The sequence below is a fragment of the Erythrobacter ramosus genome (assembly GCF_009828055.1).
In the GTDB taxonomy this organism is placed as follows: domain Bacteria; phylum Pseudomonadota; class Alphaproteobacteria; order Sphingomonadales; family Sphingomonadaceae; genus Erythrobacter; species Erythrobacter ramosus.
In genome coordinates, this window is record NZ_WTYB01000001.1 from 809276 (window position 1) to 1261011 (window position 451736).

Here is a 451736-nt window from a genome sequence, read left to right on the forward strand (position 1 = left end):
GATGCCGGCAGCCTCGAAATCCAGCGCATCACCGCGACCGGCGGCGTCGTCATCACCCGCGGCGATGAACGCGCGAGCGGCGACAATGCGATTTATGATTTCAACCGCCGGATCATCACCATGGCGGGCAATGTCCGCCTGCGCCGTGGGACCGATACCCTGAATGGCGGGCGCCTGGTGATCGACCTCGCCAGCGGGCTATCGACGGTTGACGGCACCGCCTCGGGCTCCAGCATCGGGGCACCCGGCGCACCGGCAGGGCAAGGCCGCGTCACCGGCAGCTTCACGGTCCCGCAAAAGAACTGACCGGATAGCGTTATCGTGGTTCGGCACCCTCGCTGTGCGCGGGGGGCTTGCTACCGCTTCGCCGCAAATCGCGCGATTTCAGCCAGCTCCTGTGCGAGCAGCAGCTCGGCGGACTGGCTATTGGCAAGCAGGCTGCGGTGCAGCGCCGTGAGACGCGGGATGAGCCGGTCGAGCCGCGTTTCACTGGAACCGCGCGCGGCAGGCAGGGTCCAGCGCTTGAACTGATTGCCGATATCGCGCTTCTCCTTGAAGAAGATGCCGAGCCGCATTTCCGCGCCCTTGTCGATCTGGTCGAAATTGCCGCGCAGGCCGAGGTAGGCGGCAATCTGCGCCAGCTGCGCCGCCCGCCGCTCCAGCGCCAGCGCCACGCCGACCGGGTTCAGGCCCAGCTCGCGCATCCGCTTGATCTCCGCCGCGATCTTGCCGAGCTCTCCGCCCAACACCGCGTTGACCAGCGGCGCGAACCCGTCCTCTTCGGTCGCTGCACCAATCGCAGCGTGATCTTCGGGCGTGGCGGAACGGGGGGCTTGCGGATCGGCATCGCAATAGAGCGCCAGCTTGGTGACCTCGGACTGCGCCAATCGCACATCGAGCCCCGCGCCGCGCGCGATCCGGTCGGCCAGATCGCCGCCGAGTTTCAGCCCCGCCGCGCCCGCCATGTCGCGCACCGCCTGTGCTACGTCCTTCAGGTCGGGCGGATGGAACATCGCCACCAGCGCATCGTGCCGCTTTTCCAGCAGTTTGGCAGTGCGCGACTTATCGGTGGCGGAGGTTGCGACGACGATCACCGGCGCCGCCTCGCCTGCGCCGGAATCGGCGGTCTCGATCAGGAATTGGAGCGCGTCATAGGCATCATCGCCGGTGGCGCGCACCCAGATATGGCGCGCTCCGCCGAACAGCGAGGTCGAGCGCGCTTCGTCGCCCAGCAGTGCAGGATCGCGTTTGAGGTCTGCGCCCGCCAGTTCCACCCGCTCACCCGCATCGGGGAAGGCGGCGGCCAAGCGGTTGGCGGCTGCGGTGGCCCCGGCTTCATCCGGGCCGCAGAAAAAGAAGATGCGGGCGGCGAGCGCGCCTTGCGGCAGGCCGCGGGCGAAGTCGCTGTTCTTGGCCTTCACTGGCCCGCAGCGGCGCGACTGCGCAGCGTGACGGCGATCTGCGTCGCCATCCGGTCAGCGACTTCGAGCGCGAGGTTTTCCAGCGCCTTCTGCTCGGCGGCGATGGTGGCATATTCGCTGGACACCACATCGATCCCCGCGTCCGAACCTGCGGTGGCATCGAGCAACACCGAGCCCGTCGCCAGCTCGACCAGCTGATACCGCGCGCGCAGGATCCGGCGTTCGCGGCTGATCGTGTCATCGTTGAGCACGCCCAGCGCTTCGAGCGAATCGTCGAGCCGGACGTCGAGCCGGTATTGCGGCGTCACCTGCCCGGCCATGCCAAGCCGCGCATCGAGCGCATTCTTGATCAGCCACCCGCCGCGCCCCTGAATCGCGGGGATGTCCACCGCGGCAATGCCCTGCGCGGCAACCGCATTGGTCCCGCCCGCATACATCGGCGACAGGCCGCAGGCGGAAAGGGCCAAGAGGGCCAGCAGGGCGAAGACAATGCGCATCAGGTGACGATATTCACCAATCGGTCGGGCACCACAATGATCTTGCGGATCGCCGCGCCATCGACCGAGCGTCGCAGGTTCGCCGAGGCGAGCGCCAATGCCTCAAGCGTGTCCTTCGATGCTCCCTTGGGCGCAGTGACGGTGTCGCGCAGCTTGCCCATGTGCTGGATCGCGATGGTGACCTCGTCATCGACCAGCAGCGCGGGGTCGACTGCGGGCCACGGCGCGTCGGCGATCAGGCCTTCCCCGATTGTCGTCCACGCCTCTTCGGCAAGGTGCGGCATCATGGGGGCGGCGAGATGCACCAGCGTGCGGATCGCAGCCGAGCGGCTCGCGGAAGGCGCGGCCTTTTCGACGGCGCCGGTCAGCTCGTAGATGCGCGCCACGGCCTTGTTGAAGCCGAGCGCCTCGATGTCGCTGGCGACGGCGGCGATGGTCTGGTGGGTCTTGCGATCGAGGCTCTTGTCCTCGCCGATCGCGCCCGCGTCATAGGCTGCATAAAGCCGCCACAAGCGCTGCACAAACCGCGCACAGCCTTCGATGCCAGCATCCGACCACGGCAGATCGCGTTCGGGCGGCGAGTCCGACAGCATAAACCACCGCACCGCATCCGCGCCGTGGCGCGCGATGATGTTGTCTGGGTCGACGACGTTCTTCTTCGACTTCGACATCTTGATGACGCGGCCGACGTCTACCGGAGCCTTGTCGGCAAGCAGCGTTGCGCCGTCGGAAGTGCGGTCCACTTCTTCGGGGCCGAAGAACACCGGCACACCGCGCGCCTCATCGATGCGGCTATAGGTCTCGTGCGTCACCATGCCTTGCGTGAACAGCGCGGCAAACGGCTCCTGCACGGTGATCTTGCCGATGTGGGCGAGCGCACGCGTCCAGAACCGCGCGTAGAGTAGGTGCAAAATCGCGTGCTCGATGCCGCCGATATAGTGCTGCACCGGCATCCACTTGGCGACCTCTTCGGGGTCGAACGGACGGTCGGCAGGCTGGCTGGCGAAGCGCAGGAAATACCACGAGCTGTCGACGAAGGTGTCGAGCGTATCGGTCTCCCGCCGCGCCGCTGCGCCGCATTTGGGGCAGTCGACGTGCTTCCACGTCGGGTGGCGTTCGAGCGGGTTGCCGGGGATGTCGAAGCTGACATCCTCGGGCAGGGTGACGGGCAGCTGGTCCTTGGGCACCGGCACCACGCCGCAGGTGTCGCAATGGATGAAGGGGATCGGCGTGCCCCAATAGCGCTGGCGGCTGACGCCCCAGTCGCGCAGACGCCACACGGTGCGACCCTCGCCCCAGCCGCCGCTTTCGGCGCGGGTGATGACGGCCTGCTTGGCGTCCTCGACACTCATGCCGTTGAGGAAATCGGAATTGACGACCACCCCGTCACCCGCCTCGGCCTCGCCCTTGAAGGGCTCGTCCGCACGCGCCGGATCGGCGGCGACGACGCGCAGGATCGGCAGCTCGTACTTGGTGGCGAATTCGAAGTCGCGCTGGTCGTGGCCGGGCACGCCCATCACCGCGCCGGTGCCGTATTCCATCAGCACGAAATTGGCGATGAAGACCGGCAGGACCTCACCCGTGAACGGATGCTTCGCGGTGATCGGGGTACGATACCCCAGCTTTTCCGCTGTTTCGAGCGCTGCGGCCGTGGTCGCGCCCTTCTTGCACTGGTCGATGAAGGCGGCGACCTCAGGATCGCTGGCCAAGCCCTGCGCAATCGGGTGATCGGCAGCAATCGCGCAGAAGCTCGCGCCGAAGATCGTGTCGGGGCGGGTAGAGTAAACCGCCAGCTTACCGCCGTCTGACAGGTCGAAGCTGAACTCCAGCCCCTGTGACTTGCCGATCCAGTTCTCCTGCATGAGGCGAACCTTCTCGGGCCAGTCCTCCAGCTTGCCGAGGCCCTCCAGCAGATCATCGGCAAAGTCGGTGATCTTGAGGAACCACTGGTTGAGCTTGCGCTTCTCGACCTCGGCGCCGGAGCGCCAGCCCTTGCCGTCGATCACCTGCTCATTGGCGAGCACGGTCATGTCGACCGGGTCCCAGTTGACGGTCGATTCCTTGCGGTAGACGAGGCCCGCTTCGTACAGGTCAGCGAACAGCGCCTGTTCGTGGCCGTAATATTCGGGATCGCAGGTGGCGAATTCGCGGGTCCAGTCCAGCGCAAAGCCGATGCGCTGCAACTGCGCCTTCATCTGCGCGATGTTCTGGCGCGTCCAGCCGCCCGGATGGACGCCCTTTTCCATCGCGGCGTTCTCGGCGGGCATCCCGAAGGCGTCCCAGCCCATCGGGTGCAGCACCTCGAACCCGCGCATCTTCTGGTAGCGCGCCATCACGTCGCCCATCGTGTAGTTGCGCACATGGCCCATGTGGATGCGCCCCGAAGGATAGGGGAACATCTCAAGGATGTAGCTCTTGGGCTTCGGGCTGTTCGAATCGGCGGTGAACGTCCCCGCGTCTGTCCAGGCACGCTGCCAGCGTTCATCGGCGACGGCAGGGTCGAAACGGGTATCGGTCATGGACGGCTTTCAGTGAGAAGCGTGAACTCGGGAAGCGCCTAGGAAGCAATCGCCTGGCGGCGCAGATCGCGGGCCTTGGTGAGGATGATATCCTCAAGCTTCTGCACGGTGGCGGCCTGCACCGGGGCTTCGACCCAGTTGCCGGCTTCATTCACCTGACGGCTCGCCGCGACGCGCAGGGCATCGGCGCGCAGATCCTGATCGAGGATCGTCACGGTCAGCTTGACCCGCTCATTCGGATTGGAGGGATTGGAATACCAATCGGTCACGATCACGCCCCCGCTGCTGTCAGCCTGAAGCAACGGCGCAAAGCTCACCGTGTCGAGCGCGGCGCGCCACAGATAGGCGTTGACGCCGATGGTGTTGAGCTGAGCCGCGGACAATTCAGTGCGCGGACGGGCACCGCCGCCGCAGGCGCTGAGGCCCACCATGGAGACGCCGAGCAGCGCAAGGCCGAGAGTGCGGCTGAACGCCCGGCGACCGGTGGCCTTGGCGAAAGTGGCGGAATTGGCGCGTGTCACAGCCGGATCATCCTCATCATCTGTATCGGCCTCGCTCTATAGCCCCAAGGGTTGATGCGGCAAGCATCATCCGCGCGAAGGCCCGGGCGAGGCGGTCAAGCCATCCGCTGGAAGAGCGCCCGCGGGCTTTACCCAGCCTGAATTTACCTCACTGTGCAACATTATGTGTGCATGGTGCCACAGGTGAGGCGCGAATCTGTTTCGTGTCGCAGCAACCCCATTGCAAGCGGTCGGCGCGAGACTATCATTATATTTCAAAATCACGCGACTCAGCCGACGTTAAGGCAAAGCGTGGTGAAGCAACATCTCCCGGCCGGAAATCCGGGGCGCACATGAATAGGAAATGGGTAGCATAATGGCACGCGAGTCGGACAGGTCAGCAAGGGCGCAGCAACCGCTGCGGTCGTTTGCCCTGTACGCGCTGGCGTGCGGAGCGCTGGTCCTTGCCGTGCCGAGCGCCGGACTTGCGCTGGCAGGCGAAATTGCCCCGGTGCGCACCGCTGCCTCGCTCGATGCGCTGGGCCTGCGGATGTTCACCCCGGCCTCGGTCGATCCTGATCTGGCCGCCCGCGTGGCTGACAAAGCCCGCGCCCGCGGTATTCGTTTCACGCCTGCAAGCGCGCCGACCATGTCGGGCAAGCGCACAGTGACGGTCGCAGTGCGGATGGATGATGACACCGCCCGCGCGATCACGGTGCGCAAGGCGATCGACGCCGTGCCGGGCCGCGGGCTGGGTCTGACCGGACTGGATTCGAGCAAGTTCCAGCTGGGTTCGGCGCGTGGCTACAAGAGCTTTGCCCGCTCGGTCGATCTGTCGGCCAAGGTCAGCAACGTCTCGCTGCCCGATCTGGCGCAGTTCGAACCGTCACGCCCCAAGGCCGAAGACAAGCCCAGCCGCCTCCAGCCGCGGATCGAGCTTGAAGATCGCCAGATTGCTGGCCGCTCGCCCAATACGCTCGATTCGACCGCCGCTCAGACCGTGGGTCTTGGCGGCAGCTTCCGCCTTTCGCCCAATCTCAACGTGACGGCAGGTGTGCGTTACTCGCAGGAGCGCGAACGGCTCAATCCGCTTACCAATTCGGTGCAGGATAGCCAGGCGGTCTACGTCGGAACGCAGATCAAGTTCTGATCCCGCGCTAGTCCGCCGGGCGTTGGTGCTTCAACAGGGCCGACGCGCATAGCTATTCCCCGCTTTCCCTGACCCTACGGCACGGCTAGGTTGCGCTGGTGCAACTGCATCACGTCAAGGGGAGAAGAGCATGGGCCGGGTAGCCATCGTCACCGGAGGAACGCGCGGAATCGGAGAGGCGATCTGCAAGCGGCTCCAGCGCCAGGGCCACACCGTCATCGCCAATTACGCCGGGAACGAGGAGAAGGCACGCGCCTTCACCGAAGCCACCGGCATCCCGGCGCGCCGCTGGGACGTGGGCGATTACGAGGCGACTCAAGCGGGCTGCGCGGCGGTGGCGGAGGAGTTCGGCGCGGTCGATATCGTGGTCAACAACGCCGGGATCACCCGCGACGGCACGCTCCACAAGATGAGCTTCGAGGACTGGAACGATGTCATGCGCATCAACCTCGGCGGGTGCTTCAACATGGCCAAGGCGACCTTCCCCGGGATGCGCGAGCGCGGGTGGGGGCGGATCGTCAACATCGGCTCGATCAACGGGCAGGCGGGGCAATATGGCCAGGTCAATTATGCCGCCGCCAAGAGCGGCATTCACGGCTTCACCAAGGCCTTGGCCCAGGAAGGCGCGAAGTTCGGGGTGACGGTCAACGCGATCGCGCCGGGCTATATCGACACCGACATGGTGGCCGCCGTCCCCGCCCCGGTGCTGGAGAAAATCGTCGCGAAAATCCCGGTCGGCCGCCTCGGCATGGCCGAGGAAATCGCTCGCGGGGTGGCGTTCCTGACCTCCGAGAACGGCGGCTTCATGACGGGTTCGACGATGAGCATCAACGGCGGTCAGCATATGTACTGACGCGGGCAGCCGAGCAGCAAGGCTGCGAGGCGCTGGCGCGGAGCGACAGCCCGCGTCGCGGCCAGCGGGTCGGCGGGATCACCCCGCCGAACCCGTCTGACGACAACCGGCGGCTTTGCCGTCGGTCCCTGCCGCCAACCTATCACCCAATCAAAATCCCCACCACGCGCCACGCACCATCTTCCCACTCGAGCGAGACGCTCTCCACCTGATTGGTCCCGTCCGCGTAGCTGCTGGCGAACTTGACCAGTTGGTAGCCTTCGGGCGGGGCGGGGACAAATTCGTTGGTGACGAGATTGCGGGTCAGCACCTTGCCGAGCGGCGGGCGCACCTTTTCGGACACTTCGGTCCAGTGCTCCAGACTGTTGAGCTTGCGGAACTGCGTTCCCGAGGCGGCATAGCTTTCAGCCCAGCGGCTCTCGTCGATCAGCGTCAGGAAGGCTTCGGCCGCCCGGGCCGCAGCGGCGGCGTCAGCCTCGGCGGTGGCGGCGGCGGAAACCGCCGGAGCGGGTGCCAGCACCGAAAGCGGCGAGGTGGGGAGAAACAAGGCGGCGAGGACCAGGGACATAGCAAGCACTCCGGCAAGGGTGAGAGCAAGGCCCGGCCCAAGGCCGAACCACGCCCGCCGCTGAGTAGCGGATGCCATTCCCTCTGCCGCGCCAGCCCCCTCGGCCGCATCCCCCAAAGCCTTGTCCCCCAAGCTTTCGGGGGTGTCGCCCTCCTCCGCCAGCAGCCGCCGCGCCGCCTCTCGGCTGCTGGTGACGCCGAGCTTACGCCGCGCATCGCGCAGCCGTTCGTTCACCGTGTGCACCGACAGGCCCAACTCCAGCGCCGAGGACTTGGCGTCATGCCCGCGCAGGATCAACCGCAGGGTCTGCTTCTCCTTCTCGGTCAGCGTGTCGAGGACGGTGGTCATGGGCAAGGTCTAAGGCGCGCACCGGGGGCGGGCCACCCCGAATTTTTCGGGGGCCGCACGGCTGCAACGACTCGGCAGGAATCAGCAAGTCTTCACCCCCGCCGTCCGCTAGCATCGCTGGCGAAGGAGATTTCCCATGGCTGACCGCATCCTCGTATTCTACGGCTCCTATCGCCGCGACCGTCAGGGCATCCGGCTCGCAGATTACTGCGTCCGCCAGCTTGAGGCGCGGGGGTGCGATGTCGAGCTGATCGATGCCAAGGCGCTCGATCTCCCGATGCTCGACCGGATGTACAAGGAATACCCCAAGGGCGAGGCGCCCGATGCGCTGGAGACACTGGCGGGCAAGATCCGTCGCGCGGACGCCTTCCTGTTCGTGGTCGGCGAATACAATTGGAGCGTGCAGCCGGGGCTGAAGAACCTCACCGATCACTTTCTGGAGGAATGGTTCTGGCGTCCCGCCGCGATTGCGAGCTACTCCGCCGGGCGCTTCGGCGGGGTGCGTGCGGCGCTCGCGTGGCGCGATATTCTGGGCGAGATGGGTATGGTGGTGGTGTCCAGCACGATCGCGGTGGGGCCAATGAAGGACACGCTGGACGAGGAGGGGGAGCCGGTGAGCGACGGCGGCAAGGCGCTGGAGAAGCAGTTCCCGCGCTTTGCGGATGATCTGGCGTGGTGGACCGCGGCGGCCAAGGCGCAGCGGGAGAAGGAGGCTGTGCCTTATTGAGGCACGCACTTCCAAGTCACGAAGGCTTAAGAGCTTGTATCTTATGCAGCATCCATGTCGGTGCACTTCGATGTCAGCAAAATCAGCTTTTTCGGGCTGGATGATTGGTCCGTGGCGGTCTGCGCATGGCGAGGATGCTGCATTGAGGTGTTCTCGCGTGCGGAGCATTCCGTAGCTGATTGCCTAAAGACGTTGGAGGCGGCCGGACTCAAACTCAGCAACGATGCGTATCATCAAGGCGCAGTGGCGCGATTGCGCGCCCTCAGTGATTGCATGTCCAGCCATACTTTTGGCGGTCACGAAAAGGGAACGCGCAAGCGAATAGAGAGCTGGCAAAAGCTCTGTGAGAAGCGAACAATGCTTGCGCATGGGAAGGTAAAGGCGACGCAAAATGGCATCACCATAGAACCTGTTAACATACCGAGCAAAAAGGGCCCGGTGATCGCACCCATGTCACTTTCGCGCGTCGGTATGCTTGAGTTTTTGGCCGACCTTGAACAATCGCAACTGCTGCTTCATCAGCAACTTGGACACATCAAGGCCCTGGCCACCAAGGCCAAGCCATCAATAGCAACCAAGCAGCCCGACCCCGGATCAAGTCCGGGGTGACGGCGAGGGATGATTGGCGCCCCGCCTACTGACCCTTGCTCGCAGCAACCGCCGCGTCCCATTCCTCCCACGCGATGGCCCGCCCCGGGTACGCGACGTTCCGGAAGGGCCAATCGCGCGCGATCCAGTCTTTCGTCCAGGAGTATAGCTCGGCATCGAAGCCCGCTTCGTATTCCTCCGCCGTCACCCACAGCCGGACCTCGGCGTCATAGCTTCCGGCCCTGCCCGGATAGACATAAACGCAGCCCCGTTCGCGCAAACCATCGGGGGTGAGCACGGCGTAAGCGAAAGATTCGCGCCGTGCGAACCGGCCCGCTTCGGTGTCCATGTCGGCCTTCGCATCAGCAAGAGTCAGGCCGTGGTGCGGCCAGCCGGTGCTACGGGTGAAAGTCTTCTGCAGGTGCTCGATCGATGCCATATAGGCGCGGTAGTCGATCTCGATCAGATCGGGGCCGAGCGGCACCAGCTTAAAGCCGGGCGCTTCAACCAGCGTCGGGACGGCGAAATCCGCCGCGATCCACAAGGCGGGTTGCACGGCCGAGGCAGGCGTTTCGGCGCCGACAGGCGCGGCCATGACCCCGGACAGCGCCAGAGCGGCTGCCGAAGCCGTGACGAGCGCCCTTACGCTGCCTCCCCTGCGCGCACTCACCCGCGATACAGCCCGTCAATCCGCTCCTGATACCGCTCGCGGATCTTGTGGCGGCGGATTTTCATGCTCGGGGTCATTTCCTCGTTCTCAATCGAGAACGCCTCGTCCGCGAAGGCGAACTGGCGGACCTTTTCGATCACGGACAGATCGGCATTGGTCCGGTCCACCGCCGCGCGCACCGCGTTCTTGAATGCGGGGAGTTCTTGCAGCGCCTTCATGTCGAACTTCTCGTCATTGGCCCGCGCCCATTCCAATGCCCATTCGGCATCGGGGACGATCAACCCGACCACGTAAGGCCGCTTGTCCCCGCTCACCATCGCCTGTGCGATTTCGGGCTGGAGCGTCAGCATGCCTTCAACCTTCTGCGGGGCGATATTGTCGCCCTTGTCGTTGACGATCATGTCCTTCTTGCGGTCGGTGATCTTGATCCGGCCCTTATTGTCAAAGTGGCCGATATCGCCGGTGTGGAGCCAACCGTTCTGAAGCGTCCGCGCGGTCTCGGCGTCGTTGCGCCAGTAGCCGTGCATGACCAACTCGCCGCGCACGAGGATTTCACCATCCTCGGCGATGCGCACCTCGACCCCGCGCAGCGGCGGGCCGACCGTGTCCATCTTGAGCCCGACCTTGGGGCGGTTGCAGCTGATCACCGGCCCGGCCTCGGTCTGGCCGTAGCCTTGCAGCATGGTCAGCCCCATCGCGTCGAAGAAGTTGCCGACCTCCGGGTTGAGCGGCGCGCCGCCTGACACCATCGCCTTGATCCGTCCGCCGAACTTCTGGCGGATTTTAGGACGCAGCGTCTTTTCAACGAGGAAGTCCAGCGGCTTGTCGCGCAGACGCTTCTTCCCGTCCTTGCTGTTGCCAGCGATCCGGAGCGCGGCGTCCATCATGAAGTTGGCAACTTTGCCCTGCTTTTCGATCTGCTTCATGATGCGGGTGCGCAGCACTTCGAACAGGCGCGGCACCACGACCATGATGGTCGGGCGGGTTTCCTCGATATTCGAGGCGAGCTTCTCCAGCCCTTCCGAATAGAAGATTTCCGCGCCGACCCCGATGGGGAGATACTGCCCGCCGGAATGCTCATAGGCGTGGGAGAGCGGGAGGAACGACAGGAAGCGTTCGTCCGTGATGCCGAAATCCTCGATCAGCACTTCGGCCGCGCCTGCCACGTTGCACAGGATCGCGCCGTGGTGCTGCATCACCCCGCGCGGCGCACCGCCGGTGCCGCTGGTGTAGATCAGGCAAGCGGTTTCCGAACGCTCGATCCGGGAGATGCGGTCATCCACCGCTGCGCGCGCGGCGGCCGCGTCGCCGGTGATCAGCCCAGCCCAGGCGTGATATTCAAAGCTGCCCGATTGCTGGCGCTTCAGATCGTCGATCCCGATGACATGCTCGACCAGCCCGGTCTGCCCGATCGCGCCGACCAAGGGCGCAAGCAGCTTCTCGGTCGAGACAAACACCGCCCGCGCGCCCGAATTGTCGAGAATATGCGCGTGATCGCGGCGGGTGTTGGTGGTGTAGGTCGGCACGGTGATGCAGCCCGCCGCCATGATCGCGAGGTCGGCGATGCACCACTCGGGGCGGTTTTCGGAGACGAGCGCAACCCGGTCGCCATCTTCCAGCCCCATGGCGCGCAACGCCTCGGCCAGCAGGCAGACATGCTCGGCCGCCGAACGCCAGCTTTGCGTCACCCATTGCCCGCCGGTCTTGTGGCCGAGGAACGGGGCATCGCCCTTTTCATCCGCGCGCTTGAGGAAAATCTCCACAAGGTTCTGCGCGTTATCAATGTCCTGCAACAGCTGGTGGTCCGCCGGGTTGGCGACCGCACGGGCGGCGTGCGGAATGGTGGGGGAATGCACTGGCAAAGGCTCCTGATCCCTTCGAGTTTATCATTCGCAGGTTCAGGTGCGACCCGCGTGTGGTGCACAGACTAGAAGGTCAAATCCGTAGCGGCAAGCATGGGGATGGGTGTCACCCCCAAGCAGGGGCTCAGGGCGTGACGACGCTCACGAGACGCGGCTCGGTCGCCGCTTCCCACCTGCCGTCTGCGCGCAGACCGAGCGCATTGGCCTTGATCGGCGCAGGGCCCAGCCGGATGTTGGTGTGACCAAGCGCGATCAACTGCTCCTTCATGGCGGCGAGCGTGGTGCCTTCCTCGACCAACAGCACGTCGCCGAAGGACATGGCAAAGGGCAAGGCCAGCGCGTCCTGCGCGCCCAGCTTGAAGTCGATCACGCCGATGATCGCGCGGGCAACCGTCACAGGGATGGTCGGGCCACCGGCAGCACCGATCACCAGCACCACCCGCCCTTGCGCATCATAAACGATGGTCGGCGCCATCGACGAACGCGGGCGCTTGCCGCCTTCAACCCGGTTGGCGACCGGCTTGCCGTCAGCTTCGGGCGTGAGGGTGAAGTCAGTGAGTTCATTGTTGAGATAGAACCCGCGCCAGTGCAGCCCCGACCCGAAGGCGCCTTCGATGGTCGAGGTGTAGCTGACGGCATTGCCCGCCGCATCCACGACCGCAAAATGGGTGGTGCCGTTCTCCGGCTCCTCTGGCCCATCCCCGCGCGCGAGCGGCGCGCCGGGAGGAACACCAGCTTCGGGCTTGGCAATCCTTGCCTCGGGCGAAATCAGGCCTGACCGGGAGGCAAGGTAACCGGCATCCACCAGCCCTGCGACCGGCACTTCGACGAAATCGGCATCGCCCGAATAGAGCTCACGGTCGGCATAGGCGAGGCGCTGGCTTTCGATGAACAGGTGCCAGAATTGCGGACTGTCCGGGCCCAGCGCGGCGATATCGAAGCGTTCGAGCTGGCCGAGCATCTGCGCCACGGCGATCCCGCCCGAAGACGGCGGCCCCATCCCGCACACCCGATAAACGCGGTAGCGGGCACAGGCGGGAGCGCGCTCCTTGGCGACATAGCCGGTGACATCGGCGGCGGCCATCCGGCCATCCTGCGGGGTTTCGCCTGCGACATAGGCGGCAAGCGCCGCGGCGGACGTGCTGCCATACATTGCCTGCGGGCCTTCAGCGGCAAGCGCCCTGAAGGTGGCGGCCAGTTCGGGCACCCGGATCGTGGTGCCGAGCGGCAACGGGTTCCCGTCCGCGCCGAAGAACACCGCCTTGGCGGCAGCGCTCTTGTCGGCCCGGCCCTTGTTGCCGTTCAACGATTCGTAGAGGCGGCGGTTCATCACGAAGCCGTCTTCGGCCAGCGCGATGGCGGGCGCGAACAGCTTGGCCCAAGGCAGCTTGCCATGCTCGGCATGGGCCTTGGCGGCGAGTGCGACATTGCCTGGCACCCCGACGCTGAGGCCGGAGAACACCCGCGCCTCGCGCCCCAACACCTTGCCGTCCGCATCGAGAAAGCGGTTCGGCGTCGCGGCGGAAGGCGCAGTCTCGCGCCCGTCATAGGTCACCAGCGTGCCATCCGCGCCATCCGCCCGCACCATAAAGCCGCCGCCGCCGATGCCGGAACTTTGCGGCTCGACCACGGTCAATGCCAGCATCACTGCAATCGCGGCATCCGTGGCAGATCCGCCCTGCGCAAGGATCGCCTCGCCCGCCGCGGTCGCGCGCGGATCGGCGCTGCTGACCGCGCCTGTTGGTGCGGGAAGCGGATCATCGATGGCGAGGGTGGTGGCACAGCCCGAAAGGGCCAGCGCCAACGGGGCGATCAGGGACGGAAAGATACGCATCGCAGCGGTGCTATTCGCTTCCCACCGCTTCCGCAATGCTGGCGAACCCGTCGCGCCGCATCAGCCGCTCCAGTCCGCGCACAATCTGCGCACCAAGGCCGGGGCCTTCATAGACCATCGCCGAGTAAAGCTGCACCAGACTGGCGCCGGCACGGATGCGTTCCCATGCGTGTTCTGCCGTGGCGATGCCGCCGACGCCGACCAGCGGGATCGCCGTCCCGGTCGCCTTGCGGAAATCGCGCAGGCGCTGGGTCGCTAGCCTGCGCAGCGGCGCGCCCGACAGCCCGCCGGTCTCACCCGCATGATGCGACCGCAGCGCGGGGCGGCTGATCGTGGTGTTCGATACCACCAGCGCGCCCAGCCGCTTGTCGATGGCGATGCGGGCAATGGCGTCGATGTCAGCAGGCTCGAGATCGGGGGCGACCTTGAGGAAGATCGGCGGCGGCGCGGACGGCACGGCTTCATCGCGCGCCGCAATCACCGCATCGATCAATGCGCTCAGCGCGCCCTCATCCTGAAGTGCGCGCAGGCCCGGGGTGTTGGGCGAGGACACGTTCACGCAGAGATAGCTGGCAAAGGGGGCCATCAGCCTCGCCATCACCGCATAATCGGCGATGCGGTCAGCGGAATCCTTGTTGGCGCCGATGTTGACCGCCACGATTCCCGGCCGTCCGGCCCGTGCGCGCAGCCGCGTCAGCGCCGCTTCTGCCCCGCCATTGTTGAACCCCATCCGGTTGATCACGGCCTGATCCTCGACCAGCCGGAACAGCCGCGGCTTGGGGTTCCCCGCTTGCGGCAGCGGGGTGATCGAGCCGACCTCGGTGAAGCCGAAGCCCAGCCCCAGCAGCGCGTCGGGCACCTCGGCATCCTTATCGAAGCCCGCCGCCACGCCGACCGGATTGGGGAAGGTCAGCCCCGCCACCTCCACCGACAACGGCCCACCTGCAACCGCCGGCGCGCGGCGCGGCAGGGCGGTGAGGGAACGGATCGCCAGGCGGTGTCCGGTTTCCGAATCGAGAGCGAACAGGGCGGGCTTGATCAGACGAAACAGCATGGGTTGGCGCCTATGTCAGCCCGTCCAGCATGTCGAGCAAATCGGCCTGCATCGAGGCTGCGTCGCGCGATTTTAACCTGTGTTAGATTTTGGCGACTTTCCCCCTTGATTTGGGCGAATTGTGTGTCGCTTGCATACAATCCCGCAGCCGATTCGCAGGCTATGCCACTTTCGCGACCCGAAGGGCTCGGAGCAGCAATGCAAAGAGTTCCTCAACTCAGATAGGCGGCGTTCCTGACGGAGCGCCGCCTCTTTTTTGTGCTGTTTGGACTGGGAAAGAAATGTGGCATCAGGTGTTCATTGACATCATGGACGCCCCGCTTGCCTCTTCCGACATGACCAGTGGGCTGCCGGGCGGGGAGCAACGGCTGACCTCTGCGGCCCTGATGGCCGTCGATTACATCCCTCCGCCCGCGCCCATCGCGCACTTTGTGACCACGCTCTACCACTTCCGCTGCGACGAGCTGGTGATCCGTGACATCCAGCCTGCCGCGATCGGCAACCTGTGCCTGTTCCCGCATGGCACAGGCGAGATGCTGTTTGCGCAAGGGCACCGCGATCCCAATCACACAGTCGGCCTGATGACGCCGCTGTCACGCGCGACGCCGATCGTGGTCGAAGGACCGTTCCATGCCTTTGGCGCGGCACTGACTCCGGTGGGCTGGGCGGCGCTGACCGGGCTTCATGCCGGGCAATGTCGTGACCGGCTGCTGCCTGCGTCCAGCGTGCTCGGCCCGGAGATCGATGCCTTGGGTGAGCGGCTGATAGCCGCCTATCGTCAGGGCACCATGAGCGGGCGGGACTGCGCCATCGCGGTCGGCGACTTCATCGAACGCAACATCAAACCGATCAACCCGCGCCATCTCGAACTGGTCGCAGCCACCGGCCGTTGGCTGAGCGCATCGTTCAATCCCGAAGTCAGCGAGCTGGCTGGGGTCGCGGGTTATTCGGATCGGCAGGTGCAGCGGCTCGTCGAACGCTATTTCGGCCTGCCCCCGCGTGCCTTGGCCCGCAAATATCGCGCCTTGCGCGCCGCCGCGCTGCTTTCGGCCCCGCAATTGTCGATGGAAGACGAGGCCGCGATTTCCGAGGCCTTCTTCGATCAACCGCACATGATCCGCGAGATCGCGCACTTTGTCGGCCGCACACCCGCGCGGCTTGGCGACCAGTCGACGCCATACTTGGCCGAGATGATCGACGGCCGGAATCTGCGCGAACTCGACGTCTGAGCGCGGGCCGCATTGGCGGTTGTAATGCGAGCAAAATGCTCCTAATTCCAATTCGGACTGATTCCGTCCGAATTGAGAACCGCTCGCAAATGCGCCTGTCCAACCTTGCCGATTACGCCGTCATCACGATGTGCCAGGCTGCGCTCCATTGCGGCAACGGCCGGGTGAGTGCGGCTGAACTGGCGGCGGAGACGGGCCTGCCTGTGCCGACGGTGCAGAAGCTGGTCTCGAAGCTGACGGGCGCAGGCCTGCTCCGCTCCGTCCGCGGCGCGCATGGCGGTTTGCAGCTTGGCCGCCCGGCGGCGGCGATCACGGTCGCTGATATTGTCGAGGCGATCGAAGGCCGCATCGCACTCACCGCCTGCGTCGATCACACCCCCTGCGATTTCGAGGCCGCTTGCAACATGAAGCCGCACTGGCCGATCATCAACAACGCGCTGCGCGGGGCGCTGGCGGGGATTACCCTAGCCCAATTGCGCGGCCCCGTCGTGCTGGCACGCAATGAAGACGCTCCGGCGCCGACCCCCATTATCGAGGAAACCCTGTCATGAGCGACCGTATCGACCTTCAGGATAAGCCTGAAACCGATGTCGAAGCCCGCGAAGCCGCCGCCAAGGTCGCCGATTACGAGCATGGCTGGTCGTCGGACATCGAGACCGAGTTTGCCGAAAAGGGCCTGACCGAAGACACGGTGCGCTTCATCAGTGCCAAGAAGAACGAGCCCGAATGGATGCTCGAATGGCGCTTGAAGGCCTTCCGCCTGTGGCAGACCATGGAGGAGCCCGATTGGGCCAAGGTCGGTTACCCCAAGATCGATTATCAGGACGCCTATTACTACGCCGCGCCGAAGAAGAAGATTGAACTGGATTCGCTCGAAGACCTCGATCCCGAGATCAAGCGGATCTACGACAAGCTCGGCATCCCCCTGGGCGAGCAGGAAGTGCTAGCCGGGGTGAAGGGCGCGAAGAAGGTCGCAGTGGATGCGGTGTTTGACTCCGTGTCCGTCGCCACCAGCTTCCGCGCGGAATTGCTGCGCGCTGGCGTGATCTTCCTCTCGATCTCCGAGGCGATCCGCGAATATCCTGACCTCGTCAGAAAGTGGCTCGGCCGGATCGTGCCGGTGCGCGACAATTATTTTGCGGCGCTGAACTGCGCGGTCTTCTCCGACGGCACCTTTGTCTATGTGCCCGAAGGCGTGCGTTGCCCGATGGAGCTTTCGACCTATTTCCGCATCAATGCCGAAAACACCGGCCAGTTCGAACGCACGCTGATTATCGCGGAAAAAGGCAGTTACGTCAGCTATCTCGAAGGCTGCACCGCCCCGATGCGCGATGAAAACCAGCTCCACGCGGCCGTGGTCGAACTGGTCGCGATGGACGATGCCGAGATCAAGTATTCGACCGTGCAGAACTGGTATCCCGGCAATGCCGAGGGCAAGGGCGGGATCTACAACTTCGTCACCAAGCGCGCTTTGTGCCAGGGGGACCGCTCGAAGGTTTCGTGGACGCAGGTGGAAACCGGCTCGGCGGTGACGTGGAAATATCCCTCCTGCGTGCTCAACGGCGAGGATAGCGTGGGCGAGTTCTACTCGGTCGCGGTGACCAACAATTACCAGCAGGCCGACACCGGCACCAAGATGATCCACAACGGCAAGAACAGCCGCTCAACGATCATCTCCAAAGGCATTTCGGCGGGCAAATCGTCGAACACCTATCGTGGGCTGGTGCGCGTCGGGCCGACCGCCAGCGGCGTGCGCAACTTCACCCAGTGCGACAGCCTCTTGCTCGGCGATCAATGCGGCGCGCACACCGTGCCCTACATCGAGGTGAAGAACCCCAGCGCGCAGATCGAACACGAGGCGACCACTTCCAAGATCAGCGACGAACAGCTGTTCTACGCGATGCAGCGCGGGCTTGGCGAAGAGGAGGCCGTGGCGTTGATTGTCAACGGCTTTGCCAAGGACGTGCTCAAAGAGCTGCCGATGGAGTTTGCTGTGGAGGCGCAGAAGCTGCTGGCGATTTCGCTTGAGGGTTCGGTTGGATGATCCGCGCCGCCACCAACACAACCGCCACCCTTTCCGTCACCCCGGCGCAGGCCGGGGCCCAGAGCGGCAAAGTGCAGCGCCCGGCGTCACTGGGTCCCGGCCTGCGCCGGGATGACGAGAGTGAAACAACCAAATGACTGAACGCAAAACCCTCGCCCTCAACCCCGAGGCTGCCACCGCCGAAGCCCCCGCGCTCAAGAAGAAGGGCCGCGGGTGGGAGATTTCGGACAAGCGGCTCGATGCGCTGCACGAACAGGCGCGCGAGCTGCGGCGTCATTCGTCCGAGGCGCACAAGGCGCTCGCCGAGAAGTTCGCTGGCGCCGATCTGGGTCGCTACACCTTCAAACGCTTTGCCGTGGTCGGCAGCGCGATTGTCGATTTCAACTGCCACAACCTCGGCCTCGCGCTCGCGATTGACGAGGAGGGGCAGAACGATGCTCTCGTCAAACGGCGCGACAAGAGCCTCGAAAGCGTCGGCATCAAGGTGATGCGGATCGCGGCCAGCGACATCCTCTCCGATATCGACGCAGTGCTGAAACAGCTCACCCAAGTGATGCGCGACCGGATCGAGGAGCGGAAAGCCGCCGCCCGCGCGCACAAGGCGGCCAACCCCAAGCAGACCTATTCGCGCCCCAAGCCGCCCCCCGGCGACAGGGACGCAGCCCCCTCTCGCAACCCCAAGCCCCGGAGCCGCACTTGATCTTTGCCACTCTCCTTGCCCCCCTCCTCGCCCTGCAATCGGCTGGCGAAGCTGTTGTCGCGATCAAGAACGACAATCCGGAAACCTGGTCGGTGGAATATCCGCGCCTGATCCAAACCTATGTGGCCGATTACCGCCGCTGCCTCACCGTCGCCAACCGCCGCATCGCGGGCACCGCCGATTTCGAGCGGCAGCACGCGCTCGACGTGACCCGCTGTGCGGAGACGAAAGCCGCGGCCATCGCCAAGTCGAACGCCGATCTTGCCGGGGCCAAGACCACCTTGAGCCCTGAACAGGTAAACACGCTGTACGACAATATCGGCAAGATCCACGTCGCCCGCGGACGCGATCTCGACCAGCAATTCACCGCGCGCATGACCGGCGCCGCCGCCGCGAGCGATGCCTATGACGCCGCCCGACCCAAGGGTCTGGTGATTGAGCTGCGCGATGCCAGCGTGGTCAAGGCCCGCACCGACGCCACCGCGCCCGGTGCGACCAACGAAGACAAGGACTCCAAGTAATGTTGACCATCACCGATCTGCACGCCTCGGTTGGCGATAAGCCGATCCTCAAGGGCCTGACGCTGGACGTGCCTGCGGGCGAGATCCACGCAATCATGGGGCCCAACGGCGCGGGCAAATCGACGCTGGCGAATGTGCTGGGCGGCAAGCCGGGCTACGAAGTAACAGGCGGAAGCGTGGTGTTCCGCGGGCAGGATCTGTTCGCGCTGGAACCGCATGAACGCGCGGCAGCCGGGCTGTTCCTCGGCTTTCAATACCCGGTCGAAATCCCTGGCGTCTCCAACGTCCAGTTCCTGCGCGAGGCGCTCAACGCTCAGCGCCGGAGCCGGGACGAAGCACCCTTGACCGGCGGCGAGTTCCTGAAGCTCGCCAAGGACAAGGCGGGTCTGCTGAAGATGGACATGGACATGCTCAAGCGGCAGGTGAATGTCGGCTTCTCCGGCGGCGAAAAGAAGCGCGCCGAGATGGTGCAGATGGGCATCCTCGATCCCGCCTTCGCGGTGCTGGACGAGACCGATAGCGGCCTCGACATCGATGCACTGCGGATCGTCGGCGCCGGGATCAATGCGATCATGCGCTCGCCTGACAAGGCGGTGCTGCTGATCACCCACTACCAGCGCCTGCTCGACGTGGTGCGCCCCGACAAGGTCAGCATCCTTGCAGGCGGCCGGATCGTTGAGACCGGCGGCCCGGAACTCGCCCTGCGGCTTGAGGCCGAGGGTTATGATTCGGTGATGGCATGATGACGCTGGCGCTTGCCGCCCTGCTGCAGTCGGCCGCCGAGCCGGTGAAGGAACCGGAGGTGGACAATGAAATCCTGGTGATCGGCCGCAAGTTGCAGGACTGGCGCGGCACATGGCGGCTGAACGACGGGACGGTGTCGTGCAAGACCCGGCGATCGACTGGCGACAAGGCGATCGATGCGATCGGATGCGACGCCATGGTGCAATGCATCGCGCCAATCGCCCCGGATTTTGCCGCGATTGAAGACGCCAAGCTGCCCAAGACCGAGGCCCAGCAACGCGCAAACCTTCTGCTGGAGTCCGCCAAGATCGGCGACTGCATTTTTGCCAAGCGTGAAGCAGGAATCGCCGCACTTGCCGCTGAGCGTAGGAGCAAGCGGCCATGAGCACCGCAACCCTCCCCACCCGCCGCGACGAAGCGTGGCGTTATGCCGATATGGACGCAGTGGCGCGGCTGGGCGTGGTGGCGCTTGACCAGTGGCAGACGATCAACGTCGCCGCTGGCGAGAGCGTAACCCGCTGCATGATCGTCGGCAGCGACGCGCCCGAACTGCATCGCTTCCGTGTCAGCCTGGGGGAAGGCGCAAAAGCGGCTTTCTTCGTCACCAATCGCGGCGGCGACTACACCCGGGTCGACCTGGAAATCCGCCTCGCCAAGGGCGCGCATTTCGAGTTTGGCGGTGTCACCATCGGCGGCGGCTCGGCCACCCGCGAATTCGTGACTCAGGTCATTCACGCAGAGCCAGATGCGACCAGCAACCAGACCGTTCGCGCGGTCCACTGGGGCACCGGCACCGGCAATTTCCTCGGCGAGATCAAGGTGGCGCGCCATGCGCAGAAGACCGACGCGGCGCAGGATTTCAAGGCTTTGCTCCTCGAAGCAGGTGCCAGCGCCAACGCCGTCCCACAGCTTGAAATCTTCGCCGACGACGTGAAGTGCGCGCACGGCGCGACGGTGGGCGAACTCGACGAGGCGGCGCGTTTCTACATGATGGCGCGCGGGGTCGATCCGGCCACCGCGCAGCGCCTGCTGGTGCAGGCCTTCATCGGCGATGCCTTCGTGTCGCTGGACGACGAGGCGGAGCGCGAGACGCTGCTCGATGCGGCGCTCAGCGCGCTGGAGGGGGCACGGCTGTGAACGCCCCCACGACCATCCAGCGCGACCTGCGTGCGGAATTCCCCGGCCTCGTCACTTCCGAAGGCAAGCCGTGGCACTACCTCGACACCGCCGCGACCGCGCAGAAACCGCGCGCCGTGATCGACGCGATGGCGCGCGCACTGGGCGAAGATTACGCGACCGTCCACCGCGGGGTCTATGCCCGCTCGGCCGAGATGACACTCGCCTACGAGGCCGCACGGCGCAAGGTCGCCGGCTTCATCGGCGGCACCGAAGAGGAACTGGTCTTCACCCGCGGCGCGACCGAGGCGATCAATCTCGTCGCCAACACCTGGGGCCGGGTCACCCTGAAGGCCGGTGACCGCATCCTGCTCTCGCAGCTGGAGCACCATTCGAACATCGTGCCGTGGCAGATGATCGCGCAGCAAACGGGCGCGGTGATCGATGTTTGCCCGCTGACGGCGGACCACCAGATCGACTTGGGCGCCGCCGAAGCGATGCTGACCGAGGCGCACAAGCTGGTCGCTTTCGGCCATGTCTCCAACGTGCTCGGGAGCGTGCTCGACGCCCCGCGCGCCGCCGCGCTGGCGCACAACGTCGGCGCGATGCTGCTGCTCGATGGGTGCCAAAGCGCGCCGCATATGCCGGTTGATGTCGCTGCGCTGGGCTGCGACTTCTACGTCTTCTCCGCCCACAAGCTCTACGGCCCGACCGGGATCGGTGCACTATGGGCCAGGGCCGAGCTGCTCGCCGACATGCCCCCGTGGGAAGGCGGCGGGGCGATGATCGACCGTGTGACCTTCCAACGCACCACCTACGCCTCTGGCCCGCAGCGGTTCGAGGCCGGGACGCCCGCCATCACCGAAGCGATCACCTTTGGCGCGGCGGTGGACTACGTCGAGAGCATCGGGCTGGGCCACATCCACGCCAACGAGCAGGCGCTGGTCGCCCGCCTGCGCCGCGAGCTTGGGGCAATGGACGATGTCACCCTGTTCGGCCCCGAGGGCAGCGCCGGGATCGTCAGCTTCACCATCGATGATATTCACCCGCACGATCTCGGCACGATCCTCGACGAGGCGAATGTCGCGATCCGGGCCGGGCACCACTGCGCCCAGCCGCTGATGGACTATCTCGGCGTTCCCGCCACTGCACGCGCCAGCTTCGGGGTTTACTCCGCCGAGGCCGACATTGACGCGCTGATGGCCGGGATCGCCCGCACCCGTAAGATTTTTGGAAAAGGATGAGAGCGATGGACAGCTCAACCGATCACCCAGACATGACCAAGCCGCCCCGCGCCCGTGTCGAGGACGCGGTCGATACCGACGCTGCGCCCGAAACCCCGCGCAACCGCGACTATCTTGAAGGCTTCCTCGCCGCCAAGACCGGCACGGCCGTCGGCGGTGAGGGTAGCGACCTTCAGGCTGACGTAATCGCCGCCCTGCGCGAGATTTTCGATCCGGAAATCCCGGTCAATATCTACGACCTCGGTCTGATCTATGGCGTCGAGGTGGACGACAACCGCGACGCCACCGTCACGATGACGCTGACGACGCCGCATTGCCCGGTCGCCGAAAGCATGCCGGGTGAGATCGAGCTGCGCGTGGCGTCCGTGCCGGGGATCCGCGACGCCGAAGTGGTGCTGGTGTGGGAACCCGCCTGGGGCCCGCACAAGATGAGCGATGAAGCCCGGCTCGAACTGGGGATGCTGTGACCCTTTCACCTGCCCTGACGATTGATTTGGCCGACTACGCCGAGCCGCGCGATGCCGCTGATGTGGTCGCGTTGCTCGATGCCTATGCGCGCGATCCGATGGGCGGCGGCGCGCCGCTGGGTGAAGACGTCAAGGCGCGGCTCACGGGCGATCTGGCGGCGAACCCGCACGCCTTTTCGATGCTGGCGCGGATCGACGATGAAGCCGTCGGCCTCGCCAATTGTTTCATGGGCTATTCGACCTTCGCCGCCGCGCCGCTGGTCAATATCCACGATTTTGCTATCGTTCCGGGCCATCGCGGCACCGGCATCGGCAAGGCGCTGATGGCGGCCATCGAGGCCGAGGCCTTGAAGCGCGGGGCCTGCAAGGTCACATTGGAAGTGCTGAGCGGCAACCACCCGGCCAAGGCGCTCTACACGGCGCAAGGCTATGGCGATTACCAGCTCGATCCCGCGTCAGGGCACGCATTGTTCTGGCAGAAGAGGCTGACATGACCGAGACCACCACAACCACCCGTCCCGCGCCCAAGGCGGCCGTCATCCTCACAACATCCGCCGAAGCGCGGATCGCCGAGTTGATGAGCAAGGCCCCTGTGGACGCGATCGGCGTGAAACTCTCGACCCCGCGCCGGGGCTGTTCGGGTCTCGCCTATTCGGTCGACTACGTTTCCACCGAAGCCAAGTTCGACGAGAAGATCGTCACCCCCGGCGGCGTGTTCTACATCGACGGGGCGAGCGTGCTCTACCTGATCGGCAGCGTCATGGACTGGCGCGAGGATGACTTCACCGCCGGCTTCGTGTTCGAGAATCCCAACGCCAAGGGCGCCTGCGGCTGCGGCGAAAGCTTCATGGTCTAAGGCAGCGCTGCTGCCTCAGTCGTCTGACGCCAGCCGCGCGATCAACCGGCTTTCGAGCTCGTCGACTTCGCCATCGGCAGCGACCATCTTTTCGAGCCATTCGCTCTCGTAATCGGTGACGACTTCGCCGGCTGCGGCCAGGGCTTCGAAGTCCGTGCCCCCCGACTGCTTCTTGCCGAACACCCGGCCAAAGTGGTTCATCACTTGCGGCGCTTCACGCGCGACGCGGCCCATGAAGCGGCCGACGTTGACCGAGCTGTCGGCGACGAAGGCCTCCAGCTCGCGCTTGCGGTCGTGGCTGACCTGCGCATTCGGCAGGACGAAGCCCTTGAGGAAGTTCGCCACGCCGTCGATGAACAGATCGTCCCATTCAGCCGCGTTTTCCTCGGCCAAGGTGGCGTCTTTCAAGCGGAACAGCATCTCGGCATCCCAGCGCGTCACCGCCGCCGGGCCGTGGCCGCCGCTGGCGAAGATCACGCGGCGGATGATGCGACATTCGGCGGCGCTGATGTGGGTCGCCGCCAGCGCACCGCCGCAGCGGGTTGGACCGGAGCCGGTGAGCACCTCGCGCTCGACCACGTCGAGCACGTAGTTCTTGAGCCGGTCCGGCGTGTTCTCGGCCCGCTCAAGGATGCGGACCATGGTTTCCAGCTCGACCATGCTTTCGACGACGCCGTCATGATCGATCTGACCGATCAGCCACTCGGCCTCCTCCAGCGAACATTGGAGGCGCGGCGGGGTGCCGTTGAGCACGAATTCGCCGATCGCTTCGACGAAGAAATCGCACCATTCGGGCGTGCGCTCGTTGAGGGCATTGTTGACCGCGAACAGCGCTTCAGCTTCGGCGCGGGTCATGATCCCGTCGCCCCAACCTTCACGGCGCAGGCTGAGCAGTTCTTCGGCGGTGATCCGTCCATCCGCGACAGCGGCCTGCGCGACGGCGATGAATTGGGTGGTCATGCGGCGGTCTATCCCCTGAAAATCGCGCGCAGCATGGCACGAACAGGCTTAAGACGGCGTTACCGCTTTTCCACCTCGCGGATGCAGGCACCGGGATCAGCCGCTGCTCCGCCCTGCCGCAGGCGCGCCTCGACGTGGGTGGCGGTCGGCTGGGCAACGGCGGAGACGGGATAGATGAAGATGTCGAGCACGCACTCCGCTCCTGCGAACTGGAGCTTGCGCGCGTCCCCTTCGACCAGATCGATGCGCGGCGTGCCGAACCGCTTGAGCAGCGCTTCGGCCGAGGCACCGATCACGCCCTCGAGACCCTTCGGCGCCATTACGCCCGGCACGCGCACCACCGTGCTGCGCGGCTGAGCTGAAGCGGCCGGACGGGCCGGAGCAGGCTTGCTCGACCCGGCGCAGCCCCCGAGCAGCAGCGCGAGCGCCGCGAGTGATAGCGCAGCGCCCCTCACCGCGCCGCCGCCTCGGCCTCAAGCCGCCGCAGCACCAGATGCGTGCCTGCCGCCGCGCCGATCACCGGAGCGACGAAGTTCAGGAACGGCACCAGCATCATCCCCGCGATGGCTGCCCCCAGCAGCGACCGCTCGGCCCAAGGCGATGGGTTGGCCGCCTTGTCCCCTCCGCCAGCCGCCTTGTGATGCCGCAGCCACGCCATGTCGGTGAACTCGCGCCCGAGCAGTACGGCATTCACCGCCAGAAACACCACCGCCGGGCCGATTGCGGTGAACAGCAGCACCGCAGCCAGCGGTAAGGCGAGCAGGTTGTAGCCCAGCGCCCGCAGCAGGCCCCGCGTCGCCACCGCCACCTCGCGCGTCAGCGGCAAGGGCTGTGCGCGCTCAGCCAAGGCCGGATAGTGCCGTGCCTCGACCGCAACGACGATTTCGTCTGCGAAGAACTGCAGCACCACCAGCGCCACCACCCGGAACAGCAGCCACATAGCAATCGGCACCAGCAGCACCGCGGCAAGGCCCGCCCAGCTCTCGTCCACGCCGTACCGCTGCCCCGCCTCGACCAGCCCGAGATAGAGGCCCACTCCCAGCCCCGCGAACAGCACCAGCGTGATCACGATGCTCTTGACCAGCACCGCGACGACCGCGCGGTCGCCCAGCTGCCCAAAGGCTTTCACAATCGCGGCGGGGACGGCTGACATGCCGCTGCGATGGTATGCCCGCGCGGCGAAGTCAACGCGAGTATGCTGCGCCGCACACAGATGGCTTGGCCTGTGGGCAGAAGGGGGCTAGGCGGCGCAAAAGCCATACCAGCAAGCCCAAGGAACCCTCTGTGCCCGCCAACACCGACCCCCGTTATGACGTGATCGCCATCGGCAATGCCGTGGTCGACGTGATCGCCTCCTGCACGGAAGAGCTGATCGACGAGCTGCAATTGAACCGCGGCGGCATGACGCTGATCGACGAAGCGCGGGCCGACGAGCTGTACGAAGCCATGCCGCCCGCGCGCGAGCTTTCGGGCGGATCGGCTGCGAACACGCTGGCGGGCCTCGCCACATTGGGCCTGCAATGCGCCTTCATCGGCCAGGTCGCCGACGATCAGCTGGGCAAGGTGTTCCGCCATGACATGCGCGCCACCGGCATCGATTTCGACACCCCGGCGCGTGACGGCGAGCCTGCCACCGGCCGCGTGCTCATCTTCGTCACCCCCGATGGCGAGCGGACGATGAACACCTTCCTTGGCGCGGGCCAGTTCCTCCCCGCTGCCGCGCTCGACGAAGAGTTGATCGCCAGCGGCGCGATCCTGTATCTCGAAGGCTACCTCTGGGACCCGGAAGAGCCCCGCCGCGCCATGCGCCGCGCCATCGAGGTCGCGCGCGAGGCGGGCCGCAAGATCGCCTTCACCGCGTCGGAAAGCTTCGTGATCGCCCGCCATGGCGATGATTTCCGCGCCATGATCGCAGACGGCGTGATCGACATCCTGTTCGTCAACGAAGGCGAACTCGCCACCCTGACGGGCGAGGACGACTTCGAAGCGGGCCTCGCCGCCGTCGCGGGCAAGGTGCCGGTGCTGGTCGCCACGCGCAGCGAAAAGGGCGCGGTCGCCGTCGCCCACGGCGAGCGCGCCGAAGTCGCTGCCGAGCCGGTCGCCAAGGTGATCGACACCACCGGCGCGGGCGACCAGTTCGCCGCCGGGTTCCTGTCCGGCTATGCCAAGGGCGAGCCGCTGGCGCAGTGCCTCAAGCGCGGCGCGATCTGCGCCTCCGAAGTGATCGCGCATTACGGCCCGCGTCCTGAAGCCGACATGCAGGCGCTGATGGCAGAGCGGCTTTGATGCTTCACGCTCGCCCCACCGGGCGAGCATCCTCGGCGCTGCCTCAAGCCCTCCAGGCTTGAGGCAGAGGATAGGCCGGGCCGCTCAACGTTCAGCTTTCTCGGCTGTTTCCTGATGTTGGAGACACACGAGACACTGTCCAGACATCGAAAAGTGGGCCTCTCGCAGCGGGACGAGCGGGGGTCTGACGATGGCAAAGAGCGGGCCGCCACAAGCGGCTTCGCACGAGTTCTAACCCCGCTCGGCTGCTGTAGGAAAGTCCTGCGCTCAGGCGGTGGCAGGCACGCGCTGTGGCCGCACCTTGCCCGCTTCCCACCCCAGGCACGCCGCTGCGCCTCCGGCTACCACGCCGAGTGCCAGAGTGACGGCCGGGGGGATCGCAGCATAGGCGGCAAAACCAGCGCCGATCAGGGGCATGTCAGGGGCGACCCACATCGCGACCGCCTGCAAGCCCATGAACCCCGCCGCCACAAGCCACGGTGCGCCGTGTTTGCGGTTCATCGCCCACAGCGCCAGCGCGAACAGGATTGCCAGCCCGTCGCTGATCACGATCGTGTCGAGCACATTGCGCGGCCCTTCGCTGTTGATGACGTTCATCCACGGCAGATAGTCGCCAATCACCCGGCTGAACGGGCTCTCGAACAGGATCAGCGGGGTGGCCAGCATATAGCCCGCGTGCAGCTTGATGTTGCGGCGGTTTTTGAGCGCCAGATAGAACAGGGTGATATAGGCCGCGATGGCGATCCCCATGCCGATCCCGAAGCTGGGGCCAAGCATCTGGATGAACTCCCCTGCGTCAGGCGCGCTGTAGCCCGCGGCGGTGACATTGATGATCATCATGAAGCCGAGGATCAGGAAGGGAAACAGCACGAAGCTGGCCCGCCCCATCTGGCGGTGCAGCGCGTTGGCGCGGCGGTTGATGGTCATGTGCTGGGCGATCAGCAGCGCCAGCCAGGTCATCGCGGAAATGGCATGGACATGAAACGCGACCGGAACCGAACCGGCGACCGCGAAATAGCTCATCCAGAAGCCCGTCATAATGACCAGCAGCACGAACCCGACGAAATAGTGCGCCTGACGATACGGCATCGAGAACCCCCTTCTCGAACACGACCGGCCTTAGGCTAGCACACTGGCGCCTGATCAACCAAATGCAGGCCCGACGCGCCGCAATCCGGTCACTCGTCCGGCACGTAACCCGCCTGGCGCAGCGTCACCATGTAGCGCGCGATCTGATCGATCTGCGCACGAGTCAGCGTGAAATCCATGTCCTCGGGGTAATTGTGCGCCTCGGCCAGCCAGTCGGCGAGCGATGTCTCGGACAATCCCGGCCGGTTCGCGATCGACGCAAAGCTGGGCGAGGCCGGGTTGGGCGAAAGGAACGGCGGCTCAACCGCATGGCAGCCCCCGCAAGCCGCTTCGACGAAGGCCGGTGCCCGCGTATCGGCCGAACGCGACGTCGATTTGCCGACCATCGGCGGCGGGTTCTCGCTCCCCGGTGTTTGACAGGCGGCCAGCGCCAACAGCGGAGTTGCAAGAAGGGCGAGAGCGCGAAGGGGGTGATGGGTCATGGTGGCTCTATGCGCCTTTTCCGCCGCCCTGTCCTTGATCGTGGTCAATTTTGTCGCAAGCCTTCCGTCAGGTCATCGGTGGTATGACCGCTTTCGGGGAGAGGCGTATGTAAAGCGAATGACCGGTCACGGCTGTAATGGGGTCGGGCAGGATTGCTTGCGCACCCGCGCGAAAGCGGACGCACGACTATCCCCCGTGCGCCGCGATCCATTCCTCGACCACCGGGGCGACCTTGGTGCGCCAGCGGCTGCCGTTGAAGATGCCGTAATGTCCGGCGCCTTCGGCCATGTAGTAGCGCTTCTTGCTCTCGGGCAGGTTCGGCGTCAGCTTGAGCGCCGCCTTGGTCTGGCCAAGGCCGGAGATATCGTCCCGCTCGCCTTCGATCGCCAGCAGGGCCGTGTCGGTGATCTTGGTGATGTCGACCAGCTCCCCCTTGTGGCGGAACTCGCCCTTGGGGATCGAGTGCTTTTGGAACACCTCTTCCACGGTCTGGAGGTAGAACTCCGCCGTCATGTCGCAGACCGAACGGTACTCGTCATAGAAAGTCTTGGTCGCCTGCGCGGAGGCATCGTCGCCCGCGGTCAGGTGTTTGAACATCTCGTAATGGCTCTGCATGTGGCTCGAGAGGTTCATCGACATGAACGCATTCAGCTGCATGAAGCCGGGATAGACGCGGCGGCCCATGCCCGGATATTTGTGCGGCACCGTCGCAATGACCGATTGGCGGAACCACTCGATCGGGCGCTGCATCGCCATGTTGTTGACCACGGTGGGGCATTCGCGCGTGTCGATCGGGCCGCCCATCATGGTGAGGGTGGCTGGGGTCGCGGGCGATTTGTGCAGGTTCATCAACGCGACGGCCGCAAAGGCCGGAACCGACGGCTGGCAGACCGCCATCATGTGAATGCGCGGGCCCCCCGACCCACCCTGATTCGCGTCGGCGTGCACGTGTTCGGTGAATTCGATCAGATAGTCGATATATTCATCGAGGTCGAAATTCCCCGCATCGGTGGGCACCATCTTGGCATCGGCCCAGTCGGTGATGAAGACGTCGGCGCTTTCCAGCATCCGTTCCACCGTGCCGCGCAGCAGCGTGGCGTAATGGCCGCTCATCGGCGCGACGATCAGCAGGCGCGGCCGGTCTGTCGGGGTGCCTTCGACGGTGAAGTGCAGCAGATCGCCGAAGGGACGCTTCAGCGCGACGCGTTCGATCACCGTGTGCGGCTGGCCGCCGATCTCGACTTCTGTGATGCCGAACGCGGGCTTGCCATAATGCGCGGTCGCATGAGCAAACACGTCAAGCGCATTTGCGACCATCGGCCCCATGCCCATGTAGCCGAACGGATTGGAGGGGTTGTTCAGCATCCCGGCGCTGATCGAAGCGAGCGCGCTGGCGCTGTTCAGCCAGCTGCGCTGGAGCTCATAAGCATGATAAAGCATCGATTTACCTCAGGCGACGAACGGTTTGGCGCCTTATCCCGTGGCACCTTACTTCTACAGATGCGCCTTCGCTGGCCGTTGTGCAATGCACAATTATGGGGGCGGCCAGTGAGGGCGCCTGTGGGCTTGCTGCTTTTTGCACGTGAAATTCGTGCTCCGGCCCGCTAGAGCGCTGCGATCATGCAAGGTGAACTCCAGAAGCGCGAACCCTCTGACGTCCCAGCGGATGCTGAGGTCCCGGCTGCAATGCCCGAAACGGCGGCGGTAGTGGGAGACGCGCCTGCGCCCAAAGCGCGCTCGCTCGGGCCGCTGCGGATGGTGTTCGGCACCGCCGTGCAATACCCGCGCGAGATCGCCTTTGCGCTGCTGGCGCTGTTCATCACCTCGGCAGCAACGCTGGCGATTCCGTGGCGCTTCAAGGTCATCATCGACGAGGCTTTCACCGGCGCGGCCAATGCCGATGATATCGCCCACGCCTTCCAATACCTGCTGATGATCGTCGTGATCCTCGGTCTGGGGACAGCGCTGCGGTTCTATTTCGTCAGCTGGCTGGGTGAGCGGGTGGTGGCCGATATCCGGCTGAAGGTGCAGGCAAACCTGCTGCGCCTGTCGCCCGGCTTTTACGAGGTGAATAGCCCCAAGGAAATCTCCAGCCGCATGACGAGCGATACGGCGGTGATCGAGAATGTGGTCGGCACCACGGTTTCGGTAGCGCTGCGCAATTCGCTGACTGCGATTGGTGGGATCGGGCTGCTGGTCTATCTCGCGCCGTCGCTGACGCTGGGCCTGCTGATCGGCATCCCGCTGGTGATCGCGCCAATCGTGTTCTTCGGCCGCAAGATCCGCGCGGTCTCGCGCACCAGTCAGGACCGGATCGCGGACGTCGGTGCCTATGTCACTGAAGTGCTCTCGGCGATGAAGATCGTCCAGAGCTTCGGGCAGGAACGGCGGGAGAGTGAGCGGTTTGCTGGCGTGGTCGAAGGCACGTTCGAAACCGCGCGCCGCCGCATCCTGCTGCGCGCGGCGATGACGTCGGTGGTGATCCTGCTGGTGTTCGGCGGGGTGGTGCTGGTGATGTGGCGCGGCGCCTTGGCGGTGGCCGATGGGCTGATCAGCGGCGGGACCATTGCAGCCTTCGTGCTGACCGGCGGGCTTGTGGCCGGTGCGCTGGGCTCCCTCACAGAAGTGTACGGCGATCTGCTGCGCGGGGCCGGTGCGGCGAGCCGGCTGGCTGAACTGCTCGAGTCCAAGCCCGAGATCGCCGCCCCCGCCCGGCCCGAGCGTCTGCCCGAGCCTGCGCGCGGCAGCCTCAGTTTCCGCAATGTCACCTTCCGTTACCCGGCGCGGCCCGAAACCGCCGCGCTCAAGGACTTCACGCTCGAAATCGAGCCGGGTGAGACCATCGCCATCGTCGGCCCCTCGGGCGCGGGCAAATCGACGATCTTCCAGTTGGTCGAGCGGTTCTATGATCCGCAGGCGGGCACGATCCGCCTGGATGGCGTGCCGCTGACTAGCGCTGACCCAGCCGAGATCCGTTCGCGCATCGCGCTGGTGCCGCAGGAAGGCGTGCTGTTCAGCGCCAATGCCCGCGACAATCTGCGCTATGGCAAGTGGGACGCCACCGACGCGCAAATCTGGGACGCCGCCCGCGCCGCCAATGCGGAAAGCTTCCTGCGCAAGCTGCCCAACGGGCTCGACACCTATCTCGGCGAAGGCGGCACGCAGCTTTCGGGCGGGCAGCAACAGCGCGTCGCCATCGCCCGCGCATTGCTGCGCGATGCGCCGATCCTGCTGCTCGACGAAGCGACCAGCGCGCTCGATGCCGAAAGCGAGCAGTTGGTGCAGCAGGCGCTGGACGGGCTGATGCAGGGCCGCACCACGCTGGTGATCGCGCACCGCCTCGCCACTGTGCGCGCGGCAGACCGGATCGTGGTGCTGGATGATGGCCGGATTGTCGAACAGGGCACGCATGAAGCGCTGAGCAAGGCGGGCGGGCTGTATGCGCGCCTCGCCCGGCTGCAATTCGCCAACGCCGCTGCCTGATCGCCTGACGCCTGACCTTTTTCGACGAAGAGCGACCTTCGCCGGATGAGCGGCAACCCTTTGCCCTGTGCGACGTTAGTGTGACGCATCGCAGATCCTCTGCCGCCGCTTTTTCGGGGACACACCAGACATGATCCACAAGACCGCCGCCCTTATCGGCGCAAGCCTGCTCGCGCTCGCCGCCGCGCCCGCTTTTGCGCAGGACGATGCCCATGACCACCAGGGCGATGTCGACACGCTGCTCGCCGCTGCCGACGAAGCGCCCGCCGCCGCCCTGCCGGCGATGAGCTTCGGCAGCTGGGGGGTCGACCCCCTGCTGCTCGCTGAAGACATCAAGCCGGGCGATGACTTCAACGCCTATGTCAACAAGCGCTGGATCGACGCCACGCCGCTCCCGGCCGATTTCAGCCGCATCGGCGCCTTCGTGCTGCTGGGCGAAAAGAGCACCTATGACGTCAAGGCGCTGATGGATGAGTTGATGGCCAAGGACGCCGCCAGCCTGTCGGGCGACGAGCGCCGCATTCTCGACACCTATCGCACTTACCTCGATACGGGGGCGATTGAAGCGGCGGGCCTTGCCCCGGCGCAGCCCTATCTCGCCCGGATCAAGGGTGCCAAGACGCTGGATGATCTCGCGATGCTGTGGGCCGAGCCCGGCTTTGCCAGCCCTGTGGGCGGCGGCGTCGGCGTCGATGCCAAGCAGCCTGACCGCCACATCGCCAATGTCGGCTTCGGCGGGTTGGGCATGCCGGACCGTGACTACTATCTCGACACCTCGGAAAAGGGCGTCGCGATCCAGGCCAAGTACAAGGAATACCTGACCTTCCTGCTGGGTGAGGCGGGTTACGCCAACCCGGCGGCGATGGCCGAGACGGTCTACGCTTTCGAAGACACCATCGCCCGCAAGGTTGCCTGGGACCGCACCGTCCGCCGCAACCGCGACCTTACCTACAACCTCCTGACCGCTGACGAACTCAGCGCAATCGGCGGCAAGGTGCCCGTCACCGCGATGCTGACCGCAATCGGGATCGAAAAGAGCCCCGGCTTCGTCGTCAGCCTGATGCCGCCGACGCCGGAGGAAATCGCCAAGTTCAAGCTCGACGAGGCCACACAGGCAAAGATTGGCAGCGGCCTGCCCGGCATGTTCGCGCTGCTCGGCGAAACCCCGGTCGAGACGTTGCAGGCGTGGATGATCAAGGAGTTCCTGTCGGGTAACGCCGCCGTGCTGCCCGCGCGCTTCGATGCGGCGAGCTTCGAATTCTTCGGCAAGACCCTGCGCGGTACCCCCGAACAGCGCCCCCGCTGGAAGCGCGCCATCGGCGAGGCGGAGGGCCTGCTGGGCGAGTTGATCGGGAAGGAATATGTCGCGCGCTACTTCCCGGCCGAAAACAAGGTGGCGATGGATGAACTCGTCGCCAACCTGCGGCTCGCGCTGCGCGAATCCATCGGCGAGATCGACTGGATGGGGGCAGAGACCAAGACGCAGGCGCTCGCCAAGCTCGACAGCTTCGATCCCAAGATCGGCTACCGCCCGAACCTTGAAACCTATGACGGCCTCGCCATCACGGGGGGCGATCCGATTGCCAACCGCATGGCCGCGGCCAAGTGGGGGCAGGCGGATAACGTCGCCAAGCTCGGCCAGCCGATCGACCGCACCGAATGGGGGATGCTGCCGCAGACGGTGAACGCCTATTACAACTCGGTGAAGAACGAGATCGTCTTCCCCGCCGGCATCCTCCAGCAACCGTTCTTCGCGCTCTCCAACGATATTGCCGTCAATTATGGCGCGATTGGCGGGGTGATTGGGCATGAAATGGGCCACGGCTTCGACGATCAGGGCTCCAAGTCCGACGCGACCGGGATGCTGCGTAACTGGTGGACCGACACTGATCGTGCCGCTTTCGACAAGTTGGGCGACCGGCTGGTGGCGCAGTATAACAGTTTCTGCCCGCTCGATGAGGGCAAGACCTGCGTGAACGGCCGCCTGACGCTGGGCGAGAATATCGGCGATGTTGGCGGGCTGTCGATGGCCTACCGCGCCTACAAGATCGCCACCAAGGGCATGGACGTGCCGGTGATCGACGGGCTGACCGGCGACCAGCGCTTCTTCCTCGCCTGGGCGCAGGTATGGCGTTCGACCCAGCGCGAGGCGAATTACCGCAACCGGCTCGTCACCGATAGCCACAGCCCGGAAGAATACCGGGTCAACGGCGTCGTTCGCAATCTGGACGAATGGTACGACGCCTTCGGCGTGAAGCCCGGCGATGCCATGTATCTGCCGCCGGAAGAGCGCGTGCGCATCTGGTAAATCGCATCCCCCGTCCCGGGCTTGACCCGGGACCCCGCTTCTTTCCTTGTCTGATCGAAAGAAAGCTGGGCCCCGGGTCAAGCCCGGGGCGGGGAAATCGAGGTTTGGGTTTGACACCCCGCGCCGCCTCGTCGATGCGGTGCCCCCATGACCGATACCTTAGCCGCGATCCTGCTCGGCATCCTTGAGGGGTTGACCGAGTTCCTACCCGTGTCATCGACCGGCCACTTAATCCTCGCCACCGAGGTCCTTGGTTTCAACCAAGACGAGTGGGAGGTGTTCAACATCGCGATCCAGCCGGCCGCGATCCTCGCGATCGTGGTGCTGTACTGGCGCACCTTCTGGGATGTGGCCAAGGGGCTGTTCGGGTTTGAAAAAGGCGCGCTGGCGTTTGTGCGCAACTTGTTGGTGGCCTTTTTCCCGGCCGTGCTGCTCGGCCTCGCCTTCGGGGACGTGATCCAGGGCTGGCTCGGCAATCCGGTGCTGGTGTGCTGGTCGCTGGTGCTGGGCGGTGTGGCTATTCTGGCGATCGAGCGCTGGGCCAACCCCCCCGCCGAAGGCCCCGGCGTTGCGGGCGTGCCCTTGCGCACCTCGGTGCTGATCGGCCTCGTCCAATGCCTCGCGATGATCCCCGGGGTCAGCCGTTCGGGCGCGACCATTCTGGGAGCAATGGCCTTCGGGGTGGACCGCAAGACCGCCGCCGAATTCAGCTTCTTCCTCGCCGTGCCGACGCTGACGGGGGCGACCGTTTACCAGTTGGCCAAGCACGGGGCCAACCTGACGATGAACGATGCGCAGCTGATCGGGATCGGTTCGATCGCGGGGTTTGTGACCGCGTTGGTGGTGGTCAAGATCTTCGTGGCCGTGGTGACGAAGATCGGATTTGCGCCGTTTGCCTGGTATCGCATCGTGCTTGGCCTTGCCGGTCTGGCCTGGCTGACCCTGCGTTAAAGCACTTTTCTGGAACCGCTTGGCGCTCCGCTGGTTAGGGAGTCGAGCCAACACTGGTCGGCGAAGACGGAGACTGAGGATAAAATGGCGTTGCTGGTTCTGATCGTGTTGGGGGCAACTCTGGGCTGGCTAGCCTCGATCCTCGCGCGGACCGAGGCGCCGGGCACCATCCTGCGTCAGGTCGCGCTGGGCATGGCAGTATCGGTGGTCGCGGGCGAGATCGCCAATGAAGGCACGATGATCGGCAGCCTCTCGTTCCTCAGCCTCGGCATTGCACTGGCCGCGACCGGGGTCGCGCTGGTGCTGTATCACGCGGTGGCTCGCCGGAGCGTGAAGGCTTAAACCGGGACCGCCCCGCTGCCGCGCCCGCCGCGCAGGTGGTATTCCTGTGTTCCCCGGTGCAGCACGTTGTCGACATCGATCACCGCCGAGTTGGCATAGGTGAAGCCCGCAGGCAGGCTGCGATAGAGCCGGTCGAAGTCGCGCTCTACCGTCTGGCGGTAAAGATCGGCGAAGCTCTCGATCACGAAATAGGTCGGTTGCAGGTCGCTGATGACGTAATCGGTGCGCATCACCCGATCGACGTTGAGCATGATGCGGTTGGGGGTTTGCGCCTCGACCGCGAAGCGAGCTTCGGTCGGCCCTGACAGAATGCCAGCGCCGTAAGCGCGCACGCCCTCCGCTTCCTCGATCAGCCCAAATTCGACCGTGTACCAGTAGAGCGCGCCCAAGGCCTTCAGCCGGTTATACCGCATCGCCTTCCACCCGGCGCGGCCATATTCCTGCATGTAATCGGCATAGGTGGGATCGGTGAGCATCGGCACATGGCCGAACACATCGTGGAACACGTCCGGCTCCTCGATGTAATCGAAGGTTTCGCGCGTGCGGATGAAATTGCCTGCGGGAAAGCGGCGGTTGGCCAAGTGCCAGAAAAACACGTGATCGGGGATCAGCATCGGCACCGGCACCACGCTCCAGCCGGTCAGCGCGCCTAGCTCTTCGGACAGCACCCCGAACTCCGGCACGCCGCCGCGTGCGAGATCAAGCTTCTCCAATCCCGCGAGGAACGCCGAGCACGCACGGCCCGGCAGCACCTCCATCTGGCGGGCAAACAGATCGTTCCACACGGCGTCATCCTCGGCGGTGTAAGCGGTCTGTGCAGACTCGAGCCAGTCCGCGCCAACGTGGGCGGGCTTGGCGAGCGGCGCGGTAAAGACATCCGCCGCCATGTCTGGCAGGATGGCGAAGTCGGGCTGGGGGTCTACGAGCGTGGCCATATCGTTGCAGATGATACTACCTTTGCGAAGGCAGCACAAACAGGAGGGATGCCAATGGCGATGAAGCGCAAGGATTACGAGGCGGCGCTCGAACCGCTGACACGTGAGCTGGTCAGCATGACGCGCTGGGCCAAGGCGACAGGCGCGCGGATCGTGGTGTTGTTCGAAGGGCGCGACACTGCGGGCAAGGGCGGCGCGATTGGCGCGGTCCGCCATGGCCTCAATCCGCGTCAGGTTCGCACCGTGGCGCTGACGAAGCCGAGCGAGGCCGAGCAGACCCAGTGGTATTTCCAGCGTTACATCGCCCACCTGCCCGCTGCGGGCGAAATCGTGCTGTTCGACCGGTCGTGGTACAATCGCGCGGGGGTCGAGAAGGTGATGGGCTATGCGTCCAAGGAGCAGGTCGACGCTTTTCTGAAGGCGGTCCCTGCCTTTGAAAAGCTGCTCGTGGATGACGGCATTCTGCTGTTCAAATACTGGCTCGGTGCCGATCAGGCCGAACAGGAAGCGCGGCTGCGCGAGCGGCTGGAAGATCCGCTGAAGCGCTGGAAGCTGTCCCCGATCGACCTCGCCGCCCGCGGAAAATACGACGACTATACCAAGGCGCGCGAAGCGATGTTGAAAGCGACGCATACCGATCACGCGCCGTGGACTTTGGTGGATTTCAACGACCAGCGGCGCGGGCGGCTGACCCTGATCCGCGACCTGCTCTCGCGGGTGCCGGACACGCACGAGGAGCCCGAGGCGATCGATTTTCCAGAACTGGGGCGAGAGCCGGTGAAGGAACGCTACAAGGTGCTGAAGCCGATCAAGGATTGGGAAGGCTAAGGCCTTAGGTTGTGGCGCTCGCCTGCGTGACCTGCCGACCATCCTCGGCGAACGCGGCGAGTTCATAGCCGGCTTCGCCCTTGCGCATCACCAGATGCAGCGCCTCGCCAGCGATGGCGGGTGACAGGCCGCGGAAGGTGAAGGTCCGCACTCGGTTCTCGCCCAGCTTGTCCGCTGCCAGTTGCAGCAGCAGGCTGGCGGTCAGCGGGCCGTGGACCACCAGCCCGCGATAACGCTCGACCTGCTCGGCGTAAGGCGCGTCATAGTGGATACGGTGGGTGTTGAAGGTCAGCGCCGAGTAGCGGAACAGCAGGCGCGGATCGGGTGTGAGGGTGCGGATAGCCTCCCACCCGGCGGGATCGAACGCGCCATCGCCCGGCGGCGGAGGGCTGAGCGGCGCGTCGGGTCCTGCCGCATCGCGGTACACCAGCGTCTGGGTCTCGATCACCGCGATGGTACCGTTGGCCTTCGTCACATGCTCGACATCGACGAAAGCGAGGCGGCCCGAACCGCCCGACTTTTCGCTCACTGATACCACCCGGCTGATCCGGTCGATCACCGCACCGATGGCGATGGGGGCGTGGAACTGCACCTTTGAAGATGCCCACATGCGGCGCGGCATGGGGAAGGGGGGGAGGAAGCTGTCGGAGCTGTCATCGCGCGCCGGGTGACCGTCGTCTCCTAGGCAATCGGTGCGCGCTTGGGGCGTGCAGAGCGCAAAGTGGATGCCCTGCGGCATGATCTTGTCCCCCGGCCACTCGAGGTCGAAGGTCGAGCACCACTGGAAGGCGTGTTGCGAGGTCAGGCGGTCCCGTCCGATCTGCTCGCGCCCGATCCAGGCGGCAAAGTCGGTCATACTGCGCGCTCGAACACCGCAGCGATGCCCTGACCGCCGCCGATGCACATGGTTTCGAGCCCATATTGCACCCCGCGCCGGTGCATTTCGTGCGCCATGTCAGCGAGGATGCGCCCCCCGGTTGCGCCGATGGGGTGGCCCAGCGAAATGCCCGAGCCGTTGACGTTGAGGATATCACGGCGCGAATCTTCGTCGCTCCAACCCCAGCCCTTGAGCACGGCGAGCACCTGCGGGGCGAATGCCTCGTTGAGTTCGACCATGCCGATATCGTCCCAGCGATACCCGCGCCGTTCGAACAGGCGCTCCACCGCTGGCACCGGGCCGATGCCCATGCGCGAGGGATCGCAGCCCGCCGCCGCCCAGCCGCCGAACCACAGCATCGGGGTGAGGCCGAGTTCCTCCAGCTTGTCCTCTGCCACTACCAGGCAGGCCGCCGCCGCGTCATTCTGCTGGCTGGCATTGCCCGCGGTGACGATGGCCTGCGGGTCGCGTTTGCCGTCGATGGGCGCTAGCTTGCCGAGTGTCTCCATCGAAGCGTCAGTGCGGTAGCCCTCGTCGTGGTCGAAGATGATGGGGTCGCCCTTCCTCTGCGGGATCGCGACGGGGACGAGCTGCTCGGCAAACTTGCCTTCCGCCCATGCCTTGGCCGCGTTCTGGTGCGAGCGCACCGCGAAGGCGTCCGCCTCATCGCGGGTGATATCGTAATCCTTGGCGAGGTTCTCGGCGGTCTCGATCATCCCGGTGATGACGCCGAACCGTTCGACCGGCTGGCTCATGACCCGGCCCCGGCTGAGGCGGTCATGCAGCACCATGTCGCCCATCCGCACGCCCCCGCGCGCGGCGAGGGTGTAGTGCTCGACGTTGGACATGGACTCGACGCCGCCTGCCACCACCACATCGGCCATGCCCGTCTCGACCATCATCGCGGCTGTGGCGACGGCCTGCACGCCGGAACCACAGCGGCGATCAAGCTGGAAGCCGGGCACTTCGATGGGAAGACCTGCCGCCAGCCACGCCCAGTGGCCAATCGCGGGCGCCTCGCCATTGCCGTAGCCTTGCGAGAAGACGACATCGTCCACCCGCGTGGGATCGATGCCGGAGCGTTCCATCAGTGCCTTGAGGATGACAGCCCCTAATTGGCCCGCGTTCATGCTGGAAAGCCCGCCGAGGAACTTGCCCACCGGGGTGCGGAGCGGGGTGCAGATGGCGGCGCGTCTGGTCATGGTCATTCCTTGTCACTCAAAGCCACAGTCCCGGCATCCACCAGCTTGCCGATGGCACCGGAGGAGAGGCCCAGCTTCTCGCTGAGCACCTCTTCCGAATGTTCGCCGAGATAGGGCGCAGGAGCGGGATCACCTGCCGTCCGTCCCGGCAGGTTCGCGAATGAGCGGGTCGCGGGGTAATCGAAGCCTGAGGGGTTGGCGGGCGCGGGCCCAAACAGCGGATTGCCTGCCACTAGCACCGGATCATTCGCGGCCTCATATGCGGTGCGATAGCGTTCGAAGGTGCAGCCCTCCGCCGCCATTCGCGCTTCGAGCTGCGCGTAATCCATGCCGTCCGCCGCGCTCTGGAACAGGGCGAACAGTGCGGCGCGGTGTTGGAAACGGGGAGTGTCCCCATCGGCAAAGCGCACGCCGCATTCGGCTTCCAAGGCGGCGATACCCGCCTCCAATCCGAACGCCTTGACGAGGCCCGTCCACTGCTTGGGCGTCAGCGCGGCGACCATGAAGCGAACGCCGTCACGGCTGCGGAAATCTCGCCCGAACGCGCCCCAGATCGCGTTGCCAAGCCGCTCGCGGTCAGACCCGCGATAGAGCACTTCGGCCATCAGCCCTGCGTTGGCCATGGTGCCAATCGCGACGTCACCCAAGGGCAGGCGCACTTCGTTGCCCTCTCCGGTGCGGTCGCGGTGGCGAAGGGCAGCGACCATGGCGAACGCGCCGTAGGCCCCCGTGATGAAGTCCCATGCCGGGAGCACCTGGTTGACTGGCGGGGCCGATGCTGCGTCCCAGTCCTCCGGCCCAGTCATCAGCGGGTATCCGGCGGCGGCGTTGACGGTGAAGTCCATCGCCTGGCGCCCGTCATGCCAGCCCATGACGCGCAAGGAGATCATGTCCGCGCGCTTGGCGGCCATCGCGGCGTGGCTGAGGAAGCTTTGTTCGGGCAGGTTGGTGATGCATTGGCCGACCGCGCCCGCCAGCTCCACCAGCAACTCGCGGCCCTCGCCCGATTGCAGATCGAGCGCGACCGACTTCTTGGCGCGGTTGAGGTTCTCCCACGAGAGCGAGCGCCCCTCGCGTGTCAGCATGTAGCGGTTGTAATCGAGCCCGCCCGCCTTGTGGTCAACGCGGATCACCTCCGCCCCCAGCTGCGCGCAATACAGTCCCGCAGTGGGCGAGGCGACGAAGCTGGAGACTTCGACGATGCTCAGGTCATTGAGAAGATTATACATTCCTATTCCACTCGCGCAGCATGTGCTTGGCGATCTGGAGCTGGAGAATTTGCGTCGTGCCTTCGTAGATGCGGTAGATGCGCGCATCGCGGAAAAACCGCTCGGCGTCATATTCCGCGAGGTAGCCCGCGCCGCCGTAAATCTGCACCACGCGGTCGACCACCCGGCCGCACATCTCGCTGGCGAAGACCTTGAAGGCGGCGGCTTTGACCAGAATGTTCTCGCCCCGGTCAGCCCGCGCGGTGACGTCCGCCATCATGCTTTCGGCGGCGTAGATTTCGATCTCGCTGTCGGCGAGCATCGCCTGGATCAGCTGGAAGTTGGCGATTGGCTCGCCAAAGGCCTTGCGCTCATTGGCGTAGCGCAGCGCCGAATCGAGCGCCCGCCGTGCGTATCCGGTCGCCGCCGCGCCCACAGAAATGCGCCCATTGTCGAGGCTCTTCATCGCGAAGACGAAGCCCTTTCCGGTCTCGCCGCCCAGCAGCGCATCGCCCGGCACACGGACATCGTCGAGCATGATGTCGGCAATATGCGATCCGCTCTGCCCCATCTTCTTGTCGGGGCTTCCGGTCGAAACCCCCGGCGCGTTCATCGGCACCAGAAAGGCGGACACATGCGCGTTCTTGGGCAGCGCTTCCTTGTTGGTGCGCGCCATGATCAGCGCGACTTCGGCGTGGGGGGCGTTGGTGATGTAGCGTTTGGTGCCGTTCAAGATCCAGCCGTTGCCGTCCGGATCGGGAACCGCCGTTGTCGCCAGTCCGGCGCTGTCGCTGCCCGAGCCCGGCTCGGTCAGGCCGAAGCAGGCGATGCGCCCTTCCGCGATCTTCGGATACCATTCGGCCTTCTGGGCCTCCGTCGCGCCGTTCTTGAGCGCGCTCGCAAACATGCCGACATTGATCGAGAAGATCGACCGGTAAGCGGGCGCGGCATAAGCCATGATGTTCACGACGCGGGCGTACTGCGTCATGTTGAGCCCCGCGCCGCCGAACTCTTCGGGCACTGAGAGGCCGAACAGCCCCATTTCGCGCATTTCCTTGAGGATGTCCTCGGGGATGCGGTCCTCGGCGATCACTTGCGCTTCGGCCGGGATCAGCCGTTCGCGGACATAGCGCTTCAGCTGCTCGGCGAACTGTTCGAAGGTGTCCTCGTCCATACCCATGTTGACCGGCGCGGCGAGATTGGTGGGGGCATTCATGGTGAGCAATCATCCTTGGGCAGGAAGGCAGGCTGGCCTGCTCGCGCCTAATTGCGCGGAGCGGCCTCGTCGCCTGTCATTTCGGCAGGGGCTGGCGCAGCCACTTGGGACGGCGTGTCAGATGGCGCATCCGAGGGTAGGGCCTCGGGCGGCAGGCGGCGCTCGTCCAGCATCGCGGCGGCATCCTCAAGCGCCTTGGCCTCGCCCGCGCTGACCCCGCCCGGCGCGCTCGCCCCCTCGCCCCCGCACGCGGCGAGGGTGAGGGCGAGGCCCGCGGCGATTGGCCAGCGCGGCATTGCGCGGCTTACTCGGCCGGTGCTTCAGCCGCAGCCGAGGCTTCGGCAGCGACATTGGCAGCAGCTTCGGCCGATTGCTCGGTGGTGGCTTCGGTCGCCGCATCGGTCACAGGCGCGTCAGTCGCGGTGGCGGACGGATCGGCAACCGGGACTTCGGCGACCGGCGCCAGCGCGCTGTCGGCGGGCATTTCCACGGTATCGGCGCTCGCCTCGGTCGAGGCATCATCGGCGCTGCCGCAAGCGGCGAGCATCAGGGCAGCGCCAGCAAGGGCGGTGAAGGGGGCAGCTTTGCGCATCAGGTGTGTCCTCTCGTCGGTGACGTTATGGCGGGGGTTTAGCCAAGCCTTGGGGGATACGCCAAGCGGCAAATGGTGCCTTAACCATTGTCGGTTAGGCTGCCGCGCATGACCCGCAATCAATCCCTCGCGCTATCCGCGCTCGTCGCTGCCGCTGCTACTGCCGCGCTGCCTGCCGCCGTGCTGCTCGCCCAGCCTGTTCCCGGTGCCTTCACCGTGGCCGAGACCGGGCGCAGCTATGGCACCTTGCAGGACGCGGTGAATGATATCGGCAACAGTCGCGCCACGATCCGCATCGCGCCCGGCACCTATCGCCAATGCGCGGTGCAGGAAGAGGGCGTGATCATCTACGAAGCCGCCGAACCCGGCACCGTCACGCTGGCGGGCCGCGCGTGTGAGGGCAAGGGCTCGCTCGTGCTGCGCGGGACAGGGGCAGAGATTCGCGGGCTCACCTTCAGCAACATCAATGTCGAAGATGGCAATGGCGCGGGCATCCGGTTGGAAGCGGGCGCGTTGAATGTGGCCTATGCCCGGTTCGAGAACAGCCAGCAGGGCATCCTGAGTGCCGCCGATCCGTCGATCCGGGTCTACATCACCCGTTCGACCTTCACCGGGCTCGGCACCTGCGAGAACGACGCGGGCTGCGCGCATTCGCTGTACATCGGCGATATCGGCTCGCTCACCGTGCGCGAAAGTCGGTTCGAACGCGGCACCGGCGGCCATTACCTGAAAGCGCGCGCCACCGAGGTCGTGATCGAGGGCAACAGTTTCGATGACGCCAACGGGCGCACTACCAATTACATGATTGATCTGCCCGCTGGCAGCGTCGGCCGGATTGCGGACAACTGGTTCGTGCAGGGGCGCGACAAGGAGAATTACTCGACCTTCATCGCGCTGGGAGCAGAAGACCTGCTCCACCCCTCGGACGGGCTTCAGGTGGTGAACAATGAAGCCCGCTTCGTCCCCGGCCTGACCCGCCAGACCGCCTTCTTCGCCGACTGGACGGGATCGCGGATCGTGATGCAGGGCAACAAGCTGGCGGCGGGGATCAAGCAGTACGAGCAGCGCTAAAGCAGCAAATGCCCTGACCGGTCGCGCTTGGTCGCCAGATAGCGGGCGTTGTGCGGGTTTTCGGGGAGTTGGTGCGGCACGCGTTCGGTGACCGTGATGCCTGCAGCCTCCAGCGCGGTGACTTTCGCCGGATTGTTTGTCAGCAGGTGGATCGTCCGCGCTCCCAACAGATCGAGCATCCGCGCCGCCACCGGGAAATCGCGGGCCTCGTCGGGCAGGCCGAGCCGCTGGTTGGCCTCGACCGTGTCGAACCCCTGATCCTGCAACCGGTAGGCGCGCAGCTTGTTGACGAGGCCGATCCCGCGCCCCTCCTGCCGCATATAGAGCAGCACGCCCCACCCGCCTGAGTCCTGCGCCTCATGCGCCATCGCGTGCAGCGCGGCGTCGAGTTGCGGGCCGCAGTCGCATTTGAGGCTGCCGAGGATGTCGCCGGTGAGGCACTCGGAATGCAGCCGGACGAGCGGCTGGCGGTCGCCCGATTGCTTGCCGATGACCAGCGCCACGTGTTCGCGCAGGTCGGCGGCTGAACGGAAGGCGACAATCTCGGCATCCTCGCAAGCCGAAACGGGCAGGCGGGCGCGGGTCACGATGCGCAGAGCGCCCGCAGCGGAATAGGCGGCAAGATCGGACACGGCGACCGGCTGCGCCTCGCCCGCGTCCACTGGATTGACCAGAAACGCAGGCAAAATCCCCGCAATCCGCGCCAGTTCCAGCGCCGCGCGGGCGGATTCTTCCCAATCCAGCGTCACCGCCTTGAACGGGCCTTTCAAGGGATTGCCCAGATCGAGCGCCGGGTCGGCAATCGGCAGGGCATCCCGCATGGTGAAATCCTCACCCCCGGCGATCAGGACGGGGGCGTGCGGCACGGCGGCCTCGCGCTGGTTGGCGAGTTTCAGCGTGGCGGCGCGGGCGGCGGAAATCAGCATCCGCGGCGCGCTGGCACCCTGCGCGATAGCGGTTTCCACCGGGAGTAGAACCGGCCCACCCTCGAACGCCAGCGGCCAGCCGTGGCGCAGCGCGTCCACCGCCTGCGCCGCGCGGCGGGACGGGGAAGGCGGCTCGCTCAGAGGTCGAACTCCGTGATCAGCGGCACGTGATCGGACGGCTGCGTCCAGCTGCGCGCATCTTCCAGCACGCGGTGCGAGCGAGCCTGCTTCGCCACCTCGGGCGAGGCCCACATATGATCGAGCCGGCGGCCCTTGTCGTTCTCCTGCCAGCCCGGATTGCGATAGCTCCACCACGAGTAATAGCGCGCCGGAGCGGGCACATGCTGACGCCCGAGATCAACCCAGCCGTGGGCGTCCTGAAACCGGCCCAGCGTCTCGACCTCAATCGGCGTGTGGCTTACGACCTTCAGCAGTTGCTTGTGGCTCCACACATCACTTTCCAGCGGGGCGATGTTGAAATCGCCGACGATCAGCGTGGGGCGGTCGAGCGTATCGGCCCACTTCGTCATCCGCCCAAGGAAATCGAGCTTCTGGCCAAATTTCTTGTTCACCTCGCGGTCCGGCACATCGCCGCCAGCGGGGACATAGACGTTCTCGACCAGCAGATCCTTGCCCAGCACTTCCACGCCGATATGTCGCGCTTCGCCATTGTCCTGCCAGTCGTGGCGGGTGACTTCGCGGATCGGCACGCGGCTGACTGTGGCGACGCCGTGATAGCCCTTCTGCCCGCTCACCGCCTGATGGATATAGCCCAGCGCCGCCAGCGCCTCGGCCGGGAATAGGTGGCTCTCGCACTTGATCTCCTGCAGGCACAGGATGTCAGGCGCGGCTTCGGTGAGCAGCTTTTCGATCAGGCCCACGCGCAGGCGGGCGGAATTGATGTTCCAGGTGGCGACAGTCAGCATGGCAGCGGACTTAGGAGTATGAGCGCCGGTCCTCAAGTAGCGAAGCGGTAGGGCGACAAGAACGCCTAAAATCTAGCGGCGCGGGTGCAGATCATCTCTTTACCGTCACATCTGCAACCGATAGCGCGCCAGACCAAGGAGAACCCCGATGACCACGAGCCGCGCGATGATCGCTCTGCTGGCCGCAGCCTTGCCCTTGGGCGGGTGCGTGACCACCATCAACACCAGCGGCATGAGCGATGCGCGTCCCGCTCCGATGGCAGAGGCTGCCGCGCCGAAGCAGGCGAAGAACGTGATCCTGTTCATCGGTGACGGCATGGGCATCTCCACCATCACCGCTACGCGTATTTACGAAGGGCAGAAGCGCGGCGAGACGGGGGAGGAAAACCGCCTCAGCTTCGAAAAATTCGATAACCTTGCGCTGGTCAAGACCTACAACACCAATGCGCAGGTGCCCGACAGCGCGGGCACGGCGACCGCGATGCATTCAGGGACCAAGACCCGCATTGGGGTGCTCGGCATCGGGCCGGATGCGGAAAAGGGCGTATGCAAGGATGCGCTCGCCAATCCCTTGCCCTTGCTGGGCGAGGAAGTGAAACAGCGCGGCCTCGCGCTCGGGATCGTCACCACGACGCGCCTGACTCATGCGACTCCGGCGAGCGTCTATTCGCGCAGCGCGGATCGTGACTGGGAGGCGGACAGCAATATTCCTGCCGATCAGCAGGGGCAGGGCTGCAAGGACATCGCGCAGCAGCTCGCCGATGCGAAGTTCGACGTTGCGCTCGGCGGCGGTACCTCGGTGTTCTACGGCAAGGACAAGGAGCGCAGTGGCCGCCGGATCGATGCGGGCGCCGATCTGCCCAGTGCATGGGCCGCGGCAAACGGCGGCACCGTCGTCAAGACCGCCGCCGAGCTCGCCGCCGCGCCGATGGACAAGCCGGTGCTCGGCCTGTTCAATCCCGGCCACCTGACCTTCATGGCCGACCGCAAGGCGGATTCGCCCGAACCCACCCTGACCGATATGACCGCGCAGGCGATTGCGCGGTTGAAGGCCGATCCCGATGGCTTCTACCTGATGGTCGAAGGCGGGCGGATCGATCACGCGCACCACGCTGGCCAAGCGGGCTATGCGCTGGAGGAGGCGGTCGAGTTCGCCCGCGCAGTGCAATATGCGGTCGACAATACCGACCCCGCGGAAACGCTCATCATGGTGACGGCGGATCACAGCCACGTCTTCACGATCTCGGGCTACCCCAAGCGCGGCAATGACATTCTCGGGCTGGTGGTGCCGCCTGCAGGTCGCGGTGAGGACGGGGGTGACGGCGCAACCCCAGTGGCCGCGATCGACGGCAAGCCTTACACGACGCTCGGCTATGCCAACGGGCCGGGGGGGCTGAATGTCGACGAGGACGGTGACGGCGAACACGCCCGTCCGATGCCCGATACCGGGATCAAGGCCCGCCAGCAGGCGCTGGTGCCGCTCGGTAGCGAGACTCACGGCGGCGAGGACGTCGCCCTGTTCGCCACCGGCCCCGGCGCAAACCGCGTGCGCGGCGTGATTGAGCAGAACGTGATCTACGCGATCATCCGCAAGGCGCTGGGCTGGGAGGACTAGGGGACTGGGCTACCGGGTAAGCGCCAAAACGGTCGAGCAGCGACCGCAAGCGCGACCGCGCGCCCGAGCTTATGCGAGGAAAGCCAAGCGGGTCGGACGGCCCGCGCCCGGCGCTTGAGGGCGCAAACAAAAAACGCGCGCTTTGCAGGCCTGCATAAACCGCCGGGACACCAAAAACCCTCGACCCGGGGGCGGTGGGTCGAGGGTTCCATGGAGCGTTCGTCACGCTTGTACAAGGCAGGCCCAATTCCGAAGGGTGGGCAACAGGGGGGAAACCTCCCTTCGAGCCGCCTTGTTGAGAAGGATTAGCCGGTCGTGGCTTTCATTCACATGAACACGCTGCGAATTTTGTCGCGTTCTTACAACAGCTCGCCGTGGCGCCGTTCATCCTGGACGACGAGTTGAGCGGCGCGGGTCCTTGAAGGTGAACGTGCTGTCGGCGACGGCCACGCCGTAACGCTGGTTCGACAGCACCACCTTGGTGCGGTTGTTCTGCGCATCGAGCGCGACCCAGTGGGTCAGCTGCAAACCGCCGGGCGCCGACGGGTTCTTCGTGAAGATCAGCGTGATCATCCCGAACTCGGGCTTTTTGGGATCGCGCACTTCCACGCTCAGCACATTGGGGTTGCTGGTCGGCACCATCTTGCCGAACTTCTTCACATCGCGCTCAGGATCGAACAGCGCGCCCAGCGGCGAATTGCCGATCGGCCAGCGTTCGACCTGATTGACCTCGTAATCGATCACGTAAAGCGACTTGCCGTTCGAGATGACGAGGAAATCGGCGTCCTTGCCATAGTCGAAGCGAATCTTGCCCGGGCGCTTCAACGTCATCTGCCCGCGAAGGGTTGCGCCCTGCCGGTCGGTCTGGGTGAAGTCGGCCTTCATGGTGGAAATGCCGCGCAGCGCGCCGACCACCTTGTCGAGGTTGGTGGCGGACTGAGCCGCAGATTGCGCCGCAGCCGGAGCGGTCAGCGGGGCCGTGCCAGCCGGGGCAAGGCCAAGCGCCAGCGCACCGGCCCCAAGGCCGATGGCGAGTGTGCGAAGAGAAGCGATAGGTGTTTTCATGCCGATGCGCCTAAGGACGCGGGCTTGAACTGTCGATGAATTACCGCGCCCCGGCATAAGGCCGAGCGCGGGAGCCAGATCTTACTTGATCTTGGCTTCCTTGAATTCAACGTGCTTGCGCGCCACGGGATCATACTTCCGGAAGCTCATCTTCTCGGTGATGTTGCGCGGGTTCTTCTTGGTCACGTAGAAGAAGCCGGTGCCCTCGCTCGAGACGAGGCGGATCTTGACGGTGGTGGGCTTCGCCATGGCGGGTTCCTGTCAACTGGGTCGGCCCGGCGAGTGCTTCACGCAGGGCTAAAAAAGCAAATAGCGGCGCGCCCGGAAGGCCCGGCACACCGCCACATGGGCGCGCCATTCGCCGATTCACGGGGAAAAGTCAAGGCGAGGTTGGGCGTCCGCTTACCAGTCCGAACTGCTGGGCTTGCCGCGATTGGCCTTCACTGTGCCGCGCACCTTCTTGACCTTGAGCCGCTCCGTCTTGCCCACGCGATTGAGGCGGGTCTTGGCGCGGCGCTTGGGCTGCGTCTGGGCCTCCTCCAGCAGCGCCGCCAGCTTGACGCGTGCGTCCTGCCGGTTGGCCTCCTGCGTGCGGTGGGCCTTGGAATTGATGATGAGATCGCCGTTGCCCGCCAGCTTCGCGCCTGCCAGCGCCCGCAGCCGCGCGAACACCGGGGGTGACAGGCGCAGCGCATAGATGTTCACCCGCATTTCGACTTCGGTCGCGACCTTGTTGGCGTTCTGCCCGCCGGGTCCGGAGCCTGCGAGAAAGCTCTCGCTCGCCAACCGGATCGCGCGGGCGCTTAGCGGTTCGGGCGAATCGTCATCCATCTGTCGCCCCGAGTGCGAGGAAGTCAGCCGGCAGAGCGGCGCGCGCTTCGATCGGGGGCTTGCCGGGGCGGGTGACAGTTAGGCTCTCGGCATGGAGCATCGTGCGCTTGGCACCCGGCGCATTGCCCGCGCCATAAATCGGATCGCCCAGCAGGGGCAGGCCGAGGCCCGCCAAAGCATGGACCCGCAACTGGTGCGTGCGGCCTGTTTCGGGGCGGAAGCGGATCAGGCTGTGCGGCCCAAGCTCGCCCACCAGCTCCCAGTGCGAGACGGCTGGCTTGCCCTTTTTGGCCGGGATCATGCGCCAGCCCTTTTCCGCCGAACTGATCTTCGAGAGCGAAAGCTCGATCGTCCCTTGCGTCCCCAGCGGATGCCCGGCGAGGATGGCGAGGTAAGTCTTGCCCACCAGCCGCTCCTCGAACGCCTTGTTGAACCGTGCGAGCGACTTGGGATTGCGGGCGAGCAGCAGGCAGCCGCTCGTGTCGGTGTCGAGCCGGTGCACCGCCACCGGCGGACGCTGGAAGCCGAACTTCAGCCGTTCGAGGTGGTCTTCCAGGCAAATTCCGCCTTTGCGCGGCCGATCGACCGACATGCCCGAAGGCTTGTCGATCACCAGCGCTTCACCGTCTTCGTAGAGGATTTTGATATCAGCCATGGGCCCCACTAACCGCTCGCCCCAAGCTTGTCTAAGCCTGTCCTGAGCGAGCGGGGTTCAGACCAGCACTGCCCGCACCAATCCGCGCAGGGCATTGCCGATCCAGAAGCCGCTGGCGAGATCGTCCAGCGTCAATTCCGCCTCGCGCGCCTTGCCCTCGCTGAGCAGGTGCTCGCGCAGCACGCCGGGGAGCAGGCCGAGGTTAGCGGGAGGCGTCAGCAGCACACCATCGGGCCCATCAGCAAAGACGCAGGTGAAGCTGCCTTCGGTGATGAGGCCGTCTCCCCGCACCAGCAGCGCCTCGTCCGCGCCGTGGCTGCGGGCCGCTGCCAGCGCGTCCTCGTAAAAGCCGCGGTCCGAGGTCTTGTGCATCAGCCGCCAGTCCGACGGATCGAGCGGATTGGGCAGCGCTGCGACCTTGACCGGCTCGCCCAAGGGCGCAGGCAGCGGCCCGGTTTCCAGCGCGCTCGCCCCAGAGCGCGACACCAGCAACCGCACGCGCGCCGGGGCGTCGAGTTCGAAACACAGCGCCTGGATTTGGTTGCGCAGAGCATGGCGATCAAATGCGAAACCCAGCGTGGCCGCGCTCGCCTTCATCCGCGCGAGGTGGAGTTCCAGCAGCGCGATGCCGCTGTCCGGTTCGAACCGCATCGTCTCGATCAGGTCGCATTGCGGCGCGCTCAGTCCCGGTGCGGCGCGGCGCAGGAAGCCCGCCTTGACCTCGCATTCGCGCCGTTCGGACAGCGCATCACTATCCGCCACAATCGCCGAGCCGATGCCGAGCACTGCGCTACCCTGTCCGTTCTCGATTGGGGTGAGGCGCAGCGTGCGGATCGCGACATTGAAGGCGGCATTCCCGTCAGCATCGATCCGCCCGATCGCTCCGCAATAAGGCCCGCGCGCATCACGCTCGACTTCGCCCAGCAGTTCCATCGCCCGGATCTTGGGCGCGCCGGTGATCGAGCCGCAGGGGAACAGCGCCCGCACCAGATCCATCGCGCCCTTGCCGGGGCTGAGCCGCGCGCGGACGGTGGAGACCATCTGGTGCACCGTCGGGTAACTCTCGACCGCGAAGGGCGCATCGACGTGGACGCTGCCAGCTTCGGCCACGCGCGACAGATCATTGCGCATCAGATCGACGATCATCAGGTTCTCGGCCCGGTCCTTCACCGAGGTGGCGAGCTCCTCTACCGCCGCGCGGTCGGCAGCCGGTTCTGCGGCGCGCGGGCGGGTGCCCTTCATCGGCTTTACCTTGGCCTCCGCGCCATTGAGCGCCACGAACAGTTCGGGCGAGAAGCTTAGCAGCCAGTGCGACCCGTCGAAGATCAGCCCGCCATAGCCTGCCGCCGCCGCATCGCGCAGCGCGGCATAGAGCCCGACCGGATCGCCGCGGAACGAGCCCGCCAGCGGGTAGGTGAGGTTCGCCTGATAGATGTCGCCCGCGTGAATCGCCTCGCGCAATTCATTGAACGCCGCTTCGTATCCGCCGGGGGAGAGCTGCGGCTCCATCGGGCCGAGCGTGCCGGTGCCCTCCGCCCGCGCGGCGAGCCAGCCGGGCACATCGTCTGCGGCAATTCGCGTCGGCGCATCGAACAGGCCAAGCCACACCAGCGGCCCAGCGGCTCCGCTCCGCGCGGCGGCGAGGCCTGCCAGCTTCGGCTCCAGCGCGAGGCCCGCTTCATAGGCGATGTAACCCGCCAGCGATCCGCCCTGCGCCGTGCGGGCAGCCTCGGCAGCAGCCAGAACGCTGTCCACCTGATCGGGCCGGTGCGCCACGAACAGCGCGCGCGGGGCTTCGTACAGCAGCGCGTCGGCGGCACTTTCCCCGGCGCGGGCATCGTCAAGCAGCACGAAAGGCGTAGTCTGACCCATGCCGGTTAGCCTTAGCCAAATGTGCGTCGCTGTCGAGAACTTGACCGCTGCGGACGGCCCCTGCACATCAGCGCCAGACAGAGTTTTACGGGGATCAGGAATGGGCGAGCAGGCGGGCGATATCTATCTAGGTCTGGGGTCGGACGGATCGCGGCAAGCGCTCGCGCTGAGCCGGTCGAACCGCCACGGGCTGATCGCGGGCGCGACCGGGACGGGCAAAACCGTGACCTTGCAGGGCATCGCCGAGAGCTTCTCCAAGGCGGGCGTGCCGGTGTTCGTTGCCGACGTGAAGGGCGATCTGTCTGGCATCGCCATGCCGGGCTCGCCCACCTTCAAACACGCCGACAAGCTGGAAAGCCGCGCCAAGGAACTCGGCATCACCGATTATACCTACACCGACAATCCGGTGATCTTCTGGGACCTCTACGGCGAACAGGGCCACCCGATCCGCACCACGGTGTCGGAAATGGGGCCGTTGCTGCTGTCGCGGTTGCTCGATCTGAACGAGACGCAGGAAGGCGTGCTGCAGATCATCTTCCGCTATGCCGACGAGAACGGTTTGCTGCTGCTCGACTTTAGCGACTTGCAGGCGCTGCTGGCCTGGGCGAACGAGAATTCGGCTGAACTGTCAGGCAAATACGGCAATGTCACCAAGCCCTCGGTTGGCTCGATCCAGCGCCAATTGCTGTCGTTTGAGGCGCAAGGGGCGGACAATTTCTTCGGTGAGCCCGCGCTGGAAATCGACGATTTCCTGAAGGTGGACGAGCAGGGCCGGGGCTACGTCAACGTGCTCGCCGCCGACAAGCTGATGCGCAGCCCCAAGCTCTACGCCACCTTCCTGCTGTGGCTGCTCGCGGAACTGTTCGAGAGTCTGCCCGAAGTCGGCGATCCCGAAAAGCCCAAGTTGGTGTTCTTCTTTGACGAGGCGCACCTGCTGTTCGACGATGCGCCCAAGGCCTTGCAGGACACCATCGAAAACGTCGTGCGGCTGATCCGTTCCAAGGGCGTGGGCGTGTTCTTTGTCACGCAGAACCCGATTGATATTCCTGAGGAAGTGGCCGGCCAGCTCGGCAACCGGGTGCAGCACGCTTTGCGCGCCTTCACCCCGCGTGACCAGCGCGCGATCAAGGCGGCGGCGGAGACGTTCCGGGTCAATCCGAAGCTCGATGTCGAGACCGCGATCACCGAATTGAAGGTGGGCGAAGCGCTGGTCTCGACGCTGGATGAGGACGGCGCGCCCACCATTGTCGAGCGCACGCTGATCAAGCCGCCGCGTTCACGCCTCGGGCCGGTGACGCCCAAGGAGCGCGCGATTATTCAATCGATTAGCCCGCTTGATGGCAAATACGACACCCGCGCCGACCGCGAAAGTGCCGCCGAAGTGCTCGCTGCCAAGGCCGCCGATGCGGCTGCGACGGCGGAGGAAGTCGCTGAAAAGGGACGCGAGGAAGTCGGCAAGCGCGAACGCAAGACGCCGTCTGTGTGGGAGAAGGCGGGCAAGAGCGCGATGACCGCGGCGGGCGGTTCGCTGGCCTCGATCGCGGTGGCGGCGGTGCTGGGCAAGAAGTCCGGCGCCAATCCGCTGCGCACCGGTGCGACCGCTTTCGTCAGGAACCTGATCGGCGGGCTGATGCGCTGACGATCCGCCGAAGTTGACAAACTTGACAGGGTGTCAAGCGCCCTTTTGAGCAATTTCGTGATATAATTCAGATGTTTGACGCCAAAAAGCGAAGTTGACACTTTGCCCTGTCCTGGGGGGGAGGGGCACGTTGCGTGCGGCTTAGGGCCGGGGGACGACAATGTGAAAGAACAGGGCGAAGCATAGCGGCGCGGTGCGGCAGTAGGAAAGCCGCAGCAGGTCTTAGCGCGGACGGTGCTCGGTGCCCTCCCCGGCGGTGATAAAGATCGCGGTTGCGCTCTCTGCCACATCGGCGGTGTGCCACACGCCGGGCGGGTTGATCGCATAGTCCCCCGCCGCCAGGGCCACTTCTGCAAGCTGCCCATCGGGAAATTCCTGCACCAGCACCATCGCCCCCGCCACGCAGATCACGACCTCCGCGCCCGCCGGGTGCATTTCCCACGCGGCCCAGCTTGTCGTGAAGGTATATTGCGAGACCAGCCGTCCTTCCGCCCCGTCAGCGGCAGCACGCGCGCCGTAGGCTTCGTACCATTCCATCCCGGTGAAGGGCGGCAGCACCTCGGCCTTGGCGCCGAGGCCGAGATGGATGAACCGCTCCTCCAGCCGGGGCGCGGTCACGACCCGTCGCCGGTGGCGGCGACCATGCAGAAGGCGTTCAGCTTGTTGCCATCGGGATCGCGGAAGTAGCCGGCATAGAAGCCGTCCTCGCCGCGCGGGCCGGGCGCGCCTTCGTCGCTTCCGCCGTGCGCCATCGCGATACCGTGGATCGCATCGACATCCTCCGGCGTCTTCACTTCGAGCGCGACCATCACGCCGTTGCCCACGGTGGCGGGCTCGCCATCGAACGGCAGAGTCGCCGCAATCCCCGGCGCGCCGCCCCATTCGCCCCAGGCGATGAACGCCTCGGTATCCATCATCCGCCCAACCCCGAAATGCGCGGCCAACGCGTCATAGAACGCCGCCGCGCGCGGCAGATCATTGGTGCCCAAGGTGACGTAGCCGATCATCGTGTTTCCTCCCATGTAATGCGAATCGATGGGGGAACATTACAGGAACATCGGAGGTGCTTCAAGCAGCCTTCCCCCGTCCCGGGCTTGACCCGGGACCCCGCTTTTCTTTCAATCGGTTGCGAGCGGCAGAAGTCAGCTGGGTCCCGGGTCGAGCCCGGGACGGGGGGTTAAAGCGGCGCGGTCTCCCGTTCCACCCATGCCAAGTCCTCGCCCTCCAGCCTCGGCTCAAGCAGCGCGCGCACCTGCGCGTGATACGCATCGACCCACGCGATTTCCTCTGCCGTCAGCAGCTCACGCGCGATCAGCTTGCGATCCAGCGGCACGAAGGTCAGCGTCTCGAACCCGAGATACTTGCCTTCCATGCCCGCAATGGCGCGCTCCTCGACCAGCACCAGATTCTCGATCCGGATGCCGAACGCGCCCGGCTTGTAATAGCCCGGCTCGTTGGAGAGGATCATGCCCGCGAACAGCTCCTGCCCGGTGCCCGCCTGCCCGCCCGAAGGCTTGGCGATGCGCTGCGGGCCTTCGTGCACGGCGAGCACACTACCCACGCCGTGCCCGGTGCCGTGGGCGTAATCGACGCCGCCTTCCCACAGATATTGCCGCGCCAGCACATCAAGCTGGCCGCCGCAGGTGCCTTGCGGGAACACCGCGCGGGCGAGTTGGATATGGCCCTTCAATACCCGCGTGTTGCGGTCGCGCATTTCGGCGGAAGGCTCACCGGGGCCGACCCACACCGTGCGGGTGATGTCGGTGGTGCCGCCGGGATATTGCCCGCCCGAATCGACCAGATAGATCGACGACGGCGGGATCGGGATATTGCTGTCCTCGTCCACCTTGTAATGCGGCAGCGCGGCATGGCCGGCGGCGGCGGAGATGGTGTCGAAGCTCAGATCGCTGAGGCCGGGGTCTTCCTCGCGGAAGGCTTGCAGGCGCGCGGCGGCGGCGAGTTCGTCGACGCCGCCCTTTGGCGCTTCGATTTCCAGCCAGCGCAGGAAGCGCGAAACCGCTGCCCCGTCTCGCGCCTGCGCGTCGCGTTGCCCCGACTGTTCGGCTGGGTTCTTGATCGCCTTGGCGAGGATCGTCGGGTCCTGCTTGAACGCGAACTTGGCGCCGCCCGCGCGCAGGGCCTGCGCGATGCCGACCACCGCGAAATCGGGATCGAGCGCAACGCTCTTGCCCGCATATTCGCTCAAGGCGGCCTCGAACGCGCCCCGGTCGCGGATCGTCACCGCATTGCCGAGGTGGCGGGTCAGTTCCGGCGTCACCTTCTCGGGCGCGATGAACAGTTCGGCGCTGCCATCCTTGCGGGCGATGACATAGGACAGGGCGACGGGGGTGTGCGACACGTCTGCGCCGCGAATGTTGAGCAGCCATGCGACCGAATCGAGCGCCGGGATCACCACGGCATCATGGCCTTCCTTGACCAGCCAATCGGCCACCGCCGCACGCTTGTCCGCCGAGGAGCGCCCGGCGAGCGTCTCGTCATGGACGGTCGCCACAGCCGCAGAGGGCTCCGGACGATCAGCCCACACCGCGTCGATCGGGTTGCTGGCGAGCGGGACAAGTGTGACGCCCTTGGGGTTCACCTGCTTTTCCAGCGCCTCAACCCAGGCCCAGGTGTGGAGCCACGGGTCATAGGCGATGCGCGCGCCATCCTCGCACACTTCGGGCAGCCATCCGGCGAGGCTTTCGGCGGGCACGCTCTTGTAATCGAACAATTGCCCGTCGACCTGCTCGCGCACCTGCACGGTGTAGCGCCCGTCAACGAAGATCGCCGCGTGGTTGAGCGTCACCGCTGCAAACCCCGCCGAGCCGCCGAACCCGGTCAGCCAGCCCAACCGCTGGGCATATTCACCGACATATTCGCTCATGTGCTCATCGCTGATCGGCACAATGAACCCATCCACGCCGCGGCGCTTCAATTCCTCGCGCAACGCGGCCAAGCGGGCTTCATGGGTCTGCATCAGCATTTCGTCGATCCTCGGCTTATCGCGCGGGGTACTTGCCGCGCAGGAATGTATCACTAGAACCGCCAACATAGGCCCAAAACCCGCGTCTTTCCACCCGGATGCACGCTGGCCGCCTGCCATAGGGGACGACCGACCATGACCCGCCCGATCAGCCGCCTTGCTCTTGCCACCGCACTGGCGGCCACCACTTTTGTGCCAGCCGCCGCGAACACCACCACCCGAGAGGAACAGTCCCGCGTGACCACGTCATCCGCCGCTTCCACTGCCGCCACACCCGACATCACACCGCCCGTCGCGGAAAAGCGCCCGCATACCTACACGCATCACGGGATCACCATCGAAGACCCCTATGACTGGCTGTATGACAAGTCGTACCCGGTGGTGGATGACGAGGATGTGCTGAACCATGTCAAGGCCGAGAACGCGTATTTCGAAGCGAAGATGGCGGGCCAGTCGGCACTGACCGAAGCGCTGTTCACCGAGATGCGCGCGCGGATCAAGGAAGACGACAGCACCGTTCCGCAGAAGGATGGCGACTACCTCTACTGGTCGGAATTCGAGGAAGGCGCGCAGTATCGCAAGCATTGGCGCAAGCCCGTGGCGGGCGGCGAGGCCGAATTGCTGATCGACGAGAACTTGCTCGCCGAAGGGCAGGAATATTTCCGCCTCGGCGCGGCCTCGATCAGCCAGAACCAGCGCTATCTCGCCTTTTCGACCGACACCAACGGGTCGGAGCGTTACACCGGGCGGATCAAGGATTTGCAGACCGGCGAATTGCTGCCCGACGTGCTGGAAAATCTGCGCGGCGATATGATGTGGGTCGCGAATGATACGGCGCTGGTCTACGGCCCCTCGACCGAGGAGTGGCGCACGCTGGAAGCCAAGCTGCACGTGATCGGCCAGCCGGCGGACAGCGATGTCACGCTCTATAAGGAAGAAGACCAGAGCTTCGGCGTCGGCACCGGGCTGACCGCGCAGGAAGACTGGCTGGTGATCGCCACCGGCGACAACGAGACGAGCGAAGTGCGCCTCGTCCCCGCCGCCAACCCGACCGCCGAACCCATTCTGGTCAAGGCGCGCAAGAAGGGTGTCGAATACAGCGTTGATGTGCGCGACGGCGAGCTGTGGGTGTGGACCAATGACGAACACATCAACTTCCGCCTCGCCAAGGCGAAGCTGGAGACACCGGGCGATTGGCAGACGGTGATTGCAGGGTCGGACGAGTTCTATCTGACCGGTTTCGACCTGTTCAAGAACTTCTTCGTCACCGAAGGGCGCAAGAACGGCCTCGATCAGATCGAGCTGCGCCAATATGCCGATCCGGCAAAGATCACCCCGATTGCCTTCCCGGAAGCGAGCTACACCGCGGGTCTCTCCAACAACCCCGAATATGACATGACCAAGCTGCGGCTGTCCTACCAGAGCATGGTCACGCCCAGCACGGTCTATGATTACGACGTCAAGACCGCCAAGCTGGAGACGCTCAAGACGCAGGAAATTCCGAGCGGTTATGACGCCTCGCTCTACACCACCGAACGCGTGACCGTGCAGGCGCGGGATGGGACGATAGTGCCGGTCAGCATCGTGATGCGCAAAGACCGCGCGGAAATCCTCGCCAAGGCCTGGATCGAGGGGCCGGGGCCGCTGCACCTCTATGCCTATGGCGCCTATGGCTATGCCATTCCGCCGGGCTTCTCGACCTCGCGCCTCAGCCTTGTGGATCGCGGCTTTGCCTATGCCATCGCGCATATCCGGGGCGGGGACGATCTCGGGCGGCGCTGGTATCTGCAAGGCAAGATGTTCGAGCGGATGAACACCTTCAACGATTTCGTCGATGCGGGCCGGGGCCTGATCGCCAAGGGCTACACCGCCGAGGGCATGGTCACCGCCAGTGGCGGTTCGGCCGGCGGCGAGTTGATGGGCGCGATCATCAATCAGGACCCCAAGCAATACGGCGCGATTGTCGCCCACGTGCCGTTTGTCGATGTGCTCAACACGATGCTCAACGAAAAGCTGCCGCTGACGCCGGGCGAATGGCAGGAGTGGGGCAACCCGATCACCTCCAAGGCGTCCTTCGCCTATATGCTGTCCTATTCGCCCTATGATCAGGTGGTCGCGCAGGATTACCCGCCGATGCTGGTGACGGCGGGGCTCAACGATCCGCGCGTGACCTATTGGGAACCGGCCAAGTGGGTTGCGAAGCTGCGCGAGCTCAAGACCGACGACAACCTGCTGCTGATGAAGACCAACATGGGCGCAGGCCACGGCGGGCAATCGGGCCGCTGGAACTCCCTGAAGGAGACGGCGGAGGAATTCGCCTTCATCCTGTGGCAGATGGGGATGGCGCCCAAGACCGAGGGCGAATGACCGGCCCCAACCGCTTCACCCGCAGCTTCGTGGCCGAGCCTTCGCACATCGACGAACTCGGCCACGTAAACAACACCGTGTGGGTGCAGTGGATTCAGGACATGGCGACCGCGCATTGGGATGCGGTCGCCCGGCCCGAAGATCGCGCCGCGTTCTTCTGGGTCGTGGTGCGGCACGAGATCGATTATCGTGGCAACGTGTCCGAGGGCGACACCGTGACCGCGACGACATGGATCGAAGGCGCGGCGATGGGCGCGAAATCGCTCCGCCGGGTGGAATTTGCCGATAGCGCAGGCAAACGCCTTGTCAGCGCAAGCACCACCTGGGCGATGCTCGACCGCGCTACCGGACGGCTGGCGCGGGTGCGGCCCGAAGTGCTGGCGCCGTTCCAATAATCGCCGCTCATTCCCTCCCCATTCCTACGGAGCGGGGAGGGATGCAAACAGGCTAAGCCGCGCGTCCCCGACCGCGCTCCGGCGGGGCGCTGGTGAACACCGTCAGGCGTTCATAGGCGAGCCGGTTGCGGCCCGAAGCCTTGGCTTCGTACATCAGCGCGTCGGCGCGGGCGTAGAATTCGGCGAAGGCCATTTTGTGGCGGGTCGCTTCGGCCATCACGATCACGCCCATGCTGGCGGTGACCGGCAGGTCGAGCCCGGGCACTTCCTTGGCGATCCGCATGGGGATCGCCTGCCGCAGCGCCTCGGCCCGTTCGAGCGAGCGCGGCCCGCGCAGCAGCACCACGAACTCCTCGCCCCCCAGTCGCACCGCGATCGAATCGCGGTCGCCGGTCGCGCGGATCGCGCTGGCGCAGGCGATCAGCGCGGCATCGCCAACCTGGTGGCCGTGGAGGTCGTTGATCGCCTTGAACCGGTCAAGATCGACCAGCGCAAAGGTATCGAAGCCCTGTGCTACCAGCTCGTCGAAGCGCGCTTCGATGGCGCGGCGGTTCATCAGGCCCGTGAGCGAATCGCGGGTCGAAATCTGCTCAAGCATCTTCGCTTCGGTCAGCGCCGCATCGCGTTCGCGCCGCAGGGCGAGGAATCGGTCGGCAATGGCAAGGCTGATCACCACCACTTCGATCCCGACCGCGACATAGATCATCTGGTCGAGGCTGGAGGGGCCGACGTGCCAGCCGAAGCCGCGCAACAGACGCTCGATCGAGGCGATGATGATCGGCATCCATGCGACGGCAATATAGCGCGCCGAGCGGCTGCCACGCATCACAGCCTCGATCACTGCGGCGCTAATCACCGCGATGCAGGGGATGAAGGTGAGGAAATAGCCGCGGTCGTCGAATGGCTGGGTCGCATCGAACTGGAACGCGAAGAACCCCGGTGCGGCGATGGTGAACCACCCGGTGGCGATCGTCAGGTTGCGCATCACCCGCGACTGCGCGCCGCGTTCGAGGAAAGTCGCAAGGAACAGCATCGAAAGCCCTGCGCCGATGGCGTAGGACAACGGCGAAACCACCGCGAGGAAGGCAAGCGGCAGCGTCACGAAGGCCGAAGCCAACCCTCCCGCCGTCAGCACATAGATCATCATCGCGCTGACCATTGCGGCATGGATCACCACGAAGCGTTCACGCAGCACGAGGAAGAAGCTGATGTCGAACAACAGCGGCAGCACCAGCATCCCGACCACGAAGGCCAGCAGCATCATTTCGATCTGCGACCATTCGGCCTTGCCCGGATCATGGGTGATGCGCGCCTCGGTCAGCAGCGGGACCGAGTGCGGGGCTTCGATCCGGGCCAGCAGCACGGTCGTCTCGGCCGTGATTTCGGGCAGGGGGAGCTGGAACACCGGGCCAGCGGGGAACGGCACGCCATCGGCCTGCGTCAGGCGCTTGACGCGGGCCTGACCATTGGCGTCGATGGCGTGGAAGGTGATCGATGTGAACCGGGCGATGCGAGAGAAGAACTGCTGCGGGAGCTTGCCATCCTGCCAGCTTGCCGCCTCGAACCGCAGCCATACAACCGGCACATCGGACCGCCATGATTGGTTGTTGCAAATCCATTGCCCGCGCGCCTGCATATCGCGCGCGGTGGCCTCTATGCCGGTTACGGCATGGCACGCCGCAGCGAAGGTCGGGACGGTATGATCATTCGCCGCAGCCGGACGCGCGGCCAGCAGCGCGAGGAGCGCCGCAGCCAAGACGTAACGGAACAGGAGGCGCACGAGTGCCATACGGCGGGTGATACTATGGAAGCTGTTACGATGCTGTTAAGCGAGAAACCTCCATTTTGGAGCGAATCTGGCGCGTTCTCATGCGGTTGACCGCTGCCGCTGACGCCCCGCGGTTCGAAAGATTCGGCATCGCGATCTGCGGCCAAAAAATAGTCATAAGCTTGTCATGAAGTCCGCTTAGGGGCGGATCGGGGCGCTGCTTGATGCGCCGTTTGGGCAGGGGTTCGGTTCGAACCGATCGGGAATAATTATGGCACATTCTATCACGAAGTTCTTCAAAGTCGGCGGCTTGATGGCGCTGGGTGCTGCAACCCTGACCGCTTGTGACAGCGGCGACGGTTCGGCCAATCAGTCGGTCCACGCGGTTGGTTCTTCAACGGTTTATCCCTTTGCCAAGCTGGTGGCGGAGAATTTTGCTCGCTCGTTCCCGGACAAGCGCTCGCCCTTGATTGAATCGACCGGGACGGGGAACGGCATCCAGCTGTTCTGTTCCGGGCTCGGCCCCAACACCCCCGACATGGTCAACGCCTCGCGCCGGATGAAGCCGTCGGAATTCGATAGCTGCGCTTCGAACAAGGTCGACGAGATCATCGAACTGCAAGTCGGGCTGGACGGTATCGCATTTGCCTCGGCAAAGGGCGGGATCATGCTCAACCTGTCGCCCAAGACAATCTATGAAGCGCTCGCCGCGCAGCCTTATGGCAGGCCGCAGACCGCAAAGACCTGGAAGGATGTCGATCCGGCGCTGCCGGCTGATCCGATCCTCGTTTACGGCCCGCCCAGCACCTCCGGCACGCGCGATGCGCTGAAGGAACTGGTGATGGAAGTCGGTTGCAAGACCGATCCGGCGATGAAGGCGCTCAAGGACAGCAACGAGGACGAATACCGCAAGATCTGCACCGAAGTGCGCGATGATGGCGGCTATGTCGATCAGGGCGAGCAGGACAACCTCATCGTCCAGAAGATCGTCGGCAATCCGCGCGCTGTGGGCGTGTTCGGCTATTCGTACTTGGAAGAAAACGCCGACCGGGTGCAGGGCCTGCCGATGAACGGGGTCGATCCGACCTACGACAATATCGCCAGCTTCAAATACCCCGGCGCGCGCCCGCTGTTCGTTTACGTCAAGAAAGAGCACATGCGCGCGATCCCGGGGCTTGAGGACTTCATGAAGGAATGGGTCAAGAGCTGGGGCAAGACTGGCCCGCTCGCCAAGGTCGGGATGGTGGCGATGCCGGACGAAGCGATGACGGCCAACGCCGCCAAGGTACAGAACATGATCCTGCTGACCAAGGCCGAACTCGAAGCCAAGTAGCCGCGCCGATTGCCCGGCAGCGTGCGAGCGGGTAACGTGGCGCCATGAGCGCGCGCAAGATCGTCCAATGGCATGATGCCGGCCTGATCGACGCGGACACGCGCGACCGGTTGCTGGCCTATGAGACCGAGCACGCCCGCCCGCTGGTGCTGTGGGCGGTGTTCGGGATCGGTGCGCTCGCGATCGGGTTGGGGCTGGTGTCGGTCATTGCCGCCAACTGGGAAGATATTCCCGGTCTGGTGCGGCTATCCGTTCACTTTGCGCTGATTGCCGGGCTGCTGGCGGCGCTGTTCCTGCGCGAGCAGCGGCTGGCGCAGCGCTCTCCCTGGGCGGTCGAAGCGCTGGTGTTTGTCACGGCAGCGCTGGGCCTTACCTTTTTCGGACATCTCGGGCAGGTCTATCAGACGTCCTCGCCGCTGTGGCAGCCGCTGGCCGTGTGGCTGGCGCTGTTCGCGCCGCTACTGCTGCTGATGGGGCGGAGCTGGCCTGCCGCGCTGGCAGTGCTGGGCGGGACGGTGTGGTGCGCGTGGGAATATGCCACCGACATGACCGGCTATGGCGCGGTGCGCGATCCGGGGCTCGGCTGGCTGATGTGGCTTGCCTTCGTCATCGCTTGCCCGGTTGCCTTCGCGCTGCTCGCCGCAGCTCTGCGTGCGCGCAGTGATCGCCCGGATTTCTGGCGGCGGCTGGAGCAGCTGGCGCTTGCCTATGCCGTGGCCGGAGCGTCGTTCGCCTGCGCTATCGCCAGTGCGAACGCGTTCGGCGAAACCGCGCTGCTCCGCGAATGGGCGAGCATGGCGGTGAGCGGTGCGGTGCTGGTGCTCGCCGGTCTTGGCGTGACGCTGGCGCGGCCGACCGTCTCGGGCCGGATGACGGGCGCGATTATAGCCGGGGCCGGGGGCGTCCTTGTGTTTGCCTATGCCTGCAACGATCTCACCGTCCCCGCCGCGCTGTTGTTCATGGCGCTGTGGGCGGGGATCGCCGCCGCCGCGCTGGCGGCGCAGTGGCGCGGGGTGTTCCAGCTGAGCGTCGGCGTGATCGCGCTCAGGCTCATCATCCTCAGTTTCGAGCTGGCAGGCGATCTGCTGACGAGCGGCTTCGGGCTGATCCTGTCGGGGGTGATGATCCTCGGCGTCGCATGGGTCGCGGTGCGGGTGTCCAAGCGCTTTGCCCCGCGTGAGGAGCCCGGCGCATGAACCGCCTGATCCGCCTTGCCGCTGTCGTTGTCCCCGTGCTCGGCCTCGGCGCGCTGTGGGCGCAGAGTGACCGCACCTACCATCAGGGCACCGAATGGGAGGTGCCGATCCAAGGCTACGACCCGCGCGATTACCTGCGCGGGCACTATGTCGAGTTCAGTTACGATTGGCCGGGGTTCGATGCCAGAGAGCTCGACCAGCAGCCCGAAGCACTGTGTCTTGCCGGGAAGCCGCCGCGCCTTGATGCCGTGGTCGCGGCAGGTGATGTGGCGGCGTGCACCCATCCGATCACCCCCGATAGTAGCGGGGTCTACGGCATCTATGCGCTGATGACCGGCCGCCTCTATCTCGGGCAGGACCGTGCCGCCCAGCTTGAGGAACAACTCCGTAACGGCGACCAGCGCGGGATCGTGACCATCCGCCAGCGCGACGATGGCAGCTTCACGCCCATCGGCATCCGCTTCCGCCCGCTCACCCCCGCCGAAATCGCCGAGCGTGATGCGCAGCGGGCGGAGGAATCGCTTCCCCCGCCCGCCATCATGTCCCGCTAGAGCGGCTTTAGAACTTCGCGGTCACTTCCACCCCGTAGAACTGCGGTTCAGCCGGGATGAACGTCGGAATGCCGAACGCCCCGCCGGTGTTGCCCGCGTCGAGCAGGTAGTCTTCATTGAAGGCGTTGCGGATGAAGCCGGCGATCTCGTACCGCTCATCGGCAAAGCTGAGCCCGGCGCGCGCGTTCACCAGCGTCACCGCTTCCTGCGCGATCAGCGGATTGTTCGGCACTTCGAAGAAGATCCGGCTGCGGTGCGTCACGCTCGGCGTGGCGAAGAAGCGCATCCCGTTGCCGAATTCGTAATCGACCGTGAAGCCGCCCGCGGCCTGAATTTCCGGCTGCAACCGGAACCGCGCGCCCGAGAAGGCGGGCGAGAACGCGCCGTCCTCGTCAATCCCGCCGTCGATATAGCCGACATTGCCGAACACATTGAGCCAATCGGTGACGTCCACTGCCAGCTCGGCTTCGACCCCGAGGTTCGAGGCCTTGCCCGCGCTCTGGGTGACGAAGGCGCCGGTCGGGTTGCCGTTCGCATCAAGCTGCGCGACCGAGACCTGGAAGTCGTTGTAGACCTGATGATAGACCCCGATCGAACCCGACACGCGGCCCGTCGCCAGCTTGATCCCGCCTTCGTAGTTCCAGACGGTTTCCTCGGCGATGGTCTGCACGTTGGGCACCGGACGCCCGCCGCTGCGCGCCGCGCCCACCTGCACCACCGGCGAACGGCGACCCTTGGAGATGGTGGCGAAGACATTCACGTCATCGCTGATGCGGTAGAGCGCGTTGACGCGCGGCAGCCACGCCTGGAACCACTTGTCCGCCGCGAAGGTCTGGCCGCCGGTGTCGATCTGGCCGGGGATCAGCGCCGCGCGGCTGATCTGGCTGTTGGGCACGCGGGCGAAGAATTCCGAGCCGCGATATTCGGTCAGCCAGCGGATGCCCCCGGTGATTTCAAGGCTTTCGAACGGGATCCAGGTCGCGTCCGCAAACAGCGAATAGGCCTCGTTGCGGCCGCGATTCTCGAACACCGAGGTGTAGGGGATCGCAGTCGCCGCCCCGCCAGTCAGGATCGCGGTCACGCCGCTCGCCGGGACCGAGCCGTTGGGCGCGACGCAGGCGATGCCCGGCACCAGCGGCGCACCGAACAGCGAGGAGAGGCACTGAAGGAAGGTGCCTTCCTCGGTGGCGAAGGGCACGTTTTGGCGGCCGTCCTCGATGAAGGCGTTCCAGCCGAAGCTCGAACGCAGCTTGGTTCCGGTATAGGTGAAGCGGCCCTCGTGGCTGACCTGCCAGCCATCGGCGATCTCGGCGAATTCGAGGAAAGGCGCCGCCGAGCCGTCGGCGTCGAACACTTCGGCGCTGTCGAACTTGCGGTAGCCGTTGACGGTGGTGAAGCTCCAGTCGGTATCGAACTGGTGGTCGATGGTGAGGTTGATGTCGTAAACCTCACGGTTGAGGCCGAGCTGGTCATCGCCCAGCGCCGCCGCGCCTGCCGGATTGCCGCCAAGGTTGGCGTCGCGGAAGGCGTTGGCCGAACCGCCCGGCGCACCGGTGAAGGCCGGGAAGCGGCCCGAAATGAACGGCGTTCCGCCATTGCGCTGCTGGTCATAGGTGCCGACGAGGTCAACCGTCAGATCCTCGGTCGGGCGCCAGCGCAGCGAGCCGCGCAGACCGAGCTGGTCCTGCGCGTAGAGTTCCTCCTCCTGATTGGGGGAGAGGTTTTCGACATAGCCATCGCGCGTGCGCCATTCGCCCGCCAAGCGGAAGGCCAGCGTGTCGCTGCCGACGTTCACGAAGCCGCCGAGCAGGGTCTGGTTGAAATTGCCATAACCGCCGCGCACTTCGGCGGAGAAGCCTTCACGCGGGCGGGCGGAGACGATGCTGATCGCGCCCACGGCGCTGGCGGTGCCGAACAGGGTCGCCTGCGGGCCCTTGATCACTTCGACGCGTTCGAGATCGTAGATCGCCTGATAAGAACCGCGCGACCGCGAGATATCGACGCCGTTGTAATAGAGCGTGACGCGCGGGCCTTGCTGGGCCGAGCCGCTATCCGAGGTGATACCGCGGATCACGATGCCGGGATTGTTGGCGCTCTGCTCTTGGATCAGCAGGCCGGGGACGTAGCTTGAAAGCTCATCAAGATCGGTGATGCCGAGATCGCGAATCCGCTCGCCGGTGGTGGCGGTGATGGTGATCGGCACGTCAACCGCGCGCTGTTCGATCTTCTGGGTGGTGACGATAATCTCGTTGCCCGAGGCGGTATCGCTGTCCGCTGGGGCTTCGGCGTCCTGCGCGAAAGCGGTCTGCGGGGCGGCGGCGAGGATGGTGGCGACCGTGACGAGCGAGACGCGCGAGAGGGTGGTGCGGATCATGTTTTGGCTTCCCTGTTGCATGAGAGAGGCCTTGCCCGTGGCACCAATGCGTGACGCAGAGGCGACGGCTGGATGAAGCGCGCGTTACAATTGATTTACAATTTGAAGGCGTTGCCAAAATACATCTTGTTTGGAAACCTAAAGCGGATTGCCGTCCTTATCCCGGTAAATTTCGCGGCGACCGACATGGTTCGCCGGGCCGACGAAGCCGTCTTCCTCCATCCGCTCGATCCACTTGGCCGCCGTGTTGTAGCCGACGCCCATCTGGCGCTGGAGCCACGATCCTGACGCTTTCTGGTTTTCGAACACGATCTGGCAGGCCTGTCGGTACTTGCGTTCTTCCGGGTTGTCCGACGCGGTGAATTCATCATCGAAGCCGAACCCGCCGCCATCCTCGGGTTCTTCGGTGACAGCATCAATATAGGTCGGCGATCCTTGCGCGCGCCAGTGATCGGCTACGGCCTCAACCTCCTCGTCCGACACGAACGGCCCGTGGACGCGCACCATCGCGCCGGTGTTGGGCTTGTAGAGCATGTCGCCCTTGCCCAGCAGCTGTTCGGCGCCCTGTTCGCCAAGGATGGTGCGGCTGTCGATCCGGCTGGTGACCTTGAAGCTGATCCGTGTCGGCAGGTTGGCCTTGATCACGCCGGTGATGACGTCGACCGAGGGGCGTTGGGTCGCCATGATGAGGTGGATGCCCGCCGCGCGGCTCTTCTGGCTGAGGCGCTGGATCAGGACTTCGATTTCCTTGCCGATGGTGACCATCAAGTCAGCCAGCTCGTCGACGATCAGCACAATTTGCGGCAGCGGCTGGTAATCGAGCTGTTCTTCCTCGAACAATTGCTCGCCGGTCTCGGGGTCGAACCCGGTCTGCACCCGGCGTCCGAGCGGTTTGCCCTTGGCGATCGCGGCGCTGACCTTTTCGTTGAACGAGGTGATGTTGCGCGACGAGATCGCGCTCATCATCCGGTAGCGCCGCTCCATTTCCTCAACAGCCCATTTCAGCGCGCGCACCGATTTGGCAGGCTCCGTCACCACCGGTGAGAGCAGGTGGGGGATGTCGTCATAGGTCTTGAGTTCGAGCACCTTGGGATCGATCAGGATCAGGCGCAGTTCCGTCGGCGTGAAGCGGTAGAGCAGGCTCAGCAGGATCACGTTCAATCCGACCGACTTGCCCGATCCGGTGGTGCCCGCGACCAGCAAGTGCGGCATGGCGGCCAGATCGGCGATGATCGGCTCGCCCGCGATATCCTTGCCGAGGATGATCGGCAGGTTGCCCTTGGCATCGGCAAAATCGGCGCAGGCGGCCAGTTCCTTCAGCATCACCACCTGGCGATCCTGATTGGGCAATTCGATGCCCATGACGGTGCGCCCGGGGATCGGCGAGACGCGCGCGGAGATCGCGCTCATATTGCGGGCGATGTCTTCGGCGAGGCCGACCACGCGGCTGGCCTTGATGCCCGGAGCAGGCTCCAGCTCGTACATCGTCACAACCGGGCCGGTGCGCACGGCGGTGATTTCACCCTTCACGTTGAAATCGTCGAGTACGTTTTCGAGCAGGCGGGCGTTGCGTTCCAACGCCAGCTTGTCGAGCTTGGGGCCCTTGTCGACCGGGGGTTCGGCGAGCAGGTCGAGGCTCGGCAGGTTGAACGGCGCGAACATGTCGGTTTGCGCGGTCTTGCCCGCCGCCGCGCGCTTGGGCGGGGCGGAGGGATCGCTGATCTCCGGCGGACGGCGCGGGGGCTGCGGCGTTGGCTCTGCCGCAGCCTCACCCTTGCCCATGCGGCGCGGGCGCGGGGCGATCACATCATCTTCGTCGCCGTCGTCACCGGCAAAGGCAAGTGCCGGGACAGAAGCGCGGCCCGGCAGCGGCAGGCGGCGCATCAGCCCGGACAGCGAGCCGCCGCCCAGAAACTCGGGCAGGCTCATCAGCACCCGCCAGTCGATCGCGAAAATCCGCGTCAACAGCCCCACGCCGACCGCAAGGCTGGTGAGCGCGAGACCGAGGATCACCCAGCCCTCGGCATCCGCGCCGAACCGGGCCGCCACCGCCTGAATAGCACCTGCGCCGAGCAGCCCCGAAAGGCCGCCCGCCTGCGCGGGCAGCGTGCCGCCCTGATCTTCGAACGCAAGGCTCAGCACGGTCGCGATCAGGGTCATGGCGATCAGCAGCAGCGCGGTCGGCATCCACCATGCGGTGGTCTCGGGCGCGTCGCCATTCTCGACATCGCGCCACAGCTTGCGCGCGGACACATAGAGCAAGGGCAGCAGCAGCACGCCGGGCAGGCCGAAGATCAGCAGCACCTTGTCCGCCGCCCAGGCGCCCATAGCGCCCATCCAGTTGGCGACCTCGCCCGGATCAGCTGCGGTCGATCCGCTGGGATCGGTCTGGGTGTAGCTCGCCAGCGCCAGCGCCAGAAACACCGCAGCGCCCAGCAGCAGCCCGGCGCCGGTCATCTGCGCGATTCGGCGCAAGCTGCGGCGCAGACCAGCGCGCCATTCGGCGTCAGTCTGGCGACCGGGTTTGACGGGTGTGACCGCGCGGCTGGCCATGGGGGGTTCTCCTGTGCAGAACACATCATGAATCCTAGGCGGACTCGGGTCAAGGAAAGAGCGATGAACGACATGGCTCGGGTGCTCTCACCCACCCCTCGTTCGCCGCCCCTGTGACGGGGTGGTCAGGATGAAAGCCCGTCGATGGCCGCCCAGCGCGGCCAGCCGAGCGCGCGTGCCTGAGCAGCCGTCATCCCCCCCAGCGCGATCACCGGCAGCCGCGATTGCCGTGCCAGCAGCCGGAACCGCACCGGCCCCAGTACCCCCCCGCCGGGGTGGGAGCGGGTCGGGAACACCGGCGAAAGCAGCGCCGCATCCGCGCCTATCCGCGCCGCCAGCCCCAGCTCGGCGAGGTCATGCGCGGTGGCGAGGTGGATCAGCCCGGCGCGGCGCGGACAGAGCGAGCGTGCTGCACCATAGATCCCATCCGCCCCCCACTCGCGCGCGGTCAGGGCCGAATCGGCGAGGATCGTCACATGCCCCTTGGCCCGCGCGATCCGCCGCAGGACACGGAACCGGGCGTAACGCTCCGGCCCCGCCAGATGGTAATGGCGATAGATCCATCCCGATCCGCGCGGCAGCTTCGCCAAGGCGCGCTCCAGCCCTGCATCATTGCGCGCATCGCTGATCAGCCACAGGGCGGGGAGGGGCTTTGCGCGCGTCACGCACCCGCTATAGAGCGCCCCCATGGAAAATGCAGCGTCCCGCCTCGCCGATGTCCGCGCCAATATTGCCAAGGTGTGCAAACCCGCCCGGCGCGAGCCTGCCGAGGTCACGCTGATTGCGGTCAGCAAGACCCACGATGCGCCCGAAATCCAGCCGCTGATCGACGCGGGCCAGCGGGTGTTCGGGGAGAACCGCGTGCAGGAGGCTCAGGCCAAGTGGCCCGCTTTGCGCGCGGCTCACCCCGATATCGAACTACACCTCATCGGCCAGCTGCAATCGAACAAGGCCGAAGAAGCCGTCGCGCTGTTCGATGCGATCCACTCGCTCGACCGCCCGAGCCTGCTGACCGCGCTTGCCAAGGCGATGGACAAGGCGGGACGGCGGGTGCCGTGCTTCGTGCAGGTCAATATCGGGGACGAGGCGCAGAAGGGCGGCTGTCCGCTAGCCGATCTGCCCGCGTTTCTGGAAGCGGTGCGCGCCGCCGATGTGCCGCTGGCCGGACTGATGTGCATTCCCCCCGCCGACACCGAAGCCGCGCCGTTCTTTGCGCTGCTCGCCAAACTGGCGGCGGATCACGGCCTCACCGGCCTCAGCATGGGAATGAGCGGCGATTACGAGACGGCGGTGATGCTGGGCGCGACGCATATCAGGGTCGGCACCGCGCTGTTCGGGTCGCGCGGGTGAGCGAGGCGCTCGCCCGGCTCGACGCCTTCATTTCCGCGTGGCGTGAACCGCTGTGCGCGGGGTCAGCCGAAGTTCGTATTGAGGCGCGTGCGCTCGACCATCCGCCGGGCCTGCACAATGCCTGCGCCGATGCTCTGGTCACCAGCCTCGGCTATCAACCGATTGGCGGCAACTGGGAACTGCTTGATGCCGAGGCCGAGTTGGACGGTGCACGCTCAGCCCGTGCGGCACTGGTCGAAGCCTTTGCGCGCCACATGGTGTTCTCGCACGAGCCGTGGCTGGGTGAGGCCGATGCGCTGGCGATGGGCGAGGATTTCCTCGCCTGCTTCGACGCCCGCACCCGCCAGATCGTGACCAACCGGATGTATTTCGGCTGGAACCCGATAACCCCAGCAAGCTTAGAATGGGCCTTCGTCGCCTTCGACGACACCGCCATCGCGCTGCTGCTCGCCACTGCCGAGGACTGAACGAAAAAGGGCGCCCCGTTGCCGGAGCGCCCCTTTCGAATGTCGCGACTGAGTTCTGCTTAAAACTCAAACAATGCTTCGATCCCGACGTTGCGGCCGCGCAGCAGCGGGCTGAAGGTGCCTGCTGCCGGACGGTCAGCAAACGGCTGACGCAGGCCGGTGGACAGCGGACCGCCGAACGGAACCTGCGTGTCGCCGCCTTCCTGGACCTGATCGAGCAGGTTGCGCCCATAGACCGAGAACGACAGGCCCTCGATCGGGGTGTTCCAGGTGACGTTGGCTTCCAGCTGGTGGATGTCGTTCAGCCAGCCGAAGTTGTCATCGGTATAGGCCGCCGTGTCGCGGTACTGGTAGTTCACGCGGGTCAGGATGTTGCTGTTGCCCAGTTCCAGCTCATGGATCAGGCCCGCGCCCACCGTCACGGGGGGAACGCGCGGCATGCTCAGCGCCAGATCGCGCCCGTTGATCTGGCCATCGGCCGAGATATCGAACAGGATCTCGGTATATTCGGCGTCGATCACGCCGATATTGGCGGTCAGGATCAGCGCGTCGGTCGCACGCAGCCGCATTTCGGCTTCGATCCCGTTGATCGAGGCGTTGGCGGTATTGAAGATCGACTGGGCCACACCAGCGGTCGGCGACGACTGGTTCACCTCGCGCTGCATATTGTCGATCTTGGTGATGTAGGCGGCCGCGTTGAAGGTGAACACGCCGTCGGCGGTCTGGAACTTGCCGCCCACTTCGTAGGTGTCGACCTTTTCTTCGTCGAAGGCCAGCGTACCGCCCGGTGCCAGCGCGATCTGTTCAAAGGCGTTAGCGTTGGTGATGCGGAAGTTATAGCCGCCCGAACGGAAGCCCCGGCTCCAGTGGCCGTAGATCTGGCTATCGCCAAATTCGTACTGCAAGCCCAGCTTGGGCGAGACATTGCGGAACCGCACGCGATCGGTGAAGCCGTTGTTCTCGTTCGGGATCAGGCTGTTGCGGCCCGAAGTCGGGCAGGTGCCGTCCACCACCGAGCACGCCGTGCGCGGGCGGACATAGGTGACGGCTGCGTCCTTGGTTTCCTGATTCCAGCGGATGCCGGCGATGATCGAAAGGCTGTCGATGATCTCGTATTGCGCATTGGCGAACACGCCGAGCACTTCGTGATCCTGCGCGCCGCCGCCGAAGAACTGCAACGGGCTGGCGAGCGGTAGCTGGCGCCGTTCGGTGTATGCCAGGTTCTGATCGAACCAGAAGCCGCCGAAGGTCAGGTCGAGCCCGCTTTCGGTCGAAATCGCGTAGCGCAGTTCGTTCGAGAATTGCTCCTGCGCGGTTTCGGTGGTCGAGTGGAACAGGAAGCGTGGGGTCGCGTCGATGTCGCCATCGGTGGTGGCGTCATACTTGCGCCAACCGAACACGTTGGTCAGCGTGCCTGCGCCGATATCCATCGTCGCCGTGAGCGAGCCGGTCCAGATCTCGTTGGCGTAAGAGCCGGGGTTGTCGATCGCCAGATCATAGCTGTTACGATCAAAGAAGCCGCGGTTCTGCGCCGAGGGGCCATCGCCATCGCTCTCGAAATAGTCGAGTTTGCCGAGCAGGGTCAGACCGCCGAGACGGGCCTCAAGCGCGCCACGCAGGATCTTGGTTTCGGCCTTGCCGTGGTTGCGCGACAAGGTCGGGATGGTGTCGGCCGCAAGGTTGCGGAAGTAGCCTTCGTCCTTGTTGTAATAGGCGCCGAGCTTGAACAGCAGCACGTCTTCGACGATCGGGCCGCTGATCACGCCGCTGACAGTGTAGTTGGGGCCGCCGCGGCCGTTATCGAGCGCCGGGCCGTCCACCGCCGCGCGGAACTTGCCGCGGAAATCTTCGGTCGGGTTGCCGGTGTTGATCACCACCGCGCCGCCGGTCACATTGCGGCCGAACAAGACGCCCTGCGGGCCGCGCAGCACTTCGACAGAATCGAGGTCGAACAGGTCGAACACGACGCCGCCGTTGATGCCGAGATAGACGCCGTCAACGAACACGCCGACAGTCGGGTCGATCGACGGGATCGACGAGTTGATGCCAAGCCCGCGAACCGAGAAGTTGGCGGTGCCGCGGCTGGTGCCGACCTGGTCAAGGCTGACGCTGGGCGCCTGGAACGACAGGCCCGAGATGTCGCGGATCTTGAAGGCTTCCAGCGTGCCGGCGTTGAACGCGGTCACGGCCAGCGGCACATCCTGCACGTTTTCGGCATCCTTGGTCTTGGTGCCGGTGACGAGAATTTCGTTGATGGTGTCGAGCGCGCTGGTCGATTCTTCCTGCGCGGGCGCTTCAGCGTCCTGTGCCTGCGCCGCGACGGGGGTCAGCGCGGCGGTCGAGAGCAGGAGCGCCAGCTTGCCGAGCCGGAAGGGGCGCGGCGCGGGGGTAGCGATTGTCATTTTGGAACTCTCCCTGAGTTGAGGGCCGCCCCCATAGCAATACGTTTCGGGATTGCAACCTATCGCGCGTAAGGCACGCTAAGGCTTTCAAATGCCGCTATCTTCAAGCTCTTGCAGTTACGCTTTCTCGAGCTGTTTCTGGCGCTGGTCGCTGGCGGCGGCGAGCAGGGCGGCCTCGATTTCAGCGAGGCGCTCAGGCGCCTTGATCTTGGCGGCGGTCAGATCGGTCACGTAGAATGTGTCCGCCGCGGCCTCGCCATAGGCGGTGATATGCGCCGAATGGACGATCAGGTTGGCTTTGTAGAGCGCGTGCGCCAACCGGTTGAGCAGTGCCGGACGATCACGCGCGGTCACTTCGATCACGGTGAAGTGGTTCGAAGCGTCATTGTCGAACCCGACGCGCGGGGCGACATCAAACGCCTTGGCGCGCGAATGGGCGAGCGGGCGGGCGGCGAGCTTGGGCACCAGTTCGACCTTGGCGAGCAGCGCGTCGCGGATGCCTTTCTCGATACGGGCCATCTGCGCGGCTTCACGGAAGGGCTGGGCGTTGTGGTCCTGCACCAGAAAGTTATCGACGGCATAGCCGCTGCGCGCGGTGTGGACGCGCGCATCGATGATGTTCGCGCCGGCCAAGTGGATGCCGCCCGCCATGCGGTAGAACAGCCCCGGATGGTCCGCCGCGATCACGCTGACACGGGTGGCACCGCGGGTTTCGTCAACCTCGCACCGGATCGACAGAGCTTCGCCTGCGGCACTGGCGGCATCGTATTGGGTGAGGTTTCCGGCGATGATGTCTTCGGGTTCGGCGATCCAATAGGCATCGCCCAGCAGCGCGCCGATGCTGTTGACCAAGTGATCTGCGTCCCCGCCCAGCAGGCGCTGCACGGCGTCCTTCTTGGCCGTGACCCGCGCCTTGCGTCCGTTGCCCTTGTGCCCCAGCCGCAGCCGTTCCTGCGCCGCGTCGTAAAGCTCGCCGAGGAGCTGACCCTTCCAGCTGTTCCATGTGCCGGGGCCAACCGCGCGGATATCGACCGCGGTCAGGATCGCGAGGTTGCGCAGGCGTTCAAGGCTCTGCACCTCGCCGACGAAATCCTCGATCGTTTTGGGATCGGTGAGGTCGCGCTTCTGCGCGGTGCGGCTCATCAGCAGGTGTTGCAGCACCAGCCAGGCGACCAGATCGGTCTCCTTCTCGTCGAGCCCGAAGCGCGGGCACAGATGGTGCGCCACATCCGCGCCGAGCACCGAATGATCGCCCCCGCGCCCCTTGGCGATATCGTGCAGCAGCACCGCGACATAGAGCGCGCGGCGCGAGGCGAGCTTGGGGAACTCGCGGGTCGCGCGCGGGTGATCGGCCTCCAGCAACCCGCGCTCGATCCGGCTCAATAGGCCGATGGCGCGGATCGTGTGCTCGTCGACCGTGTAGTGGTGATACATGTCGAACTGCATCTGCGCGACGACCCGGCCAAAGTCGGGCACGAAGCGGCCGAACACCCCAGCCTCGTTCATCCAGCGCAGTGCGGTTTCGGGGTCTTTGCGGCCTGATAGCAGATCGAGGAACAGCGCATTGGCGCGCTTGTCGCGGCGCAGCTTGCCATCGATCAGCTTGGCATCGCGCCCGGCCTGCCGCATGGTTTCGGGGTGGACTTCCAGCCCCTCGGCCTCGGCCAGCTGGAACACTTCGATCAGGCGGACGGGATCGGCGCGGAACCAGTCATCCCCCGGCGCCCGCAGCCGTCCGCCTTCGACGGTATAGCCCTTGAACATCCGCGGCCGCTGGGTCCAGCCAGCAAAGAACCCGGTGCGCGGGCGCTTCTTGGCGAATTCCTCATCGAGGTGCGCGAGGAACACACCGGTCAGGCTGCCGACGCGTTTCACTTGCAGGAAATAGTACTGCATGAACCGCTCGACCGCGCTCTTGCCGGGACGGTCTGCGAACTGCATCCGCTCGGCCACGGCGCGCTGCAAGTCGAAGGTCAGGCGGTCTTCGGCGCGATCCGTGATGAGATGCATGTGGCAGCGCACCGCCAGCAGAAACCCTTCGGCGCGGCGGAAGCTGCGATACTCGTTGGCCGTCAGCAGGCCGACATCGACCAGCTGCGCGCCATTATCGACGCGGTGGATATACTTGCCGATCCAGTACAGCGTCTGGAGATCGCGTAAGGCGCCCTTGCCTTCCTTGATATTGGGTTCGACCACATAGCGGCTGTCACCCATGCGCTTGTGCCGCGCATCGCGTTCGGCGAGCTTTTGCGTCAGGAACTGCCGCTCGCTGCCCTTGACGACATCGTTCCAGAACCGGGCGCGCAATTCTTCGTACAGCGCCTGTTCGCCCCACACCAACCGGCTTTCGAGCAAGGCGGTGCGGATGGTGAGATCCTCCTTCGCCATGCGCACCGTATCGGCGACCGTGCGGCTCGAATGGCCGACCTTGAGACCGAGATCCCACAGCAGATAGAGCATCGTCTCGATCACTTGCTCGCACCATGGCGCGCGCTTGCCCGGGGTGATGAAGGCGACGTCGACGTCCGAATGGGGCGCCATCTCGGCCCGCCCGTAGCCGCCAACCGCGAGGATCGCGAGCCGTTCGGCCTGAGTGGCGTTGGGGGCAGGGTAGATATGCGTGGTGACGTGATCGTGGATCACCCTGAGCAGCTGATCCATCAGGAAGCTGAAGCCGCCGGTGACATCGTGCCCGGCCGAAGGCGTTTCGGCCAACCGCCGGGCGAGTTCCGCCCGCCCCGCGTCCAGCGCATCGCGCAGCGCCTTGACGATCGCAGGGCGCGCACGTTCCCCGTCTGCCTCATGCAAGGCAGCGATTTCCTCGGCCAGCGCGCGCCGATCAATGATCGCGCGCTGGCCGGGGACTCTTCTGGGACTCACGAGTGGCTCACGCGGCGACAGCCTCGGCGGTGAAGCGGGCCTTGACCGTGCGCTTGTCGATCTTCTGGGTGCCGAGGCGCGGCAGGGCCTCGCTGGTGAACCAGATGTGCTGTTCGAGCGGCACCTTGAAGGGCGCAATCCGTTCGAGCAGGAACGCGCGCAGTTCGGCAGGCGTGATCGCCGGATGGCCGTCCTTCATCGCATAGACCGCCGCTGGCACCTCGCCGAAGCGTTCGTCCGGCAGGCCGAACACCGAACATTCGCCGACATCGTCATGGGCGTAGATCGCGTCCTCAACTTCTATGCACGAGATGTTCTCACCGCCGCGGATGATGATGTCCTTCTTGCGGTCGACGATGAACAGGTAGGCGTCTTCGTCGAGATAGCCGAGGTCGCCGGTGCGGAAGTAGCCATTGTCGGTGAAGGCGGCCTTGGTGGCTTCCTCGTTCTTCCAGTAGCCGCGGAAATTGGCGACAGAGCGAATGCAGACCTCGCCCACCTGACCCTGCGGCAGTGCACTGCCAAGGTCATCGAGGATCGCGAGATCGACCAGCGGCTTGCTGGCGCGGCCCGTCGAACCGGGCTTGGCGAGGTAGTTCTCGTTGAAATTGCCGCAGCCCACTGCGTTGGTTTCGGTGAGGCCGTAGCCGAGCAGCGGGAAGCCGCCGGGGAAGGCTTCCTTGATCCGGGTGACGTGTTCAACCGGACGCGGCGCTCCGCCTGCGGCGAAGCTTTTGCAGGCCGACAGGTCGTAATTGGCGCGGTCCGGGTGGTTGGCGATTTCGTAGCTCATCAGCGGCACGCCGACGAAATAGGAGACCTTTTCCTCCGCCATCAGCCGGATCGCGAGGCCCGCGTCCCACTTGGGCATCAACACCAGCTTGCGTGCGATGGCGAAGCTTTGCAGGAACAGCGGCACTTCGCCGGTCACATGGAACAGCGGCACGGCAACCAGCGCGCAAGGCTGATCGGTGATGACCTCACCCCCGCTTTCGAGATGCACCTTGGCCATCGCCGACTGCGCGACATAGTTCATCACGCCGTTCACCACGCCGCGATGATCGGACCAGGCGCCCTTGGACTTGCCCGTCGAACCCGAGGTATAGAGGATCGTCGCAATGTCATCCGGGCCAAGCTGGCCCAGCATGGCCATGGCTGCGCTGGTGCCCTGCGGAAGCGCCCAAGTGTTGGCGAGGCCTTCGGACGGGGCATTGCCATGGGTGAACAGCACGATCTTGGCCGGATGGGCATGACCCTCAAGCCGCGCGGCGCGGCCTTCGTCGGCCAGCAGCAGTTTGGCTTCGGCCAGATCGAGCCCGTAGGCCAGCTCATCACCCGACGAGAACCCGTTGAGCAGCGTCGCGCAGCCGCCGACCATCAGGATGCCCATATAGGCAATCATCCAGTTGGCCGAATTGCGCGCGGCCAGCCCGATGCGGTCGCCCTTGGCGATGCCGTGGTGCTTTACCAGCCCTTCGGCGACACAGGTCGCGGCTGCATAGGCTTCGCCAAAAGTCAGGCGGATGTCGCCATCGACCAGAAACGGCAGATCCTTGTTCTGGTTGGAGAAGTGGGCGAAATAATGCGCGAGGCTCGGCGGGGCGCCAGCGAAGGCGGGCATCGTCACACCGTCACGGGTGAAGGGCACGGTGGCGAACGGCTGGCCTTCAGCGGTGAGGCCGGTGATGATCGCTTCGAGCGCATTGTCCAGCTGGGTGGGCATGCGGTGATGTTCCTCTCTCATTGTTGTTGCGGCCGTCCAGCCGGGGTGCGACCCACGTCCGAATTGCCTATCCCATTCCGCCCGGCGATCCCGCGCCCCTTCCCCTACCCCGGATGCTGTGCCAGAAGCGCCAGCGCGACCGGGGCCCAAACTTGTTCGCTTCGGGCCCGCCGATACGGCATCTCATTGTCAATAAGAGGTTCGCTCCGTGCTGTCACTACTTGCCGCAAGCATCCCTGCCGATCCGATCTACTGGACGTCTTTCGGCCTCAAACCGGGGATCGAACTCGGGTTCTTTACCCTGCGGTTCTATTCGCTTGCTTACCTGATCGGGGTGATCTTTGCCTATTGGCACACCTCCAAGATGCTGAAGCAGCCCGGCGCGCCGATGGCGCAGCGCCATGCCGACGATCTGTTCTTCTACTGCACGCTCGGGGTGATTCTCGGCGGGCGGCTGGGCTACGCGATGTTCTACGATCAGAGCCTGTGGACCGGCTTTTCGGGCGATGGCTTCGTGACATGGAAGCTGCTGCGGCTGTGGGACGGCGGGATGAGCTTCCACGGCGGCCTTGCCGGGGTGACGCTGGCGATGGCCTATGTGGCGTGGCGCGATAAGCTCAATTTCATCCGCGTGGTCGATTACGTCAGCGTCGGGGTGCCGATGGGGATGCTGCTCGGCCGGTTGGCGAACTTCGTCAATGGCGAGCTCTGGGGCCGGGTCAGCGATGTGCCCTGGGCGATGGTCTTCCCGCGCGCCGGCGATTTCCCGCGTCATCCCAGCCAGCTCTATCAAGCGGGGCTTGAAGGGCTGGCGATGCTGGTCATCATGATGGCGCTGTTCTGGTTCACCCGTGCGCGGTATCGGCCCGGCCTGTTGGCGGGGGTCTTCACCACCGGCATGGGGGTGTCGCGCTTCGTGAACGAATTTTTCCGCGAGCCGGATCAACAACTGGCTGACTTTGCGGCCCGAACCGGGCTATCGATGGGACAATGGCTGACTATACCGCTAATCCTGACTGGGTTGATTGTCGTGCTCTACGCGCTGCGGAAGAAGCCGCTGGCGGCGGGGATCAGCGCGCCAGCTTAAGCGACGGCGCAGCAGTCTGGCGCAGTGCGCTCAGGCTGATCGATCCGAAGCCCGAAACCGAAAGTGTGGCGCGCCCCGCGCCGGATCCGGCCGCACGTGCTGCGGCCGAGGCACAGGCGCGCGAACTGGCGAAGGCCGAAGCCCGCGCCCGGAGCGAAGCCGCTGCCCGTGCCAAAGCCGAAGAACTCGCCCGCGCCAAGACCGAAGTCGAGGAACGCGCCCGCGCGCTGAAGGAAGCCCGTGCGCGCGAGAAGGAGGAGGCTGAGGCCAGAGCCGCTGCCGAACGCGAAGCCCGCGAGAAAGCCGCCGCCGAAGCGCGTGCTCGCAAGCAGGCGGAAGCCGAAGCCCGCGCGCGTGCCGAGGCCGAGACCCGCGCCAAGGCCGCCGAGGAAGCGCGGCTGCGCAAGGAAGCCAAGGCCCGCGAAATCGCCGAGGCCAAGGCCCGTGCCGAAGCCGAAGAACAGGCCCGCCGCGAGGCTGAAGCCGCTGCCGCTGCCGCCAAGGCCGCCGCCGAGGAAGCCGCCCGCCGCGAAGCCGAAGAACGTGCCCGCGCCGAAGCCGAAGCGCGCGCCAAGGCCGAAGAAGACGCCCGTCTGAAGAAGGAAGCCGAAGCCCGGGCCAAGGCAGAGGCCAAGGCCCGTGCCAAGGCAGAAGCTGAAGCCAAGGCCAAGGCCGAGGCGGAGGAAAAGGCCCGGCTCGCCGCCGAAGCCAAGGCCCGCGCCGAAGCAGAAGCGAAAGCCAAGGCCGAAGCCGAGGAAGCCGCCCGTCTCGCCGCCATCGAAGCCGCGCGCCTCGCCGCCGAGGAACAGGCGCGCCGCGAGGCCGAAGAAGCCGCCGCCGCTGAAGCTGCGCGCCTCGCTGCTGAAGCCGCCGCCGCCGAGGCCGCAGCCCGCGCCGAGGCCGAGGCCAAGGCTGCCGAACAGGCGCGGCTCGAAGCCGAAGTCCTCGCCCGCGCGAATGTCGATGTTCCTGCCACGCTCAAACGCCTGATCCGCGAGGCCGGCCCGATCAGCCTCGCGCAGTACATGGGCGAATGCAACGCGCGCTATTACGCCAGCCGCGATCCCTTAGGCGAGCAGGGCGATTTCATCACCGCGCCCGAAGTCAGCCAGATGTTCGGTGAGCTGATCGGGCTTTGGCTGGTGGACCTGTGGGTCCGCATGGGCAGCCGCAAGCGCATCCATTATGTTGAGCTTGGCCCCGGTCGCGGGACGCTGGCGAAGGACGCGCTGGCAGCGGCGCGGCGCTATGATTTCGCGCCGGAGATTCACTTTGTCGAAACCTCGGCGAGCCTGCGGAAGATCCAGCGCGAGGCCTTCCCCGATTGCCACCACCACCACGACATTTCGACCTTGCCCGACGATGCCCCGCTGCTGATCGTCGCCAATGAATTCTTCGACGCGCTGCCGGTGCATCAACTGATGCGATCCGCCGATGGCTGGTTTGACCGGTTGGTTGGGCTCGACGGCGAGGACTTTATCTTCACGGCGGGCAAGCAGCGGATGGATCATCTGGTGCCCGCCAGCTGGGTGACAGCGGCGCAAGGCGCGATGATCGAGACCAGCCCCGCCGCGGTCGCACTGATGGCTGAGATCGCGCGGCGGTTGAAGGAACAGGGCGGCGCGGCGCTCGTCATCGATTACGGCCACATGGAACTGCGCTCAGGCTCAACGATGCAGGCGCTGAAGTCGCACAAGAAGGTCGATATCTTCGCGCATCCCGGCGATTCCGATCTCACCGCGCACGTCGATTTCGAACTGCTCCAGCAGGTGGCTGCTGATAACGGCGCGGATGTGATGGGTCTGACCTATCAGGGCGAGTGGCTGCGCCAGATGGGGATCGATACGCGGATGGAGGCGCTCCAGCGCCGCAACCCTTACGAGAAGGACAAGATCAAGCGGCAGCGTGACCGGCTGGTCGAGGATTCGCAGATGGGCACCTTGTTCAAGGTGCTCGGGATATGTGGGCGGCGCTGGCCGTACGGGGTGGGGTTCGATTGATGATGCGACTGCGGCGGATGATACTCGTTGCCGGGCTGGCGCTGGCGGTGCCTGCCAGCGCGGCCGAACCGGTCTCGGGACGCTGGCTGACGGCCGAAAAGGACGCGGTGATCCTGATCGCGCCTTGCGGCAAGACGATGTGCGGCACGATCGAGAAGTTCCTCACCCCCCAACCGCAAGGCAACGATCAGCGCGACGTCAACAACCCCGATCCGGCCAAGCGCAAACGCCGCCTGCTGGGCAGCGCTATCCTCACGGCCTTCACGGCGGATGGTGATGTGTGGCGCGGCCAGATCTACGATCCGAAAAGCGGCAAGAGCTACCGCTCGGTGATCCGCCGCAAGGGGACAGGCGTGCTGGAGGTGAAGGGCTGCATTGGGCCGTTCTGTCAGACGCAGGTGTGGAAGAAGGCGGGTTGAGCCTAAGCCGTCATCCCGGATCAAGTCCGGGACGACGGAGGGATTTGCCCAATTCCGCCGCCGCTGCCTTCGGGGTCAGCTTCTTGGCATCCTCGCGGTCCACCGCAAGGTTCGCCTCGCGCATCGCTTCGACGCTGATTGCGCCCAGCAGCGGTTCGAGCGCGGCGATCACGCCCTTGTCTTCGGCGATGCGGGGGGAGAGCATGAGCAGCGCATCATAGCTCGGCAGCGCGCCCTTGGGGTCGGCCAGCACCACCAGCTTGTCCGCCGCGATCCGCCCGTCCGAGGTGTAGGCGCTGATCACATCCGCCTCGCCCGAAGCCAGCGCGTTATACATGAAGGTCGGCGCGAAATTGCGCGATTGGCCGAACCGCAGACCATAGGCATCGCGCACTGCCAGCCATTCGGGCCGCTCGAAGAATTCGGGGTCCCCGCCCACGGTGAGCTGCGGCGCCTTGCCAACCAGATCGGTGAGCGAGGTGACGCCCAGCTCCTTCGCCCGGTCGCCGCGCATCGCGAAGGCATAGGCGTTCTCGAATCCGAGGCGGCCCAGCACCTTCACCCCGTTCTGTCGCCACTCCCAGTCGCGGATCGTTTCATACATCGCCTCCCGGCCGGGGTTGTCAGCGCGCTTGAGATAATTCGTCCAGATCGTCCCGGTGTAATCGACCGAGATGTCGATGCTGGAGGAGGCAACGGCGGAATGCACCACCGCGCTTCCCAATCCGTCGCGATATTCCACGGCATAGCCCGCCGCCTCCAGCCGGGCGCCGATCAGCTGGGCGAGGATATATTGCTCGGAGAATTGCTTGGAGGCGATGACGATGCGGCGTTCGTCGCTCCCCGTGCTTTGCGCCCAGAGCGCGGCGAGGATGCCGAGGGCGACCACCGCCATCCCGCCAAAGGTCATCCAGCGCGAGCGCTTGGCCAGCCCGACTTCGATCACCCAAAGGAGGTTATCCGCCGCCAGCGCCAGCCCTGCGCTCGCCACGCATCCGGCCAGCACCAGCGCCCAGTTCTGGGTCTGAAGGCCCGCGAAGATCGGATCGCCAAGGCTCGGCTGGCCGATGGTGGTGGCCAGCGTTGCCGCGCCGATGGTCCAGACGCTCGCAGTGCGAATACCCGCCATGATGAAGGGGGCGGACAGCGGCGCTTCGACCAGCACCAGCTTCTGCCACTTGGTCATGCCGACGCCGTCGGCGGCCTCCAGCACGCCCTCGTCGAGATTGGCCTGCGCCGTCACCGCGTTGCGCAGGATCGGCAGCAGCGCATAGAGCGTCAGCGCCATCAGCGCGGGCAGGAACCCGAGCGTCGGCAGCCCCTCGCCAAACACGGCGCGCAAGGACAGCAACAGCGGGAAGAACAGTGCGAGCAAAGCCAGCGCAGGAATGGTCTGGACGAGGCTCGCAAGGCTCAGGGCAAGACGCGAGACTATGGCAGAGCGGCTCGCCCACACCGCCATCGGCAGGGCGATGAGCATGGCAAGGCCAATCGCGCTGGCCGACAACACCACGTGCGCGGCGAGCTTGTCACCCAGGCCGGGGAGGATGTCCCAGATGTCCTGCATCAGCCTTGTGCTTCCATCGCCGCGAGCCGTTCGGCTTGATGCCGCGGCACGGCGACGAGGCGCTGCGCCACTACTCCGCCCGCGCCGGCCAGCAGCGCGCGGGGGGTTTCGTCGGCGACCAGCTGGCCCTTGTCCATCACCAGCACCCGGTCTGCCAGCAGCAGCGCTTCGGCCATGTCATGCGTCACCATCACTGTGGTCAGTCCCAGCGCATCGTGCAGTTCGCGCACTTTGCGGCCCAGCGCGTCGCGGGTGACAGGGTCGAGCGCGCCGAAGGGTTCGTCCATCAGCAGCAGCTCTGGCCCTCCTGCTAGCGCGCGGGCCACGCCGACCCGCTGGCGCTGACCGCCGCTGAGTTCGTCGGGCATCCGGGTGGCGTAGGCCGGGTCAAGCTCGACCAGCGCGAGCAGTTCGGCGATCTGCTGCGGGGCGAGTTTCTCCCCGGCAAGGCGCGGGCCGATGGCGATGTTCTCGGCGACCGAGAAATGCGGGAACAGCCCGATGCCCTGAAACACATAGCCGACCCGGCGGCGCAGATGCGCAGGCTTGAGCCCCGCCACATCCTCGCCTGCAAACAGCACCCGGCCCTCGGACGGCTTGACCAGCGTGTTGACCGTTTTCAGCAGCGTCGACTTGCCCGAGCCTGACGCGCCCACCAGCGCCACGAAACTGCCCGGCGCCAGATCGCAGGTCACGCCGGCCCCCAATGCTCCCACCGCCGTGACCTCGCCAAAGCGGCAGATCACCCCGTCGAACCGGAGCAGGGGTGAAGGCATCGTCATGGGCGGCCATGATTAGCGAGGTTAGGCGCGCCGCGCCAGCGCCAGCGATTGGCCTTTCGCCGATGGCTTGCTATGCGACATCACAGAACAATCATTACACCCGCAGGACATAAAATGCGCGCGACCCCCGATTTCGACTTCCACCTTGGCGAGGCCGCGGAGATGATCCGCGACACCACCGCGCGCTTCGCGGACGAGCAGATCGCGCCGCTGGCCGAACGCACCGATCGCGAAGACCGCTTCCCGCGCGAATTGTGGGAGCCGATGGGGGCTTTGGGCCTGCACGGCATCACCGTGGAAGAGGAATGGGGCGGGTTGGGGCTGGGCTACCTTGAGCACGTGATCGCGGTCGAGGAAGTGTCGCGGGCGAGCGCCTCGGTTGGCCTCAGCTACGGCGCGCATTCCAACCTCTGCCTCAACCAGATCCGCCGCTGGGGGGATGATGAGCAGAAGGCGAAGTATCTCCCCAAGCTGATCTCGGGCGAACACGTCGGGTCGCTGGCGATGTCCGAGGCAGGCGCGGGCAGCGACGTGGTCTCGATGAAGCTCAAGGCCGATGCGGTGCAGGGCGGCTATGTGCTGAACGGCACCAAGTTCTGGATCACCAACGCGCCCGAGGCCGATACGCTGGTAGTCTATGCCAAGACCGACGGCCACGCCGGATCGCGCGGGATCACCGCCTTCCTGATCGAGAAAGGCGATGAAGGCTTCGCCATCGGCCAGAAGATTTCCAAGGTCGGGATGAAGGGCTCACCCACCGCCGAGCTGGTGTTCAGCGATTGCTTCGTGCCGGAAGACCGCATCATGGGCCCGATCAACGGCGGGGTCGGCGTGCTGATGAGCGGGCTCGATTACGAGCGCGTCGTGCTCGCTGGATTGCAGCTCGGGATCATGCAGGCGTGCCTCGACACGGTGATCCCCTACCTGCGCGAGCGGACGCAGTTCGGCAAACCCATCGGCAGCTTCCAGCTGATGCAGGCCAAGGTCGCCGACATGTACGTCGCACTGCAATCGGCCCGTGCCTACACCTACGCGGTCGCCAAGGCGTGTGACGCGGGGCAGACGACGCGCTTCGATGCTGCGGGGGTGATTTTGCTCGCGAGCGAGAACGCCTTCAAGGTCGCGGCGGAAAGCGTGCAGGCGCTGGGCGGTGCGGGCTACACCACCGACTGGCCGGTCGAGCGGTATATGCGCGATGCGAAGCTGCTCGACATCGGCGCGGGGACGAACGAGATCCGCCGGATGCTGATCGGGCGCGAATTGATCGGGGCGGCAGGATGAGCACCGACGAAGATTACGTCTATGACCAGGCCAGCGGCGAATGGATGGCCGCGTCCGAACTTGCGGCCAAGCAGGCGGCGGAAAACGCCGTCGAGGTGCGCGATGCGGTCGGCAACCTGCTCGCTGACGGCGATGCGGTGACGCTGATCAAGGACCTTGAGGTCAAGGGCGCGGGCCAGACGCTGAAGCAAGGCACGCTGATCAAGTCGATCCGCTTGACCGGCGACGCGCAGGAGATCGACTGCAAATATCCCGGCATCAAGGGACTGGTGCTGCGGGCCGAGTTTGTGCGCAAGCGCTAAGGACGACACGATGACCGCCCCCACCCTCACCACCAAACTCGACCGCGAGAGCCCTGAGGCGAAGGCGCGGTTTGCGCATAACCACGCGCTCGCAGCCGATCTGCGCGCCCGTGTCGCCGAAGCCGCGCTGGGCGGCACGGAAAAATCCCGCGAGCGCCATGTGTCGCGCGGCAAGCTGTTGCCCCGCGAGCGGGTGGAGCGGCTGCTCGATCCCGGCTCGCCCTTTCTTGAGATCGGGCAACTCGCCGCCAACGGCATGTACGAAGGCGACGTCAACGGCGCTTCGATCATCTGCGGCGTGGGCCGCGTCTCGGGGCGGCAGTGCATGATCGTGTGCAATGACGCGACCGTGAAGGGCGGCACCTACTATCCGATGACGGTCAAGAAGCACCTGCGCGCGCAAGAGATTGCGCAGGAGAACCGCCTGCCGTGCATCTACCTCGTCGATAGCGGCGGCGCAAACCTGCCGCATCAGGCGGAGGTCTTCCCCGATCGCGACCACTTTGGGCGGATCTTCTTCAATCAGGCCAACATGAGCGCGCTCGGCATTCCGCAGATCGCCTGCGTGATGGGGAGCTGCACCGCGGGCGGCGCTTATGTGCCCGCCATGTCGGACGAGAGCGTGATTGTCCGCAATCAGGGCACGATCTTCCTCGCCGGGCCGCCCTTGGTGAAGGCGGCGACGGGCGAGGAAATCACCGCCGAAGACCTCGGCGGCGGCGATTTGCACGCCAAGAAATCGGGCGTGGTCGATCACCTCGCCGAGAATGACGAGCACGCGCTCACCATCGTTCGGGACATCGTCAGCCACCTCGGCGCGAACACCGGGGCGGCGAAAGACATCGCGCTGAAAGACCCCCGCCCGCCCAAGTTCGATGCCGAAGACCTCTACGCCCTCATCCCCGAGGATGTGCGTGCGCCCTATGACGTCAAGGAAGTGATCGCGCGGCTGGTCGACGGTAGCGAGTTCCACGAGTTCAAGGCGCATTACGGCACCACGCTCGTCTGCGGTTTCGCCCACATCTGGGGGATGCCGGTCGCGATCCTCGCCAACAACGGCGTGCTGTTCAGCGAAAGCGCGCAGAAGGGCGCGCATTTCATCGAACTCGCCTGCCAGCGCCGCATTCCGCTGCTGTTCCTCCAGAACATCTCCGGCTTCATGGTCGGCGGGAAGTACGAGGCGGAGGGCATCGCCAAGCATGGCGCGAAGCTGGTCACCGCCGTTGCCACCGCGACCGTCCCCAAGGTCACCGTGGTGATCGGCGGCAGCTTTGGCGCGGGCAATTACGGGATGTGCGGGCGGGCCTATTCGCCGCGTTTCATGTTCACCTGGCCCAATGCGCGGATCTCGGTGATGGGCGGGGAGCAGGCGGCGAGCGTCCTCGCCACCGTCCACCGCGATGCCGACAGCTGGACGCCCGATCAGGCCGAGGCCTTCAAGGCCCCGATCCGCCAGAAATACGAGGACGAAGGCAACCCCTACTACGCCACCGCCCGCCTGTGGGACGACGGGGTGGTCGATCCGGTGCAGACCCGCGATGTGCTGGGGCTTGCGCTCGCAGCGTGCCTGGAGGCTCCGATTGCCGAGCGGCCGGCGTTTGGGGTGTTCCGGATGTGACCATCCCCGTCACCCTGAACTCGTTTCAGGGTCCATTTCACCGTCGCCACAGCGGGTGAGGGGGCATGGATGCTGAAACAAGTTCAGCATGACGAGCCCGGGAACGATTGAAACCCTCCCCCGCCCCCTTGCGTACCTAACCCAAGTTAAGCCACAAGGGTCAAGCCTTTGGGAGGGGCGCACCGCTTGCACAAACCATTGAACACCGCGCACGTGCGCAAGCCCACGCTGCTTTCGCGCATCGTGCGGCGGATCATTCTGGCCATCTGGTATGCGCGGGGGTGGAGGATCGATTCCCCTTTGCCCAAGCACCTCAAGAAATATGTGCTGGCGGGCGCGCCGCATACCTCGAACTGGGATTTCGTGTTCTTTACCGGCGCGACGCATGAGGAAGGCGTGAAGCCCAACTTCATGGGCAAGCACACGCTGTTCCAGGGGATCATGAAGAACTTCATGCTCGATATGGGCGGCATCCCGGTTGACCGCACCGCCAAGGCCAATGCCACCGAACAGGTCGCGGCTGAATTCGCCGCGCGCGATGAACTCGCGCTGGTGATCGCCTGTGAAGGCACCCGCAAGTCGGACGGCAAGTGGCGCTCTGGCTTCTACCATATCGCCCGCGCGGCGAATGTTCCGATCGTCCCTGCCTTTGCCGATAACGCCGCCAAGATTGTCAGCTTCGGCCCGCCGATGCTCCCGACCGGGAACTACGGCGAGGACCTGCTGAAAATCGCCGAATGGTTCCGCGCCAAGCTGCCCGATTACGAGCGGTTCAAGGTGCTGGAACAGCAGGCGCGCGACATTATTGCCGGAAAGAACGATGTTTGAACTGCTTGCCCTGAATGCCGCGATCCTGCTGGTGCTGGTGCTGATCCAGTGGGCCATCAGTGTGAAGATCGACGACGTCAGCTTCATCGACGCCTTCTGGGGCGCAGGGATGGCGATCCTTGCGGTGGCGAGCTGGCTGCACGTGCCGGGCGGTCCCGGCGCGCTGGCGACGCTGATCATGCTGATGACCGCGGCCTGGGGCTTTCGGCTCGGCGGTTATCTGTTCCTGCGCTGGCGCAAGGAAGGCGAGGACAAGCGCTACAAGATGATCCTCAAGAAGGATCGTGAGGCCGGGAACTTCGCCCGCGCTGCGCTCACCCGCGTGTGGCTGATGCAGGCGGTGCTGCTGTTCGCGGTCTCCAGCCCGGCGCAGGTTGGCATTCTGGCGAGCGGTGCGCCCGCCCCGATCCCGTCGCTGGCATGGGCCGGTTTCGCCCTGTGGAGCATCGGCGTGTTCTTCGAATGGGTCGGCGACTGGCAGTTGACCCGCTTCAAGGCCGATCCCGCCAATCACGGCAAGGTGCTCGACACCGGGCTGTGGCGTTACACCCGCCACCCCAATTACTTTGGCGATTTTGCCGCATGGTGGGGCATCTGGCTCGCCTGCGCGGCGGCCGGTTGGTGGTACGCGCTGGCGACGATCATCGGCCCGCTGTTCCTCAGCTTCACGCTCACCAAATGGTCGGGCGTCACCCTGCTGGAGAAGGGCTTGGACAAGACCAAGGGCGACAAATACGCTGATTACAAGCGGCGCACCTCGGCGTTTTTCCCCATGCCGCCCCGCAGCTGAAACCGCGGCGAATCCCGCGCTTTCATGGCCTTCCCGCTCATGGCCCCCGTGCTGCGCCGCACAAAAATCGACAAGCGGCACTTTATGCCCGCGCAAAGCTGGCCTATGTTGGCTTCCGCGCAAGGAGGCGCGAGCGAGATGCCATTGAACCAGACGGCCCGGGAAGCCGAGCGCGAGCGGATCGCGCGCCATGTGCTCGATCTGGTCAAGGAGCGCGGCTCGGAAATCCCGTGGACCGTCGCTATGGCCGAAAGCGGGCTGACCCGTGCGCGGTTCGAAGCGTTGTTTGCCGATTACGACGATATGTTCGATGCGGTCGCGCAGACCTGGCTCGCCCCGCAGTTGCAGGTGATGGAAGAGGTGCTCGCCACCACTCTGCCGCCGCCCCGCAAGATGTACGAATTCTTCCGCCGCCGCTTCGTGATCTCGCAGGAGCGGTTCCGCGCCGATCCGCAGTTTTTCAGCATCCTGTGCGAAATGGGCGCGGCCAATTTCGAACGGGTGCGCTCCTATGTCGACCTCGCCGATCACTACCTGTGCGAACTGATCGCCGAAGCGCAGGCTGATGGCTATTTCGCCGGGCTGGAGATTGATGAGGCCTTGTCGATGATCAATCAGATGGTCACGGTCTACACCATGCCCGATGCGCTGATCTATCTCGGTGACAAGCTGTCCGAGAAGAAGCTGGCGCGGATTGTCGACACGATGTTTATCGGCTTGTCGGGTGAGGCCGGGGCCGATGCCTCGGGCGTGAACACGCTGAAGGTTGCGTCCTGAACGTTTGCCGTCGCAGCGGCTTTCCTACGCGCGGTTGACCTGACACTATTGCAGGCATGACCAGCCGCCAGACCCGCGCAGCCTTGCCCTATTCGCGCAGGTCGCCGGGGGCAGGTTTTTCGGTTCTGGACAGTGTCTCATGTGTCTCCAACAGCCGCCCACCAATCCGCGGAGGGATCGTCGCTCCCCCGCGCACCGCGGCGCTGCAAGCCATCGAACAGCCCGCCTTCCAGCTGCATTGTCGCAGGCGCAGTGCGGTTCCAGTCCATGACATAGAGCCGCTCGGCGATCTGCCAGCGTCCGTCGCGCTTCGCCAGCGTGTCGAGATAGCGCCCGCCGACCACCAGCTCGATCTCGCCATCGGGTGTCGGGATGATGTGGAGGGCGACGCAGTTGGTCTCGGCCCGCGCGGTCAGGCCCGCGATCCGGATCACGGTGTTGCTGATATTGTGCTGGGTCAGCCGCATCGAGCCGAGGCCCGCCATCAGCCCGGGGATCACCTCGGCGATGGGCTTCGCGCCGTCACCATAGTCGATCAGGGCATCAGGCGTGAACACTGCGGCGAGCTGTTCGGGATCGCAACGGTCGATCCCGCGGCAATAGAGCGCAAGGGTTTCGGCAATGGCGAGCCGGTCGGCGAGTTCGATCATGTCCATGGCGCTGTTCTAACCGCTCGGCGCAGCCGGCGGGACTGCCCAAAGCGTCAGCGCTTGGGTCTACCTGCGCGGGTCGCGCTTGAATTGCAGCACGTTGGCGGGAAGCTTGCGGGGCGGCGGGCGCAACCGGTGTTCGGCCAGCGCATACTTGAGCGCGGCGCCCACCATGACGCCCGAGATCAACAGGATCACCCCGGCCCAGAACCAGTGCGGCAGGCCCAACGCGGCTTCGATCTGTCCGGTGTCCGACATCATCGCCTGTCCGTCGATCATGCCCTGCTCGGTAAACAGGTAGCCCCAATCGCGCAGCATGGACATGGCACCGAGCACGCCCAGGAATTGCAGGCTGAAGCGCGCAAAGCTGGGGGAGGCTCGCCATGCGATCAGGCCAAGGATCCCGGCGACCAATGGCAGCACCCACAACCCCGTGAGCGAGCGTACCCAGATCAGCACGCTGCCCAAGATCACCGCCGCAGACAGCCACAGCACCGGTCGCCACGCCTTGGGATGGGCGCTGGCGACGATCAGCAGCGCGCCCACCGCGCTCGGCGCAATCGGGCCGCCTGCTGCAATGGCGGCATGGGTGAAGCGCGATGCCTCGCCCGAAACCTGGCTCTCGGCCACGCCCGAGCCATTGGGGAAGATCATCAGCTGCTCGAAATGCTGGCCGAGCAGCATCGCGGTGAGGCCGTGACCCATTTCGTGGAACCACGTCGTCAGGATTGCGAAGGGGTAGATGAGGTAAGTGCCGAACGGCAGTGCGGGCAGCATCGTCACCACCAGACCGGCGACGACCAGCCGCCCGATGGCCTCACCCTGTGAGCCGGGAGTGACGAGTGGCTGCATCCTGCTCAGTCCGCCGCCGCCGGGGAGGCGTGGACGTGGCCGTGCACATCGACCCGGATCGCGTCGCGTTCGGCCGCCTCGAGATCCTGATCGCGCTGTTCGCGCAGGATCGACCAGCTCGCGAGGAACAGGCCCGCCACCAGTGGCCCGAGCACGATGCCCGAAAAGCCGACGAAGCTGATCCCGCCCAACGTGGTGATGAGGATGATCCAGTCAGGGATCCCGGTATCACGGCCGACCAGAATCGGGCGCAGCACATTGTCGGCCGACGAGATGACGAAGAAGCCGGTCAGCAGCACGAACAGCCCCTGCCAAGTCTCGCCCGTAATCAGCAAATACAGCCCGGCCGGCACCCACACTGCGCCCGATCCGATCACCGGGACGAGCGCGAAGATCGCCATGATGACGCCGAACAGCAGCGCCGAAGGCACACCTGCAATCATCAAGGTCACCGTCCCGAGTGCGCCCTGCACCAGCGCGACGACGCCGGTGCCCTTGATCGTGGCGCGCACGATGCCCAGGAACCGCTCGGCCAGCCGGTCAGCGATGCTGCGTTCGACCGGGACAGCGCAGAGCACGGTGCGCCCGATCCGCTCGCCATCGCGCAGCAGGAAGAACATCACATACAGCGCCACGCCGAAGGAGAGGAAGAAGCTCAGCGCCCCGCTACCGATCGAGACGGCCTGCGATGCGATCATCCCGGCGCTTTCGGTGAGCAGTTCCTGCAAGCGCGTCTGCACCATCGCGATATCGGCCCAGCCACTGCGATCCACCGCTTCGCGCGCGAACTGCGGCAGCCGCGTGTAAACCGTATCGAACAGCGCCGCGAGGTCGACTGGCTGCTGTTGCAGCGTGGTGACCAGCACAAAGGCCTGCTGAATCACCATCGAGGCGACCCATGCCGCGGGCACCAGCACCAGGATGAAGATAATCAGCAGCGACAGCCCGGCGGCCGGATTGCGCCGCCCGCGCAGGCGCCGCAGCACATTGCGATAGAGCGGCTGGAACATGATCGCCGCCAGCCCCGCCCACAGCAAAGGCTGGGCGAAGGGATAGATCACCACCGCCATTAGCAGAGTGACGACCGCGAGGATGATCAGGAAGCTGGCCTGTTGCAGTTCCTCGGTACGGTGGGGCTGGGTCGCCATTGATGCTCCGGATTTAGACGTCGAGATTGGCGACGTTCAGGGCATTATCCTGAATGAACTCGCGCCGCGGTTCGACGATATCGCCCATCAAGCGGGTGAAGATTTCGTCGGTCACGTCGGCATCCTCGACCTTCACTTGCAGCAGCACGCGGGCTTCGGGATCGAGCGTGGTTTCCCACAATTGCTCGGCATTCATTTCGCCCAGACCCTTGTAGCGGGCAATCGCAAGACCCTTGCGCCCAGCGGCGAAGATCGCGTCGAGCAGCTGGCTCGGGCGGCTGATCCCATCGTCCTGCGGTAGCGGCGGGGGGGCTGCAACCTGCTCGGCCTCTCCGGCGAAGGGATCGCCTTCGATCGCCTCGGCGCCAAGGGTGGTGTCAGCCTCTGGCTCGTCCGGCACGTCGCCCGCGCGCACCAGGCGGACGGGCGAGGCATAGGCATCGGCCTGCGCGGCGGCGAGGCCGTGGAGTTTGTGGGCTTCGGTGCTGACGAGGAAGCGCGCGTCGATTTCGTGCACGTCCTTCACGCCGCGCCACAGGCGTTCGAAGACGACGGTGCCGTCGTCGCGCTGATAGGCGCTCCAGCGCGCTTCGCGGTCGCCCGCGCCAAGCCGTCCGGCTGCGCGGCCAAGCGCAGCGGCGAGCGCGTCGCCCGCCAAGCCCGGTTCCAGCGCGCCGACCAGCGCCATCTGTTCCACGATCCCGCTATCATAGCGGCGCGGGACGAAGGCGAGCAGGTTCTTCAAACGCAGCGCGCCATCCACCAGCGCGCGCAGATCATCCCCGCCGCGTGCACCTTCGGTGGTTTCGATCACCCGGCCTTGCAGCCCGGCATCGACCAGATAGCGATCAAGCGCAGCCTGATCCTTGAGATAGACCTCGCTCCGCCCCTTGGAGACCTTGAACAGCGGCGGCTGCGCGATGAACAGGTGCCCGGCGCGGATGATATCGGGCATCTGGCGGTGGAAGAAGGTCAGCAGCAGCGTGCGGATGTGGGCGCCGTCGACGTCAGCGTCGGTCATGATGACGATCTTGTGGTAGCGCAGCTTTTCAAGGTTGAATTCATCGCGGATGCCGGTGCCCATCGCCTGAATCAGCGTGCCGACTTCCTTGGAGCTGATGATCCGGTCGAACCGGGCGCGTTCCACGTTGAGGATCTTGCCCTTCAGCGGCAGGATTGCCTGCGTCTTGCGGTCACGCCCCTGCTTGGCCGATCCGCCTGCGGAGTCCCCTTCGACGAGGAACAGTTCGGACTTGGCAGGATCGCGTTCCTGACAATCGGCGAGCTTGCCCGGCAGGCTAGCGACGCTCATCGCACCCTTGCGGCTCATTTCGCGGGCGCGGCGGGCGGCTTCGCGGGCGGCGGCGGCATCGATCACCTTCTGGATGATCGATTTCGCATCGCCCGGGTTTTCTTCCAGCCATTCGGACATCTTGTCGCTCATCAGCGATTCCAAGGGCGAGCGCACTTCGGAGCTGACCAACTTATCCTTGGTCTGGCTGGAGAATTTCGGATCAGGCAGCTTGACGCTGACGATCGCGGTCAGGCCTTCGCGCATATCCTCGCCCGACAGGCTGACCTTCTCCTTCTTCAGCATCCCCGAACGCTCGGCATAATTGTTGAGCGTGCGGGTCAGCGCGGCGCGGAAGGCCGCGAGGTGCGTGCCGCCATCGCGCTGGGGGATGTTGTTGGTGAAGGCGAGGACGTTCTCGTAATAGGAATCGTTCCACTCCAGCGCGACGTCGATCCCGATCCCGTCCTTTTCGGCCGAGACCGAGATCGGTTCGGGGATCAGTGGCTGCTTGTTGCGGTCGAGATACTTCACGAAGGCCGCGATGCCGCCCTCGTAATAGAGATCGTGCTCCAGCACTTCTTCGTGCCGCTTGTCGCGCAGCTTGATGCGCACGCCGGAGTTGAGGAAGGCGAGTTCGCGGTAGCGGTGTTCCAGCTTCTCGAAGTCGAATTCGGTGACGTTCTTAAAAGTGTCGTGGCTGGCCTTGAAGGTGACGCGCGTGCCTTTCTTCAGGCCATTATCATCGCCATTGCTGGCGACCGGCGGGGCATCGCCCGTCACCACGAGCGGGGCGACCGCATCGCCGTGTTCAAACCGCATCCAGTGCGATTTGCCCTCGCGCCAGATGACCAGTTCCAGCCATTCCGACAGCGCATTCACCACCGACACGCCGACGCCGTGCAGACCGCCCGAGACCTTGTAGGCGTTGTCGTCCGAGGTGTTCTCGAACTTACCGCCCGCGTGGAGCTGAGTCATGATCACTTCGGCGGCGGAAACGCCTTCCTCGGTGTGCATCCCGGTCGGAATACCGCGCCCATTATCTTCGACCGATACAGAACCATCGGGGTTCAATTCGATCAGAACGAGGTCGCAATGGCCTGCCAATGCCTCGTCGATGGCGTTATCCGAGACTTCGAACACCATGTGATGCAGGCCGCTGCCGTCATCCGTATCGCCGATATACATGCCGGGGCGCTTGCGTACGGCATCGAGGCCCTTGAGAACCTTGATCGAATCCGCGCCATATTCGCCCATTTGGCGGACGCGTTCGGGGAAGCCTTCGGAGACGGGGTCAGAAGCATGTGGAGTGGTGTCGTTCATGCCCCATCATATAGGGCTTGCGCGGCGGAAACCCAACTGCGGGAGGCCCGCAAGCGCCGCTTTTCCACGAGTGTTCAGTGCGCTTGGTCGAGCAGTTCAGAACGCGGGACGGAAATGCACTGTGCCGCGCCACATGGTCGCATCGAACAGCGGCATTATTCCGGCGCGGGTGGCCTCGTCGAACTGGGTGACGTGGCAGGCCGCGGCCGCCTTGGCGGCGTCCAGATCGGCGGGGGTGTAGGGTATGGTTTCGGTCAACAGCGCCGGATCGGTTGTGGCCCATTGTGCCATTTCCGGCACCGGCGGCAGGCGACCGGCCGGGATGCCGACATAGAGCAGTTTCGGGCGCTCGGCGGCGGGCATCGCTTGCACGATTTGGGTGGTTAGCGCACTCACCATGCGGTGATCAGCATGGCCATAGCCGCCATCCGGCCCCCAGGTGAGGATCAGATCGGACAGGGCGAACTGCTCCTTGAACGCCGCTGCCAGCGCCCGCGCGGGGCTGCCTTCCTGATGCGCGGCAAGTCCCAGTTTGCCATCGGGATGCTCGGCCCCCAGCAAGGTCGAGACGCCCAGCGCCTCGACAGCACACCACGCTTCAGCAATGCGCCGCTCTGCCAGTGCGGCACCCGGCGAAAGGCGCGAAACGCCCGGCCCGGCATCGCCAGCGGTCGCGTAGTAGATGGCAACATCCACCCCCTGCCGCGCCAGCGCGGCTATTGCAGGGGCCATCGGCAATTCGTCATCCGGATGGGCCAGCACCACCAGCACGCGTTGCGGCTCTGCCGGCGCATTCTGCCCTTGTGCCGGGGAGAGCGCCAACGCTCCGAGCGTGATCGTGATTGCGGTGCGCATTATGTGCCTCTCCCTCGCCGCGCTTCCTGCCACTTGTGCGAGCCAATGCGCAAATCCTTTGCGCCGCGCCCGCCGCTGATTATGCATGGCCCCCATGAGCCACGACATGATGATGAGCCGCCTCGCCGAACCCTTCGGCAGCTTCCCCGACATCCTGATGGAATGGTCGCGCATCAAGGGCGATGACCTCGCGCTGATCGACGAAAAGCGGGAGGTTTACTGGGCGGAACTTGTCGGGCTGGTCGAGCGGCTGGCGGCGCGGTTGGTGGAGACGGGGTTGCAACGCGGGCAATCGGTCGCGATCCTCGGCACCTCCACGGTCGAATATGCGCTGGTGTTCCTTGCCGCGATGCGTGCAGGCGGCGTGGCTGCTCCGCTGACCACCAGCGCCTCGCCTGAACAGCTTGAGGGGATGGCGAAGGATTCGGGCGCGATCCATCTGTTCATCGATGCGGCCAAGGCGGCGGAACTCGGCACCGACTTCATGGCTGACCTGATCCGCGTGCCGCTGGAAAACATCGATCAGTGGATGGCCCCTCCGGGCACCCGCGCGCCCTCCTTCGTGCCGGAGCCGAAAGACCCGTTCAACATCATCTATTCCTCTGGCACGACCGGCATTCCCAAGGGCATCGTCCATTCGCACCAGATGCGCTGGCGGCAGTTCGCGCCGACTGCTCTGAGTTACCTCGGCGCCGGGATCGAGGTGCGCTCGCTCGCTTCGACCCCCCTCTATTCAAACACCACCATGGTCGCCTTCCTGCCGGTGCTGCTGGCGGGGGGCTGCGTGCGGGTGATGGGCAAGTTCGATTGCGCCAAATGGCTTGGGCATGCGCAGTCCGACCGCACGACGATCACCATGCTGGTGCCGGTGCAATATCAGCGGCTGATGGATTTCGAGCGCTTCGATGATTTTGACCTGACGAGCCTGAAAATCAAATACTGCACCTCCGCGCCGTTCTCAGCCGAATTGAAACGCGAAGTCCTCAAGCGGATGCCCGGCGGGTTGATCGAGATCTATTCGATGACCGAGGGCGGCGTGGTGTGCCTGCTCGCGGCGCACGAATTCCCCGACAAGCTCCATACCGTGGGTCGCCCCGCGCCGGGGAGCGAGTTGAAGGTGCTCGACGACGAAGACCGCGAAGTGCCGCCCGGCACCCCCGGCAACATGGTTGGCCGCAGCCTCACCATGATGAGCGGCTACAAGAACCGCCCGGACAAGACCGCTGAAGCGCAGTGGATTGACCCCGCCACGGGCGAGGCGTGGATGCGGATGGGGGACATCGGCCGAGTGGACGCGGAAGGCTTCGTCGAGCTGGTGGGCCGCGCCAAGGACATGATCATCTCGGGCGGGTTCAACATCTATCCCTCCGATCTCGAAGCCGAATTGTGCAGGGAGCCCGGCGTCGCCGAGGCGGCGGTGGTCGGAATGCCGTCGCGCAAGTGGGGGGAGAGCCCGGTTGGCTTCGTGGTGTTGAAGGACGGCGCTTGCGATGCGGCGACCATTATGGCGGCGGTGAACGCGCGGCTTGGCAAGACCCAGCGCCTCGCCGCGCTGCACCCGATTGCGGAAATGCCGAGGAGCCATATCGGCAAGCTGCTCAAGACCGATCTGCGCGAAGTGGCGGCACGGTTAGGCGGGGTAGAATAGCGGGGCCCCAAAACAACTCGGCCCGGCTCCTCAAGAGAGGAACCGGGCCGCTGTAGGCTTTCGCTAAGTTGCTCGCGTTACACGATATCTGGGGCTTGAGGCCCTAGACAATAAACGTGTTGAACGCGGTGCCGCTGATGGCAACGGCGAGCAGCAAGGCGATAACCTTTTCGCTGATCATGTTCATGGTTCGGGTTTCCCTGTTTTGTTGTTGTTTGGGAGTCCGGGCAATCGGGGGGAGGGGGAGAGGACTGCCCGGACCGGAACATCATATACAAAGCTTCGCGTAATATTCAATTATCCATAAGACTGAAAATAATTCATCACCGCAATCGAAAAAGGCAATCACCGGGGCGTCGGCCCGCGGCGAGGCGCCTCGATGTGTTGTGATCTGGGGAATGAGCGGCTTGAGACGCGGCCACCTTTTAAAGGGGGGGAGGGCGGTGGCCGCGTCTCGTTCGCTGCATGTCCGGCGCTGGGCCGGACGGAGACAGGGCAGGAGGGCCAAGCAGGGGGGGAGCGCCGGCCGCTCCTGCCCGTCAGGCAGGCAGGCAACGGGTCCGTGTTCGGATGCCGCACCCGGGCGATGGCTCCACATGGAAGAATGCCGGTTTGGAGAGAGGGGCCCGGCAACGCATCGCTCGATCGGCGAAGTGGTGTTGCGCAGGTCCTAATTCAAATGAGAAAACACCAAGGTTAGTTGCAAGACTTGCAACAGGCGGCGTCTCAGCCTGAATCAAAACGGCCGCCAGATCGCTCTGGCGGCCGTTTCGTTTCAGAGGTTTGACGTGCCTTAGTTGGCGGCGACGGTGCGGCCGCTGCGGGCCTGCTGCATCATTGCAACCCGCTCGACTTCGGCGAGCGCAACGGTGCGGGCTTCGGCGACGCACTTGCTGTCGACCGAGGTGCGGCCGGTGCTGTAGCGGCCAGCGGCTTCGACGGTGCAGGCCTGACGCAGCTTGGCATCGATGCGTGCTTCGAGCGCGGCGCGGCCTTCCGGCGTGGTCACGTCGACATCGCCATAGGCAATGCGAACGGTCACGGTCTGGTCAGCTACCGGCTCTGCGGCAACGGGCGCTGCGACGGCGGCGAGGGCGATCAGGGGGAGAATGAAACGCATGGGGGAACTCCGATTTTGAGAGAGGGTGTCGGTAGAACGATGCCGCTGACCGGCATTCGGTTGCTGTTTGAAACTCTGGTGCAGTGCACAAGAATAATGTGCAAATGCGAAAGGCGTAGAATTGGTTCCAAAGATTGCAACGAAACCGGGCGCATTTTTCGGGAACCCGTTGAAAATGCAGCGCCACTTTTATGCTGCGCTGCAAAATCACCGGCGCACGGCGCGGCGATGCTGGACACAGGGGGGCGTGCTTCGTAATCCGCCGCCATGAGCGCGCACCCTTCAAGCCCCCCAGCGGGCGATTCTGCCGTCCCCGAATCGATCCTGATCGTCGATTTCGGGTCCCAGGTGACGCAGTTGATCGCGCGCCGTGTCCGTGAGGCGGGGGTTTATTCCGAGATTGCTCCCTTCACGCAGGCCGATGCCGCGTTCCGGCGGATGCAGCCCAAGGGCATTATCCTGTCAGGCTCACCTGCGAGCGTTCCCGAAGACGGCAGCCCCCGCGCGCCGCAATCCCTGTTCGATGCGGGCCTGCCGATCCTTGGCATCTGCTATGGCCAGCAGGTGATGAGCCACCAACTGGGCGGCGAAGTGCGGCCCGGCCATGAAACCGGTGAAGGCGGCGAATTCGGCCGCGCTTTCCTGACCGTCACCGGTGAATGTTCGCTGTTCAACGGCTTGTGGGAGGTGGGGGAGCGCCATCAGGTCTGGATGAGTCACGGCGACAAGGTCACCCAGTTCGCGCCTGGCTTCGAAATCGTCGCCACGTCTGACGGTGCGCCCTTTGCGGTGATCGCGGATGAAGCGCGCAAGTTCTACGGCACCCAGTTCCACCCCGAGGTGGTCCACACACCCGATGGCGGCCGGCTGATCGCCAATTTCGTGCGCCATGTCTGCGGCCTGAGGGGCGACTGGACCATGGCCGAGTTCCGCAAAACCAAGATCGCGGAAATCCGCGCGCAGGTCGGCGATAAACGAGTCATCTGCGGATTGTCTGGTGGCGTCGATTCGGCGGTCGCGGCGGTGCTGATCCACGAAGCCATCGGCGACCAGCTGACCTGCGTCTTCGTCGACCACGGTCTCATGCGTATGAACGAGGCGGAACAGGTCGTGACTCTGTTCCGCGACCACTACAATATCCCGCTGGTGCACGTGGAAGCCGAAGAGCTGTTCCTCGGCGGGCTTGCAGGCCTCACCGACCCTGAGGCCAAGCGCAAGTTCATCGGCAAGACCTTCATTGATGTGTTCGAGACCGAGGCCAAGAAGATCGGCGGCGCCGATTTCCTCGCACAGGGCACGCTCTATCCTGACGTGATCGAATCGGTCAGCTTCACCGGCGGGCCGAGCGTCACGATCAAGAGCCACCACAATGTCGGCGGTCTGCCCGAACGCATGAACATGCAACTGGTCGAACCCTTGCGCGAATTGTTCAAGGACGAGGTGCGCGATCTCGGGCGCGAGCTGGGCCTGCCACCTGCCTTCGTCGGCCGCCACCCCTTCCCCGGCCCCGGCCTCGCAATCCGCATCCCCGGCGAAGTCACCAAGGAACGCTGCGACATCCTGCGCAAGGCTGACGCGATCTACCTTGAGGAAATCCGCAATGCGGGCCTCTATGATGCGATCTGGCAGGCCTTTGCGGTGCTGTTGCCGGTCAAGACCGTCGGCGTGATGGGTGATGCGCGCACCTATGATTCGGTCTGCGCGCTGCGGGCCGTCACCTCGACCGACGGGATGACCGCGGATGTCTTCCCCTATGACGCTGGGTTCCTGACCCGCGTCGCCACGCGCATCGTCAACGAGGTGCAGGGCATCAACCGGGTGGTCTATGACTATACGTCGAAGCCGCCGGGCACGATCGAGTGGGAGTAGGGCAAGCGCCCCCTTCCGGCCGCGCGGCAAATCGCATATCTGTCGCCCAGTCTTTTCTGCATCAAGGGTATTGCCTGTGACAAACCTCCGCTCTCTTACCCTTGCTGCCGCCTTCGCGCTGGGCCTTTCAGCCTGCGCAGAGCCTGCCGTCGATGCCTCGCAAGATAAGGCCACCGACGCAGCGCCGCTGACCGAGGGCGACTGGGCGCTCGATCCGACAGGTTCGCGCCTGTCCTATGTCAGCATCAAGGCGGGCGAGGTGGCTGAGGCTAACCGCTTCGACAAGCTATCGGGCAGCGTTGCGGCGGACGGCACGGCGACGCTCGATATCGACCTCGCCTCGGTCAACACCGGGGTCGACATCCGTAATGAGCGGATGCGTGAGATCTTCTTCGGCGTGGCCGAAAACCCTAAGGCGACCGTGACGGCCAAGCTCGACCCGGCGGCGTTTGCGGGGTTGGCGGTGGGCCAGTCGCTCACCCGGCCATTGAAGGCCAGCGTGGCGATCAAGGGTGCGACCAGCGATATTGAGACCGAGGTGCTGGTCACCCGCGCTTCGGCTGACCGGGTGACCGTGGTGCCGACCGCGCCGGTCATCATCTCGACCGATATGTTCGGCCTGACCGATGAACTCGGCGAATTGCGTGCACTGGCCCAATTGCCCTCGATCACGCCCGCCGTGCCGGTGACCTTCACCCTGTCGTTCAAGCGCGGCTGAGGCGGAACTTTTGCTTCAATTCAGTAGGCTTGCGCTGGATCAATGCGATCCGGCGCGCGCCCGCGCATGACCTGACGTGCCGGGCAGTGGGCGAGCGGGCCGATCCCACCGCATCCCCGCCGCCCGGCGACCCTTCAAGAATCGCACGCAACCTGACGCTACGGCGTGGGGCCATGTGCCGCGCTCTCCTCAAAAGCGGGCTTGAAAGCGCGGCGCAACTCGGCTTGTCTCCCGCGCAAACACGCATTCCAACGGGAGAGACCACGCCATGAAGACCGCCATCACCGAAATGTTCGGCATCCAGCACCCCATCATTCAGGGCGGGATGCACTATGTCGGGTTCGCCGAGATGGCGGCGGCGGTCTCGAACGCCGGGGGGCTCGGGATCATCACCGGCCTCACGCAGGGCACGCCCGAGAAGCTCGCGAACGAGATCGCGCGCTGCAAGGACATGACCGACAAGCCGTTCGGCGTGAACCTCACCATCCTGCCGACCCTGACCCCGCCCGACTATCCCGGGCTGGTCAAGGCCGTGATCGACGGCGGGGTGAAGGTGGTGGAGACCGCCGGGCGCAACCCGGTCGATCTGCTGCCTGCGTTGAAAGACGCCGGGATCAAGGTGATCCACAAGTGCACCTCTGTGCGACACTCGCTCAAGGCGCAGGCGATCGGCTGCGATGCGGTGAGCGTCGACGGGTTCGAATGCGGCGGCCATCCGGGCGAGGACGATGTGCCCAACTTCATCCTGCTGCCGCGCGCGGCGGACGAACTGGAAATCCCCTTTGTCTCAAGCGGCGGCATGGCCGACGGGCGCAGCCTTGTGGCTAGCCTCGCGATGGGCGCGCAGGGGATGAACATGGGCACGCGCTTCATCGCCACCAAGGAAGCCCCGGTGCACGAGAACGTGAAGCAGGCGATCCTTGCGGCCAGCGAACTCGACACCCGCCTCGTCATGCGCCCGCTGCGCAACACCGAACGTGTGCTCAACAATGCTGCGGTCGAGCGCCTGATCATCAAGGAGAAGGAGCTGGGCGATGCCATCACAATTCAGGACATCCTGCCCGAAGTCGCCGGGGTTTACCCCAAGATCATGATGGAAGGCACGATGGATGCAGGCGCATGGAGCTGCGGGATGGTCGCCGGGTTGATCCACGACATCCCGACCTGTCAGGAACTGATCGACCGGATCATGCTCCAAGCCGAGGAAATCATCGCCCGGATGAACGCGATGGCGCGCGGCTGAGCCGACTGCACCGGCGTGACGGTTGGGAGCCGCTCGCGCCGGTGATCTACCCGCCGGGCGGGCCGATCAGCCTTCGCCGCCCTCGTTCGATTTCACGCGGGTGTAAGGCACGAAATCCTCGAAAAACACCGCGCCGGTGAAAAAGCCCAGCACCCGGTCGACCGTGGTCATCTGGTCGAGCCTGCACAATTCGCTCGCGTTGAAGCGCTGTGTGACCAGCGCGTCATCATCGTCGATCTGATCGGGATCGCGGGTGCGCTGGACGTAGATCGTGTTGCCCGAGCCATAGACATAGGCGGTGCGATCAATGGTCGTCATGCGCTGGCTGGGCAGGCTGCGGATGCAGCGCACCGGCTCACCTGCGACGCGGCCCTCGATCAGCTTGGCAAGGCGCGCTTCGCCCTTTGTCGGCGGCGCAGCTTCGGCGGTGGTTTCGGTTTCGACATCGGGCACGCTCTGGCCTTCGGCGTCCTGCGCAGCGAGCGGGCTGAGGCACAGGCCCGTCAGCGCGAGCGGCAGAGCGGCGATAAAGGCAGGACGAAAACGGTTCATGGGGCGATCCTCGCATTCAGGGATACAGCACTCGTACAGCACAGCCTGCCTTAACCGCCGCTGAGCGCGCCGGTTCAACTGTGTGCGGCGCTGGCGCCTGAGGCGATATCCGGCAGGTCCGCCTGATCCGCACCGTCGGCCGGACCACCGCGCAACACAAAGCGGCGATCACAATAGCCGCAATCGACATAGCCATGCTCGTCGATCTCAAGGAACACGCGCGGATGGCCGAGCGCGGAGGGGCGATAGCCGGCGCGGGCGCGGATGCCGCTGGCCCCGTCGCAGGAAACGCGCCGCGTATCGACCAGCAGGACTTCGGGAGGAGGAATGCTCATGGCGCTTGCCGATACAGGGCGCCGCGCCTGAGTTCAATTGCCTTTGCAGGCGCGTTTGCCTAGGCGGGAGCCATGTCAGCCGAACCCGCCATCCGCATCGACAATCTCGTGAAACGCTACGCCCCGGCCAAGGGCGCGAACGGCACCGTCACCGCAGGCAAGCTGGCGCTCGGCGGGGTGAGCTTCGATGTGCCCGAAGGCTCGATCTTCGGCCTGCTCGGCCCCAATGGCGCGGGCAAATCGACGCTGATCAACATCCTCGCCGGGCTGGTCAACAAGACCTCCGGCAGCGTCGACATCTGGGGTTTCGACATTGATCGCAACCGTCGTAATGCCAGCCGCTCGATCGGGATCGTCCCGCAGGAAATCGTATTCGATCCCTTCTTCACGCCGTTCGAAGTGCTGGAGAATCAGGCGGGGTTCTACGGCATCGCCGCCGCCTTGCGCCGCTCCGAAGCGCTGCTGGAGGCCGTGCGGCTCGCCGACAAGCGTAATGCCTATGCCCGGACGCTGTCAGGCGGGATGAAGCGCCGGCTGCTGGTGGCGAAGGCAATGGTCCATTCCCCACCCATTCTGGTGCTGGATGAACCCACCGCCGGGGTCGATGTCGATCTGCGCCGTCAGCTGTGGGAGCTGGTCAGCGAATTGAACCGCGACGGCGTAACCGTGGTGCTGACCACCCATTACCTCGAAGAGGCCGAGGAGCTGTGTGACCGCATCGCGATCATCAACAACGGCCAGTTGATCGCCAACAAGCCTACGCGCGAGTTGGTCGACATGGCGCGCGAGAAGATCGTCACCGTCACCACCGCGCAAGACCTCGCCTCGGCCCCTGCGCATGAGGCTTTCGTCAAGGTGCAATGGGATGGCGCGTGCGGGGTTGAGGTGACCTATGACAAGGACCGCCTCAGTGCAGGTCAGGTGCTGGGGATCCTTCAGGCGCAGGGCCTGACGGTGGAGGACGTTACCACCCGCGAAGCCGATCTTGAGGATGTGTTCGTCCAACTGACCGCCAGCGCTGGCTGAACACGCCGCGCATCCCGCTTGCCGACCGCGCAATTGCACGTCATGGCAAGCGGATGGCGATGGAAGATGGCTTGCAACAGGCGCATGATGTTGTCGTGATCGGCTCGGGCGCGGCGGGGCTGACCGCGGCGCTGGCGCTGGCCGAAACGCGCCGCGTCCTGGTGCTGGCGAAGGGCTCGCTCACCGGCGGATCGACTGCCTGGGCGCAGGGCGGGATCGCCGCTGTGCTCGACACCGGCGACACCTTCGAAAATCATGTGCGCGATACGATGGTGGCCGGCGCTGGCCTCAATGACCTTGCCACGGTCGAATTCGTGATCGAGCGCGCGCCTCAGTCCATCGACCGGTTGTGCGAACTGGGCGTGCCGTTCAACCGCGACGCGGACAGCCTCCACCTGACGCGCGAGGGCGGCCATTCGCACCGCCGGATCGTCCATGTCGATGACGCGACCGGATGGGCGGTGCAATCGGCGCTGGTCAAGGCGGCGGAGGCGAACCCGAACATCACGCTCCTGCCGGGCCGCACCTGCATCGACTTCATCACCGACCGCCACCGCGAGCACTTCTCCGCCGCGGGCCGCGTGTGGGGCGTCTATGCGCTGGACGAGGCGACCGGGCGCGTCGAACGCCATGTCGCGCGTGCCACCATCCTTGCGACCGGCGGTGCAGGCCGCGTCTACCAGTTCTCCACCGCCCCGCGCGGCGCGACGGGGGACGGGATTGCGATGGCATGGCGGGCGGGCGCGCGGGTCTCCAATATGGAGATGATGCAGTTCCACCCGACCTGCCTCTACAATCTCGACGTCAAAAACTTCCTCATCACCGAGGCCGTGCGGGGCGAGGGTGGGCATCTGCTCCACCCCGAAACAGGCCGCCGCTTCATGGTCGATTACGACCCCGAGCGGATGGAGCTTGCCCCCCGCGATGTGGTCGCCCGCGCGATCGACGACCAGATCAAGCGTTTTGGCTTGGATTACGTCCATCTCGATATCAGCCACCAGCCCGCCGACTTCGTGAAGGGCCACTTCCCGACGATCTACGAGAAGCTGATGGGCCTCGGCATCGACATGACGACCCAGCCGATCCCGGTCGTGCCTGCGCAGCACTACACCTGCGGCGGTGTGGTGGTCGGCCTCGACGCGCGCACCGATGTGCCGGGGCTGTGGGCGGCGGGCGAATGCACCGAAAGCGGTCTCCACGGCGCGAACCGGCTGGCGTCGAACAGCCTGCTGGAATGCTTCGTCTTCGGCGAGGCGGCGGCGCAGGACATCCTCGCGCGCTGGGACAGCCTTGAGGACGTCCCTGCCATCCTGCCGTGGGACGAAAGCCGCGTGACCGACTCCGACGAAGAGGTGGTGATCAAACAGAACTGGACCGAAATCCGCCGCTTCATGTGGAACTACGTCGGCATCGTCCGCACCACCAAGCGCCTGGAACGCGCCGCGAGCCGGATCGAACTGCTGAAGCGCGAGGTCGAGGATTACTACGGCGCGTTCAGGGTGACGACCGACCTCATCGAACTGCGCAACCTGCTGCAATCGGCGGAGTTGATCGTGACGTCAGCCCTCAAACGCAAGGAGAGCCGGGGGCTGCACTATACGCTGGATTATCCGGCGCTGGCGGATGAGCCGAGGGATACGGTGCTGGTGCCGTAGGGCGCTGGACTAACCCAGATCCGTTTGCCCTGAGCTTGTCGAAGGGCTGCTTTTCACTTCGGACCGTGGCCTGGAAGAAAGTGCAGTGCTTCGGCAAGCTCAGCACGAACGGAAGTTAGGGCTTTTCCAGTAGTTCGGTCGCGGTTCATCTTACGCGACATAGCCACGCGCTGACACACTCCAAAAGGGCGCACCGATGACAAGAGTTCTGGGTTTTCTTTGCCTTGCCGCGCTGAACGCCGCCCCCCTCGCCGCCCAAGACCCCGCCCCATCCGAAAACGCCTCAGAGAATTCGATCGTCGTCACCGCGCAGCGCTCCGGCGCGCCGATGTGGACCATTGATACCCCCACCGGCACCATCATCCTCGTCGGCGAGATTCGGGCGATTCCCAAGACCACCCCGTGGGAGCCTGCGCGGCTGGAGGAGGCCACCAAGCAGGCGGACCGCGTGATCCTCGGCGCGCGGCCCAAGATTTCTCCCGGCGATGTGCTGCGGCTGATCTTCAGCGGTTCCAAGTTCACCAAGCTGCCCGACAAGACCGTGGCCAGCGAGTATCTGACGGCTGACCAATGGGCGCGCCTCGAAGCGCTCGGCACCGCGCATGAGGAGGATTACGCCCGCCAATCCTTCCTGCTCACCTCCTTCCAGATGCTGCGCAAGGAACTTCGCTTTAACCGCGACACCGCCGATGAACCCTCGGACGTGGTCAGCAAGGCGGCGGACAAGGCCAAGGTGCCGACCACCCGCGCCGCCACGCTGCGGGGCGAGGACATCATCGACAACCTCGCCGATGCGCCCCCTGCCGCGCATATCCCCTGCCTCAATGCCGCGATGGACGCGGTCGAGGCTGGCCCCGACATCGTCGAAAAGCGCGCGGCGGACTGGCGGCGCTACGATATTCCCTCGGTGATGGCGAACCCGCTGGAAAGCGCGCTCGGCCAGTGCTGGCCCTGGGCGGACGAGACTTTGGGTAGTGAACTCAGGACCATCTGGGTCGACAGCATCGCTAACGCCAGCACGGCCAAGGGCACAACCCTCGCCGTTGTCCCCTTGCGGGTGTTGGCGGAAAGCGGCGGAGTGCTTGACCAATTGGACGCGCGCGGCTTCGATATCGCCGGACCCGAATGGAAGTGACCATGCGGGCCTGACCAGAGGATCTGCCCGCACCATGCCCACCGTCACCACGCCCAACACCGGCATCGAGATTTTCTACGAGGATCGCGGAAACCCCGAAGCCGAGGTGATCCTGCTGGTGATGGGCCTCGGCGCGCAGATGACGCTATGGCCGGACGAGTTGGTCGCCGCGCTGGTCGGCGACGGGTTCCGGGTGATCCGCTACGACAACCGCGACATTGGCCTCAGCCAGAAGTTCGAAGGCAAGCGTGCGCCCAGCTTGCCGGTGCAGGTGCTGCGCAAGAAGATCGGGTTCCCGGCCAAGGTGCCCTATAGCCTCAAGGACATGGCCGATGATGGGATCGGGCTGCTCGACGCGCTCGGGATTGCGCGTGCGCATATCGTCGGCGCGTCGATGGGCGGGATGATCGCGCAGCTGATGGCGGTGCATCATGGCGAGCGGCTGGCGAGCCTCACCTCGATCATGTCGACCACCGGCAATGGCAAGCTCCCCCAGGCGGAAAAGCACGCGATTGACGCGCTGGTGGCTCCGATCCAGAGCATGGAAGAGGAATCGCTGGTCGCCCACGGGCTCAACATCGCCAAGAATATCGGCAGCCCCGGCTATCCCTTCGATCCCGACCAGCAGCGCGAGCGGGTGCTGCTCAACATGCGCCGCTCGGTCTACCCGGCGGGCCTGCCGCGCCAGCTCGCCGCGATCATCGACGATGGCTGCCGCCGTTCGCGCCTTGCGAATGTCACCGTGCCGACACTGGTGATGCACGGCGAGGCTGATCCGCTGGTCAAGCTGGAGGCGGGCGAGGATACCGCCAAGCACATCTCGGGCGCGCGGCTGGTGACGATTCCGGGCTGGGGCCACGATTTGCCCATCGCCCTGATCCCGCGCATCGCCAGCGAAATCGCCGGTCACGCGCGCGGGCAATAGGGCCGCGTTCGCACTTGCGAAGGGATTTCCTTTGGGGCGCGCCCGATAGGCTGTTAAGGGCGCGCCCATGCTTACAATCGACGGTGTCACAGTGCGGCTTGGCGGCCGGGCCATTCTTGAACGCGCCAGCGCAACCGTGCCGGTGGGCGCGCGCGTCGGCCTGATCGGCCGCAATGGTGCGGGCAAGTCCACGCTGATGAAGGCGCTGATCGGCGAGATCGAGCCGGATGACGGCGAAATCAGCAAGCCCGCCCGCGCCAAGATCGGCTATATCGCGCAGGAAGCCCCCAGCGGCTCCAAGACGCCCGAAGAGGTCGTGCTGGCCTCCGCCACCGAACGCGCGGAATTGCTGGCAGAGCTGGAAACCTGCACCGACATGGACCGGATGGGCGATGTCCACGAACGCCTGCTGGCGATCGACGCCTATTCCGCCCCGGCGCGCGCGGCCAAGATCCTCAATGGTCTCGGCTTTGACGAGGAGATGCAGCAACGCCCGGTCGACAGCTTCTCGGGCGGCTGGAAGATGCGCATTGCCTTGGGTGCGCTGCTGTTTTCCGAGCCTGACATCCTGCTGCTCGACGAGCCCAGCAACCACCTCGACCTCGAAGCGACGCTGTGGCTGGAGAACTTCCTCAAGTCCTACCCCGCCACGCTGGTGGTGATCAGCCATGAGCGCGACCTGCTCAACAAGGTGGTCGATCACATCCTGCACCTGCAAGGCGGGCAGCTGACGCTCTATCCGGGCGGGTACGATGCCTTCGAGAAACAGCGGGCCGAACGCGCCGCGCAGCTCGCCGCAGCCAAGGCTTCGCAGGATGCCCAGCGCGCGCGGCTTCAGGATTACGTCGCCCGCAATTCCGCTCGCGCCTCGACCGCCAAGCAGGCGCAATCGCGCGCCAAGATGCTCGCCAAGATGCAGCCGATTGCGGCGCTGATGGAAGACCCCTCGTTGACCTTCGACTTCCCCGATCCTTCCGAACTCAAATCGCCGATGATCACGCTCGATCACGCGGCGGTCGGTTACGGCGAGGCGCCGCCGATCCTGAAGCGGCTCAATTTCCGCATCGATGCCGATGACCGGATCGCGCTCTTGGGCCGCAACGGCAATGGCAAGACCACGCTGGCGCGGCTGCTCGCTTCGCAGCTTGTCCCGGCGGAGGGCGAGGTCAACGCGCCTGGTAAGCTCAAGGTCGGATACTTCACCCAGTATCAGGTCGAAGAACTGGCGGGTGAGGATACCCCGCTCGATCTGATGAACCGCGCGATGGAAGGCGCCGCCCAAGGCGCGATCCGCGCGCAATTGGGGCGGTTCGGCTTCTCCGGCCCGCGCGCGAACCAGCGGGTCGACAAGCTGTCCGGCGGCGAACGTGCGCGGCTGGCGCTGGCGCTGATCACCCGCGATGCGCCGCATCTGCTGATCCTCGACGAGCCGACCAACCACTTGGACGTCGATGCGCGTGAGGCGCTGATCCAGGCGCTCAACAATTATTCGGGCGCGGTGATTCTCATCAGCCACGATCGCCACATGGTCGAGTTGACAGCGGACCGCCTGATCCTTGTCGATAACGGGACGGCGCGCGAATATGCTGGCAGCATGGAGGACTACATCGACTTCATCCTGAGCCGGAACCAGCCCAAAGGGGCGCGCGACGGCAAAGCCAAGGGCGCGAAGGGCGGGGCATTGGCGGGCACGGATTTGCGCGCCGCCCAATCGGACCTCAGCAAAGCCGAAGCCGCCATCGCTCGCCTGTCAGCCGAGGTGGAACAGCTCGACAGCGAGATTCTCGCGCTGAGCGCGAAGGCGGGCGGGCAGGCTGGCAGCGCGATGCAGGCCCTGCTGACGAAGCGTGCGCGGGCGGCCGATTCTCTGGCCGAAGCGGAACAAAGCTGGCTGGCAGCCGGAACCATGCTTGAGGCGATCGGGCAGGTCTGATTCTGCTGCCCTCGCGCGGCGCCGCACCCGTCCGCCGCGCAACAATCCTATCGCGGGCCATGCAAAAGATTCACGGGTGGATTCGAATGATTCAATCACCATATTTTTCTTCACAGATTCAATTTGGGGCTTGCGGCCTGCGCGACTCAAGCTTGGTCCACGCGTCGCGGGTTGGGCACAGGTCTGACACGGGCCTGAAACCGACCCGTCATGGTAACTAAGTGCTTAAACGCCCGTTGACGGGAGTCCCGCAGTGATTCATCATCTAGTGGTTCGGCGCTGATCGGACCCCCAAGCCTTGGTGAAACGTCCCCGCCCCGTGGGAGGGCAGACGAAGATCGATTCGCCCCGGCCCACAGGTTCGTATCACGCCGCAAATGGGACCAACCGATGCGTCAACAGGCCCGGCAACCGGGTAGCCTGTTGGCAAGTCTGTGGACCAACCGGTATAGAACAGAATCAGAACATGGCCCCTTGCGTCCATGGTCTGATTCGGGGGACAACAGGGGCTTCAGATGGATTTCAAGGCGAGCGAAAACGTGCCCAGTGATGCGGTGACTAGCGATGTGACGAACGAACTGGATGCGGGCGTGATTGCCGAGACGTCCGTGAAGGATGAAAAGGCGGTAAGCATGAACAAGATCGATATGGGCTCGGATGCCCTGATCGCGGCCAAAGCCGGTGAGGCGCTGGCCGGTGCCATGGCCGAAGCCGCCAAGTCCGAGGCGCCTGACAGCAAGACCGTCAACGCCCGGCGCTTCACCGTTGTCACCGACAACACCCGTGACGCGCGCCTCACCGATTTCGGCAAGGAAACGCTGACCGATCGCTACCTGCTCCCCGGCGAGAATTATCAGGACCTCTTCGCCCGCGTGGCCGATGCCTACGCCGATGATGAGGCTCACGCCCAGCGGCTCTATGACTACATCTCGAAGCTGTGGTTCATGCCCGCCACGCCGGTGCTGTCGAACGGCGGCACGCACCGCGGCTTGCCGATTTCGTGCTATCTCAACTCGGTTGAGGACAGCCTGGAAGGGATCGTCAACACCTGGAATGAAAACGTCTGGCTGGCATCAAAGGGCGGCGGGATCGGCACCTATTGGGGCAATGTCCGCGGCATCGGCGAACCGGTCGGCCTCAACGGCAAGACCTCGGGCATCATTCCCTTCGTGCGCGTGATGGACTCGCTGACGCTGGCGATTTCGCAGGGCTCGCTGCGGCGCGGGTCGGCCGCGTGCTATCTCGACATCAGCCACCCGGAGATCGAGGAGTTCCTCGAAATCCGCAAGCCTTCGGGCGACTTCAACCGCAAGGCGCTGAACCTGCACCATGGCGTGCTGGTTACCGACGATTTCATGAACGCGGTCCGCGAAGGCACCGAGTTCCAGCTGCGCTCGCCCCGCGATGGTTCGGTGCGGCAGACAGTCGATGCCCGTTCGCTGTTCCAGAAGCTGGTCGAAACGCGGCTTGCCACTGGTGAGCCCTACATCGTCTTCAACGACACCGTGAACCGCATGATGCCCAAGCATCACCGCGATCTCGGCCTCAAGGTCTCGACCTCGAACCTGTGCTCGGAAATCACCCTGCCGACCGGCATCGACCACTTGGGCAATGACCGCACCGCGGTGTGCTGCCTGTCGTCGCTCAACCTGGAAACCTGGGAAGAGTGGAAGGGCGACAAGCAGTTCATCGAGGACGTCATGCGCTTCCTCGACAACGTCCTGCAGGACTATATCGACCGCGCGCCGGACGAGATGGCCCGTGCCAAGTACTCCGCCGCGCGCGAGCGCAGCGTGGGCCTCGGCGTGATGGGCTTCCACTCCTATCTCCAGCAGAAGAGCGTCGCTTTCGAAAGCGCGATGGCCAAGGCGCTGAACCTTCAGATGTTCAAGCACATCCATGCCAAGGCGTGCGAGGCTTCGATGCTGCTGGCGCAGGAGCGCGGGCCGTGTCCTGACGCTGCCGATATGGGCGCGATGGAGCGCTTCAGCTGCAAGATGGCGATTGCGCCGACCGCGTCGATCTCGATCATCTGCGGCGGCACCTCGGCCTGCATCGAGCCGATCCCGGCCAATATCTACACTCACAAGACGCTGTCGGGCAGCTTCATCGTCAAGAACCCGTACCTTGAAAAGGTGCTCGACAAGAAGTCGAAGAACTCGACCAATGTCTGGAACTCGATCCTTGAACGGGGCGGCTCGGTCCAGCACCTCGATTTCCTCACCACCGAGGAAAAGGCGACCTTCAAGACCAGCTTCGAGATCGACCAGCGCTGGCTGCTCGAATTCGCGGCCGACCGCACGCCGTACATCGATCAGGCCCAGTCGCTGAACCTGTTCATCCCGGCCGATGTCGACAAGTGGGACCTGATGATGCTGCACTACCAGGCGTGGGAGCGCGGCATCAAGTCGCTCTACTACCTCCGCTCCAAGAGCGTGCAGCGCGCCGGTTTCGTCGGCGGGGTTGAGGCGGACAACACCTCCGAACTCGCCAAGATCGAACTCAGTGCCGAGACCGATTACGAGGAATGCCTGAGCTGCCAGTAGGCGCTCACGGCCGGGGCGCGGGTGGGCATCGGGCCCGCACCGCGCCCGCGGCCGCCGCATCATCGTTCACAGGGGACCACACACATGAATCTGCCGTTTGTCATGGGCGTTATCGGGCTGATCGTCAGCGCCGTCTTCGCCTTCAACGCGTGGCGCGAACTCAAGCGCAACGTCGAGGGCCATTCGCGCAACGCCGCCATGATCCACGTGGCGATGGTGTCGATGTTCGTGCCCTTCTGCATCTACGTCGTCATCGCCTACGCGCCCTGACGCCGCCGTGAATCCGGAAGCGCGCGCGCTTCGTATCTGCTATTCTCATTCGTTCTAGGAGACCGCCCATGTCGCTTCTCGAAGCCCGCTCGACCTACAAGCCCTTCCAGTATCCCTGGGCCTATGACTTCTGGAAGCGCCAGCAGCAGATCCACTGGATGCCCGAAGAAGTGCCCTTGGGCGAAGATTGCCGCGACTGGGCGCAGAAGATCACCGAGAACGAGCGTAACCTGCTCACCCAGATCTTCCGCTTCTTCACCCAGGCCGATGTCGAGGTGCAGAACTGCTATCACGAAAACTATGGCCGGGTGTTCAAGCCGACCGAAGTGAAGATGATGCTCGCCGCCTTCTCCAACATGGAGACGGTGCACATCGCGGCCTATTCGCACCTGCTCGACACCATCGGGATGCCCGAGAGCGAGTATTCCGCCTTCCTCGAATATGAGGAAATGAAGGACAAGCACGACTTCCTCCAGACCTTCAACGTCGAAAGCGACGAGGATATCGCCCGCACGCTCGCCGTGTTCGGCGGCTTCACCGAAGGGCTCCAGCTGTTCGCCAGCTTCGCCATGCTGATGAACTTCCCGCGCTTCAACAAGATGAAGGGCATGGGCCAGATCGTCAGCTGGTCGGTGCGCGACGAATCGCTGCACTGCGAAGGCATCATCAAGCTGTTCCACACCTTCTGCGAGGAACGCCAGTGCCTCACCAAGGCGGTGAAGGAAGACCTGATCGACATCTGCCAGAAGACCGTGCGTCTGGAAGACAACTTCATCGACCTCGCCTTCGAAATGGGCCCGATCAACGGCATGAGCGCCAAGGAGATCAAGCGCTACATCCGCTACATCGCCGACTGGCGCCTGAAGCAGCTCGGCCTGCAAGAGATCTACATGATCGAAGAACACCCCCTCCCGTGGCTCGCGCCGCTGCTGAACGGGGTGGAGCACGCCAACTTCTTCGAAACCCGCGCGACCGAATATTCGAAGGGCGCCACAAGGGGTGATTGGAACACCGTGTGGTCGTCGTTTGATAAGCGGCAGAAGGCCAAGGCTGTGAACGAGGATGGGGTTGAGGTGCCCGAGATCGGTCTGTTTGGGGCTGAGGCTGCGGAGTAAAAAATGATTGGCCATGCAAGTTGAACGGCTGGGCGAAAATTTCGCATAGTTTTCCACTGTTTTAAGCGCGACTCTTGACATGCCAGCTCAATAAGTCTCTATCCCCAGTCAGGGGATGGCGGTGTCTTTGGCATTGACTCATGCTGGCTTCGCCTCTAGGGGGCCGCGCTTTCGTGGGAGCTAACGTGTCAAATTCATGGACAGATCGGGTGCTCTACCACGGGTACGAGGCAGCCAAAGAAAGCTGGATGTGGGTAATCGTTGGGCGCTTTGCTCGCGGTAATACCGCTGTGCAAGATGGGCAGGGTCTCGATAAGGACGACATTGATAGTCTACGTGCTCGCGCCGCGCGATCATTTGATCGCCTAGATAAGTCCCTGAGGCGCAATGGATCTGTCTCAAGATAACACTTGCTTCGGGGCGCAGCGATGAGTTTGGGGGACTACGAGGAAATCTTGACGGAAATCGCCTCAGAATGGGGCGTTGCCGAGGAAGAAATAAAACTCGCAGAACAAATCCACCACAAGGTAGTGCTACCTGCCATCAAAGAACTTCGCTATGCAGGCCGCCGCCTCGCAGATGCTCTTGGTGCAATAGCGCGTGGCGCGCCTGCAACTGAAGTCAAGGACTTGATTGCAGATGCGCGGTTCCGTTGCCACTGTGCTCGTCATGATGTAATCGACGCTTCATTGCTCAAGATTGCGATTGATTAGACCTTGCGCTTGAAAAGCTAGGGCATGAAGCTGTACTCGGCGCGTTCCCAAAATACTCAGAACTACTTCAGTTGGTCCACGATACGCAGGGCCACATTGCAAGCGCTCGCAATAAGCGGGAGCACCGTTACGATATCTACGAAGAACTCCAAAAAGCACAATTCCCTAACCTAATTGCTAAATTTATGGAGTTTCAGTCTAGCGAGCCTCTCATGAAGAGAATTGCTGCCAAAACAAAGCTACACAGATATGGGGCTTACGCAATTGGGGCTGCAGGTCTTGTAATCGGTCTTGTCGGAGTTGCCCTATCCTTAGGCTGACGCATCGGACAAAGCGAATGCGGCTACCATTCAGCAATGTCGAGTCAGCGAAAGGCATGATTGCCTTCAAGCCCATTTCTGCGCCGACTGACCATTGAACACGTGTTTGACCTGGGGGGACATGGCGCTTCGTTATCTGCGCGTGGCGAACAAATGATGCCAAGAACGACATGAGCCACGTCGAGTTCGTCGCCCTGTGCCAGCGCGTCGTCGCGCATCACGAGCCACCACCCCCGTCCCGGGCTTGACCCGGGACCCCGCTCCCTTCTGCACCGATGAAAGCGAAAGCGAAAGCGGGGCCCCGGGGCGGGCCCGGGGCGGGGGGGAGGGGACGGTGGCACCCAGCCGCTCTAGGTCCCAGCTTTCGCTGGGATGACGAACGCGGGGCGGATGATGGCCGAGCGCCCCAATCAACCCTTCGGCAACCCATCCCGCGCTACGCCGCGCGCATGGCTCCGCTGCAAACCCTGCTCTCCCTCGCCAACATCATCACCGCGCTCGCCGTGATGAATTTCCTCGCCTTTGCCGCTTTCGGCCTCGACAAGGCGCGGGCCGAGCAGGGGGCTTGGCAGATCCGGGAGGAGACCTTGCTCCAGCTGGCGTTCTTTGGCGGGACGCTCGGCGCCTATGCGGGGCGGGCGGTGTTTCGGCACAAGACGAGGAAGCAGCCGTTCTGCGGGCGGCTGCATTTTATCGCCGGGCTGCAATTGTGCATGGCGGTGTTTCTGGTGGTGTTCCTGTGGTGACCCCCGCCGACCTGCGCGCCGGAACTTGACCTCGATCAAGTACGCCGGCGGTGCGAGCGGCTAGGCAGATGTCATCACCTAGGGAGAACACCATGTCCGCGCACACCCCCAACGAACTCGCCGATGTCTTTCCGGACAATGCCGACGCGCTCCACCAGCTCAAGCTGACCGATGCGCATTTCGCCCGGCTGGCCGAGCAGCATCACACAGTGAACCGCGAAATCCACCGGATCGAAACCGAGATCGACGCCGCGAGCGACGACCGGCTTGAAGCGCTCAAGAAAGAACGGCTGCATCTGCTGGACGAAATCGCCGCGATGCTGGAAGCCGCGCCGGACGCGGTCTAGCACCCACGGGCTTGTGCGGGCGGGGTATGAGGCGATGCTCCGCCTGCAACCCCGCAGAGGCCGATGCTAATCCTCGACCCCGCCATCATCACGCGGAGTGGTGCGCCGGTCCGTGCCGGTGCGGCGATCGCCCTTGCGGCGGTCAGGCCCGTCAAACGGCACCTGCGCCTTTCGCCGATCACTCTGCCGCCGCCCCCCACCGGAAGGGTCCGCCGCTGGCTTATCGCTGTCACTCTCGCTCATCGCCACCTCTCTCGGGCGAGAAGATATCACTATGATCCAGAATTTCCTAATCCTTACTGACAGTTCCACCAATCGGCTTGGCCCCGGGGCCGTGAGCCGCTAGGGCGCCGCGCGACAACGCAAAGCGCGCGCGCAGGGGTTTGAACACCGGTGACCGACAAGCTGAACCATCTGCCGCCTCGTTCCGGGGCGGACACGCCTGATCTCTCGAAGGCCGAAGTGCTGATCGAGGCGCTGCCCTATTTCCAGCGCTATGCCGGGCGCACCTTCGTGGTGAAATATGGCGGCCACGCGATGGGCGATCCCGAAGCCGCGCGCGACTTTGCCGAGGATATCGTGCTGCTGAAGGCAGTCGGCATCAACCCGGTGGTGGTGCATGGCGGCGGCCCGCAGATCGGCCAGATGCTGAAGCGGCTGGGGGTGGAGAGCACCTTCGTCGATGGGCTGCGCGTCACCGATGAAGCCACGGCCAAGGTCGCCGAAATGGTGCTGTCGGGCGCGATCAACAAGGAGCTGGTCGGCTGGATCGCGGCCGCTGGCGGCAAGGCGATCGGGATCTCGGGCAAGGATGGCGGGATGGTGACCGCGCGCAAGGTCAGCCGCACCACGCGCGATCCTGACAGCAATATCGAACAGGTGGTCGACCTGGGCTTCGTGGGCGAGCCTGCGGCCGTCGATACCAGCGTGATCGACACCATGGTGGCCGCCGGGATGATCCCGGTGATCGCACCGATTGCGCCGGGCGCGGACGGGGCGACCTACAATATCAATGCCGACACGATGGCAGGCGCGATTGCGGCGGCGTTGGGCGCGGCGCGCTTGTTCCTGCTGACCGACGTGCCGGGCGTGCTGGGGGCCGATGGTACGCTGCTGACCGACCTCACCCCCGCCGACATCGCCAAGCTGCGCGAAGACGGCGTGATCCGCGGCGGCATGGTGCCCAAGCTCGAAACCTGCGTCACCGCGGTGCAATCCGGCTGCGAGGCGGCGGTGGTGCTCGACGGCCGTGTGGGCCATGCGATGCTGCTCGAATTCTTCACCGCGCGCGGGGCCGGCACGCTGGTGCGCGCGTGACCGGGAACTGAGTTGTAGCGCGAGGCGTATTAACGAGCTAATACGCCTGCCAAGGGACATCACCGGGCGCGAGGGCCACACAGGCCTGCGCCTTCGCAACGGAAATGGATCGCAATGACTGACGCACTTTTCCAGATACTCTCCATGATCATCAGCACCGCCAACATGCTGCTGATCATCTGGTTCATCATCGGGCTGCTGTTCGCGTTCAACGTGGTGAGCCCCAGCAACCAGTTCGCCTATGCGGTGCATGATGCGCTGAGCCGCTTGTTCGAGCCCGCCCTGCGCCCGATCCGCAAGGTCATGCCCGATACCGGCGCGATCGACTTTTCGCCGATGGTGTTCCTGATGATCCTCAACGCGGTCGGCTACATCCTGCAAGGCGCCGTGCGCTGATGGGGGAAGCGGCGCTGATCGACGGCAAGGCGTTTGCGGCCAATCTGCGCGCCCGGATCGGCGCGCTGGCGGCGGACTTTGCGCAAACGACCGGGCGGCGTCCGGGGCTTGCGGTGGTGCTGGTCGGCGAAGATCCGGCGAGCCAGGTCTATGTCGGCGCCAAAGCGCGCGCGTGCGAGGAAGCCGGGATCGCCAGCTTCGAACACCGCCTGCCCGCTGAAACCAGCGAAGCGGAATTGCTGGCGCTGGTCGAGCGGCTGAACCGTGATGATGCAGTTGACGGCATTCTGGTGCAGATGCCGCTGCCGAACGGGCTGGACGAACAGGCAGTGATCGCCGCGATCAGCCCGGACAAGGATGTCGACGGGTTCCATGTCATCAACGCCGGGCGGCTGAGCGTCGGCCAGCCGGGCTTCGTTCCCTGCACCCCGCTGGGTTGCATCATGCTGCTCAAAGACCGTCTGGGCGATCTGTCAGGGCTGGAGGCGGTGGTGATCGGCCGGTCGAACATTGTCGGGAAGCCGATGGCGCAGCTGCTGGTGGACGCGAACGCGACCGTCACCGTGGCGCATAGCCGCACGAAGAACCTCGCCGAGGTCGTCCGCCGCGCCGATATCGTGGTCGCGGCCGTGGGTCGGCCCGAGATGGTGCGCGCCGACTGGATCAAGCCGGGTGCAAGCGTCATCGACGTCGGCATCAACCGCCTGCCGATTGAAGAGGGCAAGACCAAGGGGCGGTTGGTGGGCGATGTCGCCTTTGCCGAAGTGAGCGCGGTCGCAGGCGCGATTACGCCGGTGCCGGGCGGGGTCGGGCCGATGACGATTGCGGTGCTGCTGCGCAACACGCTGGTCGCCGCGCATGGTCACGCCGGACTGGCGCCACCCGAGGGCTTGTAACGCGCTCGCCCTTCGACAAGCGCGGGGCAAGCGGATAGAATGCGCCCCATGATCAGATCCGCGCCCGCACTCCTTGGATTCGCCGCCCTTTCCCTCGCTCTATCCGCCTGCGCGGGTGGCGGGGGGCCGCCCAAGCCCAGTCGCCGCGCGGTGGAGCAGATCAACCGGGTTCTGACCGTAGCGCCAGGCGCTGCGCAGCCCAGCACCATCGTTGCCACCGAAGCCGCCTTCTCGCGCGCTGCACGCGAGCGTGGGCAGTGGACCGCGTTCAAGATGTTCGCCGCGCCCGGCGCCTTGCTCCACGGCGCAAACGGCCCCTTCCCGATCGAACCCTGGCTCGCCACGCAGACCGATCCGCCTGCCGCCGTGCAGTGGGACGCGCGCGTTGTCGCGATGAGCTGTGACGGGGCGCTGGCGGTGAGCAAGGGCCGCTACCGCGATCCCGAGGGCAAGGTTGGCAGTTTCGTCACCGTGTGGGAGCGGCAGGCGGATAATACCTATCGCTACACCTTCGATGTCGGCGGCGATGATGTGCCGCAGCCTCCGCCGAGGAAGCCGGTGCAAGAGGGCGATATCGTCGTTACCGAAATCGACGCCGTGACCGGCCTCGTCGCGACCTGTCCGCGCGGCTCCGCTGGCACGCCCCCGCCGCCTGCCATCCCGATCGGCGAAGACGGCAAGGCCGACGCCAAGCTGTCGCGCGACGGCACGCTGCGTTGGCGTTGGGAGCACCGGGCGGATGGCACGCGTTTTGTGGCGGCGGATTATTACTATCAGGGCCGCTGGGTCACCGCGATCGAACAAAGCCTTGTGCCGACCGGCGATTGATGTGAGGGGCGCGGAACTCTCCCCCCATCGACCTGCGAAACCCCTGCCATGGTGCTGACCGAACTCTTCCTATCCGCCTTCGTCACCCTGTTCGTGGTGATCGACCCGCCGGGGTGCGCGCCGATCTATGCCGGGCTGACCAAGGGCGCGACGCCGCAACAGGCGCGCAGCATGGCGCTGCGGGCGACGTGGATCGCCTCGATCATCCTGCTGATCTTCGCGCTGTTCGGGCAGGAATTGCTGGGCGCGCTGCATATTGAGCTGAACTCGTTCCGCATCGCGGGTGGGTTGATGCTGTTCTTCATCGCGTTCGACATGGTGTTCGAAAAGCGCACCCAGCGCCGCGAAGAACGTGCCGAAAAAATCGCCGCGACCCCGGAGATCGAGGATGTGTCGGTCTTCCCGATGGCGATGCCGATGCTCGCCGGACCGGGCGCGATTGCGGCGATCATGTTGCTGATGAACGAAGCCGAAGGCTGGCCCGAGATGTTCGAAGTGCTCGCTGCGCTGGCCGCCGTGCTGGCGATCACGGCGGCGGCGCTGGTGGCGGCAGGCCCGCTGATCCGGCTGCTGGGCGACAAGGTCGAAGCGGTCATCACCCGCCTGCTCGGCGTGTTGCTGGCCGCGCTCGCGGCGCAATATGTGATCGACGGGCTGAAGGGCAGCTTCGGACTGTAGACGCAGGGCGAAGGGGACGGCACTCGCCGTCATCCAGCGCCATTCGGGGCACAAGGTCAAGAGAATTGGCCGACGCTGTCACCCTCGCGCAATGCCTTAATGAAAGCGTAATGATATCAGCAGTAACTCCCCCGTGACCCCCTCGGGCGCTGGGTTGACACCCCTCTGGCCTTCGGGGATATCCCAACTTGGGACAGACAGCACAATCGCGTGGGGGATCAGTGGGAATTTCGCTTCAGAAGAGCCAGTCGGTCAGCCTCGCCAAAGAGGCGCCCAACGGGTTGACGCAGATCAGCCTGGGTGTGGGCTGGGATGTGGCCAAGAAGGGCTTCTTCGGCGGCCTGCTCGGCGGTGGGGGCGATATCGACCTTGATGCCTCGTGCATCACTTTCGATGCGGACAAGACCGTGCTGGAATCCGTGTGGTTCGGCAAGCTGACCAACGCCTCGGGCACGATCCGCCACAGCGGCGACAATCTGACGGGTGAGGGCGACGGGGATGACGAAAGCATCGCCATCCAGCTCGACCGGCTCGACAGCAAGGTCGAATATCTCGTCCTCACCGTGAACAGCTTCCGCGGGCAGACCTTCGACAAGGTCGCTAATGCGTTCGGCCGGGTGGTCGACAAGCGCAGCGGCAAGGAATTGGCGCGGTTCGACATTTCGGATTCCGGCTCGCACACCGGGCTGATCCTCGCGAGCCTGTCGCGCAACGGCGGGCAGTGGGACTTCAAGGCAATCGGGGAACGCACCGGCGGGCGCACCGTCCATGACCTGACGGCACCGGCCCGCGCGATCCTCTGATTGGCCGCAGCGCTCGACTGCGCCGCACCCTTCCTTCCATCTTTAGCCGGAGCCAGTCGTATGCAGCTGCAACGTGGGGAAAAACGCTCCCTCGCCGATCTCGGAGTTGGCTCGCAATGCGAGGTCAAGGTCGAGTTCGGGATGGACGGGATCGATATTGCCGCCTTCGGGCTCGAGCCGGGACAGAAGATCGGCGATGACCGCTATGTCGTGCTGTTCTCCAACCCTGCCACCCCCGGCGGCGAAGTGCGGATGACCAGCAGCGGCAACGCAGCCAGCTTTGCGCTCGATCTCGACCGGCTGCCCGCGAGCATCGACCGGATCGTGTTCACCGCCACCCATGATAGCCGCGCGGTGGGCGAATCCCGTCCGCTGATGGTGAGCATTGATGGCGGAAAGGCGAGCTTCGATGCCGCCGCCGCGCTCACCAACGAAAAGGCGGTGATGCTGGCAGAGATTTACCGCCATTCCTCCGGCTGGAAGCTGGGCACGATTGCGGCCGGGTTTGCTGGCGGGTTGGGCGCGCTGATCGGGCATTTCGGCGGCGAAGTGGACGAGCCTGCACCTGCGCCGGCGCCTCCGCCGCCGCCTCCGGCACCGCCTCCACCGCCACCCCCGCCGCCTCCGCCCGCAGCGCCGGTCAGCCTGAAGAAGATCAGCCTCGACAAGGGCAATTCCACAGTCAGCCTGAAGAAGCAGGGCACCAGCTTCGGCGAGATCGTGCTCAACCTGAACTGGACCGCGCGGACCCAGAAGAAGGGCTTCTTCGGGGGATCGCAGCAGCTTGATCTTGATCTGGGCGTGATCTTCGAACTGGCCGATGGCATGGGCGCAGGCTGTATCCAGGCGCTGGGCCGCAGCTTTGGCGCCTATAACCAGCCGCCCTTCATCGAGCTGTCGGGCGACGACCGCACCGGCGCTGTTGCCGCTGGCGAGACGATCCGCGTTAACGGCCAGTATTTCGACTATATCCGCCGCATCGGCGTGTTCGCGCTGATCTATGAGGGTGCGCCCAACTGGGCCGAGACCGATGGGGTCGTCCGGCTCAACATTCCGGGCCAGCCTGAAATCGAGGTGCGGATGGACGAAACCGGCAGCCGTGAACGGCTCTGCGGGATCGCCACGATCGACAATGTCGGCGGCGAGCTCAAGATGAGCCGGTTGATGCGCTTCTATTCCAGCCAGAAACCCTTTGCCGAGGATATCGGCGTCTATCTTCAGTGGACGCGCGGCAGTAAGGACTGAGCAACAAGACTGCCGTATCACACGGCCAGAAGGATGATTTTTCGATGTTGAAACACTTCGGCGGTTCGCTGCTGTTTACGGCCTTCGGCCTTGCACTGGGCGGCTGGTACGGCTGGGGGCTGACCGGCACCATTGATGGCATGCTGGGGATCGTGTGGATTTGCGCGGTGCTTGCGGTGCTGGAAGTGTCGCTGTCGTTCGATAACGCCGCGGTGAACGCCTCGGTTCTGAAGGACATGGACCCGGTCTGGCAGCAGCGCTTCCTGACCTGGGGGATCGCGATTGCGGTGTTCGGGATGCGGATCGTGTTCCCGTTGGTGATCGTGATGGTTGCAGCCTCACTCGGCCCGATTGAGGCGATGAAGCTCGCTCTGAATGAACCGACCGAATATCAGCGCATCGTCAGCGAAGCGCATATTGGCCTGATGGGCTTTGGCGGCGCGTTCCTCGGGATGGTGGGCCTCAAGTACTTCTTCGATTCCGACAAGGAAGTGAACTGGATCGACGCGATTGAACGCCCGCTGGCGAAGGTCGCCGATATTGAGGCGATTGCTATCGGGCTGGTGCTCGCTGGCACCTGGGCGACGTCGACCATGCTCGCCGATGCCGACGCGCTGACCTTCATCATCGCCGCAATTGCCGGTCTGCTGACCTATCTCGGCGTGGAGATCATCAACCACCTGCTCGAACCGCCCACGCCGACCACCGGCGATGTCGCCAAGGCGGGCTTCGGCGCGTTCCTCTATCTCGAAGTGCTGGATGCCAGCTTCTCGTTCGACGGGGTGATCGGGGCCTTCGCGCTCACCAACAATCTCATCATCATTGCCATCGGTCTGGGGATCGGCGCGATGTTCGTGCGGTCGATGACGATCTTCCTCGTGCGCAAGGGCACGATGTCGGAATATCGCTATCTCGAACACGGCGCCTTCTATGCGATCATGGCGCTGGCGGTGATCATGTACATCAACACCTTTGCGCACATCCCCGAAGTCATCACCGGCCTGATCGGCGCGGTGTTGATCGGCCTCGCGTTCTGGTCGTCGGTGCGCTGGAACAAGGCCAACCCTGACGGGGAGCCTGAAGACGCGTTGGCCTGATCGGCGGCGCAACATTCATCTTGGGTTGCGGCCGGGGCAGTCCCGGTCGCTGCCAGACTTGGGAAAGGAAGACGGATTATGGCTATCTCACTGTCAAAGGGTGGCAATGTCAGCCTGTCGAAGGAAGCCCCCGGGCTTGACCGCATCATGGTTGGCCTCGGCTGGGACGTGCGTGCGACCGACGGTAAGGATTTCGACCTCGATGCGTCGGCGTTCCTGTGCGCGGCGGGCGGCAAGGTCCGCAACGACACCGATTTCTGCTTCTACAACAACAAGAACGTCGCCGGCGGCGCGGTCATCCATCAGGGCGACAACCGCACCGGCGAAGGTGACGGCGATGACGAGCAGATCGAGATCACCCTTTCGAAGATGCCCGCCGATGTCGATAAGGTCGCTGTGGTGGTGACGATCTACAATGGCGACGAGAACGGCCAGACCTTCGGCCAGGTCTCCAACGCCTTCATCCGTCTGGTCGACGCCAACAACAACAACGAAGTCGTGCGCTATGACCTGTCGGAAGACGCTTCGGTCGAAACCGCGATGATCCTCGGCGAAGTCTATCGCCACGGGGCGGAATGGAAGTTCCGCGCGGTTGGTCAAGGCTTCAAGGGCGGGCTCGGCCCGCTCGCGGCGCATTTCGGCGTCAATGTCGGCTAAAGGCTTGGGTGCGCGGTCGGGGCAGGTGCCCGGGCCGCGCGCCACTTAACACAGGGAAGCACAGAATATGGCGGTTTCGCTCAGCAAGGGCGGCAATGTCTCTCTGTCGAAGGAAGCTCCGGGGCTGAATGCGGTCGTGGTCGGGCTCGGCTGGGACGTGCGGCGCACCGATGGCGCGGCGTTCGATCTCGATGCCTCGGCCTTCGTGATCGGCGCCAATGACAAGGTGCTCTCGGACGCGCATTTCATCTTCTACAACAACAAGACCTCGCCCGATGGCGCGGTGGTCTACAGCGGCGACAACCGCACCGGCGACGGCGATGGCGATGACGAGACGATCCGCATCGACTTCAGCAAGCTCTCGCCCGATGCCAAAAAGGTCGTGATCGCGGTCACCATCCATGATGGCGAAATCAACGGGCAGAACTTCGGCTCGGTGCAGAACGCCTTTGCGCGCGTGACCAACGTGGCCGATGGCAAGGAGCTCGCCCGCTACGACCTGTCCGAAGATGCTTCGATGAACGTCGCGATGATCTTCGTCGAACTTTATCGCGGCAATGCAGGCGACATCAAGGTCAAGGCGATCGGCGAAGGCTGGCGCAGCGGGCTTGCGGGTCTGGCAGGCGCGATGGGTGTCAACATCGGCTGAGCCGGGACGGGACGCGGCCATGCAACCTGCCCAGCCCGGTCAGCGCGTGTCTGTCAGCGCCAAGGCTGACTGCCGCATCCGTCTGCAAGGGCCGGAAGGCCAGCGCATCGCTATTGCGGCGATCGGGACAGGTGGGGGCCAGAGCGGGCGCGTGCTCGCCTTTGAACGGATTGATCCGCAGCACTGGCATATGGACGGCATGGCCGAGTTGGAAGGCGACTTTGAAATCGTCGCCTATGTCATGGATGATCGCCACGGCGGCTTTGCCAACGCTGCCTATCCGATCCACATGGAGGTGGACGGCACCACCCACGTGATGCCCCCACCGACCGAACAACTCGCCGCCGTGATCCTCGCCGAGGTCTATACCCGCAATGGCGAGCGGCGGATGAAGCTGTCGAACGAGGGCTTCACCTTCGGGATCGACGCCTATGTGAGGGCGCGCAATCTCGGCTCGGTGACGGTGCCGTTCCGCAATGTGCCGGATGTGCCACCGCCCGGAAATCATGGAGGCAATGGGCCCATCCCGCATCCTGATGGGCGCGGGCATAACCGCCCCAAGCCGGTGCCGGGCCAGCTGATCGGTTCGGGCAGCGGCGTGCTGATCGCGCCCGATCTGATCGTCACCAATGCCCATGTGGTCGAGGACGGCCAGCGTTTCGAGGTCGGCCCCGCGCGCGATTCCGGCGTCGTGCTGGCGGTCGATGCCCAGCACGATCTGGCGCTGCTGCGCTGCCAGACTGCGGGCGCGCCGCTGCCGCTCCGGATCGGATCGCCGCTGTTTCTGGGTGAGGATATCATGGCCGCGGGCTTCCCGCTGATCGACGTGCTGGGGGCCGATCTCAAGGTCACCACCGGCAATGTCTCGGGCCTCACGGGCGGGGGCGGGGACATCTCGCGCTTCCAGTTCAGCGCGCCAATTGGCTCGGGCTCGTCGGGCGGGGCGATCATCGACGAGTTCGGTAATCTGGTCGGCATCACTTCGGCGAGCCTCGCGCATGACAATATGCGCAACCGTGGGTCGATCTCCGAGAACGTCAATTTCGGCATCCGCGCTGCGATGGTGTTCGAGATGGTAGCGGCGGCGGGGGCAGACCTGCCGCCGATCGCGATCTCGACCGATAACGTGCGCCGCAATGTCGTGGGGCGGGCGCGCAGTGCGGTGGTCAGCATCATCATCCATGCCTGATCCGGTGCAGGATTGCGTGACGGTCGACCTGCCGACCGGACGGCTGGTGCTGCGCGGGGTTGCGCCCGAGCGTGTCGCCGAGCTGTGCGATTTTGCCGCCAGGGCCAATCCCAAGCGTGGGTTCCTGATCGTCTCGCGGGTGTTGGGCCGCCACCTCCCCACGCCGCCGCAAGCATTGCGCGCGACCGCTGACGCACTCGCCGCGCAAATCCCCGGCGACCTGCCGGGGCCGGTGCTGTTCTGCGGCATGGCGGAGACCGCGACGGGCCTTGCGCAAAGCGTGTGGGCAGCATGGCGCGCGCGGCACCCGGATGCTGCCAGCGCCTATATCCAGAGCAGCCGCCAGATCGCGGCGGGCGCGCGCATCCTCACCCGGTTCGAGGAAGGCCACAGCCACGCCGCCTCGCACATGGTGCAGGTGAGCGCGGAGATCGAACCCATACTCGCCGCCGCGCGCAGCCTCGTGATCGTCGATGATGAAAGCAGCACCGGCAGCACCTTTGTCGAAGCGGCTGAGGCGCTGGTAGCCGCCTTGCCGCAGATCGCGGCGGTGCATTGCGCCAGCCTGACCGATTGGAGCGCGGGTGGGTTCCTGTTGCGGATGCCGCGTCCCGCTGCGGCCCATTCCTTGATCGCCGGGACGCTCGAATGGACGCCGGGGGCAGGGCAAGCTGCCGCCACACTCGCGCCCGCCGCCAACCGCCACGGCACGGCGACTGCCACCGGAATGCGCAGCCGTACCGGCCTGCTCGCGCCCGAGGCCGCCGACCGCGCCCCCCTCACCGCCACGCCGGGTGAACGGGTGCTGGTGCTGGGCGATGGCGAGCACGCCTATGAATCGCTGCGCATCGCCGAAGACCTCGCCGCGCTGGGGGCTATCACCGCCGTCCAGTCGATCACCCGCACGCCCGCGCTGATCGGCCACGCAATGCAAAGCGTCACCACGCTCACGGACGCCTATGGCTCGGGCGCGATGTGCCATGTCTATAACCTCCTCGCGCACCGGCCCGACCGGATCGTCATCGCTGCGGAGATTGCGGGGGCGCAAGCCGACGAGTTGGCGCGCTGGGTCGCTGAAGCGGGTAGCACGGCGATGGTGGAACTGGCGCTATGCCGCTACGGGGCGCAGGCATGACCATCCGCCCGCTCATTCTGGCCGACCTTGACGACAGCCTGTTCCAGACGCGGCCCAAGTGCGGCGATTGGCCGGATGATACGCTGCGGCTGATGAGCCGCCTCGTCGATGGCAGCCCCAGCGGCTATGCCACTCCGCCGCAGCAGGGGCTGATGGCGTGGCTGGCGCATGGCGAGGTGGTGCCCGTCACCGCGCGCAGCCGCGAGGTGCTGTCGCGGGTCGATATCGCGCAGGCCCCGGCGATCTGCGCCAATGGCGGCTGCATCCTGATGGCGGACGGCACACCCGATCCAGTCTGGCACCGCCACCTTGAGGCTCAGGCGCAGGCCGGGATCACACCCGGCGCGCTCTATCCCGAACTCATCGCCGGTCTGGACGGCGAGGCGTTCCGGCACTGGATCGTCAGCGAGGACGGGCTCGATCTCTACTGTGTCATCAAGAGCAACCACGGCGATGTCCCCGCGCTCACCGCCGTGGCCGAGGCGCTCAAGCCGCGTCTTCCCCAAGGCTGGCGCATCCACGCCAATGGCAACAACCTCGCCTTCCTGCCCCCGTGGCTGAGCAAGCGGGCAGCGGTGCGGTATATGCTGGAACAGGTCCGCTGCGTCACGCCCGAACGCCCGGTGATCGGCATCGGCGATAGCTGGTCGGATGCGGGCTTCCTTGACCTCACCGACATGGCGATGATCCCGACCCAGGCGCAGCTGTGGCAGCACATCGCGCGCGGGCATGAGTGGATCGATTGAGGGTTTGGCCATGACCCTGTTCCACGGCTCCTACGCCCCCGAGGACGTGACCTTCCTGCTGAAGCCCGCAGCCATCGGCCTCACAGGCGTGCGCGCCAAGGAGGCGCTGATCCAGTCGGGGGCGCGGCATTATTCGGAAATGCTGTCGGAGGAGCGGCTGCCGGATCAGCGCTATCTCGATCTCTACCACGCCGCGCTGGCGAGGAATGGTGGGCGGCTCAGGGGCGACGTCGCGGCGCTGGCCGACGCGATTGCCGCGCGGCCTGAGACTGCTCAAAGCAGCACGATCATCTCGCTCGCCCGGGCAGGCACGCCCATCGGCGTGCTGCTGCGGCGCGCCTTGCTGCGGCGCGGGGTGGAGGCGGTGCATTACTCGGTCAGCATCATCAGGGGGCGCGGGATCGACCGCGTGGCACTCGCCCACATCGCCGCCGCACGCGGGACAGCGGACGCGGTGTTCGTTGACGGTTGGACCGGCAAGGGTGCGATCACCGGGGAGCTGGAAGCGAGCCTCGGCGACGGCAGCACCGGCTTTGCCCCCTTCCTCGCGGTGGTGGCTGACCCGGCGGGTTGCGCTTCATTGGCGGCGACGGCGGAAGACTATCTCATCCCCTCGGGCATCCTCGGCGGGATCGTGTCCGGGCTGGTCAGCCGCTCGGTGCTGAGCGACGCGCTGGTGGGCGAGGGCGACTTCCACGCCTGCCGCCACCTTACGGAATTCGCCGCAGCCGACCAATCGCGCGCCTTCATCGCCGCCGTCGAGGCCGCTGCACCTTCGGCCCAACCCCACCCCGGTTGGACCGCCGCAGGGGCCCGCCAGAGCCGCCTTGCCTGCGAGACGCTGATCGCCAGCCTGATGGACGAATTCGCCGTGACGGACCGCAACCGCATCAAGCCCGGCATCGCCGAAGCCACCCGCGCTGTCCTGCGCCGCGTGCCCAAGGCCGTACTCGTGCGCGACAAGGATGACGCGGAAGTTGCGCATTTGCTTCATCTTGCCACACAAACCGGGGTAAGTGTGCATCAACGGGAACTAGGCAACTATCGCGCCGTAACTGTGATTGCGAAAGCAGGAGACGTGTGATGACGAAAGCGGTCGAACTCGGCGCGACGCTCTATATCCCGGTGCAGCACCCGCGCCTTGCGGAGGTGCTGGCGGGCGACAATCCCGATCTGCGTTCAGTGGTGATCTGCCTTGAGGATTCGCTGCACGAGGCCGAGGTGGGCGCGGCGCAGGATGTGTTCTGCGCGACGCTCCGGGCGCTGGAGGCCGCGCCCCCGGCGCTGATCGCCTATACCCGCCCGCGCAATCCCGAGATGCTGACCTGGATGCAGGCCCAGCCGGGGATTGAGCGGCTGGCCGGTTTCGTCCTGCCCAAGATCACAACCGCCAATCTGGCGGACTGGCTGGCGCGGCTGGAAAATCCTCAGCATGGGATCATGCCCACCATTGAAAGCGCCGAGGCGTTTGACCGTGCGGCGCTGACCGCGATGGCCCGCGCGCTCGAACCGCTGGGTAGCCGCGTCCATGCGGTCAGGATCGGCGGGAACGACATCCTTAACCTGCTCGGCGTGCGCCGCTCGCGCACCCGCACCGCCTATGACGGCCCGCTCGGTTTGGCGATCGCCACCATGGCGAGCGTGTTCCTGCCCGAAGGCATGGCACTGTCCGCTCCGGTGTTTGAGCATTACGCGCAAAGCGATCTGCTGCGCGAAGAGGTCGCACGCGATCTGGAGCATGGCCTGCTGACCAAGACCGCGATCCATCCGGTGCAGGTCGGCATCATCCACGAAGCGCTGCGCCCCTCGGCGAGCGAAGCGGATGAAGCCCGCGCGATCCTCGCCCGAGAAGCGCGGGCGGTGTTCAGCCACGGCGGCAGCATGTGCGAGCCGACCACCCACGCGCGCTGGGCCGCAGGCGTGCTTGACCGCGCCGAGGTCCATGGCTTGCGCGGTGCGGCCCCCGGCGTTTCCGAACAGCCGACGCGGGTCGCCTGACGCTGTCGTGACCGCGATCACCAAACGGCGCCACGCCGAACTGGCCGGGCAGGCGATGAAATATGTCGCCGAACTGCTGCTGATCGAGCCGCTGAGTCCGGCCTTCGATCACAAGCTCGAAGCAATTGAGGCGCTGGGCCGGGATGAAATCGCGCAGCTTTCCGCGCGCCACGCGGGCAGCCTCGCCCATGTCGCACCGCCGCCGACCGGGGGGATCGCCCGCGCGATTATGGGGCTGCGCAACCTTGCTGAAAGCCTCGAACCGCTGCGGCAGGGTAATTTGGCTGGCAATTTGGCCGGCGGGGCCAAGCGCTTCGGCCTGATCCCGGCCAAACCCGACCCCAAGGCCTATTTCCGCCGCTACCGCGAGGCGCAGGGCGAGATCGAGGCTGCGCTGGCTGCGCTGACCCGCGAGCGTGATGCGCTGATCCGCGCCAATGTCACCTTGGAGTCCGAGCAGGCCGGGCTGACGCCGCTGATCGCCACGCTCAGCGAGCACGCGCTATTCGCCGAGGAAATCGCGCTCACTCTCACCGCCCGCGCTGAGGCGCTCGCCGCGCGTGAGCCGATGAAGGCGCGGCGGCTGCAATCGGATGTGCTCCACACCGTCCAGACCCGGCTGCGCGACATTGCCGAGGCCCGCGCGCTTGCCATGCAGGCCGCCGCTCTGCGCGAGATCGTCAGCGCCACCAACACCCGGCTGATCGAAGGCATTGATCAGGCGACTGCCACTATGGTGCTGGTGCTGCGCACCGCCATTGAAGCGGCGCGGCTGATTGCGAGCCAAGAGCTGGTGCTTGACGGGATTGCCAGCCTGCGCCGCGCGGCGAGCAATCTGATCGCGGAGGATGATCCCGTCAGCACGGACGCCGGTGCCGAAGCCTTGCAGTCGGCCTTTGCCAAGCTCTACGATGCGCTCGACCGGCTCGACACTGAACGCGCGGGCAGCGCGGCGCGCTTGGCCGATCCGGCGCGTTAAGGTGGCGCTTGCCGGGGTGTGGTGTTAGGACGACACGCCGGATAAGCGCCGGTCAATGGAGACGTGACGGTTCGTGGGCCTGTTTGATTCGATCCGGAAGATATTTGCGGCGCCTGAGCCGGGGGCGGACCCCGCGCCCGCCGCTGCGCCGCCCGCGAACCGCAAGCCCGCGTTCGATTATGATGACCAGCGCGTGCCCACCGGCGCGCGGGACAAGATCCGCACGATCCTTTCCAGCCTCGCCGAAGTTGAAGGCATGATGGACCGCGAACAGGTGCAGGCCGTCAGCCGCACCGAGATCGAGCTGATGCGCGACGAGCACCTGCCCAAGCTGGTCAAAAGCTACATCGACATCCCCAGCGCCCACCGCGCCGAAATCTTCCGCAAGACTGGCAAGTCGGCGAGTTTCATCCTCGAAGAAAGCCTAGGCACCATGCAGGCCCGGATCGACGAGATCGCCCGCAATCTGGCGCAGCACGATCTCGACGCTTTCTCCAGCAACGCGGCCTTCATCAGCCGCCGCTATAGCGACAACGATCCGTTCCGGTGAGGCTTCAGGCCCAGTCGCCCAGCAGTGGGGTGAACTCGTCCACCCGGATCAGCTGCCACACCCCGCCGGTGAGGTAGGGATCGTCCGCCAGAATGGCGCGCGCCGCCGCTTCGTCTGCCGCCTTCACGATCAGCAATGAGCCGATGATTAGCCCGTCGCTGCGCTTCAACGGGCCAACGATCACGAAATGCTCGGCATTGGCATGGACGAACTCAAGGTGCGCCGGGCGATGGATTGCGCGCAGGCGGCCGCCGTCTTCGCCGTCGCGGCAGTGGAAGCAGAACATACGCATGATTGAAAGGCCCCCGGTGGTCGCGAGCCCAAGGCTAACCGCGCAAGCTGCGGCGGGCAAGCGGGGCGTTGCAAAACCCGCGCTTGAAGCGCAGCCTTAGCGCGTTCAGAGGGCCGGGCATTCTCCCCGCGAATCGTTTCAGGTGAAACCAGATGGCTGACTACTCCGCTGCCCCCAGCATCGACCGTACGGACCTGCGCCGTGCGTACCGGCAGGAGGAAGAGGCCTGCATCGCCGAGCGGCTGGATCAGGCCGCCCCGGCCGCGCGGGCGCACGCCGCCGCTGCAGGTCTGGCGATCGATCTGATCGAAGGCGCGCGCGGCAAGAAGGCGAGCGGGATTGACGCTTTCCTCCAGCAATACGGCCTCGATACCGAGGAAGGCATCGCGCTGATGTGCCTCGCCGAAGCGCTGCTGCGCGTGCCCGACGCGGCCACTGCCGATGCGCTGATCCGCGACAAGATCGGCAGCATCGAATGGGGCGAGCATCTGGGCGAAAGCTCCTCGACCTTCGTCAATGCTGCGACCTTCTCGCTGATGCTGACCGGCGAAGTGCTCGATCCGCCCGATGCCCGCCAGCGCGGGATGGGTTCTGTGTTGAAACGCGCGATGAACCGGCTGGGCGAGCCGGTGATCCGCACGGCCACTGGTCAGGCGATGAAGATCCTTGGCGGGCAGTTCGTGTTCGGCCGGGATATCGACGAGGCCCTGAAGCGCGCAGCACCGGAACGCGCGCGCGGGATCACGCATAGCTTCGATATGCTGGGCGAGGCGGCGATGACTTTCGCCGATGCCGAGAGGTATCGGCAGGCCTATGAAGCGGCACTAAACCGGTTGGCGCGCGAAGCCGGCGCAGGGGTGGCCGGATCGCCGGGGATTTCGGTCAAGCTCTCCGCGCTGCATCCCAAATACACCTTCTTCCACGCCGACGCGGCGCGGGCCGCGATGGTGCCGGTGATCAAGGCGCTCGCGGTGCGGGCGCGCGATGCCGATATCCACTTCACCATCGACGCCGAAGAGGCCGAGCGGCTGGAGCTCAGCCTCGACATTATCGAGGAGCTGGTTGCCGATGACGATCTGTTCCGCCGCCCCGATGGCAGCCGATGGGAGGGCTTCGGGCTCGCCATCCAGGCCTACCAGAAGCGCGGCGTTGCCGTATGCGACTGGGCGGGGAAGCTGGCGCGGCGGCATGGCCGCAAGCTGTTCGTCCGGCTGGTCAAGGGCGCCTATTGGGACAGCGAGGTGAAGCTGGCGCAAGTGGGCGGCTACAGCGATTACCCGGTGTTCACCCGCAAGGTCGCGACCGATGTCAGCTACCTCGCCTGCGCCGCACGCCTGTTCGAGCACGCCGATGTGATCCGCCCGGCCTTCGCCACGCACAATGCGTACACGATTGCGGCGATCAAGCATCTCAGCGAGGGTAAGGCGTTCGAGTTCCAGCGCCTGCATGGCATGGGCGAGGAAGTCTACGACGCGCTCCACGCGCTCGAAGGCAATCAGCGCACCCCGGTGCGCATTTACGCGCCGGTCGGCGGGCACAAGGAATTGCTCGCCTATCTGGTGCGCCGATTGCTCGAGAACGGAGCGAACACCAGCTTCGTCAACCGCATGGGCGACGCCGATATTCCGGCGACCGAACTGGTCGGCGATCCGGTCGCGGAACTTGCTGGGCTCAGCCCGCGCCGCAATCCGGCGATCCCCTTGCCGAAGGACATCTTCGGCGCGCGTGCCAACAGCGCCGGGATCGACCTCAGCGATCCCCTCGTGCGTGAGCCGCTGATGGCGCGGTTGAAGCTGCTCGAAGATGTCCACTGGCGGGCCGAGCCGACCTTCCCGGCGGCCATCGCGGGCGAGATCGCGCCGATCACCAAGCCGCATGATCCCGCCGCCGTCATCGGCACCCGCCGCGATGCGACTGCGGAAGAGGTCGAGGCCGCCTTCACCCGCGCCGCCGCGATCCAGCCCGGCTGGGACGCGCTGGGCGGCGAGGCACGGGCGCTGTTGCTGGAAGAAGCGGCTGACCTGTTCGAGGCGCACGCGGCGGAGTTCCTCAGCCTGTGCCAGCGCGAGGCGGGCAAGACACTGCTCGATTCCGTGCTTGAACTGCGCGAGGCGGTCGATTTCCTGCGCTATTATGCGCAAGGCGCGCGCCAGCAATTCGGTGCGCCGACGATCCTGCCGGGGCCGACGGGCGAGGAGAACTCGCTCGCGCTCCACGGACGCGGGGTGTTTGCGACAATTTCGCCGTGGAACTTCCCGCTGGCGATCTTCATCGGCATGGCCTCGGCTGCGCTGGCGGCAGGCAACACGGTGATCGCCAAGCCCGCCGAACAGACCCCGCTGATCGCCGCTCTCGCCGTCAAGCTGTGCCACGAGGCCGGCATTCCGCCCGAGGCGCTGCAATTGCTGCCCGGCGCGGGGGTAGTCGGCCAGATGATCACCGCCGATCCGCGCCTCGCGGGCGTTGCCTTCACCGGCTCGACCGACACCGCGCGCGCGATCAACCGCGCGCTCGCCAATCGCGACGGGCCGATCGCCACGCTGATCGCCGAGACCGGCGGGCAGAACGCAATGATCGTCGACAGCTCCGCGCTGCCCGAACAGGTGGTGCGCGATGTGCTCGCCAGCAGCTTCCAGAGCGCGGGGCAGCGCTGTTCGGCGCTGCGGGTGCTCTACCTTCAGGACGACATAGTGGGGCCGATGCTGGCAATGATCCGCGGCGGGTTCGAGGCGCTGCATGTCGGCGATCCGGCTGATCTTGCCACCGATGTCGGCCCGGTGATCGACGAGGATGCCAAGGCGCTGCTCGAAGCCCATGTGGCCGATTGCACCGCGCGCGGCCTGCCGGTCACGCGCCTGCCGCTGCCGCCAGAGACCGCCAAGGGCTGCTTCGTCGCGCCGACCATTGTTGAACTCGGCTCGATCCGCGATCTGACGCGCGAACATTTCGGCCCGATCCTCCACATCGTGCGCTTCAAGGCAGGTGAGCTGGCGCAGGTGGTCGATGACATCAACGCCGTGGGCTACGGCCTCACGCTCGGCCTCCACAGCCGCATCGCGGAAACGCGGCGCTTCGTGCAGGCCCACGCCCGCGTCGGCAACTTCTACGTCAACCGCAACCAGATCGGCGCGGTGGTCGAAAGCCAGCCGTTCGGCGGGGAGGGCCTGTCCGGCACCGGGCCGAAAGCGGGCGGCCCGCACTACCTCGCGCGCTTCGCGACCGAGCGGGTGATGACCATCGACACCACGGCGGCCGGGGGGAACGCGAGCCTGCTGGCGGCGGGATGATGGGGCAGCGGATCAAAGTCGCCAGCTACAACATCCACAAGGGCATCGGGACCGACCGCCAGCGCGATCCCGCGCGCATTCTCAAGGTGCTGGCCGAGGTCGATGCGGATATCGTCTGCTTGCAGGAGGCGGACCTCAGGTTCGGCAAGCGCACCGGCGTGCTCCCGGCGTTCATGATCGCCAGCCACACCGATTACGTGCCCGTGCCGCTCGACGTGCAGCACGATTCGATGGGGTGGCACGGCAATGCGATCCTGGTGAAGCGCCACATCAGCATCGACGCGCATGACATCATCCACATCCCCTGCCTTGAGCCGCGCGGGGTGGTGACGGCGACCTTGGGGATCGGCGGGGCGAGCGTCAGCGTGTTCGGCATGCATCTCGACCTGTCGGGCCTGTGGCGCGTCCGGCAAGCCCGCGCGATTGCCGCGCTGGGTGAGGCCGCCCGGCAGCAGCATCCCACGGTGCTGATGGGCGACATCAATGAATGGCGCGCCAATGCGGGATGTTTCCGCGAGTTCGGCAAGCATTTCACCGTTCTCGACCCCGGCCCCAGCTTCCACAGCCAGCGCCCCATCGGGCGGCTCGACCGGATCATGCATTGCGACCGGCTGGTGATGCGCAGCTGCGGCGTGCACCGCAGCGCGCTGTCCGCGACTGCGTCGGATCATCTGCCTGTGTGGGCGGAGTTCACGGTGGGGTAATCTGCTCTGCGCGACAACGGTGGCGGAATCACGGAAGGAGAGCGGTGATGAGAATGTCCGCCAGCGCCATGCTGCTTGCAGGGCTGATGATCACGGCGAGCGCGCAGGCCGAGCAGCCACAAATGCGCGTGAGGCCTGCCGAGACGCCAACGCCCGCGCCGTCACCCGGCGATACCTATGGCCTGCCCGGCGCCCCGACCGAACGCGCGCTACGCGCCCGCGCCAATCTCGAAGCTCTGCTTCAGGGCCGCATCTATACCAACGACCTTTCGCCGCAGGACTTGCAGGACGTGCTCGATTTCGAGCGCATGGCGCGGGGTGCCTACCCCGACAATCGCACTTTTCAGCAGCAATGCATCGACGAGGAAGTGCGCCGCAACGGCGGCAACCCGACTCAGCTCGCATGGCAGGTGATCCGGCTGAAGTGCCAATAGGCGCGGGCGGCGGGCTGGGTGCAAATGGGTAGGAAACTGCCATCCACTCCTCGTCGCCCCGTGCTTGACACGGGGTTTGGCCTTCTTTTTCCGCCGCCGGGTTACTTGGCTATGGAAGTTCGCGTTGATTGAGGCGGAGAACCCCGGTTGGGACGACCTCTGGGACCAGTGGTTCGCGCCCGATACAGAGCAGAAGTAGCCAAGCCCCGTGTCAAGCACGGGGCGACGATGGAAGGAATGTCTACTCCGGGATCGCTTCCCGCACGATAGTTCCCATCCCATGCCCATCCAAATCGGGCATGACCTTTCCACCTTCCGCGCGGGCGACGCTAAGGCGAGAGGGGATATGTTTCTGCCCACTCTTGCCCCGCACCCGCGCATCGGGAATCCCTCACACATGGCGATTCTCTCCGATAAATGGATCCGTACCCAAGCGCTCGAACATGGCATGATCGAGCCTTTCGTCGAGGCCCAGCGGCGCGACGGGGTGATTTCCTATGGGCTGTCGTCCTACGGCTATGACGCCCGCGTCGCGCCGGAATTCAAGATCTTCACCAATGTCGACAGCTCGGTGGTCGATCCCAAGCAGTTCGATCCGAGGAGCTTCGTCGACCGGGAGACCGACGTCTGCATCATCCCGCCCAATTCCTTCGCGCTCGCCCGCACGGTCGAGTATTTCCGCGTCCCGGAAGATGTGCTGGTGATCTGCCTCGGCAAATCGACCTATGCGCGCTGCGGGATCATCGTGAATGTCACCCCGCTGGAACCGGGCTGGGAGGGGCACGTGACGCTGGAGTTCAGCAACACCACGCCGCTGCCCGCGAAAATCTACGCCAATGAAGGCGCGTGCCAGTTCCTGTTCCTCAAGGGTAACGAACGCTGCGAGACCAGCTATAAGGACCGCGCGGGCAAATATATGGGTCAGCGCGGGGTGACGCTGCCCCGGCTCTAGTCGTGTGCGATACCGGCGCGCTTTCCTACACGCCGGGCAAGGCATAGCGTTGCGGCCATGATCTGCTCCTCGCCCCGACCGGGGTTGTCACCCCCTCCCCCCCCGGCATGGCGAATCTGTCAATTTCGTTTTTCGGGAACAAAGCATTGTATTTACGAGAATATTCTCGGTTTTCCTCGCTTGACACCCTGTCAACTTTGTCAACTTCGATTAGGCAGTCCGACGTGTCGAAGCGAGGGTCCCATCAAGGCTCTGTTCGCCCTGACCTTGTCGAACGGCGACTTTTCCTCTTCAACGCAAACAGCAGCAGGTCAGTGCTTCGATACGCTCAGCACCAACAGAGGTAAGACATGACGACACCCCGCGAATTCGACATCATCGTCTACGGCGCAACCGGGTACACCGGGCGGCTGGTGGCGGAATATCTCGCCCACCATTACGGTAGCCGCGAGGACGGCCCGAAGTGGGCAATGGCAGGCCGCAGCCTCGCCAAGCTGGAGGAAGTGCGCGACCTGATCGGCGCGCCGGCCTCGACCCCGCTGGTGGTCGCCAATGCCGATGACAGCGCCGATCTGGAAGCGATGTGCGCGCGTACCAAGGTCGTGCTGACCACTGTCGGCCCGTACCAGCTCTACGGTGACAAGCTGGTCGCGGCCTGCGTCAAAACCGGCACCGATTACGCCGACCTGTGCGGCGAACCGGCCTGGATGGCCGAGAAGATCGCCGAGCATCAGGCCGCCGCCGAAGCCAGCGGCGCGCGCATCTGCTTCTCGTCCGGGTTCGATTCGATCCCGTTCGACCTCGGCGTGATGATGACCCAGAAGGCGTGCGTCGCAAAGTTCGGCAAGCCCGCGCCGCGCATCCGTGGCCGCGTGCGTGCAATGCAGGGCACCTTCTCGGGCGGCACCGCCGCGAGCCTTGGTGCGACGATGAAAGCGGCGGCGAAAAGCCCCTCGCTCATCAACGTGCTGCGGAATCCCTTTGCGCTGACGCCGGGGTTTGAAGGGCCGGACCAGCCCTCGGGCATGATCCCTGCCCACGAGGAAGACCTCGGCAAGTGGTCGGCGCCCTTCGTGATGGCGCCGATCAACACCAAGAACGTGCATCGCACCAACTTCCTGCTCGGCCATCCGTACGGAACCGACTTCAAGTATGACGAGATGATGCTGACCAGCCCCGGCGATGCGGGCCGGGCGGCGGCCAATGCGGCGCTGGAGTTCATGAAGAACCCGTTCGGCTCCAAGCCGCCCAAGCCCGGCGAAGGCCCGACCAAGGAAGAGCGTGAGAACGGCTTCTACGATGTCGTCTTCGTCGCTGACATGGCCGATGGCGGGCGCCTGCAATTCGGGGTCAAGGGCCGGTACGATCCGGGCTATGGTTCGACCAGCCGGATGCTTTCCGAGACCGGCATTGCGCTGCTCAGCTGCACCAAGCCGGGCGGGATCGGGACGCCGGGGAGCTTCCTCGGCGAGGATCTGGTGAAGCGGCTCGAAGAGCACGCCGAACTGACCTTCGCGGTTGAGGCCTGAGGCACAAAAAAGGGGCAGCCGGTGATCCCGGCTGCCCCTGATTGCGACCCTTGCGCGGTGCGGTGGCCTCAGAAGCTGAGGCGCACGCTCGCGCGGAAGTTGCGGCCCACCAGCGGCACGAAGTCCTTGGTGAAGCTCGCATGGCGGCGACCGTTGACATCGAAGATGTTGTCGGCGGCCAGCTGCACAGTGACGTTCTGGTTATCAGCCAGCGGACGCCAGGCGATCAGCGCGTTGACCAAAGTGAAGCTGTCCGTTGGCGTTTCGAACACAGTCGTGCGGTCCTGCTTGTCGAACCATTGCACTTCGCCGCGCACGTCGAAAGCGCCGGTCTGTGCTTCCAACGCGCCGAGCAGGCTCAGCGGCGGGATGCGCGGCACGGCGGTGCCATCGGCCAGTTCCGCCTCGACATAGGAGGCACGCAGATCGGTGATCAGGCGGAAGCCTTCGCCGTCGATGATCGGATAGTTTACGTCGGCTTCGATCCCGAAGAAGTCGGCATCCTGCTGGAGGTATTGGAAGACCGGCAGATCGTCCTCTTCCTCGCCGGTTTCCTCAAGGAAGATGTAGTTGCCGAACCACTGCTTGAACACGGTCAGGTTGAACGTCCCGGCACCAATGTTGCCACGGGCATAGGCTTCAAGGCCCCAGGCGGTTTCGGTCCGGAGATCGGCGTTACCGACTTCGAAGGCCTGCGTGGCGATGTGCGGGCCGTTGGAGAACAGCTCTTCGGCGCTCGGCGCACGCTCGGCGCGCGAGCCGTTGATGCCGACGCGGATGCCGTCGATGCCTTCGTAAACGAGGCCGAGGGCGCCGGAGAAGGTATCGAAGTCCCGCTCAATCCCAAGGGTCTGGGCCTCGACCTTGGTGAATTCGGCGCGAGCTGCGGCTTCGATCTGGAACGGGCCGGTGCCGAGCTCCTGAAGCGTGAACAGCGCGACCTGATCGGTCAGGTTGGGCGGGATATAGGCCTCAGCGCCGACCGCGAAGAAATCGCGGTGCTGGTATTGAATGCCGCTCGATCCACGCAGCGTGCCGCCGGTGTTCTGAACCAGTTCGGCGCGGGCTTCGACGCTGGTGGAATCGAACACCGTGCCGACCTCGGCACCCTCGAATTCGGTGTGGGTGTAGTCCGAATAGCCGACCCGCAGCTTCAGGCGTTCAAATGCGCCGTCGCCAAGGAAGACGTCGCCCTTGAAGTCGGCGCGGAACTGCTTGAGGCCGATGGTAACGAGTTCTTCGCCCTCGCCTTCAGCGGCAGCGGCGATGCCCGCGGTTACTTCCTCGCCATGGTGATGATCTGCGCCCGGGCGGGTGGGGACGCCATAATTGGTGTCATACCAGCCGAGCGATGCGCCGAAGGTGCTTTCGCCGAGGATCACGCCGAGGCCAGCATTGATCGTCCAGCTTTCCATCGCCGAGTTGGGCACGGTGCCGCGCTGATTGGCGGCTTCGCGCAGCTCTGCGGCTTCATCGAGATTGCCTTCGTCCGCTTCCACATCAGCATCGGCGAGCAAATCGGCACGCAGCGCCTGTGCGACCTGGAAGCCGCCGATTTCGACGTCATCGGTCTGACGCCACGAACCATCGACGTGGAACACGAGGCTTGTCCCCACCCCGACATCGAGGCTGCCCGCGCCGGTGCGCAGGTTGGTGGCGCTGTCGATCCCGGCAAAACCGTCAAAGTGGAAGTCTTCATCCGGCATCCGGGTCGGGATGCGCTTGTCGATCACATTGACCGCGCCGCCGATCGCCTGGCTGCCGTAGAGCAGCACCGCGGGACCGCGCAGCACTTCGATCCGCTCGACCGTGATCGGGTCGATGGTGGTGGCGTGGTCGACCGAGGTGTTCGAGACGTCCGAGGTGCCGACGCCGTCGACCAGCACGCGCACACGCTCGCCCTGCTGACCGCGCAGCACGGGGCGCGAGGAACCGGGGGCGAAGCTGGTGGCGGAGACACCGGGAAGCTTGGTGAGCAGATCGCCGATCTGGCCCGTCACGCCGTCGCGCTGGATGTCGCGGATTTCGACCACGCTGGTGCCGGCCAGCACGTCGAGCTCTTTGAGGCCCTGCGCGCTGACGATGATGGTGCCGATCCCGTCGGCCTGGCGGTTGTGGACGTCATCCTCGACCTGCGTGCTGCCAGTAGGCTGCTCCGCTTCCGCCTCGGCGGCTTCCGCGAGCGCGGGCGTGGCGACAAAGGCCAGACCCAGCACGGTGGCGAGTGCAAGGTGAGAGGACGCGATTTGCGTCTTGTTGCTGGTCATGAGGGGTCCCGTTGTTTTGATGAGATAACGTATCGCGCGCCTAACGACGTCCCCGCCGAATGCAAGCGGAAATCAGGCCGACAGCTGACGGAGGCCGACCAAGTGCGGCTGATTTGCGACAGGTCTGGGAAGGGCCTGACGCGGGCTGGGAGGGCCTAGCCGATGCCGATGAAGGGCGGGTGGCCCGCTCCGGCGACCGCGCGTTTCATGCCGGCGGAGTTGCACGCCAGCGGCATCGCGTCGCTGCGATTAACTGCGATCACCCCGCCATCGCCGCGCTGGTGAGCGACCTCGGCCAGCATTGCGTTGCACGCGTCATCAAGGCCCGTGCCGCCAGCGTAGATGAAGGCCTCGCCGATCCCGGTGCAGCTGACCGCGATGTTGCCGTCCGCCCAATTGCCGATGCCGGTGATAGGAGTGTCGCCAACGCGCCCAGCGCGCTTTCTGGTCCAGCGCTACTGCGCCGACTGGGCCATGTGGCAAGCCGCTATCAAGCTGGAGCAGTTCCTCAGCCTCGTCCGGCGAATGGTCACTTGACCACCGAGGGGACAGAAGAAACCTGCGTCCATGCAACCGAGGATGTCATGCCAGCTTGAGGCGTGCAACATACTTGCAAGTATCTATGCAGTCGGGGCAATTCCGCGACTTGAGTGCCTTGCCGGAAGCGCTTGCAATGGGCCGATGCGTCGCGGCTGCAACATTCGGGATCGCTGATTTCATGCTTCTTTTCGCAGCGACCAGCGTTGGACCGCACGCCGTCCGCCCGTAGCGTCAGTTGCCGTTATTGGTCACAACATTGCCGATCGCAATGGCCGAGAACGCGAGGCTGGTAACGGTCGACAGGAATTCACGCAGCTCCGCTCCCGGTGCCGTCGAGACATAGACCACATCCTGATCGTGGATCTGGAATTCCTGCGCCACGAAGAACCCGCGGGCGTCTGACAGATCAAGCCGATAGATGACCGGAACTCGGCCATCCTCGAGCGCTTGCGTTGCCATACGCTTTGCTGGATCCAGCGCATCTGGTTGCTCAAGTCGGAACACAAACACACCGCGGATATTGGCTTGGTTATCGCGTAACCCGCCGACCCGCGCCAAGGCCTGCGCCAGCGATATGCCCCGCCCTTCGAAAGGGATCTCCGCGCTGGTTGCCACGGCGCCCATCGCAATGAAGCTATAGGGCTGGTGCAGCACCGTCACGACGTCTTCCGGGCGCATCCGAATGTTCTGTGCCGGTTGGGCAATGATCGCCTCCAGTGCCATCGTTGCCGATGCGCCGCCGCGACTGACCTGCACGGTGGTCTGGTGTACCGGCGCGCGGGGGCCACCGACGCTCGCGATGATGTCAAGCAGCCGCTCGCCACGCGGGCCCAGCGGCACACGGCGGCTGGCAGCGATTTCGCCCAGCACGGTGACATTGCGCGAATCGTTGAGCGACAGCCGGACGTTGACCTGAGGATCATTGGCACGGCCTGCCAACCGCGCGACGATCGCGCGCTCGATTGCGGCAGGCGTCTGCCCGGCCGCTTCAATCGTTCCGGCAAATGGTACGCTGATCATGCCTGTGCCATCGACCACTTGCTGGACGACAGTGCGGTTCTGCGCGCCCGCGTCAAGCCCTGGGATGACCCCGCCGCCGCCGAACAGCACCGCGGGCGGTGCTTCCCACATCGCGATGTCGAGCACATCGCCGGGGCCGATCAGCACTTCGCCCGCGCCGCCTTCACCAAATTGCTGCGCCAGGCCAAGTGACTGTTCGAAGGCTGCAATCCGCTTGTAGGTCAGCGGATCAAGATCGACCAGCACGACCTGCGACCCGGCATAGTCCGCCCCTTCGGCCTTGCGAACCTGACCGGACGACGGCCCGGCTGCACCCAGGGTGGTGCAAGCACCGGCCAATCCGGCGAGCAGCAACGCAAGCAAGGGGCGTGCGACGGTTCCGGTAACGGAAGAGGGGCGGTTCATGCTGATTGTGCCTTTGTAATCGGGACAGGCTGCGCGGCCCGGGCATCGTGTGGAAGCGGTGATGCCGTACCGGTGAGCCGCGCATAAAATTCGCCCGGCCGTTGGCGATAGGCGCCTGCGCTGAAACGTTCTGCTTGTACGAGGCCGCGTTGCCCCAGTTCTGCGACGGCGCTGTCATCATCGTCCAGCGCCTTGATCGCCCGTGCGATCGACCGCACATCATAGGGATCGATCATCACAGCCGCCTCTCCTGCCACTTCTGGCAGCGAAGATGTGGCGCTGGTAATGACCGGGGTGCCGAGCGACATCGCCTCCAGCACCGGAAGCCCGAAGCCTTCATACAGCGAGGGGAACATCACCGCCCGCGCCCCGGCAATCGCCGTGGCCAAAGTCTGGCGCGGGAGATAGCCAAGCCACTTGATGCGCTTTTCGGTGTCCAGTTCGGCCAGCTGCTTGAGCAGGGCGACATCACGCTCGCTTCCCCATCCGGGCGCACCGACGATCACCAACGGGTGCCGCGATCCGCTCATCAGATGCGCTTCGAGCAGCCGGGCGAGGTTCTTCTTCGGTTCGAGCGCACCGAAGAACAGGTAGTATTCGCGCATTCCGACGCCGAGCAGCCCTTCGACCTCCTGCGCGATCTGTTCGGGCGATACGCTTTCAATCAGCCTGGCGATATCGGTCGACTGGTAGAGGTTGGTGACCCTGTCCTCCTCGACACCCAGGATGCGGATGATGTCGGCGCGCGAATGCTCGGACACGGTGAGGATGTGATCCGCCTCGCGTGCGATCCGCTGGCACAGGGCCAGATAGTGCCGCTTGTGATCAGCGGTGGTGTAGGGGAGGCGCAGCGGCACCAGATCGTGCAGCGTATAGACATTGGCCGCACCCGGCGTTCTGACCGGCAGCGGATAGGTCCAGTGAGCGATGTCCGTCCCCGGCAGCGCGACCCTGGCAAGCTGCCCGGTCACCACAAAGCCGCCGTTTGTAAGACAATAGAACTTTGGCGCGTTCCAGTGACGCGTCCTGCCGATCGACAGTGCTCGAAGAGTGGAGCTTCGGAGTTGGCAAGCAGAAACGGCATCAGACCATAGCCATGGGGGTGTGTGCTGGTGGACGACATTTCGACATGACAAAATTCATGGCCCAGTGCTCGGGCGGGATCAGCAGAAAATAAACCGGCTCGCTTCGCGCGGCGAGAACATCAATCTCGCTCTTATGGGACAAATCGACAGGCTTGGCCTCCAGTACGGGCAAGCCGAACCCTTCATAAAGGGACGGAAACAAAGCCGCTTTCGCACCCCGGATAAGGCTCACAAGCAGGCTGAAGGGGGCGTAGGGAAGCTGGATCACCCGTTTAGCCCCAGCATCACCCCCCAAGGCGCCGCGATCAGCCCATAGCTTGCAGCAGCCAACATAATCGCTGCCGCACCCGCAGCCGAGACCATGTCCGGCGTCAACCGTGTCGATGCAAGTCTGCGCGCCAGCCGCCAGGACAGGGGGTGATAAAGCTGACGATTGAGCCAATCCTCAAGTTCCACCGGTCGCGCGGGCTGCGCGGTCACCGGGGTCGAGGAAGCAGGGGTCATAGCGTATCACCGGATCCGCGGCAGGACGACGTTGCCCTACCGTGCATCGGCAATGCATATAGGCGGCTGTTTATCAGCGCAATTCCGCAGCACTGCGAGGCCTCATGTCATCCCCCCACGGGTATCGCTTCTCGTCGTCGCGCACGGCCGACCGCCTTGTGGCCGGGGTGCCAGCGGCGGCGCGCCTAGCAAAGGCTCATGCCGCGGCGCTGCCCGGTACGCCTCTGCTGCTGGTGTTGGGCGATTCGGACACGCTTGCCCCGTTGACGCGCGCCGAGATCATGCGTCTGGCTCCCGGCCTCGTGGTCGAACTCCCGGCACCTGCCAACGTCACCTTGCTTCCCGGCGAGGCGCTGCCGGACGCGGCCACTATCCTTGCCGTGCAAGCGGGTTTGGCGGCGGCCCTGGACCAGCCGGCTGATCCCGAGATGGCTTTGCGCAAAGCGGCCAAGGCGATTGTGCGCAGCACGGCAAAACCCGGCGACGGGATCATCTCGCGCCATTGCAACCGCCCCCTGTCACAGGCCGCCTCATCAGCGTTGCTCAGGTTCGGCTGGATCCGTCCTGGCCATGCCACCCTGCTGACATTCCTGACCGCATTGGCAATGTTGGCGAGCCTGCTGACGGGGACGCCGGGCGGGTTGGTGATAGGGGCATTGCTGTTCCAGATCGCCTCGGTTGTCGACGGAATCGATGGCGAGATCGCAAGAGCAACCTTCCGCTCTTCGAAGGCCGGTGCCTCGCTTGACAGCATCATCGATGCCTTCACCAATGTTGCCTTTCTGGCCGGTGCAGGCTGCAACTTCTGGATGCAGGGGCGGGCCGAGGACGCGCTGGTCGGCATGGCCGCCGCCGCTGTGATGGCCACCGGCCTCGCCATCCTCGGAGCCTCGGCCTTCCGGCGAGAAGGCATCGTCCACTTCGACGGGGCAAAACGCATCCAGGAACAGACGGGCAGCCCTAACGCACGGCTGCTCAAAGACCTGACGAGCCGCGATTTCTGCTGCTTTGCGCTGCTTGTTGCTGCGTTGGCTGGGGTCTTGGACGTCGCTTTGAAGGTGTTTCTTGCGGCCGTCATCGTTTGGTTGGTGGCGATCATATCGCTTCTGTCAGCGCGGGCCCCTGGTCAGGAATGACGCATCACGAGATCGAGCAGGCGATCAGGCGCCAAGCGAAAAAGGAGGAGGCTGGCGCGGTGGATCTCGGGAAGCCCGAGACAGGCAACCGCGTTGTCTTGCCGGTCACCGATGGCCCGGAGCCCGAAGGCAAAAAGTCGCAGAAATGCTGGATATAATGGAGCGGGCGAAGGGATTCGAACCCTCGACCCCAACCTTGGCAAGGTTGTGCTCTACCCCTGAGCTACGCCCGCTCACTGGCGCTGACAGAAAGCCGCAGATGCGCGGTTCCTGCCGGAGAGGCGGCGCGATTAGCAGCGCCTTGGCACACCTGCAAGCGCTAAATTCGCACAGTGGCCCACGCAAATTTGGCGCGATTGGGGCTTGATCGCGTCTGGCATAGCGGTCAGCACAAATCCGCGCTTCACATCTTGGCGCAAGGCCCCACATTGAAGCCAATGGCGCACAAGCGTCCAATGACACAGCAGGAGCACGTAACTTGGCCAGCATGGGACTGAGCATCGACGAACAGAAGGCGGTCGACCGTTTCCGCAAGGCGGTGGTCGAACCATCGCAGACCAAGCTCGTCATCCTCGATTTCTGGGCCGAATGGTGCGGCCCGTGCAAGGCGCTGACCCCGGTGCTGGAAAAGGTCGCGGCTGAATATGCCGACAAGGGCGTGGTGCTGTCCAAGCTCAATGTCGATGAGGAACAGTTCATCGCCGCGCAGTTCCAGGTGCGCTCGATCCCGACGGTCTATGCGATGTTCCAGGGCCAGCCGGTTGCTGACCTGACCAGCGCCCGCACCGAATCGCAGTTGAAAGCGATGCTTGACCAACTGCTCGCACAATTGCCGATCGATGGCGGCGCGGGCGATGGCGTGCCGGTCGAACCGCAGGGCCCCTCGCCCGAGGAGATCGCGCAATTCGTGAAACTGGGCGAGGAAGCACTCGCCGCTGGCGATCCCCAGCGCGCGGCGGGCATCTTTGCGCAGATCACCGAATTCGCGCAGGACAATGCCCCCGCCCATGCTGGGCTCGTGCGTGCGCTGGTGCAGCTGGGCGAGGTCGATCAGGCCAAGCAGGTGATGGAGGTGATCGATTCTGATCCGAGCCTCGCCACCGATCCCGCCATCGCGCCCGCCCGCAGCGCGCTCGAACTCGCCGGCACCCGCGTCGATGACAGCGAGCTTGCCGCCCTCCGCGCTGCTGCCGCCGCTGCGCCCGAGGATATGGACGCGCAGTTCGCCTTTGCCGAAGCCGCCTTTGCCGCAGGCCAGCGCGATGATGCCGCCGATACCCTGCTCGCCATGATCACTGCCGACCGCGAGTGGAACGAGGGCGCGGCGCGGGCCAAACTCCTCAAGATCTTCGAGGCGACCGGCCTTGAAGATGAATGGGTGGTCGGCGTCCGCCGCCGCCTGTCGCGCGTATTGTTTGGATGACCGCAAACACCATGACCCGCCGCCTTTCCATCTTCCCGCTGACCGGCGCCGTGCTGTTCCCCGGCATGCAGCTGCCGCTCCACATCTTCGAGCCGCGCTATCGCGCGCTGGTGGGCGATGCGCTGATCCGGGATCGCCAGATCGCGATGATCCAGCCGCAGCGCGCGGTGGATGGCGCGCCGCTCTACTCGGTCGGCTGCATCGGCAAGATCGGCGAAGTGCAGGCGATGGACGACGGACGCTACAACCTCATCCTCGAAGGCACGGCGCGGTTCCGACTGGTGCGCGAGCTGGATGTGGCCACCGCCTTCCGCCAGATCGAAGCCGAGGTCTATGCCGAAGACGAGGACGAAACCCTCTCCCACGCGCAGCGCGGCGGGTTTGAGCGGGAGGCGCGGCGCTTCGCCGATATGCAGGGCTACTCTGTCGACTGGGATTCGGTTGAGCGGCTGGATGATCGCTCCCTCATCAACGGCGTCTCGCAGATCGCCCCGTTCGATCCGGCATCCAAGCAGGCGCTGTTGGAAGCCGAGACGCTGACCGACCGCTGCGAATTGCTCGTGCAATTGATGCAGTTCTATGGCCGCACCGATGGCAGTGAGGAAATCACGACGCTGCAATAGTCGACGGGGCGTTGCTGCTGGTTTCAGGCAAATGTAACGAGTGTGCTACCCCATCGCCTCCAGCACATCTTCCAGCCGGGCCGGATCGCCCAGCGCGACCACCGTGCCGTCGCTGCCTGCATCGAGCGGATTGCCCTGCCAGTCAGCCATCATGCCCCCTGCGCCTTCGACCACCGGGACGAGAGCGGCATAGTCATAGAGCTTGAGCCCGGCCTCGATCACCACATCGACATGGCCGCTCGCGACCAGCCCGTAATTGTAGCAGTCCCCGCCGAACACGATCTTCTTCTCGGCCACCTGCTTGGCGACCGACATGAAGGCGTCGGCCTCTTCATTGGTGAACAGGTGCGGGCTGGTGGTGGCGAGCACGGCGTCGCTGAGGTCCTTGAGCGGCCGTGCCTGCGCGGGCTTGCCATTGAACAGCGTCGGCTGGCCGATGCGGCCCACCCAGCGTTCGCCCGCAATCGGCTGGTCGATGATGCCGAGCACGGGCCAGCCATCCTGAAGCAACGCGATCAGCGTGCCGAAGATCGGGCGGCCCGCGATGAAGCTGGTAGTGCCGTCGATCGGATCAAGCACCCATTGGCGGCCTGCGCCCTCGTTGCGGGTGCCGTATTCCTCACCGATGATCCCGTCGGCGGAGAACTCGGCCTCGATCAACCGGCGCATCGCGGCCTCGGCGGCACGGTCAGCTTCGGTGACGAAGCTGCGGTCGGCTTTCTTCTCTTCGCTCCACTGGCCGCGAAACAGCGGACGAATGGCGGCCCCGGCCAGATCGGCGAGGCGCAGGGCGAGGGCGAGATCTTTATCGGTCATGGCGCTTCCCAATAATCGAAGGCTTCGGCCTGTCGAGCCTGCGTATAGGCCCGCGCCTCCGTCCCCTCCCATTCCAGCGGCAGGTCGTCGTAAACGCCTGTGCGACTGACGAACCAGCCCTGTCCCGGCAGGCCATCCGATTGGCGCACCACCAGCACCGCGAGGCCCGGTTCGCCCGCTACGCGCCCGTCCTCGTCGATGCGGTCGAGGACTTTGCACAACTGGCGCATCAAAGGCCGCGCAAAGGCGTGGCCAAGCGCGCCGAGCATCTCGGAATAGGTCAGCGCCGTGCGCTGCTGGGCGGCGCTGATAAAAATGTCCCGAACCTCGCCGGGATCAAACATTAGTCGAACAGCGAGCTGACCGAGCTTTCATCCGCAATCCGCCGGATCGCTTCGCCCACCAAGGGGGCGATGGGAAGTATGCGGATGCGGTCCGATGCTTCGGCGGCTTCCGTGGGCCGGATCGAATCGGTGATGACCAGCTCCTTGAGGCTCGACCCGTTGATCCGCGCCACCGCGCCGCCAGAGAGCACGCCGTGGGTGATGTAGGCTGCGACCGACTTCGCCCCGCCTTCCAGCAGCGCTTCGGCCGCGTTGCACAGCGTGCCGCCCGAATCGACGATGTCGTCGATCAGGATGCAGTGCCGCCCTTCGACGTCGCCGATGATGTTCATCACCTCGCTCTCGCCCGGACGATCGCGGCGCTTGTCGACGATCGCGAGCGGGGCATTGTCGAGCCGCTTGGCCAACGCACGGGCGCGCACCACACCGCCCACGTCGGGGCTGACCACCATCAGCGACTGGTCGCCGTAACGCGCCTGAATGTCTGCTGCCATCACGGGCGCAGCATAGAGGTTATCGGTCGGGATATCGAAGAAGCCCTGAATCTGGCCCGCGTGCAAGTCCACCGCCAGCATCCGGTCAGCGCCAGCCTCGGTGATGAGGTTCGCCACCAGTTTGGCCGAGATCGGCGTGCGGGGGCCGGGCTTGCGGTCCTGCCGCGCGTAGCCGAAGTACGGCACCACCGCGGTGATCCGCTTGGCCGAGGCGCGGCGCAGCGCGTCGATGCAGATCAGCAGCTCCATCAGGTTGTCGTTCGCCGGGAAATTGGTCGGCTGGACGACGAACACGTCTTCGCCGCGCACATTCTCGTGAATCTCGACAAAGACCTCCTCGTCCGAGAAGCGCCGCACGCTGGCATCGGTCAGCGGGATTTCGAGATAGGCCGCAATGGCCCGGGCGAGCGGCAGGTTCGAATTGCCGGACATGATTTTCATGATGCGAATCCCCGAGCGCAGGTGGTGCACCCCGCCTAGCGCCGCGTCATGGAATTGCAACGCGGCGTAGCGGCGTTCTCGTCAGGTAAGGTGAGGCATTCGTACTTCGTAGGGCGGATTGGGCAGCGCGAGCTTAACCGAACAACCGCCCGGCAACCGCATCCAGCTTGGCCATGACCGCGGGGTCATGTTCGTCCGGGGCGGTGATGACTGCGTCGTCGAGGGCGAAGTCGATCGGAGAGGGTTCGCGCTCCTGCGGCAGAGCGGTGATGAAATTTGCCACCATCGCGCGGGCGAGCGCGCCGTTGGCCTGCATCTGGCCGACCACCTGCGCCACGTCGACCGCCTCGCCTTCGCGCCAGCAATCGTAATCGGTGACCATGCCGACCAGCGCATAGGGCAGCTCCGCCTCGCGGGCGAGTTTCGCCTCGGGCATCGCGGTCATGCCGATCACATCGGCACCCCAAGCACGGTACATCCGGCTTTCGGCGCGAGTGGAGAATTGCGGGCCTTCCATCGCGAGATAGGTCGCGCCGACTGCCACCTTGCCACCGGCGTCGCTGATCGCATGGGCGGCCATGTCCGACAGGCGCGGGCAGACCGGATCGGCCATCGAGACATGGGTGACAAAGCCACTGGTGTAAAAGGTGCTGGGGCGGTGCACGGTGCGGTCGATAAATTGTTCGACCACGGCAAAGCGGCCCGGCTCCAGTTCCTCGCGCAGGCTGCCGACGGCGCTGATCGCAAGGATATCGGTGCAGCCCGCCCGCTTCAGCGCATCGATATTGGCGCGGGAGTTCAGTTCAGTCGGCGTGATCGGATGACCGCGGCCATGGCGCGGGAGAAAGCGCACCTTCACCCCGGCGAGCGTCCCGCACAGAATCTCGTCCGACGGATCACCCCAAGGCGTGTCGATCGCGATCCACTGCTCGTCCTCAATGCCGTCGATGGCATATAGGCCTGATCCGCCGATGATCCCGATGCACCATTCGCTGGCCATTATGCTTGCCTGTTCTCTGCTCGCTTGGGGATGAGGGGCTTAGGTCAGGTCGAAGCGGGTGGGCAAGGCCCTGCGGATCATCTTTTCCGCCGCCGCATAAGGTTCGGCGATCAGCGGCAGAGCCTGCATCGCGGCGTAATGCGCGGCAAGGCCGGGCCAGCGATCCAGCGGAGTCTCGGCCACCAGCGCGATCTGCATCAGCACGGTCGCCACGGTGATGTCGGCAATCGAGAGCGCGTCGCCCGCAAAGAACGCGCGCCCACCCAGCCGCGCTTCGAGCACGTCGAAGATCGGCGGCAGCTGGTTGGTCCAAGCGTCGCGCGCCTTGTCGAGCCCCGGCTCCTCGCCCTTGCTGACCGCGAAGAAGATCGGGCGGAAGATGCCAAGCCCGCCTGCCATCGCCAGCGCGGTGTCGGCATATTCCTCAATGAACAGCGCTTCGCCCAGCGCCATCGGGATATCGGGATAAAGCGCCGGGGCGGGGTGCTTCTTCTCGATAAAGGCGCAGATCGCGGATGAATCAGCGATGGTGCCTGCGAGGCCCTCCTCGGCCACGCTGCGGTCACGCAGCACCGGAATGCGCTTCATTGGCGAGATCTCGCGGAACCACTGGGGCGGGTCGAACACGTTGATCGCCTCGACTTCGTAAGGCACGCCCTTGGCGATGCAGACCCCGGCGACCTTGCGCACGAAGGGTGAGACCGGGCTGCCGTAAATCACCAGATCAGGGCGGGAATCACTCATGCGGCTCTCCTCCAGGGCATCTCTCGCCGCTTCCATAGGCCCGCGTGCCGATAGCGCAATCATCAGGTGATCGCGTCCGGGCTTCGCGCTAGCGATGCCGCCAACGCAAGCGTTGCGTTTTGCTATGCAACGCGCCAACCTGAGCGGGAGAGAGACGACTCCCCCATTCGACGAGAGGAATAATCATGGTCACCCAGTACAAGAACCTGATCGGCGGCAAGATGGTCACCACTGACCGCATGCTCGATGTGGTCAACCCTGCGACCGAGCAGGTGATCGGTCAGGTCCCCGCCTGCGGCAAGGCCGAGCTTGACGAAGCAGTCGCCGCCGCGCGCGCCGCTTTCAAGACGTGGAAGAACACCCCAATCGAGGAGCGCCGCGCCGCGATCATGGCGATTTCGGGCGCGATCAAGGAAAATGCCGAGGAGCTTTACCGCCTGCTGACCAGCGAACAGGGGAAGCCGCACGATCAGGCCAAGGGCGAAATCTACGGCGCTGCCGGGATGAGCGCGGCGCAGTCCACCCTCAGCCTCGATGACGAGATCAACGAGGACAGCGACACGCGTTTGAGCCGCACCCGCCGCGTGCCGGTGGGTGTGGTGGCCGGGATCGTGCCGTGGAACTTCCCGGTGATGATGGCAGTCCAGAAGATCGCGCCCGCGATGCTTTCGGGCTGCACCATCGTCCTGAAGCCCTCGCCGTTCACGCCGCTCACCACGCTGCGGATTGCCGAGCTGATCGCCGACAAGGTGCCCGCCGGCGTCGTCAACATCATCACCGGCGAGGATGACCTCGGCCCGCTGATGACCTCGCACCCCGATATCGACAAGATCACCTTCACCGGATCGACCGCGACGGGCAAGAAGATCATGGAAGGCGCGAGCGCCGACCTGAAGCGCATCACGCTCGAACTGGGCGGCAATGACGCCTCGATCGTGCTCCCCGATGCCGATCCCAAGAAGGTCGCCGAACAGCTGTTCTGGTCGAGCTTCTCCAACGCGGGCCAGATCTGCGTCGCGGCCAAGCGGGTCTATATCCACGAGGATATCTATGACGAGCTTTCGGCGGCGATCGTCGAATATGCCAAGACCGTGACCGTGGGTGACGGTGCGCAGCAGGGCACCGGTGTCGGCCCGATCCAGAACAAGAAGCAGTACGAGCGCGTGCTCGAGCTGATCGAGGATGCCAAGGACAATGGCTACAAGTTCCTGCTCGGCGGCAATGCCGATCCGAGCGGCACTGGCTACTTCGTGCCGCTCACCATCATCGACAACCCGCCCGAAGACGCGCGGATCGTGGCCGAGGAGCAGTTCGGCCCGGTCATGCCGCTGATGAAATTCTCGACCGAGGAAGAAGTCATCGCGCGCGCCAATGCGTCGGAATATGGCCTCGCCGGTGCGGTGTGGACGGGCAATCCGGACAACGGCGTGAAGATTGCCGAGCAGCTCGAAACCGGCACGGTGTGGGTTAACGAATACCTCCACCTGTCGCCCTTCGCGCCGTTTGGCGGGCACAAACAGTCGGGCTTCGGCGCCGAATACGGCAAGGAAGGCCTGAAGGAGTTCACCTATTCGCAGGTGATCACCGTGAAGAAAGAAAAAGCCCCCGCGTAACGACGCGTGGGCATTTCGGCTGACGAACTGAGCGCCGGGCTGGCGCGGGTATGTGCCCGCGTCGGCCTCGGCGCTTTGTCGTTGGCACCGCAGCGCCTGACGGGCGGGGCGGTGATGGAGAGCTGGCGCTTCGGTGCTGGCGACGCCGCCCACGTGTTGCGCCGCGCGCCGAGCCTCGCCTTCATGGAGGGGCGGCCTTATGGGCATGGCGTCGAGGCCGCGCTGATCGAGGCGGCGCGGGCCAAGGGCGTGACCGCGCCGGAGGTGGTGGCGGTGCTGGAGGAGGCCGACGGGCTCGGCAGCGGCTTCGTGATGCGCGCGCTGCCGGGGACGGCTGATCCCAAGGTCATTCTGGGCTGCGACGATCCTGACGGGTTGCTGCGCGAGGCGGCGCGGGACTTGGCGCGCATCCATTCGCTGCGGCAGAGCGATGTGCCGGAGGGCGTGCCGGTGATGGATTACCGCGCCGCCATCGCCGACCTCAAAGCGCAATTCGTGGACGCGGGCGGGGATCGCCCGATCATCGCGCTCGGCCTCAGGTGGCTGGAGGACAATTGCCCGCCCGAGGTCGAGCCCGTGCTCAACCACGGCGATTACCGCATGGGCAATCTGCTGGTCGAAGGTTCGCGGCTGACGGGGGTGCTCGACTGGGAAATCGCCCATTTCGGCGACCGCCATGAAGACCTCGCCTTCGGCTGCATGGCCGTATGGCGCTTCGCCCGCCACGATCGCCCGGCGCTGGGGCTTGGGTCAATCGAAGATTACATCGCCGCCTACGAGGACGAGGCGGGTGTCACCGTTGACCCGGCGCGCTTCCGCTTCTGGACAATTTATCGGACGGTGTGGTGGGCGCTCGGCTGCCTCAAGATGGCGGCGCAATGGCGCTCGGGCGCGGACCGGATGCTGGAGCGCGTCGTGATCTCGCGCCGGACCAGCGAGCAGGAATTGGACCTGTTGCTGCTGCTCGAGGAGGATGCTCCGGAGGAGGAGCTGGAGCGGCCAGTGTGGTTAGCTCGGGTTGATCCCGCGACGCGGGGCGAAGCATCGCCTCAGGAACTTGCGCTCGCGGTCGCCGAATGGCTCGATACCGTGAAGGACAGCATGGTTGGGCATGACCGTTTCCAATGGGCGGTCGCCCGCAATGCCCTGCGCATCGTGGCACGTGAGCATCTCGGAGTCGTTCAAGTCGCGCAGGATTTGGACCTCGCGCGCGCCCTCCTCGCTGGGCAAAAGGGGCTGAACACGCCGCGCGTGCTCTCCGGATTAAGGCGCGATGCACTGGTGAAATTGGCCGTCGACATCCCGAAGTATCCGGCGCTTCGTCACGCGCTCAAGAAATGGACTGGAGTGGAATAGCCGCATGGACTTCGCCATCCCCGCCGACCTTCAGGCCTACCTGAACGAACTCGACGCCTTCATCGCCGCCGAGATCAAGCCTCTCGAACAGCAGGACGACAATATCCGCTTCTTCGACCACCGCCGCGAATATGCGCGGACGGACTTCGAGGCGGGCGGCTTGCCCCGGCACGAGTGGGAGGAGTTGCTCAAGGAAGCCACCCGCCGCTCGGACAAGGCGGGCCATTGGCGCTTCTCCGCGCCCAAACGCTACGGCGGGAAGGACGGCAGCAACCTCTGGATGGCAGTGATCCGCGAGCATTTTGCGCGCCAGGGCCTAGGCCTGCACAATGACTTGCAGAACGAACATTCCATCGTCGGCAACTTCCCCTTCGTCGCCATGTTCGACCAATGGGGCACCGAGGAACAGAAGCAGGAATTCATTACCGGCGGGTTTGAACGCACCCGGCGCGTCGCCTTCGGGTTGACCGAACCTGACCACGGCTCGGACGCCACCCACATGGAAACGGTCGCGGTGCGTGAGACCCGCGACGGGGTCGATGGCTGGCGGATCGATGGCGAGAAAATGTGGATCACCGGCATGCACGTCGCCACCCACTGCGCAATGTTCGCGCGCACCGCGGGGAAGGCGGGGGACGCGAGCGGGATCACCTGCTTCCTCGTGCCCAACCCCACCGAGGGCCTCACAATCGAGGAGTGGATGTGGACCTTCAACATGCCCACCGATCACCCGCGCCTCAGCGTCACCAACGTCTGGGTGCCTGATAGCGCGATCCTCGGCGTCGAAGGTCGCGGCCTCGCGCTGGCGCAAAGCTTCGTCCACCAGAACCGTATCCGGCAGGCGGCCTCATCCTGCGGCGCGGCGCTCTATTGCATCGACGAGAGCGTGAAATATGCGCGGGAACGCAAGCCCTTCGGCGAGGAGCTGGCGCGCAATCAGGCGATCCAGTTCCCGCTGGTGGAGCTGGCCACGCAGGCGGAGATGCTGCGGCTGCTGATCTTCAAGACCGCGTGGGAGATGGACAACATGCCCCACGAACAGATCGAACGCACCATCAGCGACAAGGTCTCGATGTGCAATTACTGGGCGAACCGGCTGGTCTGCGAGGCGGCGGACCGCGCTATGCAGGTCCACGGCGGCATCGGCTATTCGCGCCACAAGCCGTTCGAGCACATCTATCGCCACCACCGCCGGTATCGGATCACCGAGGGTAGCGAGGAGATCCAGATGCGGAAAGTGGGGGCCTATCTGTTCGGCTATCTCGGGCCGAAGCGGGGGATGTACGGCTGAACACTGTGAGTCCCCGCGCAGGCGGGAACCTCAGGCAGGATTGCGCAAGTCATTGGGAGGTCCCCGCCTGCGCGGGGACTCACGCCTGGTCATTTCCGACGCCACCAGCCTGCCAGCATACTCCCGATCAGCACGTGCCAAACGGCCGAAATCGCCGCCGGCACGGGCGCGAGGGCGGCCTGCTGGATGCTCGCGAACTGCGCGGCGAAGGCGGGGGTTTTCGCTAAGCCTGAGCCCAGCCCTGAATTCTGCATCCCGACCTCGATCGAAATCGTTCGCGCCTCCACCTCGCCCAGCCCCAGCATCCGCGCCAGCCCATAGCCCAGCGCAAAGCCCACCGCGTGGAGCAGGAAGGTCGCCAGCAGTAGCACACCCGCGTGCTCCGCAATCTGCGCCTTAGCCCCGCCGACAATCCCGCCCACGATCAGGATCACCAGCACAATCGCCACCAGCGGCAGAACTGCACTCACCTTCTCGGCGGCGCGGGGGAAGAGGCGGTTGAGCAGGGTGCCCAGCACCACCGGCAGCAGCACCACCGCGACCATGTTGGCGAGCAGATTCCAGCGGTCAATCTCCACGTAAGCCCCCGCCAGCCACCCCGTCAGCAGTGGGGTCAGCACCACGGCGGCAAGGGTTGATGCCATGGTCATCGCCACCGACAGCGCCACGTGCCCGCGGGCGATAAAGGTGACGATGTTCGACGCCGTCCCGCCGGGGCAGCAGGCGACGAGGATCAGCCCCACCGCCAGCCCCGGCTCCAGCGCCAGCCCCTTGGCTATCGCGAACCCGGTCAGCGGCATCACCGCAAACTGCAACACCACGCCTGCAACCAGCGCGCGCGGCGCCGAGGCGAGCTTGCGGTAATCATCGAAGGTCAGCGTCAGGCCCATCGCCAGCATGATCACACCCAGCGCGAGGCTCAGCAGCGACTGGCCCGCGACCGCGATCCGCCCGTCGGTCATCCAAGTGAAGCCGGCCGGAAAGAACCACGCCAGCCCCACGCCCAGCACGGTCAGCGCGGCGAAATTGTTGGTGATTGTGCGCAGCATGGCCCCCCCTTGCGCCCCCCCTACGCTGCGCGTTAGCGCAGGACGGGGATCGGTGCACCCATTCCTGCTCTAGCAATATCCGAAACCTGCGCTAGGCTCTCAATTCATTCGTTAAATGGGGGTCCTTCATGTCGCGCCGTCTCGCCAATCGATTTGCCCGCCCGCTGGCAGGTCTGCTGCTGGCCGGGACTGCGGCAGTGCCGGTGTGGGCCGGTGAGTCCGTCCTTTATGACGCCGCCCCGAACTGGGTCGACGTCGCCAAGGTTGACGCCAAACCGGCCGATTCCAATGCCATCATCATGCTGCTTGATCAGCAGGCCCGGATCGAGACCGGCAAGCTGTCGACCTATATCGATACCGCCGTGGCGCTCGATTCCCCTGATGCGCTGACCCGCTTCGGCACGCTGACGGCCAGCTGGATGCCCGACAAGGGCGACCTCATCGTCCACCGGGTCGAGTTGATCCGCGGCGGCGAAGTGATCGACGTGTTGAAGGGCGGCGCGCAGTTTGAAGTGCTGCGGCGCGAACGCGGCCTCGAAAGCCGGCTGGTCGATGGCCAGCTCACCGCGACGCTGGCGGTGCAGGGCGCCAAGCTCGGCGATGTGCTGCGGCTCGCCTACTCCACCACGCTGAGCGATCAGGCGATGGGCGATAATGTGCAATGGCAGGGCGGCCTCATCGCCAAGCCCTTCCCGCTCGAACAGGGGCGCGTCACGGTGTCATGGCCCGAAGCGCTGCCGGTCACCCGCCTGCGGCTGGGCAAGGCCGAAGTGCCCGAGCCGGTTGCGAAGGGCGGGTACATGGTCTGGTCGGCCAACCTGCCGGTGCCCGAAGGTGACGAGATGCCCGAAGACGCGCCCTCGCGCTTCCGGATCGGCGAGTTGATGCAGGTGTCGACCTATGCCGATTGGCCCGCCGTCTCGCGCAATCACGCCCAGCATTATGGCACTGCGGGCACGGTCACGCCCGGCGGCGATCTGGCGGGCCGCATCGCAGGGATTGCATCGGCGAGCGATGATCCGCTCACCCGCGCGGCAATGGCGCTCAGGCTGGTGCAGGACGATATCAGCTACCTGATGAACGGCATGTCGGGCGGCAATTACATCCCGCAGGCGCCCGAGGAAACCTGGGAAAAGCGCTTCGGCGATTGCAAGGCCAAGACGCTGCTATTGCTCACCATGCTGCGCGAGCTGGGGATCGAGGCGGAGCCGGTGCTGGTCCGCAGTGAGGGCGGCGACGCCTTGCCGAGCCTTTCGCCGATGCCGGGCAATTTCGACCATGTGATCGTGCGCGCGGTGATCGGGGGGAAGAACTACTGGCTTGATGGCACCACCTCTGGTGTGCGCGCCGATACCTTGGATGAAGTGCCGCGTTTCTTCCACGGCCTGCCGCTGCGCGATGCAGGCGCGGAACTGATGGCGCTCGACACCCGGGCGCAGTCCACGCCTGACCGGGTGGTGCGCCTGACGGTCGATCAGCGCGCGGGCCTGCGTGTCCCCGCCACTTTCGACGTGACAATCGAATATCGCGGCACGATCGGGGCTGGCTGGCGCAGCATGGCCTCGCAAGGCAGCGAGGAAATGCGCGAGGATGCGGTGGCCTCCGCCATCACCGATGTGATCGGTGATGGGCAGGTGGTCGAGCATTCGGTGCGTTACGATGCCGAGGCGGGCCTTGCCGTGCTGACCGGGCGCGGGATCATGACCAGCGCCTGGAAGCGGGACGGCACCGACTACAAGTTCGAGCCGCCCGCCCAGGCCGCCCGCGATGTCGGGTTTGAAGCAGATCGCGCGCGCAGTGCGTGGCGCGCCATTCCACTCCAGCTCAACGGCCCGGTCTATTTCACCAGCACGGCCGAGGTGCTGCTGCCCGACGATGTCGCAGGCGTGAACCTTGAAGGCAGCGCCGCGCCAGTTGCCGCCACCATCGGTGGGGTGGAACTGGCCTCCACCGCCAAGCTGGAAGGGCACAAGCTAACGATTGATCAGACCATGCGCACGGTGAAGGAAGAACTCGCCGCCGATGCCATCGGCGCGGCGCGGCGCGAGCTCAACCGGTTCGACCGCCAGCTGCCGGTGCTGCGTTCGCAAGGCGAAGTGCGTGAGTTGTGGCAATATTTCGGGAAAGACCGCGCGCGGCTTTCCACACTCGAAGCGCTCTATGCCAAGGGCATTGCCAAGGCCAAGCCGGATGAACCCTATCCGCTGATCAACCGTGCGGGCTTCCGCATGGGGATCTTCGATTTTGCCGGCGCGCTGGCGGATGTCGAAGCGGCAATGAAGATCGAGGATTCGCGCGATCTGATCTACGCCCGCGCCACCCTGCGGCGTGAGCTGGGCGATATGTCCGGCGCGCTCGCCGATCTGGTCGAGGCCGAGGCGCTGCAACCCGATGGCTCGACCTATGGCGAACAGATCGAACTGCTGGCATTGCTGGGCCGCGCAGAGGAAGGGTTGGCGCTGGCAGAGGACTTCGAAGCCCTGACCAAGGAACGCGCCGAAGGCGTGACGGTGATGGCATCCGCGCTTGGCTGGCAGGGCGCGGCGGACGAAGGCATTGATCTGCTGGACGGCATGATCGCTCAGCGGCCTACGGACGGGAACCTGCTCAACGCGCTGTGCTGGCAGGCGGCGATCTGGTCGAAGATGGACGAGATGCGGCTGGATTCCTGCACCAAGGCGGTCGAGAAAAGCGACAATGCCCCGACCGCGCTCGATAGCCGGGCGATGGCGCATTTCCGGCTCGGCAACCTCGCGGCGGCCAAGGCGGATATCGACGCGGCGCTGCTGGCCGAACCCTATCAGGTCGAATCCCGCCTGCTGCGCGGCATCATCTTGCGCGAAATGGGCGACAATTCGGGCAAGGACGAGATTGCGCTCGCACTGAAGATGCGGCCTTCGCTGGCCGCGACCTACAAGGCGTTCGGGCTGACGTTCTAAGGTTGGCCGAGCAGCGCGCGCAGGTCTTTCAGGGCCTTGGCGCGCAGTTGGTGGACGCGCGGCACGCTGACTTCGAGCACGGCGGCGATTTCGGTGAGGTTCAATTCCTCGACGAAGAACAGTTGGAGCACCAGCTTCAGCCGATCGGGCAACTGGATCATCGCTGTGAGCAGACGGTCACGGTCTTCGGCAGCGCACAGCGCTTCGAACGGATCGGGATCATCGCTCGCGAAGGCGAGGCTGGTTTCATCATAGGCGTCGTCAATCGGGGTGAGCTTCACGCCCGAGGCTTCGATGGCGAGCAATTCGGCATCGCTGACCGCCATCGCGCGGGCGAGCTCGGCGCGGCTCGGCTCGCGGCCCAATTGCCCGCGCAGGGCGGAGAGTGCGCGTTCGTAGCCTGAGCGTTTGTTGCGCGTGGTGCGGCTATCATGGGCGACGCGGCGCACTTCATCCAGCATCGCCCCGCGCACCCGGATCTTGGCATAGGCGGCGAACCCGTCTTCGGTCGGCCCGGCGTGGCGCTGGGCGCACTCGGTAAGCGCAAGGATCCCGGCCTGCACCAGATCCTCGATCTCCAGCCCCTCTCGCCCGCGCCCGTTGATGTGCCACGCGGTGCGGCGGACGAGCGGGAGGAAGCGGCGCACGCGGTCGGCCACCTCGGCGCGGGAAGGGGCATAGGGTGCGGCCTGCGCAAAGCTGGCGTGGTCGTGCTTCATGCGGCCAGCCCCTCAGGCGCGGGTGGGGCGAGTTCGGGGGCTTCGTCAGGTGCGCCGATGACGCCGACGACCGCGATGGGTTGGCCGGCGGGCAGTTCGGCGATGGAAAGGACAAGGCAGCGCGGCGCGCGGGTCTTGAGCAAGGTGGCGAGCGCGCGGCGGACGGGTGGCTGGACGATCAGCGCAATGGGGCTGCCCTCGCGGTCGGCGATGCGGCTTGCCTCGCGCACGATCATGCTGCCGCAATCAGGCTCGATCAGCGGCTGCCCGGTGGCCGGGTCGATCATCCCGCCGAGGATTGCGCTCTCCAGCCCGGCATCAAGGGTGATGACCTTCAAGGACTCACCCGGCGCGGCGATCCGGGCGACGAGCCGCGCGGCCATATCGGCGCGCACGGTATCAATCACCGCGTCGAAGTCGGCTGTTCGCTGCAAGGCCAGCGCGAGGCTGGTGAACAACGGCTGCGGATGCGCCAGCCCGATCCCGTCAGCCATCAGCGCTCTCAGCGTTCGGGTGAGCGCGGCGAGCGGCAGCGGATCGGGCGTCACCGCTTCGACCAGTGCGGGCGCGCGGGCCTTGAGCCCATCGACCCACTCGCGCACTTCATCAGGGCCGAGCAATTGGTGCGCCTCGGCCAGCAGCGCCTGATTGGCATGGGTGGCGATCACTGAGGCCGGATCGACCACCAGGAAGCCTTCGGACACGGCATGATCGCGGGCCGACGGCGGAATCCACAGGGCGGGGCAATCGAAGCTGGGATCGCGCGTCGGCTCTCCCGTCAATCCGTGCCCCGGCCTGACATCGCCCGCGTCGATGGCGAGCATCTTGCCGGGACGCACGCTGCCGCGCGCAATGCTCACCCCGCCCATCAGCACGGCGTAATTCTGGGCAGCGAGATCAAGCGAATCGCGGATTCGGAACTGCGGCAGCACAAATCCGAGATCGCGCGACAACTGCTTGCGGATGCCGGTGATCCGGGTGATCAGCGGCGCGCCTTGAGCGGCATCTACCAGCCCGACGATCCCATAGCCCAGCTCGATCGTGACCAGCGTTCCATCGGCCACATCGGCCAGCGCGATGTGATCGGGCGAAACCTCTTCTGTCGTCTCGATGATCGGCGCAGGTGCGGCGGCGCGGCGTTTCAGGTGCCACCAGATCGCTGCGGCGATGGCGGCACCGGGGAGGAAGAACAGCTGCGGCATCGCAGGCACCACGCCCACTGCGCCTAGGATCAGCGCCACCGGCAACCACCCGCGCGGATCGGCGAACTGGCCGCCGATTTGCCCGGCCAGATCGCGCTGGTCGGAGACGCGGGTAACGATGGCGGCGGCGGCAATCGACAGCAGCAGCGCCGGCACCTGCGCCACCAGCGCATCGCCGACCGCCAGCGTAACATAAGCCTCACCCGCTTCGGCGGCGCTGAGGCCGTGGCTGATCATCCCGATGGCAAACCCGGCGATGATGTTGACCCCGAGGATCAGCAATGCGGCGACAGCATCGCCCTTCACGAACTTGCTGGCACCATCCATCGAGCCGTAGAAATCGGCCTCGACCGTGACTTCGCGGCGGCGTTCGCGCGCTTCGTCAGCGGTGACGAGCCCTGCCGCGATATCGGCGTCGATGGCCATCTGCTTGCCCGGCAACGCATCGAGCACGAAGCGGGCGGAGACTTCCGACACGCGCCCTGCCCCCTTGGTGATGACGATCATGTTGATGATCATCAGGATCGCGAACACGAACAACCCGACCGCGAAATTGCCGCCGACCAGAAAGGCGGCGAAGCTCTCGATCACCTCACCCGCCGCCGCGCCGCCTTCGTGGCCGTGGACCAGCACCACGCGGGTCGAGGCGACGTTCAGGGCGAGGCGCATCAGGGTCGCGAACAGTAATACGCTCGGGAAGGACGAGAAATCGAGTGGGCGGCGCGCGTTCAGCGCGACCATCAGCACCGCAATCGAAATCGCGATGTTGAGCACGAAGAAGATGTCGAGCAGCAGCGCCGGGATCGGCAGCACCATCAGCGCCAGCAGCGCAAAGATGCCGACCGGCAGAGCCAGCGCGGCGGACGCGGTGCCGAAGCGGGCAAGCGGTGTGGCGGCCATCACGGTCTGCGTCACAGGCCGAGCGCCTTGAGCGTGCCATAGGCGCGGCGCACTTGCCGGGGGGCAGCGGCGGGATCGGTCCCGAAGGTCGCGCCCAAGACCTGCGACATCGGAGGCCTTCCGGGCGAGCGACTCGCGGGCGCAGGCATCGAGGCCTGCGTCAATGCGGGCGGCAATCCGGGGCCGAACACTGCCTCATCGGCGATCAGGTACGGGGCGGGCGTGAACCCGCCTGCGCTGCCATAATCGGCGCGGGCGAAGCGCATCGCCCCGCCATCACTGGCGCGGTTCAGCGCGCGCTCGAGCTTGCCGCCGATCACGTCCATCACCTGCGCAAGAGAGCGGGGCGAGCCATCGGGCGCATAGAAGATCGCACGGTTGGCAGCGGCGGGTCGGGCGAACAGCGTGGGCGCGCTCTGGCCGGGGTCGGCCTGCAATTCGCTCAGGAACCGTCCCGCGCCGCCCGCACCGAGGAAATGGGCGAGGTATAGTTCGGCATGGCTCGGCTGGCGACCGAGGATTGACAGCAGATGCGCGCGGTTATCCTCCGCCAGCCCTGCCGCCATCAGCGCGGCAGTATGCGGATCGTTGCGCAAGGCCAGGATCGCCTCGCGCTGGGCGGGATCGGCGACATAGGCACTGCCCGATGGCGTCAGGTTGATCTGATCGGCCACCGCCCCCAGTCCGAAGCGCGGGCCGTGCTTTTTCACCGTATCGAGCCAGGTGCTCTCAATGAACTGATACAGCCCCGTCGCGCTCGATGTGGCGGCGCGGGCGGTGGGGTTCATCGCGGATTCCACCTCGGCTTGCGCGAGGAGGTAGTTGAAATCGACACTGGTCGCCTGCGCCGCATTGGCGATCGCAGCTTCGACCGGGGAGCCGGGCGCGGCGATCTGGCGGGCGGCAGGCATTGGGGCGCCATCTGCCTGCGCCCGCGCGGCGGCGTGGGTGCGTGCGGCGGTTTCAAACCCGGCGCGGATCGATCCTGCGGGCAGGCCCCATGATGAAGCAGACTGGTTCACGCATCCTCCGCCCAGTGGCGAGCGCCGCAGGAATGGGCGGCGCTTTCACTGACGGATTGTGCAAACGGCGTGCCAGAAACGGTCGGCGCCGCCTCAGCAAGAACACCTAAGTGCGGGCCGGGGCATAGGTTGCGCGCGGCAGGCGGCCGAGGCCATGACGCCCCTCACCCAGCGCCTCGATCCGCGCGGCGACATTGGCCGCGAGCAGGTTGCGTACCCGGCGGTTGACATCGTTGAGCTGCCGCGCGGTCTCGGCGAGGGTGCGGGTGTCTCCGTCGAGCGCCTGCGGGCCGATACTGGCCATCGCATCGCACAAAGCCTCCTTGTCGCGCGCCGCACCGACCAGCCCATCGGCATCGAGCGCGGCAAGCGCTTGCCGCTCGCGTTCCAGCACGGCAATCATCTGCCGCAGATTCAGCGCCAGCGGCGCGGCGGGGGCCAGAGTGTCAGCCACGTCCTTAGCTCCGCTCGGGCAGCGACAGGCTGACCTGCGCAGCGATCATCGCATCGACGATCTTGGCCGGCACCAGCGGGTACGAGCCATCGCGCAACGCATCCCGGATCCGGGCGACCCGCTCGGCATCGACCGGCGGGCTGGCGGCTTCGCTGGCGCTGGTGACTTCGACGCTGATGCCGGACGCGCTGCTGGTGCTACCAGCTGCGGCGGGGCGGGAGCGCGCGTCTATCTGCGCGCGGTCGCTGGTGGACAACGCGCGCGCGGCGCTGACGCCCGGCAATTTGCTCAGTTCGACAGAGGGCATGGCAATGTCCTTCGATTAAGTTCCTGTCGGCGAGAACGGCCGCGCGGAAGGGAGTTTAAGGGGGCGTTAAAGCGGTTTCTCAATCAGCCGGGATCACCGCGAGGCCGGGGCGTTCGATCCGGGCGCGCAGCGGCTCGCCCTTGCGGCTGGTGCGCACCTCGATCCAGTCACCCACCGCGCCCGGCTCCATCGCTTCGCCGGGCTGCTGGACGCTGAAACCGCGCCCGCGCACCATGATGGTGAGCGCATCGCCGCGCTTGACCGCAGGCGCGGCGCGGGCGGCGGCAGGTCCGGCGGCAGGCGTGATCGCGACGAAAATGCGCCATTTGACCGGCCCCGAACATTCGACCTGCACTGCCGTGCGCGCCACCGTGTGCCAACTGACAGCGAGCGACCCGGCGCAGGCGGCGAGCTGCAACCGTGCATCGGTCGCCGCTCGCGCGCCGCCGGGGGCGCCGATGGCAACGCCGGTAAACTCGGCCACAGCGCGGTCGATCATCGCCGGATCGGTCATCCCGCGCGCCTCGGCGGCGGGGTCGCATAGCGGCAGCAGCATCGGCAAAGCCAGCGGGCACAGCCGCCAACCAATGTGCCAGGAAGAGGTGGTGTCCACTCGGGGGCGCTCCTTGTTGTTGCGCGATTGCGCTGGCGGTGGAGCAGCAAGGGCCATGCCAAGCGCCCGTGTGACACTCAGGGCGCGGCTGCGGGGATCACCGCATCATAGGCGAGGCTGGCATAGACCTCCTCGCGCATCCCGGCGGTGATGATCGTGCGCACCGCCATCCCGCTCGCGCGGGCTTCGGCGGCCAGCGCTTCGGCGCGCTGCCAGGCCGCCGCTTCGCCGCCCTTTATGTGGACTGCGAAGATCGTCAGCGTTGCACGCGGGTCTGGCCCCTGCGCGGTGAGCCATGCGCCAAGGCTCGGCCCGCCCGAAATCGGCCGGAACAGTGCCTGCGCCGGGGCGACCTCGGGCTGGATCACGCCGGGCGCATCCCGCTCACGCGCTTCGGTGTCGGCGTGGCGCCGCCCACTCTCGGCCTCGGCGGCGGGAAGGGCGGAGAGCGCCAGCAGGAACAGGATCAACGCCAGATCGGCGAGGACCAACTGCCAGCCATGCCCCCCACGCGGGTGTGTGGCGGTGAGGGTCATGTCACCTCTCGCAGGTGCGCGCGGCGGGCATTGGCGGCGACATCGGTCAGGTCGATCTGGGCGATGAACCATTCGGCGAGCGTTTCGCGGTTCTGCTCCTCGATCAGCCCGCGCCGCTCGATCGCGCTCGCCAGCGGGTAACACACCAGATGGGCGAGCAGCGCGCCGTAAAGCGAGGTCAGCACTGCGCTCGAAACGGCGCCCATGATCATCGCTGTGGCGTCGGCCCCTGCGGCAGGGTCGATCTGGGCGAGGCCGTAGAGCGTGCCGATCAGCCCGAAAACCGGGGCGAGTTCGCCTGACCAGACGAACACCTGTGCGGCGCTCACCCGGCGCGCTTCATCGAGCGCGCGTTCGGCCCTGCGGACCTGGCCGAGCGCTTCGGGCGCGCCGTGGCGCAGATAGGTTTCGAGCATCAGGCTCAGCGCGCGGTCAGGTGGCAGGGCCGGATCGGCGCGGTGGTGGCCGTCCCGCTGGATTGCGCTCAGCGCCTTGGCGAGCGCCTTGCGGTTGGCCTCGATCTGGAAAGGCCGCCGCACCAATCCGCTCGCCACCTTGATCGCTGCGCCGAAATCGCGCCACCCGCAGCGCGCGACCGTGGCGAGCACTGTGCCGACGACGACGATCCCCAGCGAACCGGGATCGAACAGGTGGGAAAGGTTGGGCAGGGCAGGCGGCATCACAGATCCCCTCGTGTTGATTGCCGCTGTCAGAACGGCGGCAAGACCGGCGGATTAAGGCTTCAGGCTGCGGCGGCAGAGGCTTGCCACAGGGGTGAAGGTGATCCGGCAAGAGCCTGCCGCCCGGCGCATCCTCCGCCCCGTTTCGCCCGGTATGGCGTTGGTTTGGCACGCTTCCTGCTGTTGGGACTGCAACCCCGCGGGCCTGTCCCGCAGCATCAGGAGCCCCCACGTGAACGAGCGACTTTTCGGTATCCATGGCGCCGCGCTGACCGTGCGGTCGGAGCGGATGGGCGTGATCGCGTCCAACATCGCCAATGCCGCGACCCCCGGTTACAAGGCGCGCGACATTGATTTCAACGCTGCGCTTGATGCCCGGCTGGCGCGCGCGCGGGGGGTCATGTCCGCCAATGCCGGGGCTGGGATGGTGTGGCGCAGCCCGACCATGCCGTCGATGGATGGCAACACGGTTGAACTGAGCCGCGAACAGGTCGCCTTTGCCGAAAACGCCGTAGCGTACTCGGCGACGCTCAGCTTCGTGCAGGGCAAGGTCAACACCATCACCCGCGCGCTGAAGGGCGAATAGGATGCCCGAGCGCCAACCGATGACGCTGTTCTCCATGACCACCCGCGCGATGAGCGCGCAGATGACGCGGATGAACGCCGCGACGTCGAACCTCGCCAATGCCGGGTCCGTCTCCTCCACCGAGGAAGGCGCCTACCGCCCGATCCGCGCGGTGTTTGCCGTAGAGCTCGACCGCGCCTCGGGCCTTGCCGGGGTGACGACCGGCGGGCTGGTGCGGGCTGAAACCGCACCCACCAAACGCCACGATCCCTCGCACCCGCTCGCCGACAAGGACGGCTTCGTGTTCGAAGCCCCCGTCGATGAGACCGCCGAGATGGTCGAGATCATGGAAAGCGCGCGCCAGTACCAGAACCTGGTGCAGGCGCTTCAGACTGCCAAGCAACTGATGCTCGAAACCCTGAGGAGCCAGTAGTGAACACCACAACGACCACCACCAATATCACCCCCGCCGCGCAGGCCACGCTGGACCGGCTCAACAAGCCCTCGCAGCTCAAGGGCGGCGGGCTCGGCGCGCTCGACGGCGGCGATTTCCTCAAGCTGCTGACCACGCAGCTGACCTTTCAGGACCCGCTCGAGCCGACCGACAACGAGGCGATGCTGGCGCAGATGGCGCAGTTTTCTGCGCTGGCCGCAACCACCGAAAGCGGCGCGACGCTGGAGGACATCTCCACCAAGCTCGACCGACTGATCGCCGCGCAGGAAGCGGCCCTCCGCCCCTCCACGCCGCGTCCCTGATCCCTTTCACCACCAGAGGAACACACCCCCATGTCTTTCTTCACCTCCCTCTCCGGCCTCAAGAACGCCGAGACCGATCTGCGCGTCATCGCCAACAACATCGCCAATGCCGAAACCGTGGGCTTCAAGAAGAGCTCGGCGCAGTTTGCCGATCTGGTCGCCACCGGATCCTCCACCGATCCGCGCCGCAGCCCCGGCATTGGCGCGACCGTCGCCGGGATCACGCAAGATTTCGTCCTCGGCCCGCTGGAACAGACCGGCCGTAGCCTTGACCTTGCGATTGACGGCGACGGGTTCTTCGCGCTCGCCAATCCGTTTTCGGGCGACGTCAGCTACAGCCGCAATGGCAATTTCCGCCTGAGCGCGGCGGGTGAGCTGGAGGACGCGTGGGGCAACCGCTTGCAGGCCTATCCGGTCGATGCGGCGGGCAACCCAACCTCGACCACGCCCGCCGATGTCGACGTGCCGATCACCAACGCTGCGGGCTCGACCCTCGCCAACGTCACGATCGACGTGCGCGGGATCGTGAACGCCGCCTATGCCGATGGCACCACCGAGCCGGTTGGCATGGTGGCGCTGGCGACCTTCCCGGCCCCCAACGGGTTGCGCTCCATCGGCCAGACCAAGTGGCAGGCGACCGGGGATTCGGGCGTCGCAGTGTTCGGCAATCCCGGCATCGGCACCTATGGCGAGATGATCAGCGGCGCGCTGGAACGCTCCAACGTCGATCTGGCCGAGGAGATGGTTTCGCTGCTCACCGCGCAGCGCAATTATCAGGCGAACGCGCGCGCGATTGACACCGCGACGCAGATTTCGACCACCGTCCTCAACCTGCGCCAGCAGTAATCGCACAATGGACCGGCTGATCTACACCGCCATGACCGCGATGAACGCGGCGATGGACCGGCAGCGGGTGGTGGCGAACAACCTCGCCAACGCCTCGACCCCGGGCTTTCGTCAGGAGATTTTCGCGGTCACCCCGGCCACCCTCAAGGACGGATCGCTGGAGGCCCGCGCCCTGGCGCGTGGCAATGTGCGCGGGGCCGATATGCGCACCGCGCGGGTGGTGCCGACCGGCAATCCGCTCGACGTGGCGTTGGAAGGCAAGGCGCTGATCGCGTTCCAGTCCCCCGACCGGCAGGGCGAGATCTACTCCCGGCGCGGCGACCTTCACGTTGCGGCCTCGGGCGTGCTGGAGAACGGTGAGGGGCTGGCGGTGCTGGGCGAAGGCGGGACACCGATTACTGTGCCGCCCGGTTTCAGCGTCAGTCTGGCCGCGGATGGCACCGTGCTCGCCAGTGATCCCGCCGCCCCCAATGTCGCCGCCGAAGCGATTGACCGCATCCGACTGGTCAATCCCGAAGGCAGCCCGCTGGCCAAGGGGATCGACAGCTTCCTTAAGGTGCCGAACGGCGGCGTGTTGCCGCCCGATCCGACCGCGCGGCTCACCACCGGCGCGCTCGAAATGTCCAATGTCGAAACCGCCGATACGCTGGTGCAGATGATCGAGGCGCAGCGCGCCTTCGAACAGCGCGCCAAGATCATCGCCACCGCCGGCACGCTCGATGAAGCGGGCAGCGGCCTCATGGCGCTGCGCTAATCCAACAGGAGACCTGACCCATGCCCACTTCAGCCCTTCACGTCGCCCGCACCGGGCTTGAGGCGCAGGATGCGCGGATGCGCGTCATCGCTAACAACCTCGCCAATATCGGCACCACCGGGTTCAAGCGCGACCGTGTGGATTTCGCGACGCTCGCCTATCAGGAACAGCGCGTCGCGGGTCAGGCGTCGACCGGGCAGACGGCGTTCGCGGTGGGCCTCAATCTGGGGACCGGTGTGCAGGTGCAAGGCACCTCGCGCATCAACACGCAAGGCACGCTGAGCCGCACGGACAATGTGTTCGACCTCGCGCTGGATGGCGACGGGTTCTTTCAGGTCGAGCTGCCGCCGGGTGGCCAGATCGGCTTCACCCGCGCGGGCAATTTTGCGCTGGCGAATGACGGCACGCTGATCACGTCGCAGGGCTATGCCAGCCGCGATGCGCTGGTGGGGGAAGGCACGCTGACCCTGCGGTTCGGCACGGTCAGCGGAGCCAGCTTCACCCCCGATGCCGCGCGCGCGGTCGCCGCTATCGCCGTCACCGCGACCGACACCCTCGCGACGCTCGCCACCAAGATCAATCAGGCCAGCAGCGGGGCGGTGCAGGCCTATGTCGCCGATGGCACGAGCGGCGCGCGGCTGGTGATGAAGGGGCGTGAAGGCGCTGCCAATGGCTTTGTGCTCGAAGCCGCAGGCGCAGGCGGAGCGGCTGCTCCGGGCGATCTCAGCTATATCAGCTGGGAACCGGCGACCAACGCGGGCGAGTTGCAGACCGCCGCGCGCGATGCGGTGTTCCGGCTCGACACGGTGGAGCGCACCAGCTCCACCAACCGCATCACCGGCCTGCCGGGCTGGTTCGCCCTCAACCTCACCGCCACCAACACCGGCGCGCCGACCAACCTCAGCTTCGCCAGCAACACCGATGCGATTGCCAGCGTGATGAATGATTTCGTCGCCGCGCTGAACGATATCGTCAGTCAGCTTGCCGATGTCGCTGCGCCGATCGGGGGCGCGTTGGGCAATGATCCCGGCGCGCGCGAATTGCGCCGCGATCTTGCCGGGTTGGCGAGCCGGATCGTCATGCCCGCCGCCGCCGATGGCGAACCGCGCACCCTCGCCGATCTCGGGCTGGCGCTGAACCGCGATGGCAGCTTCCGGCTGGACAGCGCGCGCCTGACCCGCTCGCTTGAGACCAGCCCTGATGCGGTCGCGGCGATGTTCACCACCGGGATTTCGGGCGTGTTCGCGACGATGGACCGCTTCGCGCGGGAGACCAGTTTTGTCAGCGATCCCGGATCGCTGGGCGGATCGCTCAAGCGGTTCGAGACGCAGCAGGCCGCCAGTGACGAGCGGCTGGCGAAAATCGCTGAGCAGCAGGATTATCTGCGCGAGCGGCTGACCCGCGAATTCACTGCCTCAGAACGCCGTGTGGCAGCGTCGCAATCGACCTTGGCGTTCCTGCGCCAGCAGGTCGATATCTGGTCGAACGGCGATCGGTAACGGGGGCCAATGATGCAGATGTTCAGCCAGAACCCCGCCGCCGCCTATCGCCGGGTTGCGCTGGAAGCCCGTATCGAGGTGTCGGGCAGCGCCGATCTCACCCGCATCTGTCTGGAAGAGGCTTGTGCTGCGCTGGGGCAGGCGTTGCGCGCGGTAGAGCAGCCGTTGCCAGCTTGTAGCGAGGTTATACCGAGGTATTCGCGGGGTTATCGCGACGCGCTGAGCCGGGCGCAGACGATCCTGTTGTGGCTCGCCCAATCGGTCGCACCGGACCATCCGCTGGGGGCGAGCCTCACAGCGTTCTATGGCGGGCTGGCGAGCCAGATCGGGGCCAATTGCCTACAGGCGGACGCGAGGAGAATCGCGGAAATTCAAAGCGATATCAGAGATATGCTTGAGGCGGCGGGTTAGACTGCGGCGATGTTTCACGTGAAACATTTGGCGAACATTGCGGTCAGCCGATCCATTCCGCAATGATCCGGGCGGCATCCGCCGGGTCCTGAAACGGGTGGAAATGGGTCATGTCGGGCCGGTAGAGGTCGGTCCCCTGCGGCAACACCTCCGCCAGTTCGGGCCAGGTCGGCGAGCTCTTGAAATCGTTGAGATTGGTCATCTGCGCGCGCACCACCAGCACCGGGATGTCGACCTGCTTGGCCGTCTCGACAATCGCCCCGTTGCTGCGGCTCGACGCGTAGACGCTGGCTTCGACTTCGGGGGCGCAGGCCAGTTCCAGACCCTCACCAGACGCGCCTTGGGTCAGGCCGTAGCGGCAGTAATCGGCGAAGACGCGGGGGTCGAACAGGTTGTACGGATCGCGGGTCTGGAAGCGTTCGATCATTGCTTCGGCGCTGGCGAAATCGCGCTTGCGGCGGATCGCGGGGTGGGGGTTATCGGCGGTGTAAAGCGGCTGACCGGGGGCGTAGAACTCGGGCGCGAGGATCACGGGATCGAACAGGACGAGGCGGCTGAAGCGCTCCGGCGCATCAGCAGCGACTTGCAGCAGGGTGTGCGCGCCCATCGAATGGCCGATGCCGACAGCGCCGGTGATGCCAGCTTGTTCAAGGAAATCAGCGACATCGCTTGCAACGGCCCGCCAATCGTCAATCGGCTCGGCGCGGGACTGCCCATGACCGCGAAGGTCGATGGCGTAGGCGGGGTGATCGAGGAAGGCCTCGACAATCGCGTCGAACACCCGGCCGTGAAACCCGGTCGCATGGGCGAAGACCAGCGGCGTGCCGTCGCCGTCAGAGGCCCATTCGTGCACGGCAAGTTCAATGCCGCCGGTGGGGTAGAAGCGGGTGACGGGGGCGGGGCGGGTGGTGCTCATCCGACTGCCCAACCGTATCACCGGGCCCAAGTCAATCGCGCAGCTTTGCTAGGGGTCATTCGGCCGGAGCGGGTTCTGCCTCACCGCGATTGCGCAGGAAATGCAGCGCCTCGGCCATGCGGTCAGGCGCGATCAGGTGGAGAGCGCCGAGGTACAGACCTACGCCGAGCAGCACAGCGCTCCCCAGCGCGGCGATATCCGGCACCTCTGGCAAGGCCCGCAGCATCAGCCCCACGCCCGCCGCCATAACGAGCGCCGCCGCGGCCGGGGGTGCGATCGCACTCGCGAGCCCGGCATAGCTGAAGCCCAGCACGGGACGCGACAGCAGGATCGTCGCCCCGGTCAGCACCGCCATCCCGCCGACCCAGCCCCAGGCAAAGCCGACAAGGCCCCAGTTCGAACCGGTCAGGAACGCCAGCGGCATCACCACCGCGCCCAGCATCGTCACCTTGAGCGCGATCCCCGGAAAGCCGCGCGCATTGGTCGCAGGCGAGAACAGGATTTGCAGCGTCAGCATCGCCATCGCAGCCGCCAGGATCGGCAGCAGCGGCACGATCTCGATCCACTTGTCGCCCAGCAGCACCGGCACCAGCACCGGCGCGACCACCGCGATCCCGGCATAGGCAGGCAGGCCCACCATCATCACCAACCGGATCGTGGCGAGCAGCGCGGAGGAACCCCAGTCGCTCAGCCCCTCGCCCTGCTGGCGCGAATAGGCGGCATAGGCGACCTCGTTGATCGGCGGCACGAACTTGGCCGCGAGCAGTTGGGCAAGGAACAGGCCGGTGGTGTAAACGCCCAGATTATGCGCATTGAGCACCCGGCCGGCGATCATCACATCGGCCTGGCTCTGGACGAACCAGAATAGCTGGGTCGCGGTCATCACCCCGCCGAAGCCCGCGATATGGCCTGCGCCGGTAAAGCGGAAGATCGGGCGGATCGGCGCGCGCGCGGCCCAGGTCATGCCGATCGCTTCGGTCAGCAGCATGATCATCGGCGCGGCCACCAGCGTCCACACGCCCCAGCCGCTCAGAGCGCCGGTCAAAGCAGTCACCGCACCTGCCATCGCCGCCGCCAGTCGCACCTGTGCCGGGCGGCGGAAGTCCATCTTGCGGCTCAGCATCGCGTGCGGCAGCGCGCAGAATGGCACCGCGAGATAGAGCAGCGATTGCACGCGCAGCAGGTCTGTCACCATCGGCTGTTCGAACCACAGGGCCACCAGCGGCGCGGCCAGGAACTGAATCAGCGCCAACCCGCCGTTGAGCAGGATCAGCATCCCCAGCGTCTGGCGCAGGCGTTCTTCCGTCACCTCCTCCTCGCGGATCAGTGCACTCGCCAGACCCCAGCCATTCATGGTGCTGAGCAGCGTCAGCATCACCTGCGCCATCGCGAACAGGCCATAGTCCTGCGGCGCGAGCAGCCGGATCACGATCAGGGTCGAGGCCCAGGACACGATCTGGGTCAGCACCTGACTGCCCGAGCGCCAGATGACCGCCGTGCGTACCTGCGAGGCGAGCGAGGGTTTGGAGATCGGGTCAGCTTCAGCCATCGATGGTCCTGTGCGGCGTGATCGCGGCGGTGGCGGGGGTGGGCACCAATTCCTCGCCCCACGCCTGCGCCAGCATCCGCGCGGCTGAGTGGCTGCGCACGAACAGCAGATCGGCCATTTCGTAGCCTTCTACCGCGCCCATGTCTTTCTTGTAGCCGGTATCGCCCACGCCCATGTCCATCACGGTCTGCCCATCGGCAATGGCGTCTTCCATCGCGCGGTAATTGGTGAGCTTGCCGATGCCGAGGTGCTTCAGGCTTTCGACATAGCTGCCAGCAATGCCATATTGCACCGGGCCATCGTCGAGATCGAAGCTGAAGGCCACCGGGCGATCGCCCACCATCAGGATCGTGGCAGAGAGATTCTCGGCGAGGACAGGGTCGCTCAGCACATGGCTCCACAGGGCGCGCTGGGCAGGGGTCATGAACTTGGCGCCGCTGCCGTCGGTGGTGCGGGCGATCCAGCTTTCTGCCTCGATCCGGCCCATGTCCTCGAGCGCGCCGGTGTCCCAGCCCGTCCCGCGCACGTAACGCCAGCGCGGGGTTCCGTGATCTTCGAGCTTGCGCCACGCGGCGCGCAGCTTGCGCGCTGTGGAAGCGCTGGGCCAGCCGCGGGCGCGTGCGGCGTCGAGGTCAATCACCCAGCTGGTCCCGGCGGGGCGCGACAGCACGGTCCAGTTGGCCAGTTGCGCGGCGGCAATCAGCAGCGTGGTCGCCGGATCGTCGCAGCGCGCCGGGCCGACCCGCCACACCGCGCCAAGACAGCGCGCGGCGGTGTGATCAAGCGCGTGGGCGAGTTCGAATAGGTCGCAATCGGGCGCGAACAGTGGACTGCGTAGCGGCCAGTACGATCCCGGCACCTTGCGTGCGCGGCCGATCACCGGGCCGAAGGTGATGGTCGGGATCGCGGCGAGCACTGTCCCATCCGCGTCGCGCCGCAACAGCAGCGTCCGCCCGCGATTGGGCGCTCGGGCCGCATACCAGGCTGCGCGCAGGAAACCGTGTCCGGCGAGGTTGCAGGCTGCAAGCGTGTTGATTTCAGGCGGGAAGCCCTCCACCGCTGCGACCGTCAGGCGGCCCGATGCAATCCTGCTCTCGTACATTCCTCACCTGCATGGCCCTAGGGGGCGAAGGTCGAACCTTGCCATAGCGCGTGGGCGTAACCACGCAGTTAACCACAGGCCTGACAATGTGGCGTTTTCTCCCGATGCCGCTGGAACCGCCGGGGGCGGCATTGATTAACACAGGGGGGCGGTGTGCCGATGGCCCCTGACGCGCCCCATCCCCCTGCCCCATTCTCCCTCATTGCCGGAGACCTTCGTGCCTGCATCTGCTCCGGATATCTCTGCCGAAACCCGCGCGTTCCGCCAGTTGATGGGGCAATTTGCGACCGGGGTGGCGGTGATCTCGCTGGTACCGCCAGGGGGCGGCGTGTCGGCAATGACGATCAATTCGCTGGTGTCGATCTCACTCGATCCGATGCTGGTAAGCTGGAGCCTCCAGAATTCAGCGAGCTTGTATGATGCCTATGCGGGGGCGGAGGCGTTTGCGTTCAGCATTCTGGCCGATAGCCAACAGGCGCTCGCCCGGCGCTATGCCGCGCGCGGGGACAGCACGCTGGATCCGGCGGACTTCGAGCCGGGGCCAAGCGGGCTGCCATTGGTTCGCGGCGCGCTCGCCCAAATCGCCTGCCGCCGGTTCGCGCTGCACGCGGCGGGAGACCATACGCTGATCCTCGGCGCGGTCACCGGGATGGCGATGGCCGCCGCTGGCAATGCCCGCCCGCTGCTGTTCTTCGGCGGGCGGTTTGGCGAGATGGCGCCCTAGAACACCACCACGCTGCGGATCGACTTGCCTTCGTGCATCAGGTCGAAGGCGGTGTTGATCTCGTCCAGACCCATGACGTGCGTGATCATCGGATCGATCTGGATCTTGCCGGTCATGTACATGTCGACGATCTTGGGCACATCGGTGCGGCCCTTGGCCCCGCCGAACGCCGTGCCGCGCCAGTTGCGTCCGGTGACGAGCTGGAATGGCCGGGTGGCGATTTCCTTGCCCGCTTCGGCGACGCCGATGATGATCGAGGTGCCCCAGCCGCGGTGGCAGGCTTCCAGCGCCGTGCGCATCACCTCGGTGTTGCCGGTGGCATCGAAGGTGTAATCCGCTCCCCCATCAGTCATTTCCACGATCTTGGCGACGGTCTCCTCGCGGCTCATCCCCTTCGAGTTGAGGAAGTGGGTCATGCCGAACTGGCGACCCCAATCCTCGCGCGAAGGGTTGATATCGACCCCGATGATCAGGTTCGCACCCGCCAGCCGTGCGCCCTGAATGACGTTAAGGCCGATCCCGCCGAGGCCGAACACCACGACATTGTCGCCGACTTGCACCTTGGCCGTGTTGGTCACCGCGCCGACCCCGGTGGTGACCCCGCACCCGATGTAGCAGGCCGACTGGAACGGCGCGTCCTCGCGGATTTTCGCCACGGCGATTTCGGGCAGCACGGTGAAGTTCGAAAAGGTCGAGCAGCCCATGTAGTGGAAGATTGGCTGGCCCTTGTAGCTGAAGCGCGTGGTGCCGTCGGGCATCAGCCCCTTGCCCTGCGTAGCGCGGATCGCGGTGCACAGGTTGGTCTTGCCGCTGAGGCATGACTTACACTGGCGGCATTCCGGCGTGTAGAGCGGGATCACGTGATCGCCGGGCTTCACGCTGGTGACGCCGGGGCCGACTTCGCGGACGATCCCTGCGCCTTCGTGGCCGAGCACGGAGGGGAAGATGCCTTCGCTGTCGAACCCGTCGAGCGTATAGGCGTCCGTATGGCAGATGCCGGTTGCCATGATCTCGACCAGCACTTCGCCCGCCTTCGGCCCCTCAAGGTCGAGTTCGACGATTTCGAGCGGCTTTTTCGCGGCAAAAGCAACGGCGGCGCGGGTCTTCATGGGGCGGATTCTCCGGTTAGTCAGCGGCGCGTCGGTACGGCCTCGTGGTTGTAAGGGCAATGCCGGCACGCCGATCCGCAGCACTTCCCGCGCGCCAGATGGGCCGCGCGGGTGAACACCGTGTAGCCGGTGTCGGGATCGCGATAGGTCGCCTCGCCGCGCGCGCAGGCGGCTTCGTGCAGGGCGTGCCATGGTTGCTGGGTCATGGCGGGACGCGATAATGGACAAGTGTTCCGGATGCCATGCCTGAAACAAAATTGCCGCATGGGGCAGGATACCCGCTTGCGCACCCGCCGCTTTTGCGCTCTCAAACGCCCCTGCCATTATCCCGGAGAGCGCCCTTGCGTTTCGTGCTGTTTGTTGCCGCCCTGCTGTTCGCCATCCCCGCTCACGCTCAGGGTGTGCAGCAGACCAAGGGCAATTTCGAGGACAAGTTCCGCCAGCTCGATGAAGTGCTGCCTGACCCCAGCACCACCCGCAATGCCAGCGGTGCGCCGGGGCATGAATACTGGCAGCAGAAGGTCGACTACAAGATCACGGCCGAGCTAGACGAAACCAAGCGCCGCATCACCGCGCGCGCCACGATCCGCTACACCAACAATTCGCCCGATGCCCTGCCGTGGCTGTGGCTGCAGCTCGATCAGAACATCTTCAAGCGCGATTCGATGGCCGAGCTGACCGATGCCTTCGGCGGCCCCGGACGGCGCGGGCCGAAGGTGACGCTGGGTTCCGGCAGCGAACCGACCAAGCTGTCTTTCGAGGAACTGCGCCGCCAGCAGGCAATGGCCGACAACCAGTATGGCTATGACATCAGCGCCGTAAGATCGCTCGCAGGTGCCGACCTGCCGCACACGATCGTCGGCACCCTGATGCGCGTCGATCTGCCCGCGCCGCTGGCTCCGGGTGAGACCACCGAATTCGCCATCGAATGGGCGTTCAACATCGTCGAGGAAGACGCCGTCAACGCGCGCTCGGGTTACGAACATTTCCCCGATGACCCGCGCAAGGGCGGGAACGACATCTTCCTGCTCGCCCAGTGGTTCCCGCGCATGGTGGTCTATTCGGACTACGAAGGCTGGCACAACAAGGAGTTCCTCGGCCGCGGCGAATTCACGCTGGAATTCGGCGATTACGAAGTCGACCTGACCGTGCCGTCGGACCACATCATTGCCGCCACCGGCACGATCCAGAACCCCGACGCCGTCCTCACCGCAGCCCAGCGCCAGCGGCTGGAAGCGGCCAAGGATGCCGCTGCGCCGATGTTCATCGTCACCCCGCAGGAAGCCGCCGCTGCCGAAGCTGGCAACCCCAAGGGCACCAAGACCTGGAAGTTCGCCGCCACCAATGTCCGCGATTTTGCCTGGGCCTCCAGCCGCAAGTTCATGTGGGACGCGCAAGGCGTGAAGCAGCCGGGCGCGGAGAACGAAACTGTGCTCGCCATGAGCTTCTGGCCTAAGGAAGGCGGGGATTTGTGGAAGAAGTATTCCACCGCAGCCGTGGTCCACACCCTGAAGGTCTATTCGCGCTTCAGCTTCGATTATCCCTATCCCACCGCGCAGTCGGTCAACGGGCCGGTCGGCGGGATGGAATATCCGATGATCACCTTCAACGGACCCCGGACCACCCTGAACAAGGACGGGACGCGCACCTATTCGCTGGCTGAGAAGATGTTTCTGGTCGGCGTGGTGATCCACGAGATCGGACACATCTACTTCCCGATGACGGTCAACTCGGACGAGCGCCAATGGACCTGGATGGACGAGGGGCTGAACTCCTTCCTCGATTCAGTCGCGGGTTACGAATGGGACCCGAACATGCCGTGGACCCGCAGCCTGCCGCGCGACATGGTCAGCTACATGGTGTCGAACAACCAGCAGCCGATCATGACGCAGTCGGATTCGGTGACGGATCTGGGCGCCAATGCCTATGGCAAGCCGTCGGCGGCCTATCACCTGCTGCGCGACACGATCATCGGCCGTGAACGCTTTGACTTCGCGCTCAAGGAATATGCCCGCCGATGGAAGTTCAAGCGTCCGACCCCGGCCGACTTCTTCCGCACCATGGAGGAAGCCAGCGGCACCGATCTCGACTGGTTCTGGCGCGGGTGGTTCTACACCACGGATCACGTCGATATCACGCTGGATTCGATCTACCGGCTGAAGATGGACAGCAAGAACCCGGACATCGACCTGCCGCGTCGCCGGGCGGAACGTGCCGAGGAGCCGGAGGTGGTCGGCATCGGCCTCAATGAACAGCAGGGCCTGCCGATCTGGGTGCTTGAAAACCCCGGCATGACCGATTTCTACGACAAGAACGACGAATTCACCGTCACGCCTAAGGACCGCAAGGGCTACACCGATTTCCTCGAAGGCCTGCTCCCGTGGGAACGCGCTGCATTCGACCGCGCGGTGAAGGAGGACGCGAATTACTACGTCCTCAACTTCACCAACAAGGGCGGGCTGGTGATGCCGATCATCCTCGGCCTAACCTTCAAGGATGGCTCGACTGAGAAGCTCAACATCCCGGCGGAAATCTGGCGGCGCAATTCGCGCGAAGTGGCCAAGCTGCTGGTGTACCCCAAGGGCAAGGAGCTGGTGCAGGTGGTGGTCGATCCCGATTGGGAAACCGGCGATGCCGATCTGGAAAACAACCACTATCCGCGCCGCATCATCCCGAGCCGGATCGAAGCCTTCAAGGACGAAGCGTCGAAGTCGCGCGTCAGCCGCGATCTGATGGGTGAGGCCGCCGGGGCCGAGCCGGACAAGAAGAAGAAATGATCCGCGCACTGCTGGTGCTGCTGGCAATGGTGCTGGCCCCGATCGGGGCCGGCACCGCGGCCGCACATCAGCAGAAGTTCACGATCAGCACGGTCAGCCTCAACGAACGCACCGGTATGATCGAGATCGCGCATCAGGTGCCGGTCCACGATGCCGAACATGCGCTGGTGGTGCAGCGGACAGGCAATCCCAACATCCACACCCCCGATATCATCGGTAGCGAGGACAGCCGCGAGGCCTTCGCGCGCTATGTCACGCGGCGGTTCCTGCTGGTGGTTGATGGCCAGATCATCACGCCTGACTACGTCGGCAGCGAGATCAGCGGTGGTAGCCTGTGGGTCTATCAGGAGACGCCCGCGCCAGCCCCTTCTGCCGAGGGCACGCAAACGCTGATCCGGATCAATTCGCAGATCCTGACCGATGTCTGGGCGCGGCAGGAAAACCGGGTCAATATCGGCGGCGGCACCAGCGTGCAGACTTTCATTTTCAAATCCGGGGACTTGGCCCAGACCGCGCCGCTCACGCGGTAATCAAGCCTGACGGCGCTGCGGCGTTCCGGCCCCGTCCGTATCGGCAAAGCGCGCCTGCAAATCGGCCAGCAGCGCCGGACGGCCATAGCGATAGCCCTGCACATGGCGGCAGCCGATGGCGCGCAGGAAGGTCTCCTGCTCCTCGGTCTCGACCCCCTCCACCACGACACGCAGGCCCAAGCTGTGGCCCATCTGCACAATCGCCTGAATGATCAGGCGAGACTGATGATCCTCGCTAATCCCGGCGATGAAATCGCGGTCGATCTTGACCTTGTGGATCGGGAAGGCGCGCAGGTGGGTGAGTGACGAGAACCCGGTGCCGAAATCATCGAGGCAGATGGTGAAGCCGCATTCGTCCAGCATCGCCAGCGACGCGCGCACCTGCCCGCCCGCGTCTATCAGCATGGTCTCGGTCACTTCGATGGTGATGTTGTTCGGGCTGAGCGTGCTGTCGTCGATCACGTCGATCAGATGCTGCACGAAATCGCCGCGCCGCAAATCGGCTTCCGACAGGTTGAGCCCGATCCGCGTGTCCGGCCCGAACAGGGCGAGGATCGCGGTGCCATCGGCCACCACCGAATCGAGCATCACCCGGCTGACCCGGCGCGACAATTCGGGATCGAGCAGGGCGGCAAACACGTCGCTCGCTGCCAGCAGGCGTCCGTCCTCGTCGCGCAGCCGCAGCAGCGCTTCGACCGAGACGACTTCGCCGCTCTCCAGATCACAGATTGGCTGATAGGCCGCCATCGCCCTCCCGCTGTTGAGGGCCCCGCGCAGCTGCGCGATGGCGGTCTGGCGTTCGGACTGGCGCGCTTCGATGTGATGGTCCCAGCACACCACCGCGCCGCGCCCGGCTTCCTTGCCGCGATACAGGGCAAGGTCTGCGCGGCGCATGATTTCTTCGCTGCTCGCCGAGGTGCTCATCTGCGCCACGCCGCAGGTCGCGCCGATCTTGAGCAAGGTGCTGCCCAGTGGCGGCATCTCTTCGAATTCGGCCAGTAGGTCCTCAAGGAAGCGGGTCACTTCGCCAAGCGTCATAGCGGGCGGGAACAGCATAGCGAATTCGTCGCCGCCCCAGCGCGCCAGAAACATGCCCGGCGCAATCCGCATCGTGAGCTGTTCGGCGATGGTTTCCAGCACCCGGTCTCCGACCAGATGGCCCAGCGTGTCATTGACGTCCTTGAACCCGTCGAGATCGAGCAAGGCGATCGTTACCAACTCGGCCTCGACCGCCTGCATCGCCTTGGCAAGCCTGCGATCGAAGCTGGCGCGGTTGTAGAGACCGGTCAGCCGGTCACGTTCGGCCGCACGGTTCAGGGCAACATTGCGCAGGTGTTCTTCGGTGCAATCGAGGATGATCCCGGCAACACATTCGGGTTGCCCGTCGACATCCATCCGTTCGCCGACCACGCGGATGCGGCGCCGTTCGCCGTCGCGGCGGCGGATGGTGGTCTCAAAGCTGAACGGTTTGCCGTCCTCGATGGTGTCGTTGATAGCCTTGCTGACCATTGGGCGGTCTTCGGGCTGATAGAGCTGGACAACATCGGGGACGCTGACGGACCGGCCTGGCTCCAGTCCGGCGATATCGAACACCTGATCGGACCAGTGCAGCCGCCGGGTCGCGATATCGACCCGCCAGCTGCCGACATTGACCGCGCGTTCGGCCTGGCGAAAAACTTGGGTCGACTGCTGAAGCGCAGCATTGGCAAGGCTCAGCGCGCGGGTGCGGGCATTGAGCGCGAGGCTTTGTTCGGCGAGTTCGGCCAGCATCGCCAGCGGCGCGATCTGCTCGGGCCGGAAGGCGTTCGCTTCGGGCGAGATCACACACAGCGCGCCGAGCAGCACACCCTCGTCTGAACGGATGGGTACGCCGAGATAGGAACGAATCCGTGGCCCGCCGGTGACAATCTGGCTGTCACGCAGCTTATCGTCGGTCCGTGCGTCCTCGACCAGCAGCGGATCCGGGCTTTGCACGCAGAAGGTGCAGAACGGATCTTCAACCGGGGTTTCCAGCAGGTCGCTGCCGGTACGCCCCAGAAACCAGTGCCGTTCTTGCTCGACCACTGAGAGCAGCGCAATCGGACAATTGAACATTGTGCTGGCGAGATGCGTGATGTGTGAAAAGACATCGCGATCGGGAATCGCCTGAAGTCCGAGATCGCGGATGGCAGAGAGGCGAATCTGATCTTTCACCCCGCGCCTTTGCCCCAAAAGCCCTTAAGAAAGCGTCGCTAGGCGGCTGAGCATTTCACGAAGGCTGCGCTGCGCACAAGCCCTCCATGAGCCGCGCCGCGAAGGGGCTGAAGCCGAACCGGTCATCAGGGCTTTCGGCCGGTCTGGGCCAAAGAGGCATGGAGCCTGGGAGTTTGCCGCTCAGGAGCGGAAATGGTGCGGTCGAGAAGACTCGAACTTCCACGGGCTTTCGCCCACAACGACCTCAACGTTGCGCGTCTACCAATTCCGCCACGACCGCACTCGGGTTTGCCGGGGCAGCCAAAACGCTAGCCCCACGGTAGGAGCGCGCCCCTAGCAAGGGGTATGGCGCCGCGCAAGCTCTTTGACGATGGCTTGCGATTGGCGCGTAATCAGGGGGTCAGTTGGGCGCCCAGCCGATGGCGGCCTTGGCGGCGCCGGGCGGGATGTTGGTGATCGCCTGGGTCACATTGATGGTCTCACCGGGGGCAAGGCTGCGTTTGGCCGGGGTTATCGGCCAGTCGCCGATGTTGCGATCACGCCGGTCGCTGAACACCACCAGGAGGTTGGGGACATCAACGCTCTCACGCCCATTATTGGTGATCGTCCCGCGGACCCCGAAAATCTCCTCGCCGGTTTCGAGCATCTTCTTCTTCTGCTCGGCCGGGGGGAAATCGAGTTCGAGCCCCGGACGGCTGACACCGAAGGTCGGGCGGCTGATCGGCACCCATTCGGGCAGGCCGTAGTAATTCACCGCGACGATCGTACCCAGTACCATCGCTGCAAACAGCATGGCCGCCAGCGTCCACATCCGCAGCGTGTTGCGCCGCCGGGTGAAGGGCGCACGGTAACCGAATTGCGAGCCGCCGTCCTCGTCGTCATCCCCGAAGGGCGGGTCGGGCATGTCGTCGGCAATCGCCGGCGGTTCTGGCGGTGCCGCTTCGACAGGCGTTTCGCCGCGCGTACCGAAGCCGCGCCGCGACGCTTGGGCGACCACGGCCGCGTATTCCCCGGTATCGTTCGGCGCAGCGGGCGGCTCGGGCGAGCGCCAGTGGCTGACCGAGGGTCCGGCGGTTTCGGGTTCGGGAGCGGGCGCAAAGGGTGCCGGGGAAGGCGGGGGCGAAGCGACCACCGCAGGCTCGGCCACCGGCGGCGGGGCGGGCTGGGTAGCGGCAGGCTCGCCCGGGGCGGACGGAGGCGCTTCCGACGGCGCTGCGCCCTCGGGCGATGGGGGCGGATCCTGGAACCAGCTATGCTTGCACTTGGCGCAGCGCACGGTGCGACCCTCGCTGCCGATGGCAGCATCGGGCACGGCGTAGCGGGTGCCGCAGGCTGGGCAGGCGATGATCATACTACAAATTGCATACTCGCCGCACACCCGCGCACAAGACCAACTGCGGCAGAGCCCCCTATTTACTCTATGTTTTCCACATTACGGGGCGTAAATCGGGCAATCGATGGCCTGCATCGCGATCTCCCGCTTCCCCCGTGCCTGCCCCCCTGATAGGTGCGCGACATGAATGATCGTCTCGCCGGACAAGTGAAATTCGACAATGTCGGCTTGCGCTACGGCACCGATCCCGAGGTGCTGAGCAATCTCAGCTTCACGCTTTATCCCGGCAGCTTCTACTTTCTCACCGGCGCGAGCGGGGCGGGGAAGACTTCGCTGCTGAAGCTGCTCTACTTGGCGCAGCGGCCATCGCGCGGGGCGATCCGGATGTTCGGGCAGGATCTGGTCACCATGCCGCGCGAACGCTTGCCGGAGCTGCGGCGGCGGCTAGGGGTCGTGTTCCAGAACTTCCGGCTGGTGCCCTATCTCACCGCCTTCGACAATGTCGCGCTGCCGCTGCGGCTGGCGGGGACCGACGAGAAGAAGGTGGTCAAGTCGGTCGGCGACATGCTCGATTGGGTTGGCCTATCGCACCGCGCCCATGCTGTGCCGCCGACCATGTCGGGCGGGGAGCAGCAGCGCGTCGCCATCGCCCGCGCGGTGATCGTTCGGCCCAAGATGCTGATTGCCGACGAGCCGACCGGTAACGTCGATCCCGACATGGCCCTGAAGCTGCTGCGCTTGTTCGAATCCCTCAACAACCGCGTCGGCACGACCGTGGTGGTGGCGACCCACGATGTCCACCTGCTCAAGAAGGTGCCGGATTCGCTGATCATGCGGCTGCACAAAGGCCAGCTGTCCGACCCCACCGGCGCGCTGCGCTATCCGCCGCGCGCGGTTTCGCCGGGTGGAGGCGAACCGGAGTGAGCACGCATCCCCCGCTCCCCACCGAGCCCGAGACCGAGGAGGTCAAGCCCGCACCGGTCCGCCCGCGTGGACGCGCGGCGGCGCGGCTCCTGCCCCCGACGCGGCTGACCGGGCCGATCCCGTGGGTGATTGCCATCCTGATCGCCTTGGTGGTGATGGCCGCAGCGGGCGGCCTCGCCCTGCGCAACCTTGCCACCAATGCGCGGGCCGATCTGTCCAGCGCGGTGAGCGTGCAGGTGATCGAGCCCAACCCCGATCTGCGGGCCGAGCGCGGCGCGGCGGCGGTCAAGGTGCTGACCCGGATCGAAGGCGTGCAGTCCGTGCGGCTGGTGCCCGAGGCGGAGCTGGTCGCCTTGCTCGAACCCTGGCTCGGCGAAGGGGCGACCAGCAATGACGTGCCGATCCCGGCGCTGATCGATGTCGAGCTGACCGGCAGCGCCAGCCGCGCGGACATCACGCGGATCGAGGCTGCGCTGGCCGCCCAAGTCCCCGGTGCGCGGGTCGATGCCCAAGGCGATTTCCTGCGCCCGGTTTATGATGCGCTGTTGGCCATGCAATATCTCGCGCTCGGCCTGATTGCCCTGGTCGCGCTGGCGACTGCAGCGGCGGTGTGGCTGGCGGCGCGCAATGCCTTTGCCGGTGCGCGCGACACGGTCGAGATCATGCACCTGCTCGGTGCGAGTGAGAAGCAGATGGCGGCGGTGTTCTTGCGCGATGTCCTGCGCGAGGCGGTGTTCGGCGCGATTGCAGGGGCAGGGTTGGGCGTTGGCGCGGTGTGGCTGCTCGGCCAGCAATTCGCCGCGCTCGACAGCGGAATGGTCGGCAGCGGCGGTTTGGGGCTGACCGATTGGGTGGTGATCGCGATGATCCCGCTGATCGGGGTGGTGCTGGCATTGGTGACAGCACGGATCACCATTGCGCTTGCCTTGCGCGACATGCTTTAGGCTCAGACCCATGATCCGGCGCGTATTCTCCTTGATGTTTCTGGCGTGGGCGATCGGCTTCCTGTGGTTTGCCGTGGCCCTGCCCAAGCCCGTGGCCAAGGCCGTGACCACCGATGCGGTGATCGTCGTCACCGGTGGGCCGGGGCGGATCGCGCGCGGGCTGGAGGTGCTGGACAAGGGGCTGGCGGACACAATGCTGGTCAGCGGTGTCGACCGCGAAGTGCGCCCGGGCGAATTCGCTGCCGAATTCGGCGTCTCCCCGGCCGAGATGGCGTGCTGCGTCACATTGGGCTTCGCGGCGGTCGATACCCGCAGCAACGCCGCCGAAACGGCCAAATGGGTCGCGCAGAAAGAGGTTCGCTCGCTTCGGCTGGTGACAACCGATTGGCATATGCGCCGCGCGGCGGGCGAGCTGGACCGGACGCTGCCCGATCATGTCACCGTGATCCGTGACGCCGTGCCCTCACAGCCCGATCTCGGCACGCTGTTCCTCGAATATCACAAGTTGATCGCTAGCCGTGCGGCGGGTCTGGCTGACCTTTGACCTGGTTGCTGGCGGCCCTGCGTTCTGCCGTGTTCTACGTGCTGTTCTACGGGGGCAGCGCGTTGATGGTGGTTGCTTCAGTGGTGGCCGTGGTCGCCCAGCGCCGCTGGCTCGGACCAATTGTGGAGCGCTGGGGGTATTGGCACCTGTGGTGCGTCCGCAATCTGCTCGGCATCGAGGTGGTGCTGGACGGCGCCTTGCCCGATGGCCCGGTGCTGATCGCGGTCAAGCATGAGAGCTTTTTCGAAGCGATCGACACCCCGCGCCTGTTCACGCTCCCGGCGGTGTTCGCCAAGCAGGAGCTTTTCGCCATTCCCGGCTGGGGCTATTCAGCGCGGACCTATGGGCTGATCCCGGTGGCACGCGACAAGGGCGCCAAGACGCTGCGCGCAATGCTGGCACTGGCCAAACAGCGCGTGGACGAGGGCCGCCCGCTGGTGATTTTCCCCGAAGGCACCCGCGTCGCCCACGGCACCCGCCCGCCGCTGCAAGCGGGGTTTGCGGGCCTCTACAAGCTGCTGCGCCTGCCGGTGGTGCCGATCGCAGTGGATAGCGGCGCGGCCTATCACCATCTGGTCAAGCGGCCGGGCCGGATCACCTACAAGGTCGGCGCAAAGATCCCCGCAGGCCTTCCGCGCGAGGAGATCGAAGCGCAGGTGCACGCGGCGATCAATATTTTGAATCCGGACAGGCCTGATCCGGGACCATCGCACCCGTGACCGCCGGGGACGAGCACACCGACGATCGGCACACTGAAGCCGATGCGCGCACATGGGGCGAAGTGCTCGGGCCCGGATTGGTCACCGGTGCTGCGGATGATGATCCGAGTGGTATTGGCACCTATAGCCAGATCGGCGCGCAGTTCGGCTTCAGCCTCGCATGGATCATGGTGTTCAGCTACCCACTGCTGGTCGCCACGCAGTTGATCTGCGCGCGCATCGGCGCGGTGACTGGGCACGGCATCGCCCACAACCTGAAGAGCCACTATCCGCGCCCGGTGCTGTGGTTTGCCGTGATGCTCCTGCTGATCGCCAACACCATCAACCTCGGCGCGGACCTTGGTGCGATGGCGGCTGCGCTCAATCTGCTGCTGCCGGGGCCAACCATGCTTTATGTCGTGCTGTTCGGCGGCATTTCGGTGCTGCTTGAAGTGTTCGTCGCCTATTCGCTCTACACGCGCATCCTGAAGTGGTCGGCGCTGTCGCTGCTTGCCTATATCCTCGTGCCCTTCGTTGCGGATATCTCCCCGCGCGAGGTGATGCGGGGCGTGCTGGTGCCGGAGCTGAGCTTTGACCGGCCAACTGCGATGGCGGTGATCGCGGCGTTGGGCACGACGATCAGCCCCTACCTGTTCTTCTGGCAGGCCGGACAGGAAGTGGAGGAACAGCACCGCCTGCACACCCATCCCCTGGGCGTATTCCCGCGCGCAGCGGGCCCGGGGCTCAAGCGGATGCGAACCGATACGCTGATCGGTATGGGGGTGACGAGCGTCACCGCGCTGTTCATCGTCATCGCCACCGCCGCCACGCTCCACGCCAACGGGATCACCGAAATCACCTCCGCCGATGCCGCCGCCAGCGCGCTGCGTCCGATCGCGGGGGATTTGAGCTTCCTGCTTTTTGCCGTGGGGATTATCGGCATCGGCTTGCTGGCCGTGCCAGTGCTGGCGGGCTCTGCGGCCTATGCCCTGTCCGAGACTTTCGGCTGGACCGAGGGACTGGACCGCAAGCCGCATGAGGCCAAGGCCTTTTATGGCGCGATTGTCGTCGCAGTTTTGGGCGGGGTGGCGCTCAACCTCATCGGCATCGATCCGATGCAGGCGCTTTACTGGACGGCGGTGATCAACGGCCTGCTGGCCCCGCCGCTGATGGTGATGACCATGCTGGCGGCGAGCAATCCCAAGGTCATGGGCCGCTTGACCCTGCCCCCGCTGCTGAAGTTCGGCGGCTGGGCGGCAACGGCGGTCATGATCCTCGTCTCGGGGATGTTTCTGCTGAGCTAGTCTGGGTGCTGGCGCCCGAAATCGGGCCGCTCGTCGTCCTGCCCTTGTTCGATCACCTGCCGCCGGATCGCGCGGGTGCGGGTGAAGAGGTCGAACAACGCGTCGCCATCGCCGGAGCGGATCGCGCGCTGCATCGCGGTGAGATCCTCGGTGAAGCGCCCCAGCATCTCCAGCACCGCGCCCTTGTTGGTCAGGAACACGTCGCGCCACATGACGGGGTCGGACGCGGCTATGCGGGTGAAATCGCGGAAGCCCCCGGCGGAGTACTTGATGACCTCGCTCTGGGTCACGTCCTCCAGATCGCTGGCGGTGCCGACGATGGTGTAGGCGATGAGGTGCGGGATGTGGCTGGTCACTGCGAGCACGAGGTCGTGGTGGGCGGCGTCCATCAGCTCGACCTTGGAGCCGAGCGCGGTCCAGAAGTCCGAGAGGGCTTCGAGCGCGGCGGGGTCGACACCATCGGGCGGGGTGATGATGCACCAGCGGCCTGCAAACAAGGTGGCGAACCCGGCATCGGGCCCGCTCTGTTCGGTGCCTGCGACAGGGTGTGCAGGGATGATGCAAGCGCCCGGCAGCGCCTCGGCCAGTGCGGAGGCGACGGCTTCCTTGGACGAGCCGACATCGCTGATGATCGCATGGGGCGCGAGGCCCGGCGCAATCGCCCGCGCCGCATCGCCCATCGCGCCGACGGGGACGCACAGGATGACGAGATCGGCGTTGGTGACGGCGTCCTCGGCGCGCTCGCATACCGTGCCCACCAACCCGCGCTCCGCCGCTCGCTCGCGCACCGATGGGTCGCGATCCCAGCCGGTGGTGGCGATGGCGAGGTCGCGCGCCTTTACCGCCAGCCCAATCGAGCCGCCCAGCAGGCCAAGGCCGATGATGGCGACGCGGGTGATGGTCATGCCACTTCCCCGCACAAGGCGCGCAGGCAAGCGATCACGCGGGTCATGTCGTCCGACTTGCCGATGGTGATGCGCACCGCGTTCGGCAGGCCTTGGCCCGGCAGATGACGCACGGCGTAACCGGCCTCGGACAAAGCCTCGACCGCCTCAGTCGCGCTCACTTCGCCTTCGAAATGCACCAGCAGGAAGTTGGCTTCGCTGGGCGAGGCGGAGAGGCCGTGGTTGCCGAGCATCGCGATGGCGTCGGCCAGACGCGCGCGTTCGGCGGTGTTGTGCTCGCGGCTGGCGCGCACGAAGTCCTGATCGCCCAGCGCCGCCAGCGCGGCCTTCTGCCCGCTGACCGAGACGTTGAACGCGCCCCGCAGCCGGTTGACCAGATCGATCAGGTGCGGCGCCCCGGTCACCCAGCCGACTCGCTCCGACGCCAAGCCATAGGCCTTGGAGAAGGTGCGACTGACCAGCACGTTCTCATACCGCGCAGCGAAGTCAAACGCCGCCTGTTGCAGGGCCGGATCGACATACTCGCCGTAAGCCTCGTCAACGATCAGCAGCACGTCGGACGGCAGGCCCGCGTGGAGCCGCGCGACTTCAGATGGGGGCAGGAAGCTGCCGACCGGGTTGTTCGGGTTGTCGAGCAGCACGACCTTGGTGGCGGGCGTGACGGCGGCAAGCAGATTGTCGACGCTCGCGGCGTAGCCCTCGGGATCAGCAAACACCGGGGTCGCTCCGATCTTCTGCGCCAGCAGCGGGTAGAGCGAGAAGGAGTAGCGCGAGGCCAGCACTTCGTCCCCCGGCCCGGCCAGCGCCTGCACTGCGCAGTGCAGCAGCTCACCAGAGCCCGTGCCGCACACGATCCGGTCGGGATCGAGGCCGTGCACTGCGGCGATCTTCTCGCGCAGCGCCCGCGCATCGGGATCGGGATAGTCCGCCGCCACATGCCCTTCAGCCAGCGCGGCCAGCGCCGCCGGGCTGGAGCCGAGCGGGTTCTCATTGGCCGACAGCTTGGTGAGCGGCTTCCCGCTCGCCGACTTCGACTTGCCCGGCACATAGGCGTGGATCTCGCTGATCCAGGGTTTGGGTTGGGGTCTTGCCATTGTCATGGTGATGCGCCGCTTGAAGAAAAGGCAGTGCTTCGACAAGCTCAGCACGAACGGATTTTGGAAAAAATACCCCTTACCGCGTGGCTCACGCTTGTCGAAGGGCTGTTTTTCCGCTTTCGCAGCAATTCTGTATGAACGCCGCCCCGATATCTCAGGTCTATGCCATCCCCCACGCCTTGCCGCTCGACAGCGGTCAGGTGCTGGTGCGTGCCGCAATCGCCTACGAGACTTACGGCACGCTCGCGCCGGATGCTTCGAACGCAGTGCTGGTGTGCCATGCGCTGACGGGCGACCAATATCTCGCCAGCCCGCACCCGATCACCGGCAAGCCCGGCTGGTGGGAACGGATGGTCGGCCCCGGCAAACCGATCGACACGAATCGTCATTTCGTGATCTGCGCCAATGTCATCGGCAGCTGCATGGGATCGAGCGGGCCGGCCAGTATCGCCCCCGATGGCGAGCCCTATGCGATGCGCTTCCCCGTCATCACAATCCGCGACATGGTGCGCGGGATTGTCGCCTTGCTTGACGGTTTGGGGATCGCGAAATTGCACGCCGTGGTCGGTGGGTCGATGGGCGGGATGCAGGCGCTGAGCCTGGCCGCCAACTGGCCCGAGCGCGCGGCGCGGGTGCTGGTGATCGCGTCCACCGCGCGCCACTCGGCGCAGAACATCGCCTTTCACGAGGTCGGCCGTCAGGCGATCATGGCCGATCCCGCTTGGGCCGAGGGCAATTACTACGCGAGCGACGCGAAGCCCGACAACGGTCTCGCCGTGGCGCGGATGGCGGCGCATATCACTTACCTTTCGGAAGCGGGCCTGACCGAAAAGTTCGGCCGCCGGTTGCAGGACCGCGAGGCCAAGGGCTTCGGCTTCGATGCCGAGTTCCAGGTCGAAAGCTACCTGCGCTATCAAGGCAGCGGCTTCACCCGCCGGTTCGATGCCAACAGCTACCTCTACATCACCCGCGCGATGGACTACTTCGACATCGCGGAAGAGCATGGCGGCAGACTTGCCAATGCCTTTGCCGGGACGCAGGCGCGGTTCTGCATTGTCAGCTTCGATACCGATTGGCTCTACCCCACCGCCGAAAGCCGCCACGTCGTCCACGCGCTGAATGCGGCGGGGGCGAAGGTCAGTTTCGTGGAACTCAGTGCGCCGCACGGACACGACTCCTTCCTGCTGGAGCACGACCAGCTTGACCGGGTGGTGAAGGGGTTTGTTGAATGACCCCCCCCACTTCTCAGCTTCGCCCCGATCTCGCCGCCATCGCCGCTCATGTCGCCCCCGGTAGCCGCGTGCTCGATATCGGCTGCGGTGACGGCGCGCTCATGGCGGAGCTGGAAGCCGTGAGCGGCTGCGATGCGCGCGGGATGGAGCTGGACGGCGCACTGGTCGAACGCTGCGTGTCGCGCGGCCTCAGCGTGGTCCAGGGGGACGCCAATCTCGATCTGGCGAACTATCCCGACAAGGCGTTCGATTACGCGATCCTCAGCCAGACGCTTCAGACCGCGACCCGGCCCGACCTGATCCTCGACGAGTTGCTGCGCGTCGGGCGGCGGGCGTTCGTCTCGTTCCCCAATTTCGCCCACTGGCGCACGCGCGCGGCGCTGATGTTCGGCGGGCGGATGCCGGTCACGCGCGCACTGCCGGTGAGCTGGTACGAGACCGAGAACATCCACCACGTTACAGTCGAGGATTTCCGCGAGCTTGCGCGGATGAAGGGTGCCACCATCGAGCGCGCGTGGTTCTTCGCCAATGAAAAACAAATCGGCGCGCCAGCAGCTAACTGGCGCGCCGAGTTTGCGGTATTCGAATTAAGCCGCTGACCTCCCCCTTCCCGGGTCAAGCCCGGGGCGGGGAAAGGTGGAAACTACGCTCTACCCCGCGCGGTGTAGCATGCACAGTTTGTGACCATCGAGATCGAGCACATAGCCAAGGTTCAGCGTCCCCATCGCGCCCGTGCGCGGGCCGGGCGCGTCTTCGATCGAGGTGCCGCCAGCGGCAACCGCTGCGTCGTGGAACGCCTGCACCTGCTCAAGGCTGTCACAGGCAAAGCCGATGGTCGATCCGTTGGCGCAGGCGGCAGGTTCGTTGTTGATCGGCTGGCTGATTGCGAAGATCCCGCCATTGTGGAACCAGAAGGCGCGCTTGTGGCCGGTGGCAGCTTCGTTGATGTTGCCCGGCCCGGCGCCGAGCGTTGCCAGCACCGCGTCATAGAACGCCTTAGCGCGGTCGAAGTCATTGGTGCCGACCATAATGTGACTGAACATGGAAATCTGTCTCCTCTCATAGGACAGGTTGCGGATTAGGACGGAATTCGCCTGCCCGCAATCGGCATTTCGGAGCGGATTTCGGTAGCGCCGCGTTCATATTGCAGGGCATAGGATGCGCCATGCTTACGCCCCTCCTCGCCGCCGCTCTGGCGTTGCAATCCGCTCCCGGCCCTGCCCCCGCTCTGGCCCCTGCCACATCCGAACCCGCGCCGCTGTCGCAGGAAGACCGCGCGCTGCTGCGCTGCGCCGCCGCTTTTGCAATTCTGGCCGATGGGCAGGCCAAAGGTAATGCTGCGGCACAGAAATGGCCGCCCATCGAAGCGCGCGGGCGAGAATTTTTCGTGCGTGTGCTGGCGCAGGTGATGGATCGGACCGGGCTGGACCGGGACGGGATCAGCCGCCTGATAAGCGCTGAAGCCCAGGCCTTGTGGGACAGCCAAGAGACGGAAAAGGTCATACCCTCGTGCCTGGTTTTACTCGAATCCTCCGGAATCTGATCCGTCCCCCGTTAGTGGTGCCGCGCGCTGGATTTGCCTCGCAAAATGCGGCACAGCTAAGCGCCTTATGTGGCTCCTCTATCAATTCCCGTTGTGCCCCTTCAGCCGCAAGATTCGGCTGCTGTTGAGCGAAAAGAACGTGCCCTTTGATCTGGCGCGCGAGGATCCTTGGGCGGCGTCGGACATGTTCTTCAACCTCAACCCGGCCGGACGCACGCCGGTGATCGTCAATGCCGAAAAGAACATCACCATCCCCGATAGCCGCGCGATTGCGGAATATTTCGAGGAAACGGTCGATCGCAATCCGATGATCAACGGCACCGCCACCCAGCGCGCCGAAATCCGCCGGTTGGTCGCGCTGTTCGACGAGAATTTCTACGCCGATGTCACCGCCCCCCTGCTGTCTGAACGCATGAAGAAGCGCATCTTGCGCCAGCCCCCTGATAGCGGCGCACTGCGCAATGCGATGAAGATGGCGCATGGGCATCTCGATTATCTCGACTGGCTGATCGACAACCGCCCGTGGGTGGCAGGCTCCACCATGAGCCTCGCCGATCTCGCGGCAGCGGCGCAGATTTCGGTCGCGGATTACCTTGGCGGGATCGACTGGGCGGGGCACGAACAATCGCGCGGCTGGTATGCGGTGTTCAAGAGCCGCCCTAGCTTCCGTCCATTGCTGACCGAGCGGATGGAGACGATCAAGCCGCCGCCGCACTACGCTTTACTTGATTCATAGGGTCCTCGCTCACGCGACCTGAAGGCCGCGTCGCTGCCGGCGGCCGGTCGGGCCTTGCGGTTCATCTTTGATGAACCGATATAGTGTCACCGAGAGAGGTGAGAACATGGCCGACGATCCCCGCACGCTGACCGATGCCGAATGGCGCGAGAAGCTCGACCCGATGCAGTACCATGTGTTGCGCGAGGCCGGGACGGAACGCGCCTTCACCGGCGAGTACGACAAGTTCTACGACGAGGGCGAGTACCACTGTGCCGCCTGCGGGACGCAGCTGTTCTACTCGACCGCCAAGTATAACAGCGGCTGCGGCTGGCCCGCCTTCACCAAGCCCGCCGATGACGAGGTGATCGAGGAGCACCGCGATGTCAGTTACGGCATGGTCCGCACCGAAGTGCGCTGCGGCAAGTGTGGCGGGCATCTCGGCCATGTGTTCCCTGACGGCCCGCCTGAACAAGGGGGCTTGCGCTATTGCATCAATTCGGCTGCGCTGATCTTCACTCCGGCTGAAGGCTGAGGCAGTCCGCCGTTGATGGGGGAGAGCACCGTAAACCCGGGTTCACCCCCGGTTACAACTTGCCTATGCATGGGCGCGCGTCCCACGTGTCAGCGGTGGGGACCAGATTAGGCGCAAGCGATGTCGAAACAGGGTGAGCGGTTGCAGAACAAGGGCGTACGCGGGACGCGCAAGGCAGCGACGGATCGTTCGACTGCGCCCGATGGCGGCGGCGGCGGCGGCGCGCCGCGCTCGCGCTGGAAGCTGTGGCTGAAGCGGCTGTTCCTGTGGGGCGTTGGGCTGGCGGTGCTGGGCCTCATCTTCCTCGCCTTTGCGGTCGGCTTTGCTGCGCAATCCCTTCCAAGTTACAGCACCTTGCAGGCGACCCAGCCGGGCCAGACCATCGTCATCCGTGCGCGCGACGGGCGCGAGTTGGTCGAGATCGGGCCGAGTTTCGGCGACTGGCTCAAGTATGACGACATCCCCGAAAACATGACCAACGCGATGGTCGCGGTGGAAGACAAGCGCTTCCGCTCGCATTTCGGGGTCGATCCGGTCCGCTTGACGGGTGCGCTGCTCGAGGGCGTCACCGGCTCGCGCGCGCGGCTTGGCGGCACCTCGACCATCACGCAGCAGCTCGCGCGCAACTTGTTCCTCAACAACAACCGTTCGCTCGACCGCAAGGCGCGCGAAGCGGTGCTGGCGATGGCGCTGGAATGGAAGTTCTCGAAGGAGGAGCTCCTCGAGCTGTACCTCAACAAGGTCTATTTCGGCGGCGGCGCTTACGGGATCGATTCGGCGAGCCGCAAATTCTTCAGCCACCCCGCCAATGAACTCAGCGTCGAGGAAGCCGCTATCATCGCGGGGCTGGTCAAGGCGCCGAGCCAGTATTCCCCGACCGCCGATGTCCAGGCCGCAGTGGACCGGGCGCAGGTGGTGCTCGAACTGATGCGAGAGCAGGGCTACATCACCGCTGATCAGGCTCAGGTCGATGTCAGCGCGGTGCAGCTGAAGGAGCAGGCCGGGCAGAACTCGGTGCGCTATTTCACCGATTGGGTGCTGCCGCAGCTCGATATCATCCTGCCCGAAACCTACGAACCGATCGAGGTGTGGACGACGCTCGACATTGGGATGCAGCGCGCCGCAACCGCTTCGATTGAGGCCAATACCCCCAAGGGCGCACAGGGCGCGCTGGTCAGCCTTGACCGCGACGGGGCGATCCTCGCGCTGGTGGGCGGCACCGATTACGTCGCGAGCAATTTCAATCGCGCCACCACGGCGATGCGCCAACCGGGCTCGGCGTGGAAGCTGTTTGTCTATCTCGCCGCGCTGGAGGCCGGCTACAAGCCGGAGGACAAGGTCAACGACACCCCGGTGACGATTGACGGGTGGAGCCCGCGCAATTCCAACGGCCGCAATGTCGGCGAGACCGATCTGCGCACCGCCTTTGCCTATTCGATCAACACCGTCGCCGCCCAGCTGGGCAATGAAGTCGGCTTCGGCACAGTCGCGTCGATGGCGCGGCGGTTCGGGGTGAATTCGAAGGTCGATACCAACCCATCAATGGTGCTCGGCGCGTCCGAGATGCGGGTGATCGAGATGACGCAGGCCTTCGCGGGGATCGCGGCCAAGGGCGTCGCGATCGAACCCTATGGCATCACCAAGGTGACCGGCGCGAGCGGCGAGGTGCTTTATCGGCGCGAAGCATCGCCCGGATCGCCGGTTGTGCCCGACTACGTGGTCGCCGGGATCACCGATCTGCTGCAAGCTGCGGTGCAGACCGGCACGGGCCGCGCGGCGCAGATCGGGCGACCAGTGGCGGGCAAGACCGGCACCACATCCTCGAACAAGGACGGTTGGTTCATCGGCTTTTCCAGCGGCATCACCACCGGCGTGTGGATGGGCCGCGATGACGCCAAGGCCGTGCCGGGCCTGCAAGGCGGGCGCGCTCCGGCGCAGGCCTTTGCCTCTTACATGCGCTATGCCGTCAAGAGCCGCCCGGTCGAGGAATTCGATGTCACGCTCGAACTGCCGGAATGGCAGCTGGAGCCGGATGCCGAAGCGATGTTCGGTGAGCCCGATGATTATTACTACATCGACGAGCAGGGCAACATGATCCAGCCGGGCCGCGATGAGTTCGGCCCTGAGGATGAGCGCGGGCCGGATGCACCGCCTGCCGCCAGCCAGGACTTCCTCGAGGAAGCCACAGGCGGGGCCTTGCCGCAGCAGAGCCAGCGACCCCCGCGCGAACCACGCCGGCCGCCGCCGCAACCGGCCATCAAGCCGGGCGAATAAGCCGACTGCGCATGAAAAAAGGCGCCGGGAGCTGATCCCGGCGACTTCTTCGTTTGGCGTTATGCAGTGTTGATGCCGATTAGCGGATCCGCACCGCCACGAAGGCGGGGGGCTGCGTGCGGCGCTGGATGCGCAGCAGGAGGGCCTCACGCTTTTCAGTCGTTGCCGCGGTGATCTGTGCCAGCAATTCCTCGACCGTGGCGGTCGGCTGGTAATTGGCCGAGAGGATAATGTCCCCGCGCCGCAGACCCTTGCGCGCCGCATCCGAGTTGGGATCGACCGCAGCGATCACCACGCCCTTGGTATCGGCGGGCACGCCCAGCGAGCGGGCGATGGCCGCTGTCATCGGGGTCACCTGCATACCGAGCTTCTGTTCGATGGTGCTGTCCGAAGTTCCGGGAGCCATCGGCTCTTCAGCGTCAGGATCGAAGGTCTGGCCCTGTTGCAGCAACTCCGCTTCGGGCGGGCGCTTGCCGAGCGTGACGCTGAGAGCGAGCTTCTCGCCGCTGCGCAGCAGTTCGACCGGCACCTTGGCACCCGGCTGGAGGTTGGCGACGAGGAAGGACACGGTCTGATCCGAGGTCACATCCTTGCCATTGACCTTGGTCACGACATCGCCGGGCTTCAGCCCTGCTCGCGCGGCCGGGCTATCGTCCTGCACGGTCTGCACCAGCTCGCCGCGGCGCTTGGGCAGGCCGAGCGAGGCGGCAAAATCCTCGTCAATCGGCGCAAGGCCGACGCCGAGATAGCCACGCTCAATCTCGCGGCCTTCGCGCAGCTTTTCCACGATCGGCGCGGCGATTTCCGCGGGGATCGCAAAGCCGATCCCGACACTGCCGCCCGAAGGCGAGAAGATCGCGTTGTTGATGCCGATCACGTTGCCGCGCATGTCGAACAGCGGGCCGCCCGAATTGCCGCGGTTGATGCTGGCATCGGTCTGGAGGAAGCGGTCATAGGGTCCGCCCTGACCGGTGTTGCGATACACCGCCGAGATGATCCCGCTGGTGACCGTGCCGCCAAGGCCGAAGGGGTTGCCGATTGCGACCACCCAGTCACCCACGCGCGCCGCGCTCGAATCTCCGAAGCGGACGAACGGGAAGGTGCGGTTGGCGCGGATCTTGAGCACCGCGAGGTCCGAGGCCGCATCCGCGCCGACCAGATCGGCTTCGTATTCGGTGCCATCGGGCAGGGTGATAGTGATCGATTCCAGCTTCGCCCGGGTATCGGGCGGCGAAATCACGTGGTTGTTGGTGACCACATAGCCATCGGCCGAGATGATGAAGCCCGAACCCAGCGACTGTGCCTCACGGGTTTGCGGTTGGCCGCCGCCTTCACCGCCGCCGCGGCGGTTGAACAATTCGGCAAAGGGCGTGCCCGCGAAGGGATTGTTGGCGACCTCGACCCGCTGGCGCGTGGCGATGTTGACCACGGCGGGCTGCAACTGCGCCGTCAGATCGGCGAAGCTGGCCGGAGCGCCGGCGACCGGCACGACGCGGTCCATCACCGCATCATCGTTCTGCGCCACCTGCGCGCCCAATGGCGAGCCGGTGATCAGCGAAATGGCAGCGCCGCCCACCAGCAACGCGCTCGTCAGTCCGTATACATAGCGCACTTTGTTCACGTCCTCATGGTCCTTATTCTTGGCAGGAATGCGCAGGGGTACCGCAGCGTTCCTGAAAGCCGTTGTCGGGGCCGACCACATGGGCCGGTTTCGCGCCCCAAATGCCCCTTTGTGGGCTGAACGCCGATTGAACACCTGCGACGTTCAGCGCCGCTTGTTGGCGCTTGGTCGATTGCTCAGCGGTCACCCTTGAACTGGCGGAAGTATTCGCTGTCCTCCGACAGCACCATCGTGCTCTGCCCCTCACCTTGCAGGAAGGTTTTTTTGTAGCTCTCCATGGCGCGGTAGAAGTCGTAGAACTTCGGGTCTTTTCCATAGGCATCGGCATAGATACGCGCTGCTTCAGCCGAGGCTTCGGCCTGGATGATCTGCGCATCGCGCTGACCGGCGGCACGGATGGTGGTCGCCTCTTCCTCACGATCGGTCTGCATCCGCGTGAAGGCGGCATCGAGCGGTCGGCCTTCGGGAAGGTCAGCCGCCTTGATCCGCACGTCGAGCACCTGCGCCCCGTAATTCCGCGCCTGCTTGTCGAGCGTGGCGGTGATGTTGGTCATCGCCGTCCCGCGTTCGGCATTGATCAGCGCCGAGAACGGCCTGCGCCCCAGCTCCTGCCGCAGCACCGAGGTAAGGATCGGCAGCAATTGGGATTCGAGCTGGCTTTCGGAGCCAGCGCTTTTGACCAGCTTGACCGGATCGATGATGCGGTAGCGCGCATAGGCATCGACTTGCAGGCGCTGCTGATCATTGGAGAGCACCTGCGTGCGCTCCATGTCGAGATCGAGCACCCGGCGGTCAATCATCCGGACTTCTTCGATAAACGGAATGCGCAGCTGCAATCCCGCCCCGGTCTGGCCATAGGGCACATCGGGGCGGAACTGGTTGAACGTCCGCACCGGCTTACCGGCCTGCACCACAACGCCCTGATGGGTTTCAGGCACGATCACCACGCTGGAGAGCAGCGCCACAACCACCACGATCGCACCAATGACGAACGGCTTGTAGGTCTGAAACAGGTTGGTCATGTCCTTACTCCCCCTGCGGCGGCGGCGGAGGCGTCTGCGCACGGCGCTTCAGCTCTGGCAGCGGCAGGTACGGCGTCACATTGCCGCCTTCGACGATGGTCTTGTCGGTCTTGGACAGGATCTGCTCCATGGTCTCGTAATAGAGGCGGCGACGCGTCACTTCGGGCGCGAGCTTGTATTCCTCGTAGATATCGTTGAATTCGCTGGCATCACCCTGCGCGCGGGCGAGGGTTTGCTGCGCCACGGCGCGCGAACGGTTGATCGCGGCGTCGGCATCCTGCTGCGCGGACGAGACGTCCTTGAACGCCTCTTCGACGCGGCTCGGCGGATCGACCTTGTTGATTTCGATGCCCTGCACCTTGATCCCGGAGCGATAGGCATCAAGCCGGGCCTGCATGGCGGCGCTCACGTCCTGTTCGATCTCGGCCCGGCCGGCGCCGGTCAGCACGCTATCGAGCTTCTGCCGCGCCACGGCAGCACGCATCGCGGCCTCGCCGATTTCAAGCAGCGCATTGCGCGGATCGTTGAGCTGATACTTGTAAAGCGTCAGATCGGAGATGTTCCAGCGGATCAGATAGCTTAGATCAACGAGGTTCTGGTCGCCGGTCAGGATCAGCTTTTCGGTCTTCGTGCCGGGCACTTCTTCAAGCCGGACCTGCGTCACATTTTCCTTTTCGACCATGTGGATCGGCCAGGGCGCGGTGAAGCCGGTAGATTCGAGCGTGTGTGAATACTTGCCGCCCAGCCATGTGACCACGGCCTGTTCGCCGGGCTGAATGAAGTGGAAACTCGTCACCGCGGCCCACACCACCGCAATCCCGCCGATGATAACGGGCGCCCAGCTCTTGCCATCGGGACGCTCGGGCAGCCGGAATGTCGGGCCGCCGCCGCCACCGCCGCCTGCGCGGCGCGGTCCTTCGGGTCCACGGCTCTTGAAGATGTCCTCAATGCTGGCCGAACGCCGCTTGCCGGGTTCACCACCGCCGGGCAGCCACGGGTTGCGCGGGCCGCCGCCACCGCCGCCTGCACCGCCATCGCCCGCAGGCCCATCCCCGCCGGGTTCGTCGCCGCTTCCGCCGCCGCCCCAGGGGTTGTTTTTGCCAGCCATGGCGAAGCCTTTAAGGCCAGCGCCAAGTCGTTCTCTCCAGCCGTCTAATCTTTGCATAAGGTGTTTATAGGCACGCGTTCTGGCGAAAAACAGGGGTTCGCTGCGTGAATTTGGTGGTAGAGGCGTGCCGAAATGGACAAGTCACCCCAAGAACCCCGCCAGCCCGCTGCCGAAGAGGCGCTGATCCGTGCCGCCTTGACCCCGGAAATCAACCATCGGCTGCGCTCCGCCCGGATCGTTGCGCGCCGTGCGGTGATCGTGGCCGAGGCCGGTGACCTGTCCGATGCCGCCCGCGTGGAGCTGGAAGCGGCCATCACCGCCGCACTCATTCCGCTGGCGGAAATCGACGAAGTTCGGATCGCGCTGACAGGTGAGCGGCGGCGGCGGCGGTTGATTGCGGTGGGATCGGGCAAGGGCGGGGTCGGTAAGTCGACGTTGACCACCAATCTCGCGGTGGCGCTCGCCCGGATGGGCCGCAAGGTCGGCGTGATCGACGGCGACATCTACGGTCCCTCGCAGCCCAAATTGTTGAAGACCGAAGGCATCAAGCCTGGGGCGACCCCCGATGGCTCGCAACTGGTGGCGATCGACAGCCCCTATAACGTCAAGGTGCTGTCGATGGGGCACATCGTCGCTCCGGGCAAGGCGCTGGCATGGCGCGGGCCGATGACCGGCAAGGCGCTCACCCAACTGGTCGATGCCGATTGGGGTGATACCGATCTGCTGCTGATCGACCTGCCGCCCGGCACCGGCGATGTGCAGCTTTCGATGCTGTCGGCCCATCGCCCGGATGGCGCGGTGCTGGTGTCCACCCCGCAGGATCTCGCGCTGATCGACGCCGCACGCGCGGGCCAGCTGTTCGAGCAGGGCGAGGTGCCGATCATCGGGCTGGTCGAGAACATGGCAGGCTATTGCTGCCCGGAATGCGGCCACATCAGCGACCCGTTCGGTTCGGGCGGGGTCGAGAAATTCGCCGCTGCGCTCGAAATCCCGTTCCTTGGCCGCGTGCCGCTGACGCTGGCCACGCGGATCGCGGGCGACCAGGGCAATCCTCCCGCCGCCGGTGATGACGAGACCGCCGCGCCGTTCCGCGCCATTGCGGAAAAGCTGGCGCGCTGGCTCGATACCGGGACGGTCTGAGGGATGGGGCTGACGCGGCGCGGATTGCTGGCAGGGGCAGCGGCGGGCGGCGGTCTGATTGTCGCCTGGTGGCTGATGCCGCGCAACTACGCGACCCCGTTGGTTCCGGCGCGCGGCGAGCACGTGTTTGGCGCATGGCTCAAGATTGCCAATGACGGCGTGGTGACCGTCGCCGTGCCGCAGCTCGAGATGGGGCAGGGCATCACCACGCTGCTGCCGCAGATCGTCGCCTATGAACTGGGCGCGGACTGGCGGCAGATCGCGGTCGAGCCTGCGCCAGTTTCGGGAGCCTATGCCAATATTCCGCTGGCGACCAAGTGGATGGCGCTGTGGGATCCGTTCGGTGCCGGGCTGTCTGGCAGCACCGATGCGCTGATCGCGGCGCGCTTTGCCGGGGCGCAGCGCTTCAATGCCACCGCCGATGGCACCTCGCTCTCCGCCTATGAACAGCCCTGCCGCGAAGCCGCTGCCGCCGCGCGGGCGATGCTGGCGCAGGAGGCCGCGTCGCGCTGGGGTGTCGCGTGGGAGGAATGCGAGGTCGAAGGCGGCTTCGTGACGCACACCGACAAGCGCGCCAGCTTTGGCGAACTGGCGGAGGCCGCGGCGGAATACACCCCGCCCGACCTCCCGCCGCTGCGTCCCGAGCCTCCGCGCGAAAAGCCGCTGCCTGCCGATGTCGACGGCGCACCCGCTTTCCCGCGGATTGATCTGCCCTCCAAGGTTGATGGCTCCTACCGTTTTGCCGGTGACGTGCGCCTGCCGGGGATGGTGTTCGCCTCAATCCGCCACGGGCCGGTCGACGGATCGGAACTCACCGGGTTCAACCCCAAGGGAGCCGCCGGGATCAAAGGGCTGGCCGGGATCGTCGAAAGCAAGCGCTGGCTCGCGGTCGCGGCCGATACGTGGTGGAGCGCCGACCAGGCTCTCGCCGCGATGAAGCCCAAATTCGCCAACCCCACCCCCGTCAACAGCAACGAGATCGCCGCGAAGCTCGATGCGGCGCTGACCGGCGGCGAGGCCCATACCATTGCCGAGACCGGCTATGGCGGCGAGGCGCTCCAGCGGGTCGACATTGGGCGCCGCTACGAGGTTGAGCCCGCCTATGCCGCTCCGGTCGAAACCGCGACCGCTGCGGCGCGCTATGCCGATGGGCGGCTCGATCTGTGGATCGCGAGCCAGGCGCCCGAACAGGCGCGTATTGCCGCCGCCCGCGCGATCGGTATTTCCACTGAGGACGTGGCCCTCTACCCCATGCCCGCCGGGGGCAGCTTCGATGCGCGGCTGGAACATGACCACGCCATTGAAATCGCGCTGATCGCCAAGGAGCTGGGCCGCCCGGTGCAGCTGACCTGGCCGCGTCGTGACGAGCTGATCCGCGCCCGCCCGCGTGCGCCTGCCTGGCTGCTGCTCGGCGCGCAGCTGGCCAAAGGCGGGGCGAGCGGGGAAGGCGGCGCGATTGACGCGATGCGCATCCGCATCGCCACGCCGCCCGCTGCTCTCGAATTCGGCAAGCGCCTGTTCGGCAATCTCACCAGCATGGCCGCGATCCGCGAAACCAGTGGTGAGCCTGATCCGCTCGCCTGCGAAGGCGCCGTGCCGCCCTATCAGCTGCCGGCACTGCTGGTGGAGCACGTTCCAGTCGAGATCGGGCTGCCGGTCGGCCGGGTGCGCGGCAATGCCTATGGGCCGACTGTGTTCGCCATCGAAAGCTTCATCGACGAGATCGCCGCCAAGGCCGGGCGTGAGCCGCTGTCGTTCCGCATGTCGATGCTGGGGAGCGATGTCCGGCTCGCCGCCTGCCTTCAGCGCGCGGCGCAGCTGGCCGGGTGGGATGGCGGCGCGGACCAGAGCGGACAGGGCCTCGCCTGCGCCCGAATCGGTGAGGGGCCGGAAGCAGGTCGCATCGCCTGCGTTGCCACCGCGCGTCAGGGTGAAGGCGGCGTGCGGGTGATCCGGCTCTCGGTCGCGGCGGACATTGGCCGGATCGTCAATCACGACATCGCCAAGCAGCAGATCGAAGGCGGGTTGGTGTTCGGCATGGGCATCGCGCTCGGCAATGCGCTGCGGCTGCGCGGCGGCCTGCCAGAAGGCGGCGATGATTCCGCGCTTGGCCTGCCGGTGCTCGCCGATTGTCCGGAGATGCGGATCGAGTTTATCGCCAGCGAAGCCCCGCCCGCCGATCCCGGAGAACTGGGCACGGTGGTCGCCCCGCCTGCGATTGCCAATGCACTGTTTTCGGCTACAGGGTTGCGCCTGAGACGCCTGCCCCTACTTTCGGACGGCATATGACCCGCACATTTTTGCCACACCGCGTCCGGGCGATGGACTTTGCCCGGAAACGAAACGCCTGCCGACCGTTAGGCGGGCTATGACCTGGCAGACCCAGCGCCTTCCGGGCGACCATCCTCCCGCCAAAAGCGGCCAGATCGGCGTGTTGCTGATCAATCTCGGCACGCCTGACGGGCCTGATCCGGAATCGGTCAAAAAATACCTCAAGCAGTTCCTGTCGGATACGCGGGTGGTCGAGATTCCGCCGATCGCGTGGCAGCTGATCCTGCGCGGGATCATATTGAACACGCGCCCGCAGAAAAGCGCGAAGGCCTATGCCAAGATCTGGACCGATCGCGGATCGCCGCTGGCCGACATTACCTCGCGGCAGGCCGAAGCGATGGTCGGGCGGTTTGGTGACAAGGTCGTGGTCGATTGGGCGATGCGTTACGGCAACCCCTCGATCGAAAGCCGCATGACCGCCCTGATGGCCGACGGCTGCGACCGCATCCTGATCGCGCCAATGTATCCGCAATATTGCGCCGCGACGACCGCGACCGTGTTCGATGAGGTCGCCCGCGTGCTCAAGAAAATGCGCTGGCAGCCCGCGCTGCGCTTTGTGCCGCCCTATCATGACGAGCCGACGTTCCTCGCTGCGCTGGCAGATGACCTGACCCGGCAGGTGCGCGCCCTGACCTTCAAGCCTGAAGTGATGCTGCTCAGTTTCCACGGGATGCCGCAGCAGACGCTGGAAAAGGGCGATCCCTATTATTGCCACTGCTCCAAGACCGCGCGATTGCTGCGCGAGGAGCTGGCGACACGGCCCGAATTCGAAGGCGTCCGGTTTGAAACCACCTTCCAGTCGCGGTTCGGCCCGGCGGCGTGGCTTGAGCCGTCAACCGATGCGACGCTGATGGCCGAAGGCGACAAGGGCACCAAGCGGCTGGTGGTTGCGGCCCCCGGGTTTGCGGCGGATTGTGTCGAAACGCTGGAGGAACTTGCGCTGGAAGGGCGCGATGAATTCATCGAGCATGGGGGCGAGGACTATGCCGTGCTCGATTGCCTCAACACCTCGGATGATGGGCTGAAGATGATCGAGGCCATGCTGAACCGCGAGCTTTCCGGCTGGATTTGACCGCGCGGAGTATTTACATCAGAGTCAGTTGCGAATCCGAACCTTCACCGGAGCATCAAGACCCTCATGGCTACCCTTGCCGAAGCCCCGCAGTCCCCTGACACCGCGCCCGCCAATGCGCCGCGCCACTGGAGCGAGTTGCGCCTGACCGAGGCTGACCTCGCGCATATCCCGGGTGAGGCGGGCTGGCCGGTGGTCGGCAACACCTTTACCATGCTCGCCAACCCGCACGCCTTTGCCGAGCGGATGATCAAGACCCACGGCAAGGTCTATCGCAATCGCGCCTTCGGCGGCTGGCAGATCGCGCTGATCGGGGCCGAGGCGAACGAGCTGCTGTTGTTCAACAAGGACAAGATTTTCTCCAGCGAACAGGGCTGGGGCCCAGTGCTTGACCAGCTGTTCCCGCGCGGGCTGATGCTGATGGATTTCGACCATCACCGGATCGACCGCCGTGCGCTTTCGATCGCCTTCAAGCCGGAACCGATGCGGCACTATTCGGGCGCGCTGAACCGCGGCATCGCCCGCGAAGTCGCCAGCTGGGCCGGGCCGAAGGAGTTCTATCCGGCGATCAAGAAGCTGACGCTCGATCTCGCCGCTGACAGCTTTATCGGTCTGCCGTGGGGGCCGGAAGCCGACAAGATCAACGAAGCCTTCGTCGACATGGTGCAGGCCTCGGTCGCGCCGGTGCGTAAGCCGCTGCCCTTCACCAAGATGAAGAAGGGCGTGGATGGCCGCGCGTTCCTCGTCGACTATTTCACCAAGGAAACCTTGCGGCGGCGCAAGGAAGGCGGCGGGCAGGACATGTTCAGCCAGTTCGCCACCGCCACGCGCGAAGATGGCTCGCTGCTGCCGGTCGACGAGGTGGTCGATCACATGAACTTCCTGATGATGGCGGCGCATGACACCATCACGTCGTCGGCCACCTCGCTGATCTATCATCTCGCCACCAATCCAGTGTGGCAGGAGAAGCTGCGCGAGGAGATCATGGCGGTGACCGGCGGGCCGGATGGGGACGGCAATCCCCGCCCGTTGGATTACGATGATCTGACGAAGCTGGATCTCACCGAAATGGCGTTCAAGGAATCGTTGCGGATGATCCCGCCGGTGCCTTCCATGCCGCGCCGGGCTTTGCGCGAATTCGAATATGGCGGGTATCGCATTCCGGCGGGCGCGATGGTCGGGATCAATATTTACTGGACCCACCATTCCGAGGAGTATTGGGAGAACCCCTTCACCTTCGATCCGCTGCGCTTCACGCCGGAGCAGGTGAAGGCCCGCCACAAATACGCCTGGGTGCCGTTCGGCGGCGGGGCGCATATGTGCCTCGGCCTGCACTTTGCCTATATGCAGGTGAAGATCCTGCTGGCGCAATTGCTCCAGCGCTACCGGATCGAGGCGGCGACGGGTTACAACCCCGAATGGCAGGACTGGCCGATTCCGCAGCCCAAGGATGGGTTGAAGGTGACCTTCACGCCGCTCTAGCGGGATTTCCTACGCGGTGCAGATGCGATAGCGAGAGGCGTTCTTTCCCATCGTCCTTTCCCATGGTCAGCCCTCTCACCCCCTGGCGGGGCCTCCCCCCCCGCCGCAGGCAAAGTGTCAACTTCGATTTTTTGGTTTAATCTTCTGAATTCAAATCAGAAATCCGTCGAAATGCCGCTTGACACCCTGTCAACTTTGTCAACTTCGTCTCAGAAATCCCAGGCGATCCCGTCCTTCTCCCAATCGCCGTAGCGGGTGGGGGAAAGCTCGCGCGGTTCGTCCTTGAGCGGATCGGTCACCTTCGGCGCGGGCACCGGATCATTGGTCCAGTGAGCGGGCTTCTTGAAGGCCTTGGCGGCTTCGGACTTCTGTTTGGTCATGGTCTTCAAATGCCTATGCTGGCACTTTGTTTCAAGGAAGGTTAGGGGCGGGCGCTCTGGCCAGCATCGCCGGGGAGCGAAAAACCGGTTCCCACTTTTTCGCGCGATGCTCTAGAGGCCTCTCATGTCAGCCACCCCCGGACTTCCCGTGCGCCGCGCCGCGCTTCGCCTGCTTGATGCCGTGTTCCGGCGGGGCGAGACGCTTGAACAGGCCGAAGGCGGCGCGCTCGGCGATGTCCGCAAGGCGCCGGATCGCGCGCTGGCAAAAGCGATTGCGGGGGAGACCCTGCGCTGGCTGACCGACCTCGATGCGCTCATCGACAGCGCGACCAAGCAGAACCTGCCTGATGATGCCAAGGCGCGGATGGTGCTGCGGATCATGCTGGCGCAGGCGTTGCGGCTCGACACCCCGCCGCACGCGGTGATCGCGACCGGGCTGCCGTTGCTGGCGGGCGGCCCGCGCAGGCTCGCTCACGGCGTGTTCTCGGCGCTGGTGAAGCCCGGTGTGGGCGTGCTGCCCGAAGTCCCGACTCTGCCCGAACGTGTCACCGAACGCTGGGGCGCGGACAAAGCCGCCGCGATCGCGCCGGGCCTCGCCTTCCCGCCCGAGCTTGACCTTGCGCTCAAGGACGCTGCCGAGACCGAAACGCGCGCCGTTACGATGGGCGGCGTGACGCTCGCCCCCGGCCATGTCCGCCTTCCGCGCGGTGCGGCGGTGGAGAGCCTTGCCGATTACAAGGCCGGCGACTGGTGGGTGCAGGATCTCGCCGCGTCCATCCCGGCGCGATTGCTGGGGCCGGGTGACGGCCGCAGCGCGCTCGACCTCTGCGCCGCGCCGGGCGGCAAGACCATGCAACTGGCAGCGGCGGGGTGGAACGTCACCGCGCTCGACAGTTCAAAGCGGCGGCTCGACCTGCTGAAGGATAACCTCAAGCGCACGGGCCTGAAAGCCTCGCCCGTCCGCGCCGATGCGCTGACGTGGGAGCCGAAACACCGCTTCGACGCAGTCCTGATCGACGCGCCCTGCACCGCAACGGGCACCTGCCGTCGCCACCCCGATGTGCTCCACCGCATCGGCGCGCGGCAGATTCCCGAGATGGTCGAACTGCAACGCGCGCTCGCTGCGAAGGCGGCGGAATGGCTCAATCCCGGCGGCGTGCTGGTCTATGCTGTATGCTCGCTGGAAGAAGAGGAAGGCGAGCAGCAGGCGGCGTGGATCGACGCCGAGCTGGGCCTTGCGCCGATGCCGATCACGGCGGCGGAGCTGCCCGTTGGGCTAACGCCGACGGCAGAGGGCTGGCTGCGGACGCATCCGGGGATGCTGGCCGACCAAGGCGGGCTGGATGGGTTCTTTGTGGCGCGGTGGGTGAAGTAACGTCCCCGTCCCAGGTCAAGCCCGGGACGGGGGGCAACTTACTTCACGTACTTCTGAAACGACTTACGCAATTTCATAAGTTTGGGCGGAATCACCGCGAGGCAATAGGGGTTGCGCTGGCCTTCGCCGTCCCAATATTCCTGATGGTAGTCCTCAGCCGGATACCACTCAGCGGTTTGCTCGCCGCCCGACAGGCCTTCGATGGTGGTGACGGCCAGTTTGCCATTGTCGGCGTTCCAGCGCGCAATCGCCGCTTCGGCCTCGGCGCCCTGCGCGTCCGACAGCGGGAAGATCGCCGAGCGGTACTGCGTGCCGATATCGCCGCCCTGCCGGTTCAGCTGCGTCGGATCATGCGTGCCGAGAAACACGTCGTAAATCTGAGGCAGGCCGATCACATCCGTATCGAAGGTGACGCGAATCCCTTCGGCGTGGCCGGTGGTGCCGGTGCAGACCTCTTTGTAGGTCGGGTTGGGCTTCGTCCCGCCGATATAGCCGCTTTCGACCAACGTGACGCCCACTACGTCGCGGAACACCGCCTCGGTGCACCAGAAGCAGCCGCCTGCAATGATCGCCGTGTCCAAGTTGCTCATCGAAATCTCCATTGGTATTGGCCACAAATAGGCTAGCAAGTGGCAATTGCCATGCGTTGGCGAGCGAAATTTCCACCTCCGGAGAGAGACCCCATGAAGAAACTGATCCTTGTCGCCGCTGCGAGCGCGCTTGCTGTGGCTGCCCCGCTGCTGGCACACCAGCACACAGGCCACGCCGCCCATGCCGAGCACGGCGATGCCCACGTCCTCGACACCGCCGCTTTCAACAAAATGCATGGCGAGGCCGTGTCGGGCGCGCTCAACCACCCCTCGCGCGCCGAAGACAAGGTGCGTGACGTTCACCGCCACCCCGCCGAAGTGCTCGCGTTCTTCCATGTCGGCCCGCACATGAAGGTTGGTGAATATTCGCCCGGCGGCGGCTGGTATTCGCGCCTGCTCGGCCACTATCTGGGCGGTGAGGGGCAATTGGTCGGCCTTTATGCAAACCCGCTTACCGCCACCGCCGATCCGGCCCGCCAGCAGCGCATCCGTGACCAGGCGGCAGGCTTCGGCGCGGAAGTGGCTGGCTACACCGGTCTTCCGGCGGACAGGTTCAGCGGCCTTACGATGGACAAGGCCGCCGAGCAGAAGGGCACCTTTGACCGCATTTTGGTGATCCGCGCGATGCACGGCATCACCAATGGCGGCATCGCCGACACCGAAATCCGCGCGATGCGCGCGCTGTTGAAGGACGACGGACTGCTCGGCATCGTCCAGCACCGCGCCAAGGCGGATGCGCCGTGGTCCTATGCCAATGGCACCAAGGGCTACATGAAGCAGCAGGACGTGATCGACTTCATGCGTCTCCAAGGCTTTGAACTGCTCGCATCGAGCGAGGTCAACGCCAACCCCAAGGACACTGCCGATCACCCCGAAGGCGTGTGGGAAATGCCCCCGACGCTCGCGACCAAGCGCGAAGACCTGAAGGACAAGGGCGAAAGCGACCGGATGACGCTGCTCTTCAAGAAGTCCAAGTAATGGGGTAGGGGCGGCGGCATGACCGCAATTACTGTCGCCGCCCTACAGCTGTCCTTGGGTTCCGAGGACGAAGACACCAATATTGCCGCCGTCGCCGCGCTGGTCGAGGAGGCTGCGGCGCAGGGCGCGCAGTTGATTCTGCCGCCTGAGCTGTTCTCCGGCCCCTATTTCTGCCGCGAGGAAGACGAGGCGCTGTTTGCGCTCGCCCGCCCGACGCTCCAGCATCCCAGCGTGATCGCCATGCAGGCGCTCGCCGCCAAGCTGAAGGTGACGATCCCCACCAGCTTCTTCGAGCGGGACGGGCATCACTATTACAACACGCTGGCGATGATCGGCCCGGACGGGGCGGTGCAGGGCACCTATCGCAAAAGCCATATTCCTGATGGCCCGGGGTACGAGGAAAAGTACTATTTCCGCCCCGGCAATGATGGCTTCAAGGTGTGGGACGTGCCGGGCGAGGATGGTGCCATCGCCCGCGTCGGCGTCGGCATCTGCTGGGATCAGTGGTATCCCGAATGCGCGCGCGTCATGGCGCTGATGGGGGCGGAATTGCTGCTTTACCCGACCGCAATCGGCTCCGAGCCTTATGACGCGGACCTCGACACCAGCCGAATGTGGCGGCGCGCGATGATCGGGCATTCGGTATCGAACTGCATGCCGGTCGTCGCTGCCAACCGGATCGGGTCGGAAGGGCCGGGTGCGGGTGCGCAGAACTTCTACGGCCACTCCTTCATCACCGATGAATGGGGCGATTACCTTGCCGAATATGGTGCGGGCGAAACCGGCGTGCTGGTCGCCCGGCTTGATCTCGCCCGCGCCGCCAAGCACCGCGCGGGGATGGGCTTCTTCCGCGACCGCCGCCCGCAGCTTTACGGCCGGATCGCGCAGGACATCTGACGCGGTGTCCAGCACCTATCTGATCGCGCTGGGGAGCAACCGGCGGCACCATCTCTATGGCCGCCCGCAGGACGTGGTGCTGGCAGCGATGGAAGAATGCGCCGCCTTCGGCACTGTCACTGCTCGCGCGCCGGTGATCGCGACCGCGCCGATGGGCGCGGCACAACGGCGCTTTGCCAATGGCGCACTGGTGCTTTCGAGCGAGCTTACCCCCACCGCGCTGCTCGCGGCGTTGAAGCATACCGAGCGCGCTTACGGTCGGCGACCCGGCCAGCGTTGGGGCGACCGGGTGCTGGACCTCGATATCATTCTGTGGAGTGGCGGCGTGTGGCGCTCTGTGGACCTGAAAATCCCCCACCCGGCCTTCACGCAGCGGCGCTTCGTGCTGGACCCGGCTTGCACCATCGCCGCCGACTGGCGCGATCCGCTCAGCGGTTTAACCGTCGCCCAAGCCCAAGCCCGCTTGACCCGCCCGCGCCCCCTGCCTAGGTGAGCGCCCTTGTCGCCCCTGGCGACGCGGCGAAGCCGTCAGCGTGGACCCGTAGCTCAGTTGGTAGAGCAACGGACTTTTAATCTGTAGGTCTCGGGTTCGAGCCCCGACGGGTCCACCATTTTTGTTTGCGCAGCCCCTCCGGGCTGCGAAATCCTCGCTCACACGAGCTGAAGCTCGCGTCGCTGCGGGCGGGCGGTCGCCCTTGCGGCCCTTCGGGCCGTTCCGGTGCTTAGCGAGAGGTTGTTGGGGTGGCCCCTCAGCCTTCCTTCTTTCGGTCCAGCCAGCGTGCGGCCTGGACGCCGCCGGTGATCAGGAACGGCACCAGCACTAGGCTCAGGAACACTTTCGCCAGCACTTGGCCGATCATCAGGTCGGTGATGTCGAACTCGCCATAGAACGCCAGGGTGATGAAGATCACCGAATCGACCGCTTGGGACAGTGCGGAGGCGATCGCGCCGCGGACCATCAGGCCTAGCGTCGTCTCGGCCCCGCTCCCGCGCAGGCGGTCGAAGATCCAGATATTGAGCAAGAGCGAGGTGATGTAAGACGCAGGGCCCGCCATCCACACCCGCCAGGTCGAACGGTGCACCCGTTCAAACGCGGCAAGATCATCGGGGCGGAAGGCGATCATCTCGGACGAGGCGGGCAGGGCCAGCACCAGCCACATCAGCAGCGCTGACAGCCCGAGCGGGAAGAACCCCCACCACACGATCCGCTGCGCCATTGCGCGGCCATAAAGCTGCGATAGCGTGCTCGAAATCACCACCAGCAGCAGGAACGGGAAGATCCCGCTCTCCACCGCAAGGCTCGTCGGCCAAAGCTGCACCTGCTTGAACGCCAGCACGCCGGCCAGCACCGTCATTCCGCCATACAGCAGCGTGAAGACGAACAACCCCAGCGGCATATTGACAGTGGGCGAGGTCGCAGCGGCGGGTGCGGGATCGGTTTGGTCCATTACCCAAGTGCTAGCCAGCACCGCGGCAAAAGGAAAGCGGCGCGCACCGGCCTGTCACCCGTGCTTTGTGACCGGTTAGCCTTAGCCTCCAGTGCTTCCCCGCTTGCAACGCCGCGCGCAAACTGCCACGCCAAGTCCCGTTGCGCGCAAGGGAGGCGATCTTGCGGGCTTCAGGGGTCTAACGCTTCCGACATGAAGAAGGGCAATTTGCTGCCGTGAACGAGAGTATCACGTCCATCCTGCTGAGCCTTGCAGGCGTGCTCGCCATTCTTGGGATCGCCTTCGCGTTGTCGACGGCGCGGCGCAGGATCAACCTGCGCGTGGTCGGTTCGGCCTTTGCGTTGCAGGCGGTTACCGCGCTGATCGTGCTGCGCACCGACACCGGCGTCGCAGTGATCGGCGGGCTGTCGCAGGGCGTGATCGCGCTGCTCGATTTCTCCAAGGTCGGGATCACGTCGGTGTTCGGCCCGATGGAAACCAACCCCTTCGCCAACACCTTCGTGATCGCCGCGCTGCCGGTGATCGTGTTCTTTGCCGCGATCGTCTCGATCCTTTACCACCTCGGCATCATGCAGCGGCTGGTGCGTTGGGTGGGCGGGGCGATCGGCTTTGTCACCGGCATCAGCAAGGTTGAGGCCTTGGGCGCGGCAGCCAACATCTTCGTCGGCCAGTCCGAAAGCCCGCTGGTGGTGCGGCCATATCTGGCGGCGCTTTCGCCGTCGGGCCTGTTCACGCTGATGAGCGTCGGGATGGCGGGCGTGGCGGGGACGATCCTTGCCGCCTATGCGAGCTTCATCGGTGAGGATGCCGTGCCGTTCCTGCTGGCGGCGGCGTTCATGTCGGCGCCGGGCGGGATCCTGATGGCCAAGATCATTATGCCGGACGATGCCACACTCGCCGGCGGGCGCGACCAGGGCGTAACGGCCGCTGCCGGGTCCAACACGCTGACCGAGGCGACCCGCGTCGTCATGTATGACGAAAACGGGCAGCAGGTCGAACTCCCCCAAGCGCGGATCAGCGCGGTCGGCCCGGCCTCGATCCTCGAAGGCGGCGCCAAGGCTGACGAAGTGAGCGCGGCCGAAACCTTCGAGGAAGGCCAGCGCCCCGCCAATATCATCGAAGCCGCAGCGCAAGGCACCCAGACCGGCGTCAAGCTGGCCGTGGCCGTGGGCGCAATGGTGATGGTGTTTGTCGCACTGGTGGCGCTCGCCAACGGGATGCTCGCCGGGATCGGCGGCGGGATCGTGAACTTTGCAAACGGCATCGGCGCGCCGATCAGCCCTGAGGTGGCCACTTGGCTGCAAGGCATCAGCTTCCAGCAATTGCTCGGCTATGTGTTCGCGCCGGTGATGTTCCTGATCGGCATTTCCGATTGGGATCAGGCGCAGATCGCGGGCGGGTTGTTCGGCACCAAGATCGTGCTCAATGAATTCGTCGCTTTCATCGATCTCGGCAAGATGGGGCCGAGCGAATTGACCGACCGCAGCCGGGCGATCGTCACCTTTGCGCTGTGCGGCTTTGCCAATTTCTCGTCGATCGCCATCCAGATGGCGGTGACAGGCGGCCTGGCCCCGAACCAGCGCCCGGTGATTGCGCGGCTGGGGCTGCGGGCGCTCGCCGCGGGGAGCCTCGCCAACCTGATGAGCGCGGCGCTGGCGAGCCTGTTCCTGCCTTATTGAGCGCTGCGCGAAGGGCTTGGCAGGCGCGGTGCCCCGCGTGTAAAGGGCCGGGCATGATCAATATTGCTTCCGTCTCGCTGACCCAGCCGCTCGAAACCATCGCCGACGAGTTGGGGCGCAGCTTTGGCGAATATGGCTTTGCCGTGGTGCGCGATCACGGCATCCCCCAGACCCTGATCGCAGAGGCCGAGGCCGTCTCGAAGGCGTTCTTCGCGCTGCCCGACGCGGTCAAGCGCGCCTACAAGATCGAAGGCGGCGGCGGGGCGCGGGGCTACACCCCGTTCGGCACCGAAAAGGCCAAGGATGCCGAGGTGTTCGACCTCAAGGAATTCTGGCATGTCGGCCGCAGCTTGCCCGAAGGCCACCCGCTGGCAGAGTTCATGGCCCCCAATGTGTGGCCGACCGAGGTCGAAGGCTTCCGCGAAACGATGAGTGCGCTGTTCTCCGCCTTCGAAGTGGCCGGTGGCCGCGTGTTGGAAGCGATTGCGCTCCACCTTGGCCGCCCGCGCAATTTCTTTGCGGCGAGCGTTGAAGACGGCAATTCGGTAATGCGCCTGCTGCACTATCCGCCGCTCGGCGAAGGCGCACCCGAAGGCGCGATCCGCGCCGCCGGGCATGAAGACATCAACACCATCACCCTATTGCTCGGTGCCGAAGAAGCAGGGCTTGAGCTGCTGACCAAGGCGGGCGAATGGCACGCGGTCGATGTGCCGCCGGGCGCGCTGGTCATCAATGTGGGTGACATGTTGCAGCGCCAGACCAACGGCAAGCTGCGCTCTACCACGCACCGGGTGGTCAATCCACGCGGCGAGGCTTCGCGGCGGGCGCGGTATTCGATGCCGTTCTTCCTGCATTTCCGGCCCGATTTCTTGATCGAAGCGCTGCCGGAATGCGTCGCTGCCGATACGGCGAATCCCCCGCCGGAGCCGATCACGGCGCATGATTACCTGATGCAGCGCCTGCGTGAGATCAACCTCGCCTGATCGCGGCTGAAGGGGCGATTTTTCGTCCCATTGATTGGCCTCAAGAAATTCCCTGTGGGCGTTGCTGCGATGCAACACTCAGGTATGGAACTCGCGCTAAACCTACACTTTTCTGGCGTTCGTCGCGACTCGCCTTATGGAATCGCCGCGCCGGGGTGAGGCGTTTCATCAAACTGTCACAGAACAGTCGCTTTGCCGCAAGCGTTCAGGCCTAGGGCAGGTCGCATTACGTTTCGATCACCTCTTCATCTCCACCGTTAACAGGGGCTTTTACCCATGAAGCTTAAGTATCTCCTTGCGGCGAGCATCGTCAGCCTTGCTGCGACCACCACCATCGCCACTCCGGCGTTTGCGCAGGAAACCACCTCGTCCGTTCGCGGCGATGTTGTTGACCAGAACGGCAACCCGATTGTCGGCGCCACCGTGGTCGTAACCCACGTTCCCTCGGGCACCAAGTCGACCCAGACCACCGATGCTGCGGGCGGATTCAACGCTGCCGGTCTGCGTCTTGGCGGCCCGGTCACCGTCGAAGTGACCGCTGACGGCTTCGAAACCGCTTCGCAGGAAATCGGCTTTCTGACTGCCGGTCAGGCCCAGCGTATCAGTGTTGCTCTTGCCGAAATGGGCCAGACCATCGTGGTCACCGGCGCGCGCACCCGTTCGTCGATCTCGCTGGGCACCGGCGCCGCAACCGTGCTGAGCGCCAACGACATTGCCGGCGTGGCCAACGTCAACCGCGACATCCGCAACCTTGCTGCGCGCGATCCGTTGGTGACGCTCGACGCCACCAACAACGGTGCGATCAGCATCGCCGGACAGAACAACCGCTTCAACCGCTTCACCGTCGATGGTGTGGCCTTCGGCGATCCCTTCGGTCTTGAATCGGGCGGCCTCGTGTCGACGCGCGGTCCCGTGCCGCTTGATGCAATCGGCGAATTCTCGGTCGAAACCGCGCCGGTCGATATCCAGCAGGGCTTCTTCCAGGGCGGTGCGATCAACACCCAGCTCAAGTCTGGTGGCAACAATTTCACCTTCATGGGCGCGGCGTTCTACCAGAACGACGATCTGCGCGGCAGCCGCGCCGATAACCTGACCCGCCTCGGCGCCTTCGACTCGCAGGTCTATGTGGCGCAAGTCACCGGCCCGATCATCAAGGACAAGCTGTTCTTCGCGGTTACCTATGAACGCACCCGTGACACGGTCCCGGCCGACGTTGATCCCTCGCAGCTCGGCATCACCGATGCCGAGATCAGCGCGATCAGCGCCACGGCGCAAAGCGTCTACAACTACGACACGCTCGGCGTTGCCAGCGACATCGTGGAGAAGGACGACAAGCTGATCACCAAGCTCGACTGGAACGTCGCTGATGGTCACCGTCTGACCGCCACCTACATCTGGAACGATTCGGCGCTGCTCGCCGGCCAGACCGGTACGGCCCAGCTCTCTGCCATCGGTAACGGCAACCCGACCTACAACCTGCTGTCGAACAACTACACGCAGGGTGCGATCAACCACTTCGGGATCATCCAGTCGAGCAACCAGTGGTCGGACGACTTCTCGACCCAACTGCGCGTGTCCTATGCGGATTACGTGCGTCTCCAGCAGCCGATTGGCGGCACGACCTTTGGCCAGTTCCAAGTCTGTCTCGACCCGGTCAACCCGGCGACAGGCGTTGGTGCAGCTCCGGCTGTGTGCTCGGCCGGTCAGGAGCGCATCCAGTTCGGTCCGGACATCAGCCGTCAGGCGAACGAGCTCGACAGCCAGTCGCTGGCGGTTGAATTTGCTGCGACCTTGAAGGTCGAAAGCCACACCCTCAAGCTGATTGCCGAGCGTCGTCGTCAGGATGTCCGTAACCTGTTCGCTCAGCGCGTTTCGGGTGCATGGCTGTTTGATAGCGTCGCCGATTTCGGGGCGCGTCGTGCCAACGAACTCGACTACGCTGTGGCGTTGCGGGGCGGCCTCGACACCGTCACCGCCGAATTCCAGAACAACAGCTGGACCTTCGGCCTGATGGACACGATCGACGTCACCGACAACCTGACGGTTGTGGCGGGCGTGCGTTACGACCTGTTCGATTCGCCGGATCGTCCGTTCTTCAACGAGTTCTTCCTTCAGCGCTTCGGCTTCGCCAACACCGCCACCCTCAACGGGCGTGACCTGTTCCAGCCGCGCTTCGGCCTCAACTGGCAGCCGACCGATCGTCTTCAGGTCCGCGGTTCGGCGGGTCTGTTCGGCGGCGGCAACCCGCTGGTGTGGATCTCGAACAACTTCTCGAACCCGGGGCCGACGCTCCAGCGCGTGCGCGTGCGTCGTAACGCCAACGGCACCTTCTCGATCCCCGAGCAGGCGGTTCTCGGCCTCAGCAACGCCCAGGTGCAGACCCTAGGCGCGGCGACCCTGAACAACGTTTCGGGCGGCACAGGCGTGCCCCAGGAGCTGATCGACGCCGTGCGGCGGGCCGGTTTCCAGGGCGCCCCGACCAACGCGCTCGATCCGAACTTCAAGGTTCCCTCGCAGTGGCGCTTCTCGGGCTCGGTCGACTATGAAGCCGATCTCGGCTTCCTGGGTGACGGCTGGCGCTTCGGCACCGACGTGATCTATTCGAAGACCAACGACGCGCTCGAGTGGGTTGACCTGCGCTCGGTCGAGCAGGCCGGCACGCTTCCTGATGGCCGCCCGCGCTACAACGTGCTGGCTGGCACGGCCGGTGAAAACACCGACATGCTGCTCACCAACACGGGCTTCGGCGAAAGCTGGAACATCGTTGCCCGCTTCGACAAGGACTTCGACTCGGGCTTCTTCGTGAGTGGTTCGTACACCTTCCAGGATGTGACCGATCAGAACCCGGGCACGTCGTCGGTGGCGTTCTCGAACTACACCAACACTGCCTTCACCGATCCGAACTTTGCGGCTCAGGGTATCGCCAACTACCAGCGCGATCACCAGTTCCGCTTGGTCGCGGGCTATGACGCCGAACTGTTCGGCGACAACAACACCCGTATCGAGTTCTTCTACAACCTGCGTTCGGGCCAGCGTTACAGCCACACCTTCAATGACCCCACCAACGGGCGTTCGGCGGTGTTCGGTGTCAACGGTCGCGGCAGCCGCGGTCTGCTCTACGTTCCGGACGTGAGCAGCATCACGGCCGACTCGCGGGTCACCTACGATTCGCAGGCGACCTTCGCGGCGTTCCAGAGCTTCGTGCAGAACTCGGAGCTCAACGGCTACCAGGGCCAGATCGCGGACAAGAACATCGGCAAGACTCCCTGGGTGCACAAGCTGGACCTCTCGGTGCGTCAGGAAGTGCCGTTCGTCTTCGGCGGCAAGCTGGAACTGATGGCCGATGTCGAGAACGTGCTGAACATGATCGACAAGGACTGGGGCACGATCCAGCAGGTCGGCTTCCCCTACACCGCGTCGTTGGTCAACGTGACCTGCCTCCAGACCGTAGGCGGGGCGGCTGCCACCACTCCGGGTCAGCCCTGTGCGCAGTACCGTTACTCCAGCTTCCGCGCGCCGAACGAAGCGACCAACATCAACGGCTCGCTGTGGGGCGTTCGCTTCGGGGTTCGCGTCCGCTTCTGATCGCCTGAGCGATTGCTGAAACACGAAAGGGCGGTCCGGCAACGGGCCGCCTTTTTGCGTGTGAGCACACCCGGCGGGTCAGCGTCCTCAAGGGCGCAGTCCGCTTCGGCATCCGGCGGCGCGTGGCTGCCGTGCCGGTCATGATCCCGTGCGCGCGCGATTGGTGCGCTCCATCGCCTATTGCTACCAGTCTGCTATAGTCCGGTCCTGCGGCTTGCGGGGACAACCGCATCCGGAATGGACCGAACGCGAGGACAGGCCACAGCCCATGCCCGACAACCGCACCTTCCAGACCCGTCCGCGGCGGCTGAGCTGGCCGCTGATTGCCGGGATTGTGCTGCTGCATCTGGCGGCGCTCTATGGCCTAGCCCGCGCGCTCGCCCCCGATTTCACCGCCTCGGTTGAGCGTGAGGTGCTGTCGACCTTTACCGTCACCATCACCGCGCCGCCCGATCCGCCGCCGCCGGACAATCAGTCCGAACCCGATGAGGGCGCGCAGGGCGATCCGGGGCGTGAAGCGGTCGCTCAGCCGGTGACCAGTCCGCCGCCGCGCGTTCCGGTGAAACAGAACAGGCCGCTCCCCCGCGCCGCATCGACCGGGACAGCGAATCAATCCGGCGCAGCGGCATCGGGCGACGGTACGGGCGCCGCCGGGAGCGGAACCGGCACGGGCAGCGGCAATAGCGGCAGCGGGCGCGGCGGGATCGTGGTTTCCAAGCCCGTCCACATCAGCGGCAGCCTCGATAATGCGCGCGACTATCCGGTGCCGCCCGGAGGCCGTGCCGCGCGGCGCGGTACACAAGTCATCGTCCGGGTGACCGTCGGTACGGACGGCCGCGCGCGGGGGTGTTCTGTCTATCGCCCCAGTCCTGATCCCGAAGCGGATCGCATCACCTGCCAGCTGGTCGAAGCGCGCCTCGGTTTCCGTCCGGCGACCGATGCCAACGGCAATCCGGTCGCTGCACCCTTCTATTGGCGCCAGCAGTGGTTCTGATCGGACAAGTGGCGGAATTATATGCAGATCAGACTCGTTTCTGAACAACGAGTTGTTATAGGTTTGCCCAAACGAGGGGTATTCGAGTGACTGCGATTCATCCTGTGATCTTGTGCGGCGGCAGCGGCACGCGGCTGTGGCCGGTCAGCCGCAAGGCTTGTCCCAAGCCGTTCCTGCCGCTGGTGAGCGATGAGACGCTGTTCGAACAGGCGGTGCGCCGCGTGGCAGGTGATGATCGCTTTGCGGCCCCCATGGTGGTGGCAGGTGCGGCCCACGCGGATCTCATTCTCGCGCAGCTAGGCGATACGCCCGGTGCGCGGCTGGTGATCGAACCGGCGGCCAAGAACACCGCCCCTGCCATCGCGCTTGCCGCCGCGTTGCTGCCTGAGGATGCGGTGATGCTGGTCTGCCCGAGCGATCACCATATCGCTGACAGCGCCGCCTTCCGCGCCGCCGCGCTGGCCGCAGCGGCACTGGCACGCGAAGACTATCTCGTCAGCTTCGGCATCGCGGCGGATCGACCCGAGACCGGCTATGGCTACCTGCGGCGCGGGGAGCCCTTGGCGGGCGGCTTTGCGATCCGCGAATTCGTCGAGAAGCCCGATCTGGCACGGGCCGAGGCCTATCTCGCCAGCGGGGACTATAGCTGGAACGGCGGCATCTTCGCCTTCCGCGCCGGGCACCTGCTGGCCGAACTCGCCGCGCACCGCCCGGAGATGGCGCAGCTTGTGCGCGATGCAGTAGCCCGCGGCAAGGATGATGGCGCGCGCTTCCACCCGGCGGCTGAACCCTTTGCCGCGATTGACGGGGATTCGATCGACTATGCCGTCATGGAGAACACCGTCCGCGCCGCAATGGTGCCTGCCAGCATGGGCTGGTCCGATATCGGCAACTGGGCTGCACTGGGTGAAGCGCTGGCGGGAGAGGCGGACGCGGCCGGCAATGTGGTGCGCGGCAGCGCCGACCTCGCTCAATGCAGCGGCGTCTTTGCCATGAGCGATGGCCCGCGCATTTCGGCGGTGGGCCTTACCGATGTCTGCATCATTGTCTCCGGCGGCGAGGTGCTGGTCACCACGCGGGACGGCGCACAAGCGGTCGGCAAGCTGCCGGGAGCCGTCAACCAGTGACCGCGCGCCAGCTTCCCACCCGCATGGTCGACAAGGTCTGGGGCCGCGACGTCCTGCCCGCGCCGTTCGTGGCGCCTGCTGGTGAGCGGATCGGCGAGATCTGGTTCGAACCTCCGCCTGAAGTGCCGCAGGTGCTGGTGAAGTACCTCTTCACCTCTGAAAAGCTGTCGGTGCAGGTCCATCCCTCCGATGACACCGCGCAGGCGGGCGAAGCGGGTAAGGAAGAGTGCTGGCTGGTGCTCGACGCCGAACCTGACGCGCGCCTCGCCATCGGGTTCGAGCGCGACGTGACCCCCGAGGAAATCGCAGCCGCCGCGCTGGATGGCACGATCGAGGCGCTGCTCACTTGGCACCCGGCGCGGGCGGGCGATCTGTTCTATCTGCCTGCTGGCACCGTCCACGCCATCGGCCCCGGCCTGTCGCTGGTCGAAGTCCAGCAGACGAGCGACACCACCTTCCGTCTCTACGACTATGGCCGCCCGCGTGAATTGCATCTGGAGCGCGCGCTCGCGGTGGCCGATGGCGTGCCCTATGCCGCCGAGCACCGGCGCTCGATTGCCAGGGGACCCGTGCTCGTCGATGGCCCGCATTTCCGGCTCGACCGGATCGAAGGCGCGCCCGATGCCGCCACGCTTGATGCCTATGCCGGCGCGCTGCTGGTGCTGCCGCTCGCAGGCGAGGTTGCCGCGCGCGATGGATCTGTGCGGGCTGGGGCGGGGGAGTGTCTGGTGGCCGAAGGTCTCGCCAGCTTGGATTTCAGGCGGGCAGAAGTGACGCTGCTGACCCGCGCGGCCTAGGCCTCAGGCGTCGGCCAGCAAGCGTTCGATCTCGGTCATGCCGTAAGGCTTGCGCAGCACGGCTGCCGCTCCCAGCCGCTCAAAACTGCCCGCACCTTCGGCATAGCCGGTCGCTAGTACGAAGCGCACGCCAGCGGCGCGCAAGGCATCGGCAATCGGTTCAGACGATTCGCCGCCCAGGTTAAAGTCGATGATCGCGAAATCGGGCGGGCTGTCGGCAATCGCCGCCAAGGCGCCGGTGACTGAGCTTTCGAGCTGCACATCGCCCACGCCCAGACGCTTGAGGTTCTCCTCGGTATCGAGCGCGATGATGATGCTGTCCTCGACCACCAGCACGCGCCCCGGCTGACTGGCGGCGGACTGGGGCGCGGGAATGCGCTGCGGCTCGGGCGGGCGCGGAGGGAGATTGCGGGCCTCCCTGTCGGGCGCAGTGAGATAGCGCGCGGGGACGAGGAAATCCGCTTCCACGCCGGCCAGCTTGTACCGCACATCGGCCTCTCCGCCGAGGTCGTGCGGGACTGAGCGGTTGATGATGGTCGATCCGAAGCCCGACCGGGTCGGCGCGGTGACAGGCGGGCCGCCCGCCTCGCGCCAGCGCAGCGACAGATCGCCAAAGGCGGTGCGCGCGAGGGTCACCTCGACCGATCCGGCGCGGGCCGATAGGCTGCCATACTTGGCGGAATTGGTCGCCAGTTCATGTACCACCAGCGCGAGGATGGTATAGGCTTCGGGCGCGACCAGCACGTCGTCACCCACCAGCCGGACCCGCGCGCGGTCCGCACCGCAATAGGGGGCCAGCTCCGCCTCGATCAGGCGCATCAGGCTGGCCGGTCCCCAGTTTCGCGCGGTGATATTGTCATGCGCCGCCGCCAGCGCGGCGATCCTGCCGCCGATGATGGCTGCGAAGCCGGGCACGCTCAGCGCCTCGGCTTGCGATTGGGCGACCAGCGCGCGGATCAGGCCGAGGATGTTGCGCACCCGGTGATTGAGTTCGGCGATCAGCAGGTCCTGCTGCTCGGCGGCGCGGGCGCGTTCGCGGGTCAGATCCTCGCTCATGCGCAGGATCACTTCGATCAGCGTCCGGCGCAACCGCGCGGCGATCTCGCATTCATCGGCGCTCCAATCGGCGCTGTGGCCGCGCACGGTTTCGGCCCAGGCGGCAAAGCTGGAACGCGGCTGGAGCAACTCGCCCGGAGCCGCCGCCGCCTTGGTCGGGTCGCCGGCCCAGGTCACCACCCGGTCAAGCGGGCGACGCCACAGCACCAGCGAATCACGCGTGCCGCGCGATAGCGGCAGCACCAGCGCGCCAGCCGCCCGGTGAGCGAAACCGGCGGCTTCGGGGATCTGGTCGGCGAGCCGCGTGCTTGAATGGGTCGCCCCACCCAGCGTGCTGGCGAGCAGCGGCGCGATGGCGCGGAATTCGGCCTCACTGGGCGCTTCGCCGCTGGCGCGGTATTCGCCGTCGGCGAACAGCGAGATGCCGTCATGCTGGATCGTGCCGCGCAGCAGCTCCTCGATCATCGGCAGACTGTCAGCCAGCGTCACGCCGCCAGCCAGCCGCAGCAGCAGCCGGTCGTTCAATTGCCGCGCGCGTTCCCGCAAAGCCTCGGCCTGCGCCACCAGAATGCGGTCGAGCATCAGCGAGAAGGTCTGGCTCAGCAATTCGGCCACAGTGCGTAGCGAGTAGGGCGGCAGGCGCGCTTCGCGGTGGTGGCAGGAGATCATGCCCCACAGCCGGTCATGCCGGACGATCGCAATCGCCAGTGACGCACCCACGCCCATGTTGCGCATATAGGCGAGGTGCATCTTGGAGTGGGAGCGCAGCATCGACATCGACAGGTCGAGCGGTGCGCCGTCCGGGCCGGTCGCGGGAAGGATTGGGACGGGGTCCGAATCCATGTCGGCGATGATGCGGAAGCGGTTACGGCGGAACAGTTCTCGCGCCTGTTGCGGGATATCGGCAGCCGGGTAGCGCAGGCCCTTGAAGGGTTCGAGCGCTTCGTCGCGATCCTCGGCGATCACCTCGCCGCTCTCGTCGGGGTGGAAGCGGTAGACCATCACCCGGTCATAGCCGGTCATCTGCCGCACCAGCCGCGCGGCGGTGTCGCACAGGGCAGCGACGCTTGTGGCCTGTTCCAGCTGCGCGATCACGGGGACGATCATGCTGACATGGTCGGCGAAGTCATTGCGGGCGTGGTGTTCGAACTCGATCACCCGCAGCCCGCCGCTGACGTGCACCGCGCAGTCGAACAGCTGGCCCTTGCCGCTCAGATCAAGCCCGAAGCGGCGTTCGAGAGTGTCGACCCCGGTGAGCCCGGCGAAGGCCTGGTTGAGCGCCGCCAGGGCTTCAGGGGCGATAATGGCGGCCAGCGGTGTGCCAGTGGCGGGCCGGTCTGCCAGCCCGAGCAAATCGGCGATATTGGCGGACGCCTGCACCACCCGGCCCTGCGGATCAGCGGCGATCAACCCGCCGAAGTTCTGGACCGCAGCGATATGGTGGATCGCCTCGCGGTCACACTCGGAGAGTGTGTCGTTGCGCTGGTGGAGGTTCATGCCGGCAGGCTTTCAGGTGCGTGACCATGCTCAGCCACCGCAAGGAAATGAGCGAAGACCGCCTCGGCGGCGCGGGTCGCACCTTCTGCTTCGTCCGGTTCGGCAGGGCGTTCGATCCGGGCGCGAAGCCCTTGCCAGAAGGCCATCATCGTGTCGTCGCCGAGAAAGGCGGTGGGCCATTCGCCGCCGCCGATCCGGGCGACCTGCTTGGCAATCGCCCGGTTGCCGAGCGCCGATCCGGCCAGCACCCAAGCCGTGCCGAGCGCCTCACCTGCGGCAGGCTTGCTCGCGGTCAGACCCGGCGCGGGCGCAGGCAACCCCAGCCCGAGCGCGGCGAGATCGCGGGCGAGCAGCGGGGTCTGCGGCGGAGGGGAAAGATCGCCGGGCGCATGGTGCGCCAGCCAGTCTTCCAGCGGCACACGCGCGGCGTGCTGGAGCGCGAGAAAGCGGGCGTAATCGGAGCGGGTCTGCCAGCCGCTCGCGGCCTGCATGGCGTGATCGAGCAGGTCATGCGCGGCCATGGTGGCAGCGCGCAGGTGCGTTCTCAGGCTGTCGTCTGCCGCTGCACTATCCTTGACCGGTGCCATACCACCCGTCCTTTCCGCCCGAATCGGCCCCGCAGCCGAATTGCCCATCGTCCTCGGCATCTGATCCGAGTGTAAGGCAAGTTAGGCAGTTATCTGTGTCAAATAATTATGACACATGGGCGGGGGCTTGGCAAACGAAACCGGGGCGAAACCGAAGCGAAATCAGGTCGCGTAGGCCCGATAGTCAGGGCGCGAGCAGCCGCCCGCCTTCCTTCTTCACTGCCGCTTCCAACGGCCCCTTCATCACGCTGAGCAGCAGCGGAAGGTCCATTTCGATCACCACCTCGTGATCGCGCACTTCGACCCCGCCGGGGATGGTCTGGCCGACCACCTGCGCGGTGATCGTCATCCGGTCTTCATTCGGCCAGTCGGTCGTCACCTTGGCGAGGCCCGGCGGAAAGAAGCTGCCGATCTCGTCTGCATGAGCGCGCATCCGGCGGCGCACTTCATCCTTGGTGAGATCATGGGGAAGGGTCACGCGCATGGCTCAGCGCTCCTGCTTGCTAGGGACGGCCGAGAAATCGGGGAGGGGCACGCCGGTATCGGGCATCCCGCCGCCGCCGGTCAGATCCTCCAGCGCTTCGGCCCCGCCATAGCGGTATTCGAGATAGCGGCTCTTGATCGCCAGATCATCCAGCGCGCCTTCGGCCAGCCGCCGGGTGACGCGGTCAACTTCGCCCGAAAGCTTGGTGAGGCTGTCGGTGAGGCGCGCATCGGCGGTCTTACCGGCATATTCCTCGGCGCGCAGATGCACCGGAACCTTGCGGTAGTTGTCGATCGTCTCGGGGATGTATTCGCCGACAAGCTCGCGCACTTCGGCCATCGCCGGTTCGTTGTCGCCGAGACCCTTCAATTGCAGCCCCAGCGCATCGAGCTGCACCCCCAGCTGATCGACCAGCGCCTGTGCGGGCGGGGGAAGTGCCGGGCGCTGCGCCTCGAGCCAGATTTCCGTGCGCGCGACCATTGCCTGCGGGTTGCCCTGCTTCAGCTCGGCGCGCTTGGGCACCTTGACCTTGGGAAAGCTCGAAAACACGGCGACCGCAACAGCCGTGGCGATGACCACCGCCATGACGCCCCAGAACCCGATGCCGTTGAGGAACGCGCCCGCAATCCCCGCACCCAGCCAGATCGAAAAGATCGCCAGCGCGACATTGCGCACCTTGGTGAGCAGGCTTTTCATCTTCAGCTCAGCCGAGGCCTTGCCGATGCTTGCCCCACGCAGGCCAGGCCGGTGGGTCCCGCCATCGCGCTGCACCGCGAGGCTGGTTTTCGCCTCGCGCAGGATGCGGTCGCTCTCGCGGGTCGTGTCGGGCATTATTTATCCAGTGCCAGCAGCGAGGGCGTCTGCGAAGCAACCTTGGCCTGCGCCTGCGATTGCCCTTCGGCCCGCGCGATATAGCCCTTCGACTTCTCGACCTCGGCGGTCAGCACGGTGACGGTTTGCTTCATCGAATCGAGCGCACGGACCTTGAAATTGTCCACCTCGTCCATCGTGTCATAGATGTTCTGGAAGGCGCGTTGCAGCGTTTCGAGCGGAATCGTGGAGGACGCCGCCTGTTCGTGGATCTGCGCAGTCTGTTCGCGCAGCAGCGTGCTGGTCGAATCGATGATGTCGCTGGTGGTCTTGTTCAATGCGGTGATCTGGCCGAGCACGAGGCGCTGGTTAGTCATCGCCTGTGCCACGGTCACCGCGGTGCGCAGCGCGCCAACCGTGGTGGTGCTGGCGCGGTCGACGCCCTTGACCAGTTCGACATTGTTCTTCTTCACCAGATCGAGCGCGAGGTAGCCCTGCACGCTCACCGCCATCTGGGTCAGCAGATCCTGCGTGCGCTGGCGGACATAGAACAGCGCGCTTTCCCGCAAGGCCTTGGCCTTGGCCGGATCGGAGCTGTCGAGTTCAAGCGCCTTCGCCTCCAGCCGCGCATCGAGCGTCTTGGCGATGTGAATCATCTGCTCCAGCTCGCCCATCGCCGCCCACAGCTTCTGCCGCTCGGTATCGATCGCCGCGTTGTCGAGGTGCAGTTCCTTCTTGCCGCTTTCCAACCGCTGGAGGATGGATGAAATATGCCCCTGCGCGGATGTGTAGCTGTCGAAATAATTCTTCAGCTTGTTGCCGAACGGAATGATCCCGAGGATCTTGCGCGGGCCAGACAATTTGCCCTTGCGGCCGGGATCGAGATCTTCGACCGTGCGGCGCAGTTCGGCCAAGTCCTTGCCCACCGTGCCATCACCGTCCATCGCGCGCACCGGGCGATCAAGGAAGCGGTTCGACATGGCAGCGGCCGAGCGGATCTGTTCCTGACCCATCCGGGTGATCTGATCGACCTTCTCGCCAAAAGCGGGCGAATTGGCGTCGATCGTCACCAGTTCATTGACGAAGGCATCGACTTTGGTGTCGAGCTTGGACTTCTGCTCGGTCGAAACCGGCACAAGGCCGGCCGCCTGTTCTGGCGCGACCTGCGGCACCGGATCGGGCGGGGTGAGCGAGAAGGGGGTCGCGGTTGCCGTCTGCGTTTCGGTGCTCATGCCAGTTCGTGCTCCCTCAAACCCGCGCCGCAGCGTCAGGGCAATCGCTACTGTATTAGTGATCTAAAACACGCCTTTCAAGCGGGCTTGATGATCGTAAGCCGGAATGGCCCCTCGCGTCCATCGCGCTGAGGGCGTTCCGCGTCAGGGTTTGCTTGGCAATCGCGGATGCTGCAAGCTATCGCTGGATACAGGACACACGGCCAAGGGCTTCTTGATGAACGACACTTCCGGATCAGGGGCCTCGCCTGAAGCTGCCAGCACTTTGGACGCCGGGGCCGAGAAGCCATCCGCACCCACTGCCGCGCGTCCCGCCAATCTGCGCGCCCTCATCGGCGATGTGCACGAATGGTGGACGGTGCATGTCATCGGTCAGGTCGATCAAGCCGAAGTGACTGAGCGCCGCCGCGAAGACGGGAAACTGTCCGAACACTACCTGTTCATGACCGCGATGGCGGGCGGGATCGCGATACTTGGCCTGCTCTTGTCCTCGCCTGCCGTGGTGATCGGCGCGATGCTGCTGTCGCCGCTGATGGGGCCGATCATGGGGCTGGGCTTTGCGCTGGCGATTGGCGACTGGGCGTGGCTCAAGCAATCGGTGCTGACGCTGGTGATCGGCAGCGTGCTGGCGGTGCTGCTGTGTGCGGTGCTGGTGTTTATCTCGCCGATCCAGACCATCACGTCTGAGATTGCCGCGCGCACCCGTCCCAATCTGTTCGACCTGTTTGTGGCGCTGTTTTCGGCGCTGGCCGGGGCCTATGCGATGATCCGCGGGCGGGAGGGGGCCATTGTTGGCGTGGCGATTGCGACCGCGCTGATGCCGCCGCTCGCGGTGGTGGGCTTCGGGCTGGCGACGTGGAACTTCACGGTGTTTTCCGGCGCGCTGCTGCTGTTCGTCACCAACTTCATCACGATCGCGCTGACCGCGTTCGGCATGGCCAAGCTTTATGGCTTCCGCGCCAAGCTGACCAAGGGCCAGTCGCAGGCACAGAGCTTTGCGGTGCTAGTAGTGTTTGTCGCCCTGGCGATCCCGCTCGCCTTCTCGCTCAACCGGATCGCGTGGGAAACCAACGCCCAGCGCATCGTGCGCAGCGAGATCCGCGAACAATTCGACGCGCGCTCGCAGCTCGATCTGCTCGAGATCGACTTCGCCGCCGCGCCGGTCGGGATTCATGCGGTGGTGTTCACGCCGGTGCTGCGGCCCGAGATCGAGCAGGCGGTGGCCGCCTCGCTCGCCGAGCGGCTGGGGGAGACGGTCACGCTCGACCTGGTGCAATACGAGGTCGGCACGAATGATTCAGCGGCGGAACGCGCGCAGCTCTCCGCCGCCCGTGCGCGGGAAGAGCGCGAGGCGTCCGCCCGGGCCGAGGCGCTGGCGGTGCGGCTGTCGCTGGCAGCGGGGGTGCCGACGCGCGAAGTGCTGATCGACGAAGCCCGCCGCCGCGCGCTGGTGCGGGCCAAACGTTTGGACGGCGCAAGCCTTGCGACCTACCGCGCGCTTGAGGCGCGGATCGCCGCGGGTGAGCCGGACTGGACCATCGAACTGATCCCGCCCGCAGGCACGCTTCCCGCCGCGATCCCCTTTGACGGCGGCGAGCTGACCGAGGCGGGGCAAGCCGCGCTCAACGTCACCGGCTGGGCGGCGCAGCGGCTTGGCCGCGGGGTGGTGCTGATCGGCCCCACGGGTGAGGGCGAGGCGGTGGCTGAAGCCTTGCGCGGTGAGGGTGTTGCGGTCAGCGTCCGCAGCGGCGCCGGCGTGCTGCGTCCAGTGTGGGCTAGCGAGGAAGGGTAAGTGAGTGCGATCTTCGGGTCAGCGGGACCAATGTCGCCGATTAGGAAGCAGCCTTTTAGCGGCCATCCCCGTCACCCCAGCGCAAGCTGGGGCCTAGGGCCTCATGGAGGGGGGCTTGCCACTCTAGGCCCCAGCTTGCGCTGGGGTGACGGGGGGGGATGAAAAATACCTCTCCGCCCCGGGCTTGTCCCGGGGCCTAGCTATCTTTTTCCGGGGCGCGCACAACAGAAGGCAGCGGGGCCCCGGGTCAAGCCCGGGGCGGGGCGTGTTGGCCTAAGCCGCCAGATCAATCGGGACGATTTCGCCCGCCAGATACAGCTTCTTGGCCTTGGCGCGGCTGAGCTTGCCCGAAGACGTGCGCGGCAGGGTCCGGGGCGGGACCAGTTCGACGATGCAGCTCATCCCCGTGACCGAGCGCACCTTGTCGGCGATCTGATCGCGCAGGCGCACGCGCTCTTCGGGGTCTGAGACCTTGCAATGCACCAGCACGGCAGGCGCTTCCTCGCCGTTTTCCATCTCGATCGAGAACGCCGCGATATCGCCGTGGTTGAAGCCGGGAAGCTGCTCCACCGCCCATTCGATATCCTGCGGCCAGTGGTTCTTGCCGTTGATGATGATCATGTCCTTCGCCCGGCCGACGATGAACAGATAGCCATTGGCGGTGTAACCCATGTCGCCGGTGTCGAGCCAGCCGTCCACGAGGCAATCGCCGGTCGCTTCTGGGTTGCGGAAATAGGAGTGCATCACGCTGGGGCCGCGGCACCACACTTTGCCGATCTGATGATCGGTCTTGTGCGAGCCATCCTCGCCCTTGATCGCCACTTCCATGTCGGGCAGCGCCTTGCCGCAATTGACGATCGCGCGGTAACGGGCCGGGCGTGACAGATCGCGCGGCGCGCCCGAGAGGCGCTCTTCCTCGACCAGTTCGACGCGTATCCCTTCGCCCGGCGGCATCACCGTCACCGCCAGCACGGCTTCGGCCAAGCCGTAAGACGGAGTGAAGGACGATGCCCGGAAGCCCGCCGATGCAAAGGCGTTGACGAAGTTCTGCATCACGTCCGGGCGGATCATGTCCGCGCCATTGCCCGCGATCCGCCAGCGCGACAGGTCGAAGCGTTCAGCGACGCTCGACTGGCTGGAGATGCGGCGGGCGCAGATGTCATACCCGAAGGTGGGCGAGTAGCTCAGCGTGTTGCCCGGATTGCGGCTGATCATGTCGAGCCATGCGAGCGGACGGCGGGCGAAGGCATCGGGCTTCAAATAATCGCCCGAGACCTGATTGGCGATCAGCGAGAGCAGGCAGCCAACCAGCCCCATGTCGTGATACCACGGCAGCCAGCTGACGCAGCGGTCGTTTTCGCCCAGCTCCATCGTGGTCGAATGGCCGTAAAGATTGTGCAGCAGCGCCCGGTGGGTGACCGCAACGCCGGTCGGGAAGCGGGTCGAGCCGGAGGAGTATTGCAGGTAGCAGATATCGTCCGGGCTGGCGGTGGGCAGGTCGCAGTCCGGCGCGGGGCGGAGGGCAAAATCCTGCCAGCTTTGCGCCTCGCAGCCCTGACGGGCGGCGGCAGCAGAGGCCATCTCGGCGATTTCCTCCGGGTAGAGGAGGATCTTCGGGTCCGAGCTTTGCAGTTGGATCGCCAGCTGGTCGATGAAGTTGTCCTTGCCGCCGAAGGTGGTCGGCAGCGGCAACGGCACCGGCCATGCACCGACATAGACGCAGGCGCAGAACAATGCGGCGAAGTCTGCGCCGGTCTCGGCGATCAGAGCGACACGGTCTTCCTTGCCGATCCCGGCGGCGATCAGGCGGCGCGCCATCACCAGCGCATCTTCGCGCAGTTCGGAATAGGGATAGACCCGCGCGAGTTCACCGCGCATGTCATGGAAGTTGAGCCCCTTCAGGCTCTGCGCAGCATAGTCGATCGCGTCATTGAAGGTTGCAAATTGCGCACGGACCCGCGGCAGATCGCAGTCATTCGGCGTCGGCGTCAAAACGGCCTCGGTCATATTTTTCAACGATACCCGTCAGTTGCGGCGCGTTTCATGATGGCATCACGTACGCGCTCTGGCATAACCCCGTGTCGCCGGGCATAGTCCGGCAGCGTCCAATGTCAGGCATATGATAAGGAAAGTGGCACGAATAAGGCGAAATGGTTTCACGTAAAGCGAATTCGTCATCACCCGGTAGCCGAACTGGGGAGGATTCCAGGCAGGAACGCCGGACTGCGAAGCGGGTGAAACCTCCGCTGGGAGAGGCCACTTTGCGCGATCTGGCGCTGCATTATGCGGCGCGGTTTGCCACTACCGGTGCGCGGCTCGAAGGCTATCTTGTGCGCAAGATCCGGGAACGGGGCCTCGCCGAAGATGCGGATGGCCGCACCATCGAGGTCGATATTCCCGCGCTCGTCGCCCGCCTGGTGGAATTGGGCTATGTCGATGACGATGCCTATGCCCGGGGCCGCGCCCGCGATCTTGGCGCAAGGGGCTATGGCGCGCGCCGGGTCGAGGAGAGCTTGCGCCATGCCGGTGTGGGCGAAGGGCTGCGTCAGGCCCACGCGCCTGGGGAGGCCGCAAGCCGCCGAGCCGCTGCGCTGATGGCGCGGAAGCGGCGGCTGGGCCCCTATGGCGCGTCTGCCGAGGAGGGCAGCGATCCGCTGGCCGCGCGCAAGGCCCGCGAAAAAGCCGTTGCAGCAATGCTGCGCGCAGGCCACCAGTACGAGCACGCACGGTTCATCCTCGCGGCCCGGAGCTTTGAGGATGTGGAAGAATGGCTCGGTGAAGCTGCCGACGATGAAGGGATCGAAGACCAATGGTAAGGCACCTCTTGGCAAGCGCGGTGATGGCTGCGGGGCTGCTTGCGGCCTGTTCGCCCGGGACCACTACGGCCAGCGCGCAGACGCCTGCTCCGGCCACAGCGGCGCGCCACCCGGTCTCGGGCCTTGAGGTGATCGACCTCGTGGTCGAGCGCGGGACCCAGAAGCTGGCTTTCAAGGTCGAAGTCGCCGCCAGCCCCGAAGCACAGGCCAAAGGCCTGATGTTCCGCACATCGCTGGGCGATAATGAGGGCATGATCTTCCCCTCCGCCGTGCCCGAGCCGCGCAGCTTCTGGATGAAGAACACCCCGCTCTCGCTCGACATCATCTTCATCGGGCCAGACGGGCGGATCAGCAATATCGCGGCGAACACTGTGCCCTACTCGCTCGATTCGGTGCGATCCAGCGGGCTGACGAGCGCGGTGCTGGAACTGCGCGCAGGCCGGGCGAAGGAACTGGGGATCGTGCCGGATGACCGAGTGATGTGGAAGGTGCCGGGCTAAGCGCTGACCGGGACGGGGAACGCGATCCCGGCCCGCCAACGGACGGGCCGCAAGGGCGACCGCCCGCCCGCAGGCGCCCGTAGCGTAGCGAAGGAATAGCGCCGAGGACGTGCCCGCGGAGGCGGGCACGCGAACAAACATCCCGCCCGCCGCAGTGACAATCATTATTGGCGTGGGCGACCAATTCCGCTAGGCGCACGGCCTATGGGTATCCTCGGAAAAATCTTCACCTGGTGGGACGGTGCCACGCTCGGCACGCAGCTCTGGGCGAGCCGCGCGGGCGGTGAGCATGTCGGCACCGATGGCGCGGGCAATACATACTACCGCGAAAAGCCGAAGGCGGCCGCGCTCAACACCGGCTCCTACACCAGCCGCGAAAAGCGCTGGGTGATCTACAACGGCGCCAATGATGCGAGCCGCGTTCCGGCCGAATGGCACGGCTGGCTGCACGGCACCTATGACGATGTGCCCGAAAGCCACCTGCCGCCGCCGCGGATCTGGGAGGCGGATTACACGCCCAACGCCACCGGCACCGTTCAGGCCTATCGCCCGCAAGGCGCCCTGGAGCGCGGCGGCCAGCGCGCCCGCGCCGTGGGCGATTACGAAGCGTGGACCCCCGGCAGCGCGGACAGCTGAGGCGCGCGGTGCGGCAGTTCAGCCTGGCCCTCCCGCTGGCGAGCGTGCTGATGCTTGCCGCCTGCGACATGGGCGCATCCCAGAACGAAGCGGTGGTGGTGCCGCTGGGTGATGCCAGCCCCGTAGCTGCGGCCAGCCCGGCCGCGCCGGTCAATGATTACGGCGCGACCCCGATGAACGAGCGCATCGCGGTGCTCGGCCTCCTCAACAAGCGCAACAATGTCTCCGAAGAGATCAAGCTGAAGCCCGGCGAAAGCCGCGAGATCGGCCCGGTGATCGTCCGCGTCTCCGCTTGCGAGCGCACCGCGCCATGGGAAATGCCGCAGCAGACTGCGGCCTTCGTGCAGGTCGATATCAAGGGCCGGGGCGAAGCGCAGCACAAGCGCGTGTTCTCAGGCTGGCTGTTCCTCGAATCGCCGAGCCTCAACGTGGTCGAACACCCGGTCTATGATGTCTGGGTCAAGGATTGCACGATGCGCTTCCCGGGCGAGGAAGGCTCGGCAGCCCCTTCGCCCGAGCCTTCGGGCAAGCCTGCCGCGCGTCCGTCGGCCACGCCCACGGCGGCACCCAGCGCGGCTCCGACTCCCGACGCATAGCCCCGGCTGAAGTGGCGCCACGCGGTGCCGAGGCTGTCACGCGGCTGTCCCTGCGCCCGTTCCACCAACCGCCGGTAATCCGCTTGCGCCAGCTCGGTCGCACCCATTGCGCGCAGGTGCTCGGTCATGAATTGGCAGTCGAGCAGCGCGAACCCGGCGCGCCGCATCAGCGCCACCAGCCACGCCAGCGCGACCTTGCTCGCATCGGGCACCCGGCTGAACATGCTCTCCCCGCAGAACACCCGGTCGAAGCTGACCCCGTAAAGCCCGCCCACCAGCTGCGGCGCGCCATCTTCGCCCGCTAGCCAGCATTCGACCGAATGGGCGTGCCCGGCGCGGTGGAGGCCGATGTAGCTCTGTACGATCCGCTCGCTGATCCAGGTTTCGGGATGATCATCGCGCGGCTCGGCGCAGGCGCGGATCACCTGTTCGAACTCGCGATCGACCGTCACGGTGAAGCGATCCGCGCGCAGCACCTTGCGCAAGCTCTTGGAGAGATGCAGCCCGTCCAGAGGGATGATCGCCCGGTCACGCGGCTCAACCCAGAACACCTCGGCATCTTCGCGCTTGTCCGCCATCGGAAAGATCCCGCTGCGATAGGCCAGCAGCAGGGTCTCGACAGGGATGGGAGGGCGGATCGGCGCGTGCATGGTTGCAGCGCACAATACATGGCCGCGCGCGATGAGGCAAAGAGCATTGCCTATCGGATAAGCCTTCGATAAAGGCACCGCTCCAACGCGCTGCAGGGGTGTAGCTCAGTTGGTAGAGCATCGGTCTCCAAAACCGAGGGCCTGCGGTTCGAGTCCGCACACCCCTGCCATTGTTGTTTGTGTTCCGCATCGCCTCCGCGATGCGAAATCCTCGCTCATGCGACCTGAAGGTCGCGTCGCTGCGGGCGGCCGGTCGGCCTTGCGGCGCATTTGGCGCCGATTCTTCCGCCTCCTTTAGAGCTTGTCCTTGTGACAGTGCTGCCTTTTGCGCGCTCGGCGCCGAAAGTCGTCCGACGCCCAATCCGCACCCCACCGTTCATCCTCCCGCAAGGCGAGCCGTGTATTCCTGTCGACGAACCGATTGACTGCCCTCGCACAGGAGACACAGGATGAGCGCCTATACCTTCCGTTCCTCGCGGCCCGATCAGTGGGTCAGTCCGCGTCCCACCCGCGATCCGGCGCGGGGGCGGGCGATTCATGGTCCGCTCCAGCCGATGCAGCCGAGTGGCAGCCTGATCGCCCGCCTGTTCGGGATGCACTGAGGCGCGCCGCCCGCGCACGCATCCGCTGCCCAAGCATTCTTGCATTTGCGCTGTCCCGCGCGTAAGAGCCTCAGCGTCTTATCCGACATCGGTAGATCTCCAGCCCCTCCGGCGACCTTGTCCCGGGCGGCGCGGCCCCCTACCTGAAAGCCGCCTCGGACAGGACGTGCAGGCATTACGCGAAGGAACGGGCTATCATGGCCGATCAGAAGAACGCCGAACTCGGCAAGGTTGAAGAGAAAAAGCGCAAGACCTCGCCCGGCGAGTTCTTCAGTCAGGTCAAGGCCGAGACGAACAAGATCGTCTGGCCGACCCGTGAGGAAACCGTGCGCACGGCGATCTTCGTGTTCATCTTCATGATGATTCTTTCGATCTTCTTCCTCGGTGTCGATACCCTCTTCGGCGCGGTCGTGCGCGGCGCGATCAGCCTGCTGCAATAAGGCGCGCGGCGCTCAGCATTTCTCTGCCCGTCAGATCTCTATTTCCAAGGACTCTCCATGGCTCGCTGGTACATCATCCACGCTTACTCCGGTTTCGAGAACAAGGTTCGCGACGCGATCATTTCGGAAGCTGAACGTCTCGGCCTGTCCGAAGGCGTCGAGGAAGTGCAGGTTCCCACCGAAACCATCACCGAAGTGAAGCGCGGCAAGAAGGTGCAGGTCGAACGCAAGTTCATGCCCGGCTACGTGCTGGCCAAGCTCAACCTGACCGACGATGTCTACCACCTGGTCAAGAACACCCCCAAGGTGACCGGCTTCCTCGGCTCGATGAACAAGCCGCAGGCGATCTCGGAAAAAGAAGCCTCGCGCTATTTCGGCGGCGTTGCCGATGCGCAGGCCTCGCCCAAGCGCGAGATCAGCGTCGATTACGAGATCGGCGATTCGGTCAAGGTGCTCGACGGCCCGTTCGCCAGCTTCAACGGGATCGTGGAAGAGCTCGATTTCGACAAGGCGAAGGTCAAGGTGTCGGTGTCGATCTTCGGCCGCGCAACCCCGGTGGAGCTCGATTTCGAGCACGTCGAACTGGCGAAGTGAGTTTTTCGCTCGCCCCTCCGGGCGAGCGTCCTCGGCGCTGTTCCTTCGCTACGCTACGGGCGCCTGCGGGCGTGCGGTCGCGCTCGCGGCCTCTACTAGGCCGATACAGCGCTCACTTGGCGAGGCAGTAGAGGGTTGATGCAGACCTCGCCCGGCATCTGCCAGCGCAAGCGCCGCTATGAGACCCGCGAGGAAGCGGATGCGGTGGCGGTGCGGGCGGATGTGACCTTGCGCACCTACAAGTGTGCGCTGTGTCACCAATTCCACCTCACCAGCCGGACCAAGGGGCTGAGGGTGCCTCGCACAATCTGAATACATCAAGCCAAACCTGCCGTCGCCCCGTGCTTGACACGGGGTTAGGCTTTTCTTGCGGGCGAACGCTCGCAATCATCTCGAGCCTTGGCACGCTGCGAGCAAAAGATAGCCAAGCCCCGTGTCAGGCACGGGGCGACGATGGGGGGTGGCGGGGGGTGGCGGGGAGAAGCCGGTTTCAACCCCGCTTCTTGCCCGCAGCCTTCTTCGCCGGTGCAGCGGTCGCCTTCAGCGCCGCCAGTTCTGCCTCGATCGCGCTCGCCTTTTGCAGGCCCGCAATCTCGTCATCGAGCGAGGCGGGTGAGGGGGCTTCTTCAGGCACATCCACAAAACCGGCGCGACGTTTCAGCGCTTCGATCCGGTCGATGCGGCGGTCGACATGGGTGTCGGCGCCGGCAGCAGCGGGCTGTGTCGCGGCTTCGGCCTTGACCAGTTCGGCGATGCGCGCGGTGATGGCGGTGCGTTTGGCCTCAAGGTCGGCGATGACGGCGGTGGCCTCGGCGATTTGGTCGCCCAGCGCAGCGGCGCTCGCGGCGGCGTCAGCGGCTTTGGCACGCTCGGCCTCGCGGGTCAGCAGGGCGGCGCGGGCGAGGTCTTCGCGGCCGTGATCGATCGCGATCTTGGCCTTGCCGGTCCATTCCTCGGCGCCCGCAGCCAACCGGGCAGCGGTATCGCTGAGCCGCTCCCGCTGGCGCTTGGCCCGCGCGGCATCGCCGTGGAGCGCGATCAGCGTTTCTTCGATTTCGGACTGGAGCAGCCGCAGCATCTTGCGCGGCTCGCCCGCCTTGCTGACGAGGCTGTCGACATTGCTCGAAACGATTTCGCGCGCACGGATGGCGATAGTGATCATGTCGTTCCCTTGAAACTCTGAGGCCGGGCAACCTACCCGTCAGCCTGTAAACATTGTTCTAATTACTGAAAAATGTGAAGGCCTTCTGAAACATCGCACTGACAAGCCTTGGCGCGGCGACAATCGGGCTTGGTCTGTCGCCTTGCGCCGGGCCGGGCCTTTGGCGATTTTCCTACTCGGCCAGCCTCCGTTACCAACGCCGCGATGCCCCACCTGCCGCACCATCCCCTGCCGCGCCCGCGCCCGGAAGGTTGGTTTTTCGGTTCCTGGACAGTGTCTCATGTGTCTCCAACAGGCACCAAGCTGAACGGCCAGAAGGGCGCGCGGGCTTGCATTGCGCGGCAGAACCGCTATGCGCGCGCCTTCGCTGGCCCCTGAGGTCGGTGATTCCGTGCGGGAGCCTCTGCAATGCACGAAGCAGAGGCGCTGGACCGCTTAACATGAGCCCGGATGGAAACAGCCGGGCAACAGTGCGACAGGAGTAAGGCCACATGGCCAAGAAAATTGAAGGCTATATCAAGCTGCAGGTGCCCGCGGGCTCTGCCACGCCGTCGCCGCCGATCGGCCCGGCGCTGGGTCAGCGCGGCGTGAACATCATGGAATTCTGCAAGGCGTTCAACGCCGCCACGCAGGAAATGGAAAAGGGCATGCCGATCCCGACCGTGATCACGGTCTACGGCGATCGCTCGTTCACCTTCATCACCAAGACCCCGCCCGCGTCGTACTTCCTCAAGAAGGCGGCTGGCCTGAAGTCGGGTTCGAAGGAGCCCAGCAAGATTTCGGCCGGCACCATCAAGGAATCGCAGATCCGCGAGATCGCCGAAGCCAAGATGGCCGATCTGAACGCGAACGACATTGATCAGGCGATGAAGATCATCGCCGGTAGCGCCCGCTCGATGGGCCTCGAAGTGGTGGAGGGCTAAGCACATGACCAAGATCACCAAGAAGGCGAAGGTTCTGTCCGCGCTGGATCGCGAAAAGCTCTACACCGTCGATGAGGCGCTGGCTGTGCTGCGCGAGTACAAGACCAAGTTCGACGAAACCGTCGAAGTGGCCATGAACCTCGGCGTCGATCCGCGTCATGCTGACCAGATGGTCCGCGGCATGGTCTCGCTGCCTTCGGGCACCGGCAAGGACGTCAAGGTTGCCGTGTTCGCGCGCGGCGACAACGCTGAAAAGGCGCTGGCTGCCGGGGCTGACAAGGTTGGCGCCGAAGACCTGATGGAAGACATGCTGGCGGGCAACCTCGATTACGACCGCGTGATCGCCTCGCCCGACATGATGGCCGTTGTCGGCCGTCTGGGTAAGACGCTGGGCCCCAAGGGCCTGATGCCGAACCCGAAGCTGGGCACCGTCACCCCCAACGTCGCGCAAGCGGTCAAGGACGCCAAGAGCGGCCAGGTCGAATACCGCGTCGAAAAGCAGGGCATCATCCACTCGGGCATCGGCAAGCTGAGCTTCACCGATGACGCGCTGAAGGCGAACTTCAAGGCGCTGACCGAAGCGGTGGTGAAGTCCAAGCCTTCGGGCGCCAAGGGCAAGTATGTGCGCAAGGTCACCATGACCTCGAGCATGGGCCCGGGCCTGAAGGTTGACCTTTCGGAAGTCGAAGGGGCGTAATTTGCGGGAGGCGAGCGCGTCTGCGCTCGCCTTTCCTCGCTCATGCGACCTGACGTTCGCGTCGCTGCGGGCGGCCGGTTGGCCTTGCGATCCCCTTGGGATCGGTTTGCGGTGGTGAGTTGATTAACGGAAGGGTCGGAAGGCGGTTGCTTTCCGGCCCCTTCTCTTGGGCGGGATCAGTCATTCTCCCCACTTGTCTTTGGCCTGCGCCCGCCCATCTTCTTGATGACGACGCGGGTCCTCTCTCCTCCCCCGGCCGCGTTTCATGAAAGAGGTTGCCTGATGCCCTTTGCTTCCGAACGGCTTGCCGGTTGGCTCTCGCCCAAGTGGTTGGTGGCTGGCGTTGCGCTGGCTGCTGATGGGTTGCTGATGAGCTACGACCTGCGCCTCGGCATCGCGGCGAGCGTGCTGCTCGGTGTGATTGCGGCGATGTGGCTGTATCTGGCGCTGCGTTACGGATCGCTCAGCGGTGCGCCGTCAGGCCGTTCTGCGCTGGTGGCGCAGGTGCGCGTGCAGGAAAGCAACCGCCGCCGCGCGGCTGCGACCATGCGCGGCAAATCAGGCCCGCAGCAGAGCGCGGATCCGTCCCAGCGCCCCTGAACGCTCCGCCAGCGCCTTGGCGCCGAGCACGCTCGCATCAAACCCCGCCCGCGCGCCTAGCAGCGTGCGGTTGGCCAGAGTCGGCTCCAGCAGCACGAGGCTTGAGCACGCCGCTGCATGGGTGCCGAACATCTCCTTGTGCGCGCCGTCGCCCTCGGTGAAATCGAACCAGCGGTAGCGCTCCTCGGCAAACAGGCGCTCCAGCGCGTCCATCTGGAGAACTGTGCCAACCGACAGCCGTGCCCAATTCGGATCATAGCCCAGAAACGCATAGACCAGCGTCTGCCCGGCAAGCGGCAGCGACAGGTAAGCGACCGGCTGTCCGCCCGCGTGGAGCAGGAAGGCGCGCATCTGGTCAGCCTCGGCCGCCTCCAGCATCGCGCGGCGCGCCTCGGGGCTTTTGGGCAATCCGGCGTCGAGCAGCCGCGCCTGATAGGTCCGCGCCGACAGCGGCAGAGCGGCGGCGAGGAAGGCTTCGATCTCCGCCGGGGTGCGGTGTTCGGTGACGGTGTAGCCGCCTGCTTCGTCCGCCAGCTTGCGCGCCTTGCGCCGCAGGGTCGAGCGGGTCTTGCCCGAGAACTGCGCCATGTAGTCATCGAAGCTCTGGCTCATGTCGATGTAGTGACGGCGGTAATCCTGCCGCCCGCCGGCGATGAAACCGGGGTAGCGTGCGGTGATCTCGGCGAGGCGCGCGGTCGGGGCGGAGAGCACGCGCACCCCGTCACGCCCGCTCGGCGGCACGGCAGGCAGGGCACCGGCGAGCACATCCTCAAGACTGAAGGCCCAGGTGGCAAGCGCGCGCGGGACACTCAGCAGGCGGCGTGATCCCACGGTGAAGTCGATGGCGGCGGTGCCCACGGCGCGTCCCTAGAGTGCGCCGTAGAGCGCGTTGGAGACGAATTGTTCGGCCATCCGCCGTCCCGTTCGCATCGCATTGGCGGGAAGCGGCTGGCTGGCGCGCATGTGCGCGCGCACGCTGGGTGGGCTGTCCGCATAGGTGCCGGTCGTCACCCCGGGCATGGCCTCAAGCGCCTTGACCAGCCCGGTGAAGCGATGACGCACCACGCGGTTGGCGGCCAGCTTGCGGCGGTTGATCAGTTCGAAGGAGTGGCTGACGAGCGTGAAGGTCTCCTGCCCACTCGCCGCTGCATGGCGGATCGCGGCGAGCATCTCGCCCAAGGAAAGCGCGGTGATCTGGGCATGGCGCTGCCCCCCGCCCATGGCGCCGATGCTGCCGACGGGGACTTCGATCACGCCCATATGCTCCAGCGGATTGTGTACGTCCGGGCCAAGGCCGATCCGGCATGCGCTCTGGCCGACCATCGCCGGGCAATGGCTCGTGTCATAGGCGATGCCGAGGCTGGCGAGCGCGCGCAGGGTATCATCATTGGCGCCGTAATTGCCCGCCCGGAACGCGACCGGCGCGGGCGCGCCTGCGGCCATCAGTGTGGTGCGGGCATAGTCGAGGATCTGGCATTGCTCCTCGAGCGGGAAGTCGGCGAGGTTCTGCCCGCTGCGCTTTGACGCGAGCAGATTAGCGTCTCCGGCCAGGCCGAGCCATTCAGTGTGGCAATGCAACTGCACGTCCTGCCCGGCGGCGATGATGGGGGCGACAATGTCTTCAATCGCGGCCACGCCCCACACCAGCGCGGGCATGGGATCGACGAAGAACACCGCTTTCTGGCCGTGGCGGGCGAGCAGATCGAGCTTGTGCGCAACGCCCGCCGGGCCTTGTGGGGTGTTGCAGGCGATCGAGCGGGCAAAGTTGTCCGCCCGGTCGGCCGCGCCCGGCCCGCTGTAAAGCCCCGAGGAATACTCGGTATCAATCGTGATGAAGACCCGCGTCATGACCCGGGCTGTGTAGCGCAAGAGGGTTAAGAGCGGGTGATGATGTGTCTTGGCGCGCTAGATCCCGCCGGGCGTGACGGCGTGGCCGTTGCCGGTAAGGCCGTCCGTCAGGCTGTCGGAGCAGGCCTTGAGGTCTTCGGCGCTGACCGAGCGGATCACGAAATTGGCTCCGACCCGGCCTTCGCGGAAGAACGGGTAGGAGCCGATCTGGCAGGTGGCGTGCGCGGCTTCGGTCTGGCGCAGCAGCTCGGCGACCTCGCTTTCGGCGACCCAGCAGCCGAGCGTTTCGGACAAGAGCGGCGCGCCGCCTTCAAGCTGACCAGTGAGCGCATCGAGCATCCCGGCAGTGATGTGCGGCACGCCCGCCATCAGGAACAGGTTGCCGCGCCGGATACCGGGCGCGCCCGACATGCGGTTGGGGATCAGTTCCGAACCTTCCGGTACCCGCGCCATGCGCAAGCGGCCCTCGTTGAGGCCGCCGCGGGTTTCGTAATAGCGCTCTAGCAGCGCGCGCGCCTCGGGGTGGATGACAACCGGAACGCCGAGCGCGGCGGCGACGGCATCGACGGTGATGTCGTCATGCGTCGGCCCGATCCCGCCGGTGGTGAAGAGGTAATCATAGGCGAGGGTGAGCGCATTGACCGCCTCGACAATCCGCGCCTCGACATCGGGCACCACCCGCACTTCGGCGAGGCGGATGCCCTGCACCTGCAACCACGTCGCGACCTGCGCGATGTTCTTGTCCTGCGTGCGGCCGGAGAGGATTTCGTCGCCGATGACGATGAGTCCGGCGGTCCAGATTTTTTCGGGAGAGGTCATGGGGGAGGATTAGGCGAAGGCGATCGCAATCGGAAGAGATTACCGCCCGCCTTTCGACCTTATTCCGCCGCTTCCAGCTGCTCCTCGCCCCGCTGCGCATTCGCACCTGCGCGGGTGAAGGTCAGGATGCCGTCGGTCAGCGGATCATCCTTCATCCGCTTGCGGTCGACGACATATTCCTGATTGAGCCGCCACGGATAGCTGACCGAATTGCGCGGCATGATGTGCTTGCCGCGCTGGATGTAGCCGGAGGAGAAATCGAACACATCATCTTCGGTAATCGCCGCCTCGCCAGCAGGTGTTAGTACCGGGGTGGCGATGGTCGTGCCGGTCTTGCGCATATGTTCTAGCACCCGGCACACGTAATCCGAGTTGATGTCAGCGCGCAGAGTCCAGCTCGCGTTCAAATAGCCGAACACCACAGCAAGGTTGGGCAGGTTCGAGAACATGCAGCCCTTGTAATAGAACCGCTGGTTGAATTCGACCGGCTCCCCATCAACCGAAATCGCGATCTTGCCGGCGACCGCCAGCTTAAGGCCTGTGGCGGTGACCACGATATCGGCCGGGATGAACTGGCCATCGGCCAGCGCTACACCGCCCTTTTCGAACTTGGCGATATGGCCAGTGATGACGTCGGCCTTACCTGCCTTCATCGCAGTGAAGAGGTCCTGATCCGGCACCAAGCACAGCCGCTGTTCCCACGGGTTGTAAGGTGGGGTGAAGCTCGCCTTGTCGTAATCCGGGCCGAGCGCTTCTTCGATCTTCTTGTAGAGCGCGTCCTTCACCTTCTGCGGATTGTCGCGCGCCAGTTTGAAGCTGAAGTCCTGCATCTTGATGTTCTTGAACCGGGTCAGCCGGTAAGCGAGCTTTTCCGGCAGGATCTTGCGCAGGAAATTGGCAATCGCGTCCTTGGCCGGGCGCGAGAACATCCAAGTCGGCGTGCGCTGGAGCATGGTCACATGCGCCGCCTCGCGCGCCATCGAGGGGACGATCGTTACTGCGGTCGCGCCCGATCCGATCACGACGACATTCTTGCCCTTGTAATCGAGGTTTTCGGGCCAGAACTGCGGATGGAGCACTTGGCCCTCGAACTCGCCGAAATCGAAGCCGGGATCATAGGGCTCGTCGTAATCGTAATAGCCTGCGCCAAGATAGACGAAGTTCGCCGTCATGTGAGTGCGCGAACCATCGGCCTTTTCCAGCTCGACGTGCCAGCGCGCGTCATCGTGGCGGAAGTCGGCGCTGATCACCTTATGGCCGAAACGGATGTGCTGGCGGATGCCGCGTTCATCGACGATCCGGTCGAGATAATCGAGGATCGCGGGCGCATCGGCGATGCTCTTTTCGTGGCGCCAGGGTTCGAAATCGAAGCCGAGCGTATGCATGTCGCTGTCCGACCGGATGCCGGGGTAGCGGAACAGATCCCACGTGCCGCCGAGATTGTCGCGGCGTTCGACGATGCAATAGGAATGGTGCGGGGCCTTCATCCCCATATGCGCGGCCATCCCGATCCCGGAAATCCCGGCACCGACGATCAGCACGTCGAAATCTGGCGGTGTTGCGAGCATGGCGGGCCCTCTCTCTCCCTTGTTGACATAGATGTAACCACAGCGTGCCTGCAAAAGCGAGTCTTGAATGGCAAAGTGCAACTGAGTTTGGGGTGACGTGGTGGGCGCGAGCGTATAGGCGACGCGCCATGACGATCCGCCACCGCCTGCTCGCCTCCGCCCTGCTTCTCCCCGCCGCCGCGCCGCTCGCCGCGCAGGACGAAGTGACTCTGCCGGAGGAGGCGCTTGAGGCGGACTCTATGGTTGAAGAATTCCCCGAAGAGATCATCGTCACCGGGCGCGGGCTTAATGCGGCGCTGTCGACCGGGATTTACGCCACCACGACACTGGAACGCGACGTGATCGTCGCCAGCCCATCGGGCCGGATCGAGGATGTGCTGCGCGGTGTCGCGGGGTTCCAGCAGTTCCGCCGGTCCGACAGCCGCTCGTCCAACCCGAGCGCGCAGGGCGTGACACTGCGGGCGCTGGGCGGCAATGCGACGAGCCGCGCGCTGGTGCTGCTCGACGGCGTGCCGCTTGCCGACCCGTTTTTTGGCTACATCCCGCTCTCCGCGATTGCGCCCGAGACGCTGGGTCAAGTCCGGGTGACGCGCGGCGGCGGGTCGGGGCCGTTTGGCGCAGGCGCGCTGGCTGGCACGATCGAGCTGGAAAGCGCCGGGCCGGATACCATCGCTCCGGTGCTCGCCAACGCGGCGATCAATGACCGGGGCGAGACCGAGCTGTCCGGCGTGCTGACCCAAAGCCTCGGCCGCGGCTTTGCCACCGCAAGCGGACGCTGGGACCGTGGGCAGGGCTTCTTCACCACGCCGCAAGATCAACGCGTCCCTGCCACGGCGCGCGCCGCGTTCGAGAGCTGGAACGCCGCTCTGCGCGCCGCCGCGCCGCTCACCGACACGGTCGAAGTCCAGGCCCGCATCGCCACCTTCCGCGACGCGCGCACGCTGCGGTTCGAGGGCGCGGACTCCACCAGCGCGGGCGAGGAAGCCTCGATCAGGTTTGTCGGGCGGGGCGATTGGGCCTTTGATGCGCTGGCCTATGTCCAGACGCGCGACTTTTCGAACATCGTGATTTCCTCGACCCGCTTTACCCCGACGCTCGACCAACGGCGCACGCCTTCAACCGGTATCGGCGGTAAGTTCGAACTGCGCCCACCGATCCTCGAAGGCCACGATATCCGAATCGGTGCGGACTTCCGCCGTGCTGATGGCGAGTTGCAGGAAGAGGCAATCAATGCCGTCTCGGGCGCGATCACCGAACGCCGCCGGGCGGGCGGGTCGACCAGCAATCTCGGCATTTTCCTTGAGGATGATTGGCAGATCGGCCCGCTGCTGATTAACGGCGGTCTGCGCGCCGACCGGAGCAGCATCACCGATGGCTTCTACCGCGCTGTCAGCGCGAATGGCGTGCCGGTCAGCACCCTCACCGCGCCTGGCCGCAGCGACTGGACGGTCAGTTGGCGCGCGGGCGCATCGTTCAACGCGACCCGCCGCCTCGATCTGCGCGCGGCGGCCTATACCGGGCTGCGGCTGCCGACCCTCAACGAACTCTACCGCCCCTTCGTGGTATTCCCGGTCGTGACCGAGGCCAATGCGGCACTTGAGAACGAGCGGCTCGAAGGCTTCGAAGTCGGGTTCGACTGGCAGCCGGTCAATGCGCTCGTGATCTCGGTCACCGCCTTCGACAACGAGGTCGAGAACGCCATCGCCAATGTCACCATCGCCCCCAATCTGCGCCGCCGCGAAAACCTGCCTGCGATTGCGGCGCGCGGGATCGAGGCGAACGTGGCGGCGCGGTTCGGCGCGGTCAGCGTTGAAGGCGCGCTCGCCTGGACCGATGCCGCCGTGCGCGGCGAGGGCACCTCGCTTGACCTCGACGGCAATCGCCCGGCCCAGACCCCGGAGCTCGCCGGAAGCCTGACACTCGGCTGGGAGCCGGCCGCAGGCTGGCGGATCGCTGGCACGCTGCGCCATGTCAGCGCGCAATTCGAGGATGACCGCGAGACTGACCGACTCGCTCCGGCCACCACAATTGACGCTTTTGTGGCCGCTCCGCTCGGTAAAGGCGTGTCGCTGATTGTGCGCGGCGAAAACCTGACTGACGAGGATATCGTCACCCGCAATCAGGGCGGATCGATCGATCTCGGCGTCCCGCGCACATTCTGGTTGGGTTTACGTTACGGCTTCTGACATCTCCACAATGGCCTGTAATAATCTTGCGGCCCACAAGGTCGGCGCGAAGTCATGCTGCGCCGCAACACAAGATGTGGCATTTTTGCTACTGTCGGCTATAAGTTGACTATGACTCTTGTTAGGGCGTGCGACACTGATAGGTTCCGCCCCACAACCCATCACCGGCATCAAGACCGGACGGTTTTGTGGAGAGAGGAAAGCCATGACGCGCAAGTTCGCACATATCGCCTGCGGCCTGTTGGCCTGCAGCGCGCTGACCACCCCTGCCTTTGCGCAGGATACTGAGACCGAAGCCCAACCGGTCCGGGACGACAACGTCATCATCGTGACGGCAACCCGCCGCGCGCAGGACGTGCAGGACATCCCGTTGGCGGTGACGGCGATTTCGCCGCAGCAGCTCGATAACCAGGGCGTGGTCAACATCCAGCAGGTCACGGCGCTCGCCCCGAGCTTCAGCAGCTCGCAAGCGCAGCTTGCCTCCGGCTCGGTGGTGTTGCGTGTGCGCGGTGTCGGGACCACTTCGAACAATATCGGCTTTGAAAGCGCGGTCGGCATCTTTATCGACGGCGCCTACCAGTCGCGCCCCGGCGTTGCGCTCGGCGAATTTGTCGATGTGGAACGCGTGGAAGTGCTGCGCGGGCCGCAGGGTACGCTGTTCGGCCGCAACACTTCGGCAGGTGCTCTCAACGTCACCAATGTGCGCCCTGACGTCACTGAGTTCGGCGGCTTCGTGAACGCTGGCTACGGCAATTTCAACGAGGTCAGCGTGCAGGGTGCGGTCAACGTGCCGATCGTGCAGGACACGCTGGCGATGCGCGTCACCGGCGCTTACCGCCAGCGCGACGGGTTCCTCGATGTCGTCAACCGCACCGGCGCTAAGATCGGCGAAACCAACGATGTCGATCAGTGGCTGGTGCGCGGCCAACTTGGTTGGGACACCGAAAGCGGTCTGCGCGGCCGCATCATTGCCGACTACTCCAAGAGCAAGTCGAGCTGCTGCGGCGCAATCGAACTTTACCAGTCGCCGCTGGTGACCGGCGGGGCCTATGCCGCAGTTGGTCTGGGTGCCAATGGCGGCAATGGCCAGCCATCGGTCGCCACCAATCGTGACGATCAGGGCGCGTTCGAGCAGGCGATGGACAACCGCGTCGTCTCGGCCAATTTTGCCCCGCGCGCCGATATCGACAACTACGGCGTGACCGGCGAGCTGGAATTCCCGCTATCCGATAATGCCGACCTCATCTTCATCGGCTCGTACCGCAAGTATGAGAGCTTCGAGAATTACGATTCCGATTTCACCGCGCTGGACATCTTCAACGTCCCCGCGCTGAACCTCGAGATCGACAACTGGACCGCGGAACTGCGGCTTCAGGGTGAAGGCATGGAAGGCGCCCTTAACTATATGGTCGGCGGTTTCTATTCCGACGAAACCATCGACCAATCGGTCAGCTTTGCGCTCGGTTCCGATTTCGGCGAAAATGTCGGCGCGCTGCTGCGTGTGCCGACGGGAGGTGCGCTTGGGGCCAACCCTCTGACGGTGTTCACTGGCCGCGATCCGGCTGGCACCAGCAACACCAACCGTTTCCAGCAGGACGCCAAAAGCTACGCGATCTTCACGCACAACTCGCTGGAGATCACCGACGGGCTCGAACTGACAGTGGGCGCGCGTTACTCGTGGGAAGAAAAGTCCGGCGGGTTCACCCAGACGGCGATCAACAACCAGATCTGCCCCTCGGTGCTGGGCGCGCTCGGGAACATCCCGGCGGCCTTGCGTCCTACCTTCATCGGCCTGGGCTGCTTCGGCTTCACCGCGCCGGCCAACCTGCCGCAAGCCGCCGCGCTGCCGCTGGTGCGCACCTTCCAGTCGGACTTTGACGATGAAGAGCTGATCTACACCGTCAAGCTCGGCTATGAATTCAGCCCCTATGTGAACAGCTACGCCAGCTTCACCCACGGCTACAAGGCAGGTGGTATCAACCTCGATACCACCGCAGCGGTTGGCGGGGCAGACCCGACCTTCCTTTCGGAAGAGGTCGACGCCTACGAAGTGGGCGTGAAGGCGCGCACTGCGAATGGCGCGCTGACGCTGAACGTGGCGGCGTTCCTTGAGGAGTTCAGCAACTTCCAGGTGCTCGAATTCACCGGGACGGCCTTTGCGACCTTCAACGTGCCCAAGGCTGAAACCAAGGGGATCGAAATCGAAGGTCTGGTTCGTCCCAGTGACGAACTGACCCTGAATTTCGGCGCCACCTTGCTCGAAGCAAGCTACCCCGATGATTGCGCAGGTACGCAGACATCGGTGCAGGTGCTGTCGCTGTGCGGCAACGAACTGACCAATGCGCCGAACTTTGTCGGCCTGATCGGTGCCTTGTGGGAAAAGCCGATCAACGACTCGACCGAGTTCTTCTTCTCCGGTCAGGTTCGCATGGAAAGCGACCAGCGCACGTCGACTCAGGCGATCATCCTTCCGGGTGCTGCTGAAATCGCAGCCAACGGCGGGTTGCAGCAGGCGATCGACGCGGCTCCGCCGATCATCGCCGACATTCAGGACGGCAAGGCGTTCGTGAACCTGCGTGCTGGCCTGAAGTTCAATGACGGCGCCTATGCGATCGAAGGCTGGGTCAACAACCTGACCGACGAAGTGGTGCGCGGGGTGACCTTCAACACCACCCTGCGCGGTTCGGGCGCGGCCAACTCGCGTTCGGCCTTCACCCTGCCGCCGCGCCAATACGGCGTGACGCTGCGCGCCAAGTTCTAAGCATCAAGGCTTCGGCCAAAGAAGGGCGGCTCGGGAAACCGGGCCGCCTTTTTTGTGCCCTGTGGGCGAGCCGAGCGCCGAAGTTGACAAAGTTGACACCGTGTCAAGCGCCGATCTGGCCCAATAATGATGATAAATCAGTAGTTTGAGCGCGAAAAACAAAGTTGACACTTTGCTCGCCGCGGGGGGGGGAGGGGGTGCAATACCCCTTGCCTACGCAATGGGAGTGGGGGGAGCGGACGATGGGAAAGATCAGCCCGATCCATAGCCTGCGCCGCGCGTGTAGGAAAATCAGGTGCGATCCTGACCAGCCAGCCGAATGCGCTGCCTGATTGCCGCCCCCGCCGATGCGGCGGGGGCGCACCAATCTTACATCCCGCGCGCGATCAGCATCTTCATGATCTCGTTCGACCCGCCGTAGATGCGGGCGATGCGAGTGTCGCGGTACATGCGGGCGATGGCGTAATCATTGATGTAGCCTGCGCCGCCGTGGAACTGGAGGCACTTGTCGACCACTTCCGATTGCAGCTCGGTCACCCAATACTTGGCCATGCTTGCAGTCGACACGTCGAGCTTGCCTTCGAGCAGCTTGGCGATGCAGTCGTTGACGAACACCCGCGCCGCCGTGCCGCGCGCCTTGAGGTCGGCCAGCACGAACTGGGTGTTCTGGAAGTCCCAGATCGTCTTGCCGAACGCCTTGCGGTTCTTGACGTATTCGACCGTCACATCGAGCGCCTTTTCGATGCCCGCAATCGCGTTCATCGCAATCACGAGGCGTTCCTGCGGCAACTCGCCCATCAGCTGGTAGAACCCCCGCCCTTCCACGCCGCCGAGCAGATTGTCAGCCGGGATGAAGACATTGTCGAAGAACAGCTCGCTGGTGTCCTGCGCATCCAGCCCGATCTTGTCGAGCTTCTTGCCGCGCGCGAAGCCTTCCGCGCCATCGGTTTCGAGCAGCAGCAGCGAGATGCCCTTGGCACCTTCCGCCGGATCGGTCTTGGCGACGACGATGATGAAGTCGGCGAGCTGGCCGTTCGAAATCCAGGTCTTCGAGCCGTTGAGGCGGTAGCCGTTGCCGTCCTTCAGCGCGGTGGTCTTGATCGACTGGAGGTCAGACCCGGCATCCGGCTCGCTCATCGCGATCGCGCTGACGAGGTCGCCGCTGACGAGCCGGGGCAGGTACTTCAGCTTCTGCTCTTCGGTGCCGTGGCGCACGAGATAGGGCAGGATGATGGTGTTGTGCAGCGATGCGCCGAAGCCATCGACGTCGTGCTTGCCCTGTTGGTCGATCACCACCATGTCATGCCGGAAATCGCCGCCGTGGCCGCCGTACTCGGTCGGCACCGACACGCCGAGCAGGCCCGCTGCGCCCGCCTCGCGCCAGAAGTCACGCTCGACCATCCCGTCCTCGCGCCACTTCTCGACCCGCTTTTGCGGCGCGTGCTGGGCGTAGAACTTGCCGACCGCGTCGGCGAAAATGGCGATTTCTTCTTCTTCCATGAAGGCCGGCGGCGGCACATCGATGACGGGCATTTCTCTCTCCTGATCCCAAAAATTCTATGCTTACTTGCCCGTCCAGTTGGGCTTGCGCTTCTCGGCAAAGGCGGCTGCGCCTTCGCGGGCGTCATGGCTGACGAACACCGGGCCGATCAGCTTGCCCTGATTGGCGTAGCGATCTTCCATCGCCCAGCCGCGCGACTGCTTCATCACCTGCTTGGACACCTTCACAGCCAGCGGCCCGTTGGCGGCGATCTTCGCTGCGAGCGCCTTGGCACCGTCCAGCGCCGAACCTTCGGTCACTTCGTTTATCAGACCGAGCTGATAGGCGCGCTCCGCCCCGATGAAATCGCCGGTCAGCGCGAGTTCCAGCGCGATCCGCTCGGGGATTTGGTCGGGCAGCATCATGACGCCGCCCGCCGCCGCGACAAGGCCGCGCTTCACTTCGGGGATGCCGAACTTGGCGTTCGCGTTGGCCACCACGAGGTCACACGCGATCATCAGCTCAAGCCCGCCAGCCAGCGCATAGCCTTCGACCGCCGCGATCAACGGCTTGGCCGGAGGAGCCTGCACCACGCCGCCAAAGCCGCGGCCTTCAACCGAGGGCGTCTCGCCGCGCAGGAAGCCTTTGAGGTCCATGCCCGAGCAGAACGTGCCGCCTGCGCCGGTAATGATGCCGACCCGCAGATCATCGTCCGCATCCAACCGGTCCATCGCCGCGGCGATTCCCTCGGCAGCCGCGCGGGTCATCGCGTTCTTGGCTTCGGGGCGGTTGATGGTGACGATGAGGACGCCGTCCTCGACTTCAGTCAGCACTTCAGGGGCAGCGGTATCGCTCACGGCTCTCTCTCCTATCGAAAATGTGATTGCGATTTGAAACGCAATTCTTGTGCGACTGGTGCAGTGGGTTTACGGACGCGTCAACTGCAATTTCGCTAGATCGGAGAGGATCACCATGGCTGAAGCATACATCATCGACGCAGTGCGCACCCCGCGCGGGATCGGCAAGCAGGGCAAGGGCGCGCTGGCGGCCGAGCATCCGCAGCACCTCGCCGCGACCGTGCTGAAGGCGATCAAGGACCGCAACAATCTCGACACAAAGACGGTCGATGACGTGATCTGGTCGGTCAGCACGCAGGACGGGATGCAGGCGGGCGACATGGGCCGCATGGCCGCGCTTGATGCGGGCTTCGACATCACCTCGTCCGGTACCACGCTAGACCGCTTCTGCGGCGGCGGGATCACCAGCGTTGCGCTGGCGTCCGCTCAGGTGATGAGCGGGATGGAAGATTGCGTCATCGCCGGCGGGACCGAGATGATGAGCCTCACCGCCGCGATGTCGCAGGAGAAGATGCGCGCCGGGATCAAGCCGCCGATGATGGGCAGCTACAACGAGCGTCTCCAGAAGGTGCACCCGCAGTCGCATCAGGGCATTTGCGGCGATGCGATTGCCAGCATGGAGGGGTTCACCCGCGAGGATCTGGACGAGGTCGGCTACCGTTCGCAGCAGCGCGCCGCCGAAGCGATGGCGGCGGGCCGCTTTGCCAAGTCGATTGTGCCGGTGGTGGCCGATGATGGCACCGTGCTGCTCGACCATGACGAATATCCGCGTCCGCAGACCACCCGCGAAGACCTTGCCAAGCTGGAACCGGCCTTCCCCAAGATCGCCGATGTGCCGCTGGATGCCAATGGCACGACCTTCCGCAAGCTGATCAACCAAAAGTATCCCGATCTGGAGATCAAGCACTTCCACCACGCGGGCAATTCTTCGGGCGTGGTCGATGGCGCGGCGGCGGTGCTGATCACCTCGAAGGACTATGCGCAGAAGCATGGGCTGAAGCCGCGCGCGCGCATCGTCGCCACCTGCAACATGGGCGATGATCCGACGCTAATGCTCAATGCGCCGGTGCCTGCGGCCAAGAAGGTGCTGGCCAAGGCTGGCCTGACCACCGACGATATCGACCTGTTCGAAATCAACGAGGCCTTCGCCGTCGTCGCTGCCAAGTTCGTGCGCGATCTTGAGCTTGATTGGGACAAGGTCAACGTCAACGGCGGCTCGATCGCCTTGGGCCACCCGATTGGCGCGACCGGCTCGATCCTGATCGGCACCGTGATCGACGAGCTGGAGCGGCGCGGCGGTCGCTATGGCCTCGTGACGATGTGCGCGGCGGGCGGGATGGCCCCGGCGATCATCGTCGAGCGGGTCGACGGCTTTGTCGACTAACGTCCCGGATAACACCCCGGTCATCATCGGGGTGGGCCAATATTCGGAGAGGGTGGGCGAGCCTGGCTATGCCGCCCTCTCTTATATGGACTTGGGCGGCAAAGCGCTGGCAGCGGCGATTGCCGACAGCGGCGCGAGCGGGTCGGTGGCGGATGCCATCGACACCCTCGCCGCGATCCGTGCCTTCGAAATGTCGCGCCCGGACCGAAAGCCGCCCTTCGGTGCGGCGGACAATGTGCCGCGCGCGATTGCCAAGCGCGTTGGGGCGAACCCGGCGCGCGCGATCCTTACGACCACGGGCGGGCAGACCAACCAGCAGCTGGTGGGCGAGTTTGCCACCGCCATTGCGGCGGGGGAGAGCCAGTGCGCGGTCATCGTTGGCAGCGAGGCGATCTCGACGGTGCTTGCGCTGACGGCGAAGGGCGACATCCCCGACTGGTCGGAAGCCATCGGCGGCGAATTTGAGGATCAGGGCTTCGGGGTCGAGGAACTGATGGAGCCCGTACTGTTCATGCACGGCGCGAGCGGGGCGATCCCGCTTTATGCGCTGGCGGAGAATGCGCGGCGGCATAAGCTGGGCATGGGGCTGGAGGAATACCGGCTCGAAATCGGCAAACTGTTCGCGCCCTTCACCAAGGTCGCGGCAGCCAACCCGCATTCGGCGGCTCCGGTGGAGCGCACGGCGGAGGAACTCGCCACCGTCACCGACCGCAACCGCATCGTCGCCGAACCCTATCCGCGCATGACCGTGGCGCGCGATCAGGTGAACCAGGCCGCCGCGATCATTGTCGCTAGCGCCGGTCTCGCCCGCGCCTTGGGCGTGCCTGAGGACAAGTGGGTGCACATCCACGCCGTCACCGCAGCGACCGAGCTGAAGCTGTCGCAGCGGCCCGATCTGGCGGGCAACCCCGCCTCGCTCGCCAGCGTCGATGCGGCGCTGGCGCGGGCGGGGAAGGGCATCGCGGAGATGCGCTACATCGATTTCTATTCGTGCTTTGCGATCCCCGTGTTCAACCAATGCGATCACTTCGGCCTGTCGGTGGATGATCCGCGTGGCCTCACCCTGACCGGCGGCCTGCCCTTCTTCGGCGGGGCGGGGAACAACTACTCGGCCCACGCCATCGCCGAGGCGGTGCAGCGGGTTCGCGGGGATCGCGGCTCCTATGCCTTGGTTGGCGCAAATGGCGGGTGGATGAGCAAATATGCCACCGGCGTCTATTCGACCGACCCTGCCGACTGGAGCGCCAATGATCGCTTCGCCGTGCTGCCCAAGGCGACCGACAAGGTGCCCGTCGCGCGCGAACCGGTCGATGCCGCCACGGTCGAGACCTATACCATCAACCGCAGTCCCAAGGGGGCCGAGGCGATCTTCATCGGCCGCTCCGACGCGGGCGAGCGGGTGGTGGGCAATGCCGATTTGACTGACCCCGCCACCTCAGCGGCCTTCGAAAGCGGTGAGCCTTTCGGCAAGCGTCTCGCTCTGACGCAGGACGAGCGCGGGCGGACTTTGGGGCGGATGGTTACCTAGCCTCCGTTCGCCCTGAGCCGGTGTTGCTGCGCAACAGCTGCGCTTCCGAAGGGCCGTTCTGCCTTCGAATGCCGCGCCCGGAAAAGAAAGTGCGGTGCTTCGACAAGCTCAGCACGAACGGAAATGGGGAACAGCCTCCATTGTCTCCAGCTTGCGCGAATCGGCGCTTTGGGGTAGATGGTTTCAATTGAAACTATATCGCCAGCGGGGACTGAACCGATGAACGCACCGACCAAAGACCTGTTCGACAATCCCGCCGGGCTCGACGGGTTCGAATTCGTCGAGTTCTGCGCGCCCGAGAAGGGCGTGCTCGAACCGGTGTTCGAAGCGATGGGCTTCACCCGTGTCGCGCAGCACCGCAGCAAGGACGTGCACCTGTGGCGGCAGGGCGGCATCAACCTGATCGCCAATTACGAACCGCGCAGCGCCGCCTGGTACTTCGCGCGTGAGCATGGGGCCTCGGCCTGCGGGATGGCGTTCCGGGTGCGCGATGCGGCGAAGGCCTATGCCCACCTGCTGGAAAAGGGCGCAGAGCCGGTCGCCAATGATCCCGGCCCGATGGAACTGCGCATCCCCGCAATCCGCGGCATCGGCGGAGCGATCCTCTATCTGGTCGATCGTTATGCCGGCGCACAGAGCGGCAAGAGCCTCACCATCTACGACATTGATTTCGAATACCTGCCCGGCGTCGATCCCTATCCCGAAGGCGCGGGCTTCCACACCATCGATCACCTCACCCACAACGTCTACACCGGGCGGATGAAGTACTGGGCCGACTATTACGAGACCCTGTTCAACTTCCGCGAAATCCGCTTCTTCGACATCAAGGGCGAATACACCGGGCTGACATCGAAGGCGCTGACCGCGCCCGACGGCAAGATCCGCATTCCGCTCAACGAAGAGGGCGAGGGCGGCAAGGGCCAGATCGACGAGTTCCTCAAAGCCTTCAACGGCGAGGGCATCCAGCACATCGCGCTGATCTGCGACGATCTGCTGGCGTGCTGGGACCGCCTGCAAAAGCTCGGCGTACCCTTCATGACCGCGCCGCCCGCCGCCTATTACGAAATGCTCGAAGGCCGCCTGCCCGGCCACGGCGAGGATGTCGATGCGCTGAAGATGCGCGGCATTCTGCTCGACGGCACGACGGAGGGTGGCTCGCCTCGCCTGCTGCTGCAAATCTTCGCGCAGGCGCAGGTCGGCCCGGTGTTCTTCGAATTCATCCAGCGCAAGGGCGACGACGGCTTCGGTGAGGGCAACTTCAAGGCGTTGTTCGAAAGCATGGAGCGCGACCAGATCATTCGCGGCGTGCTCAACGTCGAGGAGCCGGCGCAATGACCCACCCCGTTGCCCTGTCAGGCATCCACCACGCAGCCTACCGCTGCAAGGACGCGGCCGAGACCGTGGAGTGGTACGCCCGCGTGCTGGGCATGACCTACACCACCGCGTTCGCCGAGGATCATGTGCCCTCGACGGGGGAATATGATCCCTACATGCACATCTTCCTCGATGCGGGGAACGGCAACATCCTCGCCTTCTTCGAGCTGCCCAATCAGCCGGAGATGGGCAAGGATCCGAACACGCCCGCATGGGTGCAGCACCTCGCGCTGAAGGTGCCTTCGGAGGAGGCGCTGCTTGCCGCCAAGGCCCATATCGAGGCGCAAGGCATCGACGTGCTCGGCCCGACGCATCACGGCATCTTCAAGTCGATCTACTTCTTCGATCCCAACGGCCACCGGGTGGAACTGGCCGCCGATATCGGCACGGCGGAGCAATATGCCGAACTCGCCCGCGTCGCGCCGGTGATGCTGGAAGAATGGTCGCAGACCAAGCAGGCACCGCGCCATGCCGACTGGCTGCATGAACTGGCGCGCGCGGAACACGCGGCGAAATAACTTCAGGCGCCGCGCTCTGAAGGGTTTTACGTAGAGACGCAGAGGAGGCAGAGGCGCGGAGAAGTTTACGCGGCGAAGCCGCGGGTTTGTTCACGCAAAGACGCGAAGATGTTGCGCGAGGCCGCGACCGGGCGCTGCGCTCTTCGCGCCTTCGCGTGAAACATTCGGAAGGCCGCTGCGCGGCGGGCGGAACCCCTCTGCGTCTCACCTTGCTTCTCTGCGTCTCTGCGTGAAACCTCCGCAGCTTTGCTGCGTAACCTTCCCTGTCCGACATTTGATCCACCGCAAAGCGCGCCCGCGCCGGTTCCCTCACTTTGGGCCATCCAAAGAGGGGGGAATCGGCCCATGCGTATTCTGTTCGTACATCCCAATTATCGCTCCGGCGGGGCCGAGATCGCCGGGACTTGGCCGCCTGCCTGGGTGCCCTATCTCACCGGACCGCTGCGCCGCGCAGGCTTTGACGACATCCACTTTATCGACGCGATGACCGAGGGCGTCTCGGACGAGGAACTCGCCGAACGCATGGCTGCATTGCAGCCCGATGTGGTCGGAACCACCGCGATCACGCCTTCGATCTACGCTGCTGAACGCGTGCTGGAAGTCGCCGCGCTCACCGTGCCAAACGCGGTGCGGGTGCTGGGCGGGATCCATGCGACCTTCATGTACGGACAGGTGCTCGCCGAAGCGCCGCATATTGATGTGATCGTGCGCGGCGAGGGCGAGGAGATCGCGGTCGAGCTGTTCACCGCGATCAGCGAAGGCCGCTGGATTGCGGACCGCCGCAACATCCGCGGTCTTGCCTATCGCGACGGCGACAAGGTGATCGCCACCGAAGCCGCCGATACGATCAAGGACATGGCCTCGATCAAGCCCGATTGGGACATCCTCGACTGGGATCAATACAAATACATCCCGCTCGGCACCCGCGTCGCCATCCCCAACCTCGCGCGCGGTTGCCCGTTCACCTGCTCGTTCTGCTCGCAATGGAAGTTCTGGCGCGATTACCGCGTGCGCGATCCCAAGGACGTGGTCGACGAGATTCAGGCGCTCCACGAAAAGCACGGCGTCGGCTTCTTCATCCTCGCCGACGAGGAACCCACCATCAACCGCAAGACCTTCATCAAGTTCTGTCAGGAACTGATTGATCGCGGCCTGCCGGACAAGGTGAAGTGGGGCATTAACACCCGCGTCACCGATATCTACCGCGACAAGGAACTGCTGCCTTTCTACCGCAAGGCCGGCCTCGTCCACGTGAGCCTCGGCACCGAAGCGGCAGCGCAGATGAAGCTCGACCGGTTCAACAAGGAAACCAAGGTCGAGGAGAACAAGGAAGCGATCCGGCTGCTGCGTGCCGCCGACATCTTTGTCGAAGCGCAGTTCATCGTCGGGCTTGATAACGAAACGCCCGAGACACTGGAGGAAACCTTCCAGATGGCGTGGGATTGGCAGCCTGATCTTGCCAACTGGGCGATGTATACGCCGTGGCCCTACACCCCGCTGTTCGAGACGCTGAAGGACCAGGTCGAGGTTCACGATTTCAGCAAGTACAATTTCGTCACCCCGATCATGAAGCCTTCCGCGATGGAGCGGGGCGAGTTGCTCAACGGGGTGATGAAGAATTACCGCCGGTTCTATATGCGCAAGGCGCTGTTCAATTATCCGTGGCGCGGCACCGGCTTCCGGCGGCGCTATCTGCTGGGGTGCCTTTATGCCTTCCTGCGGGCGGGCTTCAAGCGCACCTTCTATGATCTCGGCAAGGCGGGATATTGGGGGCCGCAGACCGCCAAGAAGGTGGAATTCCACTTCGACGAAAGCCGCCTTGCCGCTGCCGATGCCGCGACCGATTGGGTGACCAATGCCGACAAGGCCGCACAGGCGCAGGAACGCCGCGATGCAGTGCGCGCGCAGATGAAACAGCGGGGTGAGAGCCGCAAGCGGGATCGGATCGATGTCGAATAGGGCGCGGCTCCACGCCCGGCGTAAACCCGGCGCCTTGATCGGGCCGAATGCGGTGCTGCAAGCGGTGGCGGTGATGGAGGAGCGGCTGGGGGTTGCCGAAACCGCCGCCATCCTCGCCGACGCGCAGATCGAGCGGCTGCCCACGGGCGAGCACATGATCCCCGAGGTCGAGGCGCTGCGCCTCCACCGCTGGCTGGCGATGCACGATCCGATGGGGGCGCTGGTCATCGCCGAGGAGTCAGGGGCGCGCACCGCCGATTACATCATCGCCAACCGCATCCCACGCGCAGCCGCATGGCTGCTGAGGCACCTGCCTGCCCGCTTCGCGGCTCCGCTGCTGATGGGGGCGATCCGCAAGCACGCCTGGACCTTCATCGGCGCAGGGGTATTCACCACCGAGGGCGCATGGCGCTTTGCCATTGACCGTTCCGCCGCGGACGATTCCATCCCGCCGCCCGACAGTCTGTTCCTGTGGTACGCAGCGGTCTTCACTCGGCTGTATCGCGTCTTGGTAGCGCCCGACTGCACATGCCGGATGGCCGAGCCCGAACAGGACTTCCCCCCGCGCCGCGCCTACTCCATCCGCCGGGCCGCTTGAGCCGCTATTCGGGCGCTGGGCCGCAGCTCAGACGGATTTCGCTCTGCGCCAGATCATAGGTGATCTGCGAGCAATGCGCGATCTGGTCGCGGCCGATGCGAGTGAGGAGGTCCGGCCTGCCCCGTCCCTTGCGGCGGCTGACGAGGATCTGGCCCTTGTCGAAGCGCGGGTCATTCTCGCCGATCTCGCCGACCCGTTTGGGATCGCCATAGTCCTCCACCCGCACCGCGAAGCGATCGACCACCAGATCGCCCAGCATAATCGGCTCGGCGATGCGCATCATCCGGGTTGGGCGCTCGACCGCGAAATTCATGATCGCTGTCCCGTCCGATCCGGGCTCGAACCCGCCGTCCTGATGGGTGGCGATGAAGTTGGCGGTGGGCGCGGTGATGAGGTTTTCGGCCCGCTTAAGCGCGAAGATCATCATCAGCTTCTTCGTGCCGACCACCACTTCAGTACCGAGCCGCGCCTCGGCCTCGCTCCCGCTGCGCTTCATGGGGAAGCGCTGGACGGTTTCCCCCTCCACCGGCGGGGCCAGCACAAAGGTCACGCGGGCATAGGGCAGGTGGTGGACGCCGATCGTGCCGTCCGCCTTGCGAGAGGCGAAGCGTTCGGCCCAGCTGATTGTCTTGGCGAGCGGGCCGCCGCCGAAATCGACCAGCTGCACCGCGTTCACTCCTTCGACCACCACCGAACCAAAGCGCCAACCGCGACGCGATTCGGCAACCAGTTGCAGCCGTGCGGCGACTTCACTGTTGATCACCGGCGGCCCGAAGCTGTCGGCATCAACCTCAAGCCGCAGCGGCGTGCCGTTGACCATGACGGTGATGATGTTGTCGCCTTCCAGCACCAGCTCGTCCGGCGGTGGGACTTGGGGCGCGGCCGCCGGAACGGGCACAGGCTCCTGCGCGGCAACGGCAATGGCCGGGCTCGCAAGCAGGAGCGGCAGCAATGACATAATCAGGGGGTGAGCGACCATTTGCAAGCAACGCTGCTGGCTGGACAGCGTTCCTACCGCCCGCCGCGCCGCTGCTTGCGTTCGGCCTCGCGCTGCTGACGGAGCAGCTTCTCGACATCGATCACCTCGGCCCGGGCCTTCATCCAGCGGATGCTCGCAAAGCTCCAGACCAGCGTTGCCGCGAGATAGAGCGCCAGTGCGGCCCAGAATTCCGGGCGACCTTCGAGGCTTTCCCCATAGATGGCAAAGGCAATGGTCGGGACTGCGAAGACGGCCATCCACACGCCGAACTGTGTCCACCCGGCTCTCCCGCGCGGCATGATGGTGAAATTCCACCGCCCGCGCCGGTACATCACGAAGGGCTTGTCCTGTTCACGCATCGCTATCTCCTTCAGTTGCAGTGCCCGGCGGCCTTCCGCGCCGCGGCGCCTCGCTGCGCGCCACTTTCACCCCGCGCCGGCCCAGCGCCTCGCGCAGCAGCACCTCGATCTCGGCGTTCACGCTGCGCAGCTCGGCATCGGCGAGCCGCTGGACCGCATCGTGCAGCGCCGGATCGAGGCGCAGGGGGAAGGCTTTCTTGGCGGGCATGGCAGGGTCAGTAGAGGCTGCCTGCGTTCACCACCGGCTGCGTATCCCGCTCGCCGCACAAGACCACCATCAGGTTCGACACCATCGCCGCCTTGCGTTCATCATCAAGGTCCACCACGCCCCGCTCACTCAGCTGGGCGAGCGCCATCTCGACCATCGTCACCGCGCCTTCGACCAGCTTCTTGCGCGCAGAGATCACCGCTTCAGCCTGCTGACGGCGCAGCATCGCGCCCGCGATTTCTGGGGCATAGGCCAGGTGGGTGAGGCCGCATTCGTCGACCGTGATCCCGGCAACCGCCAACCGCTCGATCAGCGCGGCGCGCAATTCCACGCCGACTTCCTCGTGATTGCCGCGCAGGGTGATCTCAAGGTGCTCGATATCGTCATAGGGGTAGCGCGAGCCGATCGACCGCACGGCCGCTTCGATCTGAGCGGTGACGAATTCGCGGTAATCATCGACGTCATACAGCGCCTGCGCGGTGTCGGTCACGCGCCACACGACTTGCGCTGCCATCTCGATCGGGTTGCCGCGTGCGTCGTTGACCTTGATGGTCTGCGAAATGACGTTGTTGGCGCGTACCGCGATCTTGCTGCGGGTCAGCCAAGGGAGCACCCAGCGCAGGCCTTCGTTGCGGTCGGTGCCCTTGTAGGCGCCGAACAGCTGGATCGCCGCGGCTTCATTGGGGTTGATCATGTAGAAGCCGGTGAGGATCAGCAGGCCGATGACGCCGGTGATGATCGCCCCGATCATCCGCAGCCCGTCAACCTGCTCCGGGGCCACGGCGCTGATGAACAGCAACACCGCCGCAGCGACCAGCACCAGGCTGACCAGCAACATGACATAGCCGCTCTGGGTCAGGGCCGCGAATTCGCGGCTCCGATTGAGCGCGTAGGGTTCAGCAGAGGACATGACGAATCTCCAAGAGCGATTTAATTACGATATCATATTTATATCATGGATTGGGGCCGTCAAGCGGATTTGGGGCGCGCTTTGCCATCATCACTTGGCGGGACCCCCTGTTTGGCTGTAGCAAGGCGTTCTGGGCATTTACGGATCGGGGAGGGAAGCGGCAGTGGAAAGCGGCGACGACATTCCGGCTCCGCCGCGCCCCGTGCTGTTCGTCAGCTATTCGCGCACAGACCTCGCCCATGCCCGCCCGGTGATCGACCTGCTCGAACAGGCCGGATTCGACGCCTGGTGGGACGGGCGGCTGGAGGGCGGGGAGAATTATCTCCAGACCACCGAACAGACGCTTGAGACATCGGCCTGCGTGGTGGTGCTGTGGTCGGCAACCTCGGTGAATTCGCATTGGGTGCGGGACGAGGCGCAGCGCGGACGCGAGCGGGGATGCCTTGTTCCGCTGACGATTGACGGGACGATGGCGCCGCTCGGCTTCCGGCAGTTCCAACTGCTCGATATCAGCGGCTGGGACGGGTCGCCCGAAAGCCCCGAGGCGGCGCGCATTCTGGTGGCGGTTCGGGCCAAGGCCAATGTCGCCTCACCCGCGCCCGCGCCTGCCCCGGTTCTGGCTCCGCCCGTCAATTCCCGGCCTGCGCCAGCCCCGCCCCCGGCGGGCGGATTGGCGCTCTCGCGGCGGACGCTGATAATCGGCGGCGCGGCGGCGGCGGGGGGTGCCGGGCTGCTCGGCGCATGGCAATTCGGGTTGTTCGGCTCACCCGCTTCGGCTGCGATTTCGATGGTGGTTCTGCCCTTCGGCAACGAGACCGGCGATCCGGACAAGAAGTATTTCTCTGACGGGCTGTCACGCGAACTGCGTGCTGTGCTTGCCCGAAATCCAAGGCTCAAGGTGGCCGCCCCCGCCTCATCCAACGCGATCGAGGGGGAGGATGACTTTGCCATCGGCCGCAAGCTGGGGGTGAGCAATATCCTGCGCGGCGGCGTTCAGCGCGATACGGATCGGGTGCGGGTCTCGACCGAACTGGTCGCGATCGAAGACGGTGAGGTGCTCTGGGCCAAATCCTTTGACAGCGCGCTGGAAGATGTCTTCGCAGTGCAATCGGAAATCGCCGAAGCGGTGGCCGTCTCGCTGGTCGCCGAGATTGCGTCGGACGCCGAGGCCAAGCAGTCGCTCGCCGCGCAAAGCGAGATTGGCGGAACGCAAATCGTCGAGGCCTATGAGGCATTCCTACGCGGCATGGCGCTGTATGATCTGGGCGCAGGCGGGGATTCCACCCGCAGCGGGCTTGCCCAGTTCGACGCCGCCATCGCCGCCGACCCCGATTACGCAGCCGCCCATGCGATGCGCGCGACGATGTTACTGAACCTCGCGGTCGAAAGTAACAATGCGGGCGAGACGCGGCGGCTGTTTGCCGAAGCGATCACCGCCGCCAAGCGGGCTATCGCGCTGGAGAAGCGGCTGGCGCAGGGGCACCTCGCGCTCGGCTTTGCGCTCAACAATGGGCAGCTCAATCGTGCCGCGGCCTTGCCATCCTACCAGATCGCCGAGCGGCTTGGAGCGGGCGATGGCGACCTGTTGCGGCAGGTAGCGACCTTCTATTCCTATGGCGCCGAACACCAACGCGCCGGGCAGATCATTGAGACTGCGCTGGAGCTTGATCCGCTCAACGCCCGCGCGTTCCGGTCGGCGGGTTTCGTCGCCTTGCTGGCGCATGATTATCCCAAGGTCATCAGCCGGATGGAGCGCGCGCTGGAGCTGAACCCGACCCTCGCCAGTGTCTATTACGCGATGGCGGTCGCGCGGCTGATGCAGGGCGATGCGGCAGGCGCTTTGGCGCTGGCGGGCAAGGAACGCACGCCAATTTTTCGCCTTACTGCCACCGCCGTCGCCGCCGCCAGACTGGGCGATGCGGCGGGATCGGCCAAGGCCTTCGATCAGACCCTCGCCGATTATGGCGATGCCGCGCTCTACCAGCAGGCGCAGATCAAGGCGCAGCAGGGCGACAAGGCGGCGGCGCTGGGGCTGCTGGGCCGCGCGATTTCCGAGGGCGATCCGGGCTTGCTCTGGGCTCCGAATGACCCGCTGCTCGATCCCTTGCGCGGCGAACCCGCGTTCAAGGATTTGCTAATCCGCCTTGGGTCATGATAGTTTCCTGCCCAGCCCACATGGGGGCGGCAAGAGGGGAAATTGTATGAAGAAAATCATGACTGTAGCGGCGTTGGCCGCAGGCGCGCTGGCGCTGTCGGCGTGCGGCGCCAAGAAGGAAGAAGCTCCGGCGGCTGAGCCGACTGCCGAGGAAATGATGGCTCCGGCCACCGAAACCCCGGCAGCTGACGATGCGGCGGCGGCTGCCGAAGGGCTCGACCCGACCGGCAACCCGATTGGCCCGGGCGCCCCCGCAGAGGCAGCCGGCGAAGCGGAGACCGCAGCCGAGTAATTGAAAGGTGTCCCCTTGCGCGAATGTTTCCCGTGAAACAGCGCGCAAGGGCGACCCTAACGCCGGCCGGCGGGCGGCAGGACCCTATTAAGCCAGAGCTGCACCTGCGGATGGGCAATCCGGGTGAAGCGGCTTGGCACGCTGGTCCGCCCGCACTTGACCCCGGCGCTCACCACACCCAGCAAAGTCGGCACGCCGCCCGCGTCGCCATAGGTGATCAGCGGCCCGCCGCTGTCGCCAAAGCACGCTTGTTCGCCGCGCGCCCCGGCAGCGCAGAGCACCGCGTCGCGACGCTTGTCGCGGAAGCTGGTGAGGCGGGTGCAGCTGTCCAGATCGCGCAATTCCAGCCGCGCGCCGCGCAATTCTTCGGGCGGGGCGCCGCCTTCCAGCGCGGTGCGGCCCCAACCATAGGTATAGACCGGCATCCGCGCCCGGATCGTGCGGGCGGTGATGGGCTGCGGGTCGAGCCGGATGCGCGCGATCGGATAGACCTGCCCGCCCAGTTTCTCGCCCTTGGGATCATATTGCACCAGCGCGACATCGAAAGCGAAGGTCGATGGCTGGAAGTCTGGGTGCGGGATCACGCGCAGGATGCGGTAGGTGTAACCGTCATCCGCGAGCGGATTGTAGAGCCCGAGGCGGATGCGATGCCCGCCGGTCAGCACCGGCACCCCGCCCTCATCGGTCAGGCAATGCGCTGCGGTCAGCACCCAGCCGGTGCGGATCACCGCCCCGCCGCATAGTACCCGTTGGGCCGGGGTCAGGCGCTTGCGGCCCAGTTTCTCGGGCCGCCACAGCAGCGCCTGCCACGGCGCGTCGCCGATGTTGACCGCAAAGCCATCGATCACCGCCGCCACCTGCACGCAGATGGTATCGGTGTAGATCACGCCGCGAAATTCGACCGTGGTGGTGGTGCAAGCGCGCGCGTTCTCTTCAGCTTCCTTGCGTTGGCGTTCCTCTTCGGAAATTCGTCTTTGCTCGGCGATTTCCTCTGGGCTGAATTCAGGCGGAGACAGGTCGCCGCCCGCCACCAGTAGCGGCGCGCCGGGATCGGTGCGGATCGCCTTGCGAAGGCCCGCGCAGCCGCTCGAATAGTCCGCGTCGCACAGGACTTCGTACAGGGCGAGCGCGCGCGTCTGGTCGCCCGGCAGGATCGCGCCGGACCACAGCGCGTCGGCGAGGTTCACGCAGGCGCTGTTCGATCCCGCCGCGCAGGCTGCGGTGTAGAGCCCATCGATCCGCGCCGGATCGGCGGCGGTCCTGGCTTCGTCGCTGCCATTGGTGGCCTGATCGAGCGCCAGATTGCCCGCGGTCTCGCACAGGTTCTGCGCCTCCTCCGCAGTCCCGGCGGTCAGGCACGCCGCGCTGAGCAGTTCGATCCCGTGCGGCAGATCCTCGAGTGGGCCGCCTTGCCGGGTGTATTGCTTGCCGATTGCGATGCAGGCGGTGCGTTCGCCAAGGTCGCAGGCCGCGCGCTGGGCAGGCTCGTCGCGCACGGCCTTGGCGTCTTCGCAATGATACTGCCCGAGTTCGCAGGCGCGGGCATAGAAGGCGACTCCGGCGCTGCGTGCCTCCGGCCCAATGCCATTGCGCAAGGCCCGTTTGCCGATCTCGGCGCAGACCCATGCGTCGCCCGCCCGGCACCCGAGTGATTGGTATTCGCGGGCGCGCGGCCCGAAGCGGCCCTCGGCGCCGATCCAATGCCGCGTGGCATCGCTGCAATCCCGGCTCTCGCCCGCACGGCATTGCCGGTCGAGCAGGGCGAGGCCCTCGGCCTGTTCTTCGGCGCTGCGATCACTGCGCATGAGTTCGGCGGCGAGGGTAGAGCAGCTCGGCGCGCTCCCGCCCGCGCAGGTCGCGCGGCGCAGGGCCAGCGCGGCGTCGGGGTCGGAGACGCCGGTGACGCCCGCTTCCAGATCATTTGCCTGCGCATCGCAGCCGGAAGCTGAACCCAGCTCGCAGGCGCGTACGAACAGCGGCGCGGTTTGGCCCCAGTCGCGGCGGTCATCGGCAACGCGCAGCAGCTTGCCCAGCCGGTAGCAGCCTTCCGCCGCCTCGCCCTCGCACGCCTGACGGTAGAGCAATTCCGCCACGGGGCGGTTCTGCGGACGGCCCTTGCCGGTCTCGAAAGCGGTGCCAAGTGCGGTGCAGCCGGTCAGGTCTCCGGCATCGCAAGCGGCGGCGAAACTGTCAGCCACTTGGGCTTCGCGGGTGAGGGTTTCGGGCGACTTGCCGGTATAGGCGCGTTCGAACCCGGTGGGCGGATAGAGGCGCGGGATCGGCGCATCTTGGGCTGCGACGGGTGAGGCCGCTGCAAGCAATCCGGTCAATATCGCGCCCCACAGCGCCGCGAGAGATTTGCGCATCGAAAAGCTCCCCCAAGCTTTCGCAAATACTGCGCTTTTCCCGAAGGATCGTCAAACCTTCCGTATCGGCGCTTGTAAGCGGGCAGGGCGTGCGATTAAGCACGTTGCCAAGCCTGCGGCTGCGCGCGGGCGGGAGACGCCGCGCCTCATGCCTTCCCATCTGCCCGCCCGGATTCATGACAGCTGGCAGCCGCATCTGGCGCTGGGCATTACGGGTCACCGCGCCTCCAACCCTTCGTACCGCGCCCATGCGGCGGCGATTGCGGCTGCGCTCGCCGCGCTGTTCGCCCGGATCGAGGCGATTGCCGACAGCTTGCCGGGGGCGCACGGGGCGGTGCGGCTCCACAGCCTGATGGTCGACGGTACGGATCAGGTCGCCGCGGAGCTCGCACTGGCGCAGGGCTGGGAGCTCGCGGTGCCAATGCCGTTCGGCGCCGGGCTCAATTCCGCGATCAACGCCCACCCTGAAACACTGGCTGATGCCGACGCGCTGCTGGCGGGCGGCATGGCGAGCGATCCTGCGGTCGAGGCCAAGGCCGCCGCGATCCGCGCTGTCACCGCGCGCGCCTGCCTGTTCGAACTGGCCGACCGCGATGCCGAGGTGGAAGCGCTGTGGCGCGCCGTCATCGCCGACCCGGAGGACCGCGCCGCCGCGCGCAGCTTTGAGGCACTGGCGTCGGACAATGTCGCGCTGGCCGGGCGGGTGATGATCGAGCGCACCGATCTCGTCATCGCGGTGTGGGACGGCAAGGTCGCCAATCTACCCGGCGGGACGGGGCATACGGTCGTCGCCGCGCTCCAGATGGGGACGCCGGTGCTGCTGATCGACCCCGCCGCGCCCGAGGCTTGGCGCATCCTCACCCGGCCCGAGGAACTGGCCCAGCCCGATTGCGACGGGGAGCCCGATTGTACGCGGCTGGAAGCGATCATCCGCGCCGCCGTGGTGGTGGAGGACTGGAGCCCGGCCAGCCTCGCCAAGGAACAATGGCGCCCGCACAGCTCGCGCGCATTCGGCCTCTATCGCCGGGTTGAGCGGATGTTCGGCGGCGGAGGCAGCCCGTTCGCCTCGCTGAAGACCGCCTATGAAGCGCCCGGCGCAATCGCCGCTGGTAGCGGTGCAGGCGTGATGGCCGCGGCGCAGGCCATGCCGGGCGGTGATGCCCAAGTGACGCGCCAGCTGGCCGAGGATGTGCTGCCGCTGTTCGCTTGGTCCGATGGCATCGCGAGCCGCCTCGCCGATGCCTATCGCAGCGGGATGACGGTCAATTTCGTGCTCGCCGCGTTGGCGGTGATGATCGGGATCGCTTTTCTGCCCACCGGGATGGGCGATATCAAATGGGCCTTTGCGCTGGTCGAGCTGCTGCTGCTGGGCGGGATTCTGGTGATGACCGCGGCGGGATCGCGGCTCGGCTGGCACCGGCGCTGGTTCGCGATGCGGCGCGTGGCCGAATATCTGCGCCATGCCCCCGCGCTGCTGCTGCTGGGCGTCGCACGGCCGACGGGGCGCTGGGCGCGCAGCGGTGACGGCGCGGAATGGCCCGAACACTTCGCCCGCCATGCCCTGCGCGATGTCGGCCTGCCGCAGGTTCAGGTGACGCGCGACTATCTGCGCGCGGGGCTGACCGGTGTCGTCCTGCCGCATGTCACCGGGCAGGCCAGCTATCACGAAGCCAAGGCCCACCGGCTGGAGCGGGTGCACCACCGGCTCGACACAGCAGCCGAGACCTGCTTCGCGCTCGCGGTCGCCTCAGTCATGGCCTATCTGGCGCTGAAAGGCGCGGGCCTTGCCGGTCTTGTGCCCAAGCACCTGGCAGCGGATTGGTCGCCGTTCTTCACCTTCTGCGGCGTGGCCTTCCCGACGCTGGGCGCGAACCTTGCCGGGATCCGTTACTTCGGCGATTTCGAACGCTTCGCTGCGATCTCGCAAGTGGCGGCGGAGAAGCTGCGCGAGATCGAGGCGCGGATCGGCCTGCTGCTGTCAGGCGCGCCCGCCGCCCTGACCTATGGCGCGACGGCCGACCTAATCCATGCGCTGGATGAGGCCGTGGTCGAGGAAATCGCCAGCTGGCAATCTGTTTTCGGCGCCAAGCATCTGGCGCTACCGGCTTAGGCGCGCCTCGCCGAACGGCATCATACCAGCCCGATCCTCTGGCCGAACCGGCCCGCTGCGGCGCGCAGCCAGGGGGCGCTGGGCCGCGCGACCGGATCATAGGCGGGCAGGCCGACGCGGCGCATCAGCGGGTTGAGGCTTAAAGCATCGGCAATCGCGCGGCTCTTGCGGCATTGCCATGTCACCGACAGCGAGATTGAGGGCTTGTAACCGGCATGGATCCAATGCGGCGCGGCATAGGGCACAAACAGCGCGTCGCCCCGCGCAAGCAGATGCTTTTCGCCCAGCGCGGCGTAATCATGCTTCCATTCGAGCACGTTCTCGCCCGTACGGTGATAGGCCTCGCGCCGCGCCAGATCGAGGAAAGGCGGGGCGGGCGGATAGGCGGCGAGCACCTTGTCCCCGGCAATCTGGAACAGGATGCTGTGTTCGGCATCAAAGTGGAAAGGGGTGTAGGCGCCGGGCGCGCAGATGAACACGAAGCCCTTGATGTCGCGCACCGCCTCGGTCGCTGAGCCGATGATGGGGGCAATCTCCGCCAGCAGCCGTTCGAGCAACGCGCGATAGGCGGGCAATTGCTCAATATAACGTAGCATGATCCATCCCGAGGACGCACCGCCTGCGGCAATTGCGTTAGCTAGGTGAGCGTCACTGTCCAGCACGCGAAAAGCCTCGCCATTGCTGGCATTGTGGACGCGCCGTTCGACATGCTGGCGCGGCAGCGCGCGTGCGGCTGCGGCCAGCGCGTCATAGCCGAGCAGACCCTCGGCAGCGAGATGGTGGCGCAATCGTCCCGGGCTGCGCGGATAGCGCTCCCGCAGATGGGACAAGGAGGTGGGGTCAATCAGCGACATGAATGCGGCCCTGTCAGAGAAATCCCGGCTTAATAACAGGGATTTACCCGGATTCAGTGAAGGCCTCGTTAACGCAAAACGCCACCCCGCATGACGAGCGGGCGGATCAGTAGCCGCTGGCTTGCCCGTCCTTTCGCATCTCGGTCGCGCCGGTATAGACGCCGCTCACCGGATCGCGCACGATCGCCTGATAGCCGCCAAACGGGATGCCAGTTCCCTCCACTTCGACCCTGTGGCCCATCGCCCGCAAAGCCTCGACCGTCGCGGCTGGAATGCCGGGTTCGAGTTGGAGCACGCCGAGCATATCGACCGGCGCGGTGTCGGCGGGGCTGCCCGCCAGCGCATCGGTCGGCTGGCGGCCACCGTCGTGGTGGAGGCGCGCCGCGTCGCCCGCTTCTTGCAGATTCATCCCGTAATCGACGAGGTTGATCAGCACCTGCACATGGCCCTGCGGCTGCATCCCGCCGCCCATCAGCCCGAAGCTCATCCACGGCTTGCCGTCCTTGCGGATGAAGGCCGGGATGATCGTCTGGAACGGACGCTTGGCGGGGGCATAGGCATTGGGGTGCGCCGGATCGAGGCTGTAAAGCTCGCCCCGATCCTGGAACATGAAGCCGAGCCCGTCGGCCACCAGCCCGCCGCCCATGCCGCGATAGTTTGACTGGATGAGGCTCACCATCATCCCGTTCTTGTCGGCGACGGTGAGGTAGGTGGTGTCGCCCGGCCCCTCCAGCTTCGGCGCGATCAGCGCGCCGGGGGTGAAGGCGGCGGTGGCCTTTGCCGGGTCGATCAGGGCGAAGCGTTGCTTGCCGTATTCGTCTGAGAGCAGTTCTGCGGGCGCTCGGGCGAAATCGGGGTCGGCATAGAAGCGCGCGGCGTCTTCGAAGGCGAGGCGTTTGGCTTCGGTGATGTAGTGGATCACCTCGGGGCTGCCGCGCTCCCATTGGCTGAGGTCGACATTCTTCAGAATGTTGACCATCTGGAGCGCCGCGAAACCTTGCGAGTTCGGCGGCAGCTCGCACAACTCGTAACTCTTGCGGTATTCCACGCAGGCGACATCGACCCACTCACTGTCATGCGCCGCGAAATCGGCGAGGGAGAATGCGCTGCCCTGCCGCCGGAGGTAATCGACCATCGTGCGCGCGGTTGCGCCCGCGTAGAATTCGTCGCGGCCATTCTTGGCGATCCGATCCAGCGTGTTCGCCAGATCGAGGTTGCGGAACATCTCACCAGGGCGCGGCGCGCGACCATCTTTGAAATAGGTTGCGCGGGCATTGGCGAAGTCGAACGGGGTGGTGGCGCGCTGACGCTCGTAGTTCTTCAGCCCGCGGTCCATATACATCGCGATCACCGGGGCGACCGGGTGGCCTTCGCGGGCGTAGCGGATCGTCGGCGCGAGGACGTCTGCCATCGGCAGCTTGCCGAAGCGCGCGTGGAGATCGAACCACGCATCCACCGTGCCGGGGATGGTGATGGGCAGCACGCCCACGGGGGGCAGGCTGGTCGCGCCGGCGGGCAGCTTGGCCTTGAGTTGCTCCAGCGTCTGGCCGCTGGGCGAGCGGCCCGAGCCGTTGATGCCGACAAGCTGGCCGGTTTTGGGATCATGGACAATCGCGAACAGATCGCCGCCGATGCCGTTGCCGGTCGGCTCCATCAAGCCGAGCGCCGCATTGGCGGCAATCGCCGCATCGACCGCAGATCCGCCCGCTTTCAGAATATCGAGCGCGATCTGGGTGGCGAGCGGGTGGGCGGTGGCGGCCATGCCGTTGGGGGCGATCACCGGACTGCGGCTCCATTGCGCCCCCACCGGCCGCGCGCCGGGGCCGATCCCGGCGGTCGCCTCGGGCGTGCTGGTAGCGGGGTTGGCAGGTGCATCCTCGGCCAAAACGGGGGCTGCGAGAAGGGCGGTTGCGGTGAGCAGCAGGGGTGCGAGTTTGATCATGGGGCCGCACCCTAAGCCGCTCGTCGCTTCGCGCAAGGCCGTGTCGCTCAACCCAGCAGCATCACGTTCATCAGGCGCCCGGGCACCGCGAAGGCGGCAATGCCGGGGATCATCAGCGCGGTGAGGTAGGTGCGCACCAAATGGGCCTTGTGCGCCTTGATGTCCCCCTTGCGCGCCGTCGACATCACCTTCCAGGCGGCATGGAAGGTGAGCGGTACGAACAGGTGAATCCAGCTGAAAGTGCCGCTTGTCTGGATGAAGATCGCGGTGGTGGCGGTGATCAGCATCAACACTAACCAGACCTTGCCCAGCTGCTTGTGCATCGGCGTGCCCTTCTTCGCGAGCATCAGCCAGCCGCCGAGCGGGATCGTTGGCAGCACGGCGGCGACGTGGAGGATGATCGGCAGCTTGGCATAGGCCTCGATCCCCTCGACCATGCCGAGCGCCGCTTTCCCCAGTGACACCACCACGGCAAAGCACATGGTGAAGCACGACAGGCTGATGGCGGTGCGGGCGACGGGGCCGATGTCGAAGCTGGCGTAAGCGGGACGGCGGGCGGCGAAGGGCAGGCTGATGGTGGTCATGGCGGGTCTCCTAAAGGGCTCAAGGTGATTGCTGAGGTCAGGATGCCGCCGGGCCATTCGCGGGCAATCGACCTTGCGCCAATCGCGCGTGCTGTGCGCGAAATGGCCGGGAAGCCGGAGCTTTGCCACTTTACGAAGCGCGAATGGGCAGTCAGACCAGCGCCATGAACGCTCAACCGGCCTCGCCGCGACACGCGCTTTTGCGCCGGATCATCATCGATCTGGCGGCGATGGCCGTGATCGGGGTGTTCCTCGCCATCATCGGCCCGTTCGGCAGTATCGCCGCCCCTCTGGCTGAGCGGTTGGTGACGTGGATCGGCTTCGCATGGCTCGGCTATGCCTGCTACCGCCCGATGCAGAGCGTGGCGAGCTGGGGGTCGCGGGTGCTGGCCTTGCCGCGCTGGAGTATGCTGGCGGCGACCTGTCTGGTGGGTACAGTGCCGATGACTATCGCGGTGCTGGCCATCAACCGGGAGCCGTTCGGCACGCTGGGCTGGCCCGGGCTCGAGGTGGTGATGGGCACCTATTTTTCGGTGCTGGTGATCGGCGGGGCGATAACGGTGCTGTTCAATCTCGTGCAGGGCCCGCGCGAGCCGATTGCGGTGCCGCTCGTCGCGGCTCCACAAACTGCCGAACTCGCCCCCGTTGCGACGACCGTTCCTGCAACCGCCCCGCTGCCCTCGAACCCTCTGCTTGACCAACTCCCCGCCGAACTCGGCAGCGCCATCATCGCGCTCGAGATGGAGGATCACTACCTGCGTGTGCACACAATGCTGGGATCGGCGCTGGTGCTGATGCGGCTGCGTGACGGGATTGCCTTGCTGGGCGATCTGGAGGGGATGCAGGTGCACCGCAGCTGGTGGGTGGCGCGCGAAGCGGTGGAGGATGTGGTGCGCGACGGGCGCAACATCCGCCTCAAACTGCCGCGCGGGTTGGAAGCCCCGGTCGCCCGCGCCAATGTCGCCGCCCTGCGGGACGCGCGCTGGATCTGACGGTCAGTCCGTGCGGCTGAACACGCACCACGTGAACGCTTGGCGTGCCCCCCACGGAGTGATGTGTTCGTCGCGCCAGTCCGCCGCCAGCGTGAAGCCCGGCCCCAACTTCGCGGCCAGCCTGTCTGCGTCATAGCGTTCCACCGCCAGCCCGCTGCATTTCTCCGGCCCGTCGAGCGCAAAGGTGGCGATGATCACCAGCCCATCCGCCGCCAGCCCTTCACCCAGCGCCCGGACATAGGCGGCGCGCTGTTCAGGCGTGGTGAGGAAGTGGAACACCGCACGGTCGTGCCACACGTCATACCGCCGCGGCGGCTGCCATTCGGTGATATCGGCGACCTCCCATGCAACATTCGCGCTGGCCACACCCAGCCGCGCTTGTGCTGCGGCAAGCGCCGGTGCTGCGATGTCCAGCACGGTCACATCGCCCCACCCGCGTGCCAGCAAGGCATCGACCAGCGTCGAGGCGCCGCCGCCGATGTCGATCAGCGACTGTCCCGGTTCTGCGCCAAAGCGATCCAGCGCCAGCAGCGATTGTTCGGGCGTGGGTTGATACCAGCTGACGGCATTGGGTTGTTTGTCAGTGTAGACGGTGCGCCAGTGGCGCTCGCGTTCGCCAGTCATGGGGGTGTCCTGTTTTGCGGCCGTATAACACAAAAGGCCCCCGGCATTGCTACCGGAGGCCTTCTTGTTACGGGTCAGCTTGCTCAGTGATACTTGGCGTAGCTCACGTCGAAGCGGTCCGCGTTCATCACCTTGTTCCAGGCCGAGATGAAGTCGCACACGAACTTGCCTTCATTCCCGCTCTCGGCATAGACCTCGGCCTGCGCACGCAGCATCGAGTTTGAGCCGAAGACGAGATCGGTGCGGGTCGCGCGCCACTTTTCCGTGCCGGTGGCGCGGTCGGTGCCGACATATTCCTCGTCGCCGCTCTCATCCACAGGCGTCCACCGGGTGCCCATGTCGAGGAGGTTGCGGAAGAAGTCCGGCGTGAGCTTGCCCGGGGTTTCGGTCAGCACGCCGATGCGGTGGCCGTGATGCGCGTGATCGCTCACCGCACCCAGCGCGCGCATCCCGCCGACCAGCACGGTCAGTTCGGGGATCGACAGGCCCATCAGATGCGCCCGGTCGATCAGCATTTCCTCGGTACGGACCTGCGCTTTGGTCTTGAGGTAGTTGCGGAACCCATCCGCAAACGGCTCCATCGGCTCGAAGCTGGCCGCATCGGTGTGCTCGTCCGTGGCATCGCCGCGCCCGCCGAGGAACGGTACAGTCACGTCGAACCCGGCATCCTTCGCCGCCTTCTCGACCGCCGCGTTTCCGGCCGCCACGATGGCATCGGCCATACTGAGGTTGCCGCGATGGGCCTCGATGGTGTCGAGCACCTTCGAAAGCTCCGCCGGATCATTGACCGCCCACGAACGCTGCGGCTCCAGCCGTACACGTGCGCCGTTGGCACCGCCGCGGTGGTCCGAATTGCGATAGGTCGAAGCCGAGGCCCAGGCCGCCTTGACCAGCTCGCGCACCGAAAGACCGCTGTTTAGGATCGCTTCCTTGAAGCGCGCCACTTCGGCTTCGGACGGGGTGGTGCCAGCCGGAACTGGGTCCATCCAGATCAGCGTTTCTTCCGGCACTTCCGGCCCGAGGTAGCGCACCTTGGGCCCCATGTCGCGGTGGCACAGCTTGAACCATGCACGCGCGAAGGCGTCATCCAGCTGTTCCGGGTGCGCCAGGAAGCGCTCGGAAATCTTGCGATATTCCGGGTCGTTCTTCAGCGCCATGTCGGCGGTGGTCATCATCGTCGGCACGCGCTTGTTGGGATCACGCGCGTCGGGAGCGAGATCTTCCGGATCGGGGTTGATCGGCGTCCACTGGTTGGCACCGGCGGGCGACTTCACCAGCTCGAAGTCATACTTGAACAGGATGCGGAAGTAATCGTGGCTCCACGCGGTCGGGTTGTTCGACCAGCTGCCCTCGATGCCCGAGGTGGTGATGTTGCCAGCGGCAATCTCGGCCTCGTCATTGAGCCAGCCGAAGCCTTGCAGGTGCAGGTCTTCGCTTTCTGGAGCGCCGCCGAAGGTGTCCGCCGGATGGGCGCCGTGGGCCTTGCCGAAAGCATGACCGCCTGCGGTGAGCGCGACGGTTTCCTCGTCATTCATCGCCATGCGAGCGAAGGTTTCGCGCATGTCGCGGGCCATGCCTTCGGGGTCATGCGGGTTGCCCTGCGGCCCTTCGGGATTGACGTAGATGAGGCCCATCTGGATCGCGGCCAGCGGGTTTTCGAGCGCCTTGCCTTCCTGCGCATTGATGCGGGTGGCAACGCCTTCATTGACCCATTGTTCTTCGGTGCCCCAATAGACGCTCTCAGGCTCAAACACGTCCGCACGGCCACCGCCGAAGCCGAACACCGGGCCGCCCATGCTTTCGATGGCGACATTGCCGGTGAGGATGAACAGGTCAGCCCAGCTGATGTTCTTCCCGTACTTCTGCTTGATCGGCCACAGCAAGCGGCGCGCCTTGTCGAGATTGCCGTTGTCGGGCCACGAATTGAGCGGAGCAAAGCGCTGCTGACCCGAGCCTGCACCGCCGCGCCCGTCACCGGTGCGATAGGTGCCCGCTGCGTGCCACGCCATGCGGATGAAGAACGGGCCGTAGTGGCCATAATCGGCGGGCCACCACGGCTGGCTGTCGGTCATCAGCGCGGTGAGATCGGCCTTGAGCGCCTTGTAATCAAGCGCATTGAACGCCTCGGCGTAGTCGAAGTCCTCGCCATAGGGATTGGCGCTCTTGCCTTGCTCGGTCAGAATGTCGAGCTGCATCGCCTGCGGCCACCAATCGCGGTTGGTGCGGCCCAGCAGATTGCGCGTGTCCATGCTGCCGTGGAAGGGGCAGCCGCCGCTGATATCTCCGGTTTTTGCATCCATGATCATCTCTCCTCTCAAATCCCAGACTCGTCCCTTGCGGGGGTCTATGGCGAGAAGATTACGCTTTCAGGATGGCGCGTCCAATCGATTAATACGCGGTTTTTGATTGAGTGAGGCGATTAATGGCCCTCGTCATTGCGAGCCGCGAAGCGGCGCGGCAATCCATGAACCGACTGTCGCAATTGGTGCGGCAGCGGGCCATGGATTGCTTCGCTGCGCTCGCAATGACGAGAGGGGCAGGTTCCCACGTGAGAACCTGCCCCTCTTATTGAGACAATTTTGAACGCTGTTACGCCGCCTGCGCCACTTTCTCGACCGGTTCATTCCGGATCAGGAAGTCGAACGCGCCGAGGCCCGCTTTTGCGCCTTCGCCCATCGCGACCACGATCTGCTTGTGCGGCACGGTGGTGCAATCGCCTGCGGCATAGATGCCGGGGATGTTGGTTGCGCCGTGGTCGTCGATCACGATCTCGCCGTGCTTGCTGAGCTCCAGCCCTGTTTCGCGCAGCCATTCGGTGTTCGGCACAAGGCCGATCTGCACGAACACGCCTTCCAGCGTGATCCGGCGTTCCTCGCCATTGGCGCGGTTCTTGACCACCAGCCCGTTCACGCGCGTGCCATCGCCCAACACTTCGGTGGTTTGGCCGTTGGTGATGATCTCGACGTTCGGCATCGAGCGCAGCTTGCGCTGGAGCACCTCATCCGCGCGCAGCTTCACGTCGAATTCGATCAACGTCACATGGCCGACGATCCCGGCAAGGTCGATCGCCGCTTCGACGCCGGAGTTGCCGCCGCCGATCACCGCGATGCGCTTGCCCTTGAACAGCGGGCCGTCGCAGTGCGGGCAGTATGCCACGCCCTTGTTGCGATATTCGGCCTCACCCGGCACGCCGAGGTTGCGCCAGCGTGCGCCGGTGGAGAGGATCAGCGAACGGGCCTTGAGGCTCGCGCCGTTGGCCATCACCACCTCGTGATAACCGCCGACGTCCTTGGCGCTGCGCAGTTCGACCGCGCGGGCGAGGTCCATCAGGTCGATTTCATATTCGCCGACGTGCTTCTTGAGGCTGTCGGTCAGCTTCGGCCCTTCGGTGTAAGAGGTGCCGGGAAGGTTCTCGATCCCGAGCGTGTCCATCAGCTGACCGCCAAAGCGTTCCGCTGCGATCCCCGTGCTGAAGCCCTTGCGCGCGGTATAGACCGCCGCCGCCGCACCAGCGGGGCCGCCGCCGATCACGAGCACTTCGAACGGTGCCTTGGCAGCCAACTTCTCGGCCTGTTTGGCATCGGCGTTCTTGTCGAGCTTCGACAGAATTTCAGCGAGTTCCATCTTGCCGTTATAGAACGGCTGCCCGTTGAGGAAGGTCGCTGGGACCGCCATAATGTCGCGCGCCTCGACTTCGCTCTGGAAGGTGCCGCCTTCGATCAGCGTCGCCGTGATGCGCGGGTTCTCGAGCGCCATCAGCGTCAATGCCTGCACCACATCAGGGCAGTTGTGGCAGCTCAGCGAGAAGAACATCTCGAAATGGAAATCGCCTTCCAGCGCGCGGACCTGCTCGATCAGGTCTGCGTCGACCTTGGGCGGGTGACCGCCGGCCCACAGCAAGGCGAGCACCAGCGAGGTGAACTCATGGCCCATCGGCAGGCCGGCAAACCGCACCCACTTTTCCGCGTCGCTCGCGCGGCGGATTACGAAGCTCGGCTTGCGATCATCGGTGCCGTCGAAACGCGCGGTGACGAGGTCGTGGAGCGATGCGATCTGTTCAATCAGCTGACGGGTCTGGCGCGACTTCTCGCTGTCATCGAGCGAGGCGACCAGTTCGATGCCCTCGCGCAGATTGCCGAGATAGGTCTTGAGCTGGGCCTGCATGGCGGCGTCGAGCATGGTGTTTCCTCCGGGCGCGGATGATCGCGCGAGAAATGGTCTGATCCGTGTTCAGGCAACGCGGGACCGGATGATCGCCTGCCCCGATCAGGGGGAGAAGGGGCGGGCACATCCGGTCCCGGTCACGACCCGAGGGCATCAAGCCGCTCGGGATTTGTCAGTCAGCGCAGGGCGTGGGGGAGGGGGGAAGCCCCGCGCTGACCGAAAGGGTAGGCTTAGATCTTGCCGACGAGGTCGAGCGAAGGAGCGAGCGTGTCGCCGCCTTCTTCCCACGCCGCCGGGCAAACCTGACCGGGATTGGCGCGCACATACTGGGCGGCCTTGATCTTGCGGGTCAGTTCGTTGGCATTGCGACCGACGCCTTCGCAGGTGATTTCCATGATCTGGATCACGCCGTCCGGATCGACCACGAAGGTCGCACGGTCAGCCAGGCCAACGCCTTCGCGCAGCACGCCGAAGTTGTTCGACAGCACGTGGTTCTGGTCGCCGAGGAACGGGAAGGTCAGCTTGCTGATCTTGTCCGAGAAATCGTGCCAGGCCTTGTGGCTGAAGTGCGTGTCGGTGCTGACGGCATAGACTTCGACGCCCATCGCCTGAAGCTGGCCGTACTTTTCGCCCATGTCTTCCAGCTCGGTCGGGCAGACGAAGGTCCAGTCAGCCGGGTAGAAGAAGAACACCGACCACTTGCCGGCGAGATCGGCGTCGGTGACGTCGAAGAAGTCCTTGCCGGCCTGGAATGCGGTCGCCTTGAACGGCTGGAGGGTCGAACCGATGATACCCATGGGAGTTTGTCCTTTTTGATTGGGTTGAGAGGTTGGGGTTGAAACTGATGCTGCCCAAATAGGGATTATTGCGCTGCACAAAAGTGGATTGTTGCGATTGCACAAATCGCTTTTCTCAATCGTAGAGACGGGAACCAATCGGATTTGCCGAAATTACGGCTCCCCACCCCGGGCTTGACCCGGGGCCCAGCTACCTTTGGGGTGACGATGAAAAGCGGGCCCCCGGGTCAAGCCCGGGGCGGGGGGAAGTGGGCGCGACCGCTAACCCACCTGCCCGCGGTGCAGCAGCTTGTGGTCGGCCAGCACCAGCGCCATCATCGCCTCGACGACAGGCGTGCCGCGGATGCCGACGCAGGGGTCGTGGCGGCCTTTCGTGACCACTTCCACCGCCTCACCCGCCGAATTGATCGACTCTACCGGGGTGAGGATTGACGAGGTCGGCTTGAACGCCACGCGGCACACCACCGGCTGCCCTGTCGAAATGCCGCCAGCCGTGCCGCCCGCGTGGTTGCTGGCGTAGAGCGGTGTGCCATCCGGGCCGGGCCGCATCCGGTCGGCATTCTCTTCGCCGGTCAGGCGCGCGGCTTCGAAGCCGTCGCCGATCTCGACGCCCTTGACCGCATTGATGCTCATCATCGCGGCGGCGAGGTCGCTGTCGAGCTTGGCATAGATCGGTGCGCCCCAGCCTGCTGGGACGCCGGTGGCGACGCACTCCACAATCGCGCCGAGGGACGATCCGGCCTTTCGTGCGGCATCGACCTTCTCTTCCCAGCGCTTGGCGGCTTCGGGGTCGGGGCAGAAGAACGGGTTGTTCGCGATCTCGGCATAGTCGATCCGCGCCGGATCAATCCGGTCACCGCCCAGCTCGCACACATAGGCGGTGATGGTGACCTCCGGGATCACCAACCGCGCCACTGCGCCCGCCGCGACGCGCGCTGCCGTCTCGCGTGCGCTCGACCGCCCGCCGCCGCGATAGTCGCGGATGCCGTATTTGGCGTCATAGGCGTAATCGGCATGGCCCGGGCGGTAGCTTTGGGCGATCTCGCTGTAGTCCTTCGACCGCTGATCGGTGTTCTCGATCATCAGGCTGATCGGCGTGCCGGTGGTCCTGCCCTCGAACACGCCCGAGAGGATCCGCACCAGATCATCTTCGCGCCGCTGCGTGGTGAAGCGGCTGGTGCCGGGCTTGCGGGCGTCCATGAAGGGCTGGATGAAGTCCTCGCAGATGGCGAGCCCCGGCGGGCACCCGTCGACGACCGCGCCCAGCGCAGGCCCATGACTTTCGCCCCAAGTGGTAAAGCGCAGCACGCGCCCAAAGGTGTTCCAGCTCATGGGGGCGGTTCTTTACCCGATCTCCCGTTCGTGTCGAGCGCGCGGCGTCATTTGGTTCGCGCCAAGTCGCCAAGGTGCCAAGAGCTTGTCCTTGCGGCGGAGCCGCTTCCTTGCAATCGGAAGCATGGAAAGATTGGGGCTGCGCCCGAGCACTGCCTGCTTGGCTTCTTGGCGACTTGGCGCGAACCCGCTTCGCATCCTGCTGCGGACAAGGCGCAGGGGTGGCTGGTCAAAGCGCTCCGCGTCGGGCAAGAACAAACCATGATTGCAAAGCTCTCAGGCAGGCTCGATGCGACCGGTGAGGACTGGGCCGTGGTCGATGTCGGCGGGGTCGGCTACCTCGTCCACTGCTCCAGCCGCACGCTCGCCGCGCTGGGTGAGGTGGGAGAGGGTTGCACCGTCCACACGCAATTGCAGGTGAGCGAGAACGACATGCGCCTGCTCGGCTTCGCCGACAGCGCCGAGCGGGACTGGTTCCGGCTGCTCACCGGCGTACAGGGCGTGGGGAGCAAGGTGGCGCTGGCGATCCTCTCCGCGCTGTCGACCGGAGACCTGCGCGACGCCTGCGGCAAGGGCGACGCCGCGATGGTCGCCCGCGCGCAGGGCGTGGGGCCGAAGCTGGCGGGGCGGATCGTCAATGAACTGAAAGACAAGGCGGGCGGGATGCCGGGCGGAAGCGGCGGCTTTGCGGCTGGCGTGGCGGCGGCTCCCGCAGGCAGCAAGGGCGCGGACGCGGCGAGTGCGCTGGAGAACCTCGGGTTCAAGCCTGCGGTCGCTGCGCAGGCCGTGGCGCGCGCGCTTGAGGAACTGGGCGATGGCGCAAGCGAGGGCGACCTCATTCGCGTAGCGCTGAAGAAGGCGGCAGGGTGATGGTCATTGCCCAACACCGTCATGCTGAACTTGTTTCAGCATCTATCCTTCCCACCGCGCCTTCGGTGCCCGAGGAGGAATGGTCCCTGACACAAGTTCAGGGTGACGGGTCCTCAGAGATGGTTGAGCTGCGGCAAACCCAACTCCACGGCAAGATCATGCCAGTCGGGGTTTTCGCTCTCGATCAGGTTGATCTTCCATTGCCGATGCCAGCGCTTCAACTGCTTTTCGCGCAAAATGGCCCGCTCCATGTCGCCGAACAGTTCGTAGCGGACGAGGCGGTGGACCCTATAGCGGCGGGTGAAGCCTTCGATTGTACCGTTGCGGTGCTGCCAAAGCCGCGCAATCAGATCGCTCGTGACGCCGATGTAAAGCGTGCCGTGCCGCTCGCTAGCAAGCGTGTAGACGCAGGGTTGGCGATCTTGTCGCATGCCTCCGAGGATGCGGCACTATGGATGCTGAAACAAGTTCAGCATGACGAGACTTATGACTGACCCCCTCCACTCCCCCGCCCGCCAGCCCGGCGACCCGGACGCAGCCCTGCGCCCGCGCCGCCTCGCCGAGTTCGTCGGGCAGGAGGCCGCCAAGGGGAACCTCGCGGTCTTCATCGCCGCCGCGCGCGCGCGTGGGGAGGCGATGGACCATACGTTGTTCTTCGGCCCGCCCGGCCTCGGCAAGACGACGCTGGCGCAGATCATCGCGGGCGAGCTTGGCGTCGGCTTCCGCGCCACCTCTGGCCCCGTCATCGCCAAGGCGGGTGATCTCGCCGCGCTCCTCACCAACCTCGAACCGCATGACGTGCTGTTCATCGACGAAATCCACCGTCTCTCCCCCGTGGTCGAGGAAGTGCTCTATCCGGCGATGGAGGACCGCGCGCTGGACCTTATCATCGGTGAGGGGCCGTCGGCGCGCTCTGTTCGTATCGACCTGCCGCCCTTCACGCTCATCGGGGCGACCACCCGGCAGGGCCTGTTGACCACGCCTTTGCGTGACCGCTTCGGCATCCCCGTCAGGCTCAACTTCTACAGCCACGATGAGCTGGAGCGCGTCGTCACCCGCGCCGCCGGGTTGCTCGGCTTGGCGATCCAGCCTGATGGCGCCCATGAAATCGCCCGCCGCAGCCGTGGCACGCCGCGAGTCGCGGGGCGCCTGCTCCGCCGCGTGCGCGACTTCGCCGATGTCGCAGGCGCGGCCAGCGTCACCCGCCATGTCGCCGACGAGGCGCTGACCCGGCTTGAGATCGACCGGCTCGGGCTTGACGCGATGGACCGGCGCTATCTCACCATGATCGCGACCACCTACAAGGGCGGCCCGGTCGGGATCGAGACGCTGGCGGCGGGCCTTGCCGAGCCGCGTGATACGGTGGAGGAAGTGGTCGAACCCTACCTCATCCAGCTCGGCCTGATCGCCCGCACGGCCCGTGGGCGGGTGCTGAACGATGGCGGCTGGGCGCATCTGGAACTGACCCCGCCCAGAGAATCACCCCCCAGCCAGTCAGGCCTGTTCGAGGACTGATCCCCGGCCACCGGTTAACCAATCGGCTAACCGAACCCCTGTTTTCGGTGCCAGTTCGGGACAGCGCGCCCGAAATCCCGCGATTTCCGGCCGATTCCCGACGCTCCCGGCCCTCCGGTGTGGTTAAGCGGATTGCCCGCCAGCGCCTTCTGACATCAAAAGAACGCTGGATTTGGGGGAAGTGCGGACAGTCCGCATCCATCCCACAGGCAAACAGGGTTACCGACTATGTCGCTCAAACTGGCCATCGCGAAGCTTTCCGCCGCTGCTGCGGGTGTCGCATTGTTGCAAGGCGGCGCCGTGCGCATGGCCGAGCCGATGAACACCGCCGCGCCGGATTACTCGACCAACATTGACGGCAAGCTCGTGGCGGTCGATCCGGTGACCGGGGCGCGCTACATCAAGACGCGTGAGCGCGACATTCCGATGCCGGAACAGCGCCGCCGCCGGATTGTCGAGCGCACGATCGAATGTCAGCCGGTCGGCCCCGCTGGCACGGTCGCTGCGGCAAGCGCGCCTGCCGGGGCCACCCAGGCCTATTTCGATGCCAATGAATGTCCGCCGATCACGCAGATGGCCTATATGCCTGCGCCGCTTCCGCCGCTTCCGCCGATTTCAGGCGGCGGCGGAGTTGGCGGCGGCTGGGGCGGCGGCTTCGGCGGCGGCTTTGGTGGCGGTTTCGGGGGCGGCTTCTTTGGCGGCTTCTTCGGCGGCGGCGGTTCGTCCTCGGGCGATGTGTCGGTCTCGACCACCACTTCGACTTCGGGCGGTAGCAGCAGCAGCGGATCGAGCGGCGTCGTCGTCGATATCGACATCGATAACTCCACTTCGACCACCTCGTCCTCGGGCCAGATCAGTTCGTCCACGACCTCGTCGTCAGGCCAGATCAGTTCTTCTACCGGGCAGGTTTCGACCTCGACTTCGACCGGGCAGGTTTCTTCCAGCACCGGAGCGGTGTCGAGCACCAGCACCTCTGGCAACGTCAGTTCTTCGACCGGCGCGGTATCTTCCAGCACTGGCGCGGTGTCTTCCAGCACAGGCGCTGTCTCGTCGAGCACCGGCGCCGTGTCGTCGAGCACGGGCGCGGTGTCGAGTTCCTCGGGCAATGTCTCCAGCTCGTCCGGCAACGTGTCCAGTTCTTCGGGGAATGTCAGCTCCTCGACCGGCGCGGTGACATCCTCGGGATCGTCCTCGTCGTCTTCTTCGTCGAGCTCTTCCTCGTCGTCCTCTTCGTCCTCGTCCTCGTCGGGCGGCGGCAGCAGCGGCAAGCCGGGCGGCAGCTCGGGCCATCCGGGCGGCACTTCTTCGGGCGGTTCGGGTTCGTCAGGCTCGTCCTCCGGTTCGTCGGGTTCGAGCTCCTCGGGCGGCAGCAGCGGGTCTTCGGGTAGCAGCTCGTCTTCATCGTCGGGTAGCAGCTCGTCCTCGTCGTCGGGCAGCAGCAGCTCCTCGTCTTCGGGCGGCGCGACCAGCGGCGGTAGCACTTCGGGTGACATGACCAGCAGCACCAGCGGTAGCTCCTCGTCCTCGACTTCGTCTTCGAGCAGCTCCAGCGGCTCGTCGGGCAGCAGTGGGTCTTCGGGGTCGAGCTCCTCGTCGGGCAGCAGCAGCTCCTCGTCTTCTTCCTCTTCGTCGAGCAGCAGCAGTGGCAGCAGCTCCTCCTCCTCGGGCGGTCACGACGTGCCGGCCCCGCCGATGACGATCCTGTTCGGCCTTGCTGCTGCCGCCATCCTCGGGCGCCGCAAGTTCCTCGGCTAAACCGGGACGGTCAGACACAACAAAAGGGGCGGCCTGATCGGGCCGCCCCTTTTCGTTTGCGTTTCAGATGAGTGGCTTAAGGCTTGTCGACCGGCTGCTGCGCGGCTTCCCAGGCAAGCATCCCGCCTTCGAGATGCTCGACCGGCTCGCCCGTAACCGCGGCCAGTTTCTCGCCCGCCATCGCCGAGCGGCGGCCCGAGCGGCAATAGAGCACGACCTCGCGCCCATCCGACAGGTCGAGCGCGGTGGGATCGAACTGGTCGAGCGGGATGTGTTCAGCGCCAGGGATCACGCCCTCGGCCACTTCGGCAGTGGTGCGCACGTCGATCAGGCGGATATTGCCCTTCTCAAGCCGCGCGGCCAGTTGTTCCGGCGTAAGCGCGATCAGCGGAGCGGGGGCTGCCGGAGCCGGCACCGCCGAATCGTCCGCCGCGCCTTCACTTACCCCGGCCATCGCCAGTTCAAAGCCCAGCGGCGCAGACGGCCCCTTGCGGCCCTCGCTCGCCCCGCTGCCTTCGCCGCCGCAGGCCGACAGCGCCAGCAGAACGGGCGCAAGCGGCAGAGCGGGTGCAAGCAAAAGGGCGAGGCGGGCTGACGTCATGCCGCTCCTTATGCCGCAAGCTTGCGCAAAACGTAATGGAGAATCCCGCCGTGGCGGTAATATTCCATTTCATTTGCGGTATCTATGCGACACAGCGCGGTGAAGCTGAACTGCGTGCCGTCTTCGCGGGTGACCTCCACCGTGATGTCCTGACCGGGGGTCAGATCGGCCAGACCGCGGATCGAGAAGGTGTCGGTCGCCGACAGGACGAGGGTTGTGCGGGTGTCGCCTTCCTTGAACTGCAGCGGCAGCACGCCCATCCCGACGAGGTTGGAGCGGTGGATCCGCTCGAAGCTCTCGACGATCACCATGCGCACGCCGAGCAGGATCGTGCCCTTGGCCGCCCAGTCGCGTGACGAGCCGGTGCCGTATTCCTTGCCGCCGATCACCACCAGTGGGGTGCCGTTTTCCTTGTGCTTCATGGCGGCATCGTAGATCGCCATGGCCTCGCCGCCATAGGTCGAGAAGCCGCCTTCGACGCCAGGGACCATTTCGTTCTTGATGCGGATGTTGGCGAAGGTGCCGCGCATCATGACTTCGTGGTGGCCGCGGCGCGAGCCGTAGGAGTTGAAGTCCTTCTTGGCGACCTGGTTGGCCATCAGGAACTTGCCGCCCGGGCTGTCTTCCTTGATCGAGCCGGCGGGCGAGATGTGGTCAGTGGTGACCGAATCGCCGAGGATCGCCAGTGGCTTGGCGTCCACGATGTCCACGAGCGGTGCGGGCGTCATGGTCATGCCCTCGAAATAGGGCGGGTTGGCGACATAGGTGCTGCCGGCGCGCCACTGATAGGTGTCAGACGGTTCAACCGTGATCGCCTGCCAATGCTCGTCACCATCATAGACGTTGGCGTAACGGTTCACGAACATCGAACGGTCGATGTTCGCGGCGCGGTTGGCGGCGATTTCGGCGTTGGTCGGCCACAGATCGGCGAGCATCACGTCATTGCCGTCCTGATCCTGCCCGATCGGAGTGGTGGTGATGTCTTCGGTGACGGTGCCCTTCAGCGCATAGGCCACCACCAGCGGCGGCGAGGCGAGGAAGTTGGCGCGCACATCGGGGCTGACGCGGCCTTCGAAGTTGCGGTTGCCCGACAGCACCGAGGCAGCGACGATGTCATTGCCATTGATTGCGGCGCTGATCGGCGCAGCGAGCGGGCCGGAGTTGCCGATACAGGTGGTGCAGCCATAGCCGACGAGGTCGAATCCGATGGCGTCGAGGTGGGACTGAAGGCCCGACTTCACCAGATAGTCCGTGACCACCTGCGAACCCGGCGCCAGCGATGTCTTGACCCACGGCTTGGGCTTGAGGCCCTTCTCGTTTGCCTTCTTGGCGACCAGACCGGCGGCGATCAGCACATCAGGGTTGGAGGTGTTGGTGCAGCTGGTGATGGCCGCAATCACCACGTCGCCATCGCCAATGTCGTGGCTCGCGCCTTCGACGCTCACGCGGGCGGCGGCCGACTTGCCATAGACCTTGGACAGGTCAGCATTGAACAGGTCGTCGACTTCCTGAAGGATCACCTTGTCCTGCGGACGCTTCGGCCCGGCGAGGCTGGGGACGACAGCGGCCATGTCGAGGCTGAGCGTCTTGGTGAAGACCGGCACATTGGCCGGATCAAACCACATGCCCTGCGCCTTGGCATAGGCTTCGACCAGCGCGATGTTCTCTTCGCTGCGGCCGGTGAGGCGCAGGTAATCGAGGGTCTTGTCGTCGATCCCGAAGAAGCCGCAGGTCGCGCCATATTCGGGCGCCATGTTGGCGATGGTGGCGCGGTCGGCCAGCGTGAGGTTGGCAACACCCGGGCCGTAGAACTCGACGAAGCGGCCCACCACGCCGACGTTGCGGAGCATTTGCACGCAGGTCAGCACAAGATCGGTCGCGGTCACGCCTTCGGCCATCGCGCCTTCGAGGTAGAAGCCGACCACTTCAGGGATCAGCATCGAGACCGGCTGGCCGAGCATCGCGGCTTCCGCCTCGATCCCGCCGACGCCCCAGCCAAGGACGCCGAGGCCGTTGATCATGGTGGTGTGGCTGTCGGTGCCGACGCAAGTGTCAGGATAGGCGACCATCATGCCGTCCGGGCCTTCGCTGGACCACACGGCCTGCGCGAGGTGCTCAAGGTTCACCTGGTGGCAGATGCCGGTGCCGGGAGGCACGGCGGTGAAGTTCTGGAAGCTCTTGGAGCCCCACTTGAGGAAGTCGTAACGCTCGGCATTGCGCTCGTATTCCAGCGCCATGTTCGCTTCCATCGCCTTGGGATGGCCGAATTCGTCGACCATCACCGAGTGGTCGATCACGAGGTTGACCGGAACCAGCGGGTTGATCTTGGCGGTGTCGCCGCCCAGCTTCTTGATCGCGTCGCGCATTGCAGCGAGGTCAACCACGCAGGGCACGCCGGTGAAATCCTGGAGCAGCACGCGCGCAGGACGGTACTGGATTTCCTCACCCGTGGTGGGGTTCGCCTGCCAATCGACAATCGCCTGAATATGCTCGCGGCCCACGGTGAACCCGCCGTCTTCAAAGCGGAGCAGGTTTTCCAGCAGCACCTTCATCGAGATCGGCAGCTTGCTGATATCGCCCAACTGCTCAGCGGCTTTCGCGAGCGAGTAATAGGCGTAATGCTTGCCGTTAACGTCAAGCGTCTGGCGGGTGCCGAGCGAATCCTGGCCGATTGCGGTCATGGGAGGGTTCCATCCTTATGATTAGACCCGCCCCCGATCCACCAAGGGCGCGGTTTTCGAGGGCGCACTGCGCTTTCAGACGCGCGAGGTCAAGGGGGGCAAGGGGCTTACGGCCCTTGGCAAAAGGTCTTAGCTGGCGGCGACCGGCGCGGGGCGGCTTGGGCGGGTGGCGAGCCAGCATCCGCCGACGATCAGCGCCGTCCCGGCGAGTGTCGGCAGGGTCACCGCTTCGCGGAAGAACAGCCAGCCAAAGATGCTGGCCCAGACAAAGCCCGAATATTCGGTCGGCACCAGCACATTCGCCTCGGCCCGCGCATAGGCCCAGGCGATGGCGAGCGATCCCGCCACCGTCAGCGCGCCCGCCGCCAGCAGCGGCACCAAGGCGTCGCCCGATGGCGTCTCCCACAGAAGGGGGGCGAGCGTCAGCAGCACCAGCCCGCCAATCCCGCTGTGAAAGGTCGCGATCTCCAATGGCCCGGCCACCTGCGCCTGCCGCCGGATGACGATGAAGTTATAGGCATAGAGCAGCGCCGAGATGAACAGCGAGGCAACGCCCAACGCCGCGCCTTCATCAAACTCTCCCTGACCGATCCGTCCGCCGACAATCACCAGCGTGCCCGCAAAGCCGAGCACGCTCGCGCCAATCGCCGCGCGACTGATCACCTCACCCAGCAGCACGCGGGCAAGATAGAGCGCAATCAGCGGGGCGATGAAGCTCAAGGCAATCGCCTCGGCTAGCGGCAGCAGGGTCAGCGAGAAGAAGAAAGTCAGCGCCATGAAGGCCGATACCACCCCGCGGGTCAGGTGCAGCTTCCACACCGGCCGGCTCGGCATGGCCGGCCCGCGCGACAGCCACACCGGCGCGATCAACGCAGCGCCGATGAAGGCGCGGAGGACCGTGGCGGTATAGGCGCCGATCAGCAACGCGGCCTCTTTCATGAAGGCATCCATCAGCGACAGGAAGCCCACGCCCGCCAGCGCAGCGGCAAAGGGCAGCAGAGAATGATGGCGCGGCGGCATGGGCGCTCCTTAAGCGCAGGTGGCCCCAAGGTCACGCCAAGGACACAGGGGTGTGAACATTAATCCAGGTGAAAGCCAAGGTGGTTGATAGGAGCAAGGCTGAGAATGTATGCAGCTTGCGACGGTTATTGGTCGCGATCCCAAGCGGCACAGGGCGAAAAGGCAGTATCGAGATGAAGTTTCCCGGCAAATTGGTAGGTGGCATCAGTGCCGCAGCGCTCGTGGCGAGTGCGGCGCTGGCTCAGGAGAGCAGCACGCCTGCCCCGGCCAACCCCGCGCCTGCACGCAGCCAGAGCACGGGTACTCCCCAACCCGCCACGCTTCCGCCGCAGGGCGAATCTGTCGCCGAGGCTTTCGCTCAGCCGGTGTTCGAGCCGCTGTTGCAGGCATGGACAGTGGGTCAGGCAACGCGGCTGGTCGCTGTGATCGAGGGGATCGGCGCCGAAGGGCTCGAACCCAAGGACTATGATCTTGAACCGCTCAAGGTCGCACTGGCGTCCGGCCCGTCGAAGGAATTGAACGAACTCGCCTCGCAAAGCTTCGTGTGGCTGGTCGAAGATCTGCGCGACGGACGCACCCCGATGGATGCGCGCGAGCAGTGGTTCGTGGTCGATCCTGACCGTGATCTCTACCCCGCCGGCAAGATCATGGCCGAAGCACTGGCGAGCGGCGATATCGCCGGCACGTTGGCCAAGCTCAACCCGACCCACCCCGATTATGCCAAGCTCAAGACGGAACTCGCCGCGACATCGGACGGCCAGACCGCCAAGCGCAAGCTGATCCGCGCCAATATGGATCGCTGGCGCTGGCTGCAACGGGATCTGGGTTCGCAATATCTGATCACCAACGTGCCGGAATTCCAGCTGCGGTTGACGGTGAAGAACCGCATCATCAGCACCTACCGCACCATCGTCGGCAAGCCCGGCCGCACCGCGACGCCGCAGCTTGCCGAAATGGTCGAAGGCGTGGTGTTCAACCCGACCTGGACCGTACCGCAGTCGATCGTGAAGGGCGAAGGCCTGGGCGCCCGCGTGCTCGCCAACCCCGCCTGGGGCAAGCGCAACGGCTATGTCGCGACCAAGGGCGCGAACGGTTACATCACCGTGGTGCAGCAGCCGGGGCCGGGCAATTCGCTGGGGCAGATGAAGCTCGAAATGCCCAATGCCCACGCGATCTTCTTCCACGACACGCCATCCCGCCACCTGTTCGGCGCCGATTTCCGGGCTTTGAGCCACGGCTGCGTGCGGACCGAACGCGCGCTGGAACTGGCGATGACAATGGCGATCCTCGGCAAGGGCGCGACCAAGGACGAGGCGGTCGCGATCTCGACCTCGGGCAAATACACCAAGGTGATGCTCGAAAAACAGTGGCCCGCTTATATCACCTATTTCACGATGGCATCCGACATCAACGGCCAGATGGCGACCTTCAAGGACATCTACGGCCGCGATACCAAGGTGCTCGCCAGCCTCGACAAGCCGCGCGTGCGCAACCGCACCAGCGTGCCGACCGACGAGGTGATCGTGATCGAAGATGATTTGCAGGACAGCTAGGCCGGCGGCCGTAGCGCCCTAGTAAGCGCTGATCGCCGGGCGGGGGTAGAGATCAAGCGGCTGACGCTCGATCATCGCCAGTTCGGGCACGGGCTGGATGCTGCCGTCTTCCTCCAGCCCCAGCGAATCGGCGAACAGCAAGCGCCCGCCGGACAGGTGCATCAGCGCCACGCGGAACTGTTCCTCGCCCATCGCGAAGCACCCGTTGGAGCGGCCGAGACGGCCCCATTTCTCCAAGTGGCTGCTCTCGGCATAGTCCGCGCGGTGCATCACGATGTAGCGTTGCAGCGCGGCGTTGTTGGTGTTGTCCAGACCGCCGAGGCGGACTGAGGTGCCATAGCGACCCTTGTACCATTCCCACGTGACGTAAGCGCCGCGGCTGGTCGCGTTGGAGCCTTCGGTGTTCGAGAATTGCTTGAGCCAGCCGTCATGCTGCGGGTCGGAACCCATGCCGTGGCTGACGTGGTAGGACTGGACTTCGGCGCGTTCGAGATTGACGAAGTGGAAGCGCGGCTTGGCCGAATGGAGGCCGAAATCGGCAATGCCGACAATGTCGTGCTTCCAGATCGCGTTGCCTGCGCGCAGCAGTTCGCGCTTGGCGATGTCGAACAGGATGCGGTCCCGCGGGGATCCGGGGGCGACCGACGCAAACAGGCGGGATGGCAGCGCCAATGCTGCCCCCGCTGCCAGAGTGCCTTTCAGAAGATCCCGACGCTTCATTGAACCGTAACGTAAACCGCGCCGCTTGCGTTCCCAATGGGGCGGCTAACGGTTCATCGCAACTATGGCTCACTTCGTGGAGGTTGGTGTCGGAAACGCGCTGTTTGCCTCGGCCATTGTCAGCATCGAGGCGGCATGGCGGGCGGCGACGATGCGCGGATCATCGCCGTAACCACCCCCCAACGCGCTCGCCACCGGAACGCCACGGCGGCGGGATTCGCCGATGATGAAGCGGTCGCGCAGCGCCAACCCGGCATCGGTCAGCGCCAGCCGCCCCAGCTTGTCGTCACCATGCGGATCGACGCCCGCCTGATACAGCTCGAAGTCGGGCGCGAACTCGGCGAACACCTGCGGCAGGTGCCGGGTGAGCGCTTCCATGTAGCCATCGTCGTCCACCCCGTCTGGCAGGCCGACATCGCGGCTGGAGCGGGCCTTCCTGACTGGGAAGTTCTTCTCGGCGTGCAGCGAGAGCGTGAAGATGTCCTCCCGGCCGGCGGTGAGGCTGGCGGTGCCGTCGCCCTGATGGACGTCAAGGTCGACGATCAGCACGCGCGCCGCGTGGGCTTCAGCGATCAGGCGGTTGGCGGTGACGGCGAGGTCGTTGAACACGCAGTACCCCGCGCCCGTGTCATGCAGCGCATGGTGGCTCCCGGCGGCGGAGTTGGCGGCGTAGCCATGCTGGCGGGCGAGCTGGGCCGCGAGCCAGGTGCCACCGTTGGTGTGGCGCACGCGGCTGGTGATCGCGGGGGTGACGGGGAAGCCGATCCGGCGTTCCTTGTCGCGTGGAACCTCGGCGCGGAAGACCTGATCGACGTAATCCGGGCAATGCACCGCTTCGAGCCATTCGCGCGGCATGGGCTGCGGCGCGTGCTCGGTGATGGGCGCTCCGCTCGTGCGCAGCTCCTCCATGACCAGGTAGTACTTGTCGAAGCGGAACGTGCCGCGATCCGGTCGCGGCGCCCCGTGCCCAGCAGCGTAGTCGGCGTGGTGGACGACGTGGAGTATCTCAGGCCGCCCGTCCCGCCGTGTTGGAGACACATGAGACACAGTCCAGAACCAGAAAACCACCCTCCGCACGGCCCCATGCGAAATACCGGCGGTCAAAGGGCGGCAGCAGTGTCATTTGCAAGGCCATGCCATGTTCGCAGGCTGTAGGACAGCGTCAGAAATAGCCCGAATGCTCGGCGAGAATCTTCACTCCCAGCCCGATCAGGATGATCCCGCCCGCACGTTCGGCCCATTCGCCAAGGTGGTCGCCCGCGCGGCGGCCCAGCGCCACGCCCGCGCCGCTCATGACGAAGGTGACGATCCCGATCAGCGCCACGGCCAGCCACGGCGACACGCCGAGCGCGGGCAGGGTGATCCCCGCCGCCAGCGCATCGATACTGGTGGCCACACCGGCGATCAGCAAGGTGCGCCCGGTCAGCGCGCGCGCGGCTTCCTCGTCGCCCACGTGCCCGCCCAACATCCGTACCCCGAGAAAGGTCAGCAGGCCGAATGCAATCCAGTGATCCACCGCCTCGACATAGATCAGCGCCACTGCGCCGATCACCCATCCGGCGAGCGGCATCAGCGCCTGAAACACCCCGAAGGTGAGCGCAATGGCCAGCCCACCGCGCAGCGAGGGCCGGAACTTCGCGCCTTGTGTGAGGGCGACCGCAAAGGCGTCCATCGCCAGCGCGACCGCGAGCAACAGGGCTTCGATCATGGGGCGGTCGGAAGCGACGCCTCAGCCAGCGCGGCGAGTTCGGCCAGAATCGCGTCCTCGCTGCGGCTCGCTGCGTTGCGCCAGCTGGCGGCGGTCTCGAGGTTCACCGCGCGGCCTTCGGCGGTCAGCACCAGCAGGGCAGGTGTGCCGGGCACTTCTGCCAACCCAAAACGGCGCGCGACGTCGAGATTATGCCCATCGCCGGTCTGCGGCATCCCGACATTGACGAAGACGGTCTCGTAGCGCTCGGCGGTCAAAGCGGCGAAGCGCGGGGTTTCGAGCCATCCGGCGAGCGCGCGGCTATCGTGGCACCAGTTGGCGCCCAGCACTACCAGCACCCGCTTGCCATTGGCGGACGCGCGGGCAAGCGCCGCGTCGACGTCAGCCGTGGCATCGGCGGTAGCAGAATAAGCGCGCGCTTCGGGATGAGCCGGAGCGGCATCGCCCGTCGTCGCGCACGCGGCCAGCGCCAGCGCCAGAATTGCGGCAATCGCGGCGCGAATCACTCGGCGGCTTCGGCGGGCTGGGCGTGGGGATCGAAGGCGGTGGCTTCGCCCGCATCGATGGCAGCGGCCTTTTCCTCGACCAGCCGGACGATGTGATCGAGCATCGCCTCGTCATCAATCGCATGGGCCTTCATGCCGGACAGATAGACCATGTGCTTGCCATTGCCGCCGCCGGTCAGGCCGATATCGGTTTCGCGCGCTTCGCCGGGGCCGTTGACCACGCAGCCGAGCACCGAAAGGCTCATCGGGGTCTTGATGTGTTCGAGTCGCTTTTCCAGCGTTTCCACCGTGCGGATCACATCGAAGCCCTGCCGCGAGCACGACGGGCATGACACCACGCGCACGCCGCGGGTGCGCAGGCCCAGGGCCTTGAGCATGTGGTAGCCGACCTTGATCTCTTCTTCCGGCTCGGCGGAAAGGCTCACGCGGATCGTGTCACCGATCCCGGCCCACAGCAGGCTTCCCATGCCGATGCTCGACTTAACGGTGCCGCCGATCAGCCCGCCCGCCTCGGTGATGCCGAGGTGGAGTGGACAATCGACCGTTTCGGCCAGCCCATGATAGGCCGCGACAGCGAGGAACACGTCGGAGGCCTTCACCGCCACCTTGAATTCGTGGAAATCGTGATCCTGCAACAGCTTGATATGATCGAGCGCGCTTTCGATCAGCGCCTCGGGGCAGGGCTCGCCGTACTTCTCCAGCAGGTCTTTTTCGAGGCTGCCCGCGTTGACCCCGATGCGGATCGCGCAGCCATTGGCCTTGGCCGCGCGCACCACTTCGGCAACGCGCTGGGCTGATCCGATATTGCCCGGATTGATGCGCAGACAGGCCGCGCCAGCGTCAGCCGCTTCGAGCGCGCGCTTGTAGTGGAAGTGGATGTCGGCAACGATCGGAATCCGCGCGCCGCGTGTGATCTTTTTGAAATCGCGGGTCGATTCCTCGGTCGGGCAGGACACGCGGATGATGTCCGCGCCCACTTCCTCGCACCGCCGGATCTGGTCGAGCGTCGCCTTCACGTCCTCGGTTGGGGTGTTGGTCATGGTTTGCACGGTGATGGGAGCATCACCGCCTACGGGGACATTCCCCACCATGATCTGGCGACATTTGCGCCGTTCGATCGTGCGCCACGGACGGATGGAAGACATGGGCTGCCATATAGGCGGCAAAGCGTGACGGGGCAATGACCAGAGAGGCCGTTCGGCGCCTGTCGGGCCTGTCTGCAAATCTTCTGACTGTCGCATATTGGCGCAGGGGCGGATTTGGCGGTTCGTGGGAAGCAAACCGCAAGCTATTTATGACACAACGGGGTCACGCAATACAGCAAGCCGCAGGCACACTGCGCATCAGGACGGAACACGGCGATGATCATGATCGGCGATCTTTGGCGGACAAGTGTGGAGCTGGCGCGGTCGCGCGCGTTGCACATCGCGCTGATGTGCGTGGTTCCTTATGCCTGCGTGCTGGTGGGTCTGGATGTTGCTGCTCATTACGGCGATGCCACCGGCGCGGCGCTGCCGACGCAGTTCTTCATGTCGCAGGATGGTTCCTTTGCGGAATTCCTCGAATATTCGCTGACAGGGGCTTCAGCAGTGATGCTGTTCGTGCTGTGGCTTCGCACCCGCGCGCTGGTGTATCTGACCAGCGCGGTGCTGTTCGTGTGGATGACGCTCGACAATTGGGGCGAGGTGCATGAGCAGCTCGGCTTCTCCTTTGCTGCCGATATGCCGATTTTCGCCTGGATTCCGGTGCATCCCAATCACCTTGCGGAAACGCTGGTGTTCGGCGTGATCGGGCTGGTGTGGCTGGTGGGCATGGTGGTGGCGCTGCGTCAGTCGGACCGGCGTGCGGCGATCCACGGCGTGCTGATCGCGATGTGCATCGCGGGCGCGGCGGTGTTCGGCGTGGCGGTCGACATGGTGACATCCTGGGGCGAACACACGCCCGGCGTGCTCAACCTCCTCGCTTTCATCGAGGACGAGGGCGAGTTCGCCATGATCGTGGTCCTGTTCGCGCTGTGTGTCGGCATTTTCGACGTCGAAGGCCGCCGCCTGAAGAGCGACACGGCCGAGCATCGCGGCCTGCGCACCGCCAGCGCTTGACTTGCCTCCCCGGCGCGGCACTCTGCCGCCGACAGGGGAGAGACCATGCTGACCGACAGTTCCATCGCGCTGCGCAGCGCCAGCCCGAGCCTGCTGATGCGGGTGATCAAGTTCGTGATCGCGCGCGGCAAGCCGGTGTTCCCGCATGACGAGGCTGGCTTCCACACAGTGATGACCGGGCGGCGGCTGCCAGTCGACGCGCCGATGCCTGAGGGGTTCCGCAAGCGCTTCATTGTCGAAGAGCGCGAGGTGCTGGGCAGCCGGGTGGTGACGCTGCATCCCAAGGGCGGCCCCGGCGCGTGGCACATGCTCTATTTCCACGGTGGCGGGTTTGTGCAGCCGATGTTCAAGGTGCACTGGCCGCTGGTCGCTGAAATGGTGAAGGCCTGCGGGATCAGTGTGACCGTGCCGCTTTATCCGATGGTGCCCGAAGCGCCCTACACCGCGCAGGATGCGCTCGCGGATGCGGTCTATGCCGAACTGGCTGCGCGTCACGATCCGGCGCGGATCATTCTCAACGGCGATTCTGCGGGCGGGCATATGGCGCTGGCTCTGGCGCTCAGGTTGGCGCGGAGCGGGTGGGCGATGCCGGGCAAGCTGGCGTTGTTCTCACCATGGCTCGATCTTGGGCTGGCGGACCCGGCGATTGTCGCCGTGGAACCGCATGACCTGATGCTCAAGATCGGCACCCTGCGCGCGTGCGGCGGGCTGGTGGCAGCGGGGCGGGCGATGGATGATCCTGCGGTCAGCCCGCTCTACGCCGCGCCGGATATGCTGGCGCAGCTGCCCCCGACCCGCATCTGGACCGGGCGGCACGACATCTTCATCATCGATTCGCGCAGCTTCCTAGGTCGGCTGCGGGCCGCCGGGGTCGATGCCAAGCTCTACGAATACGAGGCCGCCCCGCACGTGTTCATGGCGGTGTTGCCCACCCGTGAGGCGAAGGACGTGATCGGGTTGCTGCGGGAATTCCTCGCCGATTAGCTCGGGAATTTGGCCCCGGTCAGTTCCTCGCTCAGCTTCCACAACTGGTCGGCAAAGCTGGGGTTGAGCGCGTAGGAGCGCACCCCGCCGCTGGCCGATTCGTCGTCCACTTCAGCGACGTGGCAGTCCTCGCAATAGACGCCGCCTTTGCCTTCGAGTTCAGGCGCGGTTGCCGCCCAGCAGCTGGTCGCGGCGCCTTGCGGGATGGTCTTCCACGCAAAGCTGGTATCCCGCGCAGAAATCCGCGCCATCAACGCCTCGCGCATCTCTTGCGTCATATAGCGGCCAAGGTTGGTCTCGATCCCGCCGGGATGCACCGCATAGGCGTGGATGCCCATGACCGCATAGCGCGCCTCGATCCCGACCGAGAACAGCACATTGGCGGTCTTGGACTGGCCGTAGCTTGACCACGGATCATAGGGGCGGTGCACGAAATTGAGGTCATCGAAATGGGCCGGCCCCATGTGGTGCCCGCGGCTCGACAGGTTGACGATGCGCTTGGCGTCCCCCGCCTCGATCAGCGGCATGAGTTCCGCCGTCAGCGCGAAGTGGCCCAGGTGGTTGGTGCCGAACTGCCGCTCGAACCCGTCGGCGGTATGTTCGAACGGGGTCGCCATCACCCCGGCATTGTTGATCAGCAGATCGATCCTGGCAAACCGCTGGCGCGCGCGCGAGGTTGCGGCGCGGATGCTTTCGAGCGAGGCGAGGTCGACCGTGATGGTATCGAGCCGCGCATCCGGCACGGTTGCAAGGATCGCGGCGACCGCTTCGTCCAGCTTGGCCTGATCGCGGCCCGCCAGCACCACATGCGCGCCCTTGGCCGCCATCGCGCGGGCGGTTTCCTGCCCCAGCCCGGAATTGGCCCCGGTGATGAACGCCGTTTGCCCCGAAAGGTCGATGCCCTCCAGCACCTCGTCGGTGGTGCTTGCCCAGCCAAATGCGCTCATGATCCCGCTCCTGTGGTTATAGCTTTAATTCGTACAGAAATTCCGCGTCGAGTTGCTCGCCCACCTGAAAGGTGATGTCGGCGATCTTGCCGAAGCCATAGCGCTGGTAGAACCGCTGCGCGCCGAAGTTCTCCGAATAAACCGACAGAAGGACCGCATCATGCGACCGCTCGCGCGCGACGCCTAGCGCCCAGTCCATCAGCTTCGTGCCGATCCCGGTGCCGGTGTGGGTGGGCAGGGCGTAAAGCTGGCCAAGCTCAATCGGATCGCGCGCGTCGGTGTAGCTGGTGTAGTGGCTGGGGTAGCGCAGCTTGCAATAGGCGACCAGCGCGCCGTTGTCTTCGGCGAGGCAGTGGGTGCAGCTGTCACCCGCGATTTCCTCGGCGACCGGGCCGGGCGCGTGGACTTGCGCCAGAAACGCGGTGAGGTCGTCTGGGGTGTAGAGCTGCCCGAACGCGGCGATGAAGGTTTCGGCGCCCAGTGCGGCAAGCGCAGGGGCATCGGCGAGGGTGGCGGGACGCAGGATCATGGGCACTGCCCTAGCGGCTGGATGCCGTGCTGTTAAGCTGGCGAAACGGTGAGCGGCGCGTTACACCCTGCGGCCATGAACAAACTCATCGCAGCTCTCGCTCTCGCCCTGATCCCCGCCGCCGCCTTGGCTGAGGAGGCCGCGCCGCCAGCCCCCAAGTGGTCGATAGCGATCCACGGCGGGGCAGGGACGCTCGACCCCAAGGCGATGACGCCGGAACGGCGCGCAGAATACGAGGCGGCCTTGCAGGTCGCGCTCGACGCCGGAGCCAAGGTGCTGGCGAACGGTGGCAGCGCGATGGACGCGATCAAGGCCGCGATCATCCCGATGGAGGATTCGCCGCTGTTCAACGCGGGCAAGGGCGCGGTGTTCACGTGGGAGGGGACCAACGAGCTTGATTCGTCGATCATGGACGGGCGCGATCGCAGTGCGGGTGCAATTGCCGGGGTGAAGACCGTGAAGAACCCGATTTTGCTCGCCGACACAGTGCGCACGCAGAGCGAGCACGTGTTCCTGATGGGTGCGGGCGCGGAGGCCTTTGCGGTGGAGAAGGGCTTTGCCGTCACCCCGCCCGAATATTTCGCCACCCCTGCGCGGCGCGAAGCGCTGGAGCGGATGAAGGCGGAGAAGCTTTCGGCGCTTGATGTCGATCACAAGTTCGGCACGGTGGGCGCGGTAGCGCTCGATCAGAATGGCAATCTGGCGGCGGGCACGTCGACCGGCGGCATGACCGGCAAGCGCTGGGGCCGGGTGGGCGATGCGCCGGTGATCGGAGCGGGGACCTATGCGGATAACCGCGCCTGTGCGGTCTCGGCGACCGGGTGGGGCGAGTACTTCCTGCGCGTCGGCGTGGCGCATGAGATTTGCGCGCGGCTGCGGGCGACCAATGAGGTGAAGGTCGCGATGGCGGACGAAGGTGCTGCCGCCGAAGGCGTCCGCACCGAGGAAGCCCAGTATATCGCCGATGCTGTCATGGCCGATGTCGCCAGCCTCGGCGGCGATGGCGGGGTGATCCTTGTCACGCCCGAGGGCTATGCGATCTTCAGCTTCAACACCACCGGCATGTATCGCGGCCGCGCGACCAGCGGCGGAGTGCGCGAAGTGGCGATCTTCGGCGGCGAGGAGAAGGCGTCGGCGACGCCGGATCATTGATTTGAAAACGTTCGTGCTGAGCTTGTCGAAGCACCGCCCTTCTCTTCGAACAAGCGTCGAAAAAAGGACGGCCCTTCGACAAGCTCAGGGCGAACGGGCTTTGCTCAATAAAGCTTGCCGATAACCGGCAACCCCCGCTCCGGCTCGGCGAATTCCTTGATGATCCGGCCCACGCGCGACAGCGTCAGTTCGGCCCGGGCGGCCATGTCGCCCTCGGCCTGACGCGCGCGGAAATAGCAGGCGAAGGTGATCGGCGGCTGGCCCTTCGGTCCTTCGGCGAACCCGATGTCGATGTAATTGCCTTCCGTGCCGACCATGCCGCTGGTGCCGGTCTTGTCGCCTGCGACCCAGCCTTCGGGCAGCCCCGCGCGCACGCGGCGCAGGCCGGTTTCGGTCGCGATCATCCAGCCCTTCAACTCCGCTCGCTCGGCTTCCGGCAGGACGTCGCCGTAAATGATCTTGGCGACATTACGCGCCATCGCGGCGGGCGTGGCGGTGTCGCGGAATTCGGCGGGCGGGACGATGTTCATTTCCGGCTCGTAGCGATCAACCCGGCTGACCTCGTCGCCCATGCTGCGCCAGAAGGCGGTCAGCCCCGCCGGGCCGCCCAGATTGCGGAGCAAGATATTGGCCGCCGGATTGTCCGAAGTGGTCTGCGTCGCCCGCGCCAACTCGCGCAAGGTTGCACCCGCCCCAATCCGCTCACGCGTGAATGGCGCGTATTCGAGCATGTCGGCCTCGGTCCACGTCACGCGCTTGTCCGCGTCAATCTGGCCCGCCGCATGACGCTGGAGCAGCAGCGCGGCGAGCGAGAACTTGAAGGAGGACGCGTGGCCGAACCGGCGATCGCGGTTCAGGCCAACCGACATCCCGCTGACGGTGTCGAACAGCTCCACGCCGAGCGTGCCGTCACCCGCCGCCTCGATGATGCGCAGCTCTGCCGCCAACTGGCCCATCGGGCTCTGATCGGGCGGGATGCAGGCGGACGCCCCCAAAGCGAGGGTGCCGCCGATGAAATGCCGCCGGTCCATCTTCATGAGAACTTGTCCGCTTTCCGCTTGCCGAACCGCATGTCGGCCTCCAATCGGCTGCGCAATTGCCCATAGAAGGCCTCGAGGAAAGCCCTTTCGTCGCCCGCGCCGGGGTCCCAGCCGATCTTGCGGCAGATCGTGGCGTGCACCGCCTTGAGCGCATCGGGCTGGGAATCGCGCAGCAACCGTTCCAGCGTCTGAAGCTCGCGCTCGCCATAGATCGAAAGCTCCGCCTCGCCGAAATCATAGCGCACGCCGGTGACCTCGCTCGCACCCTCGGCGGTGGCGGCGCCCTGAGTGCTGAGCACGGCGGCCAGCCGGGTGCGCGGGCGCTCGACCACCCAGGTCCCGGCGACGATGTCGCCCGCCCGCAGGCAATCGCGGTTGAAGAACGGGAACAGCAGGAACAACAGCAGCCAGCCGGTCAGCACAAAGCCGAGCGCGCCGACATCCTCACCCTGGCTGCTCAGCCCGATGAGGATCAGCAGCGCGATCAGGGGATAGAAGACCTCGATATCGCGCAGCAGGTTGCGCGCAATCACGGCCTCGGGCGTCAGGCGTCCCCCGCCGCGCGCGGCAATGCGAATGCCGACCAGCCGCTTGCCCAGCGTCGCGCCGCGCGGGCCCAGCTCCTGCACCAGAAAATAGCCGTACCACGCAGCAAAGCCGATCAGCACGGAGATGATCACCAGAAACTCCGCCGATCCCGGCAAGCGTTGTTGGGGATCGAAGCCGATCCCCTCCATCACGCCTTCGAACAGCGCTTGCATCACCCACTGAAAGGCGATCAGGCCGATGACGATGATCACCATGTCGATGATCAGCGCCCCGGCGCGCGCACCGCGCGAGGCGAGGGTGAGCGGCAGCGCCAGCCCTTCGGGTGTGATCAGCGTGCGGGCGCGCTTGTCCGGCTTGATGGCGGCGGCGGCCTTGTTCATGCGGCGCCCGCCCCAGCGGCGTCACCGGCGATGCGCGGGCGGTAGAGGATGAAATAGGTGAGCCAGAAGGCCAGCATCGTCCCGCCGATCACGAACCGGCCGGAGGTGCCCTCGACCAGCTGGCGCGGGAAGGCTTCAAGCAGGGCGGCGATGATCATCATGATCACCACGCCAACCATCACCACCGCCGATCGCCGCCCGGCCGCCGCCGCCGCATCGAGCACCGGGAGCTTGCCGGGAAAGGCCATCGTCCGCCCGATATGCAGCCCCGCCGCGCCCGACAGCAGGATGCCGAACAGTTCGGTCGTGCCATGTACAGAGAGCCAGGCGGCCAGCTCCACCACCAGCCCCTGCCCGGCGAACAGCCACAGCAAGGCGCCCAGCAAGGCCATGTTATGCACCAGCAGCAGCAGCGATGGGATGCCGAAGGCGAAGCCCAGCGCGAAGGCGAGGATGCACACCGCCGAATTGTTGCCGAACAGCTGCGCGGCGAAAGCCGACAGGCCGTCTGCGCTGTTCTCGGTCGCCAGGGTGGCCAGCAATTGTTCGCGGCTGGCACCGGGCACGCGGGCCTCGCCAACGCCGGCCGGGAACAGCCGGTAATACCAAGCCTCGTCCCTCGCCACGAGCAGCCAGCCGACCACCGTGCCCGCCACCATCACGAACAGCGCGATGCAGATGTCGAGCCACAGGCTGCGCACCGCGCGGCTCCAGCCGCCGAAGATGAAGCTACGAAACCAGCGGATGAAGCCCTGCCGCGGGCCGTAAACCTGAAACCATGCGCGCTGCACCAGTGCTTCGAGATAGCCGAGGGTCGCGGCGTCCAAGCTGGTTTCGCGCGCGACCGACAGGCTCGATGCGGCGGTGCGATACAGCGCCGGCATTGCGATCAGATCGGCATCGGCGATGCGGCGCAGCCCGCCGCGCTCCATCCGGGCGAGGATGTCCTCCAGCCTCCGCCAATCGCCTTCGCGCTCCAGCCGGAAGCGATCGGACCGCAGCGCCGCGCTTTTGATATCGGGCGGCGCGGCGACTTGTCCGCGCCCGAACCATGACGAGATGACCGGTGCCTTCACCCGATCGCCTCACTGTTACGGATCGCGAGATAGCGGTCGATCAGGCGCGGACCGATCGACGCCCACGGCGCTTCGAGCACGTCGATTCCCAGCCGCCGCAGCCGGGTCAGCACCAGCTTGCGCTGCTGGGCGAGGCTATCGGCGGTGACCGAACGGGCCAATGTCGCGATATCGCCGGGCGGGGCGGTGATCAGGTCCTCGACCTCGCTGTCGGTCATGGTGACGAACAGCACCAGATGCTTGCCCGACAACCGCCCGAGGCTTTCGACCATCAGTTCGGCTGCGGTGGGATCGGTGAAGTCGGAGAACACCACCACCAGCGAACGACGCTGGAGCCGCCCGGTGAGCGTGGCGAGCGCGAGGGTGAAATTGGGTTCGGCCGCCTGATAATCGAGGCCCGCCGCCGCGCTCTGCAAGCGGTGGAAAGCGCGCGGATCGCCGATGAAGGGCGTCATGATCTGCGGGGCTTGCGCAAAGCCGAACAGGGCGACCTTGTCCCCGCCCTTCAGCGCGACATAGGCGCAGGTGAGCGCCGCGCTGACCGCCCGGTCGATGCGCGGCAGGCCGTCAACCGGCTCGCACATCGCCTGCCCGCAATCGAAGGCAAACACGATCTGGTTGTTGCGCTCGCTCTCGTTCTCGCGGGCGAACAGGCGGGTGTGGCGGGCGCTGGCCTTCCAGTCGATCCGGCGGCGGTCCATGCCCGGCTCGTACTCGCTCAAGGCTTCGAACTGCGTGCCTTCGCCCCGGATGCGGCGGGCGATCAGGCCCATCTGGGCGTTGCGCAGGAAGGCCTGCAAATCGGGTGAGCGTACCGGGGAGAGGTCAGGCCAGATCCGCACCGGGCGGCCCAGCGGATAATCGACCTGCCGCGCGCCCAGCCGCAAAGGCCCTTCCCAGCGCATCCACGCCCGCTCGACCTGTGCCGTGCCGCGCCGGGTGGGCGTGAGGATCGTCTCACCGCGCCAGCCATCGCCAAACGATTGCGGGGCGAGCGTGAGCGTGACCCGGCCTTCAGGGGCCAGCCGCGGATCGCAGGCCAGCGCGGCTTCGGCCCGCGCCGGCTGGCGGCCTGTGAACCGCGCCGTGATGGCGAGCACGCTCGGCTGGCCGACTTCGATGTCTTCTGGCGTGCGGACCTCCCAGCTGTCGAGCCGCCCGGTCATCACCGCATCAAGCGCGATGAGCGCCACCAGCGTCAGCCCCAGCATCGGCGCGACCACCCATGCGCCCGGAGAGGTCGCAGCGATCACCACTGCCACCGGCGCCAGCCCCGCCGCGATCCACGCCGCCCGCTCGGTCGGCGCGACGATCAGCAGCGGCCGCAACGGCAGCAGCAGGATGCCGAGGACAAGGCGAAGGACGCGGATCACCTTAGCGCGGCGCCTCGGTACTTTCGACCAGTTCGGCGACCAGCACCTCCATGTCGCGCCCCTCGATCTCGGCAGCGGGGCTGAGGGTCAGGCGGTGGCGCAGCACCGGCACGGCGAGCGCCTTGACGTCATCGGGGATCACATAGGCGCGGCCCTCCAGCGCGGCGCGGGCGCGGGCGGCACCGGCCAGCAGCACCGCAGCGCGCGGGGAGGCACCCACCGTCAGCTCAGCATGGTCGCGGGTCGCGCGGATTAGGCGCACGACATAGCGGGTGATATCCTCCGCGACGGTAACCTGCCCCAGCGCGCCGCTCGCCGCGACGAGGCCGGCGGCGTTGGTCACGGCGGTCACGCCCAGATCGGCGGGGCGCTGCGGGCCGGAGCGCTGGCCATAGGTGGCGACGATCCGCGCCTCCTCGTCCTCGGCCGGATAGGGCACCAGCAGCTTGAACAGGAAGCGGTCAAGCTGGGCTTCTGGCAGGGGATAGACGCCCTGGTTCTCGATCGGGTTCTGGGTCGCGACCACCATGAAGCGTTCGGGCAGCTGGTGCGTCTCCCCGTCCAGCGTGACGCGGCGTTCCTGCATCGCTTCAAGCAGCGCGGCCTGCGTCTTGGGCGGGGTGCGGTTGATCTCGTCACCCAGCAGCAGATCGCAGAAGATCGGCCCGCGCGTCAGCGTGAACTGGCTGGTCTGGAAGTTGAACAGGTTCGACCCGAGAATGTCGCCCGGCAGCAGATCGGGCGTGAACTGGATGCGTCCGAAATCGAGGCCCAAGGCGGTTGCAAAGCTTTGCGCAAGGAAGGTCTTGGCGGTTCCCGGCGGGCCTTCCAGGAGCACATGGCCTTCTGCCAGCAGAGCGGTCAGCAGCATGTCGACCATGTCTTCCTGCCCGACGATCGCCTTGGCGATTTCGCTGCGGATGGCGCCTGCGAGGCTGCGGACGTCGTCGAGTGTCATGGTCATCATTGTCCCTGCGATAGCTTGGCGTTGAGGTCGTCGAGGCTTTGCGCGGCGGCCAGAATGTCGGCGGGTTTCGCCGCCGCTTCCAGCCGTGCGGCGCGGCGGGTGAAGGGTTCTTCCTGCGGCAGGCGGCGGGCGAGCGCTTCGTCAATCGCCTGCGGATCGGGCCGGCCGAGGCCGAGCCGTTCGGCCAGCCGCCGCGCGGACAAGGCGGCGTAGGGCGCACCCAGCAGCCGGAACCGCCGGGCGCGCAGGATCAGGCCAGCACCATTGGCGATTAGCTGGCGCTTGCCGAAAGCGATGTCTGGTCCGGCAGGCGCAGCCGGTGGGCCAAACCGCTGGAACGCGCGCCAGCCGACGATCAGCAGCGCCACCAGCAAGCTCAGCGTCGCGGCAAGGAACGGCGGGCGGAAGGCCAGCGTCAGCAGGTTTTCCGACGCGCCAAAGCCATTGAGCGTCATGTCGAAAGTGACTTCGTAAATGTCGGCATCATCCGCCAACCAGTCCACCAGTGCCACGGCCGCCGCGGCGCGGTTGGCGTCGGCAAGGCCATAATTGTTGGCAAGGTCAGGCTCGGCGAGAAAGATCACTGGATAGGCCGGGTTGTCATCGTCAAGGCCCTCGCCGGGGTTGACCCAAAAGGCGAGCGCGCGGTCTTCGGCATCGGCGATCAGCACCTCGTGCGCGGCTTCGGGCACGGCATACATGGTGGCGGAGGTCGGCAAGCGTCCGGCAAGGCCCAGCCCGCTCCAACGGTCCCCGGCGGCGCTTTCATCGTCCTCGGCCAATTCGTGGGTGAACCGATAGGGTTTGGGTAAGACCTCAGGCCATTCCGTCGCTTCCGCACCGTTGAGGATCACCCAGCCGCGCTTGAACTTGTCGCGGGCTTCGGAGGGGAGCTGGTCCGAGGGTGGTATGGCGAACCATTTGGGCAGGATCACCAGCGTCGGACCAAGAAAGGTGCGGTTTTCGAGGATTTCGGCGATTGCCTCGCCATCACCAAAAGCCGGAGGGGTCAGCACCAGCAGGCCGCTGGTCTCCAACCCTTGTGGGCTGCGCGACCGAGCGACCTCATAATCCGCCGCCTCGACCAAACGAACGAGGCCGGCATAGCCGTTCAAGCCGTTGCTGGCGGCATGAGCCTGTCCCTGTCCGCGCGTTCCGCCGAAGTCCTCGCCCGCGCCGATCAGATACAGCGCGGCGAAGAACAGCGCAAAGCCGCCCACCACCAGCGCCAGCACCCCGCCGCGCGAAAAGGCCGCGCCGGACGTCATGCCGCCCGCCCCAGCGGTGTCCCGCGCGGATCGATCCGGGCGAGCGCGAAGTCGGCATAGGCGGCGCGCGCGGCCTCCCAATCGCTGCGGTCGAGCGTCCGCAGCGCGAACAGCGAGCGTTCGACCCGCTCGGCAATCACGACGAAAGCCGTGCGCGCGGTGTCGGGCAGGGCGGGAAGCGCGGCGAGTTCACGCGCGGTGCTCGACGGTTCGACCCAATCGGGCCGCGCCGCGGCGATCTGGCCCACGCTGCGCTGAAGCAGCAGGTGGGTCGCCGCATCGAACTGCCCTTCGGCGGCGAGCCGGTCGGCATCTTCGAGCAGGGCAAGGCTGGCCGCCTGATCGGGTTGCCAGGTGTTATTTGTCCCCGCGTCCGAGGCAGCGGATTTGGCGCGGCGGAAAAAGCTCGGATCGATCAGGCGCACCAGCAGCACCAGCGCAAGCAGCCCGACTATGCCCAGCAACACCCATTGCAGCCACCACCAGGAATCGCCGAGCGCCAGCCCTGCCGGCGCCAGCCAATCGGCGAGCATTTCGCCAAGGGCGTTCAATTGGCGTTCCAGCCAGCTTGGCTCGGGCGGAGCGATGGGTGGGATTTCGACCGGGGCGAACTGGACATTGCCCTCGGCGTGCAGCGTGTCCCATCCGGCGGGAGGCGATCCGCCTGAATTGGCTAATGATTCGGAAGGCGAAGAAGCGGCCGCTGCGGTCATCCACCAACGGTGGTGGCACGCCGGGAGCGCCCGCGCAACGGGAAACAGCGCGGCGGCCGTGCTATCCGCGCCTTATCCGCGTTTTAGCCTCTGGCGCGGGCCTGTTCGTAGCTGCCCAGAATGCGCAAGACCTTGGAATGAAACGCGCATTCTTCCAGCGCGCGGTCCACTGCCGGATCACCCGGCGCGCCGATGATGTCGGCGTAAAAGGTGGTGGCGGCAAAGCTGGTGCCTTGCTGGTAGCTTTCGAGCTTGGTCATGTTGACCCCATTGGTCGCAAACCCGCCCAGCGATTTGTAGAGCGCGGCGGGGATGTTCTTCACCTCAAAGATGAAGGTGGTCATCACCGGCTTGCCCTCAAGCGCGCTGGTCGCCAGCGGCTCACTGGCGAGGATCACGAAGCGGGTCATATTGTCCGCGCTGTCCTCGACATTGTGCTCGATGATCTGGAGCCCGTAGAGCTCGGCGGCGAGGGCGGGGGCGATGGCGGCAACAGTGGGATCGCCGCGCTCGGCCACATAGGCCGCTGCGCCTGCGGTATCGGCGTGGCTCAGCGGCACGATCCCGCGCGCCCGCAGATAGTGGCGCGACTGGCCGAGCGCTTGAGGGTGGCTGTAGGCCGCCTCAAACGGGCCGGAGCCCAGCGCCATCAGCGCATGGTGGATCGGCATGAAATATTCGCCGATGATGTGCAGGCCGCTTTCGGGCAGCAGGAAGTGGATATCGGCGACCCGCCCGTGCTGCGAATTCTCGATCGGGATGATCGCCTGCGCCGCCCGCCCGTCCTTCACCGCTTCCAGCGCGTCTTCAAAGCTGAAGCAGGGCAGCGGCAGCATGTCAGGCCGCGCTTCGGTGGCGGCGCGGTGCGAATTGGCCCCCGGCGAGCCCTGAAACGCAATCGTGCGTGCAGGCTCTGCCAAAGCTGCGGCGCGCATCTGGTCGACGATGGCAAGGGCGGGGCCGGGAAAGGATCGCATGGTGCAAGCCGCCTAGAGGCGCAGGCGCGCAGGCACAAGCCCGCTTGCAAAAGGTGCAAGAATTCGTGCCACGATCAGTCTTGCGCGCCTCGGCTGGCAACACTATGAGCCGCCCGGGATGACACAGGATAACTCTTCGCAGGATAACGCGGCCAGCCAGACCGGCGGCGGCGATCTGTTCAACACTGCCGCAGGCTGGGTGCTGTTCGCGGGCGTCGTGGGCCTTGGGCTCGCGCAGCTTTCGAAAGGCTATTTCCACGGCGATAAGCCGGATCGGCCCGAAAAGCTCGGCTACGTGATCGAAGGCGCGGTCGAAGAAGGCTCTGGCCCGGCGGAAGCCTCGATTGCGGATGCGCTGAACGCCATGCCCGCTGCCGAACTGGTCGCTGCGGGCGAGAAGGCCTTCGCCAAGTGCCAGAGCTGCCACACCATCAATGCGGGCGGCGCCAATGGCATCGGCCCGAACTTGCACGGCACGATGGGCAAGGCCGTGGCAAGCCATGCCGGCTTTGCCTACAGCGCCGAGCTGAAGGCCGTGGGCGGCACCTGGGACTGGGACAAGATGGACACCTGGCTCAAGAACCCCAAGGGCATGGTCTCGGGCACCAAGATGAGCTTCGCCGGTCTTGGCAAGGTTGAAGATCGCGCCGCGATTGCGGCCTACCTCAACGCGCAGGGTTCGAACCTGCCGTTCCCGGCTGCTGCTGCACCTGCCGCTGCTGCCGAAGGTGAAGCCGCTGCTGCCGAAGGCGAGGCGGAAGCCGTCGCCACTGCCGAGGCAGGCACTGATCCGGCGGCTGCGACGGAATAAGCATCAGGGGAGGGCGGCGTCAGGCCGCCCCCTCTCCCCTCACGTCAGCCCTTGAAACCTTGGGCGATCACATACCACTCCGACGAGCCCTTGCGGCTCGCCGGGGGTTTGGCGTGCTTTACCTGCGTGAAGTTCTTTTTCAGCAGCGCGAGCAGATCGCTGTCCGTGCCGCCCGCCAGCACCTTGGCGACGAAAGCCCCCCCCGGCGCAAGATTCTCGGCCGCGAACCACGCCGCCGCCTCGACCAAGCCCATCGTGCGCAGGTGATCGGTCTGCTTGTGGCCGACGGTGTTGGCCGCCATGTCCGACAGCACCAGATCGGGCGGCCCGCCCAAGGCTTCGGCGAGCTTGGCCGGGGCATCATCGGCCATGAAATCCATCTGGAAAATCGTCACGCCCTCCAGCGGTTCGACTTCGAGCAGGTCGATCCCCACCACTTCGGCCTTGGGTGATTTGGCGCGCACCACCTGCGACCAGCCGCCCGGCGCAATGCCAAGATCGACCACCCGCTGCGCGCCCTTGAGCAAGCCGAACTTCTCGTCGAGCTCGATCAGCTTGTACGCCGCGCGGCTGCGATAACCGTCGGCCTTGGCCTGCCTGACGTAGGGGTCATTGAGCTGGCGTTCCAGCCAGCGCACCTGACTGGCAGTGCGGCCCTTGGCGGTTTTGACCCGCTTGCTCGGCGTCTTGTCACCGCGGCTCATTTTGCGTCCCGTCCATTGTTCTGGCCGCCGCGCTGCCTTTGCAGCGCTTTGAGCGATCGTTCCGACTGGCGCTCGGCCGCCATGATGCTTCTGAGAATGCCTTCGCGGATCCCCCGGTCTGCCACGCCCAACCGCCGCGCGGGCCACAGGTCGAGTATCGCCTCAAGGATCGCGCAGCCTGCCACCACCAAGTCGGCGCGGTCCTGCCCAATGCAGGGCAAGGTGGAGCGTTCATAGGGCGTCATCACCGAAAGCCGTGCGCTGATCTCGCGCATCTCGCCAGAGGGCACGATCAACCCGTCCACCGCCTTGCGGTCATAGCACGGCAGTTCGAGATACAGGCTGGCAAGCGTCGTCACCGTGCCGCTGGTGCCCAGCAGGCGGATATCTTCGTGCTGCGCGGCCCCCGCCACGCGGGAGGCGAAGGGGGCGAAACTGTCGGCGACCATCTGCTGCATCTGCGAAAAGCGGGCGATGCGCGCGGCTTCGCTGTCTTCGGCGCGGCCGACCGTATCGGTGAGCGAGACAACGCCCCACGGCACACTCTGCCAATCGAGGATGCGCGGCACCCGGCTGGCGCCCTCGCCGACTGCTTCGACCAGCACCAGCTCGGTCGATCCGCCGCCAATGTCGAAGATCACCGCCGGGCCGGTGCCCTCTTCCAGCAGGATGTGGCAACCCAGCACTGCCAGCCGCGCTTCTTCCTCGGCGCTGATAATGTCGAGCGCGATGCCCGTCTCGCGCCGCACCCGCTCGATGAATTCGAGCCCGTTTTCGGCGCGGCGGCACGCCTCGGTCGCGACCGACCGGGCGAGGCGGACATTGCGGCGCTGCAACTTGTCAGCGCAGATGTTGAGCGCACTCAATGTGCGGTCCATCGCCGCGTCGGACAGCCGCCCGCTGGTGGCAAGGCCTTCGCCCAGCTTCACCACCCGGCTGAAGGCGTCGATCACAGTAAAATCGCGGCCCGAAGGGCGGGCGATCAGCAGGCGGCAATTGTTGGTGCCAAGGTCCAATGCGGCATAGGCCTCACCGTGGCTGGCGGGCTTCATCGCACCAATATCGGCCAAGTCAGGCTTGGGCCGGTCTACGCCATTGCCTTTGGCACGGCCATTGGCTCTGGCATCGGGCTGAGGGGGGCGCTTGTAGCGGAAATCGACTACCTTGCCGGACTTGCCGCCCCGGTTTTTCCCAGCACTTCTATTCCTGTCCGGCGGGAGAGTTTCCGCCATGATCACATTACTTTCATATCACCATGCGCGCGATGTGGGGCGCATGGCACTTGGGGCCAAGCTAACCCAAGCGCCGCGCAAGAGCAAGCAATGCAGGCGCAACGCGTGCTTGACCTTGCGCCGCTGCGAAACTAGGGAGCGCCTTCGTCGACGCCGCCGGACTTTGCCGGTGGGGAAGGCCAATGCCCCGTCCTCTAATGGTAAGAGAGCGGACTCTGACTCCGTCAATCAAGGTTCGAATCCTTGCGGGGCATCCAGCCACCCATCGTCCGAATGTTTCATGTGGAAGCAACGCTCTGACGCACGTCAGAAACATTGCAGCAAATCAAGCCTATTGCGGGGCTAACCACCCCCTACTAGGGGTTTAGCCATGACCGAAAAAGACCTGACCGACCGCAAGTTCTACCGTGCGGGCGAAGAGACCCGCTTCGCCGAGGGTGGGCCCGAGCGCACGCCGCAGACCGCGCATCCGGCCTATAAGCTCGCCTTCCGCGACACCGATTTCCTGCTGCGCGATGAACTGCGCCCGGTGCGATTCCAGCTGGAATTGCTTAAGCCCGAAATGCTGCTCGATGAAGCCCGCGTCGGCTCGACGTTGGTGATGTACGGCTCGGCCCGCATCCCTTCGCCCGCGCAGGCCGAGGCACGGATTGCGGCGGCCGAGGGTGGCGACGAGTATGACCAGAAGGTCGCCGCCCGCCTCGCCGAGAAGGCCAAGTATTACGACGAGGCCTACAAGCTCGCCCGGTTGGTCAGCGAAAAGGGTATCATCGAGAATGGCCTGCGCCAGTTCGTCATCACCACCGGCGGCGGGCCTTCGATCATGGAGGCGGGCAACCGCGGCGCGTCTGACGCGGGCAGCGAATCGATTGGACTCAACATCGTCCTGCCGCATGAGCAGGCGCCGAATCCCTATGTGACGCCGTACCTCAGCTTCCAGTTCCACTACTTCGCGCTGCGCAAGATGCACTTCCTGCTGCGCGCCCGCGCGGTCGCGGTCTTCCCCGGCGGGTTCGGGACGTTTGACGAGTTCTTCGAGCTCGTCACGCTGATCCAGACCGGCAAGATGAAGCCGATGCCGATCATCCTGTTCGGCAAGGAATTCTGGAACCGGGTCGTGAATTTCGAAGCGCTGGCCGAGGAAGGCGTGATCTCTAAAGCCGATCTCGACCTGTTTACCTGGGTGGAAACCGCTGAGGAGGCCTGGGCCTGCATCTGCGATTTCTACGAGATCAAAAGCTAGGCAAGGCTGCGCACCGCCTGATGGCCGAGCGGGCCGTGGCCGGCGCCGAATCCGGGGGCGGCTTCGATCGCACGGATCACGAATTGCCGCGCCAGCCTGACCGCGTGTTCCAGCGGCTGACCGTGGCCGAGCAGCGTCGCTATCGCCGATGACAGGGTGCAGCCGGTGCCGTGGGTGTGCCGGGTGTCGATCCGCGCATGATCGAAGGCAACGATCCGCGCGCCCGCAGCTCCGGTTTCAGGGAAGTAAAGCACATCGCGGATGCGGTCCGTATCGCCATGCCCGCCCTTGGCCAGCACCGCCGTGCCGACTTCCTCGGCGAGTTCCTCGGCAGCGTCGACCATGGCTTCGTGGGTGGTGAGCGGGCGGCCGACGAGATGCGCGAGTTCGGGCAGGTTGGGGGTGATCAGCGCCGCGCGCGGGAACAGCAGCGCGCGCATGGCTTCGACCGCATCAGGTCCAATCAGCGCTGCGCCGCTGGTGGCGATCATCACCGGATCGAGCACGATGGGCGCCTCAACCCCCTCCAGCGCCTCGGCCACGGCGGCGATGACTGCGGCATCGTGCAGCATCCCGATCTTGATCGCGTCAACGCTGATATCGTCGATGCACGAGGCGATCTGCTGCGCCACCATCTCCGGCGCGAGCGGGACGATCCCTTGGACGCCGACCGTGTTCTGCGCCGTGATCGCGGTGATCGCAGTCATGGCATAGCCGCCGAGCATGGTGATGGTCTTGATATCCGCCTGAATGCCAGCGCCACCTGATGAGTCGGAACCGGCGATGCTGAGGATGCGGGGGGGTGGGGGGGTGGTCATGCACCCGCCATAGCAAGTCTGTGCTCAGGATTGGATTGTTTTGCAGGGGTTGGGTGGATTCGGTTCATCCCGTCACCCCAGCGGTTGCGAAGCACAACCGAAGGTTGAACGCTGGGGCCTAGGGCCAAATAGTGCAGAGGTTGCCGCCCTAGATCCCAGCTTTCGCTGGGATGACGAGCGCGGCGAACCTAGGTCGCTCCCCAACCTTAGCGTAGCAGACCCTCGCGCGCCTGCCTCAGCCCTTGTACTTCCGCTCCGTGCTCGGCGGATACTTCGCGTGGAGCGCCTTAGCGCGCGTCGGGCGGTCGACCAGTTCGCCGCCGCAATTGGGACAGCGGTCGTCCAAGTCCTCGGCGCATTCGGCGCAATAGGTGCATTCGAACGAGCAGATGAACGCGCCGGGCGCTTCGGCGGGGAGACCGATGCCGCAGGTTTCGCAATCGGGGCGCATTTCCAGCATCGCGGTGTCTCCTAAACTGCCGCGTGCACGGCTTCGCAGATGGCGTCGACCACCTGTTCGACCTGCGCGCGGTCGTCACCTTCGGCCATCACGCGGATCACCGGCTCGGTGCCCGAAGGGCGGATCACCAGGCGGCCCTTGCCCGCCAGCGCCGCTTCCGCCTCGGCGATCACGGCCTGCACCTGCGGATTGTCGAGCGGCTTGCCGCCTTCGTAGCGCACGTTCTTGAGCAATTGCGGGACCGGATCGAACACGTGCAGCACTTCGCTTGCGGGCTTGCCGGACCGCACTAGGCTCGCCAGCACCCGCAGCGCGGCGACTGTGCCGTCGCCGGTGGTGCCGTGGTCGAGCAGGATCATGTGGCCCGATTGCTCGCCGCCGACATTGAACCCGCCCGCCTTCATCGCTTCGAGCACATAGCGGTCGCCCACCTTGGCGCGTTCGAGGGTGAGGCCCCGGCCCGCCAGATAGCGTTCGAGGCCGAGATTGCTCATCACCGTCGCCACGATCCCGCCGCCGCGCAGCAGGCCCTTGTCCTGCATCCGCCCGGCGATCAGCGCCATGATCTGGTCGCCATCGACCGCGCGGCCTTTTTCATCGACCACGATCAGCCGGTCGGCATCGCCGTCCAGCGCAATGCCGATATCCGCGCCTTCCTCGACCACCTTGGCTTGCAGCGCGGCAATCGCGGTGGAGCCGACTCCGTCGTTGATGTTGATGCCGTTGGGGGTGACGCCCAAGGCGATCACCTCGGCCCCCAGCTCCCAGATCGCTGAAGGAGCCACTTGGTATGCCGCGCCATTGGCGCAATCGACCACCACTTTCAGACCATCGAAGCGGATATCGGCGGCGACCGATTGCTTGACCGCGTGGATATAGCGCCCGCGCGCATCCTCGATCCGGCGCGCGCGGCCGATGCGTTCGGCAGGTACGAGGGGGATGTCGGTTTCCATCAACCGCTCGATTTCCGCCTCCGCCTCGTCAGACAGCTTGAAGCCATCGGGGCCGAACAGCTTGATGCCATTGTCCGCGAACAGGTTGTGACTCGCCGAGATCATCACGCCCAGATCCGCGCGCATTTCCCGCGTCAGCAGGGCGATGGCAGGGGTCGGCAGCGGCCCGGTCATGATCACGTCGATCCCGACAGATGTGAAGCCCGCCACCAGCGCGCTTTCCATCATATAGCCCGACAGGCGCGTGTCCTTGCCGATCACCACCCGGTGGCGGTGCCCACCGCGCACGAAGTGGCGTCCGGCGGCCTGCCCGACCTTCATCGCGGTCGCGGCGGTCATTACGCCGGCATTGGTGCGGCCTCTGATCCCGTCCGTCCCGAACAGCTTGCGTGCCATGAAAGTCCCGTCCCCGCTTCAGCAAGATTGTCTCGCGCTTCTGGCGCGGTTATCGGCCAAAGGGAAGGGCGGGGCGCTCGTTTAAGGGATATGGCATTGCTCGAAAGTGAAAACGCGGCGCCCGGTTCGGGCGCGCAGGGGAAATTCGCACTGGTTTCGATCCGCCTGCCGGTGGCGTTGACCTTTGCCGCGCTGGTCGGCGGCCTGCTGGCGGGGATCGCCGGGGGAGCGATGGGCGCACCGGCTGCGCTGACGGATATCGCCGCGCTGATCGGCGGGCTGTGGCTGCGCGCCTTGCAGATGACGATCACTCCGCTGGTTGCAGCGCTGCTGGTGCTGGGGCTGGTGCAGATGATCATGGCCGCCCGGGTTGGCACGGTGGCCCGGCGGATGCTGGCGATCATGGTCGCGGTGCAGCTGGCGGGCGGGGCCTTCACCTCGATTGCCATGCCGGCGCTGCTGCGCGCTTTCCCGGTGCCAGAAGGCGCAGGTGCGTTTCTTGCCAAAACATCGGAGAGCGTGGGCGAAGTGCCCGGTGTGCTCGACTTCATGGCCTCGCTCGTCTCGCCAAACATCATCGCCGCCGCAGCCGAGACCGCGATGCTGCCGCTGACGCTGTTCTTCGTGATGTTCGCGGTCGCCATCACCCGTCTGCCCGAAGATCAGGGCGAGCGGCTGCTGGGGTTCTTCCATGCGCTGGGCAATGTCATGCTGCTGATCATCGGCTGGGTGCTGGGAATCGCGCCTATCGGCGTGTTCGCGCTGGCTTACGGCGTCGGCGTGCAGAGCGGCGGCGGGGCGTTTGCAGCTCTAGGGCATTATGTGCTGACCGTGACCGCGATGGGCACCTTCATTTTGGCGCTCGCCTATGGCATCGCCATGGGGCTGGGGCGGACAGGCGCGCGGTTTGCCAGCGCCGTGCTGCCAGCCCAAGCCGTGGCGCTTTCGACGCAAAGCTCGCTCGCCAGCCTGCCTGCGATGCTCGATTCGGCCGGAAGGCTGAGCCTGCGCGCTTCGACCGCTGAATTCGTGCTGCCACTCGCCGTGGTGATCTTCCGCGCCACCAGTGCCGCAATGAACCTCGCTGTGGTCTATTACATCGCCGCGCTGGCGGGTGTGGAGGTTTCGCCGACCGTGGCGGTGGCGGGCATCCTGATTGCCAGCGTCATCAGCCTTTCCGCTGTCAGCCTGCCCGGATCGATCAGCTTCGTCGTCTCGATCGGGCCGATTGCGCTGGCGATGGGCGTGCCGGTCGAGCCGCTCGCGCTGCTGGTCGCGGTCGAGATGCTGCCCGATCTGATGCGGACCTTGGGCAACGTCACCATGAATGTTGCTGTCACAAGCGCAGTTGACCGCGCTGCTGCTTCGTCCGAGACGGCTGCGACTTGAAGCTGCAACCCTTCGCCCACATCTGCGTTATCAATAGAGACTGATTTCAACCCCCCTGTTTCAACCCACGCCTTCTGGAGGACACCCATGGCTTTCGCACTTTCCCCGCTGCCCTACCCCGACTCCGCGCTTGAACCGGCGATCTCGGCCGAGACGCTGTCGTTCCACTACGGCAAGCACCACCAGACCTATCTCGACAAGATGAACGCGGCGATTGAGGGCACCGCCCACGCCGACAAGTCGTTGGAAGAGATCGTCGCCGCCTCACGCGGAGCTGACAAGGGCCTGTTCAACAACTCGGCGCAGACTTGGAACCACGCGTTCTACTGGAACTCGATGGCAGCAGAAACCACTGCACCTTCGGATGAACTGGTCGCCGGGATCGAAGCGACGTTCGGCTCGGTCGACGAGCTGAAGCAGAAGCTCAAGGATCGCGGCGTTGGCCACTTTGCGTCGGGCTGGGTGTGGCTGGCTGAAAAGGACGGCAAGCTCAGCATCGAGGAAACCCACGATGCCGACACGCTGGCCGACAGCGGTTTTAACCCGCTGCTGGTGCTCGACGTGTGGGAGCACGCCTATTACCTCGATCACCAGAACAAGCGCCCGGCCTATCTGGACGCCGTGGTCGAGAACAAGCTCAACTGGGCCTTCGCCAGCGAAAACCTCGCACGCGGGACGGTGTGGACTTACGCGTAAGTCTGAGTGAATCGCACAAAAGGAAGGCCCGAAGGAGCGATCCTTCGGGCCTTTTGCTTTCTCCCCGTCCCGGGCTTGACCCGGGACCCCGCTACCTTTGAGCGGGAAGGGAAAAGCTGGGCCCCGGATAAAGCCCGGGGCGGGGGGTCAAGGCCGCGAACTCACCCCATTGCCCGCCGCGACCTCGTCCAGCTCCTCGAGGATCGCGCTGTGCGCCACATCGTCATCGCTCGAACGGCGCGGGATGCTGCCATTCGCCAGCATTTCGGTGAGCGCGGCGCGGGCGCGGCCGACGCGGCTCTTGATCGTGCCGACGGCGCAGCCGCAGATTTGCGCCGCTTCCTCGTAGGAAAACCCGCCTGCGCCGACGAGCAACAACGCCTCGCGTCGCTCCGCCGGGAGCGTCAGCAGCGCGCGGTGCAGGTCGCTCAGATGGATCGGTTCTTCCTGCCCCGCAGGCGCGGTCAGGATGCGTTCGGCCACGCCTTCGTCATACTCGCCGCGGAAGCGGTTGCGACGCATATCGGTGAGGTAGGCGTTGCGCAGGATCACGAAGGTCCAGGCGCGCATCGAGGTGCCGGGTTCGAACCGGTCCTGCGCCGCCCATGCCTTGAGCAAGGTTTCCTGCACCAGATCATCGGCGAGGTCAGGTCGGCCGCACAAGCCCCGCGCAAAGGCGCGCAGATGGGGGACGACGTCTGTCAGCTCGCGTTTGAAACTGGCCTTGTCGATGGCCGAAAGGCTGCCACCCGGCTCGCGTTCGTCGTTCGCTGGCCCATCGCTCATTGGCTGGTGTCCCGGCCATCGCGCGCTGCACCCTTGCCGCGGGCAGGGTCAATCGCGTCGAGCCGGTCGAGCAGATCCTTGAAACTGTCGGGCAAAGCCTCTTCGACCACCGAATCATACAGCTGCTTCAGCCCATCGGCCCATTCGGGCGGGCGGCTGTGGGCGCCATCGTCGCCCTCGCCATTGCTGCCACCCTGATTGAAATTCGAGGCCATGATGCTGTGGTGTGTCCCTGATCCCGTGGTCCCGGCCCCACTGCGGAACCGATTTCGCCGCTCTGTTGGCCGACCATACCACGATGGCCGGCCCCTTGGCACGCTTGCGAGTTTGGACGATTCGGGAACGATGCGCTACCAGTTTGGTTCCGGCTGCGACCTCAGCGTCCCGCTTTGCACCGCCGCCCGGACAGGATTGCACGCCATCGACCCGCTCAATCTCAGCCCGGAACTTGTTTCCGCCGTCCCACCGCCGCCGACTTCGTCGGGCCGGGCGCGGCGCTGGCTGGTGCTCTATCCGCGCGCTATCCCGCTCGTGATCTTCCTCGCGCTCGCCGCGATCACTGCGCTCAGCGTGTTCGCGATCGAGAGTAACGCCCGCGCCCGCGAACGTGCGCTAATGCGCGAATATGCCCAGGGCGTGGCCGCAGCACTCGACCGCAGCGGCAGCGGGTTCACGTCATACCTCAGGGCAGGCGCCGCACTTTTCTCCAGCCTTGAGGACGTCAGCCCCGAGACCTTCGACAATTTCGTGCGCGCGCTGAAGCTCAATACCGAATATTCGGGTGCCGAGGGCATCGGCTGGATCCCGGTGCTGGAAGCACGCGATCTGCCAGCGTTCCTCGCCCAGACGCGCGCCAACGAGCCCGCCTATCCCGATATCTTCCCCGCCCCCACCAGCCGCACCGGGCGGGTGGCGCCGGTGGCGATGTTTGCCCCGGCCGCGCCGCACAACCGCCGCGCGCTGGGCTATGACATGTATTCCGATCCCGCCCGCGCCGCCGCCATGGCCGAGGCTGAACTGACCCTGCGTCCAGCCGCATCGGGCCGGATTGTGTTGGTGCAGGAAACCAGCGGCACCGCGCCAGCCTTTGCGATCTACATGCCGGTGTTCCGCATGAACACTCCGGGTGAGCGGGGGCTGGCGGGCTTCGTCTACACCCCGTTCCGCGCGCGCGAATTTCTCGATGCCGCGATAGACCGCCAGGGGCAGGGCCGGTTCGGCGTGCGGCTCTATGATGGTGAGGTCAGCACGGGGCACCTGCTGGTCGCCCAGTCGATCAGCGATGCGGCCAAGGAAACGGTCGAACAGGAAGTCACCATCGCCGACCGCAAGCTGATGCTGGTGATCGAAAGCGGCAATGCACAGGTGCTTTCGCCCTTGTCGATGGTCACGCTGATCTTCGGGCTGGCGCTGGCGAGCCTGTTGATGCTGCTGGCGCGGCTGCTGACCCAGCAAGCGTTCGAGGATCAGGCGCGGCTGGCGTTCTTTGAAGAACAGCACTCGATCCGCAATTCCCTGACCCGCGAACTCAATCACCGGGTCAAGAACACGCTGGCCAATGTGCTCTCGATCCTGTCGCTGACCCGCAGGCGCGCGAGCGGGCTGGACGATTTTGCCGACAGCCTCGAAGGCCGCATCCGCGCGCTGTCGGCCACGCATGACCTGCTCACCGTGACGGACTGGGGCACCACCCCGATCCGCGCGGTGATCGAGGCGGAGTTGCAGCATTTCCGCTCGGCGCTCGACGATACGATCCTGCTCGACGGGCCGGAGCTGGAACTGGCTCCCAATGACGCGCTGTCGTTTGGCCTCGCGGTGCACGAGCTGGCGACCAATGCGGCGAAGTATGGCGCGCTCAGCGTTCCCGGCGGACAGGTGACGATCCGCTGGCAGCGCGGGGACGATCAGGGCGGGGAGACCGGCTGGGCCGAGGTCGAGTGGCAGGAAACCGGCGGGCCGCCCGTCGCAACCGAGCGCCGCCGCGGGTTCGGCACCGAGCTGATCGAGAAGGTTGTCGCTCACGAATTGCGCCAGCCGGTGACGCTCGACTTTGCGACTACCGGCGTGCGCTGCGTGCTGCGCGTCCCCGTGCGCCGCCCGGCCGACTTCCGCATCCGCGAGAAGGACGGGGAGCGGGGCGGGCCGAAGGGTTAGCCCAGCGGCCGCGTCGATCCGAAGAACAGCGCCTGACTGATCGCCGCGCGCACGGTGGCTTCCTGGAACGGCTTGGTGACCAGATAGGTCGGTTCGGGCCGGTCGCCGGTCAGCAGGCGTTCGGGGTAGGCCGTGATGAAGATCACCGGCATCGACCCGACCGACAGGATATCATCCACCGCATCGAGACCGGACGACCCGTCTGCCAGCTGGATATCGGCCAACACCAACCCCGGCATCGCTTCGCCCACCGCAGTGCGGGCCTGCGTGCGCGTGGCAGCCGTGCCGCTGACAGTGTGGCCAAGGCCGATTACGAGGTCTTCAAGCTGCATCGCGATCAGCGGTTCATCCTCGATGATGAGGACCGAGGTGGTTTGCTCGCGTTCGATATCGGCGATGGCCTGTGCGACCATCTCAGCAACGTCTTGCGGCGAGCGGTCGAGGATTGCGGCGGCTTCGGCCGTGGTGAAGTCCTCCAGCGTGGTCAGCAGCAACGCCTGACGCGCGGGCGGGGTGATCACGCCCAGCCGCGCCTGCGCGCCGGCCTCGTGTTCGCTCGCCGCCGTGCCGGTCGCTTCCGGGCCCGAGGCGCTCGCCCAGACCTTGCTGAACGCGCGGTAGAGCGGCACGCGCCCACCGGCGAGGCTGGCCATCAGCGCTTCGTCAGCGAGCACGGCTTCGAGCATCTCGCGCACAAAGGCATCCCCGCTCGCCTGCGACCCCGTCAACGCACGGGCATAGCGGCGCAGGAAGGGCAAGTTGGCCGCGATCTGGCTTCCGAGAGACATGAGGCACCTTTCGCTTGGATGTGTTGGGGCAATCGATCAAGGCCCATAGCGGTTCCCCGCAGCGCCGTCGCGGTTATCCGGCAAGTCTCTGAAGTTTCATAATTTGTGTAGGGTTTCCGTTACGGCAAAAAAATTTCTCTGCGTCCGGGAACCGGATTTCGGGACGATCATTATCCCATTGTCACCGCCGAGACCCCCCTCCCGTCCAAGCGGCTGGTGATACGATCCCGAAAGGCCTCCGTTGTTCCGCAACGGAGGCCTTTTTTCTGTGTATCGCGCTGGCGCGCGATGCAGACCACCCGCCCCACCGAAGGTGGCTTTAAATCAAGAAAGCTTCCGCTCGTAGATCACATATTCGCGATTGACCTTGCTCTTGATCGTGTCGGCGATCGCCAGCATTCCTTGGTTGTCTTCCAACACCCAGCCAAGCTCGCCGCGGGTCGATTCGAACTTGCCGATCGCTTCCAGGCGGATCGCCTCGATCATCATGAAGGCCAACTGCCCGGCCATGCGGGTTCCGTGCAACTCCTTCAGCACCCCCATTAGCGGCACTCGCATTCCGGCGCCCTTGGGGTGGCGCAGCCAGCGCAGCATGTAGATCCAGCCGAACGGGAACAGCTTGCCTTTGATCTTCGCCAACGCGTCGTTCACATCGGGGAAGGTCAACATGAAGGCGACAGGCCGCCCGTCGACCTCGACGATCACATTCAGTTCCTCGTGGATGATGGCGCGCAGTTTCTTGCCGGCATAGGCGACCTCGGCCGGGGTAAAGGGAACAAAGCCCCAATTGTCCGACCATGCATCATTGAGGATCGCCAGAATGGTCGCGACCTCTTCATCCCAGCGGCTCTTGTCGACCCGGCGCAGATTGATCCGCGGGTTGCGTTGGCCGGTCTGGACGAGCCGGTCCACCAGCGGGCCGAACCCGCTCGTGATGTCGAGATCATAGGTGTAGAGCGTCTTGGCGCGGGTAAAGCCCGCCGCCTCGATCCAGCCGGCATAATGCGCAGGGTGGTGGCCCATCAGCAGCATCGGCGGGTGATCCTGCCCGCTGACCAGCAGGCCGGGCTCTTCCCAGATCGACAGCGATATGGGGCCGAGCACGCGGGTCATCCCTTCGCCCACCAGCCAGCCTTCCGCAGCAGTCAGCAGCGCGCGGGCCACATCCTCATCCTCGGCATCGAAATAGCCGAAAAAGCCGGTGCCGGGGCCAAAGCCCTGTTCGGCGGGCATGGCGAGCGCAAGTTCATCGATGTGGGCCGAAATCCGCCCCACCGGCTGGCCACCGCGCGAGGCAATGAACAATTGCACCCGCGCATGGCCAAAGAATGGGTTCTTGGCAGGGTCGACCAGTTCGATCTGTTCGGAGCGGATTTGCGGGACGAAATGCTCCAGCCGATCCGAAAAAGCGCGGCCGAGATCAACGAAAGCCGCCCGCCCGCGCTTGTCGCTGACCGGCACGATCTCTATCTCTGCTGTCTTGGCCGCCACATCCGTCACGCAACCATCCTCGTATTTGCTTTCAATCAAGGTGTCTGTGTCGCGCCCGGGCCATTGACGCAAGGCTATCGATCACTGTCACCAACAACCCGCGTTTGGCTCGGCCCCCGATTTGGGGTAGGGCGAGCCTCAGGATTTGCCGAAAATGACCATGCACCAGACCATCCACCCCCAGCCCGCCAAGGCCACACGCGTCCAGTTCATGGTCGAGGATGACAAGGCGATGCTGCGCGCCGCGCGCGACCTCACCAAGGGGCTGGGTGAGGCGAAACCGGCGATTTATTGGACTGATATGCTGGTTTCGGCGGGCGTGGGCTACGCCGGGATTGCGGTGGCAATCGTATCGGGCAGTCTCGGCGTGAAGATTGCTGCCGGTCTGGTGGCCGCGCTGGCGTTCTACCGCGCGCTGATGTTCATTCACGAGCTCACGCACATTCACCGCGATGCGCTCCCCGGGTTTCGCACCGGTTGGAACCTCCTCGTCGGCATTCCGATGCTGACGCCGAGCTTCATGTATGAAGGCGTCCACACGATCCACCACAAGCGCACGCAATATGGCACGGTGGAAGACCCCGAATACCTGCCGCTCGCGCTGATGAAGCCGTGGAGCCTGCCGCTGTTTGTGCTGGTGGCGATGCTGTTGCCGGTGGCGCTGATTGTGCGCTTCGGCGTGCTCTATCCGCTGGGCCTGATCATCCCGCCGCTGCGCAAGTTCACGTGGGAGCGGTTCTCGTCGCTGTCGATCAACCCTGAGTTCCGCCGCAAGGCGCCCGAGGGTGATTTCGCAGGCCGCGTGCGCTGGCAGGAAGCGGGTGCGAGCCTGTGGGCTGTGGCGCTAATCGCTTCAGTGTTCGTGTTCGGTTGGCAGCCGCTGGCGACAGCGCTGGCGATCCTTTCGCTCGCTGCGGTGCTCAACCAATTGCGCACCCTCGTTGCCCACCTGTGGGAGAACGAGGGCGAGGCGATGACAGTAACCGCGCAGTTCCTCGATTCGGTCAACGTGCCCCCGCCGGGTCTGGCCGCCGAGATCTGGGCGCCGGTCGGCTTGCGGTACCACGCGCTGCACCACCTGATGCCCTCGATGCCGTATCACGACCTGCCCGAAGCGCACCGCCGCCTGGCGCGCGAGCTGGGGAAGGGTTCGACCTATGAAGGCGCGAACCATCCCGGGATGCTGACGCTGGTGGGCCGGATCGCGAAGAGCACGATGGGGACGCGGGCGTAGGCGCCCAGCTCTAATCCAGAAAACAGATCATCGCGCAGCGGCGGTCGGCGGGGAGGCCGTCTTCCACCTCGTTCGCGAGCTCCCCGGCGAGGCGTGGGTGGGCGTCGATAGCGGTCAGCTCCTCAAAGCCCAGACGCGCATAGAACGGGCCGTTCCATTCAAGGTCGCGGAAGGTCGTCAGGGTCAGCGCTCTGAACCCGGTGTTGCGCGCGTCGATCATGGCGGCGCGCACCAGCCCGGCTCCGATGCCGCGCCGCTGGTACGCCGGGGCGACGTCCATTTCCCAAATGTGGAGTTCACGGCTGAAGGGTTCGGCCACCAGAAACCCCGCCATCGCCTCCCCGACATGGGCGACAAGGCTGTGGCCCTTGCGGATCAGGCGAGCAAAGTCAGCCGGGGTGCGGGTGGCAGTGGGGTCAATTCCCGGCTCCCCGGCAAAGACCACTGCCGCTGCGCGCTCAATCTCGGGCATGGCTTCGGCGTCGCCCGCGCGCGCGAGCCGGAGCGACCACTGGCCCCTCACTCTTCGGTCCGGATCAGCACCGTCTCGCCCAGCAACAGGAACAGCACGAACGGCGCCCATGCAGCGAGGAGTGGCGGGTAGCCGCCGAAGCTGCCCATCGCCAGCGCGGCATTGTCGACCACAAAATAGGCAAACCCCAGCGCCATGCCGATGATCGCGCGCACGAACAATTGCCCTGATCGTGCCAGCCCGAAGGCGGCGATCGAGCCCAGCAGCGGCATCAACAGCGCGGACAGCGGCCCAGACAGGCGGTGCCACCACTTGGCGCGCATCTCGTCGGTGTTACGGCCCGCAGCGGCATAGGTGTCGATACTGTGCGACAGCTCCCAAAAACTCTGCGCGTCGGGATCGATTGATTGCAGCATGATCCGGTCGGGGGTGAGGGTCTCGCCCACCACGGCGGCGGGCGGACGTTCGGTAATCGCACCGGCGACGTCGAACTTCACCGGGTTTTCCAGCCGCCAGCCGGGACCGGCATAGGTCGCGCGGGCGCTGCGGATCTGTTCGCGGATGATCCCGCCGGGCGCGCGGGCGTACCACGTCACGCCGGTCAGCACGATGCTCTCGCCCGTTCCTGTTAGGGTCGCGGCGGTGAGGATATTGTCGCCATCGGTGAGATAGATGCTGGATCGCACCCCGCCGGTCTGCGCGGGCGGGATCGGGCCGTAATCCGCGCTCTCCCACGCCTTCAGCGTCGCATTGGCGCGGGTGACGACCCGCTCGTTGAAGGCGAAGCTCCCCAGTGACACCAACGCTGCGGTCAACAGCAGAGGCGAGAGCACCTGGTGCGCCGATAGCCCCGCCGCCTTCATCGCCACCACTTCGCTGTTCTGGTTCAGCGTCACCAGCGTGATCAGCGTCGCCAGCAGCACCGAATAGGGCAGGAAGCGGGAAACCAGCTGCGGCAGGCGCAGTCCTGCATATTGCAGGATCTCGGCCTGTCCGTTGCCCGGTGCAGCGAGGATCTTGCCAGTCGCCGACAGCAGATCGAGCGCCAGCAGCACCAGCACCAGCATGACGAGCACCGCAAGGATGCGCACCACGAACATCTTCGCCAGATAGATCGTCAGTGTGCGCGAGGGGAAGAAGTCGAGCTGCATCGCCGCCTACTCTGCCGGCGCCGGTTGCGGCGCAGGCCCCGCCGCACGCGGACGGCGGCGCGAGAACAGCTTCCTCACCCGCTTCGACAGCTTGGCAAAGGCCATCTCCAGCGCGCCGATCGCCTGCCCGCCGGGGACATAGGCGACGCGGTAATACATCCAAATAATAAGGCCCGCGAACAGCACGAAGGGCACCCAGAAGGCGAGGATCGGATCAAGCCGACCGAGCGAGGCGACATCCTCGCCGTATTGGTTGATCTTGTGATAGGCGACCACCATCACGATCGACACGAACACCCCCAGCGCGCTGGTGGATCGCTTGGGCGGGATCGCCAGCGCCACTGCCAAGAGCGGCATCAGGAACATCATCACGATCTCGACCAGCCGGAAGTTGAAGCTGGCGACACTGGCGTCACGCTGATCGGGCGCGCTGTCGCGGCTCCAGCCCATCTTGAGCAGTTCGGGCAGGATGTACTCGCGCGTCGCATCGCCGCGCGCGCGGAATTTCTCGATCGCAGGTAGATCAATCGGCAGGTCGTGGCGGCTGAAACTCAGCACGCGCGGGGTCTGCCCCTGCATCCCGGTGTCCTGAATGATCGTGCCTTCCGTGAGGCGCAGGATGATCGTATCGGGATTGTCGCGGGTGGAGAGGAACGCACCCTCGCGCGCGGAAATCGACAGCACCTGCCCCTTGGCATTGGCGACGCGGGCGAAGATGCCGATCAACCGGCGGCCATCATCCTCGCTCTCCTCAATCCGCAGCGCCATGCGGTCGGCGATGGTGGTGAACTCGCCCACCTTGATCGAAGCCCCCAGCGCGCCGGAGCGCAGTTCGTACTCCATCTGCTCGTAGTAATAGCGGCTGATCGGCTGGATATAGAATACCAGCGCAATGTTGAGCGCGACCATCACCAGCGTGATGAGATAGGGCATCCTGAGCAGCCGGTTATACGACAACCCGACCGCGCGCATCGTATCAAGCTCGGAGGATGTCGCTAGCTTGCGGAACGCCAGCAACACGCCCAGCAGCAGGCCCAAGGGGATCGCAAGGCTCGCATATTCGGGGATCAGCGCGCCCAGCATCTTGAACACGACGCCCACCGGCCCACCTTCGACCGCGACGAAATCGAACAATCGCAGCATCTTGTCGAGCGTCAGCAGCGATGCAGCAAGCGCAAACACGCCCAGCATCGGTACGATGACCAGCCGCAGGATATAGCGGTCTATGCTGGGGATCATGTTGAACAAGAGCGGCTTTCCGTCGTTTGCGTGCAGGCCATAGCGATGCAGCGCCCCCGCGTCATGCCCCCAATTCTGGGGGAGGGTGGATGAGCGTCAGATTTACCGCAAAACGGCGCTACCAGAAGCGGCTACCGGGTATGCCCTTGAACGGGCCCGCCTCGCGCGAGGTGATCCAGCCGCCATAGAACCCGCCGGGCTGCGGGGTGATCTGTTCGCCGTCGATCAGCACAGCATCGAACGGCATCGCATAGAAGGCGATGTGGTCCTTGATGCTGGCAAAGCCAGGCTTGGGGTCGGGGTAGCTCCACGCCGTCGCCGCGATGGTTTCGTTGCCGATCACCACATCCCAATAGACCGCCTGCCCTTTCCACTCGCAGATCGAGCGGGCCGGGTTGGGCTGCAGGTGCGCCATCGCGATGTCGGATTGCGGGATGTAATAGGTGGGCGGATGCGAGGTTTCGAGCGTGCGCCACGCGGCGCGTGCGTCGGCGATCACCACATCGCGATGAACGATGCGAATATGCCGCGATGTCGGTTCACAGATGGGAGGGCGGGGGTAGTCCCACACGCTTTCCTGCCCCGGTAGCAGCGGATCGGGATCGGGATGGTGCGGCTGGCGCATGGCCCGCCGGTCAGGCTTTCTCAAGCGTGCATTGCAGCGGATGTTGGTTCTGCTTGGCGAAGTCCATCACCTGATTGACCTTGGTTTCGGCCACTTCATAGGTGAAGATCCCGCAGACGCCCACGCCGCGCTGGTGGACGTGGAGCATGACACGGGTGGCCTGCTCCAGATCCATCCCGAAGAAGCGTTTCAGCACGAGCACCACGAATTCCATCGGAGTGTAATCGTCGTTGAGCATCAGCACTTTGTACTGGCTCGGCTTCTTGGCCTTGGCGCGGGTCTTGGTGGCGACGCCGACCTGATCCTTGCCATCGCCGTCCCCATCCTTGCCAGCGCCGCCATCCTCGTCATTCGCGCGCACGGGAAGGACAAGCGGCGCGTGCGGCTCGACCATGGCGGCGAGGGGAAGGAAGGACGGGTTCGGCATGAGCCTCCATTATGGGAAAGGCACGCGCGTGTGCAAGCGGTTGGTTAGATTCATTTGGGGTCGGCCATGCAGGCGCCCAGAATAAAAAGGGCCGGCCAGACGCTGGTCTGGCCGGCCCGCGCTTTTCAGCGCTCTTTCGTGAACCGGGTTGGGAGAGAGGAGAGAGGCCCGGCTCAGAAACTTTTTGGCTTACGCAGCCTTCTTGATCTTTTCCGCGGCGACGCTGACGCGGTTCGAGATCGGGGCGAAGGCTTCGTTGTAGAGCTTCACCCAAGCTTCGGTGCGCTTCGAGCCGTAAGAAACCAGCGCGTCGAAGTTGCGACGGGCGATTTCACCCTGAAGCTGCATCAGTTCGGTCGGCGACTTGACGGCGGCAACCTTCTTGGCGTCTTCGGTGACGGTTTCGATCACGGTCTTGCCGGTTTCGACGTTGTCCTTGAGCAGCTCCTGCGCGCCGGCGATGAAGATCTTGCCGCTTTCGACGACAGCTTCGACATTCGCCTTGGTGAACTCGGTGGCTTCCGAAGCCAGCACGGTGGTCTGGGCGTAAGCAGTCTTCGCGCGGGTCTGAACGTCAGCGATGACGTCCTTGGCAGTCGCGGCAATATCGGTGTTCTTGGCAGTGGCCATGATGGTGTCCTTGAGCTTGATGACGGGGTTGGTCTTCGGCGCGGCGGGCTTGCTCGTCTTGACGGCAGCCTTCCTAGCCAGCACCGGCTTCTTGACCGGGGTTTTGGTTGCCGTCTTCTTGACGGTCTTGGCAGCGGCCTTCTTGACTGGGGTTGCCTTCTTGGCAGCCGGAGCCTTCTTGGGCGCAGCGATCTTCTTGGCGACCGGAGCGGCTTCAACCTTCGGCGCTTCGACGGCCTTGGCCGATGCTTCGGCGTAAGCCTTCTCGGCAGCAGCGTCGATCTTGGCGACGGGAGCCTTGGCCTCGGTGGCCTTTACTTCGGCAGCAGTGTTTTCAACTTCGGACATGGTAGCCTCGCTTCATGTTGCACTGCACAAAATAGTCAATGCGGATGCGAAGTCAAGCCTTTTTGTGCAGTGCACAAAAATGTAAGAATGTATGCAGATTCAGAGTTTTGGTGCTTAGGGCAGCGTGGACTTGCTGAACAAAACCCCGTTAGCGCGTCTTCACATAGCGTCCCGGCGCGTCCTCTATCACGGTGTCGCCCTTGCTGCCGGGCACGCGCTTCCCGCTTGCAGGAACACGCGCATCGGACTGGCGGTGAAGCCATTCGAGCCAGTGCGGCCACCAGCTACCCGGATGCTCGGTCGCGCTTTCGACAAAGGCCTTGAGCGACGGCGCGGCGCTATCGCCGACCCAGTACTGGTACTTGCCAGCAGCAGGTGGATTGACCACGCCGGCGATATGGCCGGAGCCTGCCAGCAGGAACTCCATTGGCCCGGTGAAATGCTTGGTGATCCGCCACACGCTTTCGGCGGGCGCAATGTGATCCTCCCGGCCTGCCTGCACGAAGCTGGGGGTGGCGACCTTGGTGAGGTCGATCGGCGTGCCGTCGGCCTCCAAGGCGTCCGGCACCACCAGCTTGTTGTCGCGGTAGAGATCGCGCAAGTAGGCGTTGTGCCATTTCGATGGCAGGTTGGTGACGTCGCCGTTCCAGTGGAGCAGATCGAAGGCGGGGTAATCCTCGCCCATCATGTAGTTGTTCACCACATAGTTCCAGATCAGGTCGCGGCCCCGAAGCGCGTTGAACGCGGCGGCGAGATAGCGCCCATCAAGGTAGCCATGCGGCGACAGCTGCCCGATCATTTCTAGCTGGCCATCGTCGATGAAATTCTTGAGATCGCCGCTCTTCTCGAAATCGACCTGAGCGGTGAAGAAGGTGGCGGACTTGACCTTGTCCGCTTCACCGCGGCGCGACAGGATCGCGAGCGTTGCCGCTAGTGTCGTCCCCGCGACGCAATAGCCGATGGTGTGGACGGCCGGCACATCGAGCCGCGCACGGACATGGTCGATCGCTTCCATCTGGGCGCGGATGTAATCGTCCCACACCACATCGCCCATGGTTTCGTCCGCCGATTTCCAGCTGACCACGAACACGGTGATCCCCTGATCCACCGCCCATTTGATGAAGCTCTTCTTGGGCGTCAGGTCGAGGATGTAGAAGCGGTTGATCCACGGCGGGAAGATGATCAGCGGCACTTCCAGCACGGTATCGGTCGTGGGGCTGTACTGGATCAGCTGGAAGATCGGCGTTTCGTGGACGACCTTGCCCGGCGTTGCGGCCAGATTCTCACCCAGCCTGAAAGCGTTGGGATCGGTATGGGTCAACTGCCCGCGCCTCATGTCGTTGATGAGGTGCTGCATCCCGCGCACGAGGTTCGCCCCGCGGCTTTCGATCGTGCGCTTCATCACCACCGGATTGAGGGCGAGGAAATTGTCCGGGCTCATCGCTTCGGCCAGCGCCGACACAGCGAATTCGAGCTGCTGGCGCTTGGCACGGTCGAGCCCGTCCATGCCCTTCACCGCCTGCCGGAAATAGTCGGCCAGCATCAGATAGGTCTGATGCAGCAGCAGGAAGGCCGGATGTTCGCGCCATGCCGCATCGGCAAAGCGCCGGTCGCTCTTGGGCAGGGCGGCTGCTTCGGGGGCTTCAGCCATCTTTCCGCCTGTTGCGCCCGCAGCAAAGCTCTGCATCACGCCTGACCACAGCTGCATCTGATCCTGCGCCAGCTTGGCCGACGCTTCGAACATGCCCTTGGGCATCTGGCCGAGCATCGACTGCGACATCACCAGCCACTGCGCCGGGTCCAGCCTGTTGCTGCCCCCCATGCTCCCTTTGACGGCTTTCTCGGCGGCGGCTTGCGCCTGATGCGTCGCGAAATCGAACCACAGCTGCTGGAGCTGCGTCGCAGTGGAGGCCCATTCCGCCAGCTCGGCAGGGTCCATGCCCCACTTCATGCCAGCGCCGAGCAGCGAATCGAACGCTTTGGCTCCCAGCATCTCGCGCATGGCGTCGCCCTGCATATCGAAGAAGCCTTTCAGCCCCTCGCCTGCCGTCGCCATCAGGTCGGTATCCTGTGCCATCGCGTCAAATTGTCCCTTACCTATCGCACCGTCATACCAGTGTCGCCCATCCGGCCAAGCCGCAATTGGCGAAAACGCCTTCCCACGATCCGCGGGTTTAGCCTAGGGAGAAGGCGCGGGGGTCTGATCAGAGCCGCTGAAGGCCCCGCGCAAGACAAGGTGATGACAGACGATGAATGACCAGTTCTACCGCATGAAGCGCATGCCTCCGTACGTAATCGCGGAAGTCAACGCCATGCGTCATGCCGCGCGGCTGGCAGGGCAGGACATCATCGACCTCGGCATGGGCAACCCCGATCAGCCCCCGCCGCAGCACGTCATCGACAAGCTGTGCGAAGTGGCGGCCAAGCCCGATGCGCATGGTTATTCGCAGTCCAAGGGCATTCCCGGCCTCCGCCGCGCACAGGCAGGCTATTACGCGCGCCGGTTCGGGGTCGAGCTTGATCCCGATAGCGAAGTGGTGGTGACGATGGGCTCGAAAGAGGGCCTCTCCAGCCTTGCCACGGCGATCATCGCACCGGGCGATGTGGTGCTGGCGCCCAACCCGTCTTACCCGATCCACACCTTCGGCTTCATCATTGCCGGCGCCACGATCCGTTCGGTGCCGACCACGCCGGATGAACATTACTGGGAGTCGCTCGAACGGGCGATGAATTTCACCGTGCCGCGCCCGTCAGTGCTGGTTGTGAGCTATCCCTCGAACCCCACTTCGGAGATCGTCGATCTGGCCTTCTACGAGCGGCTGGTGGCCTGGGCGAAGGAGAACCAGGTCTGGGTTGTATCCGATCTGGCATATTCCGAGCTCTATTTCGACGGCAAGCCCACCCCTTCGATCATGCAGGTGCCGGGCGCGAAGGATGTCGCGATCGAGTTTACCTCGATGTCCAAGACCTATTCGATGGCAGGGTGGCGTATGGGCTTTGCGGTCGGCAACAAGCAGTTGATCGCGGCGCTGACGCGGGTGAAGTCGTACCTCGATTATGGGGCGTTCACACCGATTCAGGCGGCGGCGTGTGCGGCCTTGAACGGCCCGCAGGACATTATCGATACCAACCGCGAACTCTATCACAAGCGCCGTGATGTGATGGTCGAGGCCTTCGGCCGCGCGGGGTGGGATATCCCTGCGCCGCCCGCCTCGATGTTCGCCTGGGCCCCGCTGCCGCCCGCGCTGAAGTCTATGGGTAGCCTCGAATTCTCAAAGCAACTCCTGACCGAAGCGCAGGTCGCGGTTGCCCCCGGAGTTGGCTACGGCGAAAACGGTGAGGGTTACGTGCGGATCGCGATGGTGGAAAACGAGCAGCGGCTCCGCCAGGCCGCCCGCAATATCAAGCGCTATCTGCAATCCAAAGGCGTCAACAGTTCGGCTGCCTGACAGCTGGCTTGCGGGTCGACGTTAGTCGATCCGCAAGGTCTTCTCATCCAAAACGGCAAAAATTCAATCCGTTTTGCGTTAGTTTAGGTGTAACCCGCACCGGACAGATGAAGGAGATCGACATGACGTCCGGAGCCGCACGGCGGCTGACCGACAGACAGCGGGCCGTGATGGAACGCATTGACCGGCGTGTGCCTATCAAGGTGATCGCGCTGGAACTCGGCGTGTCCGAGACCCGCATCAACCAACATATCCGCGCACTCAAAGACTTTTACGACGCAGGCAACCTTGGCGATCTGGTGGAGAATTACCGCGCCACGCTCACACCGGAAGCGGCTGAAGCATCAGCGGGAAATGACTTAGGTTCCCACGCGGATACGGTTTTGCTGAAGCCCTTCAGTGAAGCTGCATATAGATATTCTCAGCTTAGCCCGGCGGCTGATCCGGCCGATTTCGGTCAGCGGGATGACCCGGGACAGCTTGTTCTCAGCGATGCGATGCCCTTGATCGAGCAAGCGCCATGGCTGAGGCAGGGTGAACCTCGGGTGGTCCCCGGAGTGCTCGATGGGGAGCATGCCGTCCTGGTTCGCTTGGGGGCAATCGTCGGAATTGCATCGGGCATTTTGGCCGCTGTCATTCTCGCGGTAACCGCCGTGAAGACACTGAGCGAAGCGACGGACAAGGCTACCTACTCCGCGGAAACTAGGGTCGCTGCCGGGCGAACACCGGCACCGCAGGAGTGTATCGATGGAAAATCGTATCCTTGCTGACGCATACAATCTCAAGAAGCTGATCCGCGAAGCCGAAGCGCTCGCCGATGAAGCGATCATGGCCATGGCGCGGCTCAAGCAGGCCATGCTGGCGGCCCGCCAGAACCCTCTCGTCGAAGGCCACACCGGACAGCGCGCGCTCGTCCGTCTGACCGAAGCGGAAAGCCAGGCTATGGCGATGTCCACCAACCTGCTCAGAGTGCATGACGAACTGAGCAAGGTCGCGCAGGTTCACGCTTCGGGCGACTCCGGCGTGCCGACCAAGATTGCTGCGGCGGATTTGAACGCTGGCCAGGCCGAGCCGGAGCGGCTGCGGGCCTGATGCACAGCGACCTGCTCGATTTGTTCAACACGTACCGGGTCGCCGCGCAGCACCTTACCAGTTTCCTGCTTGCAGCAGCGATCTGGCGTTGGGGCGGCGCTCCCGAGCGTTGGCTGATCGGGGTCTTCATCGCCACCATGGTCCTGCCGATGTATGTCGGGTTCTGGCTCAATCTGGGAGCGTTGGAGACCGGGCCCTATGCGCCCGTCATCTTCCTCATCGATGTCATTGCTGCGGCCATGTTCGTCGCCATCGCGCTCAATGCCAACCGCAATTACCCGCTGCTCATCGCCGGATTTCAGTTGGTTTCGGTGGTTGCGCACCTTGTTCAGTCGATGGTCGATGTCGCCTCGACCTTGGCCTTTGCGATCCTGATCATCAGCCCGTCCTATGGTGAGCTGCTGGTGTTGCTTGGCGGATTGGTACGCCATTGGCTGCGGGAGCGCCGCTTCGGCCCTTACCGCGATTGGCGGCTGACTGCGCCCGGCATCCACTGGCAGCGCCTGTAACTCCCGGGAGACACCTCATGCCTGATGCCGCTGTCCCAGCTGCCCTGAGCACCCTCCAATGTCGGTCTTGACGCTTGCCCGCCTGACGCCGCGCGAAGAGGCGCTCTCGCCCGAACAGCGGGCGGGCGGGATGATCGCCTACCTGCAGCAGGTCGTGCTCGCCCCTCCCTTGGTGCATGAGCGCGGTCATGCGATCTTCGTCAATGCCGATAGCATCTGGTTGGGCGATGCGCCGTGCGGGATCGGCACCATGACCGCGCTCAGCCTCAGGATGCGTGCCTTGCTGGGTGAGGCACTGCGCTACGACGCAGCTGGCATCATCCTCGCGCACAGCCACCCGTCGGGCCACTGCCGGCCGAGCGGCTGCGACATCGCTGCCACCCGCCGGCTGGCTGAGGTCGCGCGCGCGCTCGATATGGCGCTGATCGACCATCTGATCTTTACCGTCGATGCGGTCTATTCGATGCGGGCGGGTGGGCTGGTATGAATGCGATGAGCGCCCGCGGCGAATTCCCTGACGGCGATGTGATGATCTCCCGCTTCCGCGAGGCGGGCGATGTCACGCTCGACCTGTTCCACAGTGACGGCCGGGTCGAGGATCGCTGGCTCGACCTCCTTCCGCGCGAATTCGCACTGCTGTGGCGGCTGGCTGAGTATCCGGGGGAGCGCATGACCCGCCAGCAATTGCTGGCCGAAGTGTGGCGCATCCAACTCGACCCCGACGCTAACATCCTGGCCATCCATGTCGCGCGGGTGCGGGCCAAGCTTGAGCCGTTCGGTCTGGCGCACCTGATCGCCGCCCACCCGGATGGCGGCTATTTCCTCGACGTCCCACCGGCTGCCGGTCTGTAGTGCCTTGCAGGTGCGGCCTAGGCACCTCTGGACAGGGCGCGGCGGATCAGCCAATCTTGCTGCCAAAGCCACGCCTTGAGGGATCACATCGTCATGTCCGCCACCGCCACCACGATCGCCAATGACCGCGTCGCCATCGACCTTGGCGAAGACGGCGTCGCCGAAGTTCGCTTTGTGCGGGGCGACAAGATGAATGCGCTCGATCCGGAGATGTTTCAGCGCATCATCGAAGCGGGCAGCACGCTGCAACGGATGAAGGGACTGCGCGCGGTTGTGCTTTCGGGTGAGGGCCGAGCGTTCTGCGCCGGGCTCGACCTGTCGAATTTCTCGCGGAAAGTCCCCGAGGATGAGCCCAGCCTGACCGAGCGCACCTATGGCAATTCCAACCGCGCGCAGCAGGTGGCGATGCAGTGGAGGAAGCTCCCTGTCCCGGTGATCGCGGCGGTCCACGGCGTGTGCTTTGGTGGCGGCTTGCAGATCGCCAGCGGTGCCGACATCCGCGTCGTCCATCCCACCACCCGCATGGCCATCATGGAGCTGAAGTGGGGCCTCGTCCCCGACATGGGCGGCTATGCGCTGTGGCGCGGGCTGGTGCGCGACGATGTGCTGCGCGAGCTGATCTACACCAACCGCGAGTTCACCGGAGCCGAAGCGCAGACGCTCGGCCTTGCAACCTACCTCGACGAGAACCCGCGTGAACGGGCGCTCGCCATCGCCCGCCAGATCGCGAACAAGAACCCTCACGCAATCCGCGCCGCCAAGCGGCTTCAGGCGGGTATGTGGGAGCGTGAGACCGATGCGATCCTGCTGGAGGAAAGCATCGAGCAGCACGCGATCATGCGCAGCCGCAATCAGGTCGAAGCGGTGATGGCCGAAATGGAGCGCCGCAAGCCCAATTTCGAAGACGTGTAAGGGCACGCTCAGCGACCCGGCAGCCTGTGGGCGTATGGGGTATTTACCCCATGCTGCACTGCAAAAATTCGCTTGGCGATTAGAGCCGTGAGCCTATTCTTCGCGTGAATGAGCCTCCTCTCCCCACTCGCCTTCGCGCTACCGGCCCTGCTGATCGCGGGCGCTGCGGCCGGTTTTGCCGGCGGCCTGTTCGGGATCGGCGGCGGGTTCGTAGTTGTCCCGGCGCTGATGTTCCTGCTGCCGGTGCTGGGGGTCGCGCCAGAGCAGACCGCGCATGTCGCCGTGGGCACCTCGCTCGCCTCAATCATCTTCACCTCGATCCGCTCGACCAGCAGCCATGCCAAGCGCGGCTCGGTTGATTTCGGCCTGCTCAAGGGCTGGTCGATCTGGGTGGTGCTGGGCACCGCTGTCGGCACGGTGCTGGCCGACTGGATTTCAGGCGCGCACCTCGCGCTGATCTTCGGCACCGGGGTGCTGGCCTTTGCGGTCTATTTCATGCTGCCTGCCCGGCAAGGCGAGCCGTTGTTTGCCGCGCTGCCATCCGGCCTGCCGCGCGCCGGGATTGCCAGCGCGCTGGGGGTGTTCTCGACCTTGCTCGGCATCGGCGGCGGCACGCTCACCACCCTGACCATGACGGTCTGCGGCACGCCAATCCACCGCGCGATCGGCACGGCGGCCGGGATGGGCGCCATCATCGCGATCCCGGCGACCATCGGCTTCATCGTGATCGGGCTGGAGGAGAGCGGGCGCGGCTGGGGTTCGCTCGGCTTTATCAACCTGCCCACCGCTGCTGTTCTGATCGCAACCTCAGTGCTCTTCGCGCCGCTGGGCGTGGCGGCGGCGCACATGCTGTCGCCTGCCATCCTGCGCCGCGTCTTCGGCCTCTATCTCACGTTTATCGGCGTCTTGATGATCGCCAAGTTCTGACCCTGTGCCACCTGACCTAAAGGAGCTCACCATGCCGACCACTCGCCGATCTTTCATCGCTGGTGCCAGCCTGACGGGCGGGCTTGGCGCCTTGCCGTTCTCCGCGCTTGGCGCAGCGGTAGCCGCTCCGGCTGCCGAGCCCGATTTCGGGCCGAAGATCGGTCAGGCGCTGCTCAGCCGGAACGAGAACCCCTATGGCCCCGCCCCCTCGGCGCTGCGCGCGATTGCCGAGACGTCGAAGATGGGCTGCTATTACGCCGACCGTGGCCTGATGCGGCTGACCGCTATGATTGCCGAACGGCACGGCGTCACCCCCGCGCAGGTGGTCGTCGGCGCCGGGTCGACCGAGATCCTCTGCGCCATTGCGCTGGCCTGGGGCCGGGAAGGCGCGATTCTGTGCCCCGATCTGTTTTGGGATACCACGGTCATCTATGGCGAGCGGCAGGGCATCACCTCAATCCGCGTGCCGCTGACGACCGATATGAATGTCGATCTGCCAGCGATGGCGGCCAAGGCGCCTGACGGGGTTGCGCTGATCCAGCTGTGCAATCCCAACAACCCCACCGGCGTGCTGATCGAGCCTGCCGCACTGCGCAGCTTTGCCGCGCAAGTGACCCCGCATGCCACCCTGCTGGTGGACGAAGCCTATAACGAGCTGACCGACCGGCCCGAAGACAACGCGATGGTCGATCTGGTGCGCGGCGGCGCCGATGTGATCGTGTGTCGCACCTTCTCCAAGATCTACGGCATGGCGGGCCTGCGCGTCGGCTACGCCATCACCAGCGAAGCCAATGCCAAGCGCATCCAGTCGCACCTGATGAGTTTTGGCGGTAATCTCGCCGGGCTGGCAGCGGCGATTGCGAGCTACGACGACACGCCGTTCCTCACCCAATCGCGCGCCGCCGTGCTGGAAGGCCGCGCGATGATCCTGGACGCGGTTGCCAAGGCAGGGCTGACCGCGCTGCCTTCCCAGACCAATTTCGTCTTCGTGAAAGTACCCGATGCCGACGCCCTGCGCGATGCGATGGGCCAGCGCGGGATTTCCATTCGCGGTACCTATGGCGAATGGAAAGGTTATTCGCGCGTCAGCACCGGGCGGATGGAGGATGTCTCCCGTTACGCTGCTGCGCTACCGGAACTGACCCAGAAGCTGTGGGGCTAACGCGGGCGCTAGCCAAAAACGGCGACGCACTGAATCCCGTCGAGCACTTGCCGGCCATCGGCGTCCCACAGCCGCAGCCGCTCTGACGAATAGCCCGCTGCGGCGTGCTGGCTGGCGTTTTCGGCCAGATACCAGCCATCGCGTGATCGGCTTTCGGGATCGAGCACGTTGAACGACCAGTTGATCGAGCTGATCGAGCCTTGCCGCTGCATCACCCGCATCGCGCCGGGCGGCATGACGTCGCCCATCAGCACCAGCTTTGAAACCGGGTCGAGATCATGTGCCTCGGTCAGCCGCGCCCAGCGCCGCACGGTCGCCCCGCGATCGTCGCCCCGGGTCTGGCCGTGGCGCAGTTCGAAGTTCTTGGCGACAAAGCTCGGCGCGAAGCTGTGGGTGACCTCTTGGGTGTCCTCCGGCGGTCCCGGCCAGTTTTCAGGCGGCGGCGCCGGTTGCAGCGCATTCGCCTCACGCCCTTCGGCAAACAGCCAGAAGGCGCTAAGCGCGACCTTGCCGTCGCTGATGATCTCGCTGCGCACCTGAGTGACATTGCGGCCCTGCCGGATGATCTCGGCGGAAAGCGCGATCTCTTCGCCCACCGGTGCGACAAAGGCGATCTGGCCGGCGCGCAAGGGGGGGAGGTCAGCAAAGGCGCGGGTCGCCATGGTGTACGCCACCAGCGCCGAAGCCCCGCCATACAGCGTGCGCCCCTGCATCCAGTCGGCGGCATGGGTGAGGCGGGCCGGGCCGGGTTGGCCGGTGACGGGTTCGAGCAGGCTGGCGATGGTCATAGCGGCCAGCTTTGCCGCGTGATCGCAGCGCGGTCCAGACTGACGTTGCGTAAACTGGGGCGTCCTGAAACATGCATTGCCAAGCAGCCCCCGAATCGCTAGTGCGCCGCTTCCGTCCGAGGCATCTGCCTTGGGTGGCTCGGCCCGATGGCGGAGTGGTTACGCAGAGGACTGCAAATCCTTGCACGCCGGTTCGATTCCGGCTCGGGCCTCCACCTTTGCATTGCGCCCGCGCGCCCACACGATTAGGGCCGCGAGCAGGAATGCCGCTTTAGCTCAGTCGGTAGAGCACATCATTCGTAATGATGGGGTCACGTGTTCGAGTCACGTAAGCGGCACCACCTGCCTTCAGGCACTCTCCCGAATAGAATGTTTGGGATACCGATCGGCCGATTAATCCAGTTCGATCACTGTTCCGCGCGCCATGACAAACTGAACATCCTTGTAGACCGACACATCCTTCAATGGGTCGCCCGAGACCGCGATGATGTCGGCGCTTTTGCCCGGTGCGATTGTGCCGACCTTATCGGAAAGGCCGAGTAAGTCGGCGGCGTTGATCGTCGCTGCGACCAATGCGCTTTCGGGCGTCATGCCGTGCGCGACCATGAGCTCGAATTCGTCGCCATTGCGGCCGTGCTTCGACACGCCAGCGTCAGTGCCGAAGGCGATACGGACGCCGCGCGGGACGAGCGTCTCAAGCGTTTTGCCGGTGATATCGATGCGCCATTTGATCTTGGCGAGGACATCGGGTTCATAGGCATCAGGGTTAGCCGCGAGCCTTTCCTTATATCCGTTCACTGTGGACAGCGTCGGGACGTAATAGGTCTTGCTCTTCGCCCACAGCGCGATGACTTCCTCAGAGAGCATCGTGCCATGTTCGATCGAATCGACGCCGAGCTTGAGCGCCTGGAGAGTCCCGTCGGCGCCGTGCGAATGGACCGCCACCTTCCGTCCGAACATCCGCGCGGTCGCGACAACCGCTGCGGCCTCATCATCGAACATCTGGCTGCCGAGCCCCGCGCCAATCCGGCTGTTGACGCCGCCGGTGATGGTCATCTTGATCACGTCCGCGCCGCGCCCAATCTGTTGTCTCGCTGCACGGCGGCAGTCTTCGGCCCCGTCGCAGGTACTGCCCGAGCCCGCAAAGAAGGGGCGCAATTCGTCACGATAGCCGAGCGCATCGTCAGAATGGCCGGCCGTACCCGACAGGCTACTACCGGCATCAACGATCCGCGGCCCCATCGCTTTGCCGGCATTGACCGCGTCGCGCAGCGCGAACACCGCGCCGTCGCCGTCGCCGAGATTGCGCACCGTGGTGAAGCCCGCTCGCAGCGTTTTCATCCCATTAGCCTGCGCATTGAAGGCTTGGGCGGCCGGGGACAAAGTCACAGCCTCCAACTGTCCCGCCAGCCCGCCGGAATCGCTGGTCAAATGCACGTGGCTATCGATCAGTCCGGGGAGCACCGTATGATCGCTCAGGTCGATGAACGCGGCCCCGTCAGGACGTTCCGCATAACCATCAACGATTGATACGATCAGACCATCTTCGACAATGATCGTCGATGGTCCGCGCGGCGCTTCGCCGGGCACGTCGATCAGGCGGCCTGCATGAATGACGGTGGTCTGCGCCACGACCATCGACGGCATGATGATCGACATGCCGACGGTGGCTGCAAAGATTACCGATTTCATACATTTTTCCCCTGTTCCCGGCCAACCGTCTAGCTTCTGCGCTAGGCTCGCTCAAGCGGCATTGTCTGCTCATGGCTTGGGGCAAGCGGCTCTCGCCCAGTCTGGACGGACGACGCCATCCTAATGGCGATAATCTTGCCGAAGCTGCCCGTCCGGTTTCAGCCGTGAGCCGCACTGCTGAAGATAACTGAGACTGGGTGGGATGACGAATGAGGCAGGATTGGGGGCGCTAGCTGAAGGGCTACTTTTGGGTCAGGCATCGCCGAAGCAGATCCACTGATCCGGGCCCCGGCCGGGTCGCATTTCCCACACCGACCAAGGCGGAAGCCCTTTGGCTAGGCACCATCTTTCTGTTTTCCGAAGATTACCGATCCGCTGCGCTCTGCCCGCCCGGGCGCTCCAATTTGTGCGTCCGTGCATCTTGCGGAGCCTGATGTCCTGTTCGTCGATAAAGTCCTACGCTTCGTCGTGCGGCTTGCCCGTGTGCAGGGAAGGGTTGCTAGCGATGCTGGACCGGGGCGACACACTTGTCGGGCGGGGGCTGCCATCCATACCGTGCTGAGCGGTTTGATTACCGTGCGGACTTCCGGCACCAATGTGCCCCGTTGCAGAACTATGGCCGGATTGCCTTCGGATTCCCCGAAGGACGCAGCGGGCCGGGTTGAGGAGTATTCACGTGGACAGACGCGATTTTCTGGCGCTCAGCACCTTCTTTACAGGTATGGCGCTGACGCCTTCCATCTTCGGCAAAGCGATCGCGGCTGAGCAGCTGCAAGACGCCATCGACATCGCGGTCAAGAAGCGGCTCGCCGATGCGGCGCTCGGCGCAGCGACGGCGGCGGGCGCGAGCTATTGCGACGTCCGGGTCGGTCGCTACCTGCGCCAGTTCGTCATCACCCGCGAACGCAATGTCGAAAACATCGTCAACACGGAATCGACCGGCACCGGCGTGCGCGTGATCGCCGATGGCTCGTGGGGCTTTGCGGCCACCAACGAGATGACCGAGGATGCCGTCGCCAACGCCGCGCGTCAGGCGACCGCGATTGCCAAGGCCAATGCCCGCATCCAGACCGCACCGGTGCAGCTCGCGCCGACGCCGGGCGTCGGCGAAGTCAGCTGGCGCACCCCGATCCAGAAGAACGCGATGGACGTGCCGATTGCGGATAAGGTCAATCTGCTGATGTCGGTCAACGACGCCGCATTGGGGGCCGGGGCGAGCTTCGTGAATTCGCTGCTGTTCCTCGTCAACGAGCAGAAGTATTTTGCCTCGACCGATGGATCCTACATCGATCAGGACGTCCACCGCATCTGGGCACCGCTGACGGTGACCGCCGTTGACACAACCACCGGCAAGTTCCGTTCGCGCGAAGGCCTCTCGGCGCCGATGGGCCTCGGTTATGAATACATGGACGGCCGCGCGGAGGACAAGTTCGTGCTGTCCAACGGCCTGACCACTTACGGCAAATCCTATGACATGAAGGAGGATGCCATCGCTGCGGCGCAAGATGCGCAGGCGAAGCTCAAGGCCCCGTCGGTCAAGCCGGGCAAGTATGACCTCGTGCTCGATCCGAACCATCTCGGCCTCACGATCCATGAATCGGTCGGCCACCCGCTCGAGCTTGACCGTGTGTTGGGCTACGAAGCCAATTACGCAGGCACCAGCTTCGCCACGATGGACAAGCGCGACGAGGGCTTCAAATACGGCAGTGAGATCGTCAATCTGTTCGCTGACAAGACCCAGGTGGGCTCGCTCGGCGCGGTCGGCTACGATGACGAAGGCGTGAAGTGCAAGCGCTGGGATCTGGTCAAGGACGGCATCCTTGTCGACTACCAGACCATCCGCGATCAGGCCCACATCGTTGGCAAGGACGAGTCGGACGGCTGCTGCTATGCCGACAGCTGGTCGAGCGTTCAGTTCCAGCGCATGGCGAACGTCAGCCTCGCCCCCGGCAAGACCAAGATGAGCACCGCCGACATGATCGCGGGCGTCGAAAACGGCATCTACATCGCCGGCCGTGGGTCGTTCTCGATCGACCAGCAGCGCTACAATGCGCAGTTCGGCGGGACGGTGTTCTATGAGATCAAGAACGGCAAGCTTGGCCCCATGATCGAGGACGTCGCCTACCAGATGCGCACGCCGGAATTCTGGGGCTCGTGCTCGGCCATCTGTGACGAGAGCGACTATCGCATGTTCGGATCGTTCTTCGACGGGAAGGGGCAGCCAAGCCAGGTCTCGGCGGTCAGCCACGGTTCGTCGACCACCCGTTTCGACGGCATCAACGTCATCAACACCGCCCGGTCGCTGGGCTGAACCGCGCGCAGGAGAAGCAGCAATGAGCATTCTTTCAGAAGCGCAGGCAAAGGCGATCCTCGACAAGGTGATCGCCTTTTCCACCGCGGACAACGCCAGCGCCGTGCTGAGCGGCGGGATCGGCGGCAATGTCCGGTTTGCGCGCAACGACATTTCCACTTCGGGCATCGTCGATGATGTCCAGCTCGCGGTTGAGGTCTTGTTCGGCCAGCGCGTGGGTACGGCCTCGATCAACCAGTTCGACGATGCCTCGCTCGAACGGGTTGTGCGCCGGGCCGAGGATCTGGCCAAGCTTGCACCGGAAAACCCCGAATACATGCCGCCGGTCGGCAAGCAGACCTACACCGCGACCGACACCTTCAGCGAAGCGACCGCTGCGCTGACGGCGGAGGCCCGCGCCAAGATCGCCGAAGCCTCGATCCTGCCCTGCCGTGAGCGTGGCCTGATCGCAGCGGGCTTCCTGGAAGACGGGCACACCTTCTTTGCTCACGCCAATTCCAACGGCAATTTCGGCTATCAGCGCTCCACGATCGCGGATTACACCTGCACCGTGCGCACCGAAGACGGGCGCGGGTCAGGCTGGGTCGCCAGCAACGTCAAGGACGTGGCGGAATTGGACGCGGGCACCGACATCCAGATCGCGATGCGCAAAGCGGCGGCCTCCGTCGACGCAAAGGCTCTGGAACCCGGCAAGTACACCGTCATCCTTGAACCTGCGGCCGCCTCTGGTCTCATCAGCTTTATGATGAACTTCTTCGACGCGCGTTCGGCGGATGAAGGGCGCAGCTTCCTCAGCAAGCAGGGCGGCGGCAACAAGATCGGCGAGCAGATCATGGATCCGCGCGTCAACATCTACACCGATCCGGCCAACCCCACGGTGCCCGCCATGCCGTGGGATGGTGACGGCCTGCCGCGCGGACGGACCAAGATCATCGATGCGGGCAAGGTCGCGAACCTCCAGTATTCGCGTTACTGGGCGTCCAAGCAGGGCAAACCCGAAACCGCGGGCTGGGGCAACACGATCATGGAGGGCGGCACCAAGTCGACCGCCGAGCTGATCGCCAGCACCGAGCGCGGCATCCTCGTCACCCGCACCTGGTACATCCGCATGGTCGATCCGCAGACGGTGTTGCTCACTGGCCTCACCCGCGACGGCACGTTCTATATCGAGAACGGGCAGCTGATGTACCCGATCAAGAACTTCCGCTTCAACGAAAGCCCGGTCATCATGCTCAACAATATCGACGAGCTGGGCCGGTCGGTCCGCGTCGAAGATGGGTCGATGATGGTTCCGCCGATGAAGCTCCGGGACTTCACCTTCACCTCGCTGTCGGACGCCGTCTGACGCGGCAGGAACAATGGGCGCGGGTCACGTGAGCAATTCAGCGATGAGCCGCGCCCGTTTCCTCAGGTTGCTGGGAGGCGGACTCGCCGCTGCGGTGATGGGCAGTCGCCTTACCGCAGCCCAGCGCGCGGGCGGCGCGGCTACGGGCGGGTTCGATTTCTGGTTCACCCGGCTCAAATACAATTCCGGCGATTGGGATGTCGATCAGCGGATGCCCGCCAACCTGCTGACGTCGCTCGTCGATTACACCACCTTGCGCATCGATCCCGAGGAACACGTCGTCGCCCTCAGCGATCCGAGGATGCTGTCGGCGCCGTTCTGCTACCTCGCCGGGCACAAGGCGGTCGAATTCTCGGATGTCGAACGCCGCAATTTCGAGCGTTACGTGCGCAATGGCGGCTTTGTGTTCGTCGATGATTGCAACCACGATATCGACGGCCTGTTCGCCAAGTCGTTCGAAGCGCAGATGGCCGGGATCTTCGGCGGCGAGGCGATGAAGAAGCTGCCGAACAATCACCCGCTCTATTCAAGCTTCTTCAAGTTCGCCGGGCCGCCTGCCACCAGCTTTGAACTCAACGGCTGGGGCGATGACCTGATCCACGATTACCTCAAGGGCATCACCATCAACGGCCGTCTTGGCGTGCTTTACAGCAACAAGGACTATGGCTGCGAATGGGACTATGACTGGCGCAACAAGCGCTTCCTCGCCGAGGACAATACCCGCTTCGGGGTCAATATCATCATGTACGCGCTCTCCAATTGAGGGGCAGCAATTGAAGGGTTTGAACACGTGTCACAGCAGGCTCCGGTAAGCGCGGCGGATCTTGAGCGGCGGATGGCCAAGCTCGGGGACCTGAAGCGCGCCATCGCGACTGCGATCGTCGGACAGAACGATGTCGTCGATCAACTGCTGATCGGGCTGCTGGCGGGTGGGCATTGCCTGCTCGAAGGCGTGCCCGGGCTGGGCAAGACGCTGCTGGTGCGTACGCTGGGCGATGCGCTGGAGCTCGATTTCCGGCGCGTCCAGTTCACGCCCGACCTGATGCCGAGCGATATCCTCGGCACCGAACTGCTCGAAGAAGATCACGGCACCGGCCACCGCAGCTTCCGCTTCCAGCAAGGCCCGGTGTTCACCAACCTGCTGCTCGCGGACGAACTCAACCGCACGCCGCCCAAGACCCAGGCGGCGCTGCTTGAGGCGATGCAGGAAAAGACCGTCAGCTACGGTGGGCAGACCTATCAGCTGCCGAAGCCGTTTTTTGTTCTGGCGACCCAAAACCCGCTGGAGCAGGCGGGCACCTATCCTCTGCCCGAAGCGCAGCTTGACCGGTTCCTGTTGCAAATCCGGGTCGGCTATCCGACCGCCAGCGAAGAACGCGACATCTTGGCGCTCACTACCGGCCGTGAGGGCGAAGCCGTGCCGCGGGTCATGGAAGCCGGTGATGTGCTGGCATTGCAGGCGAATGTGCGCGAGGTCTACCTCAGCGATGATCTGCTGAGCTGGATCACGACCCTCGTGCGCGCGACCCGGCCCGGCGATGCGGCCGCCCCGCCTGAAGTCGAAAGCTATGTGCGCTGGGGCGCGGGGCCGCGCGCAGGTCAGGCGCTGGTGCTGTGCGCAAAGGCCCGCGCCTTGCTGAGCGGCCGGTTCGCCGCGACGCGTGAGGATATCGCCGCGCTGGCCGCGCCGGTGATGCGCCACCGCCTGCTCTTGTCCTTCGCAGCCGAGGCCGAGGGCAAGAGCGCGGATGATGTGGTGGCCGCGCTGCTGGCACGCATCCCTCCCCCGGCGGGCTGAGCCATGGCGCGCACGCCGCTGACGATCCCGCCCGAAATCCGGGGCCGATTGAAGCGGCTCTCGCTCAGAACCCGGCGCATCTCCGGCACGCGTGGCTTCGGGATGCACGCCAGCCGCAGCAAGGGCGCCGGCCTCGAATTCGCGCAATACCGCGCCTACGAGCCGGGCGATGAACCGCGCCGCATCGATTGGAAGCTGTTTGCGCGCTCCGACAAGTTCTTCGTGCGTGAGGCGGAGGAGGAAAGCCCGATTGCGATCTGGATCCTGCTCGATGCCAGCGCGTCGATGGCGCAGGCTGACCGCGTGCAGCCGGACTGGTCGCGGTTCGATGCGGCCAAGTTGCTCGGCCTGTGCATTGCCGAACTCGCGATGCAGCAGGGCGACCGGTTCGGCTGGATCGCCTTGCAGGAGGCCGCGCTCGGTGTGGCCGATCCGCGCGCAGGACGCGCTCAGGCGGGCCGGATGCAGATCGATTTCAGCCGCCTAGAAGCCGCTGGCACCTTTCCCGATGACGCGACCCTTGCGCCGCTGTGGGAGCGGATCGGGGCGCGTGACCTGGTGCTGTTTGTGAGCGACTGTTTTGACGAAGGCGGCATCGCGCTGATCGAGCGGCTGGCCAAGGCGGGACGCGAGGTGGTGGCGATCCAACTGCTCACCACTGAGGAGCGCGATTTCCCGTTCGATGGCGGCTTCCGGTTCCGCGATCAGGAAAGCGGGGCGGAGTTGATCAGTGACGGGGCGGCGCTGCGTGAAACCTTCCTCAGCCGGTTTGCCGCGGCGCGGGCTGCGCTAGACGAGCGGCTCGACAAGGCGGGAATCCGCCATGCCACAGTCGTGATCGACGAGCCGATCGACCGGCCCTTGCACGTCTTGTTCGGGTCAGGGGTAGCGCCGACGTGACGCCGTTGCTGCTGGCCCCGCTTGGCCTTGCAGCGCTGGCCGCGCTGATCGTGCCGCTCTTGATCCATCTGCGGCGGCGGACGGAGGAAGTGCCAGTCGATTTCGCCGCGCTGCGCTGGCTCGACGCGCTGCCCCGTCCGCGCAACAAGCTGCGCTTTGACGAGCTGTTGCTGCTCGCCTTGCGGATGCTGCTGGTCGCGCTGCTGGCGCTGTTGCTGGCGCGGCCTGCGGTGCTGGGGTGGCACGATGACGCCCCGCCGATCCTTGTCGCGCCCGGTGTTGAACCGGCCGCGGCACGCGCCAGTGGTGGGCCGGAGGCTGACCTGCGATGGATTGCGGCGGGCTTTCCTAGCATCGAGACGCCCCCGCCACCCCAGTCCCCCGTGTCCAGTCTGATCCGCCAGTTCGATGCCGAGCTTGCGCCGGATGTGCCGCTGACGATCCTGGTGCCGCCAGTGCTGAACGGCGTCGATGCCGAGCCGCTCAAGCTGACACGCGCGGTCAAATGGCAGGTCGTCAAAGGAAGCCAAAAGGCAGAGGATCCCGCCCCCGCTGCAAGCCCGGCCTTGGTGGTCCGCTATGTAGCCGGCGGGGAAGCGCCGGTGCGATATTTCCGCGCAGCGGCTCAGGCGTGGCGTGAAGAGCCACGGTTTGAGGCTCGCGCGGCAAGCGAACTGCCACCGCGCGATCAGGTGCTGGTCTGGCTCGCGCCCGGACGGGTGCCGCAAGCGGTGGTGGACTGGGTGAGCGCCGGCGGCACCGCTGTGCTCAGCAATGCCGCTGAGGTCGCCATGCCCGATACCACCACGGCGTTGTGGCGCGACGATGTGGGCGAGACGCTGGTGGAAGGTGGGCCCCTCGGCGCGGGACGATTGCTGCGCTTCACGCGCCCGCTGGAGCCTGCCGCGATGCCCGCCCTGCTCGAAGCCGACTTCGCCGCCCGCCTGCGAGATCTGATCACCCCCGCAGCGCCGCCGCCTTCCCGTGTGGTGTCCACCGCCTTTGCGCCCAAGGCAGGCACCCCGCCGTTCCCGCTGCCGCCGCGTGAGCTGTCCGCGTGGCTGGGCATCCTGATCGCGCTCGTCTTCCTCGCCGAACGACTGCTGGCGAGCAGACGACGGAGGTTCGCGCCATGAGCCGGGAGCTCAACCCGAACCACTGGGTCGCCCCGGCGCGTCAGCGCGCGGCGATCAACGCTGTGCTGGTGTGGAGCCCGGTGGTGCTGGTGCTCGCAGGCCTATGCTGGCGGCTGGGCGGTATCGGGCTGGCAGCAGCTGTGCTGGCACTGGGCGGCCTTGCATTAGGATTGGCCGCAAGACACCTTGCAAGCCGGTTCGACCAAGGCTGGCTCGTCCGGCGTCTGAACGCGCGCGAGGCGCGGCTTGAGGACAGCGCCGGGCTGGTCTTCGCCGCCGCCGATCTCGCCCCGCTCGAACAATTGCAGGCCGAGCGGATCGCGGCCCGGATCGAAGCTATCGACCCTGAAACCCTAGCCGATGGCTGGTCGCAGCGCCCCATCATTGCCGCGTGGTTGCTGGGAGCCGTTGCGCTTGCAGCGATTATCCTCTGGCCCGCCGAAGCGTCAGCGCCGCCGCTCGCTGCTCCATCACAGACCGAAGCGGCAGCGCCCGGCCAACCCCGCCTCACCGGTCAGCGCGTGCGGATCATCCCGCCCGCCTATACCGGCCTGCCTGCGCGCTATGCCCAAAGCCTCGACATTCGCGCGCCGATGGGCTCGCGGATCGAATGGACGCTCGCCTTTACCCCGCAGGCCAAATCCGCTGCGCTGCAATTGGTCGGCGGGCAGACACTGCCTCTGACGCTGGGCGAGGAGGGGTGGTCGGGATCGCTGAGGCTCGACATCCCGTCGCTCTATCATGTCACCGCCGAAGGGAACCGGATGTCGCGGACCGCGCACCGGCTTGAACCCATCACCGACGAACCGCCGCAGGTGCAGGTGATCGAACCGGCGTCGGGTTTGGTGATGATCCAGCCCGGACAGCGGCGATGGCGCGTCGTGTTCGAGGCGAGCGATGATTACGCCGTCGATCAGATGGCCCAGCTCACGCTCACCACCGCGATTGGTGAGGGTGAGAATGTGAGCTTTTCCGAGCGCAGCCGGATGGTCTCCGGCACGGGCGATCCGAAGCGCCGCCGCTTCGTCGTTGACCTCGATCTGGCTGCCTTCGGGCTTCAGCCGGGAAGCGATCTGGTGGCGCAGCTGACGGTCGCCGACACGCGCGCGCCCGGCCCGCAGGTGGTGCGCGGCCCCGGTGTCATTCTGCGCTGGCCCGGCGCCGTGCCGGCGTCTGCCGACGGGCTTGAGCTGATGGCGAAGCAGACCATGCCCGCCTATTTCCGCAGCCAGCGGCAGGTCATCATCGACACCGAAGCGCTGATCCGGGAACGCGGGAAGCTGAGCGCTGACGACTTCATGGTGCGCTCCGACACAATCGGCGTCGATCAACGTCTGCTGCGCCTGCGCTACGGCCAGTTCGTCGGGATGGAAGCGGAGGAAGCGCCGCGCCGCCCGCCGCTCCCGGTCGCCGAAAAGGATGCGCCCGCCGAGCAGGCCGAGGGCGAGCATCACGATGGCGACGGCCACGATCATGGCGACGCGCCGGAATCGCCAGTGTTCGGCGGGCTCGGCAATATCACGGCCGAATATGGCCATGTGCATGACGAGAGCGAAGCGGCGACCTTGCTCGATCCCGACACGCGCGAACTGCTGAAAAGCGCCCTCGACGCGATGTGGGATGCCGAGCTCAACCTGCGCTCGGGCCAGCCAGAAAAGGCGCTACCGTTCGAGCTGAAGGCGCTCGATTTCATCAAGCGGGTCCAGCAGGCGAGCCGCATTTATCTCCCCCGGATCGGTTCGATCCAGCCCCCGCTCGATATGGCGCGGCGGATGGCTGGCAAGCGCGAAGGGATCGTGGCGGGCGGAGCAAGTTTGACCCCCTTTGCGATTGAGGACGCTGTTCCCGCTACGGCGTGGCGCGCACTATCGTCGCCGCAAGCGATTGACCTGGGCGGACTAGATCGCTGGGTGCGGACCAACAGCGCCCGCATCCGCGACCCGCTGGCCGTGCTCGCTGCAATTGATGCGCTGCGCGGCGACCCTGCGTCCGGTGCCCTGCGCGAGAAGCTGCGCCAGCAGCTCTGGGCTGTGCTGACGCGCCCGCCAGCCCAGGTGCGGCGGCGCCACGACGGCGGCTCTGTGGGGCGGCGCTATATGCAGGGCCTGCGCTGAATGCTGTCCTTTCAGACATTGACGGCGGTGCTGATCGCAGTGGGCGCGCTGGCGGCGGCTATCGCAATGCTGTGGCGGCGCCGCGACTGGCGAGTGGGCGTGCTGGCGGCGCTGACGCTGGTAAGCGGCCTGCTGCTCTATCTCGCCCTGTTCCCGCCGCGCCTTCCGGTCGGGGGAGAGACCCTAGTGATTGCCACCGCTGAGTCTCCGCTGACAGCCAAGGCGCAGCCGGGCGAGCGCCTGATCGCTTTGCCCGAGGCACCCGCCATCAACGGCGCCGAGCGCGTGCCCGATCTGGCGACGGCGCTGCGGCGGCATGAACAGGCGCAGCGCGTGCGGCTCATCGGGCGGGGCCTCACCCCGCGTGACCGCGATGCCGCAGCGGGCTTGCCGATCACCTTCACCCCTATGCCCGTCCCGCGCGGCCTCATCCGCCTGGATCCGCCGGCCGATACGCCGGCCGGAGCAATCTTTACCGTCGCGGGCGAGGCAAACGGGATGGAGGGCGGCGCGGCCGAGCTGCTCGACCCTGCCGGACGCCGGGTGGACCGCCGGGTCATTGGCACAGACGGCGCTTTTGCGATGGGCGGAACGGCGCGCGCGCCCGGCCTTGCCGCCTTCACGCTCCGCCTGCGCGGGCGGGATGGCAAGATCGTTTCGGATACGCCGGTGCCGCTGCGGACGATCGCCCAACCGCCCTTGCGCGCGCTCCTGATCGGAGCGCCTTCGCCGGAAGCCAAATATCTGCGCCGCTGGGCTGAGGATTCGGGCATCGCCTTGCAAAGCAGGCTGGAGGCGGGCGGCGGCGTCAATCTGGGCGGCGAGAGCGTGTCTCTGAATGCGGCCACGTTGCGCGAAGTTGATGTGGTGATCATCGACGATCAATCGCTCGGCAGCGGGTCGCGCGCCGTTCTTGCCCAAGCGGTTGCGGGCGGCCTTGGCGTGGTCGTCAGAATGACGGGCCCGGCCAGCGCGGCCGCGCGCGGCAATTGGGGGGCGCTTGGCCTTACGGTTGAGGGCGGGAGCGAAGCCGTGCCGGTTACGCTGTCTCCGCTCGCGCCGGACGCGGACACGCTGACATCGCTGCGCGGGCCGGGGTCGGTGGATGCGCCCGCTAGCATTAATACGGTCGATGATCCCGCTCCCGATCTCGGGCGATGGGCGGTGCGCGCTGCCCCTGCTTTCGTGCCCGCTGTCACCGACGCGGACGGCGGCGTGCTGTCCGGCTGGCAGCAGCGTGGCCAAGGCCGTGTCGCCCTGTGGACTGTCGCCAACAGCTTCACGCTGGTGCTCAACGGGCAGGCGGATCGCTACTATCAATGGTGGAGCGAGACGGTGAGCGCGGTGTCTCGGCCCGATAGCACCTTCCGCCCTGTAGTGCCGGCTCTGCCCGAAGTGGGCGAGCGGATGGTGATTTGCGGTGTCTTGGGGACCGTCCGCGTGATTGGCCCGGATTCAACCGAAACCGCGCTCGCCATCGATCCCTTGGCCGGGGCGCAGGGTTGCGCAGCGTACTGGCCCGCCAGCGCGGGCGTTCACCGAATCGTGCAGCCGGGGTGCGACGGCATGCAGGAGTTTGCCTTGCTGGTCTTGCCCAAGGGCGCTCTGACGGTCGCCAAGGCGAAGGAGATGGGTGAGACCACCCGCCGCTGGGCCGCCGAACAGAACGCCCCTGCGGCCCGCGATACACCTGAACGGCGCGGCCCGGCTTGGCCCTATGTCCTCGCCTGGTTGCTGGTTAGCGGATTGCTGTGGCTTGGTGAGCGCCGCTGGCTCACTCGCCCGTCCCCATAAAAATGGGCGGCGTAGCGCAGGTGGCGCATACATCTTGCCTGCTGTAATCATTTTGCAACAGTCCCGCGCCCGGCCACGGGCCGTCGCCGCGTGCTCTATGCTTGAAATTCGGCCGGTCATGCTTGATATAGCAGCGCCCGGCGCGGGCGCTTGGGTCACGCCGGCCCGTCGACCCCAACCCGCCATTTTTCCGTTATCACCGCCGTTGGCTTCAGGAGGGCCGGAGACTTGCAGGTTTCGCAATCATTCTCAGGCTCCTGCGAGCTTTCCGTGGTGATTCCGGTCTATAACGAGGAGGCCGGGCTCGATGCGCTGATCGCGCGGGTGATCCCTGCGGCCGAGGCGATCTTTGCCGACCGGTTCGAGCTTGTCCTGATCAATGACGGATCGAAGGACGCCAGCTGGGATGTCATCTGCAAGCACGCTGAGCGTGATCCAAGGATCGTCGCAATGAACCTGTCGCGCAATCACGGCCACCAGCTCGCGCTGACCGCTGGGCTCAACCATGTCCGCGGGCAGTTGGTGTTCGTGCTCGATGCCGACCTGCAAGACCCGCCCGAACTGCTCGGCCCGATGCTGGAGCAGCTGCGCAAGGGCTATGACGTTGTCTATGGCCAGCGCAGCAAGCGCCACGGCGAGACCGCTTTCAAGCGCGGCACCGCCTCGTTGTTCTACCGGATGCTCGGCAGCATGGTCGATACCCACATCCCGCGCGACACGGGCGATTTCCGCCTGATGACCCGCCGGGTGGTCGACCAGCTCAATGCCATGCCGGAGCGCTACCGCTTCATTCGCGGGCTGGTGAGCTTCGTCGGCTTCAACCAGATCGCCTTCCCCTACGAACGCGATCCGCGCTTCGCCGGGGAAACCAATTACCCGGTGCGCAAGATGATCGCGCTGGCGGTGGACGCCGTCACCAGCTTTTCGACCGTGCCGCTGCGGTTTGCCTCGCATCTGGGGATGGTGTTTGGGTTAGCGGGCCTCGTCTCGCTGATCGGGATTGTCTGGGTGTGGATGCAGGGCGGCACGGTGGAGGGCTGGGCGAGCCTTGCCGCGCTGATCCTCATCATGGGCAGCGTTCAGCTTCTGGTGCTGGGCGTGTTCGGCGAGTACCTCGGCCGGATGTACATGGAAGCCAAGCAGCGCCCGCTGTTCATCATCGCCGAGGTGCGCCGCCATCCGGTCAGCCTTGATGCAAGGCAGAGTGACGAAGCCGCCGCTGCCGCGACCCCCACCGAACCGCATGAGGGCCTCCATGTCGCAGGCTGAATTTGACGCTTACGTAGATGAATATGACGCGCAGCACGCCGCCTCGGTCAGGTTGAGCGGCGAGGATCCCGATTTCTTCGCGGCCTACAAGGCCATTGAAGCGGCGCGGATCATGGCGGCGGCGGGGATCGCACCCCGGCGGATCATGGATTTCGGCGCGGGGCGGGGTAATTGCATCGCACACTTGCAGCGCGAATTTCCCGATGCGGCGCTGACCGCGCTCGATGTGTCATCGCGCTCGCTCAGCCATTGCGAGGCGCGGGCGATCCGCCCGATCGATGCGGTGTGCTATGATGGCCAGACCCTGCCGTTCGATGCCGGAACCTTCGACCTCGTGTTCACGGCCTGCGTGTTCCATCACATCCCGGCCGAGGATCACATCCGCTTGCTCAGCGAGATCCGTCGCACGCTGACCCCGCAAGGGCGCTTCGTGCTGTTCGAGCACAACCCCTGGAACCCGGCGACCCAGCACGCGGTGCGCACCTGCCCGTTCGATGCGAACGCCGTGCTGATCAGCGGGCCGGAGATGCGCCGCCGGTTGCGGGCGGCAGGCTTTGCGGATGTGGGTTTGCGCTGGACGCTGTTCTTCCCCGCGATGCTCGCTCCGCTGCGCCCGCTCGAACGCGGGCTCGGCTGGCTGCCGCTGGGCGCGCAATACGTGCTGGTTGCGCGCTGAGACCATGCTTCAGCGCCTTGGCCGTTTCCTGCTGACTGGCTTTGCCAATTCCGCTGTCGGCTGGGCGGTGATCTTTGGCGGCTTGTGGGCGGGCCTCAGCGGGCTCGCGGCCAACGCCGCTGGCTATGCGGTCGGACTGGTGGTGTCCTTCACCCTCAACCGCCACTACGTGTTCGGCGTCAGAGGGCCGGTTTCGGCGCGCGAAGTCCTGCGGTTTCTGGCGGCCTTCGGCTTTGCCTATGGGGTGAATGTCGCTGTGCTATTGGCCGCGCAATCAGTGCTGGGCGCGGACAGCGCGCTGGCGCAAATCCCGGCGATCGGGGCCTATGTCGTGATCTTCTTCCTCCTCTCCCAATGCTTTGTCTTCAGGCCCGCAGCTTCGGAATGACCCCTTCAGATACCATTGAGAGCGTGCCGCTCGGCGGCACGGCGCAGGCGTTCGGCTGGCTGGATCGCTGGCCGGTCATTCTGCTCGTCTGCCTTGCCGCGATCACGCCGCTGCTGCTGGTCGACTTCCCGCCGCTGGTCGATCTGTACGGCCATCTGGGGCGCTATGCGGTGCAGACCGAGTTGGCCAATCGGCCCGAGCTGCAAGCCTTCTACACTTACCAATGGAAGCTGATCGGCAACTTGGGGGCCGACATTCTGGTGCAGGTGTTGCACGGCGTGCTCGGGCTGGAAGCCTCGGTCCATTTTGTGGTGATCCTGACCCAGTTTCTCGGCGCGCTTGGCCTGCTGCTGATCGCGCGCGAAGTGCATGGCCGCGTCACGCCGTTCGCGGTCGCGGCGATCCCGCTGCTGTATGGCTACCCCTTCAACTACGGCTTCATCAATTATGCGCTGAGCATGGCGCTGGCGATGCTGGCCTTCGTGATGTGGCTGCGGCTGCACCGGGGCGAGCGCGAGGTCGCGGCGCGGCTGTGGCTGGGCGTGGCGGGGGCCGCGATCTGGGTGTGCCACACCTATGGCTGGGCGTTCCTCGGGCTGATGGCTGGATCGGCGATGCTGGCCGAAATCTTCGCCGCGCGCACCCGCCCGGTCGCGGCGGTGCTGCGTATTCTCGGCGCGTGCTGGCCGCTGCTGCTGCCGATCATCCCGATGGTAATCTGGCGGGCGGAATCGACCGGCGCCGCGATGGGGGACTGGTCGCTCGATTTCAAGCTGTTCTGGCTGATCTCGCCGCTCAGGACGCAGTGGTACAATCTTGATGTTGGCGCGTTGGCGGTGATCGGCGCGCTGATGGGCTGGGCGCTGTTCAGCAAGACAGTGCGATATGATCGAAGCGTCGGGACGGCGGCACTGCTGTGCTTCGTCTGCTACGCCATCATGCCGAGCCGGGTGTTCGGATCAGCCTTTGCCGACATGCGGTTGGTGCCTTATGCCTTCGCGCTGGCGCTGGTGGCGATCGGGCCGGTCAGGCTGGGGTCAAAGGTTTTGCAGGCGGCAGGCGCCATCGCGCTGGCTCTGTTCGCAGGACGTATGGCGGTGACCAGCGTCGCCTATATTCAGCAGGACCGCAGGGCGCAGGCCGAACTGACCGCGCTTGAGCCGATGCCGATGGGCGCGAGGATCGCCTTCTTCGTGGTCAAGCCATGCTGGAACCCTTGGGCGATGCCGGTGCTCGACCATGTGGTCGGCGCGGGGATTGCCCGGCGCAATGCCTTCGTCAATGACCAGTGGCAGCAGCCGGGCGTCAACCCGATGCGGGTGCACTATCCCGCGGCGGGGCCGTTCTACCGCGATCCTTCACACTTGGTGCAGCGTGAGGATTGCAGCCACCGCATCCGCCCGAAGCTGTCGCAATCACTGGCGAAGCTGCCGCTGGGCGCATTCACCCATGTCTGGATCGTCGGCGATTTTTCGCAGCCGGTCGCCGTTCCTGACGGTCTGGTGCCGGTGCCTTACGGCGGTGCCGGGCTGCTTTATGCCATCGAACCTCAGGACTAGGCCGCGCGGTAACCTGCGCCGCGCACCAGCTGGCCCGGGCGCGCACCAGTCGACTGGTCGAAGCGGCGGATCACTTCCCCTGCGACGATGGTTGCCTCGTAGCCCGTAGCGCGCTGATGCAAGCGGCGGCCGCCGGCGGGCAGATCGCGCACGACTTCGGGCAGGTGGAGTCGCAGGCCGTCGAGATCGATCACATTAAGGTCCGCCCTGCCGCCCACGTGCAGCGTACCGCGATCAGTAAAGCCCACCGCCCGCGCCGCCTTGGCGCTGAGCATGTGCACCGCCTCGGCCAGCCCCAATTGCAGCGGCCCTTCCTGCTGCACGAACTGGGTCAAAAGGTAAGTCGAATAGCTCGCATCGCAGATCGCCCCGTAATGCGCGCCGCCATCGCCAAGGCCGGGGACGCAGTAAGGGTGGCGCAGCATTTCATGCGCGGAATCGAGCGTGGCGTTCTCGTAATTGCCGAGTGCGGCGAGGAACAGCCCGCGCCCCTCGGTCGCCAAAAGGCGATCATAGGCGACCTCCTGCGGGGTGCAGCCGCGCGCCGCCGCCTGACCTGCCATACTCATCGAAGCGGGCGGGGCGTAGTTCGGCGGATCGTCGAGCGGGAACAGCCAGCGCCAATTGCGGGCGAGCTCGTTGAAGGGATGGCCGGGGGCAAAGTCCTCGGTGAGGAGTGCGGCGCGCAAATCGGGATCGCGCATGGCGGCAACTTGCTCCGGGATCGACAGGTGCGCGATCTTCGCCCAGCTCGGGCAGAGGACGAAGGGGTGCACCGTCAGCTCAAGCCCTGCGATGAGGCCAATCGGGCGCGGCATCACCTGCGCATTGGCGACACCGCCCGCGGCATTGGTGGCCTCCAGCATTTCCAGCACCCGCCTCCAGCGCGGCGGCGCGTCATTGCCGGATGCGAGGGTGAAGGTCGCCGGACGGCCCGAGGCGGCGATCACCCGCTCGATCACCTTGTATTCCTTGTCCCACCCGACGAAGGCATCGAGCACCACCTGAAACGTCCCCGCGCCTGCATCCCTCATGCCGCTGGTGATGGCTTCGAGTTCGGCAATATCGGTGTCGAACGTCGGGATCGCCTGCCCGTCCGCGGTCTTGTGAATGCTGAGGCGCGATGTGGCGAACCCGATGGCGCCCGCGCGCATGGCGTCGGCGGTCAGTTGTCGCATCATCGCAAGGTCGTTGTCGGTCGCTACCTCGCGTGCAGCACCCCTTCCGCCCATCGCATATACCCGCAAAGGGGAATGCGGCAGGTAGGCGGCGACATCGATATCGCGCTTCCCGGCGGCGACCTTGTCGAGATATTCGGGGAAGGTCTCCCAGTCCCAGTCCAGCCCCTCGGTCATCACGATGCCGGGAATGTCCTCGACCCCCTCCATCACATTGATGAGCATGTCGTGATCGGCGCGGCGGCAGGGCGCGAAACCGACCCCGCAATTGCCCATGACCGCTGTGGTGACGCCGTGGGAGGAGGAGGGGGAAAGCTCCTCGGCCCAGATGCACTGGCCATCGTAATGGGTGTGAACGTCGATGAAGCCGGGCGTGACGATCCGCCCGCGCGCGTCGATCTCCTCGCGCCCGCTGCCGCTCACTTGCCCGATGGCAGCGATGCGCCCGGCAGCAATCGCGATGTCGCCGTCGACAAGATCGCCGCCAGTCCCATCGGCAATAGTGCCGCCGCGGATCACCAGATCATAATCGGCCTCAGCCATTGCCTCACGCTCCCTCTCAGGCCCCACCCTAGCGCTGCCCGAGCGGGGGGCAATCCGGCAACTCGCACTTTTGCGCTCGGCCTGCGCGCGGTAGGGTGATTGCATGAACCCAGACCGTCCCACGCCGCGCCGTATCGTCCTTGCCGGAGCAAGCGGCACCATTGGTTCAGCGGTGGCGGCGCAGCTGGCGGCTGAGGGGCACGCAGTCACCGCTCTGCCGCGTGCGGCGCTGGCTGACGGGGCGGCGTTGGCAAAGGTCATGGATGAGGCGCAGCCCGAGGTTGTGATCTCGTGCATCGCCTCACGCAGCGGCGCACCCAAGGATGCCGAGGCGGTGGATTACCGCGCCAACCTTGCACTGCTTGAGGCTGCTGAGGCGGCGGGTGCGGGGCACTTCATCCTGCTCTCGGCGATCTGCGTGCAGAAGCCGCTGCTCGCCTTCCAGCACGCCAAGCTGAAGTTCGAAGCGCGGCTGACCGCGGGCGGCCTGACCCATACCATCATCCGCCCTACGGCCTTCTTCAAGTCCTTGTCCGGACAGGTAAGGCGGGTGAAGGCGGGCAAGCCGTTCCTCATCTTCGGGGACGGTAATCTCACCCGCTGCAAGCCGATCAGTGACGGCGATCTGGCGCGGTTTACTGCCTCTGCCATCGACAATCCTGAGGCCGCGAACCGTATCCTCCCCATCGGCGGCCCTGGCCCGGCGATCTCCTTGCGCGAGGCGGGGGAGATGCTTTTTGAAGCCGCAGGCAGACCGCCGCGGTTCAAATCGGTCTCGCCCAAAATCTTCACCTATGCCGAGCGGGCGCTGGGACTTGGTGCGGGGGTATCGGACTGGTTTGCCGAGAAAGCCGAATATGCGCGCATTGCGCGCTATTACGCGACCGAGTCGATGCTGGTGCGCGATCCGGCGACCGGCGAATATTCTGCTGACCTCACCCCCGAATATGGCAGCGAGACCCTGCGCGCGCATTACGAGCGGTTGCTAAAGGGGGTCTAGGTGCCAGCTGGCGGGGCCGAGGGTCAGGCCAAGATGGGGCACGAACACCGGCGCAGCACTGTAATTGAATGTGAAAACATGGGTGCGCGTGCGGCGTATGCGGATGCCTTCGGGCAAGTGGGTCAGCGGCACATCGGCCTCGGCCGCCATGCGTTCCACCAGCAGCCCCAGCAGTTTGGCGTCGGGCCAGACCGCGCAGTAGCGGATATTGGCGTGGGCGTAGACCACACCGCGCCCTTCGGCATCGGCCCATTCGGGCGCAAGGTCGCTCGCCACATCTTCGCGCCAGCGGGTGACGGCGAAGCCCTCGGCCGGTTCGGAGATGCCATCGCGTAAGGACTCCACGCGGGTGACAGTCAGCGGGATGACGTCACGCAAGGACCCCGGCGCAAGGCCTTCGGGCATGCAGAAACTGTCCGTCTTGCTACCTGATCGCGGCCCGACCAGCACCGGGCAGGTGAGGGCGCCAAGTTTGTCGGCAAAGCCTTCGGGCAGGATCGGCAGACTAGGCACCACCACCATGCGGTATCCCGACAGGTCAGCCTCGGGCGACACGATATCGACATCCAGCCCGCGCGCCCGCAGCGCCGAGTACCAAGTGAACACGAGCTCCAGATAGCGGAAGCTCTGCCCCTGCGGCTGGATGCCGATCACCCATGCCGGCGCATAGGAAAACACCAGCGCCACCGGAGCCTGTGCGGTCTGCTGCGGGCCAATGGCGGCGAGCACTTCTGCTGCCTTCCGCACTTCGGGCGCGGCTTCGGCTTCGGTGCTGTCGGGGCGCAGCAGGCCTGCGTGCATCTGCTCCTGCGCGAAGGGCGCCTGCCGCCAGCGGAAATAGCTGGTGAGTTCTGCCCCGTGCGCGGCAGCCTCCAGCGTCCATAGCATGACCATCCCCGGTAGCGGCGCGGGATTGTAGCGCGCCCAGTTCACCGGCCCCGGTTGCTGCTCCATCACCCCCCAGCGGCCGTTCGAGCACCCCCGATAGAGATCATGGTGGAAGGCGGCGATATCGGGGTGGCCTTGCCGCAGGTAAGCCGCCTTCTCTTCGCGCGAGAACCAGAACTGTTCGAGGAACCCGAGCGGATAGGAATCCCACGTCGCCACATCGATATCGCGGCCGACATCGTGGTGATCGAACTCGGTAAAGAAGCCCATGAAGTTGTGGGTGATGTCCACGCCGGGCGAGAGCCGCCGAAGGATATCGACCTGTTCGCGGTTGAAGCTCGCCACCTGATCGGAAGCAAAGCGGCGGTAGTCGAGCCAATGCGCCGGGTTCGCTTCGGTCACCGTCAGATGCGGCGGATCGACCTCGGCGAAGGAGCGATACTCCATGCTCCAGAAGATATTGCCCCACGCCGCGTTGAGCGCATCCACCGTGCCGTAACGCGCTGCGAGCCAGCCTCGGAACGAGGCGGCGGCGGCGTCCGAGAAGCTTAGCACCGTGTCGTGGCAGCCATATTCATTGTCGGTCTGCCACATCACGACCGCCGGGTGCGCGCCGTAACGTTCCGCCAGCGCGGTCACGATCCGGCGGCATTCGGCGCGGTAGCCTTCGTGGCTAAAGCAGTAATGCCGCCGCGAACCGAAGCCGCGCGGGCGACCCTGTTCGTCGATGGCGACCATGTCGGGCATATGATCGACCAGCCACTTGGGCGGCGTCGCGGTCGGCGTGCCGAGGATCACTTGCAGTCCCGCCGCGTGCAGTGTTTCGATCGCCCGGTCGAGCCAGCCCCACTCGTAGCGCGCACCTCCTTCGGGCTCGATCCGGCTCCACGCGAATTCACCGATCCGCACTAGCCGCAAGCCCATCGCCGCCATGCGCCGCGCGTCCTCAGCCCAGATCGCCTCGGGCCAATGTTCGGGATAGTAGCAACAGCCGAGTTTCATGCGGGCAGTCTCTCCAGCGCGATCAGCCACGCGGTTTCAGGGTGGGTAAGGGGCAGGGCAAGGCCCTGCGTCATCAGCGCCGCGCCGGACAGCGTCAGGCCGTCGCGCCATGCGTCAGGATTGGCGAGGTAGTGCTTCGCCCTCGGCGGCCAAGGTTCGGGCAGGGTCACACGGTAGCGCGCCTTCGGATCCAGTCCGGCAAGGCGGATCGGCGCGGCGTCGAACACGGGCGAGAAACCGGTCTGTGCGGCGAGCGCCAGCGCCTTGTCGCCATGCGTCACCATCATCCCCGTCACGCCCGCGTCCGGATGCGCAAGGTGGTGCAGCCGTCCCGTGTGCAGCACCCCGCGCCATGCCTTGTAGAGCGCGATATGCACTGCAAGGGTTCCGCGCTCCTTGTCGCTCATCCGCGCGGGATCAGCCTCGACCCCCATGTGCCCGAACACTGCGACCTTGGTGCGGAAGTCGATCCCGACCCGCCGCCCGGTGATGGGATTGGGCGAGGGGCCGACATGATTGCCGAGCACTTCCAAGGGCAGGAAGCGGCTCCATTCACGCATGATCCGCACCCGCTCGATCGCGTCGTTGTTATCCGACGGCCAGACCCGCTCGATTAGCCCGAGCATGGCCATGTCGATCCGCCCGCCGCCGCTCGAACAGCTTTCGATCATGGTTGCCGGGAACTCGCGGCGCAGGGCGAACCAAATGTCTTGGAGCTGGCCGACCTGCGAAAGATCCGGCGCGGCGGGGAACAGGCGGCGGTTGTGGTCCCACTTGAGGTAGGCGATGTCGTTCTCGCGCAGCAGCCGGGCGATGCATTCCCGGATGTGCGCGGCGACTTCGGGCTTGGTGAAATCGAGCACCAGCTGATTGCGCTCGGTCGGGCGGGGCAGGCCGGGTTCGTGCAGGCACCAGTCGGGATGGGCGCGATAGAGGTCGCTGTCGGGCGAGACCATCTCTGGCTCGACCCACAGGCCGAAATTCATGCCGAGCGCCTTTACCTGCGCAATCAGCGGGCCGAGGCCGTTCGGAAAGCGGACGGGATCGGGCGTCCAGTCGCCCAGCCCGGCGCGGTCGGAGCTGCGGCCCTTGAACCAGCCGTCATCCAGCACGAAGCGTTCCGCGCCGATGGCGGCGGCATCCTCGGCAAGGCGCATCAGGCGGGCCTCGTCGAAGTCGAAGGCGCAGGCTTCCCAGGTGTTGAAGTGGACGCGGCGGGTGCGCGGCGGGTTGGCGTACTGCCGTGTGAGGCGCTGGCGGGCGTGGGCGTGGAAGGCGTGGGTGAGGGTGCCCCCATCGGGCGCCCATACGATCAGCGCCTCGGGCGTGTTGAACAGTGGCGCGCCCGGCGCAGGGATCGGCGTTTCGGCAACCAGCGTGGCATTGCCATCGTCATTGCGCTCGATCCGCACAACGTGATCGCCGGTCGCAGCGATGTGGAAGCCGAGCTGCGCGCCGCTGCCAGCGTCATCGAACACCAGCCAGTCCCCGCCTGCGAAGGCCGGTTTGCCCCCACGCGAGGCCCAGCCGAGACCGGCGCGGGTCAGGCGCACGCGCTCGGCCCGCATATCGTCCGCCCAGCGCCCGCCGAAGTGGGTGACGTGATCGAACCCGCGCGGCAATGGCAGCAGCAGCGATGCGCAGCGGGTGGCGCGGGTGCCGCGATCTTCGGTGTTGAGGAACTGCGTGCGCGTGGTGATGACGTCGCCCGCGCCCATCGTCCAGCTGACCGACAGGGTTAGAGCGAGGTTCTCGTCCCGCCAGTTAGCAACGATGCGGCGCTCTTCGGGGAAAGAGTCGATGGACAGCCCCGTCCAGCGCGGTGTGACGGGCAGGCCCTCGAAGGCGAACTCCCCGAGAAGCGGCCCGCGCCAGCCGCTGCGCGGATCGGGCAGCAGGCCGCCGGTCGGGGGAATATCGGGCTGGTTTTCGTGCCGCCCGCGCGCGGCAGCAGCGGCGAGTGCGGCGAGATCTTCGTTCGCTGCAAGCCGCGGGCCGAGATAAAGGCAATCGAGCGCATCCCCGCAGGCCATCCAGACCACACTGGTGCGATCCCCGTCGAGCCGTGCAAATACCGGACTAGCGCGCAATTCCCTCTCCCCTGCCGGTGATGATTAACGCCCCAAGGCTTGTCCGGCACCCGCTAATGCGCTGTAACCGCCCCGCAAGAGAGGGGAAAGCGCACAATGTCGCAAGTGGTGATGTCCGGGGGGACAGGCGGAAGCCTGATCCAGATTGCCATCTGCCTTGGCGTGACGGCGGTCATCGGGCTGGTGACTTGGCTTACGATCCGCCGCGAAAAGCATGATGGATCGCGCAAGGATGTCTATCTGGCGGGGGGCAAGCTGAGCTGGCTGTTCGTCGCAGGCGCAATCACGCTGACGAACCTGTCCACCGATCAGTTGGTGGGGATGAACGGCAACCAGATGCTGCTCCTCGCCTGGTGGGAGATCAGTGGGTTCATCGGTCTGCTGATCCTCGCCTTCGTGTTCGTGCCGATCTATTACCGCTCCGGGGTGACGACCGTGACCGAGTTGCTGGAACAGCGCTACGGCGGCGGCGGGATTCGGACGCTGGTGTCGGCGCTGTTCCTGTTCGGGATGGTGCTGATCTATCTGCCCGCCGGGCTCTATTCGGGGGCGCTGTTCCTCAAGACCGCCGGGATCGACCTGCCGCTGCTGGTGCTGGCGGGGTTCCTCGGCGTGGTCGCGGCGGCCTATACCATGGCGGGCGGATTGCGGGCGGTCGCGGTGATGGAGACCTACGCTGGGATCGGCGTGCTGGCGATTGCGGTGCTGATCGTTGTGCTGGCGCTAAATGCAGTCGACTGGGACATTGCGCGCGGGGTGCCCGCCGAACGGCTGACCATGGTGGGCGGAGCGGACTCCCCCATCCCGTTCCATACCCTCTTCACCGGCATGATCTTCATCCAGATCTATTACTGGTCGACCAACCAGCCGATCACCCAGAAGGCGATGGCCGCCCCCAATGTGCGTGAGGCGCAGAAGGGCGTTCTGGCGGCCGCCGTGGTGCGCATCCTGATCATTCCGGCGATTGTCGTGATCCCCGGCGTGGTCGCCTACCAGCTGTTCGGCGATATCGACGATGCCGCCTATGGCCGGCTGGTCGGCGCGGTGCTGCCGCCGTGGCTGTCAGGCATCTTCGCTGCCGCCATCGCTGCTGCGGTGATCGCGCATACGGCGGCGGTGATGAACGCGGCGGTCGGGCTCTATGCGGTCGATTTCCACGAGAAGTTCGTCGCCAAGGTTGAGAGTCACTGGCGGCTGTCGAGCATCGTCACCGTGCTGCTGACGATCAGCTCGATTGCGCTGGTGCCGGTGTTCGCTTCGGCCAAGAGCATCATCAACCTGCTCCAGCAATTGAACGGGCTCAGTTCGATGCCAATCCTGTCGGCCTTTGCGGTCGGGCTGCTGTTTACCGGGGTGGAATCGCGGGCGGCGATTATCGGCGTGCTGTGGGGTTTTGCGTTCTATGCGGCCTATACCTTCATCGCTCTGCCGCTGGGCGCGGTCACGCTGCATTACATCGACATGATGGTGGTGACGCTGGTGACGAGCATTCTCGCGGCGCTCGCCTTCAACCGCTTCGTGCTGGGCGGGCGGGCGACGTTCGCCCCGCGTTCGGCCTTTGCGCAGCGGGTGGCCGGAGCGGGGTGATGGCGGTCGATTTCGCCCGCCCGCACCGGCGTTACAACCCGCTCACTGGCGGCTGGGTGCAGGTTTCCCCGCAGCGCATGGGGCGGCCATGGCAGGGCGAGGTCAGCCTGCCCGATCCGCCGCCGCCCTCATACGATCCTGCCTGCTACCTCTGCCCCGGCAACCCCCGCGTCGGCGGCGAGGTGAACCCGGCTTACGAGGGCGTCCATGTCTTCGATAACGACTTCCCGGCACTGGCCGAGGATCAGCCGAGCGAGGCTGATCATGACCCGCTGCTGCGGGCCGAGGCTTCGGCGGGCGTGTGCCGGGTGATCTGCTTCTCCCCGGATCACGGTAAGTCGCTGCCGCTGCTCACCCCTGAGCAACTGCGCGCCGTGGTTGACGTGTGGGCCGATCAGACCGCTGAACTCGGCCAACGCTTTGCCAATGTGCAGGTGTTCGAAAACAAGGGCGCGATGATGGGGTGTTCTAACCCTCACCCCCACGGGCAGGTCTGGGCGACGGCGCACCTCCCGCAGGAACTCGCCGCCGAGGACGCCCACCAGCGCGCCTACCTCGCAGACCACGGAAGGGCGCTGCTGCTCGACACAGCGACGCGCGAAATTGCGGCGGGCGAGCGGGTGGTCGAGATCAACGACGACTGGCTCGCCATTATCCCCTTCTGGGCGGCCTGGCCGTTCGAGACGCTGCTACTGCCGCGCTTTGCCGTGCAGCGGATGCCGCAGCTGACCGGCGAACAGCGCGCCAGCCTCGCCAGCATCCTCAAGGCGCTGACCACGCGTTACGACAATCTGTTCCAGACCAGCTTTCCCTATTCGATGGGCTGGCATCAGGCGCCTTATGGCCCGGATTCCTTGTCGCCTGATATCGACCACTGGCAACTCCACGCGCATTTCTACCCGCCGCTGCTGCGCTCGGCTGAGGTGCGCAAGTTCATGGTGGGTTACGAGATGCTGGCCGAGCCTCAGCGCGACCTCACCCCGGAACGCGCGGCAGAGATGTTGCGCGCGGTCAGCGGTCTGGTGCATTACCGCGCCTAACGAAGGGAACGCAGCATGGATCGCCGCGAGAGACTGATCGCCCGCGCCCGGCAGGGCTTCCGTCTGGCCTATGGGGTCGAGCCGCACCGCTTTTTCGCTGCCCCCGGCCGGGTCAACCTGATCGGCGAGCATGTCGATTACAATGATGGCTTCGTCCTGCCCTGCGCGATCGACCGCGAAGCGATCGTCGCGCTCGGCCCGGCGGACAAGGACGCCGCGGTCCCGCTGTTCGAGGCGGTCGCGCTCGACATGGGCGACATGGCGAGTGCGCGGGACAGCTTCGATCTTGCCAGTCCGATCGTGCCGAGCGAGAACAACTGGCAGAACCATGTGCGCGGTGTGGTGCAGGCGCTGGGGCGGGATGGCTACCGGGTCAAACCGGCGCGGATCGCGATTGCCGGCGATGTTCCCATCGGGGCGGGCCTGTCATCCTCGGCCGCGTTCGGCGTGGCGGTGGCGCTGGCCTGTTCGGACTATTCAGGGCTGGACCTGTCGGCGGAAACGCTCGCCCGGGTGGCGCAGCGCGCCGAGAACGACTTTGTCGGCTGTGCCTGCGGGATCATGGACCAGATGGCCTCCGCCGCCAGCGTCGCGGACAATGCGCTGCTGCTCGATTGCCGCAGCTTGCAGCACATGCCGATCCCGATTCATGCGAGCCTTGCCATTACGGTGATCGACACGGGCCTGCGCCGCAACCTCACCGAAAGCGCCTTTAACGAGCGGCGCGCGCAGTGCGAAGCGGCGGCGGCGTATTTCGGGCTGACGGCCTTGCGCGATCTGGACTTCGCCACGCTGGAGGCGGCCCAGACCAGCCTCGACCGGACGCTCTACCGCCGCGCACGCCATGTGGTCGGTGAGATCGAGCGGGTCGAGCCGGTCGCGGTTGCGCTGACGCAGGGGGACACGGCATTGCTGGCCGAGGTGATGCGCGAGGCGCACCTCTCGCTGTCCGCCGATTTCGAGGTTTCACTGCCGCCGATTGACCGGCTGGCCGGGCTGATCGGTGAGGCACTGGGCGATGCGGGCGGCGTGCGGTTGACTGGCGCTGGCTTTGGCGGATGCCTTGTCGCGGTCAGCACCCATGATGCTGGCATCGCCATCGACGAGTCGGTCGCGCGCTACAATGTCGCCGCCGATCTGCCCGCGCGGGCCGAGACCTTCCGCCCGGTCAGGGGAGCTGCGCCGATCTCGCTGGGTTGAGCAAGTGCGTTCCGGGGGCTGACGTAGCAAGTCTTTGCGAGCACCCATCGTCAGCGGACGATTTACAGATATAAAAATATCTTTATATGATGTTCGCACAATGATGATCGAGGACATCTTCAAGGCGCTGGGCGATCCGACTAGGCTGCGCATTGCCCGCTTGCTCGGGACGATGGAACTGGCTGTGGGCGAGTTGGCACAGGTGCTCGGCCAAAGCCAGCCGCGCGTGTCGCGCCATGTCGGCATCCTGTGCGATGCGGGCCTCGCCGAACGCCGCCGCGAAGGCAGCTGGGTGTTCCTGCGCCAGAGCGAATCGAGCGCCCCGGTGATCGAAGCGGTGCAGCGCCTGCTCGCGCTGGCCGAAACCGAAGAACCCGCCTTTGCCGCGCTGTGCGAAACTGACCGCCGCAAACTCGCCGCGATTCGCAATGCGCGCGAAGCTGCGGCGGAGACCTATTTTGCCCGCCACGCCGGGGAGTGGGACGAGCTGCGCGCGCTCCACAGCGCCGATGCTGATGTCGAACGCGGCCTTGCCGAAGCGCTGGCTGATGCGCCGCTGGGCGCGCTGCTGGATATTGGCACTGGCACCGGGCGCATGGCCGAACTGTTCGCACCTCATGCCGAACGCATCGTCGCGCTCGACAAGAACCTCGAAATGCTGCGCGTCGCCCGCGCCAAGCTGCAACATCTGCCGACCGCACAGATCGAGCTGGTGCAGGGCGACTTTGCCGATCTGCCGTTCTCCGACGCCAGTTTCGATACCGTGGTGCTGCATCAGGTGCTGCACTTCGCCGCCGATCCTGCCCCGGCACTGGCCGAGGCGGCGCGGGTGCTGCGCAGCGGTGGGCGGATCGCGATTGTCGATTTTGCCAGCCACGATCACGAGGAACTGCGCACTCGCCACCAGCACGTCCGGCTTGGCTTTACCGATCGTCAGATGGCCGAATTGCTGCGCGGCGCCGGGTTCAGCGTCAGCCCGCCGCTCGCGCTCGAAGGTGGGCCGCTGGTCGTCAAGATCTGGACGGCCAAGCGCCGTTCCGCCCCCGCTTTGAAGACCCCTGCCAGCCTCACGGAAACCGTCTGATGACCCCGACTCTCGACCAGCTCCACGAATACCGCACAGCCACCGACATGCCGCTGTTTTCCGGCCTGCCGGGGGATGTTGCGGTGAGCTTCGAATTCTTCCCGCCCAAGAGCGAGAAGATGGAAGAACAGCTGTGGGATGCGGTGACGCAGCTGAAGCCGCTGGGGCCGAGCTTTGTTTCGGTCACCTACGGCGCGGGCGGTTCGACCCGCGAGCGCACCCACGCCACGGTGGCGCGGATCATTGGCGAGGCGAAGCTCCCTGCCGCAGCGCATCTGACCTGCGTTGCGGCGTCGAAGGCCGAAATCCGCGAGGTCGCCGAACATTATTGGGAAGCGGGCGTGCGCCACATCGTCGCGCTGCGCGGCGATGCGGGTGAACCCGGCGCGCCCTTCACCCCGCACCCTGAAGGCTATGCCAGCGCGGCGGAGCTGGTCAGCGGGCTGAAGGCCATTGCGCCGTTCGAAATCTCGGTCGCCGCCTATCCGGAAACCCACCCTGATGCGCTTAGCCCACAGGACGATATCGACAATCTGAAGCGCAAGCTGGATGCTGGGGCCACCCGCGCGATCAGCCAGTTCTTCTTCTCGCCCGAAGCCTTCTTCCGCTTCCGCGATGCCTGCGCGGCGAGCGGGATCGACGCCCCGATCCTGCCCGGCATCCTCCCTGTCACCAATGTCGCGCAGGCGCGTAAGTTCGCCGCCGCGTGCGGGGCGTCAATCCCGGCATGGATGGACGGCTTGTTCGAAGGCCTCGACGAAAAGCCCGCCGCGCGCCAGCTGGTCGCCGCAACGGTCGCCGCTGAACTGTGCCGCCGGCTCTATGCGGGCGGGGTGCGCGATTTCCACTTCTACACCTTGAACCGCCCCGAGCTTGCCTATGCGATCTGCCACATGCTCGGGAAGCGTCCGGTCGGAGACGACGCATGAGTGCGCGTGAACAATTGCTCGCAGCCGCCGCCAAGCGCGTGCTGATCTTCGACGGCGCGTTCGGCACGCAGATCCAGAACCGCAAGCTGACCGAAGCCGATTACGCGGGCGATCTGGGCCTTGCCGCGGATCAGAAGGGCAATAACGACATTCTGGCGCTGACCCGCCCCGACGTGATCGGTGACATCACCCGCGCCTATCTGGATGCGGGATCGGATGTGGTCTCGACCAACACCTTCTCGGCCAACCGCATCAGCCAGGCCGATTATGCGACCGAAGGTCTGGTGCGAGACATCAACGTGGCGAGCGGCAAGCTCGCCCGCGCGCTCGCGGATGAATATGCCGCCAAGGATGGCCGCCCGCGCTTTGTCGCGGGAGCCATCGGGCCGACCAACAAGACTCTGTCGCTCAGCCCTGATGTCGAAGACCCCGGCTACCGCGAGATCGACTTTGATGAACTCGTCGCGGTCTACAAGGAACAGGCTGCCGCGCTGGTCGAAGGCGGGGTGGACTTCATCCTGATCGAGACGGTGTTCGATACCTTGAACGCCAAGGCGGGGATCATGGCGGTCAAGCAGTTGGAGCGCGAGACGGGCCGGGACATCCCGCTGATGATCTCGATGACACTGACCGACCTGTCGGGCCGCAATCTGTCGGGCCACACGGTCGAGGCGTTCTGGTACGCGGTGCGCCATGCCAAGCCGGTCACCATCGGTTTGAATTGCAGCTTCGGCGCAGAGCAGCTGCGCCCGCACGTCAAGGTGCTCTCGCAGATCGCCGACACGCTGCTGATGATCTATCCCAACGCGGGCCTCCCCAACGAGCTCGGCGAATATGACGAGCAGCCCGACACCACCGCGGGGTTGGTCAAGGACTGGGCCGATCACGGTCAAGTCAATATCCTCGGCGGCTGCTGCGGATCGAGCCCGGCGCATATCGCCGCGATTGCCAAGGCGGTGGCCAAGTCCGAGCCGCGCAAGGTGCCGCACCCCGAGCCTGCGATGCGGCTGGCGGGGCTCGAAGCCTTCATTGCGGCCTGATTTGAACTGAGAGTTTCCAAGTGACCCAACCCTCCTCCGCCCGCTTCATCAACATCGGTGAACGCACCAACGTCACCGGATCGGCGGCGTTCAAGAAGCTGATCATGGCGGGCGATTATCCAACGGCCGTCGAAGTCGCGCGCCAGCAGGTCGAAAACGGCGCGCAGGTGATCGACGTCAACATGGACGAAGGCCTGCTCGACGCGGTCCACGCCATGACGACCTTCCTCAAGCTGATCGCCGCCGAGCCCGATATCGCGCGCGTGCCGGTCATGATCGACAGCTCGAAATTCCACGTGATCGAGGCTGGGCTGAAATGCGTCAGCGGCAAGCCGATCGTCAATTCGATCAGCATGAAGGAGGGCGAGGCCGCCTTCCTCGAACACGCCCGCATCTGCATGGATTACGGCGCGGCTGTGGTCGTCATGGCCTTCGACACGGTCGGTCAGGCCGACACCAAGCAGCGCAAGGTCGAAATCTGCAAGCGCGCCTATGATCTGCTGGTGGCCGAGGGCTTCCCACCCGAAGACATCATCTTCGATCCCAACATCTTCGCGGTCGCGACCGGGATTGAAGAACACAACAATTACGGCGTCGACTTCATCGAGGCGGTCAAGGAACTGCGCGAGCTGTGCCCCTACGCGCATTATTCGGGCGGGCTCTCCAACCTCAGCTTCAGCTTCCGCGGCAATGAACCCGTGCGCCGCGCGATGCATTCGGTGTTCCTCTATCACGCGATTCCGGCGGGCCTCGACATGGCGATCGTCAACGCGGGGCAGCTCGACGTTTACGACCAGATCGATCCGGCCCTGCGTGACGCCTGCGAAGACGTGATCCTCAACCGCGATCCGGACGCGACCGAACGCCTCATCACGCTGGCCGAAAGCTTCAAGGGCAAGTCGGTTGCGGATGAAAAGGCCGCCGAGGAATGGCGCGGCTGGGCGGTCGAAAAGCGGCTCGAACACGCGCTGGTCAAGGGCATTGACGCGCATATCGTCGATGATACCGAAATCATGCGCGCCGCCATTGCCGAGGCTGGCGGGCGGCCCATCGAAGTGATCGAAGGCCCGTTGATGGACGGGATGAACGTGGTCGGCGACTTGTTCGGCAGCGGCAAGATGTTCCTGCCGCAGGTGGTCAAATCCGCGCGCGTGATGAAGAAGGCGGTCGCCCACCTCATCCCCTTCATCGAGGCCGAGAAGGACCTGCTTCCCGAAGAGGAACGCAAGGCCAAGGGCAAGATCATCATGGCGACGGTGAAGGGCGATGTGCACGACATCGGCAAGAACATCGTCGGCGTCGTGCTCCAGTGCAACGGCTATGACGTGATCGACTTGGGCGTGATGGTGCCGTGGCCGACGATCCTCGCTTCGGCCAATGACAACAAGGCCGACATGATCGGGCTTTCGGGCCTCATCACGCCCTCATTGGACGAGATGGTGACCGTCGCCGAGGAAATGCAGCGCGCCGGCATGACCATGCCGCTGCTGATCGGCGGGGCGACCACCTCGAAGGTCCACACCGCGCTGAAGATCGATCCGGCCTACGAAGGCCCCGTGATCCACGTGCTCGACGCGAGCCGCGCGGTGGGGGTGGCGTCCAAGCTGCTGTCCGACACCCAGCGCGATAGCTACGTCGCCGAGGTCGAGGACGAATATATCGCCGTGCGCGATGCCCGCGCGGGCCGGACCGTGAGCGCGCTGCTGCCGCTGGACGAAGCGCGCGCCAATGCCTTTCCCGCCGACTTCGCCGCCAAACCCGCCGCACCTGCGCAGCCGGGGGTGCATGTCTTCCCCGACTGGAGCCTTGAGCACTTGCGCGGCTTCATTGACTGGACGCCGTTCTTCCGCGCGTGGGAGTTGCACGGCAATTACCCCGCGATCCTGACCGACGAAGTGGTCGGCGAAACCGCGACCCAGCTGTTCGCCGATGCCAACGAAATGCTCGATACAATCATCGCCGAAAAATGGCTGACCGCGCGCGGTGTCGCAGGCCTGTGGCCGTGCGGGCGCGACGGGGATGACATCGTGCTCGACAACGGCGCGCGCCTCCCGATGCTGCGCCAGCAGGTCAAGAAGTCGCGCGATCGGGCCAATATGTGCCTCGCCGATTTTATCGACCCGGCGGGCGACTGGATCGGCGGTTTTGCCGTCGGCATCCACGGGATCGACAGCCACTCGGCGCGGTTCCAGGCGGACAAGGACGATTATTCCGACATCCTGCTGAAGGCGCTGGCCGACCGTTTCGCGGAGGCATTCGCCGAAGCGCTGCATCAGCACGTCCGCACCACGCTGTGGGCCTATGCGCCGGGCGAGCAGCTGACCTGCGAGGCGCTGATCAAGGAAGAATATCGCGGGATCCGCCCCGCGCCGGGCTATCCCGCCTGTCCCGATCACTCGCTGAAGCCGATCCTGTTCGACCTGCTCGATGCGCCGACCAACACCGGCCTGACCCTGACCGAAAGCTTCGCCATGTGGCCGACGGCGGCGGTTTCAGGCTTCTATTTCGGTCACCCCGAAGCGGCCTATTTCGGCGTTGCCCGCGTGGGGCCGGATCAGGTCGAGGAATATGCCGCCCGGCGCGGGGTCGATCTGGCGACGGCAGAACGCTGGCTGCGGCCGAATCTCGATTGACGCGGGCGCAGGGGCAGCGATGATGCGCGGTATGATCCGCCGCTTCCTCGCCGCTTTGGTGTTCATCGCCGCCCCCGCCACCGCGCAAGAGACCGCGCCGTCGCCTGCCACGCCGCCTGCTACAGTGGTGGTCGCCTTCAACCGCGAGACCATCACCCCGCTGATCGTCGAGGGGCTGGCGAACCTTGAGACCGCGCGCCCGGTCGCAGCCAATGATCCGGTGCGGATCGCGTCGATCTCCAAGCTGATCATGGCGCTCACCGCGCTCAGGCTGGTGGACGAGGGCAAGCTTGATCTCGACCGTGATGTTTCGGACTATGTCGGGTGGAAGGTGCGCTCGCCTTACCATCCCGACGCGCCTGTCACGCTGGCGCACTTGCTGTCGCACCGCGCGGGGCTGAGCGACAAGGCGGGTTACATTATCCCCCTGGGCGAGAGCCTTGAGGCGAAATTTGCCGACCCTGCCGCCTGGCGCGACACCGGCCCGTCGGGGGAGGCGGCGTTTGAATATGCCAACCTCGGCTCACCGCTGGTCGCCACCGCGCTCGAAGCTGCTTCGGGTGAGCGGTATGACCGGCTGGTCGAACGGCTGGTGTTTGCGCCGCTGGGGGTGAAGGCCTGTCTCAACTGGATCGGCTGCGATGCCGATATGCAGGCCCGCAAGGTGACGCTCTACCGCCACACCGGCGAAGTCGCAGCCGACGGTGCAGGCAGACTGCCGTCCGCCTGCACCATCCCGGTGGCGGAGGGCATTGCCTGCGAGCTGGCGAACTATGTCCCCGGCACCAATGCCTCGATCTTCTCCCCGCAAGGCGGGGTCCGGATCGGGATGCTGGACCTCGCGAAGATCGGGCAGGCGTTCGGTGAGCCCCGCGCCTTCTTCTCGGATCGTGCGAAGCAAGGCTTCGATCGCGCGTGGAACACCAGTTTCCATCCCGATCAGGAATTCTTCTGCATCTATGGTCTGCATCTACAGATCATCGATTCGTCCCAAGCGCTGTGGGCGAATGCGGAGCAGCCCAAGCCGGCGACGTGCCGGGACGAGCTGTTTGGCGACGGCGTAGCAAGGGTGGGCCATTCGGGCGAAGCTTACGGCCTGCAATCGGGCCTCTGGTTCGACCTCGGCACGGGCCGGGGCTTCGCCTACTTCCTCACCCAAGTCCCGCCCCCGGCAGGCGGCGAGGACACTGGCGGCTTCACGGCGCGCGAGAAGGCGCTGATGGCGCGGGCGCAGGCGATGATTCGCAAATAGCGGCGCAACTGAAGTTTGGTTCGCGCCAAGCCGCCAAGGAGCCAAGAAGGACCTATTGTAGCGCAGCCGTGGTACCAGACCTTGGCATCTTGGCCCTTTGGCGGCTTGGCGCGAACGACTTTTGGGGCGCCGCTGTCGCGGCGAGGGCTTATCGCCCTATCGCCGCCGCTGCACCCAGCCTGCCCCCAGGTGCGGACGCATGGCAGGCTAAAGCGCTTTCCTACCTGCACATGGATTGACAGGGTCCGCGGGCATGAATCCCTGTACCCCCTCTTCTGACTGCCACCCCGCAATGATCCTGCGTGTGCGACGATACTTTTTTCTGTTCCTGGACAGTGTCTCATGTGTCTCCAACACGAGACCGTGGCGGCGGAAGGGGTGGCTTCAGGCCTCGGCCTTCACCCGCTCGCCCAGCTTGGCGATCAGCGGCGTCGCGAAGGGCTTGGTCAGCATCGTGCTGCCCACCGCCATCAGCAGCAGCGCGGTGAAGGTCGTGGGCGTGATGACCTGCTTGTCGAGCAGGATGTTGGCGAAGATGATCATGATCAGCGCCTTGGTCTGGAGCAGCCAGCCGATCAGGCTCGCCTCGGTACGGCTCCAGCCGAGCATCCGCCCGGCGATGTGGACGCCGATGAGCTTGCCGCCGACCGCCGCCACCAGCAACAGCGCGGCAACGCCGAAGACGGCGAGCCCGCCGCCCTCCCACTGGGTGCGCAGGCCGGTCGAGAGGAAGAACACGGGCATCACGGTGAGCAGCACGACATTGCGGAACCGGTCCATCGCCTCGTGGCCGAACCACTTGGCGTCCAGCACCACGCCCGCGAGGAACGCGCCGACCATGAAGTGCAGCCCCGACCAGTCGCCCGCCAGCCCGCACAGCGCCAGCCAGATCAGACCGACCGGCCAGCGGTCAGCCTCGGACAGGCGCTGCATGAGCCAGCGCACCGCCCACGCCGCCAGCATGAAGCCGACGAGGAACACCGCCTGCCGCCCGATCCGCTCCCAATCGAGCAGGATCAGCGCCAGCACGCCCCAGATCGCGATGTCATCGAGGCTGGCGTACCGCAGGATGCGTTGGCCGAGCTGTTCGCGCAGGATGCCGAGCTTCTCCATCAGCAGCACGAGGATTGGCAGCGCCGTCACCGCGCAGGCCATGCCGATGCCCAGCAAGGCCTGCCAGTATTGGCCGTTCGGCCCGCGCCAGCCGGGGAATTGCAAGATCACCGCCGCCGCCAGCGTGCCAGCGATCAGCGGCGCGCCGAGCGCCAGTCCCGCAGTGAGTCCCGTCTCGCCGCGATGCTTCCATGCTTGGGAAAGGTCGAGCTCAATCCCGGCGATCCACACGAACAGCATCACCGCCCACCATGCGACGCCGTTCAGCGCGATGATCACATCGGGCCGGAACACGAAAGCGTAGTAATCGGGGAAGACCGCGCCCAGCACACCGGGTCCAAGCAGGATGCCCCCCACGATCTGCACCACCACAAGCGGCGCCCAGTAATCCGTGCGCAGCACGCGCCACACCAGCCACGGCACGGCGAAGATGATCGTTAGCGCGATCAGGTAGATTTCAGTGAGGTTCATCCCGCCCCCGTGTCTATTCAGCCTCGCAGGGAAGCGCAAATGCGTTTTCCCCCAAGCCTGCGCGTTTCGCCCGATTGACGCGATGCAGCAAATCAAGCAGGGCGAGATCGTCTTCCGCCGCAGGAGCGATTCTGTGGCGGGCAGGCGAGCGGGAGAGCCCGATGCGCACGCTGTGCGCAAAGGCGCCGAAGGAGCAACCGCCCCGGAAACTCTCAGGCCACCGGACCGCTCGGCTGCGTGACACTCTGGAAAGCGTCCCGGATTCGTCCGGGGCCACCGAAGGGGAGGTGTCCCGCCACGTTGGCGGATGCGCCGAAGCTCTCAGGTCACCCGACAGAGGGGGCAGTTATGCAGCAGCGCCGCGTGCGCTGCCGGACTGCCGTATTCTGCCGGGGATATTCCGAGTGACCGACCACGATACCGAAGACCATCTCGAAGATATCCCCTTGGACGCGCTGCCGCTTGATGCCTGGCACCGTGCGCGCGGCGCGCGGATGGTGCCGTTCGCGGGATACGAGATGCCGATCCAGTATGAAGGCATCGTTGCCGAGCATAGTTGGACGCGGGAGAGCGCGGGGCTGTTTGATGTGTCGCACATGGGCCAACTGCTGCTGTCCGGCCCCGATCTCGATGCGGCGGTCGAGGCCGTGCTGCCGATCGACCTGTCGACGCTGAAGCTCGGCCAGCAGCGCTATTCGCTGTTGCTAGATGAAGAGGGCGGGGTGCTCGACGACCTGATGGTCTCGCGCTGGCCCGAGGCGCTGTATCTAGTCGTCAACGGCGCGACCAAGTGGGACGATATGGGCACGCTGCGTGAAGCGCTGCCCGACGACATCACGCTCAACTACCTCGATGACCGTGCGCTGCTCGCCTTGCAGGGGCCGAAGGCGGCCGATGCGCTTGCTCGCCATACGACCGGCGAATATCCGCTGAGCGCGCTGACCTTCATGAAGTTCGGTCAGTTCAAGCTGGCGGGCCATGAAGTGACCATCGCGCGGGCGGGTTACACTGGGGAGGACGGGTTCGAAATCTCGCTCCCCGCCGATGCCGCCGCCGAAGTCGCGGACCTGCTCTGCGCCGCACCCGAGGTGAAACCCATCGGCCTTGGCGCGCGGGATTCGCTGCGGCTTGAGGCGGGACTGCCGCTCTACGGCCACGACATGTCGCCGGAGACCAGCCCCATCGAAGCGGGCCTGGTGTTCGGTATCAACAAGCGCCGCCGCACCGAGGGCGGCTTCCCCGGTGCCGACCGGATCGTCCGTGAAATCAATGAAGGCACGGCCCGCAAGTGGGTCGGCCTGACCATTGCAGGCCGCCTGCCCGCGCGTGAAGGCGCCGAAGTCTTTGCAGGCGAGGCGCATATCGGAATCGTCACCAGCGGCGGCTTCTCGCCCACCTTGGGCGCGCCTATCGCCATGGCCTATGTCGCGAGCGAATATGCCGCCATCGGCACCGCGCTCGAAGTCGAGGTGCGGGGCAAGCGCCTCGCTGCCACCGTTTCGCCCACGCCTTTCGTACCCCACCGCTATTACCGAGGGAGCTGACCCATGCGTTACTATACTGACGAACACGAATGGATCGATGTCGAAGGCGATATCGCCACCGTTGGCATCACCGAATATGCGCAGGGCCAGCTTGGCGACATCGTGTTCGTCGAACTGCCCGAAGTCGGGGCGCTGATCGAGCAGGGCAAGGACGCCGCCGTGGTCGAAAGCGTCAAGGCAGCATCGGACGTCTACGCCCCGATCACCGGCGAGATCACCGAAGTGAACCCGGCGCTGGAAGAAGACCCCGCGCTGGTCAACACCTCGCCCGAAGATGGCGGCTGGTTCTTCAAGATGACCATTGCCGACGAAGGCGAGCTTGACGGGCTGATGGACGAAGATGGCTACAAGGCCTTCGTCGAAGGCCTCTGACCACACACTCAACCTCTCCCCTCTCCACACGAGGCTGAACACCATGCGCTACCTCCCCCTCACCGATACCGACCGGCAGGCGATGCTGGCGACCATCGGCGCCGCCACGGTCGATGATCTGTTCGTGGACGTGCCCGAAGTGGCGCGGCTCGACGGCCCGATCCACGGTCTGCCGATGCACGCGAGCGAAATGGCGGTCGAACGCCATATGAAGGCGTTGGCGGCCAAGAACCTCGTGGCGGGCGAAGTGCCGTTCTTCCTCGGCGCGGGGGCCTATCGCCACCATGTCCCCGCCAGCGTCGACACCATCATCCAGCGCGGCGAGTTCCTGACGGCCTATACGCCCTACCAGCCGGAAATCGCGCAAGGCACGTTGCAGGTACTGTTCGAATTCCAGACGCAGGTCGCGCGGCTCTATGGCTGCGCGGTTGCCAACGCCTCGCTCTATGACGGGTCGACCGCGTGCTGGGAGGCGGTGGCGATGGCGACCCGTGTGACCAAGCGTAAGCGCGCCGTGCTGTCGGGCGCGCTGCACCCGCATTATGCGCAGGTCGTGAAGACCATGGCGCATTTCACCGGTGACACCATCGCCGACGCCATGCCTGCCATCACTGCTGAGCCTGATCTGGACGGGTTGATCGCCCGGATCGACGAGGACACCGCCTGCGTTGTGGTGCAGTATCCCGACATTCTGGGCCGTATCAGCGACCTCACCCCAGTGGCCGAAGCCGCCCATGCCAAGGGCGCGCTTCTGGTGGTTGTGAACACCGAGCCGGTGGCCCTAGGCGCGATCAAGTCTCCCGGTGAAATGGGCGCGGACATCGTGGTAGGTGAAGGCCAGTCGCTCGGCGTCGGCCTGCAATTTGGCGGGCCGTATCTCGGGTTGTTCGCGGTGCGCGATCCCAAGCACGTGCGCCAGATGCCGGGCCGTTTGTGCGGTGAGACCACCGATGCGGAAGGCAAGCGCGCCTTCGTGCTCACCCTGTCCACCCGCGAACAGCACATCCGCCGCGAGAAGGCGACGAGCAACATCTGCACCAATTCCGGGCTGTGCGCTCTGGCCTTCACCGTCCACATGACGCTGTTGGGCGAAAAGGGCCTGCGCGAACTGGCGGCGGATAACCACCGCTTGGCCTGCCTCGCCGCTGACCGGCTCGCCAAGGTGCCGGGCGTCGAAGTGCTCAATAATTCCTTCTTCAACGAGTTCACTCTGATGCTCGGCGGCAAGCCCGCGCGGGAGATTGTGCGTGATCTGGCTGACCGGGGCGTGCTCGGCGGGGTGTCGCTCGGGCGGCTCTATCCGGGGGTCGAAGCGCTGGAACACGCGTTGCTGGTCGCTGTGACCGAGACCACCACCGAGGAAGATATCGAGCGCCTTGCGCAGGAGCTGGAAGCCAGCATCAAGGAGACCGTGTGATGAACGCCCCCAACCAATCCGGCTGGAAGCCCGCGATGGAACTCTCCGAAGACGGGATGCACAATGGCCCCGCCACCACCACCGGCAACCGCGCACTGATGCTGGAAGAGCCGCTGCTGTTCGAAATCGGCCGAGTCGATGTGACCGGCGTTGATCTGCCCGCGATCGATCCCGCCGCACCGACCCGCCTCGGTGGGCTGGCGCGCAGCGAACCCATCGGGCTCGTCGGCCTAACCGAACCTGAAACGGTGCGCCACTACACGCGCCTCAGCCGCCAGAACTACGGGATCGACCTCGGCTTCTTCCCGCTCGGCAGCTGCACGATGAAGCACAATCCGCGCCTCAACGAGAAGATGGCGCGGCTTCCCGGCTTTGCCGACATCCACCCGCTCGCCCCGCAGTCGACAGTGCAGGGCGCGCTGGAAGTGATCCACCAGCTCGGTGGCTGGCTGTGCACGCTGACCGGGATGCCGGCGGTCGCGATGAGCCCCAAAGCCGGTGCGCATGGCGAGCTGTGCGGGATCCTCGCGATCCGCGCGGCGCACGAAGCCCGCGGCGATGCGCGCGAAGTGGTGCTGGTGCCGGAAAGCGCGCACGGCACCAACCCCGCCACCGCCGCCTTCGCTAACTACCGCGTCGAGGATATCCCCGCGACGCCGGAAGGCCGGGTCGATGTGGCAGCACTCAAGGCTCGCCTGGGGCCGGATGTCGCGGCGGTGATGATCACCAACCCCAACACCTGCGGCCTGTTCGAAAAGGACTTCCGCGAAATCGCCGATGCGGTTCATGCGGTGGGCGGCTATGTCTATTGCGACGGGGCGAACTTCAACGCCATCGTCGGCAAAGTGCGCCCGGGCGATCTGGGCGTGGATGCGATGCACATCAACCTGCACAAGACCTTTTCCACCCCGCACGGCGGCGGCGGGCCGGGTTCGGGGCCGGTGGTGCTGTCGGAGGCGCTGGCGCCCTATGCGCCGCTGCCCTTTGTGCGCAAGGATGATGCAGGCACGTTCTACCTCGTCGAGGAAGAAGACCGTGAGGAGCGCGGGCCGACCTTTGGCCGCATGACCGCGTTCCACGGCCAGATGGGCATGTTCACCCGCGCGCTCACCTACATGCTCAGCCACGGCGCGGACGGGCTGAAGCAGGTGGCAGAGGATGCGGTGCTCAACGCCAATTACATCCTGCGCGCGATGGAAGACATCCTCCACGCGCCCTTTGCCGCCAGCGGTCCGTGCATGCATGAGGCGCTGTTCGGCGACAAGGATTTCGGCGGCGGGTTGTCGACTCTGGATGTGGCCAAGGGGCTGATCGACGAGGGCTATCACCCGATGACGGTCTATTTCCCGCTGGTGGTCCACGGCGCGATGCTGGTCGAGCCGACCGAGACGGAGAGCAAGGCCGCGATTGACCAGTTTGTCACCGCCTTCCGCGCGGTGGTGGAACGGGCGCTGGCAGGTGACGAAGCGCTGAAGCAGGCGCCCTACTACGCTCCCCGCCGCCGGCTTGATGAAACCGGCGCGGCGCGGAAGCCGAAGCTGGCTTACGAGGGGTGAGAAAAGACAGCACTCGCTCACCCTGAGCGGGATTATAATCTAGGAGGGGCGGGCGGATTGTCCGCCCCTTCAGCGTCAGGCTCGTCCACCACCAGCCGGAACTGCTTCAGGTTCACGATGGCGAGATAGAACCCTACCACGGTCAGCACGCTCGACCCGAGCACCGCGAAGCCCGCGCCCTGTGCGCCCTTCCACCCGATCGCCAGCTCCAGCATCACCAGCGCAAGGATTGTCGGGAACAGCCGGACAAGAAAGGCGACATGCGCCTTGCCGGCCGAAATCAGCAGGCTTTCAAGGCTCGCGCCCACCAGCTCCACCGCGCCCGCAATGCTGAGGATGATCATCGCCCAGTAGAACCCGGTGAACTGCTCGCCCGCGATCAGGGCAAGGCCGGGGCGGCCGAACAGGATCGCCGTCACCACCGCCGTCACCCCGGCAATCGCCGCGATGTTCGCCATCCGCCGCGCAATCTCGACCGCGCCGTCGCGCGATTGCACGAGCTCTGGCAGGATCGCCTTCGAGATCGTCTGCGCCAGCGCGATCAGCGCCACGCCCAGCTGGTTGGCGATGCGGAAGCCGCCCGCGAGGTATGCCCCGCCAAAGGTGCCGACCAGCAGGATCATCACCTGCTTGCCCGCCACCGCGAGGCTGCCCGACATATTGGTCGACAGCACGAACCGCCACGCGTCCTTGTGCCGCGCGGGGATCGCCCGCAGGCTGATCGAGGACAGCGGCACCGGCTGCACCCGCGCGGCGACGATCCATAGGGCGATGGCCGTGCCGACTTCAGACAGGGCAAAGGCAAGGATGAAGCCCGTCACATCGGGCATCGCCCACCACGCCAGCACTGCGCCGCCCGCGCGGATCACCGGCTGCACCGCTTCGGCCCAGGTCGCGCGGCCATATTCGGAATGCAGCCGCAGCATCCCGGTGGGCGTGGTACGGATCGTCAGCAGCGAGATGACACAATAGGCAAAGGTCAGCCACATCAGCTCCGCCGGCACATCGAGCCAGAGCGGCGCGGTCAGCACCAGCACCGCTGACGCTAGCGTGCCGACCGCGACTGACACGCCATCAAGCGCGACCGCAAACCCCGTCGCCTCGCGTGCGCGCTGGAGATCGACGCCCGGCTCGTCCGGGTTGGCCCCCCAGCGGACGATGAACTGCCAGGTCTGGAAGCTGGAAAAGCCGGTGATCGCCTGCCCCAGCGCGATGATCAGCGCGAAATGGCCGAAGCCTTCCGTGCCCAGCGTGCGTGCGGCAATGGCGAGGTAGACGAGGCTCAGGACCGCGTTGAACCCGCGTCCACCCAAGAGCCAGCCCATGTTGGCGAAGACCTGCTTCATGCGTGTCCGGGTCAGGCCTTAACGTATCGCCGGGACGGTCAGGGGTTGGTTTACCATAGCGCGGCGGTGCTTAGCCGCAAATGATGCATCACGCCAAGCGCGGATGGCGCATGTCTAGCAACTTATGTGGCGGGGTGTGCGCGGGCCCGGCTTAGGCCGGGCAGCGCTTGCGCAGCGGATCGTCCGGACTCTCGGGCTTGAGCGCATCGGAAATCCGCAGCTGCTCGCCGTCCGGCAGGGTTTCGAGCGAGAGGCGGGCGGGTTGCACCCAAGTCTCGCCCTCACCTTCCATCACGAGGTCGGCGATCGCATCGTCGCCCTCGCTCCCCATACCGGAAACGTCGCCGACGCTCTCGTAATATTCGATCCGCCGCGATGTGATTTCCACCCGCATGTCCGAGGCGGGATCGCATGTGCCGGTCACTGCGTCCCACACGCCGTGGAAGCGTGCGGGAATCTCACCGGCGGCAATCGCCGGATCGAGCGGCGAGTCTGCGCCATCGCTGATGCCACCACCGGGTTCACCCGATATCGGGGTTTCGGCGGGCGTATCGGGCGCAGGATCGACCCGGCTGTCGCAGGCCGGCAGCAAGAGGGTAAGGGCGATCAGAGGAAGGCGGCGCACCTCTATCACCCCATCGTGGGGATCACGAAAGCGTTGGAGCCGTCAGGCGAGCCATCGGGCCAGCGCTGGGTGATCTTCTTGTTCTTGGTCCAGAACCGCAGCCCTTCGGTGCCATATTGGTCGATGTCGCCAAAGCCTGACCGCTTCCACCCGCCGAAGGAGTGATAGGCGACCGGCACCGGGATCGGCACATTGATGCCGACCATGCCCACGTTCACCCGCGCCGCAAATTCGCGCGCGGCGTGGCCGTTGCGGGTGAAGATCGCGACGCCGTTGCCATATTGGTGCTCGCTGGGCAGGCGCACGGCTTCCTCGAAGTCCTTCGCGCGCACAATCTGGAGGACTGGGCCGAAGATTTCCTCCTGATAGGACTTCATCTGCGGGGTGACGTGGTCGATAAGCGTCGGGCCGACGAAAAAGCCCTTCTCATGCCCCTGCAAGGTGTACCCGCGCCCGTCGACGACGATCTCTGCGCCTTCTTCCTCGGCGGTGGTGATCCACTGTTCGATCCGCGCCTTGTGTTCAGGGGTCACGACCGGGCCGTAATCCGCCTCGGGGTCGTTCGACACACCGATGCGTAAGGCAGCGATGGACTTGAGCAGCTTCTCTTTGAGCCGCTCGGCCGTCTCCTCGCCCACCGGCACCACCACCGGCAGCGCCATGCAGCGCTCGCCCGCCGAGCCGAAGGCCGCGCCGGTCAGGTCAGTGACGACCTGATCGAGATCGGCATCGGGCAGCACGATCCCATGGTTCTTCGCCCCGCCAAACGCCTGCACGCGCTTGTTGTTCGCAGAACCGCGGGCGTAGATGTATTGCGCGATGTCCGAGCTTCCGACGAAGCTGATCGCGGCGATATCGGGGTGGTCGAGGATCGCGTCGACCATTTCCTTGTCGCCGTGGACGACCTGCAACAGACCCTCGGGCGCGCCCGCCTCAAGGAACAGTTCGGCCAGACGCACCGGCACGCTCGGATCGCGTTCCGAGGGCTTGAGGATGAAGGCATTGCCCGCCGCGCAGGCCATGCCGAACATCCACATCGGGATCATCGCCGGGAAGTTGAACGGGGTGATGCCGACCCCGATGCCGAGCGGCTGGCGCATCGAATAGACATCGATCCCCGGTCCCGCACCGTGGGTATATTCGCCCTTCATGATTTGGGGCAGGCCGCAGGCATATTCGATGACTTCCAGCCCGCGCTGCACATCGCCCTTGGCGTCCGGCACGGTCTTGCCATGCTCCGACGAGAGCATCTCGGCGAGGCTCTGCATATTCGCTTCGACCAGCGCCTTGAAGGCGAACATCACCCGCGCGCGGCGCTGTGGGTTGGTGGCCGCCCACGCAGGCTGGACGCGCTTGGCAGTCTCCACCGCGCGGGCAAGCAGCGCGGCATCGCCCAGCGCGACTTCGGCCTGTACTTCGCCGGTCGAGGGGTTCCAGATGGCGTGCTTGCGGGTCGGGGCCGGGCTGTCGCCGACGATGAAATGGTCGATCTGACGCATGGGAATGATCTCCTGTCTGGCCTCCCCAATGCCCCCCGCGTGAGGCTTTCGCAACCCTTGCGGCTCCCCTCAAAAGTGCTGGCGCATCCGCCGGTGAAAGCGCAAGCAGAGGCATTGCGGGCCAGAAAAGGGATAAGCCGTTCATGCGCAACATGTGGGGATTGATCGCTGGAATTGCGGCGCTGGCAGCCAGCAGCGCGTGCGCGCAAGTGCCCGATCGCTGGCCAGTGGAAGATGACGGCGTGTTCGTTCCTGGCAGCATGGAAAAGGTGGGTGAGGGATACAACTTCACCGAAGGCCCGGTGTGGGACGGGGCGCGAGTGATCTTCAGCGATATCTCGGGTGATACGGTCTATGTAATGACCCCCGGCGAAGCACCGCGCGTGCTTTACACCCCGTCATCGCGCGCCAACGGCCATACTTTCGATCGCGCCGGCGCTCTGCTCAATGCCGAACATGGTAGCGGCACATTGACCCGCTGGACGCCGCAGAGCGGGCGGCAAACCGTGGTTGCGGCCTATCAGGGCAAGCATCTCAACAGCCCCAATGATATGGTGGTGCGCAGCGACGGGCTGATCCTGTTCACCGATCCGCCCTATGGCCTTGGCAGCGCCTATGACGGTGTGCAGCGCGCGTCCGAAGTCGGCTTCAACGGCGTCTATGCCTTCGATGAGGCGAGCGGGCGGATGGTGCTGATTGACGACAAGCTTGACCGACCCAACGGCATCGCGCTCTCCCCTGACGAAGCGACGCTCTATGTCAGCGATTCCGCGACCAACACCGTTTGGGCCTACACCCTCGCCGTTGATGGCAGTGCCCGGGACAAGCGGCTGCTGGCCGATCTGGCGCTGGAGGGCGCGCGGTTCCCGGTCGATGGCTTGCGGGTGGACAGCGAAGGCCGCGTTTTTGCCACCTGCCCGGCGGGGGTCTGCGTGATCGCCCCGGACGGATCGCGGATCGCGACTCTGGAACTGCCGATCCGCGCGAGCAATGTCGGCTGGGGCGGGTCGGACCTGTCGGACCTCTACATCACCTCGGATTCCGAAGTGTGGAAGGTGAGCACCCGCGCGAAGGGCATCGGTTCGTCGATCCGCCGTTAATCCGACGGGATTAGCGTGATTTCCGTCTGGCGTCCGTCGATGTAGCGCACGGTTGTGCCGTCGAAAAAGGCGTCTTCCTCGGTGCGGAAGTCGACCCGTTGGCCGCCCCATTCCGGCACCGCCGCATAGGAGGTCAACTCGATCGACCAAGCGGTGTTCGCGCGGATCGGACCGCTGCCGCGTGGGTCAGCCTTCTGGTTGTCCCAGAACCCGATGCTCGGCCCCGCGCCGTGGCCGTGGTGGCCGATGGGGTGGGTGTAGATTGACGGATCAAGCCCCGCGGCAATCGCATCCTTGCGCGCCTGCGCCAGAGCATCATTGCCGCTGATGCCCACCTTGAAGGCGCGGGTGAGGAAATTCTGCACCTTGTTCGAATTCGCCAGCCCCGCGCGCAGCCCCGCAGGCGCTTCGGTTTCGCCGGGCTTCAACACATAGGCCAGATGCTGGGTATCGGTGTTGAGCCGCAGGTAGGTGATGCCGAAATCTGTCCACAGCAGATCACCCGGCAGGATCACCTCGTCGCCCTCGATCATGCCCTTGGCACCCTGTCGCTGGATCGCGACCGAAGGGTGGAACCACGGATCAAGGCCCAGCGCCATCAGCCGGTCACGATACCACCATTGCACTTGGCTTGCCGTGGTCACGCCCGGCGTGATGACCTTGCGAGAGAACGCCTCGCCGATCACCGAATGCGCGAGGCGCACTACCGTGGGGTAAAGTTCCATCTCTGAAGGCGTCCGCGTTTCGAGCCAGCGGATCGCGAGGTTCTCACCGCTCACGATCCGGTCATGCATCGCGGGCGGGAGGGCCTGCATAAATTTGTCGTACTGGCTCAACGTCATGCCATCAGCGAACTGGTAGAGATCGGAGGAGTTAATCGCGATCTTCGCCGGGTCTCTCGCCGCGATCAGGTCGGCGACGGCCTGCCACTGGTCGGGCTGCTTGTCGGGATCCCACGTGGGTGCGAACAGCCCGCCAAGGCCATAGCGGCTGACGGTCAGGCGCTCGACTGGCTTGCCCTCGCCCGGATCATGGAACACGAGGATCGTCCGCCGGCGCGCGTGCATGTTCTCGGCATCGAGCATGGTGGCGACCACCGGCTCTTCGAAATATTCGCGCGCCACCAGCAGCCACAGGTCGATCCCCTCTTCACGCATGATCTGCGGGATGATGGTATCGAGCCGTTCGGCAAGGATGCGGTTTTCAAGGCTTGCGCGCTCGCGCGGGGCGAGGATACGCGGCAGGGCGGGGGCCGCCTGCTCCGTCTCGCTCAGGGTGAGCGGCGTGTCGGCCAGCACAGGCGTTGCCGCCAGCAGCGCTGCCAAAGAAATGAAATGCCGCGCGATCATGTTCGTCCCCTTGTCCGTGTTGCGCCGACAGTGGCGCGCGTCGGGCGCCGGATCAAGCGCGCTTACTCGCTCCCGTCGTCGAACCCGATCCGCTCCGCCGCCGCGCCGCTCATGATGAAGCCGATGGGCCGCTCGGTCTCTTCCTGCAAATGCGCGATCAGGCTGGCGGTGCGGGCGAGGAGCGAGATGCCCTTCAGCGCCGCGAGCGGGAAGCCTGCATCCAGCATCACAGCGGGGATTGCTCCGTTGACGTTAATGGGAAGCGAGCGGCCGATCGCCTCTGGCAGCACGGCTTCGATGGTGCGCAGCATGGCGATGTGCTTGCCTTCCATGCCGTGCTCCTTGGCGAGCGCCAGCAGCCGGTGCGCGCGCGGATCCCCGCCGGAGTGCTGCGGGTGGCCGAAGCCGGGGATCGCCTTCTTCTCGGCCCGCAGCGCCTTGATCGCGGCGATGGCGGTCGCGGCGGGATCGCCCTCTTCCGCATCGGCGACGACCTGCGCGTAGAACTTGCCCGCGACCTCGGCGCTCCCAAGCACCACAGAACCGCATCCGAGCAGCCCTGCTGAGACCGCGCCGTGGAAGGCTTCGGGCGCGGCGGCGTAGGTCATGCGGGTGGCGACCACGCTCGGCACTAGGCCGTGTTCGGCAATCGCGCACAGCACCGCGTCAGCCAGCGCCTTCTGCGGCGTGGAGGGCATGGTGCCCGTCACCAGCAGCCAGAAGTAGCTCGTGAAGTCGACATGACCGATCACCTCGCTACACAGATCCATGCCCCGCACCGTGATGCTCTCGGCGTCCGAGGTGCAGATCGAAGTCACGGCGTTATCCTGCTTGCCGATGCGCATGGGGCGTTCCTTTTCGATATTCGAAGTTGATTTCGTTATGCGAAGAATATAGTGTCACATCGAACTCAAGGCAAGCTTGGGGCAAGCAGATGGGATTTGTTGGATGACAGCTCGGCCATTAGCAGGCGTTATTGTGCTCGAAATGGGCACTTTCATCACTGGCCCTGCCGCCGGGATGCTGCTGGCCGACCTGGGCGCGGATGTCATCAAGGTGGAGCAGCCGGGCACGGGCGATCCGTTCCGCAGCTTCAAGGGCGAACTCTATTCGCCGCATTTTCAGACGTACAATCGCAATAAGCGTTCGATCACGATCGACCCGAAGAACCCTGAAGACCTCGCGGTGCTAGACCGTCTGGTCGCAGACGCGGACGTGTTCATCCAGAACTTCCGCCCGGGCGTTGCCGACCGGTTGAAGGTGGACGCGAAGCGCCTTCAGGCCATCAACCCGGCGCTGGTCTATGCTTCGATTTCCGGCTTCGGCAGCGAGGGGCCGGAGCGTGATCGCCCCGCTTTCGACACCGTCGCGCAAGCCGCGTCCGGCTTCCTCAGGCTGCTGGTCAACCCCGAACACCCCCGCGTCGTCGGCCCCGCCATCGCCGATGCCATGACCGGCTTCTACACCGCCTTGGGCATCCTCGCCGCCCTCAACGAGCGGCACCTGACCGGCAAGGGCCGGGTGGTCGAAACCTCGATGTTCGAGGCGATGTGCCACTTCAACCTCGACGATTTCACCCACCTGCTCTCCGCCGATCAGGTGATGGGGCCTTACAGTCGCCCGCACGTGTCCCAGAGCTACGTGTTCCAGTGCGCCGACGGCAAGTGGCTGGCGCTGCACATGTCGTCCCCGCCCAAATTCTGGGAGAATCTCGCGGTCGCTGTGGGCCAGCCCGATATGCTGAGCCTGCCAGCCTTTGAAAGCCGCGAGGCGCGGATTGCCCATTACGAAGATGTGGTCGCCTTCCTCGCCCCGATCTTCGCGAAGCAGACCCGCGACCACTGGACCGCTGAGCTGACTCGCCTCGAAGTTCCCAATTCGCCCGTTTACGACAGTGCCGAAGTGCTGGCGACCGAGCAGGCCAAGGTGCTCGGGATCGAAGTCAGTGACCCCAACGGGCCGAAGGGCACCTTCCGCACGATCCGTTTCCCGCTCAGTTTCGATGGCGAGCGGATGGACAGCGTCACCGCGCCGCCCCTATTGGGAGCCGACGACGCGGCTGTTCGCCGCTCCATCGAAAGGCCAGTGCATGGGATCCGCAGGGGCTGAACCCGCAGACAAGGTTGCCGGGGGGAAAGACCCGGAATTTCTCTCGACGCTGGAGCGCGGCCTGCGCGTCCTCAAGGCGTTTGACGAGGACCACCCTGAGATGACCCTGTCCGAGGTGGCGGCCAAGACGGCGCTGCCCCCGGCAGTGGCGCGGCGGTGCCTGATCACGTTGGTGGAGCTGGGCTATGTCGGCCAGCACGAGCGCAAATTCCTGCTGCGCCCCGCAGTGCTGACAATCGGATCGGCTTTCCTCGCTTCGATGCAGATCGAACAGGTGGTGCTGCCACCGCTGCAAGGGTTGCGTGATCAAACCGGCGACAGCGCCAGCCTCGCCGTGCTGTCGGGCGCGGAAATCCTGTATGTGGCGCACGTTAGCACCGACCGGCGATTCCGGGTCGCGGCAGGGGTGGGCACCCGCTTTCCGTTCCACGCGACCTCGCTCGGCAAGGCACTGGCTGCGTATCTGCCCGAAGGCGAGCGGACCGCGCTGATGGCGGGCGCACCGTTCCAGCGCTTTACCGAACGCACGGTCACCGACGGCGCAGCCCTCGCCGAACGGCTCAATCTGATCACGCAGCGCGGTTACGATTCGGCGCTGGACGAGCTGGATTACGGCATCGTCTCTGTCGCTGTGCCGATCTTCGGGCGCGACAAGCGGGTCATCGCCGCGATCAATTGCTCCACCTCCACCACCCGCATCTCGCAGGACGAACTGGTCCGCACCCGCCTGCCGTTGCTGCGCGCAGCAGCCGGGGAGATTGAGGCCTCGCTCAAGCGCTGGCCCGCGCTGGAGGCGTCTTTGCGGCCTTGATGCCTGCCTCGGCTCAGGCCGGCAGGGTCGCTACCTTCAACCGGCCGATAACCCGCGCATAACCCGCGCATAACCCGCCCATAACCCGCCAACCACACGCCGACCGCATATAGCGAAACGGCGCGCGCGAGCCTTGCCGTTGCTCTGCCGCCACACCTAGTAATGTTTTCGCATATCGAAGTTGACTTCGCATTGCGAATTTCATAACTCACTTTAAGGGAGGGATCGCCAATAGAGCGACGCGATGACGCGCGCACAGGGGAGAGAGATATGACGACTTCGGGCATCGGCCGCGCCACGCGCAGGCTTATCAGCACCACTGCTCTGACGGCCGCCGCGCTGGCAGCAACGCCGCTCGCCGCGCAGGAGGCCGCTCCCACTGAAGAGGCGATCGACGATCAGGGTATCGTCGTCACTGGCCTGCGCCGCAGCGAAACGCTTCAGGACACCCCGGCTGCCGTCACCGCGTTCGATTCGCAGGCGATCAGCAATGCCGGGATCGAGCGTCCGGCCGACTTCATCGCGCTGACCCCCAATGTCACGCTGGTCGAGACGCAAAACGCGGGCAACGCCTTCGTCATCATTCGCGGGATCACCCAGAACCGCAATTCCGAGCCTTCGGTCGCAGTGATTGTTGACGGGGTGCAGCAAGTAAACCCCGCACAATTCAACCAGGATCTGTTCGATATCGAGCAGATCGAAGTGCTCAAGGGCCCGCAAGGGGGGCTTTATGGTCGTAACGCCATCGGCGGCGCGATCATCATCACCACCAAGGCGCCGACCGACGAATTCGCGGGCAACATCACTGCGGGCGTCGACAATGGCTTCGGCTATTTCCTGCGCGGCGGGATCAGCGGGCCACTGGCGGAGAACGTCAAGTTCCGCGTCGCAGGCTCGTACTACAACACCGACGGTTTCATCGAGAACACCTTCCTCAATGACGAAGCCGATCCGGTCGAAGATTTCAGCCTGCGCGCCAATCTGCTGATCGAAGCCACCGACAAGCTGACCTTCGACCTGCGCGGGTCGATGAACCAGCTGCGCACGCAGGGGCTCTATTACAACATCGTCAATGACGTGAACACGGTTGCTCCGGTGCGGGTGAACAACCCCGGCCAGAACGACCGCGATATCTACAATGCTGCGCTGAAGATCGAATATGCCGGTGACAACGCGGTGTTCACCTCGATCTCGTCCTACGACACGGTCAAGGAAGTGCTGACCGGCGACGCCTTCGACTTCCTGCCGATCCCGGACAGCTTCTTCTTCAACCTGTTCGAAGCGATCATCGGACCCGGTAAGGGGTTTGACCTCAACCAGAGCCAGTATCTCAACGTGAAGGCCTTCAGCCAGGAAGTGCGCCTTGCCTCGCCCGAGGATGGCCGCGCCTTCAACTGGATGGCCGGTGGCTACCTGATCGACACCACGCGCTTCATTTCGACTGGCAACATGATCGATACGAACAACGGCGTCTTCCCGGTGTTCCGTTCGCCTTCGACCAATCCGCTCAACCCGCAGTTCTCCTATCTGGCCGATGGTCAGGAGAACTTCGCTTGGGCGCTGTTCGCCAATGCGGGCTATGAATTCTCCGATCAGTTCCGCGTTGATGCTTCGCTGCGCTATGACCGTGACAAGCGCCGCCAGACCACGCTGACCCCGCAGGGCTTCCTGCCCGTGGTGCCCGGCGTGCCGCAGGCGCAGAGCGGCGAGGTCCGCACTGCGGTGTTCGACGATTGGCAGCCGAAGCTGACCCTGACCTATGAGCCGACCCCCGATCTGACGATCTACGGCGGTTACAGCCGGGGCTTCCGTTCAGGCGGGTTCAACCAGACCGGCGTCGGAGCGGAAGCCTCTGCGGCCGCGATCGTCGGCGTGGGCGACATCTTCCGTGCGGAAACCGCCGATACCTTTGAGATCGGCGCCAAGGCGCAGCTCGGCCCCGTCCGTCTGGCAGGCGCGGCCTACACCACGCTGTCGAAGAACAGCTACTTCTTCGTCTTCCTTGCCCAGTCCTCGACCCAGAACCTCGGCAACATCCCTGAAACCCGCCTCAACGGTTTCGAGCTGGAAGCGACCGCGGAAATCCTGCCCGATTTCGACATCAACGCCGCGATTGGCGTGACCGATAGCGAGATCAAGGACTTCCCTGACGCGAGCGTGATCGGCAACAAGGCGCCGCAGATCTCGAACTACACGCTCAACCTCGGCGCGCAATATGCCGGTGCGATCAGCGACACCGTCGATGCGCTGGTGCGGATCGATTACCGCCGCACGGGCAAGACCTGGTGGGAGCCGTTCAACACCACGGTGCGCCAGCCGGTCGATATCGTTGACGCGCGCGCGGGCGTAACGCTGGCCAATGGCGTGTCGCTCACCGCCTTCGCGCAGAACCTGTTCGACGAGACTTACAACGCCGAATTCTCGCCTGGCGGCTTCGTGTTCCGCGCCCGTCCGGCGCGCTACGGCTTTGAAGTCGGCTACAAATTCTAAAGGAAACGCGCGCATGACCAAGGTGCTGGTGCTCTACTATTCGAGCTATGGCCATATCGAGGCGATGGCCGCTGCGGTTTCTGAAGGCGCTGCCAGCGTCCCCGGCACCGAGGTTTTCGTGAAGCGTGTTCCCGAATTGGTGCCCGATGAGGTCGCCAAGGGTGCGGGGATCAAGCTCGATCAGGCGGCCCCCCTTGCCGACCCGAATGAGCTTGCCGATTATGATGCAATCATCTTCGGCACCCCCACCCGCTTTGGCAACATGGCGGCGCAGATGCGCAACTTCCTCGATCAGACCGGTGGGCTGTGGTTCACCAAGGCACTGGTCGGCAAGGTCGGGAGCGTGTTCGTTTCCACCGCCAGCCAGCACGGCGGGCAGGAGACGACCATCACCTCGTTCCACACAACGCTGCTGCATCACGGCATGGTGATCGTCGGCCTGCCCTACACCTTCGAAGGCAATGCCGAGATGGGGGAAATCAGCGGCGGCACCCCCTATGGCGCATCGACGCTGGCTGGTAATGACGGCAGCCGGATGCCGAGCGCCAACGAGCTGGCCGGGGCCCGTTTCCAGGGCGCCCATGTCGCCACCATCGCGGGCAAGCTGGCCGCCTGAACGAATTTGGGAATGATGGAGAGAGCACGATGACGACAATTCTGGCCAACCGCCTGCACCACACCGCCTATGTGACCAAGGATCTGGAGGCGACCCGCGCGTTCTACGAAGACGTGCTTGGCTTCCCGCTGATGGCGACCTATTGCGAAAAGGACGAGCTGTTCGGCAAGGAGCGCACCTATTGCCACGTGTTCTTCGAACTCGCCGATGGCAGCGCGCTCGCCTTCTTCCAGTTTGCCGATCCTGACGATCAGGCCGAATTCGGCCCCGAAATGCCGTCGAGCCCCTTCATCCACATCGCGCTTCACGTCGATGCCGATGGCCAGGCCGAATTGCAGAAGCGCATCGCCGCTGCCGGGATTGTCGAGCCGCAGACCTATGTGCTGGAGCATGGCTATTGCCGCTCGCTCTATGTCACCGATCCCAACGGCATGATCATCGAGTTCACCTATGATGATCCGCGTGCAGCCCCGCTCGATGCGGATCGCCGCGCTTCTGCGCATGGCGAGTTGAAGCGCTGGCTTGCTGGACAGCACCACAACAACAACCCGTTCCGCGCCGAAGAAGCCGCCTGATTGCGGGGCCGTGGGGGCGCATGTGAGCATGGCTGCCCCCAAGGCGAACAACGTGGCTGATGATCCGGTGAGTTACGGCGAGGTTGCCGTCGCGGGCGGCACCGTGCCGATCTGCATGGCCGGAGAGGGTGCGCCCGTCATCCTGCTCCACGGCTGGACGCTCGATCACCGGATGTGGACGCCGCAGGTGGCAGGGCTGGCGGGCGATTTCTTCCTCGTCATGCCTGACCGGCGTGGCTGCGGGCGCGCCACCGCGCCGCCCGATCTGATGCGCGAGGCCGAAGACGTTATCGCCATTGCCGATTTCCTCGGGTTCGAGCGGTTCGCGCTGGTCGGCCTGTCGCGCGGCGCGGTGGTCGCGCTGGATGTGGCGCGGCGGTACGGGTCGCGGCTGACGGGGCTGGTGGTGTCCGGCGCGCCGCTCCCAGCTCTGGTACCGCGTGAGGAAGTGATCGATCTTGACCGGTTCCGCGCGCTGGCCGCTGCTGGCGATCTGGAGCGGCTCAGGGCCGAATGGTCGCGCCACCCGCTGATGCAGACCCATTCGCCCGCCGCCCGCGCGCTGATGTTCGAAATCCTCGCCGATTACGACGGCCGCGATCTCCTGACGCCGAGCCAGACGCCCGGCTTCCCGCGTGAGGCGCTCGCCATGCTGGCGATGCCGGTGCTCAGCCTGACCGGCGTGTATGACACCTTGTGGCGGCGCGAATGTGCGCGGGTGCTCGGCGCGGTCGCGCCGCGCGCGCGGAATATCGAAATCCCGCAGGCGGGCCATCTCGCCAATGCCGACAACCCGGCGACTTTCAACGCCGCCATCGCCCAGTTCCTCACGCCAAAGGCCCCAGCATGACCAAGCGTTTCCTCACCACCCATGTCGGCAGCCTGCCGCGCCCCGAAGCCCTGCTCGATCTGGTGTTCAAGCGCGAGGGCGGGGAGCCCGTGTCCGAGGCTGATTTCGATTCGGCGGTGGAAGAGGCCACGGCTTACGTCATCAAGCGCCAGATCGAAGCCGGGGTGAGCATCGTCAATGATGGCGAGCAGTCCAAGCCGAGCTACGCCACCTATATCAAACACCGCCTCTCGGGCTTTGGCGGCGAGGCGGGGCAGTACGAATTCGCCGATCTCGAAGCCTTTCCGGGCGCCAAGGCGCAGGTGTTCGGCAACAAGGGCCGCGCCAAGCGGTCCGCGCCTGCCTGCACCGCGCCCATCACCGTGATCGACATGGAAGCCCCCCGGATCGATGCCGAGCGGCTGGTGCGCCTCGCCAATGGCCACGCCACCTTCATGTCCGCCGCTTCACCGGGTGTGACCGCGCTGTTCTTCCCCAACCAGTTCTATGCCAGCGACGAGGAATATGTCTTCGCCCTCGCCGAAGGGCTGCGCCACGAATACGAGACCATCGCGGCGGCCGGGATCACCTTGCAGGTCGATTGCCCCGATCTGGCGATGGGCCGCCATGTGCAGTTCACCCACCTCTCCCTTGATGAGTTCCGCAAGCGCATCGGCATGAACATCGCCGCGCTGAACCATGCGGTGCAGAATATCCCGGCGGAGCAACTGCGGATGCACCTATGCTGGGGCAATTACCCCGGCCCGCACCACTGCGACGTGGCGCTGGGCGAGATCGCTGACATCGTCTGGACCGCCAAGCCGCAGACCGTGCTGATCGAAGGCGCCAACCCGCGCCACGCGCATGAATTCGCCTTCTTTGCGGAGCACGCACTGCCCGATGGCAAGGTCCTGTGCCCCGGCATGGTCGAACCGCAGAGCCCCTATATCGAGCACCCCGATCTGATCGCCCAGCGCATCGGCCGCTATGCCGATCTGCTCGGGGCCGAGCGGGTGATGGCGGGGGTCGATTGCGGCTTCTCGGTCCACGCGGGCAGCAATGCGCTCGACCCCGAGATCGTCTGGGCCAAGCTCGCCGCGCTCGCCCAAGGGGCCGAGATCGCCAGCGCCAAATACTTCTGAGCGCATTTCTGACGAGGCGCTGCTTGCCCCCAGCGCGGCGGCGGGGCTAACAGGGGCGTCGATGGACGCAACAACCCGCCCGCTCACCGTGCAAGCGCTTTTGGTGCGCGATGGCATCGTCACCGACATCGGGCCGGGCGAGGTGGCGCAGTTCGCAGGGCCGGGATTCGTCTGGCTCCATGCCGAGGGCGTGGGCCACGGCGAAAGCATGGACCTGCCGGACTATGTCCCGGCAATGGCCGCCAACGCATTGGTAGCGAGCGAAACTCGCCCGCGCTGCGACGAAGTCGACGATGCCGTGCTTATCAACCTGCGCGGCACGGCGTTTGATACGATGCAGGATTCTGACGGGCTGGTCTCGATCCGGGTATGGGTCGAAGGCGCCCGCGTTACGTCGGTCAGCCGCCACCGCATGGCAGCGCTCGCCAAGGTCGAGGCTGCGGTGCGTGCTGGGCGGATCACCGACGGGGGCGATTTCGTCTCGGCATTGGCGCAGGCGATCTCGGTCCAGCTTGACCCGCAGGTTGCCGATCTGGGCGATAGCCTCGATGATTGCGAAGGGATGCTGGACGGCGGCGACATCTACGCGCTGCGCCGCAAGATCGCCTATATCCGCAGCCAGGCGATCGTGCTGCGGCGGTTCGTTGCGCCGGACCGCGATGCGCTGGGTCAGATGGCGCAGCTCGAATTCGACTGGATCAGCAAGGATGACCGGATGCACCTGCGCGAGGCGGCAGACCGCTTCGCGCGCATGGCCGAGGAACTCGAAGCGGTGCGCGAACGCGCCGCGCTGCTCCACGAACAGCTGACCGATCTGCGCGCCGAAAAGATCGACCAGCGCTCGCTAGGGATCGCGGTGACGGCGTTCATTTTCCTGCCGCTGACCTTTGTGACCGGGCTGCTCGGCATGAATGTCGAGGGCATTCCCTTTGCGGCCCACCGCTGGGCGTTCTGGGGCGTGGTCGGTTTCTGCGGTGCCATTGGGGCGCTGGTGATGGGCTGGTTCGCTTGGAAGCACTGGCTGGAGGATTGATCGCTTCAGACCTTCGCTAGGCTCCGCTTGCCCTCATCACTTCGGCGAGCCGGGCGTAATCCACCTTGGACCGGTGGCGGCGATCAAGCGGGATGGATTTGAGCGCGACGACCGTGGTGACGCCGAGCGCGGCGGCGGCGGCCTGCCAGTGGGCAAGGCGAGCGGTATCGCCTTCAATGGCGAGGCAGGCTTTGCCATCCAGCGGGCAGAGCGCCGCGCGCTTGACCCCCGGCCAACTCCGCGCGGCGACCTCGATAGCGAAGGGCCACAGGCCCTCGATGCGACCTTGCGTGCGTCCCAGCAGCCACAGGCGTCCAACCTCGTCGAACCGCCCGCCGTCTCCGGTGCGGTGCCAGATAGTGCCGCTTTCATCGCGGGTCTTGGTAGCGGCATTGTCGGCGGGGTCGACATAGGTTTCGACCACGTGATCGCCCGCGACGAGGATCTCGTCATCGACGATCCTGACCCTCACCGCGCTGACCGGCGGCCCGGCGAGCAGGCCTTCTCCGCCGTTGATCCGGGCGCGGTCGGCGCGGGTGAGGGCGCTGACTTCCAGCTCGGCAATCGGCTCGGCCTCGGTCGAGCCATAGACCGCCATGACCCTGAGTGCGGGGTTGTGGGCGGCTAACCTGTCGACCACATCGGCAAACACCGGCCCGCCGCCGGTGAAGACGGTGGTGACGCTGGCCGGGAGCGGAGCATCGGCCAGCGCTTCGGCCAGCACCGGGGGTAGGAGCAATCGGGTGACGCCGTGCTTGGCGATGTGGGCGCGGATCGCTTGTGGGTCGGCGCGGTCAGGGCGGCGCAGGGGCCAATTGGGCAGCACCGACGTCACCCCGCTCCCGAGGTTCGCCAGCACGAACACCGGGAAGGCGACGAGGTCGATCTCCGCCCTGTCACTGGCCAGCAGCGGGCCGACGGCACGGTTCTGCGCGGCGAGGAAGCCGTGGCTGCGCATGATCGCCTTGGCTCGCCCGGTCGATCCTGAGGTGAAGCTCATCAGAGCAGGGTGATCGTCCGGCCAGCTTGCCGACGGCGGCGCAGAAGCTGCACCCGCGCCGAGCGACAAGCGCGTCACGCCCAGCAAGCGCGGCACTAGCAGTGGCAGCACCCTCAGCACGCCCGCACCGATCCACGCCTTCACCTCAGCTGCCGCCAGCGCGGTTTTGACCCCCTTCAGCCCCATCGCCGGCTCCGGCAGCACCGCCACCGCGCCCAGCCGCCATAATGCGGCGAGCGCAGCATAAAGATCGGGCGTCACCGAAACTGCGATCAGCACCCGGTCGCCCGGCCCGATCCCGCGCTTGGCCCATTCGCCCGCGAGGAACCCGGCGCGGTCATGCAAGCTGGCAAAGCTGACCTTGCGCCCCTTGCCATTGATGATCGCAGGCCGATCCGGATGCGCGGCGACAGCCGCATCGAAGGCGGCAAGGATGGTCAAGCGGGGCGGTGTCCGAACAGAGCGTAACGGCGGAAGACCTCGGCCCCGTGCTGGCCGCTCCGCACCAATGAGACATTGTCCGAATGCATCAGCGCGTGCACCACATGGGTGCAGCCGAGCCCCCGCGCCGCCTCATGGAAATGATGTGCCAACAGGTGCCCCACGCCCCGCCGCGTCCCTGCATAGGTTTTGAGCACCGCCCGCGAAGGCACCGCCGGATCGCGGAAGCCGAGCAGGAAGCCGACAATCGCGCCGCGCTCGTCCCGCGCCAGAAACACCAGCCGCGGATCAAGCAGCGGCAGCAGTGGGAGATAGAGGCCGAGGAACCCCTCGCGCGTGATCGGCTTGAAGAACTGCTTGTCCGCGAAAGACCCGCCCGCCAGCGCGAACACTTGCTCCAGCAGCGGCTGCGCGTCTGTGCCGTCCCACGTCGCGACGGTGATCCCCGCCACCGGCGCAGGCTCGGCCTGCGGGGTATCGAGCGCCATGCGGGTCGAGGCGTAATGCGCGACCGCTTCAAATCCCGCCAACGCCAGCGCCTCGGCCACATGGGGCTGGGCGGCAGGCTCCATCAGGAAGGGCGGGCTGCCGTCGCTTTCCACCACGGTGCGGTAGGCGTGCCAGGTGTCGCCATCCATCGGCGCGAGCACCGGGCGGCCATCAGCGCGGGCCAAGGCCTTGCGCAGAAGCGCCGCGCCAGCCTCGGGATTGTCGAACGCCAAAGCGCCCAGCGCCACCGCCGCCGCGCCATCCCATGCCGGACCGTGTTCGTAGAACCGCAGGCTCGCGCCCGGCGCGCGCATCTCATCGAAGTCGCTCATTGCATCCCCAATGTCGCAAGATAGGCCGCAAATGGTACCAGATTGGCGACCGCCCCTAGGCGCGGCGCGCGCCAGCGGTCGAACCATGTCGTGCGCGCCAGCACCAGCGCGGTGACCAGCAGCAGGCTCGCCGCCGCCACCAATGGCAGATACGGCGAATGCAGCGCATGGCCGGGCGCAAGGCTTAGCAGCGCGATGTAGCCCGCACCCACCGCTATCGTCAGCACGGCTCCCGCGGCGATCCGGCCTCCGGTCGCCACCAGCAGCAGCCCTAAAGCCATGCCCGCCATGCCGAGATTGTAGAAGCTCAAGGCGCTCGGCCCGATGGTCTCGCCCACGAAGAACCAGATCAGCCCCGCACCGCACAGGGTCGCGATGAAATCCAGGTCGCAGTGCGGGCTCGCGCAGGGGCGGCGGCGGGCGATCAGATGCGCGGCGATGGCGAACATCGGCACCACCGCGCCGTAAGGCCCGCCCGCGCCCAGAAACAGGAAGATCGCGATCACGAAGGCGCGGCTCGCGTGCACCGACAGCGCCAGCCGCCGCGCGATAACCGCCACCGCGATCACCGCCACCCCGAATTGCAGCGCGATCAGCGCCAGCGCCATCGGCTCGGCAAACAGGTAGCCCTTGATGAAGAATTGCAGGCAGATCGGCACGAACAGATTGTCGAGGCCCCGCCACGACACCGCCTCGACAATCGCGCCGAAGGCAGCAATCGCGAAGGCCAGTACCACCACATTGAGGCGCGGCGCGTCCGTGAGAAGCAGCAGCATCGCCATCGCCACGATCACGCTGACCATGAAGAAGGCGACCACCCCCTCCCAGCTCTTCACCCCATCCTCGACGGCGAAACGGCTGCGGCCATAGGCGCTCCCTGTCAGCGCGGCGGCGGTGTCTGACAGGGTGATGATGGCGAGCGGCAGGGCGTAGAAGATGTATTCGCCCTCCGATTGCAGGAACACGAACCCGATGGCGAGCGCCAGCCAGATATCGCCGAGCGAGCGCCGCTCGACCGCGTGGATCGCCTTCCCGAGCCCGCTGGTGCGCACCTGCGGCAAGCGCAGCCAGCCCATCAGCGCGAGTGCAATCAGCAGCAGGACGACCACCGGCAATCGGGTATCGAACAGGAGCGGCAGGGCCATGGCGTAAAGCCCGATGGCGACATGGATGGTCTTGCGGCTGACTTCGGCATGCCAGCCGAACCGCTCTCCTGCGTAACGCACGGCGGCGATCACGCCCATCAGTAGCGCGACCGATCCGGCCAGCAGGGCGAGGTTAAGCGCGATGCTCAAGGAAGCACCTCATCCACATGGAAGGCGGAGTAGAAAAACGCCTGATCGCGTGCGGCGAGAGGCGCCGCGATATCGAGGCGGGGGCGGGCGCGGGGGGCGTATTCGGGCGGCATGGCGCGCGGGGCCATCATGTTCCAGTACACCAGCCGCGCGCCGGGATTGGAGGCGGCAAGGATGCTGCCGTAAGCCGCGCGGAAGCCCTCGGGCGACATGTATTCAAAGATGTCGGAGAGGTTCCAGCCGTCGACGCCTTCGGTCGCGGCCTGCTCCAGCGGGCCGAGGTGGAGGCGGACGCGGCCTACCCGCTCAGCGATGGTGGCGTGATGTTCGGGCCGCCATGCGAGCGGCAGAACCGGGCCGTGGGTGCCGGTCAGGACATAGCGCAGGTAGGGATTGGCGACGGGGTCATTGGCGACAAAGGCGTGTTCGATACGGCGCGAGACGTGATCGCTGACCGAGCCTTCGACATGATCGAAAAACGCCGGATCGCGCCCCAAGGCGCCCATCGCGCGCCGCGAGAAGAACGCCTTCAGCAGCCAGCGCCAGCGCAGGTTGTTCCAGCGGTCGTGGAGGAACGGCGCGCGTTCCTCCTGCGAGCGCGGCTGGAACACCGCTGCGACCGTGCGGCGGGAGTGGACGAAGGGCAGCAGGCGGCGGTGGAACAGGCGGAAATAGCGTTCGAACTTGCCGACTCCGCCCGCGCCGTGGGCGATAACTTCGGGGCGCAGCGCGGCCCAGAAGGCGGCGGTCTCGGCGTCGCACTCGGCCAGCACCCGGTCAAGCAACCCGCCGCGCCGTTGCGAAGGTGCCGCGCCGAGCAGCTCGGTCAATTCGGTATGGGTCAGCACCGGAAACGCGGCCAACCTTAGCTTCAGGCACGCCAATTGCGCGGGCGAAAGGTCGGCGGCGATTACCTCGGCGGGATCGCACAGCAGCATCGCCAGCGCGTTGTCGCCTGCCGAACAGATCGACACCAGCCGACCGCCGGGACGCTGGCCGATGGCGCTCACCAGCACGTCCGCATCCTCCCACAGCTGGGCGTAGCGGATGTGATCGAAGGCGGCCTTAGCAGCGATCTCGCTCATGCTTTGCTCACCCTTCCGCTAGCTCCGTCCACCGTCAGCACTTCGCCATCCGTAATCCAGCGGGTCGCGTCCGACAGGCCGACAACGCAGGGTATCCCCAGTTCGCGCGCCACGATGGCGCTGTGGGACAGCAGGCTACCTCGCTCGACCACGATGGCCCCAGCACTCGCAAACAGCGCGATCCAGCCCGGATCGGTGTGGCGCGCGACGAGGATTTCGCCTGCCGCGATGCTCTGGCCACGCGGGTCGGCGATGACGCGGGCGACGGCGGTGACGGTTCCTGCGGACGCGCCCGTACCGCTGCGGGTGCGTTCGTCACTGGCAGCTTGCGCGGGAGCCGCGAGGGTCGCCGCAGCGCAAGCAGGCCCTTCGGTAATGATGCGCTCGGGCGGATCGGGGAGAGCGGTAGCACGCTCCATCTCGCGGCGGCGCACCTCTGCCAGACCCGCAAGGTCGGCGGTGACGCCAAAGCCCTCGATCGCGCCGAGCACTTCGGGGAGCGTGAGCAGGAACACATCGCGGGACGCAGCGATCAGCCCCATCGCGTGGAACTGTGTCCCCATCGCCAAGAGCACGCGGCGCGCGCGCCCGAAGATGCGGGTGCGTTCGTACCGCAGGTTCTCGCGGTCGCGCACGCGGTCCTTGGCCCAGCGCACCAGCCAGCGGGCGATGATCCGCTTGACGGGTTTGCCCTTGAGCGCGACGTCCAGCCGCGCCCACGGATCGCCGCGCTCCGGCGCGGGGCCGTGGCGGCTCCTCGCAGCGGCGGCGATGGCCGCAAACAGCGGGGTGGGGTCTTCGTCGAGGGTGACGCTTTCGAGCTTCAGCTCCTCGGTGCAGCGGTCGCCGAATTCGGCGATGTAGCCCGCAACGCCATCGCTGATGGCGCTCACCTCCACGGACGCACGGTTCTGCGCATCGAGCGCGGCCAGCAGCGCGGTATCCTCGCGTGCGGTCTCTCCCATCGCCCGGATCAACTGCGCCGGACGCGCCGAGATGATGTCGCCCTGACCGATCAGCACATCGTTGAGCGCCGCCGTGCCCTCGGCCCCGGCCCAACCTTCCAGCGCCTTACGCGCCGCTCCGAAGGCGATCATGCAGAGGAAATCATTGACGATCGGCGCGTCCCAGCGATCAAGCAGGTCGGCCTCGATCCGGCGATATTCGGCGGCAAGTTCGGTGAGGGACAGCGTCGCCACCCGCTCCGGCGCGGTCGCCTTGAGTGCGCGGTCGAGCCGCTTGCGGAACTGCGCCGAGGTTGCGGGCAGCGCGCGCGAGGCCCGCCACAGCCGCCACGCCGAGCGCGCCATGCGGGCATATTCTTTGAGGCGCTGCGGCTGACCATGCTCGATCTGCGCCAGCAGCCGTTCGGGCAGCGGGGCGCTCGTCCCCATCATCCCGTCCATGAAACCGCGATTGAGGCTGTAGCCCGGCAGCATCGCCAGCGCGCGGTGCCAGTTGCCAAGGTTGTAATAGACCCGCCCCTCGATGCGGGAGAGCATGTTCTCGAACACCACCCGCTCGGCGCGGATGCGTTCCGGCGGCACCCCTAGCAGGCCGACAAACGCCATATAGACCCTCGCATAGGCGTAGCTGGCGAAGGAGAAGGTCAGCGGGGCGACGATGCCGGGGTAGCTTTCGACGATGTTCGAGTTGTCGAACACCATGAAGCCCGGGTCGGTGAGCGGGGCGGGGCGCAGGGGCGAGGTGATCGGGCGCGATTGCAGCAGGTAGAGCGCCCCGTCCGCAAAGGCCCATTCGATATCCTGCGGCCCGCCGAACGCGGCCTCGGCAGCGAGGCAAAGTTCGACGATGTCGCGCACCTGTTCAGGGGTCAGTCCCTCGCCATCGCCAGTGGTTGCGACGACCTCCAGCGCAGGCCGCGTGAGCCACCAACCAGAACCGTCCACCTCGCCTGCCACCAGCCGGTCGCCGAGGCCCTGCGTGGCCGAGACCACCACCCGGTCGCGCCGTCCGGCCACCGGATCGGCGGAGAAGGCGACCCCGGCGTGGGAGGCGGGGATCATGCTTTGCACCACCACAGCGGGCGGGGCGCTGTCGGCGATGCCCCGTTCGGAGCGATAGGCGGCTAGCCCTTCGCCCGCGCCCGAGGCTGAGACCTGTGCGATAGCTGCGGCGACCCCTTCGGCGGGCACATTGAGCAGGCTCTCAAACTGCCCCGCATGGCTCGCCTCGGCCCCGTCCTCGGCAAGGCCTGATGACCGCACGGCGAACGGCCCCGGCCCCAAGTCAGCCAGCGCTGCGGTCAAGGCTTCGGCGTCAGGCGCCTCAGCAGAAGGCACCACGAAGAACGGCGGCACGGCAAAGCCCGCCGCGCTGGCGCGGGCGAGTGCGCGGCCTTTGCCGCCCGCTTCCGCCGTGTCTGCCTGCGCCCCCGTGAGGATCATCGAAGCAACGCCCCCGCAAAGGGCGCGAAGCCCGCCGCGCCATAGCAGGCAAAGACCCACAGGCCCGATGCATCCTCCAGCGCCTTGGCCCGCTCCGGCGTGGCCGCCGCGCGATACAGCAGCGCCGCGCGCCCGGCATAGACCACCCCGGCCAGCCCGATCACACCTGTCAGCACCGGCGCGCCAGTCGCAAAGCCCACCGCCAGCAGCAGCGCCAGTGCGACGCCCAGACACGCCAGCCACAGCACCGAACCGCGCCTTGGCCCAAGCACGCGGCTGTAAGTCTCCACGCCCTCACGCTCGGACTCAGGCGCCCAGAGCTTGCGGCCGATTTCCAGCACGCAGCCATTGGCGAAGCTCAGAAACAGGAACAGCGACAGCGCCGGCACGGGCGTGCCGTGGGGCGTCCACTCCGCGCCTGTAATCACCAGATCGATCAGCGGCATGACCGCCATGTGGCTGACCAGATAGGCGAACGGCCGCGCCTTCAGCCACGCGGGCACGAAGAACTCGAAGCTCATTAGTGTCATCCAGCCCCATGCGACGCCCAGCAGCGCGATCAGCCGCAGGTCCACCGCCAGAGCGGCCAGCGCAGCGACAGCCGCACTGGCGATCCCCAGCGCGATAATCGTCTCCAGCCGCACCAGCCCCCGCGGGATCGGACGTTCAGGACGGAAGCGGGCATCATCCTCCTTGTCCTTGATCTCGTCGAGCACCCGCAGCTGGAAGAAGAAGGCCAGCGTGATGATGAAGGCGGCGAGGTACGCCGTCAGCGCCGGTGCGTCGCGGCCCGCCAGATGCGCCGAGACGCTGACACTCGCCCCTGCAAACACGGCACACAGCACGGCGGTGCGGCCCAGCGGGAAGCGCTCGGCCTGATATGTCCACAGGCGTGCGGGCAAGGAGGGGCGGGCGGCGTCCATCGCCTCAGCCGCGCGTCCGGGCGAGCTTGTGGTGGGCGCTGGTGAACACCCCGCTGGCAATCGCCGCCATGATCGAAATCTCACCTGCGAGACACAGCCCGGCGGTGACCTCGGCCAAAGCCCGCGCCTTGCCGCTCCCCGCCAGCCCCATCAGTTCCAGCGCCGCGCGCTGGTGCGGCATTCCCGTGCCGCCGCCGACCGTGCCGACCATCAGATTGGGAAGCGTGACGCTCATGAACAGCGCGCCATCAGAACGCGGTTCCATCCGGGTAAAGCCGACCGCGCTCTCCGCCACGCAGGCCGCGTCCTGACCGGTGGCGATGAACAGCGCGGCGAGCCCGTTGGCGAAATGCCCCTGCGCGCCGATTTGGCCCGAGAGCGTGGCGCCCAATTGCGCCACCCGCGCATAGGCGAGCATCGTTTCGGCATCGGTGCCAAGCGTGCGGCGGATCACTTCGGTAGGCAGTGTGACGCTGGCCGAAACCTTGCGTCCGCGCCCGCCGATCAGGCCGAGGTAACTCGCCTTCTTGTCGCCGGAGAAATTGCCCTCAATGAACCAGTGCAGCGGCTGCACGGGGGTGTGCGCGATGATCCAGCGGCACATTGCCTCGGTCGCGATGGTGACCATGTTCTGGCCTGAGGCATCGCCGGTGGTGTAGCGGCATACGAGAAACACCGTGTCGCTATCGATCATCGGCTCAATCGCCTGCAGCCGCCCGTGGCGGGTGGTGGCATGAGCGGCGGCGGCAAGGTCGGCCTCGTGCCGGGTCGCCCAGGCGACGAAGCTGCCTGCCTCGGCCAGAGAGGCGAAGACGAAGGCCGGCGCGCGGGCGACATTCTCACCCAGCAGCGCTGCGCTGGTGCCGCCCGCCTGGTTGATGGCGTGGGCTCCGCGCGCATAGGAGGCGACCAGTGCGGCTTCGCTGGTGGCGAGCGGCAGCCAGTAATCCCCGCTGGCGTGCAATCCGTTGACCCTGAGCGGCCCGGCGACCCCCAGCGGCAGCGCGGTCATGCCGATCGGGTTCTCGATATTTCCGGCGCATTGGGAGAGCACCTCAAGCGCCGCGTCATCCGCCAGCGGCCCCGGAGCCGCCGCCGCCTCGCCCGTCCACCAAGCACGGATTGCGCCGATATCGACCCCGCGCCGCACCCTGAAGCGCCGCGCAGACGGCGCACCACCGCGCAGCCGCGCGCTCAAGGTGTTCGCCGCATCGGCGCCGCCCAGCGATTCGATGAAGGCAAGCAGGCGCCGGGGAAACAACACGCTTCGGGACTCCCATGTCCGGCACGCCCGGCACGTTGGCGATATAAACCACCAGAGCTTAAATTTATGCAATGACAAAGCTTCAGCGCGCTCGCCTTGCGCATGTCGCGGCAGGCAGGGCGGCAATCGCATATTGACCCGCCGCCCGGAATCATGGCAAGCGCCCCCCGCGTCTGCGAGCGGCCCGTCCGCCTCGCCCGATGCGGGTGTAGCTCAATGGTAGAGCAGAAGCTTCCCAAGCTTACGACGAGGGTTCGATTCCCTTCACCCGCTCCAGCGCTGCTGCTCCACATTCTCCGGATGATTGCACCAATGCCGGTCAGGCCACGTGGTGCCGCGTAAAGTCGACTTGCAATAGGGTGAAGGCGCTCGCCAGCGGGTTGGCGTCCATGTCGAAAGCGTGGATACCTCCTGCGACTTCCTCAAAGGACACCGCCACGCCCGCTTCGGCGAGGCGCCGCGCATAGTCGCGCACTTCGTCGAGGAAGAGATCGCAGCTGCCGACGCCCACCCATGCCGGGGGGAGGCCTGACAGATCCGCGCGGCGTGCTGCGGCGGCGTAAGGCAGCGCCTGCGCATCGCGCTTGCCGCCGAGATAGGCGGGCCAGGCAAAGCGGTTGTTGGCATTGCTCCAGATGCTGTGGCGCGGGGTATCGAGTTCGCGGCGCTGCGCGGTGCGATCATCCAGCATCGGGTAGATCAACAACTGTGCGGCGGGCTGCTGGCCGCCTTCATCATGGATACGGTGCACCAGATTGGCTGCAAGGCCGCCGCCTGCACTGTAGCCGCCAATCACGATCTTTACCGGGTCGATCCCCAAGGCCTCGGCGCGGGCCAGCACGCGGTGCCATGCCGCGTGGCCATCATCCAGCGCGGCGGGAAACGGGGCTTGGGGTGCGAGCCGGTAGGCCGGGCAGATCACCGGCACGCCCAGTGTCTTGGCGAACATGGCGGCCTTAGGGAATATGTCCTCGGGCCGTCCGAACACGAAGCCGCCACCGTGAAACAGGATCAGCGCGCCATCGCCTCTGCGCGTATCGGGCGTGATGATCGCGATGCGCTCTCCGCCGGAATGGTCATAGGAAAGGCTGACACCGGCAGGATCAAACGGCGGGCGCACCAAGCGTCCCAGCAGCCGGAGCAGCCGGTAGGTGAAGCGGTTGACCACCAGTTTGCCGAGCTTCTTGTCGAGCGCCGCCAGTTCGGGCGCGATTGGCGGCGGATTGGCGGAACTGTGCGGGTGCGGGTCCGTCTGTGCGCTGATCGTCATCGGGAGCCCCTCTGCCACTGGTGGAGCACCGTAGCCCTGCCGCCGCCGGGCGTGCAAGCTATCCTCTCTGACAGGCGTGGGCCCGATCACCTGTGCAAAATACACAGGTCTCTTGGCTCCGCTCATCGGCTAGGCGGGACATGATCGCAGCGCCCCAACCAACAGGACCGGCCATGACCCAGGAATACACTTCGGATCTTGCGCTTTTCATCAATGGCAGCTGGCGCAGCGGGCAGGGGCGGGAGACCTTGCGTGTGCTCAACCCTGCGCTCGGGTCAGGGATTGCCGATCTGCCGGTGGCGACCGCGGCTGATCTTGAAGAAGCGCTCGCCGCCGCCGAGCAGGGCTTCAAAGAGTGGCGCATGGTCGATGTCGATACGCGCGGGGCGATCTTGCGCAAGGCGGCGGCGCTCATCCGTGAGCGGGCCCCGGCCATGGCGCTGCTGCTGACCACTGAACAGGGTAAGCCGAAGGCCGAGGCGCTGGGCGAAATCATGGGCGCGGCGTCGTTCTTCGACTTCTACGCCGAAGAGGCCAAGCGCGCCTATGGCCGGGTGCTGGTGCGGCCCACCGGCCAGCGGGCGATGGTGCTGAAACAGCCGGTCGGCCCGGTGGCGGTGTTCACGCCGTGGAATTTCCCGGTCTACATGCTCGCCAAGAAGCTCGCACCCGCGCTGGCGGCGGGCTGTTCGGTGATTGCCAAGCCGGCCGAGGAATGCCCGGCCTCGTCTTCGGCGCTGATGCGGTGCCTGCTGGATGCCGGGGTTCCGGCCAATGCGGCGCAGCTGGTATTCGGCGTGCCCGACATGATCAGCCGCACGCTGATTGCCTCGCCCATCATCCGCAAGATCAGCTTCACCGGCTCGGCTGCGGTGGGCAAGCACTTGATGCGGCTCGCGGCGGACGGGTTGAAGCGGATCACGATGGAGCTGGGCGGCCACGCGCCGGTGCTGGTGTTCGATGATGTCGATCTTCCCAAAGTGCTCGATGTGCTGGTGGCGCAGAAGTTCCGCAATGCCGGGCAGGTTTGCGTCGCGCCGACGCGCTTCTATGTGCAGGAGCGGATTTACGAGGCCTTCCTCACCGGCTTTGCCGAGCGCGCGGCGGCGCTCAAGGTCGGCAATGGGCTGGAGGACGGGGTGCAGATGGGCCCGCTCGCCAACCCGCGCCGCCCGGCTGCGCTCACCAGCCTGATCGGCAATGCGACCGCCCACGGCAGTCGGCTGCTGACGGGCGGTGCAGCCTATGGCGAAGGGTTCTTCTTCCAGCCCACCCTAATCGCCGATGTGCCCAACGAAGCTGCGATCATGAACACCGAGCCGTTCGGCCCTGTCGCCGTCACCCGGCCTTTCGCCACGTTCGACGATGCGATTGCCGAAGCCAACCGCGGACCGTTCGGCCTTGCCGCCTTCGCCTTCACCAATGATCTGCGCACTGCCAATCTGGTGGGTGACGCGCTGGAGGCGGGGATGGTCGGGATTAACAGCTTTGCGATCTCGGTGGCGGATGCGCCGTTTGGCGGGGTCAAGGAATCAGGTTTCGGCAGTGAAGGCGGTTCGGAAGGGCTTGATAGCTACATGGTGGTCAAGGCGATCCACCAGGCCTGAGGGTAGACGTGCAGGTCAGGGGCTAGCCGCGCCGATCGCTTGAAATTAGGCGTAGGAGAGGTCTTCGCGGTCAGCCCGGCCGAATGCCATCGGCCCGGGATCGGCACGGTCGAAATTGTCGGTGGAAGCGCCGGTGCGGTTCCAGTCATAGACCGCGTGACGGCGCAGCACTTTCCACACACCCTCGCGCCGTTCGAAGGTATCGAGGTAACGCCCGGCAGCCACCATGAAAAGATCGCCATCGGGGCCTGCCAGAGTGTGGTGGGCGATGAAATAGCTCTCCCCCACCGCGCGGTCGCCGTCGACCGCGATCAGGCTTTGGCCGATCACGTGGTGGGTCTGCTTCATCGTCGCGAGCAAGGGCATAACCCACGCGACAAATTCCGTCGCCGTGCCGCTGAACAGGCCGTGGTCGTCGGTCGCATCGGGGTGGAACAGGCTGGCCAGCAGTGCGGCATCGCGCCGGTCAATCGCCCGCGCCATCTTGGCCACCAGCTCGACGCATTCAAGCTTGTCCGCCGCCAGCGCCAGTCGGGATTGCGTGTCCATCTGCCGCCCTCCTCTGCGCAAGGCGGGCCCGGACGCGAGCGCCCGGGCCGCTTTGCTTTAGAACTCGATGCTCAGTTCGACGCCGCCTTCGCGGTTGGCGCTGACCACACCGAAGTAGAACACCCCGGCATCAAGCGTGTTGGTGATGCGATTGCCCTTGTTGAGCAGATCGCGGCCATAGACGGCGATCCGCAGGCGCTTGAAGCTGTCTCCCGAGTGAATGAACGCGAGCGAGGCATCCAGAGTGGTGTGCGCAGCGATGGTATCCCGGTTGCGCCCGGCCGGGTCACGCCGCGGCGATGTGAAGAAGTCATCGAGATAGGCAAGGTTGGTGTTGAAGTTGATGCTGTTGCGATCATCCAACGCCTTGTCGTAGTCGAGACCGACATTGCCCGACCACTTCGGCGCACGGCGGAAATTCGCGACGTTTGTGATGTCGACGAATTGGCCGGGGTTGGCGAGATTGGGGATCAGGAAGTCGTCATACTTGGCCGAGAGGTATGCCCCTGCTGCCCGGAAGGTCAGTTCAGGCGTGGCCCGGGCGATCAGTTCAAGCTCGATCCCCTTGGTCTCCGCGCTGGCGGCGTTGTCGACGATGGTTTCGGTCCCGCCGCCCGTGGCCGGACGGATGATTTCTTCCTGCTTGTCGTTGTACTTCACAATGAACGCGGCGGCGTTGAGCTGAACCTTGCCATCGGCAAATTCGGTCTTGGCGCCCACTTCGAAGCTGTCGACGGTTTCAGGCTCGTACGGGCCGATCGCAGCGGCGGTGGTGGCGCGGCCGTTCCAGCCGCCGGAGCGGAAGCCCCGTGACCAGCTGCCGTAGATCAGCGTATCGTCGGTCGGCTTCCAGTCGAGGATCACGCGCCAGGTCGGATCGCGCCAGGTCTTCTTGCCATCCGCGCTGAAGGGCACGGCGAGGGTCTGGTCGAGCTCGAACTCCTTGGTCTCGATCGTGTAGCGCCCGCCTGCGGTCAGGCGGATATTGTCGCTCAACTTGAAGATCGATTCTGCGAACACCGCGAAGGACCGCAGATCCTGCGCTGCCGTCGCGCTCTGGATCGGCACATTGATCGCGGTCGGCGCGGGCACCGCCGGCGGGAACAGCGGCACGGCAAGATAGGCAAGGCCACCGCGCGTGCCGTTGAACAGGTTAGGCCGGATCGAATAGCTGGTGTTGAGGTAATAAACCCCGGCCACGATATCCATCCAATCGGTAATGTCGCCCGCGACGCGGATTTCCTGGCTGAACTGCTTGTAATCCTGATCGCGCGCGGCGACGAACAGCGGCACGCCTGCCCCCGGCACTCCGGTATAGGAGACCGGCGGCGTCCCGGTGTTTTCTTCGAGCAGCTGGTCGTTGGATTTGCGGAAGCCGGTGATCGCCGTGACGTTGAAATTGCCGACCTTGCCGTTCATTTCGAGGCTGGCGGCCCAGCCTTCGAAGAAGCTTTCAAACGGGATGCTGGTGTTGGCGAGCCGGAAGTTCTCGGTCGCCTGCCGCACCGCGCCCTGCGTGTCGCAGCCCAGATCGCCGAGGCCGATGGCGCGGGTGTAGTCGCAGATGTTCCCGCCCGCGCCGAACGCCAGGCCGGAGGCGCGCGTCAGGTTGATCGCGGTGGGAAACTTAGAACGGTCCTTGTTGTAGGCAACACTCGCCAGGGCGGTGAAGTCGCCGAGTTCGAGCAGCGCCGTGGCGCTGATGTTGTAGATGTCGCGACCGTCTTCGCGTTCGTTGGTGTAGCGGTTGATGGTCGGCGAATCCGACGTGCGGCGCAGACCTGCAAGCTTGATCGACAGGGCATCGCCGATCTGGGGCAGGTTGAGCACGCCTTCGAGATCGAGCGCGTTGAAGCTGCCATAGCGCGCCTTGAACTTGCCGCCGAGCTCGCCAGTGGGGCGGGTATGGCGCACGCTGATGGTGCCGCCAATGGTATTGCGCCCGAACAAAGTGCCCTGCGGCCCGCGCAATACTTCGATCGATTCCAGATCGTCGAAGTCGATATTGGCACCGGTGTTTGTGCCGAGGAACACGCCGTCGATCACCACGCCGATGGCGGGGTCGAAGGTCTTTTCAAGGTCCGCAAAGCTGATCCCGCGGATCGACGCGCCGAGCGCCTGACCACTGAAATTGATCCGGCTCAGCTGCACGTTGGGCAGCAGGCGTTGCAGGCTGTTGACGTCGGTTATGACGACCTGTTCGATCGATTGGGCCGAGACAGCGCTGATCGCAATCGGGGTGTCTTGCAGGGTCTCCGTCCGGAACCGCGCGGTAACGACGATTTCCTTGATCGAATCGTCATCCGGCGCTGCTTCCTGCGCCGCAGGATCGGCCGTCTGCGCGAAAGCCGTCGTCGCTGACAGGGCTGTGCTCAGAAGGGCCGCCCGAAGGAACGTCCGTCGCGCTCTGGTCGTCAATGTCATCCTACTCTCCCCAAGATGAAATTCTTTTGAGCCTTTGTCTTGCAGCGCAGAGCGCGCTGCCGCGGCTTTAATTGCAAGAATTGCATAGTATCACGGCACCAGCGGCAACTGTCCAAATTGAGCGGGTGGCCTTGTCAGCCAAGTTGCCGTTACGGTTCGGCGGTTTTGACCTGTCTACTGGGGTCATGCACCTGATATTTCTGGGGGCAGTGGGCACTTGTAATATTGCTATAACTGCAATGAAATTGATCTAGCGCGTCTTCGAAAAAGAGGCTCCAGCCATGAATGCACCCGGCACAATCCTCCCGCCAAACGGGGCCGATCCTTATGGCCACCCCGGGTTTGACCCGGTGCATACGGAACTGCGCGGCGTGCCGCTGGCGATCGAGGGGGAATTGCCGCCAGAACTTGACGGCGTGTTCCTGCGCAATGGCACCAATGCGCGATTTCCCCCGCGCCGCCGCCGCCACATGTTCGATGGCGAGGCAATGCTCCACATGATCGAATTGCGCGGCGGAGAGGCGCGCTATTCCAACACCTATGTCCGCACGCCGCGCTCGGCCTGGATCGAGCAGGCGGGGCGCAACCCCTTCATGGGGATCGCCGATCTCACCAGCGGCGGCAAGGGCGCGCTCGCCGGGCTGATGGTGGAGCGGCTAAAGGTCCGCTTCGGTCTACTACCTCGCCTCAGCGCAATCGAAGCGGGCAGCAATGGCACGGCGGTGCTGCACCATGACGACCGGCTCTACTGCTTGCAAGAGACGGCGCTGCCGTTCCGGCTCGATGTGGCGCGCGATGCGCAAGGCTGGCTGACGCTCGACGGGCGCGGCGCCAACGAGACCTTCGGCGGCACACTCACCTGCCCCTTCAGCGCCCACCCCAAGACAGATGAGACGACCGGCACGGTCTATTCGATCGGGCAGGATTTCACCGCGGGAACGACGCACCTCACCCGGCTGGAGCGCGGCGGGGCGATCAGCACCAGCACCGTAATGCACTCAAAGCCCGCCGCCTTCTTCGTGCATGATTATATCCTGACAGACACGCACATCATCTTCCCCGACAGCTCGCTGCGCTTCAATCCCGGCGGGCTCGCGGGGCCGGGGGCGAGCGTGGCGCAGTTCGATGCCAAGCAGCCCCTGCGCTTCGGCGTGATCGCGCGCGACCACCGCGAAGGCGATCCGGTGCGCTGGTTCGAGACCGCCGTGCCCGGCCATATCTGGCACATCGCCAATGGCTGGGAAGCGGACGGCGCGCTGCATATCTACGCCCCGGTGTTCCGCGACTATCCGCCGTTCATGCCGATCCATACCCCGGCGGAGCCCCACACGCAATTCGTCCACTGGCGGCTCGATCTGGCGAGCGGGGAGGTGACCGAGCGTGTGCTGCTCGATCACCATTACGAACGCCCCGGCATCGACTGGCGCCGCCATGGCGAGCGGGCGCGCTACACCTGGCTGCTTGATGAAGCGGGCGGCGTGATGGGGCAGGGCGTGCTCAAGTACGACCTCTTTGAGGAGCGCGAGGCCGGGTATCTCGATTACGGCGGGCTGCTCGGCGGCGAGCCGGTGTTCGTGCCGCGCGGGGAGGGTAAAGGCGAGGATGAAGGCTGGCTGGTCGACCTGCTCGCCGATGGCACGCGCGCGGTCCTGATCGTCGCCGACGCCGCCACCATGACCGAGCAATGCCGCATCCCGCTGCCCCAGCCCGTGCCGTACGGCGTCCACGCCCTGTGGCTGGATCGCGCCGCGACCGATGCCCTCATCGCGGGCTGAGATGCCCCTCATAATGCTAGCAGAAGGCTGCCTCCCGCTGTGGCAGCTTCTCCCCAAACCGGAGCAGGAACCATGACTCAGCCGTTCTTCAATCACCCCTACCTGTCGGGCCATCACGAGCCAGTGCGGTTTGAAGCGACCGCGCCCGATCTGATTGTCGATGGCGATCTCCCGGCGGATCTCGCCGGCGTGTTCTACCGCAACGGGCCAGAGCCGCTCTATCCGACGCGCGAGGGGGATTATCACTGGTTTGACGGCGACGGCATGGTCTACGCCATGCATTTTCAGGACGGGCGCGTGTCCTTGCGCAATCGCTGGGTGCGCACCGAGAAGTTCGAGCTGGAGAAAGCCGCTGGTCGTCGGCTCTTCGGGATGTTCGGCAACCCGATGACGTCCGATCCGCAGGTGCAGGGCAAGCATTACAACACTGGCAATACCAACATCATCCTGCACGGTGGCAAGCTGCTCGCGCTGATGGAAGGTTCGCAGCCGGTGGCGATGGACCCGTTCGAGCTGACGACACTGGGCGTGCATGATTATGACGGCACAATCGCCTCGACCTTCTCGGCCCACCCCAAGATCGATTATGCCACCGGCGAGCTGGTGAACATCGGCGCCAACATCAACGGCTGGACCGGGGAAGCCGCGCTGCAATACACCATCACCACCGCCGAGGGCGTGGTGCGCCATGCGGTGACGCTGCCGATACCGCACTTCGCGCTGATCCACACCTTCTTCCTCACCGAAAACTGGGTAGTGATCCCGGTGGTGCCGCTCGATACCGACATCCAGCGCGGGATGCGCGGCGGGCCGATGACCGCGTGGAACACAGGCCGCCCGACCAAGCTCGCGATCCTCCCGCGTGAAGGCACGGCGGATGATGTGCGCTGGTTTGAGTTCGACCCGCGCCACATGTTCCACGAATGCAATGCCTGGGAGGAAAACGGCCAGATCATCGCCGATGTCGCCGCTGCCAACGGCACGGCGCTGTTCCCCGATCAGGATGGCAACTGGCTGACCCACGCGGACACCAAGATGTCGCTGCGCCGCTGGACCATCGACATTGCCGGGGCGAGCATGAAGGAAGAAACCCTCAATGATCGCGACATCCAGTTCCCGCGTCCCGATGACCGGATGATGGCGCGCAAGACCCGCCACGCCTATGGCAACATGAACCTCTATTCGGTCGATGGCCGGGTCGACGGGATGGACGCGGTGCTGCATTTCGACACAGCGAGCGGCAAGGAGGATTTCTACCACTTCGGCCCCGGCTCTGCCGCAGGCGAGCTGGTCTTCGCCCCGCGCGTCGGCGCGACCCACGAGGCTGATGGCTATGCGATGACCCTGGTGCATCGCGCCAATTCGCCCACCAGCGAACTCGCGATCTTCGCTGCTACCGATATTGCCGCAGGGCCAATCGCGACGGTGCGCATCCCCTTCCGGGTGCCGTCAGGCTTCCATTGCAATTACTATTCGGCGGACAATCCGTTTTACGAAGCGGTGGCGAACGCGGGGTAGCGCCTAGGCCCCAGTGATCCCTGCCGCATCAGCCGGGGTTTCGACTGGCGTGCCTTGGTCCTTGCGCTCGGAGTAGCGATCCACCAACTGCTCGGCATGGGGTCGCAGCAGGACAGTGAAGCGCACCAGTTCCTCGACCACGTCGACGATCCGGTCGTAATAGCTCGACGGGTTCATCCGCCCGGCCTCGTCGAATTCCAGATAGGCTTTGGCGACCGAGGACTGGTTGGGGATAGTGAACATCCGCATCCAACGCCCGAGAATGCGCAGGGTGTTGACGCTGTTGAAGCTCTGCGATCCGGCGCAAACCTGCATCACCGCCAGCGTGCGCCCCTGCGTCGGGCGCAGGCCCTGATAGGCGAGCGGCAGGTGGTCGATCTGGGTTTTCATGATCCCGGTGATCTGGCCGTGGCGTTCGGGGCTGCACCACACCTGCCCTTCGGACCACAGCGAGTGTTCGCGCAATTCGTGCACCGCCGGATGATCGTCGCCCGCGATAGCGTCCGGCATCGGCAGATCGCGCGGATCGAAGATACGGGTCTCGCACCCGTAGAATTGCAGCAGCCGCGCCGCCTCCTCGACCACGAGCCGCGAAAAGGACCGCTCACGCAAGGAGCCGTAGAGCAGCAGGATGCGCGGCGGCGGATCAAGCGGGCCGAGGCCGAGCGCCGGGCGGAGATGCGCGTATTCCGGCTTCAGCGCGGGCAAATGCGCCGGATCGGGCAGGGTTCTGAGCCACTGATATTCGGTCATGCTGGGGTTCCCGGAAATTGCGCGCGGGTGCGGTTGGCGAAGGCGACCAGCGACAGCATCACCGGCACCTCGACCAGCACACCCACCACCGTCGCCAAGGCCGCGCCGCTCGACAGCCCGAACAGCCCGATGGCGACCGCGACTGCGAGCTCGAAGAAATTGGACGTGCCGATCAACGCGCAGGGCGCTGCGATATTGTGCGGCACCTTCCACGCAAAGGCCCAGGCATAGGCGATGGCGAAGATGCCATAGGACTGGATGATGATCGGGATCGCGATCAGCACGATCAGCAGCGGATTGGAGACAATCGTGCCCGCCTGAAATGCGAACAACAGCACCACGGTCGCCAGCAGGCCGATCACCGACCACGGCTTCAGCTTGGCAGTAAAGGCGTCAACCGCCGCGTCGTCGCCGCCATGCGCAGCAATGACGCGGCTGCGGGTGAAGGCTCCGGCGACCAGCGGGATCACCACATAGAGCACCACCGACAGAAGCAGCGTCTCCCACGGCACAACAATGTCGGTCACGCCCAGCAGCAGCGCCACGATCGGCGCAAAGGCGATGATCATGACGAGATCGTTCACCGACACCTGCACCAGCGTGTAGGCGGGATCACCCCGCGTCATCTGCGCCCAGACGAACACCATCGCGGTGCAGGGCGCAGCGCCCAGCAGGATCAGCCCGGCGATGTATTGCTGAGCGTCGCCGCGCGGCAGGATCCCGGCATAGAGATAGTCGAAGAACAGCACCGCGAGCGCCGCCATTGTGAAGGGCTTGATCAGCCAGTTGATCACCAGCGTGATGACGAGGCCCTTGGGCTTGCGGCCGATGTCACGAATGCTGCTGAAATCGACCCCGACCATCATCGGGAAAATCATCGCCCAAATCAGCACCGCGACCACCAGATTGACCGAGGCATATTCGAGTCCGGCAAGGACGCCGACCGCGTCTGGCGCCGTCATGCCCAACCCCAGCCCAGCCAGAATGGCGAGCAGCACCCAGACCGAAAGGTAACGCTCGAACAGGCCGAGCGGTGATGCGTCCGCGCTCATGCCGCAGCCCCTTCTAGCGCGCCAATGTCGGCAAGCGCAGCCTTCAGCGCGGGTGTGCTGAGCGCCGCTCTGTCGAGCGCAAGGAATGCCCGCACCCGCATTTCCAGCAAGCGCCAAGTTTCCTCGAAGGCGGCATCCACTTCGGCTTCGGTGCCGGAGACGTCTGCCGGATCGGGCAGGCCCCAATGGGCTTTAAGCGGGCTGCCGAGGAACACCGGACAGGCTTCGCCCGCGGCATTGCCGCACACGGTGATCGCCAGATCGATCCGCGGCGCGCCAGGGGCCGTGAACTCGTCCCAGCTTTTCGACCGGAAGGCGGCGGTGTCGATCCCGCGCCGCGCCAGCAGCCTGAGCGCGCCCGGATGCGGAACGCCCTTGGGCCTGCTACCTGCGCTGAAGGCCCGCGCCCGGCCTTGGCCGAGATGGTTGAACAGTGCTTCGCCGAGGATCGAGCGGGCCGAATTGCCGGTGCACAGGACCAGCACAGTGAAAGGGGTGTCGGTCATCCTGTCCTCAGCCGTGGGGTTCGCAGGCCAGTCCGGCCATCAGATCGGAGCACATTTCGGGTGCGCCTTGGCAGCAGTCCTGCATCAGGAAAGTGAGTAGGCGGCGCATTCCGGGATAATCGGCGCGGTAGTGGATCAGGCGACTTTCGCGCTCGGACTGCACCAGCCCGGCGCGCTCGAGCGTCGCCAGATGATGCGACATGGTCGAGGGCGGCACGCCCTGATGTTCGGCAATTGCGCCAGCGATCATGCCATCAGGGCCGGCCTTGACCAGCATCCGAAACACCGCGAGCCGCGTTTCGTGGGCGAGCGCACCCAGCGCATCCACCGCCCAGACCTGCGTGCCAAGATCGTCCATTACGCTACCTTTCGAGAATGATCGAAATAACTCAGGCCACGCCCGAGTCAATCCTCATTTCGAAAGTTATCGAATTGACGGTGCCGGTAGCTCAGCAACCCAGTTGATCGGCAAGGTCGGTCAGGCTGGTGGCGGACCATTCCCAAGTCTGGATGTAATCGGCATCGGGTGCCGGCGCGCCGCCATATTCGTCCGGGCGGTCGACATAGGCAGTCAGCAATCCGCAGGCGCGGGCGGCAGCAAGATCGCCGTGGTGCGCGGCGACGAGGCTGAGCTCGCCCGGCGCAATGCCCAGCAGTTCGGCGGTGCGCAGGTAGGCTCGGGGATCGGGCTTGTAAGCTCCGCTCACCTCCGCGCCGAGGATCGCGTCCCACGGCAACCCGCCATGCCGGGCCATCGCCACCAGCAGCGCGACATTGCCGTTCGACAGCGTGACAATCGGAAACCGCGTCTTGAGCCGGGTCAGCCCCGCCACCGCATCGGGCCACGGGTCGAGCCGGTGCCACGCCCGGTTCCAGTCGGCCAGCAGCGCCTCGTCGATCCGGCCGGGATCCACGCTCCATTCGCGCAAGGTCGCCTCGAGCATTTCGCGGTGAAGCACGTCGAGCGGGACGAAGGCCCGGCCCGATTTCTTCATCCCGATCATCGCCGCGATATATTGCCGGCGCCAGGCATCGGCGAAGGCTGCGGCGGTGCCGGGGTCCTGTCCAATCCGCTCCAGAAACACGGCGGATTCGCGCGTGACGCTCGTGCGCCAGTCGACCACCGTGCCGAACACATCGAAGGCGAGGGCTTTGGGCAGAGTGGGTTCTGGCATGGTGCCCGGTCTATTCGGCGATGCGCTTGGGTTTGCTGATTGCTGCGGCGGCGATCTCGGCCTTGCCAAACGGCAAGCGGTGCCACTGCTTGGCGGCATAGGCGCGGGTCTGATCGGCGGCGTGGGGCGAGGCGGGGTTGGTCGATTGCGAATAGCTCAGGATGGCGTCCGCCACCGGGCCTTTGTCATCGAAGCCAACGATCTGGATATAGCTCGTCCCATGCACCGGCATCAGCCCGCCATAGGGGGCGGGGCGGGATTCCTGCATGTTGAGAATGCCGAGCGTGCCGGGGCCGCCGTGGATCGCGATGGCGTCGTTCCCCGCCATGACCCGCTGCACGTCGCCCCACGGCGCATCGAGCGGGATGTTGGCCTTGTCGAGGTCAGCCACGGCTTCAGCCAGCGCTGTGAGCAGTTTCTCGCCCTTGGCCCCATCAACCGCCAGTGCGCGCGGGGTGTTTACCGGATCGGCGGGATCAAACGGCACCTGCCACAGGCCGGGCAAGCGGCCTGCCTTGGCCCAGAAGGCGCGGAACAGCGCTGCGCCGCGGCTCGTCGCTTCGAAGCGGCGATCCCATCCAGCCAAGGCATTGCAGCCGCGCACCGCCGTATCCGGCAGCCCTTCGGTCACGGTGCACAGCACCTTGATCTCGTCCAGCGTCATATCCGCGGCGAGGCTCTTGTTCGCGAAGGCGTGGGCCTGCGCGCGGGCATGGTCCACCTTGCCGCCCGCCAGCAGCGCCGCCGTCTCCGTGAAGTTCGAACGGGTGCGCAGGCTGCGCGCGGTGCCATATTCGCCAAGGATCGGCGACAGCTGGCGATGCGGCATCGCCGGGTTGCTGATCCAGTAGGAATCGTTCGAATTGGTGAGGTAGCTGCGCACGATGGTCGCCGCCTGATCGCCCGCGGGCATCAGGCCGGGAGTGGGAGTGCCTGCCGCCACATCCCAGTCGCAGGCCTCACGCGTGCCGTCGAGCAGCACGGCGAGTTCCGCGAACAGGCCCGAGATCGGTGTCGAGCAGGTCTTGATCTTGTCTGCCGAGACATTCGGCACCGCGGTCACATCGGCGTGCAGCGCGTCGCCGTAACGGTCAGACGCGATGGTGTTGACCCAGGGGATGCCGAGCGTTTCGGTCACCGCAGCCTTCACTTCGCCGACATTCTTCGCCTCACCGATGCGCAGCCAGGTCTCGATCCCGCGCTGGTTGCTGCGATTGGCATCGCGCACCGCAAAGGCCGTCGCGGCGCTCCAGGTGACGCCGCGCGCGGGGATCACGAAAACCGGGCCGAAGCGGGTGCTATACAGCGTGCGGGTGACGGCGGGCGTACCTTCGGGCATCGGCACGGTCACGGTCTGGCTCGTCATCGGCGTGCTGGTCCCATCGACCATGTAGCGGGTCGGGTCCGCCGGATCGAGCGTCAGCTGGAACAGGGTGAAGTGCTTGGCCTGCGTGACGGTATGGGTCCAGGCGATGTCCTTGTTGAAGCCCAGCGTCGGCAGCGGCGTGCCCGCTAGGCCCACCCCCATGACGTCATAGCCATCCGGCCCGGTCACATGCATCTGCCAGAAGCGGCTGGGGCCTTTCCATGGGAAGTGCGGATTGCCGATCAGCATCCCGCGTCCATCCGCTGTCACATCCCCGCCGAAGGCCCAGCCATTGCTGCCGAGGCCGAGCTCGTCAGGCTTGGGCATAGTGATCGAAACCTTGGGGGCGGGGCTGCCGGGAGGGGCGGCATTGGCAATCGCGGGCGCGAGGTTAAGCGAGCTGGCAAGCAGCATCTGCTTTTCATTCAGCCGCAGCATATCGTCGCGCGTGATCGGTCGGACCCAGGCCTTGCCGCGGCATTCGGCCGGGATGCCGTCTGCTCCGGCATCCTTGAGGAAGCGGTTATAGCCCGCGACATAACCGTCCAGGAGGCCGATGACGCGCGGGGTCAACGTCTTGGCCCCTTCACGCAGCGTCGGCAGATCGATGATCGTGCGGAAAAACACGTCGGAGGAAAGGTTGTCGACCTGCTCGAACCCCAGCGTGGCTGCGGCTTGCGGCCCGAAATGGAGCGAGCGTTCGCCCGCTACGGTGGCGAATTCCTCGGCCAGCAGGCACAGATTGTCCTCGGCATAGGCATAGGCGACGCCGTAGCCGACACCGCGCCAGTCGCGCGCTTTGATATGCGGGATGCCGAAGGTGGTGCGGGTGATGGTCGCCGCAAAGCGCGGCTTCGCGAGCGCCTCGATGGCCGGAGCCGCCACCAGCACCGCAGCCGCTGCCGTCCACACAAGGTTCCGCTTCATTATCGCTCTCCCATCACCCGTTTCCGGTTTTGCGGCGAAACCTATCGGGGCGGCAAGCAAAAGGAAAGGGCGCTCCTCCTCAGGGACCTGTGATCAACCGGGCGGGAAGCGCGCCTCCAGCCAAACCAACCAATCGGCCTGCATCGCCGCAAGATTGTGGGGCAGCGAACCCTTGGGCTCGGCATTGGCGAGCCATTGCTCGATAGTCTCGCCGCGCGCGAAGGCTTCGGCCACGCGTGCGAGCACCGCCTTATCGCCGGTGCGGTCGAACAGATATTGCGAGACGACCGCGGACTGAAGGTAGAAGCGCAGGCCACCTTCGGCGATTTTGCGCGCACCGTCGCCCGTGACCAGGCGCACAGTGCTCTTCTTCTCCTCGGCACTGGGTTGGTCGATGATGGCGCGCGCCTGTGCGGCGGCAGGGTGCACTTCCTTCAGGAATTGGCCGAGGTCGAACAGCGCGCGGGCGTTGTCGTCCGCTTGCTCGAGGGCGGCGCGATAGATTTGGTAGCGCTTGCCGAATTCGGCGACCCGCTCATCGAAGATCACCGGGGGTTCCATCAGCACGGCGGACATTTCGTCGAGCCAGTCGGGGCTCGGCCCGCCATAGTGCTGGCCTTCACCGAGCGCGGCGTCCGGCCAGAAGCCGATCCGGAACCAGTCGTGGCCGAGCTCATGCGGAACCGCAGCGATGGCGACCTTCGCGCGGCGCGCGGGATCGAGCTGCTGGGTGAGCCCCGCGGCCACGGCCGCCTCGATCTGCTCGGGCGGCTTGTCTGCCATCTGTGCAGTGATGGCGGGGCGCAGCGTGCGCTCGACCTGCTCGCGATAGACCGCGTCGGACAGCCACGGGAGGACCACCGGGAAACCGGCCTTGCGCAGCGCATCGATGGTCTCGGGCGGTGTGACGGCGCTTCGCCCTTCGACCACGGCATAGTGCAGCGGCGCGCGCCCGAAATGGATGACAAAGCGGTCCGCGCCGCCTTCGGCAAGGCCGAGCAATTCCCGCGCGCGATCGCTCGTGCCGGCCATCGCGATGCCCCGTGCACTTTCGGCACAGGCAAGATCGGTCGCAACGCGCGTCGCCTGTGCGCATAGCGTCGCTTCGTCGGCTGCTGCTGGTGTGCTCCAGCCGATCGATACCGCAAGCGCGGCGACCCATGCACGTGCGTTTACAGCCTCTGCCAAACCATCCTCCTTCAGGCAATCCGACTACGCCTGTAGTCATGACTACATATGTAGTCAACATGCATTTACAGGAGGTTAGAAGCGGACGGGTTCGGTATCGTTGTAAATGAAAAAGGGCGCCCTGCCGCTTGGCAGAGCGCCCCTTCTGTCATTCCTTCGCGATCAGAACGAAGCGGTGACCGAGAACACCACCGTCGCGTCCGAGATCGAATCGCCCGCCAGCGTGGCGAAGTTCGGGCGGATGAGGTTGGCTTCGGCTTCGGTGATATCGGTATCGATATAGGCAACTGACAGCGTCAGGCCCGAGATCGGCACGATGTCCGCACCGATCAGCCAGTCGAGATAGGTGCCGGTCGGGGCGACGCTGGTCCCGTTGGGGCCAAGGCCGGGGTTCCCGTCCGAATAGCCGATGTGAGCCTTCAGCGTGATCGGCGCGCCGCTGATGCCATAGGTCGCATCGCCCGAAAGGTAGAGGTTGTCTTCCTTGTCACCCGGGTTGGCGGGAGCCCCGACCGGGAAGGCATTGCCCAGCGCTTCTTGCGACGGTGCATAGGCGACGCCAGCGGTCAGCCCGATTGGCCCGACGCTGCCCGAAAGCTTGGCATAGAGTTCGGCAAAGTCGGTGGTGTCAGCGCCCGAGGGATACATGTACCAGGTGCCGCCAAGGTCCAGCGTGCCTTCGCCGACGGGCAGCTTGTAACCCGCGTAGATGTCGAGCTCCATGTTGGCGCCGCCGAAGGTGCCCCAGCCCGACAGGTTCGAGCCCCAGGTGCCGACATAGAAGCCGCTGGAATGCGAGATGGTGAAGCCGCCCTGCACGGCCATGCCTTCATCCGATTGCGAAACGCCGCGGAAGCGGTAGTCGCTGGTGAGAGTGGCCGAGCCCGAGATGGTGATGGCGGACGCTTCTTCTTCCTGGCCCGTGGCGGTGGCAAGGTCGATCGGCTCGATAGCGCGCAGAGCGACAGCGGCCTGATCGGCCTCGGTCACGGCGATTTCGGTTTCATCGGCCGGGCCAGCGGGAGCGGCTTGCGTCTCACCTGCAAAGGCAGGCGTGGCAAAGCAGGCGATGAGAGCGACGGCCGAAGCGGCCGAGGCAAAACGAATGGACATAAGGAACGCTCCATAGAGAGGTTTGGATCGTTCCACCTGCGGGCCGTGCAGAAGATTTTATCCGATGAATCGGGTTCCCGTCACGTCCGCGTTATATTCCCCCAACCGGCCATCGCGCACAAAGGTTATGTGAGAGGGGGGTTTCACATTATCTTCTTGCGTGTCTTTCGTGCCACAGTTTGCAAATAGCTATAATCACAGGTCGTCCGCCAGAGCGATACGTCATGTCGCCACCGCCGGTTCAGCGCGCAGGCTCTCCATGTTGATGACGAAGCGGTACTTGATGTCGCTGGCCTCCATCCGGTCGTAAGCGGTCTGGATGTCCTGCATCGCGATCACTTCGATATCGGGGAGGATGTTATGCTCGGCGCAGAAATCGAGCATCTCTTGCGTCTCGGCCAGCCCGCCGATCCCGCTGCCGGTGAGCACCTTGCGCCCCAGCAACACGCCGGTGTGAAGCTCGGGCATCATCCCGATCAGCCCGACCAGCACCTGCACCCCGTCAATCCTGAGCAAGTGCAGATAGGGCACGACATCATGGCGCACCGGGATGGTGTTGAGCACCATGTCGAAATAGCCGCGCTTGGCCTTCATCGCGGCGTCATCATCGGTGTTGAGGAAGGCGTGCGCGCCGAGCTTTTCCGCGTCCGCGCGCTTGCTTTCGGAGCGGGAGAGCACAGTCACCTCCGCGCCCATCGCCGCGGCCAGCTTTACGCCCATGTGACCCAATCCGCCGAGGCCTGCGACGGCGACCTTACTGCCCGGTCCGACCTTCCATGTCCGCAAGGGGCTGTATGACGTGATCCCGGCGCACAGCAGCGGCGCGGCTTCGGCCATCGGCATGCCGTCCGGCACCTTGAGCACAAACTCCTCACGGCAGACGATGCGTTCGGAATAGCCGCCGAAGGTCAGGCTGCCGTCGCGCCGGTCCTTGCCATTATAGGTGCCGGTCATCCCGCCATCGAGGCAGTATTGCTCGAGATCGGCATCGCAATGCGTACACTCCATGCACGAATCGACCATGCAGCCAATCGCCACCCGGTCGCCGACCTTGTGGCGGGTGACGCCGCTCCCAACCGCGCTGACAGTGCCGACGATCTCGTGACCCGGCACGATCGGATAGGTGGTGAAGCCCCAATCGTTGCGCGCCGAGTGCAGATCGGAATGGCAGATGCCGCAGTGGGTGATCTCGATCAGCACGTCATCGTCGCGCAGGCCCCGCCGGGTGATTGCCATCGGCCCGACGCCGCTGTCAGGCGCGGTCGCGCCATAGGCCTTGGTGGGATATTCGTTGGTCTGGGTAGCCATAATTCTTACCTCGTCATTGCGAGCGGAGCGAAGCAATCCATGATCGGCCGGTTCCACTTGCGGAAAGGTCTGTTGATGGATTGCCGCGTCGCCTGCGGCTCCTCGCAATGACGACGCGGTGATATTGAACCTACTTCGGCGGCATACGGATTGCGCCATCCAGGCGGAACTGGTGGCCGTTGATGTAGCTGTTGCGGGCGATCTCCAGCACCAGCGAGGCAAACTCTTCCGGCTCGCCGAGGCGCTTGGGGAAGGGGACAGAGGCGTTCAATTGCGCCCACATCGGCGGGTTGCGGTCTTTCATTCCCAACATAAGCGGGGTGGCGAAAATGCCCGGCATGACCGAATTCACTCGGATGCCCATGTCCATCAGGTCCCGCGCCATCGGCAGGACCAGACCATTCACCCCGGCCTTGCAGCTGCCATAGATCACCTGCCCGATCTGTCCGTCCTGCGCGGCAACGCTGGCGGTGAGGATGATGCAGCCGCGCTCGCCATCGTCATTGACCGGATCGGCATTCGCCATGCCCAGCGCCGAGATGCTTGCGACGCGGTAGCTGGCGACCAGAATCCCTTCCGCCCCAAAGGCGTAATCCTCGGTCGAAAGGCGTTTAAAGGCGCCTGCCTCCTTGTCCCAGCCCAGCGTCTTGCCGCGGCGGCTCGCCATTGCGCAGTGGAGTGTCACGCGTTCCTGCCCGTTAGCGGCGCGCGCGGCAGCGAAACCGGCCTCGACGCTGGCCTCGTCCATGATGTCGACATGGTGGAAGGTACCGCCGATCGCGGCGGCGTGGGCCTCGCCGTCGGCATCATTGATGTCGAAAATCGCGACCTTCATGCCTGCGTCCGCGAAGGCCTTGGCGCTCGCCTTGCCGAGCCCTGATGCGCCGCCGGTGACCACCGCTACCATGCCCGCCTCGATCTTCATTCACCCGTCTCCTTCATCCCGTTTTGCCGATTGCTAGGCGCTTCCTGGCAGCCGCGCCACCTCTCCAATTGAGGCATTTGCGCAACACCTGGCTCTGTCTTTGTTCTGTCACTGTCCGGCCGCTCACCTGTCATCTCGCGAAGCTAGGCGCGGCGGCATCATGGCCCGGAATTAACGGGCAACTCAGGGGAAATACCAGCATGATCCGCACCCATCTTCTGCTCGGCAGCGCCGCTGTGGCACTGACCTCGACCATCGCCGCGCCCGCCTTTGCTACCGACGCCGCCGACCCGCAGGCGGTGGTCGCCCAGGATCAGGCTGCCGAAGAGGCCGTCGTCGCGGAAGAGGGCGAAATCGTCGTCGATGGCACCCGCCCGATCGCCGAATCTGAAGCGGCCGCGCTGCGCATCCAGCGCCTCTCGGACAACCTCGTCTCGGTCCTCTCGGCTGACTCGGTGGGCCGCCTGCCCGATCAGAACATCTCCCAGGCCACTGGCCGCCTGCCCGGCCTCGCCGTCGAGCGCGACCAGGGCCAGGCGCGTTACATTTCGGTTCGCGGCGCGCCCAACTACTGGACCACTCTGAGTTTCGACGGGATCAACATCGTCAGCCCCGAAGGTCGCGATGCGCGCTTTGATTCGATCCCTTCGGCGATTGCCTCGCAGATCATCGTCTCCAAGGCGATCACCCCGGACATGCCGGGCGAGACCGTGTCGGGCAACGTCAACATCATCACCCGCTCTGCCTTTGATTACGCCGGCCTGCGTGTGCTGGGCAAGGCCGGTGCGGGCATCGCCGAACTGGGCGACCGCAAGGAATATGAGGGCAACCTCGTGGTGTCGGACCGTTTCGACGTAGGTGGCCTTGGTGAGATCGGCGTGCTGGTCTCGGGCAGCTACTACGAACGCAACATGATCACCGACAACTTCGAGGTCGACTATGAACGCGTCTCGCAGGATCAGCGTCCCGGCGCCGCCACACGCTTCTGGGCGCGCGAGACCGAGAACAAGCTCTACCGCCTGACCCGCAAGAACTGGTCGGTCTCGGGCCGCCTCGATTGGCGTCCGGACGACGACAACCAGATCTCGCTGCGCTCGGTCTACACCATCTTCACCGACGACGAAGCGCGCGACAACTACATCTTCGACTTCGATGACCGTCAGGGCGATATCGTCGCCAACGCCGCGACCTGCCCGACCACCGTTAACCCGGCGCCGACCACCACCGGCTATGCCGACGTCTGCATCGGCAACACGCCGCAGGCCGGCACGGTCTACGGGATCGACATCAACCAGCGTTCGACGCTGCGCGATTTCGAGCAGTCGATCTTCACCAACACCCTCGAAGGCAAGCACACTTTCGGCGACAGCGGCTTCCGGTTCGAATGGCTCGCCAACTACACCCGCTCGCGCGATGACCGTTCGGTCACCGGCGAAGCGCGCTGGAACAGCCCCTCGACCCGCACCCTGCGTCCGACCGTGGCCTATGACTTCACCAACCCGCTGCGCAACACCCCGCAGCTGTTCACCACGCTCCAGCTCGCCAGCCCGACCCGCTTCCAGGCAGGCTCGGCGGTGACCGCGATCGACACCTTCAACAAGCCACTGTCCGAACTGCGGGTAAGCGACCTTGTCGACGATACCAATGCCTATACCGGCCGTGCGATCCTCGCCTACGACACCGGTTTCGCAGGCGCCGAGGCGACCTTCAAGATCGGCTTCCAGTACGACCAGCGCACCAAGGAGTCGGTCAACAACCAGATCGCGCTGAGCCAGGCGGCGCAGTTCACCACCGTTGGCATTCCGACCGACTACAACGCCTTCTCGATCGACCTGCCCTTCCAGGGCGCGATCCCGATGGGCTACACCTTCCGCTACTTCGACACCCGCCAGATGGAGGCCGTTTCCGAAGCGGCGCGGGCGAACTTCGCCTTTGCCCCGCTGACCGGCGACAACTTCGAGGTGCGCGAGAGCGTCTATGCTGGCTTCGTGATGGGCACGCTGCGCTACGACTGGGGCAGCATCCTCGGCGGTGTGCGCGTTGAGCGCCTAGAGAACACCGGGACGGCGCTGGCCACCATCGCCGGGGTCAGCCAGACGGTGACCGCCGCCTCCGACCGCACGCTGTTCTTCCCCAGCCTGCACATCAACTACAACATCACCGAAAATGGCAAGATCCGCGTCGGCTACACCAGCGGTGCGGCACGAGCCGATTACGACCAGCTGCGTCCAAACGTTGTAGTCGACGATGTCAACGAGACCATCTCCGGCGGCAACCCAGGCGTGAAGCCCGAGCGTTCGTGGGGCCTCGACGGCTACCTCGAATGGTACCTCGTGCCGCAGGGCTTCCTCTCGATCGGCGCCTATTACCGCGACGTGCGCGACGTGCTCTATATCGACCGTCGCACCTTTGGCTCGACTGCGCTCAACATCGGCGGGCTCGATCGTTCGGACTACATCTTCTCCGGCATCGCCAACGCCGGCGAGGGACGGATCTACGGTGTCGAAATGGCGGCGCAGCTGCAGCTTGAGCCGTGGACCGAAGATCTCGGCCTGCCCGAGTGGATGGGCGGCTTCGGCATCACCGCCAACCTGACTCTCAACGACAGCGAGGCGACCAAGCCGGCGTTTGCCGCTTCGAACATCCCGGAGCGCAAGGTGCGTCTGCCGGGCACTTCGGACAAGGTCTACAATATCGGCGGTTACTACGAGAAGTACGGCTTCTCGGCGCGTCTCCAGTACCAGCGCCGCAGCGCCTGGCTCGACGGGATCGCCAACGACCTGACCGATGCGGGCGACACTTACTGGGCGGCAGATGACGAGATGGATTTCTCGATGCGCTATGCCATCAACAGCAACTTCGAAATCTATTTCGACGCTTCGAACCTGCTCAACCAGGAGGGCCGCCGTTTCTCGGAGCCGGGCAACCTGCTTACCGCGACCGGCACCCCGACGCCGTTCACCGACGATCTGACGATCGAATACGAGCGTTTCGGCCGTCGTTATTCGGGCGGGGTGCGCATCACGTTCTGATTGCCGGCCAACACGCGACAAAAAGAGCTGTAGCAAACAACAGCCCGGTGCTCCACGTGATGGCCCGATATGCCTTCTAAGACGCCAAAAGGGGCCGTGATCTGATGCTTCGACCTTTCCACGGCTTCGCCCTGCTGTCTCTCGGGATCGCAGGGGCGTGTGCCACGGTGCCGCCGATTACCGGCGATCCAGCTGTGACCGTGACCGCGCGGGCGGAAACCCCGCCGGTCGGCACGGCGCGCGAGGATGCGGCGGATGATCCGGCAATCTGGCGCAATCCCGCCAACCCGGCGGCGAGCCTGGTGGTTGGCACCGACAAGAAGGGCGGCCTCTACGTTTACGACCTCAAGGGCGCGCAGCAGAGCTTCCTTGCGGCGCCCGGCCTCAACAATGTCGATCTGATCGAGATTGCAGGCGGACGCGTTCTGGTGATCGCCAGCGACCGCAGCGATTTGACGACCGTGAACCTGTTCATGGCGCTGCTCGACACCACCACCGGCAAGCTAGCGCCTGCGGGCAAGATCGCGGTGGGGCCGGGTGAGGGCTATGGCATCTGCATGGTCAAGCCTGCGGGCAGCGACGGCGTGATCGCCTTCAGCGCGCCCAAGGGCGGCACGATCTATCGCACCGTCATCCGCGAGGCTGGTGGGGCCTTCACCGGAACCACCACCACGCTTGCACAAGTGCCGACCCAGACCGAAGGCTGCATCGCCGATCCGCGCACCGGTACGCTCTTTATCGGTGAGGAAGACGCCGGGATCTGGGTGATCGACATGGCCACCGGTGCCAAGCGGATGGTCGCGCCGATCGACAACAAGGTGCTGGTCGCCGATGTCGAAGGCCTCGCCATGGCGCCCGAAGGCGAGAATGGCGGCTACCTCGTCGCGTCGTCGCAGGGCGACAACGCCTATGCGGTGTTCCGCCTGCCGGACGTGACACCAGTCGGCCGCTTCCGCATCGCCCAAGGCACCTTCGGCAGCGTTGAGGAAACCGACGGGATCGAATTGGACAACCGCGATTTCGGCCCGGATTTTCCCAAAGGCATTTTCATCGCGCAGGACGGGGTTAACGCGCCCTCGGCCCAGAACTTCAAATATGTCCGCTGGGACGAAGTGCTTGCCGCGCTGGAGGCGGGCCGGTAATCCCGCGGGCATGAACCAGACCCCCGCTTTCGAAGCCAATCGCCGTCGTTTCCTCGGCGCGACCGCCACCGCTTTTGCCGCGCTCACCGCAAGCGGCTGCATGACGCGCGGCGCGCCTGCCGCTTCCGCCGCTGCGGGCACATCCGCCAAGGCCAGCGGCTTTGCGGGCTATGGCGCGCTGGTGCCGGACCCGGCGGGACTGCTCGATTTGCCGGAAGGGTTCTCCTACCGCGTGATTTCGCGCCTCGGCGACACAATGGACGACGGCGGCACCGTGCCGGACCGCGCCGACGGGATGGGCTGTTTCGACCTCGGCAATGGTGAGATCGCGCTGGTCCGCAACCACGAACTGCAACCGCGCCACGATGCGGGCGGGCCAATTGCCAAGGGCTTCGGCAAGCGCAACGGCGCCTTCGTCCCCGGCGGCACCACTACCATCGTGCTCGACGCAGCGACTTTGCAAGTGAAGCGCCAGTTCCGCAGCCTTGGCGGCACCATCCGCAATTGTTCGGGTGGAGTGACGCCGTGGGGCAGCTGGCTGACCTGTGAGGAAGCGCCGACCGGCCCCGGACAACCCTATGGTGACGGGCTGGAGCGCGATCACGGCTGGGTGTTCGAAGTCCCCGCCTCGGCGCGCGGTCTGGTCGATCCGGTGCCGCTGACCGCGATGGGCCGCTTCAATCACGAAGCCGCCGCAGTCGATCCGGCGACGGGCTATGTCTATATGACCGAGGACCGCGATGACGGGGTGCTCTATCGCTTTATCCCCAAGACCCCCGGCAAGCTCGCTGAGGGCGGGCGCTTGCAGGCGATGGTGGTCGAAGGGCTGACCGATACCCGCAACTGGAACAGCGCCACTATGCCGGTGGGCAAGCCCTACCGCGTCACCTGGGTCGATCTCGACGCGGTCGATGCCCCGAAGGACGACCTGCGCCAGCGCGCCGCCGCCAAGGGCGCGGCGCTCGTCGCGCGCGGGGAAGGCCTGCATATGGGCGTGAACCGTGGGACCAGCGAAGTCTTTGCCTGCTGCACCAGCGGCGGGGCCAAGCAGCTTGGCCAGATCCTCAAGCTGACGCCGGGGCTGGCCGGCGCGCCGGACACGGTCGAGCTGTTCTTCGAAAGCGAAAGCACCGAGCAGTTCAACTTCGGCGACAACTTGACCGTCGCGCCAAGCGGGCATCTGATCGTCTGCGAGGATCAATATACCCCGATCGTAGACAATCACATTCGCGGTATCACGCCCGATGGCCGGGCCTATATCGTCGCGCGGCTCACAGCGCAGACCGAGCTGGCGGGCGGATGCTTCTCGCCCGATGGCAAGGTGCTGTTCGTCAACGCCTATGACCCGACGGCAACGCTGGCGATCACCGGGCCCTGGGCGGCCTGATCCAAAGCCAGACCCCGCGTGGACGGTTTCCTGATCGCTTTGCTGCTGGTCTTCGCGCTGGCGATGGGCGGGCGCGATCAATGGCTGGTGGCGCATTGTGCTGATGCGCTGGAACGTAGCACCGCGCTGCTCGCGGTCGCCGTGCTGTGCGCCTGCCTCAGCGCAGGCGTGATGGCGTGGATTGGCGCCGAGTTTGCCGAACTCTTGCCGCGCCGCGCTGCGCAGATGCTGGTCGCCTTTGCGCTGGCGATTGCCGCTGCCGAACTGGCGCTGCCGGTGCACCTCAAGCCGCCGCAGGAGCCGACTCGCTCGCTGGGTGCAATCGCGATTGTGTTGCTGGCACGCCAGATTGGGGACGGCGCGCGCTTTGCCGTCTTCGCGCTCGCCGCATGGACGGTCGTGCCGGTGGCGGCGGGGCTGGGCGGCGCGATGGGCGGCGCGGCAGCCGTCGCGATCGGCTGGTCGGTCGGCAGTGAAACTCTCGCCCGCTGGCCGTTGCGCATCGGCCGGCTGGTGCTGGCCGGGTGCCTGATGATTGCGGCGCTTTTCATCGGATTGAACGCCCGTTTCGCCGCCTTCTGATCGCCTTGCTCGATCAGTGCGAATAGAATTTTGGCGAAACCCAATCTATGTTCGTGCATTGATATAGTCACCATATAGGCGGCGTAACTTGTTCGCACTGAACAGAATAATGGAGACTATCATGGCCGATAAGAAAGCCAATTCGAAAGCCGCTCTGGTTGATGAACTCAACGGATTGCTCGCCGATCACTTTGCACTGTTCATCAAGACCAAGAATTTCCACTGGCACGTCAAGGGCCCGCGCTTCCACGACCTGCACCTGTTGTTCGACACGCAGGCGCTGGAAGTGCGCGACCAGATCGATCTGATTGCCGAGCGCGTGCGCAAGCTCGACGCCGATACGCTCACCTCGATCGGGACGATGGGTAAGCACACGCAGATCAAGGATCAGGACAGCACCAAGCTTTCCGCCGAGGACATGATCGCCGAACTGCTCGCCGATAACGAAACCGTGATCGCGCGGCTGAAGGGCATGAAGGATCTGGCCGAAGAAGCGGGCGACAATGCCACCGACGGGCTGCTTGACGACTGGACCGACATGGCCGAACAGCGCGCATGGTTTTTGCGTTCGATCCTCGCCTGATCGCTGCTGCAATAGCTATTCACAAGCGGGCCGCACCCATTGCCGGGGGCGGCCCGTTTGCTATTGAAGCGGCTATGCATGACGTGACGATTATCGAAGGCGCGGATCAGGCCGCAATTGCTGCTTGGCTGGCGGCACGGCTTGGCGGGAGCGGCGCGATCACATTGCCGGGCGGTTCGACCCCCTTTCCGATACTCGCTGCCCTGATCGAACAGGGCGGCATCGGCTGGAGCGGGTGGGAGATCTGGCCCAATGACGACCGGATCGTACCCGAAGATCACGATGCGTCCAACACCGGCAAGATGCGCGCGCTGCTGGAGCCTGCGGGCGCGCAGATTGTCCCGTTGAGGGAAGAGGCCGTGCCGCCGCACTTCGCGCTGACATGGCTGGGCATGGGGCCGGATGGGCACATCGCCTCACTGTTCCCCAACACCAATCCCCAGATGGACGACCCCAAGGCGGTTCTCCGCCTCACACCCGATCCGCTCCCAGCCCACGCGCCGTTCGACCGGATCACGCTGACCATCCCGGCGCTGCTGAACACAAGCGCGCTGGTTTTCACGCTCGGCGGCGCGGCGGATAAGCGCGCGGTGTTCGACGCGGCGCTGGCGGGCGAGAACGACCTGCCCGTTGCCCGCCTGCTGCGGACTGCGGAGACGCAGGGCATTCCGGTGACTGTCTTCGCCTGATGCCCAACCTGCTCCCCGCCGCGCTGCACCGCGCGCTTATGCCACTGGCGCATCTTGTGCGGCACTACTGGCGGCGCTGGCGCAAGACGCCGATTGCGGGGGTGAGCGTCGTCATCACCAATCTCACCGGCGATGTGCTGCTGCTCAAGCATTCCTATGGCCCCGAAGTCTGGAGCCTGCCCGGCGGTGGGTTAGTGCCCGGCGAAGACCCCGAGGCTGCCGCAAGGCGCGAGGTGCGAGAGGAACTGGGCGTCGAACTCGCGCGGATCGAACCTGTCGGGACGCTGGAAGAGGTGCTGTCCGGCTCGCCCCACACCGCTCATGTTTTCGCCGCCGTGTGCGATCAGCGACCCAAGCCTGACGGGCGCGAAGTGACAGAGGCGCGGTTCTTCCCCTCGCACTCCCTGCCCGAACCGCTCGGCCGCACCACCCGCACGCGGATTGCGGCGTGGCGGGCGCGGGGGACGGGGTAGGGCTACAACAGCGAAAGCTGCGCTTCGTCGCGCGGCGGCTTTTCGGTGTCTGCGCCTTCAAGGCTGCCCAGCGTCAACCCCATCAGCCGGATCGGCCCGCGCAAAGGCAACTCCGCCTCCAGCAGCGCGCGGGCGAGCGTCGCGAATTGCTCCTTACCGCTGACGAAATCGGGGAGCGAGGTCGCGCGGGTCATGATCTGGAAATCGGTGAACTTCATCTTGAGCGTCACCGTGCGCCCCTTCGCGCCCGCAGACTCGATCCGCTCCCACACGATGTCGATGATGGTCTCCAGCGTGTCGCGCAGGGCCGCACCGCTGCCGATATCTTCCGAGAAGGTGCGCTCCCCGCCGACCGATTTGCGCATCCGGTGGGCTGCGACGGGGCGCAGGTCGATGCCGCGGGCGGCGCGGAACAGGTAGTCGGCCATGCTGCCGAAATGCTGACGCAGGAAAGCAATGTCTTTGGCCGCAAGATCCGCGCCGGTCAGGATACCGAGCTTCTGCATCCGCTCCTCCGCTTTGGGCCCGACCCCGTGGAAGCGCCGGATCGGCAGGCCCGCGACAAACTGCGCGCCTTCGCCCGGACGGATCACGCACAGCCCATCGGGCTTGTTCTGGTCGCTGGCGAGCTTGGCGAGGAACTTGTTGTAACTCACCCCCGCGCTCGCGGTCAGGCGGGTTTTGGCGCGGATTTCCTGGCGGATCAGCGTGGCGATGCGGGTCGCGCTGCCGATGCCAAGGCGGTCTTCGGTGACGTCGAGGTACGCCTCGTCGAGGCTGAGCGGTTCGATGATCGGGGTGTAGTGTTCGAACACCCGGCGGATCTGGCGGCTGGCTTCCTTGTAGGCATCGAAACGTGGGCGCACGAAGATGAGATCGGGGCACAGCCGCTGCGCCGTGACCGAGGGCATGGCGCTCCGCACCCCGAACTTGCGCGCTTCATAGCTGGCGGCAGCCACCACCCCGCGCCCGCCCGCGCCGCCAACCGCGACTGGCTTGCCCTTCAGCGCCGGATCATCGCGCTGTTCGACGCTCGCAAAGAAGGCATCCATGTCGACATGGATGATCTTGCGCAGACCGGGCGCGGTCTCGGCATCTGGGGGCAAGGGCGGCGGGTCGGCCATCCTATCGCAAATAGAACCTTGGGGGCTGCGAAGGAACTGTTGCTGGAACAATTCACCCTGCGGGCCATTTTGTGCACATGCGAAAAGAACAGTGGTCTTCGGGCGAACCCCTCGGCAAAGGCGCGCCTATGGCCACGGCGATTGCTCCCTCAACGCCCCTGCGCAAGGCGCTCGGAGAGACCGAGCTGCTGTGGATGATGGCGATGCTGATGGCGCTCAACGCCTTCGGGATCGACGCGATTCTGCCTGCGCTCGATGCGCTGGCGGCTGATCTTTCGGTCTCGGGCAATGACCGGCAATTCGTGATCGGGGTGTATCTGCTCGCGGGCGGGCTGGGCTCGCTGGTGCCGGGCGCGCTGGCTGACCGCTTCGGGAGGCGGCCTATTCTGCTGGGCGCGGTCGTGGTCTATATCGTGCTCTCGATCCTCTCCGCTCTGGCGCCCACTTATGACGCGCTGATCGCGGTGCGCGCGGCGCAGGGCTTCTTTGCTGCCGGGATTGTCGCCCTGCCGCCCGCGATCATCCGTGACCGCGTGGGCGGGGACAAGATGGCGCGGATGATGAGCCTGATCTTCGTGATCTTCCTGATGGTCCCCGCCATCGCGCCGACCATCGGCGAAGGCATCCTGCAAATCGGCAGCTGGCGCGCGATTTTCGGCGCGATGGCCGTGCTGGGCGTGGTGATGGGCACGTGGGTCTATCTCCGCCTGCCGGAAAGCCTGACCGACGAAAACCGCCAGCAAATCCACCTGCGCACCATCGGCGCCAACATGGGCCGCGCGCTCGCCCTGCCAAGCACCTTTGGCTACGTCATCGGTTCCGCGCTGGTGTTCGGCGCCCTGTTCGGCTTCATCAATTCCTCGCAGCAGCTGATCACCGAGACCTTCGGCGCGGGCGATATCTTCCCGCTGGTCTTCGCGATCTGCGCCGGGTCGATGGCGTTTGCCAGCTGGTCGAACTCGCGCATCGTCGAGCGTTTCGGCGCCCGCCGCGTGAGCCACACCGCGCTGTTCGCCTTCATCGCGGTGAGCGCGGTGCAGGTGATGTTCGCCTTCCAGCCGGAGGAGCACCTGTGGGTGTTCGTTCCGCTGATGGCGACCAATATGGCGCTGCTGGGCTTCATCGGCAGCAATTTCGGCGCCATCGCCATGAACCCGTTCTTCAACATCGCCGGCGCGGCCAGTTCGGCCCACGGGTTTGTTCGCATGACCATGGCGGCGCTGCTGGGCGGAGCGATTGGTTACGCGTTTGACGGAACGGCGCGGCCCCTGGCGCTGGCCTTGCTGGCGAGCGGGCTGGCCTGTCTGGTGCTGGTGCTGCTGAGCGAGAAGGGCAAGCTGTTCGGGCCGAGTGATGCGGAGATGGGGATGGGGCGCTAATCCTCCCCCTTTGGGGGAGGGGGACCATGCGCAGCATGGTGGAGGGGCAGGTGCGGTTGTTCCGAACCCCTCACCGTCTTGAGCCGCCGAGCGTGCCCCTCCACCACCTTCGGTGGTCCCCCTCCCCTAAAGGGGAGGATCAATCCGCCCCCAGCCTCCGCCACGCCAGCCCCGCAAATTCGCACAGCATGGGCCGCGTGTCGCGCGGGTCGATGATGTCCTCGACGTTGAAGCGCTCGGCAGAGCGGAACGGCGAGGTCACTTTGGCCAGCCGTTCGCGGATCTCCTCGAGCAGAGCTTGCGGATCATCGGCGGCTTCAAGCTCCGCTTTGTAAGCCACCTCCAAGCCGCCCGCGATGGGGAGCGAGCCCCAGTCGCCTGACGGCCAGCAATAGCGATACTGATACCGCTCGGCATTGCTCATGGCGCTGCCCGCAATGCCATAGGCGCGGCGCAACACGATGCTCGCGAGCGGCACGGTGGCGCGGTAGATCGCGTTCATCGCGTTGACGCCGTAACGGATAGTCCCCGCCAGCTCCGCCTCGCGCCCGATCATGAAGCCGGGGTTGTCGACGAGATGCACGATGGGCAGCCGGAACTGGTCGGCGAGCTTCACGAACCGCTCGACTTTCTCGCTAGTTTTGGCCTCCCACGATCCGCCGAGGTAGCTCGGATCGCTGGCGATCACGCACACCGGCCAGCCATCGAGCCGTGCAAAGGCGGTGATCGCGGCGCGGCCCCAGTGCTTGCCGATCTCGAACACGGTGCCGGTGTCGAACAGCATCTCCATGCCGCGGCGCATCGAATAGACCTGTTTGGGATCGCGCGGCACGAGGCTGAGCAGCGCTTCCTCACGCCGGTCCGCCGGATCATCGCAGGCGGAACGGCGGGCCGGTTGCCCGACATATTCGGGCATGAAGCTGAGGAAATGCCGCGCGCGGGCGAAGGCTTCGGCCTCGCTGGCGACCTCGTCATCCACCACCCCGTTGCGGGTGTGGATCGCCGAGCCGCCGAGCGCCTCCTTGGCCTCCTCGTGATTGGCCGCGCCGCCCTTGTAGGCCTCGCCCAGGCCATCGACCACGGCGGGGCCAGCGGCGAAGATCTGGCTGAGGCCCTTGACCATGATCGAATAGTGGCTCGCCACGGTGCGCGCCGCGCCCAGCCCCGCTGTCGGCCCGAGCGCCAGCGCCACCACCGGCACGGTGTCGAGGTTGGTCACCACATCGCCCCAGCCGGGCACCGCCGGAATATAGGTCGCGCCGATCTGTTCGAGCGTCTTCACCGAGCCGCCGCCGCCCGTGCCGTCGATCATGCGGATGATCGGGAGCTTCAACTGGTGCGCCATCATCTCGGCCTGCACCATCTTGCGCGCGATCCCCGCGTCCGCCGCGCCCCCGCGGATGGTGAAGTCGTCCGCCGTGGCGACGACGGGGCGGCCATTGATCAGCGCCTTGCCGAACAGGAAGGGTGCGGGGGTGACGCTTTGTAGGTCGCCATTGGCGTCATACTTGGCCGAGCCTGCGATCTTGCCGATCTCGCGGAAGGAGCCTTCGTCGCACAGCGCCGCGAGCCGCGCGCGGGCATCCATCTTCCCGCGGCCATGCTGGCGGGCAACCTTGTCCGCGCCGCCCATCTGCTCGGCTAGCGCCTCGCGGGCGCGCAGTTCTTCGAGTTCCTTGGCCCAGGTCATTTCCTCTCCCCTCGGCCCCACCCCTACGCACTTCGTCATCCCAGCGGAAGCTGGGACCTAGGGCCTCTTGGTGCAGCGCTTGCCGCCCCAGGCCCCAGCTTGCGCTGGGGTGACGGATTATTCTTCTGAAGCGGCAGGCACCACCCTGCACAAAACCGCATCAACCTGCACCTGCGCGCCTGCGCTGACCGTCAGCCCCTCGACCACCCCGTCGAAGGGCGCGGTGAGGGCGTGTTCCATCTTCATCGCCTCGAGCACCAACAGCCGCTGCCCGGCGGTGACGGCCTGTCCTTCGCTGACATCGACCGCGATAACCTTGCCCGGCATCGGCGCAATGATCGCGCCATCGGCGGCGGAGGCTTGGCCGGTGCCGTCGTGGCGGGTGCGAACTAGAACCGCCTCGCCATCATCGAAGACGACGATCCCGCCCTCAGTCTGTTCGCAGGAGACATAGCGGTCGAGCCAATCGCGCGATTGCTCCACCACCTCGGTAGGCTCGCCGTCAAACGAAAAGGCTAACGCTGTCTTGGGATCTCCATTCAAACGCAAACCGATGGCAGTCTGCCAGACGTTGCCCCGCGGAAACTTCAGTTCGTCCCTCAAGGTGCCATAGCTGCTGCCAATGCCGGAAAGTTCGCGGGTGATGAGAGCAACGGCAGCATCAGCCTTCAGCGAATGCCGAAGGGCCGAGGTGTCGAGAAGCGCAGCTTCGTGTTCCCCGATGAAGGCCGTAGTCACGTTGCCAACGACAAAGTCGGCTTGATCCAAAGCGCGCTTCAGAAACCCAGCGTTGCTGCGCACGGGCCAGATTTCGACGCCTGCACAGACCTCGGCGAGGTCGGCGATAGCCCGTTCGCGGGTCTCCGCGTGGACCACAAGCTTGGCTATCATGGGGTCATAGAAAGGGCTTATCTCGGAGCCTTCGACAACGCCGGTTTCGACCCGAACTTCAATACCGGGCGGTTCAGGCAGGATAAGGTGCTCCAACCGCCCCGTGCTTGGCAAGAAACCCTTCGCCGGATCCTCCGCATACAACCGCGCCTCGATGGCATGGCCGTTGATCGACAGCTCGTCCTGCCGCTTGGGCAACGCCTCCCCGCTCGCCACGCGCAGCTGCCACTCCACCAGATCGACCCCGGTGATTTCCTCGGTGACGGGGTGTTCGACCTGAAGCCGGGTGTTCATCTCCATGAAGAAGATGCGATCCGCGCGCAGGCCTTCGCTGGCATCGGCGATGAATTCGATCGTGCCTGCGCCCTCGTAATCGACTGCTTTCGCCGCGCGCACGGCGGCGGCGCAGATCGCCTCGCGCGTCTCGGCGTCCATGCCGGGGGCAGGGGCTTCCTCGATCACCTTCTGGTGGCGGCGCTGGAGCGAGCAGTCGCGCTCGAACAGGTGGACGACGTTGCCGTGGCTATCGCCGAACACCTGCACCTCGATATGGCGGGGTGAGGTGATCCACTTTTCGAGCAGCACTTCGTCATTGCCGAAGCTGGCCTTGGCCTCCCGGCGACAGCTCGCCAGCATCTCGGCGAAGTCGGCGGGCGCATCGACCTTGCGCATCCCCTTGCCGCCGCCGCCCGCGACCGCCTTGATGAGGACGGGGTAGCCGATAGTGTCGGCTTCCTTAGTGAGCCGTTCAAGCGATTGATCCGCGCCGAGATAGCCGGGGGTGACGGGAACGCCAGCCTCTATCATGCGCGCCTTGGCCGCGTCCTTGAGGCCCATGGCGCGGATGCTGGCGGGCTTGGGGCCGACCCAGACGAGGCCCGCGTCGATCACGGCCTGCGCGAAGTCGGCGTTCTCGGACAGGAACCCGTAACCCGGATGGATCGCATCCGCCCCGGTTTGCTGGGCCGCCGCGATGATCTTCGCGCCGACCAGATAGCTTTCCGCCGCGGGTGAGGGGCCGATATGCACCGCCTCGTCGGCGCTACGCACATGCAGCGCCTTCGCGTCGGCATCGGAATAGACCGCGACCGTGGCCACACCCATGCTGCGCGCGGTGCGCATGATCCGGCAGGCGATTTCGCCGCGATTGGCGATCAGGAGCTTGGTGATCATTGCTCCGCTCCGCAGCCGGTGGTGAGGTGGCTGTAGGTAATGGTCGCGATCTTCCACGCGCCGTCGATCCGCATCAGCGTGAAGATGTCGACCCCGCAATGGCTGCGCTTGCCGTCGATGATGAAGTCGTAGTCGGCGCGGACGCTCGCCACGGGGCCATCGACCGTTACCACTTCGCCGTGCAGCGGTTCGGATACGGGCACGGGAATGCTCGAAACCGATGCGATCAACTGCGCCATGGGGATCAGACCGACGCGGTCTGCGCCGTCACGTTCTTCGACCTTAGCAACGAAACCGGGCTCAGTGACCTGAGCGCGCATGGCTGCGGCGTCTTTGGCGGCAAGGCCGCGCATGAAGGCCTCGACCGTGGCGACCACGGCGGCTTCTTCGGCGTTGCGATCAGGCGTGGGTTCAGCGGCGAGGGGCGCGGCGGTAAGCAGGGCGGCGGCGGTCAGAAGGGCTTTCATGCCAGCCGGATTAGCGCGGCTTGGTTGCAAAGGAAACCGCTTCGCATCTCTCCCGTCCCGGGCTTGCCTGCCTCGGCGCAGGCCGGGGACCCGGGATCCAGCGTCCTTTCTCGCCCACGAAAAAGCGGGGCCCCGGGTCAGGCCCGGGGCGGGGAGGCGGGCCGATAGTCCGCAATCCCCCAGTGGATGCCGCCCGCTGGCATCTTCTCGCGGTTGATGACCGCCGAGAGGAACGCGCGCACGCCGTACAGCGCCTTTTCCGCGCGGGGGACATAGGTGCGGCTGGCCCATGCCTCAGGCCCGCGCTTGCGCACCTTGCGCCCGATCGCCCCGTAGATGCGCGCGGCAGACAGGACCGCCCAGCGGCTACGGAACGGGAGCTTCGCCGCCCCCACCCGCGCTGCTGCCTCGTGCTTTTCCACCAGCGCCACCAGCCTTGCGGTCATCGCGGCGAGTTCCTTGCGGTGGTGCGGTTTGGTGTGCTGACCGGGCTCGATATCCTGCTCGACGAGCCAGATTTCGGGGAGGTAACAGCGACCCACCGCATCATCCTCCACAATATCGCGGGCGATGTTCGACAGTTGGAAGGCAAGGCCCAGATCATTCGCGCGGTCGAGCGTTTCCTGATCGTCAGGCGAGACCCCCATCACCACCGCCATCATCACACCCACCGCGCCCGCCACATGGTAGCAATAGCGCAGCATGTCGGCCTCAGTGCGCGGGCGCCAATCTTCGGCGTCCAATTGGAAGCCCGCGATCACATCCTCAGCCATTTGCGGAGTGAGGCCCACCTCGGCCGCGACCACACCCAGCGCGTCGAAGGCCGGATCGCCCGTCGGCTCGCCTGCAAAGGCGAGCGCGGTTAGCCGGCGGATCAGGGCGAGGCGTTCGGCGAGGTCGGTCTGATCGCCGAGTTCTCCGCCCATGTCCTGATTGTCGGCAATGTCATCCGCGCGGCGGCACCACGCATAAAGCAGCCAAGCCCGCTCGCGCGTTTCCTTGTCGAACAGGCGCGCTGCCGCGGAAAAGCTCTGCGAGCCGCGCTTGATCGACAGCCGGGCGTGTTCGACCAGCGCGGTGCGGGTGGCGGCGTCGACTGCCATAGCGAGGCTTACAGCTCCTCGGCCTTCATGCGGAAGATCGGCGTGTGCGGCTGATAGGCTTCCATCTTGGCGAGCAGTTCGTGGATCGACGTCGCCGCGATCAGGATGTTCTGGTGCGCGGGCCGGACAAAGCCAACCTCGGCCATCTTGGCGTTGAAGGCGAGCAGGTGGTCGTAGAAGCCGAAAGCATTGAGCAGGCCCACCGGCTTGGTGTGATAGCCCAGCTGCGACCAGCTGATCGCTTCCCACAATTCGTCCATCGTCCCGACCCCGCCGGGGATGGTGACGAAGCCGTCAGACAGGTCAGTGAAGCGCTGCTTGCGCTCGTGCATCCCGCTGACGGTGACAAGCTCGTCGCAGTCGTGGTTGGCGACTTCGGCTTTCACCAGCGCTTCGGGAATGATCCCAATCACCTCGCCGCCGCCTTCCTTGGCCCCGCGCGCGACCGCGCCCATCAGCCCGAGCTTACCGCCACCATAGACGAGGCCGATCCCGCGCGCAGCCAATTCCGCGCCGACATCATAGGCCAGCTGGACATAACGCGGGTCTTCGGGCGAGGCCGAACCGCAATAGACAGCGAGACGTTTCACGCGCGATCCTCCCCTGCAAGGGGAGGGGGACCATGCGGAGCATGGTGGAGGGGCGAGCAGGTCATGCGTTCAATTCTCTCATCACAAATCTGCACCAGTCGCCTAACCACAGCCTCGATATCTTCAAGCACAAGTTTCGCCGGAATGCGCGTGGTGGCGATCCCCTGTTCGCGCAAGAAGCGCGATCGCGCTTCGTCTTTGGCGATTACCGAAGCGCTCTCGTGCGCCCTGCCATCCACCTCGATCGCCAGTCGCGCCTTGGTGCAAAAGAAATCCAGCACATAGATGCCCGCCGGGTGTTGGCGTCGGAACTTGTGGTCTCCCGGTCGGGTGCGCAACACTTGCCATAGCGCGACTTCCGGCGGAGTCATTTCGACGCGGAGCTTGCGGGCGAGTTTGACGGTGTCCTTCTGACCTCTGATCATGCTCGCCCCTCCACCACCTGCGGTGGTCCCCCTCCCCTGAAGGGGAGGATTTATTGCACCTTCGCCAGATCCTCCAGCATCAGGCCCGCCGTCGCCTTCGCGCTGCCGACCACGCCGGGGATACCTGCGCCCGGGTGGGTGCCGGCGCCGACGAGGTAGTAGTTGTCGATCACATCATCACGGTTATGGCCGCGCAGGTAGGCGCTCTGCCACAGCACCGGTTCCAGGCTGAAGGCGCTGCCCATGTGGGCGTTGAGGTCCTGCTTGAAGTCCTTGGGCGCGTAGCTGAACTTGGTGATGATCCGGTCGTGGATGTCGGGGATCAACCGGCGGCCCAGCTCGTCGAGGATCATCTTTTCGAGCTTCGGTCCGACTTCGTCCCAATCGAGCGGCATCTTGCCCATGTGGCTGACGGGGACGAGCGCGTAGAACGTGCTCTTGCCCGCGGGCGCCATGCTCGGATCGGTCACGGTCGGATGGTGGAGGTAGATCGCGAAATCTTCCGGCACCACGCCGTTCTTGTAGATGTCGTCGAGCAGGCCTTTGTAGCGCTTGGCGAACAGGATCATGTGGTGCGGGATGCCGGGCCAGGTGCCCTCAAGCCCGAAGTGCACCACGAACAGCGAGGGCGAGAAGCTCTTGCGATTGAGGCTCTTCGCCATCTTCTTGCCGCGCTCGCTGCCCGACAGCAGATCCTTATACGAGTGCATGATGTCTGCGTTCGAGGCGACCGCATCGAAGCGCTGACGGAAGCCGCTCTTGGTCTCAACCTCGGTCGCCTTGGTGCCCAGCGTGTGGACCTGCACCACCGGATCGCCGACGATCATTGTGCCGCCGAGGCGCTCGAAGTGGCGCACCATGCCCGCAATCAGCCGGTTGGTGCCGCCGCGCGCCCACCACACGCCGCCATCCTTCTCCAGCTTGTGGATCAGGGCGTAGATCGACGAGGTGTTCATCGGGTTGCCGCCGACCAGCAGCGAGTGGAAGCTGAAGGCTTCGCGCAACTTGGGGTGCTCGATATAGCTCGACACCATCGAATAGACCGAGCGCCAGGCCTGCTCTTTAATCAGCGCGGGGGCAGCCTTCAGCATCGACTTGAAATCGAGGAACGGCTTGGTGCCGAGCTTGAGGTAGCCCTCCTCATACACCCGCGCCGAATATTCGAGGAAGCGCGCATAGCCCGCGACGTCTGCCGGGTTGAGCTTGGCGATCTCCGCGTTCAGCTGCGCTTCGTCGTTCGAATATTCGAAGTTGGTCCCATCGGGCCAGTTGAGGCGGTAGAAGGGCATGACCTTCATCAACTCGACATCTTCGGCGATGTCGTGGCCGGTCAGGGCCCAGAGTTCTTCAAGGCACGGCGGATCGGTGATGACGGTCGGCCCGCCATCGAAGGTGAAGCCATCGCGCTCCCAGAAATAGGCGCGCCCGCCCGGCTTGTCGCGGCTCTCGATCACGGTCGTGGCGATGCCTGCCGATTGCAGCCGCACGGCCAGCGCCATGCCGCCAAAGCCCGCGCCGATGACGCAGGCGGTCTTGCCCGCATAACGTTCGGCCATGGCGGGGTTCACGCCTTTCGCGCCGGGGATGTTGATCTTCACATCGGCGTTCATGCCGGGGTCTCCATGTTGAGAGGCTTGCCTGAGGAAAACAGCGCGCGGATCGCACGCGGGATAGCTACGGGCGGCTTGCCCGCGAGGATGCGTAACCGATCCGGCCATGTGGAACGACCGGCGTAGAAACGCTCGACCAGCTTGCCTTGCAGGGCGTAGAAATGTTCGAACACCACCACGCGCTTGTCCGGCTCGGCGGCTTCGAACAGCATCCGGCTGAGCATCCGGTAATAGGCGGTAGTGCGCCAGTGCCGCTTGGACCGGCGCTTGCAGAAATCGGCGAGCTCCTCGCCCGTCAGCGCCGGACGGCTGGCGAGCAGATGCGCAATCGCGAGCGCATTATCGACGGCAAACGGCAGGGTGTAGCTGGTGAGCGGATGCGAAAAACCGCCGCGCGCGCCTGCCAATGCGACGCCGGGGATCGCGACTTCGGCCAGCGCGGCATTGATGTCGCCGCCCGAGATTACTGGCAAGATGCCCGCTTCCTGATCGACCACTTCGCCCTTCCACCCGTTACGGTGGGCATATTCGGCGACCCGGCCCTTTAGCACGTCAGCGTCCATCTTGGGCTGATCGGCGTAGTAGGTGTCCTCGATGAAGACATCGGTGGGCGATAGCGGCAGGACATAGACGAAGCGGTAGGCCGCGCCGTTGCCGTGCGGGGCGAGCTGGTCGACGCTCGCATCCATGATGATGGGGCGGGTGAGGCCATGCGGCGTTTCGCAGCGGAACTGCTGGCCAAGGAACACCTGCCAGCCGCCCGACAGCGCCTTGGACGGCTTGAACGGGCGGCAATCGATCACGCGCTTGGCCGCCAGCCGCGTGCCGTCAGCCAGCGTCACGCCGCCTGCGTCGAGCGAAGCGGCCTTGGTTTCCAGCATCACGCACTCCGCCGGGAGTTCGGCGATCAGCTTGGCGTGGAATTCAGCGCTGGCGAGTGAGCGATACGAGGTCGGCAAAGTGCGGCCAAGGCGCGGGAAGGTGATGTCATAGCCTTCGTCCCAGCCATTGAGATCAAAGCCCGCCATCAGCGTGCGCGCCTTGGGGCGGATGTCGGTTTCGAACCAGCTCCAGCGGTGATGCCCGCCGAAGCTGCGTCCAGCCTCGATCACAAGGAAGCGGCAATCGGGCGCGTGGCGGTGCAGCGCCAGCGCGATCAGCCCGCCCGCCAGCCCGCCCCCGACGATGATCACGTCATGGGAAACGGCGTTCGGCGTGCCTGTAGCTTGCGGTGAATCGACCATGCCTCAGTGCCCTAGGCGAGGGCGAGCCGAACGGCAATCTTGCAGCGCAAATCGGATGTTGCAACATTACGTGGAAACAATAGAGGGCGCGCGAGTTTAGCTTGCCAATCACGCTAATAAGGATCGCAACCCCATGACGCTTCGCTCCGCTTTCGGCCCCTTCGGGCCTGCCGTTTCTGTGGCCGCCTTCTGCGCGATCTTTGGCGCTGCGCCCGCTTTTGCCGCCGAAGCCGAGGCTGACGGAGAGGCGGCTGTCGCCGAAGCCGCAACGGAGGCCGAGCCTGTCGCCGTCCAGACCGCCCAACCAGCCCCGCCTGCCGGTGCGCCGCCGTTTTCGTTCAGCAAGCCGGTGTTTGATGAAACCTGGGCGACCATCGGCCTCGGCGTCGGCATGGTGCCGAGTTATGCGGGTTCTGATGATTACATCGCCTTCCCGCTGCCGCTGATCGTGGGCCGGGTCGGCGGGGTGGGGATCAGCCCCAATGGCCCGGGCTTTGTGCTCGATGTCAATTCGCCCGAGCCCGCCTTCGGCCCGCGCAAGGGCGCACGTTTCGCCTTTGGCCCGGCGTTCCGGTTCCGCAATGATCGCAACAACCGCATCAGCGACGACGTGGTCGCCCGCGCTGGCAAGCTCGATGCGGCGCTGGAAGTGGGCGGCAATGTCGCCGTGGCCCTGCCCAATGTGTTCAAGACCTTCGATCAACTGAGTTTCGGCGTGCAGGCGCGCTGGGACGTGCTGGGCGCGCATGACGGCATGATCGTTGAACCGCAGATCACCTACCGCGCGTCGGTGGGGCGCAGCTTTGCGCTGCAAGTGCAAGCGAGCGCCGAGTTCGTCGATGACAGCTTTGCCGATTACTACTTCACCGTCAGCCCCGGACAGGCGCTGGCCACCGGCCTGCCGCAGTTCCGCGCGGATGGCGGGCTGAACCGGATCGGCACGGTCGCGATCCTGACCTATGACTTGGACGGCAAGCCATTGAGCGGCGGGTGGGCGATCACCGGGGTCGGCGGCATGTCGCGCCTGCTGGGCGACAGCGCCGACACGCCGTTCACTGCGCAGCGCGGCGATGCCAACCAGTTCATCATCGGGCTGGGGATGGCCTACACCTTCTGAGACCTGTCCCCGCCTGCCCGCGCCCAAGTGCATAGTCTGATCAGTCGCGATTTTCACCGCTGCGCTTGCCTTGGCGGCGCGGGCGGGCCATCAACCGGCCGGGCCATGTGAGGCAAGGGGAGAGACAATCATGCAGGCATTCCGCAACCGGTTGATGGCGGGGCTGACGCTCGCCGGTACGCTGATGGCAGCGCCGCTCGCGGCCGAGACCGTCGCGATCCGCGCAGGCGCGGTGATCACCGATGCCGCTGCGGAGCCGACCGGGGCTGCGACCATTCTCGTCACCGATGGCAGGATCGTGTCGATCACTTCCGGCCACGGTGCCGTGACTGCCGACCGCGAGATTGACCTCAAGACCAAGACTGTGCTGCCCGGCCTGATCGACCTCCACACCCACCTGACCGGCGATCCGGGCGGCGATTTCTGGAAGGAAGCGACCGAGCCTGACGAATGGGGCGTCGTAGTCGGTGCCAAGAACGCGCGCGTGACCGCACTGGCAGGCTTCACCACCGTGCGCGAAGCGGGCAGTGGGCGCGATACCGCCTTCTCCCTGCGGCGCGGGACAGCCGAGGGTCTGGTGCCGGGTCCGCGCATTGTTGCGGCTGGCCCGGCGCTGGCGATCATCGGCGGGCACGGCGACGTCAACGGCTTCCGCTCCGAGGTGAACGAGTTGCTCGATTCGGGCTTCACCTGCACCGGCGCGGTCGAATGCGCGGCGAAAGTGCGGCTCGCCAGCCAGAACGGCGCGGACGTGATCAAGATCACCGCGACAGGCGGCGTGCTATCGCAGCAAGGGCGCGGGCTCGAAGCCCACTTCACCCCCGCCGAAATGAAGGCGATTGCCGACACCGCGCACTCGCTCGGCCTCAAGGTCATGGCCCACGCCCACGGCGCGCGCGGCATCCAGCAGGCCGCCGAGGCCGGAATCGATTCGATTGAGCACGGCACCTATCTCGACGAAGCCGCGGCCAAGGCGATGAAGGCCAACGGCACCGTGCTGGTACCGACCCTGATGGCGCTGGAAGGCGTTTCTGAAGGGCTGGGCAAGGGCGTCTATACCCCCGTGGTCGAAGACAAGATCCGTGCGGTGCAACCGCTGATGGCCAGCCTCGTCAGCCGCGCGCGGCAGTACGGCGTCACCGTTGCCTTCGGCACCGATGCGGGCGTGTACCAGCACGGCCGCAATGGCGAGGAACTCGGCCTGATGAAGAAGCAGGGCATGAGCGACCGCGAAGTGCTCGCCAGCGCGACCACCGTCGCGGCCAAGGTGCTCGGAATGGACAGCCAGATCGGCAAGCTCGCTCCGGGCTATTCGGCGGATATCATCGCGGTCGACGGTAACCCGCTGGCCGATGTCACCGTGCTGGAGGAAGTCGACTTCGTGATGGTCCGGGGGCGCGTGATCGAATGAGCGGTTACGGCGCGCTCATCCCGAACCGCCGCACGGTCATCGTCTCGCTGGCCATTGCGGCTGTCACCATCGTCATCCTGCTCGCCATGGGCCGCGCGCCGATTTGCGAGTGTGGCTACGTCAAGCTGTGGCACGGGCAGATCAATGATAGCGGCAACAGCCAGCATATCGCCGACTGGTACACCCCCAGCCACATCATCCACGGGATGATCTTCTACGCCTTCGGTTGGTGGATGTTCGTCCGCAAGGGCTGGGGCGGGGCTGAGGCCTTCCGCTGGGGCCTGCCGCTTGCGGTGCTACTCGAAGCGGCATGGGAAGTGCTGGAGAACACCCCGATGGTGATCAACCGCTTCCGTTCGGTCACCGCCAACTTTGGTTACTCAGGCGATAGCGTGCTCAATTCGGGCGCCGACCTGTTGTGGATGAGCTTCGGCTTCTGGCTGGCGCTGCGTCTGCCGGTCAAGGTGACCGTGGCGCTAGCGATCATCGGTGAGCTGGTGGCGGGCTACGTCGTGCGCGATAATCTGACCTTCAATGTCATCATGCTGGTCTATCCGATCGAAGCGATTGCCGAATGGCAGGCGGCAGGCGGCGTGGCCTGACGCCGCACTGGCAAGGCTCCTCCATCTGGCCTATGCCCTGTTGCCAAGAGCCCGGCGCATAGCGACCGGGCCAAGGGGGGAGGGGCATATGCTGACCGAGCGCAGGCGTGGTCTGCTGGTATTCAACGGGATCGGGCTGATCGCCTTCGCAGTGCTGTCGGGCTGGCTGTATTTCTTCTTCACGCTGGGCGCGATTGATCTGTGGCCGTTCGTCACCGATGTCCCCGCCGCCATCCCCGGCGACCGGCGGGCGTGGAACATGGCCCATCTTGAAGGCATCACCAACGGCACGATGCTGATCGCAATTGGCGCGGGTGGTGCTTATATCCGGCTGGGGGAGCGCGCGCAGGCCATGCTGTTCTGGGCAGCGCTGGCGTTCGGTTGGATGTTTACTTTGCCCGCCATCGCCAATGCCCTGTTCGGCACACGCGGGCTGGAGTTCGGCGGCGGGCCATTCCCCGGCGATGTGACGATCAACAACATCATCTTCCTCGCCGGATGGCCCGCGATGATCGGGGTGCATCTGGCGGTTGCTTTGCTGCTGTGGGGCGCATGGCAGCATCACCGCCACGCCGGAAGCCGCGCATGAGCGCCCATCCCGAGATTATCGTGCGCCGCATCCCCTTTGCTTTCGACGAGGGCATCGATCCGGTCTGGCATCCCGATCGGCCCGAATGGAGCCACATGGTCAACGGCGCCTCGCTCGCCATGCCCTATCTCGAACCCTTCCTGATCAAGACCGTGACGGAAGGCCTGAAACAGGTGCAAGACCCGGCGCTGAAGGCCGATGTCCACGCCTTCATTGGGCAAGAGGGAATCCATTTCCAGAGCCACCGCCGCTACAATGAGATACTGAAGCGCCATTACCCCGAACTGGCGGGGGTCGAAGCTGAAATGGAGGCCGATTACCGCGCTTTCCAGAAGCGCAGCCTTAAGTGGCGGCTAGCTTATACCGCCGGGTTCGAGACGATGACGATGGGGATCACAGAATGGCTGATCCGCAGCCGCAGCCAGCTTTTCGCGGGCTCCGACAGTGCGATTGCCTCGCTCATTCTCTGGCACATGGTCGAGGAGACCGAGCACAAGAATGTCGCCTGGGATCTCTACAACTACCTCTATGGCGACTGGCGCGGGCGGGCGTGGGGGCTGGTCTGCGGGACGGTGCATGTCGCGCTGTCGAGCCGCAAGGGATATGCCGCGATGCTGAAGCGCGATGGGTTGTGGCGCAGGCCGCTCAGCCGGGTCAGGCTGTGGGCAATGGTGGCGCGCTTCCTCGTCCATTGCTCGCCCGCGATGCTGCGGTCGCTGTCGCCCGGATACCACCCTTCAAGGGTGCGCGATCCGGCGTGGGTGGCGCATTGGGCCAGCGCCTATGCAGGGTTGCCCGACGGCAGCATCCCGTCGCTCGACACTGCCGATCCTGAGATACCGGCGCGTTTTGCGTGAGGCTGGACTCGGCCTTGGCCTTGTCCTAATCCTGCGTCATCCCCGGGGAGCCGCTTGGCTGAGAGGGGCGGTTAGCACCGTCCGACCCGTCGAACCTGAACCGATTAGCATCGGCGGAGGGAGTGGGCTGGTCGCTGTGCCATAGGTCCGCTTGTCCTCCGTCTTGGAGAGAGAACGATTATGGCCGACATCAACAGCCCCGTCGAAATTGGCGTTACCACCGGGCCGATCCGTGGCAGCCGCAAGATTTACGTTGGCGCGCGCACCGGCTCCGGCATCCGCGTCGCCATGCGCGAGATCGACCTTGAGGGCGGCGAGCCGAGCGTGCGGGTTTACGACACCTCCGGCCCGTACACCGACCCCGATGCCCATATCGACATCAACGCAGGCCTGCCGCAGTTGCGTCGTGACTGGATCATGGCCCGCGGCGATGTCGAGGCTTATGACGGCCGCGAGATCAAGCCAGAGGATAACGGCCAGCTTGGCCCGGATCGCTCCGGCGGCGTCCCGCAGTTCCCCAATGCGGTGAAGCGCCCCTTGCGCGCCAAGGCGGGCATGAACGTCAGCCAGATGCACTATGCCCGCAAAGGCATCATCACGCCGGAAATGGAATATGTCGCCGAGCGCGAGAACCTCGGCCGCGAAATCGCGGCTGACATGGTGCGCGACGGGCAGAGCTGGGGCGCGCAAATCCCGACCATCATCACGCCCGAATTCGTGCGCGACGAAATCGCCCGGGGCCGCGCGATCATCCCCAACAACATCAACCACCCCGAAAGCGAGCCGATGGCGATCGGGCGCAACTTCCTCGTCAAGATCAACGCCAATATCGGCAACTCCGCTGTGGCCTCGAACGTCGCAAGCGAAGTCGACAAGATGGTGTGGGCGACCCGCTGGGGCGCGGACACGATCATGGACCTCTCCACGGGCCGCAACATCCACGACACCCGCGAATGGATCATCCGCAACGCCGCCGTGCCGGTCGGCACCGTGCCGATCTATCAGGCTTTGGAGAAGGTCGGCGGCGTGGCCGAGGAACTGACGTGGGAGATCTTCCGCGACACGCTGATCGAGCAGGCCGAACAGGGCGTCGACTACTTCACGATCCATGCCGGCGTGCGTCTCGCCTACGTCCCGATGGCGGCCAAGCGCGTCACCGGGATCGTCAGCCGCGGCGGCAGCATCATGGCCAAGTGGTGCCTCGCCCACCACAAGGAAAGCTTCCTCTACGAACACTTTGACGAGATCACCGAGATCATGAAGGCCTATGACATCGCCTACAGCCTCGGCGATGGCCTGCGCCCCGGCAGCATCGCCGACGCCAATGACGAAGCGCAGTTCTCCGAACTCTATACCCTTGGCGAACTCACCCACCGCGCCTGGGCGCAGGATGTGCAGGTGATGATCGAAGGTCCCGGCCACGTGCCGATGCACAAGATCAAGGAGAACATGGAAAAGCAGCTGCAAGTGTGCGGCGAGGCGCCGTTCTACACCTTGGGCCCGCTCGTCACCGATATTGCGCCGGGATATGACCACATCACCAGCGGCATCGGCGCGGCGCAGATCGGGTGGTATGGCACCGCGATGCTCTGCTACGTCACGCCCAAGGAGCACCTCGGTCTGCCCGACCGTGACGATGTGAAGGTCGGCGTGATTACTTACAAGCTGGCAGCCCATGCGGCGGACTTGGCCAAGGGGCACCCGGCCTCGCAGGTGCGCGACAATGCGCTCTCCAAGGCCCGCTTCGAGTTCCGCTGGCGCGACCAGTTCAACCTCAGCCTCGATCCCGAAACCGCCGAGCAGTACCACGACCAGACGCTGCCGGCGGAAGGCGCCAAGTCGGCGCATTTCTGCTCGATGTGCGGGCCGAAGTTCTGCTCGATGCAGATCAGCCAAGACGTCCGCGACTTCGCCGCCAAGCAGAACAGCAGCCCCGAAAGCTTCCTCGCCTCCGAAAAGCTGGGCGCGGATACGGCCGAGGCCAGCCGTCAGGCAGCGCTGAAGGGCATGGAGGAAATGAGCCGCCGCTATAACGAAGGCGGCCGCGAGCTATACGTCGGCGCGGGCGGGCGCGAGCACGATTGAGGGACTGACAAGGGGCAGGGATCATGCGCCACGCTCGTCTGAGCATTGCGGCGGCGCTGGCAAGCGCAGGGCTGCTCGCGGCCTGCGTCTCAGCCCCGCAGCTCTCGGCCCCTGTCATGCGTGCCGAGGCGCCGCGCTTCGATCCCTTCACCTTCTTCGCAGGCACCAGCGCGGGCACAGGGACGATGTCCAAGGTCGGCTCCGGCCCCATCCCGGTCCGGGTGACCAGCAGCGGTCGGATCGAAGTGGAGGTGCGCCCCGAGTCCGCTTGGGCCGCCCCGCCGCGCCGGGTGCTGGTGCTCGATCAGATGGTGCACGAGGGCGACAAGCCCGCACGCAAGCGCCAGTGGCGCATCCACGAGGTCGCCCCGGGCCGCTATGAAGGCTCACTGACGGGAGCGATCAGTCCGATCGCAGGCCGCGCCGAGGGCAACTTGCTGGTGCTCGAATTCACCATCAAGGATGGTTTCCGGGTGCGGCAAGAGTTGACGCTGTCCGCCGACGGCCGCCGCGCGGCCAACGTGATGACGGTCAGCCAGCTCGGGATCAAGGTCGCGGTGCTGGCCGAGGATATCCGCAAGACCCCCTGAACCCTGAGCAGACGCGCGCACGCCGTCGCACGAGCGCCCTCTGGCCTAACCCATCAGCGCACGGCATAAGCCTTGTCATGCTGGTGCAGTTTGCCGTTTCCACCACGATGCTTGTGTTGTGCGTCTTCATCCACGGAGCGGGGCTGTTCAGCCTCAGCCGGGCGCTGCGCAGCGAGCGCACAGCAGAGCGGCTGCGCCACATCGACCCGCTCTCCCCACGCGGCGCGGTGTTCACGCTGGGAATCGTGCTGGCGATTTTCGCGCTTCACGGGATCGAGATCTGGGCGTTCACGGCGCTCTATCTCGTCACCGGCGCGGTCGACACGCTCGCCGAAGCGCTCTATTTCTCGACCATCAGCTATACCACGGTCGGGTTTCACGACGACTATGTCGACCCCGCCTGGAACCTGCTCGGCCCGTTCGAGAGCATTCTCGGCATTATTCTTATCGGCTGGTCGACCGCGTTTTTCTTTCGCGTGTTGGGCCGGATCGACCCACACTAGGTCTGCGCGATCCCGCCTCAGGAGTTCTTCATGTTCTCCAGACCCTTGATCCCGCCGGGCTTGGTGCTGGGCTGGCTGGCGTTGAGCTTCGGCCCCTTGTCCGCCTTGGGCTTACGCGCTTCGCGGCTCTTCTTCTGTTGGCCCTTGGCCATAGGATGTTCCGATCAGAGGGCGATATGCCCGAGCGCGGAGCGTGGGCCTGATGGGGGGAGGTGTCAATGTGGGGGGTGGAGCGAGGTGGACTGGCCGCTGTCCGCCACTCTGTTCAGGCCTGCTCCCGCATCTAGCAAACCTCACGCGATATATCCTCTCACCAAGAATTGTCATCCAAGGCTAAACACAAAATGTTCTCGCAACGAAAATCTCGTGCTATCAGCATGTTGCGTCTAAGATTGTCGACGGGGAGGCACATATGGAGAATGCGATAAAGCTACGCGACATTATGTTGGCGAAAGGATGGGTTTTCTATCATTTCACTGATGAAACCAATCTCCCCTCAATCCAGAATCACGGATTGCTCTCTATGCATGAAATGCGTCGGCTCGGGATTGGAATGGTGCCTGGCGGAAACGAGTGGAGTTTGGACGCCGATAAACGGAGTGGGATGGATCGCTACGTGCATTTGTGCTTCTTTGAGGAGCACCCGATGGAGTATATAACGAAAAAGGAAGGGCGCATTAGCCGCACTCGCTTTTTGCGCATCGATCCAAACGTTTTGACGATCGAGGGGGCGCTCATAACGAAAGAGGTTGCGAATAAGGCGGGGGTCCAGCCAAGGCCTGCGAGCGAGATGGTCGAGGAGCTTGATTTGAAGGTCATATATACCCGGACTGACTGGAAGGACCCGAAGGTACAAGTTCGTCTGAGAGAAGCTCGGAAGAATGAGCTGCTTGTGCCGGCCCATATTCCAACTGAACTCATCAGAAATTTGAGGTAAATGGCAAAGCGACCCATCTTTGTGCCTATGCTGGACGGCAAGCGGCTGGTGCTTGAGAGGTATGTCGATTTTCAGTGGCATTCTGGTTTTGCGAAGTCGCAAAAGCAAAAAAGCATAAGATCCCTCCATGAGATGGCTCTTCTGGAGTACGGCGTTAAGAACCCGCTTGAAGTATCGTCAAAGTCGGAGGATCCTCTCGGCGTAGCACTTTCTTCGTTCAATCTGAAATTTGTTACCAAAAAAGGTCGAATTCTTACAGTGGAATCTGCCTTTCAAGGAAGTAAAGTCTTTGAACTAGGTGGGCCATTTTTGGATATATTCGACTTTTCTCCCATCGATGCAAAGAGAGATGCGCGACTAAAATCGCATGGTCAACTTACTAAGTTCTCGTTTTTCGGGGTTGATTGGGACCTTGAGCCAAAAACTGCATTCTACGATTGGCTATACATCAATGCACTGATAAAAAATGAGAACCTGATCGCAATGGTTATCAGCCGTGACGGCTTTACAGACATTGAGTTTAATCCTGAAAAATCAATTAACTGCCAAGCAAGATCGGCGGCACTTTTCTGCGCGTTGTATCACACTGATCGTCTTGATTTTGTTCTGCAAAGTCGGGAAAACTTCATAAGCATGTATGCTGGACGAGTGTCGGACCCACATAAACCAGAGCAAGTAAGGTTTCTTGTCTGATCTTAATTCACACTTTCGCGACTGTTTCATCCAAATCGACTTCCCCCCATCACCCCATCCCCACCAGCACCCGATCCAACGCCTGCAAAAACCGCGAGCGATCCGTCTTGCTGAACGGCGCAGGCCCACCCCCAACCCCGTCCATCCCGGCGCGCAAATCCGCCATGATCGCGCGGGTTGCGATTGCGCCGCCGATGCTGGCGGCGGTGAATTCCTCGCCATTGTGTTTCAGCACCCGCGCGCCGGCTTTCAGGCAGCGCTCGGCGAGCAGGATGTCGGCGGTCACCACCACCGAGCGCGCATCCGCCGCCTCGGCAATCCAGTCGTCCGCCGCGTCGAAGCTGTCGCTCACCACCACGCGCTTCACCCGCGGGCTATCGGGAATGCGAAATGGGGCGTTGCTGACCACGCGCACCTCGGCGCGGAAGCGCAGGGCGACGCGGTAGATCTCGTCCTTCACCGGGCAGGCGTCGGCGTCGATCAGAATGGTGACGGGTGACATGGGGCGGCTCTAGCCGAGCGGGCCGGGCGCGGACAATGGCAACGCGCGCTCTTTCCTACTCCCAGATCGCGCGGCATCCTCCGGCCCATGACGCACGCTCGCACCCCCGCTTCGCCCCTCGCGCTCGCCCCGATCCGCCACGATGGCTGGACCACGCAGCGTCAGGTCACCTTCCTTGATGCGCTCGCCGCCTCGCATTCCGTGTCCGAGGCGGCGCGGGCGGTGGGGATGAGCCGGCAATCGGCCTATGCCTTGCGCGCGCGGTTGAAGGGGGAGCCATTCGATCTCGCCTGGACGGCGGCGTTCCGCTGCCGCTTCGATGCGCTGGCTGAAGCCGCGCTCGACCGGGCGATCAACGGGGTTGAGGTGCAGCATTTCTACAATGGCGAGCTGATCGGCACCACGCGGCGCTATGATGAACGGCTGACGCTGGCGCTGCTGGCGATGCGCGGGACGGGCGGGGCGCGGCGCACCTCGGCCTCGCATCCGGCGGCGGAATATGGGCCGGAGGATTTCGGCCCGCTGCGCGAACGGGTCGAGCAGGGCCCGGAAACCTGGGACGAGCAGCTGGAGGAGGAGCGCGAGGCGCTCTACGCCGAATATGACGCCGCCGAAGCCGCGCGCCGCGCGGAGGAGGGCGGGGAAGGGGACGATGACGCGGAAGATTGGGCGGATGGGGTGCGCCGGTGATCGGTCGGGATGCTGCTGCCCCCCCCCCCCCCCCGACATGGCGAAGTGTCAACTTCGCTTTTGGGGTTTATATAATTGAATTACATGATAAAAATGGCTGAAACGGCGCTTGACACCCTGTCAACTTTGTCAACTTTCCTGATTGCGACCGCGCCTCCGCGCGGTCGTCCTCGGTGCGTTTCGATCCCTGCGGGATCGAGCACCTGCGGGCGGCCAGTCGGCCTTGCGGTCCGTCCGTTGGCGGACCGAGGCAGCGCGGGCCGATCCGATTCGATCTGGCAGGGCAAGGGCGCGGCGCTGCGCCTCTCCGCGTCTCTCTTTCCTCTGCGGCCTCTGCGTGAACCCACCTTCCCTTTCCCCCGATTAGGCAAACCGCCGCTTGTGTGCTACACAGCCCCCGCTGACGTCGAAATTTGCGACGGACTTCGAAATTTGCGCTCCGCCGCTTGGCCCTTTGGCCCCCGGCGTAAACCAGACGACGACTTCCTTTCATGTGACGATACGACGCACTAACCGTTCGGCCCTTTGCCGTGCGGAATACATTGTTCTTGAAAGGAACACTCCATGAGCAAGACCGGAACCGTAAAGTTCTTCAACACCGACAAGGGCTATGGCTTCATTCAGCCCGACGATGGCTCGTCGGACAGCTTCGTCCACATCACTGCCGTGCAGGCCGCTGGCATGCACAGCCTTGAAAAGGATCAGCGTCTGAGCTTCGATCTCGAGCGCGGCCGTAACGGCAAGGAAAGCGCCGTGAATCTGGCTGCTGCCTAATTTGAATACCCGGCGGCAGGGCGCTTCGCGCGTCCTGCCTGCCACCTCAGATTCCCGCCTACCCCCTCCCATGGCAGGAGCGCCTGATGGCCCAGACCTACGAATTCTACTGCGAACGTGCCGATGAAGCCGCTGCCCTTGCTGGCAAGGCCACGCTGGACAACGTGCGTGAGCGCGAATTGCGTTCGGAAAAGACCTGGCGCGGCCTCGCCGAGCAGGCCCGCAAGACCGCGGAAGAGCGCGTCAAGGCTGACCGCGTCCGTGCTGAAAAGCGCGCGGCTGATCATCTCCTGTCCTGAACATCTCGCCTGATTCCGCTGGAAAGCCGGATCAGCGCGCCCCATATTCTTCTTGGGCAACAGGACACTGAACCCAAGGAGAGACAGCCATGACCACCATGCAGTTCCAGTTCAACACCGACAGCTCGGTGATGGGCACGCAGGACGTCGCCCATCGGATTGAGGCGCAGGTGCGCAAGCGGCTGGAACGCTTCGCTGACAGGCTGACGCGGATCGAGGTCCATGTCTCGGACGTCAACGGGCGCAAACATGGCGCGGATGACAAGCATTGCACCATCGAAGCGCGTCCGCGCGGCAGTCGCCCGATCGGCGTGACCGGCAAGGCGTCCGATGTCGACGCGGCAGCCCGGATCGCGGCCAACACGATGGCGGAACGGCTGGAACGCGTGCTCGGCAAGGCGCAGCGGCACCGCCACGATCCCTCACCTGATAAGACGATCTGACCCTGCGCATGTGCGGGCGCAGGCGAGGGGTTATCCCTCCTTGCGCCCGAACACCCTTGATCGCAGCCCACGTCCGGTCAGTCCGGGAAGTCCCGGCTGACTGGGCGTCGGCGCAATCACCCGCGTGGGCGTCGGCGGTGACGGCTCCGGTGCGGGAGGAGCATCGCCTTCGCCCGCTTTGCGCACTTCAAAGCGGCCACCGATCCCCTCGGCCAGCTTGCGCTTCTCGAACCACTCATTGGCGAGCGCCATGCGCTCGTCTTGTCCCTCCGGCATGATGTCGACCGGGAAGGCGCGGTCATCGAAAGCATTGGCGTCGGGCACGTGTTCGGCCGCGACGAAGCCGTATTCGAGGTGCTTCAACGGCACCAGTTCGTAGAACGGCACATCGGCAGGCTCGGGCGCGGCATAGCCGATATTCGCGCCCGCATTATGGTGCAGGACGCGATAGGACAGGCTGCGGTCCTCGGGTCCGAAGGTGTCGCCATCGGGAATGACATAGCCGTTCGGCATGGTCGCGACCCGCAGGAAGGCGAAGATCGTCTCGAGATTCGCGGCCCAGGGCAGGACGTTGGGCTGGACGATAATCTCGCGCCCCAGCCAGTGGCGAGCGCCGAAGGTACGGATGCCGACCCGCGCGCTCTCACCCGGCGCGGCGGTCGGGCCGAACAGGAACGGGTGGATGTGGAGCGGCCCCGGCGCGTCATTGCCCGCCGCAATCCGATCAAACAGCTCGCCGCTGAGCAACGTGTCGGACTGCGTCCAGTGCACCGCTAGCGGCATCGCATGATCAATCGCGATCCGGGTCATCAGTGCCAGGAGGGCAAGCCGCCGCTCGAATTGCGGCTGGCTCGCACCTGACCGCTCGCGGCCGATCGCTTCGAACATGGCGGCAATCTCGGGGTTCTCCTCGACGCCGCCCATCACACCGTGCGAGACTTCGAGCAGGATGTGGCTGTCGCAGCGCGTGATCCGCTCGCGAATGTCGGGGGTGACGATGCCGGTGTAGAACGAGGACAGCGCCGGCTGGAACACCTGCGCATTGGCGGGGCGGTCGACATATTCGAAGGTCACCATCAGCTCATCGGTGGCATCGAACAGGCGGTAGAACAGGCCCGGATTGTTCTCCGACAGATGGAAGCTGACGCTCGACCGCATCCCCTCGATCCGCACGAAATCGCGCATGATCGCTTCCAGATCGTGGACTCGCCGGTCGAACAGTAACGCGGCTTGCAGGCGGTTGGGATAGAGCATGGCGCGTGGAGGCCCCGGCATGGACAAAGATCGCCAGACCCTATCCCTGCAAGGTTAATTCCGCGTTGAAGCCGCTACGCGCCGCCGGTGATCCCGCATTCGGCAAGCACCCCGTCAATCGCCTTGGCCACACCGAAGAACCCGGCCTTGGCATGGGGCCAAGTCGCGCGGTCGAGATTGCCAAGGATGGTCACGACCCGGCCTTGCGCGGCCAGCGGCGCGATGTCGGACATTAGCGCGTCGCGGGTCCAGCCGGTGGGGAGGTAGGGGACCGCGATGCGCGACACACCGGTTTCGTCGAGCAGCGCCGCCAGCGACTCGCCCGCGCGCCATTCGGTCGCGGGGCAGCCGAAGGCGGTGGCGGCTTCGGCCATGCCGCCTGCCACCGCGCCATTGGCAAAGCCCGACGCGACCGCGCCAACGGCGCCGGGCGAGCGCGCTGTGGGACGCGCC

General features: G+C 65.3%; 420 protein-coding genes, 8 tRNA genes, 1 pseudogene and 2 riboswitches (2 of these 431 running past the window's edge). Of the genes and pseudogenes, 233 read left to right on the plus strand and 196 right to left on the minus strand.

Going from position 1 to position 451736, the window contains the following annotated elements; genetic code table 11:
• On the plus strand, positions 1-306 hold the 3' portion of the coding sequence (locus tag GRI59_RS04140; protein WP_160759913.1) for an LptA/OstA family protein. 273 nt of this gene lie to the left of the window's left edge; the window shows 306 of its 579 coding nt (coding positions 274-579); its start codon lies beyond the left edge, outside the window; the stop codon is at positions 304-306.
• 50 nt (positions 307-356) lie between these two features.
• Here the strand turns inward: GRI59_RS04140 and holA are convergent, their stop codons facing one another.
• From holA to GRI59_RS04160, 4 genes are read right to left on the minus strand one after another with little or no spacing between them, the layout of a single operon-like run.
• Positions 357-1421: a DNA polymerase III subunit delta gene (gene holA / locus GRI59_RS04145; RefSeq protein ID WP_183363513.1), complete on the minus strand. Its 1065-nt coding sequence runs from the start codon at positions 1419-1421 to the stop codon at positions 357-359.
• A complete protein-coding gene (gene lptE / locus GRI59_RS04150; protein ID WP_160759914.1) occupies positions 1418-1918 on the minus strand; it encodes an LPS assembly lipoprotein LptE in 501 nt (166 codons plus the stop codon). The genes holA and lptE overlap by 4 nt, the downstream gene beginning before the upstream one ends.
• The gene (gene leuS / locus GRI59_RS04155) at positions 1918-4437 is read right to left on the minus strand and encodes a leucine--tRNA ligase (protein WP_160759915.1); all 2520 of its coding nucleotides are present in this window, start codon (positions 4435-4437) and stop codon (positions 1918-1920) included. Before leuS ends, lptE begins: the two co-directional genes overlap by 1 nt.
• 38 nt (positions 4438-4475) lie before the next feature.
• The gene (locus GRI59_RS04160) at positions 4476-4868 is read right to left on the minus strand and encodes a DUF3576 domain-containing protein (protein ID WP_160760410.1); all 393 of its coding nucleotides are present in this window, start codon (positions 4866-4868) and stop codon (positions 4476-4478) included.
• A 445-nt stretch (positions 4869-5313) separates the two neighbouring features.
• On the opposite strand from GRI59_RS04160, the gene GRI59_RS04165 reads away from it, so the two are divergent.
• Positions 5314-6087 carry a hypothetical protein gene (locus GRI59_RS04165; protein ID WP_160759916.1) on the plus strand — a complete coding sequence of 258 codons (774 nt, stop codon included), beginning with the start codon at positions 5314-5316 and terminating at the stop codon, positions 6085-6087.
• A 130-nt stretch (positions 6088-6217) separates the two neighbouring features.
• Positions 6218-6940 (plus strand): acetoacetyl-CoA reductase, encoded by a 723-nt coding sequence (gene phbB / locus GRI59_RS04170; RefSeq protein ID WP_160759917.1) that lies wholly within the window; start codon positions 6218-6220, stop codon positions 6938-6940.
• Between the two features lie 142 nt (positions 6941-7082).
• Here phbB and GRI59_RS04175 read toward each other — a convergent pair whose 3' ends face one another.
• Positions 7083-7856, minus strand: a complete 774-nt coding sequence (locus GRI59_RS04175) for a helix-turn-helix domain-containing protein (protein ID WP_160759918.1) — start codon at positions 7854-7856, stop codon at positions 7083-7085.
• 136 nt (positions 7857-7992) lie between these two features.
• Between GRI59_RS04175 and GRI59_RS04180 the strand changes: the two genes are divergently transcribed.
• A complete protein-coding gene (locus GRI59_RS04180) occupies positions 7993-8583 on the plus strand; it encodes an NADPH-dependent FMN reductase (protein ID WP_160759919.1) in 591 nt (196 codons plus the stop codon).
• Between the two features lie 54 nt (positions 8584-8637).
• The gene (locus GRI59_RS04185; RefSeq protein ID WP_160759920.1) at positions 8638-9192 is read left to right on the plus strand and encodes a hypothetical protein; all 555 of its coding nucleotides are present in this window, start codon (positions 8638-8640) and stop codon (positions 9190-9192) included.
• A gap of 25 nt (positions 9193-9217) precedes the next feature.
• On the opposite strand, the gene GRI59_RS04190 is transcribed toward GRI59_RS04185, so the two are convergent.
• The 4 genes from GRI59_RS04190 to GRI59_RS04205 all read right to left on the minus strand — a co-directional run bounded on the left by GRI59_RS04190 (position 9218) and on the right by GRI59_RS04205 (position 14591).
• Positions 9218-9766: a twin-arginine translocation pathway signal protein gene (locus GRI59_RS04190; RefSeq protein WP_160759921.1), complete on the minus strand. Its 549-nt coding sequence runs from the start codon at positions 9764-9766 to the stop codon at positions 9218-9220.
• A 71-nt stretch (positions 9767-9837) separates the two neighbouring features.
• Complete coding sequence (locus GRI59_RS04195) at positions 9838-11637, minus strand: AMP-dependent synthetase/ligase (protein WP_160760411.1); 1800 nt, start codon at positions 11635-11637, stop codon at positions 9838-9840.
• A gap of 190 nt (positions 11638-11827) precedes the next feature.
• Positions 11828-13537, minus strand: a complete 1710-nt coding sequence (gene ggt / locus GRI59_RS04200; RefSeq protein ID WP_160759922.1) for a gamma-glutamyltransferase — start codon at positions 13535-13537, stop codon at positions 11828-11830.
• Positions 13538-13547: 10 nt separating this feature from the next.
• Positions 13548-14591 (minus strand): quinone-dependent dihydroorotate dehydrogenase, encoded by a 1044-nt coding sequence (locus tag GRI59_RS04205; RefSeq protein ID WP_160759923.1) that lies wholly within the window; start codon positions 14589-14591, stop codon positions 13548-13550.
• A 308-nt stretch (positions 14592-14899) separates the two neighbouring features.
• On the opposite strand from GRI59_RS04205, the gene GRI59_RS04210 reads away from it, so the two are divergent.
• The 13 genes from GRI59_RS04210 to GRI59_RS04270 all read left to right on the plus strand — a co-directional run bounded on the left by GRI59_RS04210 (position 14900) and on the right by GRI59_RS04270 (position 23512).
• Entirely contained in the window at positions 14900-15820 is a 921-nt protein-coding gene (locus GRI59_RS04210) for a helix-turn-helix domain-containing protein (protein WP_237440659.1), read from the plus strand.
• Between the two features lie 89 nt (positions 15821-15909).
• Positions 15910-16371 (plus strand): SUF system Fe-S cluster assembly regulator, encoded by a 462-nt coding sequence (locus GRI59_RS04215; RefSeq protein WP_160759925.1) that lies wholly within the window; start codon positions 15910-15912, stop codon positions 16369-16371.
• Positions 16368-17864: a Fe-S cluster assembly protein SufB gene (gene sufB / locus GRI59_RS04220; RefSeq protein WP_160759926.1), complete on the plus strand. Its 1497-nt coding sequence runs from the start codon at positions 16368-16370 to the stop codon at positions 17862-17864. Before GRI59_RS04215 ends, sufB begins: the two co-directional genes overlap by 4 nt.
• Complete coding sequence (locus tag GRI59_RS04225; RefSeq protein WP_160759927.1) at positions 17861-18001, plus strand: hypothetical protein; 141 nt, start codon at positions 17861-17863, stop codon at positions 17999-18001. The genes sufB and GRI59_RS04225 overlap by 4 nt, the downstream gene beginning before the upstream one ends.
• On the plus strand, positions 17998-18564 hold the full coding sequence (locus GRI59_RS04230; RefSeq protein WP_160759928.1) for an endonuclease domain-containing protein: 567 nt from the start codon (positions 17998-18000) through the stop codon (positions 18562-18564). Before GRI59_RS04225 ends, GRI59_RS04230 begins: the two co-directional genes overlap by 4 nt.
• The gene (locus GRI59_RS04235; RefSeq protein WP_160759929.1) at positions 18561-19085 is read left to right on the plus strand and encodes a hypothetical protein; all 525 of its coding nucleotides are present in this window, start codon (positions 18561-18563) and stop codon (positions 19083-19085) included. The genes GRI59_RS04230 and GRI59_RS04235 overlap by 4 nt, the downstream gene beginning before the upstream one ends.
• Entirely contained in the window at positions 19085-19828 is a 744-nt protein-coding gene (sufC, locus tag GRI59_RS04240) for a Fe-S cluster assembly ATPase SufC (protein ID WP_160759930.1), read from the plus strand. Before GRI59_RS04235 ends, sufC begins: the two co-directional genes overlap by 1 nt.
• Positions 19825-20214: a hypothetical protein gene (locus GRI59_RS04245; protein ID WP_160759931.1), complete on the plus strand. Its 390-nt coding sequence runs from the start codon at positions 19825-19827 to the stop codon at positions 20212-20214. The genes sufC and GRI59_RS04245 overlap by 4 nt, the downstream gene beginning before the upstream one ends.
• Positions 20211-20966, plus strand: coding sequence for a SufD family Fe-S cluster assembly protein (locus GRI59_RS04250; protein WP_160759932.1), 756 nt, complete (start codon positions 20211-20213; stop codon positions 20964-20966). The genes GRI59_RS04245 and GRI59_RS04250 overlap by 4 nt, the downstream gene beginning before the upstream one ends.
• On the plus strand, positions 20963-22189 hold the full coding sequence (locus tag GRI59_RS04255) for a SufS family cysteine desulfurase (protein WP_160759933.1): 1227 nt from the start codon (positions 20963-20965) through the stop codon (positions 22187-22189). Before GRI59_RS04250 ends, GRI59_RS04255 begins: the two co-directional genes overlap by 4 nt.
• 5 nt (positions 22190-22194) lie before the next feature.
• Positions 22195-22656: an SUF system Fe-S cluster assembly protein gene (locus tag GRI59_RS04260; RefSeq protein WP_160759934.1), complete on the plus strand. Its 462-nt coding sequence runs from the start codon at positions 22195-22197 to the stop codon at positions 22654-22656.
• Positions 22653-23150 (plus strand): GNAT family N-acetyltransferase, encoded by a 498-nt coding sequence (locus GRI59_RS04265; RefSeq protein ID WP_337190228.1) that lies wholly within the window; start codon positions 22653-22655, stop codon positions 23148-23150. Before GRI59_RS04260 ends, GRI59_RS04265 begins: the two co-directional genes overlap by 4 nt.
• Positions 23147-23512 carry a HesB/IscA family protein gene (locus GRI59_RS04270; RefSeq protein ID WP_160759935.1) on the plus strand — a complete coding sequence of 122 codons (366 nt, stop codon included), beginning with the start codon at positions 23147-23149 and terminating at the stop codon, positions 23510-23512. The genes GRI59_RS04265 and GRI59_RS04270 overlap by 4 nt, the downstream gene beginning before the upstream one ends.
• Positions 23513-23527: 15 nt before the next feature.
• On the opposite strand, the gene GRI59_RS04275 is transcribed toward GRI59_RS04270, so the two are convergent.
• The 3 genes from GRI59_RS04275 to GRI59_RS04285 are packed head-to-tail and all read right to left on the minus strand — an operon-like array spanning position 23528 to position 25625.
• Positions 23528-24472, minus strand: a complete 945-nt coding sequence (locus GRI59_RS04275) for an SH2 domain-containing protein (RefSeq protein ID WP_160759936.1) — start codon at positions 24470-24472, stop codon at positions 23528-23530.
• A gap of 59 nt (positions 24473-24531) precedes the next feature.
• On the minus strand, positions 24532-24927 hold the full coding sequence (locus tag GRI59_RS04280; RefSeq protein ID WP_160759937.1) for a hypothetical protein: 396 nt from the start codon (positions 24925-24927) through the stop codon (positions 24532-24534).
• Entirely contained in the window at positions 24924-25625 is a 702-nt protein-coding gene (locus tag GRI59_RS04285; protein WP_160759938.1) for an EI24 domain-containing protein, read from the minus strand. Before GRI59_RS04285 ends, GRI59_RS04280 begins: the two co-directional genes overlap by 4 nt.
• Before the next feature lie 131 nt (positions 25626-25756).
• On the opposite strand from GRI59_RS04285, the gene GRI59_RS04290 reads away from it, so the two are divergent.
• Complete coding sequence (locus tag GRI59_RS04290) at positions 25757-26758, plus strand: PfkB family carbohydrate kinase (RefSeq protein ID WP_160759939.1); 1002 nt, start codon at positions 25757-25759, stop codon at positions 26756-26758.
• A 267-nt stretch (positions 26759-27025) separates the two neighbouring features.
• Here the strand turns inward: GRI59_RS04290 and GRI59_RS04295 are convergent, their stop codons facing one another.
• From GRI59_RS04295 to GRI59_RS04305, 3 genes are all read right to left on the minus strand, one after another.
• Positions 27026-27847, minus strand: a complete 822-nt coding sequence (locus GRI59_RS04295; protein WP_160759940.1) for a hypothetical protein — start codon at positions 27845-27847, stop codon at positions 27026-27028.
• 89 nt (positions 27848-27936) lie between these two features.
• Positions 27937-28329, minus strand: coding sequence for a cytochrome c family protein (locus GRI59_RS04300; RefSeq protein ID WP_160759941.1), 393 nt, complete (start codon positions 28327-28329; stop codon positions 27937-27939).
• Between the two features lie 187 nt (positions 28330-28516).
• A complete protein-coding gene (locus tag GRI59_RS04305; RefSeq protein WP_160759942.1) occupies positions 28517-29770 on the minus strand; it encodes a polyhydroxyalkanoate depolymerase in 1254 nt (417 codons plus the stop codon).
• A gap of 246 nt (positions 29771-30016) precedes the next feature.
• Between GRI59_RS04305 and GRI59_RS04310 the strand changes: the two genes are divergently transcribed.
• From GRI59_RS04310 to GRI59_RS04325, 4 genes are all read left to right on the plus strand, one after another.
• On the plus strand, positions 30017-31813 hold the full coding sequence (locus GRI59_RS04310) for an ABC transporter transmembrane domain-containing protein (protein ID WP_160760413.1): 1797 nt from the start codon (positions 30017-30019) through the stop codon (positions 31811-31813).
• A gap of 130 nt (positions 31814-31943) precedes the next feature.
• Positions 31944-34121: a M13 family metallopeptidase gene (locus tag GRI59_RS04315; RefSeq protein WP_160759943.1), complete on the plus strand. Its 2178-nt coding sequence runs from the start codon at positions 31944-31946 to the stop codon at positions 34119-34121.
• A gap of 147 nt (positions 34122-34268) precedes the next feature.
• On the plus strand, positions 34269-35072 hold the full coding sequence (locus GRI59_RS04320; RefSeq protein ID WP_160759944.1) for an undecaprenyl-diphosphate phosphatase: 804 nt from the start codon (positions 34269-34271) through the stop codon (positions 35070-35072).
• 84 nt (positions 35073-35156) lie between these two features.
• Positions 35157-35414, plus strand: coding sequence for a hypothetical protein (locus GRI59_RS04325; protein ID WP_160759945.1), 258 nt, complete (start codon positions 35157-35159; stop codon positions 35412-35414).
• Here GRI59_RS04325 and phhA read toward each other — a convergent pair.
• Positions 35411-36349: a phenylalanine 4-monooxygenase gene (gene phhA / locus GRI59_RS04330; protein WP_237440660.1), complete on the minus strand. Its 939-nt coding sequence runs from the start codon at positions 36347-36349 to the stop codon at positions 35411-35413. The two genes, GRI59_RS04325 and phhA, sit on opposite strands and share 4 nt — an antisense overlap.
• A gap of 54 nt (positions 36350-36403) precedes the next feature.
• Between phhA and ppk2 the strand changes: the two genes are divergently transcribed.
• A complete protein-coding gene (gene ppk2, locus GRI59_RS04335; RefSeq protein ID WP_160759946.1) occupies positions 36404-37177 on the plus strand; it encodes a polyphosphate kinase 2 in 774 nt (257 codons plus the stop codon).
• A 4-nt stretch (positions 37178-37181) separates the two neighbouring features.
• Here the strand turns inward: ppk2 and GRI59_RS04340 are convergent, their stop codons facing one another.
• From GRI59_RS04340 to GRI59_RS04365, 6 genes are read right to left on the minus strand one after another with little or no spacing between them, the layout of a single operon-like run.
• Positions 37182-38033 carry an HTD2 family dehydratase gene (locus GRI59_RS04340; protein WP_160759947.1) on the minus strand — a complete coding sequence of 284 codons (852 nt, stop codon included), beginning with the start codon at positions 38031-38033 and terminating at the stop codon, positions 37182-37184.
• Complete coding sequence (locus GRI59_RS04345) at positions 38030-39262, minus strand: acetyl-CoA C-acetyltransferase (protein ID WP_160759948.1); 1233 nt, start codon at positions 39260-39262, stop codon at positions 38030-38032. The genes GRI59_RS04340 and GRI59_RS04345 overlap by 4 nt, the downstream gene beginning before the upstream one ends.
• Positions 39259-40485, minus strand: a complete 1227-nt coding sequence (locus GRI59_RS04350; RefSeq protein WP_160759949.1) for a CoA transferase — start codon at positions 40483-40485, stop codon at positions 39259-39261. The genes GRI59_RS04345 and GRI59_RS04350 overlap by 4 nt, the downstream gene beginning before the upstream one ends.
• Positions 40478-41680 carry an acyl-CoA dehydrogenase family protein gene (locus GRI59_RS04355; RefSeq protein WP_160759950.1) on the minus strand — a complete coding sequence of 401 codons (1203 nt, stop codon included), beginning with the start codon at positions 41678-41680 and terminating at the stop codon, positions 40478-40480. Before GRI59_RS04355 ends, GRI59_RS04350 begins: the two co-directional genes overlap by 8 nt.
• A gap of 47 nt (positions 41681-41727) precedes the next feature.
• Positions 41728-41976 (minus strand): hypothetical protein, encoded by a 249-nt coding sequence (locus tag GRI59_RS04360; RefSeq protein WP_160759951.1) that lies wholly within the window; start codon positions 41974-41976, stop codon positions 41728-41730.
• A gap of 8 nt (positions 41977-41984) precedes the next feature.
• Positions 41985-42272, minus strand: a complete 288-nt coding sequence (locus GRI59_RS04365; RefSeq protein WP_160759952.1) for a hypothetical protein — start codon at positions 42270-42272, stop codon at positions 41985-41987.
• A 108-nt stretch (positions 42273-42380) separates the two neighbouring features.
• Between GRI59_RS04365 and GRI59_RS04370 the strand changes: the two genes are divergently transcribed.
• Positions 42381-43343 (plus strand): right-handed parallel beta-helix repeat-containing protein, encoded by a 963-nt coding sequence (locus GRI59_RS04370; RefSeq protein ID WP_160759953.1) that lies wholly within the window; start codon positions 42381-42383, stop codon positions 43341-43343.
• Here the strand turns inward: GRI59_RS04370 and ribA are convergent.
• Both ribA and GRI59_RS04380 read right to left on the minus strand, forming a co-directional pair.
• A complete protein-coding gene (gene ribA, locus GRI59_RS04375) occupies positions 43340-44368 on the minus strand; it encodes a GTP cyclohydrolase II (RefSeq protein WP_160759954.1) in 1029 nt (342 codons plus the stop codon). The genes GRI59_RS04370 and ribA overlap by 4 nt on opposite strands.
• Positions 44369-44406: 38 nt before the next feature.
• Positions 44407-45195, minus strand: coding sequence for an exodeoxyribonuclease III (locus GRI59_RS04380; protein WP_160759955.1), 789 nt, complete (start codon positions 45193-45195; stop codon positions 44407-44409).
• Positions 45196-45343: 148 nt separating this feature from the next.
• On the opposite strand from GRI59_RS04380, the gene GRI59_RS04385 reads away from it, so the two are divergent.
• On the plus strand, positions 45344-46810 hold the full coding sequence (locus GRI59_RS04385; protein ID WP_160759956.1) for an alkaline phosphatase: 1467 nt from the start codon (positions 45344-45346) through the stop codon (positions 46808-46810).
• A gap of 384 nt (positions 46811-47194) precedes the next feature.
• Here the strand turns inward: GRI59_RS04385 and GRI59_RS04390 are convergent, their stop codons facing one another.
• The 5 genes from GRI59_RS04390 to pabB all read right to left on the minus strand — a co-directional run bounded on the left by GRI59_RS04390 (position 47195) and on the right by pabB (position 51233).
• Entirely contained in the window at positions 47195-47875 is a 681-nt protein-coding gene (locus GRI59_RS04390) for a LolA family protein (RefSeq protein WP_160759957.1), read from the minus strand.
• An 81-nt stretch (positions 47876-47956) separates the two neighbouring features.
• Positions 47957-48124: a 50S ribosomal protein L33 gene (gene rpmG / locus GRI59_RS04395; RefSeq protein ID WP_017664380.1), complete on the minus strand. Its 168-nt coding sequence runs from the start codon at positions 48122-48124 to the stop codon at positions 47957-47959.
• Positions 48125-48277: 153 nt separating this feature from the next.
• Positions 48278-48706 (minus strand): alternative ribosome rescue aminoacyl-tRNA hydrolase ArfB, encoded by a 429-nt coding sequence (gene arfB, locus GRI59_RS04400; protein WP_160759958.1) that lies wholly within the window; start codon positions 48704-48706, stop codon positions 48278-48280.
• Entirely contained in the window at positions 48699-49361 is a 663-nt protein-coding gene (locus GRI59_RS04405; RefSeq protein WP_160759959.1) for an RluA family pseudouridine synthase, read from the minus strand. Before GRI59_RS04405 ends, arfB begins: the two co-directional genes overlap by 8 nt.
• A gap of 57 nt (positions 49362-49418) precedes the next feature.
• Positions 49419-51233, minus strand: coding sequence for an aminodeoxychorismate synthase component I (pabB, locus tag GRI59_RS04410; protein ID WP_160759960.1), 1815 nt, complete (start codon positions 51231-51233; stop codon positions 49419-49421).
• 100 nt (positions 51234-51333) lie between these two features.
• On the opposite strand from pabB, the gene GRI59_RS04415 reads away from it, so the two are divergent.
• Positions 51334-52872: a helicase HerA-like domain-containing protein gene (locus GRI59_RS04415; protein ID WP_160759961.1), complete on the plus strand. Its 1539-nt coding sequence runs from the start codon at positions 51334-51336 to the stop codon at positions 52870-52872.
• Between the two features lie 222 nt (positions 52873-53094).
• On the opposite strand, the gene GRI59_RS04420 is transcribed toward GRI59_RS04415, so the two are convergent.
• From GRI59_RS04420 to GRI59_RS04430, 3 genes are all read right to left on the minus strand, one after another.
• Entirely contained in the window at positions 53095-53490 is a 396-nt protein-coding gene (locus GRI59_RS04420; RefSeq protein ID WP_160759962.1) for a cupin domain-containing protein, read from the minus strand.
• Positions 53487-53879 carry a VOC family protein gene (locus tag GRI59_RS04425; protein WP_160759963.1) on the minus strand — a complete coding sequence of 131 codons (393 nt, stop codon included), beginning with the start codon at positions 53877-53879 and terminating at the stop codon, positions 53487-53489. Before GRI59_RS04425 ends, GRI59_RS04420 begins: the two co-directional genes overlap by 4 nt.
• A 170-nt stretch (positions 53880-54049) precedes the next feature.
• Positions 54050-55855, minus strand: coding sequence for an aminopeptidase P family protein (locus GRI59_RS04430; RefSeq protein WP_160759964.1), 1806 nt, complete (start codon positions 55853-55855; stop codon positions 54050-54052).
• Positions 55856-55990: 135 nt separating this feature from the next.
• Here GRI59_RS04430 and GRI59_RS04435 point away from each other — a divergent pair, with 135 nt between their 5' ends.
• Together GRI59_RS04435 and GRI59_RS04440 are read left to right on the plus strand one after the other, a co-directional pair.
• Entirely contained in the window at positions 55991-58222 is a 2232-nt protein-coding gene (locus GRI59_RS04435) for a S9 family peptidase (protein WP_160759965.1), read from the plus strand.
• Entirely contained in the window at positions 58219-58617 is a 399-nt protein-coding gene (locus GRI59_RS04440; protein ID WP_160759966.1) for an acyl-CoA thioesterase, read from the plus strand. The genes GRI59_RS04435 and GRI59_RS04440 overlap by 4 nt, the downstream gene beginning before the upstream one ends.
• Before the next feature lie 52 nt (positions 58618-58669).
• Here GRI59_RS04440 and GRI59_RS04445 read toward each other — a convergent pair whose 3' ends face one another.
• Positions 58670-60406, minus strand: a complete 1737-nt coding sequence (locus GRI59_RS04445) for a sensor domain-containing diguanylate cyclase (protein ID WP_160759967.1) — start codon at positions 60404-60406, stop codon at positions 58670-58672.
• A 250-nt stretch (positions 60407-60656) separates the two neighbouring features.
• Between GRI59_RS04445 and GRI59_RS04450 the strand changes: the two genes are divergently transcribed.
• Genes GRI59_RS04450 through GRI59_RS04460 form a run of 3 tightly spaced genes read left to right on the plus strand, consistent with a single transcriptional unit; the run spans position 60657 to position 63465 of the window.
• Entirely contained in the window at positions 60657-61718 is a 1062-nt protein-coding gene (locus GRI59_RS04450; protein ID WP_183363511.1) for a substrate-binding domain-containing protein, read from the plus strand.
• 44 nt (positions 61719-61762) lie between these two features.
• Positions 61763-62914 (plus strand): DUF2157 domain-containing protein, encoded by a 1152-nt coding sequence (locus GRI59_RS04455; RefSeq protein WP_160759968.1) that lies wholly within the window; start codon positions 61763-61765, stop codon positions 62912-62914.
• Positions 62911-63465, plus strand: coding sequence for a GDYXXLXY domain-containing protein (locus GRI59_RS04460; protein WP_160759969.1), 555 nt, complete (start codon positions 62911-62913; stop codon positions 63463-63465). The genes GRI59_RS04455 and GRI59_RS04460 overlap by 4 nt, the downstream gene beginning before the upstream one ends.
• A gap of 7 nt (positions 63466-63472) precedes the next feature.
• Here the strand turns inward: GRI59_RS04460 and GRI59_RS04465 are convergent, their stop codons facing one another.
• From GRI59_RS04465 to GRI59_RS04475, 3 genes are all read right to left on the minus strand, one after another.
• The gene (locus GRI59_RS04465) at positions 63473-65839 is read right to left on the minus strand and encodes a TonB-dependent receptor (protein ID WP_160759970.1); all 2367 of its coding nucleotides are present in this window, start codon (positions 65837-65839) and stop codon (positions 63473-63475) included.
• 138 nt (positions 65840-65977) lie between these two features.
• On the minus strand, positions 65978-68392 hold the full coding sequence (locus GRI59_RS04470; RefSeq protein WP_160759971.1) for an FtsK/SpoIIIE family DNA translocase: 2415 nt from the start codon (positions 68390-68392) through the stop codon (positions 65978-65980).
• Positions 68393-68517: 125 nt separating this feature from the next.
• The gene (locus GRI59_RS04475) at positions 68518-69081 is read right to left on the minus strand and encodes a thiamine phosphate synthase (RefSeq protein WP_160759972.1); all 564 of its coding nucleotides are present in this window, start codon (positions 69079-69081) and stop codon (positions 68518-68520) included.
• On the opposite strand from GRI59_RS04475, the gene GRI59_RS04480 reads away from it, so the two are divergent.
• Both GRI59_RS04480 and GRI59_RS04485 read left to right on the plus strand, forming a co-directional pair.
• The gene (locus GRI59_RS04480; protein ID WP_160759973.1) at positions 69080-69742 is read left to right on the plus strand and encodes a YggS family pyridoxal phosphate-dependent enzyme; all 663 of its coding nucleotides are present in this window, start codon (positions 69080-69082) and stop codon (positions 69740-69742) included. The genes GRI59_RS04475 and GRI59_RS04480 overlap by 2 nt on opposite strands.
• A complete protein-coding gene (locus GRI59_RS04485; RefSeq protein ID WP_160759974.1) occupies positions 69739-70209 on the plus strand; it encodes a hypothetical protein in 471 nt (156 codons plus the stop codon). The genes GRI59_RS04480 and GRI59_RS04485 overlap by 4 nt, the downstream gene beginning before the upstream one ends.
• Before the next feature lie 59 nt (positions 70210-70268).
• On the opposite strand, the gene GRI59_RS04490 is transcribed toward GRI59_RS04485, so the two are convergent.
• The 3 genes from GRI59_RS04490 to GRI59_RS04500 all read right to left on the minus strand — a co-directional run bounded on the left by GRI59_RS04490 (position 70269) and on the right by GRI59_RS04500 (position 77214).
• Positions 70269-72611, minus strand: a complete 2343-nt coding sequence (locus GRI59_RS04490) for a TonB-dependent receptor (protein ID WP_160759975.1) — start codon at positions 72609-72611, stop codon at positions 70269-70271.
• 117 nt (positions 72612-72728) lie between these two features.
• Positions 72729-75491: a [protein-PII] uridylyltransferase gene (locus GRI59_RS04495; RefSeq protein WP_160759976.1), complete on the minus strand. Its 2763-nt coding sequence runs from the start codon at positions 75489-75491 to the stop codon at positions 72729-72731.
• A gap of 7 nt (positions 75492-75498) precedes the next feature.
• Positions 75499-77214 carry a class I adenylate-forming enzyme family protein gene (locus GRI59_RS04500; RefSeq protein ID WP_160759977.1) on the minus strand — a complete coding sequence of 572 codons (1716 nt, stop codon included), beginning with the start codon at positions 77212-77214 and terminating at the stop codon, positions 75499-75501.
• Between the two features lie 208 nt (positions 77215-77422).
• Between GRI59_RS04500 and lgt the strand changes: the two genes are divergently transcribed.
• The 3 genes from lgt to GRI59_RS04515 are packed head-to-tail and all read left to right on the plus strand — an operon-like array spanning position 77423 to position 80720.
• Complete coding sequence (gene lgt / locus GRI59_RS04505; protein ID WP_160759978.1) at positions 77423-78301, plus strand: prolipoprotein diacylglyceryl transferase; 879 nt, start codon at positions 77423-77425, stop codon at positions 78299-78301.
• Positions 78205-80301, plus strand: a complete 2097-nt coding sequence (locus GRI59_RS15985) for a class I SAM-dependent methyltransferase (protein WP_337190229.1) — start codon at positions 78205-78207, stop codon at positions 80299-80301. Before lgt ends, GRI59_RS15985 begins: the two co-directional genes overlap by 97 nt.
• Before the next feature lie 17 nt (positions 80302-80318).
• A complete protein-coding gene (locus tag GRI59_RS04515) occupies positions 80319-80720 on the plus strand; it encodes a DUF2147 domain-containing protein (protein WP_237440661.1) in 402 nt (133 codons plus the stop codon).
• A gap of 10 nt (positions 80721-80730) precedes the next feature.
• Here GRI59_RS04515 and GRI59_RS04520 read toward each other — a convergent pair whose 3' ends face one another.
• Together GRI59_RS04520 and GRI59_RS04525 are read right to left on the minus strand one after the other, a co-directional pair.
• Positions 80731-82287, minus strand: a complete 1557-nt coding sequence (locus tag GRI59_RS04520) for an ABC transporter permease/substrate-binding protein (protein ID WP_160759980.1) — start codon at positions 82285-82287, stop codon at positions 80731-80733.
• Positions 82287-83063, minus strand: coding sequence for an ATP-binding cassette domain-containing protein (locus tag GRI59_RS04525; RefSeq protein ID WP_160760417.1), 777 nt, complete (start codon positions 83061-83063; stop codon positions 82287-82289). The genes GRI59_RS04520 and GRI59_RS04525 overlap by 1 nt, the downstream gene beginning before the upstream one ends.
• Before the next feature lie 120 nt (positions 83064-83183).
• Here GRI59_RS04525 and GRI59_RS04530 point away from each other — a divergent pair, with 120 nt between their 5' ends.
• The 6 genes from GRI59_RS04530 to GRI59_RS04555 all read left to right on the plus strand — a co-directional run bounded on the left by GRI59_RS04530 (position 83184) and on the right by GRI59_RS04555 (position 88665).
• Positions 83184-84350, plus strand: a complete 1167-nt coding sequence (locus tag GRI59_RS04530; protein ID WP_160759981.1) for an isovaleryl-CoA dehydrogenase — start codon at positions 83184-83186, stop codon at positions 84348-84350.
• Positions 84347-84652, plus strand: coding sequence for an alkylphosphonate utilization protein (locus tag GRI59_RS04535; RefSeq protein ID WP_160759982.1), 306 nt, complete (start codon positions 84347-84349; stop codon positions 84650-84652). Before GRI59_RS04530 ends, GRI59_RS04535 begins: the two co-directional genes overlap by 4 nt.
• 10 nt (positions 84653-84662) lie before the next feature.
• Positions 84663-86270 (plus strand): carboxyl transferase domain-containing protein, encoded by a 1608-nt coding sequence (locus tag GRI59_RS04540; protein ID WP_160759983.1) that lies wholly within the window; start codon positions 84663-84665, stop codon positions 86268-86270.
• A 198-nt stretch (positions 86271-86468) separates the two neighbouring features.
• Positions 86469-87098 carry a lysophospholipid acyltransferase family protein gene (locus tag GRI59_RS04545; protein WP_160759984.1) on the plus strand — a complete coding sequence of 210 codons (630 nt, stop codon included), beginning with the start codon at positions 86469-86471 and terminating at the stop codon, positions 87096-87098.
• Positions 87091-87888 (plus strand): DUF1295 domain-containing protein, encoded by a 798-nt coding sequence (locus tag GRI59_RS04550; protein WP_160759985.1) that lies wholly within the window; start codon positions 87091-87093, stop codon positions 87886-87888. Before GRI59_RS04545 ends, GRI59_RS04550 begins: the two co-directional genes overlap by 8 nt.
• A gap of 138 nt (positions 87889-88026) precedes the next feature.
• On the plus strand, positions 88027-88665 hold the full coding sequence (locus GRI59_RS04555; protein WP_160759986.1) for a hypothetical protein: 639 nt from the start codon (positions 88027-88029) through the stop codon (positions 88663-88665).
• A 137-nt stretch (positions 88666-88802) separates the two neighbouring features.
• Here GRI59_RS04555 and GRI59_RS04560 read toward each other — a convergent pair whose 3' ends face one another.
• From GRI59_RS04560 to GRI59_RS04580, 5 genes are all read right to left on the minus strand, one after another.
• Positions 88803-89321: a nuclear transport factor 2 family protein gene (locus GRI59_RS04560; RefSeq protein ID WP_160759987.1), complete on the minus strand. Its 519-nt coding sequence runs from the start codon at positions 89319-89321 to the stop codon at positions 88803-88805.
• Between the two features lie 60 nt (positions 89322-89381).
• Positions 89382-90167 (minus strand): M50 family metallopeptidase, encoded by a 786-nt coding sequence (locus GRI59_RS04565; protein WP_160759988.1) that lies wholly within the window; start codon positions 90165-90167, stop codon positions 89382-89384.
• A gap of 5 nt (positions 90168-90172) precedes the next feature.
• The gene (locus GRI59_RS04570) at positions 90173-91315 is read right to left on the minus strand and encodes an AI-2E family transporter (RefSeq protein ID WP_160759989.1); all 1143 of its coding nucleotides are present in this window, start codon (positions 91313-91315) and stop codon (positions 90173-90175) included.
• A gap of 13 nt (positions 91316-91328) precedes the next feature.
• Positions 91329-93929 carry a DNA topoisomerase (ATP-hydrolyzing) subunit B gene (gene gyrB, locus GRI59_RS04575; RefSeq protein WP_419866785.1) on the minus strand — a complete coding sequence of 867 codons (2601 nt, stop codon included), beginning with the start codon at positions 93927-93929 and terminating at the stop codon, positions 91329-91331.
• 96 nt (positions 93930-94025) lie between these two features.
• Positions 94026-94784, minus strand: a complete 759-nt coding sequence (locus GRI59_RS04580; RefSeq protein WP_160759990.1) for a PIG-L family deacetylase — start codon at positions 94782-94784, stop codon at positions 94026-94028.
• Between the two features lie 85 nt (positions 94785-94869).
• Here GRI59_RS04580 and GRI59_RS04585 point away from each other — a divergent pair, with 85 nt between their 5' ends.
• Positions 94870-96432: a class I adenylate-forming enzyme family protein gene (locus GRI59_RS04585; protein WP_160759991.1), complete on the plus strand. Its 1563-nt coding sequence runs from the start codon at positions 94870-94872 to the stop codon at positions 96430-96432.
• Between the two features lie 793 nt (positions 96433-97225).
• On the opposite strand, the gene GRI59_RS04590 is transcribed toward GRI59_RS04585, so the two are convergent.
• The gene (locus GRI59_RS04590; RefSeq protein ID WP_160759992.1) at positions 97226-97552 is read right to left on the minus strand and encodes a UrcA family protein; all 327 of its coding nucleotides are present in this window, start codon (positions 97550-97552) and stop codon (positions 97226-97228) included.
• Between the two features lie 267 nt (positions 97553-97819).
• Between GRI59_RS04590 and guaA the strand changes: the two genes are divergently transcribed.
• The 3 genes from guaA to GRI59_RS04605 all read left to right on the plus strand — a co-directional run bounded on the left by guaA (position 97820) and on the right by GRI59_RS04605 (position 101382).
• Positions 97820-99421, plus strand: coding sequence for a glutamine-hydrolyzing GMP synthase (gene guaA / locus GRI59_RS04595; RefSeq protein ID WP_160759993.1), 1602 nt, complete (start codon positions 97820-97822; stop codon positions 99419-99421).
• Positions 99422-99497: 76 nt separating this feature from the next.
• On the plus strand, positions 99498-100139 hold the full coding sequence (locus GRI59_RS04600) for a YceI family protein (protein WP_160759994.1): 642 nt from the start codon (positions 99498-99500) through the stop codon (positions 100137-100139).
• Between the two features lie 268 nt (positions 100140-100407).
• On the plus strand, positions 100408-101382 hold the full coding sequence (locus GRI59_RS04605; RefSeq protein WP_160759995.1) for an NAD(P)H-dependent flavin oxidoreductase: 975 nt from the start codon (positions 100408-100410) through the stop codon (positions 101380-101382).
• 66 nt (positions 101383-101448) lie between these two features.
• On the opposite strand, the gene GRI59_RS04610 is transcribed toward GRI59_RS04605, so the two are convergent.
• Positions 101449-101934: a hypothetical protein gene (locus tag GRI59_RS04610; protein WP_202390857.1), complete on the minus strand. Its 486-nt coding sequence runs from the start codon at positions 101932-101934 to the stop codon at positions 101449-101451.
• 74 nt (positions 101935-102008) lie between these two features.
• The gene (locus GRI59_RS04615) at positions 102009-102269 is read right to left on the minus strand and encodes a zinc-finger domain-containing protein (RefSeq protein ID WP_160759996.1); all 261 of its coding nucleotides are present in this window, start codon (positions 102267-102269) and stop codon (positions 102009-102011) included.
• 72 nt (positions 102270-102341) lie between these two features.
• Between GRI59_RS04615 and GRI59_RS04620 the strand changes: the two genes are divergently transcribed.
• The 11 genes from GRI59_RS04620 to GRI59_RS04670 all read left to right on the plus strand — a co-directional run bounded on the left by GRI59_RS04620 (position 102342) and on the right by GRI59_RS04670 (position 115000).
• A complete protein-coding gene (locus GRI59_RS04620) occupies positions 102342-103295 on the plus strand; it encodes an ABC transporter ATP-binding protein (protein WP_160759997.1) in 954 nt (317 codons plus the stop codon).
• Positions 103296-103348: 53 nt separating this feature from the next.
• A complete protein-coding gene (gene nadB / locus GRI59_RS04625; RefSeq protein WP_160759998.1) occupies positions 103349-104950 on the plus strand; it encodes an L-aspartate oxidase in 1602 nt (533 codons plus the stop codon).
• Between the two features lie 196 nt (positions 104951-105146).
• A complete protein-coding gene (locus GRI59_RS04630) occupies positions 105147-106085 on the plus strand; it encodes a TraB/GumN family protein (RefSeq protein ID WP_160759999.1) in 939 nt (312 codons plus the stop codon).
• Between the two features lie 34 nt (positions 106086-106119).
• Complete coding sequence (locus GRI59_RS04635; RefSeq protein WP_160760000.1) at positions 106120-107010, plus strand: alpha/beta fold hydrolase; 891 nt, start codon at positions 106120-106122, stop codon at positions 107008-107010.
• Between the two features lie 67 nt (positions 107011-107077).
• Positions 107078-108943, plus strand: a complete 1866-nt coding sequence (locus tag GRI59_RS04640; RefSeq protein WP_160760001.1) for an ABC-F family ATP-binding cassette domain-containing protein — start codon at positions 107078-107080, stop codon at positions 108941-108943.
• A 515-nt stretch (positions 108944-109458) separates the two neighbouring features.
• Positions 109459-111489 (plus strand): ribonucleoside-diphosphate reductase subunit alpha, encoded by a 2031-nt coding sequence (locus GRI59_RS04645; RefSeq protein ID WP_160760002.1) that lies wholly within the window; start codon positions 109459-109461, stop codon positions 111487-111489.
• 84 nt (positions 111490-111573) lie between these two features.
• Positions 111574-111759 (plus strand): hypothetical protein, encoded by a 186-nt coding sequence (locus tag GRI59_RS04650; protein ID WP_160760003.1) that lies wholly within the window; start codon positions 111574-111576, stop codon positions 111757-111759.
• Between the two features lie 68 nt (positions 111760-111827).
• A complete protein-coding gene (locus tag GRI59_RS04655; protein WP_160760004.1) occupies positions 111828-112874 on the plus strand; it encodes a ribonucleotide-diphosphate reductase subunit beta in 1047 nt (348 codons plus the stop codon).
• A 428-nt stretch (positions 112875-113302) separates the two neighbouring features.
• Positions 113303-113587 (plus strand): hypothetical protein, encoded by a 285-nt coding sequence (locus GRI59_RS04660; RefSeq protein ID WP_160760005.1) that lies wholly within the window; start codon positions 113303-113305, stop codon positions 113585-113587.
• Between the two features lie 769 nt (positions 113588-114356).
• A complete protein-coding gene (locus GRI59_RS04665) occupies positions 114357-114653 on the plus strand; it encodes a DUF1294 domain-containing protein (RefSeq protein WP_183363510.1) in 297 nt (98 codons plus the stop codon).
• A 92-nt stretch (positions 114654-114745) separates the two neighbouring features.
• Entirely contained in the window at positions 114746-115000 is a 255-nt protein-coding gene (locus tag GRI59_RS04670; protein WP_160760006.1) for an HP1242/YdcH family protein, read from the plus strand.
• A gap of 66 nt (positions 115001-115066) precedes the next feature.
• On the opposite strand, the gene GRI59_RS04675 is transcribed toward GRI59_RS04670, so the two are convergent.
• Positions 115067-115243: a hypothetical protein gene (locus GRI59_RS04675; RefSeq protein ID WP_160760007.1), complete on the minus strand. Its 177-nt coding sequence runs from the start codon at positions 115241-115243 to the stop codon at positions 115067-115069.
• Between the two features lie 150 nt (positions 115244-115393).
• On the opposite strand from GRI59_RS04675, the gene argB reads away from it, so the two are divergent.
• The 17 genes from argB (at position 115394) to GRI59_RS04760 (ending at position 130163) form a co-directional block, all read left to right on the plus strand.
• The gene (gene argB / locus GRI59_RS04680) at positions 115394-116317 is read left to right on the plus strand and encodes an acetylglutamate kinase (RefSeq protein WP_337190231.1); all 924 of its coding nucleotides are present in this window, start codon (positions 115394-115396) and stop codon (positions 116315-116317) included.
• A 114-nt stretch (positions 116318-116431) separates the two neighbouring features.
• On the plus strand, positions 116432-116713 hold the full coding sequence (locus GRI59_RS04685; RefSeq protein WP_160760008.1) for a YggT family protein: 282 nt from the start codon (positions 116432-116434) through the stop codon (positions 116711-116713).
• Positions 116713-117609 (plus strand): bifunctional methylenetetrahydrofolate dehydrogenase/methenyltetrahydrofolate cyclohydrolase FolD, encoded by an 897-nt coding sequence (folD, locus tag GRI59_RS04690; RefSeq protein ID WP_160760009.1) that lies wholly within the window; start codon positions 116713-116715, stop codon positions 117607-117609. Before GRI59_RS04685 ends, folD begins: the two co-directional genes overlap by 1 nt.
• 48 nt (positions 117610-117657) lie before the next feature.
• Positions 117658-118437, plus strand: a complete 780-nt coding sequence (locus tag GRI59_RS04695) for a hypothetical protein (RefSeq protein WP_160760010.1) — start codon at positions 117658-117660, stop codon at positions 118435-118437.
• 54 nt (positions 118438-118491) lie between these two features.
• A complete protein-coding gene (locus GRI59_RS04700; RefSeq protein WP_160760422.1) occupies positions 118492-119115 on the plus strand; it encodes a MarC family protein in 624 nt (207 codons plus the stop codon).
• Between the two features lie 221 nt (positions 119116-119336).
• Positions 119337-119918, plus strand: a complete 582-nt coding sequence (locus GRI59_RS04705; RefSeq protein ID WP_160760011.1) for a TerD family protein — start codon at positions 119337-119339, stop codon at positions 119916-119918.
• Between the two features lie 60 nt (positions 119919-119978).
• Entirely contained in the window at positions 119979-121163 is a 1185-nt protein-coding gene (locus GRI59_RS04710) for a TerD family protein (protein WP_160760012.1), read from the plus strand.
• Positions 121164-121207: 44 nt separating this feature from the next.
• On the plus strand, positions 121208-122260 hold the full coding sequence (locus GRI59_RS04715; RefSeq protein WP_160760013.1) for a DUF475 domain-containing protein: 1053 nt from the start codon (positions 121208-121210) through the stop codon (positions 122258-122260).
• A 78-nt stretch (positions 122261-122338) separates the two neighbouring features.
• A complete protein-coding gene (locus tag GRI59_RS04720; RefSeq protein ID WP_160760014.1) occupies positions 122339-122917 on the plus strand; it encodes a TerD family protein in 579 nt (192 codons plus the stop codon).
• A 67-nt stretch (positions 122918-122984) separates the two neighbouring features.
• On the plus strand, positions 122985-123566 hold the full coding sequence (locus tag GRI59_RS04725; protein ID WP_160760015.1) for a TerD family protein: 582 nt from the start codon (positions 122985-122987) through the stop codon (positions 123564-123566).
• Between the two features lie 19 nt (positions 123567-123585).
• Complete coding sequence (locus GRI59_RS04730) at positions 123586-124755, plus strand: S1C family serine protease (RefSeq protein WP_160760016.1); 1170 nt, start codon at positions 123586-123588, stop codon at positions 124753-124755.
• Positions 124748-125890, plus strand: coding sequence for a phosphoribosyltransferase domain-containing protein (locus tag GRI59_RS04735; protein WP_160760017.1), 1143 nt, complete (start codon positions 124748-124750; stop codon positions 125888-125890). The genes GRI59_RS04730 and GRI59_RS04735 overlap by 8 nt, the downstream gene beginning before the upstream one ends.
• A complete protein-coding gene (locus GRI59_RS04740) occupies positions 125887-126636 on the plus strand; it encodes an HAD family hydrolase (RefSeq protein ID WP_160760018.1) in 750 nt (249 codons plus the stop codon). Before GRI59_RS04735 ends, GRI59_RS04740 begins: the two co-directional genes overlap by 4 nt.
• 10 nt (positions 126637-126646) lie before the next feature.
• Positions 126647-127720, plus strand: coding sequence for a cysteine protease StiP family protein (locus GRI59_RS04745; RefSeq protein ID WP_202390859.1), 1074 nt, complete (start codon positions 126647-126649; stop codon positions 127718-127720).
• Positions 127720-128634 carry an HpcH/HpaI aldolase/citrate lyase family protein gene (locus GRI59_RS04750; protein ID WP_160760020.1) on the plus strand — a complete coding sequence of 305 codons (915 nt, stop codon included), beginning with the start codon at positions 127720-127722 and terminating at the stop codon, positions 128632-128634. The genes GRI59_RS04745 and GRI59_RS04750 overlap by 1 nt, the downstream gene beginning before the upstream one ends.
• 7 nt (positions 128635-128641) lie before the next feature.
• Complete coding sequence (locus GRI59_RS04755) at positions 128642-129613, plus strand: toxic anion resistance protein (protein ID WP_160760021.1); 972 nt, start codon at positions 128642-128644, stop codon at positions 129611-129613.
• Between the two features lie 73 nt (positions 129614-129686).
• Positions 129687-130163 (plus strand): hypothetical protein, encoded by a 477-nt coding sequence (locus tag GRI59_RS04760; RefSeq protein ID WP_160760022.1) that lies wholly within the window; start codon positions 129687-129689, stop codon positions 130161-130163.
• A gap of 4 nt (positions 130164-130167) precedes the next feature.
• Here the strand turns inward: GRI59_RS04760 and GRI59_RS04765 are convergent, their stop codons facing one another.
• Positions 130168-130455: a YciI family protein gene (locus tag GRI59_RS04765; RefSeq protein WP_237440663.1), complete on the minus strand. Its 288-nt coding sequence runs from the start codon at positions 130453-130455 to the stop codon at positions 130168-130170.
• A 152-nt stretch (positions 130456-130607) separates the two neighbouring features.
• Here GRI59_RS04765 and putA point away from each other — a divergent pair, with 152 nt between their 5' ends.
• From putA to GRI59_RS04790, 5 genes are all read left to right on the plus strand, one after another.
• The gene (putA, locus tag GRI59_RS04770) at positions 130608-133742 is read left to right on the plus strand and encodes a bifunctional proline dehydrogenase/L-glutamate gamma-semialdehyde dehydrogenase PutA (protein WP_160760023.1); all 3135 of its coding nucleotides are present in this window, start codon (positions 130608-130610) and stop codon (positions 133740-133742) included.
• Entirely contained in the window at positions 133742-134446 is a 705-nt protein-coding gene (locus GRI59_RS04775; RefSeq protein WP_160760424.1) for an endonuclease/exonuclease/phosphatase family protein, read from the plus strand. Before putA ends, GRI59_RS04775 begins: the two co-directional genes overlap by 1 nt.
• Before the next feature lie 47 nt (positions 134447-134493).
• On the plus strand, positions 134494-134880 hold the full coding sequence (locus tag GRI59_RS04780; protein WP_160760024.1) for a hypothetical protein: 387 nt from the start codon (positions 134494-134496) through the stop codon (positions 134878-134880).
• A 397-nt stretch (positions 134881-135277) separates the two neighbouring features.
• The gene (gene dcd / locus GRI59_RS04785; RefSeq protein WP_160760025.1) at positions 135278-135832 is read left to right on the plus strand and encodes a dCTP deaminase; all 555 of its coding nucleotides are present in this window, start codon (positions 135278-135280) and stop codon (positions 135830-135832) included.
• A gap of 350 nt (positions 135833-136182) precedes the next feature.
• Complete coding sequence (locus GRI59_RS04790; RefSeq protein ID WP_160760026.1) at positions 136183-137361, plus strand: saccharopine dehydrogenase family protein; 1179 nt, start codon at positions 136183-136185, stop codon at positions 137359-137361.
• A gap of 68 nt (positions 137362-137429) precedes the next feature.
• On the opposite strand, the gene GRI59_RS04795 is transcribed toward GRI59_RS04790, so the two are convergent.
• Together GRI59_RS04795 and GRI59_RS04800 are read right to left on the minus strand one after the other, a co-directional pair.
• Positions 137430-139628, minus strand: coding sequence for a TonB-dependent receptor (locus tag GRI59_RS04795; protein WP_160760027.1), 2199 nt, complete (start codon positions 139626-139628; stop codon positions 137430-137432).
• A gap of 155 nt (positions 139629-139783) precedes the next feature.
• Entirely contained in the window at positions 139784-140041 is a 258-nt protein-coding gene (locus GRI59_RS04800) for an isoaspartyl peptidase/L-asparaginase (protein WP_160760425.1), read from the minus strand.
• Here GRI59_RS04800 and GRI59_RS04805 point away from each other — a divergent pair.
• Positions 139971-140165, plus strand: a complete 195-nt coding sequence (locus GRI59_RS04805) for a hypothetical protein (RefSeq protein WP_160760028.1) — start codon at positions 139971-139973, stop codon at positions 140163-140165. The two genes, GRI59_RS04800 and GRI59_RS04805, sit on opposite strands and share 71 nt — an antisense overlap.
• Before the next feature lie 234 nt (positions 140166-140399).
• Here GRI59_RS04805 and GRI59_RS04810 read toward each other — a convergent pair whose 3' ends face one another.
• From GRI59_RS04810 to GRI59_RS04825, 4 genes are all read right to left on the minus strand, one after another.
• Complete coding sequence (locus GRI59_RS04810) at positions 140400-141593, minus strand: polysaccharide biosynthesis/export family protein (RefSeq protein ID WP_160760029.1); 1194 nt, start codon at positions 141591-141593, stop codon at positions 140400-140402.
• Complete coding sequence (locus GRI59_RS04815; RefSeq protein ID WP_160760030.1) at positions 141590-142564, minus strand: glycosyltransferase; 975 nt, start codon at positions 142562-142564, stop codon at positions 141590-141592. Before GRI59_RS04815 ends, GRI59_RS04810 begins: the two co-directional genes overlap by 4 nt.
• Positions 142565-142676: 112 nt before the next feature.
• Entirely contained in the window at positions 142677-142946 is a 270-nt protein-coding gene (locus GRI59_RS15610) for a hypothetical protein (protein ID WP_202390860.1), read from the minus strand.
• Positions 142943-143182 carry a hypothetical protein gene (locus GRI59_RS04825; protein ID WP_160760031.1) on the minus strand — a complete coding sequence of 80 codons (240 nt, stop codon included), beginning with the start codon at positions 143180-143182 and terminating at the stop codon, positions 142943-142945. Before GRI59_RS04825 ends, GRI59_RS15610 begins: the two co-directional genes overlap by 4 nt.
• A 104-nt stretch (positions 143183-143286) precedes the next feature.
• Here GRI59_RS04825 and GRI59_RS04830 point away from each other — a divergent pair, with 104 nt between their 5' ends.
• Positions 143287-144318 carry a CDP-alcohol phosphatidyltransferase family protein gene (locus tag GRI59_RS04830; RefSeq protein WP_160760032.1) on the plus strand — a complete coding sequence of 344 codons (1032 nt, stop codon included), beginning with the start codon at positions 143287-143289 and terminating at the stop codon, positions 144316-144318.
• 158 nt (positions 144319-144476) lie between these two features.
• Here the strand turns inward: GRI59_RS04830 and GRI59_RS04835 are convergent.
• A tRNA-Gly gene (locus GRI59_RS04835) sits at positions 144477-144551 on the minus strand.
• 254 nt (positions 144552-144805) lie between these two features.
• Here GRI59_RS04835 and GRI59_RS04840 point away from each other — a divergent pair.
• Entirely contained in the window at positions 144806-145741 is a 936-nt protein-coding gene (locus GRI59_RS04840) for a tetratricopeptide repeat protein (protein WP_160760426.1), read from the plus strand.
• 11 nt (positions 145742-145752) lie between these two features.
• Entirely contained in the window at positions 145753-146364 is a 612-nt protein-coding gene (locus GRI59_RS04845; RefSeq protein WP_160760427.1) for an LON peptidase substrate-binding domain-containing protein, read from the plus strand.
• A 45-nt stretch (positions 146365-146409) separates the two neighbouring features.
• Here GRI59_RS04845 and hisN read toward each other — a convergent pair whose 3' ends face one another.
• The 5 genes from hisN to GRI59_RS04870 form a co-directional block, all read right to left on the minus strand.
• Complete coding sequence (gene hisN / locus GRI59_RS04850) at positions 146410-147180, minus strand: histidinol-phosphatase (protein ID WP_160760033.1); 771 nt, start codon at positions 147178-147180, stop codon at positions 146410-146412.
• Entirely contained in the window at positions 147177-147524 is a 348-nt protein-coding gene (locus tag GRI59_RS04855; RefSeq protein WP_160760034.1) for a ribose-phosphate pyrophosphokinase, read from the minus strand. The genes hisN and GRI59_RS04855 overlap by 4 nt, the downstream gene beginning before the upstream one ends.
• On the minus strand, positions 147524-148459 hold the full coding sequence (locus GRI59_RS04860) for a ribose-phosphate pyrophosphokinase (protein WP_160760035.1): 936 nt from the start codon (positions 148457-148459) through the stop codon (positions 147524-147526). Before GRI59_RS04860 ends, GRI59_RS04855 begins: the two co-directional genes overlap by 1 nt.
• Positions 148460-148592: 133 nt before the next feature.
• Positions 148593-149459, minus strand: a complete 867-nt coding sequence (gene mtnP, locus GRI59_RS04865) for an S-methyl-5'-thioadenosine phosphorylase (RefSeq protein WP_160760036.1) — start codon at positions 149457-149459, stop codon at positions 148593-148595.
• Between the two features lie 39 nt (positions 149460-149498).
• Positions 149499-150203 carry a glutathione S-transferase family protein gene (locus GRI59_RS04870; protein WP_160760037.1) on the minus strand — a complete coding sequence of 235 codons (705 nt, stop codon included), beginning with the start codon at positions 150201-150203 and terminating at the stop codon, positions 149499-149501.
• Positions 150204-150388: 185 nt separating this feature from the next.
• On the opposite strand from GRI59_RS04870, the gene GRI59_RS04875 reads away from it, so the two are divergent.
• Genes GRI59_RS04875 through GRI59_RS04885 form a run of 3 tightly spaced genes read left to right on the plus strand, consistent with a single transcriptional unit; the run spans position 150389 to position 154463 of the window.
• Complete coding sequence (locus tag GRI59_RS04875; protein WP_160760038.1) at positions 150389-151816, plus strand: aldehyde dehydrogenase family protein; 1428 nt, start codon at positions 150389-150391, stop codon at positions 151814-151816.
• A 6-nt stretch (positions 151817-151822) separates the two neighbouring features.
• Positions 151823-153172 carry a phosphotransferase gene (locus tag GRI59_RS04880; RefSeq protein WP_160760039.1) on the plus strand — a complete coding sequence of 450 codons (1350 nt, stop codon included), beginning with the start codon at positions 151823-151825 and terminating at the stop codon, positions 153170-153172.
• Between the two features lie 4 nt (positions 153173-153176).
• Complete coding sequence (locus GRI59_RS04885) at positions 153177-154463, plus strand: acyl-CoA dehydrogenase family protein (protein WP_160760040.1); 1287 nt, start codon at positions 153177-153179, stop codon at positions 154461-154463.
• A gap of 89 nt (positions 154464-154552) precedes the next feature.
• On the opposite strand, the gene GRI59_RS04890 is transcribed toward GRI59_RS04885, so the two are convergent.
• Positions 154553-155512, minus strand: a complete 960-nt coding sequence (locus GRI59_RS04890) for a bile acid:sodium symporter family protein (RefSeq protein ID WP_160760041.1) — start codon at positions 155510-155512, stop codon at positions 154553-154555.
• Positions 155513-155640: 128 nt separating this feature from the next.
• Here GRI59_RS04890 and GRI59_RS04895 point away from each other — a divergent pair, with 128 nt between their 5' ends.
• Complete coding sequence (locus GRI59_RS04895; protein WP_160760042.1) at positions 155641-158451, plus strand: DUF3857 domain-containing protein; 2811 nt, start codon at positions 155641-155643, stop codon at positions 158449-158451.
• Here GRI59_RS04895 and GRI59_RS04900 read toward each other — a convergent pair.
• The 8 genes from GRI59_RS04900 to GRI59_RS04935 form a co-directional block, all read right to left on the minus strand.
• The gene (locus tag GRI59_RS04900) at positions 158448-159170 is read right to left on the minus strand and encodes a sigma-70 family RNA polymerase sigma factor (RefSeq protein ID WP_160760043.1); all 723 of its coding nucleotides are present in this window, start codon (positions 159168-159170) and stop codon (positions 158448-158450) included. The genes GRI59_RS04895 and GRI59_RS04900 overlap by 4 nt on opposite strands.
• The gene (locus GRI59_RS04905) at positions 159167-161272 is read right to left on the minus strand and encodes a flagellar biosynthesis protein FlhA (RefSeq protein ID WP_160760428.1); all 2106 of its coding nucleotides are present in this window, start codon (positions 161270-161272) and stop codon (positions 159167-159169) included. Before GRI59_RS04905 ends, GRI59_RS04900 begins: the two co-directional genes overlap by 4 nt.
• Positions 161273-161283: 11 nt before the next feature.
• Positions 161284-162294 carry a transglycosylase SLT domain-containing protein gene (locus GRI59_RS04910; RefSeq protein ID WP_160760044.1) on the minus strand — a complete coding sequence of 337 codons (1011 nt, stop codon included), beginning with the start codon at positions 162292-162294 and terminating at the stop codon, positions 161284-161286.
• 106 nt (positions 162295-162400) lie between these two features.
• The gene (locus tag GRI59_RS04915; protein WP_337190232.1) at positions 162401-162748 is read right to left on the minus strand and encodes a flagellar protein FlgN; all 348 of its coding nucleotides are present in this window, start codon (positions 162746-162748) and stop codon (positions 162401-162403) included.
• Positions 162749-162752: 4 nt separating this feature from the next.
• A complete protein-coding gene (locus GRI59_RS04920) occupies positions 162753-163055 on the minus strand; it encodes a flagellar biosynthesis anti-sigma factor FlgM (protein ID WP_160760045.1) in 303 nt (100 codons plus the stop codon).
• Positions 163056-163134: 79 nt separating this feature from the next.
• Positions 163135-163668, minus strand: a complete 534-nt coding sequence (locus tag GRI59_RS04925; RefSeq protein WP_337190233.1) for a flagella basal body P-ring formation protein FlgA — start codon at positions 163666-163668, stop codon at positions 163135-163137.
• Between the two features lie 77 nt (positions 163669-163745).
• The gene (locus GRI59_RS04930; RefSeq protein WP_160760046.1) at positions 163746-164204 is read right to left on the minus strand and encodes a hypothetical protein; all 459 of its coding nucleotides are present in this window, start codon (positions 164202-164204) and stop codon (positions 163746-163748) included.
• Entirely contained in the window at positions 164201-164884 is a 684-nt protein-coding gene (locus tag GRI59_RS04935) for a MotA/TolQ/ExbB proton channel family protein (RefSeq protein WP_160760047.1), read from the minus strand. Before GRI59_RS04935 ends, GRI59_RS04930 begins: the two co-directional genes overlap by 4 nt.
• A 232-nt stretch (positions 164885-165116) precedes the next feature.
• Between GRI59_RS04935 and flgB the strand changes: the two genes are divergently transcribed.
• Genes flgB through fliS form a run of 7 tightly spaced genes read left to right on the plus strand, consistent with a single transcriptional unit; the run spans position 165117 to position 169715 of the window.
• A complete protein-coding gene (gene flgB / locus GRI59_RS04940; RefSeq protein WP_337190234.1) occupies positions 165117-165470 on the plus strand; it encodes a flagellar basal body rod protein FlgB in 354 nt (117 codons plus the stop codon).
• A 1-nt stretch (position 165471) separates the two neighbouring features.
• Positions 165472-165882 carry a flagellar basal body rod protein FlgC gene (gene flgC, locus GRI59_RS04945; protein ID WP_237440665.1) on the plus strand — a complete coding sequence of 137 codons (411 nt, stop codon included), beginning with the start codon at positions 165472-165474 and terminating at the stop codon, positions 165880-165882.
• Entirely contained in the window at positions 165882-166205 is a 324-nt protein-coding gene (locus GRI59_RS04950) for a flagellar hook capping FlgD N-terminal domain-containing protein (protein ID WP_160760048.1), read from the plus strand. Before flgC ends, GRI59_RS04950 begins: the two co-directional genes overlap by 1 nt.
• A 30-nt stretch (positions 166206-166235) precedes the next feature.
• A complete protein-coding gene (locus GRI59_RS04955; RefSeq protein ID WP_160760049.1) occupies positions 166236-167051 on the plus strand; it encodes a flagellar hook-basal body complex protein in 816 nt (271 codons plus the stop codon).
• A gap of 7 nt (positions 167052-167058) precedes the next feature.
• A complete protein-coding gene (locus tag GRI59_RS04960; protein WP_160760050.1) occupies positions 167059-167805 on the plus strand; it encodes a flagellar basal body rod protein FlgF in 747 nt (248 codons plus the stop codon).
• Between the two features lie 20 nt (positions 167806-167825).
• Positions 167826-169304, plus strand: coding sequence for a flagellar filament capping protein FliD (gene fliD / locus GRI59_RS04965; protein WP_160760051.1), 1479 nt, complete (start codon positions 167826-167828; stop codon positions 169302-169304).
• 9 nt (positions 169305-169313) lie between these two features.
• Positions 169314-169715, plus strand: a complete 402-nt coding sequence (fliS, locus tag GRI59_RS04970) for a flagellar export chaperone FliS (protein ID WP_160760052.1) — start codon at positions 169314-169316, stop codon at positions 169713-169715.
• Positions 169716-169758: 43 nt separating this feature from the next.
• Here fliS and GRI59_RS04975 read toward each other — a convergent pair whose 3' ends face one another.
• The 3 genes from GRI59_RS04975 to GRI59_RS04985 are packed head-to-tail and all read right to left on the minus strand — an operon-like array spanning position 169759 to position 173282.
• Positions 169759-170631: an alpha/beta fold hydrolase gene (locus tag GRI59_RS04975; RefSeq protein ID WP_160760053.1), complete on the minus strand. Its 873-nt coding sequence runs from the start codon at positions 170629-170631 to the stop codon at positions 169759-169761.
• A 55-nt stretch (positions 170632-170686) separates the two neighbouring features.
• Positions 170687-172180 (minus strand): lipopolysaccharide biosynthesis protein, encoded by a 1494-nt coding sequence (locus tag GRI59_RS04980; protein ID WP_160760054.1) that lies wholly within the window; start codon positions 172178-172180, stop codon positions 170687-170689.
• Positions 172173-173282, minus strand: a complete 1110-nt coding sequence (locus tag GRI59_RS04985) for a GNAT family N-acetyltransferase (RefSeq protein ID WP_160760055.1) — start codon at positions 173280-173282, stop codon at positions 172173-172175. The genes GRI59_RS04980 and GRI59_RS04985 overlap by 8 nt, the downstream gene beginning before the upstream one ends.
• 217 nt (positions 173283-173499) lie before the next feature.
• Between GRI59_RS04985 and GRI59_RS04990 the strand changes: the two genes are divergently transcribed.
• Entirely contained in the window at positions 173500-174006 is a 507-nt protein-coding gene (locus tag GRI59_RS04990; protein WP_160760056.1) for a flavin reductase, read from the plus strand.
• Here GRI59_RS04990 and GRI59_RS04995 read toward each other — a convergent pair.
• Complete coding sequence (locus GRI59_RS04995; RefSeq protein WP_160760057.1) at positions 174003-175115, minus strand: S-(hydroxymethyl)glutathione dehydrogenase/class III alcohol dehydrogenase; 1113 nt, start codon at positions 175113-175115, stop codon at positions 174003-174005. The two genes, GRI59_RS04990 and GRI59_RS04995, sit on opposite strands and share 4 nt — an antisense overlap.
• 20 nt (positions 175116-175135) lie before the next feature.
• Entirely contained in the window at positions 175136-175321 is a 186-nt protein-coding gene (locus GRI59_RS05000; RefSeq protein ID WP_237440666.1) for a C1orf53 family protein, read from the minus strand.
• Between the two features lie 144 nt (positions 175322-175465).
• Between GRI59_RS05000 and GRI59_RS05005 the strand changes: the two genes are divergently transcribed.
• Complete coding sequence (locus GRI59_RS05005; protein WP_337190242.1) at positions 175466-177892, plus strand: M1 family metallopeptidase; 2427 nt, start codon at positions 175466-175468, stop codon at positions 177890-177892.
• Positions 177889-178422 carry a DUF6702 family protein gene (locus tag GRI59_RS05010; protein ID WP_160760060.1) on the plus strand — a complete coding sequence of 178 codons (534 nt, stop codon included), beginning with the start codon at positions 177889-177891 and terminating at the stop codon, positions 178420-178422. Before GRI59_RS05005 ends, GRI59_RS05010 begins: the two co-directional genes overlap by 4 nt.
• Here the strand turns inward: GRI59_RS05010 and GRI59_RS05015 are convergent, their stop codons facing one another.
• The 3 genes from GRI59_RS05015 to GRI59_RS05025 form a co-directional block, all read right to left on the minus strand.
• A complete protein-coding gene (locus GRI59_RS05015; RefSeq protein WP_160760061.1) occupies positions 178423-180615 on the minus strand; it encodes an EAL domain-containing protein in 2193 nt (730 codons plus the stop codon).
• Positions 180616-180808: 193 nt separating this feature from the next.
• Positions 180809-180895 (minus strand) — tRNA-Leu (locus GRI59_RS05020).
• Positions 180896-181015: 120 nt separating this feature from the next.
• The gene (locus tag GRI59_RS05025; RefSeq protein ID WP_160760062.1) at positions 181016-181966 is read right to left on the minus strand and encodes a zinc-ribbon domain-containing protein; all 951 of its coding nucleotides are present in this window, start codon (positions 181964-181966) and stop codon (positions 181016-181018) included.
• A gap of 165 nt (positions 181967-182131) precedes the next feature.
• On the opposite strand from GRI59_RS05025, the gene ftsE reads away from it, so the two are divergent.
• Genes ftsE through GRI59_RS05050 form a run of 5 tightly spaced genes read left to right on the plus strand, consistent with a single transcriptional unit; the run spans position 182132 to position 186362 of the window.
• Positions 182132-182872, plus strand: a complete 741-nt coding sequence (gene ftsE, locus GRI59_RS05030) for a cell division ATP-binding protein FtsE (RefSeq protein ID WP_160760063.1) — start codon at positions 182132-182134, stop codon at positions 182870-182872.
• Positions 182869-183816, plus strand: a complete 948-nt coding sequence (locus GRI59_RS05035) for an FtsX-like permease family protein (RefSeq protein WP_183363509.1) — start codon at positions 182869-182871, stop codon at positions 183814-183816. The genes ftsE and GRI59_RS05035 overlap by 4 nt, the downstream gene beginning before the upstream one ends.
• Before the next feature lie 10 nt (positions 183817-183826).
• A complete protein-coding gene (locus GRI59_RS05040; RefSeq protein WP_160760064.1) occupies positions 183827-184360 on the plus strand; it encodes a YdcF family protein in 534 nt (177 codons plus the stop codon).
• Complete coding sequence (locus GRI59_RS05045) at positions 184357-185079, plus strand: lysophospholipid acyltransferase family protein (protein ID WP_237440667.1); 723 nt, start codon at positions 184357-184359, stop codon at positions 185077-185079. Before GRI59_RS05040 ends, GRI59_RS05045 begins: the two co-directional genes overlap by 4 nt.
• Positions 185076-186362, plus strand: coding sequence for a divalent metal cation transporter (locus GRI59_RS05050; protein ID WP_160760065.1), 1287 nt, complete (start codon positions 185076-185078; stop codon positions 186360-186362). The genes GRI59_RS05045 and GRI59_RS05050 overlap by 4 nt, the downstream gene beginning before the upstream one ends.
• Here GRI59_RS05050 and GRI59_RS05055 read toward each other — a convergent pair.
• Positions 186359-187267 (minus strand): prephenate/arogenate dehydrogenase family protein, encoded by a 909-nt coding sequence (locus tag GRI59_RS05055; protein WP_160760066.1) that lies wholly within the window; start codon positions 187265-187267, stop codon positions 186359-186361. The genes GRI59_RS05050 and GRI59_RS05055 overlap by 4 nt on opposite strands.
• Positions 187264-188361 (minus strand): pyridoxal phosphate-dependent aminotransferase, encoded by a 1098-nt coding sequence (locus GRI59_RS05060; protein ID WP_160760067.1) that lies wholly within the window; start codon positions 188359-188361, stop codon positions 187264-187266. Before GRI59_RS05060 ends, GRI59_RS05055 begins: the two co-directional genes overlap by 4 nt.
• 137 nt (positions 188362-188498) lie before the next feature.
• On the opposite strand from GRI59_RS05060, the gene metX reads away from it, so the two are divergent.
• Both metX and metW read left to right on the plus strand, forming a co-directional pair.
• On the plus strand, positions 188499-189596 hold the full coding sequence (gene metX / locus GRI59_RS05065; protein ID WP_160760068.1) for a homoserine O-acetyltransferase MetX: 1098 nt from the start codon (positions 188499-188501) through the stop codon (positions 189594-189596).
• Entirely contained in the window at positions 189593-190195 is a 603-nt protein-coding gene (gene metW, locus GRI59_RS05070) for a methionine biosynthesis protein MetW (RefSeq protein ID WP_160760069.1), read from the plus strand. Before metX ends, metW begins: the two co-directional genes overlap by 4 nt.
• Before the next feature lie 51 nt (positions 190196-190246).
• Here metW and GRI59_RS05075 read toward each other — a convergent pair whose 3' ends face one another.
• A complete protein-coding gene (locus GRI59_RS05075) occupies positions 190247-190639 on the minus strand; it encodes a VOC family protein (RefSeq protein ID WP_160760070.1) in 393 nt (130 codons plus the stop codon).
• A gap of 122 nt (positions 190640-190761) precedes the next feature.
• On the opposite strand from GRI59_RS05075, the gene GRI59_RS05080 reads away from it, so the two are divergent.
• The 4 genes from GRI59_RS05080 (at position 190762) to GRI59_RS05095 (ending at position 194663) form a co-directional block, all read left to right on the plus strand.
• Positions 190762-191139 carry a hypothetical protein gene (locus GRI59_RS05080; protein WP_160760071.1) on the plus strand — a complete coding sequence of 126 codons (378 nt, stop codon included), beginning with the start codon at positions 190762-190764 and terminating at the stop codon, positions 191137-191139.
• Positions 191140-191206: 67 nt separating this feature from the next.
• Positions 191207-191875, plus strand: a complete 669-nt coding sequence (locus tag GRI59_RS05085; protein ID WP_160760072.1) for a glutathione S-transferase family protein — start codon at positions 191207-191209, stop codon at positions 191873-191875.
• Between the two features lie 106 nt (positions 191876-191981).
• Positions 191982-192389 carry a peptide-methionine (R)-S-oxide reductase MsrB gene (gene msrB, locus GRI59_RS05090; protein ID WP_160760073.1) on the plus strand — a complete coding sequence of 136 codons (408 nt, stop codon included), beginning with the start codon at positions 191982-191984 and terminating at the stop codon, positions 192387-192389.
• 120 nt (positions 192390-192509) lie between these two features.
• Complete coding sequence (locus GRI59_RS05095) at positions 192510-194663, plus strand: transglycosylase domain-containing protein (protein ID WP_160760074.1); 2154 nt, start codon at positions 192510-192512, stop codon at positions 194661-194663.
• A gap of 79 nt (positions 194664-194742) precedes the next feature.
• Here GRI59_RS05095 and GRI59_RS05100 read toward each other — a convergent pair whose 3' ends face one another.
• The 3 genes from GRI59_RS05100 to hflK all read right to left on the minus strand — a co-directional run bounded on the left by GRI59_RS05100 (position 194743) and on the right by hflK (position 198414).
• Positions 194743-196284, minus strand: a complete 1542-nt coding sequence (locus GRI59_RS05100) for a Do family serine endopeptidase (RefSeq protein ID WP_160760075.1) — start codon at positions 196282-196284, stop codon at positions 194743-194745.
• Positions 196285-196460: 176 nt separating this feature from the next.
• Entirely contained in the window at positions 196461-197306 is an 846-nt protein-coding gene (hflC, locus tag GRI59_RS05105; protein ID WP_160760076.1) for a protease modulator HflC, read from the minus strand.
• Positions 197307-197310: 4 nt separating this feature from the next.
• The gene (hflK, locus tag GRI59_RS05110) at positions 197311-198414 is read right to left on the minus strand and encodes a protease modulator HflK (protein WP_160760077.1); all 1104 of its coding nucleotides are present in this window, start codon (positions 198412-198414) and stop codon (positions 197311-197313) included.
• 132 nt (positions 198415-198546) lie between these two features.
• Between hflK and GRI59_RS05115 the strand changes: the two genes are divergently transcribed.
• The 4 genes from GRI59_RS05115 to GRI59_RS05130 all read left to right on the plus strand — a co-directional run bounded on the left by GRI59_RS05115 (position 198547) and on the right by GRI59_RS05130 (position 204439).
• A complete protein-coding gene (locus tag GRI59_RS05115) occupies positions 198547-199554 on the plus strand; it encodes an Mrp/NBP35 family ATP-binding protein (RefSeq protein ID WP_237440668.1) in 1008 nt (335 codons plus the stop codon).
• A gap of 3 nt (positions 199555-199557) precedes the next feature.
• Positions 199558-201843: a molybdopterin cofactor-binding domain-containing protein gene (locus GRI59_RS05120; RefSeq protein ID WP_160760078.1), complete on the plus strand. Its 2286-nt coding sequence runs from the start codon at positions 199558-199560 to the stop codon at positions 201841-201843.
• Between the two features lie 79 nt (positions 201844-201922).
• The gene (hemH, locus tag GRI59_RS05125; RefSeq protein WP_160760079.1) at positions 201923-202957 is read left to right on the plus strand and encodes a ferrochelatase; all 1035 of its coding nucleotides are present in this window, start codon (positions 201923-201925) and stop codon (positions 202955-202957) included.
• A gap of 66 nt (positions 202958-203023) precedes the next feature.
• The gene (locus GRI59_RS05130) at positions 203024-204439 is read left to right on the plus strand and encodes a cytochrome P450 (protein ID WP_160760080.1); all 1416 of its coding nucleotides are present in this window, start codon (positions 203024-203026) and stop codon (positions 204437-204439) included.
• 209 nt (positions 204440-204648) lie between these two features.
• Here the strand turns inward: GRI59_RS05130 and GRI59_RS05135 are convergent, their stop codons facing one another.
• Positions 204649-204819 carry a DUF1674 domain-containing protein gene (locus GRI59_RS05135; RefSeq protein WP_160760081.1) on the minus strand — a complete coding sequence of 57 codons (171 nt, stop codon included), beginning with the start codon at positions 204817-204819 and terminating at the stop codon, positions 204649-204651.
• Positions 204820-204943: 124 nt separating this feature from the next.
• On the opposite strand from GRI59_RS05135, the gene GRI59_RS05140 reads away from it, so the two are divergent.
• Entirely contained in the window at positions 204944-206194 is a 1251-nt protein-coding gene (locus tag GRI59_RS05140) for an RsmB/NOP family class I SAM-dependent RNA methyltransferase (RefSeq protein ID WP_160760082.1), read from the plus strand.
• Positions 206195-206232: 38 nt separating this feature from the next.
• Here GRI59_RS05140 and msrA read toward each other — a convergent pair whose 3' ends face one another.
• Complete coding sequence (msrA, locus tag GRI59_RS05145) at positions 206233-206784, minus strand: peptide-methionine (S)-S-oxide reductase MsrA (protein WP_160760083.1); 552 nt, start codon at positions 206782-206784, stop codon at positions 206233-206235.
• Between the two features lie 93 nt (positions 206785-206877).
• On the opposite strand from msrA, the gene GRI59_RS05150 reads away from it, so the two are divergent.
• The 4 genes from GRI59_RS05150 (at position 206878) to GRI59_RS05165 (ending at position 209270) form a co-directional block, all read left to right on the plus strand.
• Positions 206878-207762 (plus strand): class I SAM-dependent methyltransferase, encoded by an 885-nt coding sequence (locus tag GRI59_RS05150; protein ID WP_160760084.1) that lies wholly within the window; start codon positions 206878-206880, stop codon positions 207760-207762.
• 18 nt (positions 207763-207780) lie between these two features.
• Positions 207781-208659: an N-carbamoylputrescine amidase gene (gene aguB, locus GRI59_RS05155; protein WP_160760085.1), complete on the plus strand. Its 879-nt coding sequence runs from the start codon at positions 207781-207783 to the stop codon at positions 208657-208659.
• A gap of 4 nt (positions 208660-208663) precedes the next feature.
• Positions 208664-209152 (plus strand): 2-amino-4-hydroxy-6-hydroxymethyldihydropteridine diphosphokinase, encoded by a 489-nt coding sequence (gene folK, locus GRI59_RS05160; protein ID WP_160760086.1) that lies wholly within the window; start codon positions 208664-208666, stop codon positions 209150-209152.
• Positions 209153-209194: 42 nt separating this feature from the next.
• Positions 209195-209270, plus strand: a tRNA-Lys gene (locus GRI59_RS05165).
• A 138-nt stretch (positions 209271-209408) separates the two neighbouring features.
• On the opposite strand, the gene GRI59_RS05170 is transcribed toward GRI59_RS05165, so the two are convergent.
• Positions 209409-210107, minus strand: coding sequence for a queuosine precursor transporter (locus GRI59_RS05170; RefSeq protein ID WP_160760087.1), 699 nt, complete (start codon positions 210105-210107; stop codon positions 209409-209411).
• A 215-nt stretch (positions 210108-210322) separates the two neighbouring features.
• Between GRI59_RS05170 and GRI59_RS05175 the strand changes: the two genes are divergently transcribed.
• The 6 genes from GRI59_RS05175 to GRI59_RS05200 all read left to right on the plus strand — a co-directional run bounded on the left by GRI59_RS05175 (position 210323) and on the right by GRI59_RS05200 (position 219272).
• Positions 210323-211786, plus strand: a complete 1464-nt coding sequence (locus tag GRI59_RS05175; protein ID WP_337190235.1) for a NupC/NupG family nucleoside CNT transporter — start codon at positions 210323-210325, stop codon at positions 211784-211786.
• 53 nt (positions 211787-211839) lie between these two features.
• On the plus strand, positions 211840-212769 hold the full coding sequence (locus GRI59_RS05180) for an isopenicillin N synthase family dioxygenase (protein ID WP_160760088.1): 930 nt from the start codon (positions 211840-211842) through the stop codon (positions 212767-212769).
• A gap of 276 nt (positions 212770-213045) precedes the next feature.
• Positions 213046-216354, plus strand: a complete 3309-nt coding sequence (locus GRI59_RS05185; protein WP_160760089.1) for a TonB-dependent receptor — start codon at positions 213046-213048, stop codon at positions 216352-216354.
• A gap of 268 nt (positions 216355-216622) precedes the next feature.
• Positions 216623-217348 carry a TonB family protein gene (locus tag GRI59_RS05190; RefSeq protein WP_160760090.1) on the plus strand — a complete coding sequence of 242 codons (726 nt, stop codon included), beginning with the start codon at positions 216623-216625 and terminating at the stop codon, positions 217346-217348.
• Positions 217349-217434: 86 nt separating this feature from the next.
• A complete protein-coding gene (locus GRI59_RS05195; RefSeq protein ID WP_160760091.1) occupies positions 217435-218475 on the plus strand; it encodes a sugar phosphate nucleotidyltransferase in 1041 nt (346 codons plus the stop codon).
• A 23-nt stretch (positions 218476-218498) separates the two neighbouring features.
• On the plus strand, positions 218499-219272 hold the full coding sequence (locus GRI59_RS05200) for a class I mannose-6-phosphate isomerase (protein WP_160760437.1): 774 nt from the start codon (positions 218499-218501) through the stop codon (positions 219270-219272).
• Positions 219273-219275: 3 nt separating this feature from the next.
• Here GRI59_RS05200 and GRI59_RS05205 read toward each other — a convergent pair whose 3' ends face one another.
• The 5 genes from GRI59_RS05205 to GRI59_RS05225 all read right to left on the minus strand — a co-directional run bounded on the left by GRI59_RS05205 (position 219276) and on the right by GRI59_RS05225 (position 224938).
• Entirely contained in the window at positions 219276-221825 is a 2550-nt protein-coding gene (locus tag GRI59_RS05205; RefSeq protein ID WP_160760092.1) for an HWE histidine kinase domain-containing protein, read from the minus strand.
• Complete coding sequence (locus GRI59_RS05210) at positions 221822-222412, minus strand: biliverdin-producing heme oxygenase (protein ID WP_160760093.1); 591 nt, start codon at positions 222410-222412, stop codon at positions 221822-221824. The genes GRI59_RS05205 and GRI59_RS05210 overlap by 4 nt, the downstream gene beginning before the upstream one ends.
• Before the next feature lie 184 nt (positions 222413-222596).
• A complete protein-coding gene (locus tag GRI59_RS05215; RefSeq protein ID WP_160760094.1) occupies positions 222597-222896 on the minus strand; it encodes a polyhydroxyalkanoic acid system family protein in 300 nt (99 codons plus the stop codon).
• A 3-nt stretch (positions 222897-222899) separates the two neighbouring features.
• Positions 222900-223727 (minus strand): hypothetical protein, encoded by an 828-nt coding sequence (locus GRI59_RS05220; RefSeq protein WP_160760095.1) that lies wholly within the window; start codon positions 223725-223727, stop codon positions 222900-222902.
• Positions 223727-224938: a toxic anion resistance protein gene (locus GRI59_RS05225; RefSeq protein WP_160760096.1), complete on the minus strand. Its 1212-nt coding sequence runs from the start codon at positions 224936-224938 to the stop codon at positions 223727-223729. The genes GRI59_RS05220 and GRI59_RS05225 overlap by 1 nt, the downstream gene beginning before the upstream one ends.
• Positions 224939-225155: 217 nt before the next feature.
• Between GRI59_RS05225 and GRI59_RS05230 the strand changes: the two genes are divergently transcribed.
• A complete protein-coding gene (locus GRI59_RS05230; RefSeq protein WP_160760097.1) occupies positions 225156-226730 on the plus strand; it encodes a TIGR00341 family protein in 1575 nt (524 codons plus the stop codon).
• Between the two features lie 273 nt (positions 226731-227003).
• Here the strand turns inward: GRI59_RS05230 and GRI59_RS05235 are convergent, their stop codons facing one another.
• The gene (locus GRI59_RS05235; protein WP_160760098.1) at positions 227004-228737 is read right to left on the minus strand and encodes a fatty acyl-AMP ligase; all 1734 of its coding nucleotides are present in this window, start codon (positions 228735-228737) and stop codon (positions 227004-227006) included.
• A gap of 227 nt (positions 228738-228964) precedes the next feature.
• Here GRI59_RS05235 and GRI59_RS05240 point away from each other — a divergent pair, with 227 nt between their 5' ends.
• The 4 genes and pseudogenes from GRI59_RS05240 to GRI59_RS15790 all read left to right on the plus strand — a co-directional run.
• Positions 228965-229546: a regulatory protein RecX gene (locus tag GRI59_RS05240; protein WP_337190236.1), complete on the plus strand. Its 582-nt coding sequence runs from the start codon at positions 228965-228967 to the stop codon at positions 229544-229546.
• Positions 229540-230046, plus strand: coding sequence for a DUF192 domain-containing protein (locus GRI59_RS05245; protein WP_183363506.1), 507 nt, complete (start codon positions 229540-229542; stop codon positions 230044-230046). Before GRI59_RS05240 ends, GRI59_RS05245 begins: the two co-directional genes overlap by 7 nt.
• A 204-nt stretch (positions 230047-230250) precedes the next feature.
• On the plus strand, positions 230251-230682 hold the full coding sequence (locus GRI59_RS05250) for an NADH:ubiquinone oxidoreductase subunit NDUFA12 (RefSeq protein WP_160760100.1): 432 nt from the start codon (positions 230251-230253) through the stop codon (positions 230680-230682).
• Positions 230683-230855: 173 nt separating this feature from the next.
• Positions 230856-231092, plus strand: a pseudogene (locus GRI59_RS15790) (DUF2155 domain-containing protein); the annotation flags it as partial.
• A 35-nt stretch (positions 231093-231127) separates the two neighbouring features.
• On the opposite strand, the gene aat reads toward GRI59_RS15790, so the two are convergent.
• Entirely contained in the window at positions 231128-231928 is an 801-nt protein-coding gene (aat, locus tag GRI59_RS05260) for a leucyl/phenylalanyl-tRNA--protein transferase (protein WP_160760101.1), read from the minus strand.
• A gap of 94 nt (positions 231929-232022) precedes the next feature.
• On the opposite strand from aat, the gene GRI59_RS05265 reads away from it, so the two are divergent.
• The 5 genes from GRI59_RS05265 to GRI59_RS15620 all read left to right on the plus strand — a co-directional run bounded on the left by GRI59_RS05265 (position 232023) and on the right by GRI59_RS15620 (position 233876).
• A tRNA-Trp gene (locus GRI59_RS05265) sits at positions 232023-232098 on the plus strand.
• Between the two features lie 279 nt (positions 232099-232377).
• Positions 232378-232530, plus strand: coding sequence for a hypothetical protein (locus tag GRI59_RS15615; protein ID WP_183363505.1), 153 nt, complete (start codon positions 232378-232380; stop codon positions 232528-232530).
• Positions 232531-232727: 197 nt separating this feature from the next.
• A complete protein-coding gene (gene secE, locus GRI59_RS05270) occupies positions 232728-232970 on the plus strand; it encodes a preprotein translocase subunit SecE (RefSeq protein WP_160760102.1) in 243 nt (80 codons plus the stop codon).
• A gap of 57 nt (positions 232971-233027) precedes the next feature.
• On the plus strand, positions 233028-233564 hold the full coding sequence (nusG, locus tag GRI59_RS05275) for a transcription termination/antitermination protein NusG (RefSeq protein WP_160760103.1): 537 nt from the start codon (positions 233028-233030) through the stop codon (positions 233562-233564).
• Positions 233565-233702: 138 nt separating this feature from the next.
• The gene (locus tag GRI59_RS15620) at positions 233703-233876 is read left to right on the plus strand and encodes a hypothetical protein (protein ID WP_183363504.1); all 174 of its coding nucleotides are present in this window, start codon (positions 233703-233705) and stop codon (positions 233874-233876) included.
• Positions 233877-234054: 178 nt separating this feature from the next.
• On the opposite strand, the gene GRI59_RS05280 is transcribed toward GRI59_RS15620, so the two are convergent.
• On the minus strand, positions 234055-234726 hold the full coding sequence (locus GRI59_RS05280; RefSeq protein WP_160760104.1) for a PspA/IM30 family protein: 672 nt from the start codon (positions 234724-234726) through the stop codon (positions 234055-234057).
• Positions 234727-235217: 491 nt separating this feature from the next.
• On the opposite strand from GRI59_RS05280, the gene rplK reads away from it, so the two are divergent.
• The 3 genes from rplK to GRI59_RS05295 all read left to right on the plus strand — a co-directional run bounded on the left by rplK (position 235218) and on the right by GRI59_RS05295 (position 236946).
• Positions 235218-235649 carry a 50S ribosomal protein L11 gene (gene rplK / locus GRI59_RS05285; RefSeq protein ID WP_160760105.1) on the plus strand — a complete coding sequence of 144 codons (432 nt, stop codon included), beginning with the start codon at positions 235218-235220 and terminating at the stop codon, positions 235647-235649.
• Between the two features lie 4 nt (positions 235650-235653).
• Positions 235654-236346 carry a 50S ribosomal protein L1 gene (gene rplA, locus GRI59_RS05290; protein WP_160760106.1) on the plus strand — a complete coding sequence of 231 codons (693 nt, stop codon included), beginning with the start codon at positions 235654-235656 and terminating at the stop codon, positions 236344-236346.
• A 282-nt stretch (positions 236347-236628) separates the two neighbouring features.
• Complete coding sequence (locus tag GRI59_RS05295) at positions 236629-236946, plus strand: hypothetical protein (protein WP_160760107.1); 318 nt, start codon at positions 236629-236631, stop codon at positions 236944-236946.
• On the opposite strand, the gene GRI59_RS05300 is transcribed toward GRI59_RS05295, so the two are convergent.
• From GRI59_RS05300 to GRI59_RS05315, 4 genes are read right to left on the minus strand one after another with little or no spacing between them, the layout of a single operon-like run.
• Positions 236905-237804: a GNAT family N-acetyltransferase gene (locus GRI59_RS05300; protein ID WP_160760108.1), complete on the minus strand. Its 900-nt coding sequence runs from the start codon at positions 237802-237804 to the stop codon at positions 236905-236907. The two genes, GRI59_RS05295 and GRI59_RS05300, sit on opposite strands and share 42 nt — an antisense overlap.
• Before the next feature lie 9 nt (positions 237805-237813).
• Positions 237814-238794 carry a polysaccharide deacetylase family protein gene (locus tag GRI59_RS05305; protein ID WP_160760109.1) on the minus strand — a complete coding sequence of 327 codons (981 nt, stop codon included), beginning with the start codon at positions 238792-238794 and terminating at the stop codon, positions 237814-237816.
• A 57-nt stretch (positions 238795-238851) separates the two neighbouring features.
• Positions 238852-239613, minus strand: coding sequence for a competence/damage-inducible protein A (locus tag GRI59_RS05310; RefSeq protein WP_160760110.1), 762 nt, complete (start codon positions 239611-239613; stop codon positions 238852-238854).
• 59 nt (positions 239614-239672) lie between these two features.
• Positions 239673-241181 (minus strand): flavin-containing monooxygenase, encoded by a 1509-nt coding sequence (locus GRI59_RS05315; RefSeq protein ID WP_160760111.1) that lies wholly within the window; start codon positions 241179-241181, stop codon positions 239673-239675.
• Positions 241182-241309: 128 nt separating this feature from the next.
• Between GRI59_RS05315 and GRI59_RS05320 the strand changes: the two genes are divergently transcribed.
• A complete protein-coding gene (locus GRI59_RS05320) occupies positions 241310-243367 on the plus strand; it encodes a TonB-dependent receptor (RefSeq protein ID WP_160760112.1) in 2058 nt (685 codons plus the stop codon).
• Positions 243368-243572: 205 nt separating this feature from the next.
• Entirely contained in the window at positions 243573-246128 is a 2556-nt protein-coding gene (locus tag GRI59_RS05325) for a TonB-dependent receptor (RefSeq protein WP_237440669.1), read from the plus strand.
• 369 nt (positions 246129-246497) lie between these two features.
• Here the strand turns inward: GRI59_RS05325 and GRI59_RS05330 are convergent, their stop codons facing one another.
• Entirely contained in the window at positions 246498-247661 is a 1164-nt protein-coding gene (locus GRI59_RS05330) for an acyl-CoA dehydrogenase family protein (protein WP_160760113.1), read from the minus strand.
• A gap of 30 nt (positions 247662-247691) precedes the next feature.
• Positions 247692-248465 carry a crotonase/enoyl-CoA hydratase family protein gene (locus GRI59_RS05335; RefSeq protein ID WP_160760114.1) on the minus strand — a complete coding sequence of 258 codons (774 nt, stop codon included), beginning with the start codon at positions 248463-248465 and terminating at the stop codon, positions 247692-247694.
• A gap of 115 nt (positions 248466-248580) precedes the next feature.
• On the opposite strand from GRI59_RS05335, the gene GRI59_RS05340 reads away from it, so the two are divergent.
• From GRI59_RS05340 to bchJ, 6 genes are all read left to right on the plus strand, one after another.
• Positions 248581-249849, plus strand: a complete 1269-nt coding sequence (locus GRI59_RS05340) for an acetyl-CoA C-acetyltransferase (protein WP_160760115.1) — start codon at positions 248581-248583, stop codon at positions 249847-249849.
• Complete coding sequence (locus tag GRI59_RS05345) at positions 249839-251377, plus strand: acetyl-CoA acetyltransferase (RefSeq protein ID WP_160760116.1); 1539 nt, start codon at positions 249839-249841, stop codon at positions 251375-251377. The genes GRI59_RS05340 and GRI59_RS05345 overlap by 11 nt, the downstream gene beginning before the upstream one ends.
• A 219-nt stretch (positions 251378-251596) precedes the next feature.
• Positions 251597-252712, plus strand: coding sequence for a 4-hydroxyphenylpyruvate dioxygenase (hppD, locus tag GRI59_RS05350; RefSeq protein WP_160760117.1), 1116 nt, complete (start codon positions 251597-251599; stop codon positions 252710-252712).
• Entirely contained in the window at positions 252709-253269 is a 561-nt protein-coding gene (locus tag GRI59_RS05355) for a VOC family protein (protein ID WP_160760118.1), read from the plus strand. The genes hppD and GRI59_RS05355 overlap by 4 nt, the downstream gene beginning before the upstream one ends.
• A 345-nt stretch (positions 253270-253614) precedes the next feature.
• The gene (gene bchE / locus GRI59_RS05360; protein ID WP_160760119.1) at positions 253615-255228 is read left to right on the plus strand and encodes a magnesium-protoporphyrin IX monomethyl ester anaerobic oxidative cyclase; all 1614 of its coding nucleotides are present in this window, start codon (positions 253615-253617) and stop codon (positions 255226-255228) included.
• A complete protein-coding gene (bchJ, locus tag GRI59_RS05365) occupies positions 255218-255826 on the plus strand; it encodes a bacteriochlorophyll 4-vinyl reductase (RefSeq protein ID WP_160760120.1) in 609 nt (202 codons plus the stop codon). Before bchE ends, bchJ begins: the two co-directional genes overlap by 11 nt.
• 4 nt (positions 255827-255830) lie before the next feature.
• On the opposite strand, the gene GRI59_RS05370 is transcribed toward bchJ, so the two are convergent.
• Genes GRI59_RS05370 through GRI59_RS05385 form a run of 4 tightly spaced genes read right to left on the minus strand, consistent with a single transcriptional unit; the run spans position 255831 to position 258282 of the window.
• Complete coding sequence (locus GRI59_RS05370; protein ID WP_160760121.1) at positions 255831-256784, minus strand: hypothetical protein; 954 nt, start codon at positions 256782-256784, stop codon at positions 255831-255833.
• 53 nt (positions 256785-256837) lie between these two features.
• Complete coding sequence (locus GRI59_RS05375) at positions 256838-257164, minus strand: hypothetical protein (protein ID WP_160760122.1); 327 nt, start codon at positions 257162-257164, stop codon at positions 256838-256840.
• Entirely contained in the window at positions 257157-257372 is a 216-nt protein-coding gene (locus tag GRI59_RS05380) for a type II toxin-antitoxin system antitoxin (protein WP_160760123.1), read from the minus strand. The genes GRI59_RS05375 and GRI59_RS05380 overlap by 8 nt, the downstream gene beginning before the upstream one ends.
• Before the next feature lie 7 nt (positions 257373-257379).
• Positions 257380-258282, minus strand: a complete 903-nt coding sequence (locus GRI59_RS05385; RefSeq protein ID WP_160760124.1) for an SPFH domain-containing protein — start codon at positions 258280-258282, stop codon at positions 257380-257382.
• A gap of 163 nt (positions 258283-258445) precedes the next feature.
• Here GRI59_RS05385 and GRI59_RS05390 point away from each other — a divergent pair, with 163 nt between their 5' ends.
• Together GRI59_RS05390 and GRI59_RS05395 are read left to right on the plus strand one after the other, a co-directional pair.
• Positions 258446-260437, plus strand: a complete 1992-nt coding sequence (locus GRI59_RS05390; protein WP_160760125.1) for a TIR domain-containing protein — start codon at positions 258446-258448, stop codon at positions 260435-260437.
• Positions 260438-260483: 46 nt separating this feature from the next.
• Positions 260484-260729 carry a hypothetical protein gene (locus GRI59_RS05395; protein WP_160760126.1) on the plus strand — a complete coding sequence of 82 codons (246 nt, stop codon included), beginning with the start codon at positions 260484-260486 and terminating at the stop codon, positions 260727-260729.
• A gap of 56 nt (positions 260730-260785) precedes the next feature.
• Here the strand turns inward: GRI59_RS05395 and GRI59_RS05400 are convergent, their stop codons facing one another.
• Positions 260786-263095 carry a trypsin-like serine protease gene (locus tag GRI59_RS05400; RefSeq protein WP_160760127.1) on the minus strand — a complete coding sequence of 770 codons (2310 nt, stop codon included), beginning with the start codon at positions 263093-263095 and terminating at the stop codon, positions 260786-260788.
• A 148-nt stretch (positions 263096-263243) separates the two neighbouring features.
• On the opposite strand from GRI59_RS05400, the gene GRI59_RS05405 reads away from it, so the two are divergent.
• Complete coding sequence (locus GRI59_RS05405; RefSeq protein ID WP_160760128.1) at positions 263244-265205, plus strand: hypothetical protein; 1962 nt, start codon at positions 263244-263246, stop codon at positions 265203-265205.
• Positions 265206-265225: 20 nt separating this feature from the next.
• On the opposite strand, the gene GRI59_RS05410 is transcribed toward GRI59_RS05405, so the two are convergent.
• From GRI59_RS05410 to GRI59_RS05420, 3 genes are all read right to left on the minus strand, one after another.
• On the minus strand, positions 265226-266059 hold the full coding sequence (locus tag GRI59_RS05410) for a transcription factor jumonji, JmjC (RefSeq protein ID WP_160760129.1): 834 nt from the start codon (positions 266057-266059) through the stop codon (positions 265226-265228).
• 106 nt (positions 266060-266165) lie between these two features.
• Positions 266166-268001 (minus strand): gamma-glutamyltransferase family protein, encoded by a 1836-nt coding sequence (locus tag GRI59_RS05415; protein WP_160760130.1) that lies wholly within the window; start codon positions 267999-268001, stop codon positions 266166-266168.
• Between the two features lie 47 nt (positions 268002-268048).
• Complete coding sequence (locus GRI59_RS05420; RefSeq protein ID WP_160760131.1) at positions 268049-268585, minus strand: DUF2306 domain-containing protein; 537 nt, start codon at positions 268583-268585, stop codon at positions 268049-268051.
• A gap of 164 nt (positions 268586-268749) precedes the next feature.
• On the opposite strand from GRI59_RS05420, the gene GRI59_RS05425 reads away from it, so the two are divergent.
• Positions 268750-269577: a LytTR family DNA-binding domain-containing protein gene (locus tag GRI59_RS05425; protein WP_160760132.1), complete on the plus strand. Its 828-nt coding sequence runs from the start codon at positions 268750-268752 to the stop codon at positions 269575-269577.
• A 3-nt stretch (positions 269578-269580) separates the two neighbouring features.
• Here GRI59_RS05425 and GRI59_RS05430 read toward each other — a convergent pair whose 3' ends face one another.
• The 5 genes from GRI59_RS05430 to aroC form a co-directional block, all read right to left on the minus strand.
• Positions 269581-270201 carry a class I SAM-dependent methyltransferase gene (locus tag GRI59_RS05430; protein WP_160760133.1) on the minus strand — a complete coding sequence of 207 codons (621 nt, stop codon included), beginning with the start codon at positions 270199-270201 and terminating at the stop codon, positions 269581-269583.
• An 83-nt stretch (positions 270202-270284) separates the two neighbouring features.
• Positions 270285-272501, minus strand: coding sequence for a catalase/peroxidase HPI (gene katG, locus GRI59_RS05435; RefSeq protein WP_160760134.1), 2217 nt, complete (start codon positions 272499-272501; stop codon positions 270285-270287).
• A gap of 289 nt (positions 272502-272790) precedes the next feature.
• The gene (ahpF, locus tag GRI59_RS05440; protein WP_160760135.1) at positions 272791-274380 is read right to left on the minus strand and encodes an alkyl hydroperoxide reductase subunit F; all 1590 of its coding nucleotides are present in this window, start codon (positions 274378-274380) and stop codon (positions 272791-272793) included.
• 215 nt (positions 274381-274595) lie between these two features.
• Positions 274596-275162 (minus strand): alkyl hydroperoxide reductase subunit C, encoded by a 567-nt coding sequence (ahpC, locus tag GRI59_RS05445; protein WP_160760136.1) that lies wholly within the window; start codon positions 275160-275162, stop codon positions 274596-274598.
• 261 nt (positions 275163-275423) lie between these two features.
• Positions 275424-276494, minus strand: a complete 1071-nt coding sequence (gene aroC, locus GRI59_RS05450; RefSeq protein ID WP_160760137.1) for a chorismate synthase — start codon at positions 276492-276494, stop codon at positions 275424-275426.
• Positions 276495-276755: 261 nt separating this feature from the next.
• Between aroC and ruvA the strand changes: the two genes are divergently transcribed.
• Positions 276756-277364 (plus strand): Holliday junction branch migration protein RuvA, encoded by a 609-nt coding sequence (ruvA, locus tag GRI59_RS05455; RefSeq protein WP_160760138.1) that lies wholly within the window; start codon positions 276756-276758, stop codon positions 277362-277364.
• A 113-nt stretch (positions 277365-277477) separates the two neighbouring features.
• Here ruvA and GRI59_RS05460 read toward each other — a convergent pair whose 3' ends face one another.
• Entirely contained in the window at positions 277478-277795 is a 318-nt protein-coding gene (locus GRI59_RS05460; protein ID WP_160760139.1) for a GIY-YIG nuclease family protein, read from the minus strand.
• A 55-nt stretch (positions 277796-277850) separates the two neighbouring features.
• On the opposite strand from GRI59_RS05460, the gene ruvB reads away from it, so the two are divergent.
• Entirely contained in the window at positions 277851-278879 is a 1029-nt protein-coding gene (gene ruvB / locus GRI59_RS05465; RefSeq protein WP_160760140.1) for a Holliday junction branch migration DNA helicase RuvB, read from the plus strand.
• Between the two features lie 578 nt (positions 278880-279457).
• Here ruvB and GRI59_RS05470 read toward each other — a convergent pair.
• From GRI59_RS05470 to GRI59_RS05485, 4 genes are all read right to left on the minus strand, one after another.
• Positions 279458-280384, minus strand: a complete 927-nt coding sequence (locus GRI59_RS05470; RefSeq protein WP_160760141.1) for a hypothetical protein — start codon at positions 280382-280384, stop codon at positions 279458-279460.
• A gap of 326 nt (positions 280385-280710) precedes the next feature.
• Complete coding sequence (locus GRI59_RS05475; RefSeq protein WP_160760142.1) at positions 280711-281235, minus strand: rhodanese-like domain-containing protein; 525 nt, start codon at positions 281233-281235, stop codon at positions 280711-280713.
• An 8-nt stretch (positions 281236-281243) separates the two neighbouring features.
• Positions 281244-283916: an aconitate hydratase AcnA gene (acnA, locus tag GRI59_RS05480; RefSeq protein WP_160760143.1), complete on the minus strand. Its 2673-nt coding sequence runs from the start codon at positions 283914-283916 to the stop codon at positions 281244-281246.
• A gap of 129 nt (positions 283917-284045) precedes the next feature.
• On the minus strand, positions 284046-284936 hold the full coding sequence (locus GRI59_RS05485; protein WP_160760144.1) for a DMT family transporter: 891 nt from the start codon (positions 284934-284936) through the stop codon (positions 284046-284048).
• Positions 284937-285109: 173 nt separating this feature from the next.
• Here GRI59_RS05485 and GRI59_RS05490 point away from each other — a divergent pair, with 173 nt between their 5' ends.
• Complete coding sequence (locus tag GRI59_RS05490) at positions 285110-286489, plus strand: L,D-transpeptidase family protein (protein WP_160760145.1); 1380 nt, start codon at positions 285110-285112, stop codon at positions 286487-286489.
• A gap of 18 nt (positions 286490-286507) precedes the next feature.
• Here the strand turns inward: GRI59_RS05490 and GRI59_RS05495 are convergent, their stop codons facing one another.
• The 5 genes from GRI59_RS05495 to ispG all read right to left on the minus strand — a co-directional run bounded on the left by GRI59_RS05495 (position 286508) and on the right by ispG (position 290568).
• A complete protein-coding gene (locus tag GRI59_RS05495) occupies positions 286508-287209 on the minus strand; it encodes a murein L,D-transpeptidase catalytic domain-containing protein (RefSeq protein WP_160760146.1) in 702 nt (233 codons plus the stop codon).
• Positions 287210-287278: 69 nt separating this feature from the next.
• Complete coding sequence (locus GRI59_RS05500) at positions 287279-288214, minus strand: histone deacetylase family protein (RefSeq protein ID WP_419866792.1); 936 nt, start codon at positions 288212-288214, stop codon at positions 287279-287281.
• Positions 288215-288371: 157 nt separating this feature from the next.
• Positions 288372-288917: a manganese efflux pump MntP gene (locus GRI59_RS05505; protein WP_160760147.1), complete on the minus strand. Its 546-nt coding sequence runs from the start codon at positions 288915-288917 to the stop codon at positions 288372-288374.
• On the minus strand, positions 288914-289423 hold the full coding sequence (locus tag GRI59_RS05510; RefSeq protein ID WP_160760148.1) for a thioredoxin family protein: 510 nt from the start codon (positions 289421-289423) through the stop codon (positions 288914-288916). Before GRI59_RS05510 ends, GRI59_RS05505 begins: the two co-directional genes overlap by 4 nt.
• Entirely contained in the window at positions 289420-290568 is a 1149-nt protein-coding gene (gene ispG, locus GRI59_RS05515; protein WP_160760149.1) for a flavodoxin-dependent (E)-4-hydroxy-3-methylbut-2-enyl-diphosphate synthase, read from the minus strand. The genes GRI59_RS05510 and ispG overlap by 4 nt, the downstream gene beginning before the upstream one ends.
• A 222-nt stretch (positions 290569-290790) precedes the next feature.
• On the opposite strand from ispG, the gene GRI59_RS05520 reads away from it, so the two are divergent.
• Together GRI59_RS05520 and GRI59_RS05525 are read left to right on the plus strand one after the other, a co-directional pair.
• Positions 290791-291522: a hypothetical protein gene (locus tag GRI59_RS05520; RefSeq protein ID WP_160760150.1), complete on the plus strand. Its 732-nt coding sequence runs from the start codon at positions 290791-290793 to the stop codon at positions 291520-291522.
• Between the two features lie 45 nt (positions 291523-291567).
• Positions 291568-292506 carry an alpha/beta hydrolase fold domain-containing protein gene (locus tag GRI59_RS05525; RefSeq protein WP_160760151.1) on the plus strand — a complete coding sequence of 313 codons (939 nt, stop codon included), beginning with the start codon at positions 291568-291570 and terminating at the stop codon, positions 292504-292506.
• On the opposite strand, the gene GRI59_RS05530 is transcribed toward GRI59_RS05525, so the two are convergent.
• Entirely contained in the window at positions 292503-293453 is a 951-nt protein-coding gene (locus GRI59_RS05530; RefSeq protein ID WP_160760152.1) for an SDR family NAD(P)-dependent oxidoreductase, read from the minus strand. The two genes, GRI59_RS05525 and GRI59_RS05530, sit on opposite strands and share 4 nt — an antisense overlap.
• 16 nt (positions 293454-293469) lie before the next feature.
• Complete coding sequence (locus GRI59_RS05535) at positions 293470-293982, minus strand: GNAT family N-acetyltransferase (RefSeq protein WP_160760153.1); 513 nt, start codon at positions 293980-293982, stop codon at positions 293470-293472.
• Positions 293983-294057: 75 nt separating this feature from the next.
• Here GRI59_RS05535 and GRI59_RS05540 point away from each other — a divergent pair, with 75 nt between their 5' ends.
• Entirely contained in the window at positions 294058-295134 is a 1077-nt protein-coding gene (locus tag GRI59_RS05540; RefSeq protein WP_160760154.1) for an isoaspartyl peptidase/L-asparaginase family protein, read from the plus strand.
• Between the two features lie 104 nt (positions 295135-295238).
• Here the strand turns inward: GRI59_RS05540 and bla are convergent, their stop codons facing one another.
• The 8 genes from bla to GRI59_RS05580 all read right to left on the minus strand — a co-directional run bounded on the left by bla (position 295239) and on the right by GRI59_RS05580 (position 303477).
• Complete coding sequence (bla, locus tag GRI59_RS05545; RefSeq protein ID WP_160760155.1) at positions 295239-296171, minus strand: class A beta-lactamase; 933 nt, start codon at positions 296169-296171, stop codon at positions 295239-295241.
• The gene (locus GRI59_RS05550) at positions 296168-297103 is read right to left on the minus strand and encodes an RDD family protein (RefSeq protein WP_160760156.1); all 936 of its coding nucleotides are present in this window, start codon (positions 297101-297103) and stop codon (positions 296168-296170) included. The genes bla and GRI59_RS05550 overlap by 4 nt, the downstream gene beginning before the upstream one ends.
• Positions 297100-298179 (minus strand): stage II sporulation protein M, encoded by a 1080-nt coding sequence (locus GRI59_RS05555; RefSeq protein WP_160760157.1) that lies wholly within the window; start codon positions 298177-298179, stop codon positions 297100-297102. The genes GRI59_RS05550 and GRI59_RS05555 overlap by 4 nt, the downstream gene beginning before the upstream one ends.
• Positions 298176-299549 carry a DUF58 domain-containing protein gene (locus GRI59_RS05560; RefSeq protein ID WP_337190243.1) on the minus strand — a complete coding sequence of 458 codons (1374 nt, stop codon included), beginning with the start codon at positions 299547-299549 and terminating at the stop codon, positions 298176-298178. The genes GRI59_RS05555 and GRI59_RS05560 overlap by 4 nt, the downstream gene beginning before the upstream one ends.
• A gap of 4 nt (positions 299550-299553) precedes the next feature.
• On the minus strand, positions 299554-300516 hold the full coding sequence (locus GRI59_RS05565) for an AAA family ATPase (protein WP_183363571.1): 963 nt from the start codon (positions 300514-300516) through the stop codon (positions 299554-299556).
• Positions 300516-301787 carry a DUF4350 domain-containing protein gene (locus GRI59_RS05570; protein WP_160760160.1) on the minus strand — a complete coding sequence of 424 codons (1272 nt, stop codon included), beginning with the start codon at positions 301785-301787 and terminating at the stop codon, positions 300516-300518. The genes GRI59_RS05565 and GRI59_RS05570 overlap by 1 nt, the downstream gene beginning before the upstream one ends.
• On the minus strand, positions 301784-302500 hold the full coding sequence (locus GRI59_RS05575; RefSeq protein WP_160760161.1) for a hypothetical protein: 717 nt from the start codon (positions 302498-302500) through the stop codon (positions 301784-301786). Before GRI59_RS05575 ends, GRI59_RS05570 begins: the two co-directional genes overlap by 4 nt.
• An 83-nt stretch (positions 302501-302583) precedes the next feature.
• Positions 302584-303477 carry a prephenate dehydratase gene (locus GRI59_RS05580; RefSeq protein WP_160760162.1) on the minus strand — a complete coding sequence of 298 codons (894 nt, stop codon included), beginning with the start codon at positions 303475-303477 and terminating at the stop codon, positions 302584-302586.
• A 118-nt stretch (positions 303478-303595) separates the two neighbouring features.
• On the opposite strand from GRI59_RS05580, the gene GRI59_RS05585 reads away from it, so the two are divergent.
• A complete protein-coding gene (locus GRI59_RS05585) occupies positions 303596-304288 on the plus strand; it encodes a c-type cytochrome (protein ID WP_160760163.1) in 693 nt (230 codons plus the stop codon).
• 44 nt (positions 304289-304332) lie between these two features.
• Here the strand turns inward: GRI59_RS05585 and GRI59_RS05590 are convergent, their stop codons facing one another.
• Together GRI59_RS05590 and GRI59_RS05595 are read right to left on the minus strand one after the other, a co-directional pair.
• Positions 304333-304992, minus strand: a complete 660-nt coding sequence (locus tag GRI59_RS05590) for an RlmE family RNA methyltransferase (RefSeq protein ID WP_160760164.1) — start codon at positions 304990-304992, stop codon at positions 304333-304335.
• Positions 304989-306224 (minus strand): Ppx/GppA phosphatase family protein, encoded by a 1236-nt coding sequence (locus GRI59_RS05595; protein WP_160760165.1) that lies wholly within the window; start codon positions 306222-306224, stop codon positions 304989-304991. Before GRI59_RS05595 ends, GRI59_RS05590 begins: the two co-directional genes overlap by 4 nt.
• 183 nt (positions 306225-306407) lie before the next feature.
• On the opposite strand from GRI59_RS05595, the gene GRI59_RS05600 reads away from it, so the two are divergent.
• Positions 306408-306481, plus strand: a tRNA-Gln gene (locus tag GRI59_RS05600).
• Positions 306482-306594: 113 nt separating this feature from the next.
• Complete coding sequence (locus GRI59_RS05605) at positions 306595-307467, plus strand: LOG family protein (RefSeq protein WP_160760166.1); 873 nt, start codon at positions 306595-306597, stop codon at positions 307465-307467.
• Here GRI59_RS05605 and thiD read toward each other — a convergent pair.
• The 3 genes from thiD to glmM form a co-directional block, all read right to left on the minus strand.
• Positions 307464-308285: a bifunctional hydroxymethylpyrimidine kinase/phosphomethylpyrimidine kinase gene (gene thiD / locus GRI59_RS05610; protein ID WP_160760167.1), complete on the minus strand. Its 822-nt coding sequence runs from the start codon at positions 308283-308285 to the stop codon at positions 307464-307466. The two genes, GRI59_RS05605 and thiD, sit on opposite strands and share 4 nt — an antisense overlap.
• A 235-nt stretch (positions 308286-308520) precedes the next feature.
• Positions 308521-308745: a DUF1272 domain-containing protein gene (locus GRI59_RS05615; RefSeq protein WP_160760168.1), complete on the minus strand. Its 225-nt coding sequence runs from the start codon at positions 308743-308745 to the stop codon at positions 308521-308523.
• Between the two features lie 11 nt (positions 308746-308756).
• Positions 308757-310094: a phosphoglucosamine mutase gene (glmM, locus tag GRI59_RS05620; RefSeq protein ID WP_160760169.1), complete on the minus strand. Its 1338-nt coding sequence runs from the start codon at positions 310092-310094 to the stop codon at positions 308757-308759.
• 90 nt (positions 310095-310184) lie between these two features.
• Here glmM and GRI59_RS05625 point away from each other — a divergent pair, with 90 nt between their 5' ends.
• Both GRI59_RS05625 and GRI59_RS05630 read left to right on the plus strand, forming a co-directional pair.
• Positions 310185-311483 carry a dicarboxylate/amino acid:cation symporter gene (locus tag GRI59_RS05625; RefSeq protein ID WP_160760170.1) on the plus strand — a complete coding sequence of 433 codons (1299 nt, stop codon included), beginning with the start codon at positions 310185-310187 and terminating at the stop codon, positions 311481-311483.
• 87 nt (positions 311484-311570) lie between these two features.
• Entirely contained in the window at positions 311571-312179 is a 609-nt protein-coding gene (locus GRI59_RS05630) for a superoxide dismutase (protein ID WP_160760171.1), read from the plus strand.
• Positions 312180-312326: 147 nt separating this feature from the next.
• On the opposite strand, the gene GRI59_RS05635 is transcribed toward GRI59_RS05630, so the two are convergent.
• Complete coding sequence (locus GRI59_RS05635) at positions 312327-312965, minus strand: sigma-70 family RNA polymerase sigma factor (protein WP_160760172.1); 639 nt, start codon at positions 312963-312965, stop codon at positions 312327-312329.
• Positions 312962-313180 (minus strand): NepR family anti-sigma factor, encoded by a 219-nt coding sequence (locus GRI59_RS05640; protein ID WP_160760173.1) that lies wholly within the window; start codon positions 313178-313180, stop codon positions 312962-312964. The genes GRI59_RS05635 and GRI59_RS05640 overlap by 4 nt, the downstream gene beginning before the upstream one ends.
• Positions 313181-313310: 130 nt before the next feature.
• Between GRI59_RS05640 and GRI59_RS05645 the strand changes: the two genes are divergently transcribed.
• A complete protein-coding gene (locus GRI59_RS05645; RefSeq protein ID WP_160760174.1) occupies positions 313311-315119 on the plus strand; it encodes a CHASE domain-containing protein in 1809 nt (602 codons plus the stop codon).
• Here GRI59_RS05645 and GRI59_RS05650 read toward each other — a convergent pair.
• Both GRI59_RS05650 and GRI59_RS05655 read right to left on the minus strand, forming a co-directional pair.
• The gene (locus tag GRI59_RS05650; protein ID WP_160760175.1) at positions 315116-315907 is read right to left on the minus strand and encodes a response regulator; all 792 of its coding nucleotides are present in this window, start codon (positions 315905-315907) and stop codon (positions 315116-315118) included. The genes GRI59_RS05645 and GRI59_RS05650 overlap by 4 nt on opposite strands.
• Before the next feature lie 324 nt (positions 315908-316231).
• On the minus strand, positions 316232-317437 hold the full coding sequence (locus GRI59_RS05655) for an N-acetyltransferase (protein WP_160760176.1): 1206 nt from the start codon (positions 317435-317437) through the stop codon (positions 316232-316234).
• Between the two features lie 121 nt (positions 317438-317558).
• On the opposite strand from GRI59_RS05655, the gene GRI59_RS05660 reads away from it, so the two are divergent.
• Positions 317559-318632: a fatty acid desaturase family protein gene (locus tag GRI59_RS05660; protein ID WP_419866793.1), complete on the plus strand. Its 1074-nt coding sequence runs from the start codon at positions 317559-317561 to the stop codon at positions 318630-318632.
• Positions 318633-318642: 10 nt separating this feature from the next.
• Here GRI59_RS05660 and GRI59_RS05665 read toward each other — a convergent pair whose 3' ends face one another.
• From GRI59_RS05665 to GRI59_RS05695, 7 genes are all read right to left on the minus strand, one after another.
• The gene (locus GRI59_RS05665) at positions 318643-319155 is read right to left on the minus strand and encodes a GNAT family N-acetyltransferase (protein ID WP_337190237.1); all 513 of its coding nucleotides are present in this window, start codon (positions 319153-319155) and stop codon (positions 318643-318645) included.
• On the minus strand, positions 319152-320255 hold the full coding sequence (lptG, locus tag GRI59_RS05670; RefSeq protein WP_160760179.1) for an LPS export ABC transporter permease LptG: 1104 nt from the start codon (positions 320253-320255) through the stop codon (positions 319152-319154). Before lptG ends, GRI59_RS05665 begins: the two co-directional genes overlap by 4 nt.
• Positions 320256-320261: 6 nt before the next feature.
• A complete protein-coding gene (locus GRI59_RS05675; RefSeq protein ID WP_160760180.1) occupies positions 320262-321494 on the minus strand; it encodes an LptF/LptG family permease in 1233 nt (410 codons plus the stop codon).
• Positions 321495-321612: 118 nt separating this feature from the next.
• Positions 321613-322119, minus strand: coding sequence for a DUF427 domain-containing protein (locus GRI59_RS05680; RefSeq protein WP_160760181.1), 507 nt, complete (start codon positions 322117-322119; stop codon positions 321613-321615).
• 10 nt (positions 322120-322129) lie between these two features.
• Positions 322130-322546: an ATP-dependent Clp protease adapter ClpS gene (clpS, locus tag GRI59_RS05685; RefSeq protein WP_419866786.1), complete on the minus strand. Its 417-nt coding sequence runs from the start codon at positions 322544-322546 to the stop codon at positions 322130-322132.
• Positions 322547-322735: 189 nt separating this feature from the next.
• Complete coding sequence (locus tag GRI59_RS05690; RefSeq protein WP_160760182.1) at positions 322736-323524, minus strand: phasin family protein; 789 nt, start codon at positions 323522-323524, stop codon at positions 322736-322738.
• Positions 323525-323672: 148 nt separating this feature from the next.
• A complete protein-coding gene (locus tag GRI59_RS05695) occupies positions 323673-325601 on the minus strand; it encodes a PHA/PHB synthase family protein (RefSeq protein WP_160760183.1) in 1929 nt (642 codons plus the stop codon).
• 172 nt (positions 325602-325773) lie between these two features.
• On the opposite strand from GRI59_RS05695, the gene GRI59_RS05700 reads away from it, so the two are divergent.
• The 9 genes from GRI59_RS05700 to GRI59_RS05740 all read left to right on the plus strand — a co-directional run bounded on the left by GRI59_RS05700 (position 325774) and on the right by GRI59_RS05740 (position 332427).
• On the plus strand, positions 325774-326973 hold the full coding sequence (locus GRI59_RS05700) for an LL-diaminopimelate aminotransferase (RefSeq protein ID WP_160760184.1): 1200 nt from the start codon (positions 325774-325776) through the stop codon (positions 326971-326973).
• A gap of 107 nt (positions 326974-327080) precedes the next feature.
• A complete protein-coding gene (locus GRI59_RS05705; protein WP_237440670.1) occupies positions 327081-327743 on the plus strand; it encodes a helix-turn-helix domain-containing protein in 663 nt (220 codons plus the stop codon).
• Positions 327721-328065 carry a hypothetical protein gene (locus GRI59_RS05710; RefSeq protein WP_160760185.1) on the plus strand — a complete coding sequence of 115 codons (345 nt, stop codon included), beginning with the start codon at positions 327721-327723 and terminating at the stop codon, positions 328063-328065. Before GRI59_RS05705 ends, GRI59_RS05710 begins: the two co-directional genes overlap by 23 nt.
• Positions 328065-328574 carry a hypothetical protein gene (locus GRI59_RS05715; RefSeq protein ID WP_160760186.1) on the plus strand — a complete coding sequence of 170 codons (510 nt, stop codon included), beginning with the start codon at positions 328065-328067 and terminating at the stop codon, positions 328572-328574. Before GRI59_RS05710 ends, GRI59_RS05715 begins: the two co-directional genes overlap by 1 nt.
• A 67-nt stretch (positions 328575-328641) precedes the next feature.
• Entirely contained in the window at positions 328642-329061 is a 420-nt protein-coding gene (locus tag GRI59_RS05720; protein ID WP_237440671.1) for a JAB domain-containing protein, read from the plus strand.
• 5 nt (positions 329062-329066) lie between these two features.
• A complete protein-coding gene (locus tag GRI59_RS05725; protein WP_160760188.1) occupies positions 329067-329426 on the plus strand; it encodes a winged helix-turn-helix domain-containing protein in 360 nt (119 codons plus the stop codon).
• Positions 329427-329519: 93 nt separating this feature from the next.
• Positions 329520-330338: a crotonase/enoyl-CoA hydratase family protein gene (locus GRI59_RS05730; protein ID WP_160760189.1), complete on the plus strand. Its 819-nt coding sequence runs from the start codon at positions 329520-329522 to the stop codon at positions 330336-330338.
• 108 nt (positions 330339-330446) lie between these two features.
• Positions 330447-331265 carry a sulfite exporter TauE/SafE family protein gene (locus GRI59_RS05735; protein WP_160760190.1) on the plus strand — a complete coding sequence of 273 codons (819 nt, stop codon included), beginning with the start codon at positions 330447-330449 and terminating at the stop codon, positions 331263-331265.
• Between the two features lie 31 nt (positions 331266-331296).
• Positions 331297-332427, plus strand: coding sequence for a pyridoxal phosphate-dependent aminotransferase (locus GRI59_RS05740; protein ID WP_160760191.1), 1131 nt, complete (start codon positions 331297-331299; stop codon positions 332425-332427).
• Between the two features lie 8 nt (positions 332428-332435).
• Here GRI59_RS05740 and GRI59_RS05745 read toward each other — a convergent pair whose 3' ends face one another.
• On the minus strand, positions 332436-333215 hold the full coding sequence (locus GRI59_RS05745) for an acyl-CoA thioesterase (protein WP_160760192.1): 780 nt from the start codon (positions 333213-333215) through the stop codon (positions 332436-332438).
• A 141-nt stretch (positions 333216-333356) separates the two neighbouring features.
• On the opposite strand from GRI59_RS05745, the gene GRI59_RS05750 reads away from it, so the two are divergent.
• A tRNA-Cys gene (locus tag GRI59_RS05750) sits at positions 333357-333430 on the plus strand.
• A 50-nt stretch (positions 333431-333480) separates the two neighbouring features.
• Positions 333481-333556, plus strand: a tRNA-Thr gene (locus GRI59_RS05755).
• Between the two features lie 52 nt (positions 333557-333608).
• On the opposite strand, the gene GRI59_RS05760 is transcribed toward GRI59_RS05755, so the two are convergent.
• On the minus strand, positions 333609-334907 hold the full coding sequence (locus GRI59_RS05760; RefSeq protein ID WP_160760193.1) for an amidohydrolase family protein: 1299 nt from the start codon (positions 334905-334907) through the stop codon (positions 333609-333611).
• Between the two features lie 676 nt (positions 334908-335583).
• Here GRI59_RS05760 and GRI59_RS05765 point away from each other — a divergent pair.
• The 12 genes from GRI59_RS05765 (at position 335584) to GRI59_RS05820 (ending at position 350197) form a co-directional block, all read left to right on the plus strand.
• Positions 335584-337218, plus strand: coding sequence for a metallopeptidase TldD-related protein (locus GRI59_RS05765; protein ID WP_160760194.1), 1635 nt, complete (start codon positions 335584-335586; stop codon positions 337216-337218).
• 22 nt (positions 337219-337240) lie between these two features.
• Positions 337241-338563: a TldD/PmbA family protein gene (locus GRI59_RS05770; RefSeq protein WP_160760195.1), complete on the plus strand. Its 1323-nt coding sequence runs from the start codon at positions 337241-337243 to the stop codon at positions 338561-338563.
• Between the two features lie 43 nt (positions 338564-338606).
• Entirely contained in the window at positions 338607-339326 is a 720-nt protein-coding gene (locus GRI59_RS05775) for a DUF4159 domain-containing protein (protein WP_160760196.1), read from the plus strand.
• A 72-nt stretch (positions 339327-339398) separates the two neighbouring features.
• On the plus strand, positions 339399-340361 hold the full coding sequence (locus GRI59_RS05780; RefSeq protein WP_160760443.1) for an AAA family ATPase: 963 nt from the start codon (positions 339399-339401) through the stop codon (positions 340359-340361).
• Between the two features lie 3 nt (positions 340362-340364).
• The gene (locus tag GRI59_RS05785; RefSeq protein ID WP_160760197.1) at positions 340365-341261 is read left to right on the plus strand and encodes a DUF58 domain-containing protein; all 897 of its coding nucleotides are present in this window, start codon (positions 340365-340367) and stop codon (positions 341259-341261) included.
• Entirely contained in the window at positions 341258-342397 is a 1140-nt protein-coding gene (locus tag GRI59_RS05790; RefSeq protein WP_160760198.1) for a BatA domain-containing protein, read from the plus strand. The genes GRI59_RS05785 and GRI59_RS05790 overlap by 4 nt, the downstream gene beginning before the upstream one ends.
• On the plus strand, positions 342394-344511 hold the full coding sequence (locus tag GRI59_RS05795) for a DUF4175 family protein (protein WP_160760199.1): 2118 nt from the start codon (positions 342394-342396) through the stop codon (positions 344509-344511). Before GRI59_RS05790 ends, GRI59_RS05795 begins: the two co-directional genes overlap by 4 nt.
• The gene (locus tag GRI59_RS05800) at positions 344512-346305 is read left to right on the plus strand and encodes a carboxypeptidase regulatory-like domain-containing protein (RefSeq protein ID WP_160760200.1); all 1794 of its coding nucleotides are present in this window, start codon (positions 344512-344514) and stop codon (positions 346303-346305) included.
• 270 nt (positions 346306-346575) lie between these two features.
• On the plus strand, positions 346576-347574 hold the full coding sequence (locus tag GRI59_RS05805) for a glycosyltransferase family 2 protein (RefSeq protein WP_337190238.1): 999 nt from the start codon (positions 346576-346578) through the stop codon (positions 347572-347574).
• Positions 347561-348250, plus strand: a complete 690-nt coding sequence (locus tag GRI59_RS05810; protein ID WP_160760202.1) for a class I SAM-dependent methyltransferase — start codon at positions 347561-347563, stop codon at positions 348248-348250. The genes GRI59_RS05805 and GRI59_RS05810 overlap by 14 nt, the downstream gene beginning before the upstream one ends.
• A gap of 4 nt (positions 348251-348254) precedes the next feature.
• A complete protein-coding gene (locus GRI59_RS05815) occupies positions 348255-348638 on the plus strand; it encodes a GtrA family protein (RefSeq protein ID WP_160760203.1) in 384 nt (127 codons plus the stop codon).
• The gene (locus GRI59_RS05820; protein WP_160760204.1) at positions 348635-350197 is read left to right on the plus strand and encodes a hypothetical protein; all 1563 of its coding nucleotides are present in this window, start codon (positions 348635-348637) and stop codon (positions 350195-350197) included. The genes GRI59_RS05815 and GRI59_RS05820 overlap by 4 nt, the downstream gene beginning before the upstream one ends.
• On the opposite strand, the gene GRI59_RS05825 is transcribed toward GRI59_RS05820, so the two are convergent.
• The gene (locus GRI59_RS05825) at positions 350194-351918 is read right to left on the minus strand and encodes an N-acyl-D-amino-acid deacylase family protein (RefSeq protein WP_160760205.1); all 1725 of its coding nucleotides are present in this window, start codon (positions 351916-351918) and stop codon (positions 350194-350196) included. The two genes, GRI59_RS05820 and GRI59_RS05825, sit on opposite strands and share 4 nt — an antisense overlap.
• Before the next feature lie 103 nt (positions 351919-352021).
• On the opposite strand from GRI59_RS05825, the gene GRI59_RS05830 reads away from it, so the two are divergent.
• Positions 352022-352918, plus strand: coding sequence for an NAD(P)H-binding protein (locus tag GRI59_RS05830; RefSeq protein ID WP_160760206.1), 897 nt, complete (start codon positions 352022-352024; stop codon positions 352916-352918).
• Here GRI59_RS05830 and GRI59_RS05835 read toward each other — a convergent pair.
• Together GRI59_RS05835 and GRI59_RS05840 are read right to left on the minus strand one after the other, a co-directional pair.
• Positions 352904-354808 carry a beta-galactosidase gene (locus GRI59_RS05835; RefSeq protein WP_160760207.1) on the minus strand — a complete coding sequence of 635 codons (1905 nt, stop codon included), beginning with the start codon at positions 354806-354808 and terminating at the stop codon, positions 352904-352906. The two genes, GRI59_RS05830 and GRI59_RS05835, sit on opposite strands and share 15 nt — an antisense overlap.
• A complete protein-coding gene (locus tag GRI59_RS05840) occupies positions 354805-356898 on the minus strand; it encodes an alpha-galactosidase (protein WP_160760208.1) in 2094 nt (697 codons plus the stop codon). The genes GRI59_RS05835 and GRI59_RS05840 overlap by 4 nt, the downstream gene beginning before the upstream one ends.
• A 96-nt stretch (positions 356899-356994) precedes the next feature.
• On the opposite strand from GRI59_RS05840, the gene GRI59_RS05845 reads away from it, so the two are divergent.
• The 8 genes from GRI59_RS05845 to GRI59_RS05880 all read left to right on the plus strand — a co-directional run bounded on the left by GRI59_RS05845 (position 356995) and on the right by GRI59_RS05880 (position 367663).
• Entirely contained in the window at positions 356995-358485 is a 1491-nt protein-coding gene (locus tag GRI59_RS05845; protein ID WP_237440672.1) for a sodium:solute symporter family transporter, read from the plus strand.
• The gene (locus tag GRI59_RS05850; RefSeq protein ID WP_160760209.1) at positions 358485-359525 is read left to right on the plus strand and encodes a UDP-glucose--hexose-1-phosphate uridylyltransferase; all 1041 of its coding nucleotides are present in this window, start codon (positions 358485-358487) and stop codon (positions 359523-359525) included. The genes GRI59_RS05845 and GRI59_RS05850 overlap by 1 nt, the downstream gene beginning before the upstream one ends.
• A 15-nt stretch (positions 359526-359540) precedes the next feature.
• A complete protein-coding gene (gene galK / locus GRI59_RS05855) occupies positions 359541-360725 on the plus strand; it encodes a galactokinase (RefSeq protein WP_160760210.1) in 1185 nt (394 codons plus the stop codon).
• A gap of 100 nt (positions 360726-360825) precedes the next feature.
• A complete protein-coding gene (locus GRI59_RS05860) occupies positions 360826-361809 on the plus strand; it encodes an ArsR/SmtB family transcription factor (protein ID WP_160760211.1) in 984 nt (327 codons plus the stop codon).
• Positions 361809-362738 (plus strand): methylenetetrahydrofolate reductase [NAD(P)H], encoded by a 930-nt coding sequence (gene metF / locus GRI59_RS05865; RefSeq protein ID WP_183363502.1) that lies wholly within the window; start codon positions 361809-361811, stop codon positions 362736-362738. The genes GRI59_RS05860 and metF overlap by 1 nt, the downstream gene beginning before the upstream one ends.
• Positions 362735-363778, plus strand: a complete 1044-nt coding sequence (locus GRI59_RS05870; RefSeq protein ID WP_160760212.1) for a homocysteine S-methyltransferase family protein — start codon at positions 362735-362737, stop codon at positions 363776-363778. Before metF ends, GRI59_RS05870 begins: the two co-directional genes overlap by 4 nt.
• 20 nt (positions 363779-363798) lie before the next feature.
• Positions 363799-366411, plus strand: a complete 2613-nt coding sequence (gene metH, locus GRI59_RS05875) for a methionine synthase (RefSeq protein WP_160760213.1) — start codon at positions 363799-363801, stop codon at positions 366409-366411.
• 31 nt (positions 366412-366442) lie between these two features.
• Entirely contained in the window at positions 366443-367663 is a 1221-nt protein-coding gene (locus GRI59_RS05880; RefSeq protein WP_237440673.1) for a serine hydrolase domain-containing protein, read from the plus strand.
• 384 nt (positions 367664-368047) lie between these two features.
• Here GRI59_RS05880 and GRI59_RS05885 read toward each other — a convergent pair whose 3' ends face one another.
• Positions 368048-369247: a cation:proton antiporter gene (locus tag GRI59_RS05885; RefSeq protein WP_160760215.1), complete on the minus strand. Its 1200-nt coding sequence runs from the start codon at positions 369245-369247 to the stop codon at positions 368048-368050.
• A gap of 139 nt (positions 369248-369386) precedes the next feature.
• Positions 369387-369485: riboswitch (glycine riboswitch) on the plus strand.
• Positions 369486-369594, plus strand: a riboswitch (glycine riboswitch).
• Positions 369595-369651: 57 nt separating this feature from the next.
• On the opposite strand from GRI59_RS05885, the gene gcvT reads away from it, so the two are divergent.
• The 4 genes from gcvT to gcvPB are packed head-to-tail and all read left to right on the plus strand — an operon-like array spanning position 369652 to position 374136.
• Complete coding sequence (gene gcvT / locus GRI59_RS05890; protein ID WP_160760216.1) at positions 369652-370791, plus strand: glycine cleavage system aminomethyltransferase GcvT; 1140 nt, start codon at positions 369652-369654, stop codon at positions 370789-370791.
• Positions 370792-370794: 3 nt separating this feature from the next.
• Positions 370795-371163, plus strand: coding sequence for a glycine cleavage system protein GcvH (gene gcvH, locus GRI59_RS05895; RefSeq protein ID WP_160760217.1), 369 nt, complete (start codon positions 370795-370797; stop codon positions 371161-371163).
• Positions 371164-371206: 43 nt separating this feature from the next.
• Entirely contained in the window at positions 371207-372580 is a 1374-nt protein-coding gene (gene gcvPA, locus GRI59_RS05900; protein WP_160760218.1) for an aminomethyl-transferring glycine dehydrogenase subunit GcvPA, read from the plus strand.
• Positions 372580-374136, plus strand: a complete 1557-nt coding sequence (gcvPB, locus tag GRI59_RS05905; RefSeq protein ID WP_160760219.1) for an aminomethyl-transferring glycine dehydrogenase subunit GcvPB — start codon at positions 372580-372582, stop codon at positions 374134-374136. The genes gcvPA and gcvPB overlap by 1 nt, the downstream gene beginning before the upstream one ends.
• 32 nt (positions 374137-374168) lie before the next feature.
• On the opposite strand, the gene GRI59_RS05910 is transcribed toward gcvPB, so the two are convergent.
• From GRI59_RS05910 to GRI59_RS05920, 3 genes are all read right to left on the minus strand, one after another.
• Complete coding sequence (locus GRI59_RS05910) at positions 374169-375482, minus strand: lipopolysaccharide biosynthesis protein (RefSeq protein WP_160760220.1); 1314 nt, start codon at positions 375480-375482, stop codon at positions 374169-374171.
• 151 nt (positions 375483-375633) lie between these two features.
• The gene (locus GRI59_RS05915; protein WP_160760221.1) at positions 375634-376107 is read right to left on the minus strand and encodes a hypothetical protein; all 474 of its coding nucleotides are present in this window, start codon (positions 376105-376107) and stop codon (positions 375634-375636) included.
• Between the two features lie 5 nt (positions 376108-376112).
• Positions 376113-377606 (minus strand): CoA-acylating methylmalonate-semialdehyde dehydrogenase, encoded by a 1494-nt coding sequence (locus GRI59_RS05920; protein WP_160760222.1) that lies wholly within the window; start codon positions 377604-377606, stop codon positions 376113-376115.
• A gap of 143 nt (positions 377607-377749) precedes the next feature.
• On the opposite strand from GRI59_RS05920, the gene GRI59_RS05925 reads away from it, so the two are divergent.
• Positions 377750-378706, plus strand: a complete 957-nt coding sequence (locus tag GRI59_RS05925; RefSeq protein WP_160760223.1) for an SMP-30/gluconolactonase/LRE family protein — start codon at positions 377750-377752, stop codon at positions 378704-378706.
• Here the strand turns inward: GRI59_RS05925 and GRI59_RS05930 are convergent.
• Positions 378703-380055: a M24 family metallopeptidase gene (locus tag GRI59_RS05930; protein WP_160760224.1), complete on the minus strand. Its 1353-nt coding sequence runs from the start codon at positions 380053-380055 to the stop codon at positions 378703-378705. The genes GRI59_RS05925 and GRI59_RS05930 overlap by 4 nt on opposite strands.
• A 62-nt stretch (positions 380056-380117) precedes the next feature.
• A complete protein-coding gene (locus tag GRI59_RS05935) occupies positions 380118-380900 on the minus strand; it encodes a citryl-CoA lyase (RefSeq protein ID WP_160760225.1) in 783 nt (260 codons plus the stop codon).
• A 103-nt stretch (positions 380901-381003) separates the two neighbouring features.
• On the opposite strand from GRI59_RS05935, the gene GRI59_RS05940 reads away from it, so the two are divergent.
• The 8 genes from GRI59_RS05940 (at position 381004) to GRI59_RS05975 (ending at position 389660) form a co-directional block, all read left to right on the plus strand.
• Complete coding sequence (locus tag GRI59_RS05940) at positions 381004-382164, plus strand: CaiB/BaiF CoA transferase family protein (protein WP_160760226.1); 1161 nt, start codon at positions 381004-381006, stop codon at positions 382162-382164.
• On the plus strand, positions 382145-382975 hold the full coding sequence (locus GRI59_RS05945; RefSeq protein ID WP_160760227.1) for an IclR family transcriptional regulator domain-containing protein: 831 nt from the start codon (positions 382145-382147) through the stop codon (positions 382973-382975). Before GRI59_RS05940 ends, GRI59_RS05945 begins: the two co-directional genes overlap by 20 nt.
• 270 nt (positions 382976-383245) lie before the next feature.
• Positions 383246-385465, plus strand: a complete 2220-nt coding sequence (locus tag GRI59_RS05950; protein ID WP_160760228.1) for a TonB-dependent receptor — start codon at positions 383246-383248, stop codon at positions 385463-385465.
• 13 nt (positions 385466-385478) lie between these two features.
• On the plus strand, positions 385479-386081 hold the full coding sequence (gene wrbA / locus GRI59_RS05955; protein WP_160760229.1) for an NAD(P)H:quinone oxidoreductase: 603 nt from the start codon (positions 385479-385481) through the stop codon (positions 386079-386081).
• 29 nt (positions 386082-386110) lie between these two features.
• The gene (locus GRI59_RS05960; RefSeq protein WP_160760230.1) at positions 386111-386656 is read left to right on the plus strand and encodes a VOC family protein; all 546 of its coding nucleotides are present in this window, start codon (positions 386111-386113) and stop codon (positions 386654-386656) included.
• A 28-nt stretch (positions 386657-386684) separates the two neighbouring features.
• Complete coding sequence (locus GRI59_RS05965; RefSeq protein WP_160760231.1) at positions 386685-387506, plus strand: alpha/beta fold hydrolase; 822 nt, start codon at positions 386685-386687, stop codon at positions 387504-387506.
• Positions 387503-388627 carry a cobalamin-independent methionine synthase II family protein gene (locus GRI59_RS05970; protein ID WP_160760232.1) on the plus strand — a complete coding sequence of 375 codons (1125 nt, stop codon included), beginning with the start codon at positions 387503-387505 and terminating at the stop codon, positions 388625-388627. The genes GRI59_RS05965 and GRI59_RS05970 overlap by 4 nt, the downstream gene beginning before the upstream one ends.
• Positions 388628-388688: 61 nt before the next feature.
• On the plus strand, positions 388689-389660 hold the full coding sequence (locus GRI59_RS05975) for a zinc transporter ZntB (protein WP_160760233.1): 972 nt from the start codon (positions 388689-388691) through the stop codon (positions 389658-389660).
• A gap of 16 nt (positions 389661-389676) precedes the next feature.
• On the opposite strand, the gene GRI59_RS05980 is transcribed toward GRI59_RS05975, so the two are convergent.
• Genes GRI59_RS05980 through GRI59_RS06010 form a run of 7 tightly spaced genes read right to left on the minus strand, consistent with a single transcriptional unit; the run spans position 389677 to position 398897 of the window.
• Positions 389677-391101, minus strand: a complete 1425-nt coding sequence (locus GRI59_RS05980) for an AMP-binding protein (protein ID WP_160760234.1) — start codon at positions 391099-391101, stop codon at positions 389677-389679.
• Positions 391098-391922, minus strand: a complete 825-nt coding sequence (locus GRI59_RS05985) for a GNAT family N-acetyltransferase (RefSeq protein WP_160760235.1) — start codon at positions 391920-391922, stop codon at positions 391098-391100. Before GRI59_RS05985 ends, GRI59_RS05980 begins: the two co-directional genes overlap by 4 nt.
• Complete coding sequence (locus GRI59_RS05990; protein WP_160760236.1) at positions 391919-393217, minus strand: diacylglycerol/polyprenol kinase family protein; 1299 nt, start codon at positions 393215-393217, stop codon at positions 391919-391921. Before GRI59_RS05990 ends, GRI59_RS05985 begins: the two co-directional genes overlap by 4 nt.
• The gene (locus tag GRI59_RS05995) at positions 393214-394302 is read right to left on the minus strand and encodes a BtaA family protein (protein ID WP_160760237.1); all 1089 of its coding nucleotides are present in this window, start codon (positions 394300-394302) and stop codon (positions 393214-393216) included. The genes GRI59_RS05990 and GRI59_RS05995 overlap by 4 nt, the downstream gene beginning before the upstream one ends.
• Complete coding sequence (locus GRI59_RS06000; protein ID WP_160760238.1) at positions 394299-396710, minus strand: PEP/pyruvate-binding domain-containing protein; 2412 nt, start codon at positions 396708-396710, stop codon at positions 394299-394301. The genes GRI59_RS05995 and GRI59_RS06000 overlap by 4 nt, the downstream gene beginning before the upstream one ends.
• Positions 396707-397633, minus strand: a complete 927-nt coding sequence (locus GRI59_RS06005) for a UbiA family prenyltransferase (RefSeq protein WP_160760239.1) — start codon at positions 397631-397633, stop codon at positions 396707-396709. The genes GRI59_RS06000 and GRI59_RS06005 overlap by 4 nt, the downstream gene beginning before the upstream one ends.
• A gap of 4 nt (positions 397634-397637) precedes the next feature.
• On the minus strand, positions 397638-398897 hold the full coding sequence (locus GRI59_RS06010; protein ID WP_202390863.1) for a hydroxymethylglutaryl-CoA reductase: 1260 nt from the start codon (positions 398895-398897) through the stop codon (positions 397638-397640).
• 202 nt (positions 398898-399099) lie between these two features.
• On the opposite strand from GRI59_RS06010, the gene GRI59_RS06015 reads away from it, so the two are divergent.
• Positions 399100-399173 (plus strand) — tRNA-Gly (locus GRI59_RS06015).
• A 43-nt stretch (positions 399174-399216) separates the two neighbouring features.
• On the opposite strand, the gene GRI59_RS06020 is transcribed toward GRI59_RS06015, so the two are convergent.
• On the minus strand, positions 399217-400167 hold the full coding sequence (locus tag GRI59_RS06020; RefSeq protein ID WP_160760241.1) for an alpha/beta hydrolase: 951 nt from the start codon (positions 400165-400167) through the stop codon (positions 399217-399219).
• A 173-nt stretch (positions 400168-400340) separates the two neighbouring features.
• Between GRI59_RS06020 and GRI59_RS06025 the strand changes: the two genes are divergently transcribed.
• Positions 400341-401774, plus strand: a complete 1434-nt coding sequence (locus GRI59_RS06025; protein WP_160760242.1) for an NAD-dependent succinate-semialdehyde dehydrogenase — start codon at positions 400341-400343, stop codon at positions 401772-401774.
• Positions 401775-401819: 45 nt separating this feature from the next.
• Here GRI59_RS06025 and GRI59_RS06030 read toward each other — a convergent pair whose 3' ends face one another.
• Both GRI59_RS06030 and GRI59_RS06035 read right to left on the minus strand, forming a co-directional pair.
• On the minus strand, positions 401820-402323 hold the full coding sequence (locus tag GRI59_RS06030) for a nuclear transport factor 2 family protein (protein WP_160760243.1): 504 nt from the start codon (positions 402321-402323) through the stop codon (positions 401820-401822).
• 57 nt (positions 402324-402380) lie between these two features.
• On the minus strand, positions 402381-404747 hold the full coding sequence (locus GRI59_RS06035; protein ID WP_160760244.1) for a TonB-dependent receptor: 2367 nt from the start codon (positions 404745-404747) through the stop codon (positions 402381-402383).
• A 281-nt stretch (positions 404748-405028) separates the two neighbouring features.
• Between GRI59_RS06035 and GRI59_RS06040 the strand changes: the two genes are divergently transcribed.
• Together GRI59_RS06040 and GRI59_RS06045 are read left to right on the plus strand one after the other, a co-directional pair.
• Positions 405029-406522: a carotenoid oxygenase family protein gene (locus GRI59_RS06040; protein ID WP_160760245.1), complete on the plus strand. Its 1494-nt coding sequence runs from the start codon at positions 405029-405031 to the stop codon at positions 406520-406522.
• 72 nt (positions 406523-406594) lie between these two features.
• Entirely contained in the window at positions 406595-408040 is a 1446-nt protein-coding gene (locus GRI59_RS06045; RefSeq protein ID WP_160760246.1) for a carotenoid oxygenase family protein, read from the plus strand.
• Positions 408041-408043: 3 nt separating this feature from the next.
• Here the strand turns inward: GRI59_RS06045 and arsH are convergent, their stop codons facing one another.
• The 10 genes from arsH to GRI59_RS06095 form a co-directional block, all read right to left on the minus strand.
• Positions 408044-408793: an arsenical resistance protein ArsH gene (gene arsH, locus GRI59_RS06050; protein WP_160760247.1), complete on the minus strand. Its 750-nt coding sequence runs from the start codon at positions 408791-408793 to the stop codon at positions 408044-408046.
• Positions 408790-409845 (minus strand): ACR3 family arsenite efflux transporter, encoded by a 1056-nt coding sequence (gene arsB / locus GRI59_RS06055; protein WP_160760248.1) that lies wholly within the window; start codon positions 409843-409845, stop codon positions 408790-408792. The genes arsH and arsB overlap by 4 nt, the downstream gene beginning before the upstream one ends.
• Positions 409842-410351: an arsenate reductase ArsC gene (locus GRI59_RS06060; protein WP_160760249.1), complete on the minus strand. Its 510-nt coding sequence runs from the start codon at positions 410349-410351 to the stop codon at positions 409842-409844. Before GRI59_RS06060 ends, arsB begins: the two co-directional genes overlap by 4 nt.
• A 7-nt stretch (positions 410352-410358) precedes the next feature.
• Positions 410359-410709: an ArsR/SmtB family transcription factor gene (locus GRI59_RS06065; protein ID WP_160760250.1), complete on the minus strand. Its 351-nt coding sequence runs from the start codon at positions 410707-410709 to the stop codon at positions 410359-410361.
• Positions 410710-410800: 91 nt separating this feature from the next.
• The gene (locus tag GRI59_RS06070; RefSeq protein ID WP_160760251.1) at positions 410801-411526 is read right to left on the minus strand and encodes a haloacid dehalogenase type II; all 726 of its coding nucleotides are present in this window, start codon (positions 411524-411526) and stop codon (positions 410801-410803) included.
• Between the two features lie 10 nt (positions 411527-411536).
• A complete protein-coding gene (locus tag GRI59_RS06075; protein WP_160760252.1) occupies positions 411537-413819 on the minus strand; it encodes a penicillin acylase family protein in 2283 nt (760 codons plus the stop codon).
• Between the two features lie 93 nt (positions 413820-413912).
• Positions 413913-415007 (minus strand): hypothetical protein, encoded by a 1095-nt coding sequence (locus tag GRI59_RS06080; RefSeq protein ID WP_160760253.1) that lies wholly within the window; start codon positions 415005-415007, stop codon positions 413913-413915.
• 162 nt (positions 415008-415169) lie between these two features.
• A complete protein-coding gene (locus GRI59_RS06085) occupies positions 415170-416120 on the minus strand; it encodes a TorF family putative porin (RefSeq protein WP_160760254.1) in 951 nt (316 codons plus the stop codon).
• 222 nt (positions 416121-416342) lie between these two features.
• Positions 416343-417428 (minus strand): NAD(P)-dependent alcohol dehydrogenase, encoded by a 1086-nt coding sequence (locus GRI59_RS06090; RefSeq protein WP_160760255.1) that lies wholly within the window; start codon positions 417426-417428, stop codon positions 416343-416345.
• Between the two features lie 130 nt (positions 417429-417558).
• Complete coding sequence (locus tag GRI59_RS06095) at positions 417559-418353, minus strand: SDR family oxidoreductase (protein WP_160760256.1); 795 nt, start codon at positions 418351-418353, stop codon at positions 417559-417561.
• Positions 418354-418553: 200 nt separating this feature from the next.
• Between GRI59_RS06095 and GRI59_RS06100 the strand changes: the two genes are divergently transcribed.
• The 7 genes from GRI59_RS06100 to GRI59_RS06130 all read left to right on the plus strand — a co-directional run bounded on the left by GRI59_RS06100 (position 418554) and on the right by GRI59_RS06130 (position 426241).
• Entirely contained in the window at positions 418554-421385 is a 2832-nt protein-coding gene (locus GRI59_RS06100; RefSeq protein ID WP_160760257.1) for a TonB-dependent receptor, read from the plus strand.
• 104 nt (positions 421386-421489) lie between these two features.
• Entirely contained in the window at positions 421490-422527 is a 1038-nt protein-coding gene (locus tag GRI59_RS06105; protein ID WP_160760258.1) for a phytase, read from the plus strand.
• 10 nt (positions 422528-422537) lie between these two features.
• Positions 422538-423914 (plus strand): alkaline phosphatase PhoX, encoded by a 1377-nt coding sequence (locus tag GRI59_RS06110; RefSeq protein WP_160760259.1) that lies wholly within the window; start codon positions 422538-422540, stop codon positions 423912-423914.
• A gap of 18 nt (positions 423915-423932) precedes the next feature.
• Entirely contained in the window at positions 423933-424496 is a 564-nt protein-coding gene (locus GRI59_RS06115; RefSeq protein WP_160760260.1) for a hypothetical protein, read from the plus strand.
• A gap of 121 nt (positions 424497-424617) precedes the next feature.
• Entirely contained in the window at positions 424618-425079 is a 462-nt protein-coding gene (locus tag GRI59_RS06120; RefSeq protein ID WP_160760261.1) for a Dps family protein, read from the plus strand.
• 74 nt (positions 425080-425153) lie between these two features.
• Positions 425154-425768: a 6-phosphogluconolactonase gene (locus GRI59_RS06125; protein WP_160760262.1), complete on the plus strand. Its 615-nt coding sequence runs from the start codon at positions 425154-425156 to the stop codon at positions 425766-425768.
• Positions 425768-426241, plus strand: coding sequence for an NUDIX hydrolase (locus GRI59_RS06130; RefSeq protein WP_160760263.1), 474 nt, complete (start codon positions 425768-425770; stop codon positions 426239-426241). The genes GRI59_RS06125 and GRI59_RS06130 overlap by 1 nt, the downstream gene beginning before the upstream one ends.
• A 2-nt stretch (positions 426242-426243) precedes the next feature.
• Here the strand turns inward: GRI59_RS06130 and dinB are convergent, their stop codons facing one another.
• Positions 426244-427365: a DNA polymerase IV gene (gene dinB, locus GRI59_RS06135; RefSeq protein WP_160760264.1), complete on the minus strand. Its 1122-nt coding sequence runs from the start codon at positions 427363-427365 to the stop codon at positions 426244-426246.
• Between the two features lie 128 nt (positions 427366-427493).
• Here dinB and GRI59_RS06140 point away from each other — a divergent pair, with 128 nt between their 5' ends.
• A complete protein-coding gene (locus GRI59_RS06140; RefSeq protein WP_160760265.1) occupies positions 427494-428744 on the plus strand; it encodes a multidrug effflux MFS transporter in 1251 nt (416 codons plus the stop codon).
• A 139-nt stretch (positions 428745-428883) separates the two neighbouring features.
• On the opposite strand, the gene GRI59_RS06145 is transcribed toward GRI59_RS06140, so the two are convergent.
• The 8 genes from GRI59_RS06145 to crtY all read right to left on the minus strand — a co-directional run bounded on the left by GRI59_RS06145 (position 428884) and on the right by crtY (position 437937).
• Complete coding sequence (locus GRI59_RS06145; RefSeq protein ID WP_160760266.1) at positions 428884-430434, minus strand: acyl-CoA carboxylase subunit beta; 1551 nt, start codon at positions 430432-430434, stop codon at positions 428884-428886.
• 117 nt (positions 430435-430551) lie between these two features.
• Positions 430552-432498 carry an acetyl/propionyl/methylcrotonyl-CoA carboxylase subunit alpha gene (locus GRI59_RS06150; protein WP_160760267.1) on the minus strand — a complete coding sequence of 649 codons (1947 nt, stop codon included), beginning with the start codon at positions 432496-432498 and terminating at the stop codon, positions 430552-430554.
• Positions 432495-432965 (minus strand): nuclear transport factor 2 family protein, encoded by a 471-nt coding sequence (locus GRI59_RS06155; RefSeq protein WP_160760268.1) that lies wholly within the window; start codon positions 432963-432965, stop codon positions 432495-432497. Before GRI59_RS06155 ends, GRI59_RS06150 begins: the two co-directional genes overlap by 4 nt.
• A 137-nt stretch (positions 432966-433102) precedes the next feature.
• Entirely contained in the window at positions 433103-434068 is a 966-nt protein-coding gene (locus GRI59_RS06160; protein WP_160760269.1) for a phytoene/squalene synthase family protein, read from the minus strand.
• 8 nt (positions 434069-434076) lie between these two features.
• Positions 434077-434658, minus strand: coding sequence for a TIGR00730 family Rossman fold protein (locus GRI59_RS06165; RefSeq protein ID WP_160760270.1), 582 nt, complete (start codon positions 434656-434658; stop codon positions 434077-434079).
• Entirely contained in the window at positions 434655-435083 is a 429-nt protein-coding gene (locus GRI59_RS06170) for an endonuclease domain-containing protein (RefSeq protein ID WP_160760271.1), read from the minus strand. The genes GRI59_RS06165 and GRI59_RS06170 overlap by 4 nt, the downstream gene beginning before the upstream one ends.
• Positions 435084-435133: 50 nt before the next feature.
• The gene (locus tag GRI59_RS06175) at positions 435134-436639 is read right to left on the minus strand and encodes a phytoene desaturase (protein ID WP_160760446.1); all 1506 of its coding nucleotides are present in this window, start codon (positions 436637-436639) and stop codon (positions 435134-435136) included.
• A 50-nt stretch (positions 436640-436689) separates the two neighbouring features.
• Complete coding sequence (gene crtY, locus GRI59_RS06180) at positions 436690-437937, minus strand: lycopene beta-cyclase CrtY (RefSeq protein WP_160760272.1); 1248 nt, start codon at positions 437935-437937, stop codon at positions 436690-436692.
• Between the two features lie 133 nt (positions 437938-438070).
• Here crtY and GRI59_RS06185 point away from each other — a divergent pair, with 133 nt between their 5' ends.
• The 8 genes from GRI59_RS06185 to GRI59_RS06220 all read left to right on the plus strand — a co-directional run bounded on the left by GRI59_RS06185 (position 438071) and on the right by GRI59_RS06220 (position 445691).
• Positions 438071-439054: a MipA/OmpV family protein gene (locus tag GRI59_RS06185; RefSeq protein ID WP_160760273.1), complete on the plus strand. Its 984-nt coding sequence runs from the start codon at positions 438071-438073 to the stop codon at positions 439052-439054.
• A 130-nt stretch (positions 439055-439184) separates the two neighbouring features.
• Positions 439185-440465, plus strand: a complete 1281-nt coding sequence (locus GRI59_RS06190) for a metal-dependent hydrolase family protein (RefSeq protein ID WP_160760274.1) — start codon at positions 439185-439187, stop codon at positions 440463-440465.
• On the plus strand, positions 440462-441067 hold the full coding sequence (locus GRI59_RS06195; protein ID WP_160760275.1) for a DUF2585 domain-containing protein: 606 nt from the start codon (positions 440462-440464) through the stop codon (positions 441065-441067). Before GRI59_RS06190 ends, GRI59_RS06195 begins: the two co-directional genes overlap by 4 nt.
• Before the next feature lie 88 nt (positions 441068-441155).
• A complete protein-coding gene (locus GRI59_RS06200; RefSeq protein WP_160760276.1) occupies positions 441156-441656 on the plus strand; it encodes a styrene oxide isomerase in 501 nt (166 codons plus the stop codon).
• The gene (locus GRI59_RS06205) at positions 441653-442513 is read left to right on the plus strand and encodes a metal-dependent hydrolase (protein WP_160760277.1); all 861 of its coding nucleotides are present in this window, start codon (positions 441653-441655) and stop codon (positions 442511-442513) included. Before GRI59_RS06200 ends, GRI59_RS06205 begins: the two co-directional genes overlap by 4 nt.
• Before the next feature lie 180 nt (positions 442514-442693).
• Positions 442694-444598 (plus strand): phosphomethylpyrimidine synthase ThiC, encoded by a 1905-nt coding sequence (gene thiC / locus GRI59_RS06210; protein ID WP_160760278.1) that lies wholly within the window; start codon positions 442694-442696, stop codon positions 444596-444598.
• Positions 444599-444621: 23 nt separating this feature from the next.
• Positions 444622-445188, plus strand: a complete 567-nt coding sequence (locus GRI59_RS06215) for a DUF3833 family protein (protein ID WP_160760279.1) — start codon at positions 444622-444624, stop codon at positions 445186-445188.
• Between the two features lie 77 nt (positions 445189-445265).
• Complete coding sequence (locus GRI59_RS06220; protein WP_160760280.1) at positions 445266-445691, plus strand: ion channel; 426 nt, start codon at positions 445266-445268, stop codon at positions 445689-445691.
• 17 nt (positions 445692-445708) lie between these two features.
• Here the strand turns inward: GRI59_RS06220 and GRI59_RS15920 are convergent, their stop codons facing one another.
• Positions 445709-445843 (minus strand): hypothetical protein, encoded by a 135-nt coding sequence (locus tag GRI59_RS15920; RefSeq protein ID WP_267886197.1) that lies wholly within the window; start codon positions 445841-445843, stop codon positions 445709-445711.
• 260 nt (positions 445844-446103) lie between these two features.
• Between GRI59_RS15920 and GRI59_RS06225 the strand changes: the two genes are divergently transcribed.
• Positions 446104-446628 carry a DarT ssDNA thymidine ADP-ribosyltransferase family protein gene (locus GRI59_RS06225; protein WP_160760281.1) on the plus strand — a complete coding sequence of 175 codons (525 nt, stop codon included), beginning with the start codon at positions 446104-446106 and terminating at the stop codon, positions 446626-446628.
• Positions 446629-447321, plus strand: coding sequence for a DarT1-associated NADAR antitoxin family protein (locus GRI59_RS06230; RefSeq protein ID WP_160760282.1), 693 nt, complete (start codon positions 446629-446631; stop codon positions 447319-447321).
• A 49-nt stretch (positions 447322-447370) separates the two neighbouring features.
• Here GRI59_RS06230 and GRI59_RS06235 read toward each other — a convergent pair whose 3' ends face one another.
• Positions 447371-447823, minus strand: a complete 453-nt coding sequence (locus tag GRI59_RS06235; RefSeq protein ID WP_160760283.1) for a YaiI/YqxD family protein — start codon at positions 447821-447823, stop codon at positions 447371-447373.
• 87 nt (positions 447824-447910) lie between these two features.
• Between GRI59_RS06235 and GRI59_RS06240 the strand changes: the two genes are divergently transcribed.
• The 4 genes from GRI59_RS06240 to GRI59_RS06255 all read left to right on the plus strand — a co-directional run bounded on the left by GRI59_RS06240 (position 447911) and on the right by GRI59_RS06255 (position 450029).
• Positions 447911-448513: a hypothetical protein gene (locus tag GRI59_RS06240; protein WP_160760284.1), complete on the plus strand. Its 603-nt coding sequence runs from the start codon at positions 447911-447913 to the stop codon at positions 448511-448513.
• 564 nt (positions 448514-449077) lie between these two features.
• Positions 449078-449287: a cold-shock protein gene (locus tag GRI59_RS06245; protein WP_160760285.1), complete on the plus strand. Its 210-nt coding sequence runs from the start codon at positions 449078-449080 to the stop codon at positions 449285-449287.
• 86 nt (positions 449288-449373) lie between these two features.
• Positions 449374-449586, plus strand: a complete 213-nt coding sequence (locus GRI59_RS06250; protein ID WP_160760286.1) for a hypothetical protein — start codon at positions 449374-449376, stop codon at positions 449584-449586.
• Between the two features lie 89 nt (positions 449587-449675).
• Positions 449676-450029 carry an HPF/RaiA family ribosome-associated protein gene (locus GRI59_RS06255; RefSeq protein ID WP_237440675.1) on the plus strand — a complete coding sequence of 118 codons (354 nt, stop codon included), beginning with the start codon at positions 449676-449678 and terminating at the stop codon, positions 450027-450029.
• A gap of 30 nt (positions 450030-450059) precedes the next feature.
• Here GRI59_RS06255 and GRI59_RS06260 read toward each other — a convergent pair whose 3' ends face one another.
• Positions 450060-451283, minus strand: a complete 1224-nt coding sequence (locus GRI59_RS06260; RefSeq protein WP_160760287.1) for a hypothetical protein — start codon at positions 451281-451283, stop codon at positions 450060-450062.
• 74 nt (positions 451284-451357) lie between these two features.
• Positions 451358-451736, minus strand: the 3' portion of a protein-coding gene (locus GRI59_RS06265) for an FAD-binding domain-containing protein (RefSeq protein ID WP_160760288.1). Its footprint extends 857 nt past the window's final position; the window shows 379 of its 1236 coding nt (coding positions 858-1236); its start codon lies beyond the right edge, outside the window — the gene reads right to left on this strand; the stop codon is at positions 451358-451360.

What these genes read in the sequence shown, in the direction of transcription:
- GRI59_RS04920 (WP_160760045.1), bottom strand. Translation starts at nt 163,055, where the DNA reads ATGCCCTCTGTCGAACTGAGCAAATTGCCGGGCGTCAGCGCCGCGCGC.
- bchE (WP_160760119.1), top strand. Translation starts at nt 253,615, where the DNA reads ATGCGTATTCTGTTCGTACATCCCAATTATCGCTCCGGCGGGGCCGAG.
- GRI59_RS05485 (WP_160760144.1), bottom strand. Translation starts at nt 284,936, where the DNA reads ATGCCGCCGCGCCATCATTCTCTGCTGCCCTTTGCCGCTGCGCTGGCG.
- acnA (WP_160760143.1), bottom strand. Translation starts at nt 283,916, where the DNA reads ATGACCGCAATCGGCCAGGATTCGCTCGGCACCCGCCAGACGCTTGAC.
- bla (WP_160760155.1), bottom strand. Translation starts at nt 296,171, where the DNA reads ATGAAGATGGACCGGCGGCATTTCATCGGCGGCACCCTCGCTTTGGGG.
- GRI59_RS05415 (WP_160760130.1), bottom strand. Translation starts at nt 268,001, where the DNA reads ATGATCAAACTCGCACCCCTGCTGCTCACCGCAACCGCCCTTCTCGCA.
- GRI59_RS04660 (WP_160760005.1), top strand. Translation starts at nt 113,303, where the DNA reads ATGAGTTTGGGGGACTACGAGGAAATCTTGACGGAAATCGCCTCAGAA.
- GRI59_RS06060 (WP_160760249.1), bottom strand. Translation starts at nt 410,351, where the DNA reads ATGACCGACACCCCTTTCACTGTGCTGGTCCTGTGCACCGGCAATTCG.
- GRI59_RS04900 (WP_160760043.1), bottom strand. Translation starts at nt 159,170, where the DNA reads ATGAAGCACGACCACGCCAGCTTTGCGCAGGCCGCACCCTATGCCCCT.
- ftsE (WP_160760063.1), top strand. Translation starts at nt 182,132, where the DNA reads ATGAATGATCGTCTCGCCGGACAAGTGAAATTCGACAATGTCGGCTTG.
- arsH (WP_160760247.1), bottom strand. Translation starts at nt 408,793, where the DNA reads ATGACCGAATATCAGTGGCTCAGAACCCTGCCCGATCCGGCGCATTTG.
- GRI59_RS05245 (WP_183363506.1), top strand. Translation starts at nt 229,540, where the DNA reads ATGGTAAGGCACCTCTTGGCAAGCGCGGTGATGGCTGCGGGGCTGCTT.
- GRI59_RS04445 (WP_160759967.1), bottom strand. Translation starts at nt 60,406, where the DNA reads ATGGCACTCGTGCGCCTCCTGTTCCGTTACGTCTTGGCTGCGGCGCTC.
- GRI59_RS05375 (WP_160760122.1), bottom strand. Translation starts at nt 257,164, where the DNA reads ATGCGTGAACAGGACAAGCCCTTCGTGATGTACCGGCGCGGGCGGTGG.
- GRI59_RS05730 (WP_160760189.1), top strand. Translation starts at nt 329,520, where the DNA reads ATGTCCGCCACCGCCACCACGATCGCCAATGACCGCGTCGCCATCGAC.
- GRI59_RS05795 (WP_160760199.1), top strand. Translation starts at nt 342,394, where the DNA reads ATGAGCCGGGAGCTCAACCCGAACCACTGGGTCGCCCCGGCGCGTCAG.
- GRI59_RS05705 (WP_237440670.1), top strand. Translation starts at nt 327,081, where the DNA reads ATGAAGGAGATCGACATGACGTCCGGAGCCGCACGGCGGCTGACCGAC.
- GRI59_RS05925 (WP_160760223.1), top strand. Translation starts at nt 377,750, where the DNA reads ATGCGCAACATGTGGGGATTGATCGCTGGAATTGCGGCGCTGGCAGCC.
- GRI59_RS05095 (WP_160760074.1), top strand. Translation starts at nt 192,510, where the DNA reads ATGTCGAAACAGGGTGAGCGGTTGCAGAACAAGGGCGTACGCGGGACG.
- GRI59_RS05280 (WP_160760104.1), bottom strand. Translation starts at nt 234,726, where the DNA reads ATGATCACTATCGCCATCCGTGCGCGCGAAATCGTTTCGAGCAATGTC.
- GRI59_RS04585 (WP_160759991.1), top strand. Translation starts at nt 94,870, where the DNA reads ATGGCCCCCATGAGCCACGACATGATGATGAGCCGCCTCGCCGAACCC.
- GRI59_RS04825 (WP_160760031.1), bottom strand. Translation starts at nt 143,182, where the DNA reads ATGACCCCTGCTTCCTCGACCCCGGTGACCGCGCAGCCCGCGCGACCG.
- GRI59_RS04500 (WP_160759977.1), bottom strand. Translation starts at nt 77,214, where the DNA reads ATGCCCACCCAGCTGGACAATGCGCTCGAAGCGATCATCACCGGCCTC.
- GRI59_RS05740 (WP_160760191.1), top strand. Translation starts at nt 331,297, where the DNA reads ATGCCGACCACTCGCCGATCTTTCATCGCTGGTGCCAGCCTGACGGGC.
- GRI59_RS06260 (WP_160760287.1), bottom strand. Translation starts at nt 451,283, where the DNA reads ATGCTCTATCCCAACCGCCTGCAAGCCGCGTTACTGTTCGACCGGCGA.
- GRI59_RS04895 (WP_160760042.1), top strand. Translation starts at nt 155,641, where the DNA reads ATGTCGCGCCGTCTCGCCAATCGATTTGCCCGCCCGCTGGCAGGTCTG.
- GRI59_RS05975 (WP_160760233.1), top strand. Translation starts at nt 388,689, where the DNA reads ATGGACGCAACAACCCGCCCGCTCACCGTGCAAGCGCTTTTGGTGCGC.
- GRI59_RS04715 (WP_160760013.1), top strand. Translation starts at nt 121,208, where the DNA reads ATGTTGAAACACTTCGGCGGTTCGCTGCTGTTTACGGCCTTCGGCCTT.
- GRI59_RS05625 (WP_160760170.1), top strand. Translation starts at nt 310,185, where the DNA reads ATGGCATTGCTCGAAAGTGAAAACGCGGCGCCCGGTTCGGGCGCGCAG.
- fliD (WP_160760051.1), top strand. Translation starts at nt 167,826, where the DNA reads ATGCCCACTTCAGCCCTTCACGTCGCCCGCACCGGGCTTGAGGCGCAG.
- wrbA (WP_160760229.1), top strand. Translation starts at nt 385,479, where the DNA reads ATGACCAAGGTGCTGGTGCTCTACTATTCGAGCTATGGCCATATCGAG.
- GRI59_RS05930 (WP_160760224.1), bottom strand. Translation starts at nt 380,055, where the DNA reads ATGATCGCGCGGCATTTCATTTCTTTGGCAGCGCTGCTGGCGGCAACG.
- GRI59_RS04490 (WP_160759975.1), bottom strand. Translation starts at nt 72,611, where the DNA reads ATGACAATCGCTACCCCCGCGCCGCGCCCCTTCCGGCTCGGCAAGCTG.
- GRI59_RS06155 (WP_160760268.1), bottom strand. Translation starts at nt 432,965, where the DNA reads ATGAAAGCCCTTCTGACCGCCGCCGCCCTGCTTACCGCCGCGCCCCTC.
- GRI59_RS05575 (WP_160760161.1), bottom strand. Translation starts at nt 302,500, where the DNA reads ATGACCGCAGCGGCCGCTTCTTCGCCTTCCGAATCATTAGCCAATTCA.
- gcvH (WP_160760217.1), top strand. Translation starts at nt 370,795, where the DNA reads ATGCGTTACTATACTGACGAACACGAATGGATCGATGTCGAAGGCGAT.
- GRI59_RS04415 (WP_160759961.1), top strand. Translation starts at nt 51,334, where the DNA reads ATGGGCGAGCAGGCGGGCGATATCTATCTAGGTCTGGGGTCGGACGGA.
- lptG (WP_160760179.1), bottom strand. Translation starts at nt 320,255, where the DNA reads ATGCAGCTCGACTTCTTCCCCTCGCGCACACTGACGATCTATCTGGCG.
- GRI59_RS06215 (WP_160760279.1), top strand. Translation starts at nt 444,622, where the DNA reads ATGCGCCACGCTCGTCTGAGCATTGCGGCGGCGCTGGCAAGCGCAGGG.
- ispG (WP_160760149.1), bottom strand. Translation starts at nt 290,568, where the DNA reads ATGTCTTCCATCCGTCCGTGGCGCACGATCGAACGGCGCAAATGTCGC.
- GRI59_RS04955 (WP_160760049.1), top strand. Translation starts at nt 166,236, where the DNA reads ATGTCTTTCTTCACCTCCCTCTCCGGCCTCAAGAACGCCGAGACCGAT.
- GRI59_RS04720 (WP_160760014.1), top strand. Translation starts at nt 122,339, where the DNA reads ATGGCTATCTCACTGTCAAAGGGTGGCAATGTCAGCCTGTCGAAGGAA.
- GRI59_RS05185 (WP_160760089.1), top strand. Translation starts at nt 213,046, where the DNA reads ATGAAGCTTAAGTATCTCCTTGCGGCGAGCATCGTCAGCCTTGCTGCG.
- GRI59_RS04230 (WP_160759928.1), top strand. Translation starts at nt 17,998, where the DNA reads ATGACTGAACGCAAAACCCTCGCCCTCAACCCCGAGGCTGCCACCGCC.
- GRI59_RS04775 (WP_160760424.1), top strand. Translation starts at nt 133,742, where the DNA reads ATGGGGCAGCGGATCAAAGTCGCCAGCTACAACATCCACAAGGGCATC.
- GRI59_RS05340 (WP_160760115.1), top strand. Translation starts at nt 248,581, where the DNA reads ATGGCTGAAGCATACATCATCGACGCAGTGCGCACCCCGCGCGGGATC.
- GRI59_RS06160 (WP_160760269.1), bottom strand. Translation starts at nt 434,068, where the DNA reads ATGGCAGTCGACGCCGCCACCCGCACCGCGCTGGTCGAACACGCCCGG.
- GRI59_RS04320 (WP_160759944.1), top strand. Translation starts at nt 34,269, where the DNA reads ATGACCGATACCTTAGCCGCGATCCTGCTCGGCATCCTTGAGGGGTTG.
- GRI59_RS05425 (WP_160760132.1), top strand. Translation starts at nt 268,750, where the DNA reads ATGAACGCTCAACCGGCCTCGCCGCGACACGCGCTTTTGCGCCGGATC.
- GRI59_RS06045 (WP_160760246.1), top strand. Translation starts at nt 406,595, where the DNA reads ATGACTCAGCCGTTCTTCAATCACCCCTACCTGTCGGGCCATCACGAG.
- ruvB (WP_160760140.1), top strand. Translation starts at nt 277,851, where the DNA reads ATGACTGACCCCCTCCACTCCCCCGCCCGCCAGCCCGGCGACCCGGAC.
- GRI59_RS04855 (WP_160760034.1), bottom strand. Translation starts at nt 147,524, where the DNA reads ATGTTTGATCCCGGCGAGGTTCGGGACATTTTTATCAGCGCCGCCCAG.
- GRI59_RS04370 (WP_160759953.1), top strand. Translation starts at nt 42,381, where the DNA reads ATGACCCGCAATCAATCCCTCGCGCTATCCGCGCTCGTCGCTGCCGCT.
- GRI59_RS05815 (WP_160760203.1), top strand. Translation starts at nt 348,255, where the DNA reads ATGCTTCAGCGCCTTGGCCGTTTCCTGCTGACTGGCTTTGCCAATTCC.
- crtY (WP_160760272.1), bottom strand. Translation starts at nt 437,937, where the DNA reads ATGGTCGATTCACCGCAAGCTACAGGCACGCCGAACGCCGTTTCCCAT.
- GRI59_RS04795 (WP_160760027.1), bottom strand. Translation starts at nt 139,628, where the DNA reads ATGACCAGCAACAAGACGCAAATCGCGTCCTCTCACCTTGCACTCGCC.
- GRI59_RS05190 (WP_160760090.1), top strand. Translation starts at nt 216,623, where the DNA reads ATGCCCGACAACCGCACCTTCCAGACCCGTCCGCGGCGGCTGAGCTGG.
- GRI59_RS05355 (WP_160760118.1), top strand. Translation starts at nt 252,709, where the DNA reads ATGACCCACCCCGTTGCCCTGTCAGGCATCCACCACGCAGCCTACCGC.
- msrB (WP_160760073.1), top strand. Translation starts at nt 191,982, where the DNA reads ATGGCCGACGATCCCCGCACGCTGACCGATGCCGAATGGCGCGAGAAG.
- GRI59_RS05000 (WP_237440666.1), bottom strand. Translation starts at nt 175,321, where the DNA reads ATGACCCAGCAACCATGGCACGCCCTGCACGAAGCCGCCTGCGCGCGC.
- GRI59_RS06090 (WP_160760255.1), bottom strand. Translation starts at nt 417,428, where the DNA reads ATGGCTACCCAGACCAACGAATATCCCACCAAGGCCTATGGCGCGACC.
- GRI59_RS04565 (WP_160759988.1), bottom strand. Translation starts at nt 90,167, where the DNA reads ATGCAGCCACTCGTCACTCCCGGCTCACAGGGTGAGGCCATCGGGCGG.
- rplA (WP_160760106.1), top strand. Translation starts at nt 235,654, where the DNA reads ATGACCAAGATCACCAAGAAGGCGAAGGTTCTGTCCGCGCTGGATCGC.
- GRI59_RS05120 (WP_160760078.1), top strand. Translation starts at nt 199,558, where the DNA reads ATGGGGCTGACGCGGCGCGGATTGCTGGCAGGGGCAGCGGCGGGCGGC.
- GRI59_RS05565 (WP_183363571.1), bottom strand. Translation starts at nt 300,516, where the DNA reads ATGACCATGACACTCGACGACGTCCGCAGCCTCGCAGGCGCCATCCGC.
- metF (WP_183363502.1), top strand. Translation starts at nt 361,809, where the DNA reads ATGACCCCGACTCTCGACCAGCTCCACGAATACCGCACAGCCACCGAC.
- GRI59_RS05995 (WP_160760237.1), bottom strand. Translation starts at nt 394,302, where the DNA reads ATGAGCGAGATCGCTGCTAAGGCCGCCTTCGATCACATCCGCTACGCC.
- GRI59_RS04315 (WP_160759943.1), top strand. Translation starts at nt 31,944, where the DNA reads ATGATCCACAAGACCGCCGCCCTTATCGGCGCAAGCCTGCTCGCGCTC.
- GRI59_RS04310 (WP_160760413.1), top strand. Translation starts at nt 30,017, where the DNA reads ATGCCCGAAACGGCGGCGGTAGTGGGAGACGCGCCTGCGCCCAAAGCG.
- GRI59_RS04875 (WP_160760038.1), top strand. Translation starts at nt 150,389, where the DNA reads ATGGTCACCCAGTACAAGAACCTGATCGGCGGCAAGATGGTCACCACT.
- hppD (WP_160760117.1), top strand. Translation starts at nt 251,597, where the DNA reads ATGAACGCACCGACCAAAGACCTGTTCGACAATCCCGCCGGGCTCGAC.
- secE (WP_160760102.1), top strand. Translation starts at nt 232,728, where the DNA reads ATGGCCGATCAGAAGAACGCCGAACTCGGCAAGGTTGAAGAGAAAAAG.
- GRI59_RS05615 (WP_160760168.1), bottom strand. Translation starts at nt 308,745, where the DNA reads ATGCTGGAAATGCGCCCCGATTGCGAAACCTGCGGCATCGGTCTCCCC.
- flgC (WP_237440665.1), top strand. Translation starts at nt 165,472, where the DNA reads ATGCCCGAGCGCCAACCGATGACGCTGTTCTCCATGACCACCCGCGCG.
- GRI59_RS05985 (WP_160760235.1), bottom strand. Translation starts at nt 391,922, where the DNA reads ATGAGCGACTTCGATGAGATGCGCGCGCCGGGCGCGAGCCTGCGGTTC.
- GRI59_RS05810 (WP_160760202.1), top strand. Translation starts at nt 347,561, where the DNA reads ATGTCGCAGGCTGAATTTGACGCTTACGTAGATGAATATGACGCGCAG.
- GRI59_RS05850 (WP_160760209.1), top strand. Translation starts at nt 358,485, where the DNA reads ATGGCGGTCGATTTCGCCCGCCCGCACCGGCGTTACAACCCGCTCACT.
- GRI59_RS04750 (WP_160760020.1), top strand. Translation starts at nt 127,720, where the DNA reads ATGACGAAAGCGGTCGAACTCGGCGCGACGCTCTATATCCCGGTGCAG.
- GRI59_RS04745 (WP_202390859.1), top strand. Translation starts at nt 126,647, where the DNA reads ATGACCCTGTTCCACGGCTCCTACGCCCCCGAGGACGTGACCTTCCTG.
- GRI59_RS05315 (WP_160760111.1), bottom strand. Translation starts at nt 241,181, where the DNA reads ATGCTCGCAACACCGCCAGATTTCGACGTGCTGATCGTCGGTGCCGGG.
- GRI59_RS04975 (WP_160760053.1), bottom strand. Translation starts at nt 170,631, where the DNA reads ATGAGCACCACCCGCCCCGCCCCCGTCACCCGCTTCTACCCCACCGGC.
- GRI59_RS04455 (WP_160759968.1), top strand. Translation starts at nt 61,763, where the DNA reads ATGAGCGCGCGCAAGATCGTCCAATGGCATGATGCCGGCCTGATCGAC.
- metX (WP_160760068.1), top strand. Translation starts at nt 188,499, where the DNA reads ATGAACGCCGCCCCGATATCTCAGGTCTATGCCATCCCCCACGCCTTG.
- GRI59_RS04480 (WP_160759973.1), top strand. Translation starts at nt 69,080, where the DNA reads ATGGAAAATGCAGCGTCCCGCCTCGCCGATGTCCGCGCCAATATTGCC.
- katG (WP_160760134.1), bottom strand. Translation starts at nt 272,501, where the DNA reads ATGGATGCAAAAACCGGAGATATCAGCGGCGGCTGCCCCTTCCACGGC.
- GRI59_RS05950 (WP_160760228.1), top strand. Translation starts at nt 383,246, where the DNA reads ATGACGACTTCGGGCATCGGCCGCGCCACGCGCAGGCTTATCAGCACC.
- GRI59_RS05130 (WP_160760080.1), top strand. Translation starts at nt 203,024, where the DNA reads ATGGCTACCCTTGCCGAAGCCCCGCAGTCCCCTGACACCGCGCCCGCC.
- GRI59_RS04935 (WP_160760047.1), bottom strand. Translation starts at nt 164,884, where the DNA reads ATGCCGCCTGCCCTGCCCAACCTTTCCCACCTGTTCGATCCCGGTTCG.
- GRI59_RS04555 (WP_160759986.1), top strand. Translation starts at nt 88,027, where the DNA reads ATGCCATTGAACCAGACGGCCCGGGAAGCCGAGCGCGAGCGGATCGCG.
- clpS (WP_419866786.1), bottom strand. Translation starts at nt 322,546, where the DNA reads ATGCCGAACCCGTCCTTCCTTCCCCTCGCCGCCATGGTCGAGCCGCAC.
- GRI59_RS05405 (WP_160760128.1), top strand. Translation starts at nt 263,244, where the DNA reads ATGCCTTCCCATCTGCCCGCCCGGATTCATGACAGCTGGCAGCCGCAT.
- GRI59_RS06070 (WP_160760251.1), bottom strand. Translation starts at nt 411,526, where the DNA reads ATGCCAGAACCCACTCTGCCCAAAGCCCTCGCCTTCGATGTGTTCGGC.
- GRI59_RS04295 (WP_160759940.1), bottom strand. Translation starts at nt 27,847, where the DNA reads ATGCCGTATCGTCAGGCGCACTATTTCGTCGGGTTCGTGCTGCTGGTC.
- GRI59_RS06205 (WP_160760277.1), top strand. Translation starts at nt 441,653, where the DNA reads ATGAGCGCCCATCCCGAGATTATCGTGCGCCGCATCCCCTTTGCTTTC.
- GRI59_RS05785 (WP_160760197.1), top strand. Translation starts at nt 340,365, where the DNA reads ATGGCGCGCACGCCGCTGACGATCCCGCCCGAAATCCGGGGCCGATTG.
- GRI59_RS05630 (WP_160760171.1), top strand. Translation starts at nt 311,571, where the DNA reads ATGGCTTTCGCACTTTCCCCGCTGCCCTACCCCGACTCCGCGCTTGAA.
- GRI59_RS05525 (WP_160760151.1), top strand. Translation starts at nt 291,568, where the DNA reads ATGCTGACCGACAGTTCCATCGCGCTGCGCAGCGCCAGCCCGAGCCTG.
- GRI59_RS04765 (WP_237440663.1), bottom strand. Translation starts at nt 130,455, where the DNA reads ATGCGTATGTTCTGCTTCCACTGCCGCGACGGCGAAGACGGCGGCCGC.
- GRI59_RS04790 (WP_160760026.1), top strand. Translation starts at nt 136,183, where the DNA reads ATGACGACACCCCGCGAATTCGACATCATCGTCTACGGCGCAACCGGG.
- GRI59_RS04530 (WP_160759981.1), top strand. Translation starts at nt 83,184, where the DNA reads ATGCGCGCGACCCCCGATTTCGACTTCCACCTTGGCGAGGCCGCGGAG.
- GRI59_RS05820 (WP_160760204.1), top strand. Translation starts at nt 348,635, where the DNA reads ATGACCCCTTCAGATACCATTGAGAGCGTGCCGCTCGGCGGCACGGCG.
- aguB (WP_160760085.1), top strand. Translation starts at nt 207,781, where the DNA reads ATGACCGCAATTACTGTCGCCGCCCTACAGCTGTCCTTGGGTTCCGAG.
- GRI59_RS05830 (WP_160760206.1), top strand. Translation starts at nt 352,022, where the DNA reads ATGAACCCAGACCGTCCCACGCCGCGCCGTATCGTCCTTGCCGGAGCA.
- GRI59_RS05800 (WP_160760200.1), top strand. Translation starts at nt 344,512, where the DNA reads ATGCTGTCCTTTCAGACATTGACGGCGGTGCTGATCGCAGTGGGCGCG.
- nusG (WP_160760103.1), top strand. Translation starts at nt 233,028, where the DNA reads ATGGCTCGCTGGTACATCATCCACGCTTACTCCGGTTTCGAGAACAAG.
- gcvPA (WP_160760218.1), top strand. Translation starts at nt 371,207, where the DNA reads ATGCGCTACCTCCCCCTCACCGATACCGACCGGCAGGCGATGCTGGCG.
- GRI59_RS05910 (WP_160760220.1), bottom strand. Translation starts at nt 375,482, where the DNA reads ATGAAGCAGGTCTTCGCCAACATGGGCTGGCTCTTGGGTGGACGCGGG.
- arsB (WP_160760248.1), bottom strand. Translation starts at nt 409,845, where the DNA reads ATGAGCGCGGACGCATCACCGCTCGGCCTGTTCGAGCGTTACCTTTCG.
- ruvA (WP_160760138.1), top strand. Translation starts at nt 276,756, where the DNA reads ATGATTGCAAAGCTCTCAGGCAGGCTCGATGCGACCGGTGAGGACTGG.
- GRI59_RS05215 (WP_160760094.1), bottom strand. Translation starts at nt 222,896, where the DNA reads ATGCGCGTGACCCTTCCCCATGATCTCACCAAGGATGAAGTGCGCCGC.
- GRI59_RS05025 (WP_160760062.1), bottom strand. Translation starts at nt 181,966, where the DNA reads ATGATCATCGCCTGCCCAGCCTGCGGCACCCGCTACGCCGTGCCCGAT.
- GRI59_RS05640 (WP_160760173.1), bottom strand. Translation starts at nt 313,180, where the DNA reads ATGGCCTCGAATTTCAATCAGGGTGGCAGCAATGGCGAGGGCGACGAT.
- GRI59_RS04180 (WP_160759919.1), top strand. Translation starts at nt 7,993, where the DNA reads ATGGCTGACCGCATCCTCGTATTCTACGGCTCCTATCGCCGCGACCGT.
- GRI59_RS05675 (WP_160760180.1), bottom strand. Translation starts at nt 321,494, where the DNA reads ATGATCCCCAGCATAGACCGCTATATCCTGCGGCTGGTCATCGTACCG.
- GRI59_RS06065 (WP_160760250.1), bottom strand. Translation starts at nt 410,709, where the DNA reads ATGGACGATCTTGGCACGCAGGTCTGGGCGGTGGATGCGCTGGGTGCG.
- GRI59_RS05605 (WP_160760166.1), top strand. Translation starts at nt 306,595, where the DNA reads ATGACCGAAAAAGACCTGACCGACCGCAAGTTCTACCGTGCGGGCGAA.
- GRI59_RS05430 (WP_160760133.1), bottom strand. Translation starts at nt 270,201, where the DNA reads ATGACTGGCGAACGCGAGCGCCACTGGCGCACCGTCTACACTGACAAA.
- GRI59_RS05400 (WP_160760127.1), bottom strand. Translation starts at nt 263,095, where the DNA reads ATGCGCAAATCTCTCGCGGCGCTGTGGGGCGCGATATTGACCGGATTG.
- pabB (WP_160759960.1), bottom strand. Translation starts at nt 51,233, where the DNA reads ATGGGTCAGACTACGCCTTTCGTGCTGCTTGACGATGCCCGCGCCGGG.
- GRI59_RS15615 (WP_183363505.1), top strand. Translation starts at nt 232,378, where the DNA reads ATGAGCGCCTATACCTTCCGTTCCTCGCGGCCCGATCAGTGGGTCAGT.
- GRI59_RS04580 (WP_160759990.1), bottom strand. Translation starts at nt 94,784, where the DNA reads ATGCGCACCGCAATCACGATCACGCTCGGAGCGTTGGCGCTCTCCCCG.
- GRI59_RS05220 (WP_160760095.1), bottom strand. Translation starts at nt 223,727, where the DNA reads ATGCCCGACACGACCCGCGAGAGCGACCGCATCCTGCGCGAGGCGAAA.
- GRI59_RS06185 (WP_160760273.1), top strand. Translation starts at nt 438,071, where the DNA reads ATGACGCTTCGCTCCGCTTTCGGCCCCTTCGGGCCTGCCGTTTCTGTG.
- GRI59_RS04840 (WP_160760426.1), top strand. Translation starts at nt 144,806, where the DNA reads ATGGGACTGAGCATCGACGAACAGAAGGCGGTCGACCGTTTCCGCAAG.
- GRI59_RS04475 (WP_160759972.1), bottom strand. Translation starts at nt 69,081, where the DNA reads ATGGGGGCGCTCTATAGCGGGTGCGTGACGCGCGCAAAGCCCCTCCCC.
- GRI59_RS06125 (WP_160760262.1), top strand. Translation starts at nt 425,154, where the DNA reads ATGCATGACGTGACGATTATCGAAGGCGCGGATCAGGCCGCAATTGCT.
- GRI59_RS05710 (WP_160760185.1), top strand. Translation starts at nt 327,721, where the DNA reads ATGGAAAATCGTATCCTTGCTGACGCATACAATCTCAAGAAGCTGATC.
- GRI59_RS06030 (WP_160760243.1), bottom strand. Translation starts at nt 402,323, where the DNA reads ATGGACACGCAATCCCGACTGGCGCTGGCGGCGGACAAGCTTGAATGC.
- GRI59_RS04960 (WP_160760050.1), top strand. Translation starts at nt 167,059, where the DNA reads ATGGACCGGCTGATCTACACCGCCATGACCGCGATGAACGCGGCGATG.
- GRI59_RS04300 (WP_160759941.1), bottom strand. Translation starts at nt 28,329, where the DNA reads ATGACCCATCACCCCCTTCGCGCTCTCGCCCTTCTTGCAACTCCGCTG.
- GRI59_RS06110 (WP_160760259.1), top strand. Translation starts at nt 422,538, where the DNA reads ATGAACCAGACCCCCGCTTTCGAAGCCAATCGCCGTCGTTTCCTCGGC.
- GRI59_RS04340 (WP_160759947.1), bottom strand. Translation starts at nt 38,033, where the DNA reads ATGACCGACTTTGCCGCCTGGATCGGGCGCGAGCAGATCGGACGGGAC.
- GRI59_RS04740 (WP_160760018.1), top strand. Translation starts at nt 125,887, where the DNA reads ATGACCATCCGCCCGCTCATTCTGGCCGACCTTGACGACAGCCTGTTC.
- putA (WP_160760023.1), top strand. Translation starts at nt 130,608, where the DNA reads ATGGCTGACTACTCCGCTGCCCCCAGCATCGACCGTACGGACCTGCGC.
- metW (WP_160760069.1), top strand. Translation starts at nt 189,593, where the DNA reads ATGACCCCCCCCACTTCTCAGCTTCGCCCCGATCTCGCCGCCATCGCC.
- GRI59_RS04185 (WP_160759920.1), top strand. Translation starts at nt 8,638, where the DNA reads ATGTCGGTGCACTTCGATGTCAGCAAAATCAGCTTTTTCGGGCTGGAT.
- msrA (WP_160760083.1), bottom strand. Translation starts at nt 206,784, where the DNA reads ATGAGCAACTTGGACACGGCGATCATTGCAGGCGGCTGCTTCTGGTGC.
- GRI59_RS04160 (WP_160760410.1), bottom strand. Translation starts at nt 4,868, where the DNA reads ATGGTGGGCCTCAGCGCCTGCGGCGGCGGTGCCCGTCCGCGCACTGAA.
- GRI59_RS04260 (WP_160759934.1), top strand. Translation starts at nt 22,195, where the DNA reads ATGGACAGCTCAACCGATCACCCAGACATGACCAAGCCGCCCCGCGCC.
- GRI59_RS04670 (WP_160760006.1), top strand. Translation starts at nt 114,746, where the DNA reads ATGTCCGCGCACACCCCCAACGAACTCGCCGATGTCTTTCCGGACAAT.
- GRI59_RS04205 (WP_160759923.1), bottom strand. Translation starts at nt 14,591, where the DNA reads ATGCTGTTTCGTCTGATCAAGCCCGCCCTGTTCGCTCTCGATTCGGAA.
- GRI59_RS06220 (WP_160760280.1), top strand. Translation starts at nt 445,266, where the DNA reads ATGCTGGTGCAGTTTGCCGTTTCCACCACGATGCTTGTGTTGTGCGTC.
- GRI59_RS04430 (WP_160759964.1), bottom strand. Translation starts at nt 55,855, where the DNA reads ATGCTGATGCAGACCCATGAAGCCCGCTTGGCCGCGTTGCGCGAGGAA.
- GRI59_RS04440 (WP_160759966.1), top strand. Translation starts at nt 58,219, where the DNA reads ATGACCGGCCCCAACCGCTTCACCCGCAGCTTCGTGGCCGAGCCTTCG.
- GRI59_RS05495 (WP_160760146.1), bottom strand. Translation starts at nt 287,209, where the DNA reads ATGAAGCGTCGGGATCTTCTGAAAGGCACTCTGGCAGCGGGGGCAGCA.
- ahpF (WP_160760135.1), bottom strand. Translation starts at nt 274,380, where the DNA reads ATGCTCGACGCCGCCATGCAGGCCCAGCTCAAGACCTATCTCGGCAAT.
- GRI59_RS04275 (WP_160759936.1), bottom strand. Translation starts at nt 24,472, where the DNA reads ATGACCACCCAATTCATCGCCGTCGCGCAGGCCGCTGTCGCGGATGGA.
- GRI59_RS04190 (WP_160759921.1), bottom strand. Translation starts at nt 9,766, where the DNA reads ATGGCCGCGCCTGTCGGCGCCGAAACGCCTGCCTCGGCCGTGCAACCC.
- GRI59_RS04930 (WP_160760046.1), bottom strand. Translation starts at nt 164,204, where the DNA reads ATGACCCTCACCGCCACACACCCGCGTGGGGGGCATGGCTGGCAGTTG.
- GRI59_RS05945 (WP_160760227.1), top strand. Translation starts at nt 382,145, where the DNA reads ATGGGATCCGCAGGGGCTGAACCCGCAGACAAGGTTGCCGGGGGGAAA.
- GRI59_RS05150 (WP_160760084.1), top strand. Translation starts at nt 206,878, where the DNA reads ATGAAGAAACTGATCCTTGTCGCCGCTGCGAGCGCGCTTGCTGTGGCT.
- GRI59_RS04165 (WP_160759916.1), top strand. Translation starts at nt 5,314, where the DNA reads ATGGCACGCGAGTCGGACAGGTCAGCAAGGGCGCAGCAACCGCTGCGG.
- GRI59_RS04270 (WP_160759935.1), top strand. Translation starts at nt 23,147, where the DNA reads ATGACCGAGACCACCACAACCACCCGTCCCGCGCCCAAGGCGGCCGTC.
- GRI59_RS06035 (WP_160760244.1), bottom strand. Translation starts at nt 404,747, where the DNA reads ATGACATTGACGACCAGAGCGCGACGGACGTTCCTTCGGGCGGCCCTT.
- GRI59_RS06120 (WP_160760261.1), top strand. Translation starts at nt 424,618, where the DNA reads ATGGCCGATAAGAAAGCCAATTCGAAAGCCGCTCTGGTTGATGAACTC.
- GRI59_RS06000 (WP_160760238.1), bottom strand. Translation starts at nt 396,710, where the DNA reads ATGATCCTCACGGGGGCGCAGGCAGACACGGCGGAAGCGGGCGGCAAA.
- GRI59_RS04885 (WP_160760040.1), top strand. Translation starts at nt 153,177, where the DNA reads ATGGACTTCGCCATCCCCGCCGACCTTCAGGCCTACCTGAACGAACTC.
- GRI59_RS06170 (WP_160760271.1), bottom strand. Translation starts at nt 435,083, where the DNA reads ATGATCAGAGGTCAGAAGGACACCGTCAAACTCGCCCGCAAGCTCCGC.
- GRI59_RS05385 (WP_160760124.1), bottom strand. Translation starts at nt 258,282, where the DNA reads ATGTCCTCTGCTGAACCCTACGCGCTCAATCGGAGCCGCGAATTCGCG.
- GRI59_RS06235 (WP_160760283.1), bottom strand. Translation starts at nt 447,823, where the DNA reads ATGTCACCCGTCACCATTCTGATCGACGCCGACGCCTGCCCGGTGAAG.
- GRI59_RS06195 (WP_160760275.1), top strand. Translation starts at nt 440,462, where the DNA reads ATGAGCGGTTACGGCGCGCTCATCCCGAACCGCCGCACGGTCATCGTC.
- GRI59_RS04540 (WP_160759983.1), top strand. Translation starts at nt 84,663, where the DNA reads ATGACCGCCCCCACCCTCACCACCAAACTCGACCGCGAGAGCCCTGAG.
- GRI59_RS06150 (WP_160760267.1), bottom strand. Translation starts at nt 432,498, where the DNA reads ATGATCACCAAGCTCCTGATCGCCAATCGCGGCGAAATCGCCTGCCGG.
- aat (WP_160760101.1), bottom strand. Translation starts at nt 231,928, where the DNA reads ATGCACGCGCCGATCCGCCCTCCCATCCCTGTCGAGACCCTGCTGCTG.
- GRI59_RS05460 (WP_160760139.1), bottom strand. Translation starts at nt 277,795, where the DNA reads ATGCGACAAGATCGCCAACCCTGCGTCTACACGCTTGCTAGCGAGCGG.
- GRI59_RS04535 (WP_160759982.1), top strand. Translation starts at nt 84,347, where the DNA reads ATGAGCACCGACGAAGATTACGTCTATGACCAGGCCAGCGGCGAATGG.
- GRI59_RS04525 (WP_160760417.1), bottom strand. Translation starts at nt 83,063, where the DNA reads ATGCCTTCACCCCTGCTCCGGTTCGACGGGGTGATCTGCCGCTTTGGC.
- GRI59_RS04610 (WP_202390857.1), bottom strand. Translation starts at nt 101,934, where the DNA reads ATGAACCGTTTTCGTCCTGCCTTTATCGCCGCTCTGCCGCTCGCGCTG.
- GRI59_RS05880 (WP_237440673.1), top strand. Translation starts at nt 366,443, where the DNA reads ATGATCCGCCGCTTCCTCGCCGCTTTGGTGTTCATCGCCGCCCCCGCC.
- GRI59_RS05310 (WP_160760110.1), bottom strand. Translation starts at nt 239,613, where the DNA reads ATGACCTCTCCCGAAAAAATCTGGACCGCCGGACTCATCGTCATCGGC.
- phbB (WP_160759917.1), top strand. Translation starts at nt 6,218, where the DNA reads ATGGGCCGGGTAGCCATCGTCACCGGAGGAACGCGCGGAATCGGAGAG.
- GRI59_RS06130 (WP_160760263.1), top strand. Translation starts at nt 425,768, where the DNA reads ATGCCCAACCTGCTCCCCGCCGCGCTGCACCGCGCGCTTATGCCACTG.
- GRI59_RS06200 (WP_160760276.1), top strand. Translation starts at nt 441,156, where the DNA reads ATGCTGACCGAGCGCAGGCGTGGTCTGCTGGTATTCAACGGGATCGGG.
- GRI59_RS04390 (WP_160759957.1), bottom strand. Translation starts at nt 47,875, where the DNA reads ATGAAAACACCTATCGCTTCTCTTCGCACACTCGCCATCGGCCTTGGG.
- GRI59_RS05475 (WP_160760142.1), bottom strand. Translation starts at nt 281,235, where the DNA reads ATGACGTCAGCCCGCCTCGCCCTTTTGCTTGCACCCGCTCTGCCGCTT.
- GRI59_RS05230 (WP_160760097.1), top strand. Translation starts at nt 225,156, where the DNA reads ATGAACGACACTTCCGGATCAGGGGCCTCGCCTGAAGCTGCCAGCACT.
- dcd (WP_160760025.1), top strand. Translation starts at nt 135,278, where the DNA reads ATGGCGATTCTCTCCGATAAATGGATCCGTACCCAAGCGCTCGAACAT.
- ggt (WP_160759922.1), bottom strand. Translation starts at nt 13,537, where the DNA reads ATGCGTATCTTTCCGTCCCTGATCGCCCCGTTGGCGCTGGCCCTTTCG.
- GRI59_RS05010 (WP_160760060.1), top strand. Translation starts at nt 177,889, where the DNA reads ATGATCCGCGCACTGCTGGTGCTGCTGGCAATGGTGCTGGCCCCGATC.
- GRI59_RS05380 (WP_160760123.1), bottom strand. Translation starts at nt 257,372, where the DNA reads ATGCCCGCCAAGAAAGCCTTCCCCCTGCGCCTCGATCCGGCGCTGCAC.
- GRI59_RS04405 (WP_160759959.1), bottom strand. Translation starts at nt 49,361, where the DNA reads ATGGCTGATATCAAAATCCTCTACGAAGACGGTGAAGCGCTGGTGATC.
- GRI59_RS04355 (WP_160759950.1), bottom strand. Translation starts at nt 41,680, where the DNA reads ATGAATGCCCCCACCAATCTCGCCGCGCCGGTCAACATGGGTATGGAC.
- GRI59_RS05325 (WP_237440669.1), top strand. Translation starts at nt 243,573, where the DNA reads ATGACGCGCAAGTTCGCACATATCGCCTGCGGCCTGTTGGCCTGCAGC.
- GRI59_RS05210 (WP_160760093.1), bottom strand. Translation starts at nt 222,412, where the DNA reads ATGGCACCGGTCAAGGATAGTGCAGCGGCAGACGACAGCCTGAGAACG.
- GRI59_RS05885 (WP_160760215.1), bottom strand. Translation starts at nt 369,247, where the DNA reads ATGAACCTCACTGAAATCTACCTGATCGCGCTAACGATCATCTTCGCC.
- rplK (WP_160760105.1), top strand. Translation starts at nt 235,218, where the DNA reads ATGGCCAAGAAAATTGAAGGCTATATCAAGCTGCAGGTGCCCGCGGGC.
- GRI59_RS05780 (WP_160760443.1), top strand. Translation starts at nt 339,399, where the DNA reads ATGGCCAAGCTCGGGGACCTGAAGCGCGCCATCGCGACTGCGATCGTC.
- GRI59_RS06085 (WP_160760254.1), bottom strand. Translation starts at nt 416,120, where the DNA reads ATGTCCATTCGTTTTGCCTCGGCCGCTTCGGCCGTCGCTCTCATCGCC.
- GRI59_RS04245 (WP_160759931.1), top strand. Translation starts at nt 19,825, where the DNA reads ATGATGACGCTGGCGCTTGCCGCCCTGCTGCAGTCGGCCGCCGAGCCG.
- thiD (WP_160760167.1), bottom strand. Translation starts at nt 308,285, where the DNA reads ATGACCACCCCCCCACCCCCCCGCATCCTCAGCATCGCCGGTTCCGAC.
- GRI59_RS04210 (WP_237440659.1), top strand. Translation starts at nt 14,900, where the DNA reads ATGGACGCCCCGCTTGCCTCTTCCGACATGACCAGTGGGCTGCCGGGC.
- GRI59_RS05870 (WP_160760212.1), top strand. Translation starts at nt 362,735, where the DNA reads ATGAGTGCGCGTGAACAATTGCTCGCAGCCGCCGCCAAGCGCGTGCTG.
- leuS (WP_160759915.1), bottom strand. Translation starts at nt 4,437, where the DNA reads ATGACCGATACCCGTTTCGACCCTGCCGTCGCCGATGAACGCTGGCAG.
- gcvPB (WP_160760219.1), top strand. Translation starts at nt 372,580, where the DNA reads ATGAACGCCCCCAACCAATCCGGCTGGAAGCCCGCGATGGAACTCTCC.
- sufC (WP_160759930.1), top strand. Translation starts at nt 19,085, where the DNA reads ATGTTGACCATCACCGATCTGCACGCCTCGGTTGGCGATAAGCCGATC.
- GRI59_RS05775 (WP_160760196.1), top strand. Translation starts at nt 338,607, where the DNA reads ATGAGCCGCGCCCGTTTCCTCAGGTTGCTGGGAGGCGGACTCGCCGCT.
- GRI59_RS05530 (WP_160760152.1), bottom strand. Translation starts at nt 293,453, where the DNA reads ATGAGCGCATTTGGCTGGGCAAGCACCACCGACGAGGTGCTGGAGGGC.
- GRI59_RS05590 (WP_160760164.1), bottom strand. Translation starts at nt 304,992, where the DNA reads ATGAGCCGCGGTGACAAGACGCCGAGCAAGCGGGTCAAAACCGCCAAG.
- GRI59_RS04590 (WP_160759992.1), bottom strand. Translation starts at nt 97,552, where the DNA reads ATGCGTTTCATTCTCCCCCTGATCGCCCTCGCCGCCGTCGCAGCGCCC.
- GRI59_RS06230 (WP_160760282.1), top strand. Translation starts at nt 446,629, where the DNA reads ATGGCAAAGCGACCCATCTTTGTGCCTATGCTGGACGGCAAGCGGCTG.
- sufB (WP_160759926.1), top strand. Translation starts at nt 16,368, where the DNA reads ATGAGCGACCGTATCGACCTTCAGGATAAGCCTGAAACCGATGTCGAA.
- GRI59_RS05690 (WP_160760182.1), bottom strand. Translation starts at nt 323,524, where the DNA reads ATGTCCGAAGTTGAAAACACTGCTGCCGAAGTAAAGGCCACCGAGGCC.
- GRI59_RS04980 (WP_160760054.1), bottom strand. Translation starts at nt 172,180, where the DNA reads ATGGCTGAAGCTGACCCGATCTCCAAACCCTCGCTCGCCTCGCAGGTA.
- GRI59_RS04890 (WP_160760041.1), bottom strand. Translation starts at nt 155,512, where the DNA reads ATGCTGCGCACAATCACCAACAATTTCGCCGCGCTGACCGTGCTGGGC.
- GRI59_RS04615 (WP_160759996.1), bottom strand. Translation starts at nt 102,269, where the DNA reads ATGAGCATTCCTCCTCCCGAAGTCCTGCTGGTCGATACGCGGCGCGTT.
- GRI59_RS04640 (WP_160760001.1), top strand. Translation starts at nt 107,078, where the DNA reads ATGCTTACAATCGACGGTGTCACAGTGCGGCTTGGCGGCCGGGCCATT.
- GRI59_RS05860 (WP_160760211.1), top strand. Translation starts at nt 360,826, where the DNA reads ATGATGATCGAGGACATCTTCAAGGCGCTGGGCGATCCGACTAGGCTG.
- GRI59_RS04905 (WP_160760428.1), bottom strand. Translation starts at nt 161,272, where the DNA reads ATGGCCGCCACACCGCTTGCCCGCTTCGGCACCGCGTCCGCCGCGCTG.
- GRI59_RS04620 (WP_160759997.1), top strand. Translation starts at nt 102,342, where the DNA reads ATGTCAGCCGAACCCGCCATCCGCATCGACAATCTCGTGAAACGCTAC.
- GRI59_RS06255 (WP_237440675.1), top strand. Translation starts at nt 449,676, where the DNA reads ATGACCACCATGCAGTTCCAGTTCAACACCGACAGCTCGGTGATGGGC.
- GRI59_RS04650 (WP_160760003.1), top strand. Translation starts at nt 111,574, where the DNA reads ATGAATCTGCCGTTTGTCATGGGCGTTATCGGGCTGATCGTCAGCGCC.
- GRI59_RS06095 (WP_160760256.1), bottom strand. Translation starts at nt 418,353, where the DNA reads ATGAAGATCGAGGCGGGCATGGTAGCGGTGGTCACCGGCGGCGCATCA.
- GRI59_RS04175 (WP_160759918.1), bottom strand. Translation starts at nt 7,856, where the DNA reads ATGACCACCGTCCTCGACACGCTGACCGAGAAGGAGAAGCAGACCCTG.
- GRI59_RS05650 (WP_160760175.1), bottom strand. Translation starts at nt 315,907, where the DNA reads ATGTCTCTCGGAAGCCAGATCGCGGCCAACTTGCCCTTCCTGCGCCGC.
- GRI59_RS04225 (WP_160759927.1), top strand. Translation starts at nt 17,861, where the DNA reads ATGATCCGCGCCGCCACCAACACAACCGCCACCCTTTCCGTCACCCCG.
- GRI59_RS04425 (WP_160759963.1), bottom strand. Translation starts at nt 53,879, where the DNA reads ATGATCGGCTACGTCACCTTGGGCACCAATGATCTGCCGCGCGCGGCG.
- GRI59_RS05770 (WP_160760195.1), top strand. Translation starts at nt 337,241, where the DNA reads ATGAGCATTCTTTCAGAAGCGCAGGCAAAGGCGATCCTCGACAAGGTG.
- GRI59_RS05225 (WP_160760096.1), bottom strand. Translation starts at nt 224,938, where the DNA reads ATGAGCACCGAAACGCAGACGGCAACCGCGACCCCCTTCTCGCTCACC.
- GRI59_RS04735 (WP_160760017.1), top strand. Translation starts at nt 124,748, where the DNA reads ATGCCTGATCCGGTGCAGGATTGCGTGACGGTCGACCTGCCGACCGGA.
- aroC (WP_160760137.1), bottom strand. Translation starts at nt 276,494, where the DNA reads ATGAGCTGGAACACCTTTGGGCGCGTGCTGCGCTTTACCACTTGGGGC.
- GRI59_RS05140 (WP_160760082.1), top strand. Translation starts at nt 204,944, where the DNA reads ATGTCAGCCACCCCCGGACTTCCCGTGCGCCGCGCCGCGCTTCGCCTG.
- phhA (WP_237440660.1), bottom strand. Translation starts at nt 36,349, where the DNA reads ATGGCCACGCTCGTAGACCCCCAGCCCGACTTCGCCATCCTGCCAGAC.
- GRI59_RS05535 (WP_160760153.1), bottom strand. Translation starts at nt 293,982, where the DNA reads ATGATCCTGCGTCCCGCCACCCTCGCCGATGCCCCTGCGCTTGCCGCA.
- GRI59_RS04215 (WP_160759925.1), top strand. Translation starts at nt 15,910, where the DNA reads ATGCGCCTGTCCAACCTTGCCGATTACGCCGTCATCACGATGTGCCAG.
- guaA (WP_160759993.1), top strand. Translation starts at nt 97,820, where the DNA reads ATGAGCGCGCACCCTTCAAGCCCCCCAGCGGGCGATTCTGCCGTCCCC.
- rpmG (WP_017664380.1), bottom strand. Translation starts at nt 48,124, where the DNA reads ATGGCGAAGCCCACCACCGTCAAGATCCGCCTCGTCTCGAGCGAGGGC.
- GRI59_RS04515 (WP_237440661.1), top strand. Translation starts at nt 80,319, where the DNA reads ATGATACTCGTTGCCGGGCTGGCGCTGGCGGTGCCTGCCAGCGCGGCC.
- GRI59_RS04730 (WP_160760016.1), top strand. Translation starts at nt 123,586, where the DNA reads ATGCAACCTGCCCAGCCCGGTCAGCGCGTGTCTGTCAGCGCCAAGGCT.
- GRI59_RS05940 (WP_160760226.1), top strand. Translation starts at nt 381,004, where the DNA reads ATGACAGCTCGGCCATTAGCAGGCGTTATTGTGCTCGAAATGGGCACT.
- GRI59_RS04635 (WP_160760000.1), top strand. Translation starts at nt 106,120, where the DNA reads ATGCCCACCGTCACCACGCCCAACACCGGCATCGAGATTTTCTACGAG.
- GRI59_RS05080 (WP_160760071.1), top strand. Translation starts at nt 190,762, where the DNA reads ATGCTTACGCCCCTCCTCGCCGCCGCTCTGGCGTTGCAATCCGCTCCC.
- GRI59_RS06005 (WP_160760239.1), bottom strand. Translation starts at nt 397,633, where the DNA reads ATGGACGCCGCCCGCCCCTCCTTGCCCGCACGCCTGTGGACATATCAG.
- GRI59_RS05235 (WP_160760098.1), bottom strand. Translation starts at nt 228,737, where the DNA reads ATGACCGAGGCCGTTTTGACGCCGACGCCGAATGACTGCGATCTGCCG.
- GRI59_RS15920 (WP_267886197.1), bottom strand. Translation starts at nt 445,843, where the DNA reads ATGGCCAAGGGCCAACAGAAGAAGAGCCGCGAAGCGCGTAAGCCCAAG.
- nadB (WP_160759998.1), top strand. Translation starts at nt 103,349, where the DNA reads ATGGCGATGGAAGATGGCTTGCAACAGGCGCATGATGTTGTCGTGATC.
- hflK (WP_160760077.1), bottom strand. Translation starts at nt 198,414, where the DNA reads ATGGCTGGCAAAAACAACCCCTGGGGCGGCGGCGGAAGCGGCGACGAA.
- GRI59_RS04550 (WP_160759985.1), top strand. Translation starts at nt 87,091, where the DNA reads ATGTTTGAACTGCTTGCCCTGAATGCCGCGATCCTGCTGGTGCTGGTG.
- ppk2 (WP_160759946.1), top strand. Translation starts at nt 36,404, where the DNA reads ATGGCGATGAAGCGCAAGGATTACGAGGCGGCGCTCGAACCGCTGACA.
- GRI59_RS04630 (WP_160759999.1), top strand. Translation starts at nt 105,147, where the DNA reads ATGACAAGAGTTCTGGGTTTTCTTTGCCTTGCCGCGCTGAACGCCGCC.
- GRI59_RS05635 (WP_160760172.1), bottom strand. Translation starts at nt 312,965, where the DNA reads ATGAGCGATGGGCCAGCGAACGACGAACGCGAGCCGGGTGGCAGCCTT.
- GRI59_RS05845 (WP_237440672.1), top strand. Translation starts at nt 356,995, where the DNA reads ATGTCGCAAGTGGTGATGTCCGGGGGGACAGGCGGAAGCCTGATCCAG.
- GRI59_RS05170 (WP_160760087.1), bottom strand. Translation starts at nt 210,107, where the DNA reads ATGGACCAAACCGATCCCGCACCCGCCGCTGCGACCTCGCCCACTGTC.
- GRI59_RS04325 (WP_160759945.1), top strand. Translation starts at nt 35,157, where the DNA reads ATGGCGTTGCTGGTTCTGATCGTGTTGGGGGCAACTCTGGGCTGGCTA.
- GRI59_RS05060 (WP_160760067.1), bottom strand. Translation starts at nt 188,361, where the DNA reads ATGGCAAGACCCCAACCCAAACCCTGGATCAGCGAGATCCACGCCTAT.
- GRI59_RS05370 (WP_160760121.1), bottom strand. Translation starts at nt 256,784, where the DNA reads ATGTCATTGCTGCCGCTCCTGCTTGCGAGCCCGGCCATTGCCGTTGCC.
- GRI59_RS05760 (WP_160760193.1), bottom strand. Translation starts at nt 334,907, where the DNA reads ATGAAATCGGTAATCTTTGCAGCCACCGTCGGCATGTCGATCATCATG.
- GRI59_RS06245 (WP_160760285.1), top strand. Translation starts at nt 449,078, where the DNA reads ATGAGCAAGACCGGAACCGTAAAGTTCTTCAACACCGACAAGGGCTAT.
- GRI59_RS06105 (WP_160760258.1), top strand. Translation starts at nt 421,490, where the DNA reads ATGCTTCGACCTTTCCACGGCTTCGCCCTGCTGTCTCTCGGGATCGCA.
- GRI59_RS05540 (WP_160760154.1), top strand. Translation starts at nt 294,058, where the DNA reads ATGAACAAACTCATCGCAGCTCTCGCTCTCGCCCTGATCCCCGCCGCC.
- GRI59_RS05580 (WP_160760162.1), bottom strand. Translation starts at nt 303,477, where the DNA reads ATGCGATCCTTTCCCGGCCCCGCCCTTGCCATCGTCGACCAGATGCGC.
- GRI59_RS05935 (WP_160760225.1), bottom strand. Translation starts at nt 380,900, where the DNA reads ATGCGCATCGGCAAGCAGGATAACGCCGTGACTTCGATCTGCACCTCG.
- mtnP (WP_160760036.1), bottom strand. Translation starts at nt 149,459, where the DNA reads ATGGCCAGCGAATGGTGCATCGGGATCATCGGCGGATCAGGCCTATAT.
- dinB (WP_160760264.1), bottom strand. Translation starts at nt 427,365, where the DNA reads ATGGCCGACCCGCCGCCCTTGCCCCCAGATGCCGAGACCGCGCCCGGT.
- GRI59_RS05490 (WP_160760145.1), top strand. Translation starts at nt 285,110, where the DNA reads ATGAAGTTTCCCGGCAAATTGGTAGGTGGCATCAGTGCCGCAGCGCTC.
- GRI59_RS06100 (WP_160760257.1), top strand. Translation starts at nt 418,554, where the DNA reads ATGATCCGCACCCATCTTCTGCTCGGCAGCGCCGCTGTGGCACTGACC.
- GRI59_RS04345 (WP_160759948.1), bottom strand. Translation starts at nt 39,262, where the DNA reads ATGACCATGACCAGACGCGCCGCCATCTGCACCCCGCTCCGCACCCCG.
- GRI59_RS04860 (WP_160760035.1), bottom strand. Translation starts at nt 148,459, where the DNA reads ATGAAAATCATGTCCGGCAATTCGAACCTGCCGCTCGCCCGGGCCATT.
- GRI59_RS04985 (WP_160760055.1), bottom strand. Translation starts at nt 173,282, where the DNA reads ATGTACGAGAGCAGGATTGCATCGGGCCGCCTGACGGTCGCAGCGGTG.
- GRI59_RS06175 (WP_160760446.1), bottom strand. Translation starts at nt 436,639, where the DNA reads ATGGCCGAACGTTATGCGGGCAAGACCGCCTGCGTCATCGGCGCGGGC.
- GRI59_RS05420 (WP_160760131.1), bottom strand. Translation starts at nt 268,585, where the DNA reads ATGACCACCATCAGCCTGCCCTTCGCCGCCCGCCGTCCCGCTTACGCC.
- GRI59_RS05200 (WP_160760437.1), top strand. Translation starts at nt 218,499, where the DNA reads ATGGTCGACAAGGTCTGGGGCCGCGACGTCCTGCCCGCGCCGTTCGTG.
- GRI59_RS06250 (WP_160760286.1), top strand. Translation starts at nt 449,374, where the DNA reads ATGGCCCAGACCTACGAATTCTACTGCGAACGTGCCGATGAAGCCGCT.
- GRI59_RS05960 (WP_160760230.1), top strand. Translation starts at nt 386,111, where the DNA reads ATGACGACAATTCTGGCCAACCGCCTGCACCACACCGCCTATGTGACC.
- GRI59_RS04520 (WP_160759980.1), bottom strand. Translation starts at nt 82,287, where the DNA reads ATGCAGGACATCTGGGACATCCTCCCCGGCCTGGGTGACAAGCTCGCC.
- GRI59_RS04665 (WP_183363510.1), top strand. Translation starts at nt 114,357, where the DNA reads ATGGCTCCGCTGCAAACCCTGCTCTCCCTCGCCAACATCATCACCGCG.
- GRI59_RS04870 (WP_160760037.1), bottom strand. Translation starts at nt 150,203, where the DNA reads ATGAGTGATTCCCGCCCTGATCTGGTGATTTACGGCAGCCCGGTCTCA.
- hemH (WP_160760079.1), top strand. Translation starts at nt 201,923, where the DNA reads ATGACCTGGCAGACCCAGCGCCTTCCGGGCGACCATCCTCCCGCCAAA.
- GRI59_RS05040 (WP_160760064.1), top strand. Translation starts at nt 183,827, where the DNA reads ATGATCCGGCGCGTATTCTCCTTGATGTTTCTGGCGTGGGCGATCGGC.
- GRI59_RS04675 (WP_160760007.1), bottom strand. Translation starts at nt 115,243, where the DNA reads ATGAGCGAGAGTGACAGCGATAAGCCAGCGGCGGACCCTTCCGGTGGG.
- GRI59_RS04685 (WP_160760008.1), top strand. Translation starts at nt 116,432, where the DNA reads ATGACTGACGCACTTTTCCAGATACTCTCCATGATCATCAGCACCGCC.
- GRI59_RS04845 (WP_160760427.1), top strand. Translation starts at nt 145,753, where the DNA reads ATGACCCGCCGCCTTTCCATCTTCCCGCTGACCGGCGCCGTGCTGTTC.
- GRI59_RS04695 (WP_160760010.1), top strand. Translation starts at nt 117,658, where the DNA reads ATGATCAGATCCGCGCCCGCACTCCTTGGATTCGCCGCCCTTTCCCTC.
- GRI59_RS04285 (WP_160759938.1), bottom strand. Translation starts at nt 25,625, where the DNA reads ATGTCAGCCGTCCCCGCCGCGATTGTGAAAGCCTTTGGGCAGCTGGGC.
- GRI59_RS05920 (WP_160760222.1), bottom strand. Translation starts at nt 377,606, where the DNA reads ATGCGTCAGATCGACCATTTCATCGTCGGCGACAGCCCGGCCCCGACC.
- GRI59_RS06240 (WP_160760284.1), top strand. Translation starts at nt 447,911, where the DNA reads ATGACGCACGCTCGCACCCCCGCTTCGCCCCTCGCGCTCGCCCCGATC.
- GRI59_RS05205 (WP_160760092.1), bottom strand. Translation starts at nt 221,825, where the DNA reads ATGAACCTCCACCAGCGCAACGACACACTCTCCGAGTGTGACCGCGAG.
- GRI59_RS05700 (WP_160760184.1), top strand. Translation starts at nt 325,774, where the DNA reads ATGAATGACCAGTTCTACCGCATGAAGCGCATGCCTCCGTACGTAATC.
- GRI59_RS04350 (WP_160759949.1), bottom strand. Translation starts at nt 40,485, where the DNA reads ATGTATAATCTTCTCAATGACCTGAGCATCGTCGAAGTCTCCAGCTTC.
- GRI59_RS05570 (WP_160760160.1), bottom strand. Translation starts at nt 301,787, where the DNA reads ATGACGTCCGGCGCGGCCTTTTCGCGCGGCGGGGTGCTGGCGCTGGTG.
- GRI59_RS05735 (WP_160760190.1), top strand. Translation starts at nt 330,447, where the DNA reads ATGAGCCTCCTCTCCCCACTCGCCTTCGCGCTACCGGCCCTGCTGATC.
- GRI59_RS05320 (WP_160760112.1), top strand. Translation starts at nt 241,310, where the DNA reads ATGACGATCCGCCACCGCCTGCTCGCCTCCGCCCTGCTTCTCCCCGCC.
- GRI59_RS15620 (WP_183363504.1), top strand. Translation starts at nt 233,703, where the DNA reads ATGCAGACCTCGCCCGGCATCTGCCAGCGCAAGCGCCGCTATGAGACC.
- GRI59_RS05970 (WP_160760232.1), top strand. Translation starts at nt 387,503, where the DNA reads ATGACCAAGCGTTTCCTCACCACCCATGTCGGCAGCCTGCCGCGCCCC.
- GRI59_RS06075 (WP_160760252.1), bottom strand. Translation starts at nt 413,819, where the DNA reads ATGAAGCGGAACCTTGTGTGGACGGCAGCGGCTGCGGTGCTGGTGGCG.
- GRI59_RS04645 (WP_160760002.1), top strand. Translation starts at nt 109,459, where the DNA reads ATGGATTTCAAGGCGAGCGAAAACGTGCCCAGTGATGCGGTGACTAGC.
- GRI59_RS04725 (WP_160760015.1), top strand. Translation starts at nt 122,985, where the DNA reads ATGGCGGTTTCGCTCAGCAAGGGCGGCAATGTCTCTCTGTCGAAGGAA.
- GRI59_RS04995 (WP_160760057.1), bottom strand. Translation starts at nt 175,115, where the DNA reads ATGAAGACCCGCGCCGCCGTTGCTTTTGCCGCGAAAAAGCCGCTCGAA.
- GRI59_RS04435 (WP_160759965.1), top strand. Translation starts at nt 55,991, where the DNA reads ATGACCCGCCCGATCAGCCGCCTTGCTCTTGCCACCGCACTGGCGGCC.
- GRI59_RS05725 (WP_160760188.1), top strand. Translation starts at nt 329,067, where the DNA reads ATGAGCGCCCGCGGCGAATTCCCTGACGGCGATGTGATGATCTCCCGC.
- glmM (WP_160760169.1), bottom strand. Translation starts at nt 310,094, where the DNA reads ATGGCACGCAAGCTGTTCGGGACGGACGGGATCAGAGGCCGCACCAAT.
- GRI59_RS05295 (WP_160760107.1), top strand. Translation starts at nt 236,629, where the DNA reads ATGCCCTTTGCTTCCGAACGGCTTGCCGGTTGGCTCTCGCCCAAGTGG.
- GRI59_RS05660 (WP_419866793.1), top strand. Translation starts at nt 317,559, where the DNA reads ATGCACCAGACCATCCACCCCCAGCCCGCCAAGGCCACACGCGTCCAG.
- GRI59_RS05395 (WP_160760126.1), top strand. Translation starts at nt 260,484, where the DNA reads ATGAAGAAAATCATGACTGTAGCGGCGTTGGCCGCAGGCGCGCTGGCG.
- GRI59_RS04710 (WP_160760012.1), top strand. Translation starts at nt 119,979, where the DNA reads ATGCAGCTGCAACGTGGGGAAAAACGCTCCCTCGCCGATCTCGGAGTT.
- GRI59_RS05550 (WP_160760156.1), bottom strand. Translation starts at nt 297,103, where the DNA reads ATGAACAAGGCCGCCGCCGCCATCAAGCCGGACAAGCGCGCCCGCACG.
- GRI59_RS06190 (WP_160760274.1), top strand. Translation starts at nt 439,185, where the DNA reads ATGCAGGCATTCCGCAACCGGTTGATGGCGGGGCTGACGCTCGCCGGT.
- GRI59_RS04805 (WP_160760028.1), top strand. Translation starts at nt 139,971, where the DNA reads ATGAAGGCCTCGCCGATCCCGGTGCAGCTGACCGCGATGTTGCCGTCC.
- GRI59_RS04655 (WP_160760004.1), top strand. Translation starts at nt 111,828, where the DNA reads ATGTCGCTTCTCGAAGCCCGCTCGACCTACAAGCCCTTCCAGTATCCC.
- GRI59_RS04560 (WP_160759987.1), bottom strand. Translation starts at nt 89,321, where the DNA reads ATGGACATGATCGAACTCGCCGACCGGCTCGCCATTGCCGAAACCCTT.
- GRI59_RS04570 (WP_160759989.1), bottom strand. Translation starts at nt 91,315, where the DNA reads ATGGCGACCCAGCCCCACCGTACCGAGGAACTGCAACAGGCCAGCTTC.
- bchJ (WP_160760120.1), top strand. Translation starts at nt 255,218, where the DNA reads ATGTCGAATAGGGCGCGGCTCCACGCCCGGCGTAAACCCGGCGCCTTG.
- GRI59_RS04365 (WP_160759952.1), bottom strand. Translation starts at nt 42,272, where the DNA reads ATGCGCAAAGCTGCCCCCTTCACCGCCCTTGCTGGCGCTGCCCTGATG.
- GRI59_RS04385 (WP_160759956.1), top strand. Translation starts at nt 45,344, where the DNA reads ATGACCACGAGCCGCGCGATGATCGCTCTGCTGGCCGCAGCCTTGCCC.
- GRI59_RS04810 (WP_160760029.1), bottom strand. Translation starts at nt 141,593, where the DNA reads ATGAACCGCCCCTCTTCCGTTACCGGAACCGTCGCACGCCCCTTGCTT.
- GRI59_RS06145 (WP_160760266.1), bottom strand. Translation starts at nt 430,434, where the DNA reads ATGACCTGGGCCAAGGAACTCGAAGAACTGCGCGCCCGCGAGGCGCTA.
- GRI59_RS05680 (WP_160760181.1), bottom strand. Translation starts at nt 322,119, where the DNA reads ATGCGCCAGCCGCACCATCCCGATCCCGATCCGCTGCTACCGGGGCAG.
- GRI59_RS05330 (WP_160760113.1), bottom strand. Translation starts at nt 247,661, where the DNA reads ATGCCCGTCATCGATGTGCCGCCGCCGGCCTTCATGGAAGAAGAAGAA.
- hflC (WP_160760076.1), bottom strand. Translation starts at nt 197,306, where the DNA reads ATGACCAACCTGTTTCAGACCTACAAGCCGTTCGTCATTGGTGCGATC.
- GRI59_RS04360 (WP_160759951.1), bottom strand. Translation starts at nt 41,976, where the DNA reads ATGCCGCGCTGGCCAATCGCCGCGGGCCTCGCCCTCACCCTCGCCGCG.
- galK (WP_160760210.1), top strand. Translation starts at nt 359,541, where the DNA reads ATGGATCGCCGCGAGAGACTGATCGCCCGCGCCCGGCAGGGCTTCCGT.
- GRI59_RS05055 (WP_160760066.1), bottom strand. Translation starts at nt 187,267, where the DNA reads ATGACCATCACCCGCGTCGCCATCATCGGCCTTGGCCTGCTGGGCGGC.
- GRI59_RS05135 (WP_160760081.1), bottom strand. Translation starts at nt 204,819, where the DNA reads ATGACCAAACAGAAGTCCGAAGCCGCCAAGGCCTTCAAGAAGCCCGCT.
- GRI59_RS05645 (WP_160760174.1), top strand. Translation starts at nt 313,311, where the DNA reads ATGCGCTACCAGTTTGGTTCCGGCTGCGACCTCAGCGTCCCGCTTTGC.
- GRI59_RS04830 (WP_160760032.1), top strand. Translation starts at nt 143,287, where the DNA reads ATGTCATCCCCCCACGGGTATCGCTTCTCGTCGTCGCGCACGGCCGAC.
- fliS (WP_160760052.1), top strand. Translation starts at nt 169,314, where the DNA reads ATGATGCAGATGTTCAGCCAGAACCCCGCCGCCGCCTATCGCCGGGTT.
- GRI59_RS06025 (WP_160760242.1), top strand. Translation starts at nt 400,341, where the DNA reads ATGACCCAGGAATACACTTCGGATCTTGCGCTTTTCATCAATGGCAGC.
- GRI59_RS04305 (WP_160759942.1), bottom strand. Translation starts at nt 29,770, where the DNA reads ATGCTTTATCATGCTTATGAGCTCCAGCGCAGCTGGCTGAACAGCGCC.
- GRI59_RS05085 (WP_160760072.1), top strand. Translation starts at nt 191,207, where the DNA reads ATGTGGCTCCTCTATCAATTCCCGTTGTGCCCCTTCAGCCGCAAGATT.
- GRI59_RS05180 (WP_160760088.1), top strand. Translation starts at nt 211,840, where the DNA reads ATGATCAATATTGCTTCCGTCTCGCTGACCCAGCCGCTCGAAACCATC.
- GRI59_RS05505 (WP_160760147.1), bottom strand. Translation starts at nt 288,917, where the DNA reads ATGATCGAAGCCCTGTTGCTCGCGGTCGCGCTGGCGATGGACGCCTTT.
- GRI59_RS05715 (WP_160760186.1), top strand. Translation starts at nt 328,065, where the DNA reads ATGCACAGCGACCTGCTCGATTTGTTCAACACGTACCGGGTCGCCGCG.
- ahpC (WP_160760136.1), bottom strand. Translation starts at nt 275,162, where the DNA reads ATGGGTATCATCGGTTCGACCCTCCAGCCGTTCAAGGCGACCGCATTC.
- GRI59_RS04470 (WP_160759971.1), bottom strand. Translation starts at nt 68,392, where the DNA reads ATGGCCAGCCGCGCGGTCACACCCGTCAAACCCGGTCGCCAGACTGAC.
- GRI59_RS05825 (WP_160760205.1), bottom strand. Translation starts at nt 351,918, where the DNA reads ATGGCTGAGGCCGATTATGATCTGGTGATCCGCGGCGGCACTATTGCC.
- hisN (WP_160760033.1), bottom strand. Translation starts at nt 147,180, where the DNA reads ATGACCGATAAAGATCTCGCCCTCGCCCTGCGCCTCGCCGATCTGGCC.
- GRI59_RS04450 (WP_183363511.1), top strand. Translation starts at nt 60,657, where the DNA reads ATGGCACATTCTATCACGAAGTTCTTCAAAGTCGGCGGCTTGATGGCG.
- arfB (WP_160759958.1), bottom strand. Translation starts at nt 48,706, where the DNA reads ATGGATGACGATTCGCCCGAACCGCTAAGCGCCCGCGCGATCCGGTTG.
- GRI59_RS05745 (WP_160760192.1), bottom strand. Translation starts at nt 333,215, where the DNA reads ATGACCATCGCCAGCCTGCTCGAACCCGTCACCGGCCAACCCGGCCCG.
- folD (WP_160760009.1), top strand. Translation starts at nt 116,713, where the DNA reads ATGGGGGAAGCGGCGCTGATCGACGGCAAGGCGTTTGCGGCCAATCTG.
- GRI59_RS05585 (WP_160760163.1), top strand. Translation starts at nt 303,596, where the DNA reads ATGACACAGGATAACTCTTCGCAGGATAACGCGGCCAGCCAGACCGGC.
- lptE (WP_160759914.1), bottom strand. Translation starts at nt 1,918, where the DNA reads ATGCGCATTGTCTTCGCCCTGCTGGCCCTCTTGGCCCTTTCCGCCTGC.
- GRI59_RS06040 (WP_160760245.1), top strand. Translation starts at nt 405,029, where the DNA reads ATGAATGCACCCGGCACAATCCTCCCGCCAAACGGGGCCGATCCTTAT.
- GRI59_RS05410 (WP_160760129.1), bottom strand. Translation starts at nt 266,059, where the DNA reads ATGTCGCTGATTGACCCCACCTCCTTGTCCCATCTGCGGGAGCGCTAT.
- GRI59_RS06020 (WP_160760241.1), bottom strand. Translation starts at nt 400,167, where the DNA reads ATGACGATCAGCGCACAGACGGACCCGCACCCGCACAGTTCCGCCAAT.
- GRI59_RS04460 (WP_160759969.1), top strand. Translation starts at nt 62,911, where the DNA reads ATGAACCGCCTGATCCGCCTTGCCGCTGTCGTTGTCCCCGTGCTCGGC.
- GRI59_RS05520 (WP_160760150.1), top strand. Translation starts at nt 290,791, where the DNA reads ATGATCGGCGATCTTTGGCGGACAAGTGTGGAGCTGGCGCGGTCGCGC.
- thiC (WP_160760278.1), top strand. Translation starts at nt 442,694, where the DNA reads ATGGCCGACATCAACAGCCCCGTCGAAATTGGCGTTACCACCGGGCCG.
- gyrB (WP_419866785.1), bottom strand. Translation starts at nt 93,929, where the DNA reads ATGAACGACACCACTCCACATGCTTCTGACCCCGTCTCCGAAGGCTTC.
- GRI59_RS05595 (WP_160760165.1), bottom strand. Translation starts at nt 306,224, where the DNA reads ATGGCGGAAACTCTCCCGCCGGACAGGAATAGAAGTGCTGGGAAAAAC.
- GRI59_RS04250 (WP_160759932.1), top strand. Translation starts at nt 20,211, where the DNA reads ATGAGCACCGCAACCCTCCCCACCCGCCGCGACGAAGCGTGGCGTTAT.
- GRI59_RS05115 (WP_237440668.1), top strand. Translation starts at nt 198,547, where the DNA reads ATGGACAAGTCACCCCAAGAACCCCGCCAGCCCGCTGCCGAAGAGGCG.
- GRI59_RS05305 (WP_160760109.1), bottom strand. Translation starts at nt 238,794, where the DNA reads ATGACGCGGGTCTTCATCACGATTGATACCGAGTATTCCTCGGGGCTT.
- GRI59_RS04465 (WP_160759970.1), bottom strand. Translation starts at nt 65,839, where the DNA reads ATGATCCGCACCACCCTCTCGCGCGTCTCGCTCGTCACGGTCGCCACC.
- GRI59_RS05965 (WP_160760231.1), top strand. Translation starts at nt 386,685, where the DNA reads ATGGCTGCCCCCAAGGCGAACAACGTGGCTGATGATCCGGTGAGTTAC.
- GRI59_RS04605 (WP_160759995.1), top strand. Translation starts at nt 100,408, where the DNA reads ATGAAGACCGCCATCACCGAAATGTTCGGCATCCAGCACCCCATCATT.
- GRI59_RS05695 (WP_160760183.1), bottom strand. Translation starts at nt 325,601, where the DNA reads ATGGCACAGGATACCGACCTGATGGCGACGGCAGGCGAGGGGCTGAAA.
- GRI59_RS15985 (WP_337190229.1), top strand. Translation starts at nt 78,205, where the DNA reads ATGGCTGACTATACCGCTAATCCTGACTGGGTTGATTGTCGTGCTCTA.
- GRI59_RS06225 (WP_160760281.1), top strand. Translation starts at nt 446,104, where the DNA reads ATGGAGAATGCGATAAAGCTACGCGACATTATGTTGGCGAAAGGATGG.
- GRI59_RS04780 (WP_160760024.1), top strand. Translation starts at nt 134,494, where the DNA reads ATGAGAATGTCCGCCAGCGCCATGCTGCTTGCAGGGCTGATGATCACG.
- GRI59_RS06140 (WP_160760265.1), top strand. Translation starts at nt 427,494, where the DNA reads ATGGCCACGGCGATTGCTCCCTCAACGCCCCTGCGCAAGGCGCTCGGA.
- GRI59_RS05250 (WP_160760100.1), top strand. Translation starts at nt 230,251, where the DNA reads ATGGGTATCCTCGGAAAAATCTTCACCTGGTGGGACGGTGCCACGCTC.
- GRI59_RS05075 (WP_160760070.1), bottom strand. Translation starts at nt 190,639, where the DNA reads ATGTTCAGTCACATTATGGTCGGCACCAATGACTTCGACCGCGCTAAG.
- GRI59_RS05835 (WP_160760207.1), bottom strand. Translation starts at nt 354,808, where the DNA reads ATGAAACTCGGCTGTTGCTACTATCCCGAACATTGGCCCGAGGCGATC.
- GRI59_RS04380 (WP_160759955.1), bottom strand. Translation starts at nt 45,195, where the DNA reads ATGCTGACTGTCGCCACCTGGAACATCAATTCCGCCCGCCTGCGCGTG.